The organism is Spirosoma jeollabukense (assembly GCF_054777855.1).
Genome location: NZ_BAAHAD010000004.1, coordinates 1 through 461,373 on the forward strand (window position 1 = coordinate 1; position 461,373 = coordinate 461,373).

376 protein-coding genes and 2 pseudogenes (1 of these 378 only partly in view) are annotated in these 461,373 nt (G+C 48.8%); 205 read left to right on the forward strand and 173 right to left on the reverse strand.

Going from position 1 to position 461,373, the window contains the following annotated elements; all coding sequences use genetic code 11:
- Window positions 1-511: pseudogene (locus ACYVEA_RS16855) on the reverse strand (gliding motility-associated C-terminal domain-containing protein); the annotation flags it as partial.
- A gap of 168 nt (window positions 512-679) precedes the next feature.
- A complete protein-coding gene (locus tag ACYVEA_RS16860) occupies window positions 680-2,185 on the reverse strand; it encodes a circularly permuted type 2 ATP-grasp protein (RefSeq protein WP_461114603.1) in 1,506 nt (501 codons plus the stop codon).
- A gap of 353 nt (window positions 2,186-2,538) precedes the next feature.
- Between ACYVEA_RS16860 and ACYVEA_RS16865 the strand changes: the two genes are divergently transcribed.
- Complete coding sequence (locus tag ACYVEA_RS16865) at window positions 2,539-3,225, forward strand: PepSY-like domain-containing protein (RefSeq protein WP_461114604.1); 687 nt, start codon at window positions 2,539-2,541, stop codon at window positions 3,223-3,225.
- A 120-nt stretch (window positions 3,226-3,345) separates the two neighbouring features.
- On the forward strand, window positions 3,346-3,915 hold the full coding sequence (locus ACYVEA_RS16870) for a hypothetical protein (protein WP_461114605.1): 570 nt from the start codon (window positions 3,346-3,348) through the stop codon (window positions 3,913-3,915).
- A 97-nt stretch (window positions 3,916-4,012) separates the two neighbouring features.
- On the opposite strand, the gene ACYVEA_RS16875 is transcribed toward ACYVEA_RS16870, so the two are convergent.
- Window positions 4,013-4,999 carry an aldo/keto reductase gene (locus tag ACYVEA_RS16875; RefSeq protein WP_461114606.1) on the reverse strand — a complete coding sequence of 329 codons (987 nt, stop codon included), beginning with the start codon at window positions 4,997-4,999 and terminating at the stop codon, window positions 4,013-4,015.
- 49 nt (window positions 5,000-5,048) lie between these two features.
- Window positions 5,049-6,116, reverse strand: a complete 1,068-nt coding sequence (locus ACYVEA_RS16880; RefSeq protein ID WP_461114607.1) for an Ldh family oxidoreductase — start codon at window positions 6,114-6,116, stop codon at window positions 5,049-5,051.
- 103 nt (window positions 6,117-6,219) lie between these two features.
- On the opposite strand from ACYVEA_RS16880, the gene ACYVEA_RS16885 reads away from it, so the two are divergent.
- From ACYVEA_RS16885 to lepB, 8 genes are all read left to right on the forward strand, one after another.
- A complete protein-coding gene (locus ACYVEA_RS16885; RefSeq protein ID WP_461114608.1) occupies window positions 6,220-6,810 on the forward strand; it encodes a hypothetical protein in 591 nt (196 codons plus the stop codon).
- A gap of 89 nt (window positions 6,811-6,899) precedes the next feature.
- Complete coding sequence (locus ACYVEA_RS16890; RefSeq protein WP_461114609.1) at window positions 6,900-8,909, forward strand: hypothetical protein; 2,010 nt, start codon at window positions 6,900-6,902, stop codon at window positions 8,907-8,909.
- 99 nt (window positions 8,910-9,008) lie between these two features.
- Entirely contained in the window at window positions 9,009-10,031 is a 1,023-nt protein-coding gene (locus tag ACYVEA_RS16895; RefSeq protein WP_461114610.1) for an SPASM domain-containing protein, read from the forward strand.
- 171 nt (window positions 10,032-10,202) lie between these two features.
- On the forward strand, window positions 10,203-10,985 hold the full coding sequence (locus tag ACYVEA_RS16900; protein WP_093827207.1) for a ParA family protein: 783 nt from the start codon (window positions 10,203-10,205) through the stop codon (window positions 10,983-10,985).
- 89 nt (window positions 10,986-11,074) lie between these two features.
- A complete protein-coding gene (locus ACYVEA_RS16905; RefSeq protein WP_461114611.1) occupies window positions 11,075-11,995 on the forward strand; it encodes a ParB/RepB/Spo0J family partition protein in 921 nt (306 codons plus the stop codon).
- 68 nt (window positions 11,996-12,063) lie between these two features.
- Complete coding sequence (locus ACYVEA_RS16910) at window positions 12,064-12,909, forward strand: DUF5683 domain-containing protein (RefSeq protein WP_461114612.1); 846 nt, start codon at window positions 12,064-12,066, stop codon at window positions 12,907-12,909.
- 83 nt (window positions 12,910-12,992) lie between these two features.
- A complete protein-coding gene (dapB, locus tag ACYVEA_RS16915; protein ID WP_461114613.1) occupies window positions 12,993-13,739 on the forward strand; it encodes a 4-hydroxy-tetrahydrodipicolinate reductase in 747 nt (248 codons plus the stop codon).
- 174 nt (window positions 13,740-13,913) lie between these two features.
- Window positions 13,914-15,086: a signal peptidase I gene (lepB, locus tag ACYVEA_RS16920; protein WP_461114614.1), complete on the forward strand. Its 1,173-nt coding sequence runs from the start codon at window positions 13,914-13,916 to the stop codon at window positions 15,084-15,086.
- 75 nt (window positions 15,087-15,161) lie between these two features.
- Here the strand turns inward: lepB and ung are convergent, their stop codons facing one another.
- Window positions 15,162-15,827 (reverse strand): uracil-DNA glycosylase, encoded by a 666-nt coding sequence (ung, locus tag ACYVEA_RS16925; protein WP_461114615.1) that lies wholly within the window; start codon window positions 15,825-15,827, stop codon window positions 15,162-15,164.
- A gap of 147 nt (window positions 15,828-15,974) precedes the next feature.
- On the opposite strand from ung, the gene apaG reads away from it, so the two are divergent.
- From apaG to ACYVEA_RS16940, 3 genes are all read left to right on the forward strand, one after another.
- Entirely contained in the window at window positions 15,975-16,361 is a 387-nt protein-coding gene (gene apaG, locus ACYVEA_RS16930; protein ID WP_093827195.1) for a Co2+/Mg2+ efflux protein ApaG, read from the forward strand.
- Between the two features lie 81 nt (window positions 16,362-16,442).
- A complete protein-coding gene (locus ACYVEA_RS16935) occupies window positions 16,443-17,222 on the forward strand; it encodes an O-methyltransferase (RefSeq protein WP_461114616.1) in 780 nt (259 codons plus the stop codon).
- 57 nt (window positions 17,223-17,279) lie between these two features.
- On the forward strand, window positions 17,280-18,632 hold the full coding sequence (locus ACYVEA_RS16940; protein WP_461114617.1) for a monooxygenase: 1,353 nt from the start codon (window positions 17,280-17,282) through the stop codon (window positions 18,630-18,632).
- 79 nt (window positions 18,633-18,711) lie between these two features.
- Here the strand turns inward: ACYVEA_RS16940 and ACYVEA_RS16945 are convergent, their stop codons facing one another.
- Window positions 18,712-20,868 carry a DEAD/DEAH box helicase gene (locus tag ACYVEA_RS16945; RefSeq protein WP_461114618.1) on the reverse strand — a complete coding sequence of 719 codons (2,157 nt, stop codon included), beginning with the start codon at window positions 20,866-20,868 and terminating at the stop codon, window positions 18,712-18,714.
- Window positions 20,869-21,375: 507 nt separating this feature from the next.
- Between ACYVEA_RS16945 and ACYVEA_RS16950 the strand changes: the two genes are divergently transcribed.
- Window positions 21,376-22,293, forward strand: a complete 918-nt coding sequence (locus ACYVEA_RS16950; RefSeq protein WP_461114619.1) for a PhzF family phenazine biosynthesis protein — start codon at window positions 21,376-21,378, stop codon at window positions 22,291-22,293.
- A 78-nt stretch (window positions 22,294-22,371) separates the two neighbouring features.
- Here ACYVEA_RS16950 and ACYVEA_RS16955 read toward each other — a convergent pair whose 3' ends face one another.
- Window positions 22,372-22,641, reverse strand: a complete 270-nt coding sequence (locus ACYVEA_RS16955; protein WP_461114620.1) for a type B 50S ribosomal protein L31 — start codon at window positions 22,639-22,641, stop codon at window positions 22,372-22,374.
- A 628-nt stretch (window positions 22,642-23,269) separates the two neighbouring features.
- On the opposite strand from ACYVEA_RS16955, the gene ACYVEA_RS16960 reads away from it, so the two are divergent.
- From ACYVEA_RS16960 to ACYVEA_RS16975, 4 genes are all read left to right on the forward strand, one after another.
- Entirely contained in the window at window positions 23,270-25,753 is a 2,484-nt protein-coding gene (locus tag ACYVEA_RS16960; RefSeq protein WP_461114621.1) for a ribonucleoside-diphosphate reductase subunit alpha, read from the forward strand.
- 82 nt (window positions 25,754-25,835) lie between these two features.
- A complete protein-coding gene (locus tag ACYVEA_RS16965; RefSeq protein WP_461114622.1) occupies window positions 25,836-26,465 on the forward strand; it encodes a hypothetical protein in 630 nt (209 codons plus the stop codon).
- A complete protein-coding gene (locus ACYVEA_RS16970; protein WP_040585487.1) occupies window positions 26,414-26,935 on the forward strand; it encodes a helix-turn-helix domain-containing protein in 522 nt (173 codons plus the stop codon). The genes ACYVEA_RS16965 and ACYVEA_RS16970 overlap by 52 nt, the downstream gene beginning before the upstream one ends.
- Window positions 26,917-27,480 (forward strand): IS630 family transposase, encoded by a 564-nt coding sequence (locus ACYVEA_RS16975; protein WP_084757713.1) that lies wholly within the window; start codon window positions 26,917-26,919, stop codon window positions 27,478-27,480. The genes ACYVEA_RS16970 and ACYVEA_RS16975 overlap by 19 nt, the downstream gene beginning before the upstream one ends.
- A gap of 587 nt (window positions 27,481-28,067) precedes the next feature.
- On the opposite strand, the gene ACYVEA_RS16980 is transcribed toward ACYVEA_RS16975, so the two are convergent.
- The gene (locus ACYVEA_RS16980) at window positions 28,068-29,711 is read right to left on the reverse strand and encodes an amidohydrolase family protein (protein WP_461114623.1); all 1,644 of its coding nucleotides are present in this window, start codon (window positions 29,709-29,711) and stop codon (window positions 28,068-28,070) included.
- 257 nt (window positions 29,712-29,968) lie between these two features.
- Between ACYVEA_RS16980 and ACYVEA_RS16985 the strand changes: the two genes are divergently transcribed.
- Complete coding sequence (locus tag ACYVEA_RS16985) at window positions 29,969-31,765, forward strand: thiamine pyrophosphate-dependent enzyme (RefSeq protein ID WP_461114624.1); 1,797 nt, start codon at window positions 29,969-29,971, stop codon at window positions 31,763-31,765.
- Window positions 31,766-31,785: 20 nt separating this feature from the next.
- On the opposite strand, the gene ACYVEA_RS16990 is transcribed toward ACYVEA_RS16985, so the two are convergent.
- Entirely contained in the window at window positions 31,786-32,841 is a 1,056-nt protein-coding gene (locus tag ACYVEA_RS16990) for a methyltransferase (protein WP_461114625.1), read from the reverse strand.
- 224 nt (window positions 32,842-33,065) lie between these two features.
- Between ACYVEA_RS16990 and ACYVEA_RS16995 the strand changes: the two genes are divergently transcribed.
- Window positions 33,066-33,545 carry a Cif family virulence factor gene (locus ACYVEA_RS16995; protein WP_461114626.1) on the forward strand — a complete coding sequence of 160 codons (480 nt, stop codon included), beginning with the start codon at window positions 33,066-33,068 and terminating at the stop codon, window positions 33,543-33,545.
- A 107-nt stretch (window positions 33,546-33,652) separates the two neighbouring features.
- On the opposite strand, the gene trxA is transcribed toward ACYVEA_RS16995, so the two are convergent.
- Complete coding sequence (trxA, locus tag ACYVEA_RS17000; RefSeq protein ID WP_262507679.1) at window positions 33,653-33,982, reverse strand: thioredoxin; 330 nt, start codon at window positions 33,980-33,982, stop codon at window positions 33,653-33,655.
- A gap of 88 nt (window positions 33,983-34,070) precedes the next feature.
- Here trxA and ACYVEA_RS17005 point away from each other — a divergent pair, with 88 nt between their 5' ends.
- On the forward strand, window positions 34,071-34,676 hold the full coding sequence (locus tag ACYVEA_RS17005; RefSeq protein WP_461114627.1) for a DUF1684 domain-containing protein: 606 nt from the start codon (window positions 34,071-34,073) through the stop codon (window positions 34,674-34,676).
- Between the two features lie 73 nt (window positions 34,677-34,749).
- On the opposite strand, the gene ACYVEA_RS17010 is transcribed toward ACYVEA_RS17005, so the two are convergent.
- Window positions 34,750-36,042, reverse strand: coding sequence for a bifunctional 3,4-dihydroxy-2-butanone-4-phosphate synthase/GTP cyclohydrolase II (locus ACYVEA_RS17010; protein ID WP_461114628.1), 1,293 nt, complete (start codon window positions 36,040-36,042; stop codon window positions 34,750-34,752).
- Window positions 36,043-36,248: 206 nt separating this feature from the next.
- Between ACYVEA_RS17010 and ACYVEA_RS17015 the strand changes: the two genes are divergently transcribed.
- Both ACYVEA_RS17015 and ACYVEA_RS17020 read left to right on the forward strand, forming a co-directional pair.
- Window positions 36,249-38,282: a T9SS type B sorting domain-containing protein gene (locus tag ACYVEA_RS17015; RefSeq protein ID WP_461114629.1), complete on the forward strand. Its 2,034-nt coding sequence runs from the start codon at window positions 36,249-36,251 to the stop codon at window positions 38,280-38,282.
- A 474-nt stretch (window positions 38,283-38,756) separates the two neighbouring features.
- A complete protein-coding gene (locus ACYVEA_RS17020) occupies window positions 38,757-40,406 on the forward strand; it encodes a T9SS type B sorting domain-containing protein (protein WP_461114630.1) in 1,650 nt (549 codons plus the stop codon).
- A 40-nt stretch (window positions 40,407-40,446) separates the two neighbouring features.
- Here the strand turns inward: ACYVEA_RS17020 and ACYVEA_RS17025 are convergent, their stop codons facing one another.
- The 5 genes from ACYVEA_RS17025 to ACYVEA_RS17045 all read right to left on the reverse strand — a co-directional run bounded on the left by ACYVEA_RS17025 (window position 40,447) and on the right by ACYVEA_RS17045 (window position 46,797).
- Complete coding sequence (locus ACYVEA_RS17025) at window positions 40,447-41,910, reverse strand: gluconokinase (RefSeq protein WP_461114631.1); 1,464 nt, start codon at window positions 41,908-41,910, stop codon at window positions 40,447-40,449.
- Between the two features lie 128 nt (window positions 41,911-42,038).
- A complete protein-coding gene (locus ACYVEA_RS17030) occupies window positions 42,039-42,863 on the reverse strand; it encodes an amidohydrolase family protein (RefSeq protein ID WP_461114632.1) in 825 nt (274 codons plus the stop codon).
- Window positions 42,864-42,940: 77 nt separating this feature from the next.
- Complete coding sequence (locus tag ACYVEA_RS17035) at window positions 42,941-43,801, reverse strand: fumarylacetoacetate hydrolase family protein (RefSeq protein ID WP_461114633.1); 861 nt, start codon at window positions 43,799-43,801, stop codon at window positions 42,941-42,943.
- Window positions 43,802-44,265: 464 nt separating this feature from the next.
- A complete protein-coding gene (locus ACYVEA_RS17040) occupies window positions 44,266-45,039 on the reverse strand; it encodes an SDR family NAD(P)-dependent oxidoreductase (RefSeq protein ID WP_461114634.1) in 774 nt (257 codons plus the stop codon).
- An 84-nt stretch (window positions 45,040-45,123) separates the two neighbouring features.
- Window positions 45,124-46,797: a UxaA family hydrolase gene (locus tag ACYVEA_RS17045; protein ID WP_461114635.1), complete on the reverse strand. Its 1,674-nt coding sequence runs from the start codon at window positions 46,795-46,797 to the stop codon at window positions 45,124-45,126.
- 136 nt (window positions 46,798-46,933) lie between these two features.
- Here ACYVEA_RS17045 and ACYVEA_RS17050 point away from each other — a divergent pair, with 136 nt between their 5' ends.
- From ACYVEA_RS17050 to ACYVEA_RS17065, 4 genes are all read left to right on the forward strand, one after another.
- Window positions 46,934-48,139, forward strand: coding sequence for an acyltransferase family protein (locus ACYVEA_RS17050; RefSeq protein WP_461114636.1), 1,206 nt, complete (start codon window positions 46,934-46,936; stop codon window positions 48,137-48,139).
- Window positions 48,140-48,142: 3 nt separating this feature from the next.
- Window positions 48,143-49,846 carry an adenine deaminase gene (gene ade, locus ACYVEA_RS17055; protein ID WP_461114637.1) on the forward strand — a complete coding sequence of 568 codons (1,704 nt, stop codon included), beginning with the start codon at window positions 48,143-48,145 and terminating at the stop codon, window positions 49,844-49,846.
- A 105-nt stretch (window positions 49,847-49,951) separates the two neighbouring features.
- Complete coding sequence (locus tag ACYVEA_RS17060; RefSeq protein ID WP_461114638.1) at window positions 49,952-50,551, forward strand: RNA polymerase sigma factor; 600 nt, start codon at window positions 49,952-49,954, stop codon at window positions 50,549-50,551.
- 96 nt (window positions 50,552-50,647) lie between these two features.
- Window positions 50,648-51,919, forward strand: a complete 1,272-nt coding sequence (locus tag ACYVEA_RS17065; RefSeq protein WP_461114639.1) for a replication-associated recombination protein A — start codon at window positions 50,648-50,650, stop codon at window positions 51,917-51,919.
- Between the two features lie 15 nt (window positions 51,920-51,934).
- Here the strand turns inward: ACYVEA_RS17065 and ACYVEA_RS17070 are convergent, their stop codons facing one another.
- From ACYVEA_RS17070 to aat, 5 genes are all read right to left on the reverse strand, one after another.
- The gene (locus ACYVEA_RS17070; protein ID WP_461114640.1) at window positions 51,935-53,185 is read right to left on the reverse strand and encodes a glutamate-5-semialdehyde dehydrogenase; all 1,251 of its coding nucleotides are present in this window, start codon (window positions 53,183-53,185) and stop codon (window positions 51,935-51,937) included.
- A gap of 2 nt (window positions 53,186-53,187) precedes the next feature.
- Window positions 53,188-53,439: a toxin-antitoxin system TumE family protein gene (locus ACYVEA_RS17075; protein WP_461114641.1), complete on the reverse strand. Its 252-nt coding sequence runs from the start codon at window positions 53,437-53,439 to the stop codon at window positions 53,188-53,190.
- Between the two features lie 119 nt (window positions 53,440-53,558).
- Window positions 53,559-53,828: a hypothetical protein gene (locus ACYVEA_RS17080; protein WP_461114642.1), complete on the reverse strand. Its 270-nt coding sequence runs from the start codon at window positions 53,826-53,828 to the stop codon at window positions 53,559-53,561.
- A 29-nt stretch (window positions 53,829-53,857) separates the two neighbouring features.
- Window positions 53,858-54,892 carry a glutamate 5-kinase gene (gene proB / locus ACYVEA_RS17085; protein ID WP_461114643.1) on the reverse strand — a complete coding sequence of 345 codons (1,035 nt, stop codon included), beginning with the start codon at window positions 54,890-54,892 and terminating at the stop codon, window positions 53,858-53,860.
- 28 nt (window positions 54,893-54,920) lie between these two features.
- Entirely contained in the window at window positions 54,921-55,520 is a 600-nt protein-coding gene (aat, locus tag ACYVEA_RS17090) for a leucyl/phenylalanyl-tRNA--protein transferase (RefSeq protein ID WP_461114644.1), read from the reverse strand.
- A 128-nt stretch (window positions 55,521-55,648) separates the two neighbouring features.
- On the opposite strand from aat, the gene ACYVEA_RS17095 reads away from it, so the two are divergent.
- Window positions 55,649-57,682, forward strand: coding sequence for a transglutaminase domain-containing protein (locus tag ACYVEA_RS17095; RefSeq protein WP_461114645.1), 2,034 nt, complete (start codon window positions 55,649-55,651; stop codon window positions 57,680-57,682).
- A gap of 7 nt (window positions 57,683-57,689) precedes the next feature.
- Window positions 57,690-59,597 carry a DUF3857 domain-containing protein gene (locus ACYVEA_RS17100; RefSeq protein WP_461114646.1) on the forward strand — a complete coding sequence of 636 codons (1,908 nt, stop codon included), beginning with the start codon at window positions 57,690-57,692 and terminating at the stop codon, window positions 59,595-59,597.
- A gap of 54 nt (window positions 59,598-59,651) precedes the next feature.
- Here ACYVEA_RS17100 and ACYVEA_RS17105 read toward each other — a convergent pair whose 3' ends face one another.
- Window positions 59,652-62,063 (reverse strand): putative Ig domain-containing protein, encoded by a 2,412-nt coding sequence (locus ACYVEA_RS17105; RefSeq protein WP_461114647.1) that lies wholly within the window; start codon window positions 62,061-62,063, stop codon window positions 59,652-59,654.
- Window positions 62,064-62,437: 374 nt separating this feature from the next.
- On the opposite strand from ACYVEA_RS17105, the gene ACYVEA_RS17110 reads away from it, so the two are divergent.
- Window positions 62,438-63,055: a hypothetical protein gene (locus ACYVEA_RS17110; protein ID WP_461114648.1), complete on the forward strand. Its 618-nt coding sequence runs from the start codon at window positions 62,438-62,440 to the stop codon at window positions 63,053-63,055.
- Window positions 63,056-63,225: 170 nt separating this feature from the next.
- Window positions 63,226-64,254 carry a DUF6807 domain-containing protein gene (locus ACYVEA_RS17115; protein ID WP_461114649.1) on the forward strand — a complete coding sequence of 343 codons (1,029 nt, stop codon included), beginning with the start codon at window positions 63,226-63,228 and terminating at the stop codon, window positions 64,252-64,254.
- A gap of 113 nt (window positions 64,255-64,367) precedes the next feature.
- Here ACYVEA_RS17115 and ACYVEA_RS17120 read toward each other — a convergent pair whose 3' ends face one another.
- Window positions 64,368-64,763: a hypothetical protein gene (locus ACYVEA_RS17120; RefSeq protein ID WP_461114650.1), complete on the reverse strand. Its 396-nt coding sequence runs from the start codon at window positions 64,761-64,763 to the stop codon at window positions 64,368-64,370.
- Between the two features lie 268 nt (window positions 64,764-65,031).
- Between ACYVEA_RS17120 and ACYVEA_RS17125 the strand changes: the two genes are divergently transcribed.
- Window positions 65,032-65,724 carry a type 1 glutamine amidotransferase domain-containing protein gene (locus ACYVEA_RS17125; protein ID WP_461114651.1) on the forward strand — a complete coding sequence of 231 codons (693 nt, stop codon included), beginning with the start codon at window positions 65,032-65,034 and terminating at the stop codon, window positions 65,722-65,724.
- 58 nt (window positions 65,725-65,782) lie between these two features.
- On the opposite strand, the gene rfbC is transcribed toward ACYVEA_RS17125, so the two are convergent.
- Complete coding sequence (rfbC, locus tag ACYVEA_RS17130; protein WP_461114652.1) at window positions 65,783-66,328, reverse strand: dTDP-4-dehydrorhamnose 3,5-epimerase; 546 nt, start codon at window positions 66,326-66,328, stop codon at window positions 65,783-65,785.
- A 112-nt stretch (window positions 66,329-66,440) separates the two neighbouring features.
- On the opposite strand from rfbC, the gene pyrF reads away from it, so the two are divergent.
- Both pyrF and ACYVEA_RS17140 read left to right on the forward strand, forming a co-directional pair.
- A complete protein-coding gene (gene pyrF, locus ACYVEA_RS17135; RefSeq protein ID WP_461114653.1) occupies window positions 66,441-67,265 on the forward strand; it encodes an orotidine-5'-phosphate decarboxylase in 825 nt (274 codons plus the stop codon).
- 96 nt (window positions 67,266-67,361) lie between these two features.
- Window positions 67,362-68,654, forward strand: a complete 1,293-nt coding sequence (locus ACYVEA_RS17140) for a DUF2851 family protein (protein WP_461114654.1) — start codon at window positions 67,362-67,364, stop codon at window positions 68,652-68,654.
- 60 nt (window positions 68,655-68,714) lie between these two features.
- Here ACYVEA_RS17140 and ACYVEA_RS17145 read toward each other — a convergent pair whose 3' ends face one another.
- From ACYVEA_RS17145 to hisB, 17 genes are all read right to left on the reverse strand, one after another.
- Window positions 68,715-70,040 (reverse strand): Gfo/Idh/MocA family protein, encoded by a 1,326-nt coding sequence (locus tag ACYVEA_RS17145; protein WP_461114655.1) that lies wholly within the window; start codon window positions 70,038-70,040, stop codon window positions 68,715-68,717.
- Window positions 70,041-70,180: 140 nt separating this feature from the next.
- Window positions 70,181-70,921 (reverse strand): 3-keto-disaccharide hydrolase, encoded by a 741-nt coding sequence (locus ACYVEA_RS17150; RefSeq protein ID WP_461114656.1) that lies wholly within the window; start codon window positions 70,919-70,921, stop codon window positions 70,181-70,183.
- A gap of 46 nt (window positions 70,922-70,967) precedes the next feature.
- Entirely contained in the window at window positions 70,968-71,894 is a 927-nt protein-coding gene (locus ACYVEA_RS17155) for a sugar phosphate isomerase/epimerase family protein (protein ID WP_461114657.1), read from the reverse strand.
- A gap of 280 nt (window positions 71,895-72,174) precedes the next feature.
- Window positions 72,175-73,407: a Pycsar system effector family protein gene (locus tag ACYVEA_RS17160; protein ID WP_461114658.1), complete on the reverse strand. Its 1,233-nt coding sequence runs from the start codon at window positions 73,405-73,407 to the stop codon at window positions 72,175-72,177.
- Window positions 73,408-73,489: 82 nt separating this feature from the next.
- The gene (locus ACYVEA_RS17165) at window positions 73,490-77,179 is read right to left on the reverse strand and encodes a BamA/TamA family outer membrane protein (protein ID WP_461114659.1); all 3,690 of its coding nucleotides are present in this window, start codon (window positions 77,177-77,179) and stop codon (window positions 73,490-73,492) included.
- A complete protein-coding gene (locus ACYVEA_RS17170; RefSeq protein WP_461114660.1) occupies window positions 77,176-79,524 on the reverse strand; it encodes a GAF domain-containing protein in 2,349 nt (782 codons plus the stop codon). Before ACYVEA_RS17170 ends, ACYVEA_RS17165 begins: the two co-directional genes overlap by 4 nt.
- A 259-nt stretch (window positions 79,525-79,783) precedes the next feature.
- Window positions 79,784-79,999 carry a hypothetical protein gene (locus ACYVEA_RS17175; RefSeq protein ID WP_461114661.1) on the reverse strand — a complete coding sequence of 72 codons (216 nt, stop codon included), beginning with the start codon at window positions 79,997-79,999 and terminating at the stop codon, window positions 79,784-79,786.
- Window positions 80,000-80,069: 70 nt separating this feature from the next.
- Window positions 80,070-80,330 carry an acyl carrier protein gene (locus ACYVEA_RS17180; RefSeq protein WP_461114662.1) on the reverse strand — a complete coding sequence of 87 codons (261 nt, stop codon included), beginning with the start codon at window positions 80,328-80,330 and terminating at the stop codon, window positions 80,070-80,072.
- Window positions 80,331-80,441: 111 nt separating this feature from the next.
- Window positions 80,442-83,582: an efflux RND transporter permease subunit gene (locus tag ACYVEA_RS17185; RefSeq protein WP_461114663.1), complete on the reverse strand. Its 3,141-nt coding sequence runs from the start codon at window positions 83,580-83,582 to the stop codon at window positions 80,442-80,444.
- Between the two features lie 92 nt (window positions 83,583-83,674).
- Window positions 83,675-84,724, reverse strand: coding sequence for an efflux RND transporter periplasmic adaptor subunit (locus ACYVEA_RS17190; protein ID WP_461114664.1), 1,050 nt, complete (start codon window positions 84,722-84,724; stop codon window positions 83,675-83,677).
- Window positions 84,725-84,769: 45 nt separating this feature from the next.
- Window positions 84,770-86,086: a TolC family protein gene (locus tag ACYVEA_RS17195; protein WP_461114665.1), complete on the reverse strand. Its 1,317-nt coding sequence runs from the start codon at window positions 86,084-86,086 to the stop codon at window positions 84,770-84,772.
- 82 nt (window positions 86,087-86,168) lie between these two features.
- Window positions 86,169-86,810 (reverse strand): TetR/AcrR family transcriptional regulator, encoded by a 642-nt coding sequence (locus ACYVEA_RS17200; RefSeq protein ID WP_461114666.1) that lies wholly within the window; start codon window positions 86,808-86,810, stop codon window positions 86,169-86,171.
- Between the two features lie 266 nt (window positions 86,811-87,076).
- Window positions 87,077-87,634 (reverse strand): hypothetical protein, encoded by a 558-nt coding sequence (locus ACYVEA_RS17205; protein WP_461114667.1) that lies wholly within the window; start codon window positions 87,632-87,634, stop codon window positions 87,077-87,079.
- A 124-nt stretch (window positions 87,635-87,758) separates the two neighbouring features.
- Complete coding sequence (locus ACYVEA_RS17210) at window positions 87,759-90,182, reverse strand: TonB-dependent receptor (protein ID WP_461115091.1); 2,424 nt, start codon at window positions 90,180-90,182, stop codon at window positions 87,759-87,761.
- A gap of 148 nt (window positions 90,183-90,330) precedes the next feature.
- Complete coding sequence (locus ACYVEA_RS17215; RefSeq protein ID WP_461114668.1) at window positions 90,331-91,719, reverse strand: DUF3500 domain-containing protein; 1,389 nt, start codon at window positions 91,717-91,719, stop codon at window positions 90,331-90,333.
- Window positions 91,720-91,764: 45 nt separating this feature from the next.
- On the reverse strand, window positions 91,765-92,331 hold the full coding sequence (locus ACYVEA_RS17220; protein WP_461114669.1) for a 1-acyl-sn-glycerol-3-phosphate acyltransferase: 567 nt from the start codon (window positions 92,329-92,331) through the stop codon (window positions 91,765-91,767).
- A 313-nt stretch (window positions 92,332-92,644) separates the two neighbouring features.
- On the reverse strand, window positions 92,645-93,793 hold the full coding sequence (hisB, locus tag ACYVEA_RS17225; RefSeq protein WP_461114670.1) for a bifunctional histidinol-phosphatase/imidazoleglycerol-phosphate dehydratase HisB: 1,149 nt from the start codon (window positions 93,791-93,793) through the stop codon (window positions 92,645-92,647).
- Between the two features lie 371 nt (window positions 93,794-94,164).
- Here hisB and ACYVEA_RS17230 point away from each other — a divergent pair, with 371 nt between their 5' ends.
- The 4 genes from ACYVEA_RS17230 to ACYVEA_RS17245 all read left to right on the forward strand — a co-directional run bounded on the left by ACYVEA_RS17230 (window position 94,165) and on the right by ACYVEA_RS17245 (window position 100,470).
- Window positions 94,165-95,187, forward strand: coding sequence for an NYN domain-containing protein (locus ACYVEA_RS17230; protein WP_461114671.1), 1,023 nt, complete (start codon window positions 94,165-94,167; stop codon window positions 95,185-95,187).
- 1 nt (window position 95,188) lies between these two features.
- Window positions 95,189-96,532 (forward strand): aminodeoxychorismate synthase component I, encoded by a 1,344-nt coding sequence (gene pabB / locus ACYVEA_RS17235; RefSeq protein ID WP_461114672.1) that lies wholly within the window; start codon window positions 95,189-95,191, stop codon window positions 96,530-96,532.
- A 307-nt stretch (window positions 96,533-96,839) separates the two neighbouring features.
- Complete coding sequence (locus ACYVEA_RS17240) at window positions 96,840-99,689, forward strand: outer membrane beta-barrel protein (protein WP_461114673.1); 2,850 nt, start codon at window positions 96,840-96,842, stop codon at window positions 99,687-99,689.
- Window positions 99,690-99,717: 28 nt separating this feature from the next.
- On the forward strand, window positions 99,718-100,470 hold the full coding sequence (locus ACYVEA_RS17245) for a GLPGLI family protein (protein WP_461114674.1): 753 nt from the start codon (window positions 99,718-99,720) through the stop codon (window positions 100,468-100,470).
- A gap of 8 nt (window positions 100,471-100,478) precedes the next feature.
- On the opposite strand, the gene ACYVEA_RS17250 is transcribed toward ACYVEA_RS17245, so the two are convergent.
- From ACYVEA_RS17250 to ACYVEA_RS17260, 3 genes are all read right to left on the reverse strand, one after another.
- Entirely contained in the window at window positions 100,479-103,388 is a 2,910-nt protein-coding gene (locus ACYVEA_RS17250) for a glycoside hydrolase family 9 protein (RefSeq protein ID WP_461114675.1), read from the reverse strand.
- Window positions 103,389-103,639: 251 nt separating this feature from the next.
- Window positions 103,640-107,074, reverse strand: a complete 3,435-nt coding sequence (locus ACYVEA_RS17255) for a ThuA domain-containing protein (protein ID WP_461114676.1) — start codon at window positions 107,072-107,074, stop codon at window positions 103,640-103,642.
- Window positions 107,075-107,231: 157 nt separating this feature from the next.
- Window positions 107,232-108,008, reverse strand: a complete 777-nt coding sequence (locus ACYVEA_RS17260; RefSeq protein WP_461114677.1) for an META domain-containing protein — start codon at window positions 108,006-108,008, stop codon at window positions 107,232-107,234.
- 305 nt (window positions 108,009-108,313) lie between these two features.
- Between ACYVEA_RS17260 and ACYVEA_RS17265 the strand changes: the two genes are divergently transcribed.
- Window positions 108,314-108,853 carry a M15 family metallopeptidase gene (locus ACYVEA_RS17265; protein ID WP_461114678.1) on the forward strand — a complete coding sequence of 180 codons (540 nt, stop codon included), beginning with the start codon at window positions 108,314-108,316 and terminating at the stop codon, window positions 108,851-108,853.
- Between the two features lie 55 nt (window positions 108,854-108,908).
- Here ACYVEA_RS17265 and ACYVEA_RS17270 read toward each other — a convergent pair whose 3' ends face one another.
- The 3 genes from ACYVEA_RS17270 to ACYVEA_RS17280 all read right to left on the reverse strand — a co-directional run bounded on the left by ACYVEA_RS17270 (window position 108,909) and on the right by ACYVEA_RS17280 (window position 113,527).
- Window positions 108,909-110,474, reverse strand: coding sequence for a DUF1501 domain-containing protein (locus tag ACYVEA_RS17270; protein WP_461114679.1), 1,566 nt, complete (start codon window positions 110,472-110,474; stop codon window positions 108,909-108,911).
- Window positions 110,475-110,576: 102 nt separating this feature from the next.
- A complete protein-coding gene (locus ACYVEA_RS17275; protein ID WP_461114680.1) occupies window positions 110,577-112,127 on the reverse strand; it encodes a DUF1800 domain-containing protein in 1,551 nt (516 codons plus the stop codon).
- Between the two features lie 203 nt (window positions 112,128-112,330).
- Entirely contained in the window at window positions 112,331-113,527 is a 1,197-nt protein-coding gene (locus tag ACYVEA_RS17280; RefSeq protein ID WP_461115092.1) for an MFS transporter, read from the reverse strand.
- Here ACYVEA_RS17280 and ACYVEA_RS17285 point away from each other — a divergent pair.
- The 12 genes from ACYVEA_RS17285 to ACYVEA_RS17340 all read left to right on the forward strand — a co-directional run bounded on the left by ACYVEA_RS17285 (window position 113,502) and on the right by ACYVEA_RS17340 (window position 125,840).
- A complete protein-coding gene (locus ACYVEA_RS17285) occupies window positions 113,502-113,624 on the forward strand; it encodes a hypothetical protein (protein WP_461114681.1) in 123 nt (40 codons plus the stop codon). The genes ACYVEA_RS17280 and ACYVEA_RS17285 overlap by 26 nt on opposite strands.
- Before the next feature lie 288 nt (window positions 113,625-113,912).
- Complete coding sequence (locus tag ACYVEA_RS17290) at window positions 113,913-115,049, forward strand: Gfo/Idh/MocA family protein (protein WP_461115093.1); 1,137 nt, start codon at window positions 113,913-113,915, stop codon at window positions 115,047-115,049.
- A 22-nt stretch (window positions 115,050-115,071) separates the two neighbouring features.
- A complete protein-coding gene (locus ACYVEA_RS17295) occupies window positions 115,072-115,515 on the forward strand; it encodes a four helix bundle protein (protein WP_461114682.1) in 444 nt (147 codons plus the stop codon).
- A gap of 109 nt (window positions 115,516-115,624) precedes the next feature.
- Window positions 115,625-116,770 carry a Gfo/Idh/MocA family protein gene (locus tag ACYVEA_RS17300; protein ID WP_461114683.1) on the forward strand — a complete coding sequence of 382 codons (1,146 nt, stop codon included), beginning with the start codon at window positions 115,625-115,627 and terminating at the stop codon, window positions 116,768-116,770.
- Window positions 116,771-116,893: 123 nt separating this feature from the next.
- On the forward strand, window positions 116,894-117,946 hold the full coding sequence (locus ACYVEA_RS17305; protein ID WP_461114684.1) for a sugar phosphate isomerase/epimerase family protein: 1,053 nt from the start codon (window positions 116,894-116,896) through the stop codon (window positions 117,944-117,946).
- Between the two features lie 188 nt (window positions 117,947-118,134).
- Complete coding sequence (locus ACYVEA_RS17310) at window positions 118,135-119,736, forward strand: T9SS type A sorting domain-containing protein (protein ID WP_461114685.1); 1,602 nt, start codon at window positions 118,135-118,137, stop codon at window positions 119,734-119,736.
- A 64-nt stretch (window positions 119,737-119,800) separates the two neighbouring features.
- On the forward strand, window positions 119,801-120,004 hold the full coding sequence (locus ACYVEA_RS17315) for a hypothetical protein (RefSeq protein WP_093827054.1): 204 nt from the start codon (window positions 119,801-119,803) through the stop codon (window positions 120,002-120,004).
- 374 nt (window positions 120,005-120,378) lie between these two features.
- Entirely contained in the window at window positions 120,379-120,849 is a 471-nt protein-coding gene (locus tag ACYVEA_RS17320; protein WP_461114686.1) for a YdeI/OmpD-associated family protein, read from the forward strand.
- A gap of 303 nt (window positions 120,850-121,152) precedes the next feature.
- Complete coding sequence (locus tag ACYVEA_RS17325; RefSeq protein ID WP_461114687.1) at window positions 121,153-122,637, forward strand: T9SS type B sorting domain-containing protein; 1,485 nt, start codon at window positions 121,153-121,155, stop codon at window positions 122,635-122,637.
- 110 nt (window positions 122,638-122,747) lie between these two features.
- The gene (locus ACYVEA_RS17330) at window positions 122,748-123,542 is read left to right on the forward strand and encodes a ThuA domain-containing protein (protein WP_461114688.1); all 795 of its coding nucleotides are present in this window, start codon (window positions 122,748-122,750) and stop codon (window positions 123,540-123,542) included.
- Window positions 123,543-123,622: 80 nt separating this feature from the next.
- Window positions 123,623-125,461 carry a glycoside hydrolase family 9 protein gene (locus ACYVEA_RS17335; protein WP_461114689.1) on the forward strand — a complete coding sequence of 613 codons (1,839 nt, stop codon included), beginning with the start codon at window positions 123,623-123,625 and terminating at the stop codon, window positions 125,459-125,461.
- A 223-nt stretch (window positions 125,462-125,684) separates the two neighbouring features.
- On the forward strand, window positions 125,685-125,840 hold the full coding sequence (locus ACYVEA_RS17340; protein ID WP_461114690.1) for a hypothetical protein: 156 nt from the start codon (window positions 125,685-125,687) through the stop codon (window positions 125,838-125,840).
- A 12-nt stretch (window positions 125,841-125,852) separates the two neighbouring features.
- On the opposite strand, the gene ACYVEA_RS17345 is transcribed toward ACYVEA_RS17340, so the two are convergent.
- The 12 genes from ACYVEA_RS17345 to ACYVEA_RS17400 form a co-directional block, all read right to left on the reverse strand.
- The gene (locus tag ACYVEA_RS17345; RefSeq protein WP_461114691.1) at window positions 125,853-127,088 is read right to left on the reverse strand and encodes an MFS transporter; all 1,236 of its coding nucleotides are present in this window, start codon (window positions 127,086-127,088) and stop codon (window positions 125,853-125,855) included.
- A 101-nt stretch (window positions 127,089-127,189) separates the two neighbouring features.
- Window positions 127,190-128,887, reverse strand: coding sequence for a sodium:solute symporter family transporter (locus tag ACYVEA_RS17350; protein ID WP_461114692.1), 1,698 nt, complete (start codon window positions 128,885-128,887; stop codon window positions 127,190-127,192).
- A gap of 208 nt (window positions 128,888-129,095) precedes the next feature.
- Window positions 129,096-129,506 carry a flagellar hook assembly protein FlgD gene (locus ACYVEA_RS17355; protein WP_461114693.1) on the reverse strand — a complete coding sequence of 137 codons (411 nt, stop codon included), beginning with the start codon at window positions 129,504-129,506 and terminating at the stop codon, window positions 129,096-129,098.
- Between the two features lie 114 nt (window positions 129,507-129,620).
- Entirely contained in the window at window positions 129,621-130,874 is a 1,254-nt protein-coding gene (locus tag ACYVEA_RS17360) for an MFS transporter (RefSeq protein ID WP_461114694.1), read from the reverse strand.
- Window positions 130,875-130,976: 102 nt separating this feature from the next.
- Window positions 130,977-132,245 carry an MFS transporter gene (locus ACYVEA_RS17365; protein ID WP_461114695.1) on the reverse strand — a complete coding sequence of 423 codons (1,269 nt, stop codon included), beginning with the start codon at window positions 132,243-132,245 and terminating at the stop codon, window positions 130,977-130,979.
- A gap of 158 nt (window positions 132,246-132,403) precedes the next feature.
- On the reverse strand, window positions 132,404-133,213 hold the full coding sequence (locus ACYVEA_RS17370; RefSeq protein ID WP_461114696.1) for a sialate O-acetylesterase: 810 nt from the start codon (window positions 133,211-133,213) through the stop codon (window positions 132,404-132,406).
- Window positions 133,214-133,242: 29 nt separating this feature from the next.
- On the reverse strand, window positions 133,243-134,178 hold the full coding sequence (locus tag ACYVEA_RS17375) for a hypothetical protein (RefSeq protein ID WP_461114697.1): 936 nt from the start codon (window positions 134,176-134,178) through the stop codon (window positions 133,243-133,245).
- The gene (locus tag ACYVEA_RS17380) at window positions 134,178-134,747 is read right to left on the reverse strand and encodes an NADH-quinone oxidoreductase subunit B (protein ID WP_461114698.1); all 570 of its coding nucleotides are present in this window, start codon (window positions 134,745-134,747) and stop codon (window positions 134,178-134,180) included. Before ACYVEA_RS17380 ends, ACYVEA_RS17375 begins: the two co-directional genes overlap by 1 nt.
- 1 nt (window position 134,748) lies before the next feature.
- Window positions 134,749-135,288: a hypothetical protein gene (locus ACYVEA_RS17385; RefSeq protein ID WP_461114699.1), complete on the reverse strand. Its 540-nt coding sequence runs from the start codon at window positions 135,286-135,288 to the stop codon at window positions 134,749-134,751.
- On the reverse strand, window positions 135,285-135,752 hold the full coding sequence (locus ACYVEA_RS17390; protein ID WP_461114700.1) for an NADH-quinone oxidoreductase subunit A: 468 nt from the start codon (window positions 135,750-135,752) through the stop codon (window positions 135,285-135,287). The genes ACYVEA_RS17385 and ACYVEA_RS17390 overlap by 4 nt, the downstream gene beginning before the upstream one ends.
- A 99-nt stretch (window positions 135,753-135,851) precedes the next feature.
- Complete coding sequence (locus ACYVEA_RS17395) at window positions 135,852-136,460, reverse strand: outer membrane beta-barrel protein (RefSeq protein ID WP_461114701.1); 609 nt, start codon at window positions 136,458-136,460, stop codon at window positions 135,852-135,854.
- Between the two features lie 153 nt (window positions 136,461-136,613).
- On the reverse strand, window positions 136,614-137,174 hold the full coding sequence (locus ACYVEA_RS17400; protein WP_461114702.1) for a YqgE/AlgH family protein: 561 nt from the start codon (window positions 137,172-137,174) through the stop codon (window positions 136,614-136,616).
- A gap of 413 nt (window positions 137,175-137,587) precedes the next feature.
- On the opposite strand from ACYVEA_RS17400, the gene ACYVEA_RS17405 reads away from it, so the two are divergent.
- Window positions 137,588-138,829: a sulfite oxidase gene (locus ACYVEA_RS17405; protein ID WP_461114703.1), complete on the forward strand. Its 1,242-nt coding sequence runs from the start codon at window positions 137,588-137,590 to the stop codon at window positions 138,827-138,829.
- An 18-nt stretch (window positions 138,830-138,847) separates the two neighbouring features.
- On the forward strand, window positions 138,848-139,267 hold the full coding sequence (locus ACYVEA_RS17410) for a hypothetical protein (protein WP_461114704.1): 420 nt from the start codon (window positions 138,848-138,850) through the stop codon (window positions 139,265-139,267).
- A 120-nt stretch (window positions 139,268-139,387) separates the two neighbouring features.
- Here the strand turns inward: ACYVEA_RS17410 and ACYVEA_RS17415 are convergent, their stop codons facing one another.
- Both ACYVEA_RS17415 and hemA read right to left on the reverse strand, forming a co-directional pair.
- On the reverse strand, window positions 139,388-139,978 hold the full coding sequence (locus ACYVEA_RS17415; protein WP_461114705.1) for a DUF4230 domain-containing protein: 591 nt from the start codon (window positions 139,976-139,978) through the stop codon (window positions 139,388-139,390).
- Window positions 139,979-140,068: 90 nt separating this feature from the next.
- A complete protein-coding gene (hemA, locus tag ACYVEA_RS17420) occupies window positions 140,069-141,352 on the reverse strand; it encodes a glutamyl-tRNA reductase (protein ID WP_461114706.1) in 1,284 nt (427 codons plus the stop codon).
- A 375-nt stretch (window positions 141,353-141,727) separates the two neighbouring features.
- On the opposite strand from hemA, the gene ACYVEA_RS17425 reads away from it, so the two are divergent.
- Window positions 141,728-142,924 (forward strand): sensor histidine kinase, encoded by a 1,197-nt coding sequence (locus tag ACYVEA_RS17425; protein ID WP_461114707.1) that lies wholly within the window; start codon window positions 141,728-141,730, stop codon window positions 142,922-142,924.
- Window positions 142,925-142,935: 11 nt separating this feature from the next.
- Here ACYVEA_RS17425 and ACYVEA_RS17430 read toward each other — a convergent pair whose 3' ends face one another.
- Window positions 142,936-143,481, reverse strand: coding sequence for a hypothetical protein (locus tag ACYVEA_RS17430; protein WP_461114708.1), 546 nt, complete (start codon window positions 143,479-143,481; stop codon window positions 142,936-142,938).
- A gap of 38 nt (window positions 143,482-143,519) precedes the next feature.
- Here ACYVEA_RS17430 and ACYVEA_RS17435 point away from each other — a divergent pair, with 38 nt between their 5' ends.
- Window positions 143,520-144,677 (forward strand): acyl transferase, encoded by a 1,158-nt coding sequence (locus tag ACYVEA_RS17435; RefSeq protein ID WP_461114709.1) that lies wholly within the window; start codon window positions 143,520-143,522, stop codon window positions 144,675-144,677.
- A 6-nt stretch (window positions 144,678-144,683) separates the two neighbouring features.
- Here ACYVEA_RS17435 and ACYVEA_RS17440 read toward each other — a convergent pair whose 3' ends face one another.
- Window positions 144,684-145,211 (reverse strand): hypothetical protein, encoded by a 528-nt coding sequence (locus tag ACYVEA_RS17440; RefSeq protein WP_461114710.1) that lies wholly within the window; start codon window positions 145,209-145,211, stop codon window positions 144,684-144,686.
- A 200-nt stretch (window positions 145,212-145,411) separates the two neighbouring features.
- On the opposite strand from ACYVEA_RS17440, the gene uvrB reads away from it, so the two are divergent.
- Window positions 145,412-147,433: an excinuclease ABC subunit UvrB gene (gene uvrB / locus ACYVEA_RS17445; protein ID WP_461114711.1), complete on the forward strand. Its 2,022-nt coding sequence runs from the start codon at window positions 145,412-145,414 to the stop codon at window positions 147,431-147,433.
- 137 nt (window positions 147,434-147,570) lie between these two features.
- On the opposite strand, the gene ACYVEA_RS17450 is transcribed toward uvrB, so the two are convergent.
- Window positions 147,571-148,056 carry a hypothetical protein gene (locus ACYVEA_RS17450; protein WP_461114712.1) on the reverse strand — a complete coding sequence of 162 codons (486 nt, stop codon included), beginning with the start codon at window positions 148,054-148,056 and terminating at the stop codon, window positions 147,571-147,573.
- Window positions 148,057-148,143: 87 nt separating this feature from the next.
- On the opposite strand from ACYVEA_RS17450, the gene ACYVEA_RS17455 reads away from it, so the two are divergent.
- Window positions 148,144-148,683 carry a DUF2911 domain-containing protein gene (locus ACYVEA_RS17455; protein ID WP_461114713.1) on the forward strand — a complete coding sequence of 180 codons (540 nt, stop codon included), beginning with the start codon at window positions 148,144-148,146 and terminating at the stop codon, window positions 148,681-148,683.
- Here ACYVEA_RS17455 and ACYVEA_RS17460 read toward each other — a convergent pair.
- The 3 genes from ACYVEA_RS17460 to sufB all read right to left on the reverse strand — a co-directional run bounded on the left by ACYVEA_RS17460 (window position 148,680) and on the right by sufB (window position 151,807).
- Window positions 148,680-149,627, reverse strand: a complete 948-nt coding sequence (locus ACYVEA_RS17460) for an alpha/beta hydrolase (RefSeq protein WP_461114714.1) — start codon at window positions 149,625-149,627, stop codon at window positions 148,680-148,682. The two genes, ACYVEA_RS17455 and ACYVEA_RS17460, sit on opposite strands and share 4 nt — an antisense overlap.
- A 170-nt stretch (window positions 149,628-149,797) precedes the next feature.
- On the reverse strand, window positions 149,798-149,974 hold the full coding sequence (locus ACYVEA_RS17465) for a hypothetical protein (protein WP_461114715.1): 177 nt from the start codon (window positions 149,972-149,974) through the stop codon (window positions 149,798-149,800).
- A gap of 357 nt (window positions 149,975-150,331) precedes the next feature.
- A complete protein-coding gene (sufB, locus tag ACYVEA_RS17470; RefSeq protein WP_461114716.1) occupies window positions 150,332-151,807 on the reverse strand; it encodes a Fe-S cluster assembly protein SufB in 1,476 nt (491 codons plus the stop codon).
- Between sufB and ACYVEA_RS17475 the strand changes: the two genes are divergently transcribed.
- Window positions 151,788-152,177, forward strand: a complete 390-nt coding sequence (locus ACYVEA_RS17475) for a hypothetical protein (RefSeq protein WP_461114717.1) — start codon at window positions 151,788-151,790, stop codon at window positions 152,175-152,177. The two genes, sufB and ACYVEA_RS17475, sit on opposite strands and share 20 nt — an antisense overlap.
- A gap of 56 nt (window positions 152,178-152,233) precedes the next feature.
- Window positions 152,234-152,599: a hypothetical protein gene (locus ACYVEA_RS17480; RefSeq protein ID WP_461114718.1), complete on the forward strand. Its 366-nt coding sequence runs from the start codon at window positions 152,234-152,236 to the stop codon at window positions 152,597-152,599.
- Between the two features lie 63 nt (window positions 152,600-152,662).
- Here ACYVEA_RS17480 and ACYVEA_RS17485 read toward each other — a convergent pair whose 3' ends face one another.
- From ACYVEA_RS17485 to ACYVEA_RS17500, 4 genes are all read right to left on the reverse strand, one after another.
- Window positions 152,663-153,376: a hypothetical protein gene (locus ACYVEA_RS17485; RefSeq protein ID WP_461114719.1), complete on the reverse strand. Its 714-nt coding sequence runs from the start codon at window positions 153,374-153,376 to the stop codon at window positions 152,663-152,665.
- Window positions 153,377-153,446: 70 nt separating this feature from the next.
- Entirely contained in the window at window positions 153,447-153,836 is a 390-nt protein-coding gene (locus ACYVEA_RS17490; RefSeq protein ID WP_461114720.1) for a DoxX family protein, read from the reverse strand.
- Window positions 153,837-153,852: 16 nt separating this feature from the next.
- Window positions 153,853-154,122, reverse strand: a complete 270-nt coding sequence (locus ACYVEA_RS17495; protein WP_461114721.1) for a hypothetical protein — start codon at window positions 154,120-154,122, stop codon at window positions 153,853-153,855.
- A gap of 73 nt (window positions 154,123-154,195) precedes the next feature.
- Window positions 154,196-154,471, reverse strand: a complete 276-nt coding sequence (locus tag ACYVEA_RS17500; RefSeq protein WP_461114722.1) for a hypothetical protein — start codon at window positions 154,469-154,471, stop codon at window positions 154,196-154,198.
- A gap of 100 nt (window positions 154,472-154,571) precedes the next feature.
- Between ACYVEA_RS17500 and ACYVEA_RS17505 the strand changes: the two genes are divergently transcribed.
- A complete protein-coding gene (locus ACYVEA_RS17505; protein WP_461114723.1) occupies window positions 154,572-155,366 on the forward strand; it encodes an alpha/beta fold hydrolase in 795 nt (264 codons plus the stop codon).
- Here the strand turns inward: ACYVEA_RS17505 and ACYVEA_RS17510 are convergent, their stop codons facing one another.
- From ACYVEA_RS17510 to ACYVEA_RS17525, 4 genes are all read right to left on the reverse strand, one after another.
- The gene (locus tag ACYVEA_RS17510; protein ID WP_461114724.1) at window positions 155,367-156,305 is read right to left on the reverse strand and encodes a TIGR01777 family oxidoreductase; all 939 of its coding nucleotides are present in this window, start codon (window positions 156,303-156,305) and stop codon (window positions 155,367-155,369) included.
- Window positions 156,302-157,069, reverse strand: coding sequence for a hypothetical protein (locus ACYVEA_RS17515; protein WP_461114725.1), 768 nt, complete (start codon window positions 157,067-157,069; stop codon window positions 156,302-156,304). Before ACYVEA_RS17515 ends, ACYVEA_RS17510 begins: the two co-directional genes overlap by 4 nt.
- Window positions 157,070-157,123: 54 nt before the next feature.
- The gene (locus ACYVEA_RS17520) at window positions 157,124-157,624 is read right to left on the reverse strand and encodes a GbsR/MarR family transcriptional regulator (protein WP_461114726.1); all 501 of its coding nucleotides are present in this window, start codon (window positions 157,622-157,624) and stop codon (window positions 157,124-157,126) included.
- Window positions 157,625-157,710: 86 nt separating this feature from the next.
- Entirely contained in the window at window positions 157,711-158,370 is a 660-nt protein-coding gene (locus tag ACYVEA_RS17525; RefSeq protein WP_461114727.1) for a peptidoglycan DD-metalloendopeptidase family protein, read from the reverse strand.
- A 125-nt stretch (window positions 158,371-158,495) separates the two neighbouring features.
- Here ACYVEA_RS17525 and ACYVEA_RS17530 point away from each other — a divergent pair, with 125 nt between their 5' ends.
- A complete protein-coding gene (locus ACYVEA_RS17530; protein ID WP_461114728.1) occupies window positions 158,496-159,449 on the forward strand; it encodes a Kelch repeat-containing protein in 954 nt (317 codons plus the stop codon).
- Between the two features lie 102 nt (window positions 159,450-159,551).
- Window positions 159,552-161,057 carry a peptide MFS transporter gene (locus ACYVEA_RS17535; RefSeq protein WP_461114729.1) on the forward strand — a complete coding sequence of 502 codons (1,506 nt, stop codon included), beginning with the start codon at window positions 159,552-159,554 and terminating at the stop codon, window positions 161,055-161,057.
- Between the two features lie 73 nt (window positions 161,058-161,130).
- Here the strand turns inward: ACYVEA_RS17535 and ACYVEA_RS17540 are convergent, their stop codons facing one another.
- Genes ACYVEA_RS17540 through ACYVEA_RS17565 form a run of 6 tightly spaced genes read right to left on the reverse strand, consistent with a single transcriptional unit; the run spans window position 161,131 to window position 164,777 of the window.
- Entirely contained in the window at window positions 161,131-161,472 is a 342-nt protein-coding gene (locus tag ACYVEA_RS17540; protein WP_461114730.1) for a translation initiation factor, read from the reverse strand.
- 41 nt (window positions 161,473-161,513) lie between these two features.
- Entirely contained in the window at window positions 161,514-161,732 is a 219-nt protein-coding gene (locus ACYVEA_RS17545; protein ID WP_461114731.1) for a hypothetical protein, read from the reverse strand.
- Between the two features lie 12 nt (window positions 161,733-161,744).
- Window positions 161,745-162,524 (reverse strand): LytR/AlgR family response regulator transcription factor, encoded by a 780-nt coding sequence (locus ACYVEA_RS17550; RefSeq protein WP_461114732.1) that lies wholly within the window; start codon window positions 162,522-162,524, stop codon window positions 161,745-161,747.
- Between the two features lie 8 nt (window positions 162,525-162,532).
- A complete protein-coding gene (locus tag ACYVEA_RS17555) occupies window positions 162,533-164,017 on the reverse strand; it encodes a histidine kinase (RefSeq protein WP_461114733.1) in 1,485 nt (494 codons plus the stop codon).
- Window positions 164,018-164,045: 28 nt separating this feature from the next.
- Window positions 164,046-164,291, reverse strand: coding sequence for a hypothetical protein (locus ACYVEA_RS17560; protein WP_461114734.1), 246 nt, complete (start codon window positions 164,289-164,291; stop codon window positions 164,046-164,048).
- Between the two features lie 24 nt (window positions 164,292-164,315).
- Window positions 164,316-164,777, reverse strand: a complete 462-nt coding sequence (locus tag ACYVEA_RS17565) for an SgcJ/EcaC family oxidoreductase (RefSeq protein WP_461114735.1) — start codon at window positions 164,775-164,777, stop codon at window positions 164,316-164,318.
- A 247-nt stretch (window positions 164,778-165,024) separates the two neighbouring features.
- Between ACYVEA_RS17565 and ACYVEA_RS17570 the strand changes: the two genes are divergently transcribed.
- The 7 genes from ACYVEA_RS17570 (at window position 165,025) to ACYVEA_RS17600 (ending at window position 173,746) form a co-directional block, all read left to right on the forward strand.
- A complete protein-coding gene (locus tag ACYVEA_RS17570) occupies window positions 165,025-165,624 on the forward strand; it encodes a LutC/YkgG family protein (RefSeq protein ID WP_461114736.1) in 600 nt (199 codons plus the stop codon).
- 64 nt (window positions 165,625-165,688) lie between these two features.
- A complete protein-coding gene (locus ACYVEA_RS17575; protein ID WP_461114737.1) occupies window positions 165,689-166,243 on the forward strand; it encodes a GNAT family N-acetyltransferase in 555 nt (184 codons plus the stop codon).
- A 102-nt stretch (window positions 166,244-166,345) separates the two neighbouring features.
- Window positions 166,346-167,065, forward strand: a complete 720-nt coding sequence (gene cmk, locus ACYVEA_RS17580) for a (d)CMP kinase (RefSeq protein WP_461114738.1) — start codon at window positions 166,346-166,348, stop codon at window positions 167,063-167,065.
- A gap of 36 nt (window positions 167,066-167,101) precedes the next feature.
- Window positions 167,102-168,154: an NAD(P)/FAD-dependent oxidoreductase gene (locus ACYVEA_RS17585; protein ID WP_461114739.1), complete on the forward strand. Its 1,053-nt coding sequence runs from the start codon at window positions 167,102-167,104 to the stop codon at window positions 168,152-168,154.
- Window positions 168,155-168,262: 108 nt separating this feature from the next.
- Complete coding sequence (locus tag ACYVEA_RS17590; RefSeq protein ID WP_461114740.1) at window positions 168,263-171,547, forward strand: hypothetical protein; 3,285 nt, start codon at window positions 168,263-168,265, stop codon at window positions 171,545-171,547.
- 85 nt (window positions 171,548-171,632) lie between these two features.
- On the forward strand, window positions 171,633-172,553 hold the full coding sequence (locus tag ACYVEA_RS17595; protein WP_461114741.1) for a PorP/SprF family type IX secretion system membrane protein: 921 nt from the start codon (window positions 171,633-171,635) through the stop codon (window positions 172,551-172,553).
- 113 nt (window positions 172,554-172,666) lie between these two features.
- Window positions 172,667-173,746 (forward strand): AAA family ATPase, encoded by a 1,080-nt coding sequence (locus tag ACYVEA_RS17600; protein WP_461115094.1) that lies wholly within the window; start codon window positions 172,667-172,669, stop codon window positions 173,744-173,746.
- A 1-nt stretch (window position 173,747) separates the two neighbouring features.
- On the opposite strand, the gene ACYVEA_RS17605 is transcribed toward ACYVEA_RS17600, so the two are convergent.
- Complete coding sequence (locus ACYVEA_RS17605) at window positions 173,748-174,491, reverse strand: phytanoyl-CoA dioxygenase family protein (protein ID WP_461114742.1); 744 nt, start codon at window positions 174,489-174,491, stop codon at window positions 173,748-173,750.
- Between the two features lie 72 nt (window positions 174,492-174,563).
- Between ACYVEA_RS17605 and ACYVEA_RS17610 the strand changes: the two genes are divergently transcribed.
- Window positions 174,564-175,649 (forward strand): glutaminyl-peptide cyclotransferase, encoded by a 1,086-nt coding sequence (locus ACYVEA_RS17610; protein ID WP_461114743.1) that lies wholly within the window; start codon window positions 174,564-174,566, stop codon window positions 175,647-175,649.
- A gap of 85 nt (window positions 175,650-175,734) precedes the next feature.
- Here ACYVEA_RS17610 and ACYVEA_RS17615 read toward each other — a convergent pair whose 3' ends face one another.
- From ACYVEA_RS17615 to ACYVEA_RS17625, 3 genes are read right to left on the reverse strand one after another with little or no spacing between them, the layout of a single operon-like run.
- Window positions 175,735-177,147 (reverse strand): SusD/RagB family nutrient-binding outer membrane lipoprotein, encoded by a 1,413-nt coding sequence (locus tag ACYVEA_RS17615; protein ID WP_461114744.1) that lies wholly within the window; start codon window positions 177,145-177,147, stop codon window positions 175,735-175,737.
- Between the two features lie 37 nt (window positions 177,148-177,184).
- Window positions 177,185-180,352: a SusC/RagA family TonB-linked outer membrane protein gene (locus tag ACYVEA_RS17620; protein ID WP_461114745.1), complete on the reverse strand. Its 3,168-nt coding sequence runs from the start codon at window positions 180,350-180,352 to the stop codon at window positions 177,185-177,187.
- A gap of 54 nt (window positions 180,353-180,406) precedes the next feature.
- Window positions 180,407-181,009: a peptidylprolyl isomerase gene (locus ACYVEA_RS17625; protein WP_461114746.1), complete on the reverse strand. Its 603-nt coding sequence runs from the start codon at window positions 181,007-181,009 to the stop codon at window positions 180,407-180,409.
- Window positions 181,010-181,361: 352 nt separating this feature from the next.
- Here ACYVEA_RS17625 and ACYVEA_RS17630 point away from each other — a divergent pair, with 352 nt between their 5' ends.
- Window positions 181,362-182,342, forward strand: coding sequence for a hypothetical protein (locus ACYVEA_RS17630; protein WP_461114747.1), 981 nt, complete (start codon window positions 181,362-181,364; stop codon window positions 182,340-182,342).
- A 15-nt stretch (window positions 182,343-182,357) separates the two neighbouring features.
- Here ACYVEA_RS17630 and fabF read toward each other — a convergent pair whose 3' ends face one another.
- Window positions 182,358-183,602: a beta-ketoacyl-ACP synthase II gene (gene fabF, locus ACYVEA_RS17635; RefSeq protein ID WP_461114748.1), complete on the reverse strand. Its 1,245-nt coding sequence runs from the start codon at window positions 183,600-183,602 to the stop codon at window positions 182,358-182,360.
- A gap of 94 nt (window positions 183,603-183,696) precedes the next feature.
- Here fabF and ACYVEA_RS17640 point away from each other — a divergent pair, with 94 nt between their 5' ends.
- Complete coding sequence (locus ACYVEA_RS17640) at window positions 183,697-184,311, forward strand: TetR/AcrR family transcriptional regulator (protein WP_461114749.1); 615 nt, start codon at window positions 183,697-183,699, stop codon at window positions 184,309-184,311.
- Window positions 184,312-184,348: 37 nt separating this feature from the next.
- On the opposite strand, the gene ACYVEA_RS17645 is transcribed toward ACYVEA_RS17640, so the two are convergent.
- Window positions 184,349-185,944, reverse strand: a complete 1,596-nt coding sequence (locus tag ACYVEA_RS17645; RefSeq protein ID WP_461114750.1) for a S53 family peptidase — start codon at window positions 185,942-185,944, stop codon at window positions 184,349-184,351.
- Window positions 185,945-186,065: 121 nt separating this feature from the next.
- Complete coding sequence (locus tag ACYVEA_RS17650; protein ID WP_461114751.1) at window positions 186,066-186,479, reverse strand: EamA family transporter; 414 nt, start codon at window positions 186,477-186,479, stop codon at window positions 186,066-186,068.
- A gap of 217 nt (window positions 186,480-186,696) precedes the next feature.
- Here ACYVEA_RS17650 and ACYVEA_RS17655 point away from each other — a divergent pair, with 217 nt between their 5' ends.
- Complete coding sequence (locus ACYVEA_RS17655; protein WP_461114752.1) at window positions 186,697-188,502, forward strand: SGNH/GDSL hydrolase family protein; 1,806 nt, start codon at window positions 186,697-186,699, stop codon at window positions 188,500-188,502.
- Between the two features lie 44 nt (window positions 188,503-188,546).
- Here ACYVEA_RS17655 and ACYVEA_RS17660 read toward each other — a convergent pair whose 3' ends face one another.
- Window positions 188,547-189,410 (reverse strand): UbiA prenyltransferase family protein, encoded by an 864-nt coding sequence (locus ACYVEA_RS17660; protein ID WP_461114753.1) that lies wholly within the window; start codon window positions 189,408-189,410, stop codon window positions 188,547-188,549.
- Between the two features lie 232 nt (window positions 189,411-189,642).
- On the opposite strand from ACYVEA_RS17660, the gene ACYVEA_RS17665 reads away from it, so the two are divergent.
- A complete protein-coding gene (locus ACYVEA_RS17665) occupies window positions 189,643-189,876 on the forward strand; it encodes a DUF2905 domain-containing protein (RefSeq protein ID WP_461114754.1) in 234 nt (77 codons plus the stop codon).
- Here the strand turns inward: ACYVEA_RS17665 and ACYVEA_RS17670 are convergent.
- From ACYVEA_RS17670 to ACYVEA_RS17680, 3 genes are all read right to left on the reverse strand, one after another.
- A complete protein-coding gene (locus ACYVEA_RS17670; RefSeq protein ID WP_461114755.1) occupies window positions 189,842-191,398 on the reverse strand; it encodes a hypothetical protein in 1,557 nt (518 codons plus the stop codon). The two genes, ACYVEA_RS17665 and ACYVEA_RS17670, sit on opposite strands and share 35 nt — an antisense overlap.
- A 114-nt stretch (window positions 191,399-191,512) precedes the next feature.
- Entirely contained in the window at window positions 191,513-192,319 is an 807-nt protein-coding gene (locus ACYVEA_RS17675) for a sugar phosphate isomerase/epimerase family protein (RefSeq protein WP_461114756.1), read from the reverse strand.
- A 74-nt stretch (window positions 192,320-192,393) separates the two neighbouring features.
- Window positions 192,394-193,026 (reverse strand): hypothetical protein, encoded by a 633-nt coding sequence (locus ACYVEA_RS17680; RefSeq protein ID WP_461114757.1) that lies wholly within the window; start codon window positions 193,024-193,026, stop codon window positions 192,394-192,396.
- A gap of 166 nt (window positions 193,027-193,192) precedes the next feature.
- Between ACYVEA_RS17680 and fbaA the strand changes: the two genes are divergently transcribed.
- The 4 genes from fbaA to ACYVEA_RS17700 all read left to right on the forward strand — a co-directional run bounded on the left by fbaA (window position 193,193) and on the right by ACYVEA_RS17700 (window position 199,775).
- Entirely contained in the window at window positions 193,193-194,272 is a 1,080-nt protein-coding gene (gene fbaA / locus ACYVEA_RS17685; RefSeq protein ID WP_461114758.1) for a class II fructose-bisphosphate aldolase, read from the forward strand.
- Window positions 194,273-194,366: 94 nt separating this feature from the next.
- Window positions 194,367-194,864, forward strand: coding sequence for a Uma2 family endonuclease (locus ACYVEA_RS17690; protein WP_461114759.1), 498 nt, complete (start codon window positions 194,367-194,369; stop codon window positions 194,862-194,864).
- A gap of 488 nt (window positions 194,865-195,352) precedes the next feature.
- On the forward strand, window positions 195,353-198,664 hold the full coding sequence (locus tag ACYVEA_RS17695) for an efflux RND transporter permease subunit (protein ID WP_461114760.1): 3,312 nt from the start codon (window positions 195,353-195,355) through the stop codon (window positions 198,662-198,664).
- Window positions 198,648-199,775, forward strand: coding sequence for an efflux RND transporter periplasmic adaptor subunit (locus ACYVEA_RS17700; protein WP_461114761.1), 1,128 nt, complete (start codon window positions 198,648-198,650; stop codon window positions 199,773-199,775). The genes ACYVEA_RS17695 and ACYVEA_RS17700 overlap by 17 nt, the downstream gene beginning before the upstream one ends.
- An 80-nt stretch (window positions 199,776-199,855) precedes the next feature.
- Here the strand turns inward: ACYVEA_RS17700 and ACYVEA_RS17705 are convergent, their stop codons facing one another.
- Window positions 199,856-201,193 (reverse strand): M24 family metallopeptidase, encoded by a 1,338-nt coding sequence (locus ACYVEA_RS17705; RefSeq protein ID WP_461114762.1) that lies wholly within the window; start codon window positions 201,191-201,193, stop codon window positions 199,856-199,858.
- Between the two features lie 153 nt (window positions 201,194-201,346).
- On the opposite strand from ACYVEA_RS17705, the gene ACYVEA_RS17710 reads away from it, so the two are divergent.
- Together ACYVEA_RS17710 and ACYVEA_RS17715 are read left to right on the forward strand one after the other, a co-directional pair.
- Window positions 201,347-201,892: a hypothetical protein gene (locus tag ACYVEA_RS17710; protein WP_461114763.1), complete on the forward strand. Its 546-nt coding sequence runs from the start codon at window positions 201,347-201,349 to the stop codon at window positions 201,890-201,892.
- Between the two features lie 111 nt (window positions 201,893-202,003).
- Window positions 202,004-202,690 (forward strand): CAP domain-containing protein, encoded by a 687-nt coding sequence (locus ACYVEA_RS17715; protein WP_461114764.1) that lies wholly within the window; start codon window positions 202,004-202,006, stop codon window positions 202,688-202,690.
- Between the two features lie 32 nt (window positions 202,691-202,722).
- On the opposite strand, the gene ACYVEA_RS17720 is transcribed toward ACYVEA_RS17715, so the two are convergent.
- A complete protein-coding gene (locus ACYVEA_RS17720) occupies window positions 202,723-204,300 on the reverse strand; it encodes a M81 family metallopeptidase (RefSeq protein WP_461114765.1) in 1,578 nt (525 codons plus the stop codon).
- 333 nt (window positions 204,301-204,633) lie between these two features.
- Here ACYVEA_RS17720 and ACYVEA_RS17725 point away from each other — a divergent pair, with 333 nt between their 5' ends.
- The 5 genes from ACYVEA_RS17725 to ACYVEA_RS17745 all read left to right on the forward strand — a co-directional run bounded on the left by ACYVEA_RS17725 (window position 204,634) and on the right by ACYVEA_RS17745 (window position 212,002).
- Window positions 204,634-207,342, forward strand: coding sequence for a DUF5686 and carboxypeptidase regulatory-like domain-containing protein (locus ACYVEA_RS17725; RefSeq protein ID WP_461114766.1), 2,709 nt, complete (start codon window positions 204,634-204,636; stop codon window positions 207,340-207,342).
- A gap of 235 nt (window positions 207,343-207,577) precedes the next feature.
- Window positions 207,578-208,498, forward strand: coding sequence for a metallophosphoesterase family protein (locus ACYVEA_RS17730; RefSeq protein WP_461114767.1), 921 nt, complete (start codon window positions 207,578-207,580; stop codon window positions 208,496-208,498).
- Window positions 208,499-208,592: 94 nt separating this feature from the next.
- Complete coding sequence (locus ACYVEA_RS17735; RefSeq protein ID WP_461114768.1) at window positions 208,593-209,084, forward strand: MOSC domain-containing protein; 492 nt, start codon at window positions 208,593-208,595, stop codon at window positions 209,082-209,084.
- A 500-nt stretch (window positions 209,085-209,584) separates the two neighbouring features.
- The gene (locus ACYVEA_RS17740) at window positions 209,585-211,255 is read left to right on the forward strand and encodes a sensor histidine kinase (RefSeq protein WP_461114769.1); all 1,671 of its coding nucleotides are present in this window, start codon (window positions 209,585-209,587) and stop codon (window positions 211,253-211,255) included.
- A 6-nt stretch (window positions 211,256-211,261) separates the two neighbouring features.
- The gene (locus tag ACYVEA_RS17745) at window positions 211,262-212,002 is read left to right on the forward strand and encodes a LytR/AlgR family response regulator transcription factor (protein ID WP_461114770.1); all 741 of its coding nucleotides are present in this window, start codon (window positions 211,262-211,264) and stop codon (window positions 212,000-212,002) included.
- A 7-nt stretch (window positions 212,003-212,009) separates the two neighbouring features.
- Here ACYVEA_RS17745 and ACYVEA_RS17750 read toward each other — a convergent pair whose 3' ends face one another.
- The 7 genes from ACYVEA_RS17750 to ACYVEA_RS17780 form a co-directional block, all read right to left on the reverse strand.
- Window positions 212,010-212,792, reverse strand: a complete 783-nt coding sequence (locus tag ACYVEA_RS17750; RefSeq protein ID WP_461114771.1) for a peptidase associated/transthyretin-like domain-containing protein — start codon at window positions 212,790-212,792, stop codon at window positions 212,010-212,012.
- A 97-nt stretch (window positions 212,793-212,889) separates the two neighbouring features.
- Window positions 212,890-213,552 carry an HAD family hydrolase gene (locus tag ACYVEA_RS17755; protein WP_461114772.1) on the reverse strand — a complete coding sequence of 221 codons (663 nt, stop codon included), beginning with the start codon at window positions 213,550-213,552 and terminating at the stop codon, window positions 212,890-212,892.
- A 108-nt stretch (window positions 213,553-213,660) separates the two neighbouring features.
- Window positions 213,661-216,078, reverse strand: a complete 2,418-nt coding sequence (locus tag ACYVEA_RS17760; protein ID WP_461114773.1) for an endonuclease MutS2 — start codon at window positions 216,076-216,078, stop codon at window positions 213,661-213,663.
- A gap of 120 nt (window positions 216,079-216,198) precedes the next feature.
- Window positions 216,199-217,410, reverse strand: a complete 1,212-nt coding sequence (locus ACYVEA_RS17765; protein WP_461114774.1) for an AGE family epimerase/isomerase — start codon at window positions 217,408-217,410, stop codon at window positions 216,199-216,201.
- 77 nt (window positions 217,411-217,487) lie between these two features.
- Window positions 217,488-217,748: a hypothetical protein gene (locus ACYVEA_RS17770; protein ID WP_461114775.1), complete on the reverse strand. Its 261-nt coding sequence runs from the start codon at window positions 217,746-217,748 to the stop codon at window positions 217,488-217,490.
- Window positions 217,749-217,864: 116 nt separating this feature from the next.
- Entirely contained in the window at window positions 217,865-219,616 is a 1,752-nt protein-coding gene (locus tag ACYVEA_RS17775; protein WP_461114776.1) for a RagB/SusD family nutrient uptake outer membrane protein, read from the reverse strand.
- 97 nt (window positions 219,617-219,713) lie between these two features.
- Window positions 219,714-223,010 (reverse strand): SusC/RagA family TonB-linked outer membrane protein, encoded by a 3,297-nt coding sequence (locus ACYVEA_RS17780; protein WP_461114777.1) that lies wholly within the window; start codon window positions 223,008-223,010, stop codon window positions 219,714-219,716.
- Between the two features lie 338 nt (window positions 223,011-223,348).
- Between ACYVEA_RS17780 and ACYVEA_RS17785 the strand changes: the two genes are divergently transcribed.
- On the forward strand, window positions 223,349-224,977 hold the full coding sequence (locus tag ACYVEA_RS17785; protein ID WP_461114778.1) for an NFACT RNA binding domain-containing protein: 1,629 nt from the start codon (window positions 223,349-223,351) through the stop codon (window positions 224,975-224,977).
- Between the two features lie 63 nt (window positions 224,978-225,040).
- On the opposite strand, the gene ACYVEA_RS17790 is transcribed toward ACYVEA_RS17785, so the two are convergent.
- The 8 genes from ACYVEA_RS17790 to ACYVEA_RS17825 all read right to left on the reverse strand — a co-directional run bounded on the left by ACYVEA_RS17790 (window position 225,041) and on the right by ACYVEA_RS17825 (window position 234,005).
- The gene (locus ACYVEA_RS17790) at window positions 225,041-225,505 is read right to left on the reverse strand and encodes a VOC family protein (RefSeq protein WP_461114779.1); all 465 of its coding nucleotides are present in this window, start codon (window positions 225,503-225,505) and stop codon (window positions 225,041-225,043) included.
- Window positions 225,506-225,519: 14 nt separating this feature from the next.
- The gene (locus ACYVEA_RS17795; RefSeq protein ID WP_461114780.1) at window positions 225,520-227,505 is read right to left on the reverse strand and encodes a M1 family aminopeptidase; all 1,986 of its coding nucleotides are present in this window, start codon (window positions 227,503-227,505) and stop codon (window positions 225,520-225,522) included.
- 54 nt (window positions 227,506-227,559) lie between these two features.
- Window positions 227,560-228,225: a DUF4230 domain-containing protein gene (locus ACYVEA_RS17800; protein ID WP_461114781.1), complete on the reverse strand. Its 666-nt coding sequence runs from the start codon at window positions 228,223-228,225 to the stop codon at window positions 227,560-227,562.
- 89 nt (window positions 228,226-228,314) lie between these two features.
- Window positions 228,315-229,925, reverse strand: coding sequence for a ribonuclease Y (gene rny, locus ACYVEA_RS17805; protein ID WP_461114782.1), 1,611 nt, complete (start codon window positions 229,923-229,925; stop codon window positions 228,315-228,317).
- Between the two features lie 107 nt (window positions 229,926-230,032).
- Window positions 230,033-230,320 carry a cell division protein ZapA gene (locus tag ACYVEA_RS17810; protein ID WP_093826893.1) on the reverse strand — a complete coding sequence of 96 codons (288 nt, stop codon included), beginning with the start codon at window positions 230,318-230,320 and terminating at the stop codon, window positions 230,033-230,035.
- Between the two features lie 48 nt (window positions 230,321-230,368).
- Complete coding sequence (locus tag ACYVEA_RS17815; RefSeq protein ID WP_093826891.1) at window positions 230,369-230,707, reverse strand: hypothetical protein; 339 nt, start codon at window positions 230,705-230,707, stop codon at window positions 230,369-230,371.
- Window positions 230,708-230,840: 133 nt separating this feature from the next.
- On the reverse strand, window positions 230,841-233,270 hold the full coding sequence (pheT, locus tag ACYVEA_RS17820) for a phenylalanine--tRNA ligase subunit beta (protein WP_461114783.1): 2,430 nt from the start codon (window positions 233,268-233,270) through the stop codon (window positions 230,841-230,843).
- Between the two features lie 102 nt (window positions 233,271-233,372).
- Entirely contained in the window at window positions 233,373-234,005 is a 633-nt protein-coding gene (locus ACYVEA_RS17825; protein ID WP_461114784.1) for a DUF1684 domain-containing protein, read from the reverse strand.
- A 301-nt stretch (window positions 234,006-234,306) separates the two neighbouring features.
- Between ACYVEA_RS17825 and ACYVEA_RS17830 the strand changes: the two genes are divergently transcribed.
- The 8 genes from ACYVEA_RS17830 (at window position 234,307) to ACYVEA_RS17865 (ending at window position 241,460) form a co-directional block, all read left to right on the forward strand.
- A complete protein-coding gene (locus ACYVEA_RS17830) occupies window positions 234,307-234,714 on the forward strand; it encodes a sugar 3,4-ketoisomerase (RefSeq protein WP_461114785.1) in 408 nt (135 codons plus the stop codon).
- A complete protein-coding gene (locus ACYVEA_RS17835) occupies window positions 234,711-235,805 on the forward strand; it encodes a DegT/DnrJ/EryC1/StrS family aminotransferase (protein ID WP_461114786.1) in 1,095 nt (364 codons plus the stop codon). The genes ACYVEA_RS17830 and ACYVEA_RS17835 overlap by 4 nt, the downstream gene beginning before the upstream one ends.
- 37 nt (window positions 235,806-235,842) lie before the next feature.
- Window positions 235,843-236,802 (forward strand): glycosyltransferase family 2 protein, encoded by a 960-nt coding sequence (locus ACYVEA_RS17840; protein WP_461115095.1) that lies wholly within the window; start codon window positions 235,843-235,845, stop codon window positions 236,800-236,802.
- A complete protein-coding gene (locus ACYVEA_RS17845; protein WP_461114787.1) occupies window positions 236,799-237,584 on the forward strand; it encodes a class I SAM-dependent DNA methyltransferase in 786 nt (261 codons plus the stop codon). Before ACYVEA_RS17840 ends, ACYVEA_RS17845 begins: the two co-directional genes overlap by 4 nt.
- Before the next feature lie 82 nt (window positions 237,585-237,666).
- The gene (locus ACYVEA_RS17850) at window positions 237,667-238,272 is read left to right on the forward strand and encodes a riboflavin synthase (RefSeq protein WP_461114788.1); all 606 of its coding nucleotides are present in this window, start codon (window positions 237,667-237,669) and stop codon (window positions 238,270-238,272) included.
- A 140-nt stretch (window positions 238,273-238,412) separates the two neighbouring features.
- Entirely contained in the window at window positions 238,413-239,189 is a 777-nt protein-coding gene (locus tag ACYVEA_RS17855; protein WP_461114789.1) for a PASTA domain-containing protein, read from the forward strand.
- A gap of 22 nt (window positions 239,190-239,211) precedes the next feature.
- Entirely contained in the window at window positions 239,212-241,080 is a 1,869-nt protein-coding gene (locus ACYVEA_RS17860) for a T9SS type A sorting domain-containing protein (RefSeq protein WP_461114790.1), read from the forward strand.
- A gap of 86 nt (window positions 241,081-241,166) precedes the next feature.
- A complete protein-coding gene (locus tag ACYVEA_RS17865; RefSeq protein ID WP_093826868.1) occupies window positions 241,167-241,460 on the forward strand; it encodes a rhodanese-like domain-containing protein in 294 nt (97 codons plus the stop codon).
- A gap of 52 nt (window positions 241,461-241,512) precedes the next feature.
- Here ACYVEA_RS17865 and miaA read toward each other — a convergent pair whose 3' ends face one another.
- Complete coding sequence (miaA, locus tag ACYVEA_RS17870; RefSeq protein ID WP_461114791.1) at window positions 241,513-242,397, reverse strand: tRNA (adenosine(37)-N6)-dimethylallyltransferase MiaA; 885 nt, start codon at window positions 242,395-242,397, stop codon at window positions 241,513-241,515.
- Window positions 242,398-242,726: 329 nt separating this feature from the next.
- On the opposite strand from miaA, the gene ACYVEA_RS17875 reads away from it, so the two are divergent.
- On the forward strand, window positions 242,727-243,080 hold the full coding sequence (locus tag ACYVEA_RS17875) for a winged helix-turn-helix transcriptional regulator (protein WP_461114792.1): 354 nt from the start codon (window positions 242,727-242,729) through the stop codon (window positions 243,078-243,080).
- Between the two features lie 67 nt (window positions 243,081-243,147).
- Here ACYVEA_RS17875 and ACYVEA_RS17880 read toward each other — a convergent pair whose 3' ends face one another.
- Together ACYVEA_RS17880 and ACYVEA_RS17885 are read right to left on the reverse strand one after the other, a co-directional pair.
- A complete protein-coding gene (locus ACYVEA_RS17880; protein ID WP_461114793.1) occupies window positions 243,148-243,960 on the reverse strand; it encodes an outer membrane beta-barrel protein in 813 nt (270 codons plus the stop codon).
- A gap of 9 nt (window positions 243,961-243,969) precedes the next feature.
- Complete coding sequence (locus tag ACYVEA_RS17885; RefSeq protein WP_461114794.1) at window positions 243,970-245,340, reverse strand: SGNH/GDSL hydrolase family protein; 1,371 nt, start codon at window positions 245,338-245,340, stop codon at window positions 243,970-243,972.
- 223 nt (window positions 245,341-245,563) lie between these two features.
- On the opposite strand from ACYVEA_RS17885, the gene lysM reads away from it, so the two are divergent.
- The 8 genes from lysM (at window position 245,564) to ACYVEA_RS17925 (ending at window position 253,014) form a co-directional block, all read left to right on the forward strand.
- Window positions 245,564-246,028 (forward strand): peptidoglycan-binding protein LysM, encoded by a 465-nt coding sequence (gene lysM, locus ACYVEA_RS17890; RefSeq protein WP_461114795.1) that lies wholly within the window; start codon window positions 245,564-245,566, stop codon window positions 246,026-246,028.
- Window positions 246,029-246,194: 166 nt separating this feature from the next.
- Window positions 246,195-247,106: a DUF937 domain-containing protein gene (locus tag ACYVEA_RS17895; RefSeq protein ID WP_461114796.1), complete on the forward strand. Its 912-nt coding sequence runs from the start codon at window positions 246,195-246,197 to the stop codon at window positions 247,104-247,106.
- Between the two features lie 102 nt (window positions 247,107-247,208).
- Complete coding sequence (locus ACYVEA_RS17900) at window positions 247,209-247,472, forward strand: hypothetical protein (RefSeq protein WP_461114797.1); 264 nt, start codon at window positions 247,209-247,211, stop codon at window positions 247,470-247,472.
- A 107-nt stretch (window positions 247,473-247,579) separates the two neighbouring features.
- On the forward strand, window positions 247,580-248,464 hold the full coding sequence (locus ACYVEA_RS17905; RefSeq protein ID WP_461114798.1) for a S1 family peptidase: 885 nt from the start codon (window positions 247,580-247,582) through the stop codon (window positions 248,462-248,464).
- A gap of 88 nt (window positions 248,465-248,552) precedes the next feature.
- Window positions 248,553-248,990 (forward strand): OsmC family peroxiredoxin, encoded by a 438-nt coding sequence (locus ACYVEA_RS17910; protein ID WP_461114799.1) that lies wholly within the window; start codon window positions 248,553-248,555, stop codon window positions 248,988-248,990.
- A 212-nt stretch (window positions 248,991-249,202) separates the two neighbouring features.
- On the forward strand, window positions 249,203-250,288 hold the full coding sequence (locus tag ACYVEA_RS17915; RefSeq protein WP_461114800.1) for a M20 family metallo-hydrolase: 1,086 nt from the start codon (window positions 249,203-249,205) through the stop codon (window positions 250,286-250,288).
- Between the two features lie 178 nt (window positions 250,289-250,466).
- A complete protein-coding gene (locus ACYVEA_RS17920; protein ID WP_461114801.1) occupies window positions 250,467-251,621 on the forward strand; it encodes a glycoside hydrolase family 88/105 protein in 1,155 nt (384 codons plus the stop codon).
- A gap of 22 nt (window positions 251,622-251,643) precedes the next feature.
- Window positions 251,644-253,014, forward strand: coding sequence for an alpha-L-fucosidase (locus tag ACYVEA_RS17925; protein WP_461114802.1), 1,371 nt, complete (start codon window positions 251,644-251,646; stop codon window positions 253,012-253,014).
- 18 nt (window positions 253,015-253,032) lie between these two features.
- Here the strand turns inward: ACYVEA_RS17925 and ACYVEA_RS17930 are convergent, their stop codons facing one another.
- The 4 genes from ACYVEA_RS17930 to ACYVEA_RS17945 all read right to left on the reverse strand — a co-directional run bounded on the left by ACYVEA_RS17930 (window position 253,033) and on the right by ACYVEA_RS17945 (window position 256,374).
- Window positions 253,033-253,911 (reverse strand): transglutaminase family protein, encoded by an 879-nt coding sequence (locus ACYVEA_RS17930; protein ID WP_461114803.1) that lies wholly within the window; start codon window positions 253,909-253,911, stop codon window positions 253,033-253,035.
- Between the two features lie 26 nt (window positions 253,912-253,937).
- Window positions 253,938-254,840, reverse strand: a complete 903-nt coding sequence (locus ACYVEA_RS17935; RefSeq protein ID WP_461114804.1) for an SAM-dependent methyltransferase — start codon at window positions 254,838-254,840, stop codon at window positions 253,938-253,940.
- An 81-nt stretch (window positions 254,841-254,921) separates the two neighbouring features.
- On the reverse strand, window positions 254,922-256,037 hold the full coding sequence (locus tag ACYVEA_RS17940; protein ID WP_461114805.1) for a fatty acid desaturase family protein: 1,116 nt from the start codon (window positions 256,035-256,037) through the stop codon (window positions 254,922-254,924).
- A gap of 7 nt (window positions 256,038-256,044) precedes the next feature.
- Window positions 256,045-256,374, reverse strand: a complete 330-nt coding sequence (locus ACYVEA_RS17945; protein ID WP_461114806.1) for a winged helix-turn-helix transcriptional regulator — start codon at window positions 256,372-256,374, stop codon at window positions 256,045-256,047.
- 857 nt (window positions 256,375-257,231) lie between these two features.
- On the opposite strand from ACYVEA_RS17945, the gene ACYVEA_RS17950 reads away from it, so the two are divergent.
- The 8 genes from ACYVEA_RS17950 (at window position 257,232) to ACYVEA_RS17985 (ending at window position 270,794) form a co-directional block, all read left to right on the forward strand.
- Window positions 257,232-258,185, forward strand: a complete 954-nt coding sequence (locus ACYVEA_RS17950) for a hypothetical protein (protein WP_461114807.1) — start codon at window positions 257,232-257,234, stop codon at window positions 258,183-258,185.
- 388 nt (window positions 258,186-258,573) lie between these two features.
- Entirely contained in the window at window positions 258,574-259,833 is a 1,260-nt protein-coding gene (locus tag ACYVEA_RS17955; protein WP_461114808.1) for an MFS transporter, read from the forward strand.
- Between the two features lie 169 nt (window positions 259,834-260,002).
- The gene (locus tag ACYVEA_RS17960; protein ID WP_461114809.1) at window positions 260,003-261,499 is read left to right on the forward strand and encodes an L-fucose/L-arabinose isomerase family protein; all 1,497 of its coding nucleotides are present in this window, start codon (window positions 260,003-260,005) and stop codon (window positions 261,497-261,499) included.
- A gap of 98 nt (window positions 261,500-261,597) precedes the next feature.
- Window positions 261,598-264,798 carry a SusC/RagA family TonB-linked outer membrane protein gene (locus ACYVEA_RS17965; protein ID WP_461114810.1) on the forward strand — a complete coding sequence of 1,067 codons (3,201 nt, stop codon included), beginning with the start codon at window positions 261,598-261,600 and terminating at the stop codon, window positions 264,796-264,798.
- Window positions 264,799-264,977: 179 nt separating this feature from the next.
- Window positions 264,978-266,432: a RagB/SusD family nutrient uptake outer membrane protein gene (locus ACYVEA_RS17970; RefSeq protein WP_461114811.1), complete on the forward strand. Its 1,455-nt coding sequence runs from the start codon at window positions 264,978-264,980 to the stop codon at window positions 266,430-266,432.
- 102 nt (window positions 266,433-266,534) lie between these two features.
- Complete coding sequence (locus ACYVEA_RS17975) at window positions 266,535-269,084, forward strand: hypothetical protein (protein ID WP_461114812.1); 2,550 nt, start codon at window positions 266,535-266,537, stop codon at window positions 269,082-269,084.
- A 24-nt stretch (window positions 269,085-269,108) separates the two neighbouring features.
- Window positions 269,109-270,053, forward strand: coding sequence for a prolyl oligopeptidase family serine peptidase (locus tag ACYVEA_RS17980; protein ID WP_461114813.1), 945 nt, complete (start codon window positions 269,109-269,111; stop codon window positions 270,051-270,053).
- 33 nt (window positions 270,054-270,086) lie between these two features.
- A complete protein-coding gene (locus tag ACYVEA_RS17985) occupies window positions 270,087-270,794 on the forward strand; it encodes an SGNH/GDSL hydrolase family protein (protein ID WP_461114814.1) in 708 nt (235 codons plus the stop codon).
- Here ACYVEA_RS17985 and ACYVEA_RS17990 read toward each other — a convergent pair.
- Window positions 270,784-271,584 carry a GntR family transcriptional regulator gene (locus ACYVEA_RS17990; protein ID WP_461114815.1) on the reverse strand — a complete coding sequence of 267 codons (801 nt, stop codon included), beginning with the start codon at window positions 271,582-271,584 and terminating at the stop codon, window positions 270,784-270,786. The two genes, ACYVEA_RS17985 and ACYVEA_RS17990, sit on opposite strands and share 11 nt — an antisense overlap.
- 176 nt (window positions 271,585-271,760) lie before the next feature.
- Window positions 271,761-272,756 carry a bestrophin family protein gene (locus ACYVEA_RS17995; protein WP_461114816.1) on the reverse strand — a complete coding sequence of 332 codons (996 nt, stop codon included), beginning with the start codon at window positions 272,754-272,756 and terminating at the stop codon, window positions 271,761-271,763.
- Between the two features lie 183 nt (window positions 272,757-272,939).
- Between ACYVEA_RS17995 and ACYVEA_RS18000 the strand changes: the two genes are divergently transcribed.
- The 27 genes and pseudogenes from ACYVEA_RS18000 (at window position 272,940) to ACYVEA_RS18130 (ending at window position 299,778) form a co-directional block, all read left to right on the forward strand.
- Complete coding sequence (locus ACYVEA_RS18000; protein WP_461114817.1) at window positions 272,940-273,770, forward strand: alpha/beta hydrolase; 831 nt, start codon at window positions 272,940-272,942, stop codon at window positions 273,768-273,770.
- Window positions 273,771-273,798: 28 nt separating this feature from the next.
- A complete protein-coding gene (locus ACYVEA_RS18005; protein ID WP_461114818.1) occupies window positions 273,799-275,223 on the forward strand; it encodes a GDSL-type esterase/lipase family protein in 1,425 nt (474 codons plus the stop codon).
- A gap of 77 nt (window positions 275,224-275,300) precedes the next feature.
- Entirely contained in the window at window positions 275,301-277,784 is a 2,484-nt protein-coding gene (locus ACYVEA_RS18010; RefSeq protein ID WP_461114819.1) for a glycoside hydrolase family 95 protein, read from the forward strand.
- Window positions 277,785-277,960: 176 nt separating this feature from the next.
- Window positions 277,961-278,821: a DUF2306 domain-containing protein gene (locus ACYVEA_RS18015; protein WP_461114820.1), complete on the forward strand. Its 861-nt coding sequence runs from the start codon at window positions 277,961-277,963 to the stop codon at window positions 278,819-278,821.
- Window positions 278,822-278,913: 92 nt separating this feature from the next.
- On the forward strand, window positions 278,914-279,894 hold the full coding sequence (locus tag ACYVEA_RS18020) for a type I phosphomannose isomerase catalytic subunit (protein ID WP_461114821.1): 981 nt from the start codon (window positions 278,914-278,916) through the stop codon (window positions 279,892-279,894).
- Window positions 279,895-280,000: 106 nt separating this feature from the next.
- The gene (locus tag ACYVEA_RS18025; RefSeq protein ID WP_461114822.1) at window positions 280,001-280,489 is read left to right on the forward strand and encodes a hypothetical protein; all 489 of its coding nucleotides are present in this window, start codon (window positions 280,001-280,003) and stop codon (window positions 280,487-280,489) included.
- 1 nt (window position 280,490) lies between these two features.
- Window positions 280,491-280,724, forward strand: a complete 234-nt coding sequence (locus tag ACYVEA_RS18030) for a helix-turn-helix domain-containing protein (RefSeq protein ID WP_461114823.1) — start codon at window positions 280,491-280,493, stop codon at window positions 280,722-280,724.
- 526 nt (window positions 280,725-281,250) lie between these two features.
- Window positions 281,251-282,276 carry a prolipoprotein diacylglyceryl transferase gene (gene lgt / locus ACYVEA_RS18035; RefSeq protein WP_461114824.1) on the forward strand — a complete coding sequence of 342 codons (1,026 nt, stop codon included), beginning with the start codon at window positions 281,251-281,253 and terminating at the stop codon, window positions 282,274-282,276.
- A gap of 620 nt (window positions 282,277-282,896) precedes the next feature.
- Complete coding sequence (locus tag ACYVEA_RS18040) at window positions 282,897-283,682, forward strand: L-fucose dehydrogenase (RefSeq protein WP_461114825.1); 786 nt, start codon at window positions 282,897-282,899, stop codon at window positions 283,680-283,682.
- Between the two features lie 150 nt (window positions 283,683-283,832).
- A complete protein-coding gene (fucP, locus tag ACYVEA_RS18045) occupies window positions 283,833-285,227 on the forward strand; it encodes an L-fucose:H+ symporter permease (protein ID WP_461114826.1) in 1,395 nt (464 codons plus the stop codon).
- 2 nt (window positions 285,228-285,229) lie between these two features.
- Window positions 285,230-285,556: an L-rhamnose mutarotase gene (locus ACYVEA_RS18050; RefSeq protein ID WP_461114827.1), complete on the forward strand. Its 327-nt coding sequence runs from the start codon at window positions 285,230-285,232 to the stop codon at window positions 285,554-285,556.
- Between the two features lie 57 nt (window positions 285,557-285,613).
- Window positions 285,614-286,354 (forward strand): (Fe-S)-binding protein, encoded by a 741-nt coding sequence (locus tag ACYVEA_RS18055; protein ID WP_461114828.1) that lies wholly within the window; start codon window positions 285,614-285,616, stop codon window positions 286,352-286,354.
- 5 nt (window positions 286,355-286,359) lie between these two features.
- Window positions 286,360-286,956: a zeta toxin family protein gene (locus ACYVEA_RS18060; RefSeq protein ID WP_461114829.1), complete on the forward strand. Its 597-nt coding sequence runs from the start codon at window positions 286,360-286,362 to the stop codon at window positions 286,954-286,956.
- Window positions 286,922-287,086, forward strand: a complete 165-nt coding sequence (locus tag ACYVEA_RS18065; RefSeq protein ID WP_461114830.1) for a hypothetical protein — start codon at window positions 286,922-286,924, stop codon at window positions 287,084-287,086. Before ACYVEA_RS18060 ends, ACYVEA_RS18065 begins: the two co-directional genes overlap by 35 nt.
- Before the next feature lie 18 nt (window positions 287,087-287,104).
- On the forward strand, window positions 287,105-288,469 hold the full coding sequence (locus ACYVEA_RS18070) for a lactate utilization protein B (RefSeq protein WP_461114831.1): 1,365 nt from the start codon (window positions 287,105-287,107) through the stop codon (window positions 288,467-288,469).
- Window positions 288,470-288,661: 192 nt separating this feature from the next.
- The gene (locus ACYVEA_RS18075; protein WP_461114832.1) at window positions 288,662-289,132 is read left to right on the forward strand and encodes a hypothetical protein; all 471 of its coding nucleotides are present in this window, start codon (window positions 288,662-288,664) and stop codon (window positions 289,130-289,132) included.
- On the forward strand, window positions 289,129-289,329 hold the full coding sequence (locus ACYVEA_RS18080) for a helix-turn-helix transcriptional regulator (RefSeq protein WP_461114833.1): 201 nt from the start codon (window positions 289,129-289,131) through the stop codon (window positions 289,327-289,329). Before ACYVEA_RS18075 ends, ACYVEA_RS18080 begins: the two co-directional genes overlap by 4 nt.
- Window positions 289,330-289,401: 72 nt before the next feature.
- A complete protein-coding gene (locus ACYVEA_RS18085) occupies window positions 289,402-291,330 on the forward strand; it encodes a CocE/NonD family hydrolase (protein WP_461114834.1) in 1,929 nt (642 codons plus the stop codon).
- Window positions 291,331-291,402: 72 nt separating this feature from the next.
- A complete protein-coding gene (locus ACYVEA_RS18090) occupies window positions 291,403-291,684 on the forward strand; it encodes a DUF427 domain-containing protein (protein ID WP_461114835.1) in 282 nt (93 codons plus the stop codon).
- The gene (locus tag ACYVEA_RS18095; RefSeq protein WP_461114836.1) at window positions 291,681-292,412 is read left to right on the forward strand and encodes an ABC transporter ATP-binding protein; all 732 of its coding nucleotides are present in this window, start codon (window positions 291,681-291,683) and stop codon (window positions 292,410-292,412) included. Before ACYVEA_RS18090 ends, ACYVEA_RS18095 begins: the two co-directional genes overlap by 4 nt.
- A 101-nt stretch (window positions 292,413-292,513) precedes the next feature.
- Window positions 292,514-294,070, forward strand: a complete 1,557-nt coding sequence (locus ACYVEA_RS18100; protein ID WP_461114837.1) for an ABC transporter permease/substrate-binding protein — start codon at window positions 292,514-292,516, stop codon at window positions 294,068-294,070.
- Between the two features lie 98 nt (window positions 294,071-294,168).
- Window positions 294,169-295,620, forward strand: a complete 1,452-nt coding sequence (locus ACYVEA_RS18105; RefSeq protein WP_461114838.1) for a TonB family protein — start codon at window positions 294,169-294,171, stop codon at window positions 295,618-295,620.
- A 322-nt stretch (window positions 295,621-295,942) separates the two neighbouring features.
- Window positions 295,943-296,194, forward strand: a pseudogene (locus tag ACYVEA_RS18110) (energy transducer TonB); the annotation flags it as partial.
- A gap of 195 nt (window positions 296,195-296,389) precedes the next feature.
- Window positions 296,390-297,286: an energy transducer TonB gene (locus ACYVEA_RS18115; protein ID WP_461115096.1), complete on the forward strand. Its 897-nt coding sequence runs from the start codon at window positions 296,390-296,392 to the stop codon at window positions 297,284-297,286.
- Window positions 297,287-297,357: 71 nt separating this feature from the next.
- Window positions 297,358-298,449, forward strand: coding sequence for a glycine cleavage system aminomethyltransferase GcvT (gene gcvT, locus ACYVEA_RS18120; RefSeq protein ID WP_461114839.1), 1,092 nt, complete (start codon window positions 297,358-297,360; stop codon window positions 298,447-298,449).
- Between the two features lie 118 nt (window positions 298,450-298,567).
- Window positions 298,568-299,278, forward strand: a complete 711-nt coding sequence (locus ACYVEA_RS18125; RefSeq protein ID WP_461114840.1) for a 2-phosphosulfolactate phosphatase — start codon at window positions 298,568-298,570, stop codon at window positions 299,276-299,278.
- Between the two features lie 35 nt (window positions 299,279-299,313).
- A complete protein-coding gene (locus ACYVEA_RS18130; protein ID WP_461114841.1) occupies window positions 299,314-299,778 on the forward strand; it encodes a hypothetical protein in 465 nt (154 codons plus the stop codon).
- A gap of 127 nt (window positions 299,779-299,905) precedes the next feature.
- Here ACYVEA_RS18130 and acpP read toward each other — a convergent pair whose 3' ends face one another.
- The 4 genes from acpP to ACYVEA_RS18150 all read right to left on the reverse strand — a co-directional run bounded on the left by acpP (window position 299,906) and on the right by ACYVEA_RS18150 (window position 304,406).
- Window positions 299,906-300,136 (reverse strand): acyl carrier protein, encoded by a 231-nt coding sequence (acpP, locus tag ACYVEA_RS18135; protein WP_461114842.1) that lies wholly within the window; start codon window positions 300,134-300,136, stop codon window positions 299,906-299,908.
- A gap of 99 nt (window positions 300,137-300,235) precedes the next feature.
- Window positions 300,236-301,567, reverse strand: a complete 1,332-nt coding sequence (locus tag ACYVEA_RS18140; RefSeq protein WP_461114843.1) for a TolC family protein — start codon at window positions 301,565-301,567, stop codon at window positions 300,236-300,238.
- Window positions 301,568-301,667: 100 nt separating this feature from the next.
- Window positions 301,668-303,281 (reverse strand): DHA2 family efflux MFS transporter permease subunit, encoded by a 1,614-nt coding sequence (locus ACYVEA_RS18145; protein WP_461114844.1) that lies wholly within the window; start codon window positions 303,279-303,281, stop codon window positions 301,668-301,670.
- A 12-nt stretch (window positions 303,282-303,293) separates the two neighbouring features.
- Window positions 303,294-304,406 carry an HlyD family secretion protein gene (locus ACYVEA_RS18150; RefSeq protein ID WP_461114845.1) on the reverse strand — a complete coding sequence of 371 codons (1,113 nt, stop codon included), beginning with the start codon at window positions 304,404-304,406 and terminating at the stop codon, window positions 303,294-303,296.
- 194 nt (window positions 304,407-304,600) lie between these two features.
- Between ACYVEA_RS18150 and ACYVEA_RS18155 the strand changes: the two genes are divergently transcribed.
- Both ACYVEA_RS18155 and ACYVEA_RS18160 read left to right on the forward strand, forming a co-directional pair.
- Complete coding sequence (locus ACYVEA_RS18155; protein ID WP_461114846.1) at window positions 304,601-305,080, forward strand: MarR family winged helix-turn-helix transcriptional regulator; 480 nt, start codon at window positions 304,601-304,603, stop codon at window positions 305,078-305,080.
- An 84-nt stretch (window positions 305,081-305,164) separates the two neighbouring features.
- Window positions 305,165-306,526: an NAD-dependent succinate-semialdehyde dehydrogenase gene (locus ACYVEA_RS18160; RefSeq protein WP_461114847.1), complete on the forward strand. Its 1,362-nt coding sequence runs from the start codon at window positions 305,165-305,167 to the stop codon at window positions 306,524-306,526.
- Window position 306,527: 1 nt separating this feature from the next.
- On the opposite strand, the gene ACYVEA_RS18165 is transcribed toward ACYVEA_RS18160, so the two are convergent.
- Together ACYVEA_RS18165 and ACYVEA_RS18170 are read right to left on the reverse strand one after the other, a co-directional pair.
- Window positions 306,528-307,178: a DedA family protein gene (locus ACYVEA_RS18165; RefSeq protein WP_461114848.1), complete on the reverse strand. Its 651-nt coding sequence runs from the start codon at window positions 307,176-307,178 to the stop codon at window positions 306,528-306,530.
- 86 nt (window positions 307,179-307,264) lie between these two features.
- Entirely contained in the window at window positions 307,265-309,163 is a 1,899-nt protein-coding gene (locus tag ACYVEA_RS18170) for an ABC-F family ATP-binding cassette domain-containing protein (RefSeq protein ID WP_461114849.1), read from the reverse strand.
- Window positions 309,164-309,284: 121 nt separating this feature from the next.
- Between ACYVEA_RS18170 and ACYVEA_RS18175 the strand changes: the two genes are divergently transcribed.
- The 3 genes from ACYVEA_RS18175 (at window position 309,285) to ACYVEA_RS18185 (ending at window position 312,138) form a co-directional block, all read left to right on the forward strand.
- Entirely contained in the window at window positions 309,285-310,289 is a 1,005-nt protein-coding gene (locus ACYVEA_RS18175) for a formylglycine-generating enzyme family protein (RefSeq protein WP_461114850.1), read from the forward strand.
- Between the two features lie 75 nt (window positions 310,290-310,364).
- Window positions 310,365-310,865 carry a 2-amino-4-hydroxy-6-hydroxymethyldihydropteridine diphosphokinase gene (folK, locus tag ACYVEA_RS18180; RefSeq protein WP_461114851.1) on the forward strand — a complete coding sequence of 167 codons (501 nt, stop codon included), beginning with the start codon at window positions 310,365-310,367 and terminating at the stop codon, window positions 310,863-310,865.
- Window positions 310,866-310,920: 55 nt separating this feature from the next.
- A complete protein-coding gene (locus ACYVEA_RS18185) occupies window positions 310,921-312,138 on the forward strand; it encodes a pyridoxal phosphate-dependent aminotransferase (RefSeq protein ID WP_461114852.1) in 1,218 nt (405 codons plus the stop codon).
- Between the two features lie 697 nt (window positions 312,139-312,835).
- On the opposite strand, the gene ACYVEA_RS18190 is transcribed toward ACYVEA_RS18185, so the two are convergent.
- From ACYVEA_RS18190 to ACYVEA_RS18210, 5 genes are all read right to left on the reverse strand, one after another.
- Window positions 312,836-313,582, reverse strand: coding sequence for an RluA family pseudouridine synthase (locus ACYVEA_RS18190; RefSeq protein ID WP_461114853.1), 747 nt, complete (start codon window positions 313,580-313,582; stop codon window positions 312,836-312,838).
- Window positions 313,583-313,645: 63 nt separating this feature from the next.
- Window positions 313,646-314,464, reverse strand: coding sequence for a 3-methyl-2-oxobutanoate hydroxymethyltransferase (panB, locus tag ACYVEA_RS18195; RefSeq protein WP_461114854.1), 819 nt, complete (start codon window positions 314,462-314,464; stop codon window positions 313,646-313,648).
- A 127-nt stretch (window positions 314,465-314,591) separates the two neighbouring features.
- Window positions 314,592-316,043, reverse strand: coding sequence for a murein hydrolase activator EnvC family protein (locus ACYVEA_RS18200; RefSeq protein WP_461114855.1), 1,452 nt, complete (start codon window positions 316,041-316,043; stop codon window positions 314,592-314,594).
- A gap of 26 nt (window positions 316,044-316,069) precedes the next feature.
- The gene (locus tag ACYVEA_RS18205; RefSeq protein WP_461114856.1) at window positions 316,070-316,870 is read right to left on the reverse strand and encodes a DUF4292 domain-containing protein; all 801 of its coding nucleotides are present in this window, start codon (window positions 316,868-316,870) and stop codon (window positions 316,070-316,072) included.
- A 180-nt stretch (window positions 316,871-317,050) separates the two neighbouring features.
- Window positions 317,051-318,832 carry a tetratricopeptide repeat protein gene (locus ACYVEA_RS18210; RefSeq protein ID WP_461114857.1) on the reverse strand — a complete coding sequence of 594 codons (1,782 nt, stop codon included), beginning with the start codon at window positions 318,830-318,832 and terminating at the stop codon, window positions 317,051-317,053.
- Between the two features lie 290 nt (window positions 318,833-319,122).
- Between ACYVEA_RS18210 and ACYVEA_RS18215 the strand changes: the two genes are divergently transcribed.
- Window positions 319,123-319,536, forward strand: a complete 414-nt coding sequence (locus ACYVEA_RS18215) for an Ohr family peroxiredoxin (RefSeq protein ID WP_093827260.1) — start codon at window positions 319,123-319,125, stop codon at window positions 319,534-319,536.
- 74 nt (window positions 319,537-319,610) lie between these two features.
- On the opposite strand, the gene ACYVEA_RS18220 is transcribed toward ACYVEA_RS18215, so the two are convergent.
- Window positions 319,611-319,910, reverse strand: coding sequence for a Dabb family protein (locus tag ACYVEA_RS18220; protein WP_461114858.1), 300 nt, complete (start codon window positions 319,908-319,910; stop codon window positions 319,611-319,613).
- Between the two features lie 161 nt (window positions 319,911-320,071).
- Here ACYVEA_RS18220 and ACYVEA_RS18225 point away from each other — a divergent pair, with 161 nt between their 5' ends.
- Window positions 320,072-321,799, forward strand: coding sequence for a S41 family peptidase (locus ACYVEA_RS18225; RefSeq protein ID WP_461114859.1), 1,728 nt, complete (start codon window positions 320,072-320,074; stop codon window positions 321,797-321,799).
- 97 nt (window positions 321,800-321,896) lie between these two features.
- Here ACYVEA_RS18225 and ACYVEA_RS18230 read toward each other — a convergent pair whose 3' ends face one another.
- On the reverse strand, window positions 321,897-322,343 hold the full coding sequence (locus ACYVEA_RS18230) for a hypothetical protein (RefSeq protein ID WP_461114860.1): 447 nt from the start codon (window positions 322,341-322,343) through the stop codon (window positions 321,897-321,899).
- 194 nt (window positions 322,344-322,537) lie between these two features.
- Between ACYVEA_RS18230 and accD the strand changes: the two genes are divergently transcribed.
- Genes accD through ACYVEA_RS18250 form a run of 4 tightly spaced genes read left to right on the forward strand, consistent with a single transcriptional unit; the run spans window position 322,538 to window position 324,809 of the window.
- A complete protein-coding gene (accD, locus tag ACYVEA_RS18235) occupies window positions 322,538-323,380 on the forward strand; it encodes an acetyl-CoA carboxylase, carboxyltransferase subunit beta (protein WP_461114861.1) in 843 nt (280 codons plus the stop codon).
- A gap of 5 nt (window positions 323,381-323,385) precedes the next feature.
- Complete coding sequence (locus tag ACYVEA_RS18240; protein WP_461114862.1) at window positions 323,386-323,607, forward strand: type II toxin-antitoxin system HicB family antitoxin; 222 nt, start codon at window positions 323,386-323,388, stop codon at window positions 323,605-323,607.
- A gap of 17 nt (window positions 323,608-323,624) precedes the next feature.
- Window positions 323,625-323,828 carry a type II toxin-antitoxin system HicA family toxin gene (locus ACYVEA_RS18245; RefSeq protein ID WP_461114863.1) on the forward strand — a complete coding sequence of 68 codons (204 nt, stop codon included), beginning with the start codon at window positions 323,625-323,627 and terminating at the stop codon, window positions 323,826-323,828.
- A gap of 3 nt (window positions 323,829-323,831) precedes the next feature.
- Window positions 323,832-324,809 (forward strand): radical SAM protein, encoded by a 978-nt coding sequence (locus ACYVEA_RS18250; protein WP_461114864.1) that lies wholly within the window; start codon window positions 323,832-323,834, stop codon window positions 324,807-324,809.
- A 1-nt stretch (window position 324,810) separates the two neighbouring features.
- On the opposite strand, the gene ACYVEA_RS18255 is transcribed toward ACYVEA_RS18250, so the two are convergent.
- A complete protein-coding gene (locus ACYVEA_RS18255; protein ID WP_461114865.1) occupies window positions 324,811-325,932 on the reverse strand; it encodes a T9SS type A sorting domain-containing protein in 1,122 nt (373 codons plus the stop codon).
- A 111-nt stretch (window positions 325,933-326,043) separates the two neighbouring features.
- On the opposite strand from ACYVEA_RS18255, the gene ACYVEA_RS18260 reads away from it, so the two are divergent.
- Window positions 326,044-326,865: an enoyl-CoA hydratase-related protein gene (locus ACYVEA_RS18260; RefSeq protein WP_461114866.1), complete on the forward strand. Its 822-nt coding sequence runs from the start codon at window positions 326,044-326,046 to the stop codon at window positions 326,863-326,865.
- A 9-nt stretch (window positions 326,866-326,874) separates the two neighbouring features.
- Here the strand turns inward: ACYVEA_RS18260 and ACYVEA_RS18265 are convergent, their stop codons facing one another.
- The 5 genes from ACYVEA_RS18265 to ACYVEA_RS18285 all read right to left on the reverse strand — a co-directional run bounded on the left by ACYVEA_RS18265 (window position 326,875) and on the right by ACYVEA_RS18285 (window position 330,573).
- Window positions 326,875-327,336 carry a nuclear transport factor 2 family protein gene (locus ACYVEA_RS18265; RefSeq protein WP_461114867.1) on the reverse strand — a complete coding sequence of 154 codons (462 nt, stop codon included), beginning with the start codon at window positions 327,334-327,336 and terminating at the stop codon, window positions 326,875-326,877.
- Window positions 327,337-327,403: 67 nt separating this feature from the next.
- Window positions 327,404-328,744 carry a xylose isomerase gene (xylA, locus tag ACYVEA_RS18270; RefSeq protein WP_461114868.1) on the reverse strand — a complete coding sequence of 447 codons (1,341 nt, stop codon included), beginning with the start codon at window positions 328,742-328,744 and terminating at the stop codon, window positions 327,404-327,406.
- Between the two features lie 77 nt (window positions 328,745-328,821).
- Window positions 328,822-329,289, reverse strand: a complete 468-nt coding sequence (locus tag ACYVEA_RS18275; RefSeq protein WP_461114869.1) for a hypothetical protein — start codon at window positions 329,287-329,289, stop codon at window positions 328,822-328,824.
- 33 nt (window positions 329,290-329,322) lie between these two features.
- On the reverse strand, window positions 329,323-330,075 hold the full coding sequence (locus tag ACYVEA_RS18280; RefSeq protein ID WP_461114870.1) for a hypothetical protein: 753 nt from the start codon (window positions 330,073-330,075) through the stop codon (window positions 329,323-329,325).
- Between the two features lie 120 nt (window positions 330,076-330,195).
- Window positions 330,196-330,573 carry a MerR family transcriptional regulator gene (locus tag ACYVEA_RS18285; protein WP_461114871.1) on the reverse strand — a complete coding sequence of 126 codons (378 nt, stop codon included), beginning with the start codon at window positions 330,571-330,573 and terminating at the stop codon, window positions 330,196-330,198.
- Between the two features lie 128 nt (window positions 330,574-330,701).
- Between ACYVEA_RS18285 and ACYVEA_RS18290 the strand changes: the two genes are divergently transcribed.
- Window positions 330,702-331,052 carry a hypothetical protein gene (locus tag ACYVEA_RS18290; protein WP_461114872.1) on the forward strand — a complete coding sequence of 117 codons (351 nt, stop codon included), beginning with the start codon at window positions 330,702-330,704 and terminating at the stop codon, window positions 331,050-331,052.
- A 52-nt stretch (window positions 331,053-331,104) separates the two neighbouring features.
- On the opposite strand, the gene ACYVEA_RS18295 is transcribed toward ACYVEA_RS18290, so the two are convergent.
- Entirely contained in the window at window positions 331,105-332,592 is a 1,488-nt protein-coding gene (locus ACYVEA_RS18295; protein ID WP_461114873.1) for a xylulokinase, read from the reverse strand.
- 165 nt (window positions 332,593-332,757) lie between these two features.
- Between ACYVEA_RS18295 and ACYVEA_RS18300 the strand changes: the two genes are divergently transcribed.
- Window positions 332,758-333,672, forward strand: a complete 915-nt coding sequence (locus ACYVEA_RS18300; protein WP_461114874.1) for a phospholipase A — start codon at window positions 332,758-332,760, stop codon at window positions 333,670-333,672.
- A gap of 73 nt (window positions 333,673-333,745) precedes the next feature.
- Window positions 333,746-336,139, forward strand: coding sequence for an alpha-L-rhamnosidase-related protein (locus tag ACYVEA_RS18305; protein ID WP_461114875.1), 2,394 nt, complete (start codon window positions 333,746-333,748; stop codon window positions 336,137-336,139).
- Between the two features lie 15 nt (window positions 336,140-336,154).
- On the opposite strand, the gene ACYVEA_RS18310 is transcribed toward ACYVEA_RS18305, so the two are convergent.
- From ACYVEA_RS18310 to ACYVEA_RS18335, 6 genes are all read right to left on the reverse strand, one after another.
- On the reverse strand, window positions 336,155-337,111 hold the full coding sequence (locus ACYVEA_RS18310; protein ID WP_461114876.1) for an alpha/beta fold hydrolase: 957 nt from the start codon (window positions 337,109-337,111) through the stop codon (window positions 336,155-336,157).
- 69 nt (window positions 337,112-337,180) lie between these two features.
- Window positions 337,181-337,918 (reverse strand): DUF1223 domain-containing protein, encoded by a 738-nt coding sequence (locus ACYVEA_RS18315; protein ID WP_461114877.1) that lies wholly within the window; start codon window positions 337,916-337,918, stop codon window positions 337,181-337,183.
- A gap of 19 nt (window positions 337,919-337,937) precedes the next feature.
- Window positions 337,938-338,738, reverse strand: a complete 801-nt coding sequence (locus tag ACYVEA_RS18320; RefSeq protein WP_461114878.1) for a molybdopterin-dependent oxidoreductase — start codon at window positions 338,736-338,738, stop codon at window positions 337,938-337,940.
- On the reverse strand, window positions 338,735-339,490 hold the full coding sequence (locus tag ACYVEA_RS18325) for a cytochrome b/b6 domain-containing protein (RefSeq protein ID WP_461114879.1): 756 nt from the start codon (window positions 339,488-339,490) through the stop codon (window positions 338,735-338,737). Before ACYVEA_RS18325 ends, ACYVEA_RS18320 begins: the two co-directional genes overlap by 4 nt.
- A 250-nt stretch (window positions 339,491-339,740) precedes the next feature.
- Window positions 339,741-340,295: a carboxymuconolactone decarboxylase family protein gene (locus ACYVEA_RS18330; protein WP_461114880.1), complete on the reverse strand. Its 555-nt coding sequence runs from the start codon at window positions 340,293-340,295 to the stop codon at window positions 339,741-339,743.
- Window positions 340,296-340,383: 88 nt separating this feature from the next.
- On the reverse strand, window positions 340,384-341,259 hold the full coding sequence (locus tag ACYVEA_RS18335) for a helix-turn-helix domain-containing protein (RefSeq protein WP_461114881.1): 876 nt from the start codon (window positions 341,257-341,259) through the stop codon (window positions 340,384-340,386).
- Window positions 341,260-341,471: 212 nt separating this feature from the next.
- Between ACYVEA_RS18335 and ACYVEA_RS18340 the strand changes: the two genes are divergently transcribed.
- From ACYVEA_RS18340 to ACYVEA_RS18435, 20 genes are all read left to right on the forward strand, one after another.
- Window positions 341,472-343,133: a 7TM diverse intracellular signaling domain-containing protein gene (locus ACYVEA_RS18340; RefSeq protein WP_461114882.1), complete on the forward strand. Its 1,662-nt coding sequence runs from the start codon at window positions 341,472-341,474 to the stop codon at window positions 343,131-343,133.
- A gap of 180 nt (window positions 343,134-343,313) precedes the next feature.
- Window positions 343,314-344,081: a hypothetical protein gene (locus tag ACYVEA_RS18345; RefSeq protein WP_461114883.1), complete on the forward strand. Its 768-nt coding sequence runs from the start codon at window positions 343,314-343,316 to the stop codon at window positions 344,079-344,081.
- 225 nt (window positions 344,082-344,306) lie between these two features.
- Window positions 344,307-345,143 (forward strand): MBL fold metallo-hydrolase, encoded by an 837-nt coding sequence (locus ACYVEA_RS18350; protein WP_461114884.1) that lies wholly within the window; start codon window positions 344,307-344,309, stop codon window positions 345,141-345,143.
- A 71-nt stretch (window positions 345,144-345,214) separates the two neighbouring features.
- Complete coding sequence (locus ACYVEA_RS18355) at window positions 345,215-345,994, forward strand: patatin-like phospholipase family protein (protein WP_461114885.1); 780 nt, start codon at window positions 345,215-345,217, stop codon at window positions 345,992-345,994.
- A 487-nt stretch (window positions 345,995-346,481) separates the two neighbouring features.
- Window positions 346,482-349,712, forward strand: coding sequence for a SusC/RagA family TonB-linked outer membrane protein (locus ACYVEA_RS18360; protein WP_461114886.1), 3,231 nt, complete (start codon window positions 346,482-346,484; stop codon window positions 349,710-349,712).
- 70 nt (window positions 349,713-349,782) lie between these two features.
- Window positions 349,783-351,429 (forward strand): RagB/SusD family nutrient uptake outer membrane protein, encoded by a 1,647-nt coding sequence (locus ACYVEA_RS18365; protein WP_461114887.1) that lies wholly within the window; start codon window positions 349,783-349,785, stop codon window positions 351,427-351,429.
- A gap of 476 nt (window positions 351,430-351,905) precedes the next feature.
- Window positions 351,906-355,190 carry a SusC/RagA family TonB-linked outer membrane protein gene (locus ACYVEA_RS18370; RefSeq protein ID WP_461114888.1) on the forward strand — a complete coding sequence of 1,095 codons (3,285 nt, stop codon included), beginning with the start codon at window positions 351,906-351,908 and terminating at the stop codon, window positions 355,188-355,190.
- A 21-nt stretch (window positions 355,191-355,211) separates the two neighbouring features.
- On the forward strand, window positions 355,212-356,891 hold the full coding sequence (locus ACYVEA_RS18375; protein WP_461114889.1) for a RagB/SusD family nutrient uptake outer membrane protein: 1,680 nt from the start codon (window positions 355,212-355,214) through the stop codon (window positions 356,889-356,891).
- Window positions 356,892-357,280: 389 nt separating this feature from the next.
- Entirely contained in the window at window positions 357,281-360,319 is a 3,039-nt protein-coding gene (locus ACYVEA_RS18380; RefSeq protein ID WP_461114890.1) for a SusC/RagA family TonB-linked outer membrane protein, read from the forward strand.
- Window positions 360,320-360,327: 8 nt separating this feature from the next.
- Complete coding sequence (locus ACYVEA_RS18385) at window positions 360,328-361,734, forward strand: RagB/SusD family nutrient uptake outer membrane protein (protein WP_461114891.1); 1,407 nt, start codon at window positions 360,328-360,330, stop codon at window positions 361,732-361,734.
- Window positions 361,735-361,835: 101 nt separating this feature from the next.
- Window positions 361,836-362,696 (forward strand): hypothetical protein, encoded by an 861-nt coding sequence (locus ACYVEA_RS18390; RefSeq protein WP_461114892.1) that lies wholly within the window; start codon window positions 361,836-361,838, stop codon window positions 362,694-362,696.
- Window positions 362,697-362,732: 36 nt separating this feature from the next.
- Entirely contained in the window at window positions 362,733-363,224 is a 492-nt protein-coding gene (locus tag ACYVEA_RS18395) for a hypothetical protein (RefSeq protein WP_461114893.1), read from the forward strand.
- Between the two features lie 4 nt (window positions 363,225-363,228).
- Complete coding sequence (locus ACYVEA_RS18400; RefSeq protein WP_461114894.1) at window positions 363,229-365,610, forward strand: M43 family zinc metalloprotease; 2,382 nt, start codon at window positions 363,229-363,231, stop codon at window positions 365,608-365,610.
- A gap of 278 nt (window positions 365,611-365,888) precedes the next feature.
- On the forward strand, window positions 365,889-367,157 hold the full coding sequence (locus tag ACYVEA_RS18405; protein WP_461114895.1) for an OmpA family protein: 1,269 nt from the start codon (window positions 365,889-365,891) through the stop codon (window positions 367,155-367,157).
- 625 nt (window positions 367,158-367,782) lie between these two features.
- Window positions 367,783-370,191 (forward strand): TonB-dependent receptor, encoded by a 2,409-nt coding sequence (locus ACYVEA_RS18410; RefSeq protein ID WP_461114896.1) that lies wholly within the window; start codon window positions 367,783-367,785, stop codon window positions 370,189-370,191.
- Complete coding sequence (locus ACYVEA_RS18415) at window positions 370,191-371,261, forward strand: DUF4249 domain-containing protein (RefSeq protein WP_461114897.1); 1,071 nt, start codon at window positions 370,191-370,193, stop codon at window positions 371,259-371,261. Before ACYVEA_RS18410 ends, ACYVEA_RS18415 begins: the two co-directional genes overlap by 1 nt.
- A gap of 6 nt (window positions 371,262-371,267) precedes the next feature.
- A complete protein-coding gene (locus ACYVEA_RS18420; protein WP_461114898.1) occupies window positions 371,268-372,359 on the forward strand; it encodes a DUF4249 domain-containing protein in 1,092 nt (363 codons plus the stop codon).
- A 52-nt stretch (window positions 372,360-372,411) separates the two neighbouring features.
- On the forward strand, window positions 372,412-373,410 hold the full coding sequence (locus ACYVEA_RS18425) for a glycosyltransferase family 9 protein (RefSeq protein WP_461114899.1): 999 nt from the start codon (window positions 372,412-372,414) through the stop codon (window positions 373,408-373,410).
- A 77-nt stretch (window positions 373,411-373,487) separates the two neighbouring features.
- A complete protein-coding gene (locus ACYVEA_RS18430) occupies window positions 373,488-374,342 on the forward strand; it encodes a ThuA domain-containing protein (protein WP_461114900.1) in 855 nt (284 codons plus the stop codon).
- A gap of 121 nt (window positions 374,343-374,463) precedes the next feature.
- Window positions 374,464-375,216 carry a hypothetical protein gene (locus tag ACYVEA_RS18435; RefSeq protein ID WP_461114901.1) on the forward strand — a complete coding sequence of 251 codons (753 nt, stop codon included), beginning with the start codon at window positions 374,464-374,466 and terminating at the stop codon, window positions 375,214-375,216.
- On the opposite strand, the gene ACYVEA_RS18440 is transcribed toward ACYVEA_RS18435, so the two are convergent.
- Window positions 375,200-376,258 (reverse strand): glycosyltransferase family 9 protein, encoded by a 1,059-nt coding sequence (locus ACYVEA_RS18440; protein WP_461114902.1) that lies wholly within the window; start codon window positions 376,256-376,258, stop codon window positions 375,200-375,202. The genes ACYVEA_RS18435 and ACYVEA_RS18440 overlap by 17 nt on opposite strands.
- A gap of 6 nt (window positions 376,259-376,264) precedes the next feature.
- Window positions 376,265-376,870, reverse strand: coding sequence for a DUF4254 domain-containing protein (locus ACYVEA_RS18445; protein ID WP_461114903.1), 606 nt, complete (start codon window positions 376,868-376,870; stop codon window positions 376,265-376,267).
- Between the two features lie 217 nt (window positions 376,871-377,087).
- On the opposite strand from ACYVEA_RS18445, the gene ACYVEA_RS18450 reads away from it, so the two are divergent.
- Window positions 377,088-378,068, forward strand: coding sequence for a GlxA family transcriptional regulator (locus ACYVEA_RS18450; protein ID WP_461114904.1), 981 nt, complete (start codon window positions 377,088-377,090; stop codon window positions 378,066-378,068).
- The gene (locus tag ACYVEA_RS18455) at window positions 378,065-378,931 is read left to right on the forward strand and encodes a DJ-1/PfpI family protein (RefSeq protein ID WP_461114905.1); all 867 of its coding nucleotides are present in this window, start codon (window positions 378,065-378,067) and stop codon (window positions 378,929-378,931) included. The genes ACYVEA_RS18450 and ACYVEA_RS18455 overlap by 4 nt, the downstream gene beginning before the upstream one ends.
- Window positions 378,932-379,016: 85 nt before the next feature.
- Here the strand turns inward: ACYVEA_RS18455 and ACYVEA_RS18460 are convergent, their stop codons facing one another.
- The gene (locus ACYVEA_RS18460; RefSeq protein ID WP_461114906.1) at window positions 379,017-379,982 is read right to left on the reverse strand and encodes a nitrilase family protein; all 966 of its coding nucleotides are present in this window, start codon (window positions 379,980-379,982) and stop codon (window positions 379,017-379,019) included.
- 172 nt (window positions 379,983-380,154) lie between these two features.
- The gene (locus ACYVEA_RS18465) at window positions 380,155-381,348 is read right to left on the reverse strand and encodes a molybdopterin molybdotransferase MoeA (protein WP_461114907.1); all 1,194 of its coding nucleotides are present in this window, start codon (window positions 381,346-381,348) and stop codon (window positions 380,155-380,157) included.
- Between the two features lie 95 nt (window positions 381,349-381,443).
- Between ACYVEA_RS18465 and moaC the strand changes: the two genes are divergently transcribed.
- From moaC to kdsB, 13 genes are all read left to right on the forward strand, one after another.
- Window positions 381,444-381,917 (forward strand): cyclic pyranopterin monophosphate synthase MoaC, encoded by a 474-nt coding sequence (gene moaC, locus ACYVEA_RS18470; protein ID WP_461114908.1) that lies wholly within the window; start codon window positions 381,444-381,446, stop codon window positions 381,915-381,917.
- On the forward strand, window positions 381,910-382,488 hold the full coding sequence (locus tag ACYVEA_RS18475) for an NTP transferase domain-containing protein (RefSeq protein WP_461114909.1): 579 nt from the start codon (window positions 381,910-381,912) through the stop codon (window positions 382,486-382,488). The genes moaC and ACYVEA_RS18475 overlap by 8 nt, the downstream gene beginning before the upstream one ends.
- Before the next feature lie 29 nt (window positions 382,489-382,517).
- Complete coding sequence (locus ACYVEA_RS18480) at window positions 382,518-383,126, forward strand: DUF6992 family protein (RefSeq protein WP_461114910.1); 609 nt, start codon at window positions 382,518-382,520, stop codon at window positions 383,124-383,126.
- Window positions 383,127-383,216: 90 nt separating this feature from the next.
- The gene (locus ACYVEA_RS18485; protein ID WP_461114911.1) at window positions 383,217-384,002 is read left to right on the forward strand and encodes a nucleotidyltransferase domain-containing protein; all 786 of its coding nucleotides are present in this window, start codon (window positions 383,217-383,219) and stop codon (window positions 384,000-384,002) included.
- Window positions 384,003-384,014: 12 nt separating this feature from the next.
- On the forward strand, window positions 384,015-384,491 hold the full coding sequence (locus tag ACYVEA_RS18490) for a nucleoside deaminase (protein ID WP_461114912.1): 477 nt from the start codon (window positions 384,015-384,017) through the stop codon (window positions 384,489-384,491).
- A 199-nt stretch (window positions 384,492-384,690) separates the two neighbouring features.
- The gene (locus ACYVEA_RS18495; RefSeq protein WP_461114913.1) at window positions 384,691-385,896 is read left to right on the forward strand and encodes a DegT/DnrJ/EryC1/StrS family aminotransferase; all 1,206 of its coding nucleotides are present in this window, start codon (window positions 384,691-384,693) and stop codon (window positions 385,894-385,896) included.
- Entirely contained in the window at window positions 385,896-386,186 is a 291-nt protein-coding gene (locus ACYVEA_RS18500) for a DUF4160 domain-containing protein (protein ID WP_461114914.1), read from the forward strand. Before ACYVEA_RS18495 ends, ACYVEA_RS18500 begins: the two co-directional genes overlap by 1 nt.
- Window positions 386,179-386,433 carry a DUF2442 domain-containing protein gene (locus ACYVEA_RS18505; RefSeq protein ID WP_461114915.1) on the forward strand — a complete coding sequence of 85 codons (255 nt, stop codon included), beginning with the start codon at window positions 386,179-386,181 and terminating at the stop codon, window positions 386,431-386,433. The genes ACYVEA_RS18500 and ACYVEA_RS18505 overlap by 8 nt, the downstream gene beginning before the upstream one ends.
- A 54-nt stretch (window positions 386,434-386,487) precedes the next feature.
- On the forward strand, window positions 386,488-387,591 hold the full coding sequence (locus ACYVEA_RS18510) for an iron-containing alcohol dehydrogenase family protein (RefSeq protein ID WP_461114916.1): 1,104 nt from the start codon (window positions 386,488-386,490) through the stop codon (window positions 387,589-387,591).
- A 28-nt stretch (window positions 387,592-387,619) separates the two neighbouring features.
- Window positions 387,620-388,123 (forward strand): signal peptidase II, encoded by a 504-nt coding sequence (lspA, locus tag ACYVEA_RS18515; protein WP_461114917.1) that lies wholly within the window; start codon window positions 387,620-387,622, stop codon window positions 388,121-388,123.
- 12 nt (window positions 388,124-388,135) lie between these two features.
- Window positions 388,136-388,987: a 3-deoxy-8-phosphooctulonate synthase gene (gene kdsA / locus ACYVEA_RS18520; protein ID WP_461114918.1), complete on the forward strand. Its 852-nt coding sequence runs from the start codon at window positions 388,136-388,138 to the stop codon at window positions 388,985-388,987.
- A 72-nt stretch (window positions 388,988-389,059) separates the two neighbouring features.
- The gene (locus ACYVEA_RS18525) at window positions 389,060-389,761 is read left to right on the forward strand and encodes a phosphatase (RefSeq protein ID WP_461114919.1); all 702 of its coding nucleotides are present in this window, start codon (window positions 389,060-389,062) and stop codon (window positions 389,759-389,761) included.
- Window positions 389,762-389,850: 89 nt separating this feature from the next.
- Window positions 389,851-390,606 carry a 3-deoxy-manno-octulosonate cytidylyltransferase gene (gene kdsB, locus ACYVEA_RS18530; protein ID WP_461114920.1) on the forward strand — a complete coding sequence of 252 codons (756 nt, stop codon included), beginning with the start codon at window positions 389,851-389,853 and terminating at the stop codon, window positions 390,604-390,606.
- Here the strand turns inward: kdsB and ACYVEA_RS18535 are convergent.
- Window positions 390,554-391,759 carry a glycosyltransferase family 87 protein gene (locus ACYVEA_RS18535; protein ID WP_461114921.1) on the reverse strand — a complete coding sequence of 402 codons (1,206 nt, stop codon included), beginning with the start codon at window positions 391,757-391,759 and terminating at the stop codon, window positions 390,554-390,556. The genes kdsB and ACYVEA_RS18535 overlap by 53 nt on opposite strands.
- Before the next feature lie 76 nt (window positions 391,760-391,835).
- On the opposite strand from ACYVEA_RS18535, the gene ACYVEA_RS18540 reads away from it, so the two are divergent.
- Window positions 391,836-392,498, forward strand: coding sequence for a thiamine diphosphokinase (locus tag ACYVEA_RS18540; protein WP_461114922.1), 663 nt, complete (start codon window positions 391,836-391,838; stop codon window positions 392,496-392,498).
- Here ACYVEA_RS18540 and ACYVEA_RS18545 read toward each other — a convergent pair.
- On the reverse strand, window positions 392,479-393,582 hold the full coding sequence (locus ACYVEA_RS18545; RefSeq protein ID WP_461114923.1) for an acyltransferase family protein: 1,104 nt from the start codon (window positions 393,580-393,582) through the stop codon (window positions 392,479-392,481). The genes ACYVEA_RS18540 and ACYVEA_RS18545 overlap by 20 nt on opposite strands.
- Window positions 393,582-396,956: a putative type IX secretion system sortase PorU2 gene (porU2, locus tag ACYVEA_RS18550; protein WP_461114924.1), complete on the reverse strand. Its 3,375-nt coding sequence runs from the start codon at window positions 396,954-396,956 to the stop codon at window positions 393,582-393,584. The genes ACYVEA_RS18545 and porU2 overlap by 1 nt, the downstream gene beginning before the upstream one ends.
- A 944-nt stretch (window positions 396,957-397,900) precedes the next feature.
- Here porU2 and ACYVEA_RS18555 point away from each other — a divergent pair.
- Complete coding sequence (locus ACYVEA_RS18555) at window positions 397,901-399,175, forward strand: hypothetical protein (RefSeq protein WP_461114925.1); 1,275 nt, start codon at window positions 397,901-397,903, stop codon at window positions 399,173-399,175.
- 176 nt (window positions 399,176-399,351) lie between these two features.
- Here the strand turns inward: ACYVEA_RS18555 and ACYVEA_RS18560 are convergent, their stop codons facing one another.
- The 7 genes from ACYVEA_RS18560 to katG form a co-directional block, all read right to left on the reverse strand.
- Window positions 399,352-400,068: a LolA family protein gene (locus ACYVEA_RS18560; protein WP_461114926.1), complete on the reverse strand. Its 717-nt coding sequence runs from the start codon at window positions 400,066-400,068 to the stop codon at window positions 399,352-399,354.
- Window positions 400,069-400,142: 74 nt separating this feature from the next.
- Window positions 400,143-402,707, reverse strand: a complete 2,565-nt coding sequence (locus tag ACYVEA_RS18565) for a TonB-dependent receptor (RefSeq protein ID WP_461114927.1) — start codon at window positions 402,705-402,707, stop codon at window positions 400,143-400,145.
- 166 nt (window positions 402,708-402,873) lie between these two features.
- The gene (locus ACYVEA_RS18570) at window positions 402,874-404,511 is read right to left on the reverse strand and encodes a tannase/feruloyl esterase family alpha/beta hydrolase (RefSeq protein WP_461114928.1); all 1,638 of its coding nucleotides are present in this window, start codon (window positions 404,509-404,511) and stop codon (window positions 402,874-402,876) included.
- 108 nt (window positions 404,512-404,619) lie between these two features.
- Window positions 404,620-406,164 carry a class I adenylate-forming enzyme family protein gene (locus tag ACYVEA_RS18575; RefSeq protein ID WP_461114929.1) on the reverse strand — a complete coding sequence of 515 codons (1,545 nt, stop codon included), beginning with the start codon at window positions 406,162-406,164 and terminating at the stop codon, window positions 404,620-404,622.
- A 200-nt stretch (window positions 406,165-406,364) separates the two neighbouring features.
- A complete protein-coding gene (locus ACYVEA_RS18580; protein WP_461114930.1) occupies window positions 406,365-407,339 on the reverse strand; it encodes a zinc-binding dehydrogenase in 975 nt (324 codons plus the stop codon).
- A gap of 184 nt (window positions 407,340-407,523) precedes the next feature.
- Window positions 407,524-409,635 carry an outer membrane protein assembly factor BamB family protein gene (locus ACYVEA_RS18585; protein WP_461114931.1) on the reverse strand — a complete coding sequence of 704 codons (2,112 nt, stop codon included), beginning with the start codon at window positions 409,633-409,635 and terminating at the stop codon, window positions 407,524-407,526.
- Window positions 409,636-409,885: 250 nt separating this feature from the next.
- On the reverse strand, window positions 409,886-412,156 hold the full coding sequence (gene katG, locus ACYVEA_RS18590) for a catalase/peroxidase HPI (protein WP_461114932.1): 2,271 nt from the start codon (window positions 412,154-412,156) through the stop codon (window positions 409,886-409,888).
- A 315-nt stretch (window positions 412,157-412,471) separates the two neighbouring features.
- Here katG and ACYVEA_RS18595 point away from each other — a divergent pair, with 315 nt between their 5' ends.
- Together ACYVEA_RS18595 and ACYVEA_RS18600 are read left to right on the forward strand one after the other, a co-directional pair.
- Complete coding sequence (locus ACYVEA_RS18595) at window positions 412,472-413,338, forward strand: alpha/beta fold hydrolase (RefSeq protein WP_461114933.1); 867 nt, start codon at window positions 412,472-412,474, stop codon at window positions 413,336-413,338.
- 17 nt (window positions 413,339-413,355) lie between these two features.
- Window positions 413,356-414,648 (forward strand): allantoate amidohydrolase, encoded by a 1,293-nt coding sequence (locus ACYVEA_RS18600; protein ID WP_461114934.1) that lies wholly within the window; start codon window positions 413,356-413,358, stop codon window positions 414,646-414,648.
- A 135-nt stretch (window positions 414,649-414,783) separates the two neighbouring features.
- On the opposite strand, the gene ACYVEA_RS18605 is transcribed toward ACYVEA_RS18600, so the two are convergent.
- Window positions 414,784-416,670, reverse strand: a complete 1,887-nt coding sequence (locus tag ACYVEA_RS18605) for a choice-of-anchor Q domain-containing protein (RefSeq protein ID WP_461114935.1) — start codon at window positions 416,668-416,670, stop codon at window positions 414,784-414,786.
- Window positions 416,671-416,874: 204 nt separating this feature from the next.
- Between ACYVEA_RS18605 and ACYVEA_RS18610 the strand changes: the two genes are divergently transcribed.
- Together ACYVEA_RS18610 and ACYVEA_RS18615 are read left to right on the forward strand one after the other, a co-directional pair.
- Window positions 416,875-417,954, forward strand: a complete 1,080-nt coding sequence (locus ACYVEA_RS18610) for a hypothetical protein (RefSeq protein WP_461114936.1) — start codon at window positions 416,875-416,877, stop codon at window positions 417,952-417,954.
- 422 nt (window positions 417,955-418,376) lie between these two features.
- On the forward strand, window positions 418,377-422,162 hold the full coding sequence (locus ACYVEA_RS18615; RefSeq protein WP_461114937.1) for a S8 family serine peptidase: 3,786 nt from the start codon (window positions 418,377-418,379) through the stop codon (window positions 422,160-422,162).
- Between the two features lie 138 nt (window positions 422,163-422,300).
- On the opposite strand, the gene ACYVEA_RS18620 is transcribed toward ACYVEA_RS18615, so the two are convergent.
- From ACYVEA_RS18620 to ACYVEA_RS18655, 8 genes are all read right to left on the reverse strand, one after another.
- Complete coding sequence (locus ACYVEA_RS18620) at window positions 422,301-423,935, reverse strand: hypothetical protein (protein WP_461114938.1); 1,635 nt, start codon at window positions 423,933-423,935, stop codon at window positions 422,301-422,303.
- A gap of 95 nt (window positions 423,936-424,030) precedes the next feature.
- Window positions 424,031-425,800 (reverse strand): L-lactate permease, encoded by a 1,770-nt coding sequence (locus tag ACYVEA_RS18625; protein WP_461114939.1) that lies wholly within the window; start codon window positions 425,798-425,800, stop codon window positions 424,031-424,033.
- A gap of 300 nt (window positions 425,801-426,100) precedes the next feature.
- Window positions 426,101-428,383, reverse strand: coding sequence for a GH92 family glycosyl hydrolase (locus ACYVEA_RS18630; RefSeq protein WP_461114940.1), 2,283 nt, complete (start codon window positions 428,381-428,383; stop codon window positions 426,101-426,103).
- Window positions 428,384-428,502: 119 nt separating this feature from the next.
- On the reverse strand, window positions 428,503-430,809 hold the full coding sequence (locus ACYVEA_RS18635; protein ID WP_461114941.1) for a GH92 family glycosyl hydrolase: 2,307 nt from the start codon (window positions 430,807-430,809) through the stop codon (window positions 428,503-428,505).
- 124 nt (window positions 430,810-430,933) lie between these two features.
- The gene (locus ACYVEA_RS18640) at window positions 430,934-432,373 is read right to left on the reverse strand and encodes a RagB/SusD family nutrient uptake outer membrane protein (RefSeq protein WP_461114942.1); all 1,440 of its coding nucleotides are present in this window, start codon (window positions 432,371-432,373) and stop codon (window positions 430,934-430,936) included.
- Between the two features lie 30 nt (window positions 432,374-432,403).
- Entirely contained in the window at window positions 432,404-435,892 is a 3,489-nt protein-coding gene (locus ACYVEA_RS18645; protein ID WP_461114943.1) for a SusC/RagA family TonB-linked outer membrane protein, read from the reverse strand.
- Window positions 435,893-435,913: 21 nt separating this feature from the next.
- Window positions 435,914-436,927, reverse strand: a complete 1,014-nt coding sequence (locus ACYVEA_RS18650; RefSeq protein ID WP_461114944.1) for a FecR family protein — start codon at window positions 436,925-436,927, stop codon at window positions 435,914-435,916.
- A 73-nt stretch (window positions 436,928-437,000) separates the two neighbouring features.
- A complete protein-coding gene (locus tag ACYVEA_RS18655; protein WP_461114945.1) occupies window positions 437,001-437,675 on the reverse strand; it encodes an RNA polymerase sigma-70 factor in 675 nt (224 codons plus the stop codon).
- 297 nt (window positions 437,676-437,972) lie between these two features.
- Between ACYVEA_RS18655 and ACYVEA_RS18660 the strand changes: the two genes are divergently transcribed.
- From ACYVEA_RS18660 to ACYVEA_RS18670, 3 genes are all read left to right on the forward strand, one after another.
- The gene (locus tag ACYVEA_RS18660; RefSeq protein ID WP_461114946.1) at window positions 437,973-438,662 is read left to right on the forward strand and encodes a 3-keto-disaccharide hydrolase; all 690 of its coding nucleotides are present in this window, start codon (window positions 437,973-437,975) and stop codon (window positions 438,660-438,662) included.
- A 127-nt stretch (window positions 438,663-438,789) separates the two neighbouring features.
- A complete protein-coding gene (locus ACYVEA_RS18665) occupies window positions 438,790-441,663 on the forward strand; it encodes a PVC-type heme-binding CxxCH protein (RefSeq protein ID WP_461114947.1) in 2,874 nt (957 codons plus the stop codon).
- Between the two features lie 257 nt (window positions 441,664-441,920).
- Window positions 441,921-443,123 carry an FG-GAP repeat domain-containing protein gene (locus ACYVEA_RS18670; RefSeq protein WP_461115097.1) on the forward strand — a complete coding sequence of 401 codons (1,203 nt, stop codon included), beginning with the start codon at window positions 441,921-441,923 and terminating at the stop codon, window positions 443,121-443,123.
- Between the two features lie 560 nt (window positions 443,124-443,683).
- On the opposite strand, the gene ACYVEA_RS18675 is transcribed toward ACYVEA_RS18670, so the two are convergent.
- Both ACYVEA_RS18675 and ACYVEA_RS18680 read right to left on the reverse strand, forming a co-directional pair.
- Window positions 443,684-444,670 (reverse strand): aldo/keto reductase, encoded by a 987-nt coding sequence (locus tag ACYVEA_RS18675; RefSeq protein ID WP_461114948.1) that lies wholly within the window; start codon window positions 444,668-444,670, stop codon window positions 443,684-443,686.
- Between the two features lie 189 nt (window positions 444,671-444,859).
- Window positions 444,860-445,678: a hypothetical protein gene (locus ACYVEA_RS18680; protein WP_461114949.1), complete on the reverse strand. Its 819-nt coding sequence runs from the start codon at window positions 445,676-445,678 to the stop codon at window positions 444,860-444,862.
- A 285-nt stretch (window positions 445,679-445,963) separates the two neighbouring features.
- Here ACYVEA_RS18680 and ACYVEA_RS18685 point away from each other — a divergent pair, with 285 nt between their 5' ends.
- The 3 genes from ACYVEA_RS18685 to ACYVEA_RS18695 all read left to right on the forward strand — a co-directional run bounded on the left by ACYVEA_RS18685 (window position 445,964) and on the right by ACYVEA_RS18695 (window position 449,069).
- Window positions 445,964-447,010 carry a sensor histidine kinase gene (locus ACYVEA_RS18685; RefSeq protein ID WP_461114950.1) on the forward strand — a complete coding sequence of 349 codons (1,047 nt, stop codon included), beginning with the start codon at window positions 445,964-445,966 and terminating at the stop codon, window positions 447,008-447,010.
- Entirely contained in the window at window positions 447,010-447,753 is a 744-nt protein-coding gene (locus tag ACYVEA_RS18690) for a LytR/AlgR family response regulator transcription factor (RefSeq protein ID WP_461114951.1), read from the forward strand. The genes ACYVEA_RS18685 and ACYVEA_RS18690 overlap by 1 nt, the downstream gene beginning before the upstream one ends.
- Window positions 447,754-447,845: 92 nt before the next feature.
- The gene (locus tag ACYVEA_RS18695) at window positions 447,846-449,069 is read left to right on the forward strand and encodes a PQQ-dependent sugar dehydrogenase (protein ID WP_461114952.1); all 1,224 of its coding nucleotides are present in this window, start codon (window positions 447,846-447,848) and stop codon (window positions 449,067-449,069) included.
- Window positions 449,070-449,262: 193 nt separating this feature from the next.
- Here the strand turns inward: ACYVEA_RS18695 and treZ (ACYVEA_RS18700) are convergent, their stop codons facing one another.
- Both treZ (ACYVEA_RS18700) and ACYVEA_RS18705 read right to left on the reverse strand, forming a co-directional pair.
- Window positions 449,263-451,176, reverse strand: coding sequence for a malto-oligosyltrehalose trehalohydrolase (treZ, locus tag ACYVEA_RS18700; protein ID WP_461114953.1), 1,914 nt, complete (start codon window positions 451,174-451,176; stop codon window positions 449,263-449,265).
- Between the two features lie 6 nt (window positions 451,177-451,182).
- A complete protein-coding gene (locus ACYVEA_RS18705) occupies window positions 451,183-452,922 on the reverse strand; it encodes an alpha-amylase family protein (RefSeq protein ID WP_461114954.1) in 1,740 nt (579 codons plus the stop codon).
- Window positions 452,923-453,100: 178 nt separating this feature from the next.
- Between ACYVEA_RS18705 and ACYVEA_RS18710 the strand changes: the two genes are divergently transcribed.
- Both ACYVEA_RS18710 and ACYVEA_RS18715 read left to right on the forward strand, forming a co-directional pair.
- On the forward strand, window positions 453,101-453,790 hold the full coding sequence (locus ACYVEA_RS18710; protein ID WP_461114955.1) for a DUF421 domain-containing protein: 690 nt from the start codon (window positions 453,101-453,103) through the stop codon (window positions 453,788-453,790).
- Between the two features lie 17 nt (window positions 453,791-453,807).
- Window positions 453,808-454,497: a DUF421 domain-containing protein gene (locus ACYVEA_RS18715; RefSeq protein WP_461114956.1), complete on the forward strand. Its 690-nt coding sequence runs from the start codon at window positions 453,808-453,810 to the stop codon at window positions 454,495-454,497.
- 35 nt (window positions 454,498-454,532) lie between these two features.
- Here the strand turns inward: ACYVEA_RS18715 and treZ (ACYVEA_RS18720) are convergent, their stop codons facing one another.
- Entirely contained in the window at window positions 454,533-456,392 is a 1,860-nt protein-coding gene (gene treZ, locus ACYVEA_RS18720) for a malto-oligosyltrehalose trehalohydrolase (protein ID WP_461114957.1), read from the reverse strand.
- A gap of 19 nt (window positions 456,393-456,411) precedes the next feature.
- Window positions 456,412-458,022, reverse strand: a complete 1,611-nt coding sequence (locus ACYVEA_RS18725; protein ID WP_461114958.1) for an alpha-amylase family glycosyl hydrolase — start codon at window positions 458,020-458,022, stop codon at window positions 456,412-456,414.
- 165 nt (window positions 458,023-458,187) lie between these two features.
- On the opposite strand from ACYVEA_RS18725, the gene ACYVEA_RS18730 reads away from it, so the two are divergent.
- The 3 genes from ACYVEA_RS18730 to ACYVEA_RS18740 form a co-directional block, all read left to right on the forward strand.
- Complete coding sequence (locus ACYVEA_RS18730) at window positions 458,188-459,213, forward strand: SDR family NAD(P)-dependent oxidoreductase (RefSeq protein WP_461114959.1); 1,026 nt, start codon at window positions 458,188-458,190, stop codon at window positions 459,211-459,213.
- 107 nt (window positions 459,214-459,320) lie between these two features.
- Window positions 459,321-460,478, forward strand: coding sequence for a zinc-dependent alcohol dehydrogenase (locus ACYVEA_RS18735; protein WP_461114960.1), 1,158 nt, complete (start codon window positions 459,321-459,323; stop codon window positions 460,476-460,478).
- Window positions 460,479-460,610: 132 nt separating this feature from the next.
- A protein-coding gene (locus tag ACYVEA_RS18740) for an SDR family NAD(P)-dependent oxidoreductase (RefSeq protein WP_461114961.1) crosses the window boundary here: on the forward strand, window positions 460,611-461,373 show its 5' portion. 284 nt of this gene lie beyond the right edge of the window; the window shows 763 of its 1,047 coding nt (coding positions 1-763); its start codon is at window positions 460,611-460,613; its stop codon lies off the right edge, out of view.

Here is a 461,373-nt window from a genome sequence, read left to right on the forward strand (position 1 = left end):
TCTGGTTGACGCGTCCGGAGTCCAGGGGTGGGTTGAGCATGACGGGGGTAGAGTTCAAGCCCAGGTTGGCATTGATCAGAATCGTCGTCGAGACGAAGAAACTAATATTTTGTGACTGGTTTGCCGGTGGTAAATTCTTGGTGCCTTCATTTCGGTTAATGACCGTTGTACTAATGGTATAAGCCCCTGGTCCGGGATAGGTATGGACCGTTTTGTAGATGTTAATCGAGGACGTACGCCCATTAATAAACGTACGGGGCAATTGGCGAGGGACGTCTGCCGTGGTACCATCACCAAAACATATTACTGTAGATGTCGTTTGTCCAGCCGCAACACTTCCTTTCTGCTCATCAAAATAAGCGGTGAAAGTGATCTCATAAGTAAGCGAAGTGGCCGAGATGCGTCTGGTAGTAATTTCGCCCGCTCGCACGTGAGTGGCCTGGCTACTGGTGGGAACCAGCACCACGCCCAAAAAAAGGCTCCACAGCCCAATCGTATAAACTAACCGCATAAAGTTATCGCGTTTTCAACACAACGTTACAACGATTTTACGGACAAAAAATGTATTGAAAAAGTGGTAAGGCGTAAAAGAAGGCGAAAGGTATAAGGATCTAATGTAGTCCTATCGCTTTCATGTCGTTCTTTACGCCTTACCACTTTTGCCCCTTACTCCTTTTTTTCAGTACAGCACCCAGGTGTCTTTTCCACCACCACCCTGAGAGGAGTTAACCACGAGCGAGCCTTTGCGGAGCGCAACACGCGTCAGGCCGCCAGGAATGACGTTAACACCATCGCCGTAGAGAATATAGGGCCGCAGGTCGACATGCCGTCCTTCGGCCTGGGCACCGACCAGACAAGGTACCCGCGAGAGGGAAATAGTTGGTTGTGCAATGTAGTTGCGGGGATTTTCCAGAATTTTCTGGCGGAATAATTCGTGTTCTTCGGGGGGGGCTTTGGGGCCAATAAGCATCCCGTAACCACCCGCTTCGTTGGCTTCTTTCACGACCAGATGCTCAATATTTTCCAGCACATACTTGCAGTCCTCCTCTTCCCGGCAGATGTATGTCTTTACGTTTGGAATGATGGCTTCTTCGCCCAGATAGTATTTAATGATACGTGGTACGTAGGCGTAAATCACCTTATCATCGGCAACGCCCGTTCCGGGAGCATTAGCCAGGGCAACACGTCCTTTTTTGTATACCTCAAAAATACCCGGTACCCCAATCATCGAATCCGGATTGAAGGCTTTAGGGTCCAAGAACGTATCATCGATACGTCGGTAAATCACATCGACAATCTGGAATCCTTTTGTGGTACGCATTTTAACATAACCGCCCGAAACGACTAAATCACGAGCCTCTACCAACTCGACGCCCATTTGCTGAGCCAGGTAAGAATGCTCGAAATAAGCCGAATTGTAGATGCCGGGGGTCAATACAACGACTGTTGGGTTAGGGCGGTCGGCAATGAACTGGAGCATCTGAAGCAGCCGGGTTGGGTAATCCGACACAGGCCGAACGCCCGTCTGGGCAAGTACTTCAGGGAACGTTTGCTTGATAAGTTCGCGATTTTCGAGCATGTAGGACACGCCCGACGGACAACGAAGATTGTCTTCCAGAACCATATACTGGCCATCGTCGCCCCGAATTAAATCGGTACCTGTAATATGGCACCAGATACCCTTTGGTGGCCTGACACCCAGGCAAGGTGTCAGAAACGACTTGCTGGATTCGATCAAGTCGCGCGGGACGACACCATCGTTCAGAATGTTCTGCTCATTGTAGACGTCATCCAGAAACATATTCAACGCCTTTATTCGCTGAATTAGCCCAGCTTCGAGATTGTTCCATTCGGTCGATTCAATGACACGGGGAATAATGTCAATTGGCATGATACGCTCGGTGCCCTCGCCTTCCGAATAAACGTTGAAGGTAATGCCCATGCTCATCAAAGCGCGTTCGGCCGCGTGTTGCCGCCCGATGAGATCTTCTTGTGTAAGTTGCTCAACGCGCTGACGAAAAGGTTCATACCCATGCCGGACCTGCGTTTCGTTGGAGAACATCTCATCGAAAAAATTCTCAGTCTTATAATTGGTAAACGAAAAATTAGTGGTGGCCTGACTCTGTGACTGAGTCATCCCTTTACTTGTCTGCGACTGAGATTGGCGGGCATTTTGTTTTTTCATGCAACAATATATGTATGATTACGGACTGAGCCAAATAGAATATGGCAGTGTTAGGTATTAGGCGATACAAAACGGTGCAAAAGTAAAGTTTTAATAGTAAATCATTTTGATAAATATTTCTTAGCTACTACGTAGTGCGGAACGAAACATACGCCAGACCGATAGCCTCATCCACGGCTTTATTTACGTATTTACTTTATAATAATTTTAATCCAAACTCCCCTTGATTGCCTCATTTCGGCTATTCTGTTTATTTTTTTTGGCCGATGCAACAGTATTTTTACTTAGAACGTAAGGGCAATAGTGTTACCAGAAAAGGCTGGTCATGCTTAATAAACCAATCTATTAGTTCTATGAAAACACTGCTTATGTTCAGTTGTGTGGCCGCCTTAGTCGTGAGCCTGAATGCCTGTAACCGTAATTCGGTTGATCCGTCTACGGATGGGTCGGCCCGGACATCGGGCGCTGCGAGTACGACCCTAACCGGCCCACATAACCTAACGACCGTAGACGTATCGAGTCTGCCAACGGCTATTACTACGTATATCAGCACTAATTATGCTGGGGCCACCGTGCAGGAAGCGAAGAAAGATGAGAAAGGAAATTATGTAGTAGCGATTACGGTGAACGGCAGCGTCAAATTATTACTTTTTGCCGCAGATGGTACGTTCGTGAAAGTAGCTGATGGCAAGCCTAAACATAAACCCGGCGATTCAACCCATCATCGTATGCCGGGTGATTCCGTCCGCCATCACCCACCCGGTGATTCGGCTCATCATCCAAAACCTGCGATTGGTGATTCAACGCACCATCCTCACCCAGGAAAGGGCCCCGATCTGAAAGAGGTGGCCGTATCAAGCCTGCCAACTGCCATTACTACGTATATCACGGCCAATTACGCCGGGTCGACGATCAATAAAGCGGTTCAGGAGGCAAAGACCAGTGATTACATCGTTAGTATCACAACAGTCGCTGGTAAGCGCGTACTTCTGCTGTTTAGCTCAGATGGTACGTTCAAGAAGGCCGTTTCGGGCAAGTAGACGATTTGTTGTCGTGTTTAATGCAAAAATCCTGACATGAGCCAGGATTTTTGCATTAAACACGACAACAAATGGATAATTTCATAGTCATGTTATGTATACCAGACTTATACACATGCTATGAAATCAATACTCTTTGTGTTCATTCTGTTTGTTTTGGGGTTTTCTTCGGCTATGGCCCAGACAGAGAAAGGCAATCGCCTAATGGGCGTTAGTGTTGGAAATATAACGATACCGACATCAGGTGGGGGCGGTACAATTATTAGCCTCCAACCGACCTACGGCTGGTTTGTGGCTAATAATCTGGTAATTGGCGCTGGGATACCGTTTTTCAATGTCAGCTCAAATGGCTCCCGGGCTACCCAGATCGGGCTAACCCCTTTCTTGCGTTACTACGTTGGGCCGTCTCAAGTGAAGCCATTTTTTGGTGGATCGGTGGGTATCGTCAATACATCTGCATCAAGCAATGGCTCTAACGCTGCTTCAAGTACCGACGCTCTGTACAGCTTAACGGGGGGCGTGGCTTTCTTTCTAAATAAATCGGTAAGCTTCGATTTGGGTCTAACCTATACGGGGGGAGCTACCGGATCACTTAACACGCTTCTGGCTGGTAGTGCCAATGCCTTGACACCAAACATTCCCAAAGCGCTGAATCTCAACTTAGGCTTTCAGGTTTATTTCGGTAAATAATTTCATCGGTTTTACCCATATAGAGAGATCAGGAGCACCAAGTTGTCTTCAAATCCTTGGTGCTCCCGATACCTATATGCTCAAATTCATAAGGAGTTTACCACAGATAATGCACTGGGTTTTTGATACGTTCGTCATAAATGGCTTTCACAGCGGCCATCTGTTCAGCCGAAGGAGCAGGTCGTTCCAGCGCCTGAAGATTGGAGGTCAGGTGAGCGGGCGTCGAGGCACCGGGGATGATACAACTGACGGCATCGAACGTTAGAATCCAGCGAAGGGCGTCGGGGGCTAAGTTGGTATCGTCAGGAAAAATAGCGCGTAGTTCCTCAACAGCCGTCAGCCCTGTTTCGTAATCGACTCCCGAAAAAGTCTCTCCCTTATCGAATGCCGCTCCCTGCCGGTTAAAATTGCGGTGGTCATCAGCCGAGAATTTCGTTTCAGCACTAAATTTGCCTGTCAGCAACCCACTCGCCAGCGGCACGCGAACAATAACACCAATGTTCCGTCGGCGGGCTTCTGTGAAGAACAGTTCAGCGGGGCGCTGCCGAAACATGTTGAAGATGATTTGTACCGTTGTTACGTTCGGAAATTCAATCGCTTTCAGCCCTTCCTCTACTTTCTCGACGCTCACGCCCAGATGCTGGATCTTTCCTTCGTCTTTCAGTCGATCAAAAAGCTCAAAAATTTCGGGTCGGTAAAAGACGTCGGTCGGCGGGCAATGGAGTTGAATTAAGTCGAGGGTTTCCAATCCCATATTTCGCAGGCTATCCTCAACAAACGTACGTAGCGCTGTAGGCTGATAGGCTTCATTGGTGTGTGGCTGTAGCCGTCGACCACACTTGGTGGCTACGTAGATTTGTTCGGACCGGGAGCGGACAAGTCGTCCTACGGCTTTTTCACTTTCTCCATTGCCATACACGTCAGCCGTGTCGATGAAATTGATACCGGCATCAACGGCGGCATTAAGTATATGATCGGCATTGGTATGGCTAAAGGGCTCACCCCATTTGCCACCTACCTGCCAGGTGCCGAGACTGATTTCGGAAATATTGAATCCCGTTTTGCCAAGTTTTCTATAATTCATGAGAGTTTTGATTCTGGTAGCGCGGGTTTCCACGCACGCTACATATCGATTATAAGTTCACCCCGAATCGCTCGCCCAATTCTTCAAGACTTTTAATGACGGGTTCTACTACCGGAATGCCGTTAGCCAATCGTTCCGCTTCCATCATTCGTTCGGGATCGCCGGGAATTAAAACCTGATGTCCTTCAATGGCTTTTGCCTGCCTGAATCGCTGAATCCACGTATCCATGTGGGTTTTGAATTCGTCGGCGGGCCGGAACGCGTCAATCCGCATGGCACCAAAGAAATGTCCGGTGCCAACACCAACACCTTCATCGGCCTTCATAAATCCGGCCGTGGCGAAAGGTGGTACCCACGGTCCATAATTGGCTCCAGAAAGTACACCCGAAAAAATATCGACTATAGCGCCAAGTCCATACCCTTTGTGGGAACCGTGTTCGCGGTCGGTGCCGAGTGGTAATAGTGCCCCTCCGTTACGAACAGCGTTAGCGTCGGTAGTAGGTTGCCCTTCGGCGTTTTGGGCCCAGCCTTCAGGAATATTTTGTCCTTTGCGCTGTAGAATTTCGAGTTTGCCGTAGGCCACGGCTGTTGAGGCAAAATCAGCCAGGAAAGTAGGTTCGGTAGCCGCCGGGATGGCTACGGCTATGGGGTTTGTACCCAAAAGCTTATCCAGCGAAAATGTTGGCGCAACGAGTGGCGCTGCGTGCGTCATGGCCTGCCCGATCATATCGTGCTCAGCGGCCAGCAAGGCATGATAGCCTGCAATGCCAAAATGATTGGAGTTACGTACTGCCACCCAGCCTGTTCCGGCGATGCGTGCTTTTTCGATGGCGACCTGCATAGCCCACGGACCGACAACGAGCCCCAAGCCCCGGTCGCCATCCACAACGGCTGTGGATGGACTTTCGTGGACGATTTTGATACGGGGCTGTGGGTTCAGACGGCCAATATCATAGAGCCGGACATAGCCTGGCAAGCGTGCCACACCATGCGAATCAACACCCCGGAGATCGGCACTAACGAGGACATCCGCAGCTAAACGGGCATCGGTTTCGGAACAGCCGATGGCAATGAAAATTTGTTCGGTAAACGAACGGAGTTGGTCAGCAGTAATCATGGTTGCAAATTAGCCAACGCACAGCGAATGGGTTAAATTTTTATAAAAATTGCGCCAACTACTTACTTTTGGTGTTATAGCAACTAATGCAACTAGTGTTATTATGAAGTCACACCGTGCCTGCTGTTCACTTTTATTACTGAATTTTATTTTATTGATTGCTCCCTATTCATCGGCTCAACCGCAGGATACGCTTACATCAGAGCAACTTCTGCAACGAAAGGGCCCTTCTTACACTGCCTTACTACGTCCTTCCAAATATCTGGCTCTTGATGTGAATCATACGCTGGGTGGTTTCCGGCGGTACCGGTTTTTTGTGGGTGACGAACTTCATTTTAAAGCACGGGGCGAGAAATATCGGGAAGAGCTTTACGACATTACTGATAGTACGTTTAGTGTACTGATGGCCAACCAGGTTATGAATCGTGACGAACCCGTTACCTTTCGTTTCGATGAAATACAACGCGTTTTTCTGCACCGGCGAATTCCATTCATTACAGCGGCCGGTACGCTCTTTCCAATTGCCGGGGGCGTTTATTTACTGGCGGATGTTGTCAATAACCGAGGCTTTTATACGAATACGTTGCCGGTTGTTGGAACCCTGGTCGTGAGTGGAATATTGTTTCATCTTATCAGTAATCCACACGTGCGGATCAATAAAAACCACCGCTTAAAAGTATTGAGAACGTATTGACCGGGAATAGTTTTCCGGCGGCTGTATCGTCGGTATCAGGCTGAAAAGGAGGATAAGTTGGTTTTATAAAAACTGATTACATTTGTTCTATGCTGAACTCCATTGCCGATTTAGAAGCCGACTGGTATCGACAGTACGCAATGTACACAGAGCCCTATCAGTCAGGACGTTCGACGTTTATACCTAATCTGCTTCCTCAAACGTCGGTGAAATTTTCGGTTTATCAGACGCTCGAAATCCTGCATAAACGGCTGGGCACCGAGACGCTTCGCCGAGCCTTGAACCCCAATGAAACCATCGACAGCCCGGCGAAGGTCTACACCGATAGTTCGTGGCTGAAACGTAGCAATATGGTCGGTGTTAATGTCCGGACGGTTGGCTCGTTCTGGAATGTTATCAACTACGTATTCACCCTGCCCGCCAGTCATGATAGTATTCACCTGCTGCCTATCTGGGAACCAGGGGTTGTCGGTAGTTTGTATGGCATGGTGAGCTGGCAAATTAATCCCGAGTTTTTTGACGTTGAACTGGCCCGTTACGTGCCTGCGCTCGACTCGGTAGAAAAACAGATCAAGATCGTGATGAATCTGCTTCACGCTATGGGTCGAACGGTTGGCATGGATGTTATTCCGCATACCGACCGTTTTTCGGAGATGGTACTGGCTTGTCCTTGTTTATTTGAATGGGTGCAGCGAGACGAAAAAGGTGGTAAACCGGCAAAACTGGCCGATCATTCCAGTTTCGTCTATCGCTACGTAGAGGAAGCAATCTGGCAGTTTCTGAAGTTTCACGGGCCAGCCGACGGTACGTCATTAACCTGCGGAAAAGACGCTTTCTTTTCGACCGATATCGCCGTTCTGATCGACGATCAGCGGCTGCGTATTTTGTTCGGTTATCCACACGATTACATGGGTCGGCTCAATCGTCGGGTGGCACTACTTCGGCACTTAACGGCGCTGGGTTTCGAAACGCTGCCCATGACGATGGCTCCCCCTTATAGGGGCTTGCACATTGATGCCGCTGATTATACGGTAGATGACGCCGGGCAGATCTGGTATCAGTATGCCTTTGATAAACCAGAAGCTATGTCGCGCGTGTTTGGTCCGCTGGCACGGTTTAAGTTTTATGAGTCAAAGAATAATAACCGGAACTGGGAGCTGGATTTCGATCAACCCAATCGCCCAGCCTGGGACTACATTTGCCGGAAGGTTTATGACTGCCAACGAGCTTATAATTTCGATTTTATGCGGGGCGATATGGCCCATGTGCAGATGCGACCGGGTGGTGTTCCCACTGACATTGATAACGGTCCGGCGTCCCGGTATTATGATCCATTACTAGCCATAAAAAAATACGTACAGGCGCAGGGCGTGCCTTATTATGCGTTTTTTGCGGAAACGTTTCTCGCTCCACCCGACACAATGGGGTACGGTAATGAACCGGATCACCTCGACGCTATCGAGGCTGATTCGACATTGGGCGATTTGCAGTCGCTGGTAGTTGGCTCGACGGAGTTTAAGCATCAATTTGCCAGTTACTATGAGTATGCACGAACGCACCGGTTCGCCCCAAACTTCACGGTAATGACCGCCGACAAGGACGATCCGCGATTCGATAAATTCTACCGGACGGGTAATATATTCCGCTATTTCACCGCTCTGTTTCTCACCGACATGCCCAGCTACGTAGGCTTGGGCTTTGAAGTACGCAATCTGCACGAAACGCGCGGAGCCAATGAAGAATACTCCAAACTATACGTTTTCCGGATTGAGGACGACCGTCAGCCCGACAAAGTGACCCACGGGCCATTTGTCTGGGGGCAAAATGCGCCCCAATTCGAAGCTATTTTACGCATACGCCAATTTGCCGAACGTATCTGGCCTGATATTGTCAGCCAAGAAACGCGCTGGCTGGTAGGTCCCCACCCTGTCTCTCAAAAAAAGGGCGAGGGAAGCTATATTGTCTGGACGCACGTTGCGCCAACTGGCTATGTCTTTGCCGCCAGTATGACGGGAGCCTTACCTAAAACCATCCCGACTGTACCGGCGGGTGACGTGATTTTTGAGGAAAGTGGGTGCCGAGTGTACCGGCTGGCATGATTGCCGTTTTTAGTTTATCCAACTAAAACCTCGGTCAATCAGAACTCAATTGACTTGAAAAAGGTATTTCGATAGTGATTTCGACTGTACATTTGTTCAATGAATCGCAACCTAAGAGACGGCCTTAATTTTGCCTCCAAACTGACACCCAAACGCGTGGCTAACGCGCTGAAGGTGCTATACAGTTACTACGTTGCGAAACAAACTGGTCGTCCGATACAGCAAGGTTTGCCGATGTCGGTGTCGTTTGAGCCAACTACTTCCTGCAATTTACGCTGTCCGGAATGTCCAAGTGGCTTGCGGTCCTTTACCCGCCCAACCGGAATGCTCGGTGAAGACCTTTATAAACGTACCATCGACGAGTTGCACGAAACGTTGCTTTACCTTATTTTCTATTTTCAGGGAGAGCCGTATTTGCATCCGCAGTTTCTGGAGCTGGTCCGATACGCCACCGAGCGTAATATCTACACGGCTACCAGTACCAATGCTCATTACCTTACGGATGCTAACGCCCGCAAAACTGTTGAGTCAGGTTTGGATCGTTTGATTATTTCCATTGACGGTACCACACAGGAAGTATATCAGCAGTATCGGGTAGGAGGGAAGCTTGAGAAAGTGCTCGAAGGCACGAAGAATATAATTCGCTGGAAGAAAGAACTAAAATCCCGGACGCCCCACGTCGTCTTTCAGTTTCTGGTCGTGAAGCCTAATCAGCACCAGATCGATGAAGTTAAAAAACTGGCTCACGAACTAGGTGTGGATGAAGTAGGCCTGAAAACCGCCCAGATTTACGATTATGAAAACGGTTCTGATCTTATTCCGACGATTGATCAATATAGCCGCTACGCTGCACATCCTGATGGAACGTATCAAATTAAAAATGGGTTCGGCGACCATTGCTGGAAAATGTGGCATTCTTGTGTCATTACCTGGGATGGCCTTGTAGTGCCCTGCTGCTTCGATAAAGATGCTCACCACCGGATGGGTGATCTTCAGACCCAATCTTTTGCTGATTTATGGCAAGGTCCAGCCTACCATGATTTTCGTCAGACATTACTACGTTCCCGCTCCGAAATAGAAATGTGCCAAAACTGCACGGAAGGGACAAAGGTTTGGGCCTGACCTTATTATAGAAAGAGCGAAAGAAAGAATAAATGAGTACCGGTTAAATTGGATCTTCACTCTTTCGCTCTTTCCCTCTTTCGCCCATTCACTTTTGTGAAACATTCCGTGGAACAGTGCTTGGATTCGTGAAAACTATACGGCATCTTTGGGACTGCAACGCACAGACCCATGGGTAAAGTCATTGCTATCGCCAACCAAAAGGGGGGCGTCGGTAAAACTACAACGACAATCAATTTGGCCGCCAGCTTGGCCGCCCTCGAATTTCAAACGCTCATTGTTGATGCGGACCCTCAGGCGAATTCTACGTCGGGTCTGGGTTACAATCCAAAAGAAATCGAGAACAGCATTTACGAATGTATGGTCGAGGGGGTACGCCCACACGACGCCATTATTCAAACGGACTTTCCGAATCTGGATTTATTACCGTCGCACATTGACCTTGTCGGCGCAGAAATCGAGATGATTAATCTCCAGAATCGGGAGGATAAGATGAAAAGTACACTCGACAGCATTCGCGATGAGTACGACTTTATCATCATCGACTGTTCGCCTTCGCTCGGGCTTATTACGATCAATAGCTTAACGGCTGCTGACTCCGTAATCATCCCGGTTCAGTGCGAATACTTTGCGCTCGAAGGCTTGGGAAAGTTACTCAACACCATTAAGATCATTCAGTCGCGACTGAATACGCACCTGACCATCGAAGGAATTTTGCTCACGATGTATGACTTGCGCGTTCGGTTGTCGAACCAGGTGGTTGGTGAAGTAACGAGTCATTTCCAGCAGATGGTTTTCAGTACCATCATTCCGCGAAATATTCGATTGAGCGAATCACCCAGTTTTGGCGTGCCCGCTTTGGCGCAGGATGCCGACAGCAAAGGAGCCGTCAGTTACCTGAATCTGGCCCGCGAAATTCTGATTAAGAATGGCATGATGCCGCATGAAGTTTAAAATATGTATGATGTATTATGTATGATGTATGATTGCTGAAAGTAGTTATACATCATACTTCCTACATCCTATATCATACATCTTTACACATGGACAACGCAAACACCAAAGCACCGAATAAGAAGATGATAGGACTGGGCCGTGGCTTAGGTGCTTTGCTGCACGACAGCGAATCGGTCAGCCGCCAGTCAAAACCTTCGCCGTTTGAGTCGATCAGTACGATGACTGAAATCAGTCTGTCGTTGATCGAGACAAACCCGTTCCAGCCCCGGACCCGTTTCGATGAAGAAGCGCTACAGGAACTGGCCGACTCAATCCGAACTCAGGGCATCATTCAGCCCATTACCGTTCGACAACTGGGCAAGGAGCGTTATCAACTTATTGCAGGTGAACGGCGTTTGCAGGCGTCAAAAATTGCCGGATTTACGACCATTCCGGCTTATGTTCGTACGGCCAACGACCAGCAAATGCTGGAAATGGCGCTGATTGAGAACATTCAGCGGGAAAACCTGAACGCGATAGAAATTGCCCTAAGCTACCAGCGACTTATTACCGAATGTAGTCTGAAGCAGGAAGAATTAGGGGAGCGCGTTGGTAAGAATCGCACGACAGTCAATAACTACATCCGGTTATTGAAGTTGCCACCGGTTATTCAGGCATCGCTGCGTGATAATAAAATTTCGATGGGTCACGCTCGTGCCATCATCAATATTGAGAATCCTGATGTCCAAATCCGACTTTTTACCAAAGTCGTCGACGAAGAATGGTCGGTTCGGAAAGTAGAAGAGGCCGTTCGAAACCTGTCTGAGGAGTCGCACGAATCGTCGTCAACGCGCCGTGTTACGTTGCCAAAGCAGGAAATGCGCAGTCTCCAGTTCAAATTATCATCGATGTTTGGTACCCGCGTATCTATCAAGGCGGACGAGAAACACAAAGGAGAAATTAAAATACCGTTTACTTCTCAGGAAGAGCTAACCAAAATTCTGGAGGTACTTAACTCGCAGGCGTGACGGTGTTAAATTACCTTAAAAGGGTAACCGACCGGTCGGGACGAGGAAGCTTTGAGCGTTGTTTGTGCATGAAACGGTTTTTAACCTTACTGCTGGCTTGCTTATTGTTCTGTACAGCCTGGCCAATTTTTGCCCAGAAACCAGCTATTGCTCCGGCACCAACCCCGGCGGCTATTGATTCCACGAAGCAAGGCCAATCTGCCACCGACACGATTCCTCCAACCGTGCAACGGAATGGGATAAAGGTTGGTACGTCTGTTTTAACGGACGATGACGCTCCATCGCTGGATAACCCTGATACGGTCCAGGTAACCGCGAAACAGGAAGCTCAGATTCATAAGATTATTCCTCGTAAGGCAACCCTTCGCTCGCTAATGCTTCCTGGCCTGGGGCAAGCTTATAATCGACAATATTATAAAATCCCGTTTATTTACGTCGGTTTCGGTGTAATGGGCTATCTATTTGTCAAATACCGGGGCTTGGCCAAAGAGGCTGGCATAGGTTATGAACGACTGCTGTATGGAGATAAAATCCTTGAAGGAATAAAGGTAACGTATCCGCCGGGGACCTATTCCGACGCTGTGGTGAATCCCGGTCCGTTTTTCGTACCGGCCAAGTATCTGCCAGTAAGTGAAGTCGCGATTGGAATAAGCCCTTTTTCGGATAGCAAAAGTATTTTTCGGACAACGGCAAACGCCAAGAATGCCTATGATACGTTCCGGCGTTATCGGGATTTAAACCTATTGTTATCTGGTCTATTATGGGTAATCAATATCGTTGAAGCCAACGTAGCGGCTCATTTAAAAACTTTTGATTTGACCGATGACATTTCGATGCTCGTCGAACCAAATGTGCTACCGATGCCCGGAGTCGGTTTTGGGCCAGGTGTTCGGGTAGCGTTTACGTTTAAATAAGGTTTACGATTTATAGTAAGCTTGCGCATGAATAGTAATGTGCCAACCTACCATAAACCGTATACCGTAAACTATAAATTCAAGTGAACATTCTTCTTTTAGGTTACGGTAAAATGGGTAAGGCGATCGAGCAGATTTTACTCGAACGTGGTCACCAGATTGCAGGCCGCATCGACCGTGGGGACGGCCCCGGCCATAATCATGCTGAATTGGCCAACCTCAAACCCGACGATGTAGACGTAGTGATTGAGTTCAGCTCGCCCGAGTCGGCGGTTGAGAATATTACGTACTGCCTTGATCGCGGCTGGCCGGTGGTTTGCGGCACAACGGGCTGGCTTAGCCATCGTACAGAGATCGAAGCGTTGTGTGCTGAGAAAAAAGGGGCGTTTTTTTACGCGTCAAATTACAGCATAGGCGTTAACCTATTTTTTCGGTTAAACAAAGTATTGGCGCAGTTCATGCGGAACTATCCATCTTACCACGTTTCCATGACCGAAATTCACCATACTGAAAAGAAAGATGCCCCCAGCGGTACCGCTATTACGCTGGCCGAAGGGGTGATGGAACACTTGCCAAATAAACGTCGCTGGGTAGGCAAAGATACCGGTGCGTCTTTGATAGACTCGACCGATGCGGTTGAAATAGAATCACTACGGGAAGGTACGGTTCCGGGTACACATACCGTTCGCTACGACTCCGATGTTGATGAAATTGAGATCCGCCACGTAGCGCACAGCCGCCAGGGTTTTGCACTAGGGGCAGTCGTGGCCGCCGAATGGCTTGTAGGCCGTGAAGGTGTGTTTGGGATGGAGGATCTGTTGGGTGGATGACTAATTATAAATTCTGCGGGATGATTGGTGAAACAATACCAGTACATCTTCGTAATTTCGTTATTAATTTAGACGTAGTTACCTCCTGTTAATCTGATACTTCGTTCGTAATTTATTGCCACATGGGCGTTGGAGCGGCCGATGCCGTCTCGTCATAATTCATCATTATTAAGCATGTCTGAAGTTAAAACCAGGGCCGAAGTGAAACCGGCTAAACCCAGAAAATCGGCTACTCGTGAGTGGTTTGATTCCGTTTTATTTGCCGTTGTAGCTGCTACGCTCATTCGGTGGCTGTTTATGGAAGCCTTCACCATTCCAACGCCTTCTATGGAAAACAGTCTGATGGTCGGTGATTTCCTGTTTGTGAGTAAACTCCACTACGGTACCCGGACGCCCCGAACGCCTTTGCAGGTGCCGCTAACGCATCAGAAAATATGGGGAACGGACATTCCTTCCTACAGCAAAGCGATTCAGCTCCCATCATACCGGTTGCCAGGTTTTACCCATGTGAAAAACGGTGACGTCGTTGTGTTCAATGTGCCTCCCAAATACCTTAATGACAATATTGATTATCCTGTTGACCTGAAAACCAACTACATCAAGCGGTGTATTGGCATTCCGGGCGACGTATTGGAGGTCCGGCAACGTGATGTGTATGTGAATGGTAAGTTATTTCCTGCGCCACCCCGTTCGGAGCAGAAATACTTCATTAAAACGACGGAGGTGCTGGATGCTACGTTCTTCCGCAAGTACGATATCGTGAATGACTACCGCGATCCAAGCCAGCCGACCGAAAACTGGAAGCCGTTAGAGCAATACAACGACTCGACCAAAACATCAACAATGGTTGGCTATAGTATTACGACCACTAAAGACGTCATTGAGAAATTTAAAGGGTTCGATTTCGTAAAAGGTATTGAACCGATGACGGATAAGCCAGGTGAAATGTCATCGCAGATATATGGAACGCCAACCTTTAAGTGGAACCATGATAATTTTGGCCCTATTACGATTCCGAAAAAGGGAGTAACTATTCAGATCAATGAGCAGACGATTGCGCTCTACGGTCCAGTCATTGAAATGTATGAGGGGAATGAGAACGTAGCGGTTACACCTACCAGTGTCAAAATTGGTGGTCAGCCTATTACGTCCTATACTTTCAAACAGGATTATTATTTCATGATGGGCGATAACCGCGATAACTCGCTCGATTCGCGCTTCTGGGGCTTCGTGCCCGAAGATCACATTGTTGGTAAGGCCGTATTTGTCTGGATGTCGCTTGATCCTAACCCAGCCAACGTCTGGAACAAAATCCGCTGGAACCGCCTGTTCCGCACAATCGACTAAATGGCAAAGGGCATTGGGGTAAGGGCATAGGAAATGTTTTGGCCCTATGCCCTTACCCCAATGCCCTTTGCTACGTTACCACTCAATTGGTGCCAGTCCTTTGCTCTCTAAATAGGCATTGGCTTGACTGAAATGCTTGTTGCCAAACCAGCCCCCATAATTCGCTGCCATGGGCGAGGGGTGCTTTGATTTCAGAATCAGGTGCTTTTTGCCGTCGATAATGGTTCCTTTTTTCTGGGCGTAGGCACCCCACAATAGAAATACAACGTTTTTTTTCTCATCCGAGATTAGTTTAATAACGGCATCAGTGAAAGTTTCCCAGCCTTTCCCCTGATGAGATCCCGCCTGTCCGGCCCGAACAGTTAACGTAGCGTTGAGCAGCATAACTCCCTGGCTAGCCCAGCGTTCGAGGTTGCCCGATTTAGGGATTGGCTTGCCTAAATCGTCCTGAATTTCCTTAAAGATATTAATCAATGATGGCGGCTTAGGAATGCCGTCTGCTACCGAAAAAGCCAATCCATTCGCCTGTCCCTCGCCATGATACGGGTCTTGCCCGAGGATGACAACGCGTGTGTTTTCAAAACTACATTTGTCAAAGGCGTTGAACATCAGGCGACCAGGTGGATAAACGCGCTGAGTACTGTATTCCTGTCGGAGAAACTCAGCTAATTCGCTGAAATAAGGTTTATCGAATTCAGGTTGCAAGCGAATTTTCCACGATTCGGCAATGGATACATTCATGTGTAGGGAACTGATAAAAGTGATTCGGCATTATACGCCTACAAACGCCAGAATCCACTCCCTGAAAAATATTTTGAGAGTGGTTCTTGCGTATCAAAACTAATCAACTTAATTTTCGTTGTAAGGTTGCAAAACGACACTAAATTTATGGTTTCGTCAGTCTCAGAAGGTGTGAAAGTTAGTGTAAAGACGGAATATCAAGCTGATTATTCCAGTCCGCTCCAGGCGCATTACGTATTCACCTATCGCATAACCATCGAAAATACCAGCGACTATACGATTCAGTTGCTGAGACGTCATTGGCTAATTTTTGATTCTAACGGCACAGTTCGGGAGGTCGAAGGTGAAGGCGTGGTTGGTCTGCAACCCGTGCTGGAGCCAGGTGAAATCCACGAATACGTGTCGGGCTGTAATTTGCGGTCAAGTATCGGAAAGATGGCTGGTACATACCTTGTCGAACGTATCATCGACGGCAAGCAAGTTCGCGTAACCATTCCCGAATTCACAATGGTTGTGCCGTATAAATTGAATTAATCAAAATGAATGATGGGTGATGATAAATGGATGATGGTTTGCTGAATCCTACCATTAGACATTAGTCGTTATGCATTACGTATGTTGCTTGCTTATTTTCGTTATTTGAGTCGCGCCCGCGACGAACATTCGCTTCATTCTCCTTTTCTTTTTTCATTATACACGCAGGTTGTCCGGACCAAAACGGTCTCGAAATCTGTATTTGCGTCAATCAAGTCCTTACAGAAAGAGCTTCGTAGGAATCGTCAATCAATTACTATTGCTGACTTTGGAGCAGGTTCGAAAGTGAATTCGTCCCGGCAACGTAGCATTGGCGACATTGCCCGTAATTCGCAGAAACCGGCCCGTTTTGCAAGGCTGCTCTTTCGGCTTATTCAGCGCTTCGAGGCAAAAACCATTGTTGATTTGGGTACGTCGCTCGGTATAACAACAGCTTATCTGGCAGAAGCTACCAAGCCCTTTGGAGGGCATGTTACTACGTTTGAAGGCTGCCCACAAACAGCTGCCACTGCCCAGCAAAATTTCGATCGGTTAGGTATTGGGAACGTGACGGTCGTTGTTGGGAATTTGGACGAAACACTGGCTCCGCATATTTCGGCATTGGCCTCAATTGATTTTGTGTTTTTCGATGCAAACCATCGTTATGAGCCAACGGTACGATATTTCGAAACCTGCCTGAGTGCTATCCACAACGATACGGTGTTTGTATTCGATGATATTCACTGGTCGGACGAGATGGAACAGGCCTGGGCGTATATTAAGGCACATACGGCCGTCACGGTTACAATCGACTTGTTTTGGGTAGGGCTGGTTTTCTTTCGCAAAGAGCAGCCTAAACAGGATTTCGTACTACGGTTTTAACGGGAATTGTGCGAAATTACAGTATCTTTCGAAAGGCTTTTTGCCCGTAAAATACATATGAACTTCCTGACTTATACCCGATTAGGTTTACTAGTGATTACGTCGGCACTATTGCTGAACCTGATCTCCTGTAAAGATGCACCGACTCCAACGGGGGAATCATCATTTGATCTGATTCAGCAAAAAATATTTACACCTTCCTGCGCTACGTCGGGCTGTCATGCGTCTGAAAAAGATGCTACGTTCGCCCAGCATGGGTTGGTCCTTGCGGCAGGTGTGGCTTATAAGAATCTGGTTGGTGTTGATCCGAAAAATAGTGCGGCACTGGGCGATGGTCTTAAACGCGTCAAGGCATTTGCCTCGCTGGAGAGTTTACTGTATCACAAGTTGAGTGTGGACGCCAGCCACCATAGCGGGAAGCTATACGGCAATCCGATGCCGCTGGGTGGTCAGCCATTGCCCAACGGCCAGATTGAGTTCGTCCGGCGGTGGATTGAGGCTGGCGCTCCGGCCGAGGGTACTATTGCTGATGCTACGTTGCTGAATGACAAAACGGTCACGACGGTTGCGTATGATCCTTTGGTAGCCCCGGCTGCGGGTACTGGCGTTCAGATGAATGTGGCGCTGTTTGATATTCAGCCGAAATTTGAGCGAGAACTGTTTACGCGCCAGCTAGTGGGTAATACGCAACCCATCTACGTTAATCGCTACGAAATTAAAATGCGGAACGGGAGTCACCATTTTGTAGCCTACGATTTCCGTGATAAGGCGATATTGCCCAGCCTGAATGATATCCGGGACTTGCGCAATGCCGACAATTCACTGAACCTAGCTACCGCTATTTCAATGTCGAATCACGTCTATCTGGCGGGATCTCAGGCGCAATATCAGGACTATACATTTCCAGAGGGCGCGGCATTAGTATTGCCCGCCGGGGCATCGCTCGACCTGAACTCGCACTACGTCAATAACACCGATGCGGTGATGAAAGGGGAAGCTCAAATCAATTTGTACACGATCGACAAAGCGAAGGTGCAACGTATCGTTCAAACGCTTGACCTGAGCAATACGAGCCTTGCTCTACCCGCTAATACGCGTGTGACGCAAACCAAGTCATTTACGTTTGCCAAAGCGCGAAAAATACTGGCGCTGACTTCTCACATGCATAAGCTGGGTGAGAAATTCGTGATTAAAATAAAGGGCGGCAGTCGGGACGGTGAAGTTGTGTATACTTCCACCGACTGGGCACACCCTGATATTATTACATTTAAGACACCTATCGACTTGCAAAAAGGCGAGGGGTTAACCTCCGAAATCACGTACAACAACACCACAACGAAAGCCGTCAGCTTCGGCCTGACCAGTGAAGACGAGATGGGAATCATCTTCGGTTATTACTTTGAAGAGTAGCTGAGATAGACAACGTCAGACATAAAAATAGCCACTCCAGGAGTGGCTATTTTTATGTTTACAAACCTGAAAGGTTTAATTATTTGGCTATTTCAATATTGACGCGATGTCCCTTGATTGTGTTACCTTCCATGGCGTCAACTACCCGGTTGGCTACGTCTTTCGGTACGTCTACGTAAGTGAATTTATCAAAGATGTCGATGCTGCCAATGCTGTTGCCGGGAATATTGGCTTCACCGGCAATAGCCCCTACAATGTCGCCTGGACGAACGTAGTCTCTTCGCCCAACGCTAACCATCAGGCGGGTCATGTTGGCTTCACGCTCACGGGGAACGCGTTTGTCATCGCGGTCGAAGTAAGGCTTGCGATCTGCACTTTCACCACGTCCATCCCGATCGTTGAAACGAGGACGTTCCGGCCCGGCACTCCGGTCACGACCAAAACTTGGCCGATCTCCATCGCTACGGCGATCACCGAAACGCGATGCACCCCGTTCTCCGCTCCGTGAGCCACCGTCGTTACGGTCGCGGTCACCAAAACGGGAACCAGATCCACCCCGGCGATCTTCGAAACGACCAGCGCTGGCGCCACGATCACGGTCTGCGTATTTATCGCGACCATTCCGGCGATCTTCTTCCAGGTTGAGGTTTTGATCGGCAAATTCATTTTTCTCCAGACCCATGCTCCGTTTTACCAAAGCGGCCACAATCTGCTCGGTCGAGAAACCGGTATGATGTAACTGGGTCAATAGGTCATCGTACAGATTCAGGTCTTTGCTTTCCTGAATCGTTTGCTGCAATTGCTCAATAAAGCGAGCCTTGCGAACGCCAACGATGTCTTCGAAGGATGGAATAACACCTTTCTCAACTTTTACTTTTGTGTATGTCTGGATTTCGCGGAAGCGATATTTTTCGTCGCGACCAACAAACGAGAATGCGCGGCCTGATTTACCAGCGCGACCCGTCCGGCCGATGCGGTGTACGTAGTATTCTTCGTCAAGTGGAATATCGAAGTTGATCACGGCGTCGACATCGTCAACGTCGATACCCCGAGCTGCTACGTCGGTGGCTACCAGAATGTTGGTTGTGCCCGAGCGGAACTTGCTCATTACGTTATTCCGTTGCGCCTGACGAAGATCACCGTGCAGACCTTCGGCCTGGTAACCACGGATTTGCAGGTCTTCGACAATCTCGTCTACTTTACGTTTCGTGTTACAGAACACCAGTAGTAGTTTCAGGTCATACATGTCGATCAAACGGCACATAACCTCAACTTTCGCTTTTGCTTTTACCTCAAAATAGACCTGCTCAATATTGACGTTCGTCAGTTCTTTCTTGACGACTTTCACCAATACAGGATCTTTCTGGAATTTCTGGGTGATCTGCATGATCGGCTTCGACATCGTAGCCGAGAACAGGATCGTCTGCCGCTCTTCGGGCATCTCTTCCAGAATGCTCTCGATATCTTCGCGGAAGCCCATGTCCAGCATCTCATCGGCTTCGTCAAGAATCATCATCTTAACATTGCCAAGTTTGAGCGTATTACGTTCCATGTGGTCCATAACACGACCCGGCGTACCAATGACGATGTGAACACCGCTCTTGAGTGACCGAATCTGCCGCTCGATGGAATCGCCACCGTAAATAGCTTCGATACGCACACCGCGCTTGTATTTAGCCAGTTTCTTGATTTCCTCCGCTACCTGTAGCGCCAGTTCGCGGGTTGGGCACAAAATAAGCGCCTGTACCGAACGATCTGTTACGTCAATCAGATCAAGAGCGGGAATACCGAAGGCGGCTGTTTTACCAGTACCCGTCTGCGCCTGTCCGATCACATCACGTCCTGCCAGAATTGGCGGAATCGCTTCGGCCTGGATGGGTGATGGGCTAACGAAGCCCATATCCGTAACCGCCTGCAACACTTCGTTCGAAATGGCTAAGCTGGAAAATAAAATCTGATTGGGATCAACTTTAGGTTGTTCCGACGTAGTGGCTGTTGTCGCTACTACGTTGGTTTGTTCTGTAACTGGAGTCGTAGTGAGTGGCGTATCTTCTACTTCAATAACTTCGTCTACAGCTTTTTCAACGTCAGCCTTAGCTACTGGGGCTTCGGTATCATTAAAATCTATGGCAGCAATTTCCGATGGAGTCATGCCTTTGGTTGCAATTTCCATTGCAAGTTGATCGATGTTCAGTGCTTCTTCCTGAGCATCTGCTTTTGTTTTTTTCGTTTTCATTAACTTGGAATAATAAGGTATAAACCCTCCAAGCGAAGACGAGTGTATGCCGGTGAACGGCGCGATACTGCGAGAATTGCCCAACGAACGAAGCTGCCCCAACGACCCAACAAGGACCACATATACCCCCGACCTATTTTAAGGGGGAAAAGACAACGAACCGGTGTGCCGTTCCAGCGGCTTACCGGTGCGACCGATTGACGATTAGCCCACGCGCACTTGCTCAAAACCCTGGACCGTCAGATCCATATGGGGAGCGTCTACACAGAAAACCCATCCTGTACATCCGTACCTTGGCTCTGTCAGACCTAACTCAGCGTGAAAAAAAGGAGAGAAACAGAGACGCGACGGATGTCGCTTGTAAAATCTGGTGCAAAATTAAGATTAATTTACTCAAAAAGCAAGTGAAGGCTCATTATTGTTGTATTTATTTTAGAAATGCCACTAAACTGGTATCTCATTGGTAAGTAATGTATTTAGTACGTATTGACAATAGTTCATAGCCCAATGGAAGGAATTAGATTTTACATCGTAGATGTCTTTGCTATCAATAAATATGAAGGTAATCAGTTGGCTGTTTTTCTGGATTTAGACGATCAACTGCCAGAGCAGCAAATGATGAATATGGCGAGGGAAATAAATTTTGCCGAAACAACCTTTATCAAAGCGAACAAAGATAATGAACGCTTTGTCGTGCGAATATTCACACCCGAGCACGAAGTGCCGTTTGCGGGTCATCCATCGCTTGGAACGAGTTATATTATTTCGAAGTTTCTGTTGCCCGAGGTTCCAGAAAAGTTGATACTGGAGTTAGCACACGGCGACATTGAGATCTTGGTTTTACAGCCCGAAAAGCTGGATGAAAGTGAAATTTTTATGCGGCAAACCCAACCCGAATTTCGAGAGTTCTTTACGCATGAAGAAATTGCGCAGGGACTGGGGATAGAGTTGGATGATTTAGATCATTCGCTGCCTGTTCAGGAAATAAGTACGGGATTGCCGTATATTATTATCCCGCTCAAAAGTCGGTCGGTCATTGATGCGATCCAGCTTGATTATGAAACCTTCAAGAACTTTCTGCTATCTAAGAAGAAGTACAGAACCAATAGCATCACCGGGCACTCGACATCCGTATTCTTTTTCACAAAAGAAACCTACGAAGCAACCTCCGACTATAACGCCAGGATGCTGTTAATCGAGAATAATAAGGTGTCTGAAGATGCGGCAACGGGTAGCGCCAATGGGTGTTTGTTAGCGTATCTGTTAACGTATTCGAACAACACTGTTAATGCCGTCGTGGAGCAGGGATTTCAGATAAATCGAAAATCCTATATTTATCTGAAAGGGGAACGTATTAATGATACGTATGAGATTACTGTTGGGGGGCGGGTCAAATTAATCTCAGACGGAATCTGGTATACCTAAAGAATGCTACGTTGTCCTAAAACAAAACTCCCCTGCTACGTTTTCGCGACAGGGGAGTTTTGTGTGAATGTCAGTAAACTACGATTGTGAGGTCGGCGTTGCGTTTTCCTTGGTACCGTAGCGCTTGCGGAATTTGTCCACACGACCAGCTGTATCGAGCAATACGTTCTTGCCCGTATAGAATGGGTGCGACTGCGAGCTAACTTCAATTTTAACGAGCGGATAGGTTTTGCCTTCGTACTCGATGCTGTCTTTTGTTTGAACCGTTGAGCGCGTCAGGAATTTATAATCGCTCGACAGATCGTGGAATACCACTTCGCGGTAATCCGGGTGAATGCCCTTTTTCATGATTAATCTTAGTTTCTTGTCATCTTCTCGGTTTCCGACCGAAAAGGACTGCAAAGGTAAGGTGTTTTAAGTGGATTGCCAACCTTTTTGTTGCAACTTTTATCGCTTGATTAGTAACCATATAAATCTGTGCCGTTGCCTAATAATGCCTTAATAAAGGCTTGTGCCTCTCCCCCTTTATTCTTACTTTGCCAATCAAATACAATCCCTCTATAAAACGGCACAGGACCTGGTCTGCCATTGTTAACCATCTAAAAACTCTGATTTTTTTATTTCTTAGACTATCTCTCCGATGGGCTATTGTTAAGTCGCTAAGACTGACGCCTTAACAATTTCTTAACCTGCAAGGTAGAGTTGCACGTTTCAAGGATTCACCAAAACCCCCGAACCATCCGGGTTGATTTTCCGTCTATTTTAAGAAGACGTTAACAGTCCATTCTAAACCAGAAAAATAACTTACTACCGACTTTACCAATAGGATAAGAAGGGTATCTCTTGGAAATAAACTAGTATATATTTGATTAATAGGCGTTTATAGGTCATTAGAGAAAATATATGCTGAATCTGGACTACTGAAAGCACTTAACTGAATTTATCATTTATTCATATATAATCAAAAGCCCTAAATATGTATGTAATCAAACGTGATGGCCGCCGGGAGTCCGTCAAGTTCGACAAAATCACAGCTCGAATCGAGAAGCTGTGCTATGGCCTTGATCCAGCTTATGTGCAACCTGTAGAGGTCGCTGTAAAAGTCGTTAGTGGCCTGTATGATGGTGTCAAAACGACTGAACTCGACAATTTAGCGGCCGAAACGGCTGCGTCGATGACGACCAAGCACCCAGATTATGCGATTCTGGCGGCTCGGATTGCTATCTCGAACCTGCACAAAGAGACAAACAAATCATTTTCTGGTACGATCAAAAAACTGTACCAGTACGAAGATCCGAAAACTGGAGAGAATGCCTCACTGATTGCGAAAGAGGTGTATGACGTAGTACGCCAACATGCAGCTTTGCTGGATTCCACGATCATTTACGATCGGGATTACGGTTATGATTACTTCGGCTACAAAACGCTCGAAAAGTCGTATTTGCTGAAGCTGGATGGTCGCATTGCCGAACGTCCACAGCATATGCTGATGCGGGTGGCCGTCGGGATTCACATGGAAGATGTCGAAGCGGCTATTGAGACCTACAATCTGCTGTCGGAAAAGTGGTTTACCCACGCGACACCAACGTTGTTCAACGCCGGAACGCCCAAGCCACAGATGTCGAGTTGTTTCCTGCTGACGATGAAGGACGACTCTATCGATGGTATTTACGACACCCTGAAGCAAACCGCCAAAATTTCACAGTCGGCGGGTGGCATTGGTTTGAGCATTCACAACGTTCGCGCAACAGGTACTTACATCAAAGGCACCAATGGTACGTCGAACGGGATTGTGCCAATGCTCCGTGTGTTCAACGACACCGCTCGTTACGTTGATCAGGGTGGTGGAAAGCGCAAAGGTTCGTTTGCTATTTATCTGGAGCCCTGGCACGCCGATATTTTCGATTTCCTGGATCTGAAAAAGAACTCAGGTAAAGAAGAAGGCCGTGCCCGTGATCTGTTCTATGCGCTCTGGACACCCGATCTGTTCATGAAGCGGGTGGAGGACGACGACGTTTGGTCGCTGTTCTGCCCACACGAGTGCCCAGGTCTGGCCGATTGCTACGGTGATGAGTTCGAGGCTTTATACACGCGCTACGAGCGCGAAGGCCGTGCTCGTCGGACCATCAAAGCGCAGGAATTGTGGTTTAAAATTCTGGAATCGCAGACCGAAACTGGCACACCTTACATGTTGTATAAGGATGCGGCCAACAAGAAATCGAACCAGAAGAACCTCGGCACCATCAAATCGTCGAACCTCTGCACCGAAATCATTGAGTACACGGCTCCCGACGAAATAGCGGTCTGTAACCTGGCGTCACTTGCCCTTCCGAAGTTTATTACGCGGAGTAAGGACGGCATGATGCGGTTCGATCACCAGAAGTTGTATGAAGTGACTAAAACAGCCACCCGCAACCTCAACAAGATCATCGACGTCAACTATTACCCGGTTGAAGAAGCGCGTCGGAGCAACATGCGCCACCGGCCAATCGGTCTGGGTGTGCAGGGGCTGGCAGATGCCTTCATCATGCTACGTATGCCGTTTGAATCGGAAGAAGCGCGTCGCCTGAACGAAGATATTTTTGAGACGATTTATTTCGGTGCCATGACTTCCTCGATGGAGCAGGCTAAAGAATGTGGTCCCTACGAAACCTGGAAAGGCTCGCCGATTTCGGAAGGTATTTTTCAGTTCGATATGTGGGGTGTGAAACCAAAATCGGGTCGCTGGGATTGGGAAAGCCTACGCAAGGACGTAGTGGAACATGGCGTTCGGAACTCGCTGCTGCTGGCACCCATGCCAACGGCTTCGACGTCGCAGATTTTGGGTAATAACGAATGTTTTGAACCCTATACGAGCAACATCTACACCCGTCGCGTATTGTCGGGCGAGTTCGTGGTCGTGAACAAACACCTGCTCAAAGACCTCGTGAAACTGGGCTTATGGAACGATGCGATGAAGAACAACCTGATTCTGGCCAATGGCTCGGTACAGGCGATTCCGAATATTCCGCAGAATATCAAAGACCTCTACAAAACGGTTTGGGAGATTAAGCAGAAGCATATCATCGACATGGCCGCCGACCGGGGCGCGTACATTTGCCAGTCGCAGTCGCTGAACATTCACATTCAGGACTCGAACTTCGGCAAGCTGACGTCCATGCACTTCTACGCCTGGAAAGCGGGCCTGAAAACGGGTATGTATTACCTGCGCACGAAGGCTGCATCCGACGCTGTGAAGTTCACGGTCGTGCAACCACAAGCCGAGCCACAACTGGAGCCCGTAATGGCCGAAGCTGTAGTAACCGTCGAAAAACCACTCGACTACGTACAGTACGCTAAGGAACACGCCCAGAACGTAGCGCCACAGCCTGTGCCGATGGTAACAGACCTCGAACAGCAATATGCCGCCATGACCTGCTCGCTGGACGATCCGGAAGGATGCGAGATGTGCGGATCGTAATAGATTAACCCACTAAGAGTTATTTGGCTCCCGGCTGTGGTTAACACGGTCGGGAGTTTTTTTATCGCACTGTATTAATATTATGAATCTTTCGTTTGAGAGCCTTCAAGGAAAGGTCGGAAAGCCAACTGTATGGTTTCAGGCTAAAACTGTTAGAAATCAATTTGAAGCTATAAGCCACCATCTAATCACCAATAACTTCGCTGAGGAAGTTTCGAGAACTCCTTATTTTGTTGATAAAATTTCGATTTCTAAAAATGCTGACGAAAGGAAAATCGAAAGCTTGTTATTGAACAGCCGCAATACGGAACATATCCTTCGAAGTAATATGCAGATATTAGAGCATGTTGAACATGCCTGTGTTTTGCAATGGGCATTTCCGCAAGCTTATTATTCCACATTTAATTCACTTAGGGCACTTTATCATACCCTAGGTTATACTGAGGCAGATAAATCACATGCTCTTATTTTAAGGAAATTCGCCTTAATGGCTGTAGAAGGAAAGCTACCGAAATCAATAAGTTTTTACTCCGATGGAGGAAAGAAGGATATTCATTATAAAAATATTGTAAAACCCTGTGGGATAAAGCCAATGAGTTTGTCACTACTAAGTATATTCAAAAAAGACTTGTCGGACACCAGATTGGCTTATCTTTGGATATGCGAGCACTCCAAATCGATAACCTACCCCCGTCGGCTCATCAGGAGCTAGTGGATTTGTATCAAACCACTAAGCTCCCACGTATCCGTACTCGTGCCCAAATGATTTTGCTTTCAGCCGAGCAAGCCTTAAAAGCTCCCCAGATCGCCCTGATTGTTCGCGAAAGTGAACGCACGGTTCAACGTTGGCTCAAACGCTATCAAGCCGAAGGGATTACTGGCCTGCATGATGCACCCAAAAGTGGGAAGCCTTCCAAAGTTAGTCAGGCTTATCGTCAACAACTACTCAGCAGTGTACGCCAACGTCCCCGCAGTTTAGGCCTGGAATTTTCGCTGTGGACGCTGGCTCGGCTGGCCGATTATTTAGCCGAGCAAACGGGTGTGCGCCTATCGGAAGAGGGTGTGCGTCTTCAACTAAAAGCCATGGAGATTGTCTTATCCCGGCCCCAACATAAAATCAGCAGCCCTGATCCAGAGTACCTACTTAAAAAAAGGAGATTGAGATCAAAAGAGATCAGTTAGAAGCTAATGCGGTTTTTTACTATGCTGACGAGTTTAATCTGAGTTGGCAACCGACCCTTAGAGCGATGTGGAGCCCCGTAGGTCGGCAGGTAATGATTCCCACGCCGGGACAAACCAACAAACGATTCGGCATCGGGGCGGTCAACTATCATACAGGCGAAACGGTGGTTATTGTTCGTAAACGAAAACGACGCGAACAGATTACGGAGCTTCTTGAGCAGCTTCTGCTGAGGCACCCAGTGCAAACCATTTACGTGGCTTGGGACAACGCCGATACCCATAGTGGCGGAGAAATAGATGCCGTAGTACGAGGAGCCGCTGGCCGGTTAGTCTTGCTGTATCTGCCCACTTACAGTCCCTGGCTCAATCCCATTGAGATGTTGTGGCGACACTGGCGACGCGAGGTGACGCATTGTGAGTTATTCGAATCCATCAAAAAGCTGATTGAAGCGACCAATAACTTCTTTGCCCGCTATAATCAAGCACCTGAAAAAGTGCTATCAATCATCGGAGCAACCCGACAGGTCTTTCTTGATTGTACTTAGATACTGAGACAGTTCATAATTAAATTTGCCAATTCCTAAAAAGTACACGGGAGCAAAAATTAGACGATCGTAGAGATAAATATTGTTCAGATTACAAGAGAAAGTACAAAAAAGAAAAGCGTATTCTTACTCAAGCAGAATGGGAGGATATATCTTTACAGATAGGGCCAACAACAATAATGGACTTGTTGTACAGAAAAAGAATAAAGAGTAATTATGGGGACATTGACCCATTTACTAGCGAGGAATTTGAAGACGGTCCTTTGGTTTTAAAATGTATCTGTAGCATTGTCTATCAGTTGAATTACATTATTGAAGCATATATATGTAGAGCAGTGGGTGTCAGTAAGTTTAAACAACTTATAGAATCGAATGGTAGGAAATATGATTTTGCTGAAAAAAGATTACAAGAAATACTTCACCTAAGTATTTCTTTTCGTGAAACATATTAACTTATAATTCCTTAAAAGACACGATGAAAATTGCCTCGGTGCTGTCATGATTCAGGATAATGGCGTACTACCACAGCTTACTGATTTTCCTGAATAAATCTGATACATTGTAGATATGGGTGTGGTTGCTCACGTTCACTTCAACAACTCTGCCAAATAACTCTTCACTAGCTTAATACGTACCTGATAGAGGTGGTCGTCGGCGGAAAGCAGGCGGGTTCGTCGGAGGTTGGGTAAGCGTAACGTTTCGGTGGCGTAACGTAGCATCAGCGCATCAACCTGGGCTAAGCCCTTCGCCAGATCGAAGTTGAGGGACGAATTAATACTCACTACCTTTTTTGCGGCTCCCTGTCCTTCTTCCGAGGGAATCCGCTGATAATCGACGGCTAACGTATTGACAAACAAATCTTCGTCTCCATAGATCACCCGGCCATTCACAATGGTACAACGAACGGCACTATCATCCTGAGTCTGTAAAGCGGTTAATGCAGTCTGATTTGCCGACTGCTTGCGTAAAATGAAAAAATCGGCGTTGTAGCCCGGTTGAATAGCACCGGCTTTTATGTGTCCTAGCGCGGTCGCCGGGTTTTGGGTAACCATCGCCAGCAACTGCGCATTGCTGACGTTGAGGGAGACGGCATCACAAAAATGCCGGGCAAATTTTAACTCATCCCAAACATGCTTACTACCGCTGGGTGCCCAATCGGAACCCAAACAGACATTGATGCCGTGGTCGAGCAGCGTTTTTACGGGAATCGTATCGCGGTACAAAATCAGATTAGAGACCGGCGACCAAACAATGCTGATGTGATTATCGCGTAAAAAATCGAGGGTATCGGGGTCTGAATAATCCAGGCCGCAGGCATGCGTTAATGTCAGATTCGCCGTTTTAAGCGATTCTGGATTGGGGAGTTGAGAAAGCGCCTTCCGAAATTCAATAAATTCCCGCCGACTGAATCCGTCCGGTTTTCCTTTCTGAAGATAGCCCGCCCGTCCTTCGGCCAGGTGAGCGATGGACGCGTAGTAACGACTGTTGCCTTCCCGAAGGGATGTTAGAAAATCCGTGAAGCTGGGGTGGCGCATCATGGGCCAGACAGACGTATCGTCATGCGCATGGATTGGGCTACCGGGCGCGTCGAAATCCGGGCCGGGTTTCACAAAGTCTACAACCGAAAAAACCTTTTTGGTGAATGGCAGCCCCAATTCGATTGGGTCGCCCGTGTTTCGCACGATAAAACTGGGCAGACTCGCATTATTCTCTAGTTTGATCGTCTGCTGAACGAGCGTAGTGCCGCCTGCAACGGCCTGTAATTCGGTGATGACACCATGCAATTTCTGCACTTCGCTCACCGCAATGGCAATCGAAGTAGCGGTTAAATGGTCATCCTTTTCCGTCGTGTAGGCTTGAACGATCGGCTTGATAAATCCCAGATAGTCCTGTACCCACTTGCTTTCAATGTAGTCCTTGAAGTTTTTTATCTCCTGCGTGTATTGATCGTTATTACGCCATTGATACCGATTGCTCCAGACGGCCGGACTTTGCCAGAGCGGAAAAATGTTGTATTCCGAATGGACGTGTAAATTGATCAACCCCGGAAATACGACTTCATTATCCGCCAGCTCCAGCAAAATCAGATCAGGGAGCGAAAGAGGCACTTTGCCATTCTGAACGTTCGTGATTTTGCCATTTTGGACCAGAATCGTTTTGACAGATTCGCGACCCTGAGCATCCACTACGTTACCCATTATGCATAAGGACCTGCCGGAAGATGAGAACATAGCGATTGATGGGAAGTATGCCCGTAAAAATAGCGAGATAATTAAGCTATAAGTAAAGTCGATACCCGTCATGAGTAAAACGTCCGGTCAGTTCAGCCAAAATCCCCCTTCCGTACTCTATTAATATTCTTTAATCTTCAGGCTATGGCCAAACACGATTGCCGGATAGGTGGTTAAATGCACGTATTCGTTCCGTTCAAACGTGCCACGACAGCTAGTGTCGGCGTCTTGGAACGGAGCTTAATTTACCTATTAGTATGGCAAAGACAGGAGCTGACCTGCTGGTCGAACGGTTGTTGGAATGGGGTGTCGATACCGTATTCAGCCTGCCCGGCGATGGCATCAACGGTATTTATGAATCACTGCGAAATCGGCAGGATCAGATCAAACTTATTCAGGTACGGCATGAAGAAGCCGCTGCTTTTATGGCGTGCGGCTATGCTAAATTCACGGGGAAGCTCGGTGTCTGCATTGCTACGTCCGGTTGTGGCGGCATTCACCTGCTCAATGGGTTATACGATGCGAAATACGATGCTCAGCCCGTATTAGCCATTACCGGCCATACTGCCCACGACATTAGTGGTACGTTCTATCAGCAGGATGTTGACCTGGTCAAAGTCTTTGCGGATGTAGCCGTATACAATGAGCGGGTTATGGGGCCAGATCACGTCGTCAACGTAGTGGATCAGGCCATCCGAACGGCACTGGGACAGCGTACGGTCACCCATATTTCGTTTCCAAAAGATTTCCAGGACTGGACAACGAGCGATGATAAACGGTCGATGGTCAACGAGCCTGATCATAGCAGTGCGACGATGGTCAGCCAATACGTATCGCCCGATCCGAAGCAGTTGCAACGGGCCGCCGACCTCATCAATGCGGGGGAGAAGGTAGCCATTCTTGCCGGTCGGGGTTGTTTGGGCGCTCGGGAGGAAGTACTGGCCCTGTCCGATGCGGTTGGTGGCCCGATCATAAAAGCCCTGTTGGGTAAGGGGGTTGTGCCTGACAACGACCCGCACACCACAGGCGGCCTCGGCTTGCTGGGTACGGCTCCCTCGCAGGATGCCATGCAGGAATGTGATACGTTAATTATGATTGGTTCACGGTTTCCGTACCTCGAGTATTTTCCCAAACCAGGTCAGGCACGTACCATTCAGATTGATCTCGATCCATCGCACATTGGCTTACGAACACCCGTTGAAGTGGGCTTGATGGGCGATAGTAAAGCGGTTTTACAGGCTTTGTTGCCTTTAATCCACCGCAAAGACGACCGGAGTTTTCTGGAAAAGGCGCAGCAGCGCATGACCCATTGGAATGAGTTAATGACTGAGCGGGGGACGCAGGAAGCTATACCCATGAAACCGCAGGTTATTCCGCACACGCTTAGTCCACTGCTCAACGATAACGCCATCGTCACCTGCGACTGTGGTAATAACACAACCTGGGCGGCCCGCCACATTCAGTTAAAGGGTGACATGCAGTTTTCTACGTCGGGATTACTGGCGACGATGGCCTCGGGGCTGCCCTATGCCATTGCGGCTTCGGTGGCTTATCCTGATCGTCAGGTAGTGGCGTTGGTGGGCGATGGCGGCTTTACGATGTTAATGGGCGAGATGGCTACAGCGGTGAAATACAAACTGCCCATCAAGGTATTTATCTTTCACAACAATTCGTATGGACAGATCAAGTGGGAACAGATCGTAATGGAAGGGAACCCCGAATTTGCGGTCGATTTACAGCCCATTGATTTTGCCGCCTATGCCAACGCGTGTGGGGCGAAAGGCTTTACCATCGACGATCCAAAAAATGCAGAAGCCGTGATACGTCAGGCCTTAGCACACGATGGTCCCGCTCTGGTCGATGCGATTGTCGACCAGAACGAGCCACCCATGCCAGGGAAGATCACGACCGATCAGGCCATCGAGTTTGCGAAAGCCCTGGTGCGCGGAGAACGCGACCGTAGTGAGATCATCAAAAATGTGATCAGCAATCAGTTTCACGAAGCCGTTGCCACAAAAGGCCGTAGCCTCCTGAATATTTTGCCGGGAGTGTAGAGACGCAACCCCTTGCGTCTCTACATAGATTTACGCGCCCAGATCAATCCATAATCCATTTGCGTTGGGATGTTTTCGGAAGTAGGCTCCAAGCCAGCTTCCGAAAACCAACCGCGATATTCGGCCCGACTGTAGCAACGGCCTTTGGTTCCCCAGAATAGCTGAGCCGAGTAGTCAGTGACTGCCAGTGGACCATCCAACGTATCATTCAGAAAAGCATCGTGTACCCAGAGTTCACCACCGGGCCGGATCGCTGCAGCAAAGCGATTGGCTAATAACTGGCAGGTAGGCGCTGGCCAGTCATGGAAGAGGCTGGCCGCCAGTAGTATATCCGTCTGTGGAATCTCATCGACTAGCATGTCTCCCGCTGCGAAACTTACCCGTGCCTTCACGCTTTCGGCTCCCGGACGGCCACTGTTAGCAAACTCGTTCAGCAATTCGGCTGCTACGTTCAATACCGCCGGTCTATCCAGTATCGTGGCTGTTGATGTTGGATTATTCAGCAGCCATTCGTAGGTGTAATAGCCGGTTCCTCCGGCTACGTCCAGCAAGTGACCTTCGCGCGTCGAGAGTTTGGACGCTACGATAGGCGAGAGATGGCGGGCACGTCCGGCCAGACCCAGCGTAAATTTTCGAGACAATTCGGGATCGTCCATAGGGGAGGGACCTTCACCTTCTTTCACAAACGAAATACCTTCTGGCGCATCCAGAGGTCCATCATTTTTCAGCCGAACGGCCATTTCTACTACGCCCAGATCATCTTTCTCCAACCCAACATAACCCGTCAGATTAGGCGTATGGGTTTGTGTTACGTAGCGTCCTAATTCCGTGATACGTAGTCGACCGGATTTGTCGTAGTCAAGCAACTCCATCGCACAAAGAGCCGGGAATAGCACCATAGCCGGACGTTCGTTCAATTGGAGACGGGTGCTCAAGTCGGCTAGTGAGAGCGGTCCAGCGCTTAATTCCTCAAATACACCCAGATGGTGGACAGCCGCAATTAATAAGCGCGAGCCAAACATCGCCCGTAAATGGCGGGTAATGGGCGCAAGGTCAGGTTGAATAACGTTGAGCATTGAGTTAATACGTTTTTGATCAGGTAAGAAAGCAAAGTGAGTGCCAAATATAAAGGCTGGGGTTTACTCCTCTGAAGAGAATTGCCAGAAGTGAGTGAAAGCGCTGACTCATTGAGTGAATATAAACAGGCCAATATATTCGCAGACAGATAAAAGTCCAAAAAAATACTTGTTTATTGTTATTTTAAGTTTTATCTTAACCGATCAATAAACATTCCCTACTCATGAAAACGTCACTTTTAGTGGTTGCCTTTGGGCTGAGTACGGTGTTGCATAGTCTGGCTCAGGCCGATGAGGACGCAATTAAACGGGTGTTACGTAGTGAAACGGAAGGCTTTTTTAAGCGGGACAAAGCCGAATGGGCAAATGCCTGGGCACATACGCCCTACGTTCATTTTGCAGCCAATTTGTACGGAGGAGATTTTCTGCTCGTGAAAGGGTGGGACAAGCTGGAGAAACAATTTGCCAGCCAGTTCAAAAGTTCAAAAATAACGGATAAAGTCACGGTGGAGAACGCAAACTATACCGTTCATCAAAACGGGAATATGGCATTTGTGGCGTATGACCAGACGCTGGTCGACAGTCACGGTAAAACAACGTCCAAAGAGTCGCGGACGCTCGAAAAAATAAATGGACAGTGGAAAATCATTAATGTAACGGCACTTACTAATCTGAAAAACTTCGGATTAGCGCATAGTAAATAGAAGATGGTAGGATAGGGAGTAACTCTCCTGGTAATATGTGATGCGTGTAGATTTTAAGTCCGGTCAAGTCTATGGCCGGACTTATTTGTTCGTGGTTAATATAGCGTTTAGCCACCAAATTGCTTAGCCAGCCCTTCCAGCGTATGTAATGGCTGAACGCCTGATTGGCGCCACACAATTTTGCCGTCTTTGAACAGAATCATGGTCGGAATGCTCCGAATCTGGTATTGGTTGGCGGCCGCCTGGGCTTTATCTACGTCGATTTTAACGACGCGAATCTTATCGCCAACACGTTCCGTGAGTTGTTTCAGAATGGGCGCCTGCTGTTTGCAGGGACCACACCAGTCAGCATAGAAGTCAACCAGCACGGGCTTATCGCCGTGAATGAGTTCTTTGAATGATTTTTTTGCCTGATTCATACGTAATGTGCGTTTTATTGATCTGATGTGGTTGATTTGTACTTATGTAACACCGTTCGGCGGCCGACGGTTCTAGGTTTATCAGCAGCACTTTATCAACCTCATTATGCGCATCCTCTTGTTTCTGTCAACGTATTTACTGACGATAGCGGCCTTTGGGCAAATCTCTTTTACAGAACAGCTTGCCAGGCATCGTGATACGTATAAAAAAGACCTGCTGGCTTCTGCAGGTGGTCCGATTAAATTAGAAGAAGATTTGACCTATGTGCAGTTTTATGCGCCCGATTCAACGTATCGGGTAAAGGCCACGGTGGAGCTGACGCCTAAGGCAGAGCCGTTTGAAATGCCAACCTACAGCGGAGCCACCCGAACGCACGTTTCTTACGCCGTGCTGTCGTTTGTGCTGCGGGGCAAGCCCCAAAAATTAACCCTATACCGCAACCTGAATTTGATTCGACGACCGGAGTATCGCGATTATTTATTCCTGCCATTTAAAGATGCTACGTCGGGAGAGGGCAGTTATGGCGGGGGACGTTACATGGATCTGCGGACCGGCGATATAAAAAATGGGGTTTTAACGCTGGATTTCAATAAGGCCTATAATCCCTATTGCGCCTATAGCGAAGGGTATCCATGCCCGATTCCGCCCAAAACGAATACACTATCGGTAGCTGTCGAAGCGGGGGAGAAGGCTTACGGCAAGTCTCATTGATCTTGTATAAAACAGAAAAGCGGGCACCGACTGGATTGGTGCTCACTTTTCTGCTAAATCTTACGTAGTGAAATTATTGCTCTTCGTTGACGGGCTCGTTCATGATGGTATGGCCCATCTTGTCGCGTTTCGTGCGCAGATACCGTTCGTTATGCGGATTCGACTTGATTTCAATCGGGACAGTATCCACAATTTCTAGTCCGTAACCCATCAGACCCGCGCGTTTCTTGGGGTTGTTTGAGATGAGCCGCAGCTTGCGAATACCAAGATCACGCAGAATCTGCGCCCCTACACCGTAGTCGCGGGCATCCATGGGCAGACCCAGATCGAGGTTTGCTTCGACCGTATCGCGGCCCATTTCCTGAAGTTTATAGGCTTTCAGCTTATTGATCAAGCCAATGCCGCGCCCTTCCTGAAACATGTAGACCACAACGCCTTTGCCTTCGGCTTCGACCATTTTCAGGGACGCATGAAGCTGGGCTCCGCAATCGCAGCGGCAGGAACCGAAAATATCGCCCGTAATGCAGGATGAGTGAACCCGTACCAGAACGGGCTCATTAGGCTCCCAACTGCCCTTTACGAGAGCAAGGTGTGTGTCGCCCGTGTTGCTTTGTTTGTAGGCGATGAGATCGAAATGACCCCACTCGGTGGGCATATCCACCCCAATTTCGCGCCTGATCAGCGTTTCGGTACGTAGCCGGTATTCGATCAGATCCTGAATGCTGATGAGTTTCATGCCGAAGCGATCGGCCAGCACGCGCAGTTCGGGTAGCCGGGCCATTGTGCCGTCTTCGTTCAGCACTTCGATCAGCACACCCGCTGGCGAAAGACCCGCCATACGCGCCAGATCAACGGCAGCTTCGGTATGCCCGGCCCGGCGGATGACACCGCCTTCTACGGCACGTAGCGGAAATATGTGCCCCGGTCGGCCCAGGTCATCGGGCGTGGTATTTGGATCAACCAGCGCCTGAAGCGTTTTGGCGCGGTCGGAGGCTGAAATGCCAGTCGTGCAACCGTTTCCGAGTAAATCGACGGAAACCGTGAACGGTGTTGTATGAACGGACGTATTGCTGGTGACCATCATATCCAGTCCCAGCGCTTCGCAACGTTCCTGTGTTAGGGGGGCGCACATGAGGCCACGACCTTCGCGCACCATGAAGTTGACCATTTCGGCCGTAACCATTTCGGCCGCACAGATCATATCTCCCTCATTTTCCCGATCTTCATCGTCGACAACCAGCACAATTTTACCCGCTTTGATGTCGGCAATGGCGTCCTCGATACGGTCTAACCGGATGGGGGCTAATTCTGGATGATCTATATGTGAATCATCCGATGGCTCAGTATTCGCACTATTATTATTCATCTGTTTGGTCGATGCGTATCAGCGGAACTATCTTTGGTATTCAATAGCCCGGTTGAATAGAGTTCCCAGTCGTTTGGACTACTCTATCAGTTACCTGAAAACTGATTTTAAGAAAGATACGTTTCGTGGGATGCGAAAATGTCTGCCCGGGCGTTTTTCAAGATATAGTAACTACTTGATTTATACGAACGATAAATTTACTCACCGTGTACATTTTACAAGTATGGCTGGCTGGGGCTGGAATGAGAATCGGTGCGCCCATTCGGCGATTGCTGATTGCATGGCTCTTCGTTTGCCTGCATGCCCTGCCCTCGTTCGCTCAGACGATTGATCCCAATAACAACTACTGTAACAATTCTAATGGCGCTGCCGAAGGTGGATTTACTTTAGATAAAACCAGGATTTGTCCTGGCGATAGAATACGAGTGATAGCCGTTAAGGCCGGATTAGTAAGCTCTAGTATATCTTATATAGAGGACTATAAAGGGAAAGGCATTCCTACCGGTGAGCTAAAGTTACAGGGTATATTTACTTATAATACGCCAGGTACATATACAATACTTCAAAAAAGTACCTTGCTGAATGGCACACTGGCCGTAAAATGTCAGACCATTACGGTACTACCGCTTGATCCAGTTCAGTTTACGGCAAAATCATGCACGGGCAAACAGGTAACGTTACAAGTTAATGCGGCTAGCCTAGGTCAGTACGATGCGTATGTCGTTAACTGGGGTGATGGTACGCTTCCGGTAGAATTAGATCGTTCAGCCTTAGCGGCTAATCCACAACATACCTATGATGATACAGCCCCTAATACACTAACCATCTCTATTGACGGTGTATATGGCTCGCTCAATCTTCCGATATGCAGTTCCACAAGCCAACAGGCGGTTGCGCTGGCATCAGATATAAGCCAGCCCGTTATTGAGGCCTTGACGGCCGTTGACAACGGTACCATCACGCTTCAATATCAGGTAGGAGCGGCCTCGCCCGTGCAACTGTATCAAAAAGTAAACGGGTCTTATGTGAATACAGGTCAACAGTTTACGGGGCCAACCACGTTTACCGTTAAAACGGATGCCAAACAGGTACAGTGTTTTAAGATCATCTCGCAGGACGTTTGTGGCAGTAATTCGATCCCATCCGATGAAGTGTGTAGTGTGGTCGCTGATGCACAGGCTACCAACAAGAAAAATACGGTGAACTGGCAGGCCTATGCTGGCCCGCTAGCACAGAGTCAGTTTAAGAACTACCAGGTTCTCCGCAACGATGCCCCACTGGGTGCGGCCATAGCCAGCCAGAACACCACTACGTATTCAGATACTGACGTGACTTGCGGAACGCAATATTGTTACCGGATTGTGGCGACTATTGGGAGCAGTGCGACGGCTACCACCACACAAACGGTCATTACGTCGGCGCCCGCCTGCGTTACCGGAATCAGTGGCACCGTGCCCGATAATCTGGGTACTGTTGTTGTATCGGTAGAAAATAACCATCCGTCTATTGTAACGCATCTGCCCACAACGGGTGTTCCTCCTAGCTATACGCTGGTTGTCAGCCGTGCCGATGCCGGATCGGCCGCCTTTACGCCGATTACTACGCTGGCCAGTCAAACATCCTATGTCGATGGAAGCGTTGATGCCTCTACGAATTCGTACTGCTATCAGGTTACGTATCAGGGTGGATGCGGGCTGGAACTCCCCCCGTCGCAACCCGCCTGTACGATCTTGCTAACCTCATCGTCAATCAAGTCTATGGATTGGACGTCGGCCTCCCCGTTTACGCCAGACGCCGTGACCGATTATTCCGTTGAACTGATCGACTCCGTTAGTACGCGCGAAAAGAGCGTTGGTATCACAACTCATTATGACCGAAGTCCAAGTGAAGTGGTATACAGATATCGAATTATTGCTAAGTCGGGTAGTTACGTAAGTTATTCCAATTACCAAACGTTTGAGCGGGAAGACCGCTTCACCTTACCCACTGCGTTCACGCCCAATGGCGATCAGGTAAACGATGAATTTTTGCCGAAAGGCTTGTATGCCGAACGGTTCCTGATGCATATCTACAGTCGCTGGGGCGATGTAGTCTACAGCACGACCGACAAAACAAAGGGCTGGGATGGTATGGTTAATGGATTACCGGCGAGTCCTGGGCAGTATGCCTATCGTATTGAGGTCATAGACATAAGCAATCAGACGATTGTGCGCACGGGTGCGGTGTTGTTGATTCGATAATGGCTGCCGAACGTGGGTTAGCCTATTTTTATACGGCTACTTATCACAGGCAGGCCTGTCATTTCGTTTCCATGAAAAGGATTTCCTGATTCTGGAAACGATTAAAATTTACTTTCTGTGCGCGTTTTACGATTGTGGCTGACTGAATTGAGAGAGAAAACTGGTTGGTTGACCGGACTGATAATTTTGCTTACTTCTTTAACCAATTATACAATCGGTCAAGATTATTGTGATCCTTCTCAAAGACCAGCAAGTACAGTTGAGGGTGGATTTACCATAAGTGCGACGCGAATTTGTGTTGGTAATTCCATCACGGTCACAAACACAAAAACAGCTGCCACCTCAATTAAATATATTTACGGCTATACGAAAGACTCCGATTTAGCGACAGCGGGCAGTGCCAGTACCACGTATACGTTTCCAAAACCTGGTCGATATAAAATTTTACAGGCGGGTAGTTTGGGCGGAACAGCTATGATTCATTGTGAAGAGATAGAAGTGCTTCCGCTCGATCCTATTTCCATTTCGCTTAAATCCTGCTCGGGTCGAACAGTTACCGTCACGCCTAACGTTGCAACGTTAGGCCAGTATGATAGCTATGTAATTACCTGGAATGACGGAAATCGTGAGACGTTGACCCGGGCTGCCATGGAGGCTAATCCACAACATACCTATACCGATAACGGGTCCGACACGCGGACCATAACCGTTGAAGGTGTTTATTCAACTCCCAATCCTTGTAAGACAGTTTCTACCCAAACGATTAAGTTGGTGCCAGCCGGGACGATACCAGCTATTACAACGCTTAAGACCACAAGTGACAATTCCATTACAATGCAGTATCAGGCTGGTTCGGGAGCAGTGGTGCAGTTGTATCAGAAAGTAAACGGCGTTTATACGGATACGGGTCAGAAAGGAACAGAGGCTGGTACGTTCACGGTTCAAACGGATGCCAAACAGGTACAGTGCTTTCAGGTCGTCGCGCAGGATGTCTGTAGCAATTCGGGGTTGAGATCCGAGGAGGTTTGTAGTATTGTCCTGGATGTTAAGGCGGCTAATAAGAAAAATAACTTAAGCTGGACACCCTATTCTGGCACCTCATCCTCGACCAATCAATTTCGGTATTACCGGATGCTGCGCAACAATGCACCAATAGGGGGGACCATCGTTAACAGGAATATCACTACGTATACGGACGACAATAACATCGTTTGTGGTACGCAATACTGTTACAGCATTGTGGCCACCATTGATGGGGTCGCTCAAACCGAAATCACGTCAGCTTCGGTTTGTGTGACGGGTGTCAATGGTGACGTCCCCGACAATCTGGATAACGTAGTGGTTTCGATTGAGAATAATCGACCAAAACTGACCGCAACCCTGCCGAAGCCTGCTACCGGCACCCTGTCCAGTTACACACTGGCCATTGCACGTGCCGATGGGTCGTCGGGTACATTTAATTCGGTTGGCACCGTGCAGAATGATAGTTTATTTATTGACAATAGTGCTAAACCTTCAACTGGTTCTTACTGCTACCAGCTAACGTATCAGGGCGTATGTGGGTTGACGTTGCCGCCATCGAAACCTGTCTGCACGGTTTTCCTCAACTCAAAAGAAAAAACCAGCCTTGACTGGACATCCGAATCGCCCTTTGTGCCGGGACCCGTTTCCGATTACACGGTGGAGGTGACCGACTCGCTGAATGGTACGAGTCAGAAAATTCCGCTCGGTACCAGTACCCATTATGAGCCGCCTGCAAACGATCCAACTGCGCAAAGTGCTACGTATCGGATCATTGCTACGTCGGGTGGTAAAATCAGTTACTCGAACTTTTACACGCTTCATCGGGACTCCAAAATTTTTATACCCGATGCGTTTACGCCCAACGGCGATCAGGTAAATGACGTGTTTTTCCCGAAAGGCGTTACGGATGATCAGTTTCTGATGAATATCTACAGCCGCTGGGGGGAGGTCGTTTACAGTACGACCGACAAAACAAAAGGCTGGGATGGCACAATCAATGGCCAACCGGCGAGTTTAGGACAGTATATGTATCGAATCGAACTAAAGGACACGGCCGGTCAGAAAACGGTTCGCACCGGGGCGATATTATTGATACGATGACGTAGTCGATAGCTGCCAGTTGAACTGATTGCTGTTCAGCTTATAACTTTTTTAATCCATCCTCCCATTGCTTAAAGGCCTGTTGGTACGTCTTGTAACGCGTTAGATCGGGCTCGAACGTATCACCGAATTTGACGCGTTCGGCGGCTTCATCCAGCGTTTTTACGACGCCTGCCGCTTTCATCGTCAGCAAAATAGCACCCATTGAACCGCTTTCGTTACTCGCGTTGAGACGTACCGGAATGCCGGCCATATCAGCCAGCATCTGCACCCAGAAGGTCGATTGAGCAAAGCCGCCATTGGCATGAATTACCCGTGCCGGGCCTGTGTGTTCAGTCAGGAGCCCATTGATACTAAGCAGGTTAAATAATACGCCTTCCAAAGCCGCCCGTACGAAGTGCGCCCGCGTATGTTGCCAGTCTACGTGTAGATAAGCGCCACGCACGGAGGCATCCCACAAGGGTGCGCGCTCGCCCTGAAGATAGGGGAGGAACAACAATCCATCGGAGCCGGGCGGAATGGTAGCGGCTTCAGCCAATACGGTTTCCGTATTCTGTTGAGTGAGTTTTTCAGATACCCATTCCAGTACGTTGCCGCCATTGTTGGTTGGCCCGCCGACAACGTAGTAGCCTTCATCCAGAAAATAGCAGAAAAGCCGTACCTGTGCATCGCGTAGCGGCTTTCGGACGGTTTGCCGAATGGCACCACTTGTGCCGATCGTCAACGTAGCCGTGCCGGGTTTGATGGCCCCCGCACCGAGGTTAGCCAGACAGCCATCGGATGCACCAATGACCAGCGACACGCCTGCCGGTAAGCCAGTTCCGGCTGCTTCGGAACGAGGTTTGTAAGGGCGCTGGTACGTTGTAGGAACGGGCGTTGACAGTTGATTGGGCCGGACACCGGCATAGTCCATAGCCAGTTCGCTCCATTGACGCTTGCTCTCGTTAAATAGCCCTGTCGCGGTGGCAATGGAGTAATCAACCTCGAATTCGCCGGTAAGTTTATGCCATAAATACTCCTTAATGGACCCGAAATAAGCCGTACGACGTAACAGGCGAGGGTCGTGTTCGCGCATCCAGGCCAGTTTGCAAAGCGGGATCATGGGGTGGAGGGGCGTGCCGGTTTCTTTGTAAATGGCTTTCCCCAAATCAGCCTGCTTAGTGCGGAGGTCGTTTGCCTCGGCTTCGGCGCGATTGTCGGACCACAGGATGGCATTGCCAAGTGGCGTTCCATCTGCATTCATGGGCAGCAGGCTGTGCATAGCCGTGCAGAACGCTACATGCGTAATGGTATGCCCGGCGTTGGTCAGTTCGCGATTTACTTCAGCCATGACCTGCACAAAGGCCAGCCAGATTTCTGCCGGATCCTGTTCGGCGTAGCCGGGTTCAGGATTAAGGGTCGTAACCGGAGCGGATGCATGCGCCAGAATCTCACTTAAATCGGCTGGCATAGCCAGCGCTTTTACGTTGGTCGTGCCGACATCAACGCCAACGAAACAATTCATAGAATTAGACGTAAAAAGGTTTTAACACAGCGTACACGAAGGTTGCACAGAGATACACGGAGGAAAAATAAAAACCTCTGTGAACTCCGTGGTTCCTCTCTGTATCCGCGACAGCGGCCCGGTCTGTGTTACAATCCATAAAATGCTACCGCGTTTTCACCGAATACCTTCGCTCGAACCTCGTCGCCCCAGGGAGCAACGTATTCTTCAACCAGTGTTTTGACCTGGGTGTAATCCGCAGCCACCAGGCAAACGGGCCAGTCGGAGCCGAACATAAGCCGATCTGGACCGAAACCTTCAAATACTACGTCCAGATACGGGAAGAAATCCTTCTTGCTCCAGTTCTCCCAGTCGGCCTCGGTAACCATGCCGGAGAGTTTGCACGATACGTTTGAGTGTTTGGCGATCTCAGTCATGAAATTTGACCACCGGCTGATTTCCTGTTTCTTGATAAACGGCTTCGCCAGATGGTCGATCACGAAGTTGACTTCGGGCACCGCGCGTACCAGATGCAGCGCGGCCTTGAGCTGGCTGGGATAAATCAGGATGTCGTATGTCAAACCAAAATCGGCTAACGTACGAATGCCATCCACAACCGCAGGACGTGCCAGAAAATCGTCGGGTTCGCCCTGTGCTACGTGTCGATATCCCTTGATGTCAGAATATTGGGAGAAGAATTCCAGCCGTTCAGCTAACGTAGCGGATTGCAAATCGACCCAGCCCACCACGCCTTTCACGATGTCGTAGGTTCGGGCCATATTCACCAGAAATAGCGTTTCTTCTTCCGACTGCGAAGCCTGCACCGCCACACAACCGTCTATTCCGTTTTCGGCCAGAACGGGCTCCAGATCGGCGGGCAGAAAGTCGCGTCGGATGATCGCCATATCGTCCGTAATCCAGCTATCACGAACGGGATCAAAATGCCAGAAATGTTGGTGTGCGTCGATAGTCATAATTTTTTGAGTGAAGAATGAAGAGTGTAAAGTGAAGAATAGTTTTTGTGTCAACCTTATTCTTCACTTTACACTCTTCATTCTTCATTAAAAGAAACGGCTGTCTGTTTCTGTTCGCCCAGCCCTTCGATACCGAGTTCAACTACGTCGCCGGGCTTGAGGAAGCGCTGGGGTTTCAGTCCCATGCCGACACCCGCTGGCGTGCCGGTAGAAATTACGTCGCCGGGGAGCAGGGTCATGAACTGACTGATGTAACTGACGATCGTTGGTACATCGAAAATCATATCATCGGTATTGGAATTCTGAAGCTCTTCTCCGTTGATGTTTAGCCAGAGATTCAGTGCGTTAGGGTTCGGCACGTCGTCTTTCGTGACCAGATAGGGCCCCAGTGGCGCGAATGTATCGGCACTTTTGCCTTTCACCCACTGACCGCCACGTTCCAACTGCCAGGCCCGTTCGCTGTAATCATTGTGCAGGGCATATCCGGCGATGTAGTCCATCGCCTGATCCAGTTCAACGTAGCTGGCTTTCTTTCCAATGATGATTGCTAACTCGACTTCCCAGTCCGTTTTCTCGGAACGTTTTGGAATCACTACGTTGTCGTTGGGGCCACAGAGTGCCGTTGTCGCTTTGAAGAACAGAATCGGCTCAGCGGGCGATGCGGCTCCGGTTTCGGCCGCGTGTTTGGCGTAGTTCAGGCCAATGCATATGAGTTTAGACGGCCGTTTGACACAGGGGCCGAAGCGTTCGTCCGCCGAAACTTCGGGGCAGGTATGGGCATGGGCGGTGAGCCAGTGCACCAGTCGTTCGGGCCCATTGCTGGCGAAGAATGATTCATCGTAATCTTCACCAAAGTGCGTTACGTCGATGTGTTGGCCGGTGGGTAATACGACACCGGGGTGTTCATGGTCGGGGGAGCCGAATCGAAATAGTTTCATGCGGAACTGGCTAAACTTTGAAAGAAAAGCAGACTAGGGCACAAGTTTAACCATTCTGCGGCAAATGTAGGCGGATGGACTCGAAGGAATTACTCCAGGATAATACAGGTCTGATTATACATTCTTTATAGCAACGCTACGTTTGTCTCGTCTTTTTATTTAACAAATACGGGCGCTGACTTGATAGGTCCCGATCATATTGCGAAAAATGCCATATAGATTGTCGCGGCCAATTCTAGCAATCGGCCCAATACTGGATTGTCGATACCGAGCACGAAACGATTGAGCAGTATTTACTGGAGGATAATACGTTTGTTCTGGCTCAGAAATTGAAAGATGGTACGCTGGAGTCTGAGGTGATTCCAGGGTTTAGAATTGGGGTGAAGTCGGTAGTTGAAGAATAATGGTTTTTATAAAACTGTGCCACCGTTCAAAACCGTGGCACAGTTAGAAGAGAATGCTGCTTACGCATTCAGTCGCGTAAAGCCACCGTCCAGCGGATAGTCGCAACCCGTAACGAATCCGGCTTCGTCGGAACAGAGATACAGCGCTAGCGCCCCAACTTCTTCTGGCTCGGCCATGCGGCCAATGGGTTGAGTTTTCGACAGTTTTTCGAACATTTCAGCTTCTTTGCCCGGATAGTTTTTGGCCAGAAACCCGTCCACGAAGGGCGTATGTACCCGCGCTGGCGAAATGCAGTTGCAGCGAATCTTGTCTTTTAAATAATCTTTGGCTACCGACAGTGTCATCGTCAATACGGCCCCTTTGCTCATCGAATAAGCAAAGCGATCGGAGAGGCCCAACGTAGCGGCTACCGAAGCCATATTGAGAATGACGCCCCCGCCGTTGGCTTTCAAGTGCGGAATTGTTGCATACAGACAGTTGTAAACTCCCTTTACGTTGATCCGGAAAATTCGATCGAAGTCGGCTTCGGTTGTGGTCTCGACCGTGCCAATGTGCGACACACCTGCGTTATTCACCAAAATATGAATTGGCCCCTGGGCTGCAATCTGGTTGATAACGGCAATCGTCTGCTCCTGATTGGATACGTCGACCGCGTGGCCGCTGGCCTGCCCGCCCGACTGGTTGATGCCATTAGCCGCCTGCTCGGCCTGCTCACTATTGAGGTCAAGAATATGGACAGAAGCCCCCGCCTGTGCGAACGCTTTTGTAATTGCCAGCCCGATGCCGCTAGCTCCCCCGGTAATGAGGGCTGTTTTGTTTTTGAGTGAGAACATTTTCAAAGAGTGAAAGCGTGCAAGAGCGAATGAGTGGTCGGCGCATTACTAGTCGCTCTTGCACTCCTTTGCTCTTTCGCCATTTTAAAGTGAAACGCCCCGTTTCCAGGGGATGAAATCATCCTGACCAAGCCGTTCGGCTTGAGTTATTACCTCGCCCGATGCCAGCCTGATGATATATTCCAGCAGGGCGTCGGCGTTTTGTTCGATGCTTTGTTCTCCGTCGATAATCGGACCGCTGTCGAAGTCGATTACGTCGGGCATGCGGTTTTTAAGAATTGTGTTCGTTGATACTTTAACGACCGGGCTAACGGGATTTCCTGTGGGGGTACCCAGGCCGGTGGTGAACAGAATGACATTGGTGCCCGAACCTGCCATGCCGGTTGTCGCTTCTACATCGTTGCCGGGTGTGCACAATAGGCTTAATCCGGGCGTAACGGCGGGTTCGGCATAATCCAGTACGTCGGCGACGGGCGCTGTGCCGCCTTTCTTAGCCGCTCCCGCCGACTTAATGGCATCGGTAATGAGGCCGTCTTTGATGTTGCCAGGGGAAGGATTCATGTCGAAGCCTGAGCCAGCCGCTTCAGCCTGCGCTGAATAATTACTCATCAACGTAATGAATTTCTGTGCTTTGGCCGTGTCGGCGGTGCGATTAATGAGTTCCTGCTCTACGCCGTTGAGTTCCGGAAATTCGGCCAGTACCGTCTTGCCCCCTAACGTAACGATCGTATCTGACAGATGACCCAGCACCGGATTGGCCGAAATACCCGAAAATCCATCGGACCCCCCGCACTTCAAACCAACAGTTAAGGCACTTAGCGGAGCCGGTTGCCGTTCGAGTTTGTTGATCTCCACCAAGCCCAGAAACGTTTCTTTCACCGCCTGTGCCATCAGCGCATATTCGGTGCCAGCTTGCTGCTCAAATATCAGAAGTGGTTTATCAAACTTTGGATTTTGCCGTTTAATTTCAGTGGCTATTGTATCGGCCTGCAGGTGCTGACAACCCAGACTCAGCACCGTTGCGCCCGCTACGTTCGGGTTATTGATAAATCCGGCCAATAACGAACCCAGATACGCCGAATCCTGTCGAGTGCCGCCACAGCCCATTTCGTGGGTCAGAAACTTGATTCCGTCGATATTCTTAAAGGGTCGGTTCGCTGATCTGTTTAGGTGCGTCAGCGTTTGATTCTGCGACTCATCGACAAACGGCTGCATCTTTTTGATGTGGCTCATGTCCCCCGCCTTATACAGGCTGAGCAGTTCATGCACCTGCTCCCGGTAGGTTTCGGGTTGCGAATAGCCGAGCTCGCGCTCAAAGGCATCTTTCAAAATCAGTACGTTCCGATTTTCGCAGAAAACCAGCGGCACAACGAGCCAGTAATTTCGGGTTCCCACGCTGCCATCGGCGCGGTGGTAGCCCATAAACGTGCGATTCTGCCAGGACGAAACGTCGGGTGGCTGCCAGCCGTACGGTTGTTTTTTATCCAGCCCATAGCGGTCTGCGTCATGCTTTAGATTGAACGTAGTGATAGGTTCTCCCCGGCGAATGGGCTGGGTCGCTTTGCCAACCAGTACGCCGTACATAGTAATCGGATCGCCGGGCTGTCGGTCTTCCGTCACGAATTTATGCTTGGCCCCAACAGCGTAGGGCAACTCGTAGATATCATTCTCAAACTCAATCCGCTCCCCTGCCGACAGGTTGCGAAGGGCAACAATGACGTTATCGGCAGGATGAACTTTTAACACACGGGCAGCCATCAGTAAATGGGTAGTTTAAGTACTAAAGAAAACATCAGCCCGAAATATACCACCCTTTCTCAAAAAACTTTACCCCGCTCTGTTGCGAATGTGACCGCCAATTCCAAGTTTTGAGGCTCCAATTCCTACCCTGCTCATGCCTCCGACTTTGTCTGCTAACCATACCGGCTTTCCTGCCGGACGATTGATGTCTGTGGACGTCTACCGGGGCTTCGTCATGTTTTTGATGGCGGCCGAGATCCTACAGTTTGACCGGCTGCATGATACGTTTCCGGATAGTGCTTTCTGGGCATTTCTGGCCCACCATCAGAGTCATGTTGCCTGGGCGGGCTGCTCGCTGCACGACCTGATTCAGCCATCGTTTTCGTTTCTGGTTGGTGTGGCGTTGCCCTATTCGATGGCTAGCGGGGTAACGCTGGGTCATTCCTTTGGAACGCAGTTTGGCCGGGCACTTCGCCGATCGCTGATTCTGATTTTACTCGGCATCTTTCTCCGATCCACCCACGCGGAGCAAACGAATTTTACGTTCGAGGATACACTTACGCAAATTGGCCTGGGTTATCCATTCCTGTTTTTGATAGGGCAAACGAAGCCCCGAACCACCTGGATTGCGTTCGGCCTGATCCTGTTCGTGTATTGGCTGGCGTTTGTGCTCTATCCGACTCCAGGGCCCAATTTTGATTATAGCGCGGTAAATGTGCCGGCCGACTGGCCTGAGATGTATACCGGTTTGATGGCGCACTTTAATAAAAACAGCAATCTCGCGTGGGCATTCGATACGTGGTTTCTAAACTTGTTCCCCCGCGCTAAACCGTTTCTGTTTAATGGAGGTGGCTACGCAACGCTTAGCTTTATTCCTACACTCGGGACCATGCTTCTGGGCTTGCAGGCCGGCCGGTTGCTACGTTCCGGAAAGGCAGCGCGTGAGGTTTTGAGATGGTTGCTCCTTGCGGGGGTTATTGGCCTGGCCAGTGGCGTTTTGCTACATGTTGCCGGAATTTGTCCCGTTGTCAAACGTATCTGGACACCGGCCTGGGTGTTGTTCAGTGGAGGCTGGTGTTTTTGGCTGCTGGCCCTTTTTTACTACGTTGTCGACGTGGCAGGGCGACGTGGCTGGGCATTTCCGCTGGTCGTTGTCGGGATGAATTCCATCGCAATCTATTGCCTGGTGCATCTTATTGATCGTTTCATTGTTACGTCCCTTTACACGCATCTCGGTCACGGCCCTTTTCAACTACTTGGCCCGGCTTATGAGCAGTTGCTGATTGGCATGGTGACGCTGGGTGTTTTTTACCTTATTCTTCGGTGGATGTACAACCGAAAACTTTTTATTCGAATTTAATTTATGCCTACGGCGAACATTCTGAATCTCTTCGATCAAACTATTTTTTATGGTTCGATTACCGTCGACAACGGCCGCATTGCCCGAATTAATCGACTGGGTGACGAGCGGGCTGGCGAACCGTATATATTGCCCGGTTTTGTAGATGCTCATGTTCATATTGAGAGCTCTTTGTTGACGCCCCCGCAGTTTGCTCGCCTGGCCGTGGTGCATGGGACCGTAGCAACGGTATCGGACCCGCACGAGATTGGTAATGTGCTGGGTGTGAAAGGAGTTCATTACATGATTGAGGAGGGCAAGCGGGTGCCGTTTAAATTTATGTTTGGGGCGCCCTCCTGTGTTCCGGCAACGACTTTTGAAATGGCCGGGGCTACGATTGATGTTCAGGATGTTCGGGAGTTGCTGGCCTTGAAAGAAATCGGTTACCTGGCCGAGATGATGAATTTTCCCGGTGTACTGAATCACGATCCCGACGTACTGGCTAAAATTGCACTGGCTAAGGCGTTCAACAAACCCGTTGATGGCCACGCACCCGGCCTGATGGGCGACGATGCACAGCGCTATATTAATGCGGGCATCAGCACCGACCATGAATGTTTTACCTACGAAGAAGGGCTGGACAAAGCCCGGCGGGGCATGTACATTCTCATTCGGGAAGGAAGTGCTGCCCGTAATTTCGAAGCGCTGATTCCCCTGCTGACGGAGTTTCCAACGCAAATCATGTTCTGTTCCGACGACAAGCACCCTGATACGTTGGGTGAAGGCCATATTAATCAATTGGTCGTGCGGGCGCTGGAGAAAGGACATTCCATCTGGAACGTATTGAGAGCCGCCTGCCTGAATCCCGTTCTGCATTACCGGTTGCCCGTTGGCCTGCTTCGTGAAGGCGACCCCGCCGATTATATCGTAGTTGACAATTTAGCTAGTTTTCGAGTGCAGCAAACTGTCATCAACGGTGAAGTTGTAGCCGAAAATGGCCAGTCGAAGATTCCGGATCTACGTAGTGAGCCTGTTAATCAGTTTACCTGCTCACCCAAAACGCCGGAAGATTTCGCAATACCTGCGAATCCGGAAACGACACATATTCGGGTAATCGAAGCCCTTGACGGACAACTTATTACCAACGAACTTCATCTTGAACCCCGTATTGAGAACAATCAACTCGTGCCGGACGTTGAGCGCGACATGCTGAAATTAGTCGTTGTCAACCGCTATCAGGATGCTCCGCCAGCTATCGCGTTTATCAAAAATTTCGGGCTGAAACAAGGGGCTATTGCTTCATCGGTTGGCCATGACTCGCATAATATCACAGCCGTTGGCTGTGACGACGAGAGTATTTGCCGGGCTATTAACCTCGTTATTGAGGCTCAGGGTGGTTTATCGGCGTGGAGCATAGGGCGCAGGGCAGGGGGTAAGGAGCAGGACGTAGATGGGCCAATTGATGCCCCCGCGCCCCATGCCCCGCACCCCATGCTTCTTCCTTTACCAGTTGCCGGTTTAATGACTGATGTGGATGGCTACGACGTGGCTACTCACTATACAACCCTTGATCAGTTTGCCAAGCAGGAGCTGGGCAGTACGTTAGGCGCTCCTTTTATGACGTTGTCATTTATGGCGCTGTTAGTCATTCCTAATCTAAAACTTAGTGATCAAGGATTATTCGATGGCAAAACCTTCTCTTTTGTGCCGCTTCAAATAGTGAAATAGAGTTTAAAAAAAATTTTATTTAGTTGCCTTTTTTAATTCTATTTTTTATCGGTATGTTTACAGACGCCAAGGCTATTCCTAACCTTTACTTATTCCCTCTCTACTATGGCTCGCTCTCGTACACAAATCGGCCCCGACGACGAAACACTCTGGAATTTGTTTCGCGGTGGCGATGAAAACGCGTTTGCCCGGTTATACCAAAATTATGTTCAAACTCTCTACCATTACTGTGCACACTTTGCTACCGACCGTGCGCTGATTAAAGATTGCATCCACGACCTGTTCGTCGAACTTTGGAAACACCGTACCACCATCGGGCCAACCACATCAGTACGGTTCTACCTGATGGCCTCTATCAAACGTAAGCTGGTCCGCCACTTAACCGCCGAACAAAAATTAATTAGTCAGGACGATATTACGAATGGCCGACGCGTAGGCGATACGTTGCCTGGCGCTGATCCATCGCATGAGAACCTGCTTATTGCCCACGAGGAAGATACCTTTATGAACGATTGCCTGCATCAGGCGCTCGAAAAACTTCCCCGCCGTCAGCGCGAAGCCGTTCACCTGCGTTATTTTCAGAACATGAGCAACGAAGAAATTTCTGCCCTCATGCAAATCAATATTCAATCTGTTTACAATCTTATTTTCGGTGCCATGAGCAACCTTAAACGGTATGTGACCCCAGAAACTGTTTCATTCTAATTCCGACTATTCCTAAGCCTTAATCTAATCCAGCCCGGTATGCTATCAAGTGTACCGGGTTTTTGTTTGTATAGGGATGGACGGTAACTTCGCTGAATGAATACGGACTCAACGCCCCTTCCTGAACGGGTTCGCCCCCGCACCCTCGATGATGTAATTGGTCAACGGAAACTGATTGGCCCTACCGGAGCACTACGTCGGGCTGTAGACTCCGGCCGCCTGCCCTCTATGATTTTATGGGGACCTCCCGGCGTCGGGAAAACTACGCTGGCCTTGTTGCTGGCTGAAGCTGTCAAGCGACCATTTGTCGCGCTGAGTGCTATTAATTCGGGCGTTAAAGAAATTCGCGACGTATTGAGTCGGCCGAGTGGCATGTTTCCGCCGGTAGTGTTTATCGATGAGATACATAGATTCAACAAAAGCCAGCAGGATGCCCTGCTGGGCGCCGTTGAAAAAGGGCAGATTACGCTTATCGGTGCCACAACCGAAAATCCCTCCTTTGAAGTAAATAGCGCGTTACTCTCTCGTTGTCAGGTGTATATCCTGGAAACGCTCAGCCGCGACGAGTTAATTCAGGTCGTAGATCGAGCGATTGCACACGATCCATTTCTGCAATCCAAGAAGATAACGGTCGAATCGTACGACGCCTTACTACGTCTATCGGGCGGGGATGGTCGAAAGCTGTTAAATTTACTAGAGTTAGTAGCCTCGGCACATATTTCGCCTGATCCTCTGATTATTACTGATGAAGGCGTTACGACCGTTGCGCAGCAGAACATTGCCCGTTACGACAAGTCGGGGGAACAGCATTATGATATTATCTCCGCTTTTATCAAATCGCTACGTGGTTCTGATCCGAATGCGGCTCTGTACTGGATGGCGCGCATGATTGTAGCGGGCGAAGACCCCGTTTTCATTGCCCGGCGGATGCTGATTCTGGCTTCGGAAGACATTGGTAATGCCAACCCAACAGCCATGATTATGGCTTCAGAAGCCGTGCAGGCCATTCGGGCTATCGGTATGCCCGAAGGCCGGATTATTCTGTCACAAGTAGCGGTCTATCTGGCAACCTCACCCAAAAGCAATGCTAGCTACGTAGCGATTGATGAAGCTATTGCACTTGCCGAACAGACCGCGCATTTGCCTGTGCCTTTGCACCTGCGTAACGCGCCCACAAAGCTGATGAAGCAGATTGGCTACGGGAAAGAATACCAGTATGCGCACGCCCACGAAGGCAATTTCGCTCAGCAGAATTTCCTGCCTGACGATCTGAAAGGCCACAAACTTTACGAGCCCGGTAATAACGCCCGTGAAGCTGAAATCCGCCGGAGTTTGCAGAAGTGGTGGGGGGAATGGTACGGGTATTAAGGTCTAATAATCCAATTACCACCGCACTTGACCGTCTCCTACGACAATCCATTTTTCGGTTACCAGTTTTTCGAGCGCAAACGGGCCGCGGGCGTGGAGTTTCTGCGTCGAAATACCAATTTCGGCTCCCAACCCAAAGACGGCTCCATCGGTGAAGCGGGTGGAAGCATTGGCGTACACGGCAGCGGCATCGACTTCACGCAGAAACTGATCGATAATCGACTGATTCTGCGATAGAATCGCTTCAGAATGCCGCGACGAGTACGTTTGAATATGCGACAAGGCTTCGTCTATTCCGTTCACGACTTTCACGGCACATTTGTAGTCTAAAAATTCACGTCCGAAATCCTGTGGTTGAGCGTGTTGCAGATTCGTATAGCCCGCTTTCTCGAAAATAGCGTAGGACGTTTCGTCGGCGAACACTTCCACATTCCATTTGTTGAAGTCAGCGGTCAGCATGGGCAGGAACGTATCGGCAATGGCTTCATCGACCAGCACGCAGTCGAGGGAGTTGCAGACGGATGGGCGTGAAACGCGGGCATTAACGACGATAGCAACGGCTTTCTCTAAATCAGCGCTTTTCTCTACATACGCGTGGCAAACGCCTGCACCCGTTTCGATGGTTGGCACCAGTGAATTTTTACGTACAAATTGGATCAGCGAGTCGGAGCCACGCGGAATGATGATGTCTACGTAGCGGGTTGCTGTCAGCAATTCGTTCACCACGGCCCGATCGGGTGGGAGCAACGTAACGGCGGCTTTAGGCACGTCAAATTCAACCAATACACCCTGAATTAAGCTAATCAGGTAGCGATTGGAAAAGTCAGCTTCTTTGCCCCCCTTCAACACGCAGGCATTTCCCGACCGCAAACAAAGCGATGCTACATCGACCGTTACGTTCGGACGCGCTTCGTAAATAACGCCTACGACGCCTAGTGGAACGGCAATTTTTTTCAGCCTCAGTCCCTGCTCGATAGTACGTTCCAGAATAACTTCACCCGCCGGATCGGGCAACACAGCTATCTCACGCAAACTTTTGGAAAGATCGGCGACACGATCTTCAGTTAGCTTTAGCCGGTCATATTTAGGATCAGTGGTGGGCATTCGGTCAAGATCCTTCTGATTTTCGGCCACAATCTCAGCTGAATGGTCTGCCAATACGTCGGCCAGACGATTGAGCAAATCCGTTTTCGTAGCAGGACTAAGTCGCCGGACAGCGGCTGCGGCCTGCTGGGTTGCCTGGAGAAGGGGAGTAATGGGTGTCATGGTTATAAATTCGTTAGCTGACTATGGATGTAAGCGAGTACTTCCGCCAGCGAAATGTCAAAACTTTCAGTGACAACTTCTGAGCCACTTCGGTAATCATGCTTATGATGGGGAAAGGAGGCAAGCTTAGGAAAGTGCGGTGCGTTATCCCATCGAATAAACCATTTATCGCCAGTCTCTTGCCAATGGAAAGCATACTTCCTGATAGAAGCTCCAATATACTCGTTTGTAAATAAAATAGACTTGTCTGTCAATTCAATTTGTAGCTTTAATTAAATTTTGATAGCCGTATGCTCGTACTTCTAAACATCATATTGACGAATCAAGGCATTTTTGTCTAAGCCATCCAGAATATGCTTTATCTGTATGAGACTCATTCTACTATTTCAATTGCACCGCGCTTGATCTCATCAATGCTCTGAAGTACATCGGCAAGCATACCAACAGCGGCTGACCAATCAATGGTGTCGTCCCATGCCTCGAATACTTCTCCTTCAGACGTTTCAAGATACTTCTCAAACTCGTTGAGAGTCATCCCGTATTTCCGCTCCATTCGAGTAATTGTTTCCTGAAAGCGGTGCTGTTGAGCCAAGTAATCAATCATTACCCACTGTTGAACCGCTTGTTTCGTTACCTGTACCATATCGAACTACATTAAGAAGCAAGACTGGCCTACAAAAGTACAATATCGTTTGCATTTGCTACGTCAACGTTTTGCTGATTAAGCTGTTGCGCTAACGTTTCGGACGAAATACGGGCGCGGGCCACGGCCACCGTCGTCTGTTCTTCATCCAAAATTTCAATCATTTCACCAGTGGCAAATTCGCCCAGTATAGCCCGGATACCTACCGCCAGCAAACTTCGCCGTTTCTGAAGGGCTTTCACCGCACCCGCATCGACCTGCACCCGCCCGACAGCCAGACTACCACTGCCGAGCCACCGATTCCGGGCCGAGAGGGCCGACGGTTGCGGGATGAACTCAGTACCGATTTCACTACGTAGTGCCCGGCTGATACTTTCCGGCTCTTTGAGTCCGAAAATGACGACCCGAATGCCCATGCGCGTGGCCAGTTTGGCAAAGGTCAATTTAGACGCCATACCGCCTAAACCAAGCGCCGATTTCTCGGTGCGAACCACGCCGAAAACCCGTTCGTCAAAGTCGGTAATCTGACGCATAATCTGGCCGTTTGTGTCCAGCAATCCGCCCACGGATGTACAAAGCATGAGTGCTTCGGCACCAAATCCCACAGCAATGAGGGTGGCAAGCTCATCGTTGTCCGAAAATTTCAGTTCCCGGTTGCTCACTACGTCATTTTCGTTGGCAATAGGGATAATATCGTTGGTCCAAAGCTCTTCGTAGGTTTGTTTCAGTTGCAGAAACTGATCGCGATTCGCAAAGTGATGGCGTTCGCACAGGCTTTGCGCAATCGAAATACCGTAAATCGAAAAGAAGCGGGAGTATTGATTCAGCAGTAACAAATTACCCACAGCTGCGGCAGCTTTGCGTTGAGTAATATCACCCCGATAGTCATGGATAAGGGCTTTCCCGGCACCCACCGCCCCCGATGATACCAGTACAATGCGATAATGGGAATGTAGTTCCGCCACTTGTCGGGCGATGTCTACCATAACTGGTTCGTTTGGTTCACCAGTTGGTTTTGTAATGGAAGCCGTACCGAATTTGAGTACGAGAATGGGTTTAGACATGTGGCAAAGATAACCAGTAATGCAGCAGCTACAGTGCTGGCTCGGTGAAGCGGGCTTTTAGTCGAAGGGCAGCCTTAAGCTGCTTCAGGTAGTCAGCTTTAGGGATTTCAATGGCCCCATATCGCCGGACGTTGTCGTTAATGAATTGTGTATCAAGTAATACGTATTGTTGCTGGCGAAGAATTTCAATGAGATAATGGAATGCTACTTTCGACGCATTGCTGGTATGATGGAACATTGACTCGCCAAAAAAAGCCGCACCTAGGCTTACACCATACAGGCCACCCACCAGACAGTCGTCTATATACGTCTCAACGCTATGGGCCAGCCCCATCTGGTGCAGCTCTGTGTAGGCGTCAATTATTTCGTCTGAGATCCAGACGCTATCATCGTCAGTACGGGGACTTGAGCAGGCCCGCATGACGTCGGTAAAGGCCGTATTGATCCGAACTTCAAATTGATTTCGGTTAAGAACCGGACGTAGTGATTTTGCTGGTTTATAGGTATCGATGGGGATAACAGCACGCGGATCGGGTGCGTACCAGTATAGCGTACCGTCGGTGTCGGCCATTGGGAAAATGCCGTTGATGTACCCATAAATCAGGTCGTCGGCGGTTAACTTATCCATGAAAATCGTGGAAGTGTTGCCCGGCAAAGATAGAAAATTCGGTGCATATGGAGTGGATAAATGGCTTGTGTATATGTAACCAAACCGATATATTGCAAGGTTAAATAACCGATTCATACCCACCATCCATGTTCCCTTTCTCGTTTGTCCGGCACCTGCTGCCGTTGACTATGTATGCGTTGCTATGCACAGGCATAGCCTTGGCGCAAAAAGCCGCTGATCCAGCACCTGCCATCAAATTTGGTAAAATAACACCCAGCCAATTTACAAATTCTGTTGCGGATTCGACCGCCGAAGCCATCGTCCTGTATGACTTTGGTGAGGTAACGTTTGATAATAATGCGGGCGAACTATGGATGAATAGCAATTACCATGTTCGAATACAAATTCGTAAGAAATCTGCCTACGACCGGGCGACTATTCAGCTCTCTACCCGTCGGGGTAAATCGGGCCAGCATGAGATGGTTTCCGACTTTGATGGCTATACATATAACTTAGTCGGTGGGAACGTATCGATTGATCCATTGACCAAAGCAGGCCACTTTACCGAAAAAGCCTCGGATCAGGTGTGGCTAGAGAAATATACGCTGCCTAATGTTCGGGAAGGCTCAATTATTGATTATCAATATACCATTCGAACCCCTTTTACGGTTGGTTATAACCCCCGTACGTGGCGATTCCAGCAGGAAGTGCCTGTCAACTGGAGTGAATTCCGTATTACTATCCCTGATTACTTTTATTATAAAATTATGCAGACTGGCTATTTAACAATGGCCGTCAATGAACATAAATCGACTGTCGGGCCTGATCTATTTCCGGGTCATCATGGTGTATCGGCATCAGCGTATCGGTTTGCGATGAAAGATGTTCCGGCTTTCCGCGATGAGGCTTATATAACAACGGCCGATGACTACGTATCGAAGATTGAATTTGAACTGGCTAGCTATCAGGTGCCTGGAGTAACAGGTATGTTGAGAAAGGATATAGCCGTTGGGTGGGATGCCATGGATAGAACCCTCCTTGATGACGCCAATTTCGGTGGGCAGATCAAGCGGGCGGGTTTCCTGCGGGAAACGGCCAAATCATTACTCGGACAGTATCCTGATACGCTGAGTCGGGTGAAGGCAGCTTATGATTTCGTGCGCCAGACGATTAAGTGGAATGAGGGAGCCGCGCTCTGGTCGAATAGCATCAAAAAAGTATTTGAAGACAAAAAAGGCGATGCGGCCGATATTAACCTGCTGCTGATTGCGCTGTTACGTGAAATGGATATTGAGGCCAACCCGGTTATCCTCAGCACCCGATCGCATGGGCACGTTAATGAAGTATATGCCTTGCTGAAGAAATTCAACTACGTTATTGCTCAGGTTTCGGTGGGCGGAAAAGACATGCTGCTGGATGCGACTGATCCCTGCCTGATACCTGGGATGCTTCCCCTTCATTGCCTGAATGGAACAGGTCGGCTGGTACACCCAACAAAGCCCCGGTTTATATCGCTGACTCCAACAGACCGTGACGCAGAAGTACATACGGGTAAATTCACGCTTACCGACGATGGTGAGGTGACGGGTACGCTGGTTCATTCGCACGGAGGCTATAGTGCCTGGAACACCCGTAAACAATTTGCACTGGACGGAAAGAAGAAATTCCTGGAGAGCGTTCAGAAAAAACGCCCGGCCTGGCAGATTGAAAAGGCTGACTTTTCGGGAGCGGATCTGAAAAGTAGCGCATTTAATGAAGATTATACGATTACCATTCCCGAAGCCTGTGGTAGAGCAGGCGATCGACTTTACCTCCGCCCCATGCTGACGGAAGCACACGGAAGTAATCCGTTTAAGGAGGCCGAACGACTCTTTCCCGTGGATTTTGGCGTTTCGACCGATGAAACATTTATGGCGACCTATACGCTGCCTAAAGGATTTCAGGTGGAAGAACTGCCAAAAACAGTGTCTATGGTATTGCCCGAAGAGGGCGGGCGGTTCTTGTATCAGGTATCCGTCAATAACGAGAATCAGCTTCAGGTGGTTAGCCGGATTTTACTACGTCGCCCTATGTATTTTGCCGGTGAGTATGGGCCTTTGCGGGAATTGTTCAGCCGGATTGTAGCTAAACATGCCGAGCAGGTTGTCTTGAAACGTGGGACCGTAGCCGAGAAGAAATAAATCCCTCATGAAAAAACTTCTTTTACTGATTTCCCTGATTAGTCAGACGGCCTGGGCTCAGGTCGACTATCAGGCTGGAATGCTTTCGCCTGAGTTGAAAGAAAACGCGCACGCTGTCGTTCGTCGGCACGAAACAGTCTTCACCGTTGAGTCGGCAGGGGAGGGGCATTTACGCATACGTAGTGTAGTGACGGTGTTGGATGAACAGGGCGACGATCACGCCAAGAAGCAGGTCTGGTACGATAAACTATCTAAGGTAATCAACTTTGAAGGGGCTTTGTATGATGGTAATGGTAAGCTCATCAAGAAGCTGAAAAAGGCTGATATTGAGGATTACAGCAGTTATTCGGATTATAATCTCTTCGACGATAATCGGTTTAAATCGGCTACGTTTCCGAAGCAGCCTACCTACCCATACTCGGTTGAATTTATTGTTGAGACGACTGAGCGTAATCTGATGGCTTACCCAACCTGGATACCCCAGGATGAGCAGCACCTATCGATTGAGCAGGCTATGTTTACGGTGAATATGCCAGCGGGCCTTGCGTTGCGCCACAAGGGGATGAACATTCCGACGCCTGTTGCCGAAGAAGCCACTGCCAACGGAGGGAAAACTTATGTCTGGAAACTGGCGAATATTCCGGCGGTGGAATTTGAACCGCTGTCGCCCCCGGCACGAGAGCAGCTACCCATTGTTTACACCGCTCCGACGGAATTTGAAGTGCAGGACTACAAGGGAAAAATTACAAGCTGGAGTGATGTAGGGCGGTTCTATCACACCCTGAACGACGGTCGCGATCGCATTCCCGACGATCTTCGTCAACAGGTAATCGAGTTAACAAAAAACGAAACCACTACGTCCGGAAAGGTAAAAAAGCTCTATCGGTTCCTACAGGAGCAGACGCGTTATGTGAGCGTTCAGTTGGGGATTGGTGGCTGGCAAACCATTGAGGCCGAGAAGGTTGCCGTTAGTAAATATGGCGATTGTAAGGCGCTGACCAATTATACGAAAGCCCTGTTGAAAGTCGCTGGTGTGACGGCCCACCCGGCGTTGGTTCGGGCGGGTGACAACGAGCCGGATGCTCTGACTGACTTCCCGAGTTTTCAGTTTAACCACATTATTCTGTGCGTTCCCGATGGGCGTGATACGTTGTTTCTGGAATGTACTGATGGACATAATCCAGCCGGGTACGTCAGTGATTTCACGGGAAGCCGTCATGTTCTGCTTATCCTGCCGGAGGGGAGTCGATTGGTGAAAACGCCCGCCTATCGCCCGATTGACAACCTCCAGCAACGACGCATCACCATCAAAGTGACCGAGCAGGGTGATGCTACGGCCGATGTTCTGACACGCTATACGGGTATACAGCAGGACGTTTATGCCAGTGCACTCCATCGACTGAACCGCGATGATCAACGTAGCTGGCTGCTGAAACGCATCCGTATTCCAGCGTTTGAGTTAAATAAATTTGCTTACAAAGAACTGCCGGGAGCCATTCCGTCCGTTACCGAAAATCTGGACCTGACGGTGCGTCGGTGGGCGACAACTAGTGGCACACGATTATTTCTACCGCTCAATCTGATGTCAGCACTGTCGCAGGCAACACCGCTTACTCAACCGCGCAAAACCCCTGTTGATCTAGGCTCAAGTTATGATTATGAGGACAGTGATACCATTACGTATCAGCTCCCCAAGGGTTACTCCCCAGAGTATCAGATTGAGCCCATGACGATTGAGTCAAAGTTTGGTCGTTATTCCGCAACGTTTACTGTTGAAGGTGCGCAACTCACGTACATCCGGAAAGTAGCCATGCACCGGGGGCGGTTTCCAGCCACAGCCTATGCCGAATGGGTAGACTTTCGAAAAAAAGTGGCCAAAGCTGATCGGGCGCAGATGGTATTCGTGAAAAATTAGTAAAGCCGGATGGTCGTGCCACAATTCTCAGTGTGGCACGACCATCCGAACGTATCACGGGCGAATAATTCTGGCCGTTCCAGTTTGGGTTGGGGTGCTCACTTTAATTAAATAAACGCCCGGTGTCCGGTTGATTCGAACATCATGTTTCTGAATGTCGCCGGCCTGCTCGATACGATCTTTGCTAATCTGACGGCCCTGCATATCGGTCACCACAAACTGTAGCGGTTGTCCGGCGGCTCCGCTGATTTCTACCGCAGCCGTCTCTCCCACAACCGGGTTGCCCAGAACACGTACTGAAAGAGGAGCTGTTTCTTCTGCGGCAAGGCGTGCCCCACTGCAGGTGGCTCTCAGGTCCCAAATGTAACTAACCATTTTTCCATTTTGACGGGCCTGCAACGTTAGCGGTTTCGTATCATTGGCTGTGCGTAGTTCCTGATCGACAAATCGGGTGGGGTTTGTGGTCCAACTCGTAATGCCCGCTGCCTGATATTCGATTGGCGAGCCATCACCCCCGCTGGTATTGAACGTAATGGCCCCTGTCGAACAGTTGTAGGTGGGTGCCATGAGGGTAAAGGCACCAGGCAGGGGCGGTTGTGGTGCTGGCGGATTGGTGCAATACGCCTTCAAATCCCAGACGTATGTAACGACTACTCCATGCTGACGAGCCTGTAAGGTAATCGGTTGTACGTCGTTAGCGGTAATGAGATCATGATCGACCGACTGATATGGATTGATCGTCCAGTTGGTAATCCCTGCTGCCTGATACTCAATGAGCGAGCCGTCGCCCCCGCTGGTATTAAACGTAATGGCCCCCGTCGCGCAGTTGTAGGTGGGTGCCTGTAGCGCAAACGCACTGCCACTGGCTGGATTGATGCTGAGGGTATACGTAGTGCTGGTGGCCAACCCATTAATATCACGGGCCGACACCGTAATGGTAAAGATTCCGGACGTAGTGGGTGTACCGGCAATAATTCCCCCACCGCCCCCATTGAACGTAAGATTGGCTGGTAGACCGCTGACGCTGTAAAAAAGCGGTAGTCCTTCAGGATCAGTAAACGATGGAATCGCCTGAAAAAATGGCTGCCCGACAGTGCCTGTCGCGTTGGCGATGACGGGCGCAATGGGTGCCTGATTCGGTCGTAAATAGTACAGTTCCGGCGATGATAGGCCAGTAGGTTGGGCTGTAAAATACAACTGGCCATTGGCGTCGACCAAGGTTTTTACTTTTCCCAGTATCTCCGTTGCATCAGGGCTAAAGAGCGACACTTTCCAGGTACCCGCATCGGTGCCATCACTTCGCCAGAGTTCCAAATCTGTATTGCTATTGGATGTGCGAGCCGAAAAATAAAGCAGGTTGCCCGATACAATCAGTTGGGTTACCAGGCCTGAATTAAGTTTTTTAACTAACATCGTCCCGGCCTCAGTACCATCGCTCATCCAGAGTTCATTCATACTGGATACGAAATAGAGTTTGTCGTTAAATACCGTGAGTCGTTCGGCAGACGGTACGTTCTTTACCTGCTTCGATCCTGCCTGTGTACCGTCGGTTGCCCAGAGACCCGTAAATTGAAAATACATCTTGCCGTTGTAGTAGCGGTAGCTATTGATGAGGGACACCCCAGGTCCGGGAGTTAGATCGAGCGAATAAGTACCTTCTGGTGTTCCGTCGCTAATCCACGGTTCGTCGCCAGTTTTACTCTGGTCGTAACCCCTGAACATTAGCTTATCGCCAAATTGAGTAAGCTGCCCGATGAAGTTAAAGAAACGGCTACCAAAGCCTCCATCCGGAACTTCGCCACCTTTTACAAAATGGGTACCTGCTACCGTTCCATCAGTTACCCACAGGTCATTAGTGATGCTTGTTGCATAAAAAAGCCTGTTGTTTGTCGACCTGATCGAGAAAGGACCTTTTCCTACATCTAGCCCTCCAAGTGCGTCGGTTAGGGGTTTTGTGCCGGTAGTGGTTCCATCGCTTATCCAAAGTTTATTATCACCGAAAGGGGAAATTTTATCAACAAAAAATAGCTTGTTGTTAACAACGGTTAAAAAAGAAGGATTACCAAAGTCTGTAGGAATGCTTTTGACAAGGGTCGTTCCTGCCGAAGTTCCGTCAGTAACCCATAAACCACCTCCTGTAGCATCGGTAGCACCGAAGTAAAGTTTATCATTGTAGATTGCATAGCTACTAACCTCAGACCCTTTGCCAGGTAACGTATTGATATTCTTGAGTAAACTGGTTCCGCCAGACGTTCCATCGGTCGAATAGACTTCTAATCCATCTGTCGCAGAGTTCGCCGAAAAATAAAGCCGGCCTTTATACGCTACAAAACCAGATGGATCACTTCCGGTGGTTGGCGTATTGGTAATTTTGATTGGTAATTGCGCCAATAAATAGGTTGGCACGATTAAGTTGAGGAGAAATCCAATGGTAAACAGATGGATTCGTAAAGCTATTTTTTTCATACGTAAAAGGTGAATTTAGAAAGGACGTTTCGTGTGATAAGTAAAGAATTGACGCTGTATTTCCCAGTATCTTTTGAGTGAACGGTGTTTTATGTGCCAGCTTCTGCGTACTGGTTAGTCGCCATCTAGTAGTAGGCAGAAAACAGACATTTTCGTTTTTGTTCAGTCGAACTAACTTCCTCAAAGCTTTATAGTTGCTAAGCGTATGTATTGAACCAGGAATGACCGTTGGTAATGCTCAGCGTCTATACATCAAGTCAGTGGCAAATTTCCGGGTTCATGACGAACACTTAAGAAACTTAGCTTTCATACGAGTTAAACCAAACCCTTTGCCCACTGTCGAACGTTTACATAAGAACGATTTACAATAAACCATGAAAAAAGGCCTTATTTTAGTTTTGGTGGCGCTGCCACTGTTGTTTAATCAATGCGCTGTTAACAATCAGCTTTCGCAGGCAAAAGCCCTGGGAGAGTGCCGCTATACGATTGCATCTGCCGATAGTATTTATCTGGCGGGAATCGATGTTCGGCAGATGCGCAAGATAGAGGACATTAATCCAGCTCGTTACCCCCGGCTGGCAGCGGGTTTACTGACGCGGAACGTACCACTCGACGCCCGGCTCAACATTAATATTACGAATCCAACCAATAAACTGGCGGGTATCAATCAACTGGAGTATCGGATTCTGCTGGCCGGCCAGGAGTTATTCAACGGTTTCCTGAACCAACGTATCGAAGTGCAACCCGGTGGCGGTACAACCCTCGTTCCGGTCCGGCTGAATACGAACGCGTATCAATTGTTTACTGATCCTAAAACGCGCGATGCCTTTACACAATTGGTGCAGAATCTGTCGGGTTCAGCAGGAACACAGCCATCCAAACTGACCATAAAAATTAAACCAACGCTGGATCTGTTAGGTAAACAGGTTAATTATCCTGGCTATATCACGATAGATCAGGACGTAACGAACAAAATATTGTTGGGTAATTAACGCCAAATCATAGCGGTTTGTAAGACACATGCGGGTTGGCAAGGCCTGAATGTAGGGTAATAGGCGTTGACTAAACAGTAGCATTTGAACTGCCCTGGCTTTTTTAGGTCGGGGCAGTTTGTTTTGTCCCCTGAAAACGCGACTTTCAAATTTGAATAACTAATCATCCAATGCGCCATTTCTTCATTGCTTTTCTAGTTGCGGCCTCTATGCTGTCGGTTCAGGCCCAAACCAACCGTATTCAGCTAACGCACGACGAAGCCAAAAAACACGTAACTGTAACAGTGGACGGGAAACCCTTCACGTCGTACATCTATCCAGGCCCGACAGTTCTGAAAAAGCCCGTGCTGTATCCGATCCTCTCAGCGGGTGGCAATTTCATTACCCGAGGCTGGCCACTTGATCCGCGCCCCGGCGAACGTATCGATCATCCACACCACGTGGGCATGTGGTTCAATTACGGTGACGTGAATGGTCATGATTTCTGGAACAACTCAACCGAGATCGGACCAGAGCACAAAGGGCCGTTTGGAACGATCGTCCACACAGGCGTTAAGTCGATGAAAAGCGGGAACGGCGAGGCCGAACTGGTCGTGACGGCCGACTGGCTGGATAAAGACAGCAAAGTCATGCTTCAGGAAACAACGACATACGTGTTTCACGCGAGTGCTGACAGCCGCACAATTGACCGCAATACGACGCTGAAAGCAGCGGGTAAAGATGTTCTGTTTAAAGACAACAAAGAAGGGATGATCGCTTTACGCGTAGCTCGTCAACTGGAGCAACCCTCAACCAAACCGGAGGTATTTACGGATGCGCAGGGCGTAGCCACCAAAGTGCCAGCGATGAATAACGAAGGTGTAACGGGGCACTATAAGAGCAGCGAAGGCGTAGAGGGCGATGCCGTTTGGGGAACTCGTGCATCCTGGGTAAAACTAACGGGAACACTAGGAAATGAAGCCGTGTCGCTCGTACTGATGGATAATCCAAAGAACGTTGGCTATCCAACGTACTGGCATGCCCGTGGATATGGACTATTTGCGGCCAATCCGCTGGGGCAATCTATTTTAAGCGAAGGGAAGGCACCGGCTCTAAATTATACACTGCCAGCGGGGAAAGATGTTACCTTCCGCTACCGCCTGTTGATTCAGTCGGGCAACGTAACGGATGCTGCGCTGGTTAAATCGACAAAGTGGTAATTTGATTGTGAAGAGTCAAAAAAGCCGATTCTCGTAGTTGTTTTTTCTGCGAGAATCGGCTTTTTCATGCCCAAAACGTTTGCCGTTTACACCAATGACAGGCCGCGATTCAACTAATTTAGATGTACTAACGCTGAACGGTAAACGCGCCCGTCGAGTGATTCCAGCCATACACGTAATGTATTATTTTCATCGGTAGCCCGGCCAAGCTCCGTGTCTATCTGACGAAGTAAAAAAAGCAGTTGATGCACATGTCGCCATTGTTCGGCCAGCCGATCGGCCGATTGTTTTGTATGAAATTTCTGACGTGCGTCCTTCGTTAACTGCCGTACACTCATCTTGAGATGATAGCGCAATATGATCAGCCGACTAGCCATGGGCAGATCGGTTGGATTACGTTCCATGTGCGAAATACTCTTGGCCAGCACATTGTTACGTTGCTGAAGTTGGTCGGATACAATCATCCAGGCGTGTTCGGCCTGTAGCGATTCATAGTTGACAGTTTTCATGGCTATAAGTACGGTAAGGTTTGCAAACAAATATAATTACAAATGATTTAATTGGCAATCACTTTTTATGGCAAATAATAATTGGCTTAATAGCTTATGCTCCGGTGATTAGATAAGTAACGTACTGGTTAGGTTTAATGCAACCGTATAGTATATATCCAAGAAAATCACTGACCCTGGATGCCGCCCTGTAGAAGAACCTTTGAGCCAACGTTTGAAGTTTGGCGTTAAACATCGAACTTCAAACGCCGAACGTTCCCTCTTGCTCATGGACCCTACCTACCGCGCCCTCATAGTCTGTACAAACCATACCGATTATCAAACGAAATCACATAAAACAGGCTTGTGGCTAAACGAGGCTACGCACTTTTATGATGAATTAGCGGGTCGAAAATTGCCTTACGATATTGCCAGCCCTGCTGGTGGGCTGGTTCCCATCGATGAAAAGAGCATTGATCGGCGGGATACTATCAACGAAAAATGGTATCATGACATGACGTTTCGGGATAAGTTGGAAAACTCTCTTCGCCTGGATGATGTGAATCCAGCAAAATACCAGATCATTTTCTTTGCCGGGGGACACGGTACCCTGTGGGACTTTCCAGCGAATCCGGCAATACAGCGGATCACGCGCCAAATCTACGAAAGCGGTGGTATGGTGGCGGCCGTTGGGCACGGCGTCAGTGGATTACTCAATGTTATGTTATCGGACGGCTCGCTTTTAATCCAGAACCGCCAGATAACGGGCTTCTCAAATATGGAAGAAAAGCTCGTTCGGCTGGATGATGAAGTGCCGTTCATGCTCGAAGATGCGTTGCGGCAAAAAAACGCACTATACAGTAAGGGGTTGATTCCGTTTTTGCCCTTCATCGAGGTTGACGAGCGCCTGATTACGGGCCAGAATCCCCTTTCTGCCCGAAAAGTTGGCCGTAAAGTGATGGAAGAAATGTACGAGAAGTAATGATGAATGGTGAATATTTTTTATGTAAAATCATTCATCATTCATCATTCATCATTTTTTATACTACTGCCTGCGGAAAAACTTCTCGCAACAGTTTCAATTCCTGGTCTTTATCTGAAATAATAGGATCGCTGACCCCCCAGTTGATATTTAGATCGGGGTCGTTCCAGCGAATGCCCGATTCTGCCGCTTTATTGTAGATGTTGGTACATTTATAGCTAAATATGCTGTCTTCCAGGGCTACGAAACCATGAGCGAATCCTTCTGGAATATAGGCCATATTGGAAAGACGGGCATCCAGCAAAAACGTTTCGTATTGTCCGAAGGTGGGCGAGTCGGGCCGTAAATCGACGGCTACGTCCAGCACCTGGCCAGTAATAACGCGCACCAGTTTTCCCTGTGCAAACGGCTCATTCTGCATGTGTAACCCGCGCAGCACGCCTTTTACCGAAAAAGACTGATTGTCCTGCACGAACTCCATGGGCAGGCCTAATGACGCAAAAAGCGGCTTGTTGTAGGACTCGAAAAAAAAACCTCGTTCGTCTTCAAACACACGTGGAATCAGTTCAACCAGGCCTTCGATGGCTGTTTGGCGGACTTGCATAAATAAGGTCGTTACGTATAGATAGTTGGTCTTATTGGCAAATTTATGAAACTGCCGCCGTAAGTCGTACTTTTGGGACGAATCATTTTACGTGGTGATTCCTTACATCAGCATGACTTATTCGGAATTAAGTGAACAGATTTTTCAGAAACAGTCTTATTTATGCGTTGGGCTGGATACTGATCCGCGCAAACTTCCCCGCCACCTCCAAACTGAGTCTGATCCGGTCTTTGCCTTTAACAAAGCGATCATAGACGCTACGCATGACCTCGCTGTGGCCTATAAACCCAATATCGCTTTCTATGAAGCGCAGGGTCCACGCGGTTGGGAAAGTCTACAAAAAACGCTCGATTACATTCCTAAAGACTGTTTCACGATTGCTGATGCCAAACGGGGCGATATTGGTAATACGTCCGATTTGTATGCCCGTACGTTTTTTGATCCGACCGCGGCTGGATTGGCGTTCGACTCCGTTACAGTTGCTCCTTACATGGGCCGCGATTCTGTTACGCCATTTCTGGCTTATAAAGGCAAATGGGTCATCCTGCTAGCGCTGACTTCAAACATTGGCAGTGCTGATTTTCAGCGTCAACTGGTTGGCGATCAAGAATTATTTGAGACGGTTATTGAAACGGCCCAAGCTTGGGCTGGCCCTGATCAACTCATGTTTGTGGTTGGTGCAACCCGCGTTGAGGAATTTAGCCGGATTCGGGAGATGGCGCCCGACAATTTTCTACTCGTACCGGGTGTGGGTGCGCAGGGTGGAAATCTGGAAGAAGTATCGCGTCTGGGATTAACGGAAAAAGGTGGACTTCTGGTGAATGCGTCAAGAAGTATTCTGTATGCATCTGACGGACTGGATTTTGCCGAAAAGGCGCGGGCAGAAGCGGAAGCTTTGCAAACAGAAATGGCCCGGCAGTTAGCGCATATCCGGTAAACCTATTTTTAGGCAAAATGCGACCAAACAGGTGTTTCTGCGTCTGAATCAGTAAGCTATATCGCCTGCTGTTCATCGCTAACTGTTCACCAACCTGTGCCCGAAGTCTTTCTGTATTTTGTTTGGCAGTATCAGTATTTTACAACAACGAAGCTCATCACTACCGACGGTGACGTAGTGCAGGTGCTACGCCCCGGTTTTCGAAATCATGATGCTGGGCCTGATTTTACGAATGCCCGGCTACTGATCAACGACGTAGAGTGGGTTGGTACGGTCGAGATGCACACTCGGACATCTGACTGGCTGGCGCATCGTCATCAGCATGACCGAGCTTATGAAAACGTCATTCTTCATGTTGTATGGCAAGACGACCGCGTGATAAGTGGGCGGCAAGTTAACCGGGCGAATGGGACGCCGTTACCCACGCTTGAACTAAGTCCGCTTGTTTCTCCCGTTTTGCTGGAGCGCTATACTAATCTGAGTGATTCGCCAGCGAGTATTCCCTGCGCTGATCAATTTCGATCAGTGTCGCCGTTGCGCGTAACGTCGATGTTGGACAAGGCCATGCTCCAGCGCCTGGAGCGGAAAGCCGCAGGTGTCCGGGCACTTTTTGAACAGACAAATGGCGACTGGGAGGAAACGGCATACCGGCTATTGGCCATAAACATGGGATTCAAAATCAATGCCGATCCGATGGCGCAACTTAGTCGGGCTGTGCCGTTGAAAGCAATCCTGAAACATCGTGACGTACTGTTGCAGGCTGAAGCCATGCTATTTGGCGCAGCTGGTTTGTTAACTGTCGAAGAGCCGGACGACTACGTAGCAACTCTCCAGCGTGAGTACCGATTTTTGTCTGCGAAATATCAACTTGCCGATAAACAGGTAGAAGCACATGCCTGGAAGTGGGGGCGGCTACGTCCGGCTAATTTTCCGACTTTACGACTGGCTCAACTAGCGCGCTTACTAACGCGACATGCTAGCTTGTTTTCGCTTTTCGTGGGTGCAAATAATGCTGAAACGTTACTAAAATCGCTACAGATAACCCCGTCAGATTACTGGCAGTCGCATTATCGATTTGGGAAAATTACCGAAAAAACGGTACCCACCCTTGGACCTGATTCGGCATCAACGATTCTGATCAATACGGTTGTGCCGCTCCTGGCTGCTTATGCCCATCATCGGGGAGAACCGGCTTATATTGATCGAGCCATTAACTTACTGGAGCAGTTGCCAGCCGAAAAAAACCGCCTGACCGAAGGGTGGGATACCCTTGGATTAGGTATCCGCACAGCCTTCGATTCGCAGGCGGCTATCGAATTACATAATGAATTTTGCGCTGTCAAAAAATGCCTAAGCTGTCAGATCGGCGCAGCACTTATAAAAAAATGATGAATGATGAGTTATTTTTTGCAAAATCATTCATCATTCATCATTCATCATTCATCATTCTTAACTTACTACTACGTCCTGTTTGGTCGCATCCCAGGTTACGCGCTTACCCGTATGCAAAGACATGGTAGCCATGATGTTAGCCACTGAGTGGTTGAAGCCAACCCGAGCCGGTGCGTTTGGCTCCTTACGGCTACGAACACATTCCATCCAGTTTTGCATGTGCAAAGAAGTCATTGGATCGCCACCCGTATTCGCTGAAGTGGCCATTTTGGCGGCTTCTCCAAGCGACATGGTAGGCAGCAAGTTCGCCTTCATATTCATTTCTTTGGCGTATTTTTCTTCCAAGCCACCCTCAGGCGAAATCTTGTTTGTATCGAGGTTGATCATACCACCGTTGGAGTAGTAATATTCTTTTACTCCGCCCGCTTCGTTATTCATGCGTGACGAATACAAGACCTGGAAACCTTTGGTTTTATCGTTGTCCGGACCGTAATCGAATACCGCCGTGAACGTGTCGGCGTTCGTACGCCCATCTTTCCAGACGTAAATACCACCGTTAGCCACTACGGAGCGTGGATGGTCTAAGCCGCTGAACCAGTGAACTGTGTCGATCTGGTGCGACATCCACTGGCCCGGAATACCCGACGAATACGGGTAGAATAACCGGAACTCAAGGTATTTACGCGGATCCCAGGCTGTTTTAGGGCGGTTCAGTTGGTAACGATCCCAGTCGGTGTCTTCTTTCTTGATTTCAGCCACCAGTTTAGGTCGGCGCCAACGACCGGGCTGGTTGACGTTCCAGGTCATTTCAACCATCGTAATATCGCCAAATTTGCCTGACCGGATGAACTCATTTGCCTGATGATAATTCGGCGCACTCCGTCGCTGCGAACCAACCTGCACAATTTTCTTTGAGGCTTCGACTGCTTTAAGCGCTTTGCGGGCGTCTTCAAGCGACTCAGCAAAGGGCTTTTCGCAATATACATCGCGTCCCGATTCAACGGCGGCTGCGCAATGAAGGGCGTGCTGGAAATCGGCTGTGCTGATGATAACGGCATCAACATCTTTACGATCGAGGAGTTCGTCGTTATTGCGGGCTTTGAAGAACGTACTGTCGTTCAGCCCTTTTCCTTTCAGGAACTGTTCGGCCTCTTCCCGACGGCGGCTCCAGATGTCCGATACGCCTACGAAAGCGAAATTCTGATTTTTGGCGTGTTCAGCAAAGGCGGGTGCCAGCGATTGGCGGAAGCGGTCCGAGAAACCGATGATGCCTACCCGAACACGGTCGTTCGAGCCGAGGATGCGGGCATAACTGCTTGCCGAAAAACTCATCCCGAGTCCGGCCAAGGCAGATTTCTTTATAAACTCACGACGATTTTCCATAGAATATGCTAAGGTGTTGAAAATATGTGATCCAGTACGTATGTCTTTAGTAGACAGCAGTGCTACGATTCTAAACGGTGGCACGGTTATCTATCAAAGACATTTGGTTCAAAAGTCTAACGTCTGATTGTCAGTATCTTTTAGAGAGTTTTGATTTTTATGTTCCGGTAAGATACCAGATTGCCGTGATCCTGAAGCAGAATGTGTCCTTTAGTAGCTTCGCCAAAACGACCGTTTGCGTTGTATTCCGGTGCTTTGTATTTGCTCATGGCCACCAATTCGCGGAATTTCTCACTGCCGCGTTCGTACTCGACTACTTTTTTGCCATTCAGCCAATGCTCAACGTGCCTGCCTTTCGAAAGGACCCGGCCCGTATTCCATTCACCAATGGGATGAGCCTGTTTGCTGGTAGCTGGAATGAGGTCATACAGTGAGCCAACGGTGCGGTTGCCGTTACGTCCCAGTTTGGCATCGGGGTGTTTGTCGTCGTCCAATACTTGAAACTCCAGTCCGAACGCCGATCCCTTAGGTTTTGGCGAGTGCTCAACCACAAAGTATTTAACGCCACTGTTGGCCCCTTCGGTCAGTTTGAAATCAAACATCAGATCGAAATCGCTGTACTCGCCATCCGTCACGATGTCGCCGAAACTTTGCGACTCTGACCCGTCGGACTGCTGAATGGTTAGCAACCCATTCGCTACGTTCCACCCTTTCTCGGGGAACTTGTCTTTATAGGCCCCGCGCCAGCCATTGGTCGTCTTGCCATCAAATAGCAATTTCCAGCCGTCGCTTTTTTCTTTGGCCGTGAGCGTGTTAGGTGTCTGTGGATTTTCAAAAGCCAGCAAACCGAGCAATAAACCTGAAAGAATTAATTGTTTCATAAGGAAAAATGAAGGACTAAAAGAGCAATTTCGCTCTTTTAGTCCTTCACAAATTAAGCTTGAGCGTTTTTGTGATGTAATCCTTGTTAATCTGCGCACACTGGGCGGGTGATTTGTCTGGTTCCGGAACCCCATCCAGTTCAACGATTCCCCAGCCGCTAAAATTAATATCGTCGAGCGCTTTTATAACCGCCGGAACATTAACATTTCCCCGGCCCAATTCAACAAACTTGTAGGCTTTGGGATCGTCGGGTTTATCGGGCCGGGGCGACATCGTGTCTTTCAGGTGCAGCGCATAAATAAGGTCTTTGTACTGCTTCACGGCCTTTTCGGGCTGGCCACCTCCTTGCTTGTAATGAGCAATGTCGAGTTCCAGCTTCATGTATTTAGGATTCATAGCCTGCACAATCACATCGACTTCTTCGGGTGTTTCGCCAAGTTGGCTCATGTGGTTGTGGTAGGTGGCCTGAACCCCTAAGTCGGCGGTTTGTTTCCCAATCTCATTCATAACGGTTGCCAGTCGCTTCAATTCGTCGGTCGTCGGGAGCCGATCTTTAGGGCGGGCTGAGTTGGTCAATTGAATGGCTGATCCGCCGAGCGCTTTTACAAAACTGGCGTGCGCTACGTGCATGTCAATGGTACTCTGCTCTTTGGCCGGGTCAATCTCAACGTTGCCGCTCGAAAACATAGCCAACGTTAGTTTATGCTGATCGAGCAACGCTTTTAATTCCGAAGGTTTGGCGCGGTATGGCCCGAACGTGTTGGCCCTGATTTGAATACCCCGATAGCCAAGAGCTGCCAGGTCGGCAATGGCCTGCGCATCATTGCCGCCCCAGGTGATGGATGAGTAGGCGATTTTAAGATTTAACTTTTTCGGTAGCCCGGCCAATAGTTGATTAACTCCGGCCGTAAGTGCCAGCGTTGACAATCCGGCTGTTGTTAGAAACTGCCTTCTGTTTACAGCCTCTTGCATAATTGAGTGAGGTAAAATAATCGGTACGATCCGATGAATTCGGTTACTGATGATGAATCGGGTATAGTTCGGAAACCTCACCTAAAAGTGTATCGGTGCTCAATTCTACTTATTGATTCCTTTTTGAGTATGAAACCACCGTTGTGAACGTAACGATAAATAAGTAATAGTCAGTTGAACCTGAAAGCTGGTTTCAGGTAACGTTGCTCTTGCTAAGGCTCAACTTGATTCGTCTAAACAGAATTGACGTGCTGAAATGGCACGACGCCGTCGACGAAAATTACTTCCCGAAAAATAGAAAGACGATCAGGAAGCCCATAATGGACGTAACAAAGCCGAACATAAAGACGCTGTAGGCAATACGTAGTAGCTTGTATTTTTTCGCCAGCACCCGTCCCAGGTAATAAATGTCGCGGGTCATGGTGGCGTAGAGATAACTGCTGTCCCGCATCAATTCGCTGATGCCCCATTGATATTCGTCCATGCTCATGCTGTGGAAGTTGCCGAAGAACAGCAAGTTTCCCTTCTTCTGCTCAATGTCTTCGTGCGTAAATGTGCCCTGCGTTACGTTGGGCCGTGTGGCCAGTATCGCAAAAACGATGGTCAACAGCGCCGTGGTCAAAAACATGGCGGTCGGCACCATCAGACTCGGGTTTTCTTCAATCCGGCGCGGCAAAATCGACACAATCACCGACACCATAATCGAGTTAACCGAAATCATGATGTTGGCCTTGCTATCGGCAATCTCGCTCAGCCGAAGGTGATTTGTCGAGGTAGTCCGAAACATGGTCTCAATACCCCGTTCTGTCTTGTTATCTTTATTCTTTTTCTTATCCTCGACCGGCGGAGTTCCCGCCGTAATGGGTTGCTCAGTGGGCGTCGGTTCGGCAACGGGTTCGGGCTTGCCTTCTTCCCCTTTTTCGGCTTGCTTTTCCTTCTGGCGACGTAAATTCTCTGCCTGACTTTGGCCTAATAGTGCCTGGGCGTAATCGGTGAAGTAGCGATGTGTTTCCAGTAAGGCAATGTTTTCCTGCCGCCAGTCGCTGCCCGAAATGTCGGTGCCGGTCAACTTCTCCTGCTCTTTTCGCAGAAGTTTTTGTTTGGTCTTGTAATCATCACTGCCTAGATGAAATAGATCGGCATCACAAAGAATCTGCTCCAATAAATTCTTGGGTGATTGCGGCATTTTCGTTGCCCGAATACAATGCTTCACCGATTTTATAAAAGGCGATTCCTGCTTTTCTTTCTTTAAATAATCGGCTGCCAGATCGGCGCTACGTTCCTCATGCTCTTCGGGCGGACCTGTCAGGTGGCCCAAATCGTGAAACCAGGCGGCCGCCATTACCGCCAGGAAATCGGTTTCAGCCAACTGGTAGTGTTTCGCCATTTGCTCCGTTGCCTGAACCACTTCCTGGGTATGTGTCAGGTTATGGTACAGCAGATCCGGTTTAGGATGTTGATCGAAAAACTTGACAACGTGGGTTTCAATGTGCGATAAGAGCGAATGGCTCATGGTAACTGGCGTAAAGGTTGAAAGAGAGTAGTGAATCGCTCCGAATTTACGAGGTAACGATGGATTTTTGCTGTTGACTAGATCAAAATCGGAAACCCAGCGATATGTACGGCAAGGCACCTTCGTCCGAAAAACCAACTGATGCCGTTACGGTGAGCAATTCGGCAGGTGTAACGAAAAACCCTCCGCCATAGCCATCATGCCAGCGTTTGGAATTTTCGCCGTCGAGCCAGACGCGTCCAAGATCGTTGAATGCCAGCAACCCAACGCTCCCCGGAAACAGAAACGACCGGAAGCTGAATAATTTCAACCGCGCTTCGATGTTGTGATAAACTATGTGATTTCCCGCAAACCGATACGTTCGGAAGCCGCGCAGGTTTGTTTGACCACCCAGGTAGAGCAACTGAAAAAAGGCTGGATTACCGTACGTTAGACCACCGCCAATTCGGTTTACCAGCACAAACCGGGCCGACTGGCTGAAACTGGTGTAAATGGTCATATCCGACCGAAGTTGGATCAGGTTATTGGGCCGCTCATCGAATCCCTGAAGCCCCAGCAACGTAGTGGTCCAGAACAATCCTCTGGACGGTTGTACCGGATGATTGCGACCATCGATAGTCAGACCGGCCTGTAATCCGCCGTAGCTCTCCCGGCGCAAAAAGCGTTCCGGTGTGGGTAGCTCGTTTAGATAGGTTTCAATAAATCGCCCGACATTATCGGTCGGATCCAGGCTGAAATGCTGAAAAATGGGTCCTGCCGACACCTCCATGTGTTCGCCTACCTTGCGTTTCAGTAACGCGGCCACATTGATGAGATTATACCGGGTTCGATAGTAGCGAATGCCCCGGCTTTTTTCGTAATCCGTTTCGTTGCCCGGCCCGAAGAAGTTTGTTACGTTATCGGGGGCTCGTGCGAAGGCATTGATCCACAAGTCATTCTTACCAATCAGGTGGGTAAAAATCCCATCGTACCGAAATGACATGGCCTCGGTAGCCAGTGCCCGCGTGACCATCAGGCGATTCATAGAGGCATAGGGGGACTTGCGAAATCCCTGCTTTATCAACTGAGCACCAACACCTAACAATATACCATCGTCCAGATTGAAGCCTGCTGTTGCCAGCGGAACCAGTCTGTCGTATTTGAATGCGTGCGGATCAAATTCATTGACGGCCTTGTCGGTCGATAGCCGAAACGTTGCCAGATTCCGGGCAGGAAACGTATTGGCTTCGGTGCTCAGATCATAGATAATAGGCTTGCCGGGATCGCCTGTTACAGCGAAGATATCATTGCCCTTGCCACCAATAAGCCGAACTTTAATATGGGCCGACTCAGAGCCACTGACCTCAAATCGGTCATTGCCCTTCTGACCATACAGCCGGATTTCGTCCGTGACTTCTGCATCGAACACGCGGTTGTATAAACGTTGCGCCACCGAGCCATCTTTGGCAATCTTAAAGACCGAAACCGCGATCTGGTCATCATTCCGGTGCTCAATCTTGAACAATTCGGTTTTGTCTGAGCCGGGAATGTCCACCGATTTGGCTAGAAAACGATAATATTCCAGCCCTTTCTCCAGCAACCAACCCCGCCTGACCTTAAGCGTTTCCAGAATTCGATTTCCCGATTCATTTCGGATCGTATCGGGCAATTGGTTGATAGCCTGTTTTAGTACGTCGTCCGTTAGCGAATCGCGCAGGCTGGTGATAACGGCCATCCAGTCTTTCGCATCCAGCCCCTGCAGAAACAGCCGGTCAACGTAGCGGGCGTTGAACATCAAGCCATTTACGTTGGAAAGTTTATCCGTAAATCCCTGAAATTTAGGTTGTAGCCAGGGCAAAGACGCAATGCCGGGCAAGATTCCCCCCGCCCTGAAAAATACCTGATCTCGGTCGCGTGGAATTGGGAAATACTCTTTGCCAGCTTTGGTTTTACGGCTTCCCCAGCGCCATTGGTCTTCGTGGCGGTCCCAGTCGCCCATGAATAAATCGAGCATTCGGGCACGTAGTACGGCTTTTTGATCAACGCTGTTATCGTTGTCATCTTCGAGGGCGTCTATCAGTTTTAGGGTGCTAATCGACTTGCCATCACCCGGACTACGCTCTTCGAACAGAAAAACGCCTTTTCCGAAATCAGCCTGATAAATGCCTAACGCCGGATCGTCGGGGAGGTAAACGATTTTGGGATTGGCATGAGGCACTCCGGCGGCCTTCGCCAGCGTAGGGACAACCAGCGGGGCGTAGGGGTAGCCAGCCGAAATTTCATCCTGTAACACATCTTTAGCAATCGTTTCCTTCAACGCATCAGGCAACGCATTGGCCGGATCTTTCTGAATACTACGCAGTACCCACTCTTTGCCCTGGCTGTCTTCGATGCGGAGCGATTTAGTTTGCATGCCCCCGCCCCGTTGCAGAATTTTAAAGCCCCCATTGGTGCGAGTCAGATCGAAAACCGGCAATTTAACGGGCGTGGCCCACTCCCGGCGATAATTATTTCCCAGCATCAACCGCTGAAACGAGCCCGCCCGCTCGTAATCGGGTGCAATGGCGACGGTAATGCTGTCAGGCCAGGTAGTGCGCGTTGGTCGATTGCTTGACTGATTGGCAGTAGGCGGAATCGTGAACAGCGTGGCCGAGTGGGCTTCGGTAGCGTTGGCGGCTTCATCGACGGTGTAGAACGTGGCATTTACTTTGCCATTCGTCAATTCGTCGAGCACTACGTATCCCCATTCACCACTCACAAATTTGGCCAGTTTGCCATTCTTCACCCGCTCCCGGTTGATACCCGACCCACTAACAATGTAGTTACGAGAACCATCGACAATGTGTTGAATGGCATGGTCGTGGCCCGACACAAACACGACGTTCGGAGCCGGGGCCATGGCTCGCTCCATCACCTGAACCATATGGCGGTACGTTGGATTGGGCAAATCCTGAATATTGCCAAACACGCCCCGCACGAGCGGATACAGCGACCCGATAACGGGCAGTGGAATATACAGCCCGGACGAAAATTCGGTCAGGGGAAAAATATGTTGCTTGATCGTATAATAGCCACCATGAATGCCGTAGCTGCGAAACGGATGGTGTGTGGCCAGAATAATGCCTTTGCCTTTGTTTCGAAAAACAATATCCGACAGCCGGGCGATCACCTCCTCTTCGTTTTTGCAGGCGCAATCTGAATCGGGGCCGGGTTTGGCGTATTGATGTAGCCACCACTGTGTATCAATGATAATCAGTACGAGCTTGTCGTTCAGGTGAATCTCTTCGGGGCCGGGGCAGCCATCGGCCGGTAATAGCTTGATATTGGGCGCCTTGAGACTATCGAGCCACTGCCCCTGGCGTTTGATACGTTCCCATCCGTCAGGGTGGCTCTTGGCCCAGTCGTGATTTCCCGGAATAAATAATACCTGCGATTCTTTTCCCTGGCCTGCACTCGTTAGGCCAGACTTAGCTAATCCAGGCCGGGCCTGATACCGTAGTACCGCCGTCAACGAGTCATAATCTTTGCTGCCTTCTTCCGATAAGCCATGCGGATACACATTGTCGCCTAGATACAGAAGCGTCGTCCGCTTATTGTTGAAATCATACCGGGCACTAACAGCATCGACCACCGGATTTTTTCCATTTCGCAATCGTCCGGCATCACCAATCAGCACAATGCGATGCCGAACGGAATCTGCCGGAACCGACTGCGGGAAGGCCGTTGTCAGTGTGCAAAAAGTACTCAGCAAAACAGCAACCCAACGGCCTGTTTTCGGTAAAATTTTCCTCATTTTTCAGGCTCGGTCTGGTCGTCGGTGTAGTTGATATGGACACGTAACGCTCTTAAATTGGCAATTCCCTGCATGGGCTCCAGGTCCATATATTCGATTCCCGGCTTCAATTGGCCATTTTGTTGCAAACTAGTAATAAACGGCAAATAGTCAGCCGCTTCGGCTGTATGGCTATAGACTAAGGCGATGGTATCGGGTTGCGTCAATCGTTCCTGCGTTCCCAGAATATAGGCTTTGTCGATCCGCTTCTTGAGCACTTCGTAACGAATGCTATATGATCCCTCCACGTCGAATCGACGCTCGTCCTGCCGGAAACTGATATCAACCGTATTGGTGTGAGCCAGAATCAACTGAGTTGTTTGCAGGGGCAACGGCAGATGAGGGAGCAGGCGATGGGTGAGCTGAGCCATTTCGATCATCGACGTCAACTGCCACCGAAACAGGTCCCGACCCACATCCAGCGAGAACGGTTTATCGGGCGCAATCGACTGACCAACGTAGATCGTGTATTCCGTGCCATCGGTCCGGTATCGTTCAAAATAGTGCGGATAAATGGTTTGCAGCCGTTTTTCTTCCTGATTGATGTACTCGTTCACCGTTGAGTTTAGCCAGTCCATGCTCCGTTCATACTGCCTGAGCGCCTGATTAAACAGCCCGGTTGTCTCATTCGTTTGTGATAGATACTTAGTAAGAACGCCTTCCAGGGCGGGCTGATGTGGCAGTAACAAACGGAAATAGGGATTGACTTCCTGGGATAGAAAACGCGCGTATTCCAGCTCATCTTCCGGATTCAGCCCGGCAATGAGTCGATGTTGACACTGGAAGCTCTGGGTTCTGAGTTCGTCTGATCTGGCCCAGTCGGCCGGAAAATCAGGATGGGCAAAAATCGCTTCAATGGCCGCCAGTTGGTTAGCCATATCCTGCTGAACGGCTTTGTGACGCTCTGCCGATGAGTTACGAATATCAACGGCCCCATACAATGGAAATACCTGTGGGAAACGTACCGGAATCGGCCGACTTTCGACGTTTTTGTTCTGGCCCAACCGTAATTCTTCCCAGGCCGCTTCATAAAATTTCCATTCGACCGAGGGTTGTAGAGATGTAAAGCGTTTCTTTATAAGCTGTTCGATTTGGTCGTTAAAATGATTCAGTTGGTAACGTAGCAATTCCTGAACGAGGGGCAGGATACGTTCGATTTTTGTTAGTACACTCTCGTCAAATGCACCCGATTGTGAGCTTCCCATTTCCAGAATTCCCAGCACTTCGGTGGCCGTTGTAATCGGGTACATCAGAAAGCTACCAATGCCTCTTTCCTGAAGTGAGTGCCGCTCTGCTTCCGGAAAACCGTCCAGCGTAGGAAACAGGTAAGGCATTGGATGCTGTGAGATTTTTTGTACTATTTTCTGCGCTACCTGGTCATTATACACGTTCAGGTTGATGCCCATATGACGCAAAAAAATGCTCCGGGCACTAGTGTCAGGCGTGTACACAAAATGGCCATTCACCTGAGGTAGCGGGATGATACTCAGTTGAAGATCAGGCTGGTTGTATAAATTCCGCAGGGCCGACTCAAACCGCTGATAGATAATTGGTTCACTATTCGACTGGAGATGGGCAAACGTGTCCTGCAACTGCTGAATGGTTTCAGTTTCTGTTACGTCCTCCAGTTGAAAAAAGCAGAATCCATCAAATGTAAACTGGTCCAGCGGCAGCAGGTCAATGGTGTCGGGAAGGGGCGCCAATCCACTGGCGAAATCGACCCAGGCCGGTTGCAAAGGAGGCAAGGTGCCTTTTATGCAAGGCTCAACAAACGAAATGTTGATGTCGATCCGGAAATACTTCGTCTGCCCTTTTTTATGTTTCTGGAACTGGAAAGACGGCTTCGACTTCACTATTTCGACGCCATAGCATTTTTCCAGAATGAGTTGATAAATAAAGCGTTTTCGTGACTCCATCCCGATTTGGCTCGGAATGTCGGCCATGAATTCTGGAAATTCCGTCTGTAAATCCCTGAATGCCGATGAGTACTGAAATACCGTCATCGGAATGGGTAAGCCAAACGCGTAGGGAATGTCGCGGCTGGTTTGGGTAAGCGGCAGGACGGCCACGGTGGCTAATTGAAAAAGTTCAGCCAGTCGAGTCTCATCAATCGGCTGGTCCGATTCTTCGGTCAGCGCAATCGCTTCGGTGAATTGAGCAATTAAGAAATTGTATAACTCATTTAACCCGTGAGCCGCGTCAAATGCCTGCTGCTGGGCTTTCAGGTAGGCGACAAAGGGTCGAAACGACAGCCGAAACTGGAGCGGTAACTCGTCCGGTTTCGGAAGTTTGTAAAGTGTTTCCATATCGGTGTATTCGTGATGGCACTGTAAGGTAAGTTTTACTCGTAGGATTATCCCCCAGACGTTTGGCTATCTGACTATTATAGGAGCGAATCGGCAATCTGCTACGTATCTGTAGGCGAACGAGCCACCGGTGTACATAAAACAGATTCTTACGATAATTCGAAGAAAGTCCTTCTTTTTTTAACAACAGCTACGCATTCGTAGTTCGTGGAACGAGTGCTGAAAATGGGCATCTGGCAGGTAATAGCCGTGCTGATGCTCAGCAGATCCAGAGTGTACCGGCCGGGTGAAGGTGCCCGGCTAAATGAGGATGGTAAGGCTCTCGTTCGAGGGTAACCTCATGACGCGAGTCGTGTGGGCAGCCGTTGATATATTCGTGCTCTTTGGGTAAAAACACGTCAAGCCGGGTGCCGTTGGTATTGCTACGTTCGGGCACTCTCCGGCTGGCGTTATCAGTCTGATTGTTCTGGCTCATATGAGCCAATTGTAGGGTACTCAGCTGAACAAGGGTTATAAAAACGGTTGCCCAGTACTAAAAGAATGCGTTAAGCAGACGGGTCGCTGTCGAAAATCGTTTCATTCGCGATGTAGTCTTTCACTTGTCCAACGGTTTGAAGCTTTCCCCAGTCTTCATCGGGAATGCGAATGCCAAAACTTGCTTCAACCTGTATCAGCAAATCCGTTACGTCCAATGAGTCAAGTCCCAGGTCGCGAGCAAAATTTGCCTGATCGGTGAGGGCTGTGAGGCTGATACCGATATTGGTAAGAATGTCCTGTAAGCGATTATTTATTTGTGAGGCTGTCATGGTTTCAAGAGTTTGTGGTTTGTTGGATTTGGATTATACACAGGATTGAGTTTTCATTCTCGCCGGGTAAAACCCGGCGAGAATGAAAACTCAATCCTGTGGAAATGGCCTTTAAACCGCTTCAGGTACGGCTTCTTCCGCTTTTGTTTTGCTGAAGCGACTACTAAACCACTCCTGAAGCCGGTCAACGAGATAATACATCATCGGCACCAGATAGATGGTCAGGATCATCGAACTGCTCAGCCCACCAATCAGTACCCAGGCCAGCGAGTTTTTCCATTCGGCACCGGCACCGCTCGCGGTGGCAATGGGAATCATACCGATCACCATGGCGATGGTCGTCATTAGAATTGGCCGTAGTCGTTCTTCGCCAGCATGCAGAATGGCCTGCCGGAAAGGTACGCCCTGCGCTTTTTGCTGGTTGGCAAAATCCACGATCAGGATGGCGTTTTTAACTACCAGACCAATCAGCATCAACATACCCAGCATGGCGAAAATACCGATGTTGGAAGACGTCAGCGCCAGGGCCAGCAAGGCCCCAATGATCGCTACCGGAACGGAGAATAACACTACAAACGGATAGACAAAGCTGTCGTAGAGCAACACCATAATGAAGTAGACCAGCATCAGACCGGCCAGCATGGCGATTCCCAGTGAGCCGAAGCCTTCACTTTGGTTTTTGGCATCACCGCCCCAGCTAACGGTTACACCAGCGGGCAGCGGGTTCTTCGCCAAGTCGGCCTGAATCACAGCCGTTAACGTACCGGACCCCGTTCCCAGCGTATTGGCTGTAACCGTAACCGACGAGCGACGGTTTTTGCGTTCCAATAGCGATGGTCCGTTGCTGAGTGATACATTGGCAAATTCTGCCAGACGTACTGCACGGTTGGTCGATGGGCTAAAGAAATTGATATTCTTAACATCGTCGGGGTTTTTGCGGTCAAAGGCGTCGAGCATCACACGGATGTCATAATCTTCGCCACCATCCCGGAATTTAGAATCGTCGTTACCGGCGAAGGCGTTTTGCAACGTACCGCCCACGGTTTGAATGTTCAGACCCAGTTTAGCCATTTTCTCCCGGTCAATTTCTACGCGCACTTCGGGGTTGCCCGCTTCTACCGATACGTTTACATCGTTGGCGCCGGGCGTCTTACGGATTCGGTTAGCCAGTTCTGCGGCTGCGGCTAAATTCTTATCCACGTCATCGCCACTTAGGAAAATCTCGATAGGTGCTGTGCCGGAATTAACGATCCCGATAATGGACGAGCCGAATTCGATGGCTGGAAAACGGGCTTCCAACTCTTTCCGCACGACCATCATGTACGACTCCGTTGGCAGATGCCCTGGCCGCTCGTTGGCAGGGGCTAATTCAACGGTTAACTCCGTCCGGTTAGCCGATCCCTGGCCAGTACTGTTCAGGCCCGTACTCGCTCCGCCTACGTTGGCGAAAATGGTTTGAACTTCGGGTTTGCTACGTAGGTAATTCTCTATGTTTCTGGATGTAAGGTTATTTTCCTGCAACGAGACGCTCTTGTCGAGTTTCATCGTCAACAGGAATTTACCCTGATCGCCCTGGGCTACGAATTCTGAACCAATGATTCCCAGACCCATCACCCAACCGGTGAAGACGAAAATGGCGACCAGAATCCCGGTGAATGCCAGCTTGTGGCTCAAAACCCAGCCTAAGCTGGTATGATAGCCATTCGTCAGGGCTGTCAATCCTTTCTCAAACCAGATCAGGAACGCCTGGAACGGATTCTTCGGATTCAGGTGCTCTAGTTTGGCGAGCATCGACGTCAGCCAGGGCGTTAGCGTAAAGCTCACCAGCAAACTGACCATCGTAGCAAAGGCAACCGTCAGCGAGAATTGACGTAGCAAATCGGCGATGACAGCATCCACGAATGTAATTGGAACGAACACCACCACGATTACCAACGTAATAGCAACAGCCGCGAAGCCAATTTCACTGACGCCGTCGAGTGTTGCCTGCCAGCGATTTTTGCCCATTTCAAGGTGTCGCTGGATGTTTTCGAGGACCACAATCGAGTCATCGACCAGAATCCCGATTACCAGCGAGAGCGCCAGCAATGTCATTAGGTTGAGTGAGTAACCCATCACGTACATAAACAGGAAGGCCGAAATAAGCGAAGCTGGCACCGACACCATGACGATGAACGCATTCCGGAAGCTGTGCAGGAACAATAGCATTACGATCGCCACCAGGCCAACAGCCAGAATCAAATCGTGCGTAACGGCTTCGACCGAGGCCAACGTGAAAATGCTGCTGTCGTAGGCAATAGCAAAATGGACTTTGTCTTTGGCGTTTTCTTTCTCAACAATGGCCAGTTTCTCCTGAACCAACCGACTGATTTCGACCGCGTTAGCATCCGATTGTTTCTTGATGAACAGACCGATACCATTCTGGCCGTTATAGCGACTGATGCTGCTTGGGTCAGTGATACCGTCGGTCACGTTTGCTACGTCGCCGATACGGATTGGGCTGCCATTTGGTGGAGTAGCGGCCACTAACTTCCGAATATCGTCGAGTGAGGTAAACTTACCGGCGAGACGTAGTGTCATGTTTTCGGTCGTACTTTTTACTTTTCCAGTTGGAAAATCGAGGTTTGCCTGACCGATGGCCTGCGTTACCTGAAGCAGCGACAAACCGTAGTAGTTCAGTTTATCATCATCGACGTTTACCCGGATTTCGCGTTTGTCGCCACCCACCATCGTGATGTCGGCGATGCCCTTAATCTGTTGAAGAACAGGGAGGTATTTATCTTCTACCTGCTGATAGAAAACTTCGTTGGGCAGTGTCGATGTCGCCAGCAACTGCATAATGGGCTGATCGCTGGGGGATATTTTCGACAACGAAGGTTGCTCGGCATCATCGGGCAAATCGCTCACCATTTTATCGATCTCCCGTTGCGCATCCTGCAAGGCTAAATCGATGTCGGTGCCGGGTTTAAACTGGACGACAAGCACTGATGCGTTCTCAAACGAGTTGGCTTTCACATCGTCGAGGTTGTCCAACCCCGAGACTGCATCCTCAATTTTTTTACTGACTTCCGTTTCAACTTCCGAAGGAGCCGCACCGGGATACAACGTAGTGATGGTGATGACCGGTGTCGAGAATTCGGGCAACAACTCGTAACTCAACAGGCGGTACGAAAATAGGCCGCCAATCGTCAAGATCGCGAAAAGAACGATAATGAAGGAAGGGCGTTTTATGATGGTTTCGACAAATTTCATAGTCGTAGATTGATTATAGAGACCCCCAACCCCCTAAAGGGGCTTTTAAACCGATGGAGTTGGCCCCCTTCAGGTGGTTGGGGGTGTTTATATTATTGCGCGCTAACCAGCGTACCGTTTTGTAAATTGATCTGTCCGCTGATAACTACCTGATCACCCGACTTTACGCCTTTCGTGATTTCATAGTATTCGTTGGTCGTCGCACCAATAGCTACTGTCTTTAGAACGGCTTTCCCATTTTCGATGACGTAGAGCTGGGGTTCTTTTGCCGAACCGATAATCGCCTGACGAGGTACGGACAGTGTTTGTCCTTTCAGTTTGTTCGTGTTGGCGATCGAGCCGTACATACCAGCCCGTAGCGGATTGGCGGTTGAGTTATGCACCGTAATTTCAACCGGGTAATTGTGAGCGGCATCGCCCTGCGCGGCAATCATCGAAATGCGTCCCGTAAAGTGAGCATCGGGATAAACCTCGGTGACAATGGGCAGTGACTGACCAACCCGAAACTGATTGATCGCTTTTTCTGGTACCTGAACCACCAGTTTCAATACCGAAATATCGGTCACCTTGGCAATAGGTGCTCCAACGGATACAACAGAACCCTTTTCAACCATTTTCTCGGTGATAATCCCCGAAAAAGGCGTCGTGATAGTCGTATTGGTAATTTGCTTCTGAATCTGCTTGATCTGCGCCTGAGTCGAGCGGATGCTCAGTTGCGTACGTTCCAGATTGACGGCGGGTGTAGCATCGCCTTTCACCAGGTTCTCATAGCGCTTAAGGTCGTTCTGATAGCCTTCCAGCGTTACCTGTAATGCCTCTATCTGATAATGAAGTTGTTCGTCGTCGAGCTTGGCAACTAACCGGCCTGCGCCAACCGTTTGGCCTTCTTCAATAGGTAGGGCCACAATCTGTCCGCCCGCTTGTGGCCGGATTTCGATCTCCCGGTTTGGTGAGAATGAACCTAAAAACTCGGTTTCCTGCGATAGATTGCGCAGTTCGGCAACAGCGGTCCGTACGCCCACTTTCTTGTCGGCATCCGGCTTGTAAATTTTTGCTTCTACTTCTTTTTTGTTGTTGACCAGCGTCCAGGCTGTCAGACCTATCAGGGCAACCAGTGCGAGTACAGTGATAATCCGTTTCATGATTTTTGCTTTTTCGGAGATTAATGGTTGTGTTAATGGAGAGATTTATCGGTTAACTAAGCTGCCGGTTGCTTTTTTCCAGTCGAGTTCGGCAGTGCGAAGGTTGACTAACGTAGTGAGGTAGTTGTTCTGTGCATCACGTAGCGAGGTTTCGGCCTGGACAACATCGGTGATGTCGACCGTGCCTTCCTTGAATTGGAGTTGAGTTTGGGTATAGACTTTTTCTGCCAGAGCCACCTGGCCCCGGTTAGTTGACAGGTTTTGTTGTTCGACTAAAAATTTGTTGCGTGAATTGGCAATATCCATCGAAATCGATTCACGGGTTTGCCGAAGTTGTACGTCTAATCGCTGATCGTCAATCCGCTTCTGGCTCAATTTGGCTTTGCGAGCCAGACCGTCGAATACGCTCCAGTTCAGTTGAAGCCCGAGCCAGTAACCCGGTAGATTTTTGATGTAGGAATTGTCGCCACCAATGGCGTACACCGAACTGTTGGCAACGCCGTAGGCCGCTACCGTTGGCACGAAACCCGCTTTGACGTTCCGCTGCTCCAGCCCGTTAATTTCCTTTTGCTGATCGAGCAACTGTATATCCGTGCGGTTGATGGTGTACTCGCTGCTGGGAGCAACCGGAATCGTTTCTTCAATCGCTGTCCGCACCTGGAGCGAATCCGTTTGGGGGGTGCCAGTCAGATATTTCAGCGCATTTAGCAATTGGTTGTAGGTAGCCTGGAGCGATTCAATTTGCGTTTGCGAGGAGGTTTTGCTGAGTTGCAGCCGATCTACATCAATTCCCTGTGCCAACTGGTTTTGCCGACGCAGATCCGTGATCCGAATCAGTCGCTCGGTGGATGCCAGGTTAGTGCGTAGAAAGGCGATCTGTTGGGCAGTCGTTTGCAGATTGTAATACGTTGCCGATACGTTGTAGGCGACATCTTCTTTCACTTTCTGCGTTTGCAGTGCCGATAAGTTCCGGCTGGCTTTGGCTGCTTTGGTCGCAATCATCAGCGACTGGTTGTACAATTGTTGCGTGGCCTGCACACTCGTCGATAGATTGTATGGCAGCCCGAATGCAACCGCCGAATAGCTTCCTTCTGGACCCCCAAAGACCGATGCAGGGATAACCTGACCCGGAATTTTGAGGTAACGTCGATAATCGCCTGACAGATTCACTTGGGGACGGGCGCTCGCTCTCACTTCGGCAATTTGAGCTTCGGTTTTGATCTCGTCAAGCCGGGCTGTCTGCACATTGAAGTTATTGGTCAGGGCTTTATTGATCAATTGGTCGAGCGTGTAATCCTGGGCCTGTGCCAATGCCCCAGTTAGTAGCAGCGTGCTGGAAAGGAACCATCGGATGGTTTTCATGGTTGGTGTTGAATAATTTGTTTTAAACATGGTGATTAATCAAGAATTTTAAATAATTGTTTAAACGGTGGGCAAAAAAATATCAGACCTTTTCAAACTCAAACAAATAGTTCGCAATCATGTCTATGACTAGCTGTTTGTGATCATCAGCAAATTTATCGAAGCCAGCTTCGTCCATCTGCCACATTTTCATATGCATAGCTTTCCCGATAAACAGGAACTGGATATTACAAAAGATCATGGGAAGCAGGTGAATAGCATTGATCGGTCGAACAGTTCCCTGATTCACTTCCTGTTGTAATTGCTCTTCAAACATGGAGTGATGAATTTGTTTCATGACGCCAATGCTGTTGGCCATACGTTCTGGATTGCGATGCACCTCGTTCATGATGAAGAGAGAGAGGCTTGGATTCTCCTTCATCAATTGAAAGTCATGCCTGATCAACTCGGCAATCTTTTCGCGCAGGCTGATCGGTTTATTCATGATGTCAACCATTCCGTTGAAGAATAACTGAATCATTTCTTCGAAGATGCTTATAAACAGCTTCTCTTTACTACGGAAATAATAATTCGTTAGGGCTATGTTGATACCAGCCGCATCGGCTATATCCCGTGACGTAGCCCCATCAAATCCCTTCTCCAGGAATACCCGCTTGGCAGCTTCCCGAATACGCTCTTCGGTTGACTTCGACGGCAGTACGCTACAATCCATGGACTTTTTCATTTAACGTATCAAAAGTATGTTGTCCTTTAGAAACAACCAAATCCTTCAAATGGTTTTTTTAAACAAATGTTTAAATTCTTCAAATAGTGCAATTAATTATGGATTAGAGCAAGATATATTGATTTAGTACAATGGAAGAGATTAAAATATTCACTGGCTTACAATCGCAACGGTTGTCCATGATTGTTGTATGCTGGTGAATAATGCAGTAAGCCGGGCAAAATAGCTAGCGCTACTCGACCCGGCTTCCTAAAGAGGGTAGCAAATTAAATGATAGTCACAGGAAAATCGACGTTCAAATCATCTGATCCGGGGGCGCTTGTTCCATTTTTGGCATTCGGCTGGTGACGTAGCTGAACCTTCAGTTTGCCCGTTGCGGCTACGCCGGCTTTCAGCGTAAACGTCAGCCCAACCGGATAAGGCCCCGGTGCGGGATTTGTGTCTTTATCCGTAATTGTTACGGTTAACAGATTTGCTGTCGAAGGCGTATAGACAAACAGATGTTCGTTCGCTTTCTCTCTAATTTCAATTGTCGCGTCTAATGTAGGCGTTTGGGTTTTGTCGTAAAGCTGAACGGTTCCCGAATAGGTTGCATTCGCTTTCAGGTTCAGGGTTGCCTTGGTAGAATCAGCCGTTGTGTTCAGGTTTTCAATTGTGGCTGTTACTACGTCCTGAGCGTTGGCGGTGTTGGTCAACGAGAGAATGGCCGTTGTGAGGGCTTCATTATCGTCTGTTGGGGCTACGTTCTGCTCGTCATTTTTACAGGCTCCGGCCAGGAATGAAATGGCTAGTAGGGTCCATAGGGCTGTTCTTATTGATTGCATGACTCAGGTTGTTAAAAAGTGAAATTATAGGCTGAAGGTTGTTGATCGGCAGTCCGTTAATGCTCTAATCTCTAATTGCTTCTTCTTATCTTTCTGATAATCAAGTACAAATTAGATAGTCTATTTAAAATGGGACACGTACTTTCAGGCTAATGCTCCGTCCCGGTTCATCGGCGAAATAGCGGAAGCGGTTCAGGTAATCGCGGTAGGCTACGTTCGCCAGATTACTACCGGTCAGAATCACACTCATCGACTGACTACCGACTTTGGCCGCAAAACCGAGTTCGGCACCCAGTAGGAAATAAGCGGGTGGGGGAGGAGCAAAATCGCCCGTAAAGATGACGTCCCCGTTTTCCTGCCGACTTGTTACGGCGGGTGCCCGATTTTGTCGTGCTACGTATAAACCACTCACTGAAACGTATGGATTCGAAAGCCGACCCAATCGCGCCCAATCGTAACGGAGGCTGTTATCGGACCGATTGGGTGGAATGAAAACGAGGTAATCGCGATCCGTCTGGTTATAGGCAAACAGCAGCGAATTTTTGGTCGTCAGCGTTAGTTGACTGGTGAGCTTATATGTTAGTGTCGCATCAATTCCCCGAAATCTCGCCTGCACCTGTGCATAACTGTACGAAGGGAAAGCACCCCGCTGGCGGACAATCGGTACCGAGTCGGGCTTTAGGTAGATATAATTGTGAATAAGGTTGTTATAGATGCCAACCTCACCACTCAATCGGCGACCGGTGTAAGCGAATACGAGGTTCCCATTATAGGCCTGCTCGGGTTGTAGATTCGGATTGCCGCGCTCATAGGCAACTGCACTTTGGTGTAACCCATTGGAATACAGATCGGCTACGTTCGGCGCACGCCAGGCGGTACTCACATTCGCTGTTAGTGTTAAGTCAGACCGTAGTTGATAGGCCGCGCCCAGCGAGCCATTGGCGTTCTGCCAGTTGTGGGTTGTGAAGTACGTTTGATTGGTAGCTTCGTTGAGGAAATAGGCCCGCAACCAGCGATAGTCATAGCGCAGACCGGCTTCCAATGTCCATCGACCAGCCGCATAGCGTTCGATACCGAATAAGCCTGCGCCGTAATTACGGAAGTTAGGAATCAGAAACAGATACTGCCGCACGTTGCCCTGTGTGATCCCATTGAACCCAACACTGCCTGACCACTGTCCCCCGTTCGTGGTTTTTATGTCCCGATGCTCCCAGATCAAATCGGTGGTGTGCGTGATCAATCTGAGGTATAATTCAGGATTCAGCGCGCCACTAAACGATACGAAATCATATTCGCGACGCGTATTCTTTTGCCGGGCAAAAGTGGCTGTTAATGTACTTTTATTTTTGAAACGCCAGTAAGCCCGAATTTTGAGCAAATCATGCTGCACGTCCTGATACGGTCGATTGAGCGCATAGGAAAAGCCCGGTTGCGCCAGCGGTTCGGGGCGGCTGATGGCGGCATAAAGATCGGCTAAACTACCCACCTGGGCACCTGTAAATAGGCCAATCTTTGTATCGAACTGACTGTAAAAGACTTCTGCCCCCCAATTTTTGTGATCGTAGTGAATGTCACCCGAGAAATTGTTCTCGTGGTAACTGGTGTTTTCCAGGAAATAATGGGGCGTTCTGACGTAGCCCGATCGTTTGATCGTACCTTGAAGGCGCCAGCTTAATCCTGTTAATCTCTTACTGAAGGCGCCTTCCAGCATACCCGATGCCACACCCATGCCGCCATTCGTAGCGCCCACTACGTTCACTTCACCCCCAATGCCCGGCTGCGTTGGCATGGCTTTTGGCTCCACTAAAATCACTCCGCCGATGGCATCGGACCCGTAACGAATACTAGCCGCGCCCTTAATCACGGTAAGGCGCGAAGCCAGAAACTGATCGACTTGTGGCGCATGTTCGGTACCCCATTGCTGGTCCTCCTGGCGAATGCCGTTATTGAGAATGATGATGCGATTGCTATATAAACCATGAATAACCGGCTTGGAAATACTGGGTCCGGTTTGTATGGAGTATAGTCCAGCCAGCGCTTTAAGGCTTTCGCCCAGCGACTGGCCACGCGTTTGATCGAGAGCCGCACCCGATAAACTGACCTGTGTCTGAAGGAGTTGCTGCGCTTCGGAGCGGTGTTCCGTTACGGTTACTTCATTCAACGTAACGTTTTCAGAGAGCAGTGTTACCGACGAGTTCGTTGTGTCAGCTAGCGGAAGGCGAATACTACGTACTTGCGTCTTGTAGCCAATAAATTGATAGTCGAGTGTGTAGGTACCTGGACATAATCCCGTTAGCCGGAAATGTCCGTTAGAATCGGCAACGGCTCCTTTACTGAGCTCCCGCACATAAACCGTTGCACCCACCAAAGCTAGCTTTTCACCGCGTTGCCGAGCATCCTGACCCTGGATATGCCCGGTTAGTGAGTCAGTGCATATAGTCGAATTTTGGCTCCAGACTAGATTGGTAATGCACAAAACAAGCCACAGACAGATGCAGTAGCTAGTGAGTTTTCTGTGCCTATATTGGGTGAATGGCCCTAATCGCATTCTATTGCTTATTCCTGGTGACATCGCTACGTAAAATTAAATTTCACGCAACGATGTTGCAAAAATAAGGGAATAGACTTATCTATCTCTAAAAGTGAGAATCTTTTTGCAATAATGTTGCAACTGATTCGGTCCCGGCGAACTGTATTTAAAATGTGAAATTGCCGCCGTAATCGCGGGTATGGTCACGCCAGACGGTGTGGTAATGAATTTGATTCGGGTAAACTACGCCCGTTTGACAGACAAATTCGATCCAGACACTGGGGCCATCAATGCGCACATAATCGGCGTTGGCGGTCAACGTAGCATTCCCGGAATAGGCGATATACGTATTATCCAGTTCACTTTTGTAGATAGCCAGCAAGCCAGTGGCCGTAGCCTCATCTGTATCCTGCAGCCAGGGTTTCATGGCGGCCAGCACTAAAGCCTGCTGATCAGCAGTTAGGCTGCTGACTTTGATTCCTACCTTGGTGGCGGGGAATTTTCCATCGTTAGCGGGGCCAAGCACTACGTCGCTAAATGTGCTGTTCAGTTTGGCATTTGACAGTTGGTCGGTGCTTAATGAAGCCAGCATCGCTGCCATGGCCGATTGCTCATCGGCGAGTGGCGCGTAAACGGTACCGTTTGTAGCCGTCCAGCTTTTGGGTTCAACGCCTTCAAAGAGTGGTGTTGCGCTCTTCGCAGCACCTCCATTGTACGTAGTGTTTACAGCCAGGTGGTGGCCACCGTATTGAAGTTGCCAGGTGCCCGTTGTGGATGGCGTGCCCAGAAAGGCAATAAAATAAAGGCCCGACGAATATGAACTACTATTGCTTGTTAGATTCAAGATATCATCTGCCGCCCTGATCTGGGTAATTTCACTGTAGCCCTCATTGGCGGTTGTACTCGTTGCCGCTGCCACAACGGCTAGGGCAGCCGTTACCTGAGCTGTCGTTAGGGTGTTGAATGACAAGCCATTGCGGCAAGCTGAACCACAAGGCAGATTAGACCATTTAATGGCATTGGCTTTGGTATAATCAAGCACCAGCGCTGCTTTTTGAGCGGTCGTTAGCGTAGCCATGAAGGCTTCTGCGGCACAAACAACTCTGGCAGTTTGGGTTGTGGCGGTGCTACAATCGGGCGATGTTGTAGTAGAAGATCCAGCCGAAATAGTGGCTGTGGTTTCACAAACGCCGGTGCCGTAGGAAGTGGCCGATACCGTTATTGTCTCAGAGGTAAAGTTCGTTGTGCCATCGAATGTAAGGGGAACGGCTACCAACGTTTGTCCGTCTTTTACGGTCGTTGTGTAGGTGTTGGGCGTGAAATCAGCACTGATAATCGCAAACGTAATGGAACCTGCCACAGCATTACTCAGGCCAATAGTTAGCGTTGTACTCTGCGCCGAGCCGTTGTTCGTGAAAGCCGACGTACTAAGCGCTATGGTTGAACAATCTAATGAAGGAGCGTACAGGATATCGTTCTCCGTTTTTTTACAGGAAACGACTACGCCAAGGAACAGGAGAATAGCCAGGTAAGAATAGATGGATTTTCCGTTCATAGGAATTGAAATTAGGTGTACTGTTTTCAAAGAATTGGATTCGACTCATTCAATTATCCCCGTATCTTCCCACCGCTTCAGCCAGTCTTTTTTGACGCCCTGCACCTGTGAAAAAAACTCGTAAAAAGGAAGCATATCTTTTTCGTAATCTCCCATTACGTAGATCGGTTCGCTCAGAAGAACTAATTTGCGGGGCCAGTCGAAGCCAACGAGAATGAGAGGAACGTTCGCCTTGAGCGCAATGTAGTAGAAGCCTGTTTTTAATTTTGAAACATTGCTTCTGGTGCCCTCGGGCGCTATGCAGATGTGGAGCTGGTCATTTTGGTTGAAAACCTCAACCATAGCGTCCACTAAATTATTTGACCTGTCGCGGTAAACTGGTTTTCCGCCTAAAGCGCGAAATAACCAGCCAGCATACCATGTAAACAGTGAGCTTTTAGCGAGATACTGAATCCAGATATGGATTGTAGGCCGAATGCCCAGGCCAATCAGGAAATCCCAGTTGGTTGAGTGGGGAGCTACCACCCAAATCGCTTTTGATACGGTGGGAATAGGGCCAGCTATGCGCCAGCCCCAAATCTTAAATAACCAACGGGTAATGGCACCCAGCATAATAATCAGTCAATAGTCGATAAGGGGCCGCCCGGGCGGTCGTCAGCCATCAGTGACGAATGACTATCGACTATTGACTGCCCGGCAAAATTAATACTTCCGATCGTTGCGTTCTAGCCAACGGCCAGTTATGAATGCCGATACTAACAATACCGCGTAGAACAGAAGTGTTAAAGGGGTTGATAAATCCATGTCGTTTTCAGTTGAATTCTGATGCAAAAGTAAACAGAAAGCGCTAATAGTCGCTAGCCATCCGTCGTTAGTCGTCAGGAAATAAGTAGATACGGGCAACTAATGCCTAACAACTAACGGCCTATAAAACGCCTTTCGTGCTTGGGAGATTATCCAAATCCTTGATATCGCGCCGGACAGCCATTTTGATCGCTTTAGCAAAGGCCTTGAAAATGGCCTCTATTTTATGATGTTCGTTGTCACCTTCCACCTTAATATTCAGGTTGCAAAGGGCTGTATCCGAAAAAGATTTGAAGAAATGGTAGAACATCTCGGTGGGCATATCACCAATTTTCTCGCGCCGGAATTCGGCATCCCATACGAGCCAGGGGCGACCTGAGAAATCAATACCAACTTGGGCAAGAGCCTCATCCATGGGTAATAAAAAACCGTAGCGGCTAATGCCGCGTTTGTCGCCGAGGGCACGTCGGTATGCTTCCCCCAGTGCCAGCGCCGTGTCTTCAATGGTGTGGTGCTCGTCAATGTGCAAATCGCCGTTGACCTGAATAGTTAAGTCACCTCCCGAATGTTTGGCTACCTGGTCAAGCATGTGATCGAAAAAACCAAGGCCTGTATGTATATCAGCCCGGCCTTTTCCGTCGAGGTTTAATTCTACCTGAATTTGAGTTTCTTTTGTATTACGTTCAACCAGAGCCGTACGAGCCGGTAAACGCAGAAATTCATAAATCTCATCCCAGTCGTCGGTTGTAAACGCAATCGCGTGCTGCATCTCCGTAGTCAGGCCCGTTACATCAGCGTGCTGAACCTTTGGTAAACCATTAGGTGGCAGAAATAGAATAGCTTTTGCCCCGAGGTTGATAGCCAGTTGCACGTCAGTCAATCGGTCGCCGATTACGTAGCTGTTTGCCAGGTCATAGTTGTCTGAAAAGTAATCGGTCAGCATACCAACACCGGGTTTGCGCGTCGATGAATTATCGTGCGGAAAATGGCGGTCGATATGTACGGCGGAGAAATGAATATTTTCGCCAGCGAACGTAGCCATCATTTTGTTATGAGCGGGCCAGAAGGTCTCTTCGGGAAATGAATTTGTGCCAAGGCCATCCTGATTCGTAACCATTACCAGTTCATAACTAGTTTCTTCGGTAATCTTGCGCATTGCCGAAATTACTTTTGGTACATAATCAAGTTTGGCAAACGAATCAACTTGTTGATCGGGCTGCGGCTCAATAATGAGCGTACCATCGCGATCAATGAACAGAACTTTTTGCATAGAAATAAGCGGGAATTAGCGCACAAAGATACAGCCTCTTGGCGTTGCTTGAGAAAATGTACTATGTTTGCAGTATAGTTCTTATATCGGTCCTATAGTTATATCCGCACTCGTTATTTTATCCTTATAAGCCGTAAGTTTTATAAGCTGTTTGGCTAACAGCAGTAAGGTTGGTCATATAGACATAGCCAGATTCTTACAACTTATAGTATACCTGTTACTGAGTTGCTTTTACAGTTTTATTAGTACGAATGAGTCATAGACAGTTGTCAAAATAGCTTCTCCGTATACTTATAATATCTATAAAAACAGCCTAGCTAAAGAAAATTTGAATACACTATCTTATAAATTTGTAAACGATTAGGTAAAATATGCCGACAATATCATCCAGACTAACCCGTATTGGGGTTTTCTATGACGGTAATTATTTCTTACATGTAAGTAACTATTATAACTACTCCCACGAACGACGCAGTCGCATCAGTATTTCAGGGTTGCACGCCTTTATTCGGCGTCAGGTAGCCGAAGAAGAAGGCGTTAATGAACGGTTGTGCCAGATTGTAGATGCTCACTATTTTCGGGGACGACTAAATGCGCACGAGGCCAATCAGCGGGGTAATCAATTATTCTACGACCGGCTGTTCGACGATATTCTTATGTCGGAAGGCGTTGTTACTCACTACCTGCCTGTCAAAACGTATCAGGGGTACCGGCAGGAAAAAGGGATCGACGTTTGGCTGGCACTCGAAGCTTTTGAACTGGCTCAGTACAAGAAATTCGACGTAGTGGTACTCATCACATCCGACGGAGACTATGTGCCGCTTATTCGTAAACTGAATACATTAGGTTCGCGTATTATGGTGCTCAGCTGGGATTTTGAATTTCTGAATGAGCAGGGTGAAAAACAAGTAACACGCACCTCTCAGGATTTACTGGAAGAAGTCTCTTATCCAGTTGGCATGCATGGGCTGATCGACGATCGGAGCCGTCGGAATGATACCGTTATTCAGAATCTTTTCGTGAAAGCGCAGACCCGCCCTACGTTTACGGCCGCACCTGCCAACGGTAGTACGTATAGCAATACCTTTAGTCACGGCATCGATACCGGCGAGTCGTACGAAGGGTACCTGCCATCTGATGAGCCAAACTACAATGTTGCCGATACCGCTCTGGTGGACGATGATCCGGAAGGACGCAAAATAAGCACGATCCGTAGTTTAAAGACGGGGTATGGCTTTGTGAATTACCCGCCTAATAATCTGTTTTTCCATTACACAAGTCTGATAGATACTGATTTTAATGAGTTGCAGGTAGATGACGAAGTAGAATTTACGCTTGGTCAAAACGCTGAAGGTAAGGATATTGCCGTCGACGTGCGGTTATTAAGGCCCTAGTATGAATGTCCTGCGTGCGGCCGTTGCCGACATCTCCGCGTTGCGGTGGCAGGCACTGGCCTGGGCACTAGCGCACCAGACGCATACCGATGGTTTTGTCGCATTCCTGACCAATAATTGTATCGCTTATCCACATGACCCGTTTCCAAACCGACTTTTCGTTGGTGCGAAACGGGTCATTCCGTTTTCGGGTGAACGTATGGCTAATACAGATGCATTTCAGGAAGTATATAATGCTTATACCGAACGCCCGTCGTTTCTGGTAGGCTATTGGGGATATGATATAAAGAACCAGCTTGAAGCCTTAGCCAGCCGTCATCCCAATCGATTGGGCTTCCCGGAAGCTTATTTCGTTGAACCTGAATGGGTCATTGATTTCGAAAGCTTTACCGTTTCAGAAAGTAACGTAGTAATTAGGGGCAACGGTGATGCAAACGAATTACTGAACCAGTTGCTGGCATACTCCCAAGCTCCTGCTATTACCGCGGACCACCCCCTGCCCCCTGCACAACGTAACATTCAATGCCGGGTTACGCCCGAAACGTATCAGGATACCGTTCGCCGAATACAGGAGCATATTCTGGCTGGCGATGTATATGAATTAAATTACTGCATTGAGTTTTTCGGTGAAAACACGCAACTTGACCCGCTGACAACGTATCGGGCCCTGAATGAACGCTCGCCCATGCCGTTTTCGAGCTTTCTGAAAATCGGCGATAAATTCGTAATGGGTGCCTCGCCGGAGCGATTCCTGAAGAAAGAAGACCGAAAAATTCTATCGCAACCCATTAAAGGCACCATCCGACGGGGAACAACACCAGACGAAGATGCGCTGCTACAGGCCCAATTGCTAAACTCTGAAAAAGAGCGGGCCGAAAACCTGATGATTGTCGATCTGGTACGTAACGATCTGGCACGTAGTGCCGTAACCGGCTCTGTTCAGGTTGACGAGCTGTTTGGAATCTATGGGTTTCAGCAGGTCTACCAAATGATCTCGACCGTTTCTGCAACACTGCGCGAGAACGTAACGTGGGCCGAAGCCATTCGAAACGCCTTTCCGATGGGGAGTATGACGGGGGCTCCCAAAATTCGGGCGATGGAATTGATTGAAGACCTGGAAGTTAGTCGCCGGGGTGTGTATTCAGGAGCGGTTGGCTTCATCACGCCCGACGGTGATTTCGATTTTAACGTAGTCATTCGGACGTTACTCTATGATGCCCAAAGCCAGTATGCGTCATTCTCGGTTGGTAGCGCCATTACGTACGATGCCGACCCCGCGCAGGAATGGGAAGAGTGTCTGCTGAAAGCCCGAGCCATTCGAGAGGTGTTAGAGAATAGTCGCTAGTCGTTAGGGACAAGGGTGGAATCTGTGCCACGGTTTAGAACCGTGGCACAGCTTGTCATGGTCAAATTTACCTCATTAACTTCCGACTAAAAAAAGTAACCGTCTTCGTGTGGAATTTTGCTTTGTATTTCCTCTTACAAAATAAAGCTTGCAACATTTATGGGTGAAAACTGCTCATTTTGAGTAGGTTGACCGTTTACGAAATTAACTACTATAAAATTAGTTAAAAAACGTTAACGGAGTACCCAACTAAAATCTGTTCGTGTAGCTTTGTTTCCATCCTGTTCAACTTCATTCCTAATGCTCCATGAAAAACCTTTTCCGGCTGGCCGTATTGTGTCTGCTTTCGGCTGCGCTCTACGCACAAAGCCCTGCGCTCACCCGATTTACACTGCAAGGCCGCGCCGTTGATACGTCGTCCGCACCCCTGGCTTCATCGACCGTTATGTTGCTGAGTGCCAAAGACTCGGCGTTGGTGAACTTCACGCGCACGAACGAAACCGGCACCTTCACGTTTAAAAATCTTAAAGTTGCTAACTACATTTTAAAAATCTCTTTTGTTGGATTCATTCCTCACAACCAGTTTATTAAGTCATCAGGCGATGCCGTTATGGATCTGGGTGAGTTGAAGATGAAACCCATAACCAGGGAATTAATGGAAGTTGTAGTGAGAACGGCAAAGGCCCCCTTGACGATTAAGGGCGATACGATTGAGTATAATGCCAGTTCATTTAAAGTGCCGCCCGGCTCAACCGTTGAGGATTTACTACGTAAGCTGCCTGGTGTTCAGGTCGATCAGGACGGAAATATTCGGGCACAGGGCCAGGAAGTGAAGAAGGTTACGGTTGATGGCAAAAGTTTTTTTGGCGACGATCCTAAACTGGCTACCAAAAACCTGCAGGCCGAAGCCATTACCAAAGTGCAGGTGTATAACGATAAAACAGAACAGGCCAAACTAACGGGTGTTGACGACGGTAAAAAGGAAAAGACAGTTAATCTGGAATTGAAAGAAGAGTTCAAGAAAGGTGGTTTCGGGAAAGTAACGGCTGGGGCTGGCCCGGCTTCCAACAACGTATCGACCCGTTATGAAGGAAAGGGCAGCTACAATAAATTCAATAGTAAAGAACAGTTCTCTGCCTTGTTGCTGGGTAATAATACCAATCAGCAAGGGTTGTCTTTCAATGATTATCAGGATTTTCGAGGCAGCAATTCCTTTAACTGGAACGATAACGCCGATTTTGGCTTCAGCGTATCCTCCCGGTTTCTTTACTTCGGCGACGATAACGAGAGCTTGACGGTTCCGGTGGGTGGAGGTAATGGTCGTGGATTTTCGAAAAACGTAGCGGGTGGTCTGAACTACAATTATGATACCAAGAAAACCAAGCTCAGTACCAGCTATTATTTCAACCAGACGCGGCTACAACTGGATGCGCTCCGGGAGAATAAGAGTTTTCTGCCTGGTTCAACTATTTTACGTAAGACAGACACCAGCGGGCAGGCTAACCTTAACACAAACCACCGTGTGAGTTTCCGCTACGAGAAGCAACTCGACTCCATGCAAAGCCTGGTGGTAATCAGCAACAGCCGGATCGGGATCAGCACCAATAATCTGCAAAGTACGCAGCGGGTTTTTCAAAGTTTAGCTGCTGCCAGCGAACTCCCAACTACCTACAGCCAGTCGCAGAACAATAGTTCGGTGAACCAATTCGCGATGGCTAATACCTTACTCTATCGATTGAAATTTAAGAAGAAAGGTCGAAGTTTTGGCGCCAGTGCTACGTATCAGATCAACAAAAATGACGGTGACTTACTATTGAAAGCCCGAAATGAATTTTTCCAGGCCACGAGCGTCAATGATATGTTTCGGATTCTCAATCAGGACCAGGCAACCAACTCGCTGAGTAACCAGTACAAAGCCAATCTTCTTTACGTAGAGCCGTTTGCCAAAAAATTTTTCTGGGAAACATTCTACAATTTCAGCCTCCGCTATGATGAAGTTGACCGGGATGTGGCGAATCTCGACGATAGCCGCAGGCAAATTGACTCGCTGAGTTTGTACTACAAAAACAATTATCTCTTCAACCGCCTGGGCAGCAGTGTACGCTATTCGTTTAAAGGCTTGAATGTATCGGTGGGGCTGGCCGGGCAGCAGTTTCAGCTCGATGGGAAATTTGCCCGCGACCAAATGCAACCCCTCCAGTCGATCAATCGGACGTTTACGACGCTGATTCCGAATGTATCGGTCAACTATGATCTGAAAAATAATAAATACCTGAATGGTAGCTATGATGTTGGTGTCCAGATTCCATCGTCGCGGGATTTGCAGCCAGTTACAACCAACAACAATCCGCTGGCGATTACCCAGGGTAATCCTAACTTGCTGCCGCAACTGAATCATAACCTAAGTGCCTATTTCAGCTATTTCAATCCGGGCAGTTTTATCAATTTCTGGGCCAACGTATACACCACTTACTACGTCAACCAGATCGTATACAACCAGACTGTCGATCCGCAGACGCTTATCACAACGACCACGCCCGCAAACATAACGGGGGGTAAAAACCTGGGGACGTATTTTAATTTTGGCTTTCCGCTCAAGAAAACAAAAGCTACCCTCAATCTAAATTCGCAGTTGAATTTTGGTCATAACCTGACGCGCATTAACACGATATTGAATGAAACCAATAATCAGAACTATGCGGTGGGCGCCCGGCTCGAATTGACACCTAAAGATTGGATCACCTTTTACGGTGGCGCCAATGTCAATATTACGAACACGCGTTATTCGATCAATACGACGCAAAATCAGACCATCTACAACAATACGTTCCGGGGGGATCTGAACCTGAAATTGCCCGGTGATTTTTACCTGAATACCACACTCAATTATAACTCCTACGTGAACGAGAAGCTGAATTTCAATCAGCAGATACCGATTTTAAATTCGTCTGTTTATCACATATTAGGAAAGGCTAAAAAAGCGGAAATTCGATTGTCGGCTTTCGATTTGCTCAACCGAAACGTAGTCGTGTCACAGTACGCTGGTCAGAACTACACCAGTACGGAGCGCATTCAGTCGCTGGCGCGCTATTTTTTGCTGAGTTTTACGTACAACATGCGCGGGGTGCAGGCTAAAATGCGCCGGGATCAATACTAAAATCGCTGTTTAAAATTACTTTTCTACCATGAAGAAATTACTCGTAATCCTGTGTCTGCTGATCGGTCCGATGGCGATGGCTCAGAAAACCGACGGCGTTGTTACGTATGTTCGGAAAGAACACTGGTTTAAGATCATTAACCGGCTACCGTTTCTGAGCCAGGAACAAAAAGATCGGGAGTCGCAGACCTTCAAGAACTACGAAGAAAACGACAAAGGAGTTAAGATGAAGCTCGCGTTTAATTCGAACCAAAGTCTGTACACTTATTTCAGCGATGAACCTGAGGAAGGTGGGTATTCGTGGCGCAAATCAGAATTTCTACTGTACCGCAATTTTGAGAAAGATAAAAAAACGGACATCATCGAAATGCTCGGTAAAACGTACATTGTTGATGATTCACTGCATGCACCAGTCTGGAAAATTGGCAATCAGATTAAAGAGGTAGCGGGTTATATCTGCATGAGAGCTGAAACCCAGGACCCGATAAAAAAGCAAAAGATTACGGCCTGGTTTGCGCAGGATATTCCCGTCCCAGCTGGTCCAGAACGGTTGAATGGTTTGCCAGGACTAATTCTTGAACTGGACATAAACGATGGCGACGCCGTAATTGAAGCCACTAATGTAACATTCAGACCCCTAACTCCCGACGATCTGAAATTGCCGAAACAGAAAGGCAAGAAAATCACGGATGCCGACTATGATGCACTGATCAAGCAACGGATCGAAGAGAATATAACGGCGCACCGGAATCCCTACGGCTGGGGTGGAGTTCGGTATTGACAACGATCTCAATTTCCCAACGTCAATTTTCCTCCATCAACATACGTCACTTTCCCGTTCAACTCCAAGGCTTTTGCGTTGACAGCCGCCCCAATTGAAACGACATGAGCTGGCCGGATAACCACCCGATCGGAGAGCGTGGGAACACGGCCGCACGCCCAGGTCGTCGAGTCGTTCCAGTTGCCCGATTTTATACTGGTCACTACGTTCGTATAGCACAGGGATTGAGCCAATAACCGTAAATAAGCCCCCTGCGAGTAGATGGCTGGTTCGTTGAGTTGCCATGAATTTTCGGGATAACTGGTATTCCAGGCCTTATACGATTTCTGGACCGGCTGGTTTTGCGGTGGGCTAATAACGGGGCCTGTATAAGCGGCATCGGGCATGTAGGTTGGATTTGCACCACCCATCAGGTAGCCGGGTGGTGGGTTAGTATCGAAAACCGTACCGTCGCCAAACCAGGAATGATACATGGTCGGAGCCGAAAATTCGCCACCATACCCGCTCATGTTGGTCAGGTAACAATAGGCGGTTGGGTTCACACCGTGCAGGTAATGAATGAAGCCCATCCCTGCATCCCGATAATTGGTTTTATTCGCTGCATCCTGATTATAGGTATTCATCGAGAAGAACATAGTTCCCTGATGCGCTTTGGTTTCGTTGCTTCCCCAGGTGTAATTATCATCTTTCAGAAACGCCCGATAAGCGTCGGATTGATTCAGATAGGCGGGTAAATTATCGCTGTTATTGGTTTTTAGACTGGCTGTATAGGTCGATAAAATGGCATTCTTAACGCTGATTGTAGCCCCTGATAATCGGGTATAATACAGGAGCGCATCCTGATACGTTGCCTCGAACGGATACGCAAATTCCCATTGTATCAGGTGAGTTTGGGTGTAGTTCGCATCAAAAAAAGTCCGGTACGATGCATCACCGGTTAAGCCGTAAAGAAAAGCGGCAGCCGCAATGCGTCTGGCCAGACGGTCATTGTCGGTGTAAGTTGCTGCCACGCTACTAAAACCTGTGTTATTGAACAACACCGCTGGGTTATTATTTGCCCAGTTAAACGCATTAATGGCCGCTGTTTGTAACGTATTGCCATACGCCTGCATTTGCGGATCGCTGAGTGATTTGAACTGAAGGGCGGCCAATGCAAATACGGCGGCACCCGTAGCGGTCGCATCCGTGCTGGCGGCTCCATACCGACGTGGGTGCGTATCGGCGCTGGGTGGCGACGTAGCACTAAAATCTGTTACCGACACTTTGTGGAGTAACGAGCCATTGGGTTGCTGCATCCGTCGCAGCCAGTCGAGTTCCCATTTCACCTCGTCCAGCAAATCCGGAACACCGTTGCCTGATTCGGGAATGTTAAAGTCGTCGGTCCAGGCCGCCGGATTTTCCTGATATGCCAGCAGCATATCCATTAGCGGGCCGTACGTGAACGGAACGTATTTGTTGTAATCTCCAGCATCGAACCAGCCACCCTGCAGATTTTGGGACGTAGTGGCCGACGTATTGGTGACCAGTCGGCAGTCGGTGTCCTGTTGTGCACCCAGAAAAGCGGCTCCATCGGTCCAGGGACTTTGTGCGTAGGGCGTTTGTTTCGTAAAACCGCTCCGTTGATAAAAAAAGACGCGCGTAGCCTGTTTCAGTACGTTGTTGTACACCGTATTGCTAATGGTAAAGTCATAGGACCGCTTCTGCTGAACGGCATCATAGACGTAGTAGCTTCCGGTGTCTTGTACCGATGAAAAATCGAACCACCAGACTTTATCCCCCGACTGTGTGTGCGTCGCCCCGCTATTCCAGGCCACGGGCGCTCCCTGAAAGACGACCGCATCGTTTGCCGTTTTTCGGATCTGATACGTACTGGATGGCGTGAAGGTCTCGCTTGCATTATAACCCGTTTGCGGATTACTGATGACGGCAATTTTTTTCGCCATTGGCAAGTAGCCGAACTGATCAATTTTCAGGTGATTGTCGATGGTGACGACCGGTTGAGTAACGATGTTCAACTGGTAGTTTTTAACGAAATTCCAGATGGTTTGCGGAACATTGAATAACGAACTCCAGCCGTGGTTGGCATCTTTCGTCATCAGAAGCACTACCTTTTTGTTTGAACTACACAAGGTTAATGAATCGACGTTCGGGTTATTGGGCGCGAGTGCAGTTGTTGAATACGTACTCCAATTGTTGCAGTTCATACCAGCAAATGTCGATAGCGGCCAGGCATAAGCAGGCGTTTTGGGATAAGGTTTGATTGGCGGTTCTACCGTCGGGTCACCTGCACTGTGGATGTGCAGAATGGGAACAGGTTTATAGTTAGCCGCTGTAAAATATGCATTTGAGTACGTATTGTTAACCCATAAACTGGCGGCAACTGGTGCAAATGCCGCGATTTTATTGGGCAAAGCCATGCTCAAAAAATAGCACATAAAGCCACCACCCGAATGCCCCGTGACGTAGACTCGGTTCGGATTGATCTGGTACGTCTGCGTAAAGTAATTGATCAGATCCGACGTGAAAAGCACATCATCGGGTGCGTTCGGATCAGCAGGATTGGGTCCATCCGTATCGCCCGCCGAGCCAAATCCGGGAGCTGTGTCGGCGTATTTATTGAATTGAATGCTAACGCCTACAGAAACGGCATTGGGATAAACTACGATGAAGTTTTGCGTATTAGCCACCGCGTCCAGCCCGGCATACGACTGAAAACTGGTTCCTGTTCCGCCATCTCCGTGATAGGCAATCATTAATGGCAAATTGGCTGATGGAGCACTCGTTGGTAAATGATAGGAGAAGGTACGGGTGCGCCCTCCTGACGTAAGACTGCCTGTTCCGTTTATGGGGTTTTGCGCCCGACCCGAGAAGGCAAGGAATAAGCTAATTACTAAAAAGAAAAGTTTAAATTCTCTCATAGCTTCCGTGTATTTATCTATAGTCGGTCTTGATATATAAATCGCCTATACTACGTAGCAATAAAGAAATAAAGTTAACTTAGTCGGCGATTTTATGAGGAATCGGTAAATAATTATAGTAAGTTCACAGTTGCCCGGCAGAGCCTGGTTGTGTGTCTGGTAGGCTACTTTACCTTGAGTTATAAGCCGTACCAACAAAAAGCCCCGGTTAATACTGACCGGGGCTTTTTGTTACAACTGGAGCAGCTCGTTTACATTCCCTGTGTAGAGAATTGAACCTTATCGACCGAAAACAGAGGTTTCTGTTTCGCGTCGGGGTTTACGAAGACGAGATACAACTTATGAATGCCTGAAACAGGTTGACGGAAGGGCATATTGACCATACCTGTTGTCCCCATTTTTACGTCCGATTCGCCCAGTAACGTACCTGTTGGCGAATCGAGTCGGGCTTCAAGTTTACCGCCAACAACCTGGTCACTTGTCGCGAATACGCTTGGCGAAAGGCCTTGAATACCCGTCAGGTCGATGTCGTTGAAAGCCAGATAACTTCCCGATTTCATACCAATGGCCGAGAGCCCTACTTTCGGTATATCATACTCGAAAATATCCTGTTTCACGTCAGCCGAAGTAGCCTTTAAGAGGGGCGACCGTAGCGCCAGCGACGTTGAGCCAGTTAGCGGACCAATGGAGCCATTGCCCCGGTCGGTATACGTAGCGGTCAGTACGTATGACCCGTCTTTTTTCTGCTGAGTCGGTACGTAGTCGCCCGCGATTGGCTTGCGATTGGCCGCTTTATCGTCGGCCAGCGAAAGAATATAGCGTACCATGTCGGTCACTTCACTTTCTTTCAGTTGCGGGTGGGCGCTCATGGCCTGTTCGCCCCAAACACCACCCCCGCCCGTAATTACTTTGCGAACCAATTTACTCTCAGCCTGAGTGCCTTTATATTTTCTGGCTACTTCGATGTAGGCGGGTCCAATCGATTTCTGGTCAATGGTATGACAAGCTTTGCAGTCGCTCAGATCAATCAGGCGCTTGCCCGTCGAGAAGCCCGTATTGGCCTGGTGACCCTGTGCCAGCATCGTCTTGTCGAAACCTTCGAGGTAGTCAATCGTCATAGTAACATCCTCCGGGCTTATGCCTTTCTGTAACGTACCATCTTCTTTGTCAACGACTTTCACGGCGTATTTAACCGGCTTTTCGGGGAAATAGAACGTTTTGTTGCCGGCCACCGCTACTTCCACTTTGGGCTCATCGTTACCGACTTTAATCTCCATTGTTTTCGTGGCTACGTTTCCAGCGGCATCAGTCACCGTCAGCGTAGTTGGGTAAATGCCGGGTTTTGTGAACGTAACCGTCGGATTAGCCGTCGTTTGCTTGGGCATCCCTTTTCCGAATGACCATTCGTATTTAAGCGCATCGCCGTCATAATCCATCGACCCTTTCGAGTCAAATTTCACGGCAAGAGGAGCAGCACCAACGGTTTTGTTGGCACTAGCAATGGCCACAGGTTTGCGGTTGCCGGCATTGTAGGTAATGCGTGCCAAACGGGCGTCGGCGTTCGCACCAAACCATTTCTGGCCGTATTCAATCGTATAGAGCGATCCGTCATTGGCAAACTGCATGTCGATGATGTGCGAGAATTTTGTGCTGGGCATAAACGTTTCCATCTTCACAAAATCACCATTCTCTTTCATCGTTACCGGGTGAATCCAGTCCCGAATCCAGTCGTAGGCAAAGAATTTACCGTCATAATGACGAGGGAATTTGACGTTCGTTTCCGGATAATCGTCGTAATAATACACTGGTCCGCCCATTGCGTTACGTCCCCCTTTTCCAACTATGGCACCGAACTCCGGCGAATCGGCGTAGGGATAATAAATGTAGGCTTTCTGAGCCGGAGGCAATTCCGTCAGACCCGTGTTGTTGGGTGAGTTGTTGATCGGTTTCATTGGATCGAACAATGGCCCGGTTGTGCTGTCTGCAAACGTGCGCTGGTGGTAAGGGCGGTTGTCGGCAACGAACAGCGGCCAGCCAAAATAACCGGCTTTCCGAGCCTGGTTCATTTCATCGTGACCGCGCGGACCGTATTTTTCGCTGTTGTTACCAGCATCCGGACCAACTTCGCCCCAATACAGAAAGCCAGTACGTTGATCGACCGAAATCCGGTATGGGTTCCGATTGCCCATCACGTAAATCTCGGGTCGGGCTTTTGGATTGCCCTTTGGAAACAGGTTGCCTTCCGGTATGGTATACGTACCGTCGGCTTCGGGGTGAATCCGGATAATTTTACCGCGCAGATCGTTTGTGTTGCTCGACGTCGCGCGGGCATCCCAACCCCGGCGACCTGGCCGCTCGTCGATCGGCGCGAAGCCATCCGAATTGAACGGATTGGTGTCATCGCCTGTCGAAAGGTACAGGTTCCCTTTCCGATCCCAGGCAATTGAGCCGCCTGTATGGCAGCAGCCATCGCGTTTGACTGGAACGGTTAGTAAGACTTTTTCGGTACTCAGGAGCAGCGTATCCTTGATATCGTCATACACAAAACGCGAGAGGTGTTGAGCCGTGTCAGCAACCGTTTTTCCCGTTATGGGGGAGTAGTAGGCATAAATATACTTGTTCTGCTTGAAGTTCGGGTCGATGTTCAAGCCCATCAGTCCATACTCGAACTTGGTGAAGACCGGAAAGTTAGCTACTACTTTTTTCGATTTTTTCTTCGGATCATACACCGTTAGTTCGCCTTTGCGCTGCGCATACAACACTTTGCCATTGTCCAGCACCGCCAGTTCAGTTGGTTCATCCATGCCCTGAATCAGAACCTCCTGCTGGAAGCGGTTTTCTTCGGGAAAAGGCTTCGTTTTAGCCTGGCCAAACTTTAAGCTAGTGGCCATAACGGACTTGATACCGCCTAGGATATGCTGCAAAAACAATGGATCAGCATACGACTCATCCGTGTGACCACCACCCGTGTAAAATGCCTTACCACCATCGAAATCATGGTGCCAGATGAATGGGTGATTGTCGCCGTTTTTGCCGCCTTCGTAGGTTTTCTCATCGAGCTTGCCCAGTACTTTGAGGTCCGTTCCGATGTTCTTGTAGCTATACCACTCATCCCAACGCTTCCAGCGATCGGGTAGCATTTTGGTAGACGGGTGATTTTTGTCGATTATTTCAATCTCGGCATTCTGCTGTTTGGGGTGGTTCAGGAACCAGGCACCCGCCAACTGATTATACCACGGCCAGTCATATTCGGTATCGGCCGCTGCGTGAATCCCCACGTAGCCGCCCCCCGCCTGAATATAGCGCTCAAAAGCAGCTTGTTGCGTGTCGTCCAATACGTCGCCGGTGGTGCTGAGCCAAATTACGGCGCTGTATTTTTTGAGGTTAGCTTCGTTGATCTTGGTGGCGTCTTCGGTCGTGTCGACACCAAACCCATTTTCCTGACCAAGTTTCATAATCGCCAGCTTGCCAACGGGAATCGAGGCATGGCGATATCCTTTCGTTCTTGAAAATACCAGCACTCGATTGAGGGCGGTCGGATTTTCAGCCGAAACGGCAGCAGGCTTGGTTGCTGTAGTACGTTTGGCTGTCGTCTGAGCCCAGCCGGGCACGCTTATGGCAGACGCAGAAGTTGCCAGCACGCCCGCCAGCAACAATGCGCGGGAGTGAAGCCTTAAGTTTTTCATAGGATTGGAGATTTATGCAGATTATTTGGGTTGAGATCTGGGGCCAGTAGAAGGGTTAACTATTTTGCGATTCGATTGGCTTTTCCTGAGAAACAAAAGTAACGAAAAAGCGAATGCTACCGTGTAGTCATTCGCTTAAACTAAGGGTTAAAATCGCTTAATCTACTTTCCTGAAGGACATTATCGGCTTACCACTACGTAGCAAGGTTAATCGGCCTTCGGCGACCTGATATGTTAGCGCTACGCTAAGTTCAGTAAGGAGCCTTCTTTCAAATGCATTCACTTCGGCAGAGCAGGCCATCCGGGTTGTTGCTAATGGACCAAAAAGAATCTGTCGGGTATCCGCTTTCACTTGCCCACTGATTCGATTACAACCGGTCGTGCCGGTTACACGATTCTCGGTCAGTGAAATTTCCAGCCGTGGTAACTCATTTTTGTTGCGGGTGGCCGTGATCGGTTGATCCTGTAAGCTGGTCAGCACCCAGATGTCCTGTAACAGGGCGAGTTGACGTAGTGAAACGCCACAACCGACATAGTTCTTGCCTTTGTAATCGACTTCAACCCGGTAATCATACCGTTGACCGGATAATTTATTGACACAGCTATCGGGCCGAAACAGGATATTGATGCGGCCGCTTTCCACGGGGGCGCTGTAGCGGAACGTGCCGTCGGAGTCGTTTTGCCGCTCGGGTGCAGTCGTGTTGAGGCTATCACCATTCAAGGCTTTGAAATGCATCGTTCCTTTTGATGAATTGATTGTCAGCGACCACGATGGATCATTGCCCACCGCTACGACGTCGTCACCCGCTTTCAGGTTATTCGTATAGTCCGCAATTTGTAGCTGGTTGGTGGGCGTCATCATAGCCGCAAATTGGGTTGATGGGCGACGACAGCCGGTAACCAGAAGCAACAAGCCGAACAGGAAAATTCGCATGATTTCAGAATGAGTAAGTTTTATTTGTAAGACTCGTTGTTATCGGAAAAGTTTAACCCGTCTTTAGCAGGTACGCATGTTTACCAGAAAAGGCGATGGTTCCTAACCGTGAGCCATCGAATGGCTATTGATTGGCTCACCAGCGCAGCCAAAGACATAAAGCTCGGCTGCCCGAAAAAGGCAATTTTAAATCGCTGCTCAAAATTGAAAAAACGTAAGTCTACTGGAAAGAAACGGGTATTTTCCCATTGTAGAAATCACTATTGATCGAAATCTTTGTCGGCACTTTCTAAACCTTTATTGTAATGGCTGCCGACTTAAATCTGTTAATTCCCGAATTTCACGAGAGAGTCACGACACTACTTCAGAACTGTAGGAAAAGGGGAATCGAAATGAGACCTAATGAAGGATTACGAACGCCTTTTCAGCAAGCAGTCTACTGGCGACAATCCAGGACGAAAGAGGTGATTCAGAAAAAGATAAACGAGTTAAAAACAAACGGCGCTCCCTTTCTGGCGCATTGTTTGGACAGTGTGGGTCCACAGCACGGCGAGCCAGTAACGAATGCGCTTCCCGGATTTTCGTGGCACCAGTGGGGCGAAGCGCTCGACTGTTTCTGGGTTGTAAGCGGAAGGGCTGTCTGGGATTTAACGACCGTCGTACATGGGCAGAATGGCTTCATGGTCTATGCCGACGAAGCCAAAAAGTTAGGGCTCGACGCCGGTCTCTTCTGGACGAGTTTGATAGATGCTCCGCACGTACAATTACAAAAGGCTTCCAATCCTACGAGAGTGCATTCGGTCGTAGAAATTGACCGTATCATGAAGGAGCGGTTTGGCAATTAAGCCGCTCTTAACCGCCCTATGCTCTCTTCAAGCCTGGAAACAACGTGGCAGATGCTTATCGGGACACCACCATTCGCTTCGTGAGTAATCCCTGCGTTGTTTCGACGCTTACTACGTAACTCCCGGTTGGTAGACCGTTTACGTTGAATTGAATCGATTTAGACGTGGGTCGTGATGTGCCCACCGACATAAACCGCCCCTGCATGTCGGTGATCTGCATGGATTTTACGCCTTGAGTCAATAGGTCGGACTCCAGGATAACCTCGGTTGAGGCTGGATTTGGATACAGCCGGGCGTCGGAGGCCAAGGGTTCCACCGCCGTAATAATCTGCCGAAATATGGGTGCGGCCGGGAAATCCTTAAACAGCGTTGTCGTTTCAGTACTGGCATCGGTGCCAAACCAGTCGGTCAGGATGGCCGCATATACCTGCCGGAAGTCGGTTTGCATCTTCAGGTTATTGTTATCCAGATCGCTTAGATTCGGATTCTTACCCACCATGGGCGACTTGACAGCTGTGCCAAAAACAAACATCGGGGCCGACGTACCGTGATCAGTGCCGTAACTACTGTTCGAGATAGCCCGTCGCCCAAATTCCGAGAACGTCATACCCACTACCCGATCATCAACCTTAAGCTGAGTCAGGTCATTTTGAAAGGCTAAAACCGCGTCAGACAGGGTTCTGAGTAAGTTGGCGTGGGTCCCTGTTGTGGTGTCGGTTGCAACAACCTGCCCGGCATGACTGTCGAAACCGCCCAGCGTGACGTAGTAAACCTTGGTCTGCAAACCGCCACTGATGAGTCGGGCAATGATTTTAAGCTGGTCCGCGAGTGCATTCGACGTGGGATACGTAGCCAGATTCTTTCCCTTGCCAGCCGCTATTTTAATCTGTCCGGCATAACTAACCGAACTCGCCTGTTGCTGACGAATATAATCGATCTGCTGACCGGCATAGCCTGGAACAGAGGATACAGGATCTTTAGGCTTATCGCCAACCAGGCGGGCGAACGTATCGGGGTCCTGAAGCACAATGGCCATCGAGTCGGTCGGGCTGAGCAGCGTTGTGGCCGTAACGTAGCCAATCTGAATGGCCGGTGGATCAGGCATGGCCGTAGTTGGGTAGCTGGCCGGAAAGCCAGGGAATCGTTTATCGAGGTAACGGCCTGCCCAGCCTGAGGTGGATGTTTGGCTGGAGTCCACAGCCGTCATCCAGATATCGCTCGCCCGGAAGTGCGAGAAGTTGGGTGTTGGATACGAAACACCCTGTGCGATACTCAATTTACCATCGTTGAAGAGCTGCTGCATGCCCGTCATGGCTGGGTGTAGCCCTGTGCCGGCATAGTTTTTTAACTTCAGCGCTTTGGCTTCGGGAATAGCGATGTTACCCCGGAAATTCGGCGCCGTATACACACTCATCTGGTCGAGCGGAATTACCATGTTCAGTCCATCATTGCCGCCCTGCAACTGAATAATGACCAGCACCCGGTCGTTTTGATCAGCCAGGCTGATCAGCGACTGGATAAACGACGACGGGCGGGCGAATGCTTTGGCCCCATAGCCATCAATCAGAACAGGCAGCAACAGCGAGGAGGCTGCGTGCTGGAGAAAATGTCTTCGTTTCATGGTTTTAAAGAGCGAAAGAGTGACGGTCCGACGTTTCGGTGAGCGAAAGAGCGGGGGAATGACGCGTCAGCCGCTCTTTCATTCTTTCGCTCTTTCACTTCTTTAAACTACCTGATACTCGGCCATTCGATAAACGTATTGCAGGAAAGCGGTCAATTTCAATTGGACAGCCTGTTTCTTGGCTGCATCATTTGGGGCCTGCACGTACGCATTCCACTCCGCACCCCATTCGTAGCGTGGAAGCGAATTGAGTAGAATCGTGTCGGTCAAAAAATCTTTTTGTTGCTGCGTGGGCGCAATCGCCAGTAACTGACTGGACAGATCGCTAACCAGTTTGGCCGGATCTGTCGGGTCGGACAGCGTTTTAACATACGACAGTACGTCGATGACTGCTTTACCATTGAGTTTTAGCGCGTTGGTTGTGAGTGAATCGCTGAAAAAGCCACGCAAGCCCAGCGTAGTTGAGTTGATCCATTGCTGGTAAAACCCTGTCTGATAATAAGCCGTCCACCCAAATACGGTCGGTGGATTCAGCAAATCCTGCTGCTCCTCTTTAACTCGGGCGTAGATATAATTGCCAATCTGGTAATAAGCCGTAATATTTTGTGTAGGATCGGGGGCTTGTAATCCCCAGAACCGGAATGTACCAATAACTAAATCAGTGGGCGATTTAATAACTGCCCCACGAATGGCCTCATCGAAGAAATGCTGACTTTGGAAAAGAGCTGTCAATACCGGTTTTAGCTCAAAGTTGCCTTTTCGGAACAGATCGGCGAGTGGCTGAATGAAATTTGTTTCCACATCGGCTGAAATGTCCGAATTGACAAACCAGCGGTAAAGTTTCCGGCAGATGTAGCGGGGTGTTTCAACGTTACGTAGAATTATATCCAGCAAATCGTTCAATTCATCGAGACCCGCATTGGCACCCGTACGCCCTTTGATCACCGTGTTCTGATACGTTGCAGAAAAAGTTTTATCACTTGTGTCGTGTTTAGCTGGTCGAAACGCACTGCCGATCGGGGCATTGACGGCATCGCGGTAGCCCGTGTCGACCCAACCTGTCAGCACTTTAGCGGCCTCGCGTACGTCAGCTTCTGTATAGCCGCCATTTCGGCCGATGGTAAACAGTTCCTGAAGTTCGCGGGCATAATTCTCATTGGGTGCACCCGCGACGTTCTGGTTGCCATTCAGAAACCGCAGCATGGCTGGATTCTGTGTAATAGCCATGGTAAACGCCTTGAAATTGCCCAGCGCCTGTTTTCGGAGCAACGTATTATACTGGTACATGTGCCGATAATCGTTGACGGTTGAATCGTTGGTTACGAAATGATTTGACCAGAACAAGGTCATTTTTTCGAGTAACGATACGGGCTGGTTGAGCATAAGGTTAGCCCACCAGTGCTTTATATACACGTTGTATTTCCCCGCATTGACCGAATCGAATGGCTGATCAGTAAAGGGTTTGCTAGTTGCCAGGTCGAGGGGCGGAGCGGGCGTGGGCTGGTCGGTGAGTAGTTTCGTAACGATCTGAGCCGCCGTTTGGCCGGTCAGTGTTTTGAGCTGATCGGATGTTGGACCGAACGTTGCCCGTCGAAGTAAATAGGCAACCTGATCGGCCGATAGCGGTTTCGTATACGTATCGAGAAGCCCCACAATGTTGTTGATTTAACGGTTTATTGCTGACTGACAATAAATATACCTATAGGGTTTAATGGCTAGATCGTAATTAACTGATTTTTAATACAAAATGCATAAAAAAAGTCCTGAAACCGTTCAGTTTCAGGACTTTGATTCTGGTGAAAATACTTAAACTGTTTATTGAGTATTTTTACTATTAATCCGTGGAGTTAAAATATCTATAGCTGGGGTTGCTCAAGTGAAACCGTTTCGTCGATATGTCCCGGGTTACGCTTGCGCATAACAAAGAACAGAATACCAAACGCAACAATCAGAATTAAGGGGAAGGTGACCATATAACCGAGAGTTGCCTGACCAGCAGCCAGATCGGCAGCAGGGCCAGTTAAGCCGCGCCCCGCCATCACGGTACGTTCTTTATCCAGCCAGCCCCCAATAATGGGTTGAAAAATCGACGAAGCAAACATTCCCATGCCGCCCATAATCGACAGGCCAAATGCACCGGCTTTCGGAATGTTTTCAGCGACAAAGCCCAGCATAGTTGGCCAAAAATAGCAGACGCCAATAGCGAAAATAACTGCCGATATATAGATCATTCCGCCACTGGCCTGGCTCATTGAATAAATACCAATGGCAGCGAAAACGGCCGATCCCCATAATACAATCGTTGGATTCAGTCGGTGAATAAATGTTCCTGCAAAGTATCGACCCACAGCCATCAGACCCGTTACAAGCGCCAGAATAACCATTGGGTTAGCGCCTGCATTTTTCATGATCGGCTCAATCCACTGTTCAGGTCCGAACTCCGAAATGGCTGTCAGTGCCATGCAGGCCAGCATAAACAGATAGAGCGGAGAAAGCATTGCACTAATGTTTTTACCCGTCGATGCACCGCCTTCGGCTACACTAGCCGGAAACTGTTGTCCCAGAATCAGAAAAGCATAAATGACCGCAGGTATCAAAATAGCGCCAATTTGAAGTTGCCAGCCTAGCCCGGAATCAGTCATGAACTTCGATAGCAAACTACCGATAACGATACCGCCTGGAAACCACATGTGGAACCGGTTGAGCATCTCGGTTTTTTTGCGGCCCTCATACATATCGGCAATCATAGGGTTACAGGCCGCTTCGACAGTACCGTTTCCAAAACCAACGAAAAAGGTTGAAAGCAGCAGTGTCCAGAAGCCACCCGCGAAAATGGTCATGACTAAACCAAGTATGTGTGTCACGAAGGCTACCCACATGATACGTTTGGGACCGATAATGTTGTAGATCGGACCACCAATAATCATCGCTACCGGAAAGCCTAGGAAAGCCATTTGGTTGACGAAGCCAAGTTGCTCGGCGTTTAGTTTAAACTCTTGACCTAATTGGGTCAAAACGCCAGCCCGGATGGCAAAAGCCATTGCAGTTGTAATAAGCGAAAAGCAACTGGCAAGAAATAGTCGCGAACGATTGACGGTTAAGTCCATTTTCTACAAGAGGGGATTTAGTGAGTATTCGTACGTTAGTTAACTAAAAGACAGGAACCTGAGGAAACTCCCCGTTCTCTGCTTGTTTTTATGCAAATTTCCCGAAAAATAAGAGAAAACAGCTAATTTTCGGCCGCAAAAATGAAGGCTTTTACGGTTCTTTATTGCTGATAAACGGTTTGTGTTGGCCAGGTTTAGTAGTATCCTATTAACCAGGGTATTAGCGTATCCTCGCCAAAATGGTAAATCGAATACAGTAACCAACCATCGTGAGCCTCTTTTCTAACTTGTTTACTCTCAACTTATCATAAAGATGCACAGAAAATTGCGAATGGGTATGGTTGGCGGAGGTCTCGATGCCTTCATTGGGGCTGTCCACCGCCGGGCCGCCGGGTTCGATGGCGAAATTGAACTCGTAGCGGGTTGCTTCAGTTCATCGCCCGACAAATCGAAGGCAACGGGTCATGCACTTTACCTGCCCGAAGACCGTGTTTATACGTCGTATCAGGAAATGATTGAGCGGGAGAAGGCACTCCCTGAAGGCGAACGCATGGATTTTTTGTCCATCGTAACGCCTAATCATATGCACTTCCCGCCCGCTAAAATGGCGCTCGAAAATGGCTTTCACGTGATGTGCGACAAGCCCATGACATTGAATCTGGAAGAAGCAAAAGAATTGGCGAAAATCGTTGACGCATCAGGCTTAGTATTCGGGCTGACGCATAACTACACGGGCTATCCGATGGTGAAAGAAGCCCGCGATATGGTTAAAAACGGTAAACTGGGAAAAATCCGGAAAGTAGTCGTTGAGTATCCACAGGGCTGGCTGTCGAAAGATGAAGAGCATAACGACTACAAACAAGCTATCTGGCGCACCGATCCGGCCCGATCGGGTGCTGCCGGTTGTATGGGCGATATTGGTACCCACGCCGAAAATCTGGCTGAATACGTGACAGGGCTGCAAATCAGTGAACTCTGTGCCGACCTAACCGCCTTTGTGCCCGGTCGCCAACTTGACGACGATGGCAACGTATTGCTACGTTTCGAAGGTGGGGCCAAAGGAGTTCTACACGCAAGTCAGGTGGCCAATGGTGAAGAGAACTCCCTTAAAATCTACGTGTGGGGCGAACTTGGTGGGCTGGAGTGGCACCAGATGGAACCGAATACACTGAAATACAAAACGCAGGAAGGGCAACGGATCATTCGCCCGAACGTGGGCAGCCTGTCGGCGTCGGCGTCGGCTCATTGGCGTTTGCCAGCGGGTCACCCCGAAGGTTTCTTTGAGGCTTTTGCTAATCTATACCGCAATTTCGCCTATGCCGTGAAGGCGCACATCGAAGGCCGCGAACCCGACCCAATTTATGACTTCCCAAAAGCTGCCGATGGTGTTCGTGGACTAGCGTTCATTGATACGGTTATCGCGTCGAGTAAAGATGATTCTACAAAATGGACGAAGTTTGTTAGCTAAAATTTAAAGAGCGAAAGAGTGAATGAGTGAAAGAGCGGGGTATGAAAGCGAAAATATAGGGAAAGAGGGAGACTTCATTAGTGAGACTTGGATAGATTATTCGACTCATTCGAAAAGTCAATTCCTAGATGCCCTTGAAAAGAGGTTGAAACTCTTTATGCTCCGTTGTATAAAAGTATGTCGTGCGTTACCACAAGAATATGACGCGCAACACTTCGCTCACCAACTCATTCGTTCGTCATCATCAGCTGCGGCCAACTTTCGGGCTGTTCGCAGAGGCAGAAGCCAGAAAGAATTTTTCGCTAAGCTCAGTATCACACTGGAAGAACTGGACGAATCACTTTTCTGGCTTGAAACCCTTGTCTTCACCGAAATCGTGCCAGAACATCGCTTGCATGATCTGGTAGATGAGGGTTATCAAGTACTAAAAATCTTATCTAAATCCCGTAAAACAGTGAGCGACTGAAATAAAGCGTGAAAGAGTGAAAGAACAGTCCGCCGTAGCGGTAAATGAGCGAAGAAACACCGCGTCGTTCACTCTTTCACTCTTTCACTCTTTCGCTCTTTAAATCCTCATGCAAAAAATTAACGTCGGTGTTGTTGGCACCGGATTCATCGGCCCTGCGCACATCGAAGCCCTGCGTCGCCTTCCTAACACAAATGTTGTCGCACTTTGCGAAGTAACGGCCGAACTCGCCCGTCAGAAAGCCGATCAGCTCGGTATCGAACGGTCCTACACCTTTGATGAACTCCTAAAGCAGGATGATATTCAGGTAGTGCACATCTGTACGCCCAATTTCCTGCACTACGCTCAGTCGAAAGCGGCTTTGCTGGCGGGTAAGCATGTTGTGTGCGAAAAACCCCTGGCGAAAGACTTGCACGAAGCGAAAGAACTGGTTGAACTGGCTGCCCAAACGGGGTTAGTCAACGCCGTGCATTTTAACCTACGCTACTACCCGCTGGTTCGGCAAATGAAAGTAATGCGCGAGCAGAACGATCTGGGCGAAGTGTACTCAATTATCGGTTCCTATTTACAAGACTGGCTTTTCTACGACACCGATTATAACTGGCGGCTTGAACCCGACAAATCGGGCGATTCGCGGGCTATTGCCGACATCGGCTCCCACTTGATGGATAGTCTGGAATACATCACCGGCCTGAAAACGGTGGCAGTGATGGCTGATTTTAATACGATTCACAAATTCCGTAAGAAGCCCCTGAAACCCGTTGAAACCTATTCAGGCAAGATGCTCCAACCGGAGGATTATGCCGATGTACCCATCAATACGGAAGATCACGCTAATGTCTTGCTACGTTTCGACAACGGTAACCGGGGCGTCATTACAGTATCGCAGGTGTCGGCGGGCCGCAAAAACCAGATGAAACTGGAAATTGCCGGGTCGAAGAAAACCTTTGCCTGGAACTCCGAAGCGCCCAACGAAATGTGGATTGGTAACCGCGATGGTGCCAACCAATCGTTCCTGCGCGATCCATCGCTGGCGCATCCCGAAGCCCGGTCGGTGATCAGTTTCCCCGGCGGCCACAACGAAGGATTTCCGGATACGTCGAAGCAGTTATTTAAGGAAGTGTACGACGCCATTGCTGCCGGAAAGCAACCCGAAAACCCAACGTATCCAACCTTTGCTGATGGTTATCGTGAATTGCTCATTTGCGAAAAGATACTGGAAAGCAACCGGAAACAGGCGTGGGTGGAGATTTAATTTATCAAACACAGAAGGCACAGTGATTTTCACAGAGTTAAAGGAAGAAACTTTGTAGGCTCTGTGAAGCCTCCGTTCTCTCTGTGTTTAAGCTTTTTATAGACGCTTAACCAAATACAACTTATGAAGACAATGAAAGGCCCCGGCATCTTCCTTGCTCAATTCCTGGGTGATGCTGAACCATTTAATTCGCTTGAGTCCATTGCTAAATACATGGCCGATCTTGGCTATAAAGGGGTTCAGATTCCAACCTGGGACCCGCGTATGATTGACCTTAAAAAAGCCTCTGAAAGTCAGACCTATTGCGACGAACTGAAAGGTAAACTGAGCGACATTGGCGTTGAAATCACAGAACTGGCTACTCACCTGCAAGGGCAATTGGTGGCGGTTCATCCGGCCTACGGTCCCATGTTCGACGGCTTCGGACCAGCCGAACTAGCGGGTAAACCCAAAGAACAGCAGGCCTGGGCAGTCGACCAGTTACTGATGACGGCTAAAGCCAGCAAAAACCTTGGGCTTAAAGTGAGCCCGACGTTTTCTGGTGCGTTGCTGTGGCCGTTTATTTACCCATGGCCACAACGTCCGGCGGGATTGGTCGAGACGGGTTTTAAAGAACTTGCCGACCGTTGGCTGCCTATTCTGAACGCCTACGACGAAGCGGGCGTCGATCTGGCCTACGAGCTGCACCCCGGCGAAGACCTGCACGATGGTATTACGTTCGAGATGTTTCTTGAGAAAGTAGGCAATCATCCGCGGGCGGGCATCAATTACGATCCAAGCCACTTTGTGTTGCAACAACTTGATTACCTGCAATTCGTTGACTTTTACCACGATCGTATTTATGCGTATCACGTGAAAGACGCTGAATTTAACCCCACCGGCAAACAGGGCGTATACGGCGGGTATCAGGGCTGGGTTGAACGGGCCGGACGGTTCCGTTCACTGGGCGATGGCCAGGTTGATTTTTCGGGTATTTTCTCGAAACTAGCGCAGTATGACTACGACCGCTGGGCTGTGCTGGAATGGGAGTGTGCGCTGAAACACCCCGAACAGGGCGCTGCTGAAGGTGCACCCTTTATCGAAAGCCACATTATCCGCGTCACGGAGCGTGCCTTTGACGACTTTGCCGGTACGGGAGCTGATGATGCGTTTAATAAAAAGGTGCTGGGATTGTAAAGAATAAGCTGACTCGGTTTATCAGAGGGTGTCGAACTGTGATGAGACACCCTCTTTTGTTTCTGTATGTACCAGATTAAAAGTTACTTATGGCCGCATATTCTATAAAAATTAACCCACATATTAAGTGTATAATTGATTTAAATTGGCTATAATTGGAATAACCCGGCTTTTATTCCACATATTTTATGAAAAAATTTTACCTATACTTAAGGTTGACTTGTATCCTGGGCATAATCGGTTACCCAGCATATTCGCAACAGGTTTTTAGCTCTGTTGCATTACCGCCTAACTACTCCGATAATAAGGCACCATCTCCACAGTTGGGGACGGAAATTATCAATACGCCCCCTGGTCAGAGCGTGCATTTTGGCGTTAATCCGGTTCTTGGATTTTATGGCGGGAGCTTTGAACATGTTGGTCAATTTTATGTTGCCGCGAGTGGTATTTATGATGGAAGTAGTGATTCTTCACCCGACCATAGAACTGGAATAGACTATTTTGGGTATGCACCAGCAGGGACTGGTACTTATAATGGGCCATATTTGGGCACTGGCATTATGGGTGCTTCGCCCAATAACGGCGGAACCGGTGCTGGAAGACCTATATTTGGTGCTCTCATCTTAACCAGCACCGGCAATTTTCCCGTTGCAGGCGGTATGAGAATCATGAATGCATTGACATTTCTCACGGCACCAGGATTAGGGGGCAGTGTTGTAAAAGTACCTGATGGGCAAGAAGTTGTTTTCTATTTCGCTGATGTTAGAGGTGCTAATGATGCCAATTATATTGATGGCAAAGTAGTTCGAAGTATGAGCTTTGAAGGGCCACAAGTATTTTCCGTTGGTGATTCACGAAATACAGACCATCCTTACCATCCACTGACAACTACCGGGATAAGTAGTACGGGCGTACGTTATCTGAATGCTAATCCACAACCCGTTGAGTCGGCTTATTTGGATGCGAGTCTTCAAGCCGTTTCTACCGTTGGTTATTGGGAAATAGATGCTTTGGGTCTGCGTAGTCTAATTAGTGTATCAATTCCTCAACCGTCAGGGCTTGGTGCAAACCCCAATCCCGCTGATCTGCGGTTAGTAGGTTGGACCGGCTCTAAATGGGTTGTATTGGGTATAGGGGGAGCTATCGCTCCAGCAACTGGCAGTGGTTCTGATCTTAATGGATATAGTTTGTCCGCTGGAATATTAGCTTCGACGCCCAACATAAAGGCATTAGGTATCGGTTTACTCAAAAATGCCGCCCTGCCTGTTAATCTGGCTTCATTTACGGGCTACTTTGTCGAAGGTCTTGGTACAACGCTCAACTGGCAAACATCCTTAGAAACAAACAATGATCACTTTGAGATTCAACGATCAGATGATGCGAAAAGCTTTGAAATTATTGGGCGTATACCAGGCAGAGGTAATATAGAGAGTCTCAGTAACTATACATTTGTGGATAGTACTCTGTTAACTGACATCGCTTATTATCGACTCAGACAGGTAGATACGGATGGGAGTCGGCACTTTTCGTCAATTATTGCCGTGCGATATGAAGATAAAGCACCAGCCCTGTTAACCATATCGCCAAATCCGGTCGAGCATTTGTTGAATTTGAGTTTAACTAACGGGGAGACAATTGAGGAGGCAAAGATTTTCGATTTAAGGGGACGTCAACTGCGGCAAGCGACTGCATCCGAACCGGAAGTATTGTCACTGCCCGCTGGTATTTATGTGCTGGACATACGTACTACGACTGGACAAAGTATAAAAAGGCGTTTTGTCAAACGGTAGATTTGTATTTAATAGTTTTTGAAAATACTTGTTGAATTGCATTCAGGTTAAACGCACGAAAGCTATGGCGGGTCAAGGGTCGGGTGGCAACGTACTGGCTGCCCTTTGCAGTTTCTTTATTCCGGGTTTAGGTCAGCTTCTACAAGGCCGTTTGTTGATGGCTATTTTTCAGTTTGTTTTGGCGGGAGCCCTTTGGTTTATCTTGATGGGATGGATCATTCACCTCTGGTCCATCATTGATGCCGCCCGATTTGATCCGGCCAGGTAATCAACTGAGTGCGCAACGCTTACTTATTGATCGTAGATGGTTTCTGCGTAGGTTTAACGATAATTTATATCACCCTTCCTGGTCTCCAGTTTAATTTTTTTCGCTACGTATCTGGCTCGATTCCTACAGGAGTGGACAAAAAATATACCATAAAGCGAGCTGGCTTTCTTCGTAATTACGAGTCCATTATGAAAATCAACGATGAAGAAATGAGGTTCCTGTCCAGGATGGGGTTAAGGTTTGTTTCTTTTAGTTAGGTGTTCAATATCAATGCTTTGATGACTGGTCTAGGTATTCTTGAACGAATATACCTGAAGCGGTTTATTCCTTTTTCGCATAAAACACCGGGCTGATTTTAATAGAATACAGATGAAATGAAACCAATGTTCTTTGCCAGTCCGGCTGACTTCCGGACGTGGCTAGCGGCAAATCATGACAAGGAAACGGAACTGCTGGTTGGTTTCTATAAAGTTGGTTCGGGTAAGCCGAGCATGACATGGTCCCAATCGGTAGACGAAGCCCTTTGTTTCGGCTGGATCGATGGTGTTCGAAGATCGGTTGATGCCGATAGTTACTGCATCCGGTTTACGCCCAGAAAACCCAAAAGCATCTGGAGCGCGGTAAATATTCAAAAAATAGAAGACCTCACCCAGCAAGGATTCATGCACCCCGCGGGCTTGGCGGCCTTTGAGAAACGCAAAGAAAGCAACTCGAAAATTTACGCCTACGAACAGGAAGCTGTAAGCCTGACCGACGAGTTTGAAACCGAATTCAGGGCCAACGAGAAAGCGTGGGTTTTTTTTCGAAAACAAGCTCCTTCATACCAAAAGCTCGCTGTCCATTAGGTTATGTCCGGCAAGCAAGCTGCCACGCAAAAAAGTCGACTCGTCAAACTGATAAGTGCCAGCGAATCCGGCCTGAGAATTTAGGTTTAGGGGCAGTTTGGCATAGTGGTAGCTTGGCGTAGTCGGAGACTACGCCAAACCAAAACAGACAGGCAACCATTATCCATTGACTACCGTATTGATCAAAAAAATCAGTATCTTAGATACCCTTATTTGGTTATTCGGGCAATGAGTGCCTAATTCTAGATCGAGTGCTTCAGGGCTATGCGACAAGGATGTAGTTGGCTGTTGATTTGGCTTGTGATGCTCCTGCCAAAAAACGTGATGGGGCAAAATCTCATTCCGAATGGCAGTTTTGAAACCTATCGAAACTGTCCCCAGCAGGATAATCTTCTGGTAGAAGCTACCCCTTGGTACAACCCCAATCGGGCTACACCTGATTTTTACAATACATGTTTTAATTCAGGGCAGATGGTGCTGCCACCCCGCACGGGCCAGGGATTGGCACGCCTGTTTTTCGACCAGGGCTGGGCCGAATACCTGGGAGTCCGTCTGACCAAGCCATTGGTTGCGAATGAATGCTACTATTATGAAATGTATATCGCCACCGATACACCCAACAAATATCAGACAGAAACAATAGGGGCAACATTTTCTGCTCAACCGATTATAGCTCCTGCAAGTACAGAAATGTTCAAAGTCGGGCCGCAGGTTCTCGATAAGCTCTCCAGCATTCCTCGGTTAGCGTGGCAACGAATTGCTGGTTTCGTTAATGCCAAAGGAGGGGAGGAATACGTAACGATTGGAAGTTTCTACAAAACACCCCCCTTCCTGGGATTTAACTACGTATTCATTGACGATATTTCGCTTTTGCACGTCAAGCTTGATCTGGGAAAAGATACGACCTTATGCGGCCGTAAAAGTACCCGTCTGCTTGATGCAACCGTGCCGAATGCCAGTTATTATTATTGGAATGACGGTAGTAGCAAACCGACGCTACTGGTCACTAAACCCGGCAAGTATTCGGTAACGGTGGTGACGGCCTGTAAAACGCTGACTGATTCCATAAAGGTTGATTATGCGCTGGACTTTGACCTGGGTGCCGATACCACACTCTGCAACGGACAAACGCTGGCGTTGAACGTGCCGGTAAATGCGGCTGCCACGTACCGCTGGCAGGATGGTTCGCAGCAAAATAACTACACAGTTAAGCAGGCCGGTGAGTACAGTATTCAGGTCACCCAGGCGAATTGTACGGCATCGGATACCCTTCAGGTGAAGTACATTCGCCCCCCCCAGTTAGAATTGGGGCCGGACAAAGAGCTTTGCGGAGCCGAATTGGTGACCATCAAGCCAATTATTGCCGAAGGGACGTTTGCCTGGCAGGACCAATTTGCGGACGTAGCACGAACCGTAAATAGCTCAGGGGTCTATCGGGCGAGTGTGCAGAACGCATGCGCAACCGTTTTAGATTCAGTCGAAATCTCCTACGGTGCCTGCGATTGCGTTCTGTATACGCCCACCAGTTTTACCCCCAATGACGACGGACAGAACGATACTTTTCTGGCGTTTGGCTGTGGTGATATTATCATTACGTCGCTCTCGGTTTTTAATCGCTGGGGCGAGGTCATTTTTCAGACGGATAAGCCCCCATTTCAGTGGAATGGATACTATCATGGCGAGCTGTGCGAAATTGGTGTCTATGGCTGGAGCATTCAGTATCAGTTGAAGCAGGAGCGTCGGGTAACGCCTGGTCAGAAGCAGGGGATGCTTAGTTTGATTCGTTGAGAGTAAGCCACAATTAATTGCCTGTAGCTACTTTCCGGATAACTTTTCTCGTGTTTTTTGCTCGTAGAGCTTACTTTAGGTTCTTATTTACTGAGCGACAGTCAAAAGGCATGAAAAAGCAGGTCGAAGCAACGTTTATCATCAGTTTTCAAATTTTACTTCTATTTGCTGGTTTAGGATTAACGACCTATGCACAACCGAAGAAACCCCAGTTTCGGGTAGTGGCTCTTGCCGAGAAAGGTGGAGGGGTTCATGCTCCTTTTGTCGCTGAAGCAAAGAAATGGCTTACCCAGGTAGCGGCTTCGACTAATTTTACGATTGATTATATTGAAAACACAGAGCCCATAAATGACCAGTTTTTAGCCCGCTATCAGTTATTCATTCAACTGAATTATCCGCCATACATGTGGACCGATACCGCCAAAAAAGCGTTTCAGAAGTACATCACTGAAGGTAAAGGTGGCGGCTGGGTTGGCTTTCATCATGCTACGTTACTGGGCGAGTTCGATGGATACCCGATGTGGCCCTGGTTCTCGGAATTTATGGGCGGTATTCGCTATAAAAACTATATCGCTACGTTTGCCAAAGCAACGGTACGTGTCGAAGCAGAAAATCATCCCTGTCTGAAAGGTGTACCAGCTGCGTTTACCGTTGAAAAGGAAGAATGGTACACCTATGACAGAAGTCCGCGTCCAAACGTGAATGTGCTGGCGACCGTCGATGAGTCGACCTATTCACCCGATTCAAATCTGAAAATGGGGGGCGATCATCCGGTAATTTGGTCCAACGAGCACATGAAGGCTCGCAATGTGTACATCTTCATGGGCCATCATCCTGATTTGTTCAAGAATGATGCATTTGTGACGATTTTCCGAAACGCCATTTTCTGGGGCGCGGGGAAGTAACTACTCTCTGTCATCGTGACACAGGACGGATAACATAATGCTTTTTGAGAAACTAAACCGCCTTTAAACAATCAGACTATATGTCTTTGCGATTGATCACCATTCTATTATTCTTCCTTCAAACTTCTTTCCTCCTTCAGGCGCAGAACGTTAAGGTACTTACGAACCAGGTGGGCTATGAAAGTACCAAAGCCAAACGGGCGATGATTATGGCCGATCGTCAGGTCGCTATCCCGACATTTCAACTCATCAATGCAACAACCGGCAACGTAGCCTACTCAGGAAAAACAGTCTTTAGTGGACCGGTCAGTAAGTGGAAGAACTGGCTTTTCTGGACCATTGATTTCAGTTCGTTTACCACCGAAGGAACGTATCAGTTGCAGGTCTCGGCGCCGGGGAAACCCGTTTCATCGTATCCATTTACGATTGGGAAAAACGTACTGGAGCAATTCACGCTGTCTGATGTGATCTATTATTTCAAAGGGCAGCGGAGTTCGGGTCTGTTGGATAAAGCAGATCGAAAATCGGCGCTGGCGGGTAAAACGGGCGATACGCTCGACGTGCACGGAGGCTGGTACGACGCATCTGGCGACTATGGAAAGCACCTCTCGCACCTTACATTTTCATCCTATTTCAATCCGCAGCAAATCACGGGTACGGTCTACAGCCTGCTGAAAAGTTACGATCAGTTGATAAAACGGAAAGGGTCGGATTTCCGTCAGTTCAACCGCCGACTGCTGGACGAAGCCATGTTTGGGGCTGATTATCTGGTGCGGGTGCACGCTAAAGATGGATCGTTTTACCGGTCGGTGAAAGCGCCCGGACCCGGAAAACTGGCGAAAGATCGTGTCATTCAGGCGGAAGATAAAGCGTATCGAATCAAACAAAGTAAAGACCAAACGCTGGCCAGTACGGCCGATGAAACCAATTGGCGGAAGTATCAGGTGAGTTATCGGTCGGGTGGGGGAGTAGCCATTGCGGCACTGGCCATGGCTGCTACGTATGCCGCTGATCAAACGGGCGATTATGGACCTGCCGATTATTTAAAAGCGGCCGAAAGCGCATTTGCTTTTCTTGAAAAAGAGAACGTAGCCATGACCAATGACGGCAAAGAAAACATTGTGGATGATTATTGTGCCTTGGTGGCAGCCACGGAATTGTATAAGACGACGAAGAAAGATAGCTACAAACAGGCGGCTGACAGACGGGCTCAGAATTTAGTAAACCGACTTTCGTCCTGGAAAAACTACAAAGATTACTGGCGAGCCGATGATCAGGATCGTCCGTTCTTCCATCCATCGGATGCGGGTCTGCCGTTGATCAGTCTGGTTTACTATTATCCACTGGCGTCAGCCGAAATGCAGGCTAAAGTTAAGCAAACCATTAAGCGGTCGATGAGCTATGAACTGAACGTGACGACCGAAGTCAAAAATCCGTTTGGCTACAGTCGGCAGTTGGTGCAGGACACGCTTGGTAACCGACGTACTGCGTTCTTCTTTCCGCACGGCAGCGAAGCCTCACCTTGGTGGCAGGGCGAAAATGCCCGAATCGCGTCCATCGCGACTGCTGCCCGACTATGTGCTACGTTGTTTAGCGACGACAAGCTATTTCGAGATACGTTAGACCGTTTCGCCCTGGACCAACTCAACTGGATATTGGGTCTGAATCCATACGATGCCTGTATGTTGCAGGGAAGCGGACACAACAATCCCGCTTATGGTTTTTTCGGTACGTTTGAGTACACCAATGCGCCTGGCGGCATCGTGAACGGCATCACATCGGGTTTTGATAACGAAGACGACATTGACTTTAATCTGTCGTACAAGATGACCGGGAAAGACGCTGACTGGCGTTGGGCTGAGCAATGGTTGCCGCATGCTGCCTGGTACCTGCTGGCAATATCGGTCAACCCTGAATAGGTTAGGGTTTTAAGCCGGTGAATGAAAAATAGGGTTATGCCAAACCAGTTTACCAACTAATTTTTTATACCGGGCCTAAGAGAGTGTCTAAAAATATTCCTTTAGGCCTGTAAATCTTCTTTTCATCAGGCTGTTTCACCCCTAAGTCCCCTTTAGGGGATTTAGGGGTGAAACAGCTTAAAAACTAATTTTTAGACAGTCCCTAAGTATTCCAAAAGAAGTTATGCAAAAAGTGCCGACGGAGATATTGCCGCAACTTTTTGATCTGGTCATGAGCGGGCAACTAAAAATAGAGACCGAAGCGGTAGCGCTAAAAGAAATAGAGCGTGCCTGGAAACAAGGCGAAATGAACGGAAAAAGACTCGTACTTGTGCCGTAATAGAACAAGCATTTATACGTCGGTATAATCCAGTTCCTTGCCGTATGTTTCGTCCATGGTTGCCAGGGACCAGGCCGCCAGCACAAAGCAAACGAGCGCTACAATGGCAGCGGACTCAAGGACGCCCAAAGACGGTTTCATGGCCTGATATGCAGGAATGCTGAGTAACGTAGTAGCCCGAACATTATTGGCGACGGACGTCGTGGCTGTTGCCCGGAGATTGGTGCCGTAACTCTCGGCCGTAATTGTTAGAAACATCGCAATGTAGCCGATCCCAAAGCCCATCGCCGTGCATACGCCGTAAAATGTACTAGCTGACTTTATGCCGCCGAACAGGTAAATGGATACGAAGATAAGTGTCAGGCCCATCATCAGGCCGATTGCTTTTCGGCGTGATTGTAACCATTGGCTAAGAATACCACTAAACAAATCACCCGCCACGACGCCTATATACGTAAACATGACGCCACGACCTGGCTGAATAACTTCTTCAACACCAACGGCTTTGCCAAATTCATTGCTGAATGTAGCCAGAATGCCAATAACCAGATAGGTTGGCAGGGCAATGCCCATGCATCGGAGGTAGCGTAAAATAGAGCGCCCGTCTTTGAATAAAGCCCAGAAATTACCCCGCGACACGTTTGCGCTCAGTACGCGGGTAAACATGCCCGATTCGAGCACACTAACACGTAGTAGCAGCAACCCTAAGCCCAGCCCGCCACCAATAAAATAAGTGGTACGCCAATCGAAGAGGGCAACGGTGAAATACGCTACGACAGCCCCGAACAGGCCCACGCTGGCAACCAGCGATGAGCCATATCCGCGCAGGTGCGGGGGCAAAATTTCACTGACTAGGGTAATGCCCGCGCCTAATTCTCCTGCCAGGCCAAAACCCGCCACAAACCGAAGCCAGGCATAGATCTGTGGGTCGTGCACAAAACCGCAGGCCAGATTGGCGAGCGAATACGTAATAATGCTACCGAATAGCACGGATAATCGACCACGTTTGTCACCTAGAATGCCCCAAAGAATCCCCCCCACCAGTAAACCCGCTTGCTGAAAGTTGAGAATGCGTCCACCAATCAGCGATATTTCGGCTTCAGAAAGACCCAGATCTTTGAGGCTCGGGACCCGCACAATATTGAACAGAAGCAGATCATACACATCCACAAAATAGCCCAGTGCGGCCACAATGACCGGCAAAGTAAATAAAGGACGTAGTGAAACAGACGTAGTAGTAGAGGCCATTCTTAGGAATTAATTGGTACAAACAGGAAACGCCGGAAGAAAACCGTACCCTTGTTCAGGGGTTTATGGGCTTGCTTCCGGCGTCTTGTTTTAGTTCTTTGTTACCAGAACCGGATATAGAGCATAGATACCAGCATGATAATGACTACGACCATAGCCATGTTGGTTGGTGCCAGGCGAAACATAGACGCATCGATGGCCAATCCTTTGGGGTTTATTTTTGGCCCGGCCAGACTGATGAGTATCATCATGGCAACTGTCAAAAAGAACGCCCAACCCATAGCAATCAGGAACGGAATTTCATACACGCCATCACTATTCAGAAAAGCCGTATACATAATCGTCTCGGGGCCAAACAGGCGGGGGGCAAAGTTATTAAACAATACGGCAAAGCCGAAGCCCCCCAGAATACCGGCAATGGCCGCTATACCGGTGGTGCGTTTCCAGAAGAAGCCCAGCAAAAAGACGGCAAAAATACCGGGGCTGATGTAGCCGGTATACTTTTGAATGAACGTAAAACCGCCTTCGCCACCAATGCCCAGCGCGTCATCCCAGGCCAATGCAATGGATAGGGCTACGGCTACCAGAATCGTGGCTCGTCCAATCCAGAGCGAGCGGGATTCACTGGCAGTTTTATTGATGTATTTCTGGTAAATATCCAGCGTAAAAATGGTTGAAATCGAGTTGGCCTTACCCGCCAGTGAGGCTACAATGGCGGCCGTTAAAGCCGCTACCGATAATCCTTTCAGACCCGTTGGCAAAAACGTGAGTACCGCCGAGTAGGCATTATCGCCCGATACAACGCCATTACGGAGCATTTCGCCCTGCAGGCCACCGTTTTTATGAATTACGTAAGCGGCAATACCAGGCAGCATCACAATGATCGGCATGAAAATTTTCAGTATGGCCGCAAAGAGAATACCCGTACGGGCAGTTTTCAGGTCGGCGCCCAAAGCGCGTTGGGTAATGTATTGATTACAACCCCAGTAGTTAAGATTAACAACCCACATGCCACCCAGGTACATAGCAATACCGGGCAAAGTCAGATACCGCTTAATATCGGCCTGGGGCGCACCAGGTGTCGGTTTTTCAAAAATCATGTGAAAGTGATCATCGGCATCTTTGAACATAGCGCCCAATCCCGAAATAATGCCCCCGTCCAGCCCCATCGTTAGGCTTACCTGTTGCAGGGCCAGATAGGTAGTAACCAAACCGCCAATGATGAGGACCAATACCTGAATAACGTCCGTGTAACCAATTACATTCATACCGCCAAGGGTAATGAAAATAGCGAATACGCTCAGGCAAATAATAACGATGTGAAAGCTATCTCCCCCTATCAGGCTGCTGATAGCCAGCGCGCCCAGGAACAAAATGGATGTCAGGTTGACAAATACGTAGAGAAATAACCAGAAAACGGCCATGATCAAACTCACCGTTTCATTGTAACGCGTACTCAGAAACTGGGGCATTGTGTAAATGCGATTCTTGAGGTAGATTGGAATGAACCACACCGCTACAATAATCAGGGAAATGGCCGCCAGCCATTCGTATACGGCAATAGCTACCCCAAAACGATAGCCATCACCCGACATGCCAATGAACTGCTCGGCGGAAATATTTGAGGCAATGAGCGAGGCTCCAATAGCCCACCAGGTTAGCGAGCCTTCTGCCAGGAAAAAGTCTTTGGTATCTTGCTTTGTTTTTTGATTTCGTCGATAAATCCAATAGCCATAGCTTGAGACACCAATGAAATACAGGAAGAAAATAACGTAATCGGTTAGGGCAAGTTGGTTCATCGGAACAGTCTTATAATTGTTATGTTAAATCAGCCTGTAAAAAAGCAATTATTTCTCCAAATAGGCTTAGTCTAGGGCAAAATCATTTAAAGATTAGTAAATCCAGTATTATCTGAAGAGGTTGACAGAATAATGTTAACAAATAATGCGCATACAGAAAAAGGCACGAAGTTCTCTTCGTGCCTTTTTCTGTATGGAGGAAAGCTAATTACTTGATGGCAACTAGCCGAACGGGTTGATTGACTTCCAGATTTGGTGTGGCTAATTTAAACGTAAATTCTTCCTTCTGGCTTTCCGCTGATACACGGAACGTATACGTACCGTCGGGAATTTCGCTCATGTCGAACTGTTGACGGATAGCACCCTTTTTGCGACTCTTACCCGACACCGTTTCCTGAAACATAACCTGGCCTTTTTCATCCAATACCTCAAGGGTAACTTTTTCCTCGGGCTTATATTTCTCCAGGCAAAGCCATAGTTTGGACGTATTGTTGGCGGGAAACATAGCTGCGGCAAAAGCCTTTGTCGAATGGTCATCCTGGCCCTTGCCGAAGGATGGTACAGATAGGCTTACTGTTAAAATTAATGCGCTGACAATCAGTTTGATGGACGTTTTCATTGGTCTGAAAAGATTAAGTTTAAACCCTTTATTGTCGAACCAATGATGCCAATGAAACTGCCAGCCGCTGTCGTTTGGGAGCAACGGCTTAAGAAAAGGATGAGCGGTTGAACGTCACTCCACAAAGTCTAAATCTTTGCCAAATGTCTCTTCCATTTGGCTGAGTGACCAGAAAGAAAGTCCATAAACGACGGCTCCCAGCAACCCTGCCGCAACTAGCGCGCCCAGCGACGGTTTGAGCGCCTGGAATAGCAATGTCATCGGAATGAGCGTACCCCGAACGACACTGGGTACCGACGTAGTGGCCGTGTTGCGGAGGTTTGTGCCGTATAATTCGGCTACCATCGTCAGGAACATCGCAATGTATCCCGTACAAAAACCCGCTAACAGACACACTGTATAAATGCCACTGGCCGTGTGAATACCTCCAAACAGATAAACCCCGCTGAGAAGTGCACTAAAAATCAAGAGCCCTGTAATGGCTTTCAGTCGCGATTGTAGCCACTGACTTATCGGCCCACTGAGCAGATCACCGCCGGCCAGACCCACATAAATCATCATCACGCATCGACCGGGTTTTATGCCTTCGGCAATGCCCAGCTCCTGCCCAAACTCGTTAGCGAACGTAGCCAGAATCCCAACGATGAACCAGGTTGGAATACCCACCGAAACGCAGCGGAAGTATTTGATCGCCTGTGGCCAGCTACTGAAAAAGTAAAGGAAATTGCCCCGGCTGACGGCTCGGTGTTCGGTTTTCATTCGGTTGAATACGCCCGATTCAAAAACGCTTACGCGCAGTAGTAATAGAGCGAGGCCCATGCCGCCACCCACCCAGAATGCCGTTCGCCAGTTAAAATACTCGACAGTCAGGTAAGCGACGCCTGCACCAAGGTAGCCGATGCCCGCTACCATAGACGAACCATAACTACGTATCGCTTTGGGCAAAATTTCGGAAACGAGGACCATGGCGGCCCCAATTTCGCCCGACAAACCAACGCCCGCCAAAAACCGAAGAAACGCGTAGGTATTTACGTCCTGCACAAACCCGCAGGCAATGTTTGTCAGCGAATAGGTAACGATACTGCCAAAAAGGACGGACATCCGTCCGCGTTTATCGCCCAGGGCGCCCCATAGAAAACCGCCAATCAGTAACCCCGCCTGCTGGCAGTTCAGAATAAACGTGCCTGCTTTCGATACATCGACTTCCGACAAGCCCAGCGATTGCAGGCTCGGGACGCGTACAATACTGAAAATCAGCATGTCATATACATCAACGAAGAATCCCAACGCCGATACAATCACCGGCAGGGCAAATAAGGGGCGAAAGGAAGTCTGAACCGGGATTTCTGTGATTTTATTGATTGACATGAGATTGTAAGTCGTTGAAACGCTAGCCTATTTCAATAAAATCTTTCATAACTATATGTAAAATCAGGTCAATTCGTGTTATCATAAAAATCCCGGTTCTGCCTATTCCTCCAAATAATTCAAGTCCTTTCCGTGGGTTTCAGGAATGGTCAGGATGGCATAAAAGCCGAGAATGAAGCTGATCAACCCCACTACGGCCCCGGCATTGATAATGTCCAGCGACGGTTTGAGCGCCTGATACGTTAGTGTCATCGGGATGACCAGGCCGCGAACCATATTGGGTACTGTCGTGGCCGCCGTTGCCCGCAGGTTCGTCCCAAACTGCTCGGCCCCAATGGTGACGAACATGGCCCAGTAGCCGATCCCAAAGCCCATTGCCAGGCAAAGCCCATATAGAACGGTCGCACTTTTGACGCCGAAATAAAGATAAACCAAGCCGAAGACAAGGGCAATCGCCATGAGCAGGGCCACCGCTTTCTTTCGTGAGGCCATTGACTGGCTGATAAATCCACTGGCCAGATCACCAACGGCCAGTCCAACGTAGCACCACATAATAGACAAGCCCGGTTGAATTTCTTCGGCAATGCCCAGTGCTTTCCCAAACTCATTGCTGAACGTAGCCAGAATCCCGATGACAAACCAGGTGGGCAAGCCAATACCAATGCATTTGAGGTAGCGACTGAGCCGGTTGGCATTGGTGAAAAAGGACAGAAAATCACCCCGTTTCACGTTTTCCTGCTCCGTCACATTTTTGAACATGCCCGATTCAACCACGCCCACACGGAGCAACAGGAGTCCAATGCCCAGCCCACCACCTACCAGAAAGGCTGTTTGCCAATCGAAATATTTTACCGTAAAATAAGCCACTACGGCGCCCGAAAGGCCAATTCCAGCCACGAGCGATGTGCCAATGGCGCGTTTTTCTTTCGGTAGAATCTCACTCACGAGGGTAATTCCAGCCCCTAATTCGCCTGCCAGCCCGATACCCGCCACAAACCGCATCAGCGCATAATACGTAACCGGGTCCATGAACGTAACATGCTTGATGAATCCGCAGGCGATATTGGCAATTGAATACGTAATGATGCTGCCGAATAGAACCGACAAGCGACCTTGCTTATCGCCAATGATACCCCACAGAATACCACCGAGCAGCAAACCGCCCATTTGCCAGTTGATAATGCTGGCACCAACCGTCGAAATCTGTTCTGGCGTAAGGCCAAGATCAGTTAAGCTTGGTACGCGAACGATGCCGAAAAGGAGTAGGTCGTAAATGTCAACAAAATAGCCGAGTGCAGCTACGATGACCGGCAAGCCAAATAGTCCGGCAGCAGGAGATTGTTGCTTATCAGAAAGAGTAGGAACAGCCATCAGGCAGAATCAGAAAGTAAATACTAAACGATTCTGCAATAATACGAAATGACCAAAGAAGATTGGGCCCTGTCTGAATTTTCATTTTTCTGACAGGATTAGGAGGATAAAACAAGGTTTCTTTACGCTTGCCCAACCCATCAATTCTGTCAGAAAAATTAAGGCTTGGTGGTCAATAATTTCTTTTGGATAAAGACATCGGCGTATCGGCGGCCGAGCGTACGGGCTGAAGCAGTGTCGAAGTGGGTTGAATCGCCTTTATCGGTCAGGCCCGACGAGATGACACAATACAAATCAGGATTGTGTTGGGGTGCTTGCTGAAGGGCATCATTAACTGTTTTCGCGTCTGGATTACGCTTAACAACAAAATCGCCCAGCGTCCCAACAACAAACGGTACGTGAGGAGCATTCAGGTCTTTTCGGAGTCGTTGAACCAATTCGGTCAGTTTTTCGCCATAAGCAGGTGCATTGGTCGGCGTTGAATCCGATTCGCCCTGGTGCCAGATAAAACCGGCTAACTGCCCATTTTCGAGCGCTTTTTTTGCCCGGCGTAACGCGTCATCGTATGGGTAGGATTTTGTGGGCTCGTAGTAAGCACCGGGTTTCCAGACATCAATGCCCGAACCGCCCACGGCGCTTGGAATCAGACCAATGTTGATGGTAGGATACGTATTGGCCAACTGTCTGGCAAAGGCTAAACCTGGTCCAACGCCGATAACCGCTGGTTTGTCGAAATGCATCGGGTCGCGGGCCGGAACCCAGCTCAACTCTTTTGTCAGCATCCAGATACGGGGATTGATCGGCTGATCTTCGGCGTCGGGAACACCCCGTCCCGCCATGTTCGACTGACCAATGAGCAGAAATAATTGCAATCGGGGTGGTACGTCCTGTTTAAACGCCAGCGACATAAAAAGAACGAGGCTAAGCAGCCAGGGCACTTGCTTGAGGAAATTACTGCGGTTTGTCATCAGAAGAGGCAATTTAAAGTAAGCAGACGCTACTCTGGCAACAAAGTCCGTTCATCGTCGGGCCTGATTTCAGAAATAGACTCGCCTATAGGTGCTGGTGGTAAAAGGGGTTTAGGCAGTCTTTCGTAGACGGCGTAGGCAGTGCCTAATGACCATACTTTCAGTCCCACACGAGCGAAAATCAGTAGCTGCTGCACAATCAGCATACCCAGAATTGTAAACCAGTTACTCATCAATATGACTTCGTCGAGCAGAAAATAAACGCCGAATAAAGCTGTACCGATCACTATCAGCAAAACATACTGGCCATATGTCTTGCCCATGTTCTGTAGTACTAGTCGGCCAGCTCGCCCAAACGCTCGAAAAGCATTCAGTTCATTCTCGCGGAACATGATCACTTTAGCATAGTCGCCGATGCAAAGCAGGAGCGTAGCCGTTATCGCGAACAAGGCAAAAAACAGGGCGCCAATCCAGAAAAGACCACGCTCGGTTAACGTACTGCTCAAGGCAATTCCCACGAGTATACCAATGACCAGCCAGAGTCCTCCGCCAACCAGCACAAAAAGCAACGTAACAAAGAACAATTGCAGGAAACGCCGAACGTACTGGCTGCACCCCTGCCAGAACAAGCCAACCCTGAATGGTTGTGACAACTGCGCAAATTGAGCCAATATGCCGCCCGCAAAAAATACGCTCAGAAACACGTACAAAACACCCAGCCAGCGTCCAACACTTATGAGCGGGGCAATAGTCCGTTCACTACGTTGGATGAAATCAGAGTAAACCGTGTAGTCGAATCCGTCCAGCAACTTCATGAAGGCCAGAGAATTCTGGTCTTCAATTTTGAGCGTGTTATAGAAAGGCAGCGCCACCAGCAAACCAAGCACCAGCGTAATACCATAAATAAGCCACAGCAACCGGACCGAACGAATCGTTTGCCAGAAAGCGAGAGACAGGCTGTTCATCAGGAAGGAGTTGGCAAATCGTCTGCTTGAATGGTTGTCTCCACTGAAGATGAGCTGGTTTGCGACTCTATCTCTTTCATTCCCAGCAGCGGGTGTTCAGTCCTGATTTTTTCCTGTAATTTTAGAAAGCCATCAATCAGGGCTTCCGGGCGGGGCGGGCAGCCCGGCACATACACATCCACCGGAATGATGCGATCCACTCCTTTCACTACGTGGTAGCCGTGCTGCCAGTAAGGTCCACCACAATTCGAACAGGAACCCATCGAAATTACGTAGCGTGGTTCGGGCATCTGCTCATAAAGCCGCCGAATTCGGTCGGCCATTTTATAGGTGACTGTCCCGGATACAATCATGACATCGGCCTGCCGGGGCGAAGGGCGCGGAAAAATACCAAATCGTTCGAGGTCATAATTGGCCGCAAAAGCCTGCATCATTTCAATGGCGCAACAGGCCAGTCCGAAACTCAGGGGCCACATCGACTTCTCCCGCGACCAGTTCAGGAGTTCTTCGGACTGCAGCATAATTACGCTGGCTTCACCCGTTTTATCGGAGGAGGGTTGAGTTGTCATATTACTGAATAATTTTAGGCAGACGCTTAAGTATGTCCTCCTGATAACGCAGTGTGAAAGGCTCCAGTTGCCGCACTAGACTGGTTTCCGAAGAGCCCTGGTTCACCGGCCGAATAACCTTACGGTTGATACGACTAGCCGCAGAACCGAGCAACAAACCAACGGCGGCTCCACCCGCAGCGGCAAAGGTGACCGTCAGACCGTGCGCTACGGGGCTGCGAGTCTGATTGGTACGTAACGATTGATTCGCTAAATAACCGATAGCCAGCGCTCCCACAATGGCTCCCGTTACTAACATAGGTTTATTCGTATTGCTGCTAATGACCACTTTACGGATCCGGGTAAGTGGAATGCGCTCGTCTCTAAGATAAAGATACGAATTGTCAATGTCGTCCATCGGACCTCTAAAATGATCACCCTCTTTCGTAATAACCCGAATTCGATACGTAGTAAACGTGGAATTTTGGGCAATTAATTGGATTGGAAATAAGACACATAGTAGCAACAACAGCCGTAAGTAACGTAGTGGGAATAAGCTCAACGTTTGTATCGATCATTTACTTGCTGATACAAATGCGTGGGGACTTTCGTTTCTATTGATGGAATTTTTGGCTGTGGTTTCACCCAGTCAAGATAGCCTTTTGCCCAGACATACGCGAGCCCCAGTGCCAGAATGACCACAAAAAGAAAGGCTTCGGTCAAAGCAAACCACCCCCATAGCCCATCGGTACTTTTGATAAGCGCGGCCTGACCAAACACCGTTGCCCATGGAAACAGGAAAACCAGCTCAACGTCGAACAACACAAAGACCAGCGCTACTACGTAGAAACGAATATTAAACTGAACATTGGCGTTACCAACGGGTTCCTCCCCCGATTCATACGTACTGTTTTTCTCTACGTTTGGCCGGTGTGGACGTAACAACCGGGCCACAAACAACACCACTGCAATGAAGGCGAAGGCAGCCAGAATAAACAGCAGAATAATACCGAAATCGGAGAGCATGTTTTTACGGTGTTCGGTTTATTGTATTTGGTTTACAGTGGCTAATGCATGACAAGTTCGCGTCAGCCACTGTAAACCAAATACCGTAAACCCTATACATTATTTCTTTCTTGGTTTGTACAGGTTATACACCAGCGAAATCTGAAGATTTCGGTTGTAATAAAGCGCCGTGTTTTCTGGCGATACGTTCGTAAAACCATATATATAGCGAATATGCAAACTACATTTGGAGAGCATATCCAGAAAATCATAGTGCACCCCTACCGCCAGACCAATGTCGCTTTGGGCAGACGGACCGCCTATGGCTCCCGTGCTTAAGGCATAACTGAACTCGGGGCCTGCCTGTACGGTCAGCCCTTCGGTTGGAATGTAACCCAACAGGATGGGGAGGCTGGCGTAGTAGTACGGATTTTTCGTTGTGGTTCGGCCGCCAACGGGTTGTTCCTGCTGAAATGTACCGCCTTTAATGGCAAGTAGCGCTTCCGGCTGAAGCACCCATTTATGCAACCGATACCGATACATGAGGCCCAGATGAGGTTCCAGCGCCCGTTTAGGAATGTTGACACTAGTGCCGGTAATATGCACCTGCGTAAACGTAGCGCCAAATTTTATGCCAAAATGGCCACCAACGGGATTATTACTTTGCGCCCGAACGAACAATGGTGAGCTTATGAAAAAAACAAAAAAGAGTAATCGGTACGTATGCATACTGGACTGTTAACAGATTGAATTTGCCGTTCGCTACTGGATTAGGACGGATTCACGAAAGATAAGGCCCGGCAATTCGCCAGGCCCCACAAAATTGGTTAAAAAATGTTAAGAAGTTGTTGGTAAGGTTAGTTGCCTGGCTGAATTGAACCGCTAATTGAGTCGCGGATCAACCGGGTAATGGGCAATAGACTTATACTCACCACCCATTCGCTTCAGAACGCCCCGCCAGAATTCTTTCGTTGGCGTATCGAACAGAAAGTCGGCATTCGTTGAACTGATAATCCAGGCTTTCTGGCTTAACTCAGCATCTAACTGGCCTTCGCTCCACCCCGAATAGCCAATAAAGAAGCGAATATCACGCTCATTTAACGTGCCTACATTGATCGCTCGCTTGATTTCGTCAAAATCCCCACTCCAATACAATCCCTCGCGTAACCGGATCGAACTATCAATCAGATCAGGGCGACGGTGAATAAAATGAAGCGTATTTTGCTGAACAGGCCCCCCCACAAACAGGGGTAAGTCGGGCTGAATATCCTCAATCACATCACCCAGATGAATATCCGTAAGCTGATTAAGCACCAGGCCGAACGTACCGGCAGGACTGTGTTCACAAACCAGAATAACACTACGTTCAAAGTTTGTATCGCCCATGAATGGCTCGGCAATCAATAAATCTCCATTCGTGACGATTGGCGGGGTCGTATTCATAAGCCATTGGTATAGTTAAATCTCGTATAGGTACAAACGCCTTTTGGGCAGGCTATATTGACTTAAAAAAGCATAAATACATTATTCGGTTCAGCGATCATAGGCTAAAGTTATCTTACGCTAAAATTTATGTTGTGTACTCAGACTATTGGTTTGGTGCGGGCGCTAATAAGGTGTTTAATACGTTGGCATGGCACTATAGAGATTCACCAAAATAATTCAGTTCTTGGTTTGAGTCAGCTTTGCCAGTTCAACACAACATGAAGTTCGGTTCATTTTTAGAATTAACGCCAGTCTTTCTAGTAGGCAACTGGGTTGTGATGTATTTTTACGAGCGATATTCCAGCAGACGTTTATCAGGGTGATGGTCATGTTGGTGGCGAAATTTGCCTGAACACGAAAACTATAGAATGATGAAAAATGGGCTTCATGATCGGCGGGGGTTCCTCCAGAAAAGCGCTTTAGCCGCGCTAACCACGCTGGTGGGCACTGATGTCGTTTTTGCCGATAAAATGCCTCGGTATCATCGGCCATTGGGCTTAAATACTGACTATGACCCACTCAAGGGGAAAAGCACCGAGATGAAAGTGTTGGGCGATAAACCCTGGAACGTTGAATCGCCCGTTCATCTGTTAGACGATGCTATTACGCCTGTCGATAAGATGTTTATCCGAAATAATGGCCTGATACCAGCTAAGCCAATTGATCTGGCAAAGTGGACGCTCACGATCAAAGGCGAGTCGGTAAAGGCCGAAAAAACGTACACCCTTGCTGAGCTGAAAAAACGATTTAAGTCGTACACGTATCAGCTTGTGCTGGAGTGTGGAGGCAATGGGCGCGCGGGCTATGAACCCCAAACGACGGGTAATCCCTGGGATCAGGGGGCGGTTAGCTGTGCTGAATGGACGGGTGTTCGCCTGAAAGATATCCTGGCCGATGTGGGCTTGAAAGACGATGCGGTTTATATTGGTTACTACGGTAAAGACCCTCATTTGAGTCAGGACCCTACCAAAGTGGCTATTTCGCGGGGTGTACCTATCAAAAAAGCGCTTGAAGAAGAAACCCTGATTGCGTGGGCCGTTAATGGCCAGGATATTCCGTTAGTGCATGGGTATCCGCTTCGGTTGGTAATTGGCGGCTGGCCTGCTTCCGTATCGGGAAAGTGGCTGCACACAATTGCCATACGCAACAAAGAGCATGACGGCGCAAAAATGGAAGGCCACAGCTACAGGATGCCGATTCGCCCCGTGCAACCCGGCGAAAAAATTGCCGAAACGCCCGAAAACTTTCGCATCATTGAGTCGATGCCAGTTAAGTCGCTCATAACGTATCCTAAATCGGGCGCCTTGCTCGAAGGCAAAAAAACGCTGTCGTTACGTGGTCATGCCTGGGCTGGCGATCGGGCCGTTGCCGACGTAGCGACATCCATTGACTATGGCGCCACCTGGCAAAAGAGTAAACTGGAGCGGCCTAAAAATCGCCTGGCCTGGCAGAATTGGTCAGCTGATGTAACATTCCCGCAGGCGGGTTATTATGAAGTATGGGTGCGGGCTACGGATAGCAATGGGGTCATGCAACCCATGGTGATTCCCCAATGGAACCCCGGCGGTTACCTCAATAATGCCTGCCATCGAATTGCCGTGAAGGCCGTATAGAAATCAGTATTCAGCGTTATGAACGTAGTAAAAGCTATATTTTTTATCGGAGCGATGCTCATCTGTATGGCTAGCTTCCGAGCGGCTCCAGTAACACATTCGTCCAGCGCATCTGCCGCTTCAGTAATGGTAGCCGATACGGGGAAAATTGATGCCGAAACAGGGTTGATCAATGACCCGAGCCTAATGATGGTGAAGGCACAATGTACAGCCTGTCATTCCTCAAAGCTCATTTTGCAGCATCGTTTTACGCGGGCGGGCTGGGTAGATCGTATTCGGTGGATGCAGAAATACCACAAGCTTTGGGATTTAGGCGACTCAGAAAAAGTCGTTCTGGACTACCTCGAAAAGCACTACGGTCCCGAGACGGCCGCCACGACAAATACGTTTCGTCGGCAGCCCCTGAAGAATATTCAATGGTATAAGCTCGGCAAATAAAGCGGGGCGAAAATTGAATTAGTTAACCACTGAGAACACAGAATAAGTACTCAATTACAAATAGCTCAGGTTATTTTAGAAAGGCATTTTGCTGAGGAACGTAGCATATTCAGGCTCTTACTACTGAAACGTCAAGCCGATTTTCTTGCCAGATATACGTTCCAGCAGCGGACGTAGCATCTGGTCGGCGTTGCGACGGGTTTGGTCCAGAATACCACCGTTCAGGGCCGATTGTTTGACCTGCTGCTCCGCCTTCCGATAGGCATCACTTACCAACTGGGCGTCGTCCAGAAACGAAAAGCGAGTATCATAGACGCGCGAACGATCGTGATTGATTTTCCAGCCGCACAGTTCGGGTTTAGGAAGTTGCACCGTAACGGAATCACCGTCTATTGTGATATTGGCCGAGTTAATGCGGGTCAGGTCGATGCACCCAGTGGCTTCCCCTTCTACAATCAATACAGCATTGGCATTAGGCAAAAACGTATTCACCTGCTCGTGCTCAACGATGTCTTTAAACGTATATTTTACCAATTCCAGCTTGCCTAAGGCTGTAATCTCCTTCAGAACAATGCTTTGTGTTGTATTGTCGCTCCGCCGAAATCGGCTTAGCACACTGTTGCTGCGAATTTGCTCCCAGATGGCAATCAATCCTGCCACCAGCACAGTGATTATAAACAGGCGAAATAAGGCGTTAATGAGTTTTGACATACTTTTTTATACTGGTGCTCCAGCAAGACAAAAACGAAAAAACTCCCAAACCGTTGCCAATTTGGGAGTTTCGAAATCGGATAATCTCGATTAATATGAATGCTTAGGCTCTTCGGTCGTTTGCTTCTCTAGATCGAACAGATCGTTCAGTACGTCAATGAGCGTTTCGGCTTCTCCTCGTTTACAAGCGGCTTTGAGTTGTAATACGGGCAGCTTAATGATTTTTTGCATGATACCCCGCGTAATTTTGTCCACCTTCTCAGACTCATCGGGGGTTAAGTGCTTCATGTGCCGGGCAATTTCGTCACGACGAATCTGTTCCAGCGCATTTTTAAGTTTATTGATCGTTGGCGATACAACCATTTCTTTCGACCAGTCGCCAAATTCGGCTACAGCCTGCGTCACAATGGCTTCGACCTTCGGAATAGCCGCCAACCGCTGATTCAGGGCCTCATCGGCGCGGTGGCGAATGTTATCAATGTTGTACACCAGTACGCCTGGAATCTGCTCAACGGCCGCATCAACGCTACGGGGAACCGACAAATCAACAAAGTATTTGAAGGTCAATACGTTAACATCACGTAGTAGTTCAGGGGTAATCAGTGGATCATCGCGCAGAACAGACGAAATAATGACGTCGGCCCGGCGAATTTCATCGGTTAAGTTAGAAAAATCAGCTACCCGAAAACCATGCTGACTAGCCAGCGCTTCGGCCTTGGCCTGCGTCCGGTTGCAAAGCGTAATGTTCGTTAGCTTACGAGCTTCCAGATTCTTGCAAACATCAGTACCAATTTCACCCAGACCGATAACCAGCACGTTGGGGTTCTGATGTTCACCTACCAATTCTTCAATCAACTCGACGGCCGCATACGAAACCGACGCGGCTCCATCACGGAAAGGCGTTTCCTGCGCCACCCGCTTATTCGTAAAGAAAATGGTATGCATTAACCGGTGCAGAAACGGCCCAGCCATATCTAAATCGGCCGACCACTGGTAGGACTGCTTTACCTGGTTTGGTATCTGCATGTCGCCTACAACCTGCGAATGCAAGCCAACGCAAACTTCGAACAAGTGCCGAACCGCTTCGTCATGTGCCTCAAAAAACTGGAAATAAGGCAAATAATTATCTGTGTCGGTCAGTCCTTTTTCAATCAGTAGCAGCCGGGCAATATCGGTATTCAGATTCTGTTCACAAGCATAATAGACCTCTGTGCGGTTGCAGGTAGAGATAACCAATAAGTCGGTTAGTCCGAAAAAATCCCGTAACCTCAGCATTAATCGCTTTGCTTCGTCTTCGTTAAGTGCAATTAGTTCCCGCACATGGAGGGGTGCAGTTTTATGAGATAAACTAATTGTTTTGAAGGTGTCTAACATTGGTATAAATCGCACTAATTAGCCATTGGCCTATACAAAATTACGGTACAATTGCCGGACATACATGCACGCTTAGTAAACCGTTCTCTATTTAGAATACGTCCAAATAGCTGGGCGCTTTCTTTGTTACATCCTATTCGAATTTAGAACGCTAATGGTTGCGCAGACGTTCGATTTTACACATTTAAACCATTTTTGTCGTTCATAGAACGTACTTGTGATTGTTGGCTACTATCGGGTAATTTACTACGTTGTTTAGGCGAAAGTGCCCATGACCTTATAACCGACAATGCCCCTATTTTTGTACCATAACGAAGGCTGTTCTTATGCAACGGTGGGTCGGAGGCCAGTAGCCAGCATAAACAGCAGGAAGACATGCTAAAGTCATTTGATATTTATAGTCAGAATAATATTCTGAAAATTATAGTGGCCCTGAATCTGCTGTTGGTAGGAACAGGCTCACTGCTCTACACCGATCGACTCATTACTAAACTGGAAGATCGGGAAAAACAGTATGTACAACTATACGCCAATGGCATTGGCTATTTGTTTGGCTCAAGCCACCCCGATGCCGGCGATTTAACCTTCGTAACCGACCAGATTCTTCAGGCTAACACCACAATTCCCGCCATTTATGTTAATCCTGATGGTGCAGTGGCCTTTACCAAAAATATTGATGATACACCGGATGGGCTGACGCCTGAAGAGAAAAATCAATTTTGGCGGAAAAAAACGCAGGAAATGCGCAAAAAGCATAAACCCTTGGTAGTGGATCTGGGTGATGGCCAACTGGGTTTGGTGTATTATGCTAACTCCAGCCTGTTGCGTCAACTAGCCTATTTCCCCTATGCATTGCTGACCGTTATGGCGGCTTTGGGGGTGCTGGCGTATCTGGCGTTTAGTTCGTCGCGTCGGGCCGAGCAGAACCGCGTTTGGGTGGGTTTAGCCAAAGAAACGGCTCACCAGTTAGGGACACCCATGTCGTCGCTTATGGCTTGGGTAGAGTATATGCGCTCAGATCCTGACCAGTTTGATGGATCGATAACCGACGAAATTGCGAAAGACGTCCAGCGTTTGGAAACCATTACGTCCCGTTTCTCAAGCATTGGGTCGGTGCCAACGCTGAAAGAGGAAAATCTGAATGAGGTTGTCCAGCAGTTTACCGATTACCTCGCGAAGCGCATTTCAACGAAAGTGAAAATGACTCTTGCCAGCCAGCTACCACCCGATAAAATGGTCAGAATAAATAAGTTACTATTTGAGTGGGTGATCGAAAATATCTGCAAAAACGCGGTGGACGCGATGAAAGGAGTAGGCGAACTCCGACTAAATATAGTGCCATTACCACATCAGGAAGTGGCCATCGACATTACCGATACGGGGAAAGGAATTTCTAAAGCGAATATGCAGAAAGTGTTTTCGCCGGGTTTTAGCACCAAAAAACGTGGCTGGGGATTAGGCCTAACGCTGGCCAAACGCATTGTGGAAGAATACCATAGCGGGAAGCTATTTGTTAAAAGCTCAGAAGTCGGTAAAGGTACTACGTTCCGAATTGTGCTGAATGCCAGTTAATTAGATACTACTTATCCATTTTGATAAGGAACCCAGAGTGTATCTGTTTCAATAACATTACTTACGTTTAAGCCGCGGTCCCGAATTCTGATTTGAAATTTGGTCGGATAAATAGCGTTCCTTGTTCCATACGGGAAAATCTGATTGAAATCCAGGGTGCCCTCAATTGGGCCGCTTGGTTTGTTTTCAGTCAGATTAGGAAAAATTAGCGTCAGAAGCACTGGTTGCTTATATTCTATATACTGCTTATTGACGAGTCTAAACGTCTTAATTTCGTAATTGCCCCATCCGCCACTGGATGCGTAACGGACAGAGTCGGCTTTGTAGGATGAGGCACTGGTACCCAGGTTACCATCGCCGTCTTTAAAGCCAATTGTAATCACAATAGAATCCCGCTTTGGTTTGCCAACACCTGTGCCAGCCGCCAGCGGATAGCGAAAAAGACCTTTGAATTCGATCTCCGGTGTGTTTGAATAGTTGGGTTCGGTGAAGCAGGATGATAAAATCAAAGCTATTCCTACTACGAAGAGATACGGTTGAATTTGTTGCCGTCGCATACTGTTGTACTCGTTGTGCAATAAACGCTTTTGTTACTTTGTCTTTTTCATTAACACTCTCGACCGGAGCAGCGGCACTGCGCCAATCGCTCCGGCAACAAATTCTGGCACTTAGCTCAAGTCCACCCAACCGGGATACGTTCGAGTCGCTGGCATTGGCTGTTTTTCAGTATCAGGCGGCTTTTAATCCAATTTATAGCGACTATCTGCGTCACCTGAATTGTCAGCCGGAACAGGTCACGACCTTGCGCCGGATACCGTTCATGCCGATTGGGTTTTTCAAACAACATGCCATTTTAACGGGTATCGACAGTAAACGCAATCCGGTCAGTACTAATACGCTCACTTTTGCCAGCAGTGGCACCACAGGAGATCAAACCAGCCGCCATTACGTGCCCGATTCGGACCTGTATGATGCCATTAGTACCCGGATTTTTGAACAGACGTATGGTCCGCTTCAAAACTTTCATATCCTGGCTCTATTGCCGTCTTACCTTGAACGAAATAACTCATCGCTGGTGTATATGGTTCAGCGATTTATAGAGCAAACCGGTTTAAATCAGGCCACCAAATCCGGAGAAAATGCTTTCAGAAGCGGCTTTTTTCTTCATAATTACGATGAACTGACGGAGCGGCTACAGCAGCTTGCTCAGCAACCGGACGGAAAAAAAGTTCTGTTAATCGGCGTCACGTTTGGCTTGCTGGATTGGGCAGAGTCAACCCGTGAATTGACGTTCGTTGGCAAACTTCCTGACCTGATCGTTATGGAAACCGGTGGCATGAAAGGTCGGCGAAAGGAATTACTACGCGAAGAAGTTCACGAGATACTGACCCATCGGCTGGGTATACGTAGTGTTCATTCAGAATATGGCATGACGGAGCTGCTCTCACAGGCTTATTCGATGGGTGATGGCGTATTTCGGCCCAGTTCGACACTACGTGTGTTTCTGCGCGATATTAACGATCCGTTTTTCCTGTATCCTGAGGAGTATAATAGTAATGGTGATCGTCGCACCGGCGGAATCAATGTCGTAGACCTAGCTAACCTGGATTCGTGCTCATTTATTGAAACTCAGGACTTGGGGCAATACATAGGTGATACGGGTGAATCGATCGAATCAACACCGGGTAACTTTCGGGTAATTGGTCGGTTCGACAATTCGGATGTTCGCGGTTGCAATCTGATGATCGGGTAGCACTTTTTAGACTTCGCCCAGTAACGTACCCGCAACGCCCAAGCCCATTACGATACCACCCAGCAATAACGCAATTAGTTCGCCCGGGCTGAATGCCGGTTGGTATTCATTCGGATGAGTTTTTTCGTAGAAGTAATTAAGTTGTTTAACGGTTGGTATCAGGAATAAAAACGGCATCAATAAAAGTGGAAGCAGCGCCAGGGCGGTCGGTATAGTCTGGTCCAATAGGCGCTGAACAATCGCTACTACTACGTATCCTGTTGCGTAAGGGTTACTGCTGATACCCGGGTGACCTTTCTCTTTGGCAAGATCATTAATCGTCTCCAACAAGGAGTGCGTAAAAAACACTGCTAGAATAGCCCGCCAAACCGGATAGATGTCCCAACCATATGATTCCCGAAAGAAGCGCCAACATTTGTAAAACCAATAAATGGTGTAAAGACCAAATGTGAAAAACGAAAGCAGATAAAATACCCAGACGGGCTGCTTCTTCACATAATCAACATACTCAGTAGGTTGGTAGTTATTATCCATGAATCAGTAAAAATTCGACGGCAATTTACGGATTATGCTTTCGGGACCCACAGGCACATTGACGAGATTTTATAAAACAGGAATGATTTGGGCAGTCTCTGAACAAACAAGTGAGGACGTTGACGATGTGCTTTATTTTAAAAACTGCTCTTGCAATCCAGCCTGATTCTTCGTAAATTGTCCAGATTCACAACGATACGATGAACTTCAAATTAACCTCAGAATTTCAACCCACGGGCGACCAGCCTAAGGCAATCGAAAAGTTAGTCAAGGGCGTAAACGAAGGCGAACCCGCCCAGGTGTTGTTGGGCGTAACCGGCTCCGGAAAGACATTTACGGTGGCCAACCTCATTGCCCAAACCAACCGCCCAACGCTCGTCTTAAGTCATAACAAAACCCTCGCAGCCCAGCTTTACGGTGAGTTTAAGCAGTTTTTTCCTGAAAACGCCGTCGAGTACTTCATTAGCTACTACGACTATTACCAGCCAGAAGCATTCATCGCTACGACCAATACGTATATCGAGAAAGATCTGGCTATCAACGCAGAAATCGACAAATTGCGGCTGGCGGCAACGTCGGCCCTGATGAGCGGTCGGCGGGATGTTATCGTTGTCGCGTCGGTCTCCTGCATTTACGGCATGGGTAATCCCGAAGAGTTCAAACGTAACGTAGTGCGTATTGCAGTTGGTGAGCAGATGAGCCGTAATAACTTTCTGCACCAACTGGTCAGCATTCTGTATAGCCGAACAGAAGGGGAGTTTGAGCGTGGCAACTTCCGCGTGAAAGGCGATACCGTCGATCTCTACGTAGCGTACGCTGATTTTGCCTACCGGGTTATTTTCTTCGGCGACGAAATCGAAACCATCCAGCAGATTGATCCCTCAACGGGCAAGAAAATCTCCAGCGAGAACATGGTCACCATTTTCCCGGCCAATCTGTTCGTGACGGGTCGTGATACGCTCAATAGCGCCATGTATCAGATTCAGGACGATATGGTGGCTCAGGTACGTTACTTTGAGTCAGAGTTTCGGGAACAGGAGGCCACCCGTATTCGGGAACGTACTGAATTTGATCTTGAAATGATGCGTGAACTAGGGTATTGCTCAGGTATTGAAAACTATTCGCGCTATTTTGATAAACGCCAACCCGGCCAACGACCGTTCTGCTTGCTTGACTATTTCCCCGACGATTACCTGATGGTTGTCGACGAAAGCCATGCCACGATTCCGCAAATCCGGGCCATGTGGGGTGGTGACCGTTCCAGAAAAACCGCCCTTGTGGACTATGGTTTCCGGTTGCCATCGGCGATGGATAACCGGCCGCTGACATTTCAGGAGTTTGAGGATTTGTCGGGACAGTCGATATACGTATCGGCCACACCGTCAGATTATGAACTGCGAAGAAGTGAGGGCGTTGTGGTAGAGCAACTCATTCGGCCAACGGGGCTGCTCGATCCCGAAATTGAAGTACGCCCGAGCCTGAATCAGATTGATGATCTGCTCGAATCCATTGATAGTCGAATCAAGAACCACGAACGGGTGCTGGTCACTACGTTAACCAAACGTATGGCCGAAGAATTAACTAAGTATCTGGATCGCGTTGGCATCAAAACAAGGTACATTCACTCGGAGGTGAAAACGCTTGACCGGGTCGAAATTCTGCGTGATTTACGCCTGGGTAATTTCGACGTACTGGTCGGTGTCAACCTGCTGCGGGAAGGCCTGGATTTACCCGAAGTATCGCTGGTAGCCATTATGGACGCTGACAAAGAAGGCTTCCTGCGCGATATCCGGTCCTTAATTCAGACCATTGGCCGTGCGGCCCGAAATGCCAATGGTAAGGTGATTATGTATGCCGACCGAATTACAGGTTCGATGGAGAAGGCGATTGACGAAACCAACAGGCGTCGGGCCATTCAGTTGGAGTACAATATTGACAACGGTATTACACCGACAACGGTGTTAAAATCACGGGAAGCTATTATGGGACAGACCAAAGTGGCCGACTCCAAAGCAAAGCATTTCTATGTAGAGCCGGAAGAAATTCGCATCGCGGCCGATCCTGTCGTGCGGTACATGGGCAAAGGCGATCTGGAAAAAGTTATCAACGAGACGCAGTCCAAAATGGAACGTGCCGCCAAAGATCTCGACTTCCTGGAAGCCGCCCGCCTTCGCGACGAGTTATTTCAGTTGCGGGATAAATTGAAGAAAGAGACTGCGTAGTTATCATAAAACTAGTGAAATCATATAATTTTTTATATGGTTTCACTAGTTTTACCTATAGATATATTGTAACTTTGTAGCGGTCAGGGAGAGATCCCAGGCCCCTCCTTGAGGTGATGCGGTTCGGCCGTGTCACCTCATTGTATTTTTAACTCAATTGTGCCGTCTCGAATTTCAGTTGGTGTAAATTGATATAATGTCTCTTCCAGAAGCATCCACACGGCAATTACATTCTCTGCCCGGTGAATTTGTGATTTTAGGCCTCTTATCAATTCTCCTTTTGTAATATCGCTCATTATGTGGATCAAAATATAATCGGCCTGCTTTTTGGCATTACGTATTTCACGTTCGATCGCTGAAGCAGTGGGTGTATAGTTATGTTTGAACTCTACTATGATATCCTGATCAATAAGATAAGCGTCCGGATTTTTAATATGTGGTGTATTATCAATTGGTAAAAGCCGTACTTTGAAGCTTTGTCTGGCCAGAATAATTGCAGTTTCAATGTTTCGGGCCGCTTCGTGAGATGCGTGTGTTACGTGCATTTCTACGTAGCCACCAGATGGTTCTGTTTCGTCCTTGCGAAGGTCTGGGTAAATGAGTGGATAGTCGATTCGAGACATTATACTTCGGTGGGCAACTTAAGAAAGTCTGCAAGTTACAAAATCTTCATACCTTGCAGGCTGTCCGTTTAAAACCACTTTATACCCATGAAACGCATCCTTATTATCCTCGGTATTCTGGCCGCTGTGGTGCTTGTTGGCTTCTTTACACTACGTAGCTGGACCAAATCCAGCAGTCCGGAAGCGATTGCGCAGATTGATCAGAGTGGTTTGAAAATTAAAGTCGATTATTGCCAGCCTTACAAGAAAGGACGTAAGATTTTTGGCGGTCTGGTGCCCTATGGGAAAGTGTGGCGTACGGGCGCGAACGAAGCCACTGTAATTGACTTCGACCAGAATGTCGTGGTAGCTGGGCAGCCTTTAGATGAAGGCAGCTATTCCCTCTGGACTATCCCATCGCAGAACGGATGGATTGTTATATTCAACAGTGAAACGGGCCAGTGGGGCACTAACTACGACCAGACGAAAGACATACTACGTGTGCCTGTCATATCGCAAAAGCACAGTCCAATGGCTGAACAGTTTTACATCAGTTTCAGACCATCGGCTAACGGTATCGATATGGCATTGGCGTGGGAAGAAACGGAAGCGATTGTTCCGATTCAGAAGCGGGGTAACAACAATTAACGGTGAAAGCTTACCGCAATAAACTTTAGCGCATCGGGAAGTCCGGTGCGCCAGTATGACCACGTATGAGCTCCATCACGGACGCGGTATTCATGCGGAATTTTACGATCGAGTAAGGCAAGATGCAACATGGCGTTGCCAACAGTGAGAGCGTCGTCGTCACCACAATCAACATACCATCGAACCTTTGTAAGGTCGCCCTCTGGTGCTGATTTAGCCAGATTGATCGGGCTATTACGTTTCCAGGTTACCGTCAACCTGTCCTGTCCTTTGGCAGGACCGCTGAAGATTGGCCCGTAAACAGTATTGTAGCGCTCTTCTGGAATAGCCGCAAAGGTTTCATCCGTACGGACAGCTGCGCTTAGAGCGGCACAGGACCCGAACAAGTCCGGGTGATGCATGGCCAGCATTAATGAACCAAATCCCCCCATCGACAAGCCTGAAAGTGCCCGGAATTCCCGTTGGGTGCGGGTTCGAAAGGTCGAGTCAATGTGCGGAATCAGTTCCTGCACGAACATATCTTCGTAGCGAACTTTGTTCTGATAATCATTCACATACCACGTCACGCCCGCGTCGGGCATGACAATGATCATTGGCGGAAGCTCTCCCGACCGAATACCCGCATCGGCAATACGGTCGGCTTCGCCAAACTGTATCCAGCTTCCTTCATTGTCGCCAAGACCATGCAACAAATACACGACTGGATACCGGCGATTCGACGTATAATAGTCGGGTGGTAAGTAGATGGAATATTTCACGGCTCGATTCATCAGCGAACTATTCATCACCATACTCTCCAGCAAACGAGTTTGGGGAGCGGACACAACGGGCACCGGACCGTTGTTCTGAGAAGTGGTCAACTGAGCCCGTCGGCGGGATTGGGCAGTGGCCGTAAACGCCAGTAGGCCAAATAATGAATAGAGTAAAAAACTACGTAGCGACATTGGTGAATTGGTGAGTGGGGAGGCAATAAAGGGTATTTGAATGTATACGAAATTTGCGTTGTCTTAGTGTGCAGAAAAAAGCCCCTACGTTTCCATAGAGGCTCTACTATGTAAAAAATAAGCTAGTTCATTCGCTGTAGTTATTCTAACCAATACACAAAAGCCGGATACTACTGTTGTTGCTGACCTAATTTTTCTTCCAGCTCAAGCCGGGTTAGTTTAATTTCCTGACTTAGTCGGGCATTACGTAAGACAACTTTTTGCAACAGCATTTCGGCTTTATTAACCAGAAGTTTTCCTTCTTCAGCTATGGACTGTGCCTGTTGTTTTTTATCTGCTGAGGTCATGGTTTTCGGGTCAATAGGTTAATCATAAATTTAGCGTGAGAAATGTCTAATTCCAAATCAGTAAGGTGGTTCTGCTCAACTGTTAGTAAGTGACGTAATCGATTTTCCTATTCGCGTAACTGATATGCCGTCACTGATCCTTCTTCTAAATCCAACACACGAAGATAGAGTTTCCGAAGGTCATGCAAGACTAATTCTATTTGCAGAATATCGCCGATAGAATCCAGTAATTCTGCCTCTTTATGCCGTAATAAACGCTCATAATAGACTTTATCTTTTTCTAATGTAAAGGCAGATTTAGCAAAAAGCCTCCACGTTTCCGTAGAGGCTTCAATATATCAAAAGCTTGTAAATCAATCAACCCACGCTGCCTTCCAGGCTGATGGCCAGAAGCTTTTGGGCTTCTACAGCAAACTCCATGGGCAGTTGGTTCAACACTTCCTTGGCGTACCCATTGATGATGAGCGCCACTGCCTGCTCGGTTGGGATACCACGCTGGTTGCAGTAAAACAATTGATCTTCACCAATTTTCGACGTAGTAGCTTCGTGCTCAACCGTCGCTGTCGGGTTGTTCACTTCCAGATACGGAAACGTATGCGCTCCGCACTTGTCGCCTAACAGCAACGAGTCGCACTGCGAGTAATTGCGCGCGTTTTCGGCTCGTTTCAATACCTGCACCAAGCCCCGGTAGGAGTTTTGGCTTTTACCCGCCGAAATACCTTTCGATACGATCCGGCTCTTGGTATTCTTGCCAATATGAATCATTTTGGTGCCCGTATCAGCCTGTTGCATGTTGTTGGTAACAGCTACCGAATAGAACTCACCAATGGAGTTATCGCCTTTCAGAATTACTGAAGGATATTTCCACGTAATGGCAGAGCCCGTTTCAACTTGCGTCCACGAGATTTTGGAATTGGCACCCTCGCAAATACCGCGCTTGGTTACGAAGTTGTAAATACCACCTTTGCCTTCTTTATCGCCCGGATACCAGTTTTGCACCGTCGAGTATTTGATCTCAGCATCGGCATGGGCAACTAGCTCGACCACAGCCGCGTGAAGCTGATTCTCATCCCGCATCGGAGCTGTGCAACCTTCGAGATAACTTACATACGATCCTTCGTCGGCAATGATCAGCGTCCGTTCAAACTGTCCCGTACCAGCTGCGTTGATGCGGAAGTAGGTCGATAATTCCATTGGGCAGCGAACTCCTTTGGGAATGTAGCAGAACGATCCGTCGGTGAAGACGGCGGCATTCAACGCGGCAAAGTAGTTGTCTTTAGCGGGTACTACCGATCCCATGTATTTCTTCACCAATTCAGGATGATCATGAACGGCTTCCGTGATGGAACAGAAAATAATACCGCGTTCTGCAAGGTCTTTTTTGAACGTAGTGGCTACTGAAACAGAGTCCATGACGGCATCGACAGCTACACGCGGCCGATCGCCTTCCTGCTCAACGACACCTGCTAATCGCTTCTGCTCGTTGAGTGAAATGCCTAATCGCTTGAACGTATCGAGTAGTTCAGGATCAATTTCGTCGAGCGAGTTGAGAGTCTTCTTTTGTTTCGGAGCCGAATAGTACTTAATGGCCTGATAGTCAATCCTGGGATACTTAACATTCGGCCATTTGGGCTCGGTCATTTCCTGCCACATCCGAAAGGCTTTCAACCGGTTTTCGAGTAACCAGTCAGGCTCATTTTTCTTGGCAGAAATGAAACGAATCGTGCTTTCATCAAGACCCACGGGGGCCTCATCAGCCTCAATCAGCGTCTCGAATCCGTATTTATATTCGGCGTTGGTTATGCTTTCTAAAATGTCCGCGTCCTTACTCATAGTCTCGGTTAATTGCGTGGTTTTTGCACCGCTGCAATATATTTTTAACAATCTGCCGGGGGTGTACGTTCCGGGCAGGCTGGACAAATATCGTAAAGTTTCCGTTATTTCGGGCATCTCCCTACGTATAGCCTATCTACTTATGGCCCAGGCCCGGCGACGCATCAACATTGAACTTCTTCTCGGCATTTCTGCTACGTTCCTGAGCTTAGCTGCGCTCGTTGTATCTATTTTTCAGACGAAAATTGCCCGTGAGCAACAGCAGAAATCGGTATTGCCCTATTTACAGGTCCGGCATCAGATAAAAAATAATGGAATAGCAATTTTTCTTGAAAATGAAGGAGTTGGACCCGCTTTTATTAACGACTAACCATCTCTTATTCAGGTAACAAACAGAACAGTTACGCTATATTCATGATGAACATAATGGATGATTTTCTAAAGGATTGGCATGCTATACCTGACTCACAATCAACCGAGGCCAAGTTTGATTCACTGGCAAGAGTAAAACCACAAGTGAAAATAGCGAGAGATTGGCAGGAAGGTGGGAAAGACTCGGATGCTATTTATTCTGGATCGGCGATTAAAGAAGGGGATAGTCGAATGGTATATGATTTTAATCGGAAAGGGATGGTTGGCGGTCCATTTGTAAAATGGATGGATCAATTGATTGACGATAGCACATATCAGGTCCAGATCACTTATAAAGATGTTTACGGTAATTGCTGGCAATTAACCCATAAACGTAATCGCAATAACGTAGTACCCTTGGGTAAGTGTTCCGAGCCTTAAACAACGAATGCCACTACAGTCATAGTGGCATTCGCTACGTTGAATAAATCAGTCAGCCTGCTATTAATTGGTACTTCTCGTAGTTACCTTAATGCTACTGTAATATAAGGTCGTAAGTCCTTCAAAACCTGAATCGGTCCCGACAAGTAGCCACAGTTCGCCCTGGGCATTCGTCCTGGCTGTAAAGGGCTTATCGACATTAGAGCGCGTAATGAGTGTATAATCTGTTACGTCCTCACCGGCACCAATGTTTCCCAGCAGAATAGCCGCCGTACCATCATTATTTTGATCGCCCTTATCAACGTTGAGCGAATAAAACCCGTCTTTCAATTCCTTGACCGGCTCAACAGCCGAAGCACCCGCTTTTAGATAGACACTTCCACCGGGCGAACCGCCAATACCTACGGAGTTGGTACCATATTTTGAAGCCAGTTCTATCTCAAAAAGCAGCGAATAGTCTTTGTTAGGCTGTAGACCCGTCACTTTCTTTTTGATGAACATGAAAGCATCGTCACTGCGATTCATGCTCTCCAGCATCAGGGATTTACGGGTTGTATCCAATGGAGTGGGCAATCCCCTGTAGGCCGATTTAAACGCCATGATGCTATCCTGGGCCGTGCCATAGTCGGTAATACCGGCAACCCAGCCATCACTGTCGCGTTGAAAAGAGGATTGATAAGGAAGTCCAGGCTGGGAGGGAACACTCTCTTGTTGGCAAGCGGAAAACGTGAGTAAACTACCAGTGAAAAGAATAGTCAAAAACAACGTTGATTTCATTATTAACTTGATTGGTTTCCCTTATTGAGTCCACCAGGTTTTCAACGGTTGCAAAGACTAGTCAAAAATCTTAGCGAAAGCGGCTCCGCCCAGATTCATTTAGACCGCGAAGAGCGAGGTAAAAGGCTATGACATAGATCATTTGAGTACTTGCACCAGCCCAATCTTCTTTTAACGTAGTGCCGAATAGTAAAGCGCTGATCGTTAATCCACCCACAAAATAACCCCACTTACCTAGCTGGCCGCCCAGCAAAATCAGGATACCACTGGCTAACTCGACAAATGGAAGTGTATACAGGAATGACTTTGTCAGGATGGCTGGCAAAATCGTATTAGCAAATCCGGCTCCGGTTTTGGTCACGAATTCGCCCAGTTTCGGTATGCGCACGAGGCCATGCATGAGCATGTTGATGCCTAAACCCAGGCGTATAATAAGCTGGGCTAACTGATTGGTATTCATCATTTTTGATTGTACGCTATTCCTCTTCCTCGCTTAGGTCACCATCTTCTACGTCTTCCTCTTCCAGCATATCATCATTAACGCCGTTTGTGATGCCATCTGACGGTACATCGTCATGATCGTTAACCTCGGCTTTTTCAGGCTCCGGGCCCTGCGCTGTAACCGGATTCATATAGGCCGCCTGCGATATACCCGCATTGGATTCTTCCGCCCGGACTAGTAATTGCGCAACGCCCTGATTTTCATCCTCGGCTGGATTGTAATCGCTGCTGTTATTGGAATTCATAATATTGGTTTTTAGATAATTAGCCGCAAACCTTTTTTTAAAGTCGCTATGGTAGTCCGATTTATAAATTTATTTACGACCCCGACCGGGTGACATGACCGCCCAATGCGTAGTTATCGTCCTGATGATGGTCATGTTCGCCGGTTGGATCACCATCGTCGTCTACCGGTTCATCGTTCAGATCTTCTTCCTCAATGTATTCTTCATCAGAGTCGTCATCCCCGGTTTCGGGGAACAGAGCATCTATAGGAGTGCGTTGATTTTTGAAGTCTTCGGCGTCAACGAGCCCCATAGGAGAAGCTATTAGCTCTTTATCCGCAGAGTTTTGGTGATTCACTAGCGTTGCCATGTTCGTTAAGTTGATTGTTGTACCTAAGATAACCCGGTAGAATGCCGAAAGGTTAGACTTATTCGATTACCTTATGCCTTACACGTAGTTTGTCTGTTACATGAAGCCGTTTCTGTTTGTTATCAACCTGTTGTTTTCGTTTCTGAGTCGCGCTCAAACCGCCCGCGAGCCGTTGTTCACGTCATTTGATGGGACCAAAATTCATTACGACGTTTTAGGTGAAGGAAAACCGGTTGTGCTGTTGCATGGCTTTATCTCCAACAGCGAAAGCTGGAAACGGGCACCCGTTCGTCAGGCGCTGGCCGACGCCGGATTTAAAGTGGTCATGCTGGATTTACGTGGAAATGGCCAGTCTGACAAACCGCATACCGCCGAAGCCTATCGCGACAACGCCGAACTAAAAGACGTAATAGCCCTGATGAAACACCTCGGTCTGACGAATTACGACGTAGTGGGCTACTCACGCGGGGCTATTTTGACGGCCAAACTACTGACAATGGACAAGCAGGTGCATCGGGCCGTGATGGGTGGAATCAGTGTCGATTTTTCGGACCCAAACTGGATCCGGCGCAAGAATTTCCACGAAGCTCTCACCAAACCCGGCAGTCATCCCGAGTTGCAACCCGCCATCGACTATGCCAAAAAATCTGGCGCGGATACGGTCGTACTGGCTCGCTTGCAGGAGTTCCAACCCGTTACGTCTCGTGCGGAACTGGGTAAGATAAAGGTTCCGGTATTGGTCGTAAATGGAGATCAGGACAAAGACAACGGTGATCCGCAGACCCTGGTCGATGCCGTGCCCGGCGCTAAACTGGTTATCGTTCCGGGCGATCATGGCGGGGCAATGCGTACGACCGAATTCGCCAGGGCGGTTGTGGAGTTTTTGATGAAATGATTAGACGCTCGTCAAGGCGAAAATGGCGTCCTTCGCGTTTGGAAAGTCAAAGGTGAAACCGGCATCCAGCAATTTCTGAGGTACTACGTTCCTGCTTTTGAGTATTAATTCAGGCTCAGTCCGTAGGAAAAATGCGCCAATGGTAAGCATCCATTCTTTGGCAGGCAAGCCCACATGAATGCCTAGTGACTGACGTAGCAAAGCCATAAATTCGCGGTTTCGGATCGGATTCGGTGCTGATGCGTTATACGTGCCAGCAATCGTATCATTTTGGATAATAAAGTCGAACATTCGGCTTAGATCGTGCTCGTGTAACCAACTCATAAATTGATCACCGCGGCCCATTTTGCCACCAAGCCCAAAGCGAATCAGACGTTTCAGGAGTGGTAAGGCGCCACCTTCCTGTCCCAATACGATTGCCATTCTCAGCACTACTTTACGAACGGTAGCGGGTACGTCTGTCGTCCAGAAGGTTTGCTCCCAGGTTTTACAAACCTGAACGGAAAACTGGTGATCTGAGCGATCTGTTTCTATATCACCTGTGGTTTCGTCCATTTGCCGATCAAGTGAATGACGATAAATAGTAGCCGAGGCTGAATTAATCCATAACTTGGGAGGACGCGCTACCTGACGAACAGCTTCACCCAGTATGTTGGTGGAGTTGATACGGGAACGCATAATAAGTTGTTTGTTACGTTCGGTATAGCGGCAATCCACGGATTTGCCTGCCAGATTAATAAGGACATCAGCACCGTCAAGTTCGTGTACCCACTTTCCGACTGTTTCGCCATCCCACACAACGTAGCGAACGTGGTCATGGCTGGCATATGATTTTCGTGAAAAAACGACAATGTCGACAGGGGTATTTTGCCAATGGTCAATCAAGAGCTGACCGATGAAGCCGCTGCCACCGGCCAGAACGATTTTACGTGGTTTCATAACGGACGTAGCAAAACGAAAAATAAAACCGTGAAGCAGACACTCAGCCAGGGATTCAGGCCAAGCCGGTACGTTCGGATGAAGTGCTGACCAATCATAAGTGCATAACCGACCGGAACGAGCAATGTCCAACCCGTAGTTAATCCAATGGCACTAAGTAAGCAGCCTATTAATACGCTCATGCCAAGGTGACCCGCATAATCCAGGATTATTTGCAGGAAGTCATCGCTGTGCAGACTAAAGAGATACAGGCTGGTAACGATCAATTGACTGACAATTAAAGCTACAACCGCTGGTACCCACACGGGGAAAATGGTGGTGGCTAAAAGGCCGCCAATCAGCCCGAAAACGACCAGAATAAACGCAATCCGGTAGCCAATCCGAAACTCCGGTTGAAGATCGAACAGTTGCCAGCGACCCGGCGCCGATGTGATGATGATACGTCGATTATAGGAAATAAATGCGTATAGCTTTTGCAGGATAACCTTAAGCCAGTGCATTGACAAAAGGTTCTCAATCTGTTTGTTGCGTTGCCCGAACGCATAAATCCAGGTGTCCACGCCATATAATGTATCGCCACCGTCCAGATCAACCAGCGGTATTTCGTGCCGGGCTCGTTGAGGATCAATGCGATTTATTGTGTCCTGAGTCAGTTGGCCGCTCCCAATTCGAGTTAAGTTACCGGTGGTATCGGCAGCCACCATGCCTTTTGTATAGAGTTTACACATCGGGCAACTTTCGTCATAAATGATTAGCTTTTTCATAAGTTTATATATTCTAAACTTTCAGAAATAAATGAAATTAATAGGTAAAAAATATCAGCGAAAAACCTTTAGAAACTGGCCCATCAACCAATTTTCCTCCGCCTTAATAACGGCATTGAGCGTATTATCCGCAAAACCGACAACACCGCTTAACCCGACCATAACACGCCGAAACTCCTGTGCTTCGGGGGTGTCCGCTTCAATCGATTTCAGTTCATTTATTACCTCAACCACCGGCGTAATTTCCCGGCGACGGCGCTCTTTGGCTACTTGACGGGCTACTTTCCAGATGTCTTTCTCGGCAATGAAAAACTCCCGCCGTTCGCCCGGTTTGAGTTGTTTATAGATCAAGCCCCAATCCATCAGGTCGCGCAGATTCATGCTCGCGTTACCCCGTGAAATCTGCAGTTGCTCCATGACGTCCTCGGTGGCCAGGGCTTCAGGGGCAATCAGCAACAACGCATGGAGTTGCGCCATCGAACGATTAATGCCCCACTGAGTGGCCAATGTCCCCCAGGTATGAATGAATTTATCTTTGGCTTCCTCGAATGTCATACCCAAATGTAATGGATTGTTTCTGTACTTTCAAAATATTTTGAAAGAAATGATTCTGTCATGATGGCTGGCCAAGCTATTTGTCCTTAACTCAATTTCGGAATGCCTAATAGCGTATTGGGATTGGGACAGATTTCCAGGTATTTAGCCCGATTAGGTAGTGAGCATACACCAGGGAAGTCGCCTTTCAGACCAAGCATGTCGGTCATGAGCTGAAAATGAAGATGCGGAGGCCAGTCGCCGTTTTCGGGATAGGGACCAACCTCGCCTAGTTTGTCACCTGCATTAAACGTTTTTCCCTCATACAACCCTTCCAGGGACCGACGGGTCAAATGGCCGTAGAGCGAGTAACGCGGTGGTGCGGCATTCCGATGTTCCAGAATGATCGTTGGACCATAATCTCCGAAGTGGGCATTATCCTGAAAGCTATGAACAACACCAGTCAATGGGGCGAAAACCGGCGTTCCTGCTTCGACCCAAAAGTCGATACCAAGGTGAATCTCGCGTGGCCCATCGTAAGGCGTCTCTTCGTTGAACGTATTAAAGTGCTCGCTACGTCGGTAGATGACCCGATGTTCGTTGTAACCGCCCACGCCGATCTTCGCGCCCGCTGCCCGCAATTTACCGAAAACGTAGTCTGTGAACGTAGCCGTATCGGTTAGGTCGAGGCTGGTGAGATCGGGATTGGTGGCGGAAAAATCGAGTAGTAGGTAAGGGTCTTTCTGGAAATCGAAGGGAAGCAACATGGTTGAATTCAGGTAATAGTATGAATTGATAACGAAGGGTTTGCGAACATTAGAAACGTTGCCTCAGCAAGGTAAGCTTGGATTACAGCAAGTCATTCGATGTATGAATTAAACATAATAATCCCATGAAACGCATTTGGCTCGGTTTCTATCTATGCAGTAGTCAGTTTTTACTACAATCCTGTGGCGATAAGGTTATACCTCATAGTCCACTTGGCGACTGGACAGTTAAATCCGAATTTGAAGGAGTAGCTCGCAGTTCGGCTACTACGTTCACGATTGGCGATTTCGCCTATGTAGGAACTGGAATCGATAGCAAGAACCAGGCGCTCAGGGATTTCTGGAAGTACAATCCGGCACAGAATGCCTGGACGCAGCAAGCCAATTTTCCCGGTGAGGCACGTAGTGAAGCGGTTGGGTTTTCTATTGGCTCGAAAGGCTATATTGGTACAGGTTTGGGTAGTGATACTGGTTTACTGCGCGACGTTTACGAGTATGATCCTTTCGCAAACAGCTGGAAACGCGTTGCCGATTTTGGCGGATCAGCCCGGCGTTCGGCGGTTGGGTTTTCTGTAGGCAAAACGGGTTTTGTAGGGACTGGCTTTAATGGTAACGAACAACGCGACGTTTGGGCATATAATCCGGCGGCTAATACCTGGGCACAAAAGGCTGACATTAAGGGCAATGCACGCACCGGAGCGGCTGCGTTTGTCATTAATAACCTGGCTTATGTGGGGACTGGTACGGCCAATGCTATCCGTCAAAATGATCTTTGGGTCTATGATGCCGCGAAAGATTCGTGGCTCGAACGTCGCAGTCTCCCCAGTACAGCTATCCCCCGATCCTTTGGCGCATGTTTTGTCATTGATGGACTCGGTTATCTGGTGACAGGTTCCAGTGATACTACGGTCTGGGTCTATAATCCGGCCAACGATGCCTGGACAACAAAACCGCCTTTTGAAGGGGCTGCCCGAACGAAGGCGGTGGGGTTTGCCATTGGGTTGAAAGGGTACGTAGTGACGGGCTTAGGCGATAAAGCCGCTTATGATGACTTGTGGGAATTTGATCCTGGCCTGTAGCGGGCAAGCCTTGCCATTTCAGACATTGCGGGTATATTTACAGCTATTTTTCGTTACTTAAGCTCTACTTTCTTCGGCAAACTGACTTGTTAACCCAACTATATGGAAGCGACCATTCCTAAGCCTGTCCCTCAAAAAACACTGCTGGGTCACCCAGTTGGCCTTTTCGTTCTGTTCTTTACCGAAATGTGGGAGCGGTTCAGCTACTACGGGATGCGGGCTATCCTGCTGCTGTTCCTGATCGACAATGTTCGGGGTGGGATGGGGCTTAACGAAGCCGATGGAGCAGCCATCTACGGCATTTACACCGCGTCGGTTTATCTTCTCTCGTTGCCCGGCGGCTGGATTGCCGATAATCTGCTAGGGCAGCGTAAATCCATCTGGTATGGTGGCTTGGTGATTATGCTTGGCCATATCATACTAGCCTTCCCATCAGGACCTGGCCTGTTTTACAGCGGGTTGTGTGTCGTGGCGTTGGGAACCGGTTTGCTCAAACCAAATATCAGTACAATCGTTGGCGAACTATACCCCGAAGGGGGCGCCCGTAAAGACGCGGCTTTCTCGATCTTTTACATGGGCATCAATACCGGTTCATTACTCGGCATTTCGGTGGTAGGCTACCTGGGTCAGAAAGTGGGCTGGCATTATGGTTTCGGAGCGGCTGCGGTTGCGATGGGGCTTGGGCTTATTACATACCGTACGCTTGGACAGCGTTACCTTGGCGATCGTGGTCAGTACGTAGCGCAGGCACAAGCTACTGAAAAACAGACGTCAAGCGGAAACCGCTCATTATTGGTATTTCTAGTATTCATCGTGGCACTGATGGCGGTTTTGCAACTGACGGGCGTACTCGACTTGACGACTGCCCAAGGCCTGGCCAGAGCGATGGGCACTATTATTTCGCTGATAGCCATCAGTTATTTTACGTATATTCTGGTTGCTGGAGGATTGGACAGCACGGAAAAAAAGCGGGTAGTCGTCTTATTTATATTCTTTGTGGCATCCGCTTTGTACTGGGCGGGCAATGAGCAGCAAGGCTCGTCGCTGCAAATTTTTGCGGATCGCTACACCGATCTGGTGTTTTTTGGCTGGCAGATTCCATCAAGTTGGTTCCAGAACCTCAATCCCGCGTTTATCCTGATTTTTTCGCCGGTGATGGCCTCATTATGGATTTTTCTGGCCAACCGAAATATTAGTTTTCCGGTACCAGCCAAGTTTGCTGTTTCGCTGCTGTTGTTGGGAGTAGCCTACGTAGTAATGGTATTTGCGGCTCACGTAGCACTGACTGGCGTACGTACGTCGCCCCTGTTTCTAACATTTACGTACCTGTTTTTCACCGTTGCGGAGCTGTTCCTGAGCCCGGTGGGACTGAGCGCCTTTTCCAAGTTGTCGCCCAAACGGTATAGCAGTCAATTGATGGGCCTCTGGTTTGTAGGTTCGTCGCTGGGCAACCTGATTGCGGGTCTGTTTGCTGGCGGCTTCGACGAGAAAAATGTTCAGCAAATGCCAAGTATGTTTCAGAGTGTAGCTGTATTTGCGCTCGTAGCAGGCTTTGTACTGCTTCTCTTCACAAAGCCATTGAAGAAATGGATGGGGGGAATTGATTAAAGAGATGTGTGATGTATTATATATGATGTATGGTTCTGAAAATACATCATACATCCTAAATCATACACCTCTATTACCCGCCCGCTTTTTTTGCTTTGTATCCTTTGCCGGTAAGCCACGCCAGTACCTTGTCACGGTGGTCGCCCTGAATCAGAATTTCGTTGTCTTTACTTGAGCCGCCTGCCCCACAGGCGGCTTTTAGTTGTTTACCCAGATCGGCCAGATCATCGTTGGTACCGATGAAATCGCGCACGGTAGTCACCACTTTGTTGCCACCCATTTTGACCAGCCAGATTTTGAGATTCTGTTGAGCTGGGGGCAGCGTTTCAGCTTCGGGCACTTCGTTGGATTTGTATTGAAAATCCGGGTCAGTGGAATACACGACACCAGCGGCATTGCGATTTTTCTTGCTCATGACGAACATTATGTGGGGCAAAAATAACGTCTTTCAGCCAATCATTGGGTGCGCATGCCTGTTGTGCGCCACCATTTCCTGACCCGATGGCCTAGCCACAGCCAGAACCCCGATAAAATCACGGCCGGAAGGATAACAAATTTTACCGCAAAAGCTGGTTCGGGAAGCGACGCAACGGGACCATAAATGTAGCCAAGAATGGGAATGCTGGCCAGTATATGAAACCAACGGATAATTTTACGTTCGGTAGCTGCTTTCATCAGATTGGTTAGCTAAAGTTCCATTAATTGCCGGACGGCTTCGCCATACGTACTACCTGTGGTGAGCTTCGTTCCTTTTTTATCACTCATCGCCAGAAGAAACTTACCGTCGAAATGCCGATGGACTTCCGCAATTTTATGCCGATTTACGATAGCTGACCGACTGACCCGCACGAACATATCGGGCAGTTTTTCGTCGAGTGTTGTCAACGTATAGGTCGTTAAAAATTTCTGCCCGTCCATCGTGGACAGAAAGACGTACTTGTCTTCAGCTTCAAAATAGGCAATGTCGGTGAGGGGAATCAACTTGATCTTCTCGCCCGTTTTAACCGAAATAGAATAGATTTCTTTCTTCGGCTGCATATGTGCTAACAGCCGCATGACGTTGTCGGTCATTGGATTCGTGGCCGGAGCCGTATCCGTCCGTTCGGCCAGTGTTTTAATCTTCAGAGCGGTTCTGGCCAGGCGATCGGCTTCAATTGGTTTCAGGAGGTAATCGACGGAATTTTCTTCGAAGGCCCGAATGGCATATTGATCGAATGCAGTGGCAAAGACGACCATCGGCATAAATGTCACTTTCGATAACATTTCGAAACCGTTGAGCAAGGGCATTTCAATATCCAGGAAAATGACATCGGGCCGTTCGGCTTCAATCAGCGTCAGACCTTCGGCTCCATTCGACGCATCGCCTATAACGTCAAACGTATCGCTATGTTTGTTTAATAATCGACGCAATCGGCTGACGGCCAATGATTCATCGTCGATGAGTATGGTTTTTAAGGGAAGTGGCATAAGGCGTTTTAATTAGCGTCAGGGGTTATCGTGGAGGGTGTACTCCTGACTTTAGTCATAAGAATAGAGATCAGAATCTGCTTGAGTGGCCAGTTCTGGAGTTCAACACGGGCATCTTCGCCGTACAGCAATTTGAGCTTGTCCTGGATGCTGCGAAGGCCATAACCGCCGTTCATATCATCAGGGAAAGCCGGCCCATTGTCATGAACACAGAGATTCAGTTCGCCGTTTTTCTCATAAATCCGGATGTCGATACGTCCGGCGTCGGCTCGTTTGGCAATGCCGTGTTTGATGGCGTTTTCAACAATGGGCTGAAGCAGGAACTGGGGAAGCCGGAGTTCATTTAACGCCGGGTCGGAAACATCAACACTGAACACAAGGCGGTTGCCAAAACGAACCTGCTCCACCTGCAAATAGGTTTTAACCATTTCAAGCTCGTCAGCCAGCGAGGCAAATAATTCACCTTCCCGCCCTGTGGAATAGCGGAAGAGTTTCGACAGCAGGAGCGTCATCTCTTCGGCTTTATCGGGATCTTCATGTACCAGGCTGGCGATGCTGTTCAGGGCATTGTATAAAAAGTGCGGGTTGATTTTGGCCTGCAATGCATCCAGTTCAGCGCGTGTTTTCAGCTTCTCCATATTGAGCAACTGAAATTCCTGCTCAGAGAGCTTTCGGGTTAGCTGACGGCCCTGTAGTAACACATACAAAAATATGTTGGCAATCAGCAGGTCACCAAACACATAAAAGTACCAGGGGGCGGTATCAGCGATACCTTCCGGCCGCTTGGACAATGCCTCAATATACTCTTTGCCTAGCGCTACATAAAGGCTCTGATTAATGACAAAATAGCTGATCATGACGGCAAACGTGATGACCGCATGCCGTTGCCAGCCAGCCTGAAACTGACGAACCAGCCAACCGGATAAGGCCCATGTCAACAAAAAAACGACGGCTCCATCCGTCATGTTTTGCACAATCAGGAACCGATATAAACCAGCCAGAAGCGGATCTTTTTCTTTAGCAACCCAGATCAGGTGCGTAAAATAGATAATGGCATTGCAGCCGTAAATCAGCAGCGCGCCCAGCAAAGAACCAATAAGCGTTCCCCAACCGGGTTTTTGCAGAATAGTAGTGAGGGTGATCGGCTCGGGTCGGGTTGGCGTGTCGGGTCGGTATTTGGTTCGTCCGGCAAAATTGAACGTAGCCCCTTCGACATTAGCACCCGTTAAGTCGACCCCTTCCAACGCCGAAAAATTCAGGTTGGCTTCGAACAGATTGGCGTCTCTGAAATCGGCTCCATCAAGGTTTGAAAAGCTCAGGTTGGCCTGACGCAGGATAGTCCCCCGAAAGTTGGCGCCTTCGAGGTTTGAAAAACTCAGATCGGCCTGTGTGAGGTCGAGGCCGCTGAAGTCGAAACCCGACAGGTCCGACGCCTGCATTTTGACGCGACGGCCGTTTTTGCCGATGGTGCCGATAAGTTGCTCGCGAGTCATGGTTTTTATAGTCAATAGTCGTCAATGGTCAGTCAATAGGAGTTACCGACTGAGGCTGTCGACTATTAGTTACACGTAGCCATATAGGTTCACTATCTTTTTGGCCCCGTATGGGCGATAAATCGCTACCTGATGTAAACGTAGCAAATTTTTCGACGGTCTGTTTCAGGACTGGACAAGCCATCGCACGACCATCGCCAAATTGCTCTGGATATACCCAGATCGAGCTACTGGCTGCGAGGAACGTAACGAGTAAAAGAACGTAGGTTTTCAATGAATTTGGTTGATTAATAGGTACTTATATGCTTTTGATTGCCATGAGAAGACGCTGAAATAAACCCGGTTTCTGAACACGACAGTTGTGAAACGCCCGTATTTTCCAACCATCGCTCGTTTTGATCAGCACTGTTGTCTGGATGGATAACCGGTCTATTGGTGGGTTTTTCTGGAAACGTAGTTGGATAGTGCCGGTTGAATGAACAAGTGCAATTTCATCGCTCAGAAAGGCGATGGTAGGTGGCTCTGAACCGGCGTGCATGATTGAGCCCTTCAGTGCCCACGAATTAAATAAATCATGGTGTATTTGCTGGTTCTCCTGCCGACCTTTTATGTGCTGTCCGGCGAACGTAACGTAGTCGCAATCGTCGGTTAGGCATTGTCCAAAGGCCACTGCATCACCCGCGTTCCAGGCGGTTGCCAACTGAGCAAAAACTTGCTGAATGGCCACGTCGTCCTGATTGGTTATGGCCTTTGTTTCCATGCTGCGTTTACTTTTTGATGCTTTGGCTTCAACATTTCCTTTCGCGTTTTACTAAGCACAATCGAGGATAAAGCACTTTTCATACCATTGGATAGTGTGGTGGTTGATTGGATGAGTCAAAACTAGTGTCATAAATCGCCCATGACGTTCATTTTCCGACGAATCCCGCTACGTATGGAGTGAAATTGGGTGAGGGAGAGATGAAGTTATTTCGTAGTATTGGCAGACTAAACACTACGTTGTTTTTATGGCCAGTACCCGCGAGACGCTCCTTGCCCGCATTCGACAGAACAAACCTGATCTGGTGCCACTGCCCGACGTGCCAACATTCGTGAACGAAACCGACGATTCATTCGCTCGTTTTCGGGATGCCCTGGCTTTTGTTGGTGGCAAATTGATGGAATTAAAGGCTGGCGATTTACTGGAAGAACAGCTTCAACTGGCCTTTCCCGATGCACAACGTATCGCATCTTCCATACCCTTATCACGGCTGAGTCTCACACCCATAGGGCCGGAAACGGGAAAAGACGTACTGGAACAGATTGACCTGGCTATCCTGAAAGGTGAATTTGGGGTTGCCGAAAATGCGGCTATCTGGTTGCCCGAGCCCAACATGATGAATCGCTCATTGCCATTTATTACGCAGCATTTGGTGCTGGCTATTAACCGTAATGACCTTGTGCCGAACATGCACGTAGCCTACCAGCGCATTGACCGAAAATCGCTTACCTATGGTGTATTTATTGCGGGTCCGTCAAAAACGGCCGATATTGAGCAATCGTTGGTCATCGGTGCCCACGGTGCCCGCAGCCTGACAGTTGTGTTAATATCTGACCCGGCGGATTAACATTTGATTGGCTATTTGCGTTGTTAGTGACGTAATTAACTCTCTGCATCCCTTGACTACTACGTTGATTACTTTTCCTCTTTCTATTGGTCAGTTACGTCCCTGGCGTGAAGGAGACGAGGAATCATTGGTACGCCATGCCAGCAATAAACTGATCTGGAACAACGTCCGTGATTTTTTTCCGTATCCCTACACACCCCGTGATGCGCACGCCTGGGTACGCTCGAATAAATCCTACCAGCAACCAAATAACCTGGCTGTCGAGATTGATAATCAGGCGGTGGGAAATATTGGCTTCACCGTCAAGGATGATATTTATCGTTACAATGCCGAAATCGGCTACTGGCTTAGCGAAAATTATTGGGGGCGGGGAATCATGACCGAAGCGCTGCCCCTTATGACCGATTATATCTTCCAGAATTTTCAGGTTAATCGCATTTTTGCCTGCGTACTAGAAGGTAATATTGGTTCGATGCGGGTACTCGAAGCAGCTGGTTATCAGCGTGAAGCTATCCTTCGAAAGGCTGCGGTCAAGAATAATCAGTACTTGGACGAATACATTTTTGCGATGCTCCGCGCTGATCATCGGGAACTGAAATCAACAGGCAATCGATATTGACGTACAGACTATTTGTAGGCCTGTTGCCCATATCTGGATTGACTATACTCTAATTTTGTAGTTATTTTGCCCAAATCTTCCCGCTTCAGCGGACCCTTATTCATGCCAAGGATAGTCATTGCTATTGACGGGTATTCAAGTTGCGGAAAGAGCACAACTGCTAAAGCTGTAGCGTCTCAGATGGGCTACGGCTACATTGATACGGGGGCAATGTACCGCGCCGTCAGCCTGTTTTTTTTGCGGGAACATGTTGCTCTGTCCAACAGTAGAGAAGTGAGAGCTGCGCTGGATAACATCCACATTGCGTTTAAGCACAACAATCGAACGGGTCGGAACGAGACCTGTTTAAATGGCCTGAACGTGGAAGAGGAAATCCGGAAAATGTACATCTCCAACATCGTTAGCGAAGTAAGTGCGATTCCCGAAGTGCGTTGGGCCATGGTGGCACAGCAGCAAAAAATGGGTCGTCGCCGGGGAGTTGTCATGGATGGCCGCGACATTGGCACCAAGGTCTTTCCGAACGCTGAGGTGAAGGTATTTATGACGGCCGATGTCTACATCCGGGCCAAGCGCCGACAGCAGGAACTGCTGGCAAAAGGCGAAATGATCAACCTGGAGGATATTATCCAGAACCTCGAAAAGCGTGACCTCATTGATACGACCCGTGCTGAAAGTCCACTCGTGCAGGCTCCCGACGCGATTCTGCTCGATACGTCCCACATGACGATAGAAGAGCAGGTAGAATGGGTTATTGAACTGGCCGACAGGCGATTGGCTGAACTTCACCGGAAACGGTCAAGAGTAAAAGTAGAGGAAGAATAACCGCTGCTGCAACATTCACTTTCTTCATTTTAATCCATGACTGCCGACTTTCTGATTGTAGGGCAGGGAGTGGCCGGATCGGTACTGGCCTGGACCCTCGACCAACGCGGTTGTTCGGTATTGCTGGCGGACGATCCGGCACTCCCATCAGCTTCGGGAGTAGCGGCCGGCATTGTGAACCCGCTCACAGGCCGAAAGCTCGTTCGTACCTGGAAAGCTGACGATCTGTTTCCCTTTCTCCACCAGTTTTATGCCGAGATTGAGCAAAAGCTCAACGTTCGGTTTTTTCATCCGAAAACTATTTATCGGCCGTTTCGGTCCATGCGCGAACAAACGGATTATCTGGCGCTCCTGGAAGACCCGGCCACAAGGGCCTACGTAGCAGACAAGGTTGATGATCAACTGTATAGCGACTGCATTACTAATCCATTTGGCGGCCTGGAAGTAACGCAGGCCGGATGGCTCGATCTGACGGAATTTGTTCGGGTGATCAAGGGCTATTTTATGCGAAAAAATCAATATTTTGAAGGCCGCATTGACGTCGATGACCTGCACATTCGGGATACCAAAGTAGGCTGGAAAGACATCGAATTTGGTACGGTTATTTTTTGCGATGGCGTGATGGCCCGCGAGAACTCTCTGTTCGACTGGCTTCCCTACAATCCGGTCAAAGGCCAGATTCTAACGGCCGTTGCTGAAACGTATTCAATTAAAAACATTGTCAATCAGGGGCTGTTTATTCTGCCCGTTCGCGACGGATTACTGAAAATAGGCGCTACCTACAGTTGGCATGACCTGGATTGGGAAACAACTGATGATGGTCGTGAGTTTTTAGAATCGAAACTACGGGCGATCTTGAAAGTGCCGTATCGAGTTGTGGCACAGCAGGCGGGTATCCGTCCATCGACCAAAGATCGGCGACCGTTTGTAGGCATTCATCCAGCGCATCCAACGGTTGGTATTTTTGGGGGAATGGGCACAAAAGGCGTGTCGCTGGCGCCTTATCTGGCTGAACAGTTTTCCCGGCATCTGCTGGATGGTGAAGATTTGGACCCCGAAGCGAATATTAGCCGCTGTGTTTCGTTATAGTAACACAAATAAGGAGCGTGGACGCCGGGCGTCAGATTAGTCAAAATTTATTCGTTAATTAGTCAGTATTCAAGCCTGTGGTACCGGCTTATCGGTAATCGTCTTGTTATGCGAAATCAATACATTTTGTTGTTAGGCCTTTGGCTGGGCGTCCTGGGCATAGCTACAGCGCAGAATTACCCATCGCTTGAGCGATTTGGTAAGAACCGTATTCAGTATCGTGACTTCGAATGGAAAATCATTCGAACATCGAATTTTGAGATCTACTATTACCAGGATGGCACGCAGATTGCCAACCTGACGGCTCAGTACGCTGAGTCGGAGTTTGACCGGATTACGGAATTTCTTGGGTATACCCCATACAATCGGGTCAAGATTTTTCTCTTCAACTCCCCATCCGAACTGGCTCAAAGTAACATTGGTATCAATTCGCAGGGTGGCTTGAGCCGACATGAGCAGGATTTGTCCAAATCCCGGATTGAACTGGCGTTTACCGGTGATCAAATCAGCTTTCGGCGGCAAATTGTGCGCGATGTCTCGATGCTGTTTGTGTACGACATGCTCTACGGCGGTAGTCTGAAAGACGCGCTTCAAAGCTCACTGTTGCTAACATTGCCCGACTGGTTCATGCCCGGTATTGCTTCGTACATCGCTCAGGGCAATAGCCTGGAACTGGACGATTATATGCGGGATATGTCGCTCACGCATCCTATCAAAAAAGCGTCTATACTAGCGGGTTTGTCGGGTACGGAAGCCGAACGCGTTGGCCATTCGATCTGGAACTATATCGTTCAGCGCTACGGTCGCGACAACGTATCAAATATCCTGAATCTGACGCGCATTATCCGCAACGAGGAAAAAAGTATTACCAGTACGTTAGGTGTCCCGTATAGTCGGTTCCTGCGTGAATGGCGTGAATATTATGCCGGAATGGCCAGCAGCGTGTCGCAGGCATACCAGGGTGGTTCCGACGAGTTTCAGATGAAAGTAAGCTCGGCCGATGATAAGTCGTCGCTCATCAGCTTGAAACTAAGTCCCGACAAACAATTCATTGCTTATAGCATTCTTCGCGACGGCAAATTCAATGTTGAGGTTGTCAATACAACGAACCGCAAAAAGACAACGGTCCTGTCGGGAGGCTATCGGCTCGATGGGCAGGCCCGGCCCACCTGTACACCCTTGCTGGCCTGGCAGAAGGGAAATAATCTGCTGGTAATAACTGATGAATTAGGGCAGACAAACCTGTATCAGTTTACTAACTTCGAGAAGCGGCCCAAGCAGGAATTCAAGCGCAAAGTCAATGGATTATCGCAGGTAGTTTGGATGGACGCGTCGGAAGATGGTGGTAGTCTGATTCTGAGCGCCGACCGAAAAGGACAGAATGATTTATTTCTCTACAGCATCAATCGGGGATCGTATCAGCAGCTTACCAATGACCTGTACGACGATTTATATCCCTCGTTTGTTGGACGTACGGCTCGTCAGGTTGTATTCAGTTCAAACCGGAAAGACGATACGCTCGGCGTTGACAAAGGATCGTACCGATCCATTCGCGACCAGATGAGCTTGTTTACACACGAAGGCAGCGCCCGTGATTTATCGGTTGTTCGGTTGACAGATTCACTTTCGCACTCGACCCAGCCGATCCCTGCCAGCGAAACAACCATTTATTTTCTCAATGATGTTAACGGAATCCGGAACCTGTATCGGCTGGAAACCGAATCAAAAGCTATCCGTCAGGTAACGGCTTTTGCGCAAAGTATCCGGCTGTATGATCTGAATCCGGCTAACGGGAGTTTTGTGTATAGTAGCCTGAAAAATGGTGACGAGTACATCGGATTCCGTTCAAAACTCGATTTATCGCAGGCGTTAAACACACCGCCTACGCAACGAGCCGCTGCCAACAATCGTCTGAATGGAACAACTGCTGTCCGAGCTGGTCAGACGAAAGCTGACACGACAGCCCAACCCAATCGGACACCAATCGACTCAAGTGCCGCCGGACGCAACGTAGCTGGTGGGGTAACCCCTGACCCCGTCAAAAGGATGGCGCTGGACCCAGGTGAAGTTGATACGGACAACTACCAGTTTGACGCCGACGTAGTAAAAGCAACCGAATATCGTCAGCGTCGTTCTATTGTAGGTGCGTCGCCCGGCGTGATAACAGCGCCCCCACGCACGCGCCGTCGGGAGAATATCACCATTCGCGGACCGTTTGATTACAAAGGTACATTTGGTATCAATGATGCCCCTTCCAACTGGCGTATTGATCCTATCAAGGGCTTCGGCTATTCGCAGGAGGTGACCATGACCGACTTGCTGGAGAATCATGTGCTACGTGCCGGTGGGTTCATTAGTCTGACCAATACGTTGCGTAACAGTGATTTATTTGCCGAATACACCAACCTGACACACCGGATTGATTATGGAGCCCGCGTTGATCGCCAGACGCTGTTTGTTGACGGGGCAGGACTTCTTCAAAAATACCGGTACAACCGGTTTGCGCTGTCGGCATCATACCCTATTTCGGTTAATAGCCGCGTGACGGTCTCTCCTTTTTATGCCATGACGCGCCTGGTCGATCTGTCGTCTTTTGCCGAACCCGACCACGTGTCTGACTACGGAGGTGTGCGGGGCGAATTTGTGTTCGATAACACAAAGCTTAATCGGATGAATATGCCGCTGGGTACAAAACTCAAACTCCGCTACGAAGAATATGCTGGTTTGCGATCTTCGTCACAGAGTTTCCGACGGCTCTCACTCGATTTGCGGCACTACCAGAAAATCCATCGTGATATTGTTTTAGCCGCTCGTTTTTCGTTCAGCCAGTCGGGGGGAGCAGCGCCGAAACAAAGCACGCTCGGTGGTATGGAAAACTGGATTAACAACCAGAAGGAAGCTACTGCTACCAATCCGCTACAAATACCGAATGCATCTCAGAATGAAATTCGTTACGATTACAGCAATGTTTTCTTCCTTGATTTTGCGGCTCCGCTACGTGGATTTAACTGGGGGAAATTAACCGGGAACAGCTCAATGCTCTTGAATCTTGAGTTGCGCCTTCCCGTGATTCAATACCTGTATCGCGGCAACGTAACATCCAACTTTCTGCGTAATCTGCAATTGGTTGCCTTCTCGGATATTGGAACTGCCTGGACAGGCAGCGGACCGTTTAGCCAGCAAAACAGCCTGAATACCGAGATTGTAGGGGGAGGAAGTATTCCGTTCCGGGCTGTGGTAACGAACTTCAAAAACCCCTTTCTGATTGGGTATGGCGCTGGCGCACGAACCATGATCTTCGGGTACTTTGTCAAATTCGATTATGCCTGGGGCCTTGAGGATAAAACGGTTGGGAAACCCATTGCTTACCTGACGTTAGGTTACGATTTTTAATTTATCCATAGCGCGTTTGTTGTAAGTTGCAGCGGTATAACTTACAACAAACGCGTTGGCTTTTGGCTGGCGTACCACCGTTTCTATGCGATACGTCTCCTTTAATTTCCTTACTTCTTTTCTGACTGCTTGCTTTGCGCTACTGTTGATGAGCCGACGCGCTCAGGCACAAAAGGAAGTATTGTACTCTCAGTACTTACAGAATACGCTGAGCATCAACCCTGCTTATGCCGGAAGCCGGGAGTCGTTTCATTTGTCTGCTAACCTTCGCCGTAAATGGATCAGCGTTCGCTACGCACCCATCACGCAGTCTGTTTCTGCCGATGGTGCCGTTGCCAACGGTCGGGTTGGTTTAGGGTTTCAGGCGTTAAATGATCGAATGGGGTTGTTCACCGCGACAGGCGTGTATGGGAGTGTAGCTTACCGGTTCAATATGCCCGCACTGGCCAAACTGTCTATTGGTGTTCAGGGGGGCGTCAGTGTGCTGCCGATTTATGATTTCACGACAGCGACCAGCCTGAACCGAGCCGTTAGCAGTTTTGGGGTAGGTATTTATTATCAGTCGGACCGATTTTTTGCAGGGCTGTCTGCGCCCGAGCTGAGTACGCAAAGCCTGAGTTATTCGTCACAGTTTGCGTATAGCGGTATTCGGCCAGTTATGTTTCAGGTTGGAGCGCCGTTTGAGATTGACGAAAATGCCATTCTGATTCCATCGATTCTAATCTCAAAAATACCTGACCGGCCCATGGGGTTTGACATAAACCTCCGGTTATGGCTGAATGAAGAGGTTGGTTTTGGACTGTCCTATCGGCAAAATAGTCCTGGCCTTATCTCGACGAACTACGTACAGGCATCGGCTGAATATCAGCTAACAAAGTCCATTCGACTGGGCTACATTTTTAATTCCAGGACGCCTGAAAGCCCGAATTCGATGCTTTATGACCAAAACAGCGTTCATGAAATCATGCTACGTTTCTCACCCAACCTGCTTAAATTCACGTATTAGGAGACGAGCATATGGCTTTCTGGCTGAGACATCGAAAAAAATGGTAATTTAGGCCACTAGAAACGTAACTAAAGGTCTAATTGAAACCATACGATGAGATTTCCAGGGACGACATGTTGCGCTATCTGACGGCCAATACGGATATGCCCAGCCAATCAGTTATCAATAATCTGTACATACCGAACGATCTCGATCGCGAGTTTCCGTTGGCTCCGCATTTTGTTCAGGCATTTGGCAGCTACCCCAACTATCTTCATTTTAGCGATGATTTTAAGCCGTCCGCGCAGCAGCTTCTCGATAGCCGGGGTTTTCAGTTAATCAATCATTCGACGCGCGTTACCGATCAGGGATGGCACGTAGTTGAGCGGATTTATCAGCACGATGAAGGCTTGATGTTAAAAGCTGAATTTGTTGGAGATCGTTTCTTTCGGCTCTATGGATACTATCGCGACGAAGCGTCGGCCAAATCATTACTGGCTGATTTCCATGAGCACAAATACGTTCATGAAGATAACCAGACGCATATTTATCTGATTCAGGCAGGTTTAGGTGGCTTGCATACCGAACGCGTCGAGATTCTGCCGCCCGTAATTGATCTTGAATTGCATTACAATGATGATTTTCCGGCGGTTCATGAACGACTGGTTAATTTACTGGCGCAGCCTAAGAGTAAAGGATTGATTCTGTTGCACGGTGAACCGGGAACGGGCAAAACAACGTATATCAAACACCTGAGTTCGTTAGTCAAGAAGGATATGCTCATTTTGCCGCCCTACATGACGAACTACCTGACATCGCCCGAAATCATTCCGTTTTTGCTGGATAACAAAGAATCAGTGCTAATTATCGAAGATGCCGAACGGATTCTGCAATCGCGCGAAGCCGGGGGTGATACCAACAGCGTCTCAAACATCCTGAACCTGACTGATGGCTTGCTGGCCGACTGCATGCACATTCAGGTTATTGCTACGTTCAATGCCAGTAAACATCTGCTAGACAAGGCCTTACTCCGTAAAGGTCGTTTGATGGTCGACTATGCGTTTGGGAAATTGGCACCCGCTAAAGTTAACAACTTGCTGGCTCACCTCGGCATGGAATACCGTACCGACCAGGCAATGACCCTTGCCGACATCTTCAACCTGGACGATCAGACCGTTTCGGGCGAACGTCAGGAAGTAAAAATGGGATTTTAGTTTAGCTTGTAACGTAGCGAGCATTTTTCCTATCTGTCCATTCCCTCCAGTGTAATCCGTTTGGTAATTGTTTGGACGAAAATTCTAAATGGATTACACGTCGATTCTGCTCACTTGTGCTCTTACTGGACGAATGAAGTAGCAGCGGTTTCATAATCATTAACCCGCCTTTCTGTACATTACAAATCGTTTCGGTTTTGTCGAGTTGTAAAATCTCGTTGTCTTTTAATACACCCAGTTTATGTGATTTTGGTACAACTTTCAACGCTCCATTTGTCTGGTCGCAGGCATCGAGATGGATACGTATTGTGAACAAATCATCAAGATAATCGCGCGTTGGCTGTACGGCCTGAAGTCCTTGTTTCAGCGTCCATTGACTAAAGCCTTCAGTCTCCTTTCGTGCATCCACCGAAATTTTTGTGTCCTGATGCCAGGGGACTAACCAATTGGATAAAGCTGGTTTATTAAAGTAAATGGCCTTGGTTACGAAATAGGATGCACCCAGTAAAGTATCTATGAGTGAATTGAGCTTTTCTGTCCACAAATAGGGTTCAATCTGAGGTACTTCTCCTATGAAATTTCGGATGGCAAACAGATCGTTTTCTTTACGAAAGTTAGTGTTTGAATGTGTTGCCTGATCAATAATTTGAGTCAGGTTGTTTATTTCCTCTTCGGAAAATATGTCGTTAATGATGGTGAATCCATTTTCGTTAATCTTGTCAATTTGGAATTTCAGTGCGTTCATTAATAATAAGTCGAAGAAATAAACTGACTAATTAGCGTTTGAGAATGTTCAAAACTCAACGTAGTATTGTGCATGAAGCGTCTCGTTAAGTCTATTTTCACTGTGCTGTTCGTGGGTTGGTTGATCATGGCCTGCCAGCAGAATAAGAAATCTGAAACAAGTACAGTTGATCAACCGAAGCCAGTAGCTACCCTTTCGAGCGCAACCTATACGCTTGGTGATTCCATTTTAATTCAACTTAGCCAGCCGTTAAGCCAGGTTTCAATAGCATGGGATACCAAACCGGCTTTGGCCGTTCAACCGACAAATAAGGCACTTTTTGTTCATTCTGCAACCGAAAAAGTGGGTTTGCATACCCTAATAGTCAATGGTATAACGGCTAATAAGACAAAGATATCCGATACGTTAGGGATCGAACTCTGGTCTGATCGCAAACCTCAAAAATTCACGTATTCTGTCTTAAAGACGTATCCTCACCAGGCAAGCAGTTTTACGCAGGGACTTGAATTTCACGGAAATACTTTGTACGAAGGAACCGGCCATAATGGGCAGTCGAAGTTAATGAAAATAGACCTGGCAACGGGTTCCGTCATCCAGTCGGTCTCTTTACCTGAACAGTATTTCGGGGAGGGAATAACCATCGCGAACGACCGTATTTATCAATTGACCTGGACATCAGGGCAATGCTTTCGATACAAAATGGACTTCACTCTGGAAAAGACATTTATATATCACACGGAAGGGTGGGGACTTACGCATACCGATAGCACGCTTATTGTGAGCGATGGATCGAATAAATTATCCTACTACACAGCTGATTTTCAAAAAACGGGAGAACTAACTGTTTACGATGATAAAGGACCCGTTATGAATCTTAACGAGCTGGAATACGTAAATGGATACGTTTTGGCCAATGTCTGGAAAACGAACCGTATCGTTCAAATTGATTTAACGTCGGGAAAAGTAGTGGGCGAAATAAATATAAGTAGTACCCTGCCCGCTGGCATTGATACGTCAGAGAACGTATTGAATGGCATTGCTTATAAGTCAGGCGAAAAAGCCCTTTACATTACGGGCAAAAACTGGCCCTCCCTTTTCAAAATCCAGGTAAATGGCTTATTTAATTCAAAAGCCAATAGCCCGATTGCACTGCGATAGTGTGGTTACCCTATCACACTACTTACAATCATTTACATCAAGGTGTGCCACGGCGCTAAACCGTGGCACACCTTGATGTAAATCACTATTTGTCAAACCACAACGGAGCATCGACGGCTAAACCCGTGGGCGTATTGGGATTGGAGTTTATTTCTTCGCTCCGGTATAGCAACCGCCGAACCAGCCCGGCAACGGGAGCGCCTGCCGGTGTGGTCATGGCCGGAATTTCCTGACCAATTGCGCCCGACCGGCGATTTTGCACCCAGCCTTCAACGGGCCGCATAAATAAATCGAGGTATTGTTGCTGCGCTAATACCGTTCTGTAGTTAGCCGCCGTCAGGGCGGGAAGTTGATTCGTATACGTATCAGACTGGGCGGCTGGTACACCAAACGACACCAGCGACGCGCGAACACCCGCGCGCATCCGCTGCGTAGCCAGATCGAAACCACCCGTTGCAAAGCCCCGCGCGATGGCTTCGGCTTCCAGCAGTAGTTGCTCTGAGTACGAAAACGATACTTCAGGCAGATCAGGCTTGAGCAGATTCATGTTCACCAGCGACGACTTGGGTGTATAATTTTCAACCGTGTTAAGAGCCACATACTCATTGGCAGCCGCTCCGGGGCCTACCTGATAATAGTACGGAATGCGTGGATCATTGAGTGATACTAACAGGTTATATACGACATTAGAGCAGTACCAGTCCGATTGAACACCGCCCCGAAAAATCGCCGTGAACGAGTAGCGTGGATTCTGCCGACCGGGCTGGTTGTAGTACTGAAACTGCATGGCATCGGTTGTAGCGGCAATCATATTACCCGCCGTTACGAGTTGCCCAATGGCGGTTCCTTTCGTAGGATCGGCGTCGACCATTGAAAACAGAATGCGCAGTTTGAGCGAGTTGGCAAATTTACGCCACTTCGTCATGTCGCCCCCGTAATACAGGTCGTTGGGTGCAATAATGCCTTTGCTGGCCGGATCAATCTGCGCGATAGCTTCATCGAGGAGCGCTATGGTGCCGTTCAGTACGTCGACCTGTTTATCGAATTTAGGTAGATCAACTGTGCCCTTGGCGGCATCCGTAAACGGAATGTCACCCCACAATAGCGATGTTTGCGAATAGGCAAATGCTTTCATGATTTTGCACTGTGCCAATGCATTTTTATTGACGGGCTGTGTGCTTTCGGCCACTTTGATAGCTACTTCCAGGTTTTTTAGTACGTCGGTGTAGGTACGTCCCCAAACCGAGCGGATACGGGTCTGGTCATATTTCGCCTGCTCCAGCCCCCAGCGGCCTCCCGACGCCCACATCTGGCTCATCAGGGCTACTGGCCAGGTGAGTTCGCCCACGCGTAGGAGCGAAAACTGGGTGCTGGCTCCCGAAAACAGGAGCGAAGGGTCAACGGTAATGGATCGATTTGGGTCAATATTAAGGTCGCTGTTCTTGAAACAACCGGTGGCTGTCAGTGCCAGCAGCCCGATGTACAGTATCTTTTTCATGGTAATACAAGGCGTTATTTGGGTTAACTGATGTTAATCAAAAGGTAAAACGAAGGTTGGCGCCAATACTCCGACTGCTGGGAATACTGCCCCGCTCCAGCCCTTCGCCAATAAGGCCAGTGCCCAGTACGTTGGCTTCGGGATCGATGTGCGGTACGTTCGAGTGGATAATCCAGAGGTTACGCCCTTCCACACCAAAGGCAATGCTGCCAAATGGCGTCTTGTTTACCAGGGTGCGAGGCAGATTGTAGGCGATCCGCACTTCACGCAGCTTGGTGTATGAGCCATCGAACGTATTGGTTTCGGGGCTAACCGAGTTATCCAACTGGCTCCAGTATTGCTGCACACTGGCAACGGGTACGTCGTTGGGCCGATACGTCCCGTCGGCGTTGCGAATCACACCGGGGTCGATGAACGGCGTGCGATTATTCACCGCTGTTTCGACCGCCAGGCCACCACTTCGCACAATACCAACCGTTTGTGAGTTGATAACACCCCCCTTGCGCATGTCGATCAGGAAATTGAAATCAAATCCTTTAAACGAAAAACTGTTGTTGATCCCCAGTGTCCAGTCGGGATAAATATTGCCCAGTAACCGACGTGGTCCGGGTGTACGCAGGCCAGTGCTTGGGTTAATGACGATGTTTCCCTGAGGATCACGTAACCAGCCAACGCCTTGAATGTTAAAGGTTTCGCCAGGTTTGGCTACCACGAAAATGCCGAACCCATCACCCGACGTAGTGACGAACTCAGTTAGACCATCAGCCAGTGATTCAACCCGATTTCGGTTCCGGTTGAAGTTGAAGGTAGCATCCCAACGAAAGCCCGATCGGGTTTTCAACGGAGTGACTGACAGCATGGCTTCGACGCCGGTATTTGAAATTTCGCCCACATTGAGCCGTCGGGCTGAGTAACCAGTTGATTGCGGCACGGCAATGGAGATGATCTGATCGTAGTTCAGGTTTCGGTAATACGTCAGATCAAGGCCAAGGCGACCACCAAAGAATTTCAACTCCGTACCAAACTCATAGGATGTTTGTTGCTGAGGCCGCAGGTTCGTTGGCGGCAGTACGTTCGTAGCCCCGAACGCCGAGGCACCCCCGATTGGATACAGAATGTTGAAGGTGTAGATGTCGCTGGCCTGTGTGAGCGGGTTATACGTGAAAGCTAACTGATAAGGGTCTTCGTCGGAGCCCACGTTGGCGTAGTTGGCCCGAAGTTTGGCATAGCTTAGCACGTTGTTCTTCACGATACCCATGTTCGGGAAGGCTTCGGTAAGAATGAACGACGCACTGACCGATGGATAGAAGTACGAATTGTTGTTGACCGGCAACGTACTGGACCAGTCGTTACGACCCGTCACGTTCAGGAACAGGAAGTTGCGATAGTCGAAGCTAAAATCGCCATATACCCCGAAGATCTCCCGGCGGCTGTAGAAGTTCGACGCTACGTTCGATTGCGCGTTGGCAAACGTATACAACTGATCGATGTTCAATCCGTCTGACAGTACCCGCGACCGACGAATGGTGCGTTGGTTGAACTGATGACCCACAATTCCCTTGAACGTCCAGTCATCCGAAATTTTACGGGTGATGGTACCTATAAGGTCACTTTGCAGTTCACGCTCATAGATTTCGTTGGTGTCGAACTGCCCATTCAGTCGTCCGCGCGTGCCCCGGCGCGTCGTCGATCGGCGGTTTTCGGTGAAGAAGTCTGTACCCACACGGCCGGTTACGTTGAACCAGGGCGCTACGTCGTAGCTCAGGCTAGTACCGCCATAAACCCGATCGACTGAGTTAGAGAACTTGTTAAACGCCGTCACGAAATACGGATTATTCTGAATACCGTCGAGGTCGATAGCCCGCGCCAGATCGCCTGTCCAGCCCGTTGGTACGGACTGCGTTGCGGGCGCGAACAGGTTATTGCGCAGATCATTGATGTCTATCGTTGGGGATAGGCCAGCCAGAATCGTTGAGAGAATGTTGGTCGTGTTAGACCCCTGCTGCGGGCGGCCATCGCTGGTCGTCCGCACGTAGTTGAGCCAGACCCGAGACGTAAGCTTATCCGTAATCTTACGGCCTGCGTTGATGGCGAACGTATTACGGCCCAGTTTCGAGCCTGGCACGGTGCCTGTCTGATTCAGGTTGGTGAAGCCTATCCGATAATCACCCTGATCGCTGGCCCCATCCAGCGATACACTGTTGATGGCCGTATGACCCGTTACGAAAAAATTCTTCCAGTTATCCGGATGGGCTGTCAATCCCTGCACGGTTGCGCCCGTGTAGTCGAGCACCGGTCCCGTTACGCTCGATATCGCTGGTCCCCAGCCGTTGCCCAAACGGGGGTTATATACGCCGAGGTTACCCTGTGCATATTCTGTCTGCGTATCAGGAACGCGCAGTACGTTGTCGGTGCGGTAAGACGAGTTGACCGATATATTAATCTTTTTTGACCCCACTTTACCCCGTTTAGTGGTGATGACAATAACGCCATTTCGGGCACGCGACCCGTAGAGGGCTGAAGCGGCAGCCCCTTTCAGTACGTTCATCGACTCAATGTCATCGGGATTAAGATCGCCCGCGCGGTTTCCCACGTCGACGCCCCCCGTCACGATATCGGTTTCGGAACCGTTGAAGGAGGAGTTGGAAATAGGAACACCATCGACAACAAATAGGGGCTCACTGGAACTCGACAGCGAATTTGCTCCACGAATCATCACCTTTGTTGAGCCACCGACCGACCCCGATTGCTGCGAGATACGTACCCCAGCCACGCGACCCGCCATCGAATTCAGTACGTTAGGGTCACGGGCTTTGACCAGTTCAGAACCACCCACGGTCGAAACCGCGTAGCCAAGTTCTTTTTTCTCCCGAACGATGGCGTTGGCCGTAACGACAACCTCATCCAGATTGGTCAAATCGGCAACCAGCTTCACATCAAGTGTAGTTTGAGCGCCCGGCACGACCTCCATCGTTTTGTAGCCGATGAACGAAAAGACGAGCGTGCTTTTTGGTGGGACAGCCAGTTGATACGTCCCGTTTGCGATCGTCACCGTGCCTGTGGTCGTGCCTTTGATCACCACACTGACACCGGGCATATCTTCATTTTCGGGGGATGATACTCTACCCGTTATCGTTCGATTCTGGGCCTGTACACGAAGCAATATCCCAATAAGTAGCAGGAAAATCAGTACCGGTTGTTTCATAGATAAAGCTAATTTGGGTTGATTGAAAAAGGGAAAAAGAATAATTTGATCGATCTAAGGAATCTGTCGGACCGTGCGGATAAGTACGGGTTTCTTAAGAAGTTGCAGTGGATTGGAGTACGCATTGGTAGGGCCAGGCTGCCCGGTCTCGCCCGCCTGAATTTTGCGTACCACGTCCATTCCGGATACTACCTGCCCAAAGGCAGCAAAGCCCTGGCCGTCGGGATTGCGTTTACCACCAAAATCGAGTTCAGGCTGTGCGTTTATGCAGATAAAAAATTCTGAGGCTCCGCTATTGGGCAAGCCCCGTGCCATTGATAAGGTGCCATCCAGGTGTTTAAGGCCTGTTTTCTGCGTTGTTTCCTGAGCAATTGGCGGAAACATGCGGGTAGAGTCGGTACCCAGACCGCCCTGTATCACCTCAATTTTGACCGGGCTGGTTGCCTGGTTATCGAGCCGGACCACGCGATAGAACGTAGCGCCGTCATAGCGTTTTTCCTTTACATAACGTAAAAAATTGGCTACCGTACCGGGGGCTTTTTCTGGGTCTAGTTTGATGACAATAGGGCCTGCTTCGGTTTCTATCTGGACTTGTTGAGCCGTAGCAACAAACCCTAATTTGGTCAGCAGAAGCGCACAGAGTACAAGGTATTTCATATTGGTATGTTTTGAATGGTATACAGTGATAACCGCCTGTGAACAGGTAGAAAATAACTAGTTAAACTGGTTGGATGAGTATACAGGTTGCGGCTGCAATATGAGTATTAATGCGTTTATTAAAGAATTTTAATTTGCAATTTTTGTCTATTAAGAAATATATTATGTTTATTATTAATATATTTAAAAATAATATTTTAGGATTTGATTTTTGATATTCTAGTAATACTACTTAAACTGTCTGGAAAGTGGTTTTAAGTATTGAGCCTTTTCTATCACTTAGTTACTTATATTGATCCTCAGTTATGGGCTAGTTGTGGCTCTAGCCGGGGATTAATTTTAGTAAACCAACATGAAAGGTATTCTTCTCCCAACCGCCCTGCTGTCGGGATTATTCAGTAGTTGCCAACCGTCGAATCAGCAGACAACAGCATCAGACAACACAAGTTCATCGACTACATTAGTGAGCCTGACCGCACCACCGCAAGTCAACTACTCGGTTAGGGGGCTGCAACCTGATACGTCTTTGTTTACGCAACCGCGTCGGATTGGTACGCTGGACGACCCATCACTAGTCGAATCATCGGGTATAGCCTCAAGCCGCCGAAATCCCGGCTATCTCTGGACAGAGGAAGATTCTGGAAACCCGAATCAAATTCAGTTGATACGTCAGAATGGCAACGTAGTGGCTCGCTTTACCATTGACGAAGTTGAAAACCAGGATTGGGAAGACATCGCCGTTGGACCAGGCCCGGTGCCGGGCGAAACCTATATTTATCTGGCCGAAATCGGGGACAACAGATTAAAGTATCCCGAAAAAATAATCTATCGGTTTCCTGAACCCACTGTTTCGGGTAAGCAACTCCCTTTCGAAGAACACATTACGAGGGTAGCCGCTATTCGGTTGCGACTGCCCGATGGCCCTCAAAATGCCGAGGCTATACTGATTGATCCGATCACAAAAGATCTGTTCATTTTATCGAAAGGCGATCAGATGAACGTATATCGGGCCGCGTTTCCTCAGTCGCAGACACGAGTCATTAGGATGACTAGCGAACTAATCATTCCTTTTGAAAAAGTAACCTCGGCTGCGGTCTCGCCCGATGGCAGCGAAATTCTGATTCGTACGTATAAGCAGCTATATTATTACAAACGACAAGTTGGCGAAACCCTCATCGATGCACTCAAACGTAAACCCATTCGGCTACCGCTGGCCGATGAAGCACAGGGCGAAGCCGTTGGTTGGGCCATTGATAGCTCGGGTTATTATACAGCCAGCGAAAGAGTTGGTTTCTCGGCCGAGCCTATTTATTGGTATTTTCGGAAAAAGTAAGTTTTGAGTTCTGAGCTAGATTTTCTGGAAAACAACGATGCCGTTGTGCCCGCCAAAACCAAACGTATTACTCATAGTAATAGCTACGTTTGCTGGTATAGCTTCCTTCAAAACAATGTTTAGATGGCTGGGAATAGCCGGGTCCAACTCGGTTGTGTTGATGGTAGGCGGAATGACGCTGTCCCGCATGGAAAGCAGGCAAATAATCGCTTCGATAGCACCAGCAGCTCCTAATAAATGACCTGTTATTGACTTGGTTGCGCTAATCTGAAGCTTGGTCTTTTCATTGCCGATAAGTTTCAAGATGGCCTTTATTTCGGATAAATCGCCAACGGGTGTGGATGTAGCATGGACATTCAGGTAATCGACCGATTTTATGTCTGTTTTCGCTTCATCCAGCGCTAGTTGCATGGCTCTCAGGGCACCCAGCCCTTCCGGATGAGTGCTTGTCATGTGATAGGCATCGGCCGTCATGGCAGCTCCCGTCACTTCACCGTAAATAGTGGCCCCGCGGGCTACGGCATGTTCGTATTCTTCCAGCACCAAAGCACCGGCACCTTCGCCCATCACAAACCCATCCCGATGCACATCGAACGGGCGGGAAGCCGTTGCAGGGTCGTTGTTTCGGGTTGTCATGGCTTTCATAGCGCTAAACCCACCCACTGAGGCTGGTGTAATAGGGGCTTCCGAACCGCCGGTTACGATTATTTTCGCCTTTCCCAGTCTGATGTACGTAAAAGCATCCATGATAGCCGTGTTCGACGTAGCACAGGCTGAAACGGTGGTGTAATTAATACCCATATAGCCGTGTCGGATGGAGATCATACCGGATGCCATATTGACAATCAGCTTGGGAACAAAGAAAGGACTGAATCGGGGCTGCCCATTCCCTTTGACGTATTCTGTTACCTGCTCTTCAAAGGTATCCATGCCACCCTGCCCTGATCCCCAGATAACGCCCACATCAAATGGGTCCATTTTGTTGAGGTCAAATCCAGCATCTTTAATGGCCTGATCAGCGGCAATCAGGGCATATTGTGTAAATAAATCGGTTCGCTTAATGTCGGCGTGGCTTAAATACTGGGATGCGTCAAAGTTCTTTAGTTCGCAGGCCAGTTGCGTACGAAACAGAGATGCATCGAAATGGCTGATGGTGGCCGCGCCCCCCTGCCCATTAACTACATTTTTCCAGAACGTCGGAACATCACGACCAACGGGGGTTAGTGCGCCAATTCCGGTAATAACAACTCGGTGTAACATGGTAATTTGACTTCTATGTCAATTTTTAGCTATGAATCAGTGGAAATGAGCGGCAAAGGTACATAAATAAAATACCAAATGGTATATTTGTGATATGAATAACGAATTGTCGAAAGCAGAGCGAACCCGGCAGTTTATACTTGAAAAAACGGCGGGTATATTCAATACGAAAGGGTATGCCGGTACTTCTATGGCTGATCTGACGGAGGCTACCGGTTTAACCAAAGGGAGTATTTACGGGAATTTTGCCAACAAGGAGGACGTAGCGTTAGCCGCGTTTGATTATAATCTGTCGGTAGTTACGCAGGCTATCCAGGAGCGTATGCAGCAGGCAACAACCTATTACCAGAAGCTGTTTGTCTATTCGCAATTCTATTATGATTCCATCCGAACGTCTTTTCCGGTGGGTGGTTGTCCAATACTGAATACAGCTATTGAGGCAGACGACACGAATAGCTTGTTGAAGAATAGAGTTGCTAAAGCTATTTTAAGCTGGAAAAAAAATATTGTTGATCTGATTAAGGCGGGTATAGCGTCCGGCGAATTCAGGGCTGACATTGAACCCGACCAAACGGCCTTATCAGTCATTGCCCTTATTGAAGGCGGTATTATGATTGCCCGAGTTACCAATAGCCTCACCAGCCTGGATAAAGTTCTGAAAACGGTAGAAGTGCTCCTGAATCAATTGAAAGCATCTCCAGGAGCATAGCAGGCCGAACTGCTTACTCAGATAATACCATTTGGTATTATGTGGCTCCCTGGCTGGTTACTGAAGCCGCTAATTTCTTTCCATCGGCAACGCCTAGTCCAGTGCAGGCATCCCAACCCGAAGCAGCCGAATAGCCTTTGCTACCCTTCGTCGTCTTGTTGTTTCCCTGAGTAATGTCCCGGAAAGCGGTCGGGTGGGCATATATCGTTGGGTGAATAAAGCCAATCGATTTTCCTTTCTGTTGATTAATCAGCGCGATCAGCCCCGCCATGAGTGGAGCTACGGCACTTGTTCCACCAATAACAAATGTTTTCCCATCTACCCGAACGGAATATCCCGTAGCGGGGTCGGCTACGGCCGCTACGTCGGGAACGCCCCGGCCCACCCGGGTTCCGTCATTTACCGACGGTGGAACGTGGCTTGCCTGTTGGTAGATTGGCAAGTCAAAAACATCGCTGACACCACCACCTGTGGCACTCGTGTTGCTTTCATGCCAGACCACCTCAGTCGTTATGGCACTGCTGGTAGCCGTTAGTTTAGTGCCTCCGCAGGCCAGTACAAACGGACTGGATGCGGGAAAGTCAACATGGACCTTGCCATCTCCGGCGCTATCATCGGAACCGGTGTCGCCAGCCGCAGCGCAAACAGTTATGCCCAAAGCCGCAGCCGCCTGAAACGCCTGATCGAATGAGTTGAGGGCCTGGGGCGTCCAGTTCTTTTCGGCCGACCCCCAGCTAATGGAAATAACCGACGGTTTGTATTTGGTATCGTGCATGGCCGTTGTGATGGCATCCAGAAACCCCTGGTCGGTATTAGGAGCAAAATAAACAACAAGGGTAGCGCCGGGTGCCACACCCCCCGCCACTTCAATATCGAGCATCACTTCGCCATCGGCACTATCGGCGTTGCTGGGCGCATTATGGCCACCATCGACTGAAACGGCCACAACCGTGGGCGCTTTGAGACCCAGTCCCGAAAAGTAAGCTGTGATGTCTGCCTGGCGAAAGCCGCCCCCTAGTTCGATTATCGCAATGCATTGCCCTTTTCCCGTTACGCCTGTTGGATAGTTGTAAAGTTTAGCCAATTGGGGCGGAGTGAATGAAGACGTAGTTGCTCTGGCAACTGCGTGCGTTTCGACACCTGGATTGTATACCTGAAAATGAGGCTGGGCTTGTGGTCGATTGTCTAACCCAAACACGCCTTCGATCTCATAAACCAGTTCGGATGGTACGTTAATAGAGCCACTACGTCCCCGAAACACGGTGCCATCCGACAGCTCATAATTCATCAATGAAACGCCGAATGCATTTTCCATCTGGGCAACGGTACCACGTAGCATCACACTTCGGCGGGCGAGATCCTGCTGGACCAAACTCAGGTCATAAGCGGTGGCAAAGGCCTCTAGTTGCTTCACCACGCTCGGGTCAGCGCCATATTGACTGGCATAAGCACGGCGAGTTATAACTTTAGGCGTTTTGGTGGACGTATTAACCAGAGCAGACAGCGATTGTTTTCGGCGGATACGAACCGTAACCGTCAGCACCTCATTGGGGTCCAGCGTAGTTAGCGGGGTGGCCATGGGAGCAGCTTTTTCGCTGCCGGGTAGCGGAACAAGTTGATCAAAAGCGCTCATTGCAGTCGGATTTTCAAAGGAAATAAATTACTCAGGCAGTACTTGGTTAACGATCTTTCCCCTCATTTGTCGAATTAAAATTCTTTAATGTCCGCACGCACAACGTAGTAACGCCGATTTTTTATAAAATCAGTACCAGCGTTCCGCCGATAATCAGGCTGGCACCAATAGCAGCTTTCCAGGTTAAGACCTCACCCAGAAAGATCACAGAAAAAAGAATGGCAATCGCCACACTCAGCTTATCTACCGGAGCTACCTGAGAGACTTTACCCAGTTGCAGGGCTTTGTAATAGAAAATCCAGGAAAATCCCGTTGCCATACCCGACAGAATGAGAAAGAGCCAGTTCTGCCGACTTAGCGTGGGTAAAGACTCTACTCCACCGCGCCAGAAAACAATTCCCCAGGCCACAAATAAAATGACGATGGTACGGATCGCCGTTGCCAGATCCGTATTTACGCCTTTGATGCCAACCTTCGCCAGTATGGCCGTTAGGGCTGCGAACAGCGCAGAGAGTAATGCATACATCCACCACATTGTTATCGAAGTTTTGTAAAGTGTAACGCAATCAATTGGCAACATGTACGGTGCTACGTCCCCATTTCAGCTTTTTTATTTCAGAAGAACGATGACCATTATTGAGTCTGCTAAAAACAAAAAAGGCCCAGTCAAAGTGAGAATTTCGCGGACTTTGCTTCTATCAATAAAGGACGATTATTTTTGATGTTTTCCGGCGCTGATTCGTTTTTAACTAATGAAAAAAAATAGCCTGATCTGGTTTTTTATTGTCTGGACAACTTGTTTTGCCGCCGTCGCTCAGGCACCTGTCGAATATGCGTGGTGGAACCCGAGTCAGGGTGATTTTTCCGTAATTGAAGGGCAGGGATGGTCGGGGAAGGACATTCAGAATCCGTATGATCGGCTGCCCGCAACCGCCGAGAAGACGGTCCGAAAGGACGTCTGGAATTTGTCACATAACGCTGCCGGTCTGATGATCCGCTTCCGGGCCAGCACCGACCAACTTGTCGTGCGCTATAAAGTAGGCGGTAAGCAGGCGTTGCCTCACATGGCGGCTACGGGCGTGAGTGGGGTTGATTTGTACGCAGGCAACAGTGATGGGGACTGGTTGTGGTGCGCCGGAAAATATGCCTTCGGCGATACAATTCGGTACACGTTTGCTAACCTGGAACCCAATGATACGTATCACCAGAAAGGGCGTGAATATCGACTGTATTTACCTCTATACAACAACGTGCAATGGCTGGAAATCGGCGTACCCAAAGGTGTAAACGTTACGCCCTTGCCGGTGCGTGCAGACAAGCCCATTGTTGTTTATGGTACGTCGATCGCTCAGGGCGCTTGCGCTTCCCGGCCTGGTATGGCCTGGCCAGCCATTTTAGGCCGTAAACTGGACCGCCCACTGATCAATCTGGGGTTTTCCGGCAACGGTCGACTGGAGAAGGAAGTCGTGGAGTATGTTCAGCAGATTGATGCCAAATTATACGTACTGGACTGCCTGCCGAATCTGGTGGCAACTGTCGGTATACAGCCCGAGGAAATCAAAGCCCGAATTATCGAAACGGTAAAAACACTCCGGCAAAAACGACCGGCCACGCCAATCCTGGCTGTGGAACACGCAGGGTACTCGGATGGGGACATTAACCTCACAAGACGAAAGCTATACAGCGATGCCAACGGGTTGATGCAGCAGGCGTTTGCCCAGTTGAAGCAGGACGGGGTCAATGGCCTGTATCTGTTGCCTAAATCAGACATCAACCTGGATTCGGATGCAATGGTGGACGGTACGCACCCAACCGATTTAGGGATGCAGCAATATGCGGATGCCTATGAAAAACGTATCCGTGCCATCCTGAATGAACCCGTCGGTACGTTGTCGACGACGAAAGCCCGAATGCAAACCCGAGACGCCCGAAATTATGATTTTGAAACCCGCCATCGCGACATTATAGCTCGATTGAAAACCAAACCGGCACGTATCGTTTTTATGGGAAACTCGATTACGCACTTCTGGGGTGGCGAACCGAAAGGGCCCTTCGCGACCGGCGACGATTCCTGGAAGGCGATCATGGAGCCATTGGGTGTGCAAAATATGGGCTACGGCTGGGACCGGATCGAGAACGTGTTATGGCGTGTTTATCACGGCGAGCTGGATGGTTATACGGCCAGTCAGGTGGTGCTGATGATTGGTACCAATAACCTTCAGTGGAACACAAACGCCGAAATTGTAGCCGGATTGACGTTTCTGGTGCAAGCCATCAAAGCCCGACAACCTACTGCCGACATTCTCCTGATTGGTATTCTGCCGCGCCGGGATCAGGAGCCGCGGGTAGCGGCACTTAATGAAATGATTGCGCAGGCCACCGGAGACATGAATGCTACGTTTATACAGGCTGGCCCTGTTTTTCTGAAGCCGGATGGCAAAGTTGACGAGTCTTTATTTTCGGATGGCCTGCATCCCAATGCGGAGGGCTATCGCCGATTGGCCGCCAAGCTCCAGCCTTATCTTAAACCTGTTGAACAGCCTCAAAAACGGAAATAGATAGCGTATGAGCGGATAATTTTATTGTTAAAAAGAGATTCCGCTTAATAGCAAAACCAAAGCAACAAGCCTGATAGCATTAATAAACCATCTAAATAGACGTAATACCCATAATCTGACGCATAGCTTTCGATACGTTGTGCCGTAAGTAACAGCAAAATCATGGGTAAGCTTATGTAGATAAGGGTCCATGTATCCAGCCTCAGCGCATACAATGTGGCAACCGTCAGACCAAAGCAGAAAGCAATGACTCCAAAAAAGAGACGTGCCTGTCGTTCCGTCAGCATCGACACGATGGTTAACCACTTCGATTGCCGATCTACATCCCGGTCACGATAATCGAAGCAGAGGGCAACGCTATAGATGAGCAGGAATCGATTGAGAAGCCAGACGCTGGCTACTACCCAACTGAAATGAACCGCTGGTGTTGTTATGAGCAGCGGTATGGCCGCCGTTACGTAAGTCCAGACAAGGGCGAGATAGGTCGTTTTCAATACAGCAATCCGACGTAGCGCGCGGAAGGGCCGCCAGTTAATTTTAGGCGCTGTATATAAAAATGTCAGGAATATAACGGGTAACAAGTCTGGTAAATAAGCCGTTAACTGAGTCAACAGCCAGAGTCCGGCTACGAGTGCGGCAATGAATGAACCAAGCAGCGTTTTTTTATGACGATCGATCCAGCGTTCCCGGTCAGTACGCCCGGCTGATCCATCGGTTAAATACGTGTGTAGCGAATAACTGCCCAATGTCCCGACAAATATGAACGGCAGAAACGAGGTCGGCAAGTGTAGGGCAAACAAGCGTACGGTGGTCAGGCACATCACAACAGCGCAAAGGGCGATGTAACCATTGCCAAAAACGAGTGCCTGGCCAAAAGCTACTAAGCCCCGACGTACGGATTGATGCATAAAATAATGGACGGCGAGTGCCAGTTTATCCCACAGTGACCTGCGTAAATCTTTTCAACTGATTCCTGTCCAAAATGATTAGCCGATGGCGTTCTTGTTAAGTTTTATTTCCTCAGCTACTTCCGTTCAGGAACTAAGCTGGTAGCCTATAGGCACCTTCTGAATTATCTTTTATTCTGGTTTTTGCGTTAAATGACAAAAGATGATTCAATGCACTTTTACTGACCTACTAATGAACTCAACGTTTGGTAAATACATCATTCTCATTGGCGCTGTGTTGCTGCTTATTGGCACCGTAATTTACTTTTTCGGTGATAAGCTTAGTTGGCTGGGACGATTACCCGGCGACATTCGTATCGAAGGTAAAGACGGCGGAGGATTCTACTTTCCCATCGTGACCTGCATCATTGTCAGCATCGTGCTGAACGTAGTTATCGCGCTGGTTCGTCGTTTTTTCGGGTCGTAGCGCCGGTCGATTTACTGGATGACAGGTCGTCGCTGAACGTCAGTTTATTCAAGTAGAACACTTCGCGCGGACTGGCATAGTTTTTTGAGGGAGCAATTTTTTGAAACCCACAGGCCAGAAAATGCTGGCCATACCACGCCATAAGATTATCCTGCGCCGAAAACGTTACTTTTTCGTTTTCAGAATTGGTCTTGAGCTTAAATTTTTCGGTTTCTTTCAGGACTTTGCTGCCCTGGATTACCTCCGTTGTGATTTCGCCATCGTTTGGATAAGCCAGTACAGTTCGATTGCCTTGATGCGACACCTGCACCATCTCGGTTAACTCGGAACTAAGCAACTCTTTGATTGGAAAACAGTTGTCCCACAGGAGCTTCCCCTGTTTGTCGAAGCCGCAAATAAAGGCATGCGTGTAGCGAAACCCATCGTAACGGTCCGCACCACGCAGATAGCCGCCATAGGCTGTCATAGCCCCCCTGTATTGCGGGTAATACACTTCCGCTACGAGCGTTAGGCCGTCGGTGGTGGGTTGCAGGTCATGTACCAGCAGGCGGTAATGAAACTTGTAATCTTTGCCTTCTTCTTTCTTTTTCTGCGCACGGGCCAGCAGTTTTTGCTGTCGATGCGGTTTCAGGTAATTAAAGAAATTCTGAAGTTGTGAGAATTCGATATACTGAATGGTGTTGACCGCTTCATCGGCAGGTTCCCCCTGGCGAATGCGTGTTACGTAGATACCCTGCGAGTAGGGGGTGCAATCCGTGGAATAGTTGCCGACAAGCAGGGATTCGTGCTCGTTGATGGGCAGGAGCTTTCCGGAAATCAGGCTGTTTTTGGCCCCGTCAAAATCCAGCGTACGTAGTAGTTTGCTATCGTAATTATAAGTTCTGATGGAGAACTTGCAATGGCGTCTGAGTGAATGAACCAATACGTTCACTTCCTGCCGGGCTTCGTCAAGTTCCAGGCTGCTTATCTCCATTCGATTGACGTACAAACCGGGCAAAACCTTGGTCGAGTTATCAAAAAACGAAAACGCCATCACGACCGGGCGCGTGTGGTGATACCCGCCAACGTAAGCCTGGCTGCCCATCACCTTGAATAACTTTACATCGAACTGATCGAGCAAATCGCCCTCGAATGTCTCGATGGCACCATCGTCGAGATGAAGACGCAGGAACTGGAAACGCCCCGTGTCGTATTCCCGGAAGAGATGGTAAATGTATTGATCCGTATTATAGGTCAGGACGGGCTTAAATTTGATATCCTGTTTGAATTCTTTTCGCCAGAGTAATTTGAAGTTGACGTCGTACTTCTGGAAGTTAAATTGATTCGGTGTCCTGTCATAAAACGTACCCTTCTGAATTGTCATCAGCAACCCCCGATCACCCAGGGGCGTTACGTCGAAGGATTCGGATTCATCGGGATTGGAAGGAATTTCAACACGTAGTGACTGAGCCAACTGCGCCCGTGTTGAATAGGGTAGAAGGCTCAATATCAATAGGTAGAGTATGTAATAGACGCGAATCATAACGTATCAGATTTGCGACTGCTCAAGCAAGCCGCCTTATACCATACAATTTCTTTATTCTGCAACACAAATCATATTTTTTCTCCTATTTGAAGATACGTATTTTCTGACACATTACACCTGCCACCGTTTTTTGAGGTAATCTTTCATAAATACATTCACATCCCATTGGCTGGAAACGGGCTGCTGAGTGAAGGGCAGCGTGGGCAGGTAGCCCGCCGGGCCGAATTCACAGGTTATGGTTAGGGTAGGGACATTGGCTTTTTGCTGCCGATCACGAATCGCGTCCCACCATTTGGCATGGCTTTCGAGCGCATCTTTCCATTCCGGTGCGCGCGGGTCATTCACTTGCGGTCCTTCAGGATGGCCCACCCGGCAGTGAATGTGATCGCTGACGGCAATGGCGCGGGTAACATTACTTGCCTGATCGGCCAGATACGATTCCGCTACGTTAACCCAGTGCGAATAATCGGCGGTCAGGCGCAGGTCAGGTAGTTTAAGCAGATAGGATTGAATAGCCGGGGCACTGTAGGAAAACCGGCCCCGGTGCGTTTCGTGCAGAATGCGGACGCCCGTTTGCTTCTGTACATCCAGCGCCGTTTGAATCAGCTCGACGTTTTGCTCGAACGTAAAGTAATCGTGGCCCGTGTGGGCGTTGATAAACAGCGGTTTGTAGGCGGCAATGTCGAGCAAATCGTCGTGGTATTTCTTTTTGTGGTCAGCAAAGTTGCTGCCTCCGCCAAAAGCCATCAGAATAAGTTCGAGGCCATTGTCGTGCATTACCTGCACGGCTTCGTTACGTTTGTCGGGGCCGGCGGAAACTTCCATGCCGTCGTAACCGGCACTTTTGACGCGTTTGGCGGCTTCGGTATAGGAAAGGTTTTCCATGCCCCACAGTGGGCAGAAGAAGAGAGTTTTCAAGGCAATAGGCGCTTAGTTTATCTGCTCAAAGTTGGCAGAAAAAACCGTGCAGGAAAACTCCCTTTCGTGGTTTCTTACGAAATCCACAGCAATCTGTTACTGGCAACCCGCCAGCCCGTTGCTTTCTTTTCTAAAAAGTATATCTCGCCGGTGCCACATAGCCCTCCGCAGACTGAAGAACGATAACATACGGCTTTGTTACCGTCGTCGGAATATACGACTGATGAGAAACTCACCAGGGAACTGAAGTCCGGAACGTCTTTCCGTAATCCCTCTATGCCAGGACTTGACGGCGTGTTAAAATAATACGTCCATTGCTGGTCGGTCAGAAGCTGAGTACGATAACAAACGGACACAACCGATCCATTTAATGACTTAATCTTGAACTGACTGGAGTCAACGGTACTCACGAATTGCTGCCAGACCGGGTTCGTAGTAATACTATCCTGCTTAGCTTCTTTGAGCACATTTTGCCAGTCATAGAGATAAGGTTTCCCTGTTTGGGGGGCTACTATAATTACCTGTCTGGCTGCCTGTTGAGTTGGGCAATACTGATCGATAATTGCTGAATAAACTTTATAATCAGTGGAGTCACTTGTCAGGTTTGGTGTCGATTCAGGTTCCAGGATGGTTGTATCGGCACGTCGGCACAGCATAAAGATTAAGGCTACGGTAAGGTAGATAAAAATTAATTGTAACGTTCTCATAACGTTTAGTTTTAGAGATAGGACCCGATTTTTCTGTAAAGCGTTGATGCATGATTAGTATTTTTTTGACAATATGCCCAACTTTGCTCATTAAACTCAAATAGGAGTGTCGGTCGTATTTTCGGCAAACTATTTCTTGAACGAATCCAAAAAATCATCCCTAATCATGAGTGAAGTAGCCACCCGTTTTGCCCCCGGTGTTGTAACCGGCGAAGGCGTTACCCAACTTTTCCGGCACGCCAACGAAAATGATTACGCCCTGCCCGCCGTCAACGTAGTTGGTACGGACTCTGTAAATGCCGTACTGGAAACGGCTAAAGCTGTTAACTCACCCGTAATCATTCAGTTTTCCAACGGCGGAGGCATTTTTTATGCTGGTAAGAGCCTGCCGAATGATAAACAGCAAGCCGCCATCGCCGGGTCTATTTCGGGAGCCTTGCACGTTCATCACGTTGCCGAACTTTACGGTGTTCCGGTGATTCTACATACCGACCACTGTGCCAAAAAATTGTTGCCCTGGATTGACGGTCTGCTGACGGCTGGCGAAAAGCATTTCGACCAAACAGGCAAGCCCTTGTACTCATCCCACATGCTCGATTTGTCGGAGGAGCCAATTGAAGAGAATATCGAAATCTGTTCCAAATACTTTGAGCGGATGGCTAAAATCGGCATGACGCTCGAAATCGAACTCGGTGTGACGGGTGGCGAAGAAGATGGCGTTGACAACTCTGACGTTGACGATTCTAAACTGTATACGCAACCTTCGGAAGTGGCGTATGCGTACGAAGAATTGAGCAAAATCTCACCAAATTTCACGATCGCTGCTGCTTTTGGTAACGTACACGGCGTATATAAACCGGGCAACGTAAAACTGTCGCCCATCATTCTGGACAATTCGCAGAAATACATTCAGGAGAAATATGCGACGGGGCCGCTGCCGGTGAACTTCGTCTTCCACGGCGGATCAGGATCGAGCCGTGAGGAAATTCGCGAAGCTATCCGCTATGGTGCGGTGAAAATGAACCTCGATACCGACATGCAGTGGGCCATGTGGGAAGGAATTCTGAAATACTACAAATCAAAAGAAGGCTATCTGCAATCACAACTGGGCAACCCCGAAGGGTCTGATTCGCCCAATAAAAAATACTACGATCCACGCGTATGGCTTCGTAAGGGTGAAGAAAGCATGGTACAACGCCTTAAAATTGCATTTGAAGATTTGAATTGCATCAACCGGCTGGCCTAGCCGATTGCTGGTTAGCAGTTTACTGTTTGCAAAGTGTCGGGTACTAAAACCCGGCACTTTTTTTGTTATCTTGCAGAAAACAATCCAGTAAACAATGGAAGCGGTTGCATTAGCAGAACAGGCAGTTGAGGAGGTTGTCCGCTCACACTATGAAATGGAACGCGGTAAACCTATGCCCAGTAAAAATCATTCCAGGCTTCAACAGCGGATAGGCGCTGAATTAGTTATTCATTACAGCGAGCAATTTGATACGTATAGCGAACTATCGCTGGAAGCGCCCAATCCCCCTTTTGTTCCTGACTTGTGCTTGTTTCCGGCAGAGCCTTCAAACTGGCGAGAGGATGAAGTACGAGTGAGTGATGTGCCACTGACCGTAATTGAAATTGTTTCACCTTCTCAGACTGATACTGAACTGACTGAAAAATCAAAAGCTTATTTTGCTGCCGGTGTCAAATCATACTGGCTTGTCCAACCCGTATTGAGAACTGTATTTGTGCTTCTGCCCGATGGAGATGAATTAGTTTTTCACAATGATATACTTACTGATCCGACCAATGCCATTTCGATTGATTTGAAAAAAGTATTTCGGTAAAGTCAGGCTAAATGTTTCGTAAAGATTTTTTTTCGTGGAGTCGGTCTTAAAGATCCGACTCCATTTTCTTTTTTACAGGTATAAATTTCCTTTCAATTAGACTGGGTATTTTTCGTGTGTCGGCATTATAAAAAGGGGACGAAACCGGCGTTCCGTAGGAGTTATATTCTGCCTGATTTATATAAGTTTCTTGTCAATAAATCGGAAAAATTAAGGGTAGGTGTTTTTACTTATATATTCTTAAGTAGCAAGACAAAGTATTTAATTTTTATTGACGCACTGCTCATAAATAGCTCTGAAACCAGATCGTTAGTACACTAACATTTTCAGACAAATTCGTTAACTTTCAGGAAGATATGTCACTTGATGTGATGTATTATGGAAAAAATTGGGTTTTGCCTGATTGGTATTTTAGGCAACCGGCAAGTTCATACAACCAGCCCTAAGCGGGCAACCGAGTCAAGAATTTAAGTTGATTAGACTATAATATGAATTTAATCCGAGCTGCATTACGTAAGCCAATTACTATTCTGGTTTTAGTAGCCAGTTTATTCTTCTTCGGTATCAATGCCGTCCGCACGATCAAGATTGACATATTTCCGAATTTGAATTTGCCGGTTATTTATATCTCCCAACCATTTGGTGGGTATACCCCTAACCAGATGGAGTCTTTTTTTGGGAAACAATACGTTAACCTGCTCCTCTATGTGTCAGGGGTGAAAAGTATTGAAACCAAAAATATTCAGGGCATCACGCTGATTAAGTTATCCTTTTACGAAGGGACCAATATGGCGCAGGCAGCGGCTGAGGTATCGGCTTATTCGAACCGCGCTCAGGCTACCTTTCCGCCGGGATCGCAACCGCCTTTCATTCTGCGTTTCGATGCCTCTACTTTGCCGGTTGGTCAGTTAGTCTTAAGTAGTCCGAAGCGTACGAATAATGAACTGCAGGATTTAGCGAACGTGTATGTTCGGGCAGGTTTCAGCTCGATTCCCGGCCTGGTGTCGCCAGCGCCGTTTGGTGGTAACTCCCGAACGATTGTTATCCGGGCCGACCCAGCCTTACTACGTTCGCACAACCTGACCCCCGACCAACTGGTGGCGGCTTTACGTATCAATAATACGGCAACCCCCGCCGGTAACGTGCGAATTGGCGACTTGAACTATTTTACACCGGCCAATACAACCGTCCAAAACGTTGAGGATTTTGGCAATATCCCGCTCTACACGGGTTCGGTCCAGAATCTGTTTCTAAAGGACGTAGCAACTATTGAAGATGGCGCCGATATTACGCAGGGCTATGTGCTGGTCAACGGAAAACGATCGGTGTATCTGCCTATTACCAAATCGGCGGATGCGTCTACCTGGGAAGTGGTACAAAATCTGAAAGCGGCTTTGCCACGTTTTCAGGCGCTGCTGCCCGAAGATGTCAAGCTCACCTACACCTTCGACCAGTCGGTCTACGTCATTAACTCGGTCAAAAGTTTGATGACCGAGGGGGCCATCGGGGCCATCCTGACGGGGCTCATGGTCCTACTTTTTCTGGGCGATGTTCGGGGTGCTTTGATCGTTATTATTACCATTCCGACCTGTATTATTTCCGGGGTATTGTTCCTCAAGTTATTCGGACAGACGATCAACATCATGACCCTGAGTGGCCTCTCGCTCGCGATTGGGATTCTGGTCGATGAAAGTACCGTAACGATTGAAAATATCCACCAGCATATGGATATGAACAAGCCCAAAGCGCTGGCGATCTGGGATGCCTGTAAGGAGATTGCCTTTTCTAAGCTGTTGATTCTGTTCTGTATTCTGGCGGTTTTTGCCCCGGCTTTCACGATGACGGGCATTCCGGGCGCTTTGTTCTTACCGCTGGCACTGGCCATTTCGTTTTCCATGATTACGTCCTACGTAATGGCGCAAACGTTGGTTCCGGTGCTGGCGAACTGGATGATGAAAGAGCACACGCACGTTAGTAATGGCAAAGCCCATAAAAACGAGCCTGTAAATGGAAAGCTACTAACGGCCAACGGCATTGCCAGTAAAAACGGCAAAAGCACGTCCGATGACATACTCGATCAAAAGGAAAAACTAGCGCATCAGATTGATATTAACCATGACGGCAAAATCAGCTATTTTGAGCGGATTCGGGCGCGTTTTGTTCGCTTTATCGGTCGAATGTTGCCTTACCGAAAGGCTATTGTACTAGTATACGGCGTTGGCGCATTGGGTATTGCGGCTATCCTGATTACGTCGATTGGCCGGGATGTTCTGCCAAAAGTAAACGCGGGCCAATTTCAGGTCCGGCTTCGTGAACCCGATGGTACACGACTTGAGAAAACGGAAAAGACGATGCTGACGGCTATCGATCAGCTCTACAAATTAGTTGGTAAAGAAAACGTCGAAATCACCTCGGCCATGGTCGGGATGCACGGTTCGCAGTTCTCAACAAGCCCGATTTACCTGTTTATGGCCGGTCCGCAGGAAGGTGTTTTGCAGGTATCGCTGAAAGAGGACTATGACGTTGAACTCGATGAGTTGAAAGACCAGTTTCGGGCCAGTATGAAAAAGGTACTGCCGAATGTCAAGCTTTCATTTGAGCCGATTGAACTCACTGATAAGATTCTGAGTCAGGGTTCGCCGACGCCGATTGAGGTGAAGATGACGGGTAAGAATAAAAAACAAAACGAAGAATACGCCAATAAAGTGATCGCTAAACTGAACAAAATCCCATATCTGCGGGATGTGCAGATTGGTCAGGCGACGAAATACCCGACAATTAACGTAACGATTGACCGGGCGCGGGCGGCTCAGTTGGGTACGGATATATCCGCGATTTCCCGCTCGCTAATTGCCTCTACATCGTCGTCGCGTTTAACCGAAAAAAGCGTCTGGATTGATCCGAAATCGGGTCAAAGCTATAGTGTGCAGGTTCAGGTTCCCGAAAACCAGATGACCAGCATCAACGATCTGGGTGAAATACCCATCTCGCCAAACTCAAACCGCCCGATCCTGAGCGATGTGGCTGATCTGAAAAAAGGCACTACGTATGGCGAAAACGACAACCTTGGCGCTATACCTGTTCTATCGGTCACGGCTAACCTGAACGACATGGACTTAGGACGAGCGGCCACCGATGTTCAGAAAGCCATTGATTCGCTGGGTGAATTGCCGCGCGGGTTAACCATAAAAATGCAGGGCTTAACGCAGGTGTTGATCGATACGCTCGACAGTTTACAGAATGGTCTTTTGGTGGCTATTGTGGTGATTTTTCTAATGTTAGCGGCTAATTTTCAGTCCTTTAAAGTGTCGCTGGTTGTTTTATGTACGGTACCTGCGGTATTGGTTGGCTCGCTGACCTTGCTGATGCTGACCGGATCAACGCTTAACCTGCAATCGTACATGGGCATGATTATGTCGGTCGGGGTTTCCATTTCTAACGCTGTGTTGATGGTGACTAACGCTGAGGAACTTCGGATGCGGAATGGTGACGCGCTACGTTCGGCTCGGGAAGCCGCGTCGGTACGGATGCGACCTATCGTGATGACCAGCGTAGCCATGGTCGTTGGTATGATTCCAATGGCGTCGGGGATAGGCGAAGGTGGTTCGCAGGCTGCCCCACTGGGACGTGCCGTTATTGGCGGGTTGATTTCGTCGACCTTTGCGGCCCTGTTCATTTTGCCGCTCGTATTCGCCTGGGTGCAGGAAAAAACCACGACCGATTCGGTATCGCTGGACCCTGAAGACAAAGACAGTAAATTTTATATTCCCTCATCGTCATCGTATGAATCGGTTAATTAATAAGCCATACCATAGTTTGCTCGCTGTTGTGGGCAGTTTGCTCTTATTCAGTTCGTTAAGCAGTTGCCATTCTTCCGAAGGTAAAGAGGAGAAGTCTACGTCTGAAGCCCCCGAAGCGCCTGCTGCCACGGAGGTGTTTGCCTTACATCGGGGTAAATTATCGTCTGAATTGCAAGTGCCGGGTGAATTGATTGCGTTTCGCGACGTTGACATCTATGCCAAAGTAAGCGGCTACATCAAAGCACTGAATGTAGACGTAGGTTCTGAAGTACAGCAGGGTCAATTGCTGGCCCTGGCCGAAGCGCCCGAATTAAGTGCTCAACTGGCCTCAGCCGAATCGAAACTTAAAGTGCAGGAAGCCCTGTCTATTGCCAGCAAAGCCAACTACGAACGGGTAGCCGAAGCCAGTAAAATGAGCGGTGCCGTATCAAAAAACGACGTTGATCTGGCGCTGTCTAAACGTAATGCGGACCTGGCTCAGTTGGAAGCGGCTAAATCAGCTTACCGGGAGGTGGCCGACCTGAAAAAGTATCTGGAAATCCGGGCTCCTTTTGCTGGTATCATCAGCACACGTAATGCCAGCACGGGTGCTTACATCGGACCCGCCGGTAAAGGGTCTGAATTTCCCTTGTTTGTGCTGACCGAGCAGAAGCGACTTCGTTTAGTGATTTCAATTCCTGAAGCCTACACGGGTTACGTTGATCTGAACGACGAGGTGAATTTTACCGTCAAAGCTTTCCCTGATAAGAAATTCAGCGGTAAGGTAAAACGCCAGTCAGGCGCTTTGGATAAACGCTTACGTTCTGAGCGGGTAGAAGTGGATGTGATCAACAATGACAAAAAGCTTCTGCCTGGCATGGTCGCAGAAGTAAATATTCCGCTGCCAACCAAAAACAATACGTTCATTGTACCAAAGTCGGCGATCTTCAGCGCATCGACCGGGGTCTTTGTTATTAAGGTCAACAATAAAAAAGCTGAGTGGGTCCCTGTCAAAAGAGGCCTTGAGGCCGACGAAAAAGTAGAGATATTCGGTGATTTGAAAGAGGATGATCAACTGGTCGCCACAGCAACTGAAGAGATTCGCGATGGCTCGCCGGTTAATGTGAAATGATAGGTAGAGACGCAATCCTTTGCGTCTCCATGAACCGGATGGTATTGCTGACGCATAAGGAGACGCAAAGGGTTACGTCTCTATTTTACGTATCCCAACTTCCTTGGAATGGTGTAAATTTCTGTTTGTCGACCGTCGATATAGCGAAAGGTTTTTCCATCGAAGAAGCCGTCTTCTTCAAGCATGATACGTACCACTTTTTTCCATTCCGGAATTTCTACGGCCGCATTGAGTTCAATGGAGTAGGCGGTGTTAGACAGGAGTGGATAATCGCCGGGGCCGGGAACGCCCTTTTGCTGATCCCACAAGCCGATGGTTGGCCCCGCTGCATGACCGTGGACGCCGATCGGGTGGGAATAGATCGTGCCATTAATGCCTTCTTTCTTCGACTGTTCCAGCGCTGCCAGCAGCATCTGATTTCCTGTTTTCCCGGCGCTGAATTGCGATGTCAGAATTTCCTGTAGGCGATTCCCCTGTTTGAAAGCCGCCTTGATGGCTTCAGGAACGTCGGTTTCGCCGGGGCGTAATACGTAAGCGTGTTGTTGCTGGTCTGTATTCAGGCGCAGGTACGTAATGCCGAAATCGACATGGAGCAAATCGCCGGGCAGAATTACTTGCTTATCAGGGCGTTTCGAGAACGTGCGAAGGTGGTTAAAGTCTTCCTGGTCAGCTCGTTGCACATCCACCGTCGGGTGAAACCAGGTATCTAAACCCAGGTTTGTAATCCGTTGGCGGAACCACCACACTACGTCGTCGGTCGTTGTTACGCCGGGCTGAATAACCTGTTCTGAAAACCCTTCCTGAATAATCTGGTGCGAAAGTCGGCAGATAAGCGGGTAAATCGCCATCTCTTTTTCGGTACGGGTTTCGAGCCAGCCAACGGCAACTTTCTCGGCTGAGACGATACGCTTCTGATAATCGGCGGGTAGTTTCTTTATAAATTCTTCGTGTTCCGAAAAGGAAAGCCCGTCAGCATGACCATAGTTGGTCGACATGTTCAGGCCAATTTTCTTCGGCTTTCGGTCCTCAATAATCTTCGCCAGGGCTTCCCATTGATTGGGCCGAACGTCAATATCCCAGGCCCCTTTAAGCAGATTACCTACGTCATACCGGGCAATGGCAAGCTTCTCGACCTCCTTACCATTGTCAAAGAAGACAATAATGGTTCGACGACGAGCCGAAAGCCAGGTGCTGGGCAACATCGTCCGGAGAACGGGGTCTTCATTGTATTCACGAGAAATAATGACCCACATATCGATTCCTTCCCGACGCATGAGTTGAGGCAAAAAGTTGGTGAAGCGATCGTCGAGAATTTCGTCAATCACCCGCGATCGATCGCGTTCGGGCAGCACAGTAGACGGTTGAGCAGAGCTAGTCAGGAACCCGCAGAGCAGGCAGGCAAGGTACAGATAACGCATGAAAACGGCAGGTTGATTGAGTGTTTAGAGCCCTGGCAAGCAGGCAACTTATAAGTTCATTAAAATTTCTAACCAATCTACCGACAGAACGATTAATCGTTAATATTGCCTATTATAATTCCTTCTTTAGTTTTACCATACCTTGAAAAAGTCATGAAACTACCGCTGATTGCTCTGCTAGTTGTCGTATGGAATTCAAGTGCTTTTGCGCAGGATGTAATCGTTAAACTGAACAGCCAGCAGTTGAATGCTAAAGTGACGGAAGGTACTGGTACCGACGTCAAATTCAAGTATCCGAACGAAGATCTGGTTAACGTGGTCAGCAAAAATCTGGTACAGGAGATTCGTTTTGCCAGCGGGCGAACGGAGCCCGTTTCTACGCGTGTTGAGATCTTTACCGAAGAAGACTGGCCAAAAGTACAGGTAACGACGCTTGAAAGTGACGTAGCGGGGCTGGCTAAACTGGGTGAAGTACGGGCAAAGGCCAATGGTGCGACCGTATTTTCCAATTCTGCGAAAGTAGACGAACGAGCTACCGAGAAGCTCAAACGTGAGGCTGCTCGTTTAGGCGCGCACTTGGTACTTATCCAAAGCAAAAACGTTCGCGGTTCTGACTATAATTATTTCGGCAGCACAACTGCCCGGAGCGTTTTGACGGGCGTTGCCTACGGCTACGAAAAGCCTGCAAATGGGCAGTAAACGTACTGATGAGCTTAGCTTAACCGTCTGGTTATTAATTGAGTAAAGAATTGAAAGTGACAGCTTTTTGGCGATATGAAGTAAGTTGTATGTTCAGTCAAAAACTCAGCTATGAACTGGTGGATAGTACTTCAGATTGGTCAATGGATAGCTCATGTAAATAGCCCACCAACTGGTTATCTGTTACGTGACGACGTTTTTTTTGCTCAGTTTTCCAGTCAGCAAAGGCTGGCATTAGATAAACCAGATACCCTGTTATTGGACATTGCTCTCTTTCAGGCAACTAACGAAGCCCGACGACAAGCTGGTTTGCCCATTCTGCACTATGATCGTGCTTTGTATCAGACCGCCCGAAATCATGCGGAGTCGATGATACAGCATGCTTATTATGGGCATGAAAATCTCTATAGCTTATCTGAACTCACGCTAACCAAACGTGTCCAGTTGCAAACAAAGAAGTTTGGCCGGATGGCCGAGAACATAGGACAATACCAGACTATCGTTACGCCTGAGTGGTTTGGGGTTCGGTTTAATGCGCACGCCCATCGTTATGAGTACATTGATCCGGAAACTAAACAATTATTTGAATCTCACACCTATGCGAGTTACGCCCGATATGCTGTAGTTCAGTGGTTAAACTCGCCCCATCATCGGGCAAATTTGCTTAATCCGTCGTATACGCATATCGGGTGTGCCGTCCAGTTGTCACGTCGCCCATTTCAGGAGCGCCAAGCCCCGTTTGGTCGTTTGGTGCAAAACTTTGGAGCATTACAAGAACCGACACAGGCAAGTCGATAAGTTACTTTGAGAATCTAAACTACGATTGACGGCTATTTGGGCTCGCCGGATACGGGCACGAACTGAGCGGACAGATCTGGCTTTTTCATGTCTTTATCGAAAGGAAACATAGGGCGCTTAATGCGTTTGTAGGGGAGCCGGAATAAATCCTGATCGACTCCACCGGGTGTTAAGGCCATAATCCAGTCGGCCTGCATCGCGTATAATTCTGGTTCGAGATAGCCAATCTTTACAACAACAATATCAGATTTTCGGGGGCTAAGACCCAGGTTGGTGAAATCCTTTTCCTTATGATAGGGCTTACGTTTTTGGGTAACGATAACATGCACACTTCCCACTTTCACAACCACTTCCACCTCGGCGTCTTTGTCGCCCTTGACAATCGACTCCACTGTGCCTTTAAGCGGAACCGGCGGGGCAAAACGGTGGTCTACAATCGCGCCTGCTTTGCCCTCAACGGTTCCGCCGACACCCGCAGCAATCGCCTTTTTTACCAGTTCCGGGTCAGGAATTGATGCATAAATTAACGAAGGGCCATCCGCCCGCTGAAACTCCGGACGAGCGAGTAGCTGAGTGAGCGTCCAGGTCACGTCGCCCGCACCACCTGCCGTCGGGTTATCGCCGGTATCGCTTATGAAAAAAGGATGTTTTTGGCTGGCAAAGGCATTCGTCAGGCATTTTTCCAACGTACCGGTTGGCGCTACAAAATCAAACTGGTTGCGTACGCTCCAGAAATCCAGGGCCAACTTCTCGGCGGCCTGAGTTACTTTTGTCTTATCATCACCGGTTACCATCACAACGGCGTGATTGCGTGGTTCATCCGCCCAGGCATAGCCTATCCATATGGCCGCATCGACAATTCCATCCTTATGATCGGCAATGGGTTCCACTTCGTGATAAAGGCTTTTGCCTGGCTCGATGCGCGTACTTGTTTTTTCGCCTGGCAACAGAATGGGTACGGGTATCCAGGCTTTATAAGCTGGTTTGCCTTTCCCGGTTTTCAGGCGCTCCAGCAGATTCGCCACCGCTCGCTCCTTGGTTTGCATCGCATCTTCATGGGGAGCCATTCGGTAGCAGGTAATCAAATCAGAGTTTTGGGCCAGGCGCCATGATACGTTACCGTGTAAGTCCATTGACGTGGAAACGAGAGTCTTGAAACCGATTACTTTCCTGATTCGGGTCAGGAAATCGCCTTCGGGATCGTCCAGGCCGACAACGCTCATAGCCCCATGTATATCAAAATATAACCCATCGTAGGGACCATACTTTTTGAGCGAATCCAGCGCTTTGTTGACCAGTGATTCGTAAGCCTCCCGGGTCACAGCTCCACCAGGCAGGGATTTGCCCACGACGGTAGGGAGCCAGATGGCCTGTTTGCGCAGGGGCGATATGGCCATCATAAATGGATAGGCATTGAACACCTCAGGCCCGTAGCGCGCATGGAAGGCTTCTTCATGGGTAACGGCCGGAGAGAATGTACTGGATTCGATGCCTAAGCCAGCTATGGCGACTCGGGGTAAATTCGTTCCTCCAGCACCATTTGTCGATTGGGCAAATCCCGAATTAATAACAAAAAAACAGGCCGCAAACCATAATATGCTATGTTTCATGGCCACAATTTAAATCATTCGGTAGAGTAGGCAAGCATTTTTAGACTTTTCATTTGAGCCAGCTGTCGTTTGATACCAGGTCTTTCGCTCAGAGCCGTGCCACGGTTTATAATGACGCTCGATGAACCGTGGCACGGCTCTGAGCGAAAGACCTGGATACGTTTATATGTTTTTAACAACTCGCTCAGGCAACGCTTCCGATTTCGTTCGCATCTTGCTGATGATGAATCGTTTTAACCATTTGTCGTTAAAATTCTGCCAATGATTGAAAAAATAGGAAAGACGGTTCGTTTGATGAGTACATTCGCAATGCTGCTTCAATTACGCTGCTTAATGAAAAACGCTATACTGATTTTATTTTTTGCCCTTTATTCGACAATAACCAGTGCACAGACGGGTCTGCGTGGTACGGTCAAAAATGCGCAGGGTGAAGCGTTGCCGTTTGCGGCTGTGATCGTAAAAGGAACCGAAACGTCGGCCCGGCCCAAAGGAACCATTACCAATGCTGAAGGGCGTTACGAAATCGCGCTGGCACCGGGTAAATACGAGATTGTGTTTCAGTATCTTGGTTTTCAGACGATTCAGAAGCCTGCCGAAATTGCAACGGGTTTTACTACGTTGGACGCTACGCTGGAAGAGCAGGCGTTCCGATTAGCCGAAGTGCAGACAAAAGCGGGCAACGAAGACCCCGCCTATACCATCATGCGCCGTGCCATTGCCAAGAGCCGATTCCACCAGTTGCAGGTACAGCGGTTTAAGGCGCGGGTGTATACAAAATCGTCGTTTACAGTGATCGACCTGCCCAATCTGGCCGAAATGGCATTCCGGAAGCAATTGAAGGAAGCCGAAAAGGAGGCCAATTTTAAGGTGGGCGTGCCGATGCTAAACGAAACGGTAGCCGAAGTCTCGTTCAGTCAGCCCAATACGTTCCGGCAACGTATCATTGCCAACCGAAACTCGCAAGGTGATTTCTTGAGTCCCAACCAGTTTTACAACGCCAGTTTTTATAGCCCCACCATTGCCAATACGGTGTCGCCCCTGTCGCCGAAAGCGTTTGCTTATTATAAATTTGAGTATAAAGGCACCTTTCGGGAACCTGGCCCGGATGGAAAAACAGTGGAGGTGAGCAAGATTCAGGTTATTCCAAGGCAGTACGGCGAGGGCGTGTTTCGTGGAACAATTTACATTCTTGAAAACACCTGGGCCATCCATAGTCTGCAATTGGAAACGGTCAATAACATCGGGGTTTCAATCACGGTTCGGCATGTGTGCAGCCCGATACAAGGCGTCTGGATGCCCACGAATCAGCGCTACGAAGGGAAAGGTTCATACCTGGGCGTGAAGGCCACAGGCTATTATATCCGCAATCTGACATTCAGCGAATTTGTTGTCAATCCGGCCTTCGTGGAAGATATTGAGGTGACGGATGAGAAAAAAGCGCCACCGGCTAATACGCTTTCCAGGAGTGATATTAAAGGCAAGCCGCTCGATGACCTCGTGAAAAAACAAAAGGAGTTCTCGACCAAGAACTTACGTCAGCTTGTCAAGGAATATGAAAAACAGGAGAAAGAAGCGCGCAAAAAGCGGAAAGAGGACGTAGCAGTTGTGCGTGATGATTCATTGGTGATTGATTCACTGGCGCGAAGACGCTCGAATGTCTTCTGGGATTCACTACGTTCGGTGCCGCTGACAACGGCCGAGATCAAAAGCTACCATAAAGCCGACAGCTTGGGTTTAGTCCGTGAAATCAAAGCGCCGGGGACGGTTGATACCACCCGACGCGACAGTACTAAGAAGAAGTCACCCAATAAATTCTCCGCCGGGCAATTGCTGAGTGGCCATACGTGGCAGTTGAACAAGCACAGCGCGCTGATTTATACCAGTCCTCTGGCGCGGATAGAATACAATACGGTGGAAGGATACACGCTTGAAGGAGCTTTGAATTTTCGGTACCGGGCGAAAGTCGATTCAATTAGTCGGTTCCGGCAAATTGCCCTTGGTGAATGGAATATTGGCGGTACGGGCCGGTATGAGTTTGGGCGGAAGCAGTTTGTGGGCTATGGACAGGCGAGTTATCAATACAAAGCGACACGTATCGGTTTGTCAGGCGGGCGGTATTTATATCAATTTAATCTGGACAACCCAATCAGCCCGTTTCTAAATTCCCTGACGACGCTGCTGTTTGAGCAGAATTTTGCGAAACTCTATCAAAAAGATTTCCTGAATCTGACCGTTACGGCTTCGCCCTTCAAGAGCCGAATCACGCTGGCTGGTAGTCTGGAATACGCGCAACGTAGTGAACTGACGAATTATAAAGAAGACCTTTCTCCCTGGATCAACTGGAAAAATCGCGTTTACACGCCCAATCGTCCAGATAACGAGGAAGTAACGACAACTGCCTTCCCAACCCACAATGCGCTGATACTGAACCTAACGGCTTCGGCTCGGCTTCAGGCAATGCAATACACGATTCGCAATGGCAGACGCATTGCCCGGCGCGACAACGAAAGCCCGCTGATAACCCTGAATTACCGTAAGGCTATGATAGATACGGACTATGATTTTCTCCAGGCTAGTATCAGTCACTCGTTCGAGACGGGTATCCGTAGCCGGCTCAATTATCAACTCAGCGCCGGAACATTCCTGAACGACCGAAAATTGTATTTTCCTGACTTTAAGCACTTCGCAGGCAACCAGTTTTTCTTTCAGCAGGGCGATGTGGTGTCGAGCTTCCGGCTGTTGCCTTATTATCAATACAGTACGGGTCAACGCTTCGCTGAAGGGCACGTATTGGCGGAGTTTCGCAAGTTTTTCATTACACAGCTAACCCTTATTCGGTTGATTGGTCTGAAAGAAAACCTGTTCGTTCATTACCTCTACACACCCAGCTCGAAGCATTACACCGAAGTTGGGTATGGTCTGGATGGCATCATTCCGCAGGTGCTTCCCTTCTTCCGGGTGGAAGTTATTTCGCAGTGGCAGGACGCTACGTATAAAGGGGTAGGCTTCCGAATTGGTACAACGTTGAAGTTTGGGCGGTAAGTCAGAACCGGGATTTAGCTGATTTAGAGATTAATCTGATTTTGCCTCAATTGGCTTTCAAGGGAAGCGATTAACAAAATCCTGAAAATCCTTAAATCAGCTAAATCCCGGTTCAGATTGGCTATTTATGAATAAAGGGCTGTGAATGTATTAATTAGCTAACAGAACCATAAAATAGACGTAACAGACTCATCGCGGATGAAGCCTTACTTTGCGTAAACCAACATACGCATGCATGAATCGTCGGGACGTAGTAAGACGGGTGGGTGCGGGCTTCGCGGCTCTTTCTGTAACTAATCAACTCATTGCTCAGCAAGTACCATCCAAACAACGGGTGATGCGCATTGCCCACCTGACCGATGTGCACATGCAGCCACTGGTTGGCGCGGCCAAAGGCTTCGAGAAATGCTTGCATCATGTTCAGGGAATGGTGGACAAACCCGATTTGATTTTCAATGGGGGGGATGCCATTATGGAAGCCCACGGCCGTGGTCAGGACAGCGTGAAGCGGCAGTGGAAAATGTACCAGAACGTGCTGCGTAGTGAAAATGCAATGCCCATTGTGAACTGTGTTGGTAATCATGACATCTGGTGTCGGGAAGAAACCCAGGCCTCTTTTCACGATGGTCGGCAATGGGCGATGGACGAGTTGCAAATGCCCAAACGCTACTACAGTTTCACACAAAATGGCTGGCACATCATGGTTTTAGACAGCGTACAGCCCAAAGCTGATGGGAGATGGTATACGGCCTGTCTGGATGAAGAACAATTTCACTGGCTGGAAACTGACCTGAAAAATACACCCGCCGAAACGCCGGTTTTGGTGGTGTCTCACGTACCGATCCTGGCGGCCTGTGTATTTTTCGACGGGCAACGTTTCGCGGGCGAAAACTGGAACGTACCGGCTCGCTGGATGCATAGCGATACAGTACGTATCACTGACCTTTTTAACCGTTATCCTAACGTAAAGGCCGCCCTCAGCGGCCATATTCATTTAACGGACCGGGTGGACTACAATGGTGTTTCCTATTTCTGCAACGGGGCCGTCAGTGGAGCCTGGTGGTTTGGCAAGTACCACCATACCGCAGCGGGATATGCCGTAGTGGATTTATTTGCCGATGGGACGGTGGAGAACAGATACGTGAATTATGTCTGAATTCGAAGTTTTGTGATTAGTTCGACTGCCTATGATTTTGTGCTTTATAAATCAGGGCAATCAAACTAATCCTGAAAATCCCGGTTCAGACGATATGCAAAATATAAAAGATCTTTTCGACGTATTTCCCCGCACGGGCCGGGTGGAGTGGATCGGCATTAGACCCGAACGGCGGGAACCCGTACAAGTCGTACAAACGATCACGGTTACGGAGAAAAAAGGCATTCTTAGCGATCATTACAGCGGCCAAAGCGGTAATCGTCACGTCACCCTCATTCAGGCTGAGCATCTTCCCGTGGTGGCTGCCCTAACAGGTCGCGACACACTTGATCCTGGAGTGCTACGTCGAAACATCGCTGTATCGGGGCTAAATCTACTGGCCCTGAAAGACCACCAGATTCAGATTGGTGATGTAGTGCTGCAAATTACGGGGCAGTGTCATCCCTGCTCGAAAATGGAAATTGCGCTTGGCCCTGGCGGCTACAATGCTATGCGCGGACACGGTGGCCTGACTGCAAAAGTGATAAAAGGCGGGACGATTCAGGTGGGAGATACCATTGTTGTATCCCCCACCGTCGTCTCCTAATTAGTAGAAAAAATGCGCCAGTAAAATGGAATGATCTAGTAGGCTATTAGTATGAAATACGGTAGTATGTTTTTGACTAAAGGGAGAGCGACTGGCAGCTCTGTGTGAAAAGTAATTATGTTTCTATATGGATACTTAAGTTAAAGTTAGTAGTGTATAAATTCATTTATTGAACAGTGTGAACAGTAGCAGAAAGCGCACTAACAAGCTACGGACAAAAGATGAATTAAATGAGCCACCTATGTTTTTCGTTTTGGGCCTACTCAAATTTGCTTTATTTGGCGCTGAATGGCAATAGCACCTTCGCCAATCATCGGCTTTTTCTTGTAGAATAGTACATTTTTCTTGTGGGGAAATAGTTTGAGAAACCCCGGCTGTTTTCTTAAATTTGGTACGTACCGCCAGTCAGTATACCTCTTTTGAAAACTTTCTCAATACCTCGCTTGGGCTCTTGCTTCCGGTACATATTCGTGTTGTGGATATGTGTTTCAGGCGTGAGTATGGCGCAAAAAACACCCCATTTGCAGGTCGATCCTGACAGAATACGGAGAGCCAGAGAAGTAGAGCAGGAAGCCAGGCAGCACCACGATCCACGGTTATTGGCCGAAGCCTGGTACCTGTACGGAAAAGCGTATGTTTTTGCGGCCGACTATCTTACTGCGCAGAGTTATTTTTTAAAATCACTACGTATTCACGAACCATTAGGTAACTCTTTTGAATTGAGTCGGTTGTATGTGCGCCTATGTGAAAATGAACAACGATTAGGCCATGTAAAACAGGCATTACACTACGCTGCTCTTTCCTTACAGGTTGCCCAACGTATTAAGTTGGAAAAAGACCTGGCTTTGATACGTTCCTATGGCGCGTTGGCCCACATTTATGAAACGCTGTGGAATGGGCAATTACCTGGCAGGCAATCGGATTATAATAAGGCTCTTTTCTATTACACAAAGCGAGAGTTCCTGTCAAAAAAATTAAACGATACAGCGGGTATTGCAGAGGTAAGCCTTGAATTAGGGACACTTTTTACGCGGGTTAAAGATCCACGGGCAATCGATTATCTCGAAAAGGCACTCCATCTGTTTACGCTTAAAAATAAAGATGGTATCCGGGTAAATACAATGATTCATCTGGCATCAGCTTACTTGACGTTTGGCAAGCCTGAACGAGCGATTCAAACACTGGAAAAAGCTGAAAAGCTATATGTCGGCAAAAAGATGAATGAATATGACATCAACCTGGTCATGGAAGATAATTTCGTCAACTATTACGAGACGTCACGATTGTGGAAACAGGCTTTTGAGCACTTGCGGAAGTTTAATGACTTAGAAAGAATCAAGCTTCTGGCCGACCGCGACGGCGCAATTACCCGCCTGAGTGTGGAGTATGAAACTGAAAAAAAAGAAGCTATTTTAAACGCCAAGAATCAGGAGATTGCCCTAAAAAACCAGACTCTGCTTACACAGCGACGCTTCACGTATGCTGTTTCTGCTTTATTGATAATGGCATTGGGCATGAGCATCGTTTTCTTTCGGCTCTATCGTAAAAATCAACGTATCAGTCACCGCAATGAAGTGCTACTCAAGGAGCAAAATCACCGTGTCAAAAATAATTTACAGATAGTTTCGAGCCTGTTAAACCTGCAAGCCAAGCGACTGACAGATGAAGTCGCTAGAAAAGCGGTTGAAGAAAGTCGCCTTCGGGTGCAGTCAATGGCCATAATTCACCGAAGACTATATGATGGAGACAAATTAGCCGAAGTCAATCTTGATGAGTTTATAAAAGAATTGACCGCCGGGGTACTGAAGGCGTTTGGTTATCTGTTTATAAAATTAGAGTTTGCCATTGACGACATTAATCTTTCTGCCGATAAAGCAATTTCACTGGGGCTAATATTAAACGAATTGATAACCAATGCCTGTAAGTATGCATTTCCAGATAATGAATCGCCTTTTTTGTGCATTACATGCTACCTGAAGCATAATAAAATAGAGCTTACGGTTGAAGACAATGGGCCTGGAATAGAAGGGGGCATGATTACCAAAACTGATTCATTTGGAATGACGTTAATTCAGGCACAGGTCGATCAGCTTTACGGTACGTATCGGTTCCGTTCGGGTGAAAAAGCAGTAGCCAAAGGCACTACGTTTATGATGGAATTTAAACGTTAAAATGGTATGAACTCGCTGAAGATCCTGATTGTAGAAGATGAAACCATTACGGCAATGGACCTCAGCGAAACATTGCAGGAGGCTGGTCATAGCATCACTGCCATTGCCCGTAATCTGGATCAGGCCGTGAAGGCTGTTAAGAGTCATCTGCCGGATTTGGCCCTGATTGACATCGAGTTGAAAGAATCCACAGGCAACGGTATTGCTACAGCCAGAGCACTTCTTGCCCATCACAGGATGCCGATCATTTATCTGACGGCAAATTCTGAGCCTCAAACGTTTCATTTGGCTAAAGAGACCTTTCCGGCCGCTTATTTGCTTAAACCCTTCCGACAGGAGGAATTAAAGTTGCAAATTGAGTTGGCGTATTATCAGTATCAATATAACCTAGCCCCCACTGCTGAGGCCGTCGGTTCCGATTACCTGTATTTGCCGGTGGATAAAGGCTACGAAAAAATTGCCACCGATGATGTGCTTTATTTAAAAGCAGATGGGTCGTATGTAAAGCTGTTCCTGGCGAGCAAAATAGTACCCTACCACATAAGCACAAACCTGAGTCATCTGGCACAGTATTTTTCTACCCCAAATTTCTACAGATTGTCGCGCTCTCTGCTCATTAATCTGGATCATATGGAGCGCCTGGAGAGTAATTACCTGTTTATGGTAAATCATAAAACACCAATCCAGATTCCAACGGCCAGTCGAAAGGAGCTTATGAAAAAGCTTACGGTTGTTAGAACGAAATAGGTAGGATCTACTGTCGTTGCCTGGGCGTTGATTGATTCGGATCGGAGGAAAGCTTGCTGGGGCGATTGAATCCGTTTCGGTAGCGGGTACGCAGTTGCTGAATGGTATTAATGAGATCGTAGTCTTCTACTTTGAGAAGATACTCATCGTCAAAATCGCAGAAATCAAAGAAGCGGTCTATCTCATCGGCTTTCAAATCGGTTGATTGTTCAACCATCAGCCTGAATCGTTCGAGCGCCAGCGCATGCCGCCGATCCTGCTGCATAATATAGTACGCTTTTCGGTCCGATTTGGGTCTTTTTCCAAACATCTCATACAATAACGTTACGCCTGCGCCATCGGCCAGTCGGTCGAAAGCTTGCTCGCCCGTTACTTTTTTCGATGCTGTCGGCTCATCAAGGATCTCCTTAATTTCACGTTTTACCTCTTCGTAGCGCTTACCCGTAACGGTAACTTCATCAAGATCAACCACCCGATAAGGCATGGGCGGTAACGCGCGGGCAACGATTGTTGGATTCTCTCCGCCGTCGTAGCGAATGCCGGTACGGTTATAAAGCTGACTGGTTAAAATTAATGAATCGCCCGGCTGAATCGTCAGAAAAAAACGTCCCGTAGCGTTTGTACGGGCGCGTTGCCGGGTGCGCTGATTCACGACCGTAGCGCGGTCCACGCCCTTTTTTGTTGTCTGATCAACGACTGTTCCAATAACATACTTTCCCTGCGCCCACACATCGCTCGACCAACAGAAAGCGGTTATCAGGAGCAGCGAAAAGATAACATAATGTCGCATATCAACTTTTAAAACAATCCGTGCCACGGAGTATACTCGTGGCACGGTCATTATTGTAAAATTACGCGTTTCATCGGATCAATACGTAGCAAAGGCGTTAAAAAACCTTAACCAGCCGTTGTGCCCGGTCGAGGCTCATTTCCGTGAAATCCCGGATTACATCATCTACAAAGGGAGCTAACTCATCAGGCGATTGGGTGGTTGCAACACCCACTACGTTAGCTCCTGATGCTTTCGCGGCTTGAATGCCGGTCATTGAGTCTTCAAAAATGACGCAGTCGGCTGGTTCGACGCCGAGCAGCGCCATAGCTTTCTGGTAAATTTCGGGGTCGGGTTTCGGATGGCTAACCATGCTCTCGTTTAACAGCGCATCGAAGTATTGACGAATATTGAGCGCATCCATAACGAAGTCAAGATTCTCTACGGGTGCCGATGTGGCCACCGCCGTGCGAATTCCGGCATCTTTCAGCACTTGTAAAAACGCAACGATTCCCGGAACAGGTGTAATAGCAGCGCTGTATAATTCCCGAAACAGGGCTTCTTTTTCGTTACTCAACCGCACGACTTCTTCAGATGTAAGCGCCTGATCAGGAAATAGATGGGCTACTATATCGGAGTTGTGCTTGCCTGAAACATGCTGCACAAAATCATCATCACTTAACGTTTTTCCGTTGCGCTGATAATATTCACGCCAGGCTATCCGGTGATGCGGATTCGTATCCACAATAACACCGTCCATATCAAAAATTACTGCTTTCATAAGTTGGGTTTGAACACAGAGAAACGGAGGATGCACGAAGAAAACAGAGCTATTTCTTTTTTGTGTTCTTCGAACATCCTCTATTTCTGTTTCTCTGTGTTTTATAAATTATTTCATTTTTACAATCGTTACGCCCGCACCACCCCGGTCGGCGTGTTCGTCTTCCATTTTACTGACCTGCTTGTAACCGCGCAGATGATTACGCACGAGTGTCCGCAGAATACCGTCGCCTTTGCCATGAACGATACGTAGCTCAGGATAACCAAGCATCAGCGCATCATCGACAAAACGATCGACTTCACCCAGCGCTTCTTCGCCCCGCTTGCCCCGAATATCGAGGTTGAAACTGAAGTTCTGCATCTTCTCATTGATGTCTACCCCCTGCGAACGTGGTCGGTCGTCCCGGACTTCGGTAGCCTCTTTAAACGTCTTCTTGCTGACTTTTTCGAGCCGATTAAGTTTGACATTTGACTTCAGATCACCGATACGTATTTCAGCATCTTTTCCGCGCATCGCTAACACTTCACCGATCGTATTCTGGCCCACGACCCGTACATAACTCCCGACCGAAATGGCTCCACTGTCCTTCTCAAACTCCTCTTCGGGCTGTTTAGGCGCTTCAAGGACCAGTGGTTCGGGTTTCAGTTCTTTCTGCTCAAACCGTTCCAGTTCCTGCCGAATCTGTTTGGTTGGTTCGCGCTCGGCTTTGTTTTCTTTTATCTCCCGAATGGTGCTTTCAATACGTTGGTTAGCCTCCTGCACCAGCGTTTTAGCTTTCACCTTGGCATCGTTGATCAACTTTTTCTGGTCATTGTCCAGGCGAGTTTTCAGAGCGGTATATTCGGCGAGTTGTTGAGCCAGCTTGCGTTGATTGATGCTTATTTCGAGGTTCTTCTCGGAAAAAACACGCTTTTCAATGTCTAATTCCTTTAGCAGTTTCTCGAAATTCACCTGTTGATTGCCCAACTTATCTTTAGCGCGGTCGATAACGCCTTTGGGCAAGCCAATTTTCTGGGCGATTTCAAACGCAAATGACGAACCAGGTCGCCCAATTTCCAATTGATAGAGCGGTTCCAGATGTTCGCCATCGAAACGCATGGCCCCATTGATGAGACCCGGTGTTTTGTCGGCAACAACTTTTAAATTGGTGTAGTGGGTATTCACGACGCCGTACGCGCCCGATTTATTTAGGTCTTCCAGAATCGACTCCGCAATGGCACCACCCAGTCCCGGCTCCGTACCCGTCCCGAATTCATCAATAAGAAACAACGTTCGCTTGTTGGCACCGATCAGAAACTGCTTCATCGCTGTCAAATGCGACGAGTACGTACTGAGGTCATTTTCAAGCGATTGTTCATCACCAATGTCAATAAACAAGTTCTGAAAAACGCCCATTTCAGCATAGTCGGCCATTGGAACCAGCAAGCCGCATTGCAACATGTACTGTATGAGACCAATAGTTTTCAGTGCTACCGATTTACCTCCGGCATTGGGTCCAGAAATAATCAGAATACGGGCTTTCTCATCCAGTCGAACGGTAAGCGGCACAACGGTCTTGCCCTGTTTTGAGAACGACAGGTATAATAATGGGTGACGTGCATGGGTCCAGTTTACGAAAGGCCGCTCATGTAATTTAGGCATGATAGCCTCTAGCTCGATCGCCAGTTTTGCTTTCGCTCTGATGAAGTCAATCTGCGCCAGAAAGTTGACGGCTCGTTTTAAATCCTCTAAATGGGGTCGAACCTGGTCGGTGAGTGACAATAGAATGCGATAAATTTCGCGTCGTTCTTCGTACTCCAGCTCGCGAATCTCGTTGTTCATGTCGAACACCTCCGCCGGTTCCATAAACACCGTCTGACCGGTCTGTGACTCGTCGTGGACGAATCCCTTAATCTTACGTTTGTGCTCGGCGGCAATCGGAATAACGAGCCGTCCGCCACGCACCGTCAGCGAAAGGTCGTCGGGAATCCAGCCATTTTGGCGGGCCTGGCGCAAAATGCTATCGAGTCGTTTACGAAGATTAGCCTGTTCACTAATAATTCGACGACGAATACTGGCCAGTTCGGATGAGGCCGAATCCCGGACATTACCCCGGTCGTCGATAACGCGCTCAATGGCATCCGTCAGTTTTTTATCGACGCCCACCGGTCCGGCCAGTTCGCGCAGGAAAGGAAAATTGTTATCCTCCTCTCGTTTGGCAAGAAATCGCAGACAGTCCTGAATCGTCCGTAAAGCCAGTTTAAGATCAAAAAACTCAGCTTCCGTAAGGGCTAACCCTTCAACACGGGCACGATTTAAATGAGGTCGAACATCGATATAATTACTGTTTGGGAAATCAGTTTCGTATTGAACAATCTGCTTGAATTCAGTCGTTTGACGTAGCAGCTTGTCAATCAGTTGGGCATTGTCCGTAAAGCGAATTTTATCGACATAGTCCTGTCCCAGCGGACTAACACAGGCGTCTTTTAGCCGTTCACGGATGGTATCGAAACCTAATTTATTTTCTAAGGTATTGGGGTAAAGCATTATGTAGAGCCATCCGTATTGGCTGGCTGATGGAAAATAGCTGATAAAGAAAGTTTATTCAGAAACAGCGTCGATAGGCGTCTCTATATGAATAACATTGAGTAAGGGCTGCGGGTTCGGTTACCGCAAATGCTCTATACGTTCGAGCATTTCGAGGCAGGAACGACTATTGTGGTAAGGGCATTTCCACATGCTGATTTTATCGTTGCCAAGTATCTTATGATCACCACTGACGCCACTGTACCATTCGCCATTTTTGAGGTCGAGCAAGTACTTCTTAATGAAATCCCAACTAGTTATGGACTTATCTAAGAACTGTTTTTCGTGCGTAAGTTGATAGGCATTCATGAAGCCTACCATCGCTTCGGCCAGTACCCACCAGGAGCGTTCTTTATTTAGATGGCCATCGGGTTCAAGTTCATAATTCATACCGCCGTCACTGGGGTCAAAGCCCGTAGTGGCAGCCCGTGCCATTTTTATCGCTACGTCCCGAACCGTTTTTTGCAGTGGTTTATCGGCTGGATTTTTAGCTGCCAGTACGTCGGCGGCCTCTGGTAGGAGCCAGGAGGCCTCAATGTCGTGGCCGTAAGAAATCGCTGTTCGCCTGATTTTCCAGTCGTTATCCATAAAAAGGTTCATACGGTAGCTCTTCGGATCAATAATATGATCCAGAAACATATGAAGCATGCCACGAATCTGATCGGCCACGGATTTATCTGGCCAAACGCGATGTAAACACGTAAAAGCCTCCAGAATGTGAAGATGCGTGTTCATCGTTTTGCTTTCCTGATTATCGTACTTACTGATAATGTAATCTGTCGCCGGTGACCAGTTCTGAGCCAGCGCTTCTACAAAACCGCCTTTTTTAGGATCATACGCGTGCTTCACCATATGCTGAAACTGGTCTTTTGCCAACGATAGAGCAGGAGTAGAGCCAGTCGCGAGAGCGTATTCGCTCAGTCCGTAAAGAGCGAAAGCTTGTCCATACAGATGCTTAAGCGGGTACTTCGGCTGGCCTATAGCATCGACCGACCAATAGACTCCACCGTATTGAGGATCAACGAAATGTTGCTGGATGTACTGAAATGCCTTGTCGGCTGTGGCACGGTAGTCGTCGTGTTGCGTATGGCGAAGGGCAGCCGAAAATGTCCATAGAATCCGGGCATTCAGTACAATGCCTTTATCGGCTTTAGGGTCGGGCTGGTTCTGATAATTGACCCGACCATAGAAGCCATCATTTGTAGGATCAGGGGCGTAGCGCTGCCAGTAGGCCAGAATATCCTTGTGTTCCTGCCGAAGCTCGGCACTGAGTTGCTTTAGGTCAGCGTTCATAAAAATTGTATCCTCGCCTTTTTACTTCTATGAAGATGAAAAAGGCGAGGATACAAAAACTACTGTCTTATCGGCTATTATTTACGGCTCCCATTACGACTGCTGCTGTGTCCAGAGTGACCGTGACCACCGCGTTCTTCAGCAAGTTCGCTTTTGGTTTTTGTATTTTCCTGGTGATCATCTTCTGGTCCCTGCTTACTTTTATTAGAAGGCTGCATGGTTCGTTCTCCATTTGGTCGATCTTTACCCGTATCATGAGCTTCCTGATTTCGGGTCCGCTTATGATTAGCCTGCAAGTCTTTAGACCCCGGCTGGTCTGTGGTTTTGTGATTAGCCATAACGTTGTCTAGTTGTTGTGTAGGCTAATAACCAAGTGGAAATGCATATTGTTCTTACAACAAAAGGGCCACTCTGATACGTATCAGAGTGGCCCTTTTGTTCTTGATTAATCGAATTAATACCCTGGATTTTGCTTCAGGACATCTTTACCTTGATAGTCGATCTGTGTTTGTGGAATCGGAAAGTATTCATCCCGACCCGCCGTAAACTTAGCTCCTGAATATCCTGTTGGTAGTTTCACGCTTTCATAAGCCAGGAACGCATTCAGCGTAGGAGCAGCAATACCCCAACGAACGAGGTCAAAGAAACGGTGACCTTCACCCGAAAGCTCCAGCTTGCGCTCAAACTGAACCGCTGTCCGGGCAGCCTCTTTACTAGCAAAGGCCGTGGTGTACGTACTGATTACATAGTTTGCTGCATTCTTGCCGTCGGCTGTTTTTACCCAGGTAGCTGCATTGGCAGCACGGGTTCTAACCTGGTTGATGTAGTTACGAGCTGTTTCCAGGCTACCTACTTCTATCTCAACTTCAGCGGCCATCAACAACACATCAGCAAAACGAATAATGTTGTAGTTAATCGCAGAGTAACCATCGGTCCAGGAGCTACCATCGGTCAGGCTTTTATCCTGCGAGCGGTAATAGACAAACTTTTTAGGCGAAAACGGTCCGGCGTAGCTCTGATCACGAATCCAGTCAAGACCTGGGTGAATCTGCCAATCTAAGTAGGGAATACCCCGGCGGCCTATCGACCAGTCCAGACGTGGGTCAACTGGACCTGCATCTGGTATAAACGTTGTTTTCGAATCGATACCCTGATCGTTCTTTAATTGATTAGCACCTGTGTTGTAAGAACCATCCAATAAAGGCAAGCCTGTAGCAGTAACCCGGAATGAATTAGCTAATTCGAAGCTAGGAGCGAAGAATCCGCAGCAACCAGCAGGCCCATTCGACCCTGTGTTGTAAGGAAAATTCAAATCCAGCTCCTGAGCAGAGTTAGATACATCGCCCGTATTAACGGCGGCCTGAATAGCAAAGACCGACTCCTGGGAGTTATCTTTTGCCGCATTAAAAATGTCCGTATAATTTTCTACCAGACCGTATTTCTTACCATCGCTGGTTGTGCCACTTGCGATAACCTGGTCGAAAAGGGTCTTAGCCTCCGTATACTTCTTTTGATACAGATACGTCTTGGCTAGATAGGTGGTTGCGGCCCACTTATTTGCGCGACCAACTGCACCCTGTGTTGCCGGTAAATTATCGACGGCAAATTTAAAGTCCGCTTCAATTTTTGGCCAGATGTCGGTAGTATTTGTAACCTTTTCAATACCTGATCCATAGTCCAGCGTTTCATCTATATAAGGCGCCATATTGAACGAACGTTTTAGTTCAAAATGGTAATGAGCCCGTAAAAAACGAGCTTCTGCCGTTATACGTGTTTTGTCGGCTGCTGTAAGGTCAGGACCTGCCGAGGCCAGCGCACGGATTGCCGCATTGGCTCGGCTAATGCCTTCATACATGCCCCGCCATTTATCATTGATATCACCGTTGGTTGGTAAAATCTCATAACGCTGGAAGGTGTTAAAATTTGTATTGCCCCCACCATCACCAGAGTTAGAGCCTTTATTAGCCTCCCCCCCCGATACACTGCCGCGTACCCAGTTGAATGAGCTGGCAGCTCTTGAGAATCCCCGTCCATTTAATTGGGCATACGAGGAGATAAGTAAGGCCTCGAGCCCAGCCTTGGAGGTCGTCTGGCTTAGAGCTAACTGACCCGTGGCTGGTACATCCAGGAATTTGTCACTACAGGCGAATGAAACCAACGTAAGCATAGCTGCGGTTACAGTGCCTTTTGTAATAGGATTTTTCATAGTGCAAGTTGACTAAGAAATTAAATGATTATAGTTCTTTTAATGACAGGATGATCGAGTTATAAGAACTGCTCATCCTGCCTTATAGTGATCTGGTTTAGAAGCCGAAGCTTAAACCAACATTGTAGCCCCGGGTAACAGGGTAGTTGCCAATATCAATCCCAAAGTTCTGGTCAGCTGAACCACCAACAGCCGGATCTAAGCCACTATATTTCGTGATTGTGAATAGATTGGTTGCTGAAAGCGACAGTCTCAACCGGCTCAGATTAAGACGATCCAGCAGCGTAGCAGGGAACGTATACCCTAAGGTTAAGTATTGCATACGACCGTAAGAGCCATTTTCCACGTAATAAGAATTAGCTACCTGATTGGTGCTGAAATTAGACGTGTTTTCAAAAATTGGCACTTTCGTGTCAGTATGGGTTGGCAACCACGAATCTTTCACCCGAGCACTAACAGCTGCCCCTGGAAAAGAAGGGTAGAAGTCAGTATACCATTTTGAGTTGTTAAAGATTGAATTACCCAGCGATGCATACACCTGTGTATTCAGGTCAAAGCCTTTGTACTTAAGTGTAAGCGTTATACTACCCGTAAATTTCGGAATAGGACTGCCAAGGTATACGCGGTCGTCGTCATTGATAACTTTGTCTCCGTTCGTATCCTGATAGCGGAAGCGGCCTGGAGCAGCTCCACTTTGCGAAGGCGCAGCAGATACTTCTTCCTTGCTGTTAAACAAACCGACAACCTTATATCCATAGAAAGAAGAAAGGTCATGGCCTGGCTCATTCCGAACCACAGGTGTGCTCAAACGTTGACTACCCGTAGTATTGTAGAAGAAGGGAACCGATGGAGCAATACCGGTAATTTTGTTATCCAGTATGCTACCAACTGCTGTAACTTCATAACTAAGATCGTTCGTTACGTTACCGCGATTGGTAATTAAAAGGTCGATTCCTTTATTACGCATACTCGCTACGTTTACATAAGGTGCATTGGCCCGCACACCCACTACGCCTGGAAGTGCCAATGGGTAAAGCAGATCTTTCGTGTCTTTCTGCCAGAAATCAAGTACAACTTCTAACTTGTTGTTAAAGAAGGATCCATCAACGCCAATGTTAGACGTAACGCTGGTTTCCCATTTAGCGTCGGGATTACCGATTTGACTGCGGTAATTTCCTGACTGTACAGCTGTGTTGGCGCCCGTAATGTCGTAGCTGTTCGCTGCATTGGTACCATACAATGTAAGTTGGTTCGTTGCACTCAGGTAGTTAGAGTTACCCATCAGGCCATAACCTCCCCGAACTTTTAAGTCAGATATCCAGGGTAAATTCTTCATGAATTCCTCCCCTGAAAGGCGCCAGGCTGCCGAAACGGCTGGAAACACACCATAACGGTTGGACGGTCCAAACTGCGAAGACCCATCACGACGAATAACGCCCGTTAAAATGTATTTGTCGTTGTAGGTATAGCGAGCCTGACCAAACAGTGAATAGAAATTGTTTCCTTTTCCATAATAACTGCTTACGGTACGGGTGGCGCCCGGCGTAGTTGTACCGATGGTTACGTAGTTAGGATCGGTTATGGCTGGGTTTAAGCCAGAGCCGCTAATTCCCCGACCATTGCCTGTATTTAATGCTTCAATACCTGCCAGGACACTAATGTCATGAATACCAAATTTCTGCTTGTACTGGGCGGTATTGGTGAAAGTCCATGCCAGTCCAACATTGGCTCCTTCGTTGTATACATAGTTCGTATTATTCTCCGAGTTTTCGTACTGAGCCCGGTTATACGAGTTACTGTAATTGCTGAAATACGTACCACCAAGACTACTGCGGAGTGTTAAAGCTGGAATAACATCGTACTCCAGATAAGCATTACCAAAGGCAATAAGGTTGTAATTGAGGTTATCCTTAGCACCTATACGGTTAGCCACTGGGTTACGCGCATTATTGAAACCGGATGCCGCTGTACCCGCATAGCCACCAAACACGTTGTAGACCGGAATGATTGGCGCCTGACGGAAAGCCAGCAGGATGTCGTTTTCGTCATTAGCAACGCTGGAGTTGTTGTTCGTGCCATTGCCCAATGTACTACCTGTACTACCCTGTAGCCCTGTAGTTGATACATAAGCAAACTGAATATTCTCACCGAACCGCAGTTTCTTGGTTATATCAAACTCGGTATTTACTCGGAAGGTATACCGGGAGAAATCATTGTACGTTATGATACCTGCCTGTTGCTGCATACCTAAGCTTAGGTAGTAACGGCTTGATTCTGTACCGCCCGAAAAGCCCAGGGTATGGCGCATCAGCGGGGCAACGCGGGTAATTTCTTTATACCAGTCGGTGCCTTGTTTGTTGGCTGCAATGACGTTGTAAATAGCGCCGTTGGCAGGATTAACATTATAGTTAGCTCGCTCAGCATTTAAATCCACTGCCGATGCCGCTAATCCTGTTTGTTTACCTACCAATAGATAATCTGGTAGAACAGGTGTTTGTCCTGTTCCATACTGACCGTTAGCGATACCAGTAAAGCTATCAGGACCAACCGCAGTACCGGACTGATACAAATCGTTTCGGCGAGCCTGCCAGGTCCAGTCAGCCTGCTCCTGTGGATTCAGGATCTTCTGGCCATGTCCTGGATCTGTCACACCATATAAGCCGTCGTAGCTAATGCTCAGTTTTTGTGCCCGCCGTTGACCTTTCTTGGTCGTCAATACAATAACGCCAGAAGCGGCCCGTGCTCCGTAAACGGACGCAGAGGCAGCATCTTTTAAAACAGTGGTTGTTTCAATATCATCTGGAGCGATGTATTGGATGCTCTGCGTGGGTACACCATCTACTACGTATAGAGGCTGGTTACCGCCAAATGATCCAAATCCCCGCACCCGAACCTGGCTGGTAGTACCTGGCTGCCCGTTTGTAATAACGGTTAACCCGGCTACGCGGCCCTGTAGCTGCTGCTCAACGTTCGTTGACGGAACAACCTTTAATTGGGCTGGTTTTACAGTCGAAACAGCTCCCGTTACATCCCGGCGGTTTTCAGTAGAATACCCCGTTACGACTACTTCACTCAGCGCAGTAGCATCATCTTCGAGTTTGACTTCTAACACTGTACGATTACCGATTGCAATTTCCTGCGTTTTAAAGCCAATAGCAGAAATAACAAGAGAGGGGTCGCTACCTCGTACGCTCAATTTAAAGTCACCGTTGGCGTCGGAAGATGTTCCTGTCTGAGTACCTTTCAGTACAATGTTAGCACCAGGAACTGGCCCATCGGCACCAGTAATTTTCCCGGTTATCTGACGGTCTTGGGCAGAAGCAGTTAAGCTCCAAAGCAGCAGGGCTGCCCCAAAACAAGCGGTCTGCAGAAACCTGTAGAACGATGTTTTCATGAAGATTAGGTTGGTTAAAATTTGTTAAAACGGATCAATATTATGCCGTTTAAATCATATTTCAAAAAGAAATTTTGATAATCGTATTGAGGTGCTATAATTAAAATTTGGTTAATTCTTGTTAAATTGCAATTATTATATTGTTAATAAATTAATAAATATTTGATATTCAATGAGTTGTCTGCAATTATAGGCTGTATGGCTAGAATTAATCTTATTTTTTGTTGATACTTTTCTACTGAAATTCGATGTTTTTTAATGAATTGCCTAAGTAGTTACGGAGGTACTTTTACAGGATTATGCACACTAATTATTATTTCCTCAGACAACTTGCCCCAGTGCTTAAATCGCACTTAGTAAGTAGTTTTACCAAGTTAGAAGAAGGGCCTATTAAGCTCGATCCAAGCCTCCGGTTTATGGAGTGTTTTAGTCAGGACCGCGATGAAATAGTTCTCGTTTTTGCGCAGGCTAAGGGTAAAATCAATTATTACAAACCCTTTTATATTAAAGCAACTCTACGGCCAGATTTCTCTGGATTGTTGTTTCCCGAGACGGTGCAACGGGCTCGTACCAACAGTGTAAATCTGTTCGAAACAGTAGTTGGAACAACTGGTGAGGGACGGGTTGTCGTTGATGTTCGATCCTTTCAGAACGAACGCTGTTTAGCTATTCTTTTAGAAGACGATTTCTTGTTATTGTTCAAATTCTTCGGAAATCGTCCTAATCTGATAGCCTACCAGGGAAACCATGTTATCGATCTGTTCAATCAGCAATTGGTAGCCGATGAGCAGTTGATGCTCAATACGTTCGACCGGCCAATTGATCAATCTTATGAGGCTTTCAAACGGGCTGATTTTGACTACAAAAAGTTATTTCCCACGTTTGGGAAAGTAGTGAATAGATGGATTGAGGAGCAAAAAGCACAGAGTACACAGCAGGGGGCGGATGACCTCTGGGCCATTATTCAGAACGTACTACGTCAACTTGAACACCCTCGTTACTATCTGACCCGGCTCGATCACAAACCCGCCCTTAGCTTATTGCCACTGGGTGATATACAGCGAGAATTTACGGATCCTCTCGAAGCGTCCAGCCGTTTCTATATTGCTTACAATGGATTAAATACATTCGAACACGAAAAGGCAAACCTGTTCCGATTGCTGGAAAAACGTAGGAAACGGGCCGTTGCACAAATTGAGGCATCTATGGAGCGGCTTGTCTTGCGTGATGAGGGGGCCAGTCATGAGGAGATGGGGCATATTTTGATGGCTAATTTGCATGACGTGCCTCAAGTGCCGGGCTCCAAATCACCTGAACGTATTACCCTATACGATTTTTATCGTGACCAACCGATTACGCTGAAGCTCAAGCCTGACCTCAGCCCGCAGAAAAACGCCGAGAATTTCTACCGCAAAGCCAAGAATGAAAAGATTGAAGAGCAACACCTATCTGATCAGATTGTCATGCGTGAAGCCGAGTTGATACGTATTGATCAACAGAAAGCGGATTTAGAGCCAATTATGACGCTGAAAGAACTTCGCCGTTACATCAAACAACACAATCTACTGGTTGATTTGGCGGATCGTCATACCACGGCTACTGGTGATTCTGCTCCCTTATTTAAGGAAGTGATTCAGGATTCGTTTCGTATACTGATCGGGCGGAACGCTAAAAATAATGACCTGCTCACGCAAAAATTTGCCTACAAAGAAGACCTCTGGCTGCATGCCCGCGATGTTACAGGCTCGCATGTGATTGTGAAGTACCAGGCTGGTAAACCATTTCCGAAGAACGTTATTGAACGGGCTGCTGAGTTAGCCGCCTGGTACTCCAAACGTCGAACCGACAGTTTATGTCCAGTCACGGTGACGCCTAGAAAATATGTCCGTAAGCCTAAAGGACTGGCCGAGGGCCAGGTATTGATTGAGAAAGAGGACGTAGTAATGGTTGTGCCAAGAGGAGAATAGCGAGTCGGGGCCAGTAGCGTTATCGTTGTGACCAAGTTGACTTGGCTACGTCTGTGCCCTCAATTAATTGCTGACAGTCTCGCCTTTTGGTTTATCCTGATTCAGTTCGAACAGATACCCATCCAAATCGGAAAAGTAAAGTTGAACAATACCATCGAAACGTACTTGCCGATGATAGGGTATGCTCTTGGCTTTTAAATATTGCTCTGATTTATTTATGTCTTCTACAAACAACGCAAAGTGACTACCATTTTTGTCGTGTGTTATTTGCTCTGTTCGGCCATCCAGAAGGTGAACCTGCTGGCCATTACCAAGATCGAACCAGGCCCGGATCGCTTTTAAATTGTCGGGAACGGCCAATGGCTTAAGACCGATTACATCGCGATAAAAAGCAGCACTCGTTGGTACGTCTTTTACATGAATGGATATATGATTATGACGGGTGACACCGAGTTTATCCTGTCCAAAGACCAGGCCAGACGTTGCTATGCCGAGCGTGATCAATATAAGCGTTATTACTTTTTGCATGAATGGCAAAGCGGTCAGTGTACTAAAACTAACCGACTTTGTAAGCCGGCCGGTGTTTCTACTGTGACTGTATAATGTCCGGTTGCTAACCCACGTAAATTAAGTGGCCAGGAATAAGTACCCGGTCGTAGATTCGATTCGCTGGAAGTTCTCACGCGCTGCCCCAGTAGATTCGTCAGTGATACCGTAACGGGCCCAGCCTGGGTTTGCGTAAAGTCAACCGTAAGGGTTTCTGTTGTTGGGTTTGGATAGGCTCGTAGCTCACCAGGTGGGGGTTCTGATATAGCCGTGATAATAGGGGTGCTTTCAGTCGTTTTCAAAATCCAGTTGTTCGGATCAACGACGACACTCGTTACCGCTCCTTTTGTAGGGAGCGAAAACGTTTGATCAGCACGGTCGTTAAACACTGTTACGGTTGTATCCCCTGCGGCCGACTGAACCTTGATCTGTACTGGCATTGTGAATGAACTGGGGTTGCTGGCCGTTGCGTTTCGCTGCTCTAAACGTACCGTTACGGTCGAAGTTGACGTTCCACCTGATAGGGTGGCTTTATAAGTTGGATAGCCTTCACCATAAATCCACTGTTTAAAAAAGTAAGCCAGATCCTTACCTGAAACCTGCTGCGCCACAGCCTGAAAATCTTCTGTCACAGCACTTTGATAAGCCAGTGCGGGCGTAGCAGCGTAGGTTTTTAGAATCCGAAAGAAGGTGCTATCACCGACGATACCCCGCAGCATATGCAGGACAGTTGCACCTTTAGCATAGCTTCTAGATGGATTGAAAATATTGCTGAAATTGCTAATGTCCTGCACATACACGCTTCCCAGGGCATTGCGGGCGCTGGACATAAAATTGCTCATATACGATTGGTAACCTGACTGGTCCCTGACCGACTCTATATAAATAGCTTCTGCGTAAGAGGCAAATCCTTCATTGAGCCATATGTTCTGCCAATCGCGGCAGGTAATCTTGTCACCGAACCATTGATGAGCCAACTCATGGGCAATGGTCGTGGGCGTCAGTGCGCCCACGACCATTGAGCTTATTGTCTGATGTTCCATGCCACCTCCTTCTCCAAATTGAGCATGTCCATATTTCTCGCGCAGAAATGGATAAGGTCCAAAGCGATCAGAAAACAAACTCAACATGGTGGGAGTCAAGCTGAGGTTGCTATGTACCTGTGGGAGTATTTCTGGATAGATATAATGGGTTACGGGCATCGTTTGCGTTCCGTATGTGAAGGGTGTATCGAACTGCTCATAATTCGACATAGCAATCGAAATCAGGTACTGCGCGATGGGGTAGCTGTTCTTCCAGGAGTACGTACGCGTTCCATCGGGATTATCAGTCGTGCTGACAAGTTTGCCGTTGGAAACGGATACAAAGCGGGCGGGTGCTGTGATGCGTACCGCCGACGAATCGGCTTTATCAGCAGGAGTATCTTTACAGGGAAACCAATCGGGGGCGCCGTAGGGCTCACTTAAGCTCCAGATGGCCGGTTCGGCGTTATTCTCATGCCTGCCAAATCGAAAACTGCCCTGAGCGCTACTATTGGGTACGCCCTGATAAAACACGGTTAGCGTGAGGGATTGCCCATTGGACAAGGATTGTGGGAGGGTAATCGTGAGCTTATTCTGGGCGTGTTGGAAAGTTACTTTTTGATTGCCGACCTTAACTGAATCGACGTGAAGACCCTCGCCAGTCGTTGCCGTAGTTGAGTTTAAGTCCAGAAAAAAGCTAGTAAGGCCAGGGGTTATACTTTTAAGTGTGATAGTTGCTGCTCCACGTAAGCTGTTGGGTGTGTGAGTCAGGCGGAGGTCAAGCCCGTAATACGTAACGTCGATCGTTGCGTCACCCGGATAGGCCATCCGTGCTTTGGGATTCGTGGCCAATCGCCCAAAGTAGCGCACCTTACCTGCTCGGCAGAATTGCCCGGCATCATTGTCTAACTGAGCGTTGGTTAAAAGCGGGAGTAGCAGGAGAAAGTAAATAAACCGCATAGTATAAGAGCATTTTTTACCTAACAACGTAGTAGGCATTTGGTTAGCATGCCCTTAGCTTTCGAAAGTACTACCAGAGTTTAATTGCTTGGGTAACCGAGAATCGGCCTCTGCCTGAGCTTTCAGCGCTTCCAGTTGTTTCTGATCTGCTTCGGGGAGCTGCAGTTGCCATCCCATCGAACTCGCCAGTTGATACATCATGTACTGAATCTGATTGTTGGCAATTTTTGGGAGATCACTTTGCATGGCCCGCTCGTTCATGGCTCGCTTAGCTTCGTCCAGAATCTGAGTGTAATCGGCCCCGCTGAAATGGTTCAGGATACCGGCCTGAATGTCATAAAATTTATAATCCGTATCAATTGAGAGAACTTCTGGCTCTGGAAACGATTCAATGATCAGTTTTTTTTCGCCATTAACGGGTGTTTGAAATCGAATTTTGGCAAAATCGAACCCCACCAATACTTTCGACTTGGCAATGATCATTGCCTTTTTCGGGTCATTGAGTAAGTATAAAATCTTTTTTTGATCCTGGTAATTGTAGATTTCAGAGAAGTAGCCTTCGGCCATGACTACCTTAAAAACCTTTTCAATCCGCTCCAGTAACAGCACGGAATCGCGCTGAATATCGGTGATACCCGCACGCTTGCGTAATGTATTTGCTAAGGCAACGCCCCCACCCGCACCAACGAGAATTAACAGAAGGACAGTAAAAAAATCCATATGAGTTAAATGTAGAATGAATAATGCACAATGTATAGTGAGAGGCCAATGCCGCTAACATTATACATTGTGCATTATCATTTACGCTATTACTTCGCGTAGGCCACAGCCCGCATTTCCCGAATGACCGTTACTTTGATCTGCCCGGGATATTGCATCTCTTTCTCGATCTTCTGCGAAATTTCGTACGATAACATACCCGCCCGTTCATCAGAAACATGATCGGCGTCGACCATGATACGTAGTTCACGACCAGCCTGGATCGCGTAGCACTTCGTTACACCGGGGAAATTACCCGCCAGTTCTTCGAGTTCTTTCAGGCGCCGGATGTATGACTCCATCATCTCTCGACGCGCACCTGGCCGCGAGCCCGATACGGCATCACACACCTGCACGATAGGTGAGATCATGCTCGTCATTTCGATTTCATCGTGATGAGCACCGATGGCATTTATGACTTCCGGATTCTCTTTATACTTTTTGGCCAGCTCCATGCCTAGAATAGCGTGGGGTAGTTCGGCTTCTTCAGGCCATACTTTACCGATGTCGTGGAGCAAACCAGCCCGCTTGGCCAGCTTGGCATTCAGGCCCAGTTCGGCGGCCATGGTAGCGCAAAGTTTAGCCACTTCGCGGGAGTGTTGGAGAAGATTCTGACCGTAACTTGATCGAAAACGCATTCGTCCAACCATCTTGATCAGCTCAGGATGCAGACCGTGGATGCCAAGATCAATGACAGTACGTTCGCCAATTTCGACGATTTCGTCCTCAATGTTCTTGCGGGTTTTAGCCACAATCTCCTCAATACGGGCGGGGTGAATACGGCCATCCTGCACAAGTCGGTGCAGCGATAGGCGGGCAATTTCGCGTCGGACAGGATCAAAACCTGAAATGATGATGGCTTCAGGTGTATCGTCCACAATAATTTCGACGCCCGTGGCAGCTTCCAGCGCACGGATATTTCGGCCTTCACGACCAATAACTTTCCCTTTTACGTCATCGGATTCGATGTTGAAAACTGATACGCAGTTTTCAATGGCGTGCTCGGTAGCGGTTCGCTGAATAGTCTCGATAACGACTTTTTTAGCCTCTTTCGTTGCTGTTAGTTTCGCTTCTTCTACTATATTTTTGATATAGGATGACGCACGACTTTCAGCTTCAGCCTTCAGCGTTTCGATAAGTTGCTCCCGCGCCTGGTCAGCCGAAAGGCCCGCGATTTTTTCGAGCTGCATCAACTGATCAGCCATCATCCGGTCGGCTTCCTGCTGTCGCCTGTCAACATCTTCCCGACGTTTGTTTAACGCATCAATTTGCTGATTGAGGCTATTCTTTTGTTGACCAAGCTCATTACGTAGTTGATTAAGTTCACCTTCGCGATTTTTTTGCTGATCAGCCTGCTGATTGAGTTGTTGTTCGCGTTGTTTTAGCTTGGTTTCGTTCTGAAGAAGGATATTTCGTTTTTGATTCGTTGTTTCTTCAAACTCAGTTTTTAATTTAAGGTACTTTTCTTTGGCTTCGAGCATCCGATCTTTCTTGATGGTTTCGGCCTGTAATTCCGCATTTTTCAAAATAAGTGCGGCTCTTTCTTCTGCTTCTTTCTCGTGCTTTGCGCGAACGCCCGCCATCATCTGGCGACCAATTAATATGCCAATGCCACCCCCCGCGAGGGTAGCAAGAATCGTTAACCAAATTGGAATGTCCATCGGACTATATCGTTAGGATTGAACAAATAAACTATCAATCTGCTGCGATACGAGTGCTCTGAACGCTAACTCGGGGTACTATATAGGGTGGACAGCCCGCCGGTTGTCTATGTTGTAATGACCGGCGTGACGACCTGGTCTAATTGAGTTATTTTGTCAAACACCATTTGTTGTAATCTCTGCATTTGTCGTTCTCCTCTGAGCTTAGTGACTAAGCAGTCGAAGGCTACCATAGCCAGGGCTTCCTGTGTATCCGTGAAGCCCTGATCCCGATATTGTTTCAGTTCTTCCTGAATAAGCTTGGCGGCTTCGCGCACAATGGCTTCCGCTTCCGGCTCTACACGTAGTTTGTAGGTCCGGTCGGCTATTTTTACGCGAATTGGCAGTTCTTTCATCGCTGCAGTCGGCTCAAGTGGCGCCTAAACCACGGAACCTATTTGGGTTTATGACAAACTACTCAAATGAGCTATACACCGTTCCAATTCCCGGATATACTCGTCGAGTTGTTGTTTTAATTCAGCATTCGTATCTGTCTTAAACAGATTGTCTTTTACAATTATACCAACATCTTTCGACTTTGGTGTGTTTTTTTCGGAATTAACATGTTTTTTCCGTAACTCTTTAAACTCAGTGTCCTTTTCTCTCAGTTTTTCACCAAGCGCGAGGTTCTCTACTTCGAGCTCTTCAATCCGGTTCTGGGCATCCGTGTATGCATTTCTGAGCAAGTTGAGCTTGTGCTCAAATCGCTCAACCAAGGCAATAATTTGATGTTCGCTAACCACAGTTTTAATGAGTGAAAGAGCGAAAGAGTAAACGAGTGAAAGAATGAATCAAAGCCGCTGGTACAGTAAAAAATTGCTTATCTATTTTTACTGCACGGCCTTTCACGCTTTCGCTCTTTCACGCTTTCACCAATTATTTACGGATGACAGCCCCTAACTCCTGCTCAAATGCATTCATGAGCCGCTGCATAGTTTTGTCAATGGTTACATCGGTCAACGTTTGCGTAATGTCCTGCAACAGGAAACTGACAGAATATGCTTTTTTCCCCGCGCCGAGATTTTCGCCCTCGTAAACATCAAAAACATTTATGGCCCGTAATAATTTCCGTTCTGTCTGGCGAGCCAGTCGACTAATTTGTTCGAAGGTAATGACTTTGTCGAGCACAAGCGACAGATCGCGCCGGACTTCTGGAAACCGGGGAACTTCTTCATAACGTGCCTTGCTACTCGCTAGTTTGAGCAGCGCCTGCCAATCGAAATCAGCATAGAACACAGGCAGCTTTAGATCCACTAATTTAGTCAGTTTGGGCTGAACCAGGCCCAGACTGACCAACGGTTTTTTATTCACTACGTAGGTCAGCCCGTACTGAAAATACGTTGCGTCAGCAGGTTGGGTGTCGAACGATTTGATCCGGAATAAGTTCAGAATTCGTTGAACCGCCGTGGCCAGATCGTGAAAGGCTACCGGCTGACTTTTCTGAAGCCAGCTTTCAGGCTCCTGATTACCAACAATGGCCAGACTTAACCGCATTCGTTCAACGTATTTCGACTGGCCCTCTTCAAGTTGTACTTTAGAATAGACTTTGCCGAACTCAAAGGTTTTCAGGTCTTTCTGCCGTCGGTTCAGGTTGTACACCAACGTTTCGAGCGATGAAAACAGTAAGGTCTGCCGCATGACTGATAACTCCTCGCTGAGTGGATTAAGCAGCGTTACATCAGCACCCGGCAACGAAGATCGGACCGCATCATTATAAGACGGACGCGTAAGCGACAACGTCAGGATCTCGTAGAAACCATTAGCCGCCATCAATTGCCCAACGCGGCTCTGCCATTGATCGGGATCAGTTTTGGGAAACTCCGATAACGATTCAGCCGTCAAATTGGTCGACAGTGGTACGTTGTCCAGACCATAAATCCGTAGAATTTCTTCAATCACATCGGCCTCGCGCGTTACGTCCACACGATAGGGCGGAACAATAGCTACAAAGCTATCAGCGGTCGTTTCTTCTGCCCGGATATCCAGCGCTTCCAGTATACGATGGATTTCGATGTGATCAATCTTGATCCCTATCAGCCGGTCGATGTTGCGGTAACGTACCGGCACCCGAAACGGCTCAATAGGAGAAGGATAGATATCCGTGATGGCTGAACTGATGGCACCCCCGGCTATTTGCAGAATTAGCAGTGCAGCGCGTTTGAGTGCAAAGACCGGCATGTTCGGATCGGTACCTCGTTCGAACCGGAACGACGCGTCGGTTTTCAGCCCATGATGCTGGGCCGTCTTACGAACGGACGTAGCGGAGAAATAAGCTGATTCGAGGAAAATACTGGTCGTTTCTGTCGATACCCCCGAATACTTTCCGCCAAATACGCCTGCGATACACATGGGTTTTTCGGCATCGCAAATCATCAGGTCGGTAGCTGAAAGCTGACGTTCGATGCCGTCAAGGGTTACGAACGGCGTACCTTCGGGCAGGGTTTTAACAATGACTTGATTTCCGGCAATCTTAGCCGCATCGAACGCGTGAAGCGGCTGGCCGAGATCGTAGCAAACGTAATTCGTTATGTCCACAATGTTGTTAATCGGGTTCAGACCAATGGCCAGCAACCTTTGCTTGAGCCAATCCGGCGATTCGCTAACGGTTAGACCCGTAATGGTCACACCCGTATACCGTGGGCAGGCTTTTACTTCCTCTACCCGTACATCGAGCGTTAAGTTGGTATTGCTCACGCTGAAAGCGTCCACCGAAGGGAGACGTAGCGGCCGGTTCAGAACCGCTTTTAAATCACGGGCCGTACCATAGTGGGACGCGGCATCGATGCGGTTTGGCGTAAGACCGATGGCAATCTGATAATCGGCTTCAAGATTGAAATAACGGGCGGCCGGTGTGCCATTCGGCAAATCCGTTGTGAGTACCATAATGCCGTCATGAGACGTGCCAAGACCAATTTCGTCTTCAGCACAGATCATACCTTCTGAGGCTGCTCCCCGAATTTTGGCCTTCTTGATCTGAAACGGTTCACTAGAAGCAGGATGTAACGTAGCGCCCACAAGTGCCACTATAACTTTCTGTCCAGCGGCCACATTGGGTGCACCACACACAATGGGGAGTGGTTGACCAGCGCCAACATCTACCGTTGTCAGGCTTAATTTGTCAGCATCCAGGTGTTTTGTGCAGGTCAACACTTCTCCAATGACGACCCCTTCCAGACCACCCGGTATAGCGTTAATCTTCTCGATTCCTTCAACTTCTAACCCCGTTGCGGTCAGGATTTTGCCAACTTCTTCGGGTGATTCGGGCAATTCAATAAACTCTTGTAACCATTTATAGGAAACTTCCATACAGCGGCAAAGCAGATAAATACCGCAAAGTTAGCCAATAGGTTGATTGACTACTTGATGAATAACGTTATTTAGCCTGAATAATCTTACGCATCAATATACTCAGTCGTGTGCTACGTATTTCTCCCCAGCTTTTATCGCAACAGAAAGTGTATTTTCTTTGGGTGGAAGCGGACAGGCATAACTAGGATTATACGAGCAATAAGGATTATAAGCTGTATTGAAGTCCAGTATAACGCGATTATCCGTTAATTTATCAGGGTTAAGTTCGATATAGCGGCCCCCACCGTAGGTTTCCTTACCCGATGTCGCATCGCGAAACAGAATGGAGTACGTCTTATCGAGTTTTACGACCAGGAGTCGGCAAGCTTCGCCATTCAGGCTAAAAACTGCATGGGCGAATTTATCGTACACTTCTTCGCTGCCGTCGGTCATGGTGACCACAAGTTTCTGAGTTTTGTCAGCAAAAGGTTCGAGTCGGGCCGCTACACGATAAGTCGGGTCAGGGGCAAAATAGGCTAAACCCTTGAAGGTAGTTTTGTCTGGAATCGGCGACTCAGTACTGGTTTTGAGAAAATGATCTTTCTCTTTACGTTCAGCGTCTACCTGTTGGCGGTATACTTCCGGTTTGACGGATTCGTCTAAGCTAGAAGAATCACCGTCGAAAAACGTATAGTATACTACTACTATGACAAGCAGAAAGAGGGCTGGCAGGAAAAACTTATTCTTCAACATTATTATGCGTCATAACCAATCAGAATTTCATTGGTTCATCAAAAAAGCAAATAAAAAAGTAAAATAGTCAACTAACTGTTAAGATCTTAATTTCATAACAAAATATTAAAATGTTCTTAAGCGAAAAATTAGAATTATTCGGATTCGACGGGTATTTTTCGGTAAAAATCATGCTTCTTCTCCTCGGCATGATGTTGGTAAGTTAGTTGCATCTTTGATTTAGTCGTTTCGATTTAAATCGTTTTTTAATATCTTTATCGACTTAATTACCTCTTGCTGCGATAAACATTTCTGCCTGCATATGGCCCAACTTTACGAACTGAAAACTTTTACGTCTGGAAACGGTAATCTAACCGTTTTTGAACATATTATTCCTGGAGTGATCCAGCGGGTTTTTTATATCTATGATGCCGGTCATACAGCGCGGGCCGGCCATCGGCACCATCGGGCCTGGAACGCCCTTATTTGCGTGAGCGGCAGTTGTCGGGTATATACTAATAATGGCAAGGAAGAAACCATATTTCGTTTAACGAACCCCCGAGAGTGTCTTGTATTGACGCCTGAAGATTGGCATACGATGGATGAGTTTTCGGACGATGCTATCCTGCTTGTTGTGTCAAACGAGTTATACGATAAAGACGATTATATCTATGAACCCTATCCTAACCATCGACTGGCCAGTGATTCGGTGATGGCTGATTCGGAATGATTCCGTTTCTGGATCTGAAACAGGTAAATGAACCGCATCAGACAGCTATCCAAGTAGCTATCGATCGCGTTTTAGCCTCAGGCTGGTATATTCTGGGGCATGAGGTCGATGCTTTCGAGCGCCAATTTGCTGACTACTGCCAAAGTAAGTATTGCATTGGCGTTGCAAACGGGCTTGATGCACTGACGCTGGTGTTGAAAGCGTGGGGTTTTCCCGAAGCCTGTGAAGTAATCGTGGCCTCAAATGCTTACATCGCATCCGTGCTTAGTATTACCCACGCCGGACTAACCCCCGTTTTCGTGGAGCCCGACCCACAGACCTATTTGCTTGATCCGGCACGAATCGAGTCTGTTATTACGTCCCGAACGAGAGCCATTCTGCCTGTTCATCTCTATGGCCGCTGTTGCGACATGGCGCCTATCAATGAATTAGCGCAGCGATACAATTTAAACGTACTGGAGGATGCTGCGCAGGCGCATGGGGCAACTTATAAAGGCAAACGGGCCGGAAGTCTTAGCGACGCGGCTGGCTGGAGTTTTTATCCGAGCAAAAATCTAGGCGCCTTGGGTGATGCTGGCGCTATCACCACAAACGATGCTGAGCTAGCAACCCGGTTGCGGGCCTTGCGAAACTATGGCTCGTTGCAGAAATACGTGAATGAGTATCTTGGACACAATAGTCGTTTAGATGAATTGCAGGCAGCCATATTGTCAACTAAACTGCCGTCGCTTGATGCCGAAAATCGTCGGCGTAGAGAGCTAGCCCGGAAATACCTGACTGGCATCCTTCATCCAGACATAGTGTTACCACCCGCTGATCAATTTGAACAGGACGTTTGGCATTTGTTCGTGATTCGGCATCCACGACGGGATGCTTTGCGGACGTATCTGCACCAAAAAGGCATTGGTACAGACGTTCATTACCCAATTCCGCCCCATCATCAGCAAGCTTATGCCGCCTATGCGCAACTGTCATTCCCAATTTCGGAGCAATTGCACCGCGACATACTTAGTCTGCCGCTCAATTCGGCGTTGACGGATGATCAGGCTATATATATTATCGAGATGATTAACCAATTTAGTGACATCTAAGCGGGAAACACTACGTAGTGCTTTTGCCTTACACCCTATGCAGCTAACCGTCGTTATCCCTGTCTACAACAGCGAACGGACTATTGCTCCGTTGGTCGAGCGGTTGCAGGCGTGTCTGGCTGAGCAGGTATTCGAAGTTGTACTGGTGAATGATGGTAGTGCTGATCGTTCGGAAGCGATCTGTCAACAACTGGAGAACCAATATGCAAATGTGCAGTTTATATCGCTACGTCGAAATTTTGGCGAATTCAACGCGGTACTCTGTGGACTTAATCACGCCAGTGGGCAGTACGTAGTCATTATTGACGACGACTTTCAAAACCCGCCTGAGGCTATCCTAACGCTCGTTACAACGGCCGAAACAGGAAATTATGATGTCGTATATAGTCATTACAAACAGAAGCAACACCACTGGTTTCGAAATCTGGGCAGCTGGCTCGTTAACAAACTAACGACCTATTCGATTGGCAAACCTCATGATCTTTACCTGTCGAGCTTTAAGCTTATCCAGCGCGACGTAGTGAACGAGATTATCCGTTATCGTGGGCCTTATCCCTACATTGATGGCCTTATTTTTCGGGTAACACGCAACGTGGGTAGCGTTATGGTACCGCATAACTCGCGGGCTGAAGGTCGTTCAAGTTATACCGTTAGCAAGCTTATTGGTTTATTTATCAACGTATTTGTTGGGTATTCGCTTTGGCCAATTCGGGTATTCACAGGGCTTGGTGCTCTATTATTCGGCCTGAGCCTCCTGAGCGGTCTACTACTGTTAACTGGCTGGCTGAGTAAGACGATTATCATTCCGGGCTGGGGCGTTGTTGCCTGGGCTGTCAGCGCTGGTTTAGGCATACAACTCCTCTTTTTGGGCATCTTAGGCGAGTACCTGGGCAAATTATTCATGGCCTATAGCGGTTTGCCACCGTATGTAGAAAAAAAACGAGAGATGGCAACACCGCCTACCCCCCGCCCCGCTCCACCTGCTTATAAACTATGATCGGTCGCTCGGAAGAATACGAAAAAATGTTTCGACTGGAAGGGCAGTTGTGGTGGTATCGCCATCTGCACGAGCGCGTAGTTGACGCGTTGGAGCAACAGGCTGGAGTACGTCGGGACATCCATATTTTAGATGCCGGTTGCGGAACAGGTGGCATGCTGGATTACTTGCGTCAACGAGGGTATTCAAACCTCAAAGGCATCGATGGCTCAGCTGATGCTGTTGCCTTTTGTCATGAGCGCGGTCTTCCCGTTACGTTCATAAATCTGAATGACCTTGCCCGTTTTCAGCCAGACGTTCGATACGACGCCATCATTTGCAATGACGTATTCTGCTACTTTCCTGATCCTAACTTGTCAAATCTATTAACTGCTTTGGCGCATCGACTGAAACCCGACGGCATTTTAATAAGCAACAACAACGCCTTCCAGGCCTTTAAGGGGCAGCATGACCTGGCTGTTGGCATTATTCGACGGTTTGTGCTCGCCGATTTTAAGCGATTAATGCCCACTGCCGGACTACGTATCAAGCAGGCAACGTACTGGAGTTTTCTGTTGTCACCCTTAATTCTAGGCATGCGACAATGGCAACGATTGCAACTGGCACTCGGCTGGCGAGCACCCGAAGAAGCCCGGTCAGACGTTTATTTGCCCAGCGCCTGGCTCAATGAAACACTATACAGAATCGTCCGGATCGAACAAAAAACGCTCCGCCGAACCCCATTTGGTAGTTCGCTGTTCATAGTAGTCAAAAGCCGTCAGTCACTAGTGGATGAAGGTTAGCTAATAATAGGGCTTATACCTCAAGCGTAAGACAACTATCGACTAATGACTATCGGCTAAAAACTATCGACTTACGACGTTTATGTTTACGGGTATTATTGAAACCACCGGTCTTGTATCGGCTGTTGAAGAAGAAGGCACAAATCTTACGTTTCGGATCGAGTCGGTGCTGGCTCCCGAGCTGAAAATCGATCAGAGTGTTAGTCATAATGGTGTATGTCTGACGGTTACCAGTATTGCTGATGGCAGCTATACGGTAACGGCGGTAGACGAAACGCTCAAAAAAACGAATCTGGGAAAGTTGAAAATTGGTGACCGGGTGAACCTCGAACGCTGTATGCCCGCTAATGGCCGCTTTGATGGACACATCGTACAAGGGCACGTCGATCAGACGGGTATATGCACTAATGTGCAGGATATGAACGGTAGCTGGCTATACGATTTTCAGTATGAAAACCTCGAAGCTGAGCCCTCAACTCAGAACGTAACGGTCGAAAAAGGGTCCATATGTATCAATGGCGTGAGTTTAACCGTTTTTAATTCGCAGCACGACACCTTTCGGGTTACGATCATTCCTTATACCTATGAGCACACTAATTTTCGTGAGCTGAAAGCGGGGGATGAGGTCAATCTGGAGTTCGATATTCTGGGAAAGTATATTAAAAAAATGCTGGTAGGGTATCGGTAGCCGTACACAAACCATTAATTTTACCGACAAAATTTTGTTATCATTCCTAGTCATCAGGCCGTTATTCGTTAGGATAAGCGATAACTCGCCAGGCTGATGAGTGAGTAGCTGATGATTATGAAGGACTATTTTACAAACGAATGACTAAAATCAGCACCCGCTCCTTTTTTGACCTGCTGATCCATGTTGGCACTATTCTGGCCTTGCTAACTGCGTTATTTCTGGCGTTCTTCTTCGTTTACCTGCCGTTTACAACCAACCACGGCCAAACGATCACTGTGCCCGACGTAACGAACCAGAGTATTGAAGAAATGCAGAACCTGTTGAACGACCGCGATCTGCGCTATGAAGTTGAAGATTGCACGTTCGTTGTGGGAAGACCTCCACTGACGGTTATTCAGCAGTACCCAAGAGCTAATTCGAAAGTAAAAGAGGGACGTAAAATCTACGTAACAATTACCAAGCGCGTGCCGCCCATGGTACAGATGCCTCAGTTAGTCAATCTAACACTACGTAGTGCTGAACTAAATTTAAGGTCATTAGGACTGGCCATGAACCCGCCTATTTATGTGCCCGACGTGGCTAAAAATGCCGTACTCCGACAGCTATATAATGGGAAGGAAATCAAACCTGGGAACCCCGTGCCCAAAGGTGCCAACATTGATCTTGAAATTGGTGATGGTCTGGGAAGTACAATGTTTGAGATTCCAAACGTTGTAGATTTACCACTCGATGAGGCTAAGCTGGCTATTCGGGGGGCCAATCTGAAGGTTGGTACCATAATTTCTGTTGAAGACCCCGAAAAGGTAGTCGGTACAGTGGTTCGGCAGCGTCCCGAACCGCGCTCCGGTGAACGTATTCGCGTTGGCGAAACAATGGATTTGTGGGTTGTGGGGCCAATTGAGCCGGATCAATAAATTGCTTTCGGCACAAGACCAAATGGGAATCGCTTTGCTTAAACAACCTCATATATTATCTTTTGCTGAACGGCTTCTGTGCGGCTTTTTGCTGGTTTGGTGTACGTTGCTGGCATCAGCAACCAGGGCGCAAACGCCACTAAACCTACCCTTTTTCGAAGATTTCTCGACAGCCAGCGGCCAACCCGGCCTCGACCGGCCCGACGTTTCCCGCTGGCAACCTGGTAGTGGTGTTTACATCAATAATACCATGGCTATTAACCAGCCAACGGTTAATGTAGCTTCATTTGATGGCTTGATGGCGAACGGCTTGCCCTATGTGCAGAATAATCCGCTGGCGCAGGGGTATACCGATACGTTGACATCATTGCCCATTACTATGGCAGGCTTGTCAGCCAGAGATTCGGTGTATATCAGTTTTTACTGGCAGGCTAAAGGACTTGGTGAAGCGCCTGATCCGGGTGATTCACTGAGCCGTCAGGCAGCCGATTCACTTACTCTTCAATTTCTGGACCGGACGGGCGTCTGGAAAACCGTATGGGCGAAAGACGGCGGTATTGTCAATAATAATTTTTTTCAGGTCTTTGTACCTATCCGTGATGCGACCTATTTTCATGCAGGCTTTGCCTTTCGGTTTCGAACATTTGGGAAAGAATCTGGGCCATTCGATACCTGGAACCTCGATTATATCTACCTAAATAAGGGCCGTTCAGTAAACGATAGGTTTGTGAAAGATGTGGCGATGCGGCAGGCACTAACGCCTTTTTTGAAGCGCTATACGGCCATGCCTTTGTCGCAATACGTAGTGAACCCGGCCGCTGAGACTGCCGATTCAGTTAATACGGATAGTAATAATCTGTTCAATAACTTCAACTTCACTACGTTTCACTTCACTGTACGTGATGAGGTGTCGGGGCGTATTGTTCAAAATGATCCGCAGACAAGCTCACTACTTATTCCGTCTCTTAGTTCGCAGGGGAAATCAGCGAAGCCTGCGCCCGTTACGGGATTCGGTTCGGCAACAAAAGCCATGCTTCGGTATAAATTCGATCTTCTGACGACGGATGATCAGAATCCATCGATTCCTGGCATTAACCTTCGTCGGAACGATACCATTTCAGCCGTAGCTGCGCTAGCCGATTATTACGCTTACGACGATGGCACCTGGGAGTATGCACAACAGCTCAGACAACAGGAACAAATTGCCGTGCGATTCATTCTTAACAAGCCTGATGCAATGTCGGGTATACGAGCTTGTATCATCCCCTTTACCACAAATCAAACGGGTCAGTCATTCGTCATTAATGTATATAGCAACAGGGGTGGCAAACCGGGTGCTGTTCTTTACCGACAATCTTTCTCAATAAAATATCCGGCTTATCGGAATGGGTTTGTCGACTTCCCGTTTACAAAAAACGTTTCGGTGAGGGACACTTTCTTTGTTGGTTATCAGCAGGTTAGTAGTAGTGATACAACGTATTTGCGCTTGGGATTTGATAAAAATAGCCGGTTTGGTGCGCAGATTTTCTACAATGGTGGAACCAACTGGGAGCAAAACCAGACGTCATCTTCACTCAATGTACAGGGTGCTTTCCTGCTACGTCCGGTGATGGGGGCTAAGGTCGACTCAATCGTGACCGCTATCCCAGAACCCACCCCACTAGCTCCCCTGCAAGCGTATCCGAATCCAACCTCAGGGCTGATTCGCTGGGATGAATCGCGGTTAACCCGGTTAGAGGTAATGAATAGCAGCGGACGAATGCTTCTTTCGCTCGAGCCAGCCCGTGGGCAACAAACGGCAGATTTGAGTTATTTACCCGACGGATTTTATTTAATTCGGCTTTGGGCAGACCAACGTACAACCGTACAAAAATTGATTATACAGCACTAGCTAGTTATTTTGGGTGGTCGTTAATGAGTAAACGCTGTATTGCCATTAACTGAACCTGATCAACTAACAACTATCGATTACTACTTATGGATATTACCGTACAGGAGCTAAAAGAGCGGCTCGATAAAGGCGAAAAGCTGAATTTGTTCGATGTTCGTGAACCGAACGAATACGAAGACGACAACATTGGTGCTACACTCATTCCGCTGGGCGATTTATCCTATCGCTTAGATGAGCTGGATGGCTTACAGGATGAAGAAGTTATCGTTCACTGCCGGTCGGGTAAACGTAGCGGCATGGCTCAGCAGATTCTGGAGCAGAATGGATTCAATAATGTCCGCAATGTTATTGGCGGTATGTTAGCCTACCGGGCGCAGTAGAAAGATGTATGATATAGGATGTAATTGACTGGTGAGAGACACAGCATGCATCCTATATCATAGTTAAAATCTTTTCATCTTCGTCTGGTCCGAACCACTGATAATTTCCCTGATTTCGGAACCAGGTAAGTTGGCGTTTGGCATAACGCCGGGAGTTACGTTTCAGCAAGCGTACCATTTCTTCGTAATCATAGGTGCCATCCAGATATGGAAATACTTCCTGATAGCCAACCGTCTGTAAGGCTGGCAAATGGCGGTAGGCAAGTAGTGATTGTACTTCGTTAACTAAGCCGGCTGCCAGCATAGCATCCATACGGGTGTCTATGCGAGTATATAATTCCTCACGCGGTCGCTCGATCGCAACCATCACCGATCGAAATGGTCGTTCGGCAGGTTGCTGTCGTCGAAACGACGAATAAGCCTGACCCGATGTCAGGCACACTTCCAACGCTCTTGTTACCCGAATCGGATTTTTCAAATCGGCGGTTTGGGCATAAACTGGGTCAAGCTGGCGTAACTCATTTTGAAGCGATTCCAAACCTTCCTGTTGCAATCGGACAAATAGATTTTCCCGAAGAGAAGAACTAACTGGAGGAATAGCGTCCAAACCGAAGCAAACCGCGTTTATATATAGACCCGTTCCTCCCGACAGAATCACTACGTCATTTCTCTGAAATAATATATCCAGTAAGGCAAGGCACTCCCGCTCGTATCGTCCGGCGTTTACGGAGTCTATAATGGTGTGGGAATCAATAAAATGATGCCGCACACCGTTCATTTCAACAGGCGTAGGTTTAGCTGTTCCAATAGTAAGTTCACGGTATAGTTGCCTTGAATCGGATGAAACCACATCCGTTTTAAGTGACTTGGCAAGCCTAACGCACAAGGCGGTTTTTCCAACAGCCGTAGGACCAGCCACAATGAGTAATGTTTTCAAGTAGTAAATTGAATAAGTTATTGATCCGGAAAGACGTCGAAAAATTAATGTGGCAACTACTAATTTGTGTGCTGTATTGTCAAAATAAGGTTGGCAAAAGGCCGTTTTTGTGAAAGCGAGACCGCTAATTGATAAGTGCAAAATGCTTATAAACAATCACATTTTTTTTTTGTTGATTAGTAAAATGCTACAGTAATTCTGGTAGTTATATGTTCCACAAATTAGTGTTTTTAATGTAGAGTAAGAACAAATATATATATTTGTTCTTACTCTATAAGTCTCTTTTAATCAATAAATTACACACCTAGAGGTTAGCCTTTAATGTCAATATGAACGAAAAAGTAAGTGATCTGGAGTCATCTGAATCCAAACAGATAGCACTCAAAAAAACGTTAGATATTATCAGCGGGAAGTGGAGATTGTATATCATTTATCAGTTAGGTAACGAAGCCCGTCGCTATGGTGAATTACGGCGGATGATTCCTGACGTGAGTGAGAAGGTTTTAATTCAGGAACTCAAAGCACTAACCAGCTTAGGGGTAGTAGAAAAAAAAGCATACAATGAAGTTCCTCCGCGTGTTGAATATCGCCTGACGACAAAAGGTCGGCAAGTATTACCCTCGCTACTTGACCTTACTACCATTGGCGAAGTCTTTCTGGACCCGCCAACCGACGGCCAATAGCCTACTACGAAATGCGGCCAGGAGAATGAATTGTACCTTACAATTCATTCTCCTGGCCGCATTTTATTTAAAATACTTTGAATCCCAGTGAAACCGTGGCAATGCCCAGGAATCCTGTAATGTTTGAATCTTTATAAACACCACCGACGGGCACGGCATAGCGCACGTCAACATCTAAAAATGGCATTGGCGTATACCCTATTCCTAACTCCAACGCGTAGGTAAAATCCTTCACCTCAAGATTTTGAGCCGTATATTTATTCAGCAGATCCGTTGAGCTGGTAGTAGTAGGGATATCAGTTTGTGGAAAACTAACAGACGAATTCGCATTAAGGAAACCACCCGTAGTTCGTTTGTTTTCAGCCTTCTGGACAAAAATAAAGTTCGGGCCAGCATAGCCACGTAACTTCCCGTCCATCCACCGTTTGCCGATCAGAATTGGTACGTCAACAGCTTCCAGAATTGATTCTGAGGTCGCGTTTAGCGTGGCGCTCAATATGCCGGGCTGCACACTGATAGGCAGAGCGTTGGCAATAAGTGGATTCGCATTGACATCGAGTGTAACATTCGTTTTTTGCTTCAATACGAAACGATTGTAGGTCACGTCGGCCTGTATGAAAAAGTTGCTAAAGTTTTTCCGTACCCACAATCCTCCTGAATACCCAAGGCCGATACCATTGTTTTTGTTTTCCAGTTCGGGTACCTGAACGCTCCCAATTGATTGAGCCGGAACATGCGTGAAGCCATGCGTAAACGTACCGCCCCCTTTAATGCCAAATTCAATGGATCGGGTAGGAGAAGTTCCCAATGCCGTTTGGGCCATAGTGGCCGATGCGCTTACCAGAAGTAACGCTATTCCTAAAAGTTGACTTATTTTCATGAGTGAGGTCTATGGTTGTAGTAGCACACGACGGTAATTGGCGGGATTGACCGGCGCAATAGTCGAGCTATACTTTGTGTTGATTCCTTTAATGATTTCATTGGCCATAAGCGCATAACCGGCGGGTGTCAGGTGAATACCATCCAGGCTGAACACGCCCCCCTGAATAAAGTCGCCTTTGTAGGTGATGCCGTTTTGCGTGAGTCCACTTGCTGATGTTACTTGGCTCAAAACAGTATTTGGATCAACATAAGCGGCCCCTTTTGCATCAGCCTGTGTTTTCATTATAGTATTAAAATCGGCGATACTGGCATTCAGCGCAGCCACTTCACCTGCATCCAATACCGTCTGATTGGGCAGCGGATTGGTTGCACTTAAACCAAATGGGCCTACTTTCGTGCCAACGGCTGTGCTACCAATGTTGGCATAGTCCAGTGCACTGGTCAGTAAAAGCAAATCGCCTGCCTGCGTTGGTCGAACGCCAGCCGTTGTTTGAACCACCAGCGCCGTCAGAGGTGTTGTTGGCTTTAAAATCGCGTTAAGCTGGGCCAGTACTAAAGATATAGTTAACGTTGAGAAGAGCGGGGCCGTGGTAATGTTAGGAATGCCAATAACAACTCCTTTACGCCCACCTTCCGTCAATTTATTCATCATGGCCGCGAAGTTGGTTGTAAACAAGGCGGATGGTGTCAGCGGTGTTGTACCACCCGACCTAGCAAATCCCAGCGCGTCATTGTTGCCTAACCAGCAGGAGAAAAAAGTTGCTCCAGTAAGGTTGTCGCTCACATATTGAAAATACGTTGTAGTTTGCCCCACATCGGTCGCGGGTAGTAACCGTTCAAAATAAGGATTTCCCTGTTGAGAACCGTAGCCTGCCGATAGAACATCGGCCACCCTGATTCCCGGAACACCTAAGTTCTGATTGGCCCCGCTAAACTTGGTGTATAATGGTTTTCCGGCCGAATTGGTCCCGCGAACGGCCGCTGGCGCCACCTGAGCAATTGACGTTATGAGGCTGGTAGGATCAGCTAACGACGGCACCTTGATGAGTTTGCTATAGCCAGATCCGGCTGCCTGCGCTTCGGTAAAGAGAGGCTGCACAAAATCACCACCGCCCACCGTTTTGAACTGGCCAGCCAGAATATTCGGGTAGGAGTTGAGCTGCCCTTCGCGGTACAAACCACCATCCGTCGCATTACCATTGGAAAAACCGGCTGTCAATGAGTTGCCAACGGCTACGTATTTAGTGAAATCTGCATTCCCTTTGCTGGGTGTTTCACCACTACCAGCACCAGGATCAACGTCATTATTTGTACAGGCGACCAGACCAACTAATGTAGTTAACACCAGCCCCCATCGTATTTTGTTATTGAAATGCATTCGAGCGTACTAGGTTGATTGTAGGAAAAATAGATAAACTTGTAAAAAAGAACGTAAAAGTATTGCTTTTTGTGTGACCTAATTGGCCTTTCTGCGTAAAACTTAACAGGTCATAATGGAAGGTTCTAAAACAATCGTTACCCGAGCATGTTGTTTCAGCTAAAGTCGTTGGCGTAGTTGTCAGCCTTTCATTCAATGTTTCATTAAAACTATTACTAAACAAATGGGTCTATTATCATTTTTCAAAGGCGTAGGTGAAAAGATTTTTCATAACGACGCGCCTGCCGCGCCAGCCGAAGCAGAAAAGGTTGAGCCAGTTCGGGCACAGGCCCTGCTTGATCACGTTAAACAGTTAGGGCTTGCCTATAACACATTAACGGTGAAGACGAAAGGCGATACGGTCACTATAACCGGTTCGGTAAAGTCGCAGGAAGATTCTGAAAAAATTGCTCTAGCTGTTGGTAATGTAGAGGGCGTTTCGGCTGTGGACAATCAGTTGACAGTAGATCAGCCAACTCCAGAAGGAAAATATTACACCGTAAAGTCGGGTGATTCACTATCCAAAATCGCCAAAGAAGTGTACGGTGATCCGTTGAAATATGGGGTCATTTTTGAGGCTAACAAGCCAATGCTGAAAGATCCTGATCTGATCTATCCTGATCAGGTACTACGTATTCCGCAACTGTAGAAACACGAATATAACCAGTAAAAGGGGTACAGCCTTTCAACAGTAGCAGGTCCTGGAGGCAGCATGTTGGAACGCTGTATCCCTTTTAACTTTATAACCCTACAACCTCAAAACGAACATTCGACCAAATGGCGAGTTTAATGGGTTCCAACTCAACGAAAAACTTATGGCCGTTCATTTATTATCCTACCTAAAAGAGCAGTTCACGCCCGCGGTAGTTGACCAGCTTAGTGGCGAACTAAACGAATCGTCTGCCAATACCCTAAAAGTTATTAATGGTAGCCTGCCAACGCTTTTAGGTGGACTGACCCGACGGGTTCAAGCTTCGGGCGGTGCATCAACTATTATTAACTTCCTGGACAAAAATAACTACGGCACAATTCCTCTCGATGTTAGTCAAGGCATAAAAACGTACCAGAATACAGCAAAGACAAGTACCGCCGGACAGGCGTTTCTGGAAGCCATTTTTGATGATAAACTCGATCGAACAACCGAACTCCTTAGCGTATATAGTGGCACAAAACCGCAAGCTACCTCAACCATTCTGGGTTTAGCGGGTACGGTGCTCATGGGCGTCCTGGGGCGGCAGGAACAGGAAAAAGGGCTTACTGCGGAGAGCCTGACCACGTTATTACTGGGCCAGGCCACGGAGTTTCGTCAGGCATTGCCAAATGGGCTGGGTGGAATTGATAGCTTGCTTGGCTTCGATGAGCTCGTAACACCTACTGGCCCACAAACGGAGGTTCAGGGCACTGATAACTTTAGTGGAACGGTTGTTAATCCTAATATTCCCAAAAGCCCTGAGGGCGAACGTCGGCATGAAAATGTACGCTGGCTTCGTTGGGCCATGATCGCCATCGCCGTGTTGGTATTGGGGCTGCTCATACAAAAGTGCAGTGAGAATCAGAATGGTGTTGATGGAGTTAGTACCGATTCTACGTCCCGCGTTGAATCAAATGCTGTTGAAGATACGTCGGCGGCTACGAAGGAAAGCGTTAAGGAAGCCCACGGGCAGCCGTCTGATTCAACAGCGCCCGGTCCACTTGGCATCCGCGATTCGTCAAAGCTTAATCGGTAATAGGTTACCATTGCCTTATTAAACTGTTCGTTCTGGCAGGACAAATTCCGGCCAATTGAGTTAACTATTTGTTTGTAACTCTCTATCAACGTTCTATAGATTATGATACACAATCGCGCAAGTTCCGGCCATTCCTGGTTGCTGGCGAGTCTTATTATTGGCTCAAGTTTAGTTTTTGGAAGTTGTTCCGGTAATAAAAAAGAAGCGAGTACTGAAACGACCACCGCTGCCAGCGACAGCTCGGTGTTTGGTCGGCAGGGAGACACAACGAATAATAGCCTGAACGCTCCTGAACAGGCCCCGCCTGATAGTGGCGATCGGGGGGCTGTTGTGCCGGCTGAAGTAAAAGTGAGACCTAAAAAATAACCAATTCGTCAGTAGAGCTGGGATTGACCGGTAAGTAAGTTTGTTGGTATTGGTTAACTTGCAGACTTACTTACTGCCTTTTGGCGATTCTCAATCTCTAACTGCTTATGTTTGTTGACGCCCTTGAACGCGTTGATTCGTTTACCCGTCCCATGCACTCTATCGTTCGGCTTTATGGACATAGTGAGGTTGTTCCCGGTACGGCTACTCTTTTTTTTGTAAACCAGGAGGGATGCGCTATTACGTGCAAACACGTAGCAGAACTGATCGCTCAAAGTGATCCTATCTACCATAACTACCGGGAGTTTCAGGGCGCTCGCCGGGACGTATTACGGGAACAAAATGCGGCCCATCTTATTAGTAAACTGGAGGTCAAATTCAAGCTTAGTGCTGATACAATCATTCGGGTACGAAACAACTTTGTAGGCTGCGTAGATCAGTTTCAGAAGCTGACCATTGATAAACACCCCACCCAGGATTTGGCCTTACTACGTTTCGAAGGTTTCAACCGGATATTGTATCGCTCTCATGCTACGTTTCTGGGCGACAGTAGTCGGATAAAACCGGGTCGAAGTTTATGTCGACTGGGCTATCCATTTCCCGAGTTCACGAACTTTCGATACAACTCCGCCACCGATGATATTGAATGGACAACGACGGGTCGTGTTACATCGCCAAGCTTTCCTATTGATGGTATTGTAACCCGATTAATGGCTGACGCGAATACGATTAATGGTATTGAAATGAGCACCCCCGGCTTACGCGGACAAAGTGGCGGTCCATTGTTCGACATGAAGGGGCTTATTTACGGGATGCAGTCGGCTACACGCCACTTGCATCTGGGCTTCGATATTGTGGATCAGGAAGTACTGGTAAATGGACGCAAAAGCCGCGTATCGAACTATCCATTTCTCAATGTAGGGCAGTGCGTTCATGTTGACGTCATTAAGGCATTCTTACGGGAAAAAGGCGTTCCCTTCTCCGAAGGATAAATCGGTATCAGATAGGTAGGCATAAACCCTTCGCAAGCTTTGTGGGTTAACTAACCGGATGCCATTAACGCGCATTCACTACACAAACATGTTAAAACGTAGAGCTTCAGCTGTCTGGAAAGGCGGCTTACAGGACGGAACCGGCACGATGTCGTCGTTCAGTGGTGCGTTGGACAATACAGCGTACTCCTTCAAAACCAGACTCGTTAGCGAAGATGGTAAAGCGGGCACTAACCCCGAAGAACTGCTAGCGGCTGCGCATGCAGGATGTTACGCTATGGCCACTAGCGCTACCATGGCGCAAGCTGGTTTTACCCCCGATGAACTGAGTGTGGCAGCTACCCTGACGCTGGATACCGATACGCTGTCGATCACGGCGGTTGATTTACAAATCAAAGGTAAAGTGCCGGGTATGACGGCTGAACAATTTGAAGAGGTTGCCGAAAATGCCGCTAAAATGTGTGTAATTTCAAGAGCGCTGAATCCCAGCATCCAGGTAACAAAAACCGCTACGTTAGAATCCTGAGGAGTAAAATGCCCGGCGAATAACTTCGGAGAACTGTATTCAGAACGTAGCACAGTTAAGGTTCGGTTTTAAGGGCTAATGTTTAAGCAAACGGAGGTTGTTATGTTACAGAAACATACATAACCTCCGTTTGCCTGTATCAGGATTTCAGTAGAGATTCGGGCACAAGCAATGCATGTTCCTGTATCTTTGAGCCGTCAACACTATTCCGCATGGCTGAACCAAATGTTCCAACCTTGTCCTCAACGGCCCTTTCGGCTGATGCGCTGGCCTTACTCAAACGACTTATTTCAATACCGTCGTTCAGCCGGGAAGAAGACCATACCGCTGAGATAATCGAAGCTTTTTTTCAGGAGAAACAAATTCCGTTCGATCGGCTGAAGAACAACATCTGGGCTAAAAATCGTTATTTCGATCCTGAAAAACCGACGTTGCTGCTAAACTCGCACCACGATACAGTGAAACCCAATAAGTCCTGGACGCTCGATCCGTTTGCCCCCATTGAACACGACGACAAACTCTTCGGCCTGGGTAGTAATGATGCCGGTGGCTGCCTGGTTTCACTGATCGCTACGTTTGTTTTCTTTTATGACCGGCCCGGCATGGCTTACAACATCGTTATGGCCGCTTCGGCTGAAGAGGAGATTTCTGGCCGCGATGGACTGGAACTCTTGTTGCCCAAATTGCCGCCAATTAGCTTTGCCATTGTTGGCGAACCAACTGAAATGCAACTGGCTATTGCCGAGAAAGGGTTACTTGTCATTGATTGTACCGCCCACGGCGTTAGTGGTCACGCTGCCCGCGACGAGGGCGAGAATGCTATTTACAAAGCCATTCGGGATATTAACTGGCTCACTACGTATCAGTTTCCGAAAGTATCGCCCACACTGGGACCAGTCAAATTATCGGTAACTATCATCAATGCGGGTACGCAACATAATGTAGTACCTGACACCTGTACGTTCACGATCGACGTACGCGTGACGGAACAGTATACTTTGGAAGAGGTCGTTGAAACTCTTCGAACCAACCTCCAGTCGGAGGTGAAACCGCGCTCCATTCGATTGAAACCGTCTTCTATTCCTGTTGAACACCCCATTGTGCAGGCTGGTTTGGCATTGAGCCGATACACTTATGGCTCACCTACTACGTCTGATCAGGCTGTGCTGAATTGTCCTTCGCTCAAGTGCGGGCCGGGGCACTCGAGTCGGTCGCATTCAGCCGATGAGTTCATTTATTTACGGGAAATCAGCGAGGGCGTAAATGGATATATCCAGATGCTTGAACAGATTTTGTAATTGACAGTCTGATGTGCGTAGTTATCCGTTTCGTTACGCCAATGGACTTTCGGTTAGAGCCGTGCCACGGTTCATTAAGTGTTGTCAGGAACCGTGGCACGGCTCTAACCGAAAGTCCTGGTCAATTCAAGTATGGGATGCCATAAATTTACTTTTCAGGGAAACGAACAGCCAGAAAATGAAGGGTTTACAGATCACGTTTGCTTTATTAATTGGTTTATCGGTAGTAGCCGAAACTGGGTTTGGTGATACACCGAAACACAAAGAACGGAGAACTCGTCTGGAGCGTCGACACGTAGTGCGCGACGAGGTCTTTTCGCCAGAGTATATCAAAACCGCCTTACTGAAAGCAACCAAATGGCAACTTGAGCATCCCAAACACAGTCCAACTGACTGGACGAATGGAGCCTTTTATGCCGGTGTTTTTGCCGCTTATGAAACCACCAAATCGCCACTGATTCTCGACTCATTGATGGCAATGGGCGAACGTAACAAATGGCGTCCCGGCGTCCGATTTGATCATGCGGATGACATCGCCATTTGCCAGACTTACATTGACTTATACCGGCTCAAAAAGGATCGCCAGATGATCCAGCCGACCATTGACAGCGTGCGGAAAATGCAAACGGTACCAGGAAAGGAACTGGAAAAACACGGCCTGACCTGGTGGTGGTGCGATGCGTTGTTCATGGCTCCGCCGGTGCTGGCCAAACTGAGTGCTACGTTGAATAATCCGACCTACAACGCATTTTCTGATTCGCTTTTTAGGCAAACCTATACACTGCTGTATAGCCAGCAGGAGCATCTTTTTGCACGCGATGCCAACTATCTCCTTGATGCGACGGGCGCCGGTAAGAAAGAGGCAAATGGTCAGAAAATTTTCTGGTCACGGGGCAATGGCTGGGTTATGGGCGGACTGGTACGTGTGCTGGAAGAACTTCCGGTCAAGCACCCAAGCCGACCTTTTTACCTGAATCTGTTCCAGCAAATGAGCGAACGTCTGATCGGGCTTCAGCAAGCCGATGGATTGTGGCGGGCCAGTTTGCTGGACCCGGCTGCCTATCCGGGTGGTGAAGCCAGTGGATCGGGTTTTGACTGCTATGCACTAGCGTGGGGCATTAACCAGGGTATTCTGGCCAAGAAGACGTATCAACCCGCTGTTGAAAAAGCCTGGATAGCACTGACCAAGCTGGTGTCGCCCGAAGGCCGGGTCGGCTGGGTGCAGCCCATCGGGGGTGATCCTAGACGTAATTTTAGTGAAGACAGTTGGGAGGTTTACGGTACGGGAGCGTTTCTACTGGCTGGCTCCCAAATTATCAAGTTGAAGCCGTAACAAACAAAATATGTTGACCGATATGAAATTCATCTGCTGTATAGGTTTACTGGTTGCCGGGTTAGCCACTGTAACAACCGTTTATGGGCAACCGAATGTTGGGTTACCTAAACCAGCGCCCCGCCAATTAGCCTGGCAATCGCAGGAAACCACGGCTTTCCTGCACTTTACCGTTAACACCTTTACCGACAAGGAGTGGGGCGATGGCACCGAAAGTCCGGCGATTTTTAACCCCGCTAAACTCGACACCCGACAGTGGATCAAAGCCTTGAAAGATGCCGGTTTTAAAATGGCGATCATCACAGCGAAACACCACGATGGGTTCTGTTTGTGGCCATCGAAGATGACGGAACATTCGGTCAAGAACAGCCCATGGAAAAACGGTTCGGGCGACGTAGTGCGGGAAGTGGCTGATGCCTGCCGCGAATTTGGACTGAAGTTTGGGGTATATCTGTCACCCTGGGATCGTCATGAACCACGCTATGGTACGGCTTCATACAATGACTATTACAAAAGCCAGCTTCGCGAATTGTTAACGAATTACGGACCTATTTCGGAGGTTTGGTTCGATGGCGCAAAAGGCGAGAATGCTAAAGATATGACCTATGACTTTGCGGGTTACTGGGCGCTGGTTCGCCAGTTACAGCCGAACGCCGTTATGTTTTCGGACGCTGGCCCCGATGTGCGCTGGGTAGGGAATGAAGCCGGTAACGCGGGCGAAACCTGCTGGTCAACCATTAATACGGAGGGGCTTTCACCCGGTAAAGCTGACTCCAAATACCTCAATCGGGGTGATGCTACGGGTAAACAATGGGTTCCGGCTGAAACCGATGTATCAATTCGGCCCGGCTGGTTTTATCATGCCGCTGAGGATGCGAAAGTGCGGTCGGCGAAGAATTTAGTGAACCTGTATTATCAGTCGGTTGGTCGGAACAGCTTGTTACTGCTGAACGTACCGCCTAATCGGGAGGGATTGTTTTCTGAGCCAGATATCGCCAGCCTGCACGAGTTTCGGAGTATTCTGGACGAGACATTTAAGAAGAACCTCGTCAGTAAACAGCCAAAGTTGACGGATAAACAACTGGCTACATTCACAACCTTACCCGCCAATCAACCCTTGATCATTGATTTAGGCACCGAACAATCCTTTGATCGGATTTTGATTCAGGAAAATATTGCCAATGGCCAACGTATTGCCAGTGGGCGGGTTGAGTACTGGGACGGTACCAACTGGAAGTCGCTTCAAACATTCACAACGGTGGGTTACAAACGCCTACTGCGCTTTCCCGCTGTGCAAAGCAACCGAATTCGCCTGACGCTTACCAATACCAACGGGCCAGTCGAGTTGGCCGAAGTAGGTATATTTAAAGCGTCAACACGGGAAGGTGACTGATCCTAAAATCGATGAAAATCAGGGTAATCGATCTAACGTATTGCTATACGTTAGAGTCGTTTCGCATATCTCGGTAGTGCCGGTTACGGGGGCTGCACTGAGCGGATCAGACGTACTGGCCAGCGGAATATGGCCCTCGGTTGCTAAGACGCCCGATGTAGGATCGAGGCCAATCCAGCCCGCACCGGGTATGAACACCTCGGCCCAGGCATGTAGGGCAAGGACATCTTCATTGGCTCCAGTCGGATTGTTTCGTTTCGTTTCGTCGGTAATAATCTGGGCCAGATAACCGGAAACGAAGCGAGCCGCCAAGCCGAAATGACGCAGAACCTGTACCAGTAACCATCCCGAATCGCGGCAGGAGCCAATGGCCAGTTTCAGTGTTTCTTCGGTGGGCTGGATGCCCGGTTCCATTCGAGTCGTGTAGGCAATATCCTGAAAAATCTGCTGATTAAGCATAATCAGAAATTCGACAGTACCACGCTTCGTCAGGTCTATTTTCTGTAACCACTGCTTCAGAAGCGGCCCCTGTTCGGCAACTTCCAGATACGGCATCAGGTCTTTTTTGAGCTGGTATTCGTAGTCAAAAGGAAACGATTCGGCGTAGGTATCCAGAAAGAAATCGAAGGGATTCATTGGTTCCAGCAGCGCCGTTATTTCGACCTTAATGGACATCGTCTGCATAGATCCCCAAAAGTCGATTCGCGCGATGAAGTTACCGAAAGGGTCCTGTTGCCAATGCAGGGAATGATTGGCCGGTTCAACAGTCAGGGAATACGATTCGATTAACGCTTTGGCGTGAGCCGCTGGTTTAAGCCGGATCAGGTGAGGAGACAGGAGAACCAACCGATCGTATTCATAATGGGTGTAGTGGTGAATAGCGACGCGGACAGACATGATTGATGAGGTGGTTGCTCTCCAAGTTACACTTTTTCGAACACTAACCGGTAGTGCTCCATAGTTTCCCGCTGAAAACATACGCGGTTCGGGCTGACTCTAAACACCGCAATCAGGTCCTGGAAGGGTTTGTTTGTCAGCAATTTTGGCAGTAGTGAAGCGTAAAGAAGATACTTCTTTAGATTGAAAGCACGGAATCGCTTTCGCCATTGGCCGATGGTTTCGATGTAATCGAGCCGACCGCTGCTTTGGGAAATGAGCTTGAATTTAGGCTGGGCGTTACGTATTACCTGCTCAGCACCATAGGGCAACCACGATCCCGGAAACTGGGCAATCATCAGCGCCAGCGCATACGAATCGGAATCTTTCGGCGCATCCAGACTGATTTCTTCGAGCGGAATCATGTTCTTGCCGAACACCATCGTTTGCATGTAAAACCGGCCGCCAACTGGCAATAAGTTATATAGATTACTGAAAAAATCGGCGTATACCTGATCCTGCTGACCCGCTTTGTACTGCTCAATCGAGCAAAAGTGCTCCATACCACCAATGCAGGTGATGGCGTCGAACGTACCATAATCAGTGGGTGTAATCAGGCGACAGTCTTTAACATCGACATTCAACCCATTAGCCCGGCAAGCTTCGGCCTGGCCGCTGGAAAGTGTCACCCCACGCGCATCAGCACCACGTCCTTTAACATACGTAAGAAAAGGCCCCCAGCCACAGCCCATATCGAGCACTTTAGAACCAGCCTTAACGCCCAGACTATCGGCAATGAACGTATGCTTCTGTCGTTGTGCTTCCTCCAGTGTAAGTGAAAAATCGCCATTGTACATAGCCCCGCTATAATCACCGGTTTGTCCGATGCTCAGACGAAAAATTTTGTCAATAGTGGTGTACGTAAAATCGAGGTCTTGCTGAGAAGCCATAGGCCAGGGAGGAAGTTAATGCCAATAGAAAAGGTGAGTACGCCCGCAATCTACCAGAATCAACGGACGTAAAAAAGTTGGTCAATCAGCAACGCTGTACATGTTTATATCCTCGACCACGGGTTGCCCAAGTTTCTGTAAAAGGCGGTAGTGAGAATAAAGAGCTGAACCAAAGCTCTCATTTTCAAGGTAAGGCAGGTCAAATTCTTCGGCCGTCTGCTTAACGATCGAAGCAATGGCCGGGTAGTGAATATGACAAACCTTCGGAAACAAATGATGTTCGATCTGGCGATTCAAGCCACCACAAATAAAAGCAGCCAGCGCACTGTTGGGTGCAAAGTTAGCGGTCGTATGCATTTGGTGAATCGCCCAGGCAGCCTGTATATCACCACTTTCATCGGGTATCGGGAAAGCCGTGCCTTCTACAGCATGGGCTAACTGGAAGACCAAACCCAAGACCAACCCTTCGGCCAGGTGCATCAGAACAAAACCGATAGCCAACTGCCACCACGTCAGGTCAAGTACCAGAAAAGGTATAACTAGAAAGAAAAGATAGTATAAGCCTTTGGATATGAACAATTTAACGTACTCCTTGCGAGGATGCGACGATGTATCGTGGTGGCCAATCTTGCCTTTGAAGAATTTGACGTAATCTTTCCGTAAGACCCAGGAAAGCGAAGCCAGAGAATATAAAGGAATCGTGTACCAATGCTGGAACCGATGCCAGGGACGAAGTGCTTCGTCGGGGTCCAGACGTACCAGACCCGGAGCAACTTCAATATCTTCGTCATGACCCGGAATATTGGTGTAGGTGTGATGAACGATGTTGTGGGTAATCTTCCAGACGTATGGATTGGCGCCTATCAGATAAAAACTATTGCCCATCAGTCGATTCACCCAGCTACGGGACGAAAAAGAACCGTGAAGTCCGTCGTGAGACACATTGAAGCCAATACAGGCCGCAAAAACACCCATCAGGAGTGCCAGCCCTAACATTTCCCAATTCCCAAATTGATTGGATAAAATTAAGACGTAGAATAGCGTATAACCAGCCAGGAAGAAAATTGCCTTTGCCCACATTGCCCCGTTGGCATTGGGCGAAATAGCATTCTCTTTAAAATAAGCATCAACTCGTTTGCGAGCCGTAACAAAAAACTGTGATCGATTTAAGTCTTTAAATTTTAGCGGGTTTGACATTGATAAGTCAGTTGAAAATACGGCCAAGTTCCTGAAGCTCCAATAGGATTGGCAGGGCTAAGCGGCCTTTTTTTGTTAATGTATATTCCACGCGTGGTGGAATTTCGGCATATGCCTTACGCTTCATGACACCTAACGCCACAAGCGTTTTTAACTCGCTAGCCAATACTTTTTCGCTGACGCCGGGTAGCATTTCACTGATTTTTCCGTAACGTAGCGTTTGCTCACCTAAAAGCAGAATGATATATAGCCGCCATTTGCCACAGACGATTGCTAAGCTTTGATTAATTAAATTCAGATCGGGTACTACAGGTAAATCACTCCGGTCACTTGTCATGTACTTGTAAATTAACAGAACCGAAAGAAGGTGATTGACCAGTCCTGAAACTATTTCAGCTTAATTAAGACAAATTAGTTGGTATCTTCGATATTATGCGAAGAGGACAACTACTTGCAGACTATGGCAAAAAATTAAAAGTGGTACCAAATAGGGTAGTTAACAGAGATGAGGTGCCTGAACTTGACTGGAATTAGGAGAGATTTATCTGTTTAGTCAAAGTCAGATAAAAATAATAACTACAATTACGTAGTAATCCCTTACTTGTATTCACGCAAAGCAAGTTGCACACTAAGGGAAATAAATTAAAAGTTGATTATTACTGTCAAGTTGGTAACAAACTTACACATTTGTAAGCTTCTAACCAAATAAAAAGTAAAAGAAAATCAGATAAATACAGTTAATGGGCTTGCTTCTCTGAAAATAGTGGTTGCTGCCGCAAACCTGTATACTGCCAAAGATAGGACAAACATAGCTTCGTGGTCAACCCAGCCCCGTGTTATCATTTTGTTACTGGTTGCCTTTTGTTCTTTTTACGGCTTCCTTAGTGAGTGTCTAAAAATTAGTTTTTAAGCTGTTTCACCCCTGAATCCCCTAAAGGGGACTTGGTTTGACGACGAGTAAAGTCCTCTTTAGGGGATTCAGGGGTGAAACAGCTTAAAAACTAATTTTTAGACAGTCCCTTATTCTTAAAAAGTTTCGTGGCGAAGCCTATACTATTGAATGCAAATGGTTTGACTGGTTAAAATTCCCTTTGTTCTTTATTACTTACGAAAGCCTCGGCCGCTCGGTTTTCCATTTCTTTACTTTCTAGCCTTACTGTATCCTGAGTAAGTATTATTTACACAATAAAAGAGATGCTTAAAGAACTATTTACGTCCTTAGGTCGTGTGTTTAACTTCCTGATCGCGCTGGTTGTTGCTGTGATTCTGGGATTTACCACTTGGGCATGCTGGGAAATCTATCAGGAAGCGCTACTTCAGCGTGAGTTTGTAAAAGAAGGACAGCTCATTTCAGTAACTATAAACAACGCTGATCATACCCAGCGGTCGTGGCGGGATGTACTGGGAAATAGTGTGTACCTGACCGTTGAGTACAAAGGCAAAGACTATACAACCCGCTACGTACGAGACACTACGTATGTCAGTGCAGGCGACCGCGTTCAATTACTATATCATCCTCGCTATGATGCGTTCAGACAACCGGGTGATGAAATTCACTTTGACCAATCCAAGCGAAAATCACGCTTGATCGAGTGGACGGCCATCCGGTTTTTCAGCAATGAAAACCGCCTGTTGTTCTTATGCCTGCTTCTTTCTATCGCTACCTTTTTCATGATTGCCGGTGTTATCGCCACCGTTCTGCCAGTTCCGTTTTTGCAATCATTGGCTCGCTTTGTTTTTGTGACTACCCTTTTCGCAGCGGCCGTTTTCTTCACTTACGATACCTGGCGATATTACCAGTACTATCAGCACTTAAAAATAGATGGGCATCGGGTGACTGTTCGGGTGCTGGATACCGATCGAAAAGCGCGTTTCAGGCAATCTGGCCGTCATACTTTCTATAAGTTGTATGACTATGACGCTACAATCCGGTATCAGCAGCAGGAACGGGTTATTCCCATCAGTGAAGATGATTTTGAGACATTAAAGCCAAACGATTCACTAAAAGCATTTTATGATGAATCCATTGATGATTTTATGTCGATTGATTATTCACTTGACTACAGCCAGATTCTACTTCCAGGGTTCTTTTGGCTACTCGCGTTCCTATTACTACGTCCTGGCTTCACCCGAACTAAGAAAAGTTAGTCATAGCGCTGGAACAGTTCATATAATGATTCATCCGTCTATATACCTTACTGATAAACATATCAATATGGTTTATGCATAGTATCGAAGAAGACCACTATAGCCGTAAGTTTCCTGCCACGGTACATATAATACTGAACTTTAAATGCCTAATCGAGATCGGGTGCGCCTTGCCACTAACTAAGCTCAGCCTTGCTATCAGCTATATGACAACGATGGCAAGCTATTCAATTATGAAAGAAAGCCCTATAGCTGGCGGACAATTATCGCAACCAAAAAATACTATATAAAATTATTTCTATTTGATTGAAAAAAAATGCCATACCTATTGATTTTTAGAATCACATCCTTATATCTTTGCGATAGTTAACTTAGTGCGTTAAGCTATATGAATACCAACATCCGCTGGTTGATTGTTTTCCTTCTTTTTATCGCCACTGGCCTGAGTTTTCTGGATCGGCAGGTGTTGTCGATTGCGATTATCAAGATTCAGGAGGAGTTCCATATCACGGATGTTCAATATGGTATGATCAACACTAGCTTCCTGATTAGTTATGCTATCATGTTCACGTTAGGCGGGTGGCTGATTGATCGGGTTGGTGGCAAAAGGGGACTGGCTATCTCAGTTGGCTTGTGGTCGGTGGCAAACAGTCTGCACGCGGTAATGACTTCGTTTTCGCAATTGCTGGCTTTTCGGTTTATGCTGGGCATTGGCGAAGGCGGTTGTTTTCCCGGAGCCGCCTGGACGGTCTACCGCTGGTTCGACAAAAAGGAACGAGCCCTGGCGAATGGCATCGCTATCGGCGGCTCGGCGATAGGGGCGGTTGTTGCGCCACCACTAACTATATGGTTGTCAAAAAGTTATGGCTGGCGCGGAGGCTTTCTTATTCCAGGTCTTATCGGTATAGCGTGGGTAATTGCCTGGCTACTAATCCCCTGGCGAAAAGAAAAACTGGTCGTTGATACGTCAATTGAAACAGAGCCAAAAGAAACGGTACCGTTTCTTGACTTGCTCAAACAACGACCAACCTGGGTGTTTATCATCATTCGGTTTCTGCTCGATCCAGTCTTCTATTTCATGATGTTCTGGATTCCAAAATACCTCAGTTCAGTACGTAACGTATCGTTTGACGAGATTGGCAAGCTGTTCTGGATTCCGTTTCTGGCGCTGGGTATCGCCAACATTCTGGGCGGCTGGTTCTCTGGCCAGCTGATTGCCCGTAACTTTTCCGTCAACAAAGCCCGAAAAACTGTAATGGGGATTGCTGCTGCGTTGACCCTTGCTGCACCGGCTATTGAGTGGGTGTCATCGGTTCAGGTCGCGGTGGCGCTAATGTCAGTGTTTATGTTTGCGCATGGGTTTTGGATCACTAATTACATTACGTCCATCTCGGATATGTTTGGACAGAAGGCGACTTCCACGGTCGTTGGGCTTTCTGGAACGGCGGGAGCTGTGTCAGGTTTGCTGCTCAATCCATTGATGGGCGTTATCATCCAGAACTACTCGTATCGGCCCCTCTGGATTGCTTCGGGGCTATTGTACCCACTGGCCTTTGGTTTGCTCATCTGGCTGATTCCCAGAATTAAAGCCTTGGATTTAGGAGCAAAACAGGATTTTATACCAGATGCAGTTAATGTTGGCTTATGAAACCCCCAATCCCCTAAAGGGGGCTAATTGACCGGTAGGTTTTGGCCCCCTTTAGGGGGTTGGGGGTTTATAATTCCTAAACCAAGCAATTGTTCTTCACATCCCCAAAACACGTTTACTTTAACTTAGTGCACTAACTTAATTCTGAAAAGACATAAACCTTTACTATATGGAACAACAATCCCTCAACGACGTAGCAGTACACCAGACTGGCCTTGTAAAACGAAAAAAGACACGTCCTCGGATCGGGGTGTTTGGCGTAGGTTATTTTAAATACTGGAGCCAGTTCGACGGGTTGCTGGACGATATGTTGAAAAAGCAATCGGTTTTTATTGATAAAATCGAAGCGTTCGATTCTGTAGAAATCATTGATTTTGGCCTCGTAGACGATGTAACAAAAGCTTACGAAATGGTGCCCAAACTCAATGCCGCCAATCTGGACCTGATTTTCTGCGATATGCTGACCTATGCCACGTCGAGTACGTTCGGTGTCATTATCAAAAGCATCGATGTGCCGATTGTGCTGGTGGCGCTTCAGCCCGACAAAGCGATGGATTACAGCCGTGCCTCGACCTATCTGCAACTTTACAATGACGACATCTGCTCCCTGCCCGAGTTTGCGGGTGTGGCCATTCGAATGGGCAAAAAAGTGCCTCAGGTAATCATCGGTACGCTATATGACGACCCCGCTGCCGACGCTGAAATCGAAACGTATTGCCGAATTGCGGCTGTGCTTCATGACCTGAAAACGGCTAAAATTGGGCATATCGGCCATCCCATTGAGGCTATGCTCGACATGCATTCCGATTCGACGATGTTAACGGCTCATTTTGGTGTGCACATTGTTCAGTGTGAGGCCCACGAAATTGTTACGCAGTATCAGCAGGCTACGGAGGAGGAAATTGACGTAGTGAAAGAGCGGATTTTGGCCTTTTTCGATACGCCTGATCCGGTTTCTGATCCCATTTCCGAAAAGCTGCGGGAGTCCGATTTACACATTGCTGCTCAGGCCACCGTGGCGCTGGAGAAATTTGTGAAGCTGAAAAAACTGGATGGACTCGCCTATTACTACGATGGTCCGGATAACAGCGACACGCGGGTAGTGATGTCCAACCTGATCGTCGGTAACTCCCTGCTTCAGGGTGCGGGCTTCCCGATGTGTGGCGAATCGGATTTGAAAACCTGTATCGCCATGCTCATTATGGAACGCCTGGGCATCGGTGGCAGTTTCGCCGAGTTTCACCCGGTTGATTTTAAAGAGGATTTTGTGCTGGTCGGTCATGATGGCCCACACAATATTGCCATTGCCGAAGGACAGCCCGTGCTACGTAGTCTGAAGAAATACCACGGCAAGCCGGGTTTTGGCGCAGGTGTTGAGTTCAAAATCAAGGAAGGGCCCATTACAATGCTCAGCATCAGCTCGACATACGAGGGCAAAATAAAATTCGTCATCGCTGAGGGTGAGTCGATTGCCGGGCCAATTCCGCCGACGGGCAACACCAATACCCGGGGCTTTTTCAAACCCGATGTTCGCACGTTTCTCAAACGCTGGATCGGCGAAGGACCCACGCATCACTTCGCGCTGGGCATCGGGCACCATGCCCAGACAATCCAGAAAATCGCCGACTACCTGAAAATTGAATCCGTGATCATTCCATTAAGATGATGAATTGTTAATGATGAATGGCCCGCGTCAGCCCATTCATCACGCATCATTAATAAGTCATCATTCAGCAAAGTTTTTTAAACCTTAATCCGTTAACCATGAACCATTTTTTATTTCATCGGCTGCGACTCCTGGTGATTGGCAGCATGTTAAGTGTATTGGCCGCTGTTCAGATTGCGTCGGCCCAATCGAACAAAGTACCGGTGAGCGGTAAAATTACCGCTGATGAAGATGGCGAGGCTTTGGTGGGCGCGACCGTAACAGAAAAGGGAACCCAGAACGGCACGACGTCGGATGCCAACGGAACCTTCAAACTCAATGTATCGACCAACGCAACGCTTGTCGTTAGTTTTATTGGCTATTCCCCTCAGGAGCTTGCAATTGGCAATAAGTCAACGATTAATGTCGCCCTCAAAACCGACCAGCAGCAATTACAGGACGTAGTGGTGGTAGGCTACGGTACCCAGCGCAAAAAAGATTTGACGGGTTCCATTGTCAACCTAACCAGCAAAGATCTGGTGCCGGTACCCTCAGCTACGAGCGTCGATCAGATGATGCAGGGTAAAGTGGCGGGTGTTCAGATTACCCAAACATCGGGGGCTCCGGGCGGCAATGTCAACGTTATCATTCGCGGAATCAGCTCGATTACGGGCGGAAACTCGCCTTTATACGTAGTGGATGGGTACGCCATTGGTACGGGTGGGGGAGGCTCTGATTTGAGTAGTTTTGGGGCAAACTCGTACACCGCCAGTGGTATCGTCAACAGCAGCTCGACCAACCGGATCAATCCGCTTAGCATCATTAACCCATCGGATATTGAGTCGATTCAGGTGTTGAAAGACGCGTCGGCAACGGCTATCTACGGTTCCCGCGGGGCCAACGGCGTTGTGATCATCACGACCAAACGAGGCAAGTTAGGCAAACCGACCATTACGTTCGAACACTCGACGGGCATGCAGGAGTTAGCCCGAAAGATGAAGCTGTTGACGCCCCGTCAATACGCTGAATTTGTGGCCGAAGGCCGCGATAACGCCTGGGTATTTGCAGGCGGTAAAGCCTCCGACCCGAACAGCGTACGTAGCACGGCCACGCAGGTAAAACCCGACTTTCGGAATCCGTCGCAGTTTCCGGATGAAGGTTACGGCACCGACTGGCAGGATGTTATCTTCCGGAAAGGAGCGGTTCACAACTACCAACTGTCGGCGAGTGGGACGAGTAAGGATGTAAGTTACTACATATCAGGTGGTTATTTTAATCAAAAAGGCATTCTGATTGGATCTAACTTCGATAAGTTCACACTTCGTACCAACATTGACGCGCATATCAGCCAGCGCCTGAAAATTGGCGCTTCGTTTTCTGGCGCACATTCTTACGGTGATTTTGCCCGCGCCGAAGGGCATTTGCAATACCGGGGGTTGATCTCGGCCGCGCTGGCCAGTGATCCAACTATTCCTGTGCGTAATCCAGATGGTACGCCCTATTCTGAATTCTCCAGCCCAACGGGAATTCCGGTTGAAAATCCACTTATAATTGCTGCTGAATTTTCGGACAAACGTAACAACACCAACGTATTCACCAATAACTATTTGCAATTTGAGCTGGCGCCGGGTCTCATCCTGAAAACTTCCATTGGCGTAAATTATTCCAACAACGTAACGCGGCTGTGGAAATCGTCGAAAGTGGGTATCGCAACCAGCCGGACGGGAGCGGCAACGGCGGGGTCTACCGAAGTAAAAAGCCTGAACTGGCTGAACGAAAACACGCTGAACTACCGGCATAAGTTTGGTGGCAAGCACGATGTTGATGCCCTGGTAGGCTACACTATCCAGAAAAATTCGGATGAGATTTTGCAGGCTGGCGCTACGGGTTTCTCGACCGATTATGTCCCTTATCTGGCCGCTGGAACCGTTTCGACGGGTACGAATTACATCAGCCAATGGTCCATAATGTCGTGGCTGGCGCGGGTGAATTATACGTTTGCTGGCAAATATCTCCTTACTGCCACCATTCGGCAGGATGGTAGTTCGCGCTTTGGGGCGAAGAATCGCTGGGGTACGTTTCCGTCACTTTCGGCTGCCTATCGACTGTCAGATGAGTCCTTTATGAAATCGGCTACGTTCATCAGCGACCTGAAAATCAGAGCGAGTTACGGCGTTTCGGGAAATAACCAGATTCCAAACTACGCGACGCAGGGCTTGCTGGGCGTGGCACGTACCGTAGCGAACGGGCAGATTGTGTCGGGCGTGGTACCGAATAGCCTGGCCAACGATCAACTGACCTGGGAGCAATCGCTGCAAACCAATGTGGGCATGGATTTGTCGCTGTTTCATAATCGACTGTCGTTTACGGTCGATGCGTACCAGACATTCAAAAAGAACCTGTTGCTGAACGTAACATTGCCGTCGGCTTCAGGCTTTAACACCTCTGTTCAGAACATTGGCGAGGTCGAAAATAAAGGGCTCGAACTGTCCCTTAATTCGCAAAACATTGGCAAAGGACCGTTTCAATGGAATACCGATTTTAACATTAGCTGGAACCGGAATAAAGTGACAGCGCTCAATTCGGAAGCGGCCCGGATCGTTACGTCCGATTACCAGGTGGCGCAGGTTGGCTACCCGATTTCCAGCTTCCGGTTGCTCAATATTCTGGGGATTTTCCAGACGCAGGAGGAGATCAGCAAAAGTCCAATTCAGAACCCGAGAGTGCAACCGGGTGACTATAAATATCAGGATGCTGATGGCAATGGCACGATCAATACGTCCGATAGAACCATCGTTGGAAATCCCTGGCCTAAGTTCACCTGGGGACTAGGCAACCGCTTCAGTTACAGGAATTTCGCCTTGAGCATCAGCGTAAATGGTACATATGGCAATCAGGTTTATTTCCAGGGCGGTGAGGTAAATCTGAATGGTGCGGGTGTGCAAAATCAGTTAGCAGCCATGGCCAATCGGTGGCGGTCGCCGGAGAATCCGGGAGCCGGATTGTACAGCCGTGCGATACGTAACGACTACGCGTTTGGGTTCAGTGCCGGAACGACCAAGTACCTGTTCGATGGGTCGTTCACCCGCATTCGGGATGTGAATCTGTCGTACACCTTCCCAACGCCAATGATTAGCAAACTCAAACTTCAGGCGCTTTCGGTCTATGCCGACGTAACGAATCTGTATACGTTCACGAAATATCCCGGCTACGATCCGGAGGGCAGCACTGGTGGTGATAACCTGGCCAAAAGTGGCGTCGACTTTTTCTCGTATCCGAACCCACGTACCTACACCGTTGGCCTGCGTGTGACATTTTAAATCGACATGAACTCGTACTTCGGTAGCTACCCCACCCCCAACCCCTCCCCTGAAAACCAGGGGAGGAGAGCAGTCCTGCCCGTTTTTAGCCCCTCCGCTAGTTTTTAGGGGAAGGGTTGGGGTGGGGTAGCTTGCCATAAATTTTAATCAACTTATTGATTAACAACCCTTTTGCTGCCATGAAAAAGCGAATACTGGCCATATTGTTCTTAACGGCCACCTTATACTCCTGCAAGGATTTCCTGAATCTGAAGCCGGACTATCAAATTAGTGATCAGGGTTTCTATCAGAATCAAAATGATTTTGAGACGGCGCTGGTTGGCGTGTACAGCACATTTCGGGGCTTGTACAGCAGTAGCAATATTCTCTACCTGAGTGAGTTGACAACTGACAATACGGAGATTCAGTGGTCGTCGCCATCGGCGGATGAGATGCAGATGGACCAGAACGGCGTGACGGCGACAAACGCGTTCGTCCGGGGCGTCTGGAATTCCTGTCTGTACACGATCTCGCAGAGCACTAATATTCTGAACCGGATTGACGCGGTTAACTTCGATCAGACGACCAAGAATCGGATTAAAGGCGAAGCGCAGTTTCTGCGGGCGTTCAGTTATTTCTACATGGTGCGTCTGTTCGGAAACGTACCGATTACGAACGAAACGTTCAGCAGCCCGGCCCAGGTCGCAGCCGCCGATTTAACACTGAAGCCTAAAGAAGATGTTTACAAACTGATTCTGTCCGATTTGACCAGCGCCGAAACGCTGTTGCCCGCTACGTTGGTGGCTGACAAAACGAGGGCTTCGCAGATGACGGTGAAAGCATTGCTGGGTAAGGTTTATTTGACTCAGCAGAGCTACGATCTGGCAGCAACGAAACTGAAGGAAGTAATCGACTCCAAACAATATTCGTTGGTTGCCGACTACAAAACGCTGTTCACCAACGGCAATACCAATCTGGCAGAGACCATCCTGGAAGTCGACTATCTATCCGGCCAGGCGGCTGGTAATGGCCAAACGTTGGGAAATAATTACTCGACGCTGTTCACACCCGCCATCACGAGTATGGCAATCTTTCCCGGAAATTCGCAGGGAGCGGGACGTATCGTGCCGACGCTGGATCTGACCAAAGCCTACGAAACCGGCGATGCGCGTAAAGCTGTATCGGTGAACGATTCGGTGCTGTTGATTGGTGGCAAGAAATCATATAGCCGCTACGGACTGAAATTCGTTGATTTTAAAGCCGTTGACCCCGGCGATGGGAGTATTTCATTTACGATTCTTCGGTATGCCGATGTACTGCTGATGTATGCGGAAGTGCTGAACGAGCAGGGTAAAGCTGCGGATGCGTTGCCTTACATCAATCAGGTACGTCAACGGGCCAAATTGCCCGCTTTAACGGGTCTTTCACAGGCCGATCTACGGCTGGCTCTCGAACGCGAACGACGCGTGGAATTTCTGTATGAAGGCCACCGCTGGTTCGATCTGGTTCGAACCGGACGAGCGCAGGCGGTCTTAAACGCTCACTACGCCAGTCAGAAACTCAACTTCTCATTACAGGATTTTGAGCTATTATTCCCGATCCCGCAAGCCGAAATTGACCTGAATCCAAAACTGAAGCAGAATACAGGGTATTAACATTTTCTGTCATGCTGACACAGGAAGCATCTTAAAGCTGCCTACCGAAGATGCTTCCTGCGTCAGCATGACAAAATAAAGTACCTCCTAACTTTTTAACCTATGCGGACCCAACTTATAGCGCTGCTTTGCGTAGTCAGTCTGACCATTTTTGGCTTCACGTATTCGGAACTGTCAATTTCTGATACGCCGAATCTGGACAACTCGACGTTACGGGGCAAGTCGTTTAACAACATCACGCTGGAAGCGTCGCTCAAGCCGTTCAAGAAAAACGACAAGGCATATATTCAGCAGGTAGCGACGGAGCTGTTCACGCAATGGTCGTCTTTGCTACGTCATACCGACACGGTTTCGGTGATGCTCTGGACGTCGGACGGGTCGGAAATTCTGGACTACAAAGGCAAACTGGATCAGCCACTGGAGTGGGCGCGCTACATTGGTAATCCCAATACGGAGCATAAAGTCGGTTCTGGTCCCAAAGAACTGTCTCTTCATGAGCGAGCGTATCTGTACATGGACAACCCGCCCGCGTTTACGTACGGCGATTTGAAATTCATCATTCAGACGCTGAAAGAAACGGGCCGACGTATCACGGGTAAACTCGTTATGATTGGCGCTACGTTCGATCCGGGACCGGAGTTTGCGAAGTCGGAGTTTAAGTACAAAAAGCACCCGGAAATTCTCGGCGGCAACGCAATGGGCCATAAGACCATGGTTAGCTGCTATTCGACGCTGAACGCCGACACGGACGCCTATGCCGGATTTCCGAAAGGTATTCCGGCCAACACGCCATTTGGTACGTTCCTGGGGCGTCAGAGTCAGCACTTTCTGACTGATTTAGGCTACGATTTCATCTGGCTTAGTAACGGCTTTGGCTTTGGCGTTGAAGGCTGGTCATCGACCGGCGCTATATTTAACGGCAAGGCATTTGCGCCCGAAAAGCTGGCCAATACCAAAGCGCTGATTGCTGGTTTCTGGAATCTGTTTCGCAAGGAATGTCCTGACTTTCAGATCCAGACACGTGGTACAAACTTATCGACCGGGGCCGATCTGGCGCGTGATGGTGTCGATTTGAAGCAGATTTATAACGGCAAATACAACATGCTGCCCCCGCCCAATTCGCCCTGGGCGGCTCTGGACGGCGATTTTGGCTTAGAAATGGTAGGCTATATGTCACGCATGGCCGAGTTACCCGATGAACGCTATCTGTTTCGTTATTACACGCATGATCCCTGGTGGGTCAATAGTCCGTGGCTGGATCGATACGGGCAGGAACCGCACGATATTTACTTGCCGATGTCGGTGGCACGTATCAACGCGAAGGGCGAGATTCGATTGCCGACGCACCTGAATTTTCTGACGGCCGATAATTCCTACGGCGAGATGCCCGCGCAGGTTCCAGATGAGGTGACACCCCATATTCTGAAAGCCCGATACGATGCGCCGACGGCACCGGGGCCGCTGGTTTGGGTGTATCCGTTCGATGAGTACCATAGCTGGGCCTACAAACAACCCGAACGGCTACCCGAAATTTATTACGGTGACTGGCTTATCCGTCAGGCAATTAACAACGGTTTTCCGTTGAATACTATTACGTCGACGGGCTCACTTCAGAAAATCTTGGCGGCTAAACCGGCTTTTTTCAGTGAGTCGACGTTGGTTTCCATTGTGCCGGAAGCAGGGTCGTCGCTTGAAAAAACGCTGATCGATTTTGTGCAGAATGGCGGTAAATTGCTCATTTACGGCCCCGCCGATCACGCTGGTGCCGCTTTCCTGAATTTGCTGAATCTTCAGAATACGACGGCGCTTGACGGCGAGTTTCAGGTAAATTCAAGTATCACGCTGGACGAACTGACGAAAAAACAACCCACTAAAATTGTCCATAGCGCGCTGTTTTCGGGTGGTGGCATCGCTACGTTGGTGAAGAACAAAGCCGACGCTGGTACTAAAGTACTGGCAAAAATGAGTCAGGCTAACAACGAACGCGACGTAGTGTGGGTGCGGGAAAAGCCAGAATGGAAAGGTGGTAAAGTCGCCTACGTGCGTGGTACCAATTCGAGCAAGTTTACTGGCGGTAAGCTCCTGACGCCAGACGACCCTGAACAACTTTTTACGGGGCCGCTGCTGATGCGCTACGTACTGAATCAGTTTGGGCTGGACTACCGAATCGACAAGCGGAATCCGTCGGTGAAGAATCCGGTATTGACCATTTCCAGAGGCAGCAACGGCTTTTTCTTCTCGGGTTATTGTCCCAACACAACCATTACGCATCGGTTCAAGTTGCCGCAGGGCGCTCCCATCCTGACAGGCTATGAAACCGAATTAGCGGATGGACATTCGGTTTACAACATGCCGAAAGCCTGGCATCGGGAGAGTCGGATTTTTGTCGATCAGGCCGATGGCATCGTGTCTTGTCAGGAAATGACGTCGGGCGTAAAACACATGAATCGGTGCCTGCGTCTGACGGGATTGAAGAACGCGACGGTTCGCATTTATCCTGATGATGCCATTACCGAGGCAGATTTGCATGTCTACTCAAACACGAGTTACCCCTGGAAAAAAGGCCAGACCGCGTTCAAGCCCGGCGATAAAAAATTCGGCAAGCACTACGTCGTGGAAAACTTGACGGGTGATCTGGTGGCGTTCTGGTGAGAGAAATGACAACTATACCGTTCAATGAAAAAATCAGTTTTAATCAGTTTACTGATAGTAGCCGGGTGGTGTCAATGCGCTAACGGACAGGTGCTTGTTGGCGCAGATGCAGTTATTAATGACGAATTAGCTCGTGTTCGGGATGTCATATACAGCCATAAGTTCGGTACAGCGTTGACTATGGATGTGCTGAAACCGGCCAAGCCTAATGGTATTGGCGTCGTTTTCGTGCTGAGTGGAGGCTGGCATTCCGACATCAATATGATTGAGAAGCGACGCAGGCATTTTCATTATTTCACTGATCGTGGCCAGACCGTATTCCTGGTCATCCATAGTTCGGTTCCCAAATTTCAGGTTCACGAAGTCATTCAGGATGTTCATCGGGCGGTGCGCTTTATCCGGTTTCATGCGGCCAAATATGGTGTTGATCCCAATCGGCTAGGTATCTCAGGCATGAGTTCCGGCGGTCATCTTTCGTTGTCAATTGGTACCGGAGTTGGCCGCAAACCAGTACCCGATACGATTCAGCAGGCTGTTCCGGTTGATTCGGTTGATCTGGTTTCCAGTCGGGTACAAGCGGTAGCCTGCTTCTTCCCACCGGCCGATCTGGTCAATTTTGGAAACGCAGGCCGTTTATTTGTTGACTGTGATACGGTACGGCGTTACTGGCCGCAATTTGGTGTAGACGGTAAATCCAGAGCGGAGAAATTGACGATTATGCAATCATTATCGCCTTACCATGCGATTTCCAAGGATGATCCACCAACGCTGCTCCTCCATGGAACGAAGGACCCTATCGTGCCGCTTGAGCAGTCGAAGCGATTTGTCGAGCGGTTAAAGGCTGTTGGCGTACCCGCTCAACTGATTGTACACCAGGGCGGTGGGCACGGATGGGAAGAAACCTGGGAATCGGATTTAAATGTGTTGGCCGACTGGTTTGAGAAATACCTTCCAGTGGCAAGAAAATGAAATCTGGACAGGCTTTTAGTGCAGCTAACGATAATGAATAAAATAGGTCTTTTCTTCGCTCTATTGCTGAGTCTATCCTTTAGGACGAAAGCTCAACAAGCCGATTCTGCTACGTATCTGGCCGCTGTGAAAACGGAATTGAATACGGTCTGGCCGAAAAACCGGACGATCAACCTGGTGTTTCATGGGCACTCGGTTCCGGCTGGTTTCTGGCATGATCACGAAGTACATACACTAGAGTCGTACCCCAATCTGGTGCTGGCCAAGCTGAAAGCGCAGTATCCGTATGCGGTTATCAATGTCATTGTTACGGCCATTGGTGGTGAGAATGCCATAAAAGGCCAAACCCGGTTTGAGCAGGACGTATTGATTCATAAACCCGATGTGCTGTTCATTGATTACGCGCTCAACGACCGGTTCTCCGAGATCGACAAGGTAAAAGAAGCCTGGGCGAAAATGATCCAGTCGGCCCTTGCCAAAAACGTAAACGTAATCCTGCTGACCCCTTCGCCCGATCAGCGGCTGGATATGCTGGACCCTAAAAATCCATTGGAACCGCATGTACAGCAGATTCATCAACTGGCTGACAAGTACCACGTTGGCTTGGCTGATCCGTATTCGCAATTCAAGCAGATTGCTAAAAAGGGCGAGTTGAAAAACTACATGTCGCACGTTAACCATCCCAATAAGGAAGGTCACGAGGTTATTGCCAACGAATTGATGAAATGGCTTACAAAGTGATGGGATTAGCCGGGCGATAATCGTATTCCGGGTTGGCGATAACGGCGAATTTGTATTTGTCGCCGTGGTAATACGACTGCTCAATTTCCACGACTTTGTCGCCGGTACAGATGACGGCACTATCCAGCACAAAGACTGGCGTTGGTTTAGTCAGTTCAAAATTGGTCGTATTGGGTTGCAGGATTTGCACGCCCAGTGTCTGCTGAACCTCGTAAATTTTTAAATGATAGTTAGTTTCGTAAACCTTAAAATATGAAACCTCCGTCGGGATTTTATTGATCTTGGGGCAGAGCGTCAAGGAAATATATTTGACTTCATCCTTGATCAGCAGCTCATCAGCGTAGCGAAGCTGGTGCAGTTTCAGGACCGGGCCGTCGATGATAAAATGTCGCCCGTTGATTTCCGATGAGATGCCGTCCGGCAAAATCGTCTTCTCCAGAACAATGTTTTTCGGCGTAAATCCTTCGGCAATCAGGCTATCGTGAAAACCACGTCGGGTGGCGTAGATCGAGCCGAGGGTACGTAGCAGATGGTGATCTTCCGTGCGATTTAGTACGTAGGTACCTTTCCCTTTTATGCGCCTGGCCCAGCCTTTAGACTCGATTTCGAGCAGTGTCTTCCGGGCCGTCGTATTACTTATTTTGAAGGTCTTAATGAGTTCATTCTCAGACGGAATCTGGTCGCCAGGCTGTAGTTCTCCGGTTTTTATTTTTTCAATAATGCTTTCGCTAAGCGCGATAAATTTCGCCTTTGCTGTTGCCGGTTGAGTCGTTGCGCCTTTCTTTTCCATCCAACTGATTAATAGACTAAAATGCTTCGTGTATATCTGTGAAATTACAACCAGAAACGACGTCAGCAAGTAGTCTGGTAAGGGGTGTAAATATACGAGTTCCTGCCCGATTGTGAAGAGCAGGAACTCGCGTAGGAACTGGAAAGGTAAGCGAGGAGGGAATCGGAATTTACCAATCAGTTAACCTTTATATAATCGACTTCTGGTTTGGCGAGCGCCACCGGTGAAAGTTCTTCGCCGACAATTTCGTGCATGTTGCGCTGGATCGTACGGGCAATCTGATTGAGGGGTAAATCATTGCAATCCAGACCAAAAGGCTCCTCGATCTCGTCACCGATCATCTCGACACCCAGTAGCGCGTAACCAGCCAGCAGCGTCGCTACAATCGTGAAATAATGATACGTATCGACAAGAACGAGCGGCAGTAATATTAGGTAAAGTGTAATAAACAGCTTGATGAAGAAGCTATACGAGAAAGGAATTGGTGTCTTTTTAATACGCTCGCAGGCCCCCGTCACATCAAGCAACGCCTGATGATACAAGCGGATGGTAATCAGGTCTGCATCGGTAACGAGACGGTCTTTGCTCAATAGCTGCAACCGGCGCATGAGCAGCGCGGCAATTCGGCTGGGAACGTGTCCATATTTAGGCAGGGATTCGAACTGATCATCGCCGGGGTCTTCGAGTTCGGTGAAATCGACTCCCGTTCGCAGATGCCCTTTAAGCGCCAGCGCAAAATTAGACAACGAACGGGCGAAAAAAAGTCGGTTTACATGGTCATCATCAGGCAGGATGCCATCCATGATAACGGCGAAATTGCGGCTGTAGTTAACCAGCGACCCCCACTGTTTTCGGCCTTCCCAGAACCGGTCATAGGCCGAATTTGTCCTGAAAACCAGAAGTAAACTCAGCAGGATACCCATTAGGGAGAAGAACGTACTATCAATCGGGACATCGACGTCGACAATATGCTGGTTGATAATAGTCACCAGGACGCCGTAGCCACCTATGTAGAGAACTCGTCGAAGGAGCACTTCGATAACGTAGCTGGTTTGAAAATGTTTAAGGGCTCCAAACCAATCTTTTGCGTTGTAAATAACCACTGTTTTTGAGAGAAAAGAGGAATAAATGTACTGGATAGCTATCTGATGGCGGCCTGTAAGTAGATGCATTCCGTACGTAAGGCATCCGTATTTGCGCGCTACAGCAGATAAGCTAAAGTACGCAATTGGGTCCAGATTTGGATTCCTTGGTTGTGTTTCTTTTACAACCCCGTAAATTTTCGAACCTGATAATGGGTAGAAAATCCAGGTATAGGTGCCTTGTTTTGCGTGTAATGTTATATAATAGAGTCCATGAATACGCTTCGCTCGTTGCTTGTTTGTTGCATTTTTCTTCTGGTTAACCTGTCTGTACAGGCAGCTAAAATTGATACGGTCGATACATATAGTTCGGCTATGAAAAAGACCATTAAAGCGGTTGTGGTAACGCCAGATGCCTATTCGCAGGGGAAAGAGCTGCCCGTGCTGTATTTACTTCACGGCTACAGTGGCAGTTACAGCGATTGGGCCAAAAAAGATCCTGCTCTTAGCGCGGTTGCCGATACGTATCAACTGATTATTGTCTGCCCGGATGGTGGTTTTGGGAGCTGGTATTACGATAGCCCGGCTGATCCGTCGTTTCGCTACGAGACCTATGTGGCCGATGAGTTAGTGACGTGGGTAGATGGTCATTATAAAACCATCAAAGATCGAACGGGTCGCGCCATTACGGGTTTGAGCATGGGCGGGCATGGGGCGTTGTATTTGGCGCTCAGGCACCAGACCGTTTTTGGGGCCGCCGGTAGCATGAGCGGAGGGGTTGATATTCGCCCGTTTCCCAACAACTGGGATATGGCGAAACGGCTGGGCACTTACGCCCAGTTTCCGGAGCGATGGGAGCAGAATACGGTCATTAATCTACTCCATTTGCTGACACCGGGAGCCCTGGCGCTCATCGTTGATTGTGGTACCGAGGATTTCTTTTTTCGCGTCAATAACAACCTGCACGGCAAGCTGTTGGAACGGAATATCGCCCATGATTACATCACCCGACCCGGCGGTCATAACTGGAATTACTGGACTAATTCTCTGAATTATCAAGTGCTGTTCATGCGGCAATATTTTGATAAACAGACGAGTAAATAGCCGTTTCTCTTAGCGCCATTAACAGCCCATGAAAAAGCACTACGTCTGTCTACTGCTGGTTTTAAGTTTTCTGATTTCGCCAATTGTCTACGCGCAAAAGAAGGTGCGCATTGCCTGTGTGGGCAACAGCATTACGTATGGAAGTAGGCTGGCGCAGCGGGAAAAGGATTCATACCCTGCCCAGTTACAAACGATGTTGGGCTCGGGTTACGACGTGCTGAACTTCGGGGTAAGTGGGAAAACAGTACTCCAGCATACGGTCAACTCATACATGGCGACGACCGCGTATCAGGATGCGCTGAAAAGCAGTCCCGATCTGGTGTTCATAAAGCTGGGTACCAATGATAGCCGCTTACCGTACCGACTGCAAATCGATACGTTCGCGACGGACTACAAAATCCTGATTCATTCGTTCCGGGACTTGCCTACTCACCCACGTATTGTGTTGCTGCTGCCTGTTGCCTCATTCCTGACCGATACGACTAAGCAGACTGAAAAAGCCATTTCACAATTGATACTACCTCGAATTCGGCAGGTGGCCTTTGAGGAGAAATATGAATTGATCGACCTGCATTCCCTGTTTTTAAACCATCCCGACTATTTTCCTGATCAGTTGCACCCCAATGAAGCGGGCGCTACGATCATTGCCAAACGATTGCAGGAGGTCGTCGTCAGCCCGGAAGAAAAGAATTATGACTTCTTTTCGAAAGTCAGGGAACCAGTCACGATTTCCTCTTTTTATGGCTACGACTGCGCCGATTTTTCACTGGCGGGTCGGGCCTGCAAAGTTGTAAAACCCCGCCGAGCGGCTAAGGGATTGCCGTGGATATGGCGGGCCAGGTTTTGGGGCCACGAACCCCAAACCGACATTGCCTTGCTGGATCGGGGCTTTCATGTAGTGTATTGCGATGTGGCTGAACTGTTTGGAAATGCTCAGGCTATTGCCGCCTGGAACGACTTCTATACTTTTGCCCGAAAAGCAGGATTAGCAAAAAAGGTGGCCCTGGAAGGATTGAGCAGGGGCGGAGTTTACATCTACAACTGGGCGCTGGCGAATCCCAAAAAAGTGGCTTGCGTATATGCCGATGCGCCTGTACTGGATCTGAAAAGCTGGCCGGGTGGCAAAGGACAAGCTAAAGGCAGTCCGGCGGATTGGGAAATCTTCAAAAAGGACTATGGCTTCCAGTCCGATCAGGAAGCCATGGCATTCAACCGCAATCCCATTGACCGGGTTGCCGAGATTGTGAAAGGCGGTTATCCGCTCCTGCACGTAGTGGGCGACGCTGATGATGCCGTTCCGATCAGCGAAAACACGACACCGTTCGAGCAAAAAGTAAAGGAGCTGGGTGGGCAAATTCAGGTTATCCATAAACCCGGCATTGGACACCATCCCCACAGTCTGCCCGACCCAACACCCATCGTTGAGTTTATTCTTAAGGCAACGTATCGGTAGCCATTTTATCGCCGGGTTAAAACCCAGCGCAGAGCAATATGATAAATGCGCTGGGTTTTTAACCCGGCGAATAAATTATGAAAACTACACTACAAACAGGCTTGATTCTGGTCGCCATTACGCTGTTCTCCCAGCTCCCGGCATCGGCGCAAACGAATTCGAAACTCTGGTATAAGCAGCCCGCTAGTCAATGGGTAGAAGCGTTGCCGGTGGGAAACGGTAAAATTGGCGCTATGATTTTTGGTGGAACGAGCGACGAACTTATCCAGCTCAATGAGTCTACGTTGTGGTCGGGCGGGCCGGTGAAAACCAACGTAAACCCGGAAGCGGCCAGTTACCTGCCGCAGATTCGGGAGGCCTTGCTGAAAGAGGGCGATTACGCCAAAGCCAATGAACTCGCCAAAAAAATGCAGGGATTTTATACTGAATCGTACCTGCCAATGGGTTATCTAATGATCAGGCAAAACCTGAATGGTGCCACGCCATCGGCCTATTACCGTGACCTTAATTTAACGAATGCTGTTGCTACTACACGCTTCACGGTGAATGGTATAGACTACAAACGGGAGGCTTTTACGTCGGCACCGGACAACGTATTGATCATCCGGCTAACCGCCAGCAAAAAAGGAAGTCTGACGTTCGATGCATCGGCAAAATCGCAGCTACGGTACATGCTTGTTGCCAATGGGACCAACGAATTGATCGTCAACGGGAAGGCTCCGGCGCGGCTCGATCCTTCCTACTACAACCCCAAAGGTCGCAACCCCATTGTTTATGACGACAGTACAGGATGCCGGGGCATGCGGTTTCAGTACCGGATCAAAGCCGTTGCTAAAGACGGTACTGTTCGTACGGACACGTCGGGGGTGCACGTAAAAAATGCCAGTGAAGTGATTCTCTACGTCGCGGCTGCTACCAGTTTCAATGGGTTTGATAAGTGCCCGGATAAATATGGGAAAGACGAGAAAGCACTTGCGGCATCGTACATGAATAACGCTGTTAAAAAGCCATTCGCTACGTTACTGGCGGCTCATCTGGCTGACTATCAGGTCTATTTTAACCGATTGGCTTTCGTTGTGAAGGATACGAGCGCCAATAATCCAAACGCTGTGTTGCCATCGGATGAGCGCTTGCAAGCGTATTCGAAAAATAGTTACGATCCCGGTCTTGAAACCCTCTATTTTCAATTTGGCCGCTATCTACTGATTTCGTCGTCGCGGCCGGGCGGTCCACCGGCCAATTTGCAGGGCATCTGGAATAAGGAACTGCGGGCGCCCTGGAGTTCAAACTACACGATCAACATCAACACGGAGATGAATTACTGGCCTTCAGAAGTGACTAATCTCTCCGAAATGCACCAGCCGTTGCTTACCTGGATAAAAGATTTGTCGACAACGGGAAAAGCAACGGCTCGTGAATTCTATAACGCCAAAGGGTGGGTTGCTCATCACAACTCCGACATCTGGGGACTCAGCAATGCCGTTGGCGATCGGGGCGCGGGCGATCCTGTCTGGGCCAACTGGTACATGGGCGGCAACTGGCTCTGTCAGCATCTTTGGGAGCATTACCGGTTTACGGGCGACAAAAAATACCTGGCTGAGTATGCCTACCCAATCATGAAAGACGCTGCGGCTTTTACGCAGGATTGGCTGGTGGAAGATGCTGATGGCCATCTGGTTACTGCCCCATCGACTACGCCCGAAAACAAATTTAAAGACAGCAATGGTAAGGAACAGGGCGTATCCGTCGGGACAACGATGGACATGGCGGTTATCTGGGATTTATTCACCAACCTGATCGACGCGTCGACTGCGCTGGGCGTTGACAAACCGTACCGCGAGATGCTACTTGCGAAACGTAGTAAACTCGCTCCACTACGTATCGGCAAGCAGGGGCAACTCTTGGAATGGTCCAAAGAGTTTGAAGAAACAGACCCGCACCATCGCCATATTTCGCACCTGTTCGGCTTGCATCCGGGTCGTCAGATTTCGTCGGACACACCCGAGTTTTTTAAAGCTGCCCGAAAAACGCTGGAATTACGGGGCGATGAAGGAACCGGTTGGAGCAAAGGCTGGAAAATAAACTGGTGGGCCAGATTGCTCGACGGAAACCACGCCTATTCGTTGATTCGGCAATTGATGCGTTACACGGGTAACAAGGGTGAAAGTATGCAGGGTGGCGGTACATATCCCAACTTTTTCGATGCCCACCCGCCGTTTCAGATCGACGGTAATTTTGCCGGGACAGCTGGTATGGCCGAAATGCTGTTGCAAAGCCATCTGAATGAGATCAGTCTGTTGCCTGCGTTGCCAGATGCCTGGAAAGAGGGTAGTATCAAGGGCTTACGGGCGCGCGGTGGTTTTGAAATCGCGATGACCTGGAAAGAGCATAAACTCGCTAGCTCAACGATCAAATCACTGCTGGGTGGTACGTGTAAAATTAGTAGTAGCAAGCGGCTGACTGTCAAAGGAGTACCACTAAAACCGGTGCAAATCGGCTCCAACTACGTACTGACGTTTCCAACTCAGAAAGGAAACGTGTATCAAGTAGCCGCTCAATAAAAGACCAACTTCGAAAGGTATAAAACCAGACGGTTAGGTTGTTGGCAAAATGGCAAATCGTTATTTTTGATCGAGTGTTATGCCTGCAAAAGCATCCCGCGTTAGGAGATGCATTTGTCAGGGAGGGAACGTAGTTTTCTGGAGCCCGTAGCGTACCGATTTAAAAGATAAAAGCAATGACAGACGGTCTACCTGATATTCTTTCCCAACCGCCGGGCCATCAACCACTGACCAAATTTAGTGTAAACGCACTACGTTGGTCGGGCGTTTTGCTGGTGACTACCGTTTGGGTTAGCGCGGCCCTATTTGGTCTGTACATCCTGGCCTTCTATGCATCAGCACTTTATGCAGGCAACATGGACCGCTGGAATCAGGTACTGCCCCGTCTGTATGAGCAGGGCACCACTACGGCAACCAGTGGAATCGGTCTGCACTTCGCGGCTGGCGGTATTATCCTGATTCTGGGAAGTATTCAGTTACTTGATTCGGTCAGAACTCGCTACCCTGCTGCGCATCGCTGGATTGGCCGTATCTACATAACAGCCTGCTTGGTTGCCGCCGTTGGTGGGCTGGCCTTTATTGCCGTCAAAGGAACCATTGGCGGCCTCGTGATGAACATCGGATTTGGTCTCTATGGCGTATTGATGTTCATCGCGGCCATTCAAACGTATCGACAGGCGGTAGCAGGGAATCTGAACCGGCATCGAATCTGGGCGCTACGGTTGTATGCCCTGGCAATCGGTTCCTGGTTATACCGAATCGAATATGGTTTCTGGATAATGCTCACTGACGGACTGGGTCATGGGAAATCGTTCAGTGGACCATTTGACCGACTAATGGCCTTCTTCTTTTACATCCCCAACCTCCTGGTAGTCGAAGCGTATACCAGAGCAGATTCATACAAATCGTCGCCTGTACTCAGGCTTTTTTCCGCCCTGATGCTGCTTGTTGCTACTGGGTTTCTGATGCTAGGAACTTATTATTTCACCCTTTATTATTGGGGGCCAGCCATCATAAAATGGCTGTCGCTGACTTAACAGGTTATACTGTCGGCATCCAACCAGCCCAACAAATACGTTACTTTGGCGGTTAATTATTTGAAAAACTACCGATTTACAATCCATTCATTATGCTGTATCCGCTTACATTCGAAACGATTTTCAAAGATAAAATCTGGGGTGGCCAGAAAATAAAAACTATTCTGGAGAAAGACTTTTCACCCTTACCTAACTGTGGCGAAACCTGGGAAGTTTCTGATGTGGAAGGTAACGTATCAGTTGTGAAGGAGGGAAGTTTGCAGGGAAAATCGCTGCACGAATTAGTTGAACAGTATAAGGGCAAGCTGGTAGGGCAGCATGTATATGAAAAATACGGTAACCGGTTTCCCTTGCTGGTTAAGTTCATCGACGCCAACGACGATCTGTCGATTCAGGTTCACCCGGATGATGAACTGGCTAAAAAGCGCCAAAGCGGCTTCGGCAAGACCGAAATGTGGTATATCATGCAGGCCGACGAGGGTGCGAAGCTCAATTCGGGTTTCAACCGGGAAGTGACCAAAGAGGAATACGTTAAGGCTGTCGCCGATAACACCATTCAGGATATTCTGAACATTGAATCAGCCTCACCCGGAGATGTGTTTTTTCTGCCTGCCGGACGTGTTCATTACATCGGAAAGGGACTTTTGCTGGCCGAAATTCAGCAAACCTCCGACACTACGTATCGGATTTACGACTTCGATCGGGTAGACGCGACAACCGGCCAGAAACGCGAACTGCACACCGATCTTGCCGTCGATGCCATCAATTATCATCATTACGATCAGTACAAAACCCAGTACGACAGGAAACTGAACGAAAGTGTCAACGCCGTAACGAGCGACTATTTTGTGACCAACGTACTGACGGCCAATCAGGAAATCGAGCATGATTATACCCACATCGACTCGTTCGTCATCCTGATTTGCGTGGCTGGTGCACTGACCATCGAAGCGGAAGGCGGCTATAGCGTATCGCTTAAAATGGGACAATGTACCCTTATTCCGGCCTCAATCGATACCGTTACGTTCGTTCCAGATGGCGATATGACGCTGCTGGAAACGTATGTGCCGTAGCCAGTCGATATTGATATAGCGTTATATTTTTAATGTTTTGCGTTAAAAACATAACGTTGTATATAAAAAATTATTAGTTTTGGGCTCATCCTAAACCAAACTAATAATGAAACTAATAAATGCTGTCTTTTGGATAATTGCGGTATTGACTGGCCTGCAATGTCTGTTCTTTATTTATAGAGGGATAGGGGTCATAAATCAGTATGATGGAATCCTCCGCTGGATGTGGGTGTTTAAAATAGCTACGTATACTGGTATTCTGGGGATGGGTTATATGATCTTTCGGGTCAAGAAAACGCTCCTTCAGAAAGGATACTTTGAGCAAGCCAATATCAAACAACTTCAAGGTTTTGGCTTGCTAAGCCTGGTTGTGGCTATCAGTAATTCACTGGCTAACGCCGGTATGTCCACCTGGCATTATTACCATAAACCAGTTAGCTTTCAGGAAGCGCGTAGCAAATTCGCTTTTTACTTCGCTGAACACGTTTTTGATCATTCGCTGATTGTTTACGTATTGGTTCTTTCTATTTTGTTACTGACATATTTTACCCGGCAGGCCATTGCGGTAAAACACGAGAACGAAGCGTTTATATAAGGTGGATATTGTAGTGAACTTAGATGTAATGATGGCTCGACGCAAAATGTCGCTCAACGAGCTATCCCGGCAGGTAGGAATTAGTAACGTAAACCTGTCGATACTCAAGACCGGGAAAGCAAAAGGGATTCGGTTTGATACGTTAGCGGCTATCTGTCGTGTACTGCAATGCCAGCCTGGGGACATTCTGGAATATGTTGAAACATCGATAGCCGAAGAACCACTTGTCGTCTAGTAATGGCCAACAGGATTCAGACCGGACCGATATTTCTACTCGAATGATTTCGGTAAATCGTTGAGCACTTTAATTCAACATTACCGTTTGATTATAGAATAAAACAGTAAGCGTCATGAAGTGGATATACCTCATTATCATTACTTCCCTCTGCTCAACTTTGGGCTGGTCTCAGGGGATGGCTCTAAAGACGATAAAGGGTAAAGTCGCCTTTGAGAAAGACAGTACCGACTGGATAGCCACTATCATTGAGAAAGATACGGTTAGTGTCCTGTTCAAAATGATGTTTGATAAACTTCTTAACCAGCAGTTACCGCCTAATGGATATTATCAAATAAGTTACAGAGCCGATATAATCCGGTTTAACAGGGTCAACAAATCGGAGAGCTATTCTTTTTACACCGATCAGATGCCAACTAGTGCCGTGAGAAGCGGAGAAAGAAGATGGCCCATCATTGGCTTAGCAAAAATGAATCCAGCGTGTATCCTACCTAGAAAGTGAGCTTAGGTTTATATATTGCCACTTATGCAACAGGAAACTATGCTTCAATATATAATCTGGAATGTTGATCCTGAAATCGCTCGGATTAGCTCTTGGCCCATAAGATGGTACGGCTTGCTGTTCGCTACTGGATTCCTGATTGGTGTTCAGATTATGAGCTACATTTTTAGAACGGAGAAGAAGCCCCTTGCTGATACGGATTCGTTACTGATAGCCATGGTTATCTCGACGATTTTAGGAGCCCGACTAGGGCACTTTTTATTTTATGAACCCTATATGTTCATTCAAGACCCGTTGTACATCATAACACCCCCTTTTGGTGGATTGGCTAGTCACGGGGGGATACTAGGCATCATTATTGGCCTTTGGCTTTACTCACGTCGTCCGTCAAGGCAAATCAGTGGTCAAACATTTTTATGGGTTAGTGATCGAATTTGCATTGTGGGGGCTTTAGCGGGAGCCTTTATTCGATTTGGTAATCTAATGAACTCCGAAATAGTTGGTAAGCCAACCGATGTACCCTGGGCTTTCATCTTCCTGAGAGATCACGAGTTTAGTCAAGTACCTCGCCATCCTACTCAACTCTATGAATCGTTATCTTACCTGATTTTATTCATAGGGCTATTCTGGTACTGGAAGAACTACCGCAGTCAAGCGGCATCGGGGACCATGTTAGGCATCTCCTTAGTTTGGGTGTTTGGCCTACGGTTCGTCTGGGAATTCTTCAAAGAAAATCAAGTTAGTTTTGAAGATAGTATGAGCCTTAACATGGGTCAACTTTTGAGTATACCCGCCATTTTACTGGGGTTGATTTTACTTCTAAGAAATTTTATCAGACCAGCTTCTCTCATCCCTGTTGCCTTGGTGGTTCAGGCATCGAGCCTTTGTTATCAATGCGATTACCAGCCAGCTCTACCGGTCTCCACGAAAGTCCGTTCTAAGCACTGTGAAGCTTTAATTTCGGATAGGCGTTCTCTCGAAACAATACGTTTTCAAAGCCGTGTAGTGAAACCAAAAAAGCTGCTTTCTAAAGTAAGTTCATTTACATAAAAATAGGGGCTCTTGCAAACGTTGGTGATTTGTCGACTCTTCATCTTAAAGCCGCAGCTTCTGTAGGAAAAAAGGGCCAGACGGAGCAAATCTATACAGCCTAAAGCTGACAGTATAGTTTGAGACAGCTCCCTATCATTTAGGCGAAGAATAATGAACAGTAAAAGAATGCAACGGTTTAGTCCCTTGCCAGTGTCCATAGGAAAGAACTTAGTAGGATAAACCCACTTCTGCCGTGCCCCTGTTTCATCAGCGATTGTTACTTGTTCTTTCCTGCGGCCTTACCACTATTTCTTGTCGCAAAGAACCAGGCCCAACACCTGGTCAAACTCAGCTGGCTTTTGCTACAGACACCTTAATTATATAACTCGAAAAGAGAAAGCGCCAATAAAGACATTTTACGTCGTCGCTTGCTTTAACGTTTCAGATTCCTTGCTATTCGGTTTGAAAGACTTAGCCTACAAAAAGTTATGTAGTATAGGGAGCAATATTGCTGTCTGACTCACAGGTCGATCACGCATTTACCAGTGAAATAAAACGAGACGGAAGGAGAAAAGACAGCGGGTTGTCTTTCTCTTTTCGTCTTTGATGTTTTTCTTGCCGTAGTAAATAGACGACGTATGAATCTGAATCTGACTGATAAAGTAATTCTTGTAACAGGGGGCGCTAAAGGAATTGGTGAGGGTATCTCGACAGTATTGGCGGCCGAAGGGGCTATTCCGGTGATTATCGGACGTAGTGAAAAAGACAACCAGCTTGTTGTTGACGCCATTAAGGCCAGCGGTGGCAAAGCGCATCAGTTTGTCGCCGAATTAACGCAACCTGATGATTGTCAGCGAGCTGTTGAGCAAACTGTTGCTGAGTTCGGCCGTATCGATGGGCTGGTTAATAACGCAGGAGTAAATGATGGGGTAGGGCTGGAACATGGTTCCTACGAAGGGTTTGTGGCCTCTTTACACAAGAATCTCATTCATTACTATCTGATGGCGCACCACGCGCTGCCGTACCTGAAAACGTCGAAAGGGGCGATTGTGAATATTGGCTCAAAAGTGGCCGAAACGGGGCAGGGAAATACCTCAGCCTATGCGGCAGCCAATGGCGGACGTAACGCCCTGACCCGCGAGTGGGCCGTTGAGCTATTGCCCTACGGTATTCGTGTAAACTGCGTCGTCGTAGCCGAAAGCTGGACACCACTCTACGCCAACTGGATTAAAACGCTGCCCAATCCAGAAGAAAAACTGAAACAGATCGTCTCGAAAATTCCGCTCGAACACCGCATGACAACCCCCGAAGAATTGGCCAACGCGGTCGCCTTTCTGCTGTCTGACAAATCGAGTCATACAACCGGCCAACTTGTTCATGTGGACGGTGGCTACACGCACCTCGATCGTTCCATTACGGATTAGTTCTAGTCAGTGAGCCCGTCTTTGTCCTGCTGACGATAGGAAGCATCTTCGGTAACTAGGTGTTTTCTAGCGCTCCGGCGGTTTCGCGAAGCGACTTCCTATCGTCAGCAGGACAAAAACATAACCAACCTCCCTTAATCAAAAACTTCAATGGCTCTCGGCCCCGCTCCCAGTAATGTTAAACTTAAATCCGGGCAATCAACCGGCAATTATGGTCTTGCGTTTACGCTCGTTACCAGTTTGTTTTTTCTGTGGGGACTGGCCAATAGTCTGAATGGATCGCTCATCAAGCAGTTTCAGATTGCGCTCGATCTGAACCGATTTCAGGCGGGTATCGTCGACTTTGCGTTCTACCTCGGTTATTTTTTCATGGCGCTGCCTGCTGGGTACGTCATGCGGAAGTTCGGCTATAAGCGCGGAATTCTGCTCGGATTGCTGCTGTACGGCGGTGGCGCATTCCTGTTTTATCCAGCTGCTGAAGTACGCGTCTATGGCTTTTTCCTGCTGGCGTTGTTCACCATGGCCTGTGGGATTGCCTGCCTGGAAACGGCCGCTAATCTCTACGTAACGGTTTTGGGCGACCCGAAAAAGGCGGAATGGCGGCTGAATTTTTCGCAGTCTTTCAATGGAATCAGCGCCATTCTGGGGCCGGTTATTGGGGCCTTGTTCATTTTTTCTAAGAACGAATATACCGCCGATATGTTGACGGCCATGGCCCCCGCACAGGCGCAGGCTGTGCGGGTACAGGAAGCTCTTTCTGTGCAGGGCCCCTATCTGGTTATTGGCTCGATTATCGCCGTCATTACGATCTTGTTTGCTGTTACAAAAATGCCCGAAGTGGGCGCTGAAGAGGAACAGGCTGCTGGCAAGATTTCTATCACAAGTCTTTTCCGGCATCGCCACCTGACGCTTGGTATTATTGCCCAGTTTGCCAACGTGGGCGCACAGGCTACGCTGTGGGGCTACTTTGTTGATCTTAAACTCGATTTCTCACGCGAAGGACATTGGGCGTTGGCCGAGGGCTACATGAACATTATCAACTCACTGACGGGCTCGCCAACGGATATGTCGCTGACGCAGATTGCGGGCTTCCATGCCTCGTTCGCGCTGGTGTTATTTATGCTTGGTCGCTTCGTCGGTACATCGTTGATGACGCGCGTTCGACCCAATATTGTGCTGAGTATCTACGCCGTCGGGGCCGTAGCAATGGTTGTTATTGCCATGCTGGTGGGTGGCCTGACGGCCGTCATCGCGCTTAGTTTTACGTATTTCTTCCAGTCAATTCAGTTTCCAACCATTTTCGCGCTGGCGACAAAGGGCTTGGGTGCCGAATCGAAAATAGCGTCTTCGCTGGTAATTATGAGCATTGTGGGCGGGGCATTGATGCCGTTGGTTGCCGGAGCCTTGTTTGCCAAAGGGCCGGTATATGCGCTGCTGGTGCCGCTGATTTGTTTTGCCTTTATCGTGTTCTACGCCATGCAGGGCTATCGCATTACAACTGACGATCTACATAGTACCAACATGCCTCCTGAAATCGCCCCTTAACTATGCGCTATTGCCTTGCTCTTGATCTCAAAGACGACCCGGCTCTAATTGCCGAATATGAACGCTATCATGAACGTATCTGGCCGGACATTGAAACCAGTATTCGGGATGCAGGAATTACGGAAATGGAAATTTATCGCATTGGGAATCGGTTGTTCATGATAATGGAAACTGACGATACGTTTTCGTTCGACGCCAAAGCGGCATCCGATGCAGCCAATCCAGTTGTTCAGACGTGGGAAACTATGCTCTGGACGTATCAACAGGCACTACCAATGGCGAAACCCGGCGAAAAGTGGCTATTGATGGATAAGATTTTTCAGTTGTAAAAGAGTGAGAAAAGTTAACGTACTTGTTCATTCTTTCGCTCTTGCACGCTTTCGCCCATGAACGTTGCCCTGTTTATTCCCTGCTACGTTGACCAGTTTTACCCGCAGGTGGGTATTGCCACCATGCGACTGCTCGAAAAAGCGGGCGTTCAGGTGAGCTTCCCGATGCAGCAAACCTGTTGTGGACAACCGATGGCCAATGCGGGTTGCGAGGCCGATTCCATTCCCGTGTACCACAACTACGTGCGGGCCTTTGCCGACTACGACTACATCGTGGCTCCTTCAGGGAGTTGTGTGTATCACGTCCGCAAGCATTTTAACATCATTGAGCAGACTCCCGCCGTTAAGCACGTCCGCGAACGTACCTACGAGCTTATTCAATTTCTGACCGACGTATTGGGTGTGACAAACTTCGATGCTGAGTTTCCCTACCGCGTGGGTTTGCATCAGAGTTGCCACGGGCAGCGCGGTTTGCGCCTGTCGTCCGATTCTGAATTATCGCCCAACCGCGACGGAAAAGTGAGCTATTTGCTAAAGCAGGTTCGTGGATTGGAATTAATTGAGCTTGATCGCTACGATGAATGCTGCGGTTTTGGTGGCGCTTTCTGTGTATCAGAAGCCGCTGTCTCGGCCCGGATGGGGCAAGATCGTGTGCAGGATCATGTCAGGAACGGAGCGCAGGTCATTGTCGGGAGCGATGTATCGTGCCTGATGCATCTCGAAGGGGTCGTCCGTCGGGAAAAGCTGCCGGTGCGCGTTTTGCACGTAGCGGAAATTCTGACCGGAGCTGTATCGTAGTCGTTATGACAAATTTATACATCATAGCCGGACCAAATGGAGCTGGCAAAACGACCGCAGCTTACACGCTGTTGCCAGAGGTTTTAAACGTATGGGAGTTTGTCAATGCCGATGAGATCGCTCGTGGTTTGTCGCCTTTTAACGTGGAATCGGTCGCGTTCGAAGCAGGGCGCATTATGTTACAACGTATTGATTTTTTGCTTAGTAAAGGTGTTGATTTCGCTCTGGAAACTACATTGTCTACTCGTTCTTATGTAGTAATGATTAAGCGGGCTCAGCAAGCTGGCTATATAGTGAGCTTATATTATTTCTGGATACCATCAGCGGACGTATCGAAAGAACGAGTAGCCAAGCGCGTAGCTCGGGGCGGTCATAATATTCCACCTGATGTAATTGAGCGTCGGTACGGACGTAGCATAAAAAATTTAATTGATCTTTACATGCCAACTTGTGATTACTTTACTGTGTTTAACAACGGCGGAGTACTTACAGAACTGGTGGCATCTGGTGGAATGTATCTTAAAGCCGAGGTGTTAAATAATGAGATTTGGACAACCATCTTAAGCCATGAGAACAGTCGTAGCAAACTCGATTCCGAGTAATGAGGAAGTATTAGCAGGTGTTCGTCGGGCCGTACAAAAAGTCATTGAACAAGCCAAGCGTGACGATGATGACGTGGTTGTTGCTGACAAAAACGGCAAACCTGTCCACGTTAAAGCTCGCGACCTTTAGCCTTACTACTCACGGATTATGACTCACGCACAGGCTGCCGACCGCTTTACGGCCAATTTTGACCGAACAACCTGGCATGATCAGGCCCTTTGGTTCGTGCGTCAGAAACGCGACCGAATGGTGTATGCCGTTCCCGAATGGGAGCAACTTCGTGAACTGGCTTCCCAGATCAAAAACCATGCGCTGAGCAATCTGGATACGTATCTGGAAGAGTTTGAACGTAATGCCCAGGCGAATGGCGTAAAAGTCCACTGGGCAGCTAATGCGCAGGAACACAACGAAATTGTATTATCCATTCTGCGTGAGAACAACGCCCGTCACCTGGTCAAGAGCAAATCCATGTTGACGGAAGAGTGTCATTTGAATCCGTTTTTGATTAAAAATGGCGTTGAGGTGATCGATACTGATCTGGGTGAGCGCATTATTCAACTAATTGATGAGCCGCCAAGTCACATTGTGATGCCCGCCATCCACCTCAAAAAAGAAGACGTTGGCGATATTTTCAATAAGTATCTTGGTACGCCCGCAGGTGCCAGCGATCCCCAATTCTTGACCGAAACGGCTCGCCAGCACCTGCGTAGTCACTTTGTTGCGGCCGATGCGGCTCTGTCGGGTGTGAACTTTGCCATTGCCGAAACGGGCGGTTTTGTCGTCTGTACCAACGAAGGCAATGCCGATCTGGGTGTTACGTTGGCACCCGTGCATATTGCCTGCATGGGCATCGAGAAAATCATTCCCAAACTCGAACACCTCGGTGTCTTTACGCGCTTGCTGGCTCGCTCAGCGACCGGGCAATATTCAACAGCCTACACCAGCCATTTTCATAAACCCAAGCCCGGTCAGCAGTTGCACATTGTGATTGTTGACAATGGACGCATCGAGCAGCTTGGTCGGCCCGATTTTCGGGCGTCGCTGAAATGCATTCGGTGCGGGGCTTGCATGAACACCTGCCCGGTGTATCGACGTAGTGGAGGACACAGTTACGATTATACCGTCCCCGGCCCGATTGGCTCAATTCTGTCGCCTAACGTAGACCTTAAAAAACACAGTACGCTGCCCTTTGCCAGTACGTTGTGTGGTTCCTGTTCAGATGTGTGCCCGGTGAAGATTGACATTCACGTACAACTTTACAAATGGCGACAGATTATTGGTGAGCAAAAAGCGATGCCCGCAGCCAAGCGGCTTGGTATGAAAGGACTGGCGAAAGTACTTGCCCGCCCGAAACTTTATGCCCGTTTGGGCCGTGCCGCCCGCCGGGTATTAGCCTCAATGCCTTACTCGCTCTCCCACAACGGTACGCTAAATCCCTGGGCCATCGCCCGCGAACTGCCCGAACCACCAAAGCAGAGTTTCCGGGAGTGGTATGCTAAAAACGCCAAATAGATTTATAACGTAGCTGTAGCCTGGACTGGAAGTCCAAGCTACACATTATACAAAAAACGCCTGCTTTAAGCAGGCGTTTTTTGCGTTTATCAGCCTAGTTATTTGACAAATACGTAAAAAATGTAAACTTTGCTTTGCATATTGGAAAATAAACTTTACGTTTGTTCGGTGTCAAGCAAACTTTACATACCCATGAAAACTAAATGGCTTTTCCCGCATAAGTACCGGCTTATTGGCTGGTTCATTTTTGTCCCTGCAACTATTCTTGGACTGGCTGATATGTATGATGACTTCAACGGTAGTTGGCTCGTAGCCAATAGTTTAAATGACCCACTGACTATAACATTCGGTCAGTCAGTAAGTCATATTGTGAACATCCAAAACCTCACAGATGAAATTGCGGCTATTGGTGTTATAATTGGCTTATTACTGATTGCTTTCTCACGTGAGAAAGTTGAAGATGAAATGATTAGTCAACTACGTCTTGAAGCGCTCCAATGGAGTATTTATGCTAACTATATTATTCTTTTAATTGCCATTGTGATTATATATGACACGGCATTTTTTAATGTCATGATCTACAATATGTTCACCGTGTTGATCATCTTTTTGCTTCGTTTTCGATTTTCAGTCTATCGGCTTAGCCAGTCAGCTGCCTTATGAAAAACCGGCTGAAAGTAGAGCGAGCCGAACACAATCTGTCGCAGGCTGATCTGGCCGATCGCATAGGGGTAAGTCGGCAGACGATTAACTCCATTGAAACAGGGCGCTACGTTCCCTCAACCGTCCTGGCCCTAAAATTGGCTGGTGTACTGGGGCGTACCGTAGAGCAATTATTTCAACTGGAGGAGAATGACTGACATTATAGCTCCCGGCTGGTTGAATGCTGATCAAAACTGTATATTTGGTTATCATTCATCAATGCCTTTTCCATGAAGCTCTGTTTACTGGCTCTGTTATCTATTTGCATTACGTCGGCGCAGGCCCAACTCACATCATCGGGTAATTTTGTTAAAGAAAATTACCAGAAGTTCGAGTATAAAATCCCGATGCGTGACGGCACGAAGCTGCATACGGCGGTGTACGTACCTAAAGATGCGTCGGCAACAAACAAATATCCATTCCTGATGCAACGGACGTGTTATAGCGTTGCGCCTTATGGTGCCGATGCCTATCCAGCTTCAGTTGGCCCATCGGGAACGCTCATGCGGGATAAGTTTATCTTCGTGTATCAGGATGTTCGTGGTCGCTGGATGTCGGAAGGGACGTGGACGAATATGACACCAACCGTCACCGATCAACAATCAACGCCCGTAGCGTCAAATGGAAAAAAGAAAGGAACAGCACCGGTTAGCAACACACTTGTCGACGAGAGTTCTGATACATATGATACCATTGAGTGGTTGCTGAAAAACGTGGCCAACAACAACGGCCGGGTTGGGCAGTGGGGGATCAGTTATCCCGGATTCTACACGGCGGCTTCGCTACCGAATGCGCACCCAGCCCTCAAAGCAGCTTCGCCCCAGGCCCCAGTGTCGGACTTTTTCTTTGACGATTTTCACCATAACGGCGCGTTCATTCAGGCGTATTTGTTTACGTTTCCGGTATTTGGTATTCAGCACCCGAAACCGACCACTGAAGCCTGGTATAACAATGAGCTCATCAAAACCGGGACCAGCGACGGCTTTCAGTTTCAGTATGACCTTGGTCCGCTAAAAAATGTGGACAAATACTACAAAGACAATTTCTACTGGCAGGAAACGGTCAATCACCCGAATTATGACGAGTTCTGGCAGAAACGTAGTATTATTCCACATTTAAAAAACACACGCCCGGCGGTAATGACCGTTGGTGGCTGGTTCGACGCGGAAGACCTTTACGGCCCGCTGAACATCTACAAAACCATTGAAAAAAACAGCCCCGGCACCTATAATACGCTCGTTATGGGGCCGTTTGGCCACGGTCGCTGGTCGCGGGAAACGGGGCATACCCTGCATAGTAATGTGTATTTTGGCGACAGTATCGCTACGTTCTACCAACGGAATATAGAAGCCAAATTCTTTACCCATTTTCTGAAAGGCGCGGGCGATGGCAAAACGGGCTTGCCCGAAGCTTATTTGTTCAATACGGGCCGGAACGAGTGGAAAACCTTCGATAAATGGCCTGCCGCCAACGCTCAACCCATGCAGTTTTATTTAGCCAGCGATGGGAAACTGGCTCAGCAGGCGGGGACAAACGATCCTACGCTTCGGTTTTCCGAGTTCGTCAGCGACCCAATGAAACCAGTGCCTTACACGGAGGATATTACGACCTTGCAAGGCTTCACGCCCTTTAATTATATGTCGGAAGATCAGCGGTTTGCGAGTCGTCGGCCCGATGTACTTACGTTCCAGACCGACGTGCTGACGGAAGATATGACGTTGGGTGGTGAAATTATGGCCAAGCTAAAAGTCAGCACCACGGGTACCGATGCTGATTGGGTCGTGAAGCTGATCGATGTGTATCCACCCGACGAACCGAATCATGCGTACATGCCGAACAAAAACATTACGTTGGGAAATTACCAGCAAATGGTACGTTCGGAAGCGATGCGGGGGCGGTTCCGTAATTCATTTGAGAAACCAGAGCCGTTTAAAGCGGGCGAAGTAACCGATGTGAATTTTCGGTTGCAGGACGTATTGCATACCTTCAGGAAAGGCCACCGGATCATGATTCAGGTGCAGAGCACCTGGTTTCCTCTTATCGACCGCAACCCACAGAAATATGTGGATAACATCTTCAAAGCTGACGCGGCTGATTTCCAGAAAGCAACTCACCGCGTTTATGATAACTCAGTAATCGAAGTTCAGGTCCTGAAATAAAACTAGTTGGTTAATCAACGGGTTGATCAAGAGTGAATCAGCATAACGCTATAACTTTATAATTCTACCAAAATGAAAGCTATCTGGAACGGCGAAACCATCGCTGAAAGTAACGATACGATTGTCGTAGAAAACAACCATTATTTCCCTAAAGAATCTGTGAACGCTACGTATCTGACGAATAGCCCGACGCACACAACCTGCCCATGGAAAGGATTGGCATCTTACTATTCCTTAACAGTTGATGGCAAAACAAACTCTGATGCGGCCTGGTATTATCCTGATCCAAAATCGGCCGCCAGCCAAATCAAAGACTATGTAGCTTTCTGGAAAGGTGTGAAGGTAGTCGAATGATTGACATCCAGCATCTGACCAAACGCTTTGCATCACACACGGCCGTCGACAACGTATCGTTGACGGTTGGAAAGGGAGAAACCCTTGTGCTATTAGGCACCAGCGGCTGCGGTAAAACCACGACGCTAAAAATGATTAATCGACTGATTGAGCCAACGTCTGGCTCAATCAATATAGATGGCGTTGACGTAGTAAAACAAGCTGGTCCTGAGTTACGTCGCCGAATCGGATATGTCATTCAGGATGGTGGGCTGTTTCCGCACTATACTGTTTCAGAAGCTATTGCCACCGTCCCGAAACTACTTGGCTGGGAACAACCTGCTATTCAGGCGCGAATCCGTGAATTGATTACAAAACTTCAATTACCTGAAACCATTCTGGATCGGTATCCTTCCGAGCTAAGTGGAGGGCAGCGGCAACGTGTCGGACTGGCGCGGGCATTGGCCGTTAAGCCCCCGGTTGTGCTGATGGATGAGCCCTTTGGCGCACTCGATCCGTTTACGCGCCGACACGTTCGTCGGGAGTTATTTGGCCTCAACGAGTTACGCGAAACGACCGTCGTACTGGTTACACACGATGTCAGTGAAGCCCTCGAATTGGCCGATCGCATCGCCCTCATGGACAAGGGACGTATTGTGCAGATCGGCCCTCCCGATGAATTGCTGAATCAGCCCGCCAATGATTTCGTGCGCGATTTTCTGGACGACCAACCTCAGCGCATCAAGTGAATTTTGTCATGCTGACGAAGGAAGCATCTTCGATTAGCAGAAAATAATATCTGAGAGAAGATGCTTCCTTCCGTACCGGCGTACCGGTCAGCATGACAAAAATGAAAGATTTCTTCGCCTTTGTTCACGATCATGCCGACAAACTGCTGGAGCAAACGTTAACCCACATCGGGCTGACATTTGTGTCGTTATTGCTGGCCTTGCTGATGGGTGTGCCGCTGGGCATACTGATTTCGCGTCGAACGAAGCTGGCGAGTAGCGTGCTAGGTGTGGCAGGTGTATTGCAAACGGTGCCGAGCGTAGCGTTGCTGGGTTTCCTGATTCCACTACTGGGAATTGGGGTTGGACCAGCGCTGGTAGCTCTGTTTTTGTATGCCTTGCTGCCCATTATCCGAAACACCTACGTGGGTATCACAGAAGTTAGTCCGTCGGTGAAAGAAGCGGCCAAAGGCTTGGGTATGACGGATAATCAGATCTTGGCTAAAGTCGAATTGCCACTGGCATTACCGGTTATTTTTGCGGGCGTTCGTACAGCAACGGTCATTAATGTGGGTGTAGCAACACTGGCTGCCTACGTAGCGGCAGGCGGATTAGGCGAGTTTATTTTTAGTGGTATTGCGCTCAGTAACGTCAACATGATGCTGGCGGGCGCTATTCCTGCGGCCTTGCTGGCTGTTGGCTTCGATTTTGGATTAGCCCGTTTGCAGACCTTGTCGGCAAAGAAAATGCGCATTGGCGCATTGGCATTTGTTGTCCTGGTTCCCTTTCTCTCTGCTTTTTATCTGGTGCCGGGTCGGCAGGATAAACTTATTGCCGGGTTTGCGCACGAGTTTTATGGCCGCTCGGATGGGTATCCTGGTTTGCAGAAAACATACGGCCTGAAGCTACGTCCGCGGCTGATTGATCAGAATTTGATGTACGAAGCCATTCACCGGGAGCAGGTGGACATCATCAGCGGCTACTCGACCGATGGACGTATTAAAGCATTTGACTTGCTGGTGCTGACCGATAATCGACATGCTTTTCCTCCTTATGACGCGGCCCCGGTCGTTCGGCAGACTACACTTGATCGCTATCCCGACCTTGGTCCGACGCTTAATCTGCTGGCGGGAAAACTGACGGATTCGATTATGACGGCCTTGAATTACCGCGCAGACTATCTGCATCAGTCACCGGAACGCATCGCTACCGATTTCCTGAAAAGTGCTCATTTGTACCAAATTCCTAAACCCGGCGACCGCCCTCAGACGGTGGTGCTGGGCTCAAAGGTTTTCACGGAACAGTACATTCTGGCCGAAATTTACCGCCAACTGATTGAAGGAAAGACCCAATTGCGCGTCGCCACGAAGACCGGCCTGGGTGGTACGCAAATCTGTTTCGATGCACTACGTACTGGTGCTATTGATTTTTATCCCGAATATACCGGAACCGGTTTGCTGGTTGTCCTGCAACCTCCAGCCGCTACGCTCGAAAAGTTGCCTATGCAACCCGATTCTGTCTATCAGTTTGTCAATCAGCAATTTGCGGACAAATACCAGCTTGCGTGGTTAAAGCCGCTGGGGTTCAACAACAGCTACTGCCTGATGATGCGTCGGCAACAGGCGCATTCGCTGGGCATTGACTCGATTACAGATCTGGTACGTTATTTAGGGAAATAATAGACTGTAAATAAGCCTTTCAGAAACTAGGAATTGCCCTGAAGTAGCTTGTTCGCTTAATTTGAAAATTAATCGTAGCCTTATTTCTTTGTTGCTATATGAAAAATAGCCTACTTGGCTTTCTCCTATTATTTACCCATCCATTGTTTGCTCAAACTGCGTATCAGCCATCTGATGTGGATAGTGTTGCGGTGCCTCGTGGTGGTGCGGAGTTATTTAATACGTTTATTCAGGCAACGCTCCGTAAACCTATCCAGGCCGAAGCCGAAGGGATTGGTGGGCAGGTTAGTGTAAGCGGCACAGTAGAAACCGATGGTCGTATCTCCGACGTGAGAGTCACACAATCATTCCGACCCGACTGCGATCGCGAAGCTGTGCGGGTCTTTAGTCTGTTCAATGCCTGGAAACCGGCTCAAAGAAATGGTCAGCCTGTTCGTCAGCGAATGACTACGTTTATTACATTCCCGCCGAATACGCCATTTACGTATACGAATGGAAATAGAATAGATTACTATAGTTCTGATAACAAGTTTGTTGCAGACAGTAGCCAGGCAATTTATAAACGAGTGTCTCCCACGGATACAAATGGGCTACCTACGGGCGATATTGTGGAATATGAAATTAAGGAAGCTATTTGGAAAGAGTATCTTCGGTTACCCTTCGTTGATCAGAAAAATGATAATTTCAGCTATTCCGACAAGCTGCTTCATTCAGTTGGCAATCAGAACTCTAAGCAACAGTGGGAAGGAAAAGTGTTTGCACTGAATCCCATCGGAGCAATCGTTCGCATTAGCTCATATAAACATGGAAAACGTACCGGTTTAACGTTAAGGTATCATCCGAATGGCTCAGTTACTGAAAAAACGGAGATAATGGGAGAAAAAACTGCGATCATGTCATGGTATATGAACGGGCAGATAAGAGAAATTAAAGAGGATTATGTTCCTCGTACTGTAGGCAAGAATGACTTCGAACGAGTTACAGCCTTGTGGGATAGTACGGGTTATCAGAAAGTTAAAGATGGGAATGGGCGCGCTGTCGACCAGAGTCGTGTGAGGTCAAAACGTGATACAACAAAGTACACTCTTTATATTAGGCAGTGGGCTTATGAAAATGGCTTTAAGAATGGAGTCTGGACAGGACGCTATATGGATAGTTCGTACTTCTATTTAGATAAATATGATAAAGGAAGCTTTCTGGGTGGAAAGGAGTGGCATACCGGTAGTGATACGGTGCGCTACAGCGTGTATGAGCAACAGCCTGAATATGAAGGTGGGATGGTAGCATTTGGGCGCTTTTTAACAAAAAATCTCAAGTACCCTCGTATTGCTTCACGAGCCGGTGTGCAGGGTAGGGTATTTGTCAATTTTATAATTAACGTAGATGGCAGCGTTAGTGATGTTTACGCATTGAAGGGCATTGGTTATGGCTGCGACGAAGAAGCTGTGAGAGTTGTAAAAGCATCTAACGGGAATTGGAAAGCAGGGTTGCAACGTGGCCGACCTGTGCGAGTGAAGTATAATTTGCCAATAATTTTTGGCCTTAATTGACGCTAGATAAATAGCAGAAATGACATACAAAGCCATTTCTGCTCCCATTTTTTATATCTTCGGCGCTCCTCTAGTCAACTCAAAAAAGTGGTCTTAATACGCAATGAACATAGGAATTAATTCCTGATCATTGTATTGACGAGTGTAACTGTTTGGTATATCTTGTTGATCTATTTGAAAAGCATACCAATTTCTATCCCTTTATTGATCTATGAAAAATTGGCTATTTCTTCTCCCACTCCTTTTTGGGTCATCGCTATTGGCCCAAACGACTCCCTACGCAGAATTTGAGGTCGATAGTGTTGCTTCACCGCGTGGCGGAATGGTGTTTTATAACACGTTTATTCAAACCAGCTTACGTAAACCAATATCGGCCCAGGCGGAGGGTGTTGGTGGGAAGGTAATTCTGAGCGGAATTGTTGAAACAGATGGGCGCATTGCTGACGTAGCTGTGATGAAAAGTTTTCGCCCCGATTGCGACCGCGAAGCCATGCGTGTGTTCAGGTTATTTAATGCCTGGAAACCGGCTCGAAAAAATGGCCAGCCAGTACGTCAGAAAGTGACGATGCTCATTCTGTTTCAGCCAAATACGCCTTTTGCTTATCAGAACGGAGCTAGAATTACCTACTTCGGGGCTGATAGTAAAGCAATTGCCGATAGTACTCAGGCTACTTTTAAGCAGGTCGCCCCAATTGATTCGAATGGTGTTTCCATGGGTGATATAATCACGTATGAGTTGAAAGGTAAACGATGGAAAGAATACTTTAAAATGCCCTTAGTCCGTCGTAAAAACAGTGCTGTCAATTATCCCACGGGAATAACATACACTGTTGGAAATCAAAACTATCAACAGCAATGGGAGGGTAACTTGTTTCTTCTTAACGAAGCCGGCACTATTCTTAATCAGTCATTTTATCGCGAGGGAAAGCGTATCGGCTCTGAAATGAGGTATCACACAAATGGTTCCATTGCTGAAAAAAATGATGAACTGGACGAGAAAATAGCCATCATGACGTGGTATCCAAATGGCCAGATCAGGCAAATAAAAACGATTAGTAAGGTTAAAGCATTTGAAACGGGAGATCCCGAGTTAGTAACAGCATTCTGGGATAGCACAGGGACGCAACGTGTCGTAGAAGGAAACGGGCGGGTGACGTATCAAAATCAGGTACTTTCTAAAAATGATACGACCCGACACACGCTTTTTGTAGAGCAGGGACTCTATGAAAGTGGGGTCAAGCAGGGTGTTTGGATAGGTCGCTACGTCGACGGCTCTTATTTTTATGAAGAAACCTATGATAAAGGTGGTCTGCAAGCGGGCAAAGGCTGGTCAGCGGGAGCTGATACTGTTCGTTATACGTCCTTAGGGCAACAACCAGAGTTTCCAGGTGGTATGAAAGGCCTTGCCCAGTTCCTGAACCAGAATTTAAGTTATCCAGTTTCTGCGCAGAAAGCCGGAGCACAGGGTAAAGTCTTTGTTAGTTTTGTGGTTTGCACAGACGGTACGTTATGTGATTATGAAGTATTGAAAGGTGTTCAGTCTGATCTGGACCGGGAAGCGATCCGGGTGGTACAAAAGATGAGCGGCAAGTGGACGCCCGGAGTCCAGCGCGGTCAAAAAGTGCGGGTGAAGTACAACCTGCCAATCAATTTTAGCCTTAACTGATGTCAATCTAAAAAACTACTGGTTGGAACCCGTGGATACGTTTGTAAATTTGCCGGATAACCCCCGAGCAAATGTCGCTTAAGCAAGTTCCCTTACATCATATTCATCAGCAGCTGGGCGCTAAAATCGTGCCCTTTGCGGGTTTTGATATGCCCGTTCGCTACTCGTCTGATCTCGACGAACACAACACGGTCCGCAATAACGTTGGTATTTTCGATGTCTCGCACATGGGTGAGTTCATCCTGAAAGGCGAAGGGGCGCTGGACCTGATTCAGCGCGTATCGGCTAATGATGCCAGTATTCTGTTCGACGGCAAAGTGCAGTACAGCTACCTGCCCAACGGTCGGGGTGGTATTGTCGATGATCTGTTGGTGTATCGGATCAGCGCGCTGGAGTACATGCTCGTGGTGAACGCGTCAAACATCGAAAAAGACTGGAACTGGATCAGTCAATACGCATCGGATTACGATTTGACCATGGTCAACGTTTCTGATGACATGTGTCTGTTTGCCGTGCAGGGGCCATTGGCCGCCAAAGCGTTGCAGCCACTCACCAACGCCGACCTTGATGCGATGGAATATTACACGTTTGAGAAAACCGACTTTGCCGGATATGCCAACGTGATTGTATCCGCAACGGGCTACACAGGCGCGGGTGGTTTCGAAATATACGTATCAAATCACCAGGCCGAGGGGGTTTGGGAGGCCATTATAAAGGCGGGTGAACCATTTGGCATTAAACCGATTGGCCTTGGTGCCCGTGATACGCTACGTCTGGAAATGGGCTACAACCTCTACGGCAACGACATCACCGACGAAACATCGCCCATCGAAGCGGGCCTGGGTTGGGTAACCAAATTCACGCACGATTTCATTGATGCCGACCTGCTGAAAGCCCAGAAAGAACAGGGTGTTCCCCGTAAATTAGTGGGTTTTGAACTGCTTGACCGGGGCGTTCCCCGCGGTCATTACGAACTCACCGACGCTGACGGTAATAAAATTGGCGAAGTGACTTCCGGAACGCAGTCGCCCACACTCAGTAAAGGCGTTGGGCTGGGCTACGTCCAGAAGGAGTTCAGCAAACCCGGCTCCGAAATCTTTGTCAAAGTCCGCGACCGCCTGCTCAAGGCGCAGGTCGTTAAACTTCCTTTCGTGAAAAAATAACCGGGATTTAGCTGATTTTAGGATTTACTGGATTTTGTTAATCGCTTCCCTTGGAAGCCAATTGAGGCAAAATCCAGTAAATCCCTAAATCAGCTAAATCCCGGTTCAGACACCCCCTATGAAACAAATTGACGTTTGCTTTACGCCCGACTTATTACACCTACACACTGTCGAAAATACCATCGTGGTAGTGGCCGATGTGTTCCGGGCCACTTCGTGCATGGTGACCGCCTTTGCTTATGGCGTCAACAGCATAACTCCCGTAGCGACGATTGACGAATGCCGCCTATTGCAGGAACGTGGTTATCTGGCCGCTGCCGAACGGAACGCCCGCAAGGTCGAGGGATTTGAATTAGATAATTCACCATTCACCTATATGGACGATCGAATTCGGGGAGCCAACGTAGCCATGACGACTACTAATGGAACCCTGGCCATCACCAAATCACGTTCAGCAGTGAAGGTGTTAGTGGGTTCGTTCCTGAATTTAGACGCGATTGTACGCTTTCTGAAAGCAGAGCGATACGATGTCATGGTACTCTGCGCGGGTTGGAAAGGCCGTGTCAATCTGGAAGATACGCTCTTTGCCGGTGCGCTGGTTGAGCGACTGAAAGACAGCTACGCGATGGCTGAGGATAGCGCTATTATGGCCTGGCGGCTTTATGCGCAAGGTAAAGACAATCTGATTAGCTATATGGCCAATGCGTCGCACATTCGGCGGCTCCAGCGGCTGGGTATTCAGAAAGATATTGCCTACTGCCTACAACACGATTTGTACGACGTAATTCCGGTGCTACGTGGTAATACGCTGGTGAGTATGGAAGTATAGGTTCTGGTTGTCGGGTACGAATAAATATTCCTGCTATGAATTCGCTACGATTGGTGTTTTTGTTACTGGGTATATGGTATGGACAGCTTGCCAGCGCTCAGTGCAGAATACTGTACCATAGTCAGGATATAGCCGTTACGCCCGTTCAGGATGTGATGGCGGACACACTAGACCAGATTACGTCGATTGAGTCGCGTGGTGCAATGAGCAAGTATTTAATTGTTCGCTACGCCCATTCAAAAAGAAAATTAATCCCAAAGAATAGTATTTGGGGCTTCATAGACAGCCGTAAAGCTGTCTGGCGATCTTACGAGAAAGAACTCTTTCTTGTAATCAAGAACAATGGTGGCTGGGTTGAGTACGCTGTCAATCGCCCGGTTAGAACAAGGCTTACGGCTATGCATGGCGCGATTATGTATAGCCGTACGTTAGATAGCCGAATCAGGTCAAACTGGTCTGACGCCATGGCCGATGTACCTAAGGGGTATATAGTACGTTGAAGCGTAGCTCGTCTTAAAACGCAGGTAACCCTTTTACAAGTAAGGTATGAAGCCCATCCAGGCCCTAAACACAAACGGAAGCTCATCGAGCTTCCGTTTGTGTTTAGGGGAAATTTCAAATTATAACTCAGGCAATGGCTTGCTCAGCTTCCAGATACGTTAATACGCCCTGCATCGTGGTGAGTTTGCTATAATCTTCGTCGGGAATACGAATTCCGAATTCTTTTTCGAGCTGCATAATCAAATCAACCGTGTCGAGGCTGTCGAGGCCCAGATCGCGCGTGAAATGCGTCTGGTCGGTGATGGCTGATTCCGATATACCAAATTGCTTCAGGATCTCAATAACTTGATTTTTCATACGGGCTCGTTTGTTTAGTTCAACCTGCAACACTCTTATAGAAGCCTGTTCCGGTACGATTTAGTATGTGGATCACACAATTTTTAACACACTTTAATATCAAAGCAATGATTCGCCAAGCAACCGCTTTAATTCTAACTGATTAAGCATTAGCTGATATTGAAAATTTAGACGCCCTAATTCAGCTTCTTCTACGCCTGTTTCGGCGCTTTGCAACTCAACATTGGTAATGACCCCATTTCGCAGCCGGGCGTTGGCAATCTGCAACGCTTTTTGTGCCTGTTCTACCTGTGTTTCGAGGTTCGCCAGCCGCGTCTGGTTGCTACGTATATCGGCGTTGAGCTGGGCGATGCTCTGTCGAACCTGCGCATTGGCATTCTCAACCGCGTACCGGTTAGCATTCAGCGTTAACTGAGCATTCTGATTCTGCAACTGATACCGCTTACCTGCATAAATAGGTACAGCTAATACAACCCCGGCCGCAACGTTAAATTTGGGCGTATTGATATCGGGTAAATAGCCATTGCGGAAACCCGCTGAACCGGTGAAACTCAAATTCGGGCGACCCGATAAATTGCTGACCAAAATATCAGTTTCAGCCTGACGAACGCGATCCTGCGCCAGTTGTACATCTTTATTGCCCAATAAGGACTGAGTATCGTTAGCCAGATTAAAGGGTTGCGTAACCACGCGGCCACTCATTGCTTCCAGGTTGAATTGATCAAGCGCTTTGCTGATATCAGGATTTGGATTGCCTGTCAGATAGGTGAGTGTCGCCAATTGTCGTTCTAACTGATTCTGAATCTCTATTTTTCGGTTCTGGGCTATCTTTACCCGCACCTGTTGTGAAAGAACGTCATACTGGAGTGCATCGCCGTTTTGCAGGCGTGTAACTAATAAGCGTACGTTAGCCCCGGCAGTCCGAATTACCGAATCCTGAACCGATAAGCTCTTTTGCAGGAAGCCAACACCATAGTAAGCCGCAGCCACTTGATACGCTAGTGATTGTTGGGTGATCTCCAGATTCCGGCGTAGCACCTGTACGTTATCGCCAGCTTGTTTCACCGCTGCGTTCGTCCGGCCCCAGTCGTAAATGGTTTGGCCAACGCCAAAATAGGCATTCAGGTTATGATTAGGCGCGAACTGAAGCGTCCGATCCACACCATCGATTGGGAGGGTAGCCTTCGCTACTGGGTTCAGGTACTGGTAGGATGCGTTTCCTGATACGTTCGGGCGCATGGCCGTCCGGGCAATATCTACCCGGACTTCACCGGCTTGAATTTGCTGTTGCTGCTGTTTCAGAACCGGATAGTTTGTATTCGCCTGCTGAACCAGCGCCCGTAGGTCGTCGGGCAGTTGCGCGGGTTGGTTTTGCGCCTGAAGCGCCCCAACCGCAAGCAGCATGGATATCGTAAGAAGTTTCAGTTTCATAATTAGAGAAGTTTACGGTTTATGGTTTATAGGTCTCGGGTAGGCTGACGCAAAACATGGATGCGTTAGCAAACCGAAATCCGAAAACTGTAAACCTATATCAGTGAGCTGCGTCGGCAACGGCTTTTGCTGCTGCGGCATCCATTTTTTTGTTTTTAAGCAAGAACAAGAGCGGAAACGAGACAACGAAAAACAAGCCCGCCAACTTGAAGGTGTCCAGATAAGAGAGCATCAGGGCCTGCCGCGAAATTACCAAGTCCATATTTTTATAAGCGCCTGTTACGGCATCGAAGGCATTAATGCCCTTGGCCGCCAGTGCCTGTGTCATCGCATTGAGCCGCTCGGTTGTGAGCATATCACCCGGTTGCAGGTTCGACACCAGATCGCCCCGGTGGACAGCCGTACGCTGCGTTACGTAGGTGTTCGTAATCGCTACCCCGAAGGCACCACCTACCTGCCGCATCATGTTTACGATAGCAATGCCGGTAGGCAATTGGCGCGGTTCGAGTGTCGAAACGGACTGATTAATAAGGGGTACGTTCACGAAAGCCAGACCAATTCCCCTGACAATCAGGGCGTAAATGAACAGTTTGTTCGGCGTGTCCATGTTATACGTGGACATGACGAAACAGAATGTAGCAAAGGCAACGTAGCCGATGATAACAGCCACTCTTGGCGACATACCTTTCGCCAGCAACCGGCCGACCAGTGCAAACATCGGCAACGTAACCAGGCCACCGGGAATCAGTAACTGTCCGGTCTGCGTGGCGGTTAAGCCAACAATTCGCTGGGCAAACAAGGGATACAATAAGACCGACGTGAACAGGCCGTATCCCACAATGACCATCAGCAGTGACCCGACCGTGAGGTTTCGATTCTTCAGCGCACGAAGGTCTACTACTGGATCTTTTGTGCCCCGCAATTCCCACCAGACGAACAAGGGAAGCGATATAGCAGTGATCACCGTTAGCCACTTAATCACATTGTCATCGAACCAGTCATCGGCTTCACCCCGCTCCAGCACGTACTGTAAACTGCCAATACCAACGGCCAGCAGCAAAATACCTAACTGGTCAATATGGATCGCCTTCCGGTTGATATTGATCTCATCAGGTTTCTTGTCGATGTAAGCTGAGCTTAAAAAAGCCGCTGCAATACCAATCGGTACGTTGATGTAAAACATCCAGCTCCAATGGTAATTATCAATAATATAACCACCAAGCGTTGGGCCAAGTGTTGGTCCTAACACGATACCCATACCAAATAAGGCTGAAGCAACGGGACGTTGAGAGGGCGGAAATGCGTCGAACATCAGCCCTTGTGAGGTTGAGAGCAAGGCACCTCCGCCAACACCCTGCAAGAAGCGAAAGGCCACTAGCGTCCATAGACTATCGGCGAAACCACACCCATAGGACGCTACCGTAAACAGGATAATCGACCCGATATAATAATTTTTGCGCCCAAAATACCGCTGCAAAAAGCCAGTCATGGGAATCACAATAACGTTGGCAATGGCGTAAGCCGTTACCACCCATGACACGTCTTCAATCGTAACACCGAGATTTCCGGCAATGTCGGTCAGGCCGACGTTCACAATAGACGTATCAATCAGTTCAATAATAGCCGCTGAAATGGCTGTGACGACCACAATCCACTTTCTAAAGCCCGTTGGCATAGCCGGTTGCGCGGGCAAGGCTAATGTTTGAGTTGCCATATAAGCTAAGCTCTAGTTTGCTACCCGTACCTCAGCATCTACGCTCAGACCAGCCCGCAATTGATTTTTGTATTTCTCCGGATTCAGGATCTCAATCTTGACGGGAACCCGCTGGGTGATTTTTACGAAGTTGCCCGATGCGTTGTCGGCAGGAAGCAAGGCGAACCGCGCACCAGTGGCATCGGACAGCGAAGCTACGCGGCCTTTGATGTCAAGGTCAGGGTAAGCGTCGAGCTTAATGTCAACGGGCTGACCGAGTTGCATTTTCTCAAGTTGCGTTTCTTTAAAGTTGGCGACAACCCAGAATGTTGAATCGGCTACGATCGTAAACAGATTTTGACCCGGTTGCACGTATTGGCCAGCCACTACGTTCTTACGCCCGATTTTACCCGTAATAGGGGCTTCCAGTCGGGCGTATCCTACTCTTAATTTCGCATTGTCGATAGCCGCCTGTTTCACTTTTAGCACGGCCTGAATCTTCTGAATATTAGCCAGCGCTTTGGCAATACCGGCCTGGGCTACACTCTCTGAGGTTTTAGCCAGGTTGATTTGCTCCACATTTGCATTGTACTGACCCGCCTGAATGTCCACATTATTTTGCGTGTCTTCCAGTTGCTTTTTCGTCAGCGACTGTTCTTTGTAGAGGTTTTGGTCACGCTGTAGATCCTGCTGGGCTTTGTTGCGCCGGATCGCCTGTACTGCGGCATTCGACTGGGCAACGCGTGCGTTTTGTGATACGTTGCGGGCAGTAGCCTGCGCATTTTGCAGATCGGCCCGGGCCGTTGCGAGATCAGCCAGCGATTGCTGATAGTCGGCTTCGGCTTGAGCCAGTGCTACGTCGTATTCTTCGGGGTCGATTGTTACGAGCGACTGCCCTTTTTTGACAAGCGCGTAATCGTCTACATTAACTGATTTCACATAACCAGCTACACGAGCCAGTACGGGCGCCGAGTTGCCTTCAATCTGGGCATTGTCAGTCGTTTCATATTGCTGGCTGTGGCGAAATGCCTGATAGCCAAAATAGCCTCCTACGATAAGTACAAGGCCAATAATAATGCGGGGTAAATACGTACTAAGTCCGCTTTTCTCGTCTGTGGTAGTCATTTCTTCCGTTAAAGTCGCCATTGTCAGTGAAGTTTTAGGCAGATACTCTTTGATAATTCAGAACCAACTCTGTAGCCAATCGCCCGAACTCCGGTTGCTTAACTACTGATTCACAAAAGTAAACCAAGTTGACTATGAAGTCAAGCAAGTTGACTATATTTGTAAAGTATTTTAATGAGAAATAGTTCGTTATATTCTTTTTGGCTTTTACGTTCGTGGAAACAGATAAAAATTCCTTTGATTTTGACCAGTATCGGGCCATCCGGGAGCGGTCGATTGGTCGCCTGTTCTGGCGACTTAAACGGTACACGAGTAATTTCATTGAGCCGCGTCTTCATGCGTTGGGATATAAAGATTTCAAAATGAGCTACCTGATGTTCCTATCGAACATTGAAGAAGGTGGTACTACGAATAATGAACTGGCGAAGCGGGCTTGTGTAACCAAGCAGATGATGAGCAAAATCGTTGGCTTGCTGGAGGATCAAGGCTATATATATACGCAGAAAAATCCGTCGGATTCCCGGTCCAATATCATTTTCCTGAATGACCGCGGCAAGGAGTTATTCGTTACGCTCAAAGGCTGTATGCAGGAAGCTCGCGACAAATTTGACGCTATTATCGGTCATGAACGAATGGAATATGTTCTTGATACGATGGTTACACTGGCTAATAAGTTGGAAAGTGAAGAACAATAAAGGGATGTAAGAAGTAAGATGTATGATATATTGCTTTCGCCAATCGACTAGATCATATATCCTACATCCTACTTCATACATCCCATGTTTACCTCCATCAATCCATACAATCAGCGGAAGCTGAAAGCCTACCGTCTCGATACTGGCAACGCCATCGAGCGGAAACTTAAACAAGCCGACTGGGCCTTTGCCGACTGGTCGGCTTTGTCATTGCGGGAACGTACTGATTATCTGCGTCAGGTTGGCAATTATCTGAATGCCAACAAACAACGCTACGGTGAGCTGATGACCGCTGAAATGGGCAAAACGCTTAGAGAAGCCATTGCCGAAGTGGAGAAATGTGCCGCTGCCTGTACGTTTTACGCCGATCACGCTGAAGCATTTTTGGCCGACGAGTTTGTGAAAACAGAAGCTCAGTCAAGTTTCATTACGTATCAACCCTTAGGCGCAGTGCTGGCCATTATGCCCTGGAACTATCCGTTCTGGCAAGTCATGCGCTTTGCCATTCCCGGCCTGATTGCAGGTAATGTTGGGTTGCTCAAGCATGCTCCTAACGTGTCGGGCTGTTCACTCGTTATTGAGGAACTGTTTCGGGCGTGCGGTTTACCCGAAGGCGTTTTTCAATCGCTTCTGGTCGATGTTCCAGTTGTAGAAACGTTGCTTAGAGACCGGCGCGTTAAGGCTGTTACGCTTACGGGGAGCGGACGGGCAGGATCGTCGGTGGCCAGTATTGCCGGTCGGGAAATTAAGAAATCGGTGCTGGAGCTAGGCGGTTCTGACGCGTTGATTGTGTTAGCTGATGCTGATTTAGACAAAGCTGCTGAAGTGGCCGTTAAGTCGCGGATGCAGAACGCAGGCCAGAGCTGTATTGCGGCCAAACGGTTTATTGTTGAGAAATCAGTCAAAAAGCAGTTTACGGAACGGCTTTTGGATCAGATAAGCCAGATTAAACAGGGTGACCCAATGAACGATGCTACAACGATGGGGCCAATGGCCCGACTCGATCTTGCCGATTCTATTGAGCGGCAATGTCGGGATACGTTGGCGAAGGGTGCCAAACTACTGACTGGTGACAGTAAGCGATCAGGTTGCAACGTAGCACCAATGCTGTTGGATAAAGTTAAACCCGGGATGGCGGCTTTCGATGAGGAAACGTTTGGCCCGTTGGCGGTGCTGATCGATGCTAAAGATGAAGCAGATGCGATCCGGCTGGCCAACCAATCGGATTTTGGTCTCGGCTCAGCCCTCTGGACGCAGGACTTAGACAAAGCTGATCGATTGGCGCGGCAGATTCAGGCCGGGTCAGTGTTCGTAAACGGATTGATGCGTTCGGACGCGCGAGTGCCATTCGGTGGTATCAAAACCTCGGGCTTCGGTCGGGAATTATCAGAAATTGGTATTAAGGAGTTTGTGAACGTGAAGACGATCTGGGTCGAAAAAAACTGAGCTACTCGCTAACGTTCTCCGCTTTTTTTTTGTCGTTGCGGGCGTTCAGATACCCTTTAATCACGGTGAACGTAGTGATGGCCAGGAAGAACAGGATGACGTATTGAACGTAGTCAACGATCCAGGGAAACCGTTCGCCGAAAAAATACCCTCCGCCTACCAGGGTGATAACCCAAACGGCTCCACCGATGATATTATAGCTCATGAAAAACTGGAATGGCATGTGAATCAGGCCAGCCAGAAGCGGAGCAAACGTGCGAACGATGGGCAGGAATCGGGAAATGATCAAGGCGCTATTACCGTATTTAATAAAAGCTTCTCTCGTGTTGTCGATATACTTCTGCTTGAAAAAGAGCGAGTCAGGCCGGTTTTTGATACGCCCGCCAAAATAATACCCTGTCAGGTAACCAATCAACGAGCCTATAACCGCTGCCCCAAAAATGCAGGTTAGTAAAAGCCATAACGGTACGTTTAACAATTTTATACCGGCGAAAACGCCGGATAAAAATAACAGATAATCGCCTGGCAGAAAAAAGCCAAAAAAGAAGCCGTTCTCCACAAAGACAATGAGTGTAATCAACACCAGACCACCCGTTCGGATGATTTCTTCCGAATTAAGCAGGTAGTGAAAAAAGTTGATAATCTGATCCATAAATAAAGAGCGAAAGAATGAATGAGCGAAAGAGTGAAAAAGAATTAGTGGCAAATCGCTCTTTCACTCTTTCCTTCATTCACTCTTTACACATGTTCCGCCAACTCAAGCCAGCGTTCTGATTTTTCGGCGACGGTTTGATCAATTTGCTCAATTTCCCGCGCCCAGGCCATTAACTGCTCATGAGAACCGCCGGTATTGAGCAGGCTCACTACGTTGCTTTTGTGCTGCTCCAACGACTCAATTTCCTTTTCAAGCGTTTCGTATTCCTTAATTTCCTTGAACGACAGTTTTCGCTTCGTGCCGTTTGCACTTCCGTTGGTTGGTGCCGAAGAAACTACCGGCGCAGGTGTTTGGTTCTTGCTCGTCGTTGCGGCTAATTTATCAGTTTGTGCCGTTTTTTTCGGTTGAGAATCCCGCCAGTCCCGATAGTCGGTGTAGTTGCCGGGGAAATCCCGAACTTTCCCTTCGCCTTCCATCACAAAAACGTGCTCAACGAGTCGGTCCATGAAGTAACGATCGTGGGTGACGATCAGAACGCAGCCCGGAAAATTGAGCAGGAAATCTTCCAATACGTTCAGCGTCATGATGTCCAGATCGTTGGTCGGCTCATCCAGAATCAGGAAGTTCGGGTTTTGCACCAAAACCAGCAAGAGTTGCAATCGCCGTTTTTCGCCCCCGCTCAGTTTAGCAACGAAATCATACTGTTTAGCCCGGTCGAACAGAAAACGACTCAACAACTGGGTTGCCGTGATGGTATCGCCATTGGCCAGTTTCATCACTTCCGCTACGTCCTGCACAACGTCGATCACCCGCTGATTTTCGGGTAAATCCAGTTCCGTTTGGGTGTAGTAACCGAACTTCACGGTACCTCCCGTCGTAATTTTTCCTGAATCAGGACGTAGCTGACCCGTCAGCATGTTCATCAGCGTGGTTTTACCCATGCCGTTTTTGCCGATCAATCCGACGCGGTCCGGCCGCTTGAATGTATAGGTAAAATGGTCAAGCAACACCTTATCGCCGAAGCGTTTACTCAGATTTTCGACTTCCAGAATCTTGCTGCCGAGTCGGGCCATGCGCAGGTTCAGATCTAGATCTGTGTCGCTGCGTTTACCGCTGGTTTTCTCCTTCAGTTCGTCAAACGCATCAATTCGATACTGGGCCTTTGTGCCACGCGCTTTCGGCTGGCGACGCATCCACTCCAGCTCGCGCCGGAACGTATTACGATCCTTGGCTAGTTCGGAGGCAGCTGCCGCTTCGCGCTCCTCTTTTTTCTCCAGAAAATACGCGTAGTTGCCCTTGTAGGTATACAACTGACCATTATCCATTTCGGCAATCTGGTTGCAGACCCGATCCAGGAAGTAACGATCGTGGGAAACCATCAGCAACGTACCGTTGTTCGTCGTCAGAAAACTTTCGAGGTATTCGATCGCTTCCAGGTCGAGGTGGTTCGTCGGCTCATCCAGAATCAACAGATCGGGGTTTTGAATAAGTACCCGCGCCAAAGCTACCCGTTTGCGTTGCCCACCAGATAGCGATCCAACACGCTGCTCAACATCCTGAATGCCCAGTTCACCCAGAATTTGTCGCATCTGAGATTCGTAATCCCAGGCTTCGTGTTTTTCCATGTCAGACATGGCCCGTTCAAGGGCAGCATGGTCGTCGTGGAGAATAGCATGTTCGTAGGCTCGGACGGCATCGAGTTGCGGACTTTCACCCGCCAGCACGACTTCCATTACGGTCAAGGCATCGTTGAGATCAGGCTGCTGGTCGAGGTAACCCACCGTAATGTCTTTGCGCTGACTGACAAGACCGGCGTCGGGCGGCATAGCGCCAGCCAGAATTGAGAGCAAGGTAGTTTTGCCGGAGCCATTGGCGCCAACAATCGCGATTTTATCACCCCGGCTTATTCCAAAGGTAAGATTCTGGAAGAGGGTACGGTCACCGTAGGACTTCGTTAAATTTTCGGCTGATAAATAATTCATATAGCTGATAAACCTATAAGGTTTTCTAAACCGCACAGGTTTGAAAGTACAAAGGTACAACAAAGAAAATCGTTCGTACTTTTACCTCTCAATGTTGTCTGTTTTGCCCCTGTAACCCAAAATGTCTCCTAAACATCTCCTTAACGTCATTGTGCTAGCAACCGGAACGCTTGTTAGTACGTATGCCCAAACCACTACCGATTTTAAATCCTACACGCAGGTTGTTCCGGGTAGCAATCAGACATATGCCATGGTCGCTATTCCTGGTGGCAAGTATATGATGGGTAGCCCCGCAACAGAAAAAGGCCGACAGGCTGATGAAGGCCCACAACATAGCGTATCGATTGAGCCATTTTACATGGGGAAATATGAGATTACCTGGGATCTCTATGACCTGTTTGCCTTCACGAACATGGAGAAGGAAATGGCGGCAAAGTACACGGAGGCCGATGCGAATCTAACGAAAACAGACGCTACAACACGGCCTAGTCCACCCTATGTGGATATGTCTTTTGGAATGGGGCGGGAAGGGTATCCAGCCATCAACATGACTCAATACGCTGCGATCAAGTTCTGTGCCTGGCTTTACGCCAAAACGGGCATTTTCTATCGTCTGCCAACGGAAGCCGAGTGGGAATACGCCTGCCGTGCCAACACAATTACGCCTTATTCATTTGGAAGCGACGTGAAAAAACTGGGCGAATATGCTGTCTTTACGGGCAATAGCGGTGGTGCCTATAAGAAAGTTGGTACCAAAAAGCCTAACTCTTTTGGCTTGTACGATATGCATGGCAATGTCATGGAATGGACGAAGGATCAATACGTTGCCGATTATTATAAACAGGTCGCCAGCGGAAAAGTAAAGGAGCCTTATGCACCAACGACCACTCTTTATCCAAACTCCGTACGGGGCGGTTCCTGGGATGACGGTCCGGAGGTACTACGTTCAGCGGCCCGGACACCTTCGGCACCGGCCTGGAAAGTACTCGATCCGCAAAGTCCCAAATCAGACTGGTGGTTGACGTCGGCATCGTTCGTTGGTTTCCGAATCGTGCGGCCCGCCAAAACACCGAGTGAGGAAGAAATCAAGGTGTACTACGATATTAAGCCAATTAAGGACTACTGAACAATGTATGGTGTATGATCTAAGATGTATGGATAAGCCATGCGTCAATCGTACATCCTAGATTATACACCATATATGGTTTTTCTTTTACTTGGTGCCAACCTCGGCGACCGTGTCCAGACGTTGCGTCGGGCTGTCGAATTGATTACCGAACGCGTTGGTGCGGTGGTTCGGCAATCGGGTTTGTACGAGACGGCACCCTGGGGTGTAGCAGACCAGCCGAGCTATTTAAATCAGGTGGTGGCGGTAGAAACTACGCTGGAGCCGTATGTATTACTTGGGCAAACGCAGATCATCGAACAGGAACTCGGCCGTGTCAGGTTAGAAAAGTGGGGTGCACGAGTAATTGATATTGATATTCTATATTACGACCAACTTGTTCTACAAACGCCTACGTTGACCATTCCGCATCCGTACTTACATCAGCGACGGTTTACACTCGTACCACTGGCTGAGATTGCCCCCGATTTTGTACATCCTGTTCTATTGAAAACGACTATTAAGTTATTGGCGGAGTGTGAGGATGAAGGAAACGTGAAAATTTTTAATTTCAAATCAATATCGCCCTTCGACTGAAAACCTAGTACCTTTGCGGTCAGTTTGTTATCATTTTCTCAAAACATTACCAATTATGTCTGCCACGCTTGACACCGTGAGTTTGTTAGCCGACCGCATTAACGCGCTGGAAGAATCGTCCACGCTGGCGATGACCAAGAAGGCCCGTGAATTGGCCGCGCAGGGCCACAAAGTAATTAGCCTGAGCGTTGGGGAACCGGATTTTAAAACACCTGCACACATCTGCGAAGCCGCCAAAAAAGCCATTGATGATGGTTTTCATGGCTATTCGCCCGTTGCTGGTTATCCCGACCTCCGCAAAGCCATTGCTGATAAGTTTAAGCGCGACAATAATATTGATTGGAAACCCGAAAATATCGTCGTGTCAACGGGCGCTAAGCACTCGCTGGCCAATGTTATTCAGGTGCTGATCAACCCCGGCGACGAAGTAATTATTTTCTCGCCCTATTGGGTTAGCTATTCTGAAATGGTGAAGCTGGCGGAAGGGAAGGCCGTAGTCGTTGACGGTAGCTTTGAAAATAATTTCAAAGTGACGCCCGAACAATTCGAAGCGGCTATTACGGATCGGACCAAGATCGTCATGTATGCATCGCCCAATAATCCAACTGGCTCAATTTATTCCGAAGCTGAACTTCGGGCTATTGCCGACGTAGTGGCTCGCCATGAAAACGTTTTTGTGCTGGCCGACGAAATCTACGAGTATATAAATTTTACGCCCGAAGGCCACTTTAGCATGGGCTCAATTCCCGAAATCGCCGAGCGCGTTATTACGGTGAATGGTGTTGCCAAAGGCTATGCCATGACGGGCTGGCGTATTGGCTATATCGGTGCAGCTAAATGGATTGCTGAGGGCGTTGAGAAACTACAGGGACAAGTGACGTCTGGTACAAACTCGATTGCCCAGAAAGCTACGGTTGCTGCGCTGAATGGTCCAATGGAGCCATCCATGGAAATGGCCAAAGCGTATCATCGTCGGCGCGATTTAGTTGTAAAATTGCTAAAAGAGGTACCGCACTTCCGCACGAACATACCAGAGGGTGCGTTCTATGCCTTCCCTGATATTAGCTATTACTATGGCAAATCGGATGGTACGACAACAATCGTAAATTCGGATGACTTCGCCGGATGGTTGCTTACTACCGCTTACGTAGCAACGGTTGCCGGCTCGGGTTTTGGTGCGCCGGATTGCCTGCGTATTTCGACGGCTGCTTCGGATGAATCACTTATCGAGGCTGTACAGCGTATTAAAGATGCCGTGGCAACACTAAAATAGCGGGGACATATAAAGGGTGCAAGGCGTAGAAGATATAAGTCTCTGATCCGAGATTTATATCTTCTACGCCTTTTTTCATTAAGACGGAGAGTCGCGCAAATGTTGTGAAAAATTGATTGAAAAAAATTGACAAAAATAATTGAAGATATGGCCAAGAATGCTATATTTTCAGGACAGCTACATTGAATAAAGCAAGTAATTGGGCTAGATTAGTAACAACAGGTTTTGTTTTGATTAAAAAAGTTAGCTAAATTTTTAACAAACTTTTTTAGGATTGACTTGTTTTTGTATTTAGTCAAGGTTAATTTTGAATATGAATAGAATGTCGTTCTGAGTTAGTGTTGAAAAGTTTCTTAAATTAGATAGCCGTAAACTTAACCGTGAAAATTCTGTTAAACCTATGAGAAATTTCCGCATATACATGATTTTCCAATGGGCGTTTTTTCTTCCCATTATTTTACCCTTATGTATAATCTTCGGTGCCTTGCGCGGGATTGTTCAGATGGTTGAGCGTGTGATGGAACAAATAATTTCGGATGTAATGCCTTCGGAACAAACAACGACATTTACCGAGCGCTGACGTACAGATTGGTATAAATATAGTAAGGGCCGCATTTTCTGGGGAACAGAATGTGCGGCCCTTATCTTTCCGGTGGCTTCTCAACAAGGTAGAGAAGTAAGCAGAACAACTGCTTGATTACTCGAAAATGAAATCCATGTTTTTGTCTTTATAATTCTCGTCATCCAAATCGAGGAATTCTTCCCAGAAGGGATCGTTAGGCAAACCTGCTTTGCAGATAATGGGTCGATCCGGCGCGCCAGCTTGTTTTACCGGATGGATGAAATACAGTCGCCGAGCGTGCAGGTAAATTTTCTTATCGGCTACCGCCCGGTCGTAACCATACTTGACATCACCCCGGATGGGACAACCCATGTGCGCTAATTGCGCCCGAATCTGATGAGGCCGACCCGTTATCGGATTCACTTCCAGCAAATAATGCTCGTTAATTCTGCCTAACACTCGATACGATAATTCTGCTCTCTGAGAACCAGGAACCTCATAATCATAAACGGTGACCTGGTTTTTCTGCTCATCCTTGATGAGCCAGTTCACTAATTTGTCCGCATCCTGGGGTGGTTTTTGCCGAACAACAGCCCAGTAGGTTTTCTGGACCTGTCGTTTGCGGAAAATTTCGTTCATCCGCTCCAGTGCTTTCGACGTACGGGCAAATACGACCAGACCACTTACCGGCCGGTCGAGCCTGTGGACTAATCCTAGAAATACTTCGCCCGGTTTATTATATTTTTCCTTGACATAGTCTTTTAGTACATCCAGCAACGTAGTATCGCCCGTACGGTCGCCTTGCACCAGAATACCTGGTTCTTTGTTGACAATCAGCAAGTGGTTGTCTTCATAAACGACCTGATATGGTTTCTTTTTCATAAATAATGTGGGTGGAAACGCGTAGTGAAATAAAAAAGCGGGTTTCCACCTGCCTTAGATAACTCAATACGCTTCTTTCTCGTTCGGGAAATCGTTGGTTTTCACATCGTCTACATAGTGCGCTATAGCCTCTGTCATAACCTTGTGTAATTCCGCATACCGACGCAGGAAGCGGGGTTTGAATTCGTTGTTGATACCGAGCAGATCATGAAAAACCAGGATTTGCCCGTCGGCGTCAGGACCGGCTCCAATACCAATCGTTGGAATCGTGAGGCTCTCCGAAACTTTTTTAGTGAGTGCGGCTGGAATTTTTTCAAGCACTACGCCAAAACAACCAATGTCTTCCAGCAAATGGGCGTCGTCCATCAATTTCTGGGCTTCTGCGTCCTCTTTAGCCCGCACCGCATACGTACCGAACTTATAAATAGACTGGGGAGTTAGGCCGAGATGGCCCATTACGGGTACGCCTGCGCTTAAAATGCGAACGATAGAATCTTTAATTTCCAGCCCACCTTCCATTTTTACGGCGTGTGCCCCCGATTCTTTCATGATCCGAATGGCTGACCGCAATGCCTCCGATGAATTACCCTGATAGGAGCCAAAGGGTAAATCGACAACCACTAACGCACGCCTAACACCCCGAACCACCGAGCTCGCGTGGTAGATCATCTGGTCGAGCGTAATGGGCAGCGTTGTTTCATGCCCTGCCATTACGTTGGAGGCTGAATCGCCGACCAGAATTAGTTCGACACCAGCGGCATCGACCACCCGGGCCATTGAATAATCGTAGGCCGTCAGCGCAGAAATTTTCTCGCCTTTGTTTTTTAGCTCCTGAATGGTATGCGTCGTAACGCGCTTGATATCGGGATTATGAACAGACATTTTTTCAGTTATCAGTAAACAATTACCAGTGGTCACTGGTCAGTTTGCCAGGCAATTGACCAGCGCAAAGGTACAGTTTTTCGATAGTAGCCAACGGTTTACTGACAACGGCTCACTGAAAACTGTACTACCGGGGGGCTAGCCAGGATTCCGGATTCAGTTTGGTAAATTCTTTCCAGATTTGAAACTGCATTTCAGAGACGCCCGTTTTATCGGTTGCTACGGTACCAATGGCCTCGCGGGCTTTCACGCGCTGGCCAGCGCGTACGGCTACAGTACGTAGTTTAGCATATACGGTGAAATAAGTGCCATGCTGAATGGCCACTACGCTGTTCATACCCGGTATATTCGTTACATCCTGTACGATACCATCATAAACGGCACGAACGCTTTCGCCTGCATTTGTTTGAATGTCAATACCTTGATTATCAACATAAATGCCTCTCAGTACAGCATGGGGCCTACGACCGAAATGGTCAGAAATAAAGCCTTTTGTGACGGGCCAGGGCAAATGAGCGCGTGATGCTGTAAACGATGAAGCCAGGGCCGTTTCCTCATCGTTGAGGTTATTATTACGTCGCTCGTCCAGTTTTTTAGGCGCAGCCTCGACTTCCGGTTCTTCCGGTTTTTCAACCTTGGCTACGTCGGCCGGGGCGGGTTTCTCACCAACTTTTTCAGCAGCCGCGATTGCCTCTTCAGCCCGTTTACGTTCAGCGGCTTTGCGTTCTGCTTCACGTCGGGCAACCCGTTCCCGTTCAGCCGCTCGTTCTTTGGCTTCCCGTTCGGCCCGCTCAGCGCGTTCGGCTCGTTCTTTGGCTTCACGCGCAACAATGCGCGTGATCATGGCTTCCAGTTGAGCAATCGATCGGCGGCTTTCGGCCAACTCAGCTGCGAGTTCGGTTTCTTTCTGGCTTAGTTTTCTTACGACCTGATTTTTTTCTTCTTTTAAAGTTGCCAGATTTTTACTCTCATTTATTTTCGCTCCTATTGTTGATTTTTGGTCCTGACGTTTACGCTGAGTGGCTTGCTGCTTATCCTGCAACATCGTTTTCACATTGTTCATTTGCCGCACCTGACTTTGGCGGGCATCGGAATATTGACGTAAATACCGGTAGCGGGCAACCAGCTGGTTGAAGTTATCAGCGGCAAACAAAAAGCCTAACGGGTTAACCTGCTGGCGTCGTTTGTCGGCCGCATAAATCATTGATCCATATTCAGCCCTAAGTTTATTTAAATCTCGGGTGAGCGCCGTGCTGGTTTGCTTTAGTTCCGCGATTTCAGTTTCGGTAAGCTGGAGGTCCTTGTTAAGCAGATTGATTTGCTTGGATTGGGTCTGGATCTGTTGATCAAGGGCCTTCAATTGCCCTAAACCCGCTTGCTTTTCTGAAGCGGTTTGCTTCAGAATAGTACGTATCTGGCTCATTTTCTCCAGATTTCGTCTCTTTTCTATCTCCAAAGCCTGCCGATTGCGTTGTGTTACCTGCGCTTGAGCCGATTGTATGGGCCTGATCATGACAAGCCACACCAGCGAGATGACTAACCAATAAACGAACGAGGAAAACGAAAATTTGGGGTACATAAGCTCTTGAAAACCAACTAATTTACTTACGGCCGACGCTTGTAATTAGCCGGGATATTGAACGGAAAGCCTGGAGATTTTTCAACCATTTCAACCTTACTGTGCTTGATACGTAGCAGCGTCTGATAAAACTGTCCATCAGTCTTCGACTTGTAGTCAAGCGTTACCAGACTAGTGTATGGAAACAGAAAATTACTAAGCGAGGTAAAATCCTCATAATCCAGTCGTAAGGTATTTTTGGTTGGCTGCTCGGTTACCATCAGCTTTTTCAGTTTCCGGTCCTGCTGCCCAATGTAATTCTCGACCAGTACTTTGCCCTCGCTCTGACGTAGTAGTAGGTAATCGCGCTCATTTTTAACCTTTTGCGCGGGCTGTTTGGGAAGTGGCAAATTGCCTACAATCAGGGCTTGTAACAACTCAAAATTCATGTCGAAATTGAATTGCTTGCTCAAGGTTGGGAAATCGTAGACGGAGTATTCCCGGTGAATTTTATCGATGATAACGATTGAATCTTTTGTAATTAGTCCACGAACGGCCTCAATACCTAATTTCGAAATCGACATCCAGATAAGGCTGTCTTTGCGGACCCGAATGTTGACATTGGCATTATCAATATCCTGGTCACGGCTTTTAAACGATATTTTTGACTTGGCAGTCAGGTACCTGAAATCAATTTCAGCAACGTTGCTGCGGGCTTCTTCAATGCCGGGCCTGGTTGAGTGTGTCGGTGTTGTAGTTGAATCGATCTTACCGGTCGCTGGTAACGTGGCCAGCGTGGAATCGGGAAGAGAGGGTAAGGTTGGAGCCGGTCCTGCAGAGTGCGACATGTGATGACGCCGACAACCTTCTGAACATAGCAATACGCTCAATAATAGTGTAACTAGGTGGTATTTAATCATTTGAATTGTTTTCGGCTTTCAGCGTAAGTTTCGACTTTGGCTGTCAGGATAAGTAAGCATTCCTGTCAGCCAAAGTCCGGAACTGTCATCTACAGACTAAAACCGTTTTTATAACTTTCCAGTGGCTATTTTTTTATCTAAATCAGTGCTGGCGCCCCCTTTTATTTTTGCCTGCTTCCACTGTTCCATCGCTTTGTCGGGTTGGCCAAGTTGGTACAGAACGTCGCCATAATGTTCTATAATAGTACCGCTAAGGTTGGCTGTATCGGCGAGTGCTTTTTCCAGATACTGTTTTGCTTTGGCATAATCTTTCGAAACATAGAGCACCCAGGCATAGGTGTCCAGATACGTAGCATTGGTTGGATTTCGTTCGACGAGTTTCTGGCCCAGTTGTATCGCACGCGGCAGGTTTTCTTTACGTAGCGATAGGAAATAACTGTAATTGTTGAGAACGTGGTCGTTCAGGGGATCAACTTTCAGAACGGCTTCATAAGCTTCATCTGATTTAGCGTGATCGCCAAGACCATTGTAGGCGTCACCTAACTGGGCGTCAATGCCTTTTTTTAACTCGGTATTTGTACTGGAGATTAACAGCTTTTTGCTTTCCTCCAATGCATCAACGGCTTGCTGATATTTGCGCTTGAACAAATTGGCTGATCCATTGGAATACCAGAACAGACCTTGTGTTGGAAAGACCTCAAGCGCTTTTTCAGAATGTACCAGCAAACTATCGACCTGATTTAATTCGCCATCCAGTTGAAGCAAGGCTCCCCATACCTCGTAGATCGACGCATCTAACTGAGCCGCTTTGGCATAGGCATCCCGGGCTTCTTTCTTTTTGCCTTGCTGCATGAGCAAATCGGCGAGCATGACCTGCGTTTTTGGATCGTTCGGTGAGCTTTTAGCCAGATTCTGAGCCATACCCAATGCATCCTGTTGTGCACCCGGATTTTTACCTGTCACGTCTACGTAACTCGACAAAATCCGTGCTTTGAGTCCGGCTTCAAGATTCGGGTTTGCCAGTACCTGATTCAGTTCTTTCGTAACGCGGGCCATGTCGCCTTTCTTGCGGTAGATATCGGCCAGCAGAACATGGGCTTGCGGTAGATCAGCGCTTAGTTTAAGTGCCCGGTCGATCCACGTAATGGCTTGGTCGGCCCGGTCGTTGGCGATAAGCAGTTCGGCTCCTTCCAGTAAATAATCGGGATCTGTTGGCTCAGATGCCACTAATTTCTCAGCTTCTTCAACAGCCTTGTCAATTTTATTCTGCTTTAGATAAATGCGCTGTTTCTGCCGGGTAATTTCCTCATTCAAACCCAGTTCCCGCTCCACTTTATTATACGCTTCGAGCGCTTTGTCGGGCTTTTCATTGAACAAATAAATAGCGGCTAGCTCAACACCATATTCAGCATTCTCCGGACCTTTTTTGACAAGCCCTTCATAGAGCTGCTCCGCTTCGCTATAGCGCTTTTGTTTAACGTAGAGTTCGGCCAGTAGCAGCGTGTAAAACTTATTTTGGCTATCTAACGAATGCGCTTTAGTGGCATATGGAATAGCCTCGGCCGTTTTGCCCGTTTTTAGCAGTGCATTGGCGGTTGAATATTGAGCAGCGGCATTGTTAGGGTCTTTTTGCAGGACCTTGGTAAACTGAGCGATGGCCTTTGTGGGCTCATCGGTCATCAGATAACGCATGCCTTCTGTAAACTGCGTTTCTTCTTCCATACGAACGGTACTGGTCGAAGCCGCCTTAGCTAAAGTCGTATCTGCACCTGTTTTTGCGCGCCGACGTTGGGCTGATGCTGGCGTAACACTAAACCAAAGAACCAGCCCGAGGCTACCTATCCACCCAATAAGGCGCCGGTTGAGATAAAATTTACATAACGTATCCATGCTGGTCAGCGTATAGAAGAACTTATTTACCAAAACGTGGTCTGCCTCGTTCTATTGCGGCTTTGGGCCAAGTAACCCCCTTAGACAAAGGTAGTTCAAAATGGCGGAATGTAAGTAATAGGGCATAAGGCATGGCGCATGGAGTAAAAAAAACGATATGGCTCAAGTAGGCTAAACAGGCACAATGCCTATAAGGACGGAAGGAGAGGGGTATAACTTTTCAATTAACCAGGAGTTTATCCATAGCACAGCAGTAAGGCTGAATGCTCAAAAACTCAAAATCAGTACGCATGGAAACCCTGTATACAGCCACCGTCAGTAATGTCGGCGGGCGCGAAGGCGATGTTAAATCGCTCGATGGTATCCTAGAATTGGATATCAAAAGACCCGTTGAGATGCATGGCGAAGGCGGAGCTGCCAACCCCGAAATGCTGTTTGCCGCAGCCTATAGCTCATGCTATAATGGCGCACTAATGGCCGTTGCCGAACGACGGAAGGTAATTCTTCCGCAACATGCCGTAGAGGTCAGCATCTCGCTCAATAAAGATGGCAACAATATGTTTTTATCAGGGAAGATTACGGTCAAAGCGCCAGGTATGGATCACGACCAGCTACAGCAACTAGCGGAAACGGCTCACAGCGTTTGTCCGTATTCTAAAGCTGTGAAGGGAAATATGGATATGAAAATTGAGGTGATGGTATAAAGAGCAAAGGGCATGGGGCTCGGGGCATAGGTAAACGATTTCTTGACCCTATGCCCCGAGCCCCGTGCCCTTTGCTAACTTACCGCATCATAGATTTTTACACGCTCCCAAAGATGGGCGCATGTATCGACGAACGCCAGATGGCCCGGATGGATCTGATAAGCGTCGTGGGCCGCTTTGTCGGCGAAAACCAGCGTCAGGGAAAAGTCATACGAATGATCAATGACGGGTCGGCGGGTTTCGGCTGGCGTACCAACATAAGCTACTGAAATGTCGGTGATGCTTTTTAGTGATTCAAGACCAGCGCGAAGGGCTTGGTGGTCGTCCTGACTTTCGGGATGTTTAAGCCAGAAAAAAACGGTATGAACGAACATAATATGGGTTGTTAGTGCCTTTGGCAGGCGAGGGCTCGTAAAAATACCAATCTTTCACACTTTTCTATTTTTTTAACGCTCATTAAACTTTCTGGGAAAACATTTCGCTATCTTCATAACGTTATGGGAGTATAGACGGACACAAGTTAAGAGACGAACGAATGGAGGTGGAAAATAACACTACGAATAACCCTGACCGTCAACCTAGTGACGGCCAACCAAATAAAATTCAGAACAATAAAGCCATCGTTCGACTGCCCATGCTGCTAGGAATTACCTTGGCAGGTGGCATGCTTATTGGCGCTACGTTCTTTGGTGGTACCAAGAGCCTAAATACTATCGGGCGCAGCTACACCAAGTATAGAGAGATTTTGCAACTGATTGAAAATAACTACGTTGATTCGGTTAATACCGACGATCTGGTGGATTATTCGATCACGAAGATGCTTGAAAAACTCGATCCGCACACAGCTTATATGAATCCGCAGGATGCCGTGGCGGCCCGGTCGCAGCTCGAAGGTGGTTTTGATGGAATTGGGGTCGAGTTTAACATTTACAAAGACACTATTTACGTAGTAACACCCTTGGCGGGTGGCCCGTCGGAAGCGGCCGGGATCCAGAGTGGCGACAAGATTATTAAAGTAGACGACGTATCGCTGGCCGGTAAGAAAATCGAAAATAGTGCCGTTTTTAAAGCACTACGTGGCAAACGTGGTACTGAGGTAAAACTCACTATCCTGCGCAAAGGCGATAAGCAGCCGAAAGACTTTGCGATTACGCGTGACCGGATTCCGACCTACTCGGTCGATGCGGCTTACATGATTGACGCCAAAACAGGATACATCAAGATCAACCGTTTTTCAGAAACGACTTACGACGAATTTAAAACGGCGCTATCATCGCTCAAGGCCAAAGGCATGACGCAACTGATGATGGATTTGCGTAATAATCCCGGTGGCTACATGGATCGGGCAACGAACATTGCCGACGAATTCATTTCGGGAAATAAACTGCTGGTTTATACCGACGGGAAAGATAATCGCTACGACCGGAAAACATACGCTCACATTGACGGACAATTTGAAGAAGGGCCTTTGGTTGTGCTGGTCGATGAGGGCAGTGCATCGGCCTCAGAAATCGTGTCGGGCGCGCTGCAGGACCACGACCGTGCGCTGATTGCGGGCCGTCGGTCGTTCGGCAAAGGATTGGTTCAAATGCCCGTTCAACTCACCGACGGTTCAGAATTGCGGTTGACGATCTCCCGTTATTACACGCCCAGTGGCCGGAGCATCCAGAAAAAATACGTACCGGGTCAGGAAGGTGACTATGAAAAAGACCTCGAAATTCGCTCAAAACGAGGTGAATACTATATTGCCGATTCTATTAAAAACGACCCCAAACTGAAATTTAAAACCGATGGTGGCCGTGTCGTGTATGGAGGAGGTGGCATTACGCCAGACTATTTTATCCCGCGTGATTCCACCTGGCAGACGGCTTACCTGGTTCAACTTTATGGCAAGAACATCATTCGCGAATTTGCGATGGAGTACACGAACGAGAACCTCAAGAAATTTGAGAAAATGCCGTTCGATGAATTCAATCGCACGGTTACGATAAGTGATGAACAGATGAACCGACTTGTGAAAGATGCTACATCTGAAGGAATCAAGTTCAATGAGAGGGAATATAATCGCTCGAAAAACTACATCCGTAACCAGATAAAGGCATTGGTGGCCCGGACTGTCTACCAGAAAAGCAACAAAGCTGGCCAAAACAACGAGTTCTTCCGGGTCATCAGCCAGACCGACGATACGTATCAAAAAGCGTTGACACTTTTCGATCGCGCTAATAAACTGGAACACGGCACGATGACGTATAACCAGAAATAAAAATAAAGGGAAGAGCGGGAGGAAGGGGACGAAAGGGAAAAGGGGGCATGCTCCCTCTATTCCTTTCGTCCCCTTCCTCCCGCTCTTCCCTTTATTTTTATTTCTTACTGAACTGATAGACAAACCCAAGAAACGACTGCAGGTTGCCCGTCTTAAAATCTTTTCGGGAGTAAGGCGCAATTTCGAACGCAACCCGCAGATTTGGCATGAACAGCAGCGGTTTTATTCGAACGCCTACGTGCAATGAGTAGCCTTCCAGTATATCCCGATCATCAATCCCGTTCAGGGCGTTAAAGCGGACGCCCAGACCGGTGTAATAATTGACCTGATTCCGGCGTGCTACGTTTACCATCGGACAGATCGTCGTGCTGAGCGACCCGAATAACGTATTGGTTTGCAGGCGGGCATCGAGCCAGAACGGACGGTCGGCGTTGGTACTGACCGTAACAAGATTGTTGCTGTTGAATGGGTAATAGGCTACGGAAGCCTGACCGAAGGCGGACAAGGTAATGCCCAAAAGCAAAGCAGTTAAGACGTGTTTCATAGTCGCAAATCAACAACTTTATCGAGCATAAAAAAACCGGCTGGCCTGTAAAACGACTGTCCGGTTTTTAGTGAACGTAGTGACAGGATGGATTTGTTACTTGGGGAGCAACCCCACAAGCAGATGACGTGTGCTCGTTGGTCTTGTTTTCTTTGTACCTTTACAACTACTTTCCTGATAATTATTTACTGAAAATGTCTTGGTTCGTCCGAAAAGATAAGGGGATTCAGACCCCAACCGAAATGAAGCGGGAAGCTCCTGATGGGTTGTGGTATCAATGTCCGAACTGCAAAAAAGTAATGAATACACGCGAGCACAAGCTTAATGCGTACACCTGTGTTCATTGCAATTACCACGAAAAAATCGGCTCTGAGGCCTACTTCTCCATCCTTTTTGATGAGAATGAGTTTACGGAACTCGACGCCAATATGAAGTCGGGTGACCCGCTGGGTTTCGTTGATACCAAACCTTACCCCGACCGGGTAAAGGCAACCATTGCAAAAACGGGCTTGAATGATGCCGTTCGGACGGCTTACGGCCCAATGAATGGATTGACCGTTACGATGGCAGTAATGGATTTTAATTTCATTGGAGGTTCAATGGGCTCCGTGGTAGGAGAGAAGATTGCCCGCGCCATCGACCACGCTATCCAAAACAAGACCCCATTTCTGATGATTTCCAAATCGGGCGGAGCGCGTATGATGGAAGCTGGTTTTTCGCTCATGCAAATGGCCAAAACATCGGCTAAACTGGCGCTGCTCGACAAAGCTAAACTGCCATACGTTTCGCTGTTGACCGACCCGACAACGGGTGGTGTTACGGCTTCCTACGCGATGCTTGGCGATTTTAATATTGCCGAGCCCGAAGCTTTGATTGGTTTTGCCGGACCGCGCGTTATTCGGGAAACCATTGGTAAAGACCTGCCCAAAGGTTTCCAGAGCGCTGAATTTGTGCTCGATCACGGTTTCCTGGATTTCATTGTAGACCGGAAAGACCTGAAAGATAAAGTGGTGACTCTGTTTAGAATGTTGTTATAACAGTTATGAGAAACTACCAATTTACGGTTATTGTACAGCAGGACGAAGAAGGCAATTATCTGGCTATTTGCCCTGCTTTGCAAGGTTGTTATGCTGAGGGAGAAACCCCTGAAGAGGCTTTGAATTACCTTCGGGAAGTTATTCAGCTTCATGTTGAAGATCGGCAGGCGCGTCATGAGCCGATTTATGAAGAGGTTTTTTCGGAGCGATTAAGTATTGCTGCATAAGTCATAAACACCCAAAGGTGAATGCTAAGCAGTTAATTAAAGTTCTGGAACAGAAAGGATTTTCTTTTTCTCGACAAAGTGGTAGTCACGCGATCTATATCAACGACGAAGGCTTGCGAACAACTATACCCATTCACGGTAAAAAAGAGTTAGGTATTGGTTTGTTAAAGCAAATCATGAAAGACACTGGCCTATCCATTGAAGATTTCGAAAATGTCTAGCTGATGCGCCTTGTCTCCCATCCGGTTCTGTGCAATTACTACGTTACGTATCGCTGCAATGCGAGCTGTAGCTTTTGCGACATCTGGGAGCGCCCATCGCCTTATGTTACGCTCGAAAATGCTCGACAGAATCTACGGGATCTCAAAAAGTTAGGCGTTCGGGTTGTCGATTTCACGGGCGGAGAACCACTTCTGCACCGCCAACTGCCTGAACTTCTGCGGGAAGCCAAACAACTCGGGCTGATTACGACCGTTACGACCAATGCCCTGCTTTACCCCAAACAAGCCGAATCGCTTAGAGGGTTGGTGGACATGCTTCATTTTTCACTGGATTCGCCAGTAGCCGAAGAACATGACAAGTCTCGGGGGGTACGGTGCTTCGACAAGGTGATGGAGTCCATCGCCATCGCCCGCCAACTGGGCGAACGTCCAGATATCCTGTTTACGGTATTTGAACACAACGTTCACCAGATCAGGCAGATGTATGAAGAGATTTGCCTGCCAAATGACCTGGTGCTGATCCTGAATCCCGTATTTGAATACAACACGGTTGACACGGGTGATCGCCTTTCTGAAGACGCTCTTTTGCAGATGTCCTGGTGGGGAAAACAGAAAAACGTGTACCTCAACGATGCCTTTATTCAGCTTCGGCGTGATGGCGGGAATCATATCGAAGACCCCATTTGCCGGGCGGCCAGCACAACTATTGTCATCTCTCCCGAAAATAAACTCGTTTTGCCCTGCTATCATCTAGGACTCAAAGACTTTGCCGTCGATGATAATCTGTACGAACTCTATCGCTCCAGCGAAGTCCAGAAGTTAGTGGCCTTGGAAGGGCGGTTACCCGCCTGCGAAGGCTGCGCGATCAACTGCTACATGCAACCGTCGTTCGCCGTTGATGTCAATAAGTATTTCTGGCGGGCTCTACCCAGTACAATCAAATACAACTGGATGAAAGGCACCTGGAAACAGTTGCTGTAACTCACTGTTTCACAATCTTCTGCACCAACGAGCGCTCACCAACGTTGGCACGTAGCAGATACACGCCGGGTGCTAGACCATCCATATCAATAACGTGCTCATGTTGCCGGGAAAGCTTTTTGATCACTAGTTCGTATCGTTTTCGCCCGCTTATGTCGATCAATTGCAGGGTGGCTGTTGTTGGATTACTCGTTTGAATAACCACCTGCAAGCGATCGTTTACGGGATTGGGAAAGGCCGTAAAGGCGACGTCGGCATCCGCATACGTAGTGATGCCAGTAACTATGCCAATAGCCCCTTCTATAGCCGGTTCATAAGGTGGAACCGGAGCAGGCGTACCGGGCCGATCTTCGACAAATAAGGGAACTTCCTGCAATGTCTGACTGATCAGGACGCCATTACGATATTCGTCAACAGTCAGCGCAACGCTATAAAAGCCTTCTCTGGTAGGAACATCCCAAACTAAATCGCCCGTGCGGTTATTAAGTTTAAATGTGCCCTGCTGGGTTACATCATTCGGGAATTTATAGGTGGTTATAGCCCGCCGGACGCATAAATCACTATATGTACTAGTGAGCGGTTTGGTTAAACCATAGACCAGGCTATCACCTTCAGCATCGGTGGCTTTCAGTGGAAGAACTGCTTTCTGATTTAGATTAATATGGAAACCCGCTTCTGGAAAACCGGGTGTTGGTGTTTGATTTTGTAAGGTGGTATTTGTAAAAATGGTCGTGCCAAGTGTGAAAAGCTGGTTGGTTGCATCGGTAATATTCTGAGTTAAAGATCGGCCGGGAAGGGACGTAGTTAACACATACGTACCGGGGCCGTAGTACGTATGTGTTGTCTGGTACATATTCAGGCTAACCGTTTTGCTCAAGACTAATACCTGACTTTGCCGATTGGCAATACCTATAGTACCATCGCCGAAACAGACCGATAGAGACGTGGTTTGACTAGAGGCTACTTGTCCACGAACTTCATCCAGATAAAGAGCCACCGTTACCAGATACGTTTGTGCCGAACCCGCAACAGGCTTTGCCTGCATGTACCCGCCCAATAAATGCGAAGCCCGAGCTGCCTGAATAGTCAGTAGTATCTGGCACAGGAGTAGAAACGTTTTCATGGATGAGTAAGGGAAAGGAAAGCTGGATTTATACAGCTAACTTAAAAGGGATACATTGTCATATAGTTTTCGCTCAAGATTTTTTTTACGGTATTTCTACCCGTTTCTGTTATGTTTTACGCACCCGAACAAGCCGCCCATTTACCTACTGAAGGGTTTTGCTACTTACTTATATCGCTTGATGATCATGTCTTGACGGTTACCTTAAACCGTCCCGAAAAAAAGAACGCGCTCCATCCTGCGATGCTAAACGAACTGGCGTTTGCAATGGCGTATGCGCAGTATACGGCTGATGTTTGGATGGTGGTGCTGGCCGCTTCGGGCGATACGTTCTGTGCGGGTATGGATTTGAAAAGTTTGTCGCTGGGCGATAACGCAGTTGCCTCAATTCCCAAGCCATCCGGACCTGTTCTTCTGGGCGAACTAATGGCTGGTTTACACAAGCCGTGTATCACTCGGGTGCAGGGACCTGTCTATGCGGGAGGATTTTTGTTGGTAGGCGGGAGTACATACGTGATAGCGACAGAATCCGCTACGTTTACGTTGCCGGAAGTAAAACGCGGCCTGTTTCCGTTTCAAGTGCTGGCTATCCTGCTCGACATCATGCCTGCCCGAACGGCGCTCGACCTTTGTCTTCGTGCCAAAACACTCACGGCTTCGGATGCGCTGGGCATTGGTTTAGTGACGAACGTGGTGCCGACAACTGAATTGGACGTTGCGGTTACGCAACTGATCAATGAGTTAAAGCAATTCTCGCCCACGGCCATCCAGGCAGGATTACGGGTTTACCAACAACTAAAAAACCTGCCATCCAATGAACAGCAGGCCTTTTTATACGAACAATTTGTGCGGCTTCAACAAACGCCTGACGCGAAAGAGGGTATGGCTGCTTTTCTGGAGAAACGAAAGCCGAACTGGACCGGGCAGGGGTAACGACACGATTTACGGCTTCGGCAAGTCCGGGCAGTTGTCTTTCCGGCGGGTGTCAATAATCGTTTGAATCTTCCAGTTGCCACTCATCTTTACGAGCGTAAAAGCATTGACACCGCAGTGACTTTTCTGGTCCTGACGATAAAAAACATACGGTGTCCAGGCGGTTGCCAATTCTCCATCAATTTTTACTTCCATGCTCGCCAGGCGTTCATCCAGCGTTCCGGCTTTTGCTTTACCGATAGAACTAATAAACTTCCCGATTCCATCATCATTTACCGCTATCTCTCCTTGTTTGTTAACCACTGTCTGGAGACGGGCTGTTGGTGTAAATAGCGGTTTCAGTATAGTAGAATCAGCTTTCTGCATGCCTTCAAAAAGCTTATTTACGGTAGCTTTCACGGCGGCTTCGTCGCTACTGGATGGCTGGGCGAAAGCCGGAAGACAGGCCAGAATCAGTAAAAGAATTTTCATACTACACGGTTGATGGTACGTTGTGAAAAAGGCCTTACAGGTTCTGATGCCTGTAAGGCCTTCTCACCTAAATATACTGATTAACAATCATTTCATACAATTCCTGCTTGCCGCTTAGTTGCTTGGGCTCGCCATTCGTCATGGCGTACTGTCGCAGGTCTTCGAGCGTTAGTTCGCCTTTTTCGAATCGGGCACCCTCGCCCGAATCGTAACTGGCGTAGCGTTCGGCCCGCAGTTTTTTGTATTGCGATTTGTCGAGGATAGCTTCGGCGGCAATGGCGGCCCGGGCGAACGTATCCATACCACCAATGTGCGCGATAAAAATGTCTTCCAGGTCGGTTGAATTACGGCGTGTTTTAGCGTCGAAGTTAACCCCGCCTGACTTAATCCCTCCCGCTTCCAGAATCACCAGCATGGCTTCTGTCAGTTCATACACATCCACCGGAAACTGGTCGGTATCCCAACCGTTCTGGTAGTCGCCCCGATTGGCGTCAAGGCTACCAAGCATGTTGTTGTCGGCCGCGATCTGTAATTCATGGGCGAATGTGTGATTCGCTAACGTAGCATGGTTGGTTTCGATATTCAGTTCAAAATCGTCCTGTAAGCCGAAACGATTCAGGAAGCCAACAACCGTAGCTGCGTCGAAATCGTACTGGTGCTTGGTTGGCTCCATAGGTTTTGGCTCGATGTAGAACGCCCCTTTGAAACCTTGCTTGCGCGCATAATCACGGCTGATTTGCAGGAACTTACCCAAATGCTCCTGTTCGCGCTTCATGTTTGTATTTAGCAGCGACATATAGCCCTCACGACCTCCCCAGAAGGTATAACCGCGCCCGCCCAATTCGATGGTGGCATCAATGGCGTTTTTAACCTGCCAGCCACCGTGCGCCAATACGTGAAAATCAGGGTTGGTTGACGCCCCATTCATGTAGCGCTCGTGTGAAAACAGATTTGCCGTCCCCCACAATAATTTTACTCCGCTAGCCGCTTGTTTCTGCTTGGCGTAGTCGACAATGGCCCGGAAGTTTTTCTCGAACTCGGCGTTGGAATTCCCTTCGGGTGCTACGTCCACATCGTGGAAGCAGTAATACTCCATGCCGATTTTTGTGATGAATTCGAAGGCTGCGTCCATTTTGTCATGAGCCGCTGCCAACCGGTCGGAATTGGCATCCCAGGGAAAATGCTTGACGCCGGGTCCGAAGGGGTCTGCCCCCGTTCCGCAGAACGTATGCCAGTAGGCCGTAGCAAACCGGAACAAATCCTTCATGGGTTTGCCCAGGATAAGCCGGTTAGCATCGTAAAATTTAAACGCCAATGGGTTATCAGATTCGCGGCCTTCGTACGAAATAGGCTTTTCAATGGTTGGAAAGTACGTTTTGTCGCCGAGTGTTAGTTTAACGTCAGACATGAAGTAAGGAATTAAGGTATTGCTAGATTGAAAAAGAAACCCAAAGGTAGTTTTTCCCTATTTACCCGGCAATGTCTTTAGCTAGCTTCTCGGGTTGTCTTTGTTTTTCCCTGCTCAGTCAGCGCCCGACTGCTCTGGCGGGTCATTTTTTTGATGAAGTCGACCCGTCGGAAACGTAGGGCGCTCCAGTCTTCGTCAATAGCGACCATTCTGACCGGTTCAAAGCCAAGCTCGCCCAAAACAGTCCAGCCATTATCGCGGTTGAAATCGCATCTGTGCTTCTTCGAGCTTCCTTTTGGATAGGCAATCCATACGATTCCATCACCGGTTAGTTTATTGGCCAGGATGGGGCTAAGCGCGTCAACTTCCTGCTGAGTTTTCAGGAAGGCAATGGCAAATGCACCTTCCTGAATTTCTGCAACGTCGGTTACGATCGTAGCCAATGGACGCATCTCATCCATGACAGCCAAGAACTCGACTGGCGCATTGATGACCGCGATTTCGGGTTGGGATTTATAATTGAGTTTAGCGAAAATGGCGTTCATTCGTATGGTTTTAAAAGGGCGCTTGCCTGGTAACTATTGTACGGGTAGCACTACGTAAAAACTATCCGCCTTTTTGAAGGGAACAGGAACTGAATACTGATACTCACCCGTGGTTTGTTGAGTTAATAGCTGGTTTCGGGGTAGCACTTTCACGTCGGATGCCCAAAACTTTGTATCAATAGTAAACTCAGTCTTGAAATCTTTATCCGTCGAAAGGGTCAGGTAATTTCGAAACGTCAAAGGTGACTGATCCGCTGAATATTCGTATACATTAATATCAACCGGCTTTTTTCGATCAATCCACTGAGCCTTTTCATGCTCGATTTTGGCCGTTCCTGTGAGCCGTAAATTTCCATCAGGCAGGACCACAAATTGCTGCTTTTCGAGCTTGGTCTGGGGAGGAATAAAACCCACCTGATTTTCTTTTGAGATGGCCCCATTCAAATTCCCAACGGAATAGCGACTGTAACGATTACTATAGGAGGAACCTATCAGGTTAACGTCCGCTACGTCCTGCCAGTAATCGACTTTGTCCTGTCCAATAATAAACGAAGATCGTTTCCAGTCAACGTAGAGCGGTTGTTTGAGTTTATTCACCAGGGTAAGACGCATTTGCCCACGTTCACTGGCGAAGTTATAGCGAACGGTCAACGTATCGTTGTCCAGTACCAGCCCTTCATCAGCAACCGGTTTGACATTGTTGCCACGTAGTGTAACGAGTTGGGCATTAGGCGAGCAGGCTACCAGCGTGATTATACTTATGATAAGTAGCGCGAAGGTTTTCATGTCGTTTTTTGAGTAAATTTAAACTAAGGTTGATATAGTTGTATTAGTGAAAGATAAATTCTATGAATAGGATTTTTGTTATACAAAAGAGATACAAATTCTCGGTCCTTGTGGGTTATTCTACTGGTAAGGTTTCCTGAAGAATGGCTGTGATTTTGCAATGATCGGGGCAGTTGACAACGGCTTCCTAACACGTAGTAACTGGCTGATTTGCTCATCAATAGTCTGTACTTTCTCCAAAATCTGTGCCTTTCCGGAAACGCAATCCAACCCGCCAAGCTTGTAAGATTCAATGAGCTGCTTTATTTCAGTCAGTGTATAGCCAATATTTTTTAGCTTCCTGATGGCGCGTAACCGGGACAAAATCGCGGTGGTGTACTCCTTGTAGTTATTTTCGCGTCTGGCCTTTTTTAGCAAACGTAGTAAGCCGATTTTTTCGTAATACCGGATTGTGTCACGGGAAAATCCTGATTCCTGAGCAACGAGGCCGATGAGCATATTTTTATCCGCTAAACGCTTGACAATGAAGTATACTCCACTGTTTAAATTTAGCTAAAAAACATGAAACGACTCGTTTTTACGGTGGCTTGCCTGTTGATAAATCTGCACGGAATGGCACAAAGATTATGAAATCTGAAGCTCAGTTAACGGAAAAAATAGAGTTGGCATGTAAGCTTACCGATAAGGATCAGGTCAGGCGGATGAACGAATTGCATCAGACACTTTTCAGGAAAGTGGACAAAGCCGTTGAACATCCTACGAGCTATGAACTGGTATTTCGGAAAGCCGATAATGGCCTGAAAATCCAGTTGGCCGAGTTTATCAACTTTGAACGACTGTGTTGTCCCTGGTTATTGCTTCAACTTACGTTCCAGCCAGACGATGGGCCAATCTCTCTAAAAATGGGTAATTCAACAGAAACCAAAGAGATGGTAAAGCTGGTCATGGAACTGGATAAACTCGAAAAGATTCGTTGATGAGTCTGGCGCGGGCAAATATCCGCGCCAGACTCATCAATCTCACAGTCTATTATTTAACGGCCGTTTCTACAATTTCCAGCCAACGCCCGTAAGCATCACGATACGCTTCCTGCGCCCGCATGTCGGGTTCGATGGTTTTTGTTACATGCAGCCCGGAGAAGGCTTCCCGGGCGTTTGTATAATAGCCCAGACCTAATCCAGCACCGCGGGCGGCTCCCTGCGCCCCGTCGGTATTATAAAGTTCGATGGTCGCTCCAGTCAGATTGGCCATTGTGTCGCGAAAGAGCGGGCTAAGGAACATATTGGCTTCACCCGCCCGGATGGTTTGCAAACCTACGCCCACACTTTCCATGATCTGAATACCGTAGTAAAGCGCAAAGACAATGCCTTCCTGAGCCGCCCGAATCATGTGCGGCAAACCATGACGCGTTAGGTTCAGGCCATGGAATGAGGCTCCCAAATCGGCGTTTTCGAGCATTCGTTCGGCACCGTTTCCGAACGGCAGACAGCGTAAGCCATCGGCTCCAATGGGCGCTTCGTGCGCCAGTACGTTCATATCGGCGTAACTAATGGATCGCTGCAACATCTGATTCCGAAGCCAGCTATTCAGAATTCCCGTGCCATTGACACAGAGCAGAACCCCATAACGTGGTGCCTCGGCAGTATGACTCATGTGCAGGAACGTATTGACCCGTGATTTTGGGTCATAACTGGCCTGATCGCTTACGCCATACACCACGCCCGATGTTCCGGCCGTAGCGGCAATCTGACCTGGTTCCAATACGTTCAGGGACAGGGCATTGTTGGGCTGATCGCCTGCGCGATACGTTACCGGTGTTCCGGCGGCAAGGCCTAGTTCGGCCGCTGCCGAGGCCATCAGTTCGCCTTGTGGAGCAAACGTTGGCTTAAGGGTAGGGATTAATGACGTATCAAATCCAAAATAATCGAGCAGAAATTGGGCGGGTTCGTTTGTCTGAAAATCCCAGAACGCACCCTCCGATAATCCCGATGCTGTTGTTACAATATCACCCGTCATGCGGGCAGCCAGGTAATCGCCGGGGAGCATGAATTTGTCGACCTGTGCATAAACGTCCGGTTCATTTTCTTTGACCCACGCAAGTTTGGCCGCTGTGAAATTGCCCGGTGAATTGAGCAAATGATGAAGCGTACGGTCATGGCCGAGTTTATCAAAAGCCCGGTTGCCGTAAGGCACGGCCCGGCTGTCGCACCAGATAATGGATGGGCGCAGTACGTTAAAGGCCTTATCGACCACCACCAGCCCGTGCATCTGGTAAGAAATACCAATGGCTTTCACCTCTTCAGGCCGGATGTTTGTCTCCTGCATGACGGCCTTACTGGCCAGACAGGCGTTTTTCCACCAGTTTTCGGGTTGCTGTTCGGCGAAACCCGGCTGTGGGGATTCAATCGCCATTTCGGGTTGTGGAAAAAAGGCAGAAGCAACGGCTTTGCCACTGTCGGCATCAACTAAACAGGCTTTGACTGACGAACTGCCGAGGTCGAATCCAAGAAAATACATGCGGTTACTGGAGTTAAGGAAATCTGTTGCGAAAGTACAACGCGATAGCGATAAATGAGTAAAACAAAACGGTATCAACCAAGACAAGCAACTTTAAGAACAAGCTGCTTGATAACCGGCAAAAATCGGTAAACTTTGGTCATGCGCATTAACCAGTCGTAACTCATGGGCCTCAAACGTTTACTCTGCTTTGTCGTACTATTTACTGGTAGTTGTCCGGTTGTCCTGCAGGCTCAGGCCGATAAAGAGCCGTTGTTTGATAAGAAACGGGTATTTCGGTCCCTATCTGACCGATGGGAGCTTGATTCTGCTACCCAGAAAGGTACGTTTTTGATTACACCTTATAAGCCGGTGTATGTTACGGCCGGGCGCTGGTCCAGTGATCCCAACGAACATCCAGTCAGCGAAAATCCGAATTATACGTATCCCTTTTTCATTGATCTGGGCCGCTACGAAGCTCGCTTTCAGTTTAGTATGAAAGTCAAAGTTTTCCAGGGTATTTTTGGTAAGCACGGCGACTTATGGGTTGCCTACACGCAAAAGTCGCACTGGCAGGTGTATAACACCACGTTCTCGCGCCCCTTTCGGGAGACCAACTATGAGCCGGAGATCATCTTAAACTTCGCCACAGATTTTTCCCTGCTGGGCTTTAAAACCCGGATGCTGGGTATTGCGCTTAACCACCAGTCCAACGGGCGGGCGCTACCGCTCTCGCGAAGCTGGAATCGGGTTGTCGTGCAAGCCGGTTTTGAGCGAGGAAAATGGGTCGTTTTGCTACGTCCCTGGATGCGGCTTCCCGATGCTGACGATGAAAATCCAGCAGTGGCAGACTATATCGGCCGGGCCGATGCTACGGTTATTTACCGGACTGGTCGGCACCTTTTCTCGGCACTGGCTAGTCATTCGCTACGTTGGGGCGACAAAAACAGGGGTCAGGTTCAATTCGACTGGACGTTTCCGGTAACAGGCAATTTGCGGGGTGATCTTCAGATTCTGCATGGCTATGGCGAAACGCTCATCGACTATAATCATAAACAAACGACTATCGGGCTGGCCGTTTCGCTCGTCGATTGGCTCTAGTACGAATACCGTGTCGCTTCGAATTTCAAATGCAACGAAGTTGTTATCTTGCACGCTTCATTTCGTATCTATTATGTTTCGTACATACCTCTTTGCCCTGCTTCTGCTGAATGCTACTGGCGTGTTTGCTCAAAATTCGATGCCTAACTGGACGAACCAATACTGGACGGCCCGCTGGATTCTGCACCCAACGGCTCCGTCCCGACAATACGGCATTTATCACTTCCGCAAAGCGATTGAGTTGCCGCAAAAGCCCGCCCGATTTGTTGTTCATGTTTCGGCCGATAACCGGTATCGATTGTTTGTCAACGGAAAATCGGTGGCGCTGGGACCCGCCCGCAGCGATACGCAAAACTGGAATTACGAAACCCTCGATCTTGCGCCCTATTTGCAGGCAGGACGTAACGTATTGGCCGCGCAGGTGTGGTACATGGGTGAGGGCGCACCTTTTGCGCAGATGAGTTATCAGCTTGGCTTTGTGCTACAGGGCGATACCGATGCGGAGAAGATGGCGAATACCGATGCTACGTGGAAAATTTTCCAGAATCCCGCCTATTCACCCATTAAAAACGACATTCCTAAACTCAGAACATACATCGTGGCTGGGGATGGCGATCGGGTCGATGCCGCTCAATATCCCTGGGGCTGGGAGCAACCGAACTTCGACGATAAAGCCTGGGTAGCGGCCAAGCCGCTTGGTTTTCCAACCAAACCGCGTGGATTGGGCACCGATGGGAACTGGGGACTGGTACCTCGTACGATTCCGATGATGGAAGAAAATACCATCCGATTGGCAACCGTTCGGCGTAGTGAAAACGGAAAAATGGACGCTACGTTCCTGCAAGGTAAATCGTCTGTAACAGTGCCCGCCAATACAAAAGCTATCTTTCTGCTCGATCAGAGTTACTTGACAAATGCCTATCCCGAATTGACGGTCAGCCGGGGAAAGGGGACGGTTGTTACGCTGTCGTATGCCGAAGCATTGATCGATGCCAAAGGCCAGAAAGGCAATCGTAATGAGATTGAAGGACGAACTATGCGGGGTTTCGATGATCAGTTCGTTGCTGATGGAAGCAGTAAGCGCACCTTTCGCCCATTGTGGTTTCGGACGTATCGTTATCTTCAACTAACTGTTGAGACGAAAGATGAACCAGTAGTACTGGAGGATTTAGTTGGTCAATTTACGGGCTACCCGTTCGAGCAGAAAGCAAATTTTACTGCGGGTACATCCACACCGGGTGACACGACCCTGAAAGCCATCTGGAATGTCGGCTGGCGGACGGCCCGACTCTGTGCGGGTGAAATGTACTATGATTGCCCCTACTATGAGCAACTGCAATATACCGGCGACACGCGGATACAGTCTATGATTTCGCTCTACGTAACGGGCGATGATCGGCTGATGCGCAAAGCCATCATGGACTATGATCACAGCCGTTTTAACGACGGACTGACACAAAGCCGTTATCCATCTGCTGATTTTCAGGTAATTCCGACGTTTTCGCTGTTCTGGGTCTGCATGGTTCACGACTACTGGATGCATCGGCAGGACGACGCCTTTGTGAAGTCGATGCTACCCGGCATCCTGAGTGTGCTGAACTGGCATGAGCAACGTATCGCCAAAACGGGCCTGAACGGCCCGCTGGAGTGGTGGAACTTCGTGGACTGGTCGGCCTGGAAAAATGCTAAGGATGAAATTGCCGGGGGCGTTCCGGCGGGTGCCCGGAAAGGGGGTTCAAGTATTCTGTCGCTGCAACAGGCCTATACCTATTTCCGCGCGGGTGACCTCCTGGCGCATTACGGCCAGAACGAACGAGCTGAATACTACCGCGATCTAGGCCGACGGTTGAACAAAGCCGTATTCGCCCAGTGCTATGATGCCGGGCGCGGTCTTTTCGCCGACACGCCGGACAAGAGCTCATTTAGTCAACACGCGAATATTCTGGCCGTACTAACCGATGCGGTGCCGGCTGCCCAGCAAGCGGCTTTGGTCCAGAAAACGATGGCTGATACGTCGCTGACGCAGGCGACATTCTACTTCAAATTCTATCTGTTCGAAGCACTCAAAAAAACGGGCCTTGGCGACCAGTTCATTGCCCAGTTGAAACCCTGGCGCGATATGCTGGCTATGGGGCTGACGACCTTTGCTGAAAATCCTGAACCTACCCGCTCGGATTGTCATGCCTGGAGTGCCTCGCCTTTGTACGAATTTTTGTCCACAACCTGCGGCATTCGACCGGGGGAGCCAGGATTTAGAGCCATACGTATTGAGCCGTTTCTGGGCGATTTAAAAACGGTGGATGGAAAGATGCCGCACCCCTTGGGCGAGATTGCCGTGCAGTTCCAGAAAACGCCAACAGGTGGGTTGACCGGTAACGTAACGCTCCCGACAAACCTGACCGGCACGCTACGCTGGAAAGGTAAAACGATGGTTTTGAAAGGAGGGAAGCAGGCCGTGAATTTGTAGTGGATACTAAACGGATTACTTCAAGAATCCCAAAACGGCTTTGGTATAAGCTTCCAGTGACTGCACATGCGGGATATGTCCGACGCCCGGCAGCTCTACTAACTGGCTGCCGGAGATTTGCCGTTGCGTACGTTTCCCCAGTTCGGGATATTGTCCATGCTGATTGACGATACCTTTCGGAACGCGGGCTTTGCCGACAATTGTGCGGTCAGCCTGACCGATGATAAGCAGTGTAGGGACTTTAATACGGCTGAATTCATAACAGACGGGTTGTTCGTAAATCATCTGATAGGTCAGCGCATTGACCCAGGCAATTTGCTTGAATCGGGGGTCGCTCAAGGCTGCTGCTTGTGCCCGCACCCACATTTCGTATTCCGGTTTCCACTGCGGATAATAACCCTGTTGATATTTCTTGTAGGATTCATACGTAGCAGAAGCTTCTGATTTGTACAGACTGTCGAGTGGGACGTACGGGACGAAGGTTCGATAATCCTCCAGGCCAATTGGATTTTCGAGAATCAACTGGCTTACTACGTTTGGATAAAGCAACGTAAAGCGTGTTGCCAACATGCCACCCATTGAGTGCGCTATAACGGTTACTTGGTTGATTTTCAGTGAGTCAAGTAACCGTTTGTTGGAAGTAGCCAGCGTATGGAAACTGTAGTGTAAATCTGGATAGTCGGATTTGCCCCAGCCGACCTGATCGGGTACAATAACCCGATACCCTGCTTTGCTCAAAAATGCAATTACATCCCGCCAGTAGGCACCATTGAAGTTTTTGCCGTGAAAAAGAATGACACTTTTGCCGGTTGACTTGCCAGTTGGCGCTACATCCATATACGCCATTCGCATCGTTTTCCGCTCCTGATGCAACGTAATGTACTTTACCGGATGCGGGTAGGCTACATCCTGCGCAAAAGCAGAGAATGTATGGATTAAGACGAGCAATAAAAGCGAAAATCGAAATGTCATATCGGAAGAATCAACACGATAGTACGTAGCAAAAACATCGCTGAACGTAAAACCTAAACCGTGTTATTCTTACAACTGTTTGGCGCCGACGACCTGCCCGGTATCTGTGCGCTGAACATACACTAATACCGCTGTCTGGTCGGCAGTCAAGCCAGTGGGCAACGGGAGAACAGCAGTGCCCGATGTTCCTGATTCATCGATGGTTTTGAATTGCCGCACCACGTTCGAATTAACCAGTGTACGGCCACCGTTTTCACCGTTGCGTACAGCGGTTCGGGCTTCTTTCTGTACCAGCGCTACGTTCACCTTATATGGACCAGAAGCTGACAGCTCATACTTGACCGTGACTTGCTTGGTATCACGGGCAATGATGCCATCAACGCCCACAAAGGCCGAAACGGGTTGTTTCTGAATAGTTTGGATGGATTGCTCGATACGTCCCCGTTGACCGCCTACTACATACTGCCGTCCATTAATAACTAGTTGAGGAGTGTAGGTTTGTGTATTTAGTGCGCGATCGTACTGCCGCTGGCGGTCGGTGAAAAGTTTGCTGCTGAATGGGTCCTGCCAACCCAGCCGGTTCCAGTAATCGACGTGAAACGATAGGCTATAAACGGCCTGGCCAGAGCGGGCGGCCTGTTGGGTCAACTCCTGAACCGCTTTGTCGGCAGGTGGGCAACTGGAGCACCCTTGCGAGGTAAACAATTCCAGCACAACAACGGGCTGTGTGGCGGGTTTAACGGAATTTTTAGGCGGCAAAGATAGGGCTATGCCAACGGCTGTCAGGAGTAGGATGAAGTAGTTCATTGGTTTGTTGTTGAGTAGTTTATAAACCTACGTAGTAATCATAGCCGCGTTCGGCCCAGAAATCACGCGGACGTTCGTCGGCAAAGAAAATCCGGCCAATACGCTTGAGGTTTTTGACGCCGTATTTCACGGGAATAATCAATCGTAGTGGGGCGCCGTGCGGAGCCGTAATGGGCTGACCGTTTAGCTCATAGGCCAGCAACGATTGCGGGTGCAGGGCGCTTTCTATATCAATGCCAACGTAGTACGCCTTATCGGGTGTTTCCATACCGACGTAGTTAAACAGATCGTCCGTATTATCGGGATTAGGTGCGTTGCCGCTACGGGTGCCGAGTTTGTATTTTTCCATAAAATCGGACAGGCGTACACCGCCCCAGTGCTGCACCTGACTCCAGCCTTCAATGCACTTGAATTCGTACACGATTTCGTGTTTGGGTAAGGACTTTATATCGTCGATAGTTATCGTAAGTGGCTCAGCGCCCGAACGGTCGATCTGAAGTGTCCAGTCTTCGGGGACGGGCGTTTTTATGCCATAGAAACTATTGATACGTGCGTTTTTAGCGGCTGCTTCTACCGGGAACGTTGGTACTAAATGCGTATCGCTGAAATAGGTTCTTGCCAGCTTCTCGTTAGCATCCAGCACCTTCCGGAGCGGCCGTTTGATGCCCTGCGCACCGGGACTATGCGTAATCCATTCATATACACCAACAGGCACAGCCGCTGCCAGCGCGAACCAGCCAAATGACTTGATCATCCGTCGGCGGGCAACTGACTCAGGAATATCGCTTTCTGGCAGATTTGGCTCTTTTGACTGACTCATGATAAAGCGGGTTTGATAGGTGGTACGATTGGACCGGGTTCGGGTGCCACGGGTTGTTGAGGTATGTCTGGCTTATCCATGAGCGGCCTTTTTCGGTCGTTGGGTTTAACAACCTCAAAACCCGTTACCATCGACTGGAAGTTCTGCCAGCCCGCACGAATCACCTGTCCGACGTGAATAAAGAAAAATACTACGTAGCCGAGTGTCAAAATAAAGTGCTCCAGCCGGGCGGCTGTGTAACCTCCAAGCAAATTCGTGAGCCAGGAAAACTGGGTTGGTTTATAAATGGCAAAGCCTGTCAGCACCGATCCAACACCCATGAGCATAATCGAGAAATAGGCAATTTTTTGGGCGCCGTTGTACTTGATAAATGGGGGTTGCGTCTTGCGCAACCCCAGGTCAAAAAGCGTGACCTGAATGGCCTCACGGAAGGAGTTTCTATTCGGCACCAAATGCCGCCACTCGCCCGAAATGAACGTATAGCCAACATACAGCAGCCCATTCAGCATAAATAACCACATGAACACCCAATGCCAGGCCATGCCTTCGGCTAGTCGACGCGGTACGTTCAGGAATTTATAAAAACCATCGGGGAAAAAGGACACAAGTGTATAACTGCCGATCGTGATTTTATATGGATCGTAGGCCCAGTAAATCAGCAGTCCGCTCCAGATCATGACGAACAGAACCGGAAAGTTAATCCAGTGAAACCACCTGATTGCCAGCGGATGTTTGTGGACGATACGTTTCATAGTCAGAAATAGGTAGTTGCGTGTTTGATGGCGTTATGCTTACGATATAACGAATAATTCCGGGCGTTAGATTGCCTACTGCCGATTTGTTATAGAGCAGTCTGTACTTTTTGTGCCGGTGTTTCGAGCCTCAACGGCAGAAATGGTGGCCGGAGCGTTTCGGTATTCATCGTCGTTATGGACGTTAAGCAGCCGTTTAGAACCGGTTGCTTTAGCGAACCGGTTCTAAACGGCAACCTACGAAAAAATACTACGCAATGACTTCGTTTAACACTGGCGCTGCCGGGAAATCCACAGGAATTTGGGTGATACTGTGCAGGTAATTAGAGATGATCTTATCGCCAACCAGTAGAAGCAGATCAACAACGCTATTCTGAGAATAACCAGCGCTTATGTAATTGTCAACCAGTTCGGTAGCCGGATGGCCTTTGGTTTCGGTGATGGCTTTTGTCAGCTTAACGAGTGCGTCGAGTTTTGGGTCGAAGTCGGCGTGTCCAGCGCGAAGTTGCAGCATCTGCTCGTCCGTAAAGCCATTCATTTTGCCCAATGCTGTATGGGCCGCCAGACAATACACACAATTGTTTGCTTGAGACACGGCCAGATTTATAGCTTCGCGCTCTTTGGCTTTGAACGCGCCTTTGGTCTGGCTTTGCTGGAAAGCCAGATAGGCCCCCAGTCCATTGTCGGATAGGCCGAACGTAGCGTAGAGGTTCGGTACAAAACCGAGGCCCTTCTGTAACGTATCAAAGAGTTGTTGATTTTGAGGAGATACCTGATCGCGGGTCGGTACGGTGAACGTTGCCATTTTCGTGTTGTTTGGGTTTGTCCTATTGACGTTGCAAAGGTGCAGCGCCAAACCACGCCCGAAAATGACTGGATCACCCGCATCGTTATCAATTCTTCCCGACAGATGAGTAAGTGGTCAACTTATTTTTTACCTGTTCTTTAAATTCCGATGGGGGTAAACCGACCTGTTTCTTGAAGAAACGGCTGAAGTGTGGTACTTCATCAAAGCCTAGTTCGTAGGCAATTTCTTTGGTCGATTTATCCGTATAGAGGAGTAATCGCTTGGCTTCCAACGCTATTCGCTCGTGGATAATTTGCAGAGGTCTTTTCTGATTGTAAAGTGCAAATAGGTTGGACAACGTTTTTGGTGATTTATTCAGCAAGTTAGCGTAGTCACTTACTGCATGGTGTTGTCGATAGTCGGTTTCGACCAGCAGATTAAATCGCCGAACAATGGTGAGGTCTTTCTCGCTCAAATCTGGGTCTACGGCTTGCTCTCTCGCTAACCGGGTCAGTTTGATGATCAACCGTTTCAGAAGCATGCGCAGCATTTCCCCCTGGATGGTGTCGTGGGTCGAGAATTCGTCGAAGAAGACCGTTAACAACGCATCAAACTTACGGTGTTCGGTGGCATCCAGTCGGAGAAACATTGGGTCTTTAGCCCCGTAAAACAGAAAACCAACGCACGATACCTCCTTGTCATGATCGACAATGCAATAAAATTCACGATCAAACTGCCAGGCCACAATGGCATCCGGCTGTTCAAAATCAACCGATTGGTTAACCATGAGCGGCAGTATTGTTTGAGCCGGGAAGACGTAATGAAGCCCATCAATCGTGACGGTTTGATCGTTGCCTACATTCCAGGCAATGGTCAGCAGGCGGTGTTGCCGGTCCCGGAAAAAGTGACGTCGGAAGTCAGGTTCCCGGCAAATCAGGTTCAGAACACCCCCGGTCTTTGGTTCGTGGTAAGAATAGTGCATACAAACGTGAATCGGTATGTGAACGTATTTCTGACGTAAAAAGTAACCTGATGAGTAGTGGGTATCTCAGTATGATAGGTAGCCTTAAGAAGGACGTGGCAATATGAAAAAACAAGCCCAGTGCCACGGAAAAATTTAATCATGCCGTTTTTGTTATAACTTCACGATCAGGCTATTGGCTTAGTTTTTCAGAATGATCATCCACACAGACCATGAATTATGCAAGGGCGGTATTTCTGCTAATCGTCAGCGCGCTGCCACTCATGGCTCAGCCAGTGACACATCCCCAGGCGAGTCAACTCGTTGAGCTTGGGCCCAAGGCGTTTATTCTTGATGATCCAACTCTCCAACTGACGTTTGCTGACATCGCGACTTATCCTGATTCAAAATTTCGGTTCAGCCAGCAGGAAAAACTGAATTTTGGCCATACAAATTCGCGCATCTGGCTGAAATTTCGTCTGGAAAATACATTGCCCGACCCGCTTTTTCTGTTGTTTATGACCCAGGATGTAGATTACGTCGATCTATACGTAGTGAGCGAAACGGGCGCGGTCACGCAGCAACATTCGGGGGTGCTACGTCCTTTTGAGAGTCGGTATTTCCTGACCAACACCATAGTGTTGCCGGTGGGTCAGCGTCCACGGACTGTTTTCTTAGCCCTTCGGGACGATAATATCCTTCACTTCTCCGTATTGCTGGCAACGGAGCAGCCTATTGTTAGTCATCTCCAGAAAGAGTCGCTGTTCAATGGGGCGGTGATGGGACTGATGCTGGTAATGGTCATCATCAATCTGTTTGTCTATGGCCTTGTTCGGGATCAGGTTTATTTGCTCTATGCCGCCTACATAACGTTGTCATGCCTTACGTTTTTGTCATTTGAAGGCTTGCTGTATGACCTGCTCTGGCGATCGGCACCCGCGCTCAATAATGGGCGGCTATACTTACTTATTACCGCTATGACATTTGGGGCGGCTGTCTGGTTTTCGATGAATTTTCTGCGAACCCGTGAGTTCTTACCCCGGTTTTACCGCTACTTTATTGGGTTATTAAGCCTGGTTGTCCTGACAACCCTACTACGGTTGCTCGATGTGCCGGGTTTAGAACGGACCTTCTACGGCCTGACATTGCTGGGATTTGTGTCCTTGTTAGTGCTGGGTATTCGGACGTATCGACAGGGGTATCGACCGGCCCGATATTACTTGCTTGCGTGGAGTTTTTACATTGCAGGCGCTATGACCAGTGTGCTGGGGTTACTCGATATACTGGCCTTTACCCACGTTTGGGTGGTGTATGGTTATCAGATTGGGGCAGCCTGCGAAGCAACACTGCTCACGTTGGCGTTGGCCGACCGGTTGCAAACGTATCAGGCTGAATACCAGACGGCTCAGAAACTGGCGCTGCAACGTGCCGGTGAAAATGAAGAACTCCTGGCCCGTAATAATAAATTACTGGAAGAGAAACTACAGTATGAACATCGCCAGGAACCCTTACCCGACGATATGCGGGTTCTGCTACGTAGTATGAAAGAGGATCGGGACCGGATTCGCAAGATTGCCATTCCGACGCTGGACGGTATGCTGCTTTTCCCGATTGGCGACATTACCTGGCTCGAAGCCGCCGGTAGCTATACAACCATTCATCTTTCTAATCAGAAAACCGTACTTGCCTCGCGGGGACTGGCTGAATTTGAGCACTTATGTACGGAAGGCGAATCCTTTTTTCGCACGCATAAGTCGCACATCGTCAATTTAAATCACGTCGTAAAATACCTCCGTGGCGAAGGTGGTCAGGTCATTCTCGACGATGGGTCTACCGTTGATGTGTCTCGACGCTCGAAACCCGACCTGATGAAGCGGCTGATGGGCGAGGAGTGAAATAGACCCTATCGGAAGTTGGTGGATAACGCAGAAGCCTGGATTTGATCCGGGCTTTTGCCGTTACTGTCATTGCTGAAAAGCCGCCGTTGGTCAACTCAGGCCCTCCGTCGGACAACGGGCGGTGGTTTTGCGCAAAGCTATCTGCCAATTTAGCCTGACCTTAACCAAAGCAGTATCATGAAAAAACTTCTATCACTTTTGTCACTTGGGCTGTTGCTAAGCTGCACGAACGCAATTTATCACGTAGCCACCGTAAAATCGGAACAGGTAAAGCTGATTGAAAATGACTTTACTGTCGAAAATGAACACCTCAGAGCGGTGTATAACCTGTGGGAAGCGGGCGGCCGGATGCGTTTTATGCTGTTCAACAAAACAGACCAACCTCTATACATCGACTGGTCGAAGAGCTTTTTCGTACGTAACGGCAACAAAACTTCTTATAGCCAGCTTGCCACACTTCCCGGAAAAGCTCCGGCCGATACCGTTCGTTATTTCTATCAAAACATGCGTGCGGAGCCATATCGAACAACTGCCCGGGCTAATCCCCTGACTGAAATTCCGCCACAGACCTACGTCGCCATTGCCGACTTTCCAATCCAGGAAGCTGTCCTGCATGTCAAAACTAAAGAGAAGCATTTCGCTTACACGATGGAAAATTCTCCACTGCGAGTTGGGCAAGCGTTGACCTATTCATTTGATAAGACAATGACCGATGCTCACCAAATCGAGCATTCCTTTTGGGTAGATAACGTTGAGGTCCTGCGAATCGGCCAGCTCACAAAAGCCTATGGGTCATTGCAAAAAGGGAAGCCTGACGCCATGTATGCTGTTGAGAAGCGTTCTGCTCCGGGTCGGACGGTTATCCTGGGTGTTGTTATAACAGCCGGAGCAGTTGGTGCTTTGCTACTTCTATTGCAGGAAATGCTTAGTGGACTTACACTCTGATAGGATAAGGCCAGGAATACCAACAGGTGATTTTACTGTAAATGTTTCTCACTACGTATCGCTCTGTGGCCGTTTTTATATTTATTACCGGGCTGATGGTATATAGCTAATAGACTCATTTTTAAAACGAAATTGGTGCTTGTCGAACAAACAAACCAGGCTTACTGATGGTCAACTAAGGAAGATTGGCTTCTATAAAAACCTAACTTGCCAAAAAATGCTTGTATGACTCTCCAAACCCTTGACACTGGCCTTTTCAAACTTGATGGTGGGGCTATGTTTGGTGTTGTGCCAAAACCGCTTTGGCAGAAGCTTAATCCTGCTGACGAGCAGAATCGATGCACCTGGGCCATGCGTTGTCTGCTGTATGAATCGGATGGTAACGTACTGGTTGTCGATACGGGTATTGGTACGAAGCAGGACGCCAAATTCTTCGGTCACTACGATCTGCATGGTGACGCTACGTTGCTCGATTCAATCCGTAAAGCGGGCTACTCGGAAACCGACGTAACGCACGTATTGCTGACTCATCTGCACTTCGATCACGTTGGCGGAGCGGTTAAGCGGGATGATGGTCGATTAACACCCGTTTTTCCAAACGCTACGTATTGGACGCACCCGGCACACTGGGACTGGGCTGTTAATCCGAATCCCCGCGAAAAAGCGTCATTTCTACGTGAAAATATTCTACCGTTGCAGGAAAGCGGTCAGTTACAATTTCTTACGGAAAAGCCGCTTCCATTTACTGCAATTGACTTACTCTACGTAGACGGTCATACGGAGAAAATGACCTTGCCCGTTTTTACACTTAACGGCAAGACCGTGGCTTACATGGCCGATTTAATTCCGTCCTCGGCGCATGTACCGTTGCCTTATGTTATGAGTTATGATGTCCGTCCCTTGCTGACAATGGACGAGAAAGCCCGTATTCTAACAAAAGCCGCCGAAGAAAACTGGATTCTGGTTTTCGAGCATGATCCCATAACGGAAGCGGCTACCATCGAAATGACTGAAAAAGGACCACGCATCCGGGAAAAAGGAAAACTGGTAGCGTTTTTATAGCCTGATCGACTACACAACCAAATCCTTATCCTTACCGTTATTGAGGTGCAAACGAACGTATCAATCACGTAATGAAAATCGGTTTAGTTTTATCGGGTGGCGGAGCCAGAGGCATTGCTCACCTGGGTGTTATTAAAGCCTTGCAGGAAATGGGGATCAGCTTCGACCAGATTGCTGGAACCAGCGCTGGCGCCATTACGGGTGCGCTGCTGGCTCAGGGATACACCCCCGACGAGAGCTTGAAAATCATCGAATCGTCGTCGTTTGTGCGTCACCTTCGTCCTGCCTGGAACCGCATGGGTCTGTTACGACTCGACATGATTGTGGAACTGTATAAAAAATTCATCCCGCACGACACATTTGAGGGGTTGAAAATTCCGCTGCACGTCGTTGCGGTTGATCTAAATGAAGGCGAACTGGTTGTTTTTGAGAAGGGCGAACTCATCCGCCCCGTCCTGGCCTCCTGTTGCTTGCCCGGAATTTTCGAGCCCATGCTCATCAATAAACGTCAGTACGTTGATGGGGGCGTATTGAATAACCTGCCGGTCGATGTTATTGAGAACAAAGTAGGCTTCCTGATTGGCTCTCATTGCAATGTGCTGGGACCGCGCAAGCCCATTCGATCGATGCGGGGCGTTATCGAGCGAAGTCTGGTATTGGCTGTGCAGAGTAAAACGAGAGAGCGGTTTGCCAAATGCAACGTATTGATCGAGCCCCCTCAACTGGCCCAATATAGCACGACAGACATCAGCAAAGCGCGGGATCTGTTCCGGGTCGGATATCAGTATACCCGCTCGATGAGCGCTGATATTGACAACGCACTCAACCGACCGGTCCCGGAGTTGTCATAGGACAAATTGCTTCCAAATCTATAGAACGCCGGACTACTTAACTCGGCGTTTTTTTGTGTAGGGTAGACGCGAAACAGGAAAATGAAAGCCATTTTTTTATAAGTCTAGTACGACTTTGTCCCAAATAATAGCGCTGAGTGGCCAGTAGTTGAGTATTTTTAATACACGAACCTGACAGATGTATATTCATGCTGACAAGCTAAACTTGAATTATTTTGCGAATTGGCTGGACACAAGAATTACTTATTCACTGTTAGTAGAAACTACTTAAGCACAGATTATTTTGAGAAACGGGTTAAATTAAAATAATTCTATTTATATGAGAAAATACAATTCGGGTAAATCAGAATATTATTAGGTATATGCGTTTATATTAGAAATATTTGGCTACTAATCTGGTTTAGAATAAAAACTTTGTAATGACTTTTTCATTGTATAGCTTTGTTGTAAAGAAACTTGTTTTCTTAACCTAACAATAACTATACGTATGAAGAGAATTTTATTTGTGAGTATGCTATTGGTATGCTCACTCTGGTCTACAGCGTGGGCTCAGGAACGAAGAGTTGTCGGCAAAGTCACGTCGGCGGAAGATGGGTCACCCCTGCCGGGTGTATCAGTTGTAGTAAAAGGAACAAGCAAGGGTACGACGACCGATGCTGGCGGTGTTTATGACATCTCACTACCCACAGCCAGCAAAGGTGCCGTTTTAGTGTTCAGTTTTGTGGGCGTGACTACACAGGAGATCAGAATCGGGAACGAATCTGAACTGAATGTGAGCTTAGTCTCTGATTCACGCCAACTTTCCGAAGTGGTTGTTACGGGGGTTGGGGTAGCTACCGACAAGCGTAAACTAGGGATCGCTGTTGAATCGGTGTCATCCAAAAACCTCCCACAAACGCCAACGGCTTCGATCGATCAGGCGTTGGTCGGTAAGATTGCCGGTGCGCAAATCACCAGCGGCAACGGTACACCGGGCGCTCCGGTTAACATCGTGTTACGGGGGATCAATACAATTAACCGGGGTACGGCTCCGATTCTGTTAATTGACGGCGTACAGGTCGATGCATCTACGTATGACACGAACGGAAACTTCAACAGCAATCCAACAAGTTTGTTAAGTAGCATTGATCCGAACACCATCGAGCGCGTTGAGGTTGTTCAGGGAGCGGCTGCTGCTACGCTCTACGGAGCGCAGGGCGCGAATGGTGTCATTCAGGTATTTACCAAGAAAGGTAAATCAGGCAAACTGAACATCGACGTCTCCTCAAGCCTTACCCGCAATGAGTATCTGAACGTAGGCGGGGTAGCTAAGTCGCAGTTTAATGGATTTATTACCGATGCACAAAACAATGTTATTGGTACGTCGGGTAAGCCATTGACATTCGATCCGAACACGTTAGTATACAGCGAAAACGTACAGTATAATCCGCTTGACGTTAATAATAAAGCCGACAAGCCGTATACCGCTAACCTGAAGTATCAAGATCATTATGCGTACTTTTTCCGGCCCTCAAATACCTACAATAATAGCGTTGCTATGTCGGGTGGCCGCGATAAGTTTGACTTCTCTATATCAGCGTCGAACAACAAGCAGGAAAGTAACATCATCAACAATGGAGGCTATCAACGTACCAACTTAGGTACAAACCTTGGTTTCGAACTGGCAAAGGGATTGACATTCCGCACAACGACCCAACTGATTTACACCAAGAGCACTATTAAGTCGAATGACCGGAACATCCTCTACGCGTTGAACAACGCCCGGCCTTTTGCTGATTTCTCCGCACTCGATCCGGATGGCAATCCGGGTATATATTACGGTGATGCCGTAGGGGTTAACCATAACAACCCGAGCTACTGGCAGCGTTATACGGACAATAAGGATAACAAAGTTGATATTATTCAGAACCTGAATCTGAATTATAAAATCAACCAGTTCTTAACGTTAGATGCCAAATATGGTATCAACTATTCGCGGCAGGAGATTATCACAACTTACCCGAATCAGGTTAGCAACCGGAATGTGCAATACTACGAGGGAAGCAACTTCTGGGGAAATTATGCAACGGATGCATCGGGTGAAATTGACAATTATAGCCTGAACACGACGTATCAGAATTTCCTGGCATCGGCATTCATCAATACCGATTTTCAGAAAGATTTCAAACTGAATGTTCCGATTACGACCGCTACACAGGTTTCGTTCGATTATCGGAACCGGCTATCTCGTGAATACAATACTTACGGTTTGTCGTTGCCTTCTTACGAGCCCTTTACGGCGGCTCAGGCGTCTACGTTCAAAATCTTCAGGGATTATACGGAGCCGTTTATTACCTATGGTTACTTAGTGAATCAGCAGATTGATTTTGGGGATTTAGCTGGAATCGCGGGTGGTTTCCGGACAGATTTTTCGTCGGCGTTCGGTAGCGGGTCTAAACCGTTCACGTTTCCTCGGGCGAATGGATATTTCCGGCCTTCGGCGCTTAAATTCTGGGAAAACAGTGCGTTTGCCAACATCTTCCCTGAGTTTAAGTTAAGAGCTGCCTTTGGTAAAGCGGGTATTCAGCCAAAACCATTTGACCGGTATCAGGTATTGAACACTCGGACGCTGGGCAATGCGAACTCCTTCTACACACCGGCTAGCCAGCCTAATCCAAACCTGGACGTAGAGGTGTCGTCGGAGCTTGAAGTAGGTGCCGATCTGGCCCTGACTCCGTTGAAAGGGTCCGATTGGTTAAGCAGTATTCGCCTGTCGGCCACGTATTGGGATCGTTCGACGGATAATGCTATTTTCGACGTAAATGCCGCTCCGTCATCAGGAGTTAACTCCATCAAGGACAATGCTTTCTCACTGGCTTCCAATGGTTTCCAGGCCTCGTTGAACGCGACCATTATTCGTTCGAAAGATTTCTCCTGGAATTTGACAACCAACTTTGGTAAACAAACGTCGAAAATTACGGCTGTAAAAAATAACGCTGAAGTGGTTGTGCTGTCGAATGCCGGTAGCACCAACTACGTGTTGAAAGCGGGTGAAAAAATCGGGCAATTATATGGCTACGTAAGTACTCATCAGCTCGATGCGAGAGATGTAAACGGGAATCTTTACATCCCGCAGGATCAGCAGTCGCTCTATACCGTAGCCAGCAATGGATTTGTGGTTAACAAAGCAACCAAACAGCCGTTCTTCTCCGCTAATAAATACAGCTTTGGCGATCCGAATCCGAAGTTTAACATGTCGTTCATCAATGACTTTACTTACAAAAACTTCCTGACGTTCGGGTTTCAGGTGGATTGGGTTCATGGTAGCCACGTTTATAACCAGACGAAAGAATGGATGTACCGCGATGGTATTCATGCCGACTACGCAAACCCATTTACCATTGAAGGTCAAACTGGTGCCTGGACGGCGTTTTACCGGGGTGTTTATGCACAGCGCGCAGCTAACGGTACGAAAGACTACTTCTACGAAGACGCTTCGTTCCTCCGTTTGCGTAATGTGCAGATTGGCTTCGACCTGAGCAAACTTGTGAACACACCCGTACTACGCCGGGCGCAGGTGGTTATAGCCGGTCGTAACCTATGGACGTCTACCAAGTATACGGGCTATGACCCTGAAATCAGTTCGGGTACGGGTAACTCGGCCTGGGACCGAGGCACGGACCACAACACGATGCCTAACCTGCGTTCATACCAGGTCAGTCTGAACATTGGTCTATAAATTCGTTTTTGGCTGCTGACTATCAATTAAATAGAAGTAGCTAATCACTATAAACTTCAAGGATTCGTCAATGAAAAAGATACAAATAATAGTAGCAACCTTACTACTGGGTTTTGCTACGTCCTGTAAGGAGCAGCTGGATGTAAAAAATCCGAACCAGCCAACTGTTGCCAGTGCCAATACCCAGTCGGGTATAATTAACCTTGCTCAGGGTGGCGTTTATGTAAATGGAGTCCGGGAAATCAAAACGGATTTATACGATGGTATTCCGGGCTACTTCTGGTCAGGTGCCATGGGCGTCCATTCACTCATGGCTGATGAAGTTGGGGAGGAAGCCGCCAACCAGTTTGGTAATCAGATCGGTAATCCTGATTATGTCATTCTGGATGATGGTTCGAAGGTGTTGAACCCCAATGCGCCTAATACCCAAATTGCGCTGATTCGTCAGATCAACGTTAACGCCAACCAGGGTGCCAATCCGCTGTTCCACGAATGGTGGTACATGTATTCGCTAAATAGCCAGATGAACAAAGTACTGGAATTAGCGGATCAGGTTGCTTTCACAGGCGATAAAGCTGCCAAAAAGGCGACGATTCAGGCCTGGGCTTACTGGTGGAAAGGATTCGCCTACGCGCACATTGGCTCCATGTATTATGCCGGTCTTATCAATAATGCGTCGAATGGTACTAATGGGAACTATGTGACAAAAGAAAAGATCATCGAGGAATCCAATTCAAATCTTGATAAAGCGGCCGCGTTGCTAACGACGATTGGTACATCAAGTGACTACACGGCTGTCATGACCCTGCTCATTCCCAACTTTAATCAGGTTGGTAAAGGGGGCGTACCGACCACGGCTATGTGGAAACGTAGCATTAATACACTCAAAGGCCGGAACTTGCTGGTAAACACCAAAGCATCGGCTATGACGGCTGCTCAATGGACGCAATTGCTAACCTTGGTTAATGACGGCGTTATGGCTACAGATAACGTATTTACTGGCCGTTCCAATGCCAGCGGTGATATGCTGGCCCCACTAACGGGTACAGTAGCTGCCAAGTCGACGGGTGATCCATCGGGTGGCGCTACGTATAAAATCAGCGAACGTCTGATTCAGGATTTCAAGACGGGCGACAAACGGCTGGAAAATAACTTTACGCAACGTGCTACCCCCTGGATTGGTGAAAGTAGCCGTGGTCAGGCTTTCAATACGCGCTGGCAGTTGGTTGACGGTGGTAAAAAAGTAGCTGGGGCCATTGTGCTGAGCGATCGGACGGCCGGCGGTACCGAATTGTATATGGCTGGTAGCTACGAAGAAAACGAGTTGATGAAGGCGGAAGCACTCATCAATACGGGTAAAATCGAAGATGGCTTGAAGTCGATTGACGCCGTTCGGGCAGCCCAGGGAGCAGGTTTAGCTGCCGTTACAGGTACTAACTTAACGTTGGCCCAGGCCAAAGAAGAATTGCGCCGGGAGCGTCGGGTCGGGTTGGCTTTCCGGGGCCTAGCTTTTTATGATGCCCGTCGTTGGGGTGTAATTGACCCCATTGCTAGCGGTGGCGGCCGTAAAGGAGCCGTTATCGTCGACAAAACAGGTAAGGTTAACACAAACGGCACCATCGAGTATAACTTCCTTGACTATTGGGACGTACCTGATAATGAGCTAGTTTATAACGCAGCCGCTTCGGGTAGTGCGCCAACTAAAAACCCTAAGTAATAAATGTAGGGTCAGCTAGATTGTGATTAGACAAAGAGAGGTTCTTCTGTAGTGGAGGAACCTCTCTTTTTGTTTGCGGAGCAGTCTAAGTCAACACACATCCAATATAACAAAGGCAAATGGCCTCTAACGGCTTCATAACTGGCCAATTGAGTATTAAAACGGCATTAAAATTGCTTCCCGGCACAGTATATCTGCCTGCTTCCGAAAAAAAACTTGGTCGCTCTGCAATTGAGTAATAATGACAAGTACAAATACTTACAAAACGGGTGACGAACGCTATAATTATATAAATTTCGATGAATACTGATTGAAGAATTAAAATTCATATTGACAAAATAATATATTGATAAAAGGAATGATTCTAAAATTTAGAATTGTTGTATTAAATTGATCCGAAAGATTTGTAATGATTTTCTTCATTATATAGATTTGTTAAAAGAGACGCGTTTTCTTGGCCTAACACTAAATATGCTATGAAGAGAATTTTATGTGTGAGTATGCTATTAATATGCTCACTCTGGTCCACGGCGTGGGCGCAGGATCGAAGAATTGTCGGCAAGGTTACGTCGGCAGAAGACGGATCGCCTTTGCCGGGCGTTTCGGTCGTATTAAAAGGTACGACCAAGGGTACGACGACCGACGTGGGCGGTATTTTTGACATCTCAGTGCCACAGGCGAAAGGAAGCGTATTGATTTTTAGCTTCGTAGGGGTGGCTACACAGGAGATTCCCATCGGCAACCAGTCTGAATTGAATGTTAGTTTAGTCTCCGATTCCCGCCTGCTGACGGAAGTAGTTGTAACGGGTAGCGGGGTCGCTACCAGCAAAGCCAAGCTAGGGATTGCGGTTGAAAGTGTATCCGGTAAAAACCTCCCACAGACGCCGACTGCTTCCATCGACCAGGCACTGATCGGTAAAATACCGGGTGCCCAGATTTCTTCGGTCAGTGGTAATCCCGGCGATCCGGTAAACATTGTACTTCGGGGGATTAACACGGTGCAGGGCGGTACCAAACCCTTAATCATGGTGGATGGTGTGCAGATTGCCGCGACAGACATTAACTCGCTGGACCTGAGCAATGTAGAGCGCGTTGAAGTAGTGCAAGGTGCGGCTTCTGCCTCTATTTACGGAGCGCAGGGCGCCAATGGCGTTATTCAGGTGTTTACCAAAAAAGGGAAGAAAGGTCGTGTTGCGGTCAATTTCTCGACCAGCTATTCGGCCAACGAGTTTATTAACAGTGGCAACGTTAAAAAAGCAGATCTTCATCCTTACCTGACGGATGCCAGCAACAACCTCATTGATCCGTCGGGCAAACCATTGACTTACAATGAATACGGTTCCATTGAAGGTATATCCTATAAATACGGCGGAGCAACGCGCTATGCCATATTGGATACCCGAAATGTTTCGAATACGCCTTACAATGCTAACCTGAAATATTACGATCAGTTTAAGCAGGTATTCCAGACCGGATCTACAACCAACAATAGCATCAGCATTTCGGGAGCGTCGGAAAAAAGCGATTTCGCCATCTCGGCGGCCAACAACCACACGGTTAGTGGCGTAATGAAAAATGGCTATATAGATCGCAGCAACCTGACTGCCAACTTGGGTACGGAACTGTTTAAAGGGTTTACGCTACGTTCGACCACCCAACTGGTTTACACCAAAAACACGCTTCATCCAGGCTTAGGCGCTCCGGGCGGCTATGATTACGGTAAAGGCAACTCGTTGGGAAGCATTGGCTCCGTATACGGATTCTTCAATACGTCCCCATTTTTTGATTTAACCGCAAAGCTGGCCGATGGAACGTACCCTCGCTACCAAACGGCCGATTTTTTAAGCGTAAATGCCGCTAACCCATTTTATCAGCAGGCGTATACTAGCGGCCTGGACAATAAAATAGACGTTATCCAAAACTTTGATGCCAATTACAGCATCAACAAATTTTTGGAATTGAACGCTAAATATGGCCTTAACTATCGTACGGAAAACTCACGATGGACGTATTTCAACCAGTCGGCAAATATTAATTCTACGTATTACGACACCTGGTCATCGTACTTTGCTCCCGATAATAAGGGAGAAATCACGAATTGGCAGTATAACACTACGTTCCAGAACTTCCTGGCCACTGCCTACATACGGACCGATTTTGAAAATGACTTCCATATAAAATTGCCGATTCAGACCAGTACGCAGATATCATTTGATTATCGTAAAAAGAAATACGAGGAATATGATACGTATGGGTTAGGGTTAGGACTGGCACCGCCTTTCAATATTTCGTCTACGTCATCGCAGGGGGTAGCCTCGTATGACGTTACGACTAAGCACAACGGTGATTACGTGGAGCCATTCGTTACGTACGGGTACCTGGTGAACCAGAAAGTTGATTTCGGCGATTATGGTGGTCTTACTGCCGGTTTCCGAACGGACTGGTCATCAGCGTTTGGTGCCGGTTCAACACCCTTTACGTTCCCGCACTTTGATGCCCATATCTCGCCGTTTTCGTTCATGAAGAACAGTAACATCTCGAATACGCTGTCGTACTTTAAATTACGAGGGGCGTATGGCGAAGCGGGTATTCAGCCGGGTGCTTTCGACCGATATCCTGTTCTAGGCCAGCAAAATCTTGGGTCAGGCCTGGTCTATACGATACCGACTACCAGCAACAATGCGAACTTGAAAGTAGAGGTTTCAAAAGAACTTGAACTCGGTACTGATTTTACGATTGGTCTCGGTCAGGGCAACTGGCTTAACTCAATCAACGGTTCGTTCACGTACTGGAAACGAAAAAGCGAAAACGTAATTTATACGGTTAGCGTACAGCCGTCGTTAGGCTCAACAGGCCAACTGACCAATGCCATCGACATGTCGTCGAACGGGGTTCAGTTTTCGTTGACATTGCCAATCTTTAACTCTAAAGGCTTGAAGTGGGATTTTACGACCAACTTTGGCCACCAGATTTCCAAGATTGATGCTATTTCCGGTGGTGCCGACATTATCTTAACGTCAGGCGCAGGTGATGCGGCTCTGGTATTGACAGCTGGCCAGCAGATTGGTCAGGTATTTGGCTACAAGGCCTTGACCAGTACGTCGTTTACCCGTCAGGACGGCTCACGGTATATTACGGAAGGTGATGCTTCGAAGTATACGATGGTCGATGGACGGGTAGTGGATAAGGCAACGATGGCGATCCAGTTTACGGATGAGAAGTATCCATTAGCTAACCCCAATCCAAAATTCAATGCGTCGTTTATCAACTCGTTTAGTTTCAAGGATTTCCTGACGTTGAATTTCCAGTTCGACTGGGTGTACGGAAGCCACCTGTATAATCAGACGAAAGAATGGATGTATCGTGATGGTATCCACGGTGATTTCTCGAAACCCGTGACGATCGACGGACAAACGGGTGCCTATACCGCCTATTGGGCGAGTGCGTATTATGCGCTTTGGGGTAGCACGCGTGGCGCTGGCAATAACGCAACTAAAGATTTCTTTGTTGAAGATGCGTCTTTCCTGCGGTTACGGAATATTTCGCTGGCTTTTGATCTGGGTAAGGTTATAAAACTACCCTACGTTAATCGGTGCCAGTTAGTGCTTACCGGTCGGAATCTACTGACCGTTACTAAGTATACCGGGTTTGATCCTGAAATCAGTTCAGGTGCGTCTAACTCCTCTTTCGACAGAGGTATAGATCACAACACGCTGCCTAACACCAAGTCGTATCAGGTTGGACTGAACATCGGGTTCTAACTTTTAAAACTTTCTTTCAACATGAAACTCATAAAGACAAATAAATTTCTTTACACGATCTGTTTCACGGCAATTTTCGTGGGTGCAGTTTCCTGCAAAGAACAGTTGGACGTTGGTAACCCAAACGCTCCTACCGTAACCGCCAATGTGAATACAGAATCTGGCCTTATTTCGCTGGCACAGGGGGGCGTGTATATCAACGGCTTTTTGAATGGCGATAACTGGCTGGGCAACAGCTACTTTTCGTTGCCTTGGGGCTACAGTGAGCTTATGGCCGATTTAGTGGGTGCGGATGCGTCGAACAATCAGGTCACCACCATAGGCGTACCGGACTATATTATTTTAGACAATGGGACCAAATTGACAAATCCGTCGCCTGCCATAGGGATCATTCGGTCGTATAATAGTCGTGCCTCAACGGGAGCCAGCAACAACCCGCTTTATTATCAGTGGTTGAATATGTATGCGCTCAATAATGCCTGTAATACCGTATTGAGTCTGGTAGATGGGATCAAGTTTTCGGGCGATGCGGCCAGCCGGGCCAATACCATAAAAGCGTGGTGTTACTGGTGGAAAGGATATGCCTATGCTTCCATCGGCTCCATGTATTATTCGGGCCTTATTCTTGATAAGGCGGGTGTTGCCAGCAGCGAATACGTGCTGCATGATGCCATCATTAACCAGTCTAATACATTTTTCAATCAGGCGGCCACTACGTTGACGAGCATCACCAGCGCCAGCGACTATCAGGCTGTATTGACACAACTGATTCCTGTGGCTAATCAGGTAGGTCATGGTGGTGTTTTGACCGTAGATATGTGGAAGCGGAACATCAATACTATGCTGGCCCGCAATATCCTGGTGAACAAACTGGCTCCGTTTGTAAACGGCAATCCTGATGCGAAAATCACCAAGTCGTCGACAACAGCTATTACCACTGCCGATTGGAACAGCATCCTGACCTTAGTGACAAACGGCATCAAAGCGGATGATTTTGTCTTCACAGGACGTAGCACTCCATCTAACTCCTTCTTTTCCGCATCAGGTGGTACAGTTGGCTCGTTGACGACGGGTGTTAATACGGCTACGACGTTCAAGATTAGTGAGCGGTTCATTCAAAATTTTAATGCTGGCGACAAACGACTGTCAACCAATTTTGATATGAAGACCACTTATACAAACAATTACAACTATACAACCCGCTATAGTTTAGTTGATAATGCGAGTGGTGGAGCCGTATATACATATGGAAGCAAGAACGTAGGGGCCTACGAACTATTCATTGCGGGTAGCTATGAAGAAAATGCGCTGATGCTGGCCGAAGCGAATATGCGTCTGAACAACATAGAGACCGGCCTGGGATACGTTGACGCCGTAAGAACCTTTCAGGGAGCTGGCGTTGCCGCCGTTAAAGGAACAGGTTTGACACTATCCAAAGCCCTTACCGAGCTGACGAAAGAAAGACGGGTTGCTCTTTTCGGCCGCGGGCTCTCATTTTATGATAGCAGACGCTGGGGTTGGACATATGACATCGCCAACGGTGGTGGAAGCTATGGCAATACGGTAGTAACGACGGCGGGTGTTATTAACAAAAACGTTACGGTTAACTATAATTTCCTGGATTATTGGGATGTGCCTGCTGATGAAGCGGTGTTGAATCCACCTACCAACGGCGTGGCTACTAAAAATCCAAATTTTTAATCCAGGAAGGGTAGCGGAAATAGCGTAGTAAAAACTGACTACGTTCGTATAATAAGGGACTTTTCGTTGCTAGCGAAAAGTCCCTTTTGTTTGATTGAGGCACTAAAAACTACAGTTCAGCGTCAAAATAATAGACACTGCATCGACTGGGTTATAATTTGCGTACTCTTAGTTAAGCTGTTTCATGGGAGGAGGACAACGTCAGGTCCTTTGTAAAAATCTAACTGAAAAACAGGCCTATTTTTACGGTCTGGTTAGTCAATGGATTTATACGATGAAGGTGAGTTTTACGTTTGAAAAAATAGTAGCTTGCTAAGCTTTACAATAGATTGTTTTGCCCAAACTTAATACGTACATCCTAAAGGAATTATCTGGAATATAACCTATACATGAGAAAATTTTACGGTCTTATTCTCTGGTCTGCTTTGCTGGCTATGCTACCAGGTTGGTTGTTTGCTCAGGGGCTGCGTATATCAGGAAGGGTTACCTCGGCGCAGGATGGCCAGCCTATACCCGGCGTGAACATCGTCGTTAAGGGGACAACCAATGGCGTCAGCACAGACGCGGCAGGTAATTACACCATTGCGATTCCTGGTCAAAACGCCGTTTTGCTGCTTACCTCTATCGGCCTAGTGACACAGGAAGTAACCGTTGGCAATCGCACGGTTGTCAATGTGCAGATGCAGGAATCCATCAACGAACTGAGCCAGGTCGTTGTGACTGGTTATAATACTACTCAGCGGAAAGACATTACAGGGTCAATTGCGTCCGTTTCTCCCGACCGATTTAAAGACATTCCGGTCACAAGTCTGGATCAGGCATTACAGGGCCAGGCGGCTGGTGTTCAGGTGACACAGTCGTCGGGCACTCCGGGTGGAGGCCTGACGGTACGTATCCGGGGATCTACGTCGATTTCGGCCAGCAACCGGCCGTTGTTTATTGTTGATGGGGTACCCGTGCAGGATGGGGCTCTATCGGAGCGTGAATTTGGTGGACAGACCGACAATGCATTGGCGCTTTTTAATCCTAATGACATTGAGTCGATGCAGATATTGAAAGATGCTTCGGCCAAAGCTATTTACGGCTCGCGGGCGGCTAACGGGGTCGTATTGATAACTACTAAACGAGGGAAGTCAAATCAGAAAACAAGCTTTACACTTGATGTGCAGCGCGGAATGACCGACGTGGTTCGTCGGCCGGACTTGCTCAACGCAACTGAATTGCTTACCCTTCAGCGGGAGGCCGTTACCAACGCTGGGCAAGATCCCGATAAATTGGGTTTGATCAGAGGGGTAACAGATGCGGTGAACACCGATTGGGTGGATGCTACATTGCGAAAAGGCGTATACCAGCAATACCAACTCTCAACGCAGGGCGGTAATGACAAGACGCAATTCTACCTCAGTGGAAGCTACCGCGATGAGCAGGGCGTTCAGCTAAATAACCAGTTTACGCGTTATACAGGCCAGTTTAAATTCGACCATAAAGCCACGCAGAAGCTATCTTTTGGCACTAACCTTACTTTATCAAGAGCGCTTAATAAACGCGTGAAGGGTGATAATTTTCTGGATGGTGTATATTCCGGAGCTGTAAAGAGCTTACCATATTATGCCCCTTATAACGAGCAGGGTAGATTATACGGACCTGGCGATGGGGCTAATTACGCTGGGTTTCCAAATTTCAACCCGGTAGGGCAGGCGCTCTTGCCACGCTTCAACGTGTACACGGTAAAGATGCTGGGTGGAATTTATGGCGAATATGAGATTCTTCCGAACCTTCGTTTCAGGACGAAATTCAGCATCGATTATAACAACGTAACGGAGGATGATTTCGAGCCCTCTACAACCGCCATTGGTGGGTTTCTAACCTCTGTAGGTGGCCACGGATATGGCACTTTCAGTACTACGAATATATCTACCTTTATCAATACCAACACGCTGAACTATAATTTTACACTGGCTGAGAAACACCGGTTTACCGCATTGGCAGGCTTTGAATTGTTGCAGACTACGTATCGAAGTGGTAGCGTCCAGGGTCGACTGTTTCCCAGCGATGATTTTACATATGTCAACTCGGCCGGCATAGTTGATCAGGGCGGATCACTGGTGACCAACAACGGATTAATTTCGACGTTTGGCGAAGTTAACTATGCTTATGACGATAAATACTTAGCGACGCTGACAACCCGCTACGATGGGTCATCGCGCTTTGGTCAAAATAAGCGTTTCGGCATATTTCCATCGGGTTCGGTAGCCTGGCGTATCTCAAGTGAGAAATTCCTGGAGGATTTTCGGGCGTTGAGCGACCTGAAACTAAGAGCGAGCTACGGCTTTACGGGCAATGAACGTATCGGTGACTATCAATTTCTGGGTACCTGGGCGTCGGCTACCTACAGTGGCGCAACAGGCGTCGGACCAGCCGCGCTGGCGAATCCATTACTGCAATGGGAACGCACGCGAGAAGCAAATATTGGGCTGGATGCTTCATTCTTCAGCGGTCGGTTTAACGTAACGATCGACGCCTATGATAATATGACCGATAAGCTTCTGTTTGCGCAGCCTATTCCACAAACGACGGGCTTTAGTAATGTTCAGGGCAATATTGGGAAAGTATCGAACCGGGGCGTTGAGCTAACCATATCAACCGTGAATATCAATAAAGCGGTGCGATGGAGCACAGATTTAAATATATCGCATAACGAAAATAAAGTTGTTGAGCTGACGGGTAGTCAGCCGGTATTCCGGGGGTATACAGGAAACGGGGTTTCTAACACGAACGTTATTTTGCCTGGACAGCCGCTTGGTACGTTCTGGGGACTGAAATTCCTGGGGGTCGATCCCGCTACAGGGAATGCCATATATGACGATAAAAACGGTGATGGTCGGATCTCGCCGGACGATGGGCAAGTAATTGGAAATGCTCAGCCTAAACTGGTTGGTGGGCTAACGAATAAGGTTTCCTGGAAAGGATTTGACCTGAGTGTGTTTTTTCAGGCTTCTTATGGTAACAGTATCCTGAATTTTTCGAATGTAACGCTACTTAATTCCGGGGCCGATCTGCAAAATAATCAAGTGCGGCAGGCACTCAAACGCTGGCAGAAAGAAGGTGACATTACCAGTGTCCCTAAATATGAGTACCTGAATTCATACAATAACTACCTGAGTAGCCGGTTTTTGGAAGATGGCTCGTATCTGCGCCTGAAAAACGTGTCCTTCGGGTATAATTTCCCCAAGAAATGGGTCAATAAATATAAAGTTGGTAATGCCCGTTTGTATGCATCAGCCATGAATCTCTGGACGTTGACCCGCTACTCCGGGCCTGATCCCGAAGTGAGCACACTCGATGGTTCAACATCGGCACAGGGAATTGACTTTTTTACATTACCTCAGATAAAAACTGTACTGGTGGGGTTATCCCTCAGTTTTTAATAGATACTATGTTGACACGTAGCCCAATGGTTAAAGTAATTCGCCTTGTGCGGTATAGTGTACTGGTAGTACTGGTTAGTCTGGCCTCCTGCCAGCCTGTGCTGGAGCCCAAGCCGGTAGCTTTGCTCGTGGACGATCTGGTACTCAACGAACCCAATGACGTACAGACCGTTCGGATTGGTTTATACAGCGCTCTGCGCGGGTCGGCATCTCCCATCATCATTGCGGGTGATTTTACGGCAGATAATGTCCAGTTTAACGGTACATTCAATGATTATCGTGAATTGGGTACCAAACAGATTACGGCTGCCAATGGGGCTGTCGATGGATTATGGCAAAACTTGTATTCGACAATTTACGTTGCTAATTTCATTCTGGAGCGTTTGCCACTTGTTAGCGGTGTTCCTGAAACAACCCGGAAGAGCGTTACGGCAGAGGCTCGTTTTCTGCGAGGTTGGGCTAATTTTATCGGCGTCTATACGTATGGTGATATTCCACAGGTAACTACCGTTGATCGATCAATAAACAGCAATATCCCAAGAACAGATAAAACGACTATTCTGACATCTGTACTGGCGGATTATACGGCAGCACTAACGGATTTGCCTACCGTAGCCGCTGGGTCGACTGATATAACCACCAATGCGACCTATGCAAATAAAATTACCTGTCAGGCGGCAATGGCTCGCTACTATTTATACCTAAAAAACTGGGCAAAGGCCGAAGAACTAGCGACTACAGTGATTAATTCAGGTGTTTATACACTGGAGGCTAATTTTATAGACATTGTCCTGAAAGATTTTACACACGAGTCGATTCTTGAGGTTGGTTACAATCTTACTGACGATCCAGGAACGGGCAACTTCTCCTTGAATAATCTATTAGTAGGCCGTCGGGAAATCATACCCTCGAACCAACTCGTTCTGGCGCTCAACTCTACGGAATCGGGTACACGTAACACGACAATTGGCTTCGATTCCAATAATCTGAAAGGCAACGATAATGGCTGGTCAGTGAGGAAATACGGCACAGCTTCAGAAGATAATAATAACATTGTACTGATGCGCTTGGCCGAAATGTACTTGATTCGAGCCGAAGCCAGAGCTCAGCAAGGAAAGCTAGCTGGAACAACAGGAGCGGTAGCAGACATTAACGTACTACGTACACGGGCAAAAGCACCGGCCGCTGCCGTTGGTGCTCAGGCCGATGTGTTGCTGGTCATTGAACGTGAGCGCCAATATGAGCTGGCCTTTGAAGGACATCGCTGGTATGATCTGGTGCGGACGGGGCGGGCACAGGCTGTTATGTCATCTTTCTCGCCTAACTGGAATTCTAAATACGAACTCTGGCCCATTCCACAAACGGAAATTCAGCAAAATCCCGCTTTGGTCGGTAAGCAAAATCCCGGTTATTAAACGGCTAGTAGCATTAATAATGTACGGATTCCAATCTGTATGTAATAAACTATCAATGACTTACGGACTTCAGTCCATGATACGTTAGGGAACTTCGTAATATGAAAGATCAAACGACATATAAACAGGGTACTGTGGTGAAGCACTGGCTGGTGATACTGCTAACGCTCGGAGCAGTTGTCTGGGGGGCGGGTGCTTGCCAGAAGCAGGATATGGACCTCACGTTTCAGGGTCCCTACTTTGTTCGATTTACCGATTCATCGTTAACCTATAAAGAAAGCTATACCAAACCCATCGCTATTCGGGTGCACAACGTTGGACCGATACTAACCCAGCCGATCACGGTCAATTATGTCATTAGCGGCTCTGCTCGCGAAGGAAAAGACTACAGCGTTGGTGATACGAAAGGCACCGTCATTATCCCGGCCAACAAAAGTTTTGGCGAGATTCACTTACAACTCATTAATAACGCCAATAATATTCTGGAGTCGCAATCGCTCACGTTTACACTAACGGGTGTACAGCCCAGTACGTTACAGGTTGGTTTTGGCAAAAATGGCTTAGTAGGAAAGCAATTAACATTCGTTATTCAGGACGATTGTCTTTTTGGCGGTTTTTATACTGGAACGCAGAAATACGGCACACAAACCGCTTCGGTTCCGGACGTTGAAATCACCAGTACCGATTGCAAAAATTATCTGTTGAGTAACTGGAACATTGGGATTCCTTTTTTCAATTTCGATGCGATCAATCCTAAACTAACGTTTGTCGACAATGGCGACAATTCGCTTACTGTTCCGCCCCAGGGCAATGATAATCTTGGCTCGACGGATACGCTTCGGGGAAGTGGGGCCTGGAATCCTCGTAACCGTGTGATTACACTGAATCTTCAGTTCAAACTCAAGATCAGTGATACAAAAGACACAACAATTGCTTACACACAGACCTATACGCCCCAATAAGGCAACGACTTCTACTCCGTTTGACACGTTTCGATCATGCGACTATTTATACGTTTATTGCTGATTCCGGGTATCGTTGGGTGGCTCCTGGGTGGCTGCTCTGAGAAGATTGATCCTAAACCTGCTACGTATTCACAACTACTGACCGGCACCGACAAGAAAAGCTGGAAAATGGTATCGTATCAGATTCTTGACAACGGTAATGCTTCCTCTGTAATACCGGCTCAAAGTGGAATCACGCCATGTATTGCCGATGATATATGCACGTTTTATGCCGACGCTGAGCATAAGTTTGAAGCGAGCGAAGGGGCCACTAAGTGTACGGCAACTGATCCAGATATTTATGTAACGGATACCTGGACGCTGGTCAATGCGAATGCCTCTCTGGAATTTTATCTGCCGGTGCTGAATGGTAAATTTCCCTGGACTATCAAGAATCTGACAGCTACCGTGCTAACGATCGAGTATTATTTCCCCGACATCAATGCTAGTTACCGATTCACGTTTAACTCGACTACTACCAAATAGGCGTATGTTTCGATTAGTACTCAGCTTGTTTCTAATTGCCCTTCTGCCACAGACAGTCTTTGCGCAGACACTAACCCCTGTCCGTAGCACGCAGCAGTGCGCTACGATGGAAATGGATAGTGCGTTACGGGCTAAGTACCCACAGTTGGGATCGCTTCAGGACTTTGAGCGGGCATTGCAGGTAAAAATGCTCGACCTCAAAAAGCAGATGCAGGCGGGCCGGTTGGCGGCAACAGTCATCACGATTCCGGTGGTTGTACACGTAGTGCATAATGGTGAGTCGGTTGGTGTTGGGCGCAATATTAGCCAGGCGCAGGTGCAGGCTCAACTTGCTACGTTGAATGAGGATTATCGTCGCAAAGCGGGAACCCGAGGATTTAATGACAACCCGTTAGGTGCCGATATCGAAATAGAATTTTGTCTGGCAGTTGTCAATCCTCAAGGACAAACGATGGCTGAACCGGGTATTGACCGTTACAATGGCAACCGGGCCAGTTGGAACAAGGACGATATTGAGGGCGTACTGAAACCCAGTACGTATTGGAACCCAGACAAATATTACAACATATGGGTAACGCAATTGAATGAACCCATTGCGGGTGGCGGCCAGTTGCTGGGTTACGCGCAGTTTCCGAACCAATCAAATCTACCCGGTATTCCCTCCGAAGGGCCGGCTAGCACAGACGGTGTGGTGATTGACTATCAGTCATTTGGGAACGTTGATAAAGGAAACTTTCCAACCATGCGGGCAACCTACAATCTGGGTCGCACCCTAACCCACGAAACGGGTCACTGGCTGGGGTTACGGCACATTTGGGGAGACGCCAATTGTGGAGACGATTTCTGCGCGGATACACCCCCTCAGGCCTCAGCAAGCAGTGGTTGTCCAACGGGTCGGGTCAGCTGCGGATCGACCAACATGGTGCAGAACTACATGGATTATTCCAATGATGCCTGCATGAATATTTTCACGATCAATCAGAAAGATCGTATCCGGACCGTTATGGCCATCAGCCCCCGTCGGCTTAGTCTGTTATCGTCCAACGTATGCGGCACCCAGGTAGCGGCACGGCCCCAATCGAACTTCCGGGCCGATAATCAGCAGGTTTTATTAGGTGGTCAGATTAAGTTCAATGACCTGTCCGGTAACTTCCCGACGAAATGGGAATGGACGTTTGAAGGCGGTACCCCGGCTACTTCAACCGATCAAAACCCTACGGTTACCTACAACCAGCCCGGTAAATTTAAGGTAACGCTGATAACGTCAAACGCGGTGGGCGCATCTGATCCGTTAGTACGCACAGAGTACATCGAAGTGCTGAATCAGGGACTTTGTACAGAAATAACAAATTTCAATGGTACGCCTTCGGTGTTGCGGGAGGTGAACGGAACGGGCTACCTGGCGGGTCAAAACAGTCATAAATCGCAGGCGGTTTCCGAGTTTTTTCAAAATAAACTGGGTTACACCAACCTGGCGGGCGCTTCGCTGAAATTTGGGGTGGCCAAAGCCGCTAAAGGTGCGACTACCGAGTCAATTGTAACCGTAACGGTCTGGAATGGACGCGGTTTCCAGAACGGCCCCGGTGCTATTCTGGGCCAGAAGGATGTTCCCCTGCGCGTGATACTGGACGACGTAGCGAACAACCGCACAACATCGGTTACGTTCGATAAGAACGTACCAATAGGTGGTTTGCCTTTCCATATTGGCATTACACTGCCCTACGTAGCGGGTGATACTGTGGCACTTATAACGACCAAAAACGGAGAATCGCTTTTTGCCACTTCCTGGCGTCAAAACCAGAAGGGCGACTGGCTTCGGTATGCCGATAGCCTTGGCGTAAACGTAGCGCATAACGTAGCGGCTCGCGTTGGTCAGAAATCATCCGTTCAGGTGGCGTCAACGGCGCTATTCATTAATCCAGGTGAAACCGTTACCCTGAATGCGCGCGGAGCGAGTGTATTTACCTGGAAGGGGGCCGGACTAAACACGACCCTCGGGCCACAGGTGGTAGCTCAGCCCACGCAAACTACGTCCTACACCGTGTCGGGCTCGGGCCTGGACTTGTGTACAGCCGATGCCGTTGTGAATGTATATGTCCGATTGGGTACGGTAACGGCCAATCCATCACTCGTGGATCAGTTTATGCTGGTAACACCGAACCCCAGCGACGGCCAAATGAAAGTATCGTTTAGTGGTCCGCAACGGGGAGCCTTAACGCTGGCTGTTCGCAATATAAATGGGCTGGAACTGATGCAGCAAAAATATCAGAAGACAGCCGATACCTTCGAGCAACCGCTCGATTTGAAATCGTCGCCGGGTGGTGTCTATTTTGTCGAAATCCGAATTGGTGAGGATGTCTACAGAAAACGGGTGGTGAAGCAATAATAGATACGTAGCGTTACAAATTGCTGATTTTTAGACTTGTATCAACAAAAAGAGTGAACCTGTTCAGGTTCACTCTTTTTGTTGATATGAATCTTTACTGCTTAAAATGATTCGCGGGCCCTTTGTAATGTCAGTAAATACATCGGTAAAAATAGAGACTGGACGCTTTTTGTGGGACGCGTAAATAACAAAAGCCAGGCATTTGAAAATAGAAATTAAACCACGAAACACGAGTGGCTATCTAATCGTTAGTGGTACGTCAGTAAACTCAAAAAACAATGAAATTCAGCCTGTTCACTTTCTTGCTTTTCCTGACCATATCGGGACTACATGCACAGGTGCAGTTCACAACCGAGAGCCCGCGTGTAGATGACATTAACGACCGCGACGTAACGATCAAGCGCGTTGAACTGACGGCTCAATACACCATTATTTACATGAAGTTTGAGGCTAAACCGGCTGGTTCACAGGGGCGTTCGTGGCCTTTTTCCATTCCGCTGCCTGATGGCGTACAAGGTGGTCAATTGCAATCGACTAATACCATTAGTTTTCAACCGACATCCCGCCTATACGTTAACCAGGGAGAACGGTCCTACAAATTTATTCGGGCAGAAAATATTCCGGCGGAAGCGCGCCGACGTGTTCAACCAGGTGAGCGGGTCGATTTCGTGGCGTATTTTGAACGGATAGACCCCGGCTACACTACGTTCGACCTCTTTGAATGCAAAGACAGCCGGAACTTTGTCTGCTTCAATTTCTGGGGTGTACACATCATTAATCCCCGTAAAAAAGATCAGTATTCCCAGCGTACGCCCAAAGCGCCAATACCGCAACCGCGTTCCACCCCTCGAACAACACCTGGCGTGGGGGCACCTGCTGAAACCCCAAAACCCGCGGAACCTGTACCGGCACCCCAGGAGACAACTATTGCCATCAATGGTGTAACACGGGATGCTAAAACGAAACAACCTATTGTTGCCACGGTCACGTATCGGCTGCTATCGGGGGCTGAAGCGTCCGGCGATGATCCAGCCGATTCGGTAAAGAGTGTACATCCAACAGGTAAATACCAAATTTCAATCGATCGACGGGGTGTTTATGCTGTAACGGCTACCGCTAAAGGCTATTTTAGCCAGAGTGATACGTTGGCAACGAACCGCGTGGACATCGCCCGGAATTTTGATTTGGTTCCGATTGAAGCGGGCGCGAAAATAACGTTGAAGAATATTTATTTCAACATATCAAAGTATGACCTTAAACCTGAATCCTACCCCGAACTGGATCGGCTGGCAACGGTTATGCAGTCAAATCCGACTATGCAGATTCGGCTCGAAGGACATACTGATACCGTTGGTGAGTTCGATGCGAATGTTGAACTCTCACGTAACCGGGTCAACGAAGTGAAGCGCTATCTGGTTAGTAAGGGCATCAGCGCCAGCCGGATCGAAACCGTTGGTTATGGGCCCTCAAGGCCAATCAATACCAACAAAAGCCTGAAAGAACGGCCTGAAAACCGACGGGTTGAGATGGTGATCGTGAAAGCTTGAGTGACTGGAGCTTTCCGTAAAAGACGGGAAATTCCCCATTGTGCGGTTCTCTGGGATTCAATTGTCTTAGCGCGTTCTGCAAGAGATGTTACTTTATACGTTTGGCTTAGGCCATACGGTTCTGCCAGAACAGAAACTCACAAAATGAAGTGCTCCCGTGGAAAAGAAAAGCAGTTCGTGGGCTGGCGTGCCTCAGAAAGGCCACCGGCTCTAACCCATGATACTTGATCTGTTTCCACAGACATTCGCGTAAAGTCAACGCCAGCAAATAAGCCAATCGTATAGCTACGAAAATAACAGTGAGAAAATGGTAAAATATGGTGATACAAATAAGCTATTAAACGGGCTAAAAAGTTCGAAGCCACCTTCACTTAACGAACCGACTATGCGAGTCACAATCCATGCACGAAAGGGTATGAGCTACCGGGAAAACTGGGATTTCAGGTGGTCCCAGCATGCAACAGTGTCGGGAATAAATACATAAATAGACTAAAAAGGAGAATTAATTGTCGGTTAATGATCGATAGTAATAGGGTAAATCAGCCGACTTATTTCTTTATACCATTGATAGTAATCCATTGATACATGCTTATTTGCAAAGTCTGCGCTTCCTAAACCCGGTTCTATGCGCTTTATATGTTTACTGGTAGTTTCGTTTTTTCTGCTCAACGAAGGAATAGCTCAAAAATCAACCCCAATCGAACCTAAACGCACATTTTCGGCGACAGGTTACGTGCGGGATGCCAAAACGGGTAAACCCATTCAGGGAGCCAATATCGTTGTGCTGAACGTATCGAAAGGGTACGTAACGGCTAAAGATGGGTTTTACATTGTGCAGTTGCCACCCGGTAATTACATTCTTCGGTTCTCCCATATTGGCTACCGACCCCGTCAGGATACGATTTCCCTCGAAAAAACACTCTTCCGCGAGATTATAATGGAAGATGATACTAAAGATCTGGAAGAGGTCGTGGTCACGAGTGAGACGCCCGACCGTAACGTGCGCAAGATCGAAATTGGTGTATCGCAGTTGACTATACGTAGCATTCGACGCATTCCACCCCTGATGGGGGAAGTGGATATTGTTCGGAGCCTGTTGCTGCTGCCGGGGGTGACGACAGTGGGCGAGGGCGCACCTGGTTTCAACGTCCGGGGTGGTAGTGCCGATCAGAACCTGATTTTGTTCGACGATGCACCCGTGTTCAATTCGAGCCATTTGATGGGCTTTTTCTCCGTCTTTAACCCCGACGTCGTGCGCGACGTAACCTTGAATCGGGGTGGCGTTGCGGCTGCGTTCGGAGGCCGAGCCTCGTCGGTACTGGACGTGAAAATCAAGGAGCCGGATGCCGACAAATGGGGTATCAACGGAGGCATTGGCATCATCTCGAGCCGACTGGGTGTCGAGGGGCCAATTATCAAAAAGAAGTTGTCGTTTCTGGCCGCAGCGCGCGGTTCATTCAATGATTTTCTGTTCAAGCTGGCACCCCCGAATCTGCGTGGTACGACAGCGAATTTCTATGACCTGACAACCAAACTCAAGTATCAACCAAACGAACGTAACACAATTACGCTAACGGGCTACGTAAGTACCGATGTGTTTAAACTCGCATCGGATTCGCTGTCGGGGCAGGAAATAAACGCGTCGTCGACGAAGTTCAACTACCAGACAACAAACGGTTCGCTGCACTGGAATTACTTCATGAACAAGCAGGTAAATCTGGCCACAGCGGTTATTTTGAGTCACTACAAGGCCGACCTGTCCTCTGCCGATTCGTCTAATGCTTTTGATTTGAAGTCTGGTGTCTGGCACCGGCAGATTAAGTCGGATCTGACGTACACGCCCAACGAAACGCACCAGTGGCAGGCGGGCATCAGTGCGATTGACTATCTGGTTCAACCCAACACCAGAATTCCCGGACCGAACTCAAATGTGCTGCCTGTAGACCTTGACCGCGAACGGGCCTACGAACTGGCTGCCTACGTTCAGGACGAATGGAAGTTGAGTTCGGACGTAGCGGTTATTGCCGGACTGCGTTACTCGACGCTGTTAAACCGGGGACCGGCAACCGTGCGAACGTATCAGGAAAACGGATCGCCCCAGGACGAAACCGTCACCTCGACGCAAACATACGGAACCGGTAAAATTTACCATACGGCGGGTGGACTGGAACCGCGACTGGCCATTCGCTGGTCGCTGGGAGAGGGGCGGGCCATCAAGGCGGGATACAGCCGATTGCGTCAGTATATTCAGCAGGTAACGAACACAACGGCGGCTCTGCCAACATCGCGCTGGCACCTGAGTGACCTGTATACGAAGCCAACGATTGCCGATCAGTGGTCGTTAGGCTATTTCAGTAATACGATCGATAATGCCATAGAAGCGTCGGGGGAGGTTTACTATAAAACCATCACCAACGCCATTGACTACCGCGATGGGGCCGAGCTACAACTGGCGCAAGCGGTTGAAACCCAGATTGTACAGGGTACTGGACAGGCCTATGGTTTTGAAGGGTTGCTACGTAAAAATAAGGGTCGCTGGACGGGTTTTATGAGTTATACGTACGCCCGGACTTTTCTGACCATGAACGGTCCCTACACCAACGAACGGGTGAACAATGGGCTGGCTTATGCGGCTAACTACGATAAACCCCACACCCTGAACATTCTGGCTACCTATCGCCCAACGACCTGGTTTAGTATGTCATTCAATTTTACTTACAGCACCGGTCGGCCAACCACCCAACCGTCGGCCATTGCCAGTGTGGCGGGGGTACTGGTGCCTATTTATCTGGACCGCAACCAGCAGCGTGTTCCCGACTACCACCGGCTCGATTTTTCCATGACATTTGAGCAAAACCCGCTCAAGAAAAAACGGAACCAGAGCAGTTGGGTTTTTTCGGTTTATAACGTCTACGCCCACAAAAATGCGTACTCAATCTTTTATAAGCTAAGTTCAGCTTCCTCCTCAGATGCCTACAAGCTGTCCATTTTCGGAACCGCGTTCCCATCGCTGACCTATAATTTTAAATTCTGATGAGACTTTCGGTATTTGTCTGTGCTCAAGTGCTGCTCTGCCTACTGATGGTCGTTTCGTGCATAACACCCTATAGTCCTGACACCGTCAGCATTCCGCCATCGTTGATTGTTGAGGGAATGATCACGAATCAGCCGGGACCCTATACCATCAAACTAACCCGGACTGCCGATTTTTCGTACAAAAGCCTGAACCTGCTGGAAACGGGCGCTACAGTAATTATCTCGGATAACCTTGGCAATCAGGAAACCTTGACGGAACAGTCGCCCGGTGGGAATTATCAATCCAGCTCCACAGGTATTAGGGGCGTAGTGGGACGAACCTACAAAGTGACGATTAAAACGAAAGGTGGGGCGACTTATGAATCCGATCCGGAGTTGCTGAAAGCCGCGCCACCTATTGATCGAATCTACTATGAGTATAAGTATGTTCCTGGAGCGATCAACAATGGGAAAGCCAATACCTGGAACGTATATATTGATATGAAAGACCCTGCAACAACCGGTGATTATTACCGCTGGGAGTGGGCACACTACGAGTTTGTTGAGGTCTGTCAAAGAGTATCATCAGTGGGTCAAAGTTTACCTATGGGTATTCCCTGTTGTTCAAACTGTTGGGATATTACTCGTTGCTACTCGAACTGCATCAATATTCTGTCTGATGCGAATGTGAATGGCAATTCGATTAGTCGTCAGTTTATTCAGGAGGTATCTTATGAGGCCAGTACCCGCTACTACGTCGAAATAACGCAACAATCGCTTAGTAAAGGTATTTATGAATTTTTTAAGACGGCCAAGCAACAAGTGCAAAATACGGGTGGGCTGTTCGATGCGGCCCCAGGAAGTATTGGCGGAAATATACACGCAACATCGGATCCCAATCTGAAAGTTTATGGGTATTTCGGGGCGGCCGGCGAATCGATTGGATACCTGCTACTTGACCGGAGCGAAGCCGTTGGACCACCCGTTTCTTCAGTTGACCCGGTCATCGTGAATCCGATGGCCCCCTGTGCCGTTTGTGCAAACAATCAATACCGGACACCAAATAAACCCCGCTGGTGGCAATTTTAACAGATCGTGAGAAAAACTACGCAGGCTACCAGGATAAATAAGGGACTATGGGCCACTATACTAACGATTCTGGTTAGTGCTGTTTCCTGCATAACGCCTTATCAGCCAGATACTATCAGCAATGTAAGCTCGCTGGTAGTAGAAGGTCAGATTACCGATCAGCCGGGCCCTTACACCATTAAATTAACCCGGACTGCCGACTACTCCTACAAAAGTTTGAATCTGCTCGAAACGGGTGCTACAGTAACTATTTCGGACAATCTGGGAAATAAAGAAATCCTGAAAGAACAGTCGCCGGGTGGTACGTATCAGACCAGTGCGGCCGGTATACGTGGTATAGCAGGCCGTAGTTATAAACTGACGGTTCAAACAAAAACAGGAACGAGTTACGAGTCGAGTCAGGAGGTTTTATCGACTGCACCTGCCATTCAAAAATTATACTATGAATCAAACTACACACCACCTTCGGGCATTGCAGCAGGCAAGCAAAGCTGGACTGTTTTTCTAGATTCAAAAGACCCGGATACCCTGGGTAATTATTACAAATGGAGCTGGACCCATTATGCCTTCACTGATGTCTGCCGGAAAACGTTTGTTCTTGGTCAGAATATGTACACGGGTATTCTTTGTTGCTCAGAATGCTGGGATATCAGTCGCTGTTATACCTGTATCAACATTAATTCCGACGTGAATATCAATGGTAAAGCCATTAGTCGTCAACTGATAACCCAGGTGCCCTTCACCTCCAAAAGCCGTTATTACATCGAAATTGAGCAACAGGCCCTTAGTAAGGGGGCTTATCAGTTCTGGAAAAGTGTTCAGCAATTAACGTCAACTACGGGGGGGCTATTTGATGCTGCGCCATCGACGGTGAAGGGTAATATGCGTTGTACCAACAAAGAAAATGAGTCAGTATATGGCTATTTTGGCGCTACAGGCCTATCGGCAAGTTACCTGCTGGTAGATCGTAGTGATGGGCAGGGTGAACCTACGGTAGATTTACCGGTAGTGGTGCCTTATCCAACTAATCCCAGCTGTGTCGTGTGCGAGAATAGTCTTTATCGAACGCCAACTAAACCGCGTTGGTGGACTAACTGATTGGTTTGGCGGCTTGCTATAAATAAAATAGCTTTGTAAAAAGGATAGGAGCATGACTCGGTCGATCAGGATATTGGTTCTACAATTTGCGTCCATTGGCGATGTTGTACTGACAACGCCTGTCGTCCGTTGCCTGAAGAAGCAACTTCCCAATGCCGAGCTACATTTCTGTACAAAACGGAGCTATGCACCAGCAATCGCGTACAACCCATATATCAAGGAACAACACTATCTGGATGGTAATACATATGCGCTAATTCGCCAACTCCGTGCTGTCCAGTTTGACTACGTTATCGACCTCCAGAATAACTTTTTTACAGGGCTGATTAAAGCGTCGCTGGCGGTTCGATCCTTCAGTGTTGAAACACAGTCGTTTCGGCAGTGGCTTTATGTTCGCTGGAAAATAAATGCGCTGGCAGATCAGCACATCGTGGAGCGTATGATGGCAACCGTTCACCCGTTAGGCGTTGAGAACGATGGCCGGGGGCTGGACTATATTATCCCCTATAAAGATGAGGTCGAAACAGACTGGCTTCCCACCACACACCAGCACGACTTTGTAGCTTATGCCATTGGTGGTCAGCACCAGACCCGACGGTTGCCGCTTAAACGCATGATTGAACTTTGTCATAAAATAAATTACCCGGTTGTGTTGCTGGGTGATAAGACTGACCGGAAAACTGGCGAAGAAATCGTGAAGGCGTTGGGCAAACGGCAAATTTACAATGCCTGCGGCCACTACAACCTCAATCAGTCGGCCTCATTACTGCAACGGGCACGCGTGGTATTCAGCCATGATACGGGCCTTATGCACATAGCCGCGGCCCTGGGTAAGAAGGTCTATTCTATTTGGGGCAGCACAACGCCCCAATTTGGGTTTTATCCCTACAAAACGGCCCATGTCAGGCTCGAAGCCTCTGGCTTAGGCTGTCGCCCCTGTTCAGCTACAGGTTCGAATAATTGCCCCATGAAGCACTTCAAGTGCATGAATAATCTTCCGTTCGACTTTGAAGTGAAAGAGCTGCGAACGAAGAAAAAGAACTTTGAGTAGTTAAAATAAAGCTACGTTGAAAGGCCATTGATGTAGTGTTTTTGTTACGTAGCATCAGGTAGTAGTCTACGGAAATTATGATCCAATCCGCTAAAAAAATAATCCCGCTTCTTGCCTTTCTCTTCCTTTGTTTTGTTGCTACTGTTCAGGCGCAAAAAAATAATTCCAAATTCAACGTTATTGCTTTTTACACAGCTAAAAATGACAAGGCACATATTAGTTATGTGCATGAAGCAAATCGATGGTTTCCGAAGGTAGCCGCTGCGAATAATTTTACGTACGATTCGACGACAAACTGGAATAATCTTAACGCTGAATTTCTATCACACTATCAAGTCGTGATTTTTTTAGATACGCGCCCTGAGAAGCCTGAACAGCGGGCCGCTTTCCAGAAATATATGGAAACGGGTGGTGCCTGGATGGGCTGTCATTTTGCGGCTTTTGCGTTGACGCCGTCTGCATATCCGCAGAATTGGGACTGGTATCACAAGGAGTTTTTAGGATCGGGATCGTACGTAAGTAACACCTGGCGGCCTACATCGGCTATTTTGCGGGTGGAAGATCGAAAGCATCCCGCTACGAAGCATCTGCCCGCTACGTTTAAATCGGCACCGAATGAATGGTACAAATGGCAGAACGATTTACGTACGAATTCCAATATAGACATACTGGTTTCAATTGATTCGACAAGTTTTCCATTAGGCACCGGACCGAAATTGCACGAGATCTGGCACAGCGGTTATTACCCGGTAGTATGGACAAATAAAAAGTATAAAATGATCTATTTAAATATGGGTCATAATGATATTGACTACGAAAATAAAACCGATAAAGAATTGTCATTTACCTTTGAAAGTGACACGCAGAATCAATTAATTATTGATAGTTTATTATGGCTGGGTACGGGTAAAAAGCAGCCAGCTAAAAATTAACGGTTGTCCAGTTTAATTTTCAAAAATTACTTCAGATATAGCTGACCATACGTAAATTCATTAGGCCATTTACTAATTCATAAAGCAATAGCTAACTTGCGTGCCAATTGTACGCACACGAATGAATCTTCTCCTTATTAAAGTAACCATCATTCCTGCCGTTATTGCGTTAGTGACACTGGCGATTCGAAAATGGGGAAATAAAATAGGAGGATTGATTGGCAGTATGCCCTGGACGGCCGGACCCATCCTCCTGTTTTTCATTCTTGAACAGGGTAAGAATTTCGGCATTCATTCGATTCAGGGCGTGATGACGGGCATTCTGGCTTTAATAAGTTTCTGCCTCAGCTATTCAGCCTTTTCCCGGAAACTAACCTGGTTGCCAACCCTTCTGCTGGCGTATATAATTTACACCGTCACCGCCCTGCTCTTCAATTATTTACAACTAGATTTGCTGGTAAGTTATCCTCTTGTAATAATTAGTGTCTTGCTGGCACTGCGGTTTTTTCCTAAACCAACCGGTCAGGTAACCAGCACCCGACGCTTGCCCTTCGACATTCCCATTCGGATGACAGTTGCTACGTTGTTTGTACTGATCATCACCGGATTAGCCAGCGTGCTGGGGCCAAACTGGAGTGGCATTCTAACGCCGTTTCCGATTATGACATCCGTTCTGGCTATTTTTTCGCATACACTTCAGGGAAGTAACGCTGCCATCACAACGCTACGTGGCCTGGTTATTGGGTTGCTGGGATTCACTACGTTTCTATTTCTGCAAGCCTTTCTGTTGCCTGAGTTTTCGGTAGCGCTGTCGTTCGGGCTGGCCTTCATCGTGAACACGCTCATTAACGTAGGAGCTAGTCGCGTGTGGTAAGCAGCTGCCGAACACGGGTGGCTACTGCTTCCACGGAAATGTCATTCAGGCAGGCCAGATCGCCCCGCCAGCAGGGCTTATTCCCGAATACCGAACAGGGGCGGCAGGTTAGTACATCGGTTGGAATTTGAAGAATAGCTTCGTCACCCTGTCCCCACGGACCGAAACCTGCGTCGGGATGAGTGGCTCCCCAGATGGAAAGCACCGGTACGTCGCTCAAGGCGGCAAGGTGCATATTCCCCGAATCCATGCACAACATCCCGTTCAGTCGGCGTATCAGGGCCAATTCGGCAGCCATAGAAAGTTGCCCAGCTACGAGTATCGTCTGCGGAAACCGCTGACGTAGTGTCTCAAGTTGTGCGATTTCTGAAGGGCCACCACCGAAGAGGAAAATCGTAAGCGGTTGCTGGTCATACAGTTGTTCGAGCAGGGAAGCGAACCGGTCAAATGGCCACATTTTTTGCGGATGTTGCGCAAACGGAGCAATGCCGAGCCAAGGCGTATTGACAGGAATGGGTTGGCGGTTCAGGAACGTAGTAAGTTCATCTTCAGCCGACGTGAACGGGGGAAATTGAAACGGACGATCGGGCTGGAGCACAAAGCCTGCTTCATCAAACACACGCGCATAACGCTCGACAGAATGCGGCAACTGCCGCCGAATTTTATGCTCCTTTCGCGTCAGCTCTTTTTTCTCCGATCGACCTTTGTCAATCGTTACCGATGGCACACCAGCCAGCCTAAACAAGCTTTTCAGAACGCCCGAGCGCAGATTCTGGTGGGCATCCAGAACTACCTCAAATGGCCCTAACGGCCGAAGTTCACCAAACAGACGTAGCAAACCGGCGAACCCCTTATGGCGCCCGTCGAAATCAGCGACAATGATGCGGACGTTAGGAAATTGCTCAAAAAAAACGGCGAATTTCTGCCGCGTCACCAGGGTGATGGCCGTGTTCGGGTAACGTAGCGTGAATGCCTGAACTACAGGCGCCAACAGGGCCACATCGCCCATGGCCGAAAATCGGAGAAGAAGCAGTTGCTTCATACTTGGCTATTCCTGACTGCTGTAAAGCACCGGGTTGAGCGTGGGATCATTATACATTTTCATTTGCCGGTACACCTTCATGTATCGGTCGCCGTTGCGGATGTCTTCCAGTAGTTCATCAAAGCAGCGGGCCAGATCGCCCTCCTGTTCGAGTAGCACAGCGAGTTTTTGTACTGCTTTCTGGCGGTGTTCGTCCGAAACCGAAGGCCGGTCAACCTGCTCGCGAAAATGATAGAGCTTAAGTTGTAATATCGACATCCGGTCGAGGAGCCAGGCAGGCGTTTCAGAATTCATCCGGGCCGCTGGCTTAGGCGTAATTCCCTGGAATTGCTCAGAAAACCAGGCATCTATCTGCTCTACCATATCGGTCCGGTCCTGATTCGACTGGTCAATCCGGCGCTTAATCGCGACCAACTCATCGGGACGAATGGTTGGGCTGCGGATAATATCTTCCAGATGCCATTGTACCGTATCGATCCAGTTTTTCTGATACAGCAAAGAGGCAATATCGCTGGGCGAAAACGGATTGTTAAGGGGCGTGTCGACGTGATCGGTCAGGTGATAATCCTGAATACTCTGACGAAATAGGTCGTTGGCAAACGTAGCGTTCATAAATAATTAATCGACTGCAAAGATAGGCGTTTTCGCTGGTAATGCCGGATGACGTAGCAGATCGTGCATTTCACGTAGCTTGTATTATTCCTGCATTCGATCAGGACGGCTACATGGTAGCGAAAATCATGGTTTAGAAGGTGGCCCAAAATGTCCGGTGATTGGCTGACTGAGGATAAAAATACCCCGTACTTTTACAAACTAGCTCACTCATCCGATGTCGCGCGTTATACAGGTTGTTTTTGTTGTGCCGCCCTGGGTTCATGTGCTGGACCTGACAGGCCCTGTCCAGGTTTTTTACGAAGCCAGAGAGTACGGAGCTTCGTATCAACTAACGTACTGCTCTTTCCAACAGCCTGTTACCAGTTCAGCAGGCTTGGGTTTTGGATCGGTGTTGCCTTTTGAGGCCGTTTCGACGCAGCCCGGCGACTGCATTTTTCTGCCTGGAATGGATATGGAGTATATACGTTCGGCTCAGTTTAGAGAGGAAGGAAGCGCTTTTTTCGACTGGCTTCGGCGTCAGCACGAGCAGGGCGTTTATTTATGCTCGGTTTGTACGGGAGCGTTTATGCTGGCCCAGGCCGGGTTGCTGGATGGTCGTAACTGCACGACTCACTGGAAGCGGCTGGATGAGTTGCAAACGACTTATCCGCAGCTGAATACGCAACCTGAGAAGCTGTTTGTGAAGGACTCTGGCATCTACACCAGTGCGGGCGTAACAGCTGGCATTGACCTGGCGCTGGCCATTCTGGAAGAGCAGCAGGGGCCTTTGTTTACCACCCGAGTCGCCCGGGAATTGGTCGTTTACTTCCGGCGCGGTGAATCGCATTCGCAAAAAAGCGTCTACCTGGATTACCGAAATCACATGAACGTAGCAATCCACCAGTTGCAGGATTGGCTGATTGCGAATCTGGCCGAAAAAGTGACCCTCGACCAGCTCGCCGAAATTGCCAGCATGAGTACGCGCAACCTGACCCGAACGTTTCGCAAAGAAACGGGTACGACTATTAACGCCTACACAACCCTGCTTCGGCTGGAATTGGCCCGAACTCTGATCAATAGTCCGGGCATAACGATGGAGGCTATTGCGGCCCAGTGCGGTTTTCAGGATGCCCGTCAACTACGTCGAATCTGGCAAAAATCAACCCATACCCCGTCTGTACGAACTTTATCGTCCTCTTTACACCTGTCCTTATGAATACACGTATTTGCTCCGTCCGGTCGCTGTGTCTGGCCTTTCTGTTCATTTCCTTTGGCGGATTAATCAATGCTCAACAACGCGCTAAAGCGAGTGAGGCAATGGCTTACTACTGCGCGCCTTGCGGGAGTGCGTGTGATTTGGAAAAGCACGATGCCCCTGGTATGTGTCAACATTGCGGCATGGCCCTCATCAAACGTAGTGTTGCCAGGATGGATTCGGTTCGTTCGAAGCAAAAAACCGACCGGAAACGGAACGTAGCGATCTTCATTCACAACGGTGTTGAAGTGCTGGATTTCTCGGGGCCAAGCGAAGTATTTGCCTCGACAGAAGGCTTTACTGTCTACACTGTTTCGCTCACGAAAGAACCCATCATCAGCCAGGGGTTCATCAAAATTTTGCCCAACTACAGCCTCGACGATTGCCCAAAGCCGGACATTGTCGTACTGCCCGGCGGCCAGACAGGCCCATTTCTGGAAAATAAACCCCTCATTAGCTGGATAAAATCCTCCGCTGAGCGGGCAGAAATCATGCTATCGGTTTGCACGGGAGCCGGTCTGTTGGCCAGGGCCGGTTTATTGGATGGAAAGCAGGCCACTACGTTTCATAATTACATTGATGCCTTACAGAAAGCCACGCCCAGTGCCACAATTTTGCGAAATACCCGGTTTGTCGATAATGGTCAAATCATTACCACGGCGGGCGTCTCAGCCGGCATTGATGGGGCGCTACACGTAGTAGCCAAACTTAAAGGGATTGACGTTGCGACGCAAACCGCCTGCTACATGGAGTACGATAAATGGAAGCCGAACGAAGGATTAGTGGTCGAACAGGCCAGTAAATCGTCGGCAGCGCGCAACTGACCTCCAGGGTTTTAATCAAGACCAGTACCACGGTTTTGTTTCGATAGTGTGGCAACCGTGGCACCGGCTTTACGAAAATTCTGTCTTATTGGTTTTCCGTTTCCGGGGGATTCATCCAGACGACGCTTTGGTTGGACGCATGTTCCTGGCTGATGATATCGCCGTACAAGTCGGGACGCCGGGCGTTGCGGTAGCGATAACCACCCGCCTGCTGGAGTTTTTCGGGATTACAGGTTGCCGTAACGACCTCATTGTCTAACTGACGACATTCCGCAATGACATCACCAAAAGGATCAAGAATCATGGAGCAGCCATTTTTCAATTGGTCATCATCCATGCCAATCGGATTGGAGAAAACGACATAAATGCCATTGTCATACGCGCGGGCCGGTAGCCATTTCATCAACCACGCCCGACCTTTCATGCCGTCGAATTCCAGCCGTAACGACGTTGGATCGTTCTCCCGGTTTGTCCATAAGGCCGGATCGGCAAAACCTGCGCCCGGCCGGGTAGAGGGCGTCAACATCGTTACATGAGGCATGAAAATAAGGTCGGCTCCCAGCAGCGCCGTTGCCCGTACATTTTCGATAATATTATTGTCGTAGCAGATTAAGATGCCACATTTCCAGCCGTATAGATCAAAAACTACGTATTGATTGCCGGGCAACAGATGCGGGTTAATGAACGGATGCAGTTTTCGATACTTGGCAACCAGCCCATTTTTGTCAACGCATACATACGCTTTGAATAACTGATCCTGCGCATCTTTTTCAAATAAACCAGCCAGCACAACGATATCGTTGTCGCGGGCAATCTGCGTTAATGCCTGAATGCTGTCGCCGTCGGGGATGTATTCCGCCAGATCCAGCAGTTGGTCTTTCGACAAATGGCGGGCAAACGTATAACCCGTGATCGAGCATTCGTGGAAAGCCACAACCTGCGCACCTTGCTGAGCGGCCTGCGCCGAGAGCTTTCGAATCATACCTAAATTGTAATTTTTATCGCCACTTGCGTTTTCAAACTGAGCGGTCGCCACACGAAGATTCTCCATAATACGTCGTCTTAAACACGATTTTGGTTTAAAGGACCCCAAATGTAGAAAACCTAAAAATAAGGTCAATCGACAACTAATCTAACGGTATGTAGTAAACAGAGCGGCACGGAGTACACACAGTTTTTCTAGTGCATTCTCTGTGTGTACTCCGTGCCGCTCTATCAAAAAACTATTCCGTTAACCACACCTGAAAACTTTCGCCTTCACCAAATTCCGAGCGCTCAGCGGGTAATTCCATAAACGCATTGGCATCCAGCAAATTGGCAAAATCGGCCGAACCAGAGCCCGGCAACGGGTGAGCCAGCGTTCGCCCATCCGCTTCGGAGGTAAGCCGCACGGGCAGGAAGTACGTAAGAGCAGGTTTGAAAACGACTGGCCTGGCTAGTTGCGCGTAATGAATGGGGACGGGTGGTAGCCCCAGCGACGCTCGCAGATAAGGCAGCACGTAGCGGTAGCCACACAGTATGGTCGAGACTGGATTGCCGGGAAGCCCAAAAACCGTTTTACCGGGTGCCGTTCCAAACCAAAGCGGTTTTCCTGGCTTCTGCTCGATTTTATGAAACCGCTTTTGAACACCTATTCGGGCCAGCACGTCCGGCACAAAATCGGCTTTCCCGGCCGAAACCCCTCCACTCAGAATCAGTACGTCATTTTCGATAAGTAATGCCGTCAGTTGGTCGGCTAGAATGGCTTCATCATCAACGATATGGTGTAATGTAGCCTGAATGCCCAGTGATGTCAGCGCGGCTCGAAGCATGTAGGTATTTGACCGCCGAATCTGGTAGGGCAGTGGCGTTTCGGTAACATCGACCAATTCGTCGCCCGTCGAGATGAGCGCCACGCGGGGAAGTTTCGTTACGGATACGGTCGCACGCCCAACTGAGGCTGCTACGGCAATGGCCGGTGGCCTAAGTAACGTACCGACAGACAGCAGTTCATCGCCCGCCCGGCGGTCGGTGGCGCGGGGGTGAATGTGTTGCCCCTGTTGAACATCCTCAATCGTTATAGTGGCCTGGCCCGATGAAACCGTTACGTCTTCGTAGCGAATAACCGTGTCGACGCCAGGAGGCAGCATGGCACCCGTCATCACTTCCAGGCAGGCGGCCGCATCGGTCAGGGTTTGTTGAGCTTGCCCGGCAAATTGTTGACCCGCAATTGGAAACGTTCGCTGTCCGGCGGCATAGGCCGAAAAGTGAATACCAATGCCATCCATCGCCACACGATCGAAGGGCGGGAAATCGCGGTCAGCATGGACTGCCTCACGCAGAACACGCCCGAGTGCGTCATGAAGTGAAATCGTTTCAATAGGTAAGGTCAGCAGGTGCTGCTGAGTAATGGCGAATGCATCGGAAACGGAAAGCATGGAAAAATGATGAATTATGAATTATAAATGATGAATTTTGGCCCCTGAGCGCAATCTATTCATCATTCATCATTTCTAATTCATAATTCATTCAAATGAGCTCTTTTTCTCACCTCAACGCCGAAGGAAATCCCGCGATGGTCGACGTGGGGGCCAAAACCGTTACGCGACGGACGGCCCGCGCCCAGAGCGTTGTGGCGCTGGGTCCCAACATTATGCAACACCTGACCGGACAGGATATTGTTACGAAAAAAGGCCCCGTGTTTCAAACCGCGATTATTGCCGGAACAATGGCGGCCAAACGGACCGACGACCTGATTCCGCTCTGTCACTCGCTTGGGTTAGACAATTGCCAGATAACCATCACGACCGAAGGCACAGATGCTATTGTCGATTGTCTGGTTTCGACTGAAGGGAAAACGGGGGTCGAAATGGAAGCCCTGGTTGGGGCCTCGGTGGCTGCGCTAACGATCTACGATATGTGCAAAGCCTTCTCGCACGACATTATCATTCAGGAAACCAAGTTGATGGAGAAAACGGGTGGCAAACGAGATTTCAAGCGTGACTAAGTTGAACGGCTTAGTCCTGATTGGGGGACGTAGCACCCGGATGGGGCAGGATAAATCGCAACTGGTATACCATCAGAAACCCCAGCGTGAACACCTGACCGATCTGCTACGTCCCTACTGCGACACCGTTTACTGGTCGATGAACGCAGCCCAGGAACCTGACGTATTATCGGGGAGTCAGCCCGTTATTGTCGATGCCTACGATTGGCCGGGACCGCTGAATGGTATATTGTCGGCGTTTCAACAACATCCAGAAACGGCCTGGCTGGTCGTCGCCTGCGACATGCCATTACTAAGCGCACGTTCGCTCAACGCGCTTGTTGAAGGGCGTGATCCGGCAAAAGTGGCTACGGCCTTTTTTGATTCGGACAGCCGTTTTCCTGAACCGTTGTTGTGTATTTGGGAAGCTGCCAGCAAACCGATTATGGAAAAAGCTATTGCGATCGGTCAGTGGTCACCGCGTAAGTTTCTGATGATGAATGACACTCATTTACTCACTGCCCCTGATATCGGCGAACTGCTGAATGTAAACGATCCGGCCGCATTAGCGGCTCTGAAACAACGTAGTTGATTACGGGGTTCATACCGAAATCGCATCGCATGAATCCACTCCGACATCTTCTGTTTGCTGCTGGCTCGGTGTTACTGGGCAGTGCCGCAACGGCCCAACGTAGTACGCCTTCTGCGGAACTGAAGATATTTAGCGAGCAACGTATCAAACACCAGAAAACACTGGGGCTAACCCTCGGCAGCTTTGCCTTGGCGAACATCGCCGTTGGCGCTGTTGCGGCCGGACAGACATCGGGCGAGACGAAGTACTTTCATAAGATGAACGTCTACTGGAACCTCGTTAATCTGGGCATTGCAGGGGCGGGGCTATTGGCTTCCCGAAAACGAATCGCCGAGAGTGAAACGTTGGCTGATGCCGTGCGGCAACACGAAAACATGAAGCAAATTTTGCTGATCAATGCGGGGCTGGACGTTGCCTACGTAGTGGGCGGAGCCTATCTGCGCGAACGAGCCGAAACTCGGCCTGACAAAGCTGATCAACTGCGTGGCTATGGTAAATCTATCATGGCACAGGGCGGTTTCCTGTTGGCATTCGATCTGGTTAACTATTTCATTTTCAAGGGTCGGGGCGACAAACAGGAGCGTTTGTTGCTGTCGGCTGATCAAAATGGGTTAGGCGTTGTCCTGACAATCCGCTAAGTAGAAGCGCCGTATTGGCTGAACTAATCCAAATGCAGCGTTGTTTCGCGATAATTTACTAATCGCACCGGTGACACGGCGCAACGGCCAATGCAACCCCATTTAAAGCCCTTTCAATCATTTATTACAAAAGCTATTGAGCACATCGAGCAAGACCCTGACACGGTCGGCTTAGCGGCTGGTGGCTCCTGGGCATCCGGCGAAGTAGATGCTTATTCAGACCTGGATCTGGTGCTGGTCACGAATCGAAAGATAGCCCCCGATCTGGTTCAGATGCAGGAATATGCCGCCGGATTGGGCTTGATGCTGGCGTCCTTTCGGGGGGATCATGTAGGTGAGCCGCGGCTGTTGATTGCGCTTTTTGAATCGTCGTTGCTGCATGTTGACATTAAGTTTTTGACGCCGGATGAATTTTACGATCGGGTAGAAGATCCAATTGTTCTCTGGGAACGCGAGCAGACGCTGACGAACATTATTCAGCAGTCATCAGCGCATTATCCGCCCTTCGACTTTCAATGGACCGAAGACCGTTTCTGGATTTGGGCCCACTATGCGGCCCTCAAAGTTGGTCGCGGTGAGTATTTCGAAGCCATTGATTTTCTGGCTTTTGTGCGAAACGCCGTTCTTGGGCCGATGCTGCATCTGAAAAATTCGAGTTTACCGCGGGGCGTTCGTCGGGCAGAAACTACGTTTGGCGTGGCCGAACTTTCGCAGTTGCGCAGGACTGTAGCCATGCCCGAACGGGATGTGCTGGTGAGTAGTTTATGGGAAGCGATCTATCTCTACGAATCCTTGCGCGATGCCCTGGCTCCGGCTACCTTTCAGAAAAATAGTGCTGCCCAACTGGCCGTTACACGATATGTGGCCGCTCTTTAATAAAAAGCTAAAATGATAGATCAGGACGAATATTTTTTGCGGGAAGCAATCGAATTGGCCCGAACCGGAATGACAAACGGACAGGGTGGTCCATTCGGTGCCATCATTGTCCGCAAGGGTGAAATTGTGGGTCGAGGGTGCAATCAGGTCACCTCAACCAATGACCCGACGGCACACGCCGAAGTTGTCGCGATTCGCGACGCCTGCCGGAATTTAGGTACGTTCCAACTGGAGGATTGCACACTTTACGCATCCTGCGAACCCTGCCCCATGTGTTTGGGGGCAATTTACTGGGCCCGGCCCAACCGAATTGTCTACGGTGCTTTCCATTCTGACGCGGCCGGTGCTGGGTTTGACGATCAGTTTATTTACGAAGAACTGGATAAACCGCGCGAACAACGGCATATCCCCATGCACCAACTGCTACGTAGCGAAGCTGACGCTGTTTTTCAGGAATGGGTAGCCATGGAAAAACGAATTCCGTATTGATTCTTTTGTAGAGACCGCACCGGCGGACCGGCAATCCTTTGTGTCTCTTCCCCGGATGGTTTTTTGCTGACACCTAAGGAGACGCAAAGGATTGCCGGTCCGCCGGTGCGGTCTCTACGAAACAAATACCGTACTTTTGTAAAAAAATAACGGTCGCTTAATGAAAACTTCCGAAGCGACTTTCTAAACAGATTACGTCATGCCAGGAATGGAATTTTTTGGAGCGGCCGAGCGCAAGGAAATCAACGATGTGCTTGAGACTGGTATCCTGTTTCGCTACAATCATGAAGCGCAACGTAACAATATTTACAAAGCCCGTGAATTTGAGGCCGAGGTGGCTAAAGTCGTGGGTGCCAAATACGCCCATGCCGTGTCGAGTGGTTCAACGGCCGTTTTGTGCGCGTTGGCTGCTGCCGGAATCGGTGCGGGTGATGAAGTCATTGTGCCGCCATTTACTTACATCGCTACAGTTGAATCTGTGCTGATGATCGGCGCTCTGCCCGTTTTCGCCGATATTGATGAAACGCTTTGCCTAAGTGCAGAGGGTATTCGCAAGGTCATTACGCCCAGAACCAAAGCCATTTGCCTGGTACATATGTGCGGCCAGATGGCCGATATGGACGCAATTATGGACGTAGTGAATGAGCACAATCTAGTGCTGGTTGAAGATGCAGGCCAGGCCATGGGCGCTCGTTACAAGGGTACTTCGACCGGATTATGGGGGAAAACCGGCGCATACTCGTTCGATTTTTTCAAGATTGCAACGGCGGGCGAAGGCGGCATCATGGTTACCAACGACGAAGTGGCGTATAAACATGCTGACTCGTATTCAGACCACGGGCACGACCATGTTGGTTCTAACCGGGGAATGGAACAGCACCCAATTTTAGGGTTCAACTACCGGATTAGTGAACTCCATGCGGCAGTTGGACTGGTTCAAACCCGCCGAGTGCCTGAGATCATTCGAAGCAATAACGCCCATAAAACCCAGCTCATGTCGGCGCTGGGTCAGGTGCCAGGCGTATCGTTTGCCCGCATCCCTGATGCCAGTGGTGATTCTGCTACGTTCCTGAACATACTTATGCCCGATACGGAAACCGCACAGCGTACGGTCGCTGAACTAAATGCGGCTGGCGTGGGTGGATTCAACTACTGGTTCACGAATATGTATCACTTCATCAACCAGTGGGATCATATCAAGCAGATGCGGACGGCTTCGGCGTTGGCTATTCAAAAATTCGGTGCCCCACAGGACTACAACAACCTGGATATCCCAAACGCGCAGACGACCATCGGACGATTGATCTCGTTCGGTATCCGCGCAACCTGGACCACCGACGAAGTGGCTACCCTGGCAGGTAATATCGAAGCCGCCGTTCGTAAAGCAACCCTGGTAGAAGCGTAATGCCAACCTTATTTATTGAGGCTGGTTTGCGTTTTTTCTTTGTCATGTTCGATCTGTTGAATGAGCCCTTTCATCTTCATGTAGGCGATGGCAATCGTAAACTTTGCAAATACTGGATTTTTGCCGATGGAAACATTGGATTGGCTGATTCGAAAGGATTTAAGCCGCGCGAACTGAAGGATATTGAAGCAACGTTAGTAAACCAAATGACACTTATTCAGGAATCGTATGGAGCCTATTGCACAAAAAACAACCTCACGATCAACTACAAAACCAAACGTAGTGCCTGAATCGGTGACGATAGCTGAGCTGCCAATTTTGAAAAATGTTCGGGTTGATAACGTACAGGTTCATTTTGAACTTGAAGATGGTCGATCAATTGCCTGGCCCTTATCCTGGTCGTCTTTACTGGCTAATGCAACGCCTGATCAAAGGCAGAAGTTTTCGCACTCTGCCTACCACGTTTTCTGGGATGAGATCGACGAAATTATTGGTGTGAAAAATATTTTATACCCTTCAGGACGACTGAGCCAGTAAACCAAGAAGAGTAAAGAAGCGTAAATTTTTTAGCCAATATGGCTCAATAACAAGATGGTAGCAGCACCAACACAAACCACGCATAAAAATTTTAAAGGCGTCGAGAAAACCGTCTACGGGCGGGGGAGTTTTTTCCAACTCGATGAAATTCTGGCCCCGCGTCGTGCCGACAACGAAGGATACTTTGTCTTTCTGATTGATAATTACTTCAAAGGCAAAACTCTCGAAGGCCAGGTACCGGCTCATGCCGAAGACCTGACGTATTATATCAGCGTTGAAGAACATGAGCCAACGACTGATCAAATCGACCAGCTTCGCGACGAAATTCTGGCCAAAAAAGGGCTTCCATCGGGTGTCGTAGGCATTGGGGGCGGTAGCATTATGGACATTGCCAAAGCGTTGTCGCTGATGCTGACCAATGAAGGATCCTCTACTTTGTATCAGGGGTTGAATCTGATCAAAAAGCCGGGTGTTTATCACGTTGGCGTACCGACCATTTCGGGTACGGGTGCCGAGGTGTCGATGACGGCTGTACTGACCGGGCCGGTTAAAAAACTGGGTCTTAAGTGCGAATGGACTGTTTTTAACCAGATCGTGCTCGATCCGGACCTGATTGCCAGCGTACCGCGCAACTGGTGGTTCTATACCGGCATGGATACGTACATTCACTGCGTCGAGTCGGAGAACGGGCGGATGAATAATGCGTATTCACATGCATACGCCGAGCAGGCCATGAAACTCTGCCGGGAGGTTTATCTGGGCGAAAAATCAGGACAGACGCCCGAAAACGATGACAAACTCATGGTTGCATCGATGATGGGTGGCCTGAGTCTGACGTATTCTGAAGTGGGCGTGTGTCATGCGCTGAGTTATGGTCTGTCGAAGATTCTGGGAACTCGTCATTGTTATGCCAACTGCCTGATCATGAATCACCTTGAAGACTATTATCCGCAGGGCGTGGCCGAGTTCAAGGAAATGGTCGCGTATCACCAGATTGATTTGCCACAGGGTTTGTCGAAAGACTGGAGCGATGACATCATTACGCAGATGGCACACGTATCATACAATCTGCCGCATATGTGGTTGCATGCCATCGGCGACAACTGGCAGGAGGTCATCACAATCGACTTGCTGAAAGACTTGTTCCGGCGGTTATAACGTAGTGCATCATCTCGATAGCTGACTGATGAAAAATTTAACCAGGGTCCTGCTTATTATTCTCACGGTATCGATGAACATCGGGTGCGATCAGGTATCCAAGACCCTTGTGCGGGAAAAGATGGGATATGGCGGTAGCATTCATCTATTAAATAGTCATCTAACGATTGCGAAGGTTGAAAATACCGGTGCCTTTTTAAGTTTAGGGGACTCATGGCCGCCATTGCTTAAAAGTATACTGCTGCTGGCTCTGCCGCTGATCGCTATCGTTCTGGGCTTTGGGTATCTGCTGGTTAGGTTTAATACGCCCCGGCTGTTTGTGGTCGGGGCTTGTTTCATTATTGGTGGAGGGGTTGGAAATATCATTGACCGAATGGCTTACGGCTCAGTGACTGACTTTTTACACCTCCGTTTTGGTATTTTCCAGACGGGCATCTTCAACATGGCTGATGTTTCAGTGATGTTGGGGGCCGGACTAATTCTCCTTAATTCCATTCTTCAACGTCAGAAGGATGATAGCCAGCTAATTTAAAACGACAAAGTAATGTCTCAGAAAATCGTTCGCGTTGGCGACATCGAATGCGGATCGGATGAGTTGTTTCTCATCAGCGGTCCCTGTGTTATTGAAGACGAAAAAATTATGATGACTGTTGCCGAGCAGCTCCGTGAAATCCAGGAGCGTGTGGGCATCAAAATCATTTATAAATCATCGTTTCAGAAAGACAATCGGTCCAGTTTAAATTATTATAACGGTCCCGGCATTGACAAAGGCATGAAAATTCTGGCCAAGGTGAAGGAGCAATTCGGCTTCCCACTGCTGACCGATATTCATTACCCTGACCAGTGTGCGCCCGTTGCCGACGTGGTTGACGTACTGCAAATTCCAGCTTATCTGTGCATGCAAACCATGCTGGTCGTGGCCGCTGCCAAAACGGGTAAAGTCGTCAATATCAAGCACGGACAGTTTCTGGCCCCGGAAAACATGAAGCATCCGGTAAAAAAAGTCGAAGATTCGGGCAACGACCAGATCATCCTGACCGAACGCGGTTACACCTTCGGTTACAATGACTTAGTAGTTGATCCGCGTAGTTTTTACCACATGGCCCGCACCAATTATCCGGTCGTGTTCGACGTAACGCATGCCATCCGCAAGTATGGTATTCCGTCGGCAGATGCCAAAGGTGGCGCGCGGGAATACCTGCCTGTTTTGGCGCGTGCGGGTGTGGCTGCGGGTGTCGATGGCCTGTTCGTGGAAACGCACACCTGTCCTTCCGAAGCCCTTTGCGATGCAGCCAGTCAACTGGATATCCGGTACTTGGAGGAATTTCTGAAGCCACTTCTCGAACTGCATGCGGTCGAAGTGAAATACCGGAATACATTACTAGAACTAGCTTAATTTAAGTGAAGAATGAGGAGTGAAAAGTGAAGAATAAAGTACGTTTTCACTTCTCATTCTTCACGCTTAGAAATGATTGAAGTAGAGAAGATCTTCTCCGCGCTTGGCGGTCAGTTTGTTACAGCCGTTGATACATTAACTGAGAAGTTGCGCGCTGTTCGGGCCATTGTTTTCGACTGGGATGGTGTATTTAACGACGGCATCAAGACCGAGGCTGGCAGCAGTTCGTTCAGTGAGGTCGATTCGATGGGGACCAATCTGCTCCGGTTTGGACTATGGATGCATCATGGTGGCCAACTACCCGCTGCAGCCATTATTACGGGCGTCACGAATGAATTGGCTGAAACCCTGGTGCGCCGGGAGCATTTTCATGCCTATTATTCGCAGGCGAAACACAAAATTGACGTACTGACGCACTTCCTGAATCAGCATAATCTGGAGCCGCACGAGGTCGCTTTCTTCTTCGACGATGCGCTCGATCTGTCGGTGGCCGAAGTTGCTGGAGTTCGGATCATGATCCGCCGAAAAGCTAATCCGCTGTTTACAAACTACGTAGTGAAAAACAGCCTTGTTGACTACGTAACAGGAAGCCAAAGCGGCCAGTTTGCTGTTCGGGAAAGTTCCGAATTATTGCTGGGTTTACTAGGTCAGTTCGACTCGGTTATGGATGAACGACTTCGCTATCGGCCTCTTTACGATCAATATTATCAGCAACGCCAGGCTATCAAACCAACGTATTGGGTAGTAGGAGAGAAGGGTCCCGAACCTAAATAGTTATTGCACAGAGATTCAAAGAGAGCATAAAAGACTCTGTGAAGCTTCGTGTTTCCTCCGTGTAGCTCTGTGTTAATTTTTAGAAACTCATGATTATCGGAATAATTCCTGCGCGCTACGCATCGACCCGATTTCCGGGTAAACCCCTAGCCGATATTGGGGGTAAATCCATGATTCAGCGCGTTTTAGAACAGGCTAATCAGGCCGCATCCTTATCGAAAGTGATTGTCGCAACGGACGATGAACGTATTGCCGAGGCTGTTCGGCAACTGGGTGAAGAAGCCATCATGACCCGTACCGACCATCCCAGCGGAACCGATCGTTGTTGGGAGGCCTACCATCGGTTGGTGGAAGATGGTGAAATAAACGACGATCCATCGAACTATGTAATTAATATTCAGGGTGATGAACCCTTTCTCGACCCTGCCCAGATTGATGAACTGGCGGCTATTCTGGACGGAACGGTTGAGTTAGCGACACAGATGGCGTCCGTCGATTCGGCGGAGCTGTTGCACGATCCGAAAGAGGCAAAAATTACGGTTAATGCCCGGAATGAGGCCCTATATTTCAGCCGTTCGCCCATTCCCTATTTGTGGCGGGTAGACCCCGCCGAGTGGCATAAGTATCATGCCTATCACCGTCATGTTGGCCTATACGCGTATCGCGCCGATATTCTCGGAAAAATCACAGAATTGCCCCCGTCTTTACTCGAACAGGCCGAGTCACTGGAGCAACTTCGCTGGCTCGAAGCAGGTTATCGAATTAAGATGGTTGAGACGAACTACCAAACCCCTAGTGTTGACGATCCGGCCGATATTGAGAAGGCATTGCGGAGTCTGCAATAACAGATGGGTTGCTGGTTGAAGGTTGCATCCAGATTTGATACTGCACCCGCGCCCACACTAGTAGACACGGCAGGGCTTTGATGTTATACGGCTGGAAAAACTGCTTCTGCACAACCTGTGGGAAAATATCGGTAGGCGAAAGCGACGTAAAGACAATGACCAGCCCCAGCAAAATCCGGTCCAGCCGGGTAGGTCCATCAAGTGTTGTCCACCAGAGCGCAACGCCCGTTACGGCCATTACGTAGGTCGGCGACTCAGCCATCTTGTTGAAGACGATCATAAACAGGAAGAAATACGCGATCATCCGCCGTTGAAATAACCAGTCTTTCCAGAGGCTGAACCGCAGGAACGGCAGCAGAAACAACGTAGCACCGATGGCCTCAATGATGCGGTAGTTACTATCGGTTTTGGGCATCCCGAACCAGGCTTCGGCAATACCCATCACGGAAACCTGCAACCCTAATTTAACCTCCACAACAAGCCGGAACCACTCTTCATACTCGGCCATCAGGTGGTCGGGCGAAATTAATGTTAAAGGGGCAAGAGCGAACAGCGCTGTCCACACGATCATGGCCAGAATAAACTGCGGCTTTTTAGGGTAGAAGAGAAAAAAGCCCGCAGCCGCTACGCCGTAGAACTTGATAAATAAGCAAAGCACGAAGAAAAAAGCGGCCTGCCAAACCCGTTCCCGACGCAGAAAATAGAGTCCCAGCAACATGGACCCCACAATCATATTGTTGCTTTGCAGGTTTTGCGCAGTGATGAGAGCCTCTAAAATAATGATGAGCAGGGCTACCCTACGCTGCCGGGCGGGATCTTTTTCGTCAGCCAAATAAAACCAGACACCCGCCAGCAGCACAACCGTATTGAGCAGGTTCCAAATCGTCATGCCAAATAACACGGGCAAGTAATAGAATGGCCCCATTAGCCAGGCAAACGTCGGGCTGTATTTGTAGTTGTCGTCATACAGCTCAGGGTGCAGCCCGTAGATGCTTTTGTCGAGCAGCAGATTGTGAAACGGCCGCGCAAACATCAGGTAGTTGTTATAGTTGCCAAACCCCAGTAAGTAGTTCTGGAGAGCCACCGCACAGAAAAGAACTATGTATAAGCCCAGCAGCCGCGGGAGTGTCAGGAAGCGAAGAACTCGTTGCAAAACGGAATAGATATTCGTTATAGAGAGACAAAAATAATCAGTATTCACAGGACTTGCCGATTTATCTTTGCTCACTATGTCATCTCATCATATTGTTCGCGATAAACAGGAACCGGCCCTGCTCATTGCCAATGGCGAAGCTTGCCAGCCGGAGCTTCTCGGCCAACTGCTCGAATGGAGCCCAGTTGTTGTTGTGCTCGACAGCGCTATCTGGCGGGTGCTCGATCTGGGCATCAAAATCGACGTATTGCTCGGCGACTTCGACCGCGATCTTGACCTCGACACGATTCGGGCGCAGCAGTATCCGCTGGAAATTGTCCACACGCCCGATCAGGATAAAACTGACCTCGACAAAGGTATCGAATACCTGATTGAGCGTGGATTTCCGGCCGTCAATATCGTGTGGGCCACGGGCCGCCGGGCCGATCACAGCCTGACGAATATGACAAACATTGTCCGGTACAAAGACCAGATACGTATCGTGATGATCGACGATCACTCCAAAATATTCCCCCTCGTCGGCCGATTTGAAAAGTGGTACGAAGCCGGGACGCCCATTTCCCTGATTCCGGTAGGAACCGTAACCGGCTTTACATCGGAAGGCCTGACGTATAATCTTGAAAATGCTACGTTGAAACTCGGCTATCGAACAAGCAGCAGTAACGAAGCGGCCGAAGATGGCTTCGTACGGATTGAGGCCCAAACCGGCGATTTACTGATTATGGAGTGCTGGGACTAGCGCGCAACATCGCTTGCAACGGCTTCTCCACCAGTACGTATAACCCATACGCAATCAACACCAGAAGCCCGAAAAGCAACCAATGGTTCGTTACACCAAGTTTACGTAATCCGCTGGCCATTATACCGATGTGAATGAGGTAAAATGCGTAAGAACTACGGCCTAAACTTTGCATAACAGGATGCGCCAATACGTTATGAATGATGGAATTTCTGTGCATTAAGCCCATGAAAAAAAGACCAATTCCAAGTGGCAGGACATAATTGTAAGCAACGACTTCGCTCCAGAATAAATTGATGGAAGTGGTGGTGAACCTGGTAACGCTGGTCTGCCAGAACACACAAATCATGATCAACAGCAACCCCCCGAACGTAGCATGGCGAGATCTGGGAAGTCTATGTTGACACCATTGTTGAGCTAACCACATCCCAACTATAAATTCAAAGGCTCGCCCGAAAAACGTGTAAAAGAACACGAAAGGCAGACTGCCAAATAGGCCATGCCAGTTACCCTGGCCAACGGTTGCCCGGAGCAATAACCCAACGCCCGCTATCCCAACCGTCAGCCAGAATGCCCCCCAGTGTCGGATAAGAACGAATAAGAAAGGTGCTGATAGGTAAAAACAGACCTCGACGGTCAGGCTCCAGCTTTGGGCAATGCCACTGAATTTATATTCCTCAAAAAAACCGTTGAACAACGTAACGTTCAGACCCACTAGTGGCCAACTCATTAACTTTCCCGTAGCGGTATTGACGCAAATTGTTGCCATGAGGACCAACACATACAAGGGTAAAATCCGGGCGAACCGATTCTGTAAATATGTCCGCCATGACCAACTCGTCTGAGTGAAATAGTCATCAGCATAGCGATGGTGGATCAGAAAACCACTCAGGACAAAAAATACCGACACACCAATGTACCCCTGGGCAAACAGCCGATTGGCGAAGGTATCAGCCGGTGCCGGGTTGTAATGATGTAGGAAAACAAGGTAAGCAGCCACGGCCCGCAAGCCGGTCAGTGCGGGGATGTAGCGTTCTCGTTTCGCGTCGACTGCTGACGAAGTATATAAATGTTCGGTCAGCATCAGCGGATCAAAAGAATGCGGCCGGTGAGTTGGCTGTTCAGGCCACCGGCGACGGGCCAAATGGTGCCATCGGCGTCACTAAGAATAAGTTTGTAGATATAAATTCCGGCTGGAAGCGCATCGCCATCCTCCGTTCGGCCATTCCAGACCCACTTATTGAGGCCGATGCGCCCCGCCTGATGTAACTGACGCACTACGTGTCCGTTCAGGTATGTAAGGCTGATTGTCAGAGTGTTAGGTGCTTTATCGCCTGTTAGCTGAAAGGAAAATAGTACGTTGTCGCGGAATGGGTTTGGATAAACGGTCAGTTCTGTCAACTTCCGTTCGCTCAAAACTTGAAAACTGACTTGATAAGGCACCGCTTCATTTCCGACGGCATCCTGGGCGGTCACCAGTAACTGGTATAACCCTTCGGACAAGGTCGCCAGCGGATAGCGCAACTGAAACACGTTATCGGCTCCAGTTGGCTGAATGAATGCATGTTGCCAGTTCAAGCGCTCAAAAGACGTATTCTTGCCAAGACGTTGAAGGTACAAGTTCAACCCTGCGGTGTCGCGTCGGATAAGGGCGCGGTTCTCATCGGAAACGAGAATATCAATGATGGGGGTTGCGGAAACAACGGAACCGTCGGTGATGTGAGCCCCGTCGAAAGCTACTTCGAGCAACGGTGCTAATGTATCAGGCTGCCCCTGAATCACCTCTACCATTGCTATGTTGTTATCGTGATTGGTTTCACGACCTGCCGCGGGTGAATCGATGGGGTTAATCGTTACCTCAAACTGATTTTGGCCTTCACTCTTGCCTTTATTCGGAACGGTTAACGTCAGCGTATCGAGATTGGCGACCGCGTGCGGCAGGATAGTATTGAACACGGCTGACGCCTGCCCGTTGACGAACCGGCGCACGCGAACTGGCAGTTGACCCGGCCAATATTGCCCGACGTTCTGGGCAATCGCCCGAATATGGACCGAATCGCTCAGCGTGGTTAAAGGCTGCTGGTTACTGGCCCATACGCTGAGCCCAGCCGCCGTCAGTACGTAGTCGGGCGTCTTGAACGGAAACAACTGAACGGCCGGATCGCCCTGCAAAACCATCTGCTGGCAGTTGGCCAACGCCCGGCCGTCGGGTGATTGAGTCAGCACCCGACGGATCGTTTCCTGCTGTAATTGACCAATAGATTTGTTGAGCTGGGTGCTGTCAGTTAGGAGGGAGTAAAACGTTTGGCTATACTGATCCAGTAAGTCTGTATAGCCAAGGTGACTCTGGGCAATGGCCGCAATAGCACCCCGGTCGGGCGCAAGTACCCAGTCGGTAGTAAGCGTTGGGCGCCCGTAGAAGAAATTTCCAATAGCGCAGCCGTTAATCAGCAGCAGCGGATACTTGCCTTTGTTAGTATAGCCGAGGGCGTCATTGGAGCAGAAACCGATGTCCAGATCGGTTACGTCCAGTCCTGAATGTCCGAAAAATGTCAGCAGGCCAACGCCCGCATTGACTGGTTTCGCTACGTTAATCGGCTCAACCAGAGTGCCGGTTTCTTTTGAGATGGTCGTTACCTGGGCACCTAGGGATGGCTGTATGGCCTGATTCCGGTACGAATCGATTAGGTGCCGAAACAGATTGGCTTCGTACGGCGTTTCGCCCCCGCTCAAATGAAGTAGGTTTTTGCGCCAGCTCAGGTCGGCGGTTGGGCTTTCGTATTCCTTTACTTTGTTCAGGTAATTGATGACCTCCTGAGCGGTTCCCGCATGGATACGGCCGGTTGGGATAGCTGGTACGTTGGGTTCACTGTCGTCCAGGCCTTCCGTCAATACACTATCAGAGCCGGGAAAACCGCCGGTCATGACCTTGTCGAGCGTTGCCTGATTCGGATCGCGCCGAACACCAGGCGTACTTCGACCTTGCCCAATGAGGAGCAGGTATTGCAATGAACCCTTGCTTTGCTGAAACATTTGTCGGGCAAACCGACGTATGGCTAATGGATTTCGCTCGCCGTAACCATACTGGTCGATGAGTTGCTGCATTGAAACCGTCAATGTATCATAGCCACCACCGACTGCCGACGCCCGATACGTAGCATACTCCCGAACGGCATTCGTTGTGCCACTGGCGGGTTTCATTAAATCGGCATGACTGATAATCAGATACGTCGGTTTTCGGCTCGTCCAGTCTGTAAACGTTATAGGGTGAATGCCCGGCACTAGTTTGAACTGACTCGTACTGAGAATGGTACGTGATACATCGGTTCCCTGTACGACAAGCCGGGCAGCGTTTAATGTCGGTCTCGTTATGCCAATTCGGACGGGGGCAGTTGGGGCTGAAATATCCCAGAAACGTGTGTTGGGCAAGACGTCTGCTACGTCTACCAGCGACCGACCCAGGGCGTTAGGTATGAGCTGAAACTCGCGCACAGGTTGCCCATTGACGGTGGTTTTCTGGGGATACCGCAACCGGATATAGGACACTGAGTAGGGATCGGACGTAGTAGAATCGCCCCGCGACACCGTTGAGATGACCAGTTTATTGTCATTTCCAACATCCTGCCAATTGGATTGCTGACGGATATGCGCATTGTCATAAGCCGAAAATCTGACCGTATCCAATAGTCGCTGGGAGTTGGCTGTTGGTCCCACCAGACACTCGACCCGATGGTTGGTAAACGCACGACCCACCAGCAGTACGTCCATTTGCGGATTGGGGCCACTTCTGACAGGAGCCGTGAGTTGAAAAACGTTGGAGTATACCTTGTCTTTCTGCTGCACCAACCCTGTATAGCCTTCGCCCGCTTCGTAGTAGCTGTATTCAACTTTGGGTGGGATGCCCGCTGCCCAACCGGGGTAAGTTTCCGTAAACAAGCGTACTTCCTCGACCCAATGATACGTTTCCGGAGCCAGGTTGGCATAGGCCGTATCAGTATACGTTTTCATACGCCTGCCTGATTTTCCATCGAGTCGCCATGTTAGGAAATAGGCTGTCGTGTCATTGAACAGACTGTAATACGTATGAGGTTGAGCCCTGTGCGGTTTATACAACAAAGAATCCTGTGCGCCGTCGTTTCCCCGGCCATAGAACTCCAGAAAGTCAGTGGGGTCAAATTGATGATCGGTTTCGCCTTCCAGATAAATGGCCTGTTCAATGCCCCGATGAAACAGTTGCACAGTTGTTGGGTCGATCTGAGTGATGGGTATTCCTGCCTGCTGAAAATCAATTGCTGTAATGCGGTAGATGCCGTTTTGAGCGATCGGAATTTTGTAGTAGGCCTGCGCATAGTTAATCCAGCGAGTTGGGTCTGGGTCATCTCTGTCAGCCTGTGCCTGCGTGGGTAGCGAGTTAAAAACAAATAGAATAAGGAGTAGCCTGAAGCGTGTGAGCAGCATAGGAACGGGCTAAGAATGTTGAATGGGTAGACTTAGGGTTGAGACGAATGAACGCTACGAATAGTCTCACTCCCGCGGGATGAGGATGAATCAAGTCCATCATTTAATAGGATGGAGATAAGGGGCTTACCCAGCAACCACCTGTTGGAAGCTCAGTAAGTAGCAACGTAGGGACTTGATGGGGTCGATGATAACAACCCGGAAATACGCGATGGATCGTGTGATACTATTACCTGAACGTATAAACCCTAACGTTCAAAAATCAGCCAGCGCATTGATCAGACAGCTTGTTATAGGCTAACTAAACACTTGAAATTCTTGTGATTGATGCAATTTTTGATACCAGCCGGTAAAATAATTCGGTTGATATTGGCGTCAACGTTGAAGCCCATAATTCAGGGCTTAAACCAGCTATTGCGGATGGCAGTGGCCTTTCATAGTGTCCATAAAGACTGTATAGATAACTCAAACCGCCCTTTTCGAACGTATTGATAGCTTGTTCCAGCACCTATTGAGGCCTTATTTTCAATCATGCTTTCCAGGCCATTGTCGATGTTGTCTGTAAACAGCCCTCTTCAGGGTCGTAGCCATTATTCTTAAAAAAATAATCTGAAAATTTTCAGTCACTGTCAAATATGCCTGCTGCACCTAAAAAATTTATAGTCTACAGACTTTTGTGCTTGATAATCAAGGCTTTGTTGTGGTGATTTACTAGTTGCCCTATTATTTCAACGTCGTTTTATGTTTTCTTACCTCGTTCTATCGGGTTGATTTCCTGCGTTTTTGACCCTTTTATCAAGCGTAAACAGGTGAAAATCTCAAGTAAGACATGAATAATGCAAAATAATCTCTCTGAAATCTGTATATTCGCCTACACTTTATTGTAGCCGGATTCCCTTATCATGAATGCATGGATGCCACTCGGTCTTAGAAAACCCGAGCCGATGGATAGTTTTCATTTTTACCCTACCCAACACGTTAAAAAACAGGCGGTTAAAGCTAATCTTGCCTTTGATGAGTCTGTGAGACAATACCTGCGTCATTGGATCGAACAAGGCACGGTGGCGAGCGATGGCCTGAACCTTGCATGCAAGAATGACATCGACGAGTTCATCGAATACGGTGCGCTACGTTGCTTTTTCAAACACCATGACAATGCGCTTGAACGCCTGCTCCAACAGGACGATATTGCGAATCACCTGCTCCGTCCCAGCACCGAGGTTTATTTTGAGCCAGATGCCTATGAGCCGCTGTTGGCCAGATTCGAAAGGCGCATCTACAACTTAGCGGCCCAGCGCGAACACCTTGAGGTGCCGTTTCGGTACAGCCCTGTCAGCCGACAAAGCGATTACGGTGACTCGGTTGGTCTGGCCGACATGCCTGCCGGGGCCGTCCGGGAAGATATCGGTCTTTATTTTGGTACCCGCCGGTCCGACACCACGGCATTGAATTTGCTGGCCCGTCAGCTTCGTCGGGAAGCGTTATTTTCAACTGCCCTGCCAATTCAGGTTGTGACGGAAGGGTACATGGAGGATTCACTGCGGATCGTCAGGCAACTGACAGAACAGCTGCGGGAGGAAGGTAATCAGATGCTTCACTGTTTTGTCATCCAACGACGCCACGCGTTCGATGATCGTCACCTGGGGGCAGCACTTCTGCTTATGAATCCCCAGCAACCCGATCTGCCACAACGCGTTATCTTCTGCGATACACTCAAACCGAACGGCAAGCCCCCCTGGTGGAATAAATTTAAACGATACGTTGACACGGTGTTTCCTCAACCCGCTGACAGCCCTCCGGCTTCCGATCGACTGGAGGACGGGGGACTCAACCTCCAGCGTCTTCACGATGGCGTACCGGTCCGTCATCAGGATATCGACTGCGCTTTTTATACCGTCTCGATGGTTAACGCCCTCATCCAGATCGCCAAACTGTCGCCCGAGCTACTGGTCAGCAGTTCTATTAAGGAGCTGGTCAGCCAGATGACGGCACGGATACCCGAATATTTTGACGGGGCCGACACGCCCAAAGCACCGGAGCATGTGCGTGAGGTTAACGTAGTACGGCGATGGCAGACCGGACAGGAAGCATTAATTGACATCAGACGAAACTACCAGTTGGAGTCAGCCGCGCCCGTTGTGTCCGCAACCAAGTCGGATGGCCTAAATTGGGTATCTATCGACCAGGTGGTTGCTGGAGTCGATCTATCAGCGGCCTGATTGTTCTTCTGCCAGGCTTATACTGTTGTATTACCCCCAACCCCCTAAAGGGGGCTTAGCTGGATTATTCTCAACTAAAGCCCCCTTTAGGGGGTTGGGGGTAATACACAAAGGGTAGACCCATAAACAAAAAAGCCGCTCGGGATAGAGCGGCTTTTAACGTGTATAAACCAAGCCTATTTTTTGGCAGGCTTCTTAAAAATAGTCTCATCGACTTTAGGGTTAACCGTAATCTTGGTAGTAACCATGGTCAAGGCTCCCTGGGGGCTCGATATATCCAACGTGTTCGCAAATGGAATGCCCTCCACCGTTTTGTAATCGGAGAAAGAAATTTCGCCATCCTGACCGTTCATGGTCGTTTTAACTTTGCTGACCAGATTGGTTGTCGCATCAATGTACTCATCCATTACCTGACCGTCTTTGGTCGTTACTTTCAGGTGGTAAGCGTCGGCTTTGTCTACTTTCTCTTTCCCGACCAGCTCCACTTTATTCCCTTTGTCCTTGTAGTTGACCAGCGCGCCAAATGGATCGAGCTGACCCAGCTGCTGCTTGAGCTGATCCGCAGGCATATCTTCGGGTTCGCCGGTGCCCTGCATCATGGCGGGACGTATCATCCAGCCCGTGTTACCATCTACCACCTGAATCATGGAGTTTCCCATGACGGAGGACTCGGTACGCATGGCTTTTCCAACCAATATGGTCGTTTTTGTAGGAATTTCCATGCCCTGTACGGAAAGAGACCGTTCGGTTACGAGGCTCGTTACGCCTTTCAGTTTATCCAGCCCGCCCATGGCCGTAACGTGTTTGTCGACGATCTCATCGACCGTTTGGGCGTAGGCACTGATCGATGTTACAAAAGCGATTGCAGCAACTAAAAAAGTGTTCGTTTTCATTGTCCAGGTTTAATTTGGGGATGTTTTGATTCGCCTAAATAGCATTTAGATATTCACACGTACTAATGTCTTGCTTACTGTCGGGGTGTTCCACCGCCGGGGCTTCCGCCAGCCGCCGGGGCCTGACCATCACTTTTTACGTCGTCGTTGTTGACAGACTTCGCTTTCTTACGAGGAGCGTCCATGGTCATCTTGCCAATCTTATAGGTGAACGTCAGACGGATACCCCGATTGTAAAGATACACATCATTCACCTGACTGAATAGCGGGGAATTAAGCACGGTATGAATGTTGTACCGATTCGAGAAGAAGTTTTCAGCCGCTAAGCCCACACTTCCCTTTTTGTTGGCAATATCTTTCTTGATACCCACCGTATAGAAAGCGAAACCGCCCTGCCGTCCCTGCAACTGCACCTGCGATCCCTGCATGAAGCCGAAAGCCTGCGCTCCCCAGCCATTACTGAATTGCGCGGAGGCAAACGTACCTCCGCTCAGGTTGAAGCCCGTGTTGGTCAGGTCCGTTGAAAGACCATCCCGCCCTGTCGTCTGACCGCTCAGGCTGGTGTAAAACAGGTTCATAAACAGCCCGACGTTGATTTTTGAGGTCACGGCTACGTTGGCAAAGGTGTTGGTGCCGTAGGTGTACTGACGGCCAATGTTCTGATACGTAGTGACAATAGCCCCCGCCAGCGTATCAGACGGCCGACTTACCTGCGTAATCGCATTGTTGGTTACCCGGCCAAAGAAGGTGGCATTGATAAAGGTTTTCTTGATCGTTTTGCTCACGCCTAACTCAAAATTATTGGTTAGTTCAGGCCGCAGCGATGGGTTCCCGATGGTGATATTCTGCGGATTGGCCGCATTGAAATTGGGGTTCAACTGCTGAAGTCCAGGCCGCTGAATCCGGCGGTTATAGCCTAGTTTCAACGTAGTACCTTTAATGGTTTTCGACGCATTGACACTGGGTACCAATACGCCGTAGTTACCAATGCCGAGGGTGCCATCTTTCTCGGTGCTGGCATCGATAAAGGTATGCTCATAACGCAGGCCACCTTTGAAGGTATACCGCTGTTTCGTCGTGTACGTATAGGAAGTGTATCCAGCCGCTATGTTCTGGTGATAGAGCAATGCGCCTTGGGTACCATTCTTTTCCGTCGTGAACTCACCTGTTGGGCCAGCCAGCAGATACTGGTAATCACTGTTGACCTGCCGGATAATTCCCTTTGCCCCGAACTCAAGCAGCTGATTTTTCCTGATCGGTGTCTGGTAATCGGTTTGCACCGTAAATTCCTGGTTGACGTTTTTGTTCAGGTTCTGTTGACGGGCCGTTAAGACACGGGATCCGTTGAGCAGATCGGCATCGAAGTTGTTGGTCAGGTCATTACGACTGTATAGCGTCGAAATGCTCCATTCCTGCTGAGGCTTAAACGTGTGCAGATAATCGACGTTGGCGTCTACGGTTCCCGATAAATTCTTGGTATCCACGTTCCGATTCGCTACTGAACCGGGTGTGCCGTTGGTAAACAGCTGGGTAACCAGGTCCTGCTGACTGTTCATATTGCGGACGCCATAACGCACACCGGCCGTTAAACTCTGATTCTTGGCCAGGTCATAATCGAACCCCAGGTTATACTGACCAAACAGGAACGAACTGTGCCCATCACCGGATTGGCGAGTCAGTGTCGAAACACCATTCACCTGACTGGTCTGGTCAAGATTGGTTTTGGTAATGGTATTATAGCTGGCCCGACCAAAGCCGCCCAATGTAAAACCAGCTTTGCCTTTGCGGTAGTTACCATTGAGGGATAGCGTTGAGCCCCGGTTGCCCATGCCCGAATCCACATTGAGGTTCAGACCCTGCAAACTGTTCTTTTTCGTGATAATGTTGATGATACCCCCCGACCCTTCGGCATCATACTTGGCCGAGGGAGACGTAATGACTTCGACTGTTTTGATCTGATCAGCGGGAATTTGCTTCAGCGCGTCGGCTACACTGCTGGCTACGATGGTGCTGGGCTTGTTGTTGATCAGCACCCGAATGTTGGAACTTCCCCGCAGGGAGACATTGCCGTCCAGATCGACCGTGAGCAGGGGCACTTTGCGTAAAATATCGGTGGCGTCACCGCCTTTGGCTGTAATGTCTTTATCCGCATTGTAAACCAGCCGGTCTACTTTTTCTTCGATCAGGGCTGCCTGCCCCGTTACGGTCACTTCGGCAAGCGTTTTAATGCTGGAACTGAGTTTAATGACACCCAGATCAAGGCTTTGGCCATTGGTCAGTGTAAGATTATCGATCGTTTTGTTCTGGAACCCAACGAAGGTAATCAGCGCCCGATAGTCTCCCGCCACCAGCTTCGTGAGGGCAAATTTGCCTTTTTCATCGGCTACAGTACCATCTATGGCCTTTCCCGTTGCTTTATTGTACAGCGCAATGCTAGCAAATTCGACGGCTTTTGCTTGCGTCGAATCCTGCACGGATCCTGTGATCCTGGCGTTTCCTTTTGGGCTCTGGTCACCGGCGGTACCGGGCAGTGCCTTGGCTTGAGTAGCACCACCCATCCCGGGAAACTGAGCCCAGGCGGGTGTTAGTAACGTGGCAGCGAATAATGTAGTGGCAAGAAGTAAAACGTTCGTTTTCATGAAAGTGTGCTTGGACACTACAAAGGTGTACAGGCACCCTGACGTCCGAAAACGAAACTGGATAAAGACCGGATTCCACCGGATGGGTATCGGTTTATTGACGACGAACGGCTTGCAATCAATGGTGTTTATACGTAAAACACGTGATTGATTTCCAACAAACGGGCTACTTCAAGTATTTCTTCGCCGGGGCCAGTACGGTTCGTTTGGTGGCGGTGGCACTTTGATAACTGGCCGGAGAGTTGGGGTCGCCACGGGTATAAGCTGGGAGCTTTGGATACGGGTAAATTGGTCTCTGGAAACGGACTCCATTCGTAGGCGCACCGCCCGTGAAAGCCGTCGCAATGAGCTTGTCGGGCGGAGTGCCTTTTTCCACCCAGTTGATCAGGGCGGTTAATACGTTATGGTCACTGTCTTGCGGAACATTGAGCGCAAGGCTCTGTCCGCAGTCATTCAAACCCGGTCCACCACCACAGTGCGCCATGCCCGGTATCAGAAAGAAACGGAAAAAATTTTCCGTCTTCTTTAGGCTTCCCTGCGCGTCAATCACCCGGTCATAATACGTAACCGCATCCTGATAGGGGACGAGTGGATCAGCGGTGCCCGAATACATCAAAATTTTCCCACCCTGTTTTTTCAGAGGTTCCAGATCGGGATTGTTCGCGTTGAGGATGGGAGCCAGTACAGCATCCAGCTTATCCTGATCGCGATCAAAGTCGAACGTAGTGTAATCAAAATCGGCCCCAAATACCCATTTGTACTGATAGAAAAGTAATGGCGGTGCCTGGTTCGGATTTTGCTGATACTCGATGCCCGCCCCCGAATTTTCGCTGCCGAGCGGAATAGGCGTATAGATTCGTTCGCCGGTTCGGGGATTGACGGGTCCGGCATAGATTTGCTTCAACGCCGTCAATTGAGCAGGGGTGAGGCACGTACCATTGTCGGTGCCAGCCGGACATGTAGGAAGCGTTTCCGGGTCGAATCGACAGGCGCCGGGATCGGTCAGAAAATTGTCGCCGGGTGCTCCGCCATCCTTGCCAGCACAGGCCTTGATCACGGCGTTGGTGATAAAGTCTATTTTCTCTTTTGTGAACGTACTGCCCGGCAACTGATTGGTTACCTTGTAGTTCCAGACGAATCCCGTGTGCAGGTGAGTTCGATTGTTGGCCGGTGCTCCGGCCAGGATTCCGTTATAATCATCCGGGTACCGTTGCGCTTCCATCAACGCTTGCTGCCCACCGGTCGAACAACCGGCGAAGTAGGCATGGTGGAATGGCTTTTTGTAGTAGGCCCGGGTGATTGCTTTTGCCGTCACTGTCATCTCGTGCGTGGCCCGATGTCCGAAATCTGCCCAGCGTTCGGGGTGGCCAACGGCCTCATTGGCATTGGGGGAAGTTCCCATATCGGTATTGGTCGTGGCAAATCCGCGTTTCAGGCCATTGGCCAGAGCGCCGTATGAAATGCTGCCCGCGCCACCACCCGTGCCGGTCCCCAGAAATCGTTCGTTCCAGTTGGTTTGCGGCAGCCATACCTCAATCCGAACGTTGGACTCAGGCGTGGGTTTCAACGTAGCGGCAACCCGGCAAAAAGGGGGTAAGTCAGTAATCGGCTGACCACCGCCCGGTGGCGTGAACGTTCCTGCTGGTACACATTCCGCCGTGGTGATGGTTGCTCCCGCAAACGCCACGTTTGCCAACTCCCGACAATGACAATCGCCATCATTCGCAGGGCTCTGGGCATTCAGAGGATGGCTACGTAGCAGAAAAAGAAAAATTACCAGGAAGGCGGGGTTTTTATAAACCATGTGGATTGTTAGGTATAAATTATAGGAAGGCTTCGAGTTATGCCCTCTACCCCTAAATCCCCCGAAGGGGACATTGTCTGCATATGAACAAAGTCCCCTTCAGGGGATTTAGGGGTAATTTGACGGTTTTTTCAACTGTTCAAAATACAACTCCCGCAATTCATTTTTCAAAATCTTGCCCGCTACGTTCTTCGGAAATTCATCGACCAGCATCACCGTCGAAATCTTCTGATACCGGGCTTCTATCATGGCGTTCGTCCAGTTTTTCAATTCCTCCACAGAAATTTTTGCCGTCAATCGGACGGCAGCCACGGGTGTTTCGCCCCAGTCGTCGTGCGGTATACCAAATACGGCGACCTCCGCTACGGCCGGGTGACGAATGATAATTTCTTCAATATCTTTCGGATACACATTGACGCCACCCGAAATAATCAGGTCTTTCTTGCGGCCCGCCAGAAACAGATAACCATCTTCGTCAACGTAGCCCAGATCGCCCGTATACAGCCAGCCATTGCGTAATGCATCAGCGGTTTGCGCTGGCTTTTTGTAATAACCCGACGTCAGAAACGGGGCTCGGCCAATGATCTCGCCCACCTCACCGGTAGGAAGTTGCTGCCCATCGTCATTCACAATTTTCATCTCCGAATACCAGATTGGGCGACCCACGGAACCGGTTTTTTGGGCTGAAACGGTTTTGTCCAGCACCGTAATGAATCCTTCTGTAAGGCCATACAATTCGTAGAACGTATCGGGAAATCGCCTGATCAACTCTTCTTTCTGCTCGCTCAACAGGGGCGACCCCACCGACAGAATGTACTCAATCGTTGGCAACGTATCGATGGTGAATTCGGGATAGTGCAGGCACGCCGTTAGCTGGGTAGGAACCAGGATGGTGTGCGTCACACCCTCGCTGGCCAATGTACGGAGCACGGGTTGAACGGAAAATTCTTTCAGCAATACGTAGGTGCAACCGATAAACATGGCGGGCATAAACGTCAGCATGGCTCCGTTGAAAACGATGGAGCCGGAGTGCATAATCACGCTTTCCGGGCGAATGCGGTAGGCATTGGCAAAAAGTGATCCATACATGGCCCGAACGAAGTGGGAGTGCATAATTCCCTTGGGTAAGCCGGTTGTCCCGCTGCTGTACATGATGTTGTACAGGTCATCGCTGGCAAGGTCCGGCGCAGGAGGTTCGGTAGCTGATGCCGCCTGCCATAACGCTGAATACGATTGCCAGCCGGGATGCTCTCCATCGGTAAGCCAGTAATTGGTGGTGGGAATCAGCAAATCACTACGTACGTCGTCGAGAAATGGCGCGTGTGCCGTATCGGTCAGCACCAAACCAGCGTCGGCATCATTGAGCAGATTGACCAGGCCGCGCCCCCGCACCATCGGGCTCATGGGCACCAGCACGGCACCCAGCTTGGCGACGGCCCAGAACGTTTCGTACAGTTCGCAGCTGTTGGGCAGCACCGTCGCTACTTTGTCACCTTTCCCGATGCCCGCAGCCCGCAGTGCATTCGCCATCCGGTTAACACTCCGATTCAGTTCGGCAAACGTAAGTCGGGTATTCCCAAAGACGAAAGCCAGGTGATTGGGTCGGAAACGGGCATGTTGCGTCAGCCAATGGTTAATCGTAAGCGGATACATGCGAGTAGGTTAAGCGACGGATAAAGGGTAGTGCGGTTCGGGACCATCTAGCCTGTCTATCCTTGAAACGCACTTTGGGTAATCATCTAAAGAATAAACGAGGACCTATATTACTCATAAGCCAACGATAGACAACGCTGCCCATTTGCGGGCAGGAAGAGTGACCTTATCGAATCTGGAACGGGTGATCACCCGTTTTGTTAAAAGGTAGCCACTATTTTTCCCGTTACATGACCTTCCTTCAATTCAGCTAAACCCAGCCCTATATCAGTCCAGTTGATGACTTTGCTGACCTGGGGTATCACCTTCCCCTGATCGACCAGATCAAGCAAATTACGCATTGACGTCCCCAGAAAATGAGCCTGTTGCGCTACGGTTCCATAGGTGTAGACCGCGCCCAGGGCGTAGGCGTGAAACGATAACGATCGGCTGCTGTAATTTTTTGGTAGTGGAGGCACATCGACAATGGAAACCAACTGCCCACTATAGGGTAACCAGGAAAATACGTCAGGATTGGCTCTATGGCCTACTGTATCGAAAATGGCATCAATGCCTTCCCCATTCGTTACCGTATTAATTTCTGCTGCCACATCGTCAGTTGTGTAATCAATGGCATGAGAAGCTCCCAGCTCCTTTACATACGCCAGATTGACGGCGGACGTCGTGGCTAGTACGGCCAATCCGGCTAGCTTCGCCAATTGAATGGTCAGGCTACCGACTCCACCGGAACCGCCTAGAATCAGCAGTTTCTTGCCTGGTTCAAGATGTAATTTTGCCAGTGCGTGCATCGCTGTCAGGCCCGAGCAGGGGAGAGAAGCGGCTTTTTCAAACGAGATGGCCGCAGGAATCAAGGCCAAGGCCTGTGTCGACGCGATAGCATACTCCGCAAATACGCCTGCTTTTGTCAGGTTCGCATGAAAAACAACCCGGTCCCCCGGTTTCCATTGGGTAACATCCTGTCCAACAGTATCAATGATGCCAGCCGCATCTAAGCCTGGAATATGTGGGTACGTCCAGGCAGGATGGCCACCCCCGATTAGTTTGTAGTCGGCCGGGTTGAGGCTTATGGCCTTTATCCTGACTCGAACTTGCGAATTTCCGGGTTGGGGGAGCGGGACATCGGCAAGGGTCAACGTCTGTGGATTACCCGGACGATCAATAATTAGTGCGTTCATGAACCTGAATGGATTAGTACATAGCGCAGAAATCACGTTATTCCATAGCTAGGTAACGAGGGGTTGGCTTTACTTTAGGAATTTTACACAGCTATGCGAAAGTCTTAACGTAAAGCTAATTTCTGCTAATCATGTTTCACTTAAGCTGAGATTTGCCTTTGCGTCTTTGCGGTTAGATTTCCCCTTATGGCAACGCAAACGCTACGTATTGATTTCCTTTTTTGGTGCCGAGTTTCGTGCCGCCACACGCGATCACTACGTATTGTTTGCCGTTTACCTGATACGTACTGGGCGTAGCGAAACCGGCCGCTGGCAACTCGGTTTCCCAGATCACTTTCCCCGATTTTTTGTCGAAGGCCCGGAACATGCCATCTTTGGTGGCGGCAATGAACAGAAGCCCACTGGCCGTAACGACAGGGCCGCCGTAATTTTCGGAGCCCGTAGTCGGGATGCCTTTGTCTTTTAGGGATTTCTCTTCCCCAAATGGTATCTTCCAGAGGTACTCACCGGTGTTGAGGTTAATGGCGTTAAGCGTCCCCCAGGGTGGTCCGATGGCGGGTAAGCCTTTGCTGTCCAGGAACTTATTGTAACCCGTAATTCGGTAGGGAACGTAGGGCTGCTTGACTGTTTTAGCACTTGCCGTAACTTCCTTTTTCTCCTCTCCAAACAGAAACGCCACCAGCGCCTGCTTTTCGTCGGCGGTCAACGTCGTGAAACCGGGCATCATGCCTTTGCCATTGCTGATGGTTTGCGTCACGAACGCCCTGTCGCGACGGGTTTCGATGTTGACCAGCGATGGGTAACCACTGCGGGCGTTGCCTTTCCGGTCGGCACCGTGGCAGGCAATGCAGTTAACGGTGTACAGTTTCTCGCCCGGGCTCAGATGCGCCAGCTCATCCTGTTTAGGGGTATCGACCATTGTGAGCACCCAGGCCATTTCATTGCTGTTGACGTACATAATCCCGCCCGGATCAACGGCTGAGCCACCCCATTCAGCACCACCGTCGAAGCCGGGAAAAATTAACGTACCGACCTTGCTGGGGGCAGCAAACCGTTCTTTGTGGTACTGCCGAAACCGGGCAACCAATGTATCACGATTTTCAGCGTAGGGACTGACATCTTTTTCCGTGAGGGTATAGGCCTGTCGTGCGAATGGCGCCGGGCGGCTTGGAAGCGGTTGCGTTGGCCAGACTTTTTCAGTGGCTAATTCCGAAGCGGGTGCGGGCATTTCGCTGATTGGAAACAGTGGCTGACCAGTCACTCGGTTGAAGACGAACACGTAGCCGCTTTTGGTCACTTGAGCCACGGCATCAATAGTCTTCCCGTTCTGCTGCAGCGTAATCAGGTTTGGGGGAGCCGGTAAATCCCGATCCCACACGTCGTGGTGGAATAGCTGATAATGCCAGATGCGTTTGCCGGTTTTGGCGTCAATGGCCAGCAGGCAGTTGGCGAACAGGTTGGAACCGTGTCGATTACCGCCATAAAAATCAAAGGCGGCTGAGCCCGTCGGTACATAGAGAATACCTCGTTTGCGGTCAATGGACATACCGGCCCAGTTGTTGGCCCCGCCGAGGTACTTATTTTCGTAAGCGTCTTTTGGCCAGGTTTCGTAGCCCACTTCACCGGGATGCGGAATCGTATGGAACGACCAGGCGAGTTTACCCGTACGCACATTAAACGCGCGAAGGTCACCCGGTGCGGCATCGGCCCCTTCCGACAGACGTACTGGCATAATGATCAGGTCGCCGAAAATGGTGCCGGGCGTATTGGAGATCACGAATTTATCTTTTGCAATGGCAGGCAGGCCAGTGTGTAGATCGACTTTTCCGTTGTCGCCAAAAGAGGGGATAGGCTTGCCCGTTTTCGCGTCTAGCGCATATAGATTCGAGCCGATCGTATGGAGAATTCGTTTGTCGTTGCCGTCGCTCCAGTACGCTACACCCCGGCTGGTGCTGGCAAAATTCTTCTCTGGGCTGCCAAATAGCCAAAGCTCTTTTCCGGTAGCTGCTTCCAGCGCAAACGCCCGAACGGCGGACGTAACGCCGTATAAAACGCCATCCACGATAATTGGATTCACCTGCATTTGTCCCGTATCCGGTGCCGAATAAGACCAGGCTACCTTCAGGTTTTTCACATTCTCAGGCGTAATTTGGGTGAGTGGCGAGTAGTGGTTCCGGTCAGGCCCTCCCAGGTATTCGGTCCATTCGGTGCCCGGTTTTGGCTCGTCAGTACGTAGCCAGGCTGTGGTGAGTAAACTGCCAATCAGAAGAATTCCAGGAATGAAAAAACGTTTCATCGAGCGGGTCAGGAAGTTACGTATCAGGGAACTGGGAGTTATTTGTTGTCCACAGAGCGGTTCGTCGTTACGGTCCGTTCTGTGAACAATAAATAACCAAACTTAAAGATACTACTCAATCAGGAGCCAATATACTGCGACTATCGCCTGACGATCCTGTTTTCGAACAGGTTGGACGTAAAAAAGGTAGCCTGTTTCCAGACTACCTTTTATCAGTTTACACTAACACCTGACTTCGCCATACCTGCTATCAGGCCAGGTCGAAGCGGCCAAGATTCATCACCTTCGTCCATGCCGCGATAAAGTCCCGCACGAATTTCTCCTGTGAATCGGCAAACCCATACACTTCAGCGATTGCGCGGAGTTCTGAGTTTGAGCCGAAGATCAGATCGACACGGGTGCCCGTCCACTTAGGTTCGCCCGTTTTCCGGTCACTGCCCACAAATACGCTCTGGGCATCCGAAGTGGCCCGCCAGGTAATGCCTAAATCGAGCAGGTTGACGAAATAGTCATTGGTGAGCGCTTCCGGACGTTCGGTGAAGACACCATGTTTCGAATGATCGAAGTTTGTGTTAAGGACCCGCAGGCCGCCCACAAGCACCGTCATCTGAGGGGCCGTTAGCGTCAACAGTTGAGCTCTGTCAATCAACATGTCTTCAGCCGCCGAGGTATGTCTGGCGTTCAGGTAGTTGCGGAATCCATCGGCACTCGGTTCCAGCGCGTCAAATGACTGCACATCGGTTTGCTCCTGCGATGCATCAGCCCGTCCGGGTGTAAACGGCACCGTCACGGCATGACCGGCATTCCTGGCTGCCTGCTCAATACCCGCGCATCCAGCCAGCACGATCAGGTCGGCAATTGAAATCTTCGTATCGCCAGCCGCACTGTTGAATTCAGTCTGGATAGTGGTCAGCTTCTCAAGCACGGTGGCCAGTTGGGCGGGATCATTAACTTCCCAATCTTTTTGCGGGGCCAGACGAAGACGGCCACCATTGGTGCCACCGCGTTTATCGGAGTTACGGTAGGTAGAGGCCGACGCCCAGGCGGTCGATACCAGTTGGGAGACCGACAAACCAGACGCCAGAATTTTCTCCTTTAAGGCCGCGATGTCCTGATCACTAACCAGTTGATACGTAATAGCGGGGACAGGATCTTGCCAGAGCAGTTCTTCCGTCGGCACTTCCGGCCCGAGGTAACGCTCGATTGGCCCCATGTCGCGGTGCGTTAGCTTAAACCACGCCCGGGCAAACGCGTCGGCAAACTCGTCTGGATTCTCGTAGTAACGTCTTGAAATTTTCTCGTAAGCAGGATCGGCTCTTAACGCCAGATCGGTCGTCAGCATCATGGGGGCATGGCGCTTTAACGGATCATGCGCATCGGGCACGGTTCCGGCACCGGCACCATCCTTCGGACGCCACTGGTGCGCTCCGCCCGGACTCTTTGTCAACTCCCAATCGTAGTTGAACAGGTGCTCAAAATAATCGTTGCTCCACTGGGTTGGCGTCGTGGTCCAGGTTACCTCAAGACCGCTGGTGATGGTGTCTGGTCCGTGACCGCTACCATACGTGTTTCTCCAGCCAAGACCCTGCTCTTCAATGCTTGCACCGGCAGGCTCAGAGCCAACGTACTGCCCTGGATCGGCAGCACCGTGGGTTTTGCCGAAGGTGTGTCCGCCCGCAATGAGTGCGACGGTTTCTTCGTCGTTCATGGCCATGCGACCGAAAGTTTCCCGAATATCAACTGCGGAAGCAAGGGGGTCAGGATTTCCTGCCGGCCCTTCCGGGTTCACGTAGATGAGGCCCATGTTGGCCGCACCAAGGGGTTGCTCAAGATGACGCTCATGCGGGTTGGCATACCGCACATCGTCTCCCAGCCACTTGGTTTCAGAACCCCAATAAACATCTTCCTCCGGCTCCCAAATATCTTCACGGCCGCCACCGAAGCCAAACGTTTTGAAGCCCATCGACTCCAGCGCGCAGTTGCCGGTTAAGACCAGCAGATCGGCCCACGAGAGTTTTCGGCCGTATTTCTGCTTGATCGGCCACAGCAGCAGCCGAGCCTTGTCGAGATTTGTATTGTCGGGCCAGCTGTTGAGGGGAGCAAATCGCTGGGCACCGGAGCTTGCGCCACCACGACCATCCGTGATGCGATACGTTCCCGCGCTGTGCCAGGCCATCCGAATGAACAAAGGGCCATAATGACCGTAATCGGCTGGCCACCAATCCTGAGAGGTGGTCATCAACTCGACGATATCCTTCTTCACAGCTGCCAGATCAAGCGTCTTGAATTCCTCGGCATAATTAAACGTCTCGTCCATCGGATCGGACAGTGAAGAATGCTGACGAAGAATATCCAGGCGTAACTGATTTGGCCACCAGTCGCGGTTTCGCGTGCCACCGCCCGCACTTTTGTTCAGTTCTCCATTCAGAAACGGGCACTTGCCCACCGTGTTGACTTTGCTGTCATCATTGACGTCCCATACGGATGGGTCCTGCGTATCCTGCGTTTCGATATTTTCCATTGTTCGGTAGAGTTTATTAGTTGACGAGTCAAATTTACATGAATCGAAGACATAGTCCTTATCTATTATTCTTATGAGATCATAGATTATATAGATAAGACTGCGTTAAGTTTACTAGGGTAAGGTTCATTTTGCCGTTTACTACCCATCCCGCTTAGTCGTCATTCTGGGCGAATCAGAAACGGTACAAGTGGCCAATGAGTTGGGAAAAACACGGTTTTTACGTTAAAATTTGCCCAGGAGCCGGGTTGTTTGTTCGAAAATAAGCAACCTGTTGTAGCTTACGTCTACGCAAGTTAAACACGTGTCAAATCCATGCACAGACTAAAAATGCTGGCTGTCGTCCTGGCTGCTTCGTTGTTGATAGTATCGGCTTTCGCCCAATCGACAGTACCCGTTCCGTTGTCTGGCACCACCAACTATGGGAACAATGCCAAAGCCGGAAAATTTGCCAACATCCGGGGTTTTAGGATGTATTATGAAATCTATGGCGCGGGTAAACCCCTGCTTTTCATTCATGGGAATGGCGGTTCCATCAACAACTTTAAAAACCAGATTCCGTATTTCGCCAAAAATTACAAAGTGATAGCGGTCGACAGCCGAGCGCAGGGGAAATCAGCGGATACCAGCGATTCGCTCACGTATGAGATGATGGCTGATGACTTTAACGCCCTGCTGAATCAGCTTCACCTGGATTCGTGCTACGTTGTTGGCTGGAGTGACGGGGGTATCGATGGGTTACTGCTCGCGATGCGGCATCCCGAAAAAGTCAAGAAACTGGCCATTACCGGGGCTAACTTATGGCCCGACACGACGGCTATTGAATCAGGCCTTTTTCATAGTATTGTATCCACGAATGATAGCCTGGCTAAGGTGTCGCCAACCCCGGCCGTCAAAGCGCAGAAGAAACTGCTGAATCTGATGGTCCTCCATCCCCATATTTCAACGGCGGACCTGAAACAGGTACGTTGCCCAACGCTGGTGATCGGTGGTGATCATGATGTTATTTTGCCGAAGCACACGCTGGTCATTGCCGAAGCTATCCCTAAATCATATCTGTGGATTTTACCTAACTCCGGCCATTCGACACTCATCCATTACAAGGATCTGTTCAATCAGGTGGTCGGAGATTTTTTCAAAACGCCTTACCGAACGATAAGTGGCATGGCAAAACTGGAGTGATTCCAATAAATCAATTTATGAAAAATACATTACTAATTGGCCTGATGCTGGCTTCATCCGTGGCTCTTGCTCAGCAAAAGATGAATAGTCTGAAAATCAATCAGCAACGGATTCAGATTCGACTCCTGGAGCTGTCAAAATTTGGTCAACTACCCAATGGTGGGATAGGACGAGTGGCGTATAGTAAAGCCGATCAGGAAGGCCGGGCTTACTTTATCGGGTTGATGAAAAAAGCCAGGCTCGACGTAACGATCGACTTTGCGGGTAATATCATTGGCCGACGAAAAGGAAAAAATCCGGCCCTGAAGCCCATCGGCTTTGGCTCCCACATTGACAGCGTACCGAATGGCGGTAATTACGATGGGCCCGTCGGTTCGATTAGCGGGCTGGAACTGATCGAGACCCTAAACGAAAATAACATCGTCACCGAACACCCTTTGGAGTTGATCATTTTTGCCAACGAAGAAGGTGGTACGGTCGGTAGCGGGGCCATGATTGGTAAAATCACGCCTGACGCGCTGAAGTCGGTCACTCAAAGTGGCCTTACGATTGCCGACGGTATCCGGGCCATTGGTGGCAACCCCGATAGCCTGAGCAAAGTGGTGCGAAAAAAAGGCGATTTGACCGCCTTTATCGAACTGCACATCGAACAGGGCGGCATTCTGATGACCGAAAACCAGCAGATTGGCGTGGTCGAAGGCATTGTTGGAATTGAACACTGGGACGCAACAGTTGACGGAGTGCCTAACCATGCGGGCACTACGCCAATGGCCATGCGACGCGATGCACTCCTGGCAGCCGCTAAGCTTATTGTTGCCCTGAACGAGGTGATTACCAGTCACGAAGGCAAACAGGTCGGTACGATCGGCAAAATTGCGGCCGAGCCCGGCGCCTACAATGTTATTCCAGGCAAAGTAGTGTTGGGCGTAGAAATCCGGGATTTGTCGCATGATAAGATCTGGAGCTTGTTTCACGAAGTGGAAGCAAAAGCCCAGGCAATTGCCAAAGCCTCTGAAACGACCATTACGTTCAAACAGTCTTCCATAGGGGTAACGCCCGCCCTGACGGCCAAACCGATTCAGGATAAAATCATCAGTGCCGCCAAAGCGTTGGGCTTTACGCACCGGTACATGCAAAGTGGGGCCGGACATGATTCGCAGGAAATAGCGCAAATTGCACCCGTAGGCATGATCTTTATCCCCAGCGTAGGCGGCATCAGTCATTCACCCAAAGAATTTTCCAAAGGGGTCGATATTGGCAACGGCGCCAATGTGTTGTTGCAGACGTTGCTGGCCATCGACCAGCAATGAAACAAGTACGTCTGCTGTATTCTGATACGTGGGCTAATTTAACATTGACCATTCCTAGTCCAGGGGTCAACACCCGAATAAGTGTTGACCCCTGGAACGTAGAGCCCTCGTAGGCTCAGGTGATTCTGTCTCAGTTCACTTATTGAAGTACTCGACCTGATCGGCATCGGTGTTGTTGGTCAGGGTCACCTCCCCACCACTGCCCCCCACCAGCGTCGCCGTGACACTCACCCGGCCCCTGGTTTGACCCGGCGTCAGGGTGCTGGTGAGCCCCACGGAGAGCTTACTGCCCGCTCCAATAGGTTGGGTCGTGGTCAGAATGTAGGCATCACTATTGGAGGTGCCATCGAAGCTCCACAGACTGTTCTGCACTGCCCGGCCCAGAAAGCTGGTCGCCCCCGCATCGAAACTCAGACTCAGCAGCGATGACTTGGCGATATATACCGTGATAGTGCCACTGGTGGGTGCCGAATTGACTTCAAACACATCCACTACCACACTGCCCGTGGTGGTGCTGTAGGCCAGCGAGGGCGTTACGTACAGCAGAGGGCTCAGATCAGGCGGCAGGCTAACCTCATAGGCACCCATGTCAATCGTCCCGTTCTGGATCCGCCCGTTACCCGCCAGATCGGTAGCCGGGCCATCGGCGCTTTGGTAGGCGGTCGTGCTGCCTGCATTGATGGCGGGCGAACCAGCCGCCAGTTGGGTCGTAGCGGTACCGGCAAAGGGGGTTGTGGTTGTGGTGATGTTGTGACCGTTATCGGTATAACCACTTAGGGTTGGCTCCAGCAATGAATAACTCACGGAAAGACCAGACCCCCCTAAACTTCGGCTGCCCCCATTGTTCCACAGGACACAATTCGTCAGTTGAGTCGTGCTGCTATTTTCACTCTGGATGGCTTTACCTCCCTCCTCCGCTCGATTATCGATAAAGCTGCAATTAATCAGTTGCGATGGGCCAGCAATGATATAGAGACCACCACCGCTACCCAGGCCAGCTCCATTCCCTACAAAGCTACAGTTTATTAATTCGGAGGAGCCACCAATGAAGCCAATGCCGCCACCATTAATGGTAGCCCCGTTATTGACAAAATTACAATTGATCAGCCGCAGATGACTACTCACACCGCAAAGCCCGCCACCGGCTCCATCGCCCAGAAAACTGGTGAAGTTCTGAAAGAAGTAACAATCGGTGAGTTGGGCATTGCTGTTGAAGTTATATAGCCCACCCCCTCCACCTTTGGCCGAATTGTTGGTAAAGCTACAGTTGGTTAGAATGGGGTTGCAATTGCCGGTATTACCGTAGTAGCCTCCTAGGTTTCCCATGCCCCCAAATCCGTAGGGAGACGAGTTGGCACTAAAACTGCAATGGGTAAACTGGGGGTTACTCGTCCCGTTATTGGCCGCATAGTTGGCTACCCCTCCTCCATTAATGCCTGTGTTACTGATAAAACTACAGTTTCGTATGGTCGGACTACAGCGACTACCATTGGACCCATCGTTGTACATGCCGCCTGCGGTGATATCATACTCGGTAGCTCCATTGGCATTGCCCGCCGTAACCACAACCCCGTCTAGTACGGCCGTCGTGGTCAGACTCAGCGAAGCCGGGTTGTAGATGACGTGGTAACTATTATCACTATTATCGCCCACCACACCAATATCCCCAGAGAGAATGGTGGTAAAGCTGTTGGGGCTGCGCTGAGCCAGAACAGGATCGCCACTGGCGGGAAAGCCGCCCAGGATGCTCACCCCGTTTTTCATACTGAAGCTGATGGTGCGGCTGGCTGGCCCTGTCGTGGTGGTCGGCTTGTAGGTACCCGCTGCTATCCAGACCTGCTGGGTGCCTTCGGCGTTGATCATAGCCTGCAAATCCCCTGAAGCATCAGCCCAGGAGCTGCCATCACCCAGCCCCGAAGCAGTCGGTTTAACATACCGGACGGATTGAGCCTGAGCACTGAGGAGGATAAAACCAAAAAGAACTCCTACTAGGAGTCGACAAGAAAATAATCGTGTAAGCATAGAGGAAGGAGATGAGAAAAGTAAGACGTAACGTCACAAAGCCAATATTAACACTTCTGGCTAGAACCGACGTACTTGCGGCACAAAAGTCTACTAAAATGAAATAAGTAAAGGCAATTAAAAAGATACCCGGTTGACAGGAGCAACAGGTAGAACAGACGGTATTGTAGTCTTGGTTAATCAGATGACTAACCCCATACGTCCATGCTCGGCTACATTTTCTTTTTTATCACCGCCCTTTTCTACATTGGCCTGACCATTATTATGCCGTCGAAGCCCATCACGGGGGGCGACAATTCCATGGGCTACGGGCTGGTTCTGGTCTTCTTGTCGTTGGGTTTCGCCGTCAGCAGCCTGCTCCTGACGATTAGTATTCGCTCAGCAGGTGGATTTGACTGGGTCTTTCCAGAGGCTGGTGTTCGTACGGGTCTCGTCCTGTTAGCCTGGCTGGGAGTAGGGTTAACGATCTTTTTTTGTGCCTTATTCAAACAGGAATGGCATGAGGATGGCCTGTATCCAAAATTTTTACACTGGATAGCTATGGGGTATGGCCAGTTATGGATACCCCTGCTGTGGTTGATCGCCTGTTTCCTTTCGCTCAGTCCAGACTGGCGCTCCACATTGCCGCTTCAGGCGTTTAATATCCCCTTTTGGGTTGGGTTGAGTATCAGTACGTTGTATAGCAGTGGATTACTGGTCGGATACGTGCGCGAGTCCGTACAGCAGGCGCAGGCTCGGGTTGCCCGTCAACTCGACGATGAAAAGCGGTGGCATCAGATCCGGCTGAATGAGGTCGCGGCACATAAGCCCGGCGATCCCATCATCACGTTGTTAGGCTATTCGGGTCGCTATCAGGACGAGGACGTCCGTCGGGCGGCTCTTGCCAAAATTAAAGCCCATCCCAACTGGGAAGCGGAGTTATTGAGCCTGCTGACCCATAAAAGGGGCGATCGGGAAGTGTATAATTTTCTGGACGGTAACCTCGTAGACCATCCGAGGCAGTTTGTCGAGCCGTTGAAGCAGAGTATCCTCCGGTTGTCGGCAAGTATAACGGCTGACATTAAAGACAGCAACAATCTTCAATCCTGGAGTTTCGAAATGTATGGAGTCGACCAGCTATTGCGCGCTATTGATGATCAGTTCCCGGGCCAGAGCCATCAGTTTTATCCAGATGTGGTTCGCCTGCAACAGGCCCTGAACACGCCACCACCCGAACGATTCAAAGGCATTCATTTTGCGACGACCGACCTGGTGGATACGTGGTTGGCTACACACAAACAATGATGAGGCTCCAGCCTGATCGGCTTGTGACCAGTATGTTATAAAAATAACCTTCGTACAACAATACGCTAAGTTTTTTGAGATCATGCCGTAGTAGGCTAAGTTTTTGGTGCCCTGGCAGCAGCTTTTTCCTGCGGAAATGTAGAACTTGTAGCACCAAAATCTACTTCCCGCGGCTTTGATGGATCCCACCTACTTTATAAATTACTTGTGCTACCCCAGATCAATTCAGCGCGGGTCTGTTTTACCCCTGGCCGGGTCAGTATGGGCATGTGTTCCCGGTCAATCTGCCGACTATAATCTCACCAAATTAGTTTGCCCGATATATCCTGTCGAAGAGCAACACGTACCCGCCCTCATGCGTATTCGCTTCAGTACCAATACTATATCAATTTCCTCTTTTTTAATTCCAACTCAATTTAATTATGACTCGTTTGTATGCTTTTTTTCCAACGTCGACCCGCATCATCCTGCTTGGGCTGAGCGTGTTATTGGGTACGTTACCGTTCAGTAGCCAGGCCCAGGTGGGTAAATTACCCCAAGTGAACAACAATTTCCCGCTTAAAAGCCCGGCGCAGGCGCAGGCAAGCAGTCTGACGGCTGGTAACCAGGGGCAGCCTACTGCTAATCAGGCCATCGCTGGCCAGTATATTGTGGTGTATAAGAACACCTCAACGGCCCAGGCCCGTGTGATGGCCATCCCATCTTTTCCACAGCGGCAGCAACTGATGCGGCAAGAAGCCACCGCTACGTTATTGAAAAATAAACTGTCCGGAAAGCCGATACTGCATGTATACGATACGGCGCTGAAAGGTTTCGCGGTGGGCGGCTTGTCAGGAACCGAGGTCGACAGACTGCGCCAGGACGATCAGGTGGCCTACATCGTGCCCGACCAAACCGTTTTTTTGAACGATGTGGGGGCGCCTGCGATGCTGGCTGCCAGTTGCAATGGCCCTTCCATTACGCTCAACGGGGTGACGAACTACGCCGTGGGTACCGCTACCTTCGGATCGACGGGCTCCGTTTCCGGCGAGGTGATACTGGTCAATGACGGGTCCGCTCCTGTGACAGATGGCTGTGGCACCATTCAAAATAACATTGCGGGAAAGATTGCCCTGATTGATCGGGGCACCTGCGATTTTGTTGCGAAAGCCATCAATGCACAACAGGCCGGTGCCATCGGTGTTATCATTGTTAACAACGCGGCAGGGGATGCGCCTAACATGAGCGGTACATCTTCTGCGGTGACGATCCCGGTGATGTCGCTTAGTTTGAATGATGGAAATGCGCTAAAAACGGCACTGACCACCGGGACTGTAACGGCCATCCTGGACAGGCAGCTACCTGACGCCCTGTCGCAGTGTACACCCTGGGGTATCAGCCGGGTAGGCGGGGGTGCATCGGGGGTGGGAAAGCGGGCCTGGATCATTGATTCAGGCATAGATCTAACGCATCCCGATCTGAACGTAAACACCGGACTGTCTACTACGTTCGTTCCGAACACGACCAGCGCGGCTGATATTAACGGGCATGGTACCCACGTTGCCGGTACGATAGCGGCCAAAGACAATGGGTTTGGCGTGATTGGTGTAGCCGCTGGCGCTGAAGTAGTGGCCGTACGGGTTTTTCTGGACGAAAATGGTACCGTTTCGTCCATAGTGGCCGGTGTAAACTACGTAGCGGCTCATGCGGCCAGTGCGGATGTCGTCAACATGAGCCTGGGTGGTGCACCCAGCCAGGCTATTGATGATGCCGTGCTCGCTTTGTCGGGGGTGTGTAAGGTCGTTGTTGCCGCAGGAAATGATGCGAAGAATGCTAACTACGCCAGCCCCGCCCGGGTCAATGGATCGAATATCGTCACCGTGTCGGCCATGGATATTTACGGTAAAATAGCCAGCTTCTCCAACTACGGGAACGGCCCCGTTGATTATAGTGCACCCGGTGTCAATGTGGCTTCCTGCTATATAAATAATGGCTATGCCTACCTGAGTGGTACCTCGATGGCGGCTCCCCACGTGGCAGGAATACTATTGTTGGGAACGATTTGCGCGAGTTCAAAAATTACGGGTGACCCGGACGGTACGCCCGACCTCATCGCAACGGTGTTTAATGCGGCCAATAACGTCGACACTGATCATGACAACGTAACCGTTTGTGGAGGTGACTACGACGACAACGACGCAACGGTTTATCCCGGCGCGCCCGAACTTTGCGACAATAAAGACAACAACCAGAATGGACAGATTGACGAAGGAACTGCCTGCTGCCCGGCCGGTCTTACGGCCGGGATATTGTACGTAAATGCCAGCGCTACGGGCGCCAACAATGGTCTTAGCTGGGCAAGTGCCTTCACATCGCTGCAAGCTGCCCTGACGGCGGCCAAACGCTGTACCCAGGTTGCGCAAATCTGGGTCGCCAAAGGCACATATTATCCCAGCGTCGATGCGTTTGGTAATGCCAACCCAACCGACCCGCGCACCAAGTCGTTTGCCATGCAAAATAACCTGGCTATTTATGGCGGTTTTGCCGGGAATGAACCCTCGAATTTTAACCTTAATCAACGGAATCTGAACACGAATCCGACTACTCTCAGTGGCGACATTCAGCAGGACAACTCGCTCGCAAACAATGCGTACCACGTCATCCTTAATTTCCCTGCTTACGGCAATCCCCTCACCAGCACGGCTATTTTAGATGGCTTTACCGTACGGGATGGCGTTGCCAATTTCGTGGTTACAAGTGGGACAACGTCCAATTTGTCGGTGCCGGATAGCTACGGTGGCGGCTTATATACTTACGGCTCAAGCCCTTCGATCAGGAATTGTACGATTTATAACAATGTGGCGTATGTCGGTGGTGGCATGATGAACAATGCCTCAAACACCAGCCTGCTATTTAATTACTTTATTGCAAATGTTGGGTTTGTTTCTGGTGGCGGCCTGGCAAATGCATCCGCATCGCCCACGCTGGCCTATAGCGCCTTTGCCGCAAACAGTACGACGAGTACAGGGAGTGCGGGTGGTGGTGTCTATAATGACGCGTCGTCACCTACGCTGGTGGACTGTTTTTTCCAGCTTAACAACAGTCAATATGGGGGTGGTGTGGCAAATTTCAATACGTCGAACCCCACGCTGACGAACTGTTCATTTTCGGGCAATAGTGCGGTTCTGTCGGGTGGTGGTACCTATAATTATAATGGTTCGTCGCCTGCTATTAAAAACAGCATTAGTTGGGGCAATAGTACCGAGGTAACCAACGAACCAGCCTCAACCACCATCGCTGCCAGCAACCCTGTAATTACGTACAGTATCATTAAAGGTGGCTGGTCGGGCTCTGGTTCTAACAACCTCAACCTCGATCCCCGATTTATCAGCCAGCCAGTTATCGGCTCGGTTACACTCGGAGACCTCAGTCTGGCGTCCTGCTCCCCGGCCATCAACGCTGGCGACCCGGCCACGACCGCGGCTACTGCCGGCACGTTCGATGTGGCGGGTAATCCGCGCTTTTATAACGGTGGGCGCATCGATATGGGAGCCTATGAATTTCAGGGCTCGCCTACTACGTTGCCCACCGCTGGTTTAACGGCCAGCGGTCTGCTCAGTACGCCGGGCGCCAGCGTCACCCTGACAGCTTCGCCTACTACCGGCGTAACGTATGGGTTCAGTGCGGGCGCTACCCAGCTTAATGGGGGTAACCTGGCCAGTGTCACTCAGGCCGGTACGTATTCGGTGGTGGTGACTGCGGCTGCCGGTTGCTCATCGACGGCCAGCACGACCGTAGCGCTGGCCCCCGACTTAGTCTCCATTCTGTATGTTCAGCCCACTACCCTCTACGGCACGACTAATCTATCGGTGGTGGTGAAGGTCTTGGAACTAAATAACGTGGCCACCAGTGGACCCGTCATGATCCGTTTTGCCAGGGATCCTTTGCTGACACTGAGCTTTGATCCGAACCAGACGCTGGTTGGTGGGCAGCCGGTTCAGAACAGTGGGTGGGTGTTCGATACGTCTAATGGCGACTTCTATACCTTAACGAATAGTCAGCCCAATGCGGCCAGTAATTCACGCTCCGTTGGGCTGACGGGCCAGTTCCTGCCGGGCAACACGAAAGGAAGTTTAGGGGTGAGTGTGCTGGTTCAGGGGACTGGTATCGGGGAGTTGCGGCTGAATAACAACTCGGACGCCGAGAAAATCGATTATTTTAATAAGTGATCTGAATACAGGTCATTTCTCATGCTGAACGAACGGTGAAAAAGCCGGGCAGAAGGTCTGCCCGGCTTTTTGCAACCAACCTATACGTAAAAAAAGTTTTGGGTAGCACTTTAGTAGTGGCTAAAACCGGACGTAAACTCAGTGCGTTTTTGTGGATACTTTCATTTTTGTAGCGCTGGGTTGCGGGACAAATTCGATGAAATCGACCCGCGCCGTTTCACGGCCATTCGCGACGCCGACGAGTTCAATGATATCGCCTGTATTGATTTTTATGCCGGGTATGGTTTTCCGTTTCCAGCAATCCACGTCTTCATTCAATTGCCAGGAGGCTTTGGGTTTACCCGCAACGGATAGTGATAAATTCCCCTGGCCCCCTTTCTCATCCGCATACGAAACCACAATGTCGTAGATGCCGGATGGATTGGTAAAAGCGGATTTTGCCGTTCCCTTACCGGTTGTCTGCACGCAGGGTTCGATCAGGAATTTGTCGGCGGTGTAGCCTGCCAGCGTCATATTTTCAACTTCCATACCAGTGACTGGCGTAAAACCGGCAACCCCCGCTTCACTAAGGCCGTTACGAACGGCACGTAGCAGCGAATACGGAGAGCCATCATAATGCTTAATCCCGATTCCTTTTGCCCCGCCATCAACCGAAATCTTTATGCTGGATTTCACAATTTCGGGCGTCGTAAGTAAGCGGGTCGGCACACCGGGGATGATGGGGATATCATTACCCATAAAATATTTCGTCGTGGCAATTCGGGATTTCCGGTCTGATTTCTGATAGCCATTCTGCTCCGTGTGCGTGGATAAATGAACGGAGTTGATATTGTTCTTCAACTCTTCGAGTTGTAAGCCAGACGTTCTGTCGTTCAGGTCATTGAGTCGGAAATCAATCGTTGGATTTACCTCGTGTAGCTTATCCGTCACCAGTTTATAAATCTCCGTGGTAGACGCTTTCCGGAAGTTACGCCAGTTGTCCAGCTGAGGTTGCGCATACGGGTTATCTTTCAAAATGGGAATAGCTTCTTCCATGTCGAAACCCATTGCTTTGGCTTTCCGCTTGCAGGATTCGCAGAAACAGGTGCCGCCTTTTACGGGATCATCGGAGCGGCTGAAGAGCAGCATGCAGGTCTGAACGTAGTCAACATCGTAATTTTTGGCCAGATCACCGTAAAGCGCCACCAGATACTGCCGAACATCGGGGTTGTTCGTACATGGCCGCTCAACGGGATTGTTGTTGATATCCCGTTGCTTAAACTCTTCATGCTGATTGAGGTAGTCCACCGGAATGTAGGTGTGAGAAACCTCGACGCCCGCCCGAAGACCGCGCGCATGTGCTTTGTCAAGAAGTAGTTTCAGCCAGTCGGTTTCGTTCAGCCAGGCATACTTCGAAAACATGGGTTTGATACGTCCGTAGGCACTCATGTCGGGTCGGAAATAAGCTCTGGAGTCTTCGGCATCCCATTCCCGACGAACCGGATTATGGTTAAACAGGAATGTGCCGGGTAGTTTGTCGTTGTTGAACGGCCGATGTTCCTGGTGCATGACGGCAATCAGATACACCGAATTTACACCGGCTATGTTCGTCAGGTTGTCGAGGATCAAATCCATACCTTCATCATGCACTTCCCAGGGATAAATGCTGCCGGTGACTTCGAAAGCGGGTGCCGGTATGTTGGATCGCTTGACAAGCTGGGCATTCAATTTGATTATACAGAGAAAGGCACAAAACGTCAGCACACATTCTTTTGGAGAAAGGAATAGCTTCATTGAGTTAAGGATTTAAAGGTTGTTTGAACACAGAGCCACGGAGAACACAGAGATTTAGATGTTTAAATATTTTTTCAAGCTATGTTCAATAAAAGTTAATTTACCAGGTCCGGCGTTTGGGTTTTCTTCCTCGCCATGGTCACAATAGTCGATGCCAGAACGGTTAACAAAACAGCCAGCCCAAGCAGGTATACATAGCCGCGTGATATGTCAGGCGTGGTGACCGTTTTGCTACTGCTAAGCATCTCATAGACTGGAATAGTCCATTTCACGACGTAGGCTTGGGCCAGCACAATCAGGCAGATCAGGAGCAGCATGAAGAAGCTATGTTTCACCGTAAAGCGGAATAATTCGGACTCTTTGCCAACCAGATTACCGGCTGCCGCAGCCACGGCGATGGATTGTGGCGAAATCATTTTGCCCACAACGCCCCCCGAGATGTTAGCCGCCACCGTCACCACCGGATCAACACCAATCGACCTGGCCGTCGCGTATTGAAGCTTACTAAAGAGCGCATTGGCCGATGTGTCGGAACCCGTAATGAACACCCCCAGCCAGCCTAAAACGGGGGCGAAAAATGGGAACATGACGCCCGTATTGGCCAGCACGTCGGCCAGGGTGAGGGTAATACCGGAATCATTCAGGATGTAGGCAAAGCCCAGCACGGCGGCAATGGTCAGAATCGGGAATTTCAGTTGATTTAACGTAGCACCGAACACTTTTGCTCCCTCGCCATACGTCAGGCCGATCAGGGGGATGGCTACGAGGTCGGCAATGAGTATGGCGGTTCCGGCCGCTGATAAGTAATTGACCTTGAATAGCTTAGCTAATAACGTGCCGTCCTGTCCCTGAATGGCATTGTGCAGGCCCGGAAATTCAAACTGGAACATCCCGACTGAGTTCAATACGTCCTTGATCGGCTGCATGCCCCACGCAATTACCATGATCGTCAGCACAATAAACGGCGACCAGGCCCGAAGCATCTGCCCGCTTGTGTACGATACGTTGGTGTTGAACGTGGCGGCTGGTTCGTTGGCAAACCGCCAGACAGTTTTAGGTTTCCAGAATCGGAGAAAAGCCATCAGGCAGACAATCGAGCCTAGACCCGCTATGACATCGGGTAGGGATGGGCCTAAATAATTGGACGAAAACCATTGAAGAAAGGCAAACGACGCCCCCGACACCAGTACCGCAGGCCATATTTCTTTCGCTTTATTGAATCCGGCGATGATCGTCACCAGATAAAAAGGCAACAGAATGGACAGGAGAGGAAGCGTACGGCCCACCATTTGCGAAATGGGCATCTCGGGAATGCCCGATACCTGCGAGGCTACCGTAATGGGAATGCCGATGGAGCCAAAGGCAACGGGTGCCGTGTTGGCAATCAGACAAATACCCGACGCATACAACGGATTGAATCCCAGGCCAACCAGCATGGCGGCTGTTATGGCGACCGGCGCCCCGAAACCGGCCGTTCCTTCCAGAAACGACCCAAACGAAAACGCAATCAGTAAGGCCTGCAACCGCCGGTCGGACGTAATGGACGCCATGAAGTGCTTGATAATCTCGAACTGACCGCTTTTAACCGTCAGATTGAAAAGAAACACCGACATGATCACCAGCCAGCAGATGGGGAAAAGACCGTACAAAGCGCCATGCCCAATGGACAGAACCGCTAGTTTTACCGGCATGCCGTACACCAGAATCGCAATGAACGTAGCAATGACGATAGCGATCAGGCTGGCCTGGTAACCTTTCATTTTCTTGATGATCAGCGCCCAGAAAATGAAGATAATGGGCACTGCCGCTACCAATACCGATAACGCTATATTGTTAAGTGGGTCAATAACCTGCGTCCATTTCATAGAGATAAATGCGTTTGATTTATAATCAGATTTTCCTGATGCTATAGTGTATACGTTATTGGGGTTGACTAATGCTTTACACATTATAGCTGAACACTTGTTATCCCGTAGGGATCAAACAGCGTAGCGTCGGTAGCACAAATAAGCTCGGTCTTCATTAGCGTGCCGTAGGTACGCCAGATCTGTCCGGTTGCGTACCTATGGCACGCTAGCTGGTCCTGGGTGTTACGTCATCTACCGACGCTTCGCTGTTTAATCCCTACGGGATAACAAAAACCTCAATCAACGATACGCCTTCCATCAATTCTCTGGCTCCCATTTCTTGTCGGTTTTCTCACCCATCTCCAACACCAGCGTGCCGCCCTTCATCAACTCCTCATGCGAAAACGACAATGAACTTAGGGGTTTGCCGTTCATCGTAGCCGACTGGATGTACTTGTTGCGACGCGATGACTTGGGGGCCGACAAGGTGAACTTCTTGCCGTTGGGCAGGTCGATGGTGACTTTGGTGAAGAGCGGGCTGGTGATGCTGTAGCGGGGAAGGCCGGGGGTGGTGGGGTAGAAGCCCATGGCCGAGAAGACCACAAACGAAGACATCGAGCCGCCGTCTTCATCGCCGGGCACCCCGAAAATGGTATCCTGAAACCAAGTGTCGAGCAGGAGTCGGGTGTATTTCTGGGTTTTCCAGGGAGCGTTGGTGTAGTTGAACAGGTAGGGAATAAAAAACGTCACCTGGTTGCCCATGGCAAACTGACCGATCATGCCCGTCTGGTTGGGCCACTTCTCCCAGAAGACGGGTTTGCTGCGGTCGAGCCCTTCCCGGAAAAGCTGATCGAGCCGTTGTTCCATTTTATCCGCTCCTCCTAACAAGTCTCTTAACCCTTTGAAATCCTGCTGCACATTCCAGAGATAATTCCAGCCGTTGTTCTCATTATAATAATCAAATCCATTGTGGCCGCCGTCAAATTTTGGGTCAATATCGATCCAGTTTCCTTTCGCATCTTTCGGCATGAAGAACCCGGATTTTTCCTGCCAGACGTTCTTGTAATTCTGGGCTCTAGGCGCATATTTTTTATAAACGTCCTGATTTCCAAGTTCCTTCCCCAGCTCGCTCAAGGCCCAGCTGTCATAGGCATCTCCTAACGTAATGGCGACGGCCGACCGTTTCTGGCCTGGTTTCTGCAAAGCAAACGCGTCGGTTTCCGCTTCACCGGGATGCAGGGCCGGATAATACCCTTTTGAGTAATAAAATTCGTCCAGATCTCCTTTGGGGCCATTTCGGAACGGGAGCATGGTGGCCTGTTCGGCATTTTTAAGCATGCCCGCGAAGGCCGTTTTAACGTCGAAATTCCGAATTCCTTTCCGATACGCATCCAGGAACATCACCGACGATTTGAACCCAAACATGCCGGGCCGATCGCCAAATGGTCGTGGGTACTCCGCCATCCAGCCGCTCTCCTGAAACATCCGCACATACGATTGCAGCATGTCAGCCTCCTGCTGTGGGTTAAGGATTGCCCGCAACGGGTGCTGAGCCAGATAATTACCCCAGGTGTAATCGTCGTTGTAAAAGGGCCGTTTATCCTCGTGTACTTTTTTGTCGAAGCCGCTGAAGTATTTTCCGTCTTCCGACATGTCGATCATGCGGACGTAGTAGCGGTAAAGGGCGGTGTAAAATGTGCGTTTCTGGGCGTCGGTACCGCCTTCTACTTTCACCTGCCCGATCACTTTTTCCCAGGCCGCTTTGCCTTTATTTTTTAGTTGATCGAACGTAACGCCGGTGAGTTCTTTTTCGAAGTTTTTCTTCGCCTGTTCAGGACTGATAAACGAAATGGCGTAGCGAAATTCCTGCACCGGGGCGTCGGCTTCGGCGTAGCTGGCAAAGGCACGTTCGCCCGCCATTTTCTTGGGTTTCTCCGGTACTGAACTTACGGTGTATTTCCCCCAGTCTTTTTCGCCGTCCTTCTTGCCCGTTTGCGGTTTGCCCGAGAAAACGCCATACAAATAAGCCGTTCCTTTCTGCTCATGAATCGCATCGACAACGAACTCCGTACCAACTAATTTATTCCCATCCGTAAGCTCGTATTTCCCATTGGCGTAGTAATGCGACATCAGGAGATTTTTCTTCGCGTCCGCTGGAAACGTGAATCGGTAGATGCCGGTTTTTTCGCCTGCCGTGTATTCGGTCAGGATATTATCGTCGGTGAGTTTGACGGAATAATACCAGGGCTGCGTGACTTCCAGATCGTGATCGTAGGTCAGGCGGCTATACCAGGCCGTGTCTGCTACGTTGCCGACAGACGGTTTTATAGCAAAAATCATCTGGGGCGTAATGATGTTCTGGCATAGCATCGGGAAATCCGTAATCTGCATATCCAGATGATCCTGCCGGTGCGGAAACACCCGCACCATCTGATTGGGCAGATGCACAATCGGGCGATTGGTGTTCAGCAGGGGCGCTACGTTGCCAATCGTCGGGTCGATGTAGTTGATGCCCGTTTGCGCCAGACTGAGTTGGGATAAACCAGTCGTAGCAATACTGATTAATAAGGCTTTATACAGAGTTTGTTGAAATTCTGACATATTCAGTTGAAGGTTAAGTGTATCCGTACCCACGGGCCGGGCCGCGTTCGGCTATAGCCCGTGTCTTAGCCCAATTCAAATACGGGCTAAAGCCGAACGCGGCCCGGCCCGTGGATACGTTAGTACGTTATATCCCATTTCTTATCGGTTTTTTCGCCCATCTCCAGCACCAGCGTACCGCCCTTCATCAACTCCTCATGCGAAAACGACAATGAGCTCAGGGGCTTGCCGTTCATCGTAGCCGACTGGATGTACTTGTTGCGACGCGATGACTTGGGCGCCGATAAGGTGAATTTCCTGCCGTTGGGCAGGTCGATGGTGACTTTGGTGAAGAGCGGACTGGTAATGCTGTAGCGAGGAAGGCCGGGGGTGGTGGGGTAGAAGCCCATAGCCGAGAAGACCACAAACGAAGACATCGAGCCGCCATCTTCGTCGCCGGGCACCCCGAAAATGGTATCCTGAAACCAAGTGTCGAGCAGGAGTCGGGTGTATTTCTGAGTTTTCCAGGGTGCATGGGTATAGTTGAAGAGGTAGGGGATGAAGAAGGTCACCTGGTTGCCCATAGCAAACTGCCCGATCATCCCGGTTTGATCGGGGAATTTCTCCCAAAAAACGGGTTTGCTGCGGTCGAGCCCTTCCCGGAAAAGTTGATCCAGATTTTGCTCCAGCTTGTCGGGGCCGCCCATCAGTTCCGTAAATCCTTTGATATCCTGCTGCACATTCCAGCGGTAACTCCAGCCGTTATTTTCGTTGTAATAATCGTTTCCGGCATGACCCCCGTCGAACTTCGGGTCGATTTCTATAAACTCACCTTTGGCATCTTTCGGCAGGAAAAAGCCTGTTTTGGCATGCCAGACGTTTTTGTAGTTCTGGGCGCGTGGCGCGTATTTTTTATACACCTCCTGATTACCCAATTCCTTGCCGAATTCGCTTAGCGCCCAGCTATCGTAGCTGTTTCCTAATGTAATGGCCACCGCCGATCGTCGCTGACCATTGCCGTGGAGTTTGGCTACGGAATCGGTCTCTGCTTCGCCGGGATGGAGCGCCGGATAGTAGCCTTTCGCGTAGTAAAAATCGTCGAGTGCGCCTTTCGGGTCATTTCGGTGTGGGAGCATGGTGCGCTTGTCGGCACTTTTGATCATGCCTTCCAGGGCTGTTTTGGTGTCGAAATCCCGGATTCCCTTTCGGTAAGCGTCCAGAAATACCACGAATGATTTGAAGCCAAACATACCCGCACGGTCGCCAAAGAATTTCGGGTATTCGGGTATCCAGCCGCTTTGCTGGTACATCCGTACATACGTTTGCAGCATGTCGGCTTCCCGTTTTGGGTCGAGGATCGAACGTAGCGGATGCAGCGCCAGGTAGTTGCCCCAGGTGTAATCGTCGGTATAAAACGGGCGTTTGTCGTCGTGTACTTTCTTGTCGTAGCCGCTGAAATATTTCCCCTCTTCCGACATGTCGACCATGCGGGCGTAGCAGCGGTAAAGGGCGGTGTAAAAACTGCGTTTCTGAGCGTCGGTGCCTCCTTCTACGCTCACTTGCCCGATGGTTTTCTCCCAGGCCGCTTTGCCTTTGTTTTTGAGTTGATCGAACGTAACGCCGGTGAGTTCTTTTTCGAAGTTTTTCTTCGCCTGTTCAGCGCTGATAAATGAAATGGCGTAGCGGAATTCCTGCACGGGTGTATCAGCTTCCGCGTAGCTAAAATAGGCCCGTTCGCCGTCCACTTTTTTGTGCTTCTGGGGCGGTCCCAGCACCGTATAGCGCCCCCAGTCTTTTTCGCCCTGCTTCTTGCCACTTTCCGGCTTGCCAGACACTTTTCCGTACAGATACGCCATGCCTTTCTGCTGGTGGTTAGCGTCATCGACAAACTCTACGCCCGTTATCGTCGTGCCATCGGTGATGTCGTATTTTCCTTTTGCGTAATAATGCGATAGCAGAAGATTTTTCTTCGTGCCAGCCGGAAAGGTAAATCGATAAATTCCCGTTCGTTCACCCGCTGTGTATTCGGTCAGTACGTCGTCATCGGTGAGTTTGACGGAATAATACCAGGGCTGGGTAACTTCCAGATCGTGGTCATACGTCAATCGGCGGTACCAACCCGTATCCGCCAACGCACCCACATACGGTTTTATGGCGAAAATCACCTGTGGCGTAATGATATTCAGCGACGTCATCGGAAAATCCGTAATCTGCATGTCCAGATGGTCCTGACGCTTGGGAAACATACGTATCATCTGATTGGGTACCTGCACAACCGGCCGATTGGTGTTATAAAAAGGGGCAATGTTCCCAATCGTCGGATCAATGTAGTTGAGGGCCGCCGAACGGGTTGACGCATTCTTTTTTGCCTGACCCAACCCAACTCGTATTCCCGCTAGAGACATCAGTATTGACAGGGTCAGAAATAGATTGATTCTCACTTTCATACGCTTAAATGAAAATATACTAATGAGTGATGGATGTCTAAAAAGACCCCCAACCCCCTGAAGGGGGCTTCTTTACTCGCAACCAGAGCCCCCTTCAGGGGGTTGGGGGTCTTTTTAATTATCATCAATTATAGCCCGGATTTTGCGGCAATACGGCTGAGTTGTTGATGATCTGAATTTCTACCAGCGGGATCGGAAAGAGGGCATTGAAGTCCTTGAAGCCAAGTGGACCCAGGACGCTTTGCAGGCGGCCCGTACGGGCCAGATCGAACCACCGGACACCTTCCATCGACAGTTCGTAAACCCGTTCGTCGTAGATTTTAGTCCGTAGCTGGTCTTTGCTCAGGCCCGCAAACTTCGGCATGTTTGCCCGGCTTCGTACCTGGTTGAGGTAGGTAAGAGCCGCATCGGTTTTGCCATTCTCGTTCAGGGCTTCGGCATACATCAGCAAGACGTCGGCATAACGGATCACTTTCCAGTTCACTTTGCTGTCATTCAGCGTGTTCGTAATGGCTAAGTACTTTTTGGTGAACGTAGCGATCTGCAAAAATCCCTGGAAAACGCCGTTATTATCCGTGTAGCCTTTCGCCACCGTAACATCGCGTCTTGGATCGGCTGGATCGAAGGAGTCGAACAGCGCAAGGGTTGGGCTATTTTGCTCGCCAGCGCCCCCTTTTATGCCATAGAAAGTTTCAGCCAGCGAGTTCGCTGATTTTGGTAAAAACTTGTTCGAGAAACCACTGCCCGCACCCAGGTTGCCGTCCTGATATTCGATGTCAAATATGTATTCGCTGTGGTGTTCGTCTTTGGTGTAGTCGAACAGGTCTTTGTAATTCGGCAAAAGGGCGTACCCCAACGTAGTGACTTCCTGTAGTTTGGCTTCTGCTTTTACGAAATCCTTGCGAGTCATGTACACGCGTCCCAGAATGGCTTTTGCGGCTCCTTTCGTGGCACGACCCACATCCGCGCCCGTATATTTAACGGGTAACACCGCTTCGGCCGTCAGCAGATCCTTAATGATGACGTCATCATAAATCTTGTCGACTTTTTCACGCGCTTTGGTGTACCCTTCGGCAATCGTGATGGGGGTGAGGTTCAGCGGTACGTCCCCAAAAATTCGCACTAGATCGAAATAGGCAAACGCACGAAGAAATTTGGCTTCGGCGATGTGCCGGTCTTTATTCGGGACGAGGGCTGCATCGGCCGTTTCGATTTTCGATAAAATCAGATTCGCCCGATTGATGGCGCTGTAATAATTCCGCCAGGTGGAAATCATCAGCGCGGCATCGCTATTCATGTTGAACTTATCCACCGAAACCAGAAAGGCATCGTTGCCCAGCGCGTGCCACGAATCATCCGCGCGCAGGTCGCCGAAAATCCAGAAATCCTGATACTGATTGCGGAGCATACTGTAGACGCCCACGACCGCATCCTGAAAATCTTTGTCCGTTTTATAAACGGCCTCAACGCTGACCGTGGAGATCGGATTCAATTCGATGAAAGTCTTTTGGCATGACATTGTGAGCATGGATGCCAGGCTTACCAGGCAGAATATCTTTTTCATATCTACGCGTCTTTTAGGTAGGTTCTTACGTTAAAATCCCACATTTAAGCCAATCATCACACTCTTCGGCAACGGATAGTCATTGGCCTCTACGCCGGGCGTCAACGGATTGTCGGTTGTGCTGACATCCGGGTTAAACGCCGTGTTTTTCGTGAAAAGGAACGGGTTGTTCGAATTCACATACACACGTAGTGAACCAAGCCCCAGCTTCTGCGTAATAGCGCTGGGTACTACATAAGCCAGCGTTATATTGTTGATTCTGAGGTAAGTGCCTGTGTCGAGAAACAATTGGCTCGGCAGCCGGACCCCGCCCGTTGGACTATCGTTGGGGCGGGGTGTTACGCCATCGCCGGGGTCCTGCTCCGATTTCCAGTAGTTGTTGCTGAACGCATAGCCCCGAACCCGCGCCCGGCCACTGTTGCCGCCACCTCGCGACGTATTATAAATGAGATTCCCCTTCGAGCCCTGCACACTGACGCTCAGGCTGAAGTTTTTATAAGAAACCCGGTTGGTCATGCCATAAAAGAAATCCGGATAGGGCGATCCCATAATAGTTTTATCGGCATTGTTGATGACCCCATCGCCATTGATATCCACGAACCGAATATCGCCCACGTGCGAGCGGTCACTGCCGGTTGGATTGTAGAGTGGCCCTTTGTCCAGGTCGGCCTGGGTTTTAAAGATGCCATTCACCAGAAATCCGTAGAACATCCCAATCGGCTGGCCGATCATCGTTACATTATTTCCCGAGTAAATGGGATCGCCCTGCGGCCCTAATTTGACCACTTTGTTGCGATACGAAGACAGGTTAAAATCGGTAGACCATCTGATTTTCTTGTCGACGTTTACCGTGCTCAAAACGAATTCCCAGCCCGTGTTTTTTACCTCGCCAATGTTCTGCAAAGCCGTGCTGAATCCGGTATTGTTGGGGACGTTTACGTTCAGGAGCAGATCCGTATTTCTGGATTGAAAATGATCGACCGACAGGTTAACCCGGCTGTTGAAAAAACTGGCATCAACGCCAACATTGATGGATGTCTGTTTTTCCCAGGTTAGCGACGGATTGCCAATCCGGCCCGGCGCAATGGCGCTTGCCACAGTGCCACCTAAGCCGTAATTTTCGTAGGCAATGGTGCCGTACTGGTCGTAATTGCCGATGTTGTTGTTGCCGGTTTCGCCGTAACTGGTGCGTAGTTTAAGCTCGCTGATCGCCCGTGTGTTTTTCAGGAAATTCTCATCCGAAATCCGCCAGGCCAGCGCTACCGACGGGAAAATGCCGTATTTGTTTTCGGTGCCGAAACGGGACGAACCATCCGTCCGAATCGAGGTAGTCAGGTAATATTTGCTGTTGTAATTGTAGTTGACCCGGGCCAGATACGACAGCAGCGACCATTCATAAATGCTTGATGTGCCGTTCGTGATCAAGCCACCCACCGCACTTAAAGTGGGCACCAGGTTATTGGGGAATTTGTTGCTGCTCAACATATTCGATTCCCCGTGCTCTTTCTGGACCGTATAGCCTGCCAGGGCAGCGATCGAATGCTTGCCACTCGTCTTCGTGTAGTTTAACGTGTATTCCGTGAGCCAGTTCGAAATCATGGAGGCATTGTCGGTACCTAAGGCCAGCGCGTTGGCAAAATAAACGCGTTGCGGCATAAAGTACATCCCCTTCCCGTTCAGCAGGCTACCGCCCAGTTGAACGTTAAATTTCAAATCCGGCAGGATCTGGTATTCAGCGTTGATATTACCCAGAAATCGAAAGCCTTTCTGGGACGTAATGGTTTCTCTAGCAACGGCCAGCGGATTATAAATGTCGGCCATGTCGGCGAGACCGGCATAATTAAAATAGTTGCCGTTGGCATCCAGCAATGGCCGGAAATTATGAACCTGCAAGGCCGACGCCACAATGCCTAGCGTAGCTGCGGTGCCGCCACTTACACCGGTCGATGGCAATGAACGCTGCTCTGTATACGATGGATTCAGGCTTAGCTTTACCGACAATCGTTTTGAGAGTTGCGCGTCGATATTGGTACGTAGTGAATACCGCTTGAAACCGCTGTTGACAATGATTCCGTCCTGATTAAAGTACTCACCACTGACGGCATAACGTACATTGTCCGTACCGCCCGTGGCCGCCAGTTGAATCTGACGCTGGGGAGCGGTAATCAGAATTTTATCGAGTGAGTTTTCGTCGGTCGTATTTCGTCCTTCCCGAACGTCCATGATGATCGCCGGGACCGGAAATGTCCAGGTGGTTGGATTGCCCGAAACGTTGTTACCCGCATCCAGATTCCGGTTGCGCATACCATCGTAGAAGAAATTCGCCTGCTCGATGGAGTTCTTCATGATCGGCACTTTCGATACGCTCTGCCAGCCGTAATACGTATCGAGCGTGATATTGGCTTTCCCCGATTTCCCCCGTTTGGTATTGATGATGACAACGCCATTCGAACCACGCGAGCCGTATATCGCCGTTGCGGAGGCATCTTTCAGAATATCGAGGGTTTCAATGTCGTTGGGATTCAGGGTCTGAATGTTGTCGGTCGGAAAACCATCTACTACGTATAATGGCCCGGCTCCCGCCGAAATGCTGCCAATGCCACGCACCCTGATTTGGGGAGCCGCACCGGGTTCGCCCGAAACAGCTTTCACTTGAACCCCGGCGACCCGACCGGCCAGCCCCTGTTCAATGCGGGTCACGCCCAGGTCTTTCACTTCTTTACTGCTGATGACACCCACCGAGCCTGTTAAGTCTTTTTTCTTGACGGTTCCGTAGCCCACAACCACAATTTCATCGAGCGTTTTGTCGTCGGCTTTCAATGTCACATCGACCGTCGTACGGGTACCAACCGTCACTTCCTGAGGCAAATAGCCGACGTAGCTGAATATCAGGATGGCTGATACGTTCGGTACGTCGATTCTATACTTTCCCTCGGCATCGGTGGTTGTTCCCTTCTGCGACCCTTTTATAACAATACTCACCCCTGGCAATCCTTCGCCTTTATCGTCGGTGACGCTACCCTGAACCGGAATATCCACCGGGGCTAGTTTTTCGGTGGGTAGTTTGGCTGGAAGCCCTAATGACCCCGTTCGGTTATCGATATCCGTATCGGGGCGGTTGGGGGAGGAGAAGACCCCCAATGGAGTTTGGCTGTTGCTGGCTTCCGTTTTTTCGGCGGACTCTTTGGACACTACGACGTAGCCGCCGTTTTTTACCTTTCTGTAGCGAAGTCCCAACGGCTTCAAAACGGCCGTCAGATTGTGCTCAATGTTCGCCTTGTAATTGACCACATCACCCGCCACGACGAGCCCTTCTACATTCCGGTCGAAAAACAGAATATCAATGGCGTAATGATCCTGCAGCTTCTTAAGGACGTCTTTTAACTTTTGGGGTGATGCTTTGACCGGCCCTTCTTTTTGCTGTATCTGGTGGGCGCTGGCCAGCAGTTGGGAAAAGCCGGGCCGTACTCCTCCCAGCACCACTCCCACAAGGAGCAGCATACGTACTAGTTTTTTCATGAGTGGTTAAGGGGCGTTTAGTTACTGATTTTGGGTTACAACAATTGTATCACCTTGCTGTCGGTACGTCAGATTGGACGCACTGGTTATCGTTTCAATAAGTTCTTCGGCGCTGTAAGCTTTAAAAGCGCCCGAAATGGTCCATTGCGCCAGCGTTTTGTCGGGTATTTGCAGCTCTATCCCGTAATTTTCCTTGAACAGCGTACCAATCTCGGCCAACGTTGTTCCATCAAAGACGAACCGATGTTCTTTCCAGGATGTGAACTCCTGTGGGTTAGGCGTTTGCTTCAGGTTGATACGCCCTTTTTGATCAAACGTGACCAGGTTGCCGGGCTTCATCATTAGTTGCTTGCTGGTTTTTCCTTCCTGATACAGGAGCTGTACTTTGCCTTTATTCAGGACTACCTTCCTGGCTCTCTCTCGGGTGTTTACCAGAAATTCGGTGCCCAGCACAACCACTTCAAAATTTTTATTCGTCTGAACCACAAAGCGTTGATGGTTGGGGAGATGCCGGATGGAGAAATCCGCTTCACCCAGCAATACAACTTCGCGCGTCTTCTGGCCGAAGCCAAACCGGGGTACCCGTAACGACGAGTTGGCGTTAAGTGTCACCTGGCTTCCATCGGTGAGTTTGACCGTACGAGTCTCGCCAAAGGCCGTGCTATACGTGGTGTAAAGCAGCTCATCTTTGAAAAAGAGGCCACCGACAACAAGTAGGAGGCTAACGGAAGCAGCTATCATCCAGCGCATCCCAACAGGAGGTATCTGGTAGGTTACGGGTTCTTCCAGGGCGGGCAATTCAGCCGTAGCGGGTTCAGTTTGCTGATCCAGCATCCGTTGCCGATGGCGTTCCAATGCTTTCCGGTCGTCGGCCACGAATTGCGGATTTTGACTTTCCCATTGGGCCAGGCACTCGAAAAACACTTCCCGGTTTATAGAATCTTTCGCCCACTCGTCAATTGCCTGCTTTTGTAGGGCGGTTGCCCGGCCAGCAAAGTAAGTGAAAAGCGTTTCTTTCGATACCTGAGTTTTCATTGGTGGAATGTTAGCCGTATCATGACGGTTTCAAGACGAAAAACACGTAGTTATCATACAAAATAATAAGTAATTAAGGCCAGAGCGACCCTGCCAGGCAGGCAATCAGCAGCCATTTGTCCTTCAGCGTGTTCCGTATCTGGCGCATGGCCTGAAAGAGATGGGCTTCAATAGTACGTAACGACAGGTTCAGTTCGGTGGCTATTTCCTGGTATTTCTTGCCCTCAAATCGGTGCATTACATAAATCTGACGACGCTTTAAGGGCATGGCGTTAATGGCGTTTTCCACGTCATGATACAACTCCTCATACTGCGTAATCGAGTCGGGGCTTTGCGTGATATGGGCCGGAATTAATTCCGCGTTGTCCAGCGATGTCGTGTGCCGCATTTCAGCCCGTACATGATCGAATGCCCGATTGCGCACAGCCGTGAATAGATACGCCCGGTACGATGAGGTTACGGTTTGATAGCGGGATTCGGCCTGAAACTCATAAAAAATATCCGAAACGATATCTTCGGCAATGGCTTTCGACGATACGTAGCGAACCGCGTGACTGCACAGCATGGCGTAATATTGCCGAAACAGCAAACTAATCCCACTCTCGACATCCTGTTGAAAGGTATTCCGCAGGAATAATTCCGTGTCCCAACTGGCCTTATCAGCGGAGTCATGGAGCACTTCTGTAGGGGGCAGATTAGGTAGCTGGCCTATTCCCTGTCGCTGTGTTAGTGGTAGGACTTGTCCCATCGCTGCTGGTAAGTGAAGTGGGTAGTTCAATTAGTGTGGGTCGTTGATGGACTAAAAGAACCGCTTCTGATACAAAGACGATGAAGTACACAAAAACACTTAGTCTTTTTTTGATTATTTTTTCAAAAAATAGAATTTAATAGGGCGACAAGTCTGCAAGCCTGTGGAGTAATCCGGGTAAATATGGATATAGTAATTGCTTTTAGTATTTTAGCTAGAACAATCCTTTCCAGCCTGACAGGTTGGTAAGTCTTCTAGGACAGGCAAACAGGACGTTTACCGGAGACCCTTTACCCGATGAAATCATACTGTATTCACACTCTTCCCAGGACCGACGTAGCAAAACGGTGGCTGGTTATTGCCTTCATTTTAGCCAGTCAGGTTTTCTGTGGATTACCGGTTTTTGCTCAGTCGTCGGGGAAGGCCGAGTCATTATTTGATGGCAAAACCCTGACTGGCTGGAAAACGGTCGATCCGGCTGATGCCAACCTGTGGTTTGTGAAAGACAGCGTTATACGAAGCGGGGACGGCGTTAAAAAGATACCGGCCAATACGTATCTGTACACCCTGAACGAGTATGGTGATTTTGAGTTCCGCTGCCTGTTCCGGTTGTCGGGCGATCCTTCGACGGGAATGATCAACAGCGGAATTCAATATCGTTCGCTTATTGAGGGCGGTAAAATGGTGGGTTATCAGGCCGACATTGGCAATGGGTACTGGGGAGACCTGTATGATGAACACCGACGCGAAAAACTGGTCAGCGGTGATTTGAGAATCCTTAAGCGCATCCTGAAAGAAGATGGCTGGAATAGCTACATCATCCGATGCAAAGGGAACCATCATGAACTGTACATCAATGGTGTTAAAACCTGCGACTACACCGAAAAGGACAGTAAAATCCCGGCAAAAGGCGTCATTGCCGTTCAGATTCACGCCGGAGGGGTTGCCCAGGTTGAATTTCGTGATCTGACTATATCTGAACTGTAATGGCAGGCTTGTCGCCTTGGTATCAATTTATAACGTACCGATTAAGTAGTAAAGACCATTCGCGTTGTTTTTAGCACCAGAGTAATCTTATTACTGACTTACCTCCAACGACTTACGCCTTATTCCTATGAACAAATTTCGTTTGCTCATACTATTGATTTCCGTCGTTCTTTCTATAACGGGTACGTATAGTACAGCCCAACCTGCCAAAGCTAAACCGGCTCAGGACACCGCCAATGTCGACCGGGAGTATGCGCTGGAAGCGTCCATGCTGGGCTACTTCTCGAAGGATGGGGCGCGCAACCCGACCTTGAAGGCCAACAAAGGCGATCGGGTACGTATTACCATTACCGACACCGAACTCATGACGCATGATATCGCCCTTGAAAAATTAGGTGTCAAAAGTAAGACACTCCAGGAAAAAGGAAGTAAGGCCAGCATTACGTTTACTGCCGATAAAAGCGATACGTATTACTGCACGGTTCCGGGTCACCGCGCGGCCGGCATGGTTGGAAAATTCGAGGTCGTGGAGGGTACTATTTCTGATGCGACGATTGCCGGACAGCTACCCATGAAGAACGGGCAACCGCTTAACCTGAATTTCGAGACCGGTACGTTAAAAGACTGGACCGCCACCGGCGATGCGTTTGCCAATCCAATTTTCGCCCAGGATGATCCGTCTCCGGTTCACGAGAAAGAGATGCATATTGGCTTTGCCGGGAAGTATTTTCTGAGCAGTGGGGGTACAACTAACTACAAGCTGACCGGTACGTTAACATCTGCCCCTTTTCCGGTAACGCAACCCTTTGCCGCGTTCCGGGTGTCGGGGGGTGCCTTGCAGGATACGCGTGTTGAACTGGTACAGGCCAGCACTGGTAAGGTTATTTTTCACAGCACCGGGCAAGGCCGTGCTACGTTGCAGCCGGTCGTGGTTGATTTGCAACCCTATCTGAATCAGGATATTTTTATACGAATCGTAGATAACGAAACCGGAATTTCGCAGATTCCCTACATCCCGAATGACAAATGGGCGCATATCAATTTTGATGAGTTTCTGTTTTATCCCACGCGTCCGACCTTCCCCAACGAGTTAAATCAGAAAGATATAATCATCCTGCCACCACTCGACCCCGTGCTCCATGCCGGGCTTTCCGGCACCGAAGCGGCCAACGTGATGAGCCTGCCCAATGGCTTCAGGATTACGCTGGCAGCCGCTGAGCCGGACATTATCAAACCCATTTGCTTTACCCTCGATTCACGCGGCCGACTTTGGGTGGTTGAGAGTCATACGTATCCCGTTCCGGCGCCGGAAGGGCAGGGCCGAGACCGTATTCTGATCTTTGAAGATACCAATGGTGATGGGACACTGGACAAGAAAAAAGTCTTTGCCGAAGGGCTAAATCTGGTCAGTGGTATTGAGGTAGGTATGGGTGGTGTGTGGCTCGGGGCGGCACCGTATCTGTTGTTTATTCCCATTGATGCCAAAACCGATTTGCCCGCCGGTCCGCCCCAAAAGCTGCTCGACGGTTGGGGCACTGATGATACCCACGAAGTCCTGAATAGCCTGCGCTGGGGTCCGGATGGCTGGCTCTACGGGACACACGGCGTATTTACCCATTCCAATGTTGGCAAGCCGGGTGCCCCGGATTCGGAACGTACGAAACTGAATGCCGGGGTCTGGCGCTTTCACCCATCCACCCATCAGTTCGAATTATTCGCCGAAGGGACCAGTAACCCCTGGGGCCTTGACTTCAACGACTACGGGCACGCGTTCGTTACAGCCTGCGTGATCCCGCACATGTACAACATGATACAAGGCGGGCGTTACTTCCGGCAGGCGGGCAAGCATTTTAACCCGTATACCTACGACGACATCAAAACCCACGCCGACCATGTACACTGGGTGGGCGAACGTGGTCCGCATGCGGGCAATTTCCGGTCGGCTTCGGCGGGAGGGGGACACGCCCATTCCGGCGCGATGATCTACCTGGGGGGCGATAGCTGGCCGAAAGAATACCGGAATGATATCTTCATGAACAACATCAACGGCGCCAAACTGAACCAGGACCATCCGGTTCGCGACGGCTCGGGGTATCTGGTGACCCACAAACCGGATTTCCTGTCGATGAACGATTCCTGGTCGCAATGGCTGAATATGAAATATGATCCCAGCGGCTCGGTGTGGGCCATCGACTGGTACGACAAGAACCAATGCCACAGCCCCAATCCGGATGTTCATAACAAAACGATGGGCCGCATCTTCAAAATCACTCATACCAATGACAAGTGGGTACATGTCGATCTGGCAAAGGCGTCGGACATGGACCTGGTTAATTATCAGCTACATGCCAACGAGTGGTACGTACGGCAGGCCCGGACGATCTTGCAGGAACGCGGCCCCAACAAGAAAGTACACAAAGCCCTGAAAGACATTCTGGCTAAAAATCCGGATGCCACCCGGAAGCTCCGGGCCTTGTGGGCGCTACACGTAACAAAAGGGCTTACCGAAAAAGAGCTAACGGATTTGCTGGCCAATGAGAATGAATACATCAGAAGCTGGGCCATTCAATTACTGGCCGAAAACAAAAGCGTTTCTCCCGAAACGCTAAAACGCTTTACGGCGCTGGCCCAAACAGATAATTCGGCGCTGGTACGGCTTTACCTGACATCGGCCATGCTCCGGCTGGATCCTGCGCAGCGTTGGGACGTAGTGGATGCGCTCGTTCAGAAAGCCGACAATAAAGACGATCATAATCTGCCACTTATGCTTTGGTATGCCGCCGAACCGCTGGCGGCCATCGATATGAAACGGGCGTTGGATCTGGCCCAGAAATCAAAAATGCCTAAGCATTTGCCCTATACCATTCAGCGCATCGGGGCCATCGGTACGGAGGATTCGAAAAAGCTGCTGAAAGAATTTAACGACCGGGTTGGCCAACGGGAGCATTCGCACGAAAATCACGAAATTCAGGCACTGATTGCCAAGGTGCTGGAGGAGTGAGGTAGCCGAAGGCTGATCGGCGACTCCGAGGGCTACACCCCCGGTTATCCATAGCGAACCCCGTCGGGGTTACAAAAGGATAGATAGCTATATACCAACCCTGTAAGGGTTGAACGTGAATAACCGGGGGCGTAAGCCCTGGGATGCAGATGACCGGGAGTATAGTACTCGGATACAATACCAACTTTTTTGCCATGAACACAAGAATCAATATAACCAGCCAGTACCTATTACTTGGTATTCTGCTTGTTAGCTGGATGACAAATGCGTATGGTCAGGATAAACCCCTGTTTAAAGTACGTCAACAGCAGGCCGCTACTACGGCTACAAATACCCCTAATCAGGCAAAGCCGGTTGTGTTGACCAATGAATTCAAGAAAACAACGATCACCCGGGATTTCATTTCGGAGGGCGTAGCCGTTGCCGACCTGAACAAGGACGGCAAGATGGACATCGTGGCCGGTTACTACTGGTTCGAAGCGCCCAACTGGACCCGTCATGAAATGGCCCCGTCCCGCGTGTATGACCCGCGAAAGGAATACAGTGATTCGTTTCTGAATCTGGGTATGGATGTCAATCTGGATGGCTGGGACGACGTAGTGATCGTTGATTTTCCCGGTAAGCCCGGCTTCTGGTTTGAGAATCCTAAAAACAAACCCGATGTGTGGCAAAAACACATCATTGCCGATTCGGTCGGCATTGCCAACGAGTCGCCGGGTTTTATTGACATTGACGGCGATGGTCGGCTCGATATTCTTTGTGGGGATAAAGCCAAAAAGCAGATTGTCTGGTTAAAGCCGCCCTCAAAACCCGGCGATATGGAGTGGAAACGTTTTGTCCTGAGCAAAGAAAATGTTCCGGGCACCGAGATATTTTCCCACGGCATTGGCTATGGGGATGTAAATAAAGACGGGTTTAATGACGTAGTGGTTCGGGAAGGATGGTTTGAAGGAACGGCTGATAACAAATCGGGTAACTGGGTGTTTCACCCCGCCGACCTGGGCGAACCCTGTTCGCATATGCAGATTCTGGATGTAAATGGAGATGGGAAAAATGACGTAGTAAGTGCGTCGGCTCATGCCCTCGGCGTCTGGTGGCATGAGCAGGTCAGCGACGAAGGTAAGCTCGACTTCAAAACCCATCTGATGAGCACCACCACGGCCCAAACCCATTCCTCGATAATGGCCGATCTGAACGGTGATGGCCGTAAAGATTACATTACCGGAAAACGATTTCTGGCCCACCACGGGCGCGATCCCGGCGACAGTGATCCGGGCATCCTGATGTGGTTTGAGTTTACGCCCGGCAAGGAACCGTACTACAAAGAGCACGTCATTGACAACGACTCCGGGGCCGGACTTAACATTGTTGCCCAGGATATGAATGGTGACCGGAAGCTGGACATTGTCATTGCCAATAAGAACGGCGTTTTTTTATTTGAGAATGTGATAAAGAAATAAGGGCGTATTTTTCATTCTCGTCGGGTTAAAACCTGGCGCAATTCATTCGATATTGATCGCTCACTCAAACAACAGGCCATAAAAAAAGCTCCCGATTATCTAGGAGCTTAACGTATTGAGTAGGTGTGTTTTAGCGTGACCGCATCCGATAGACGGTACGGCCGCGCTGGCCAACCAAAGGGCCGCCAACTTCAATGATCCGAGGGCGGGCGGGGCGGTTTATGTGGAGGAAGTTCGTTTTCATTAGTTATTGTTGTTTGATTGTTGTTGTGAATGACTCCACAAATATGGGCGGTGAAAGTCAGACCAGGCTAATGTATTCGTATCAACTGCGGGATTTCTAACATGAAATAGCCAAAAAAGCCGATCAGTGGTTTTTTGGCTATTGTTGAATTTTTCTAAGGTATCTTCAGCGCAGTTTGCTCTATTAGAGGATAAAACGAAGATATTGGATTTTATTGATTAAGATAAACCGCCCCTGTTGACTCCGTTCTATGATCGTATAAACCAGACGGCGAGCCGTTCTGTCATTGATTTGGTGAAGAAACAGAACGAACCATTTATAGCCCTGTCGATTTCTCCATCTGTTCGGGGTAGCGTGTCCCCACTACGTCGATTTGAGCCGTGGCGTCCTTAATTTCCCGAAGTTCGTCGGCCGTTAGCTGAATCGCAGCGGCTCCGTTATTCTCCGTCAGGCGGTGCAGCTTCGTGGTGCCTGGAATGGGGACAATCCAGGGCTTTTGGGCCAACACCCAGGCTAACGCAATTTGAGCGGGCGTAGCCTGTCGGCGTTGGGCAAACTGATCCAGCAAGTCCAGCAGAGTTTTGTTGGCAGAACGGGCTTCTTCGGTATACCTGGGCAAAATATTACGAATGTCGCCTTCGGCAAATTTGGTACTTTCATCAATTTTGCCAGTCAGGAAGCCCTTTCCCAGCGGGCTATACGCCACCAGACCGATGCCCAATTCCTCGATAGTCGGTATAATTTCGGTTTCGTGCTGACGGGTCCAGAGGGAGTATTCGCTTTGTAGGGCGGTAATCGGCTGTACGGCGTGCGCCCGCCGAATGGTTTGGGCACCCGCTTCCGACAGGCCGAAGTGCTTCACCTTCCCTTCCTGAATCAGCTCCTTTACCGTTCCCGCTACGTCCTCAATCGGTACATTCGGGTCGACGCGGTGCTGGTAAAATAAGTCGATGACGTCCACTCTGAGTCGCTTCATAGAAGCTTCGGCTACGGCTCTAATATTCTCCGGGCGGCTGTTTAACCCAACCTGTTTTCCATCCTGGAAGTTGAAGCCGAATTTAGTGGCAATCACTACGTCGCCTTTGAACGGTTCCAGGGCTTCACCCACCAGTTCCTCGTTACTATAGGGGCCATATACTTCGGCCGTATCGAAGAACGTAACGCCCTGCTCAACAGCAGCATGAATCAGCGAAATCATCTCTTTTGTATCCTTGGGCGGGCCGTAGCCAAAGCTCATGCCCATGCAGCCAAGCCCAAGGGCCGATACTTCAAGGCCACTGTTTCCCAGTTTGCGTTTTTGCATTGTTGTACGCATAATGATGTTAATTATTTATAAACCTACCAGGATGGCAGATGGTTAAATTACGAAAGTCAACTAATCCCGGCGCCTTAAGCCTGATTAAATTTCTGCTGATTACCAGGCAGGCTTGTTTGACGTTAAAAAGTAGACAATCTGGTTGGCTGCTGGTATGTTGATTCTGGTGTATGTCTGCTACAGATCAAGAGTAACAGGCACACGCAAGGGCTTTCTTGGCTCCCGACTTTGCTCAATAGTTGCCTCCTTATTGACGGATTCAGGATGAATACTGTAGGCAAAGCTAGCCTCCTGCCGTCTGATTTTATAAGTGAATGGTTTGTTATCAATCTGAACGGTAACCTGGTATGAATCAGTAGGCAGGGCTGATAAATCCAGCCTGCGCCGATACTGATCGTGGTTGGTGAATTCCTCATAGAGCGTCCTGTCTTTTTGATCGGCCACCCAGATTTTATAGCGTAAATGATCAGGGTTATCAACGATCAGGTAGAGTTTGCCCGCCGGATTGACATAGGCGTGCACCCGGTACGAAGCTACTGTCGACGGCAGGTTTTGCGGGCTGCTTGCGTTGACCGATACGTGCGTTGGCGCTGGTAACTCAGGCGTTGGTGGTAAGGTTTCGGTTTTGATGCGTGACATTACCAGTTGATTAGCCAGCAATTGCGCTAATAACTGGTCGAACTGCTTTTGATTTTTTCGGCTGAGTTTGACCCATTTTTCGGGCAGGTTTTCTACGTATAGAAGCTGATGGTTGGGTCCGAAAAACTGGACCAGGGTGCTGCGGGTGGCTGCCTGCGTGTTAAGCCGCCAGTAGCCCCGGGTTGAATCGGGTTGAATTGTTTGATCAATCTGCGCCTGGACCGTGTGCGTGTGCAGTAGCAACATGAATACCGCAAGCCATATAAAATGAGGTTGCTTAACGATAGTCATGTGCGAATGAAAGGACGTCGCCGAACTGGCTAGCCACTGGCGTGTGATGGTTCGATAGAGTTGCATAGCTGATAGACAATGAGTTAGTTAAAAAAATATGATTCAAGGTGGCATTACTACTGGCAAAGCAAAACACTACGTTCATACACGAAAGGTATTTTAGACCAACAACCAAACCGCTCCTTCACACGACGGCTGATGTTCATGCAGTGCCGTTGGGCGAGGAAATTGGTCGTTTATCGAAGGATTGCCCTGTTGAGGAGTTTACGCGTGTAGTTGGTCTGGCTACACGGCTTTTGATCAGAAGTTAGCTGTAATTTTGTCTTCTCAGGGCGAAACAAATCATGAACAATGGCTCGTTTGGGTGCGCTTAAACTCTACCGGGAAATCGGGGCACAGGGACTTTTCTGGCTGGGTTACTTTCTGTTTGAATGGCTCAACACAGGGGCCTACATGGATAATTTTCAACAGAGTTTCAACAGCATTTCGCTGAATATTCCGCTACTGATCATAGCCGGTTACTGGCATCTGCTGGTTACCGTCCGCCACTTCCTGATGGCTGGCCGTATGGCGGGTTTCTGGGCCAGTTTACTGGGGGGCGTACTGGTTTTTGGTCTGCTTCGGCGCGCCATTAATTATACCTGGCTTTACCCAGTCTATTACCCGGATGGCTTGCTCAAGCCCTACGTATACTGGCCAAAGATTCTGGCCGAATCCATGCAGTTGCATTTGGTGGTTGCCCTCTTTGTGGCAGTTAACCTGGTCCGGCATGCGCTGCAGCAACAGCGGTTGAGTGAGACGTATCGACGGGAAAAACTCTCCGCCGAATACCGGCTGCTTCAGTCTCAGGTTCAACCCCATTTCCTGTTTAATACGCTCAATAACCTGATCTCGGTTTCGTTGCATCAGCCCGCTCAAATGCCACATCTGTTGCAACGGCTGGCCGGATTGCTCAGCTATCAACTGCACGAAAGCCACCGTTCGATGGTTTCGATCACGAAAGAAATGGCGTATTTGACGGACTATATTTCGCTGGAGCAAATTCGCTATGGCGATCGGCTGGACGTACAGACGAACTTTGATGAGTCGGCCAATCTGACGAATCTGATGATTCCGCCGATGCTGCTGTTACCCTTTGTGGAGAATGCGTTTAAACATGGAGCCGCTCAAACCGAAACCACCTGCTGGATTCAGTTGACCCTCTCCCGAACCGGCAATCGCCTGGTTTATTCAGTCGAAAACTCGGTGCCCGATGGCGTTTTATATCCGTCGACGACGGGTTTAGGCTTAACAAACCTGAAAAAACGGCTGGACATTCTCTTCCCCGGCAACTATGAACTAGTCACTCTACCCGAAGATAGTCAGTTTCTGGCCGTCTTGAAATTCAATGTAAACTGATGGCCATTCGCTGTTTTGTGCTGGATGATGAACCGCTGGCAACCGATCTGTTGAAAGACTACATCGGCCGGTTGCCTGATCTGGAACTGGTGGGTATATCCAATAGCCCGACCCAGGCCTTCCGACTGTTGCAGCAAACATCGGCGACTGGTGCTCCGGCGGCCGGCGCCCCGGTTGATGTGCTCTTTCTGGATATTCAGATGCCCCGCCTGACGGGCTTCGATATACTACGTCCGTTAGGGTACCGGCCTAAAGTCATTTTCACGACGGCCTTTCGCGAATATGCACTGGACAGCTACGAATTTGACGTACTGGATTTTCTGGTAAAACCCATTTCATTTGAGCGCTTTCTCCAGTCCGTAGGCAAAATTTACCGGTTTTCGCCCACGGCGCCTGTGGCTGAAGAGTCGCCGGAGCTGGCCAAAGCGGGAAAAGACTATCAGTACTTTAAGGTCGATAAGGAGATGGTTAAACTCTTTCTGGAGGATATTTTATGGATAGAAAGCCTGAAAGATTACGTGCGGATTCATACGGTGTCGGGCACGCTAGTGTCCTATCTGCGAATCAGTTATCTGGAAGAAAAGCTGCCGCCCGATCGGTTTGTCCGGATTCATAAGTCTTTTATTGTGGCGCTGGATCACATTCAGGCGGTCAGCGCTACGTATATTCGAATCAACAATGAGGAAATTCCCATTGGGCGAATCTACAAAGCCAAGCTTGAAGAAGTTCTACAACGCGATTGAGCTGAGTAGGATTTTTATCTACTAAACTCTGTTGTTTGGTAAGCGCAGTCACAGAACCCCCAATTTATATTACTTAACTATCTGAATTAATAATGAAAACCCAAATTCTGCTATTCATAGCGGGTGCCTCACTGGCCTTGCCATCCTGTGGCCAAACTACGTCCAATAACACAACGGCGTCTACGCAGGCAAGCCCTGTCGAAACCAAAGAGCCCAATTCAGACTATAAACCGGCTTTTCCGGGCCAGACCCGAATCGCTGGTGTAAAATCGGCTACGAACTACGAAGGTAAAGTGCTGACCGAAGCGCTTAAATTTCCGTGGGGGATTACGAACCTGCCCGATGGCCGTCTGCTCATTACCGAAAAAGAAGGCACGATGCGTATCGTCACGCCCGACGGTAAGGTAGGGGAGGCAATAACAGGTATTCCCAAGGTCAATCCTTCTGGTCAGGGGGGACTATTGGGTATTCGGGTGGATCCCGCTTTTGCGACGAACCGGATGGTCTATTGGGTATTTTCAGAGCCCAGTGCTGAGGGCAATGTAACGGCGGTAGCCAAGGGCAAACTAGCGGCCGATGAGAAAAAGATCGAGGGGGCAACGGTCATTTATCGCGCCACACCGGCTTACAAAGGCAATCTGCATTATGGTGGCCGGATTCTTGTCGATAAGGACGGTAACCTGATCATCAGCACGGGCGAACGTTCGGATCTGGTAACCCGGCCACAGGCCCAGTCGCTCAACTCAGGCCTGGGAAAAGTTATCCGGATTACGAAAGACGGTAAACCTGCCCCCGGTAATCCATTCATTGGACAGGCAGGTGCCCGACCTGAATTATACTCGTATGGGCATCGGAACGTACAGGGGCTGGCTATCGATCCGGTAACGGGCGATCTGTGGGAGAACGAATTCGGTCCCAGAGGGGGTGATGAAGTCAATCATATTAAACCCGGCAAGAACTACGGCTGGCCGACCATTACGTATGGTATTGAATACAGCGGCAAGAAAGTGGGTGATGCCATTCAGCAAAAGGAAGGATTGGAGCAACCGGCTTATTACTGGGACCCTGTTGTTTCACCCAGTGGTTCGACCTTCTACAGCAGTGATCGTATTCCGGAATGGAAGAACAACCTCTTTATCGGTGCGTTAAGTGGCATGCACATCGTACGGCTCATTATCAAGGATGATAAAATAGTGGGTGAAGAACGGTTGCTGTCCGATCAGTATCAGCGTTTCCGGGACGTAACGCAGGGCAACGACGGTGCCTTATACGCGATCACGGATCAGGGTAGATTGTACCGCATCGATAAAAAATAATCGGTCCATCACAGGTACACTTGGGCTGGTTAACGGATGTTACGACCGGAAACTCCGGGTTGTGTGTCCTAAACGCGGTAAGTGAAAAAGTGCAGTAGCGTGTTCTCAAAAGCCATGATAGCAGAAGCTAAATGGGTTTTTGAGAACACGCTACTGTTTTTGTACACGTTGTCAACAGGTCGTCAGCTACTGTTTATTGATACAGGTGGGCTGGAATGGGCTTCGGTACATTAATAGAGGATTTCTCGTGGCCACACGCGTAAATCACCAGCGACTCAGCGGGTAATGTGACCAATGTTGAATTTGTCAACGAATCGGGGGCTGTGCTGGACCCGGTTTCCAATTGCCATTGCTGGTCTGCTGAGTCAAGCAGTTTCTGCCAATGCCTGGTTGAAGCTGATATGGAGATTGCCATGTCTTGTGGTTCGCTGGAAAAATTCATAAGACACAACACATGCTGATCATCGTGCCAGCGATGCAGGAGCAGCGTTTGTTGCTCGTCGCAATCAGTGACTTCCAACTGCTGGCGGTTCAACTTGTGCAAAGCCGGTAACTGCTGCCGTAGTGCAATCAGAGTCTGGTAGTACCGAAGCAGCGTTCGGTGAGGTTCCTTCTGGATTAATTCCCACTCCAGTTTAGCTTGCAGGTACGTCTCCTCCACATCCGGATCGGGAACCTCGCTGTCCGACTTAGACGTACTGAATTCATCTTTCCGGCCCTGTTTTATCTGTTCGGCCAGTTTCGGTTCCGACACGTTCGCAAAGTAGAGAAAGGGATTTGTTTCGCCCCACTCTTCCCCCATGAACAGCATTGGAATATAGGGGCTAACCAGCACGGCACCCGCCATCAGTTTTAACGTGTCATAGCTATACAATACACTCGATCGCTCCCCCTGCTTACGATTGCCAACCTGATCGTGGTTCTGCGAAAAAACGATAAACTGGCTGCCCGGATTCGTTTCGGCTTTACTCCCAAATAGCTTGTGGCGAACTCTTGAAAACTGACCGTCGTAGACATACGCATCCCGGTATGACTTTGCCAGACTGGAAATGCCGTCGAAATCGGCGTAGTACCCCGTTTTTTCTTCGCCCACCGTAACCCGGAGTGCGTGGTGAAACTCATCAATCCATTGGGCATCCATGCCATATCCATGCTCGGCCAGTGGCTGGATAAATGTAGGGTCGTTCAGATCGCATTCAATCATCAGGTAATGGCGACGACCGGTAGTTTCCATCAGACGGTCAACCTGGTGCCTGAGTTCCTGCAAGATATGCACCGGACCAGCGTCTTTAATGGCATGAACGGCATCCATCCGTAGCGCATCGATATGGAAATCCCGGAACCACATCAGCGCATTTTCAAGCACATGCCGTCGAACGCCATCACACCAGGCATCATCGAAATTGACGGCACTGCCCCAGGGCGTCTGGTATTTATCCGTCAGATATGGCCCGTAGTGGTCCAGGAAATTCCCCTCTGGCCCAAAGTGATTGTAAACGACATCCAGCACCACCGCTATACCGCGAACATGGCAGGCATTTACCAGATGCTGGAGGCCACTGGCCCCACCGTAGGAGACCTGAGCCGCATACCAGAATACGCCATCGTAGCCCCAGTTTCGTGCATTCGAAAACTGCGCAACGGGCATTATCTCAATGGCATTGATGCCAAGGGCTTTTAAATAATCCAGTTTTTCTTCCACCGCAGCGAACGTGCCTTCCGATGTAAACGTACCGACATGCAGTTCATACAACAGGTAGTTTTCCAGAGCAGGCGTCACCCACTTCTGATCCTCCCATTGAAACGAAGTAATATCAATCGCTTTGGAAGGACCTTCTATACCCTCGGGCTGCGCTAGCGAAGCAGGGTCCTGACACTCTTTTTCGCCGTCCAGCACGAACGTATATAATGTATCGGGGTTGATTTTGGGCGTCCGTACGCTCCAGTAGCCTAATTCTTCTTTGTTTAGTGGGATCACTTCCGAAGACTCAGTGAGTTTGATGGCTACGTGTTTAGGCGTGGGTGCCCACAGGAGAACATCGGCTTGATTTTTACCAGAGAACGTTACGCCAAGTGACCGCTTTTTTACAGTTAGTGGTGGCAGCATACCTCATTATTTTTTCAATCGATACCAGCTATAGCCGTAGCCCGCCAGCTTAACGGAGTAGGCACCCTTCTCGCCAACTTGCGTCTGACTGTTATCGAAAAGATTAACCAACGTACTACGGGGCTTTAACGATGTAGTTAACTGGCATTGCTGGGGCTCTGGACTGAAATTATTGATCATTACGAGGGAACGGCCCTGCCAGTCGTAGCGAATAGCCAGAACATGTTCGGAACCGGTGTCGAGAAGTTCCCAGTTTCCCCAGCCGATTTCGGGGCACTGCTTGCGTATGCGGGCAAACCGGGCGACCTTGTTCAGCAGCGAGGTAGAGTCGGAACGTTGAGCCGCTACGTTGACTTTTGCGTAGCTATATGGACCCTGGCTAATGACGGGGCGTACCAGTTTAGCCCCCTCCGAAAACCCGGCATTCAGCCCGCTCGACCATTGCATGGGTGTACGAATCGACATTCGTTCCTGTAGCTTGAGGTCGTCGCCCATGCCGATTTCTTCGCCGTACCGGATAACGGGCATGCCCGGTAGCGAAAACAGTACGCTGTAGGAGAGTTCGACCAGACGCGGATCACCCAGCATGGGCGCCAGTCGGCGACGGATACCCCGGTCATACAACTGCATCGTGGTGTCGGGGCCAAACTTAGCGTACACCTTGTTCCGTTCGGTATCACTCAACCGGCCCAGATCGATCTCATCGTGGTTTCGCAGAAAATGCGCCCATTGCGCCGTTGGTGGAATATTTTTGGTATCGTCCAGGGCTTTCCGTAATAACTTGGTTTCGCTTGTCGCCAGGGCATAGAAAAGGTGTTGATTGGCGAAGAAGTTGAACATCGTCTGCATGTTCTGGCCCTCTTTTCCGAAAAATGGCTCCTGTTCTTTCGGGTCGACGTTAGCTTCGCCGAGCAAAATGGCATCGCGTTTATGCCATTGAATGTACTGGTGCAATTGCGTGATTATATCAAACTGATGTTGGGGTTTGTCGGGATCGAAATCAGCGTTGGCCACTTCAATCAGGAAGGGCACCGCATCCACCCGAAAACCTGCGATGCCTTTATCCAGCCAGTAGCGGACAATTTTTCGCATTTCCCGCTGAACGGCCGGATTCTGCATGTTCAGGTCGGGCTGGAAATCATAAAAGCGGTGGTAATAGTATTCGCCCGCCTGCTTGTCGAACGTCCAGACGGCCTTCTGCACGCCCGGAAACACCATGCCTTTATCCCACTTCTTGGGACGGTCCTTTGACCAGACGTACCACGATCGATAGGGTGAATTCTTGTTCTGACGCGCCTGCTTAAACCACGAATGCTGATCAGACGTGTGGTTGGTCACTAAATCCATCATGACCCGAATTTCCTTCTGATTGGCCTGACGAATGAAGTTGTCAAAATCCTGTGGGGTGCCCAGGTTTGAGTCAATGCCGTAGAAATCTGCTACGTCGTAGCCGTCGTCTTTGTTGGGTGTCGGTTGAAATGGAGCCAGCCAGATGGTTGAGACGCCTAAGCTTTTCAGGTAATCGAGCTGTTGGGTGATTCCGTTAAAATCGCCAAAGCCATCGCCATCCGAATCTTTGAAAACCTCAACGTCAACGCTGTACACGAGGCCGTTTTTATACCATAACTCCTCAATAAAATCGGTTGGTGTAGGGACGGCGGGAGCTTTTTCTGATTTTGTATCGTCGATTTTCTTATGGCAGGCGGTAAAAAGACAAAGGCACAGGACAAGAATTAGTTTTTTCATGGGCGTATGTTGAGTGTAGTTACTAAGACCAACTCATAATAGAACCATCCTGTTAATACCAGTTACCGTTTCCTGATTATCTGGCTTATTTTTTTTGCATACCGTATAGAATATTGGAATAAACCCAGAACTTTCATATATGCCCAATCAATTTTCCCCAACGAAAAGTTAGGGGGGCATGGACAAAGAGGAAATAAAATTGGCCGACTGGGAGCGAATTCTGATTGGCGATGCTCCGGTCGAATTTCTGGTAGAGGTGTTCATCCGTACAACACTGATTTACCTGATCGTACTGGTCGTGATGCGGCTGCTGGGTAAGCGAATGAACGGGCAGATCACCAATCTGGAACTAACCGTTATGCTGACGATGGGAGCCATCGTTTCCCCTGCCATGCAACTGCCCGATCGGGGATTATTATCGGGTATACTGGCTTTGCTCTGTGCGCTGTTTTTTCTATGGGAAACTAACCTGCTGGGTTTTAGAAGCAGCAAAGCGGAGAAATTTATACAGGGCACTGAAACGGCTGTCATAAAAGACGGGATTATCCAGCTCGACGTTATGGGAAAAAACAGGCTCTCTCACCAGCAGATTTATGCCGCGCTACGTAGCGAAAACGTATATAATCTGGGCAAAGTCAAGCGCCTGTATCTGGAAGCGTATGGCATTTTCAGCATTTACCAGGATGAAAAAGGTAAGCCCGGCTTGTCGGTATTGCCCCCCGCGGATGAAGAAATACAGGTGATTTATGGGCATCCTGAAGAGAAAATGCTCGCTTGTACCAACTGTGGCAATACAGTTCCAGCTCAGCCAAAACCCGGTCCTTGCTCTATCTGCCAGGCAACCGATTGGGGCGACGCGGTACTTTAAATTAAGCTTCCTCAACTATGAAAAAGGACGATATTTATTTATACGACTGGCAGCGGATTCTCATTGGTGAGGTGCCTGGCATGTTTTACGTTGAAATTATAATCCGGGCAACTGCGATTTATTTACTCCTGGTCATCACCATGCGGCTAATGGGTCGGCGTATGGCTTCCCAGTTGAGCCGGAATGAAATGGCCGCTATGATTTCAATGGCAGCCGCTGTTGGTGTGCCGATTCTGGATGCCCATCGGGGCCTGCTGCCAGCCTATATCATCGGGGTAGTCGTAGTTTTCACACAACGTATCGTGTCGTATTATGCGGCTAAAAGCCAGCGCTTTGAGGCCATATCACAGGGTAATATCAGCAGGCTCATCGAGAATTCGGTCATTCAAATGCCCGCAATGAAGGAAGCTCGTCTCTCCCGCGAACTGCTTTTTGCTCAGCTCCGATCTAGCGGATTAACGCATTTGGGACATGTTAAACGAATGTATATGGAAGCCAACGGCGCTTTCACGCTTGTCGAAGAAACCGAGCCGAGACCCGGGCTGTCGATCCTGCCCGAATGGGACACCGAATTTATCGACCAGCAGGAAAAAGTGCCGGGTAAAAACGTCTGTTACCATTGTGGCAATCCACAGCCCGAAGCAAAGGCGCAAGCCGATGCCTGCGACAAATGCGGTCATAGCGACTGGGTGCCCGCGTTTAAATAACAGGACGTAGTGTCGCAAAATACTGGCTAGAAAGGCTATTGCCAATCCGATGCGAATTCGCCTGCGTAAACCGTAATGCTACAGGGGGGAAGGTGAATGGCCTGACCGGGCTTTGCCTGCGCCGGTGACGACTTGCGATGCGTACTGCCTTCTTCCTGCCATTGCTTTTCGGTTGAATCCAGCAGTTTGTCCCACGAACTGACCCAGACGGGCAATTCATACGTAATAACGTCATCAGACAGGTTAAATAAACAGGCCAGATGTTGCTGGCCATCAATGGTTTGCCGGTGCAGAACAAATCCGGCCTGACCCAATATCGTCACCGTCACTTCCTGCTTATTCATGTTCTGCAAGGCAGGCACCGAGCGACGTAATTCAATGAGCGTTTTGTGCCAGTCCAGCATACGTTGATGGGTACCCTTGTCACGCGTCTCCCACTGGATTTTTGATTGGTTGAAGGTCGCTTCATCAAAAGGATCGGGCAACTCGACATCACCGATAAAAGCGGCAAAATCTTTCTTTCGTCCCTCCCGCACATTTTTGATCAAGTCCTGGTCGGTATGGCTCGCAAAATAATAGAACGGAGACTCATCGGCATATTCTTCCCCCATGAACAGCAACGGTATGTAGGGCGATAGAAACACAGCGGCTGCGGCTACTTTTTGCCGCTCAAAATCGACCAGCAGCGATAGACGATCGGTACCCAACAAGTTGCCCACCTGATCGTGATTGAGGTTGAACGCAATAAACTTATCACCCGGCACACCCGCCGATGATCGGCCGAATTTGCGTTGCCGGAAGGCTACATACTCCCCGCTCATAACAAAGCCATCGGTGTAGGCTTTGGCTAATTGCTCCATACGTCCGAAATCGCCATATCGTTTTTTTTCATCTTTGTTGATCAACACACGAAGGGCATGATGAAAATCGTCGAGCCATTGGGCATCAAATCCGTATCCGCCCAGTTGGGGATCTCTGGTTACAACGGGGTTATTCAGGTCAGACTCGGCCACCAGATACAGCGAGCGCCCCAGCTGTTTCTCCAGGTATTTTACCTTGGTATGAATAAGCTCCCAGATTGACAACGCGCCCGAATCGAACACTTCATGAATAGCATCGAGCCGAAGCCCATCAATGTGATACTGCTCAAACCAGAATAGGGGATTGTTCGCGTAATAGTCCCGTACGCCATCCGACCACTCACGATCGAAATTTATCGCGTTGCCCCAGGGAGTATGGTGTTTGTCGGAGAAGTAAGGCCCAAACTCATTCAGGTAATTGCCTTCCGGCCCCAGGTGATTGTATACTACGTCCAGAAAAACCGAAATGCCACGCGCATGGCAGGCATCAACCAGCTTTTTCAACCCAACGGGACCCCCATATGAATCCTGAACGGAGTAGGGATAGACGCCATCATACCCCCAGTTTCGGTTGCCGGGGAACTGGCAGACGGGCATCAACTCAAGCGCATTAATGCCAATGCGAGCCAGGTCGTCCAAACGCGGGATAATAGCCTCGAATGTGCCTTCCGGGGTGAACGTACCGACATGCAGTTCATAGAAAATAAGGTCACGAAACGGTAAATCCCGCCAGCTCTGGTCATGCCAGCTATAGGCCGAATGATCAACAACTTCCGAAGGGCCGTGGACTCCTTCCGGTTGAAAATGGGATGCCGGGTCAGCATGCTCCCGGCCTGTGTCCAGCCTGAAAAAATAACGCGTGCCCGGCAAAACATCGTCTACCTGGAGCTGAAAATAGCCCCATTTGTCGCACTGCATGGGTAGCTCCCGCTCCGTCGGATACACAATGTGCAACGTAACGGTTTCTCTTTGGGGAGCCCAGACGGTGAATATACAGGTACCGTTGCCAATGTAATTCGCGCCAATTGTCTTCATGTTTGGTGTGGTTAATAACTTAATTCAATCGTATCACCAGGCCCTCGTCGCCACTCAGGCTAATCGTATCGTTTACCGGCGCCCCTTCCCAATCGGGTGACGTAGCAATGGCAACAACGCCCGTCAGGGAGCTATCTTTTGCTTTGAAATAACCGGGGCGGTGGCTCAGGTTCAGTAGGATCAGGAAACGGGGATGACCCTCAAGCTGGCGAATGTAGGCCAGTAGCTGGGAATCTGAATATATAGGCACGTAATCGCCAACCCGCAAGGAAGGCTCCTGTTGTCGTAGGTTGATCAGTCGCCGGTAAAGCGTGAGCATCGAGTAGGGGTCTTCCTCCTGCCGCTCCACGTTCTCCCGGACGAAATCGCGCGCCAGTCTGAGCCACGGTTTTCCGTCGGTAAAACCTGCATTCGGGGATTTATTCCACTGCATGGGGGTCCGGCTGGGGTCGCGGCTCAAGTTTTTATCGGGCATATTCAGGCCCTGTGGGTCCTGCACTTCCTCAAACGGGATCGGTACGTCCCGCATGCCAATTTCATCGCCGTAATAAATAGTTGGGGTGCCGCGGAGCGTCAGCAGCAGGAGGGCGGCAACCCGGGCCTGTTCCTTGCCCACCCGGCTGGTGATACGTGGCTGATCATGATTGCCGAGCACCCAGTTTGGCCAGCCACCAACCGGTAGAACACCCTCGTACTGGTCAATCGCAGCGGCAATCTGCCGGGCTTCCCAGGGCAAGGTCAGCAACTGAAAATTGAACGGTAAATGCGCCCCCTTCCCGTCGACGCCGTAATATGCAACTAACTGATGAATCGGTAAATAAATCTCCCCAATCATCATTCGTTCGGGATAGCTGTCCAGCACATGCCGCATTTGCATAACCACATCATGCACGTCCGGCTGATCGGTGGAGTACACAGGCAGCAGTTGCTCATAAGTAGCCATGTGCGGCTGGTAGTTGGGATTCACCGGATTGTCACGCAGCATTTTATCCTTGATCATGTGCCACATAACGTCCACCCGGAAGCCATCGACGCCCCTGTCCAGCCAGAACCGCATGACATTGAGCATTGCTTCCTGTACTTCCGGGTTTCGCCAGTTCAGATCTGGCTGTTCTTTCAGAAAAGCGTGGTAATAATATTGCTGGGTTGTCTCATCCCATTCCCAGGCGTTCCCTCCGAACATACTGAGCCAGTTATTTGGTACTGAGCCATCGGGGCGCGGGTCCTGCCAGATATACCAGTCCCGTTTGGGATTATCGCGGGATGAGCGGGATTCCAGGAACCACGGATGCTGGTCGGACGTATGATTTGGCACTAGGTCCAGCATCAGTTTCATGCCCCGGCCATGCACAGCAGCTACAAGCGCATCGAAGTCGGATAAGGTGCCAAACAAAGGGCTGATGCCCTGATAATCAGCAATGTCGTATCCGAAATCAGCCATGGGCGATGGAAAAATGGGCGATAACCAGATCGCTGTAATGCCCAGGTCGTTCAGGTAATCGAGCCGTGTCAAAATACCCGGAAGATCACCGATGCCATCACCATTGCTGTCCTGAAATGAACGGGGATAAATTTGGTAAATGATTCCTTCCTGCCACCAAAGATGTTTCGTTACGTCTGCTTCCATCATCTATTTTCCGGAAAATCGTCTTATAAACCGAAAAGTGGCGTCCAGGTTTTGCCTGCGAGGTGAAAATAAGCCTATGGACAGCCCATGAGCCCACTCCCTAAGCCCCGCCAACAATCCGTTTGCTACGTTGGTTGACCTTACTACAGACGTAAAATCACGATAAATATGAGCGCATCGACGAGTACGGGGGTATGGTGGACGCTGGCGGGTATGGGCGCGCTGATGGTCACGAAAGCCTATTTAGACAGAAAACGAACCATTGATTTTCATGATAAAACCGTTGTTATTACCGGAGGAGCACGCGGGTTGGGGCTGGTCTTAGCCCGGCAATTCGCAAAGGCGGGCGCGCACGTAGCCATTTGCGCCCGCGATCAGGCGGAATTAGATCGTGCCCAGGCCGACCTGCGCATGCGGGGAACGGACATCTTCACCTATGCCTGTGATATCACCGACAAGTCGCAGGTGCAGGCGTTTATGCGGGCGGTAGAACAGGTACTTGGCCCGGTCGATATACTGGTCAATAATGCCGGGACCATTATTGTCAGCCCGTTGGAAAATACGACGGAAGAGGATTTTCGGGAGGCCATGGAAGTCAATTTCTGGTCGGCTTTTCATACGGTCAATGCGGTGCTTCCTCAGATGCGGGCGCGCAAATCCGGACGGATCGTCAACATTACGTCCTTCGGCGGCAAGATCGCCGTACCACACCTGTCTCCCTATTCGGTGAGTAAATTTGCGTTTGTCGGGTATTCGGAAGGACTACGTTCCGAACTCATCAAAGACGGCATTTACGTCACGACCATCTGCCCCGGCCTGATTCGCACGGGAAGTCCCCGGAATGCGATTTTCAAAGGGCAGAACGAGAAAGAGTATACGGTCTTCAAACTCAGCGATTCAATCCCCCTGTTCACGATTGCCGCCGACAATTGTGCCCGTCAGATTCTGGCAGCCTGTCGGGTGGGCGAAGCGGAACGTATTATTACGTTACCGGCAAAAATAGCGACTGCCCTGCATGGTATAGCGCCGGGTTTAATTACGGATACACTGGCTTTTGCCAATGGTTTTTTGCCTGATCCGGGCGGAATTGGTGAGCAACGGGCAACGGGCAAGGATAGTGAAACCTGGTTGTCTGACTCCGTTCTGGCGCACCTGACCGACGAAGCGGCCAAAGCGAATAACGAGATAGGCTAGTAGGTGATTTCTTAAGCCCATTCCCTTGGATTAATAAACCAACGCCAGTTGACAGCGTTACTGGCTATACCCGAGTAGTCGGCTCAACGTTTCTTTTCAATCAATTTATGAAAGCAGCAGTCTTCCACAAAGTTGGTGACATCCGTTACGAAACAATGGATGATCCTAAAATCGAGCAATCGCGGGATGTCGTTCTACGCATCACGTCGACAGCCATCTGCGGCTCAGACCTTCATATTTACGATGGTTTTTTGCCCCAACTCCGCAACGAAGTACTCGGTCACGAGTTTATGGGTATCGTAGAAGAGGTCGGCTCTGAAGTTTCCAACCTCAAAAAGGGTGATCGGGTAGTGGTACCGTTTACCATCGCCTGCGGCAAATGTTATTTCTGCAACCACCATCTGGAGATGCACTGCGAAAACTCTAATCCCGAGTTTTATGGACCAGATGGCGGCTTGCTCACCGAAAAAGGTGGTGGTCTGTTTGGCTATTCGGACCTCTACGGGGGCTACAATGGCGGGCAGGCTCAGTATGTGCGCGTCCCTTTCGCCGACTACGGTCTGCGCCACGTACCTGAAGAACTCAAAGACGAGCAGGTACTTTTTCTGTCCGATATCTTTCCCACGGGTTGGAGCGCCATTGAGTGGGGTGAACTAAAAGGAGGTGAAACGGTAGCCATTTTCGGCTCGGGACCGGTTGGGTTAATGGCGCAGAAATCGGCTTGGTTGCAGGGCGCCGGACGGGTTATTGCCATTGATCCGGTCAATTACCGGCTGGAGCGTGCCAGACGTGTTAATAAAGTTGAAACGCTCAACCCGCACGAGGTCGATGTTGTCGAGGCCATACGTAGCATGACCGAGGGACGTGGGGCTGACCTCTGTGTAGATGCTGTGGGCATGGAAGCCGAACGAACGTTGCTGGATAAAGCCAAAGCCGTTATTAATCTGGAAAAAGGTAGCACCAGCGTACTGGAACAGTGTTTTCAGGCCGTGCGCCGGGGCGGTATCGTATCGGTGGTAGGCGTGTATGGTACACCTGCGGACAACTTCCCGATCGGCCGTGTATTCGACAAAGGCGTAACGATACGTACCGGCCAGTCGTTTGTCCACAAAAACATTGATCACCTGCTTGACCTGGTCGTGCAGGGCAAAGTGGTGCTGGATGACATCGTCTCACACGTACTGCCCCTGGCCGAGATTTCGCGGGCCTACGACATTTTCAAGAAAAAGGAAGACGACTGCACCAAAGTAATCTTGAAACCATAATTTTTTGAACACAGAGTGGTCTGCCATTGCGGTACAGAGAACACAAAGAAATAAATAGGTGCTTTTTATCATTTTAATCTCTGTGCTCTCTGTGCCTCTGTGTTCAAATACTTTTTAACAAACAACTCAACGATGGAAACCCAGAACAACGAAAAAACTGTCCTGATTACGGGCGCATCGAGTGGCATCGGTCGCGAGCTAACCCGGCTTTTCGCCAAAGAAGGCTACAATTTAGTGCTGGTTGGGCGCGACGAAGAAAGCCTACAGCAATTAGCCAGCAATTTCTATAATCAATACGGCACCCAGACAACCGTTATCAACAAAGATCTGGCCGACCCAAAAGCGCCCGAAGAGATCTACGGGGAAACCAGCGGAAAGGGCCAGCAGATTGATATTCTGGTCAATGATGCGGGATTTGGCGAATATGGCCTGTTTGCTACCGAAACCGATTTGCAGAAAGAATTGAGTGTCGTGCAGGTCAATGCCGTAGCGCTGATGCATCTGACCAAGCTGTATCTGAAAGACATGGTGGCTCGCAATAACGGCAAAATTCTGATGCTCGGTTCCGAAGTATCGGTCGTCCCCAACCCGATGATGGCCGTCTACGGAGCGACAAAGGCATTTATCAAATCGTTCTCTGAAGCTATTCGGAATGAGTTGACAGGCACCAATGTAACAGTAACCGTGCTGATGCCCGGTGCGACCAACACCAATTTCTTTAAGGCAGCGGGCGCTGAAAATATTAAAGGAGCCGATCCGCAGAAAACGGCCAGCCCCGCCGATGTGGCGAAAGAAGGATACGAAGCCCTCATGAGCGGAAAAGATCACGTAGTGGCCGGTTGGATGAACAAGGCACGGGTGGCGCTGGGCCATATACTACCCGATCCCTTGCTGG

Bases quoted from the DNA above. Each gene is read 5' to 3' on its own strand.
- ACYVEA_RS16860 (WP_461114603.1), bottom strand. From the start codon at position 2,185: ATGAAAAAACAAAATGCCCGCCAATCTCAGTCGCAGACAAGTAAAGGG.
- ACYVEA_RS16865 (WP_461114604.1), top strand. From the start codon at position 2,539: ATGAAAACACTGCTTATGTTCAGTTGTGTGGCCGCCTTAGTCGTGAGC.
- ACYVEA_RS16870 (WP_461114605.1), top strand. From the start codon at position 3,346: ATGAAATCAATACTCTTTGTGTTCATTCTGTTTGTTTTGGGGTTTTCT.
- ACYVEA_RS16875 (WP_461114606.1), bottom strand. From the start codon at position 4,999: ATGAATTATAGAAAACTTGGCAAAACGGGATTCAATATTTCCGAAATC.
- ACYVEA_RS16880 (WP_461114607.1), bottom strand. From the start codon at position 6,116: ATGATTACTGCTGACCAACTCCGTTCGTTTACCGAACAAATTTTCATT.
- ACYVEA_RS16885 (WP_461114608.1), top strand. From the start codon at position 6,220: ATGAAGTCACACCGTGCCTGCTGTTCACTTTTATTACTGAATTTTATT.
- ACYVEA_RS16890 (WP_461114609.1), top strand. From the start codon at position 6,900: ATGCTGAACTCCATTGCCGATTTAGAAGCCGACTGGTATCGACAGTAC.
- ACYVEA_RS16895 (WP_461114610.1), top strand. From the start codon at position 9,009: ATGAATCGCAACCTAAGAGACGGCCTTAATTTTGCCTCCAAACTGACA.
- ACYVEA_RS16900 (WP_093827207.1), top strand. From the start codon at position 10,203: ATGGGTAAAGTCATTGCTATCGCCAACCAAAAGGGGGGCGTCGGTAAA.
- ACYVEA_RS16905 (WP_461114611.1), top strand. From the start codon at position 11,075: ATGGACAACGCAAACACCAAAGCACCGAATAAGAAGATGATAGGACTG.
- ACYVEA_RS16910 (WP_461114612.1), top strand. From the start codon at position 12,064: ATGAAACGGTTTTTAACCTTACTGCTGGCTTGCTTATTGTTCTGTACA.
- lepB (WP_461114614.1), top strand. From the start codon at position 13,914: ATGTCTGAAGTTAAAACCAGGGCCGAAGTGAAACCGGCTAAACCCAGA.
- ung (WP_461114615.1), bottom strand. From the start codon at position 15,827: ATGAATGTATCCATTGCCGAATCGTGGAAAATTCGCTTGCAACCTGAA.
- apaG (WP_093827195.1), top strand. From the start codon at position 15,975: ATGGTTTCGTCAGTCTCAGAAGGTGTGAAAGTTAGTGTAAAGACGGAA.
- ACYVEA_RS16935 (WP_461114616.1), top strand. From the start codon at position 16,443: ATGTTGCTTGCTTATTTTCGTTATTTGAGTCGCGCCCGCGACGAACAT.
- ACYVEA_RS16940 (WP_461114617.1), top strand. From the start codon at position 17,280: ATGAACTTCCTGACTTATACCCGATTAGGTTTACTAGTGATTACGTCG.
- ACYVEA_RS16945 (WP_461114618.1), bottom strand. From the start codon at position 20,868: ATGAAAACGAAAAAAACAAAAGCAGATGCTCAGGAAGAAGCACTGAAC.
- ACYVEA_RS16950 (WP_461114619.1), top strand. From the start codon at position 21,376: ATGGAAGGAATTAGATTTTACATCGTAGATGTCTTTGCTATCAATAAA.
- ACYVEA_RS16955 (WP_461114620.1), bottom strand. From the start codon at position 22,641: ATGAAAAAGGGCATTCACCCGGATTACCGCGAAGTGGTATTCCACGAT.
- ACYVEA_RS16960 (WP_461114621.1), top strand. From the start codon at position 23,270: ATGTATGTAATCAAACGTGATGGCCGCCGGGAGTCCGTCAAGTTCGAC.
- ACYVEA_RS16965 (WP_461114622.1), top strand. From the start codon at position 25,836: ATGAATCTTTCGTTTGAGAGCCTTCAAGGAAAGGTCGGAAAGCCAACT.
- ACYVEA_RS16970 (WP_040585487.1), top strand. From the start codon at position 26,414: ATGCGAGCACTCCAAATCGATAACCTACCCCCGTCGGCTCATCAGGAG.
- ACYVEA_RS16980 (WP_461114623.1), bottom strand. From the start codon at position 29,711: ATGTTCTCATCTTCCGGCAGGTCCTTATGCATAATGGGTAACGTAGTG.
- ACYVEA_RS16985 (WP_461114624.1), top strand. From the start codon at position 29,969: ATGGCAAAGACAGGAGCTGACCTGCTGGTCGAACGGTTGTTGGAATGG.
- ACYVEA_RS16990 (WP_461114625.1), bottom strand. From the start codon at position 32,841: ATGCTCAACGTTATTCAACCTGACCTTGCGCCCATTACCCGCCATTTA.
- ACYVEA_RS16995 (WP_461114626.1), top strand. From the start codon at position 33,066: ATGAAAACGTCACTTTTAGTGGTTGCCTTTGGGCTGAGTACGGTGTTG.
- ACYVEA_RS17005 (WP_461114627.1), top strand. From the start codon at position 34,071: ATGCGCATCCTCTTGTTTCTGTCAACGTATTTACTGACGATAGCGGCC.
- ACYVEA_RS17010 (WP_461114628.1), bottom strand. From the start codon at position 36,042: ATGAATAATAATAGTGCGAATACTGAGCCATCGGATGATTCACATATA.
- ACYVEA_RS17020 (WP_461114630.1), top strand. From the start codon at position 38,757: ATGATTCATTGTGAAGAGATAGAAGTGCTTCCGCTCGATCCTATTTCC.
- ACYVEA_RS17025 (WP_461114631.1), bottom strand. From the start codon at position 41,910: ATGAATTGTTTCGTTGGCGTTGATGTCGGCACGACCAACGTAAAAGCG.
- ACYVEA_RS17030 (WP_461114632.1), bottom strand. From the start codon at position 42,863: ATGACTATCGACGCACACCAACATTTCTGGCATTTTGATCCCGTTCGT.
- ACYVEA_RS17035 (WP_461114633.1), bottom strand. From the start codon at position 43,801: ATGAAACTATTTCGATTCGGCTCCCCCGACCATGAACACCCCGGTGTC.
- ACYVEA_RS17040 (WP_461114634.1), bottom strand. From the start codon at position 45,039: ATGTTCTCACTCAAAAACAAAACAGCCCTCATTACCGGGGGAGCTAGC.
- ACYVEA_RS17045 (WP_461114635.1), bottom strand. From the start codon at position 46,797: ATGGCTGCCCGTGTGTTAAAAGTTCATCCTGCCGATAACGTCATTGTT.
- ACYVEA_RS17050 (WP_461114636.1), top strand. From the start codon at position 46,934: ATGCCTCCGACTTTGTCTGCTAACCATACCGGCTTTCCTGCCGGACGA.
- ade (WP_461114637.1), top strand. From the start codon at position 48,143: ATGCCTACGGCGAACATTCTGAATCTCTTCGATCAAACTATTTTTTAT.
- ACYVEA_RS17060 (WP_461114638.1), top strand. From the start codon at position 49,952: ATGGCTCGCTCTCGTACACAAATCGGCCCCGACGACGAAACACTCTGG.
- ACYVEA_RS17065 (WP_461114639.1), top strand. From the start codon at position 50,648: ATGAATACGGACTCAACGCCCCTTCCTGAACGGGTTCGCCCCCGCACC.
- ACYVEA_RS17070 (WP_461114640.1), bottom strand. From the start codon at position 53,185: ATGACACCCATTACTCCCCTTCTCCAGGCAACCCAGCAGGCCGCAGCC.
- ACYVEA_RS17080 (WP_461114642.1), bottom strand. From the start codon at position 53,828: ATGGTACAGGTAACGAAACAAGCGGTTCAACAGTGGGTAATGATTGAT.
- proB (WP_461114643.1), bottom strand. From the start codon at position 54,892: ATGTCTAAACCCATTCTCGTACTCAAATTCGGTACGGCTTCCATTACA.
- aat (WP_461114644.1), bottom strand. From the start codon at position 55,520: ATGGATAAGTTAACCGCCGACGACCTGATTTATGGGTACATCAACGGC.
- ACYVEA_RS17095 (WP_461114645.1), top strand. From the start codon at position 55,649: ATGTTCCCTTTCTCGTTTGTCCGGCACCTGCTGCCGTTGACTATGTAT.
- ACYVEA_RS17100 (WP_461114646.1), top strand. From the start codon at position 57,690: ATGAAAAAACTTCTTTTACTGATTTCCCTGATTAGTCAGACGGCCTGG.
- ACYVEA_RS17105 (WP_461114647.1), bottom strand. From the start codon at position 62,063: ATGAAAAAAATAGCTTTACGAATCCATCTGTTTACCATTGGATTTCTC.
- ACYVEA_RS17110 (WP_461114648.1), top strand. From the start codon at position 62,438: ATGAAAAAAGGCCTTATTTTAGTTTTGGTGGCGCTGCCACTGTTGTTT.
- ACYVEA_RS17115 (WP_461114649.1), top strand. From the start codon at position 63,226: ATGCGCCATTTCTTCATTGCTTTTCTAGTTGCGGCCTCTATGCTGTCG.
- ACYVEA_RS17120 (WP_461114650.1), bottom strand. From the start codon at position 64,763: ATGAAAACTGTCAACTATGAATCGCTACAGGCCGAACACGCCTGGATG.
- ACYVEA_RS17125 (WP_461114651.1), top strand. From the start codon at position 65,032: ATGGACCCTACCTACCGCGCCCTCATAGTCTGTACAAACCATACCGAT.
- rfbC (WP_461114652.1), bottom strand. From the start codon at position 66,328: ATGCAAGTCCGCCAAACAGCCATCGAAGGCCTGGTTGAACTGATTCCA.
- pyrF (WP_461114653.1), top strand. From the start codon at position 66,441: ATGACTTATTCGGAATTAAGTGAACAGATTTTTCAGAAACAGTCTTAT.
- ACYVEA_RS17145 (WP_461114655.1), bottom strand. From the start codon at position 70,040: ATGGAAAATCGTCGTGAGTTTATAAAGAAATCTGCCTTGGCCGGACTC.
- ACYVEA_RS17150 (WP_461114656.1), bottom strand. From the start codon at position 70,921: ATGAAACAATTAATTCTTTCAGGTTTATTGCTCGGTTTGCTGGCTTTT.
- ACYVEA_RS17155 (WP_461114657.1), bottom strand. From the start codon at position 71,894: ATGCAAGAGGCTGTAAACAGAAGGCAGTTTCTAACAACAGCCGGATTG.
- ACYVEA_RS17160 (WP_461114658.1), bottom strand. From the start codon at position 73,407: ATGAGCCATTCGCTCTTATCGCACATTGAAACCCACGTTGTCAAGTTT.
- ACYVEA_RS17165 (WP_461114659.1), bottom strand. From the start codon at position 77,179: ATGAGGAAAATTTTACCGAAAACAGGCCGTTGGGTTGCTGTTTTGCTG.
- ACYVEA_RS17170 (WP_461114660.1), bottom strand. From the start codon at position 79,524: ATGGAAACACTTTACAAACTTCCGAAACCGGACGAGTTACCGCTCCAG.
- ACYVEA_RS17175 (WP_461114661.1), bottom strand. From the start codon at position 79,999: ATGAGCCAGAACAATCAGACTGATAACGCCAGCCGGAGAGTGCCCGAA.
- ACYVEA_RS17180 (WP_461114662.1), bottom strand. From the start codon at position 80,330: ATGACAGCCTCACAAATAAATAATCGCTTACAGGACATTCTTACCAAT.
- ACYVEA_RS17185 (WP_461114663.1), bottom strand. From the start codon at position 83,582: ATGAAATTTGTCGAAACCATCATAAAACGCCCTTCCTTCATTATCGTT.
- ACYVEA_RS17190 (WP_461114664.1), bottom strand. From the start codon at position 84,724: ATGAAACGGATTATCACTGTACTCGCACTGGTTGCCCTGATAGGTCTG.
- ACYVEA_RS17195 (WP_461114665.1), bottom strand. From the start codon at position 86,086: ATGAAAACCATCCGATGGTTCCTTTCCAGCACGCTGCTACTAACTGGG.
- ACYVEA_RS17200 (WP_461114666.1), bottom strand. From the start codon at position 86,810: ATGAAAAAGTCCATGGATTGTAGCGTACTGCCGTCGAAGTCAACCGAA.
- ACYVEA_RS17205 (WP_461114667.1), bottom strand. From the start codon at position 87,634: ATGCAATCAATAAGAACAGCCCTATGGACCCTACTAGCCATTTCATTC.
- ACYVEA_RS17210 (WP_461115091.1), bottom strand. From the start codon at position 90,182: ATGCGATTAGGGCCATTCACCCAATATAGGCACAGAAAACTCACTAGC.
- ACYVEA_RS17215 (WP_461114668.1), bottom strand. From the start codon at position 91,719: ATGAACGGAAAATCCATCTATTCTTACCTGGCTATTCTCCTGTTCCTT.
- ACYVEA_RS17220 (WP_461114669.1), bottom strand. From the start codon at position 92,331: ATGCTGGGTGCCATTACCCGTTGGTTATTTAAGATTTGGGGCTGGCGC.
- hisB (WP_461114670.1), bottom strand. From the start codon at position 93,793: ATGCAAAAAGTTCTGTTCATTGATCGCGATGGTACGCTCATTATTGAG.
- ACYVEA_RS17230 (WP_461114671.1), top strand. From the start codon at position 94,165: ATGCCGACAATATCATCCAGACTAACCCGTATTGGGGTTTTCTATGAC.
- pabB (WP_461114672.1), top strand. From the start codon at position 95,189: ATGAATGTCCTGCGTGCGGCCGTTGCCGACATCTCCGCGTTGCGGTGG.
- ACYVEA_RS17240 (WP_461114673.1), top strand. From the start codon at position 96,840: ATGAAAAACCTTTTCCGGCTGGCCGTATTGTGTCTGCTTTCGGCTGCG.
- ACYVEA_RS17245 (WP_461114674.1), top strand. From the start codon at position 99,718: ATGAAGAAATTACTCGTAATCCTGTGTCTGCTGATCGGTCCGATGGCG.
- ACYVEA_RS17250 (WP_461114675.1), bottom strand. From the start codon at position 103,388: ATGAGAGAATTTAAACTTTTCTTTTTAGTAATTAGCTTATTCCTTGCC.
- ACYVEA_RS17255 (WP_461114676.1), bottom strand. From the start codon at position 107,074: ATGAAAAACTTAAGGCTTCACTCCCGCGCATTGTTGCTGGCGGGCGTG.
- ACYVEA_RS17260 (WP_461114677.1), bottom strand. From the start codon at position 108,008: ATGCGAATTTTCCTGTTCGGCTTGTTGCTTCTGGTTACCGGCTGTCGT.
- ACYVEA_RS17265 (WP_461114678.1), top strand. From the start codon at position 108,314: ATGGCTGCCGACTTAAATCTGTTAATTCCCGAATTTCACGAGAGAGTC.
- ACYVEA_RS17270 (WP_461114679.1), bottom strand. From the start codon at position 110,474: ATGAAACGAAGACATTTTCTCCAGCACGCAGCCTCCTCGCTGTTGCTG.
- ACYVEA_RS17285 (WP_461114681.1), top strand. From the start codon at position 113,502: ATGGCAAAAGCCATTGCAGTTGTAATAAGCGAAAAGCAACTGGCAAGA.
- ACYVEA_RS17290 (WP_461115093.1), top strand. From the start codon at position 113,913: ATGGGTATGGTTGGCGGAGGTCTCGATGCCTTCATTGGGGCTGTCCAC.
- ACYVEA_RS17295 (WP_461114682.1), top strand. From the start codon at position 115,072: ATGAGTGAAAGAGCGGGGTATGAAAGCGAAAATATAGGGAAAGAGGGA.
- ACYVEA_RS17300 (WP_461114683.1), top strand. From the start codon at position 115,625: ATGCAAAAAATTAACGTCGGTGTTGTTGGCACCGGATTCATCGGCCCT.
- ACYVEA_RS17305 (WP_461114684.1), top strand. From the start codon at position 116,894: ATGAAGACAATGAAAGGCCCCGGCATCTTCCTTGCTCAATTCCTGGGT.
- ACYVEA_RS17310 (WP_461114685.1), top strand. From the start codon at position 118,135: ATGAAAAAATTTTACCTATACTTAAGGTTGACTTGTATCCTGGGCATA.
- ACYVEA_RS17315 (WP_093827054.1), top strand. From the start codon at position 119,801: ATGGCGGGTCAAGGGTCGGGTGGCAACGTACTGGCTGCCCTTTGCAGT.
- ACYVEA_RS17320 (WP_461114686.1), top strand. From the start codon at position 120,379: ATGAAACCAATGTTCTTTGCCAGTCCGGCTGACTTCCGGACGTGGCTA.
- ACYVEA_RS17325 (WP_461114687.1), top strand. From the start codon at position 121,153: ATGCTCCTGCCAAAAAACGTGATGGGGCAAAATCTCATTCCGAATGGC.
- ACYVEA_RS17330 (WP_461114688.1), top strand. From the start codon at position 122,748: ATGAAAAAGCAGGTCGAAGCAACGTTTATCATCAGTTTTCAAATTTTA.
- ACYVEA_RS17335 (WP_461114689.1), top strand. From the start codon at position 123,623: ATGTCTTTGCGATTGATCACCATTCTATTATTCTTCCTTCAAACTTCT.
- ACYVEA_RS17340 (WP_461114690.1), top strand. From the start codon at position 125,685: ATGCAAAAAGTGCCGACGGAGATATTGCCGCAACTTTTTGATCTGGTC.
- ACYVEA_RS17345 (WP_461114691.1), bottom strand. From the start codon at position 127,088: ATGGCCTCTACTACTACGTCTGTTTCACTACGTCCTTTATTTACTTTG.
- ACYVEA_RS17350 (WP_461114692.1), bottom strand. From the start codon at position 128,887: ATGAACCAACTTGCCCTAACCGATTACGTTATTTTCTTCCTGTATTTC.
- ACYVEA_RS17355 (WP_461114693.1), bottom strand. From the start codon at position 129,506: ATGAAAACGTCCATCAAACTGATTGTCAGCGCATTAATTTTAACAGTA.
- ACYVEA_RS17360 (WP_461114694.1), bottom strand. From the start codon at position 130,874: ATGTCAATCAATAAAATCACAGAAATCCCGGTTCAGACTTCCTTTCGC.
- ACYVEA_RS17365 (WP_461114695.1), bottom strand. From the start codon at position 132,245: ATGGCTGTTCCTACTCTTTCTGATAAGCAACAATCTCCTGCTGCCGGA.
- ACYVEA_RS17370 (WP_461114696.1), bottom strand. From the start codon at position 133,213: ATGACAAACCGCAGTAATTTCCTCAAGCAAGTGCCCTGGCTGCTTAGC.
- ACYVEA_RS17375 (WP_461114697.1), bottom strand. From the start codon at position 134,178: ATGAACAGCCTGTCTCTCGCTTTCTGGCAAACGATTCGTTCGGTCCGG.
- ACYVEA_RS17380 (WP_461114698.1), bottom strand. From the start codon at position 134,747: ATGACAACTCAACCCTCCTCCGATAAAACGGGTGAAGCCAGCGTAATT.
- ACYVEA_RS17390 (WP_461114700.1), bottom strand. From the start codon at position 135,752: ATGCTCTCCGATTTCGGTATTATTCTGCTGTTTATTCTGGCTGCCTTC.
- ACYVEA_RS17395 (WP_461114701.1), bottom strand. From the start codon at position 136,460: ATGCATACGTACCGATTACTCTTTTTTGTTTTTTTCATAAGCTCACCA.
- ACYVEA_RS17400 (WP_461114702.1), bottom strand. From the start codon at position 137,174: ATGAATACGACCCCGCCAATCGTCACGAATGGAGATTTATTGATTGCC.
- ACYVEA_RS17405 (WP_461114703.1), top strand. From the start codon at position 137,588: ATGAAAAATGGGCTTCATGATCGGCGGGGGTTCCTCCAGAAAAGCGCT.
- ACYVEA_RS17410 (WP_461114704.1), top strand. From the start codon at position 138,848: ATGAACGTAGTAAAAGCTATATTTTTTATCGGAGCGATGCTCATCTGT.
- ACYVEA_RS17415 (WP_461114705.1), bottom strand. From the start codon at position 139,978: ATGTCAAAACTCATTAACGCCTTATTTCGCCTGTTTATAATCACTGTG.
- hemA (WP_461114706.1), bottom strand. From the start codon at position 141,352: ATGTTAGACACCTTCAAAACAATTAGTTTATCTCATAAAACTGCACCC.
- ACYVEA_RS17425 (WP_461114707.1), top strand. From the start codon at position 141,728: ATGCTAAAGTCATTTGATATTTATAGTCAGAATAATATTCTGAAAATT.
- ACYVEA_RS17430 (WP_461114708.1), bottom strand. From the start codon at position 143,481: ATGCGACGGCAACAAATTCAACCGTATCTCTTCGTAGTAGGAATAGCT.
- ACYVEA_RS17440 (WP_461114710.1), bottom strand. From the start codon at position 145,211: ATGGATAATAACTACCAACCTACTGAGTATGTTGATTATGTGAAGAAG.
- uvrB (WP_461114711.1), top strand. From the start codon at position 145,412: ATGAACTTCAAATTAACCTCAGAATTTCAACCCACGGGCGACCAGCCT.
- ACYVEA_RS17450 (WP_461114712.1), bottom strand. From the start codon at position 148,056: ATGTCTCGAATCGACTATCCACTCATTTACCCAGACCTTCGCAAGGAC.
- ACYVEA_RS17455 (WP_461114713.1), top strand. From the start codon at position 148,144: ATGAAACGCATCCTTATTATCCTCGGTATTCTGGCCGCTGTGGTGCTT.
- ACYVEA_RS17460 (WP_461114714.1), bottom strand. From the start codon at position 149,627: ATGTCGCTACGTAGTTTTTTACTCTATTCATTATTTGGCCTACTGGCG.
- ACYVEA_RS17465 (WP_461114715.1), bottom strand. From the start codon at position 149,974: ATGACCTCAGCAGATAAAAAACAACAGGCACAGTCCATAGCTGAAGAA.
- ACYVEA_RS17475 (WP_461114717.1), top strand. From the start codon at position 151,788: ATGTCCGCGTCCTTACTCATAGTCTCGGTTAATTGCGTGGTTTTTGCA.
- sufB (WP_461114716.1), bottom strand. From the start codon at position 151,807: ATGAGTAAGGACGCGGACATTTTAGAAAGCATAACCAACGCCGAATAT.
- ACYVEA_RS17480 (WP_461114718.1), top strand. From the start codon at position 152,234: ATGGATGATTTTCTAAAGGATTGGCATGCTATACCTGACTCACAATCA.
- ACYVEA_RS17485 (WP_461114719.1), bottom strand. From the start codon at position 153,376: ATGAAATCAACGTTGTTTTTGACTATTCTTTTCACTGGTAGTTTACTC.
- ACYVEA_RS17490 (WP_461114720.1), bottom strand. From the start codon at position 153,836: ATGAATACCAATCAGTTAGCCCAGCTTATTATACGCCTGGGTTTAGGC.
- ACYVEA_RS17495 (WP_461114721.1), bottom strand. From the start codon at position 154,122: ATGAATTCCAATAACAGCAGCGATTACAATCCAGCCGAGGATGAAAAT.
- ACYVEA_RS17500 (WP_461114722.1), bottom strand. From the start codon at position 154,471: ATGGCAACGCTAGTGAATCACCAAAACTCTGCGGATAAAGAGCTAATA.
- ACYVEA_RS17505 (WP_461114723.1), top strand. From the start codon at position 154,572: ATGAAGCCGTTTCTGTTTGTTATCAACCTGTTGTTTTCGTTTCTGAGT.
- ACYVEA_RS17510 (WP_461114724.1), bottom strand. From the start codon at position 156,305: ATGAAACCACGTAAAATCGTTCTGGCCGGTGGCAGCGGCTTCATCGGT.
- ACYVEA_RS17515 (WP_461114725.1), bottom strand. From the start codon at position 157,069: ATGAAAAAGCTAATCATTTATGACGAAAGTTGCCCGATGTGTAAACTC.
- ACYVEA_RS17520 (WP_461114726.1), bottom strand. From the start codon at position 157,624: ATGACATTCGAGGAAGCCAAAGATAAATTCATTCATACCTGGGGGACA.
- ACYVEA_RS17525 (WP_461114727.1), bottom strand. From the start codon at position 158,370: ATGTTGCTTCCCTTCGATTTCCAGAAAGACCCTTACCTACTACTCGAT.
- ACYVEA_RS17530 (WP_461114728.1), top strand. From the start codon at position 158,496: ATGAAACGCATTTGGCTCGGTTTCTATCTATGCAGTAGTCAGTTTTTA.
- ACYVEA_RS17535 (WP_461114729.1), top strand. From the start codon at position 159,552: ATGGAAGCGACCATTCCTAAGCCTGTCCCTCAAAAAACACTGCTGGGT.
- ACYVEA_RS17540 (WP_461114730.1), bottom strand. From the start codon at position 161,472: ATGAGCAAGAAAAATCGCAATGCCGCTGGTGTCGTGTATTCCACTGAC.
- ACYVEA_RS17545 (WP_461114731.1), bottom strand. From the start codon at position 161,732: ATGAAAGCAGCTACCGAACGTAAAATTATCCGTTGGTTTCATATACTG.
- ACYVEA_RS17550 (WP_461114732.1), bottom strand. From the start codon at position 162,524: ATGCCACTTCCCTTAAAAACCATACTCATCGACGATGAATCATTGGCC.
- ACYVEA_RS17555 (WP_461114733.1), bottom strand. From the start codon at position 164,017: ATGACTCGCGAGCAACTTATCGGCACCATCGGCAAAAACGGCCGTCGC.
- ACYVEA_RS17565 (WP_461114735.1), bottom strand. From the start codon at position 164,777: ATGGAAACAAAGGCCATAACCAATCAGGACGACGTGGCCATTCAGCAA.
- ACYVEA_RS17570 (WP_461114736.1), top strand. From the start codon at position 165,025: ATGGCCAGTACCCGCGAGACGCTCCTTGCCCGCATTCGACAGAACAAA.
- cmk (WP_461114738.1), top strand. From the start codon at position 166,346: ATGCCAAGGATAGTCATTGCTATTGACGGGTATTCAAGTTGCGGAAAG.
- ACYVEA_RS17585 (WP_461114739.1), top strand. From the start codon at position 167,102: ATGACTGCCGACTTTCTGATTGTAGGGCAGGGAGTGGCCGGATCGGTA.
- ACYVEA_RS17590 (WP_461114740.1), top strand. From the start codon at position 168,263: ATGCGAAATCAATACATTTTGTTGTTAGGCCTTTGGCTGGGCGTCCTG.
- ACYVEA_RS17595 (WP_461114741.1), top strand. From the start codon at position 171,633: ATGCGATACGTCTCCTTTAATTTCCTTACTTCTTTTCTGACTGCTTGC.
- ACYVEA_RS17600 (WP_461115094.1), top strand. From the start codon at position 172,667: ATGTTGCGCTATCTGACGGCCAATACGGATATGCCCAGCCAATCAGTT.
- ACYVEA_RS17605 (WP_461114742.1), bottom strand. From the start codon at position 174,491: ATGAACGCACTGAAATTCCAAATTGACAAGATTAACGAAAATGGATTC.
- ACYVEA_RS17610 (WP_461114743.1), top strand. From the start codon at position 174,564: ATGAAGCGTCTCGTTAAGTCTATTTTCACTGTGCTGTTCGTGGGTTGG.
- ACYVEA_RS17615 (WP_461114744.1), bottom strand. From the start codon at position 177,147: ATGAAAAAGATACTGTACATCGGGCTGCTGGCACTGACAGCCACCGGT.
- ACYVEA_RS17620 (WP_461114745.1), bottom strand. From the start codon at position 180,352: ATGAAACAACCGGTACTGATTTTCCTGCTACTTATTGGGATATTGCTT.
- ACYVEA_RS17625 (WP_461114746.1), bottom strand. From the start codon at position 181,009: ATGAAATACCTTGTACTCTGTGCGCTTCTGCTGACCAAATTAGGGTTT.
- ACYVEA_RS17630 (WP_461114747.1), top strand. From the start codon at position 181,362: ATGAAAGGTATTCTTCTCCCAACCGCCCTGCTGTCGGGATTATTCAGT.
- fabF (WP_461114748.1), bottom strand. From the start codon at position 183,602: ATGTTACACCGAGTTGTTATTACCGGAATTGGCGCACTAACCCCCGTT.
- ACYVEA_RS17640 (WP_461114749.1), top strand. From the start codon at position 183,697: ATGAATAACGAATTGTCGAAAGCAGAGCGAACCCGGCAGTTTATACTT.
- ACYVEA_RS17645 (WP_461114750.1), bottom strand. From the start codon at position 185,944: ATGAGCGCTTTTGATCAACTTGTTCCGCTACCCGGCAGCGAAAAAGCT.
- ACYVEA_RS17650 (WP_461114751.1), bottom strand. From the start codon at position 186,479: ATGTGGTGGATGTATGCATTACTCTCTGCGCTGTTCGCAGCCCTAACG.
- ACYVEA_RS17655 (WP_461114752.1), top strand. From the start codon at position 186,697: ATGAAAAAAAATAGCCTGATCTGGTTTTTTATTGTCTGGACAACTTGT.
- ACYVEA_RS17660 (WP_461114753.1), bottom strand. From the start codon at position 189,410: ATGCATCAATCCGTACGTCGGGGCTTAGTAGCTTTTGGCCAGGCACTC.
- ACYVEA_RS17665 (WP_461114754.1), top strand. From the start codon at position 189,643: ATGAACTCAACGTTTGGTAAATACATCATTCTCATTGGCGCTGTGTTG.
- ACYVEA_RS17670 (WP_461114755.1), bottom strand. From the start codon at position 191,398: ATGATTCGCGTCTATTACATACTCTACCTATTGATATTGAGCCTTCTA.
- ACYVEA_RS17680 (WP_461114757.1), bottom strand. From the start codon at position 193,026: ATGAGAACGTTACAATTAATTTTTATCTACCTTACCGTAGCCTTAATC.
- fbaA (WP_461114758.1), top strand. From the start codon at position 193,193: ATGAGTGAAGTAGCCACCCGTTTTGCCCCCGGTGTTGTAACCGGCGAA.
- ACYVEA_RS17690 (WP_461114759.1), top strand. From the start codon at position 194,367: ATGGAAGCGGTTGCATTAGCAGAACAGGCAGTTGAGGAGGTTGTCCGC.
- ACYVEA_RS17695 (WP_461114760.1), top strand. From the start codon at position 195,353: ATGAATTTAATCCGAGCTGCATTACGTAAGCCAATTACTATTCTGGTT.
- ACYVEA_RS17700 (WP_461114761.1), top strand. From the start codon at position 198,648: ATGAATCGGTTAATTAATAAGCCATACCATAGTTTGCTCGCTGTTGTG.
- ACYVEA_RS17705 (WP_461114762.1), bottom strand. From the start codon at position 201,193: ATGCGTTATCTGTACCTTGCCTGCCTGCTCTGCGGGTTCCTGACTAGC.
- ACYVEA_RS17710 (WP_461114763.1), top strand. From the start codon at position 201,347: ATGAAACTACCGCTGATTGCTCTGCTAGTTGTCGTATGGAATTCAAGT.
- ACYVEA_RS17715 (WP_461114764.1), top strand. From the start codon at position 202,004: ATGAACTGGTGGATAGTACTTCAGATTGGTCAATGGATAGCTCATGTA.
- ACYVEA_RS17720 (WP_461114765.1), bottom strand. From the start codon at position 204,300: ATGAAACATAGCATATTATGGTTTGCGGCCTGTTTTTTTGTTATTAAT.
- ACYVEA_RS17725 (WP_461114766.1), top strand. From the start codon at position 204,634: ATGAAAAACGCTATACTGATTTTATTTTTTGCCCTTTATTCGACAATA.
- ACYVEA_RS17730 (WP_461114767.1), top strand. From the start codon at position 207,578: ATGAATCGTCGGGACGTAGTAAGACGGGTGGGTGCGGGCTTCGCGGCT.
- ACYVEA_RS17735 (WP_461114768.1), top strand. From the start codon at position 208,593: ATGCAAAATATAAAAGATCTTTTCGACGTATTTCCCCGCACGGGCCGG.
- ACYVEA_RS17740 (WP_461114769.1), top strand. From the start codon at position 209,585: ATGGCGCAAAAAACACCCCATTTGCAGGTCGATCCTGACAGAATACGG.
- ACYVEA_RS17745 (WP_461114770.1), top strand. From the start codon at position 211,262: ATGAACTCGCTGAAGATCCTGATTGTAGAAGATGAAACCATTACGGCA.
- ACYVEA_RS17750 (WP_461114771.1), bottom strand. From the start codon at position 212,792: ATGCGACATTATGTTATCTTTTCGCTGCTCCTGATAACCGCTTTCTGT.
- ACYVEA_RS17755 (WP_461114772.1), bottom strand. From the start codon at position 213,552: ATGAAAGCAGTAATTTTTGATATGGACGGTGTTATTGTGGATACGAAT.
- ACYVEA_RS17760 (WP_461114773.1), bottom strand. From the start codon at position 216,078: ATGCTTTACCCCAATACCTTAGAAAATAAATTAGGTTTCGATACCATC.
- ACYVEA_RS17765 (WP_461114774.1), bottom strand. From the start codon at position 217,410: ATGAACGCTGACCTAAAGCAACTCAGTGCCGAGCTTCGGCAGGAACAC.
- ACYVEA_RS17770 (WP_461114775.1), bottom strand. From the start codon at position 217,748: ATGGCTAATCACAAAACCACAGACCAGCCGGGGTCTAAAGACTTGCAG.
- ACYVEA_RS17775 (WP_461114776.1), bottom strand. From the start codon at position 219,616: ATGAAAAATCCTATTACAAAAGGCACTGTAACCGCAGCTATGCTTACG.
- ACYVEA_RS17780 (WP_461114777.1), bottom strand. From the start codon at position 223,010: ATGAAAACATCGTTCTACAGGTTTCTGCAGACCGCTTGTTTTGGGGCA.
- ACYVEA_RS17790 (WP_461114779.1), bottom strand. From the start codon at position 225,505: ATGCAAAAAGTAATAACGCTTATATTGATCACGCTCGGCATAGCAACG.
- ACYVEA_RS17795 (WP_461114780.1), bottom strand. From the start codon at position 227,505: ATGCGGTTTATTTACTTTCTCCTGCTACTCCCGCTTTTAACCAACGCT.
- ACYVEA_RS17800 (WP_461114781.1), bottom strand. From the start codon at position 228,225: ATGGATTTTTTTACTGTCCTTCTGTTAATTCTCGTTGGTGCGGGTGGG.
- rny (WP_461114782.1), bottom strand. From the start codon at position 229,925: ATGGACATTCCAATTTGGTTAACGATTCTTGCTACCCTCGCGGGGGGT.
- ACYVEA_RS17810 (WP_093826893.1), bottom strand. From the start codon at position 230,320: ATGAAAGAACTGCCAATTCGCGTAAAAATAGCCGACCGGACCTACAAA.
- pheT (WP_461114783.1), bottom strand. From the start codon at position 233,270: ATGGAAGTTTCCTATAAATGGTTACAAGAGTTTATTGAATTGCCCGAA.
- ACYVEA_RS17825 (WP_461114784.1), bottom strand. From the start codon at position 234,005: ATGTTGAAGAATAAGTTTTTCCTGCCAGCCCTCTTTCTGCTTGTCATA.
- ACYVEA_RS17830 (WP_461114785.1), top strand. From the start codon at position 234,307: ATGGCCCAACTTTACGAACTGAAAACTTTTACGTCTGGAAACGGTAAT.
- ACYVEA_RS17835 (WP_461114786.1), top strand. From the start codon at position 234,711: ATGATTCCGTTTCTGGATCTGAAACAGGTAAATGAACCGCATCAGACA.
- ACYVEA_RS17840 (WP_461115095.1), top strand. From the start codon at position 235,843: ATGCAGCTAACCGTCGTTATCCCTGTCTACAACAGCGAACGGACTATT.
- ACYVEA_RS17845 (WP_461114787.1), top strand. From the start codon at position 236,799: ATGATCGGTCGCTCGGAAGAATACGAAAAAATGTTTCGACTGGAAGGG.
- ACYVEA_RS17850 (WP_461114788.1), top strand. From the start codon at position 237,667: ATGTTTACGGGTATTATTGAAACCACCGGTCTTGTATCGGCTGTTGAA.
- ACYVEA_RS17855 (WP_461114789.1), top strand. From the start codon at position 238,413: ATGACTAAAATCAGCACCCGCTCCTTTTTTGACCTGCTGATCCATGTT.
- ACYVEA_RS17860 (WP_461114790.1), top strand. From the start codon at position 239,212: ATGGGAATCGCTTTGCTTAAACAACCTCATATATTATCTTTTGCTGAA.
- ACYVEA_RS17865 (WP_093826868.1), top strand. From the start codon at position 241,167: ATGGATATTACCGTACAGGAGCTAAAAGAGCGGCTCGATAAAGGCGAA.
- ACYVEA_RS17875 (WP_461114792.1), top strand. From the start codon at position 242,727: ATGAACGAAAAAGTAAGTGATCTGGAGTCATCTGAATCCAAACAGATA.
- ACYVEA_RS17880 (WP_461114793.1), bottom strand. From the start codon at position 243,960: ATGAAAATAAGTCAACTTTTAGGAATAGCGTTACTTCTGGTAAGCGCA.
- ACYVEA_RS17885 (WP_461114794.1), bottom strand. From the start codon at position 245,340: ATGCATTTCAATAACAAAATACGATGGGGGCTGGTGTTAACTACATTA.
- lysM (WP_461114795.1), top strand. From the start codon at position 245,564: ATGGGTCTATTATCATTTTTCAAAGGCGTAGGTGAAAAGATTTTTCAT.
- ACYVEA_RS17895 (WP_461114796.1), top strand. From the start codon at position 246,195: ATGGCCGTTCATTTATTATCCTACCTAAAAGAGCAGTTCACGCCCGCG.
- ACYVEA_RS17900 (WP_461114797.1), top strand. From the start codon at position 247,209: ATGATACACAATCGCGCAAGTTCCGGCCATTCCTGGTTGCTGGCGAGT.
- ACYVEA_RS17905 (WP_461114798.1), top strand. From the start codon at position 247,580: ATGTTTGTTGACGCCCTTGAACGCGTTGATTCGTTTACCCGTCCCATG.
- ACYVEA_RS17910 (WP_461114799.1), top strand. From the start codon at position 248,553: ATGTTAAAACGTAGAGCTTCAGCTGTCTGGAAAGGCGGCTTACAGGAC.
- ACYVEA_RS17915 (WP_461114800.1), top strand. From the start codon at position 249,203: ATGGCTGAACCAAATGTTCCAACCTTGTCCTCAACGGCCCTTTCGGCT.
- ACYVEA_RS17920 (WP_461114801.1), top strand. From the start codon at position 250,467: ATGAAGGGTTTACAGATCACGTTTGCTTTATTAATTGGTTTATCGGTA.
- ACYVEA_RS17925 (WP_461114802.1), top strand. From the start codon at position 251,644: ATGAAATTCATCTGCTGTATAGGTTTACTGGTTGCCGGGTTAGCCACT.
- ACYVEA_RS17930 (WP_461114803.1), bottom strand. From the start codon at position 253,911: ATGTCTGTCCGCGTCGCTATTCACCACTACACCCATTATGAATACGAT.
- ACYVEA_RS17935 (WP_461114804.1), bottom strand. From the start codon at position 254,840: ATGGCTTCTCAGCAAGACCTCGATTTTACGTACACCACTATTGACAAA.
- ACYVEA_RS17940 (WP_461114805.1), bottom strand. From the start codon at position 256,037: ATGTCAAACCCGCTAAAATTTAAAGACTTAAATCGATCACAGTTTTTT.
- ACYVEA_RS17945 (WP_461114806.1), bottom strand. From the start codon at position 256,374: ATGACAAGTGACCGGAGTGATTTACCTGTAGTACCCGATCTGAATTTA.
- ACYVEA_RS17950 (WP_461114807.1), top strand. From the start codon at position 257,232: ATGCTTAAAGAACTATTTACGTCCTTAGGTCGTGTGTTTAACTTCCTG.
- ACYVEA_RS17955 (WP_461114808.1), top strand. From the start codon at position 258,574: ATGAATACCAACATCCGCTGGTTGATTGTTTTCCTTCTTTTTATCGCC.
- ACYVEA_RS17960 (WP_461114809.1), top strand. From the start codon at position 260,003: ATGGAACAACAATCCCTCAACGACGTAGCAGTACACCAGACTGGCCTT.
- ACYVEA_RS17965 (WP_461114810.1), top strand. From the start codon at position 261,598: ATGAACCATTTTTTATTTCATCGGCTGCGACTCCTGGTGATTGGCAGC.
- ACYVEA_RS17970 (WP_461114811.1), top strand. From the start codon at position 264,978: ATGAAAAAGCGAATACTGGCCATATTGTTCTTAACGGCCACCTTATAC.
- ACYVEA_RS17975 (WP_461114812.1), top strand. From the start codon at position 266,535: ATGCGGACCCAACTTATAGCGCTGCTTTGCGTAGTCAGTCTGACCATT.
- ACYVEA_RS17980 (WP_461114813.1), top strand. From the start codon at position 269,109: ATGAAAAAATCAGTTTTAATCAGTTTACTGATAGTAGCCGGGTGGTGT.
- ACYVEA_RS17985 (WP_461114814.1), top strand. From the start codon at position 270,087: ATGAATAAAATAGGTCTTTTCTTCGCTCTATTGCTGAGTCTATCCTTT.
- ACYVEA_RS17990 (WP_461114815.1), bottom strand. From the start codon at position 271,584: ATGGAAAAGAAAGGCGCAACGACTCAACCGGCAACAGCAAAGGCGAAA.
- ACYVEA_RS17995 (WP_461114816.1), bottom strand. From the start codon at position 272,756: ATGCATCTACTTACAGGCCGCCATCAGATAGCTATCCAGTACATTTAT.
- ACYVEA_RS18000 (WP_461114817.1), top strand. From the start codon at position 272,940: ATGAATACGCTTCGCTCGTTGCTTGTTTGTTGCATTTTTCTTCTGGTT.
- ACYVEA_RS18005 (WP_461114818.1), top strand. From the start codon at position 273,799: ATGAAAAAGCACTACGTCTGTCTACTGCTGGTTTTAAGTTTTCTGATT.
- ACYVEA_RS18010 (WP_461114819.1), top strand. From the start codon at position 275,301: ATGAAAACTACACTACAAACAGGCTTGATTCTGGTCGCCATTACGCTG.
- ACYVEA_RS18015 (WP_461114820.1), top strand. From the start codon at position 277,961: ATGACAGACGGTCTACCTGATATTCTTTCCCAACCGCCGGGCCATCAA.
- ACYVEA_RS18020 (WP_461114821.1), top strand. From the start codon at position 278,914: ATGCTGTATCCGCTTACATTCGAAACGATTTTCAAAGATAAAATCTGG.
- ACYVEA_RS18025 (WP_461114822.1), top strand. From the start codon at position 280,001: ATGAAACTAATAAATGCTGTCTTTTGGATAATTGCGGTATTGACTGGC.
- lgt (WP_461114824.1), top strand. From the start codon at position 281,251: ATGCAACAGGAAACTATGCTTCAATATATAATCTGGAATGTTGATCCT.
- ACYVEA_RS18040 (WP_461114825.1), top strand. From the start codon at position 282,897: ATGAATCTGAATCTGACTGATAAAGTAATTCTTGTAACAGGGGGCGCT.
- fucP (WP_461114826.1), top strand. From the start codon at position 283,833: ATGGCTCTCGGCCCCGCTCCCAGTAATGTTAAACTTAAATCCGGGCAA.
- ACYVEA_RS18050 (WP_461114827.1), top strand. From the start codon at position 285,230: ATGCGCTATTGCCTTGCTCTTGATCTCAAAGACGACCCGGCTCTAATT.
- ACYVEA_RS18055 (WP_461114828.1), top strand. From the start codon at position 285,614: ATGAACGTTGCCCTGTTTATTCCCTGCTACGTTGACCAGTTTTACCCG.
- ACYVEA_RS18060 (WP_461114829.1), top strand. From the start codon at position 286,360: ATGACAAATTTATACATCATAGCCGGACCAAATGGAGCTGGCAAAACG.
- ACYVEA_RS18065 (WP_461114830.1), top strand. From the start codon at position 286,922: ATGAGAACAGTCGTAGCAAACTCGATTCCGAGTAATGAGGAAGTATTA.
- ACYVEA_RS18070 (WP_461114831.1), top strand. From the start codon at position 287,105: ATGACTCACGCACAGGCTGCCGACCGCTTTACGGCCAATTTTGACCGA.
- ACYVEA_RS18075 (WP_461114832.1), top strand. From the start codon at position 288,662: ATGAAAACTAAATGGCTTTTCCCGCATAAGTACCGGCTTATTGGCTGG.
- ACYVEA_RS18080 (WP_461114833.1), top strand. From the start codon at position 289,129: ATGAAAAACCGGCTGAAAGTAGAGCGAGCCGAACACAATCTGTCGCAG.
- ACYVEA_RS18085 (WP_461114834.1), top strand. From the start codon at position 289,402: ATGAAGCTCTGTTTACTGGCTCTGTTATCTATTTGCATTACGTCGGCG.
- ACYVEA_RS18090 (WP_461114835.1), top strand. From the start codon at position 291,403: ATGAAAGCTATCTGGAACGGCGAAACCATCGCTGAAAGTAACGATACG.
- ACYVEA_RS18095 (WP_461114836.1), top strand. From the start codon at position 291,681: ATGATTGACATCCAGCATCTGACCAAACGCTTTGCATCACACACGGCC.
- ACYVEA_RS18100 (WP_461114837.1), top strand. From the start codon at position 292,514: ATGAAAGATTTCTTCGCCTTTGTTCACGATCATGCCGACAAACTGCTG.
- ACYVEA_RS18105 (WP_461114838.1), top strand. From the start codon at position 294,169: ATGAAAAATAGCCTACTTGGCTTTCTCCTATTATTTACCCATCCATTG.
- ACYVEA_RS18115 (WP_461115096.1), top strand. From the start codon at position 296,390: ATGCCCTTAGTCCGTCGTAAAAACAGTGCTGTCAATTATCCCACGGGA.
- gcvT (WP_461114839.1), top strand. From the start codon at position 297,358: ATGTCGCTTAAGCAAGTTCCCTTACATCATATTCATCAGCAGCTGGGC.
- ACYVEA_RS18125 (WP_461114840.1), top strand. From the start codon at position 298,568: ATGAAACAAATTGACGTTTGCTTTACGCCCGACTTATTACACCTACAC.
- ACYVEA_RS18130 (WP_461114841.1), top strand. From the start codon at position 299,314: ATGAATTCGCTACGATTGGTGTTTTTGTTACTGGGTATATGGTATGGA.
- acpP (WP_461114842.1), bottom strand. From the start codon at position 300,136: ATGAAAAATCAAGTTATTGAGATCCTGAAGCAATTTGGTATATCGGAA.
- ACYVEA_RS18140 (WP_461114843.1), bottom strand. From the start codon at position 301,567: ATGAAACTGAAACTTCTTACGATATCCATGCTGCTTGCGGTTGGGGCG.
- ACYVEA_RS18145 (WP_461114844.1), bottom strand. From the start codon at position 303,281: ATGGCAACTCAAACATTAGCCTTGCCCGCGCAACCGGCTATGCCAACG.
- ACYVEA_RS18150 (WP_461114845.1), bottom strand. From the start codon at position 304,406: ATGGCGACTTTAACGGAAGAAATGACTACCACAGACGAGAAAAGCGGA.
- ACYVEA_RS18160 (WP_461114847.1), top strand. From the start codon at position 305,165: ATGTTTACCTCCATCAATCCATACAATCAGCGGAAGCTGAAAGCCTAC.
- ACYVEA_RS18165 (WP_461114848.1), bottom strand. From the start codon at position 307,178: ATGGATCAGATTATCAACTTTTTTCACTACCTGCTTAATTCGGAAGAA.
- ACYVEA_RS18170 (WP_461114849.1), bottom strand. From the start codon at position 309,163: ATGAATTATTTATCAGCCGAAAATTTAACGAAGTCCTACGGTGACCGT.
- ACYVEA_RS18175 (WP_461114850.1), top strand. From the start codon at position 309,285: ATGTCTCCTAAACATCTCCTTAACGTCATTGTGCTAGCAACCGGAACG.
- folK (WP_461114851.1), top strand. From the start codon at position 310,365: ATGGTTTTTCTTTTACTTGGTGCCAACCTCGGCGACCGTGTCCAGACG.
- ACYVEA_RS18185 (WP_461114852.1), top strand. From the start codon at position 310,921: ATGTCTGCCACGCTTGACACCGTGAGTTTGTTAGCCGACCGCATTAAC.
- ACYVEA_RS18190 (WP_461114853.1), bottom strand. From the start codon at position 313,582: ATGAAAAAGAAACCATATCAGGTCGTTTATGAAGACAACCACTTGCTG.
- panB (WP_461114854.1), bottom strand. From the start codon at position 314,464: ATGTCTGTTCATAATCCCGATATCAAGCGCGTTACGACGCATACCATT.
- ACYVEA_RS18200 (WP_461114855.1), bottom strand. From the start codon at position 316,043: ATGTACCCCAAATTTTCGTTTTCCTCGTTCGTTTATTGGTTAGTCATC.
- ACYVEA_RS18205 (WP_461114856.1), bottom strand. From the start codon at position 316,870: ATGTCGCACTCTGCAGGACCGGCTCCAACCTTACCCTCTCTTCCCGAT.
- ACYVEA_RS18210 (WP_461114857.1), bottom strand. From the start codon at position 318,832: ATGGATACGTTATGTAAATTTTATCTCAACCGGCGCCTTATTGGGTGG.
- ACYVEA_RS18215 (WP_093827260.1), top strand. From the start codon at position 319,123: ATGGAAACCCTGTATACAGCCACCGTCAGTAATGTCGGCGGGCGCGAA.
- ACYVEA_RS18220 (WP_461114858.1), bottom strand. From the start codon at position 319,910: ATGTTCGTTCATACCGTTTTTTTCTGGCTTAAACATCCCGAAAGTCAG.
- ACYVEA_RS18225 (WP_461114859.1), top strand. From the start codon at position 320,072: ATGGAGGTGGAAAATAACACTACGAATAACCCTGACCGTCAACCTAGT.
- ACYVEA_RS18230 (WP_461114860.1), bottom strand. From the start codon at position 322,343: ATGAAACACGTCTTAACTGCTTTGCTTTTGGGCATTACCTTGTCCGCC.
- accD (WP_461114861.1), top strand. From the start codon at position 322,538: ATGTCTTGGTTCGTCCGAAAAGATAAGGGGATTCAGACCCCAACCGAA.
- ACYVEA_RS18240 (WP_461114862.1), top strand. From the start codon at position 323,386: ATGAGAAACTACCAATTTACGGTTATTGTACAGCAGGACGAAGAAGGC.
- ACYVEA_RS18250 (WP_461114864.1), top strand. From the start codon at position 323,832: ATGCGCCTTGTCTCCCATCCGGTTCTGTGCAATTACTACGTTACGTAT.
- ACYVEA_RS18255 (WP_461114865.1), bottom strand. From the start codon at position 325,932: ATGAAAACGTTTCTACTCCTGTGCCAGATACTACTGACTATTCAGGCA.
- ACYVEA_RS18260 (WP_461114866.1), top strand. From the start codon at position 326,044: ATGTTTTACGCACCCGAACAAGCCGCCCATTTACCTACTGAAGGGTTT.
- ACYVEA_RS18265 (WP_461114867.1), bottom strand. From the start codon at position 327,336: ATGAAAATTCTTTTACTGATTCTGGCCTGTCTTCCGGCTTTCGCCCAG.
- xylA (WP_461114868.1), bottom strand. From the start codon at position 328,744: ATGTCTGACGTTAAACTAACACTCGGCGACAAAACGTACTTTCCAACC.
- ACYVEA_RS18275 (WP_461114869.1), bottom strand. From the start codon at position 329,289: ATGAACGCCATTTTCGCTAAACTCAATTATAAATCCCAACCCGAAATC.
- ACYVEA_RS18280 (WP_461114870.1), bottom strand. From the start codon at position 330,075: ATGAAAACCTTCGCGCTACTTATCATAAGTATAATCACGCTGGTAGCC.
- ACYVEA_RS18285 (WP_461114871.1), bottom strand. From the start codon at position 330,573: ATGCTCATCGGCCTCGTTGCTCAGGAATCAGGATTTTCCCGTGACACA.
- ACYVEA_RS18290 (WP_461114872.1), top strand. From the start codon at position 330,702: ATGAAATCTGAAGCTCAGTTAACGGAAAAAATAGAGTTGGCATGTAAG.
- ACYVEA_RS18295 (WP_461114873.1), bottom strand. From the start codon at position 332,592: ATGTATTTTCTTGGATTCGACCTCGGCAGTTCGTCAGTCAAAGCCTGT.
- ACYVEA_RS18300 (WP_461114874.1), top strand. From the start codon at position 332,758: ATGGGCCTCAAACGTTTACTCTGCTTTGTCGTACTATTTACTGGTAGT.
- ACYVEA_RS18305 (WP_461114875.1), top strand. From the start codon at position 333,746: ATGTTTCGTACATACCTCTTTGCCCTGCTTCTGCTGAATGCTACTGGC.
- ACYVEA_RS18310 (WP_461114876.1), bottom strand. From the start codon at position 337,111: ATGACATTTCGATTTTCGCTTTTATTGCTCGTCTTAATCCATACATTC.
- ACYVEA_RS18315 (WP_461114877.1), bottom strand. From the start codon at position 337,918: ATGAACTACTTCATCCTACTCCTGACAGCCGTTGGCATAGCCCTATCT.
- ACYVEA_RS18320 (WP_461114878.1), bottom strand. From the start codon at position 338,738: ATGAGTCAGTCAAAAGAGCCAAATCTGCCAGAAAGCGATATTCCTGAG.
- ACYVEA_RS18325 (WP_461114879.1), bottom strand. From the start codon at position 339,490: ATGAAACGTATCGTCCACAAACATCCGCTGGCAATCAGGTGGTTTCAC.
- ACYVEA_RS18330 (WP_461114880.1), bottom strand. From the start codon at position 340,295: ATGGCAACGTTCACCGTACCGACCCGCGATCAGGTATCTCCTCAAAAT.
- ACYVEA_RS18335 (WP_461114881.1), bottom strand. From the start codon at position 341,259: ATGCACTATTCTTACCACGAACCAAAGACCGGGGGTGTTCTGAACCTG.
- ACYVEA_RS18340 (WP_461114882.1), top strand. From the start codon at position 341,472: ATGAATTATGCAAGGGCGGTATTTCTGCTAATCGTCAGCGCGCTGCCA.
- ACYVEA_RS18345 (WP_461114883.1), top strand. From the start codon at position 343,314: ATGAAAAAACTTCTATCACTTTTGTCACTTGGGCTGTTGCTAAGCTGC.
- ACYVEA_RS18350 (WP_461114884.1), top strand. From the start codon at position 344,307: ATGACTCTCCAAACCCTTGACACTGGCCTTTTCAAACTTGATGGTGGG.
- ACYVEA_RS18355 (WP_461114885.1), top strand. From the start codon at position 345,215: ATGAAAATCGGTTTAGTTTTATCGGGTGGCGGAGCCAGAGGCATTGCT.
- ACYVEA_RS18360 (WP_461114886.1), top strand. From the start codon at position 346,482: ATGAAGAGAATTTTATTTGTGAGTATGCTATTGGTATGCTCACTCTGG.
- ACYVEA_RS18365 (WP_461114887.1), top strand. From the start codon at position 349,783: ATGAAAAAGATACAAATAATAGTAGCAACCTTACTACTGGGTTTTGCT.
- ACYVEA_RS18370 (WP_461114888.1), top strand. From the start codon at position 351,906: ATGAAGAGAATTTTATGTGTGAGTATGCTATTAATATGCTCACTCTGG.
- ACYVEA_RS18375 (WP_461114889.1), top strand. From the start codon at position 355,212: ATGAAACTCATAAAGACAAATAAATTTCTTTACACGATCTGTTTCACG.
- ACYVEA_RS18380 (WP_461114890.1), top strand. From the start codon at position 357,281: ATGAGAAAATTTTACGGTCTTATTCTCTGGTCTGCTTTGCTGGCTATG.
- ACYVEA_RS18385 (WP_461114891.1), top strand. From the start codon at position 360,328: ATGTTGACACGTAGCCCAATGGTTAAAGTAATTCGCCTTGTGCGGTAT.
- ACYVEA_RS18390 (WP_461114892.1), top strand. From the start codon at position 361,836: ATGAAAGATCAAACGACATATAAACAGGGTACTGTGGTGAAGCACTGG.
- ACYVEA_RS18395 (WP_461114893.1), top strand. From the start codon at position 362,733: ATGCGACTATTTATACGTTTATTGCTGATTCCGGGTATCGTTGGGTGG.
- ACYVEA_RS18400 (WP_461114894.1), top strand. From the start codon at position 363,229: ATGTTTCGATTAGTACTCAGCTTGTTTCTAATTGCCCTTCTGCCACAG.
- ACYVEA_RS18405 (WP_461114895.1), top strand. From the start codon at position 365,889: ATGAAATTCAGCCTGTTCACTTTCTTGCTTTTCCTGACCATATCGGGA.
- ACYVEA_RS18410 (WP_461114896.1), top strand. From the start codon at position 367,783: ATGCGCTTTATATGTTTACTGGTAGTTTCGTTTTTTCTGCTCAACGAA.
- ACYVEA_RS18415 (WP_461114897.1), top strand. From the start codon at position 370,191: ATGAGACTTTCGGTATTTGTCTGTGCTCAAGTGCTGCTCTGCCTACTG.
- ACYVEA_RS18425 (WP_461114899.1), top strand. From the start codon at position 372,412: ATGACTCGGTCGATCAGGATATTGGTTCTACAATTTGCGTCCATTGGC.
- ACYVEA_RS18430 (WP_461114900.1), top strand. From the start codon at position 373,488: ATGATCCAATCCGCTAAAAAAATAATCCCGCTTCTTGCCTTTCTCTTC.
- ACYVEA_RS18435 (WP_461114901.1), top strand. From the start codon at position 374,464: ATGAATCTTCTCCTTATTAAAGTAACCATCATTCCTGCCGTTATTGCG.
- ACYVEA_RS18440 (WP_461114902.1), bottom strand. From the start codon at position 376,258: ATGAAGCAACTGCTTCTTCTCCGATTTTCGGCCATGGGCGATGTGGCC.
- ACYVEA_RS18445 (WP_461114903.1), bottom strand. From the start codon at position 376,870: ATGAACGCTACGTTTGCCAACGACCTATTTCGTCAGAGTATTCAGGAT.
- ACYVEA_RS18450 (WP_461114904.1), top strand. From the start codon at position 377,088: ATGTCGCGCGTTATACAGGTTGTTTTTGTTGTGCCGCCCTGGGTTCAT.
- ACYVEA_RS18455 (WP_461114905.1), top strand. From the start codon at position 378,065: ATGAATACACGTATTTGCTCCGTCCGGTCGCTGTGTCTGGCCTTTCTG.
- ACYVEA_RS18460 (WP_461114906.1), bottom strand. From the start codon at position 379,982: ATGGAGAATCTTCGTGTGGCGACCGCTCAGTTTGAAAACGCAAGTGGC.
- ACYVEA_RS18465 (WP_461114907.1), bottom strand. From the start codon at position 381,348: ATGCTTTCCGTTTCCGATGCATTCGCCATTACTCAGCAGCACCTGCTG.
- moaC (WP_461114908.1), top strand. From the start codon at position 381,444: ATGAGCTCTTTTTCTCACCTCAACGCCGAAGGAAATCCCGCGATGGTC.
- ACYVEA_RS18480 (WP_461114910.1), top strand. From the start codon at position 382,518: ATGAATCCACTCCGACATCTTCTGTTTGCTGCTGGCTCGGTGTTACTG.
- ACYVEA_RS18485 (WP_461114911.1), top strand. From the start codon at position 383,217: ATGCAACCCCATTTAAAGCCCTTTCAATCATTTATTACAAAAGCTATT.
- ACYVEA_RS18490 (WP_461114912.1), top strand. From the start codon at position 384,015: ATGATAGATCAGGACGAATATTTTTTGCGGGAAGCAATCGAATTGGCC.
- ACYVEA_RS18495 (WP_461114913.1), top strand. From the start codon at position 384,691: ATGCCAGGAATGGAATTTTTTGGAGCGGCCGAGCGCAAGGAAATCAAC.
- ACYVEA_RS18500 (WP_461114914.1), top strand. From the start codon at position 385,896: ATGCCAACCTTATTTATTGAGGCTGGTTTGCGTTTTTTCTTTGTCATG.
- ACYVEA_RS18510 (WP_461114916.1), top strand. From the start codon at position 386,488: ATGGTAGCAGCACCAACACAAACCACGCATAAAAATTTTAAAGGCGTC.
- lspA (WP_461114917.1), top strand. From the start codon at position 387,620: ATGAAAAATTTAACCAGGGTCCTGCTTATTATTCTCACGGTATCGATG.
- kdsA (WP_461114918.1), top strand. From the start codon at position 388,136: ATGTCTCAGAAAATCGTTCGCGTTGGCGACATCGAATGCGGATCGGAT.
- ACYVEA_RS18525 (WP_461114919.1), top strand. From the start codon at position 389,060: ATGATTGAAGTAGAGAAGATCTTCTCCGCGCTTGGCGGTCAGTTTGTT.
- kdsB (WP_461114920.1), top strand. From the start codon at position 389,851: ATGATTATCGGAATAATTCCTGCGCGCTACGCATCGACCCGATTTCCG.
- ACYVEA_RS18540 (WP_461114922.1), top strand. From the start codon at position 391,836: ATGTCATCTCATCATATTGTTCGCGATAAACAGGAACCGGCCCTGCTC.
- ACYVEA_RS18545 (WP_461114923.1), bottom strand. From the start codon at position 393,582: ATGCTGACCGAACATTTATATACTTCGTCAGCAGTCGACGCGAAACGA.
- porU2 (WP_461114924.1), bottom strand. From the start codon at position 396,956: ATGCTGCTCACACGCTTCAGGCTACTCCTTATTCTATTTGTTTTTAAC.
- ACYVEA_RS18555 (WP_461114925.1), top strand. From the start codon at position 397,901: ATGGATAGTTTTCATTTTTACCCTACCCAACACGTTAAAAAACAGGCG.
- ACYVEA_RS18560 (WP_461114926.1), bottom strand. From the start codon at position 400,068: ATGAAAACGAACACTTTTTTAGTTGCTGCAATCGCTTTTGTAACATCG.
- ACYVEA_RS18565 (WP_461114927.1), bottom strand. From the start codon at position 402,707: ATGAAAACGAACGTTTTACTTCTTGCCACTACATTATTCGCTGCCACG.
- ACYVEA_RS18570 (WP_461114928.1), bottom strand. From the start codon at position 404,511: ATGGTTTATAAAAACCCCGCCTTCCTGGTAATTTTTCTTTTTCTGCTA.
- ACYVEA_RS18575 (WP_461114929.1), bottom strand. From the start codon at position 406,164: ATGTATCCGCTTACGATTAACCATTGGCTGACGCAACATGCCCGTTTC.
- ACYVEA_RS18580 (WP_461114930.1), bottom strand. From the start codon at position 407,339: ATGAACGCACTAATTATTGATCGTCCGGGTAATCCACAGACGTTGACC.
- ACYVEA_RS18585 (WP_461114931.1), bottom strand. From the start codon at position 409,635: ATGAAACGTTTTTTCATTCCTGGAATTCTTCTGATTGGCAGTTTACTC.
- katG (WP_461114932.1), bottom strand. From the start codon at position 412,156: ATGGAAAATATCGAAACGCAGGATACGCAGGACCCATCCGTATGGGAC.
- ACYVEA_RS18595 (WP_461114933.1), top strand. From the start codon at position 412,472: ATGCACAGACTAAAAATGCTGGCTGTCGTCCTGGCTGCTTCGTTGTTG.
- ACYVEA_RS18600 (WP_461114934.1), top strand. From the start codon at position 413,356: ATGAAAAATACATTACTAATTGGCCTGATGCTGGCTTCATCCGTGGCT.
- ACYVEA_RS18605 (WP_461114935.1), bottom strand. From the start codon at position 416,670: ATGCTTACACGATTATTTTCTTGTCGACTCCTAGTAGGAGTTCTTTTT.
- ACYVEA_RS18610 (WP_461114936.1), top strand. From the start codon at position 416,875: ATGCTCGGCTACATTTTCTTTTTTATCACCGCCCTTTTCTACATTGGC.
- ACYVEA_RS18615 (WP_461114937.1), top strand. From the start codon at position 418,377: ATGACTCGTTTGTATGCTTTTTTTCCAACGTCGACCCGCATCATCCTG.
- ACYVEA_RS18620 (WP_461114938.1), bottom strand. From the start codon at position 423,935: ATGAAGCTATTCCTTTCTCCAAAAGAATGTGTGCTGACGTTTTGTGCC.
- ACYVEA_RS18625 (WP_461114939.1), bottom strand. From the start codon at position 425,800: ATGAAATGGACGCAGGTTATTGACCCACTTAACAATATAGCGTTATCG.
- ACYVEA_RS18630 (WP_461114940.1), bottom strand. From the start codon at position 428,383: ATGTCAGAATTTCAACAAACTCTGTATAAAGCCTTATTAATCAGTATT.
- ACYVEA_RS18635 (WP_461114941.1), bottom strand. From the start codon at position 430,809: ATGAAAGTGAGAATCAATCTATTTCTGACCCTGTCAATACTGATGTCT.
- ACYVEA_RS18640 (WP_461114942.1), bottom strand. From the start codon at position 432,373: ATGAAAAAGATATTCTGCCTGGTAAGCCTGGCATCCATGCTCACAATG.
- ACYVEA_RS18645 (WP_461114943.1), bottom strand. From the start codon at position 435,892: ATGAAAAAACTAGTACGTATGCTGCTCCTTGTGGGAGTGGTGCTGGGA.
- ACYVEA_RS18650 (WP_461114944.1), bottom strand. From the start codon at position 436,927: ATGAAAACTCAGGTATCGAAAGAAACGCTTTTCACTTACTTTGCTGGC.
- ACYVEA_RS18655 (WP_461114945.1), bottom strand. From the start codon at position 437,675: ATGGGACAAGTCCTACCACTAACACAGCGACAGGGAATAGGCCAGCTA.
- ACYVEA_RS18660 (WP_461114946.1), top strand. From the start codon at position 437,973: ATGAAATCATACTGTATTCACACTCTTCCCAGGACCGACGTAGCAAAA.
- ACYVEA_RS18665 (WP_461114947.1), top strand. From the start codon at position 438,790: ATGAACAAATTTCGTTTGCTCATACTATTGATTTCCGTCGTTCTTTCT.
- ACYVEA_RS18670 (WP_461115097.1), top strand. From the start codon at position 441,921: ATGACAAATGCGTATGGTCAGGATAAACCCCTGTTTAAAGTACGTCAA.
- ACYVEA_RS18675 (WP_461114948.1), bottom strand. From the start codon at position 444,670: ATGCAAAAACGCAAACTGGGAAACAGTGGCCTTGAAGTATCGGCCCTT.
- ACYVEA_RS18680 (WP_461114949.1), bottom strand. From the start codon at position 445,678: ATGCAACTCTATCGAACCATCACACGCCAGTGGCTAGCCAGTTCGGCG.
- ACYVEA_RS18685 (WP_461114950.1), top strand. From the start codon at position 445,964: ATGGCTCGTTTGGGTGCGCTTAAACTCTACCGGGAAATCGGGGCACAG.
- ACYVEA_RS18690 (WP_461114951.1), top strand. From the start codon at position 447,010: ATGGCCATTCGCTGTTTTGTGCTGGATGATGAACCGCTGGCAACCGAT.
- ACYVEA_RS18695 (WP_461114952.1), top strand. From the start codon at position 447,846: ATGAAAACCCAAATTCTGCTATTCATAGCGGGTGCCTCACTGGCCTTG.
- treZ (WP_461114953.1), bottom strand. From the start codon at position 451,176: ATGCTGCCACCACTAACTGTAAAAAAGCGGTCACTTGGCGTAACGTTC.
- ACYVEA_RS18705 (WP_461114954.1), bottom strand. From the start codon at position 452,922: ATGAAAAAACTAATTCTTGTCCTGTGCCTTTGTCTTTTTACCGCCTGC.
- ACYVEA_RS18710 (WP_461114955.1), top strand. From the start codon at position 453,101: ATGGACAAAGAGGAAATAAAATTGGCCGACTGGGAGCGAATTCTGATT.
- ACYVEA_RS18715 (WP_461114956.1), top strand. From the start codon at position 453,808: ATGAAAAAGGACGATATTTATTTATACGACTGGCAGCGGATTCTCATT.
- treZ (WP_461114957.1), bottom strand. From the start codon at position 456,392: ATGAAGACAATTGGCGCGAATTACATTGGCAACGGTACCTGTATATTC.
- ACYVEA_RS18725 (WP_461114958.1), bottom strand. From the start codon at position 458,022: ATGATGGAAGCAGACGTAACGAAACATCTTTGGTGGCAGGAAGGAATC.
- ACYVEA_RS18730 (WP_461114959.1), top strand. From the start codon at position 458,188: ATGAGCGCATCGACGAGTACGGGGGTATGGTGGACGCTGGCGGGTATG.
- ACYVEA_RS18735 (WP_461114960.1), top strand. From the start codon at position 459,321: ATGAAAGCAGCAGTCTTCCACAAAGTTGGTGACATCCGTTACGAAACA.